This window comes from Arthrobacter sp. KNU40, assembly GCF_051515115.1.
Taxonomy (GTDB): domain Bacteria; phylum Actinomycetota; class Actinomycetes; order Actinomycetales; family Micrococcaceae; genus Arthrobacter.
Genome location: NZ_CP195850.1, coordinates 2,901,850 through 3,363,222 on the forward strand (window position 1 = coordinate 2,901,850; position 461,373 = coordinate 3,363,222).

Genomic DNA, 461,373 nt, shown 5'->3' on the forward strand with positions numbered 1-461,373 from the left:
ACATCGGCCTTGACCCCAAGGATGCCCTCAGGGAGGGGCGTTTCGCTGCGGTACGTCACGGCGACCTTGTCGCCGTTGGCGAGGAATGACTCTGCGATCGCCAGGCCGATGCCCCGGTTTCCGCCCGTGATGAGGACACTGCGGGCGGTTGATACTGCTTCAGACATGCTGCTCTCCAGAGTTCCGCGACAGGACTGTGCCGCTTGAAAGTGGGTGATTTCCTGCATCGATCTTAGCCGCCGGGTGCCCCTGGCCGCGGGCAGCTGCGCCCGGCGCGGTTTGGGAGGCCCGTTCCGGAGTGAGAGAATTGAGGGAAGCCGTTGGAGCGTGATGAATCAGCCGTGACAAGAGATAACAGTCCCCTGCAGGCGCCCGGGGACCCGGACGCCGTTTCAGGTGACCCCGTGGTGCACAGCATTACCGACGCCGCTGCCGCCCACTCGGACGACATGCGCGAACGAATGATCAAGTACGCCTTGGCGATGGGTATCCGCTTGGTGTGCCTGTTGCTCATTTTCGTGGTGGATGGCTGGTTCAAGATCATCGCGGTAGCAGGGGCCGTGTTCCTGCCTTGGATTGCCGTAGTGATCGCCAATGGCAGCGACAAGGCCGAAGTCCATAGCGACGCCTTGCTGGACTACGTCCCGGCCGTCGAGCTGGAAGCGTCACCAGCTGCAGAAGGGGAGCCCGCCGAGGCGCCCGCCACCGTGTTGGAAGGCGAACTCATCGACGACAACGACTCCACGCATCAGGACGCCTCCCGCCCGGAACCAGATGACAACACCGGCGCCAGCAAGCGCCAATATCCACTCGACGGGGAAGAGCAGGCGGCGTCATGAATATCTTCACTATGGGCGGCCTTGGGCTGGAGAATGAGCAGCATGCCGGCCAGGGCGAGACGCCTCCGGCTGTCTGCTCACGCAAGGCATGCCGCGCCGAAGCTACGTGGCAGCTCTTGTGGAACAATCCGCGCATCCACCCTCCCGAGCGCCGCAAGGTGTGGCTGTCCTGCGAGGAGCACCGGGCATGGTTGGAAGACTACCTGCAGACCCGCGATCTTTGGAAAGAGACCATACCGTTCGCGAAGACCACTGAATCAGGCGAGGCCCGCTGAATGTACCGCTTTCTTTTTTCCAGCAAGTGGCTGGGCTATTTCGTCCTGGCCCTGATCTTCGCCACCGGCTGCGTTTTACTGGGCCGCTGGCAAATGGACCGCAGGGCCGAAACGCTGGCCGAGATCAACCGCGTTGTCACCAACTACTCGGCCACTCCCCTTCCCTTCTCCGCCGCCAAGGCGGAGTTCCAGTCCCTGGACCCCGAACGGGAATGGGCACAAGTCGAGCTTCACGGCAGGTATGACATTTCGGGTCAACGCGTCGTCCGTAACCGCCCCCTCAACGGCCAGCCGGGGTACGAAGTAGTGGTCCCGTTCCGATTGTCGAGCGGCGAAGCGGTAGTGATTGACCGCGGATGGTTGCCCATCGGAAACAAGACTCCCGGCCACCCCGACAGCATCCCGGCCCCGCCGGCCGGCGAGGTGACCGTCGTCGCCCGCCTGAAGGCCTCTGAACCGGATCTGGGCCGCGGCGCCGTGGACGGCCAGCTGGCATCCATCGATCTTCCTTCCTTTGCCACGGAGCTTGGTTATCCCATCATGACCGGCGCCTACGGGCAGCTCGCCACTGAGTCGCCCGCCGTCCAGGCGATGCCCGCGCCGTTCGCCAAGCCGGCAACGGACGAGGGCACGCACCTCTCCTACTCTTTGCAGTGGTTCGCCTTCGGCGTGCTGATGTTCGTCGGTTTCGGCTACGCAGCCAGGCAGCAGGCCCGCAATGCCCGGATTGATGCCGAGGACGAGGAAGAAGAAATCAGCGCGATGCCTCGTCGCAAGGCACCCGCGCCACGGAAATCAAAGCGGCCAACGGCCGAAGAAGAGGAAGACGCCATCCTGGATGCACAAGGCTACTGAAACGATCCCGGCCCCCGTGCTGAATGTTAAGTCAGCCCTGACCGCGGCCGGTGCGCAAGACACCGTGCGCACCTTCGACGACAATGTCCCCACCGCCGCTGCGGCTGCTTCCTTGCTGGGTTGCGATATTGCGGCCATCGCCAACAGCCTGGTCTTCGAACTCAACGGTGCTCCCCTGTTGATTCTCGCGAGCGGGGCCGCGAAGGTGGACACCGCCTTGGTAGCGGCGTCCTTGGGGACAGCCAGGATCCGCAGAGCCAGCCCGGACTTCGTCTTGGAACACACCGGTCAGGCCGTAGGTGGCGTAGCTCCCCTCGGACACCCGCAGCCCATAAGAACGATCCTCGACATTTCGCTCCAGGAGCATCCTCTGCTTTGGGCAGGCGCGGGTGACCATAACTCGATGTTCTCCATCAGTTACAGCGAACTCCAGCGGATTACGGCCGCCCAGCCCCTCAAGGTCCGCTGAATCGGTGGTCCACCGGGTCATTGATCCGGCCTGGGGCTAGGCTGGTGAGCATGGCTGAATACACCTACGTCACGTACATCGAAGGCACCCCGGACCAGATTTGGACGGCACTGACGGACGCAGCCCAAAGCGCCGAGTACTGGGGCCACGCGAATGTCTCGGACTGGAAGGCAGGTTCGCGCTGGGAACACCAGCGCACGGACGGCTCCGGAACCGCGGACGTCGTGGGGACCATCCTGGAAGCAACGCCGCCGTCGCGCCTCGTGAACACGTGGGAGGATCCCGCGGTTCCAGCAGTGGTGAAGCCCGACGTGGTCACCTTCACCATCGAGTCACATGACGGAATCGCGAGGCTGACGGTCCATCACAGGAACATCGCCGACGATGAACAATTGGCGATTGCAGGCCGCGGCTGGTCTGCGGTCATGTCCAATCTGAAAAGCTACATAGAACTAGGCCGTCCACTTGCCTCTGTGCCGTGGGAAATGCCTTGACCGGGTGGGAAATATCCTGACGGCGTCGACATGCCCGGACCCTCAGCCCTAAGCGAGGGTGATGAGGTCCAGGTAGTCTTCGTTCCAGTGGTCCTCGACGCCGTCCGGGAGCAGGACCACGCGTTCCGGGTTCAGCGCCTGCACGGCGCCTTCATCGTGGCTGACGAGCACGACGGCGCCGGAATAGTTTCGCAGTGCGCCAAGGATCTCGGCACGACTGGCGGGGTCTAGGTTGTTGGTAGGTTCGTCCAGGAGCAGCACGTTGGCGCTCGAGGCCACGATCGTGGCGAGGGCCAGTCGCGTCTTCTCACCACCGGAAAGCACACCCGCCGGCTTATCGACGTCGTCACCCGAGAACAGGAACGACCCCAGGATCCCGCGGACCTCTGCGTCTTTCATGTCCGGAGCGGATGAACGCATATTCTCCAGGACGGTGCGGTCGTGGTCCAGGGTTTCGTGTTCCTGCGCGTAGTAGCCCACTTTGAGCCCGTGGCCAGGCACGATGTCGCCGGTGTCCGGCTTGTCCACGCCGGCGAGCATCCGCAGGAGGGTGGTCTTGCCTGCACCGTTGAGGCCCAGGATGACCACCTTGGAGCCACGGTCGATTGCCAGGTCCACGTCGGTGAAGATTTCCAGTGAGCCGTAGGACTTGCTCAAACCCTCTGCCGTGAGCGGAGTCTTGCCGCAGGGAGCGGGATCCGGGAACCGCAAGGCTGCCACGCGGTCATTCTCGCGGACGGCTTCCAGGCCGCCAAGCAGGCGTTCGGCACGCTTCGCCATGTTCTGGGCAGCGACGGCCTTGGTGGCCTTGGCACGCATCTTGTTTGCCTGGTCCATGAGGACCTGGGCCTTCTTTTCGGCATTGGCGCGTTCGCGCTTGCGGGCGCGCTCGTCGGTTTCGCGCTGTTGCAAGTAGCGCTTCCAACCCATGTTGTAGAAGTCGATCTGCGCTCTGTTGGCGTCCAGGTGGTAAACCTTGTTGACCGTGGCTTCGAGGAGTTCCACGTCGTGGCTGATCACAATCAGCCCGCCTTGGTGGCTCTTCAGGAAGTCGCGGAGCCAGGTGATCGAGTCCGCATCGAGGTGGTTGGTGGGTTCGTCCAGGAGGAGGGTCTCGGCGTCCGAGTAGAGGATCCGTGCCAGCTCCACGCGGCGGCGCTGCCCACCGGAGAGCGTCTTGAGCGGTTGGTTCAGGAGCCGCTCGGGAAGGGCCAGGTTGGAGGAAATGGCTGCGGCTTCGGCCTCGGCGGCATAGCCGCCTCCTGCGAGGAACTCGGTTTCCAGGCGGTCGTAGCGGTTCATGGCTTTGCGCTGGACCGTGGCGTCTTCGCTGGACATGTCTGTTTGGGCCTGCTTCAACTTGCCCACCACGACGTCCAGGCCGCGGGCGGAAAGGATGCGGTCGCGTGCCAGCTGCTCCATGTCCGGGGTCCGCGGATCCTGGGGCAAGTAGCCGATCTCACCACTGCGGGCAACTTTGCCGGCCGCGGGCAGTCCCTCACCGGCAAGGACGCGTGTGAGGGTCGTCTTGCCTGCACCGTTCCGGCCCACCAGCCCGATTTTGTCCCCCTTGTCCACGCGGAAGCTCACCTGGTCCATGAGCAGGCGGGCGCCGGCGCGCAGTTCGAGTTCCTGGACGGTAATCAATTCGGGGGATGCCTTTCAATGGGGAACACCCGCAGCACCGGAAGTCAAGGCGCGGCTGAAGTGGAGGGGCCGAACAAACGGCCTTTACAATTCTACCGCCCACCAGCTCGCTCGTTCGCCAGCGCCAGGGTGCCCGTGGATGGTCCCGGAATAGTAAGTACGCTTGCTACTATTTTCGGCGCGTGGTTAGGTGAAGGTAGGACGATTGCAAGGGAGACTCTCAATGAGCAGTGCAACAGGATCCGATGGTAAACACGTCCGGGCTGACGGGGGCCAGGATGAAATCCCGTACGCCGCCGAACCACGGCGGGACCGGGTGGACGATGTACATGGAAATGGCCCCGCCTACGCTGATGACAGCTACGTCGGCAACACGAGCAGCTATCCCGTGGTTTCCCCCGCTTCAGACCCAAACGCCGCCACCCGTGAGACCGTCATCGCCCGCGAAAAGGAGCAGTTCGGCGGAATCAAGATCGGCTCGGCCTTCTTCGGCTGGCTGACCGCCACGGGTATGGCCGTGCTGCTGGTCGCCCTCGTGGCGGCGGCTGGGATCGCTGTCGGACTCGCGAACAACGCGAATGTCAGTGACGCAGCGAACCTGGCATCATCACAGCCCGTCGGCGTTGCTGGGATTATCGCGCTCTTGGTGATCCTGTTCCTCTCCTACTATTGCGGCGGCTACGTTGCCGGACGCATGGCCCGGTTCAACGGCATCAGGCAGGGGTTCATGGTCTGGTTTTGGGCAATTATCGTCGCCGTGCTGGTGGCGTTGCTGGGCTTGTTCGCCGGACCGCGGTTCAATATCCTCGCCACCGTGAACAGTTTCCCGAGGATTCCGGTGAATGAGGGACAGATGAGCACCATCGGCATCATCGCCGCCCTCGTAGTGGCAGCAGTGACCCTCATCGCCGCGGCATTGGGCGGACTGGCCGGCATGCATTACCACCGCAGGGTGGACCGTGCGGGCTTCACCCCACCAGCAGAGGACGTCGAGGCTTAGGCAAGGCGGCTCCGGCCGCCAACAGCGCCGCTCTTTGTACCTTGGCCCTAAGGCCTTGCCGTGCTGCTCGTGGACACCCTACAAAATTCCGGGTCAGGCTGCTCTGTAGTGTCGGACTCAGGGGATTCATTCCGCCCCAGGCACAGACAGGACCCACCATGAGCAGCACCGAAACCGCATCCACGCGACGAACCTCTCCCCGCGCCCGATGGACGTCCACGGACATCGGCCTCATCGCCGTCTTCGCGGCCCTCGTGGCCGCCTCAACGCTGATTCCAGGCATTCCGGTCGGCGCCTTGGGCGTACCGATCACCCTGCAGACCCTCACCGTCGTCCTAACCGGCCTCGTGCTAGGCGGCGGGCGGGCTTTTGCCGCCGTCGGGCTTTACACCCTGCTCGGTTTCGCGGGACTGCCGATCTTCAGCGGGGGCCGGAGCGGGCTCGGTATCCTGGCAACACCGTCGGCCGGCTACATCATCGCTTTTCCCTTGGCGGCGGCCCTCACCGGCTGGTTGGCGGCGATCGTGATCCGCAAGACCGTCAAGTACCGCGCCGTCTTCCTTTTTGCCGCAGCCATGATCAGCACCATCGTCCTCATTCACGGCCTCGGAGTGCTTGGCTTCATGGTCAATGGCAAGTTCGACTTCGCCAAGGCGTTCCTGGCCGACCTTCCCTACTACCCCGGGGACACTATCAAGAACGTTCTTGCTGCGATCATCGCCGTCTCGCTCCACAAGGCCTTCCCGGACATCCTGGTCCGCCGCGTCAAATAGAGCGGGAACAATCAGTTCATGAACACCATCATTCTGAGCGACGTCTCAGTGCGCGTAGCCGTCGATGGCAGCGCGGAGCCCAAGACTTTGCTGCAAGGCATCTCGTTGGAACTCACAGAGCAACGCATTGCGGTCATCGGGGCCAACGGGTCTGGAAAGTCCACCCTGCTGCGCTTGCTCAACGGCTTGGTGGCTCCCAGCGAAGGTACCGTCAGCGTCAACGGCGCCGACAGCTCGCGGGACGTTCGCAAGGTCCGCAGCCAGGTGGGTTTCGTCTTCACCGATCCCCTGTCGCAGCTGGTCATGCCAACGGGGCGGGAAGACGTTGAACTCTCCTTGCGCCGTTCCATCAAGAATTCCAAAGAGCGTGCCGCCCGGGCAGAAGCTGTCCTGCAACGGTTCGGGATCCTGGACCTCGCGGATCAGAGTATTTACGAGCTTTCGGGCGGTGAACGCCAGTTGCTCGCCCTCGCGGTCGTCCTCGCGGTGGATCCCGCCGTGCTGGTCCTCGACGAGCCTTCAACGTTGCTGGACCTGCGCAACCGGGAGCTGCTCAGGCGGACGCTTGCGGGCCTCGAGCAGCAGATCATCATGTCCACCCACGATCTCGATCTCGCCCTCGAAGCGGACCGCGCCTTGGTGGTGGACGGCGGCCGGATAGTGTTCGACGGCGGAGCAGCCGTCGCGGTCGAACGCTACCGCGCGCTTTGCGCCGCTGAATCCACTCAAGCCAAGGTGCAGGCGACGTGAGGGGCCGCGGGGTCCTGATCCCCAACTATGTGCGGGGCAACTCGATTGTGCACCGCACGCCGCTGTGGCTCAAGTTCCTTCTCGTTGCCGGCTGCGGCCTGGCATCGTTCCTGATTGTCGATTGGCTTCTCTCGGCCGCGGTCCTTGCCGTGATGTGCGGACTTTTCCTGCTGAGCGGCGCGGGACTCAAACGCCTCGCGCGTTCCGTGTGGCTCGTGACGCCCATCCTCGTTGCGATCGGCGCCTTCCAATGGTGGCAGCTGGGCGGCCCCGTTGCCGCGCGGATCGTGCTCAATGTGCTGGTCTGCGTGGTCGCGGCGTCGGTACTGACGGTCACGACTCCGGTGCAGGCACTGCTGGACGGGGTGGTTGCCCTGTCCAGGCCCTTCCAGCGTTTCGGGGCGGACCCTGAGCGCTTCGCGCTGACCATCGCCATCATGCTGCGCAGCCTTCCATTCATTGCCGGCGCATTCTCGGATGTCCGTGACTCGGCCCGGGCGCGTGGCCTGGAACGCAATCCCCGAGCCTTGGTCTTGCCGGTTTTCATCACCACGGTTGCCTATGCGCGGCAGACCGGCGACGCCCTGGCCGCGCGCGGCCTTGGCGAGCCCGGCGACTAGTCCGGGTCAAGCCTCCTGCAGCTGCGAGTACCGGAACATTGCCGCCGTGCCCATTCCACCTGCGATGCTGATCATCGCCAGCGCCAGGCTCTCCCGGCCCGGCTGCTCTTCGGCCATCCTGCGGGCCTGGGCCAGCAGCCGCGTCACCAGGACAGCCCCCGACGCACCGTAGGCGTGTCCCAAGGCCAGCGCTCCGCCGTCGAGGTTCGCCCGTGCCGGTTCCACACCCAACGCGTCAAGGCAAGCAAGGGTCTGCGAAGCGAATGCCTCGTTGAATTCCACGAGGTCCAGTTCCCCGGGCTCCAGATCAAGCTCGGCCAGCAACCGTTTCGCCGCCACTGAAGCTCCGATGCCCAGCAGTTCCGGGTCCACGCCTGCTGTGTCGCAGCCCAGGACGAGCAATCCGTCGGCGGCACCAAGTTCCCGTGCCCGCTCCAGCGAGGTGATCACGACGGCGGAGGCCGCGTCAGCGTCGAAGCACGAGTTTCCGGCTGTCACAGTTCCGCCCGTTACGAATGCGGGCGGGAAGCGGGCCATGAGTCCGGCCTTCAGGGATGCCCGGGGTCCGTCATCCGCCTGTAGCACGGCGCCCCCGGCTTCCAGGGGAACAATTTCCGGGGCGAACGCGCCCGCGGCAGTGGCTGCGACCGCCCGCTGGTGACTGCGCAGGGCGAACTCGTCCTGCTGTTCGCGGCTGATGCCGCACTCGAGTGCCACGTTCTCGGCGGCCACGCCCATGTCCGGGTCCCCGAACTCGGGCGGTACATAGGTGGCCCGGGTGTAGAAGTCCGGCTCGCCGTCGGAGTCTGGATTTCGCCTGGCACGCAGCGGGGCAGTGCTGATACTCTCCACTCCTCCGGCCAGGTAGATGCCATTGCCGCCCGCGGCCACGAGCCGGGACGCCAGGGCAATGGCGTCGAGTCCGGAACCGCACTGCCGGTCCACGGTCAGTCCGGGGACCCCCACGGGCAGTCCCGCGTGCAGTGCGGCATACCGGGCCAGGTTTCCGCCTCCGCCCACCGCATTGCCGATCACGACGTCGCTGACGTCGGAACCGGCAACACCCGTGGCTGTCAGGAGTGAACGGAGGACAGGAGAGAGGAGTTCTTCGGCGCGAAGCGACTGCAATTGTCCGTTGGCGCGGCAAATAGGAGTCCGCAGGGCGGCAATGATCACCGGTTGGCGCGAAGGGTCCAACCCGATGCCCGGCTCGCGGCTAGGCAAGGGGTTTCACCCGCGGATCGTTGTTCTCAATCCAGTCGAGCAACATCTGGCGGCTGACCTTCCCTCGGTCGGTCACGGGCAATTCGGACAGCGTGAAATACCGCTGGGGTCGCTTGTCCCGCGCGAGCAAACCGTCCAGGCCGGTCTTCACTTGGGTTGCCGTCACCGAACCGTAGGCGGGCACGATTCCTGCGACAACTTTCTGGCCGCGGACTTCGTCGGGCATTCCGGCCGCAAGGGCAGCGGAGACCCCGGGGACCGATGCCAAGGCGAGCTCCACTTCGTGAGGATAGACGTTCCTCCCGGAAGTGATGATCATGTCGGACCGACGGCCGAGGATATGCAAGACACCGGAGTCCACATAGCCCTGGTCCCCCACGGTGTACCAACCGTCAAAGCACCGCAGCGCCTGGCCGTCGTCGCCCCACAAATACCCGTTGCTGACCATGCCGGAGCGGACACAGATGTTCCCGTCGGCCCCTTCGGGCCGCTCCGCGCCGTCGTCGTCCAGTATCTTGAGTTCGACGCCGGGAAACGGTCCGCCGATTCCCGTGCCGCCGACGTCGAGCGGTTCACCGGCGGCAAGGCGCGTTCCGGAAACGAAGCTCAGCTCGGACGCACCGTAATACTCGAAAATGGCCGCATTGGGCGCCCACCGTCTGGCGGCCTCAAGGGTCCGGGCGTCCAGCTTCGAACCTGCGCAGATGATGCTTCGCACCCCCGATGCGTCCACGCCTCCCGCCAGTCCGCGCTCGCTCAACAGGCGCAGCATGGTGGGCACGAGGACCAGGCGAGTGACGCCGTCGTAACTGATGGCTGCGTGGACATCTCCGACGTCGAAGGTCTCCATGGTGTGGAAGGCCGCCCCGGCGTACAGGCATTCTGACAGGGCGTATAGGTTCAGGCTCGCGGCCAGCGGCCCGGGCGCGAGGGTTCTGTCCTCCGGTGTCAGACCGAAGAATTCGATCGAGGCGTCAAACGAAACCTGCCACGAACGCCGTGAACGGGTGAAGGCCTTGGGAACGGACGTGGTTCCGGACGTCAGGCCGATCAGGAACGTGGTGTCCCCATGGCCGTCGGCCAGCTCGTCGCCTATGGCGGGCAGGAGGCCGGTGGCGGGCCCGGCTTCTCCGATCCTCTGGGTGACCTCATCGATCATGGCTTGCGGCCACAACGGGTCGAGCACGGCGCAGCGCCGCTCGCCGGCCACGGCGGCCGTGTACGCCACCACGAAGTCCAGGGAATTGGGCTCGGCAAGTACCGTCGTCGCGGCCGTCTCCCCCAGGCTCAAGGTTGCGGCGTCCCGAAGGTCAGCCCAGTTGAGCCGCTTGCCGCCAACGACGACGGCCGTGTCGTCGGGGCGTTCATCGGCCCAGAGCTGAAGTTTGTCCAGAAAAGGCATCATCGAATTTTAGCGCGCACCGCACGCCCAGCACCTTCTGTGACGCCTATCTCTCCGATAGTGCATTTTCGGGGCGCCAAATCGGCAATATCTCAGCGTACGACGACGGCCGGCCACCTTCGCTGGAAGGTGACCGGCCGTCGTAAGTAGGGGCCTCCGCCGCCGAGGGTTCCCTGGCCGAAGCGAAGCGAGGCTAGGGAGGCGGTGGGGAATCCTAGATGTTGAAGCCGAGGGCCCGCATCTGGTCCTTGCCGTCGTCCGTGATCCGCTCGGGACCCCATGGCGGCATCCATACCCAGTTGAGGCGCCAGTCGTCGACGATGCCGTCGAGCGACTGGCCGACCTGCTCTTCGAGGACATCCGTCAGCGGACAGGCCGCGGTCGTCAACGTCATGTCGATGAGCAGAGCCCCGTCGTCTTCCGAGTACTTCAGACCGTAGAGCAGCCCAAGGTCCACCACGTTGACACCGAGTTCCGGGTCAATGACATCCTTGAGCGCCTCCTCGACGTCCTCGAGGCTGGTGCGAGCCGCGTTGATTTCGGTCATGGCGGGAGTCCTAACTAGGCCTGTGCTGCTGCGGCAGCAGCAATGGTGGCTGCGCCGGCGCCCGTGGCGTAACGGTCGTAGCCTTCTTCTTCGAGGCGGTCGGCCAATTCAGGGCCGCCCTCTTCGACGACCTGGCCATCAACAAACACGTGGACGAAGTCCGGCTTGATGTAGCGCAGGATACGGGTGTAGTGCGTGATGAGCAAGGTACCCATGTTGCCCGTGGCGTGGGCGCGGTTGACGCCCTCGGAGACGACCTTGAGCGCGTCGACGTCCAGGCCGGAGTCGGTCTCGTCAAGCACGGCGAACTTCGGCTTGAAGAGTTCGAGCTGGAGGATCTCCACGCGCTTCTTCTCGCCGCCGGAGAAGCCCTCGTTGACATTACGCTGTGCGAAGTCGGCGTCGATGCGGAGGAGCTGCATGGCCGCCTTGACGTCCTTGGTCCAGGTGCGGAGGGCAGGTGCTACGCCATCGATTGCCGTTTTGGCGGTGCGCAGGAAGTTGGTCATGGTGACACCCGGAACCTCTACGGGGTACTGCATGGCCAGGAAGACGCCTGCACGGGCACGCTGGTCAACGCTCATGGCCAATACGTCTTCGCCGTCGAGAGTAATGGTGCCCCTCGTGACGTTGTAGCGCGGGTGGCCGGCGATGGTGGACGCCAAGGTAGACTTGCCCGAACCGTTGGGGCCCATGATTGCGTGGGTCTCGCCGGTCTTGATGGTCAGGCTGACGCCCTTCAGGATCTCTTTGGTGCCCTGCTCCGTCTCGATGCTGACGTGCAGGTCCTTGATCTCAAGAGTAGACATGCTCTTCTTTCTTTCGTAAGTCTTTAGGCACTTGGCGCTCAGTAGTTCTGTACTGAGGCGCCGTTCACAACGTTGGTCACGTCCACGTAGACGTCATCACCGTCGAGGGTGACGGCGAAGACCGGGACGGGGTCATAGGCAGGGAGCTGCAAGGGCTGTCCGGTGCGGAGATCGAACTGGGAGCCGTGGCCCCAGCATTCGATCGCGCAGCCTTCGATTTCACCCTCGGCGAGAGAAATGTCCGCATGCGAGCAGGTGTCGCCGATGGCGTGGATCTGTCCCATCGAGTCCTTGACGATGGCTACGGGGTAGTCATCGATCAGGATGCGCAGCGCCTGCTTGACCTGGATCTCGTTGGCGTTGCATACCAGTTCGCCTTGTGGCTGTTCGCTCATAGTCTGTTTTCCCTGCTTGGCTTGAATTAGTTGTCGCTCGCGGCAAGCTCGCGCTCAACAGCTTCGGTGAGGCGCTCTTCGAGTGCCGGTACCTTGATCTGCTGGATGATCTCGTTGAGGAAGCCACGGACCACCAAACGGCGGGCGACGTCCTCCGGGATGCCGCGTGCCATGAGGTAGAACAAGTGCTCGTCATCGAAGCGGCCGGTGGCGCTGGCGTGGCCGGCACCCTCGATCAGGCCGGTTTCGATTTCGAGGTTCGGCACGGAGTCCGCGCGTGCACCGTCGGTGAGGACCAGGTTGCGGTTGGCCTCGTAAGAGTCGGTGCCTTCTGCTTCCTTGCGGATCAGGACGTCGCCCACCCACACGGTGTGTGCGTTGCGGCCCTGCAGGGCACCCTTGTACAGCACGCGGGACTTGCAGTTGGCCACGGCGTGGTCCACGAAAAGCCGCTGCTCGAGGTGCTGGCCGGCGTCGGCGAAGTACAAGCCGAACATCTCGGCTTCCGCGCCCGGCCCGGTGAAGCGCGTGGACGGAGTCATGCGCACGACGTCGCCGCCGAGGCTGACTACGATGTGCTTGAACTTGGCGTCACGGCCCAGCTTGGCTTGCTGCGAAGAGGCGTGAACGGCGTCGTCGTTCCACTCCTGGAGCGAGATGACCGTCAGGTCCGCGCCGTCTTCGACGAGGATTTCGACGTTCTCCGAAACGATCGCACTGCCCTGGTGGTCCAGGACGATCCGGGACTTGGAGAAGCGGCCTGCCACGATCACGATGTGCTGGGCGGAAGCTTCAGCGGAGGTGCCGGTCAGCAGGACGGACACTTCGCCGTCGAGCTGGAGCTCGGCGGGCACCGTGATGACGGTGGCCTCGGTGAAGTTCTCCCAGGCATTCGCGGACACGCGGTCCTCCGGAATGGCTGCCGAGCCGATGCGCTTGTCGTCCCGCCCCACGGTCTCGACGACGACGCCCTCCGGGGCGGTAACGGCGACGGACGGTGCCGAACCGGAGAGGACCTCGTTGTGAAGGCCGCGAAGCCGCTTGAGCGGGGTGAAGCGCCAGTCTTCTTCCAACCCGGTGAGGGGCTTGAAGTCAGCCAGCTTGTACGAGGTCAGACGACCTGCGCGCGAACTGTCCGGAATTCCGACGCCGCCGCCGTGGGAGTGGCTCTTGGCCGAGGCGCCCGCGAGCGGTCCGGCCGAAGGCGCCTGTTCCGACGTCTTTTCCGAGGTGGAAGACGTGTTGGTACCGGTGTTGACCGGTGAGAGGTTCTCGCCCTCTTCGGTGAATCCGTCGATAAACGGCTTGGCTGATGGCGCGCCGATGCGGGCCTTTTCAGTAGTGATTTCAGTCATTGCTAACCGACGGATCCTTCCATCTGCAGTTCAATCAGGCGGTTGAGTTCAAGGGCGTATTCCATTGGCAACTCACGGGCAATCGGCTCAATAAAGCCGCGCACGATCATGGCCATGGCCTCGTCCTCGGGCATACCGCGAGACATCAGATAGAAGAGCTGCTCCTCACTGACTCGGGAAACGGTGGCCTCGTGACCCATCACCACGTCATCCTCGCGGATGTCGATGTAGGGATAGGTGTCGGAACGGGAAATGGTGTCTACCAACAAAGCATCGCAACGCACGGTGTTGGCGGAGTGCTTGGCGCCTTCGCGGACCTGGACCAGGCCGCGGTAGGCTGCACGACCGCCGCCGCGGGCCACGGACTTGGAAATGATCGAGCTCTTGGTGTTCGGCGCGATGTGGACCATCTTCGAGCCGGTGTCCTGGTGCTGGCCTTCGCCGGCGAAGGCGATGGACAAGGTCTCACCCTTGGCGTGCTCGCCGACGAGGTAGACGGCCGGGTACTTCATGGTCACCTTGGAGCCGATGTTGCCATCGATCCATTCCATGGTGGCGCCTTCTTCGCAGATGGCGCGCTTGGTAACCAGGTTGTACACGTTGGTGGACCAGTTCTGGATGGTCGTGTAACGGACGCGGGCGCCCTTCTTCACGATGATTTCCACCACGGCGGAGTGCAGGGAGTCCGAAGTGTAGATCGGAGCGGTGCAGCCTTCGATGTAGTGGACGTAGGAGTCCTCGTCCGCGATGATCAGGGTGCGCTCGAACTGGCCCATGTTCTCGGTGTTGATGCGGAAGTAGGCCTGCAGCGGGATGTCAACGTGGACGCCCTTGGGGACGTACACGAAGGAACCGCCGGACCACACGGCCGTGTTCAGCGACGCGAACTTGTTGTCGCCCACCGGAATGATGGTGCCGAAATACTCCTGGAAGATCTCCGGGTGCTCGCGGAGCGCGGTGTCGGTGTCCAGGAAGATCACGCCCTGGGCTTCCAGGTCCTCGCGGATCTGGTGGTACACGACCTCGGACTCGTACTGCGCGGCCACGCCGGACACGAGGCGGCTGCGCTCGGCTTCCGGGATACCCAGCTTCTCGTAGGTGTTGCGGATGTCCTCCGGGAGGTCTTCCCACGTGGCAGCCTGCTTCTCCGTGGAGCGCACGAAGTACTTGATGTTGTCGAAGTCAATGCCTGAGAGGTCTGCACCCCAGGTGGGCATGGGCTTGCGGTCGAAGTACTTCAAGCCCTTCAGGCGGAGGTCCAGCATCCACTGCGGCTCGCTCTTCTTCGCCGAAATGTCGCGGACTACCTCTTCGTTGAGCCCACGGCGTGCGTTGGCGCCGACGTCGTTCTTGTCAGCCCATCCGTACTCGTAGGTGCCAATACCGTGCAGCTCGGGATTCTTCTCCAGAATCTCCGAGATCACAGCACCGTCAGCTAGCGCTTTCTCTGCTGTTCCTTCAGCTAATTGACCCGTCATCACGGCCTTTCTTACTGATTGTTGGATTCGACATGGGGCGCGGCCGGCAGCTTCGGAAACCCGAGGGCCTCCTTGGCGGCTGGCCTGCCTGTAGGAATGTGGGTTGTGCAGACATGCCCGCCCTGCGCGAGGGTGGAGAGCCTGCGGACATCGACGCCGACCAAACGGGAAAACAGTTCGGTCTCAGTGTCGCAAAAAACGGGAAATTCCGCGGCGAGCTGCTGGATGGGGCAATGGCCCTGGCACAGCTGGACACTCGAGAGGGAAGCGGGCAAAGGCGCCTTGGTCTCGATCGACGCAGCCGACGCAACGTATCCGTCCCTGCTCAGCGCCTTGGACAGCGCCACAGCGCGAGCCGCAATGTCGGAGCCCGCCAGGTCGACTTCGGGCGCGTAGCGCTGTTCCATCTCGGCGAAGCGCTCTACCGCGTAGTCCCTCACGGCTCCTTCGCCTGCGAGGTCGCGGAGCCGCCGCAACGCGGAACTGGCAATGTTCAGGTAGTCATCCCCGAGCTTCGACTGCCCCTGGGAGCTGAGGACATAGCGACGGGCCGGCCGGCCTGCACCGGCACCCGCCTTCGCGACGCGTTTTACCTCGATGACCCCGGCGCGCTGAAGGTGATCCAGGTGCCGGCGGACAGCTGCGGGGGTGAAGCCCAGCATGTCGCCAAGTTCCGCGGCGCTGACAGGGCCGTGCTCCAACACCGCGTTGAGAACACGGTCCCGTGTGCGGTCTTCCGCGTCAGCCACGCCAACGGCTGCGCCACCGGGCACAGGCATGACCGCGCTGTGCCCTGCGGGCACGGAAACAGAACTCCTCATGGAATACACAACACAATCATGTCGTAATTTAGTCCGCGCATCCAGTAAGGCAAGGCTGGCCTGCGGGACCACGCCCGCCGCACCCCTACTACTTCACGTAGAATACTTTGGTGCGATCCCCCGAATCCCCTGTCCTCACCATCGATGGACTCATCAAGGACGTAGGCCCGCTGGCTTCCCTTGACGGCAAGATGCTCCGGGTAGTCAGCGGCTTGTCCATGTTCGCAGAACGCGGCCAGATCACTGCCTTGCTGGGTGCCAACGGCGCGGGCAAGACAACAACGCTCGAATGCGCGCAGGGCCTTCAAAAGCGTACAGGCGGCCGCATCGAACTCCTCGGCGAAGACCCTGACACGGCCGGCGCGAACCTTCGTTCACGCGTCGGCGTGATGCTGCAGGACGGCGGCCTCCCGCCGTCGGCCCGTCCCATCCCGTTGCTTCGGCACATCGCCGGCATGTACCAAAACCCGCTTCCCTTGGACGGACTCGTTGAGCGCCTGGGCATCGACGCGTTCAGCCGCACCGGCGTCCGGCGCTTGTCCGGCGGCCAAAAGCAACGGCTCTCGCTTGCGGCTGCCCTGATCGGCAACCCCGAAGTCCTGTTCCTGGACGAGCCGAGCGCGGGACTCGATCCCCAGTCCCGCCAAATCGTCTTTGAGCTCATCGCCGAACTACGGGACGCCGGCATGGGTATCATCCTCACCACGCACCTCATGGATGATGCCCAGAGGCTCGCGGACTACGTTTACATCATCGACGCCGGTCACAACGTCGCAGAGGGCACCGTCGCCGACTTGTTGAGCCACGGCCACGAGGCCATGGACGGGGTGACCGAACGCACCTTGTTCTTTGATGCCCCGGCCGGCCTCGACATTGCCGCGGCCATCGGCGACGAACTAACTATCACCGAAAGCCGGGCAGGCAGCTACGCAATCGCAGGCACACTGACGCCGCAGCATCTGGCGAAGCTCACGGCCTGGTGGGCCGAGAAGGGAATCATGCCGGCGTCCCTCCGCTTGGAGGCGCGCAGCTTGGAAGACGTTTTCCTGGACATTTCCGGAAGGGACATCCGATGACCAGCGCAACCCCCGCCGTCAGCACACCCCACGCCGGGCCCGCGCCGTTGATGCGCAGGATCCTGCTGCAGGGCCGCTACGAAACCTTGACCATGATCCGGAACGGTGAGCAGCTGATCCTCGCGGTGATCATGCCCTTGCTGGCTTTGGTGGGACTCACCGTCACACCGCTGCTCGATGGCCTGGGCGCCAGTCGAGTGGACATCGCGACGCCGGGCGTTCTCGCTCTGTGTGCCATGTCCACGGCATTCACCGGCCAGGGTATCGCCACGGGCTTCGATCGCCGCTACGGCGTGCTCCGCTTCCTCTCGACCACTCCCTTGGGCCGGACCGGCCTCATCGCAGGCAAGATCATCGCCGTCTTGGCCGTCCTGGTTCTCCAGGTCCTGGTGATCGGTGCCGTAGCCGCGTTGCTGGGCTGGCATCCGCGCCCCGAAGGCTGGCTTCCCGGCCTGGGGCTTTTGGTTCTCGGTGCTGCCGCTTTCACCGCGCTCGGGCTCCTGGTTGCCGGCACCGTGCGGCCGGAGGCAACCCTCGCCATCACCAACCTGCTCTGGATCCTGCTGGGCGCCCTCGGCGGAATCGTCGTTCCTGCCGAGCGCTTGCCGGACCTGGCACAGAACATCGTGCACTTCCTGCCCTCGGGGGCCCTGGGGCAGTCGCTCAGGGACGCTTTCCTCCATGGCAGCGTGTCCCCGCCCTACGTTCTTGTGCTGCTCCTGTGGACGATTGTCCCTGGCGCTGCCGCCGTCCGCTGGTTCAAATGGAACTGAGCGTCCCGTTGTGGAACCGAACCGTCAGCGTGAATTGAGTACCGAGAATTGAGAAAACCGTGAGCACGGCTTCCCGCCTCCCGAAGTCCATCCAGCAGTTGACCGCCAAGCTCCCCACGGAGGTCAATAGCACCATCCTCAGGCTGGCCATGTTGTCCCTGATCGGCCAGGTGGTCCTGGTGGTCACCGGCGGCGCGGTCCGGCTGACATCCTCGGGGCTCGGCTGCCCGACATGGCCACGCTGCACCAGCGGCTCCCTGGTGAACACGCCGGAGATGGGCATCCACGGCTTCATCGAATTCGGCAACCGCATGCTTACATTCGCCTTGGCCGCCGTCGCCGTCCTGATGCTGGTGTATTTGTGGAACCTCCGCAAGGAACGCCGGGACCTTTTCCTCCTGGCGGTGGGCCTGCTCGCCAGCATTCCGGCACAAGCCATCATCGGCGGCATCACCGTGCTGTCCAATCTGAACCCCTGGGTTGTCGGACTGCACTTCCTGGTTTCCATGGCCCTAGTCGTCTTCTCCACGCTCCTGGTCAACCGCGCCTATGGCCGGACCGGCCGCTTCATGAAACGGCCGTTGGCAGCGATTCCGGGCGCCATGAGCCCTGTCATGACCGCCGTCGCGTTTTTCTCGGCAGTTGCGGTGTGCCTCGGCGTCGTGGTGACTGGCGCCGGACCCCACGCCGGGGACGCCAACGCGCCGCGGAACGATCTCGACTGGGATCTCTTCTCGCACATCCACGCAGTACCGGCGTACCTCATCACGGCGGGAGCCGTCTTCGCCGTCTACTTCGTCCTGCGAAGGGGAATCAGCGGCGCGTTCCGCACCGCGGCGCTTCTGCTGCTAGGCGTGACGGTCCTGCAGGCCGTCATTGGCTTTGCCCAGTACTACAACGGGATCCCTGCCCTCCTTGTTGGCGCCCACATGTTGGGTGCCGCCCTGCTCATGAGTGCCGCCACGAACGCGGCGGATGTGGCAAGGTTCAGCCCGAAGCTCTAGCCCCTGGCGGCTAATGGCCTCTGCGTAATCCAAAGGGAAGACCCTCCCTCACGTCATGGGACGTGAGGGAGGGTCTTCTGTTTTACCCCTATAAGTGAGCGGGCGTTTGGGAAAACGGCCCTACAGGTGAGCGGGCGTCCTGCAGGTGAGCGGGCGTCCTGCGGTGACGCGGGCGTCAGCCGCCGATGATCGGGGAACCGATGAACGGGTCCACCGCGAGGGCAATGAAGAGAAGCGTCAGGTAGCTGATGGAACCATGGAAGACCTTCATGGCTCCCTTGTTCGAGACGTCGCCGCCTTGCGCCCGGTTGTAGAGGGCGTGGGATTCATAGAGGAACCAAGCACCCGCGAGGACTGCGGCGATGGTGTACACCCAGCCCGCGCGGCCCACCGGCACCAAAAGCAGCGAGCACACCACCATGGCCCAGGCGTACAGGACAACCTGGACGGAAACCACCTTGGCACCGGCGATGGCGCCCAGCATGGGGACGTTGGCGTTGCGGTAGTCCTCGCCGTACCGCATGGACAACGGCCAGTAGTGCGGAGGAGTCCACAGGAAAATCACCATGAAGAGCACGACGGCGGGCCACTCGACAGTGTTCGTCACCGCCGCCCAGGCGATCAGCACAGGGAAGCAGCCGGCCGCACCGCCCCATACGATGTTCTGTGCCGTGCGGCGCTTGAGGATCATCGTGTAGATGACAACGTAGAAAACAATCGCACCAAGACCGAGCCACGCCGACAGCGGGTTGGCCCCGAACCACAGGATGGCGATGGAGGCCGCTCCCAGGATCCACGCGAAGACGAGTGCTTCGCGGGGGGTGACTTCGCCCGTCACGAGGGGCCGCTTTTCAGTGCGGTGCATCAACTTGTCGATGTCGCGGTCGATGTAGCAGTTGAAGACCCCTGCGCTGCCGGCGGCGAAGGCGCCGCCCACCAACGTGGCCAGGATCAAGCCGATGGAGGGGAAGCCCCGTTGCGCGAAGATCATGGTGGGCAGGGTGCTGACCAGCAGCAATTCGATCACGCGGGGTTTGGTCAGTGCCAGATACGCCTTGAACTTACGGGACATTCCGCGCTTCCCCACAGCCGGGGAAGCATTGAGGGGCGTATCTGTTGTGCTCACGTTGGCAGTCACTCTGTTCTTTGCTGGTGTTGTCAAGGCGGGTTTCCCGCGGTGGCGGCACCCCGGTTCGGCCTCCAGATATCATACCGTGGCCTCTCCGACGCCACGGCACCCGGAACTTTCCCTTGTTTCCGAAAGTTCACCGGCACTTTGCCGCCGCCGTGATTCATAAAACGGAATATGCGTCCATTTTTTGAGATTCCCACCATTCGGGGCGGCGAACCGGGCTAAGCTGTCTGCAGATCAGCTCACGCAAGGTTCTGAGAAAGCGTATTCTCAGACTTGTATGTCTGGATGATAGATCAACGTTTCAATGGTGAACGGCTGGTAGGAACTTCGCAGCGGGCGCCATCCTGTGCCCGAGGCTTGCCATGTGCCGTCACCAGCCGTCAGCACAGAGAGGGGCTCGGTTTACGTGCCACATTTGGAAGAGCAAGAACTGACTTGGACAAGCCTGGACCAGCGCGCCGTGGACACCGTCCGCGTTTTGGCCGCTGACGCCGTCGAGAAGGTCGGCAACGGTCACCCCGGCACGGCCATGAGCCTTGCACCGGCCGCCTACCTGCTGTTCCAGAAGCTGATGCGCCACGACCCGAAGCACCCGGACTGGATCGGCCGTGACCGGTTCATCCTGTCCCCCGGACACACATCGCTGACCCTGTACATCCAGCTGTTCCTTTCCGGCTACGGCCTGGAGCTGAAGGACCTCGAGGCCCTGCGCACCTGGGGATCGCTGACCCCCGGCCACCCCGAGTACAAGCACACCGCCGGCGTCGAGATCACCACCGGCCCTCTGGGCCAGGGCCTGGCCTCGTCGGTCGGCTTCGCGTACTCGCAGCGCCGGATGCGCGGCCTGTTCGACGCCGATGCTCCGGCCGGCGAGAGCCCGTTCGACCACACCATCTGGGTTATCGCCTCCGACGGCGACCTCCAGGAAGGCGTCACCTCGGAAGCTTCTTCCCTGGCCGGGCACCAGGAACTGGGCAACCTTGTGGTGATCTACGACGAGAACCACATCTCCATCGAAGACGACACCGACGTGGCCTTCACCGAAGACGTCCTCAAGCGCTACGAGGCCTATGGCTGGCACACCCAGCGCGTGGACTGGACCAAGACCGGCGAATACGTCGAAGACGTCCAGGAACTCTACGGCGCCCTGCTCGCCGCGAAGGCCGAGACGTCCAAGCCGTCCATCATCTCGCTGCGCACCATCATCGGCTACCCGGCACCCAAGAAGCAGAACACCGGCAAGATCCACGGTTCCGCCCTCGGTGCCGAAGAAGTCGCAGCACTGAAGGAAGTCCTGGGCTTCGACCCCGAGCGTTCCTTCCAGGTTGACGAGGACGTCCTCGCACATGCCCGTGCCGTCGTCGAACGCGGCGCAGCCGAGCGCAGCGAATGGCAGGCATCCTTCGAGGCGTGGCAGACCGCCAACCCCGAGGGCGCGGCGCTGCTTGAGCGCATCGAGGCCAAGAAGCTTCCCGTCGAGCTCGACGCCGCGCTGCCGGTATTCGAAGCAGGCAAGGAAGTTTCCACCCGCGCCGCTTCCGGCAAGGTCCTGAACGCGATCGGCCCGGTCCTTCCGGAACTGTGGGGCGGTTCCGCCGACCTCGCCGAGTCCAACAACACCACCATCGAGGGTTCGCCGTCGTTCATCCCGGCCTCGCGCTCGACCGGTGCATGGAAGGGCAACCCTTACGGCAGGGTGCTGCACTTTGGTATCCGCGAGCACGCGGCCGCGTCGATCGTGAACGGCATCTCGCTGCACGGCCGGACCCGGGCGTTCTCCGGCACGTTCCTGATCTTCAGCGACTACCAGCGTCCCGCGATCCGCCTCGGCGCCCTCATGGGTGTCCCGTCGCTGTACGTCTGGACCCACGACTCGATCGGCCTTGGCGAAGACGGCCCCACCCACCAGCCAGTGGAACAGCTGTCGACCCTCCGCGCCATCCCGGGCCTGGACGTTGTCCGTCCCGGCGACGCCAACGAGGTTGCCGCAGCATGGAAGACCATGCTGGAGAACCACGAGAACCCGGCAGGCATCGTGCTGACCCGCCAGAACATCCCGACCTACGCACGCGGCGAAGGCCTTGCCGAGGGTGACACCTTCGGCTCCACCGCCGGCGTCGCCAAGGGCGGCTACGTCCTGGCAGAGGCTTCGAAGGACGGCGCCACGGTCCCGGCCCAGGTCATCCTGATCGGCACCGGTTCCGAGGTCCAGCTCGCGGTGAACGCCCGCGAAGCGCTCCAGGCCGAAGGCATCGCCACCCGCGTCGTCTCCATGCCGTGCGTCGAGTGGTTCAACAAGCAGGACTCTGCGTACCGCGATTCCGTGCTCCCGGCCGCCGTCAAGGCCCGCGTCTCGGTCGAGGCCGGCCTGGCACTGGGCTGGAAGGAATTCGTCGGCGACGCCGGGCGCTCCATCAGCCTCGAGCACTTCGGCGCCTCGGCAGACTACAAGCGCCTCTTCAAGGAGTTCGGCATCACGGCAGAAGCAGTCGCCGCCGCCGCCAGGGACTCCCTCGCGGGTCTCAGTAGCTGAAAACGCTTCTGAGACGAATCCGACAGCAACGAACAGATTTCCAAGGAGATTAAAGAAATGACTACGACTCCCACCCAGCAGCTTTCCGACGCCGGTGTGTCCATCTGGCTTGACGACCTTTCCCGGGAACGCCTTTCCAGCGGCAGCCTGCAGAAGCTCATCGAAGAGAAGAATGTCGTTGGTGTCACCACCAACCCGTCTATCTTCCACGCCGCCATCACCGCCGGCAGCGACTACGACGCCGTGATCGCCGAAGAGGCCGCCAAGGGCGCTTCCGTCGAAGAGACTGTCTTCGAGATCACCACCACCGACGTCGCCGACGCCTGCGACCTCTTCGCACCGGTCGCGGCAGCGAGCAACGGCGTCGACGGCCGTGTCTCCATCGAGGTGGACCCCCGCCTGGCGTGGGACACGGAAGGCACCATCGCCGAGGCCAAGCACCTGTACAAGAAGGTCAACAAGGACAACGTCCACATCAAGATCCCGGCAACCCTTGAGGGCCTCGCCGCCATCACGGCGACCCTGGCCGAGGGCATCAGCGTCAATGTGACCCTGATCTTCTCCCTGGAGCGCTACCGCGCGGTCATCAACGCTTTCCAGTCCGGCCTGGAGCTGGCCAAGGAAAACGGCCACGACCTCTCCAAGATCCACTCGGTGGCATCCTTCTTTGTGTCCCGCGTGGACTCCGAGATCGACAAGCGACTCAATGCCCTCGGCACCGATGAAGCCAAGGCCCTCAAGGGCAAGGCCGGCGTTGCCAACGCCCGCCTGGCGTACCAGGTCTACGAAGAGCTGTTCTCCACCGAGCGTTGGGCAGTCCTGGCTGAGGCCGGCGCGCTCCCCCAGCGCCCGCTCTGGGCTTCCACCGGCGTCAAGGACCCGGCCTACCCGGACACCCTGTACGTGACCGAACTGGTCGCCGCCGGCGTCGTCAACACCATGCCGGAAAAGACCCTCGACGCCACGTTCGACCACGGCGTGGTCACGGGTGACACCGTCTCCGGCACGTACGAGGAAGCGAACAACGTCCTCAACGCACTGGAGGGCCTGGGCATCTCCTACAACGACGTCGTCGCAATCCTCGAATCCGAGGGCCTGGACAAGTTCGTCGCCAGCTGGAAGGAACTTCTGGCCGACGTCGAAGGTGCCCTCGCCTCTGCACGGAAGGCTTCCTAACCCACATGAGCACTCTCAGCTACGACGCCAGCGGTGCTGCGCAGCAGGCCATCGAGCAGCACATCCCGGCACTTGTCGAAGACCGGATTGCCACGAGGATTTTCGCCAAGGACCACACTTTGTGGGGTCCGGATGCCGAATCCGAATCCGCCATCCGGCTCGGATGGGTGGAAGCGGCAACCGTTTCCCAGCCCTTGGTCGAAGGGATCCTGGAACTCCGGGATGCCCTCCGGGCCGAAGGCGTCTCCCGCATTGTCCTGTGTGGCATGGGCGGCTCTTCGCTTGCCCCCGAGGTCATTGCCGGCACCGCTGGCGTCGAGCTGACCGTGTTGGACAGCACAGACCCCGAACAGGTCGGTGCTGCCCTCGCGGACCGCCTGGCCGAGACCGCCATCGTGGTCTCTTCCAAGTCAGGCTCCACCGTGGAAACCGACTCCCAGCGACGGGTATTCGAGCAGGCCTTCACCGAGGCCGGCATCGATGCCAAGAGCCGCATCGTCATCGTGACCGATCCCGGGTCCCCGCTGGACAAGGCCTCCCGTGAAGCCGGCTACCGTGCCGTCTTCAACGCGGATCCGAACGTCGGCGGTCGCTTTTCGGCCCTGACGGCTTTCGGCTTGGTCCCCAGTGGCCTCGCCGGAGTAGACATCCAGGCGTTCCTGGATGAGGCCGAGGAAGCAGCGGAAATCCTCAACGAGGACTCCCCCGAAAACATCGGGCTCCGGCTCGGTGCCGCACTGGGCGGAACCACCCCTCTGCGCAACAAGATCGTCATCGTCGAAGACGGTTCCGGCATTGTCGGCTTTGCCGATTGGGCCGAACAGCTCATCGCCGAGTCCACCGGCAAGCTCGGCACGGGTGTTCTGCCGGTTGTGGCAGGTCCTTCCGCGCCGGAGGTCAGCGGCGGCGCGGACGACGTCCTGGTGATCCGCCTCGTCGGCGCGGAGTCCGACGTCGAACTCGGCGAAAACGAAGCCGCCATTGCCGGTGGCCTGGCCACCCAGATGTTCGTCTGGGAATTCGCCACCTCGGTGGCAGGTCGCCTGCTTGGCATCAACCCCTTTGACCAGCCCGACGTCGAGGCAGCCAAGATTGCCGCTCGCGGCCTGCTGGACGCACGTCCCGAGCCGACGCCGGCGAACTTCGTGGACGGCGCGATCGAGGTCCGCGGGGGTGCGTGGCTCGGCGACGCGGCTACGGCCGCAGATGCCGTCAAGGCGCTCCTCGGTGAACTCGGCACGGACGGCTACCTGAGCGTCCAGGCATATTTCGACCGGATCGCGTTCGCTCAACTGGAAGGCATCCGCGACGAACTCGCCGGAGTCAGCGGCCGGCCGGTCACTTTCGGCTGGGGCCCGCGCTTCCTGCACTCCACCGGACAATTCCACAAGGGCGGACCGGCCATCGGCTCGTTCCTGCAGGTTACGGCTTCCGCGACAGGCGACATCGCCATCCCGGAACGCCCGTTCACTTTCGGTCAACTGATTGCAGCCCAGGCGGCCGGCGACGCGCAGGTTCTCGAGAACCACGGCCGTCCGGTCCTGCGGCTGCACCTCACGGATCGTGGAGCCGGCGTAGCCCAGCTCCAGGAAATCGTCGCCGCATTGGCCGGCCAGGCCAGCGCGCTCGAAAGCTAAGGCACAAACCCAAACATGCCAGAAACACAAATCGGTTACAGGTCCACCGGAAAGGCAAGCCACCGCAATCCCCTCCGGGATCCCCGGGACCGGCGCCTGAACCGCATCGCAGGGCCTTCGTCATTGGTGTTCTTCGGAGTCACCGGTGACCTTGCCCGCAAGAAACTCATGCCGGCGGTCTACGACCTCGCCAACCGCGGGCTGTTGCCGCCGAGCTTCGCGCTCGTCGGCTTCGGCCGGCGGGACTGGAGCAACGAGGACTTCGCGGACGAGGTCAAGGAGAACGTCAAGGCGCACTCCCGCACCCCGTTCGACGACGCCGTCTGGAACCAGCTCTCCGAGGGCATCCGCTTCGTCCAGGGAGAGTTCGACGACGACCAGGCGTTCAAGCGCCTCGGCGCCACCCTTGATGAATTGGACGAGACCCGCGGCACGCGCGGCAATCACGGTTTCTACCTCTCCATCCCGCCCAAGGCCTTCGAGCAGGTCTGCCAACAGCTCTCCAAGCACGGGCTGGCGCAGGCCGGGGACGGCCAGTGGCGTCGGGTGGTCATCGAGAAGCCTTTCGGCCACGACCTGGAGTCCGCGCGCAAGCTCAACGACATCGTGGAGTCCGTCTTCCCGCCGGACGCGGTTTTCCGCATCGACCACTACCTGGGCAAGGAGACGGTCCAGAACATCCTGGCCCTGCGCTTCGCCAACCAGCTGTTCGAGCCTTTGTGGAATGCCAACTACGTGGACCACGTCCAGATCACCATGGCCGAGGATATCGGCACCGGCGGCCGGGCGGGATACTACGACGGCGTCGGGGCGGCCCGCGATGTCATCCAGAACCACCTGCTGCAGCTGCTGGCCCTGACGGCCATGGAGGAGCCCATCTCCTTCAACGCCGATGACCTGCGTGCCGAGAAGGAAAAGGTCCTGGCCGCGGTCAGGCTCCCCGAGGACCTGTCCACCCACTCTGCCCGCGGCCAGTTCACCGGCGGCTGGCAGGGCGGCGAACTCGTCCAGGGGTACCTTGAGGAAGACGGCATTCCGGCCGATTCCAAGACGGAAACCTACGCGGCCATCCGCCTGGACATCAACACCCGGCGCTGGGCCGGCGCCCCGTTCTACCTGAGGGCCGGCAAACGCCTGGGCCGGCGCGTCACGGAAATCGCGGTCGTGTTCAAGCGGGCACCCAACCTGCTCTTCCGCGGCCACGGCGAGGACGACTTCGGCCAGAACGCCGTCGTCATCCGGGTCCAGCCCGACGAGGGCGCCACCATCCGCTTCGGCTCCAAGGTTCCCGGCACGCAGATGGAAGTCCGGGACGTCACCATGGACTTCGGCTACGGACACTCGTTCACCGAGTCCAGCCCCGAAGCGTACGAACGCCTCATCCTGGACGTGCTGCTGGGCGAGCCGCCGCTCTTCCCGCGGCACCAGGAAGTCGAGGAGTCCTGGAAGATCCTGGACCCCTTCGAGGAATACTGGGCCGGACTCGACGAACAGCCCGAACCTTACGCTCCCGGCAGCTGGGGGCCGGCCTCGGCCGATGAGCTGCTTGCCCGCGACGGACGAACCTGGAGAAGGCCATGATCGTAGATCTTCCCGACACCACCACCTCCAAGATCTCCAAGAAGATCACCTCCCTGCGCGAGCAGGGAGGCGTGATCGCCCTGGGACGCGTCCTGACCCTCGTGGTCGTCACGAAGTCCGGTCTCGAGGAAGAAGCCATCGAGGCAGCCAACGAGGCCAGCCGCGAACACCCCTGCCGCATCATCGTCCTCGCGGACGCCGGCAACGAAGCGCCCAACCGCCTCGACGCCCAGATCCGGGTGGGCGGGGACGCCGGAGCTTCAGAGGTCATTGTCCTGCGCGGCTACGGCGAGCTCGCCAAGGAGAGCGAATCCCTCGTCGCGGCATTGCTCCTGCCCGACGCGCCGATCGTGGCCTGGTGGCCGCACGGCGCACCCGAGAACGCCTGCGAGACCTCCATCGGGCGCATCGCGCACCGCCGCATCACGGACTCCGCCAACGAGGCCGACCCCGCAGCAGCGCTGGCCCGGATCCGGAAGACGTACCGGGCAGGCGACACCGACCTCGCCTGGACCCGGCTGACCAACTGGCGCCTCCAGCTCGCCGCGGCGCTGGACCAGGTAGACGATTCCCCCGTCACTGCCATCGCCGTCGAGGGTGCTTCTGACTCACCCAGCACCCTGCTGCTGGCCGCCTGGCTCACGCTGTTCCTCGACGCTCCGGTCCAGATCGTCGCCGACCCGGCGGGAACGGGCATCCGCCGGGTGCGGCTGAGCCGCGCCACCGGCGACGTCCAGCTGGTCCGTCCCGGCCTCACCATCGCGGAACTGACCCAGCCGGGCCAGCCGGCCCAGCGGATTTCACTGCCGCGCCGCAGCCTGCGGGACTGCCTCGCCGAAGAACTGCGCCGCCTTGATCCGGACGATGTCTTCGGAGAAGTGATTACTATGGGACTGCCCCGAACCAATAGCAAGGAGTGACCGTCCCAGTGAGCGCCGACCCAAGAGTAAGCATCCATCCCGACTCCACTGTCCTTATGGCCGCGATCGCAGCACGGCTCATCACCAAGCTGGTGGACGTCCAGGACAAGCACGGGGAAGCCACTGTGGTCCTCACCGGCGGAACCGTGGGCATCGGCACCCTGAAAGCAGTGGCCGACTCACCCGCTGCGCCCGCGGTTGACTGGTCCCGGGTGAACTTCTGGTGGGGTGACGAGCGCTTCGTCGGCAAGGACAGCACGGACCGCAACACCGTCCAAGCGCATCAGGCATTGCTCTCCAGCCTGCCGGTGGACCCGGCCCGCGTGCACGAACCGGGCTCATCGGATGAGTTCGCCACCGCGGACGAGGCCGCAGCGGACTACGCGGCCCGGCTCAAGGCTGCCGCGGAAGCCGAGCACGCCGCGGACACTTCGGACGACCGTCCCGAGGAGGCCGGCGAGTTGCCCCGTTTCGACATCCTGCTGCTCGGTGTCGGTCCGGATGCACACATTGCATCGCTCTTCCCTGAGCAAGCGGGTATCCGGGTGAAGGACCGTACGGTCGTGGGGGTCGAGAACTCCCCCAAGCCGCCGCCGTCGAGGATTTCGCTGACCTTGCCCGCCATCAACTCCGCCCAGGAAATCTGGATGGTTGTGGCAGGCGAGGACAAGGCCGGAGCCGTGGGACTGGCCCTGGCCGGGGCCAACCCGGTCCAGGTTCCCGCCTCAGGTCCCAGCGGCCGCTCGAGGACCCTGTGGCTCATCGATGAGAATGCAGCCTCACGTGTCCCCCATCAGCTCGTCCGCAAGGACCCCGCGGGCGCGTAGCCGCTTGAGCGCTCCGGCCAGGACAATCTCCGCGTCCTGGCTGGAGCGTCTTTCTTTAACGTAATCCAGGTGGCTCTTGAAGACTTCGTCGTCCGCACGTTCCATCGTGGCTTCGCCCTGTTCGCGGACGGCAACCAGGCCACATTTCGGGCAGTCCCATCGGATCGGGATTTGATCTTCGGGGAGCTTAACGAAAACAAGCCGCGTTTCATGTCCCTTGGCGCACCAATAGGGAACACGAATACGCGGCAAGCTTTCGCCGACTACGGAGTCGGGTTGGTTCCTTGGGGCCGAACCAGCTGTTACGCCGGCCCGTGTGCCCCGGAATCCAGAAGTACCATGAACCATCGTCGATCCCCTTGAGAGTTCGGCTGCATGGCGCTGAAGGCCATGCAGCCTAGTCTAATGAGAGGACACCTCGAGTGCGAGGATCCGACGGCGGCAGTGCTAGGAGTCTCCGCCCGTGGTGAAACGCATGATGAGGCCAAGCCCGATGATCACGACGCCCCAAGTGCAGCCCAAGACGATGGTGAAGCGGTTGAGGTTTCGCTCTGCGACACCTGAAGAACTCAATCCTGAGCTCATGCCACCGCCAAACATATCGGACAACCCGCCGCCACGCCCCTTGTGGAGGAGGATGAGCAGCGTCAGCAGAAGACTGGTAATGCCCAGCAGGATCTGCAGAATGACTTGAAGAACGTCCACGACGGCCTTTCAGAAGAACGGAAAACGGGAGCGGAACCTAAAACGGACTAAGCCGCGTTGAGGTGGCTCTCGAACCTGACAATGTTAGCAAACTCGGCGGGGTCCAGGCTCGCGCCACCCACCAGCAGACCGTCGACGTCGCTTTCGGCCATGATCGCTGCCGCGTTGCTGGCCTTGACCGAACCGCCGTAGAGGAGGCGGGTCTTGGCGGCCACGGCATCGTCGAACAAGGATGCGAGCTCCGAACGGATCGCGGCGCACATCTCCTGTGCGTCTTCGGGACCGGCGACTTCGCCCGTCCCGATGGCCCAGACAGGCTCGTACGCGACAACCAGCTCGGCTGCCTGATCTGCGGCGAGGCCGTCGACTCCGGCGCGCAACTGGGCCAGCGTGTGCTCCACATGGGTGCCGGCCTGGCGGATCTCAAGGCCCTCGCCGACACACAAGACCGGCGTGACGTCGTGGCGGAAGGCTGCTTTGACCTTCGCGTTGAGGACCTGGTCATCCTCGTTGTGGATGGTGCGGCGTTCGCTGTGGCCCACCAGGACGTAGGCGCAACCGAGCTTGTTGAGGAACTGGCCGGAGATATCGCCGGTGTAGGCTCCGGAGTCGAACTGCGAAAGGTCTTGTCCGCCGTAGACGACGTCCAGTTCGTCGCCCTGGACGAGGGTCTGCACACCGCGCAGGTCGGTGAAGGGCGGGAAGACCGAAACCTCTACCCGGCTGTAGTCGTGCTTGGCGTCGGAGAGGGTCCATGCCAGCTTCTGCAGCAAGGTGATGCCCTGGACGTGGTCCATGTTCATCTTCCAGTTACCGGCAATGAAGGGCTTGCGGATGAAGTTTCCGTTGGCAGAAGTTGTCACGTGTGCTCCAAAGATGCGTTGAGATAGGGAAGCCGGCGGGACGCTTCCCTTCCAGGAAGGGCGCCCCGCCGGCTTTGTAGCCTTAGCGGTCCAGAACGCTCAGGCCGGGAAGATCCTTGCCTTCAAGGTATTCCAGGCTGGCGCCGCCGCCGGTGGAAATGTGTCCGAACTGGGAGTCCTCAAAGCCGAGGGTCCGGACCGCTGCGGCGGAGTCGCCGCCGCCCACCACGGTGAATGCCGGCGTCTCGGTCAAAGCCTGGGCAATGGCACGGGTGCCGCCCGAGAAGGCCTCGAATTCAAAGACGCCCATGGGGCCGTTCCAGAACACGGTCTTGGCGGCCTTGATCTGCTCGGCGAAAGCCGCCGCTGATACCGGTCCGATGTCCAGGCCAATACCTGAGGCGCCGAACGCGCTGTCCTCGATCGCGTCCGCGGCGACCACTTCGTGCTCGGCGTCAGCGGCGAAGCGGCTTGCGACCACGACGTCAGTCGGGATGACAAAAGCGGTTCCGGCGTCGGAAGCCCGCTTGAGGTAGTCCTGGACCACGGGAATCTGGTCAGCTTCAAGCAAGCTGCCCGCGACCTTGTGACCAACCGCTGCGAGGAAGGTGAAGAGCATTCCGCCACCGACGAGGATGGTGTCGGCCTTGCCCAGGAGGTTGTCGATCACCGCGAGCTTGTCCGAGACCTTGGAGCCGCCGAGGACGACGACGTACGGGCGCTGGGTATCCGTGGTGAGTTTGCGAAGAACCTCCACCTCGGTGTGCACGAGGTCACCCTGGTAGGAGGGAAGTTTCGTGGCGACGTCGTACACGCTGGCGTGCTTGCGGTGGACGGCACCGAAGGCGTCATCCACGAAGGCGCCGTTCTCACCGGTCAGCGCCACGAGTTCATCGGCGAAGGCGCCGCGCTCCGCGTCGTCCTTGCTGGTTTCGCGGGCGTCGAAGCGGACGTTCTCCAGGACGAGGACGTCCCCGTCGTCCAGGGACCCGGCCAGCTCCTTGGCGGACTCACCAACAGTGTCTTCCGCGAGCTGGACCTTGAATGGCGCGAGCTCCGCAAGCCGTGCAACAGCAGGCTTGAGCGAATACTTGGCCTCGGGAGAGCCCTTGGGGCGTCCCAGGTGGGCCGCGACGAGTACGCGGGCACCGGCGTCCGAGAGCTTTTCGATGACCGGGAGGGAGGCCTTGATGCGGCCGTCGTCGGTCACCGTAGAGCCGTCGAGCGGCACATTCAGGTCACTTCTGACAAGAATGTACCGCCCGCGGACACCTTCAGCGATCAGTTCGTTGAGGGTGTGAGATGTCATGTGTCTACCCTAGCCCAGCTTGGATGCGACGAGCTCCGTGAGGTCAACGAGGCGGTTGGAGTAGCCCCATTCGTTGTCATACCAGGAAACAACCTTGACCTGGTTGCCGATGACCTTGGTGAGGCCGGAGTCGAAGATCGAAGACGAGGGGTCGCCGACGATGTCCGAAGAGACGATCGGATCTGCCGTGTAGCTAAGGATGCCCTTGAACTGCTCGGTCTCCGAAGCAGCCTTGAGAGCCGCGTTGACTTCCTCAACGGTCACTTCGCGGGAAACCGTGACGGTCAGGTCCGTGGCGGAACCGGTCGGGACCGGGACGCGGATGGCGTAGCCGTCAAGCTTGCCCTTGAGCTCCGGAAGAACCAGGCCGATCGCCTTGGCAGCACCGGTGGAGGTGGGAACCATGTTGATCGCTGCGGCGCGCGCACGGCGGAGGTCGCTGTGCGGGCCGTCCTGCAGGTTCTGGTCCGCCGTGTAGGCGTGCACCGTGGTCATGAGGCCGCGCTCGATGCCGAAGGCGTCGTTGACGACCTTGGCCAGGGGGCCGAGGCAGTTGGTGGTGCAGGAAGCGTTGGAAATGATGTGGTGTGCAGCGGGGTCGTAGAGCTCGTGGTTGACGCCCATGACGATGGTGATGTCTTCGTCCGAAGCGGGAGCGGAGATCAGGACCTTCTTGGCACCTGCATCGATGTGCTTCTGTGCGGCCGCAGCCTTGGTGAAGAAGCCGGTGGACTCGATGACGATGTCGACGCCCAGTTCACCCCAGGGGAGGTTCGCAGGATCGCGCTCTGCAAGGACCTTGATGATGCTGCCGTCGACAATGAGGTTGCCCTCTTTGACTTCAACAGTCTGGGTCAGGCGACCGCCGACGGAGTCGTACTTCAAAAGGTGGGCAAGTGCCTCGGGACTCGTGAGGTCGTTGACCGCAACAATTTCGAGGTCTGCACCCTGGGCGAGTGCTGCGCGGAAGTAGTTGCGGCCGATGCGGCCAAAGCCGTTGATACCAATACGGGTGGTCACTATTTCAGTCTCCTTGGTGCTCTTGCAAGCACACCTAGTGAGTCGGATCTTGATTCCAACTAACAATTCCCGCACATCATTGGGCAGAAGTGATTATCAGATCGGAGGGCGACCAGCCACATTGCTGAAGGCTAACCGCCTTCCGTGACCCATCTTACGTTTAACTACGTCTGCCCCCGCAACTGCGGGGGCAGACAATCCGGTATTTGGGCGAAATTCACCTGAATGTGAAGTTTGTTACATCCCTGTGTATTCCGCGTCACTCACCGGCTCGGGCGGAGTTCCCTAAAGAACGATCAGACCGGTGGCGTTCGCGCGGGCTGCTTCGAAGCGCTTCGCGACGTCGGCCCAGTTGACGATGTTCCAGAAGGCCTTGACGTAGTCTGCCTTGACGTTGACGTAATCCAGGTAGAAGGCGTGCTCCCACATGTCCAGCATGAGCAGGGGGGTGGTGCCGACTGCGACATTGCCCTGCTGGTCGTAGAGCTGCTCGATGAGGAGGTTGCCGCCGATGGGCTCGTAGGCGAGGAAGCCCCAGCCGGATCCCTGCAGGCCGAGCGCGGCTGCCGAGAACTGGGCCCGGAATGCATCGAAGGAACCGAAGGCGTCGTCAATGGCTGCAGCCAGCTCGCCCTCGGGCTTGTCGCCGCCGTCCGGGGAGATGTTGTTCCAGAACACGGAGTGGTTGATGTGGCCGCCGGTGTGGAACGCGAGGTCCTTGGAGAGGCGGTTGATGTTGGCGAAGTCGCCCTTGTCGCGGGCCTCGGCCAACTGGGCCAAAGCATTGTTGGCGCCTGCTACATAGGCAGCGTGGTGCTTGCTGTGGTGCAGCTCCATGATCTTCGCCGAAATGTGCGGCTCAAGTGCTGCATAGTCGTAGCCGAGCTCGGGCAGTACGTACTCTGTCACGAAATCCTCCAATGTAGTGGACCGGGGTCCGGTTGGTAACTCTCGTTTTGTTCATCCGACCGGCGAACCGGCCGGAAATCTACACCCTGACGATTCTAGGGCGGGTGCTTTATTCGTCCATCATTTCGGGGGTCACATTTGCCTCGGTACCCGGGATTCCCAGGTCCCCGGCCCGCTTGTCCGCCATGGCCAGGAGCCGGCGGATCCTCCCCGCGATGGCGTCCTTGGTCATGGGCGGATCGGCAAGCCGGCCCAATTCATCCAGGCTGGCCTGCTTGTGGGCCACCCGGAGTTCACCGGCGTATTTGAGGTGGTCCGGAACGTCGTCGCCCAGGATTTCCAAAGCCCTGTCCACGCGGGCGCCGGCCGCGACGGCGGCCTGGGCAGAGCGGCGCAGGTTTGCGTCGTCGAAGTTCGCGAGGCGGTTGGCCGTGGCCCGGACTTCCTTCCGCATGCGGCGCTCCTCCCACACCATGAGGGCGTCATGGGCGCCCATCCGGGTGAGCAGCGCGGCGATGGTGTCGCCGTCACGGATGACGACGCGATCCACGCCGCGCACTTCCCGCGCCTTGGCCTGGATACCGAGGCGACGGGCGGCCCCCACCAGGGCAAGCGCCGACTCCGGGCCGGGACACGTGACCTCGAGCGAGGAGGACCGGCCGGGTTCGGTAAGGGATCCGTGGGCCAGGAACGCCCCGCGCCACACAGCCTCCGCGTCCGACGCCGAACCGTTGACGACGGCGGACGGCAAGCCACGCACAGGCCGTCCACGTCCGTCCAGGAGGCCGGTCTGGCGGGCCAGGGCTTCGCCGTCGCGCACTACGCGGACAACGTAGCGGCTGCCGCGGCGGAGTCCCCCGCCGGAGACGACGATGATCTCGCTCTGGTGCCCGTAGACTTCCGCGATCGCGGCGCGCAGCCGCCGCGCCGTGGAGGCGAGGTCAACCTCAGCCTCGATCACGATGCGCCCAGAAATGATGTGCAGTCCGCCGGCAAAACGCAGCATGGCCGAGACTTCGGCCTTGCGGACGGACGACTTCTTGATGTCCAGCCGGGAAAGTTCTTCCTTGACCGATGCGGTCAGTGCCATCGCATGTTCCTAACTATTCCCGAAGATATCGTGGTACGCCGATGCCAGACGCAACGGGTCGTGGACTGGACGGCGGCTCGACGCCCCCACTTTACCCAAGACCACCTCCGCACCAATCATCCCGACAGCGCGTTCGAAGTCCTTGAGGTCCGATATCGAGGTCGGATCGGCCAGGACGACGTCCACGCTGAACTCCGGCGCGTAGTGGCGCAAGGCATCCAGATGATCCGCGGCGGACATCCCGGAGGTTTCCTTGGTGTCCATGGCGAGGTTCATGGTGAGGCAGCGTTTGGCGGGAGTGTCGCACAAAGCCTGGCGCATTTCGGGCAACAGCAAATGCGGCAACACGGACGTGTACCAGGAGCCGGGACCCAGAATGATCCAGTCCGCAAGCTCGATTGCAGTCAGCGCTTCGATGCACGCGCGCGCGTCCTCCGGGAGGAGCCTCACGTTTTCGAGCGATCCGGCAACGGCGCACTTGGCCTGGCCTTTGACGACCTGGAACTCGTACCCGCCCCCCGGCAAGGGCACGCGGACGTCGCCCTCGATGTTCAGCGGCTGGGTGGACATCGGGAGGACCTGGCCACGGGCACCCAGAAGGGCGCCTGCCCATTTCAATCCCGCCACTGCGTCGCCCAGAAGCTCCCAAAGGGTGACGATGAGCAGGTTCCCCATGGCGTGATCGTCCAAGGAGCCCTGGCGTCCGCTCGGAGTCTTGAAGCGATGCTGCATGACGTCCCGCCAGGTGCGTCCCCAATCGGTGTCGTCACAAAGGGCGCTCAGCGCCATTCGAAGGTCGCCGGGCGGAAGGACGCCGTACTCCTGGCGCAACCGCCCGGAGGATCCGCCGTCGTCGGCAACGGTGACAATCGCGGTGAGCTCGGAGGTCAGGAGGCGCAATGCCGACAACGACGCGGAAAGCCCGTGTCCGCCGCCGAGTGCCACAACCGATGGGCCCTTGGCCGGCTGGCTGCCAGGGGTACCCTTCGGTGGAACCAGCGGCAGGGGTCCGGTCAGCACCCCCATTATTCGCGACCCAGATCGCGGTGGCTTGTGGTGACGGTGACCCGGGGATATTGCGCGAGCCGCTTCGAAAGTTCGACGGCGACCGCGACCGAACGGTGCTTGCCGCCCGTGCAACCAACAGCGATGGTGGCGTAGTGCTTGTTTTCTGTCCGATAGCCGTCCAGGACGGGCTCCAAGGCAAGGACATAGCGGTCAACGAAGTCCTTCACGCCCGCGGCCCCCAAGACGTAGTCGCTGACATCGGCGTCGAGTCCCGTGTGCGGACGCAATTTCGGAACCCAGTGCGGGTTGGGGATGAAGCGTGCATCCGCCACGAAGTTGGCGTCCACGGGCAGCCCGTATTTGAAGCCGAAGCTCATGACGTTCAAGCGCAACGCCACAGGGCCTGTGTCGGTGAAGAGTTCGGTGATGGCGGTTGCCAGGCCGTGGACGTTGTACGTACTCGTGTCCAGGACCACGTCGGCCGATTCCCGGAGTTCCTTCAGGACGTCGCGTTCCGCCGCGATGCCGTCCAGGATCCGGCCACCGCCTTGGAGCGGATGCGGGCGGCGGCCCTGCTCGAAGCGCCGCACCAGGACGTTGTCGCTGGCATCAAGGAAGAGGACACGGAAGGTGATTCCGCTTGCGCTGAGGGCGCCGAGCGCCGTCCTGATATCGGTGAAGAGTCCTTTGCTGCGCACGTCCACGACGACGGCGAGTTTGGGAATGGACTGCGGCGCGTGCGAGACGATTTCGGCAAGCGTCCCCAGCATCTGCGGCGGGAGGTTTTCGACGACGTACCAGCCGTGGTCTTCCAGGGCGTCCGAGGCGGTGCTGCGGCCTGCTCCGGACATGCCAGTCACCACCAGCAGTTCCGCTTCGACAGGCTTGACGGGGATGAGACCGTCCTGCTCCGCGCCGGATCCTGCTGTTGACTCTGACATCAAGTTTCCCCGTTTCTGAGATGGTCCAAAGTTTGTGGGATGGTCCATAAGCGGACCCCTTGAGGAGGGGTCCGCTTATTACCCTAGCTAAATTTCAAGGATTTCGCCGGTGGTCATGTTTACTGCGGGAGCGGCTTCTCCGGAGGCGCTGGCTGCCGCCAGATGGCTGACGACCGCTTCCGCCAATGCCGGGCCGATCCCCTTCGCGGCAGTGAGCTCAAGGGCCGTTGCCGCCTTGATCTTCTTGAGCGAACCGAAATGCGCCACGAGCGCCTTCCGTTTGGCCTCGCCGAGGCCCGGAACGCCGTCGAGCGCGGACACAGTCATCGCCTTTCCACGCTTCTGCCGGTGGAAGGTGATGGCGAAACGGTGGGCTTCGTCGCGGATGCGCTGGAGCAAGTAGAGCCCCTGCGATGTGCGGGGCAGAATCACCGGGAAGTCGCTGTCCGGCAACCAGACTTCTTCGAGGCGCTTGGCCAGGCCCACGACGTAGACGTCGTCGATCCCCAGCTCCGCGAGTGCCCGCGCGGCGGCATTCACCTGGGGCTGCCCGCCGTCGACGACGACGAGGTTGGGCGGATAGGCGAATTTCGCTTTGGCTCCCGTGAGGGCAGCATCATCCGGCGACGACGGTTCCCCGGCGCCAGGGTTCGGAACCTCCCCACTCTTGGGGAGCTGGGCGGACTTATCCTGCAGGTAATGCCTGAAGCGCCTGGTCAGGACGTCGTGCATCGCAGCGGTATCGTCGCTTGCCGCCGCACCCGTGATGGAGAACTTCCTGTAGTCGGATTTCTTGGGGAGGCCGTCCTCCACCACCACCATGGACGCAACCACGTTGGTGCCCTGCACATGGGAAATGTCGTAGCACTCGATCCGGAGCAGGGGCACGGGAAGATCGAGCGCTTCCTGCAGTTCCTGGAGTGCCAGGGAGCGCACGGTGATATCGCCCGCCCGCCGGACTTTGTGGAGCTTCAGCGCCTGCTCGGCGTTTTCGCGGACGGTGGACATGAGGGCAGCCTTGTCCCCGCGCTGCGGCACCCGGATATCCACCTTGGCGCCCCTGAGGCCGCCGAGCCATTCAAGCAGTTCGTGGTGGTTGCTCGGAATCTCCGGCACGAGGACTTCGCGCGGAATACGGCCTTGGTTGTCGCTGTCCTCTCCGTAGACCTGCTGCAACAGGTGCTCGATGAGCTCCGGGGTGGTGGCGTCCTCGACTTTTTCCACGACCCAGCCCCGCTGGCCGCGCACCCGGCCACCCCTGACGTGGAATACCTGCACGGAAGCCTCAAGGTCGTCATCGTGCAGGGCGAAGACATCCGCGTCGGTGTCTTCGGAGAGCACGACGGCGTTGCGCTCGAACACTTTGCGGAGGGCGATGATGTCGTCCCGGAGCCGGGCTGCCCGTTCGTAGTCCAGCTCGGCGACGGCAGCGCCCATGTCCTTTTCGAGGCGGGTGATGAAGCGTTTGGCTTCGCCACCCATGAACGAGCAGAAGTCTTCCGCGATGGCCCGGTGCTCCTCGGCGGTGACACGGCCGACACACGGGGCCGAGCATTTGTCGATGTAGCCCAGCAAGCATGGCCGGCCGCTGGCCTGGGCGCGCTTCAACACGCCCGGACTGCAGCTGCGGACCGGAAAGACCCGCAACAAGGTGTCCATGGTTTCGCGGATTGCACCGGCCGTGTACGGCCCGAAGTAGCGGGTGCCCTTGCGGCGCTCCCCGCGCATGACCTGGACCCGCGGGAGCTTCTCCGCCATGCTCACGGCGAGGTACGGATAGGTCTTGTCATCGCGGAAGACGACGTTGAAGCGCGGCTTGAATTCCTTGATCCAGGTGTATTCGAGCTGAAGCGACTCAAGCTCGCTGCCCACCATCGTCCATTCGACGCTGCTGGCCGCGTGCACCATCGCATGCGTCTTCGGCAGCAAGCCCGCAGGGTTGGCGAAGTACGAGTTCAGCCGGGAGCGGAGGTTCTTCGCCTTGCCAACGTAGATGACACGGCCGTGCGGATCCCGGAACCGATAGACGCCGGGGGTGGTGGGGATTTCTCCCGTCTGGGGTCGATAACTCGCTGGATCTGCCACAGATCCAGTCTAGTAAGGGAATCGCACTCCCCCGTACGGGCCGGCCAGCCCGCCCGAAGCTACTCCGCGGACTTGCTCTGGTTGTAACTGGTGGAACGTTCCTGGCCGCTCAACACCGCAATGGCATCCATGATCTTGTCAGTTACTTCGCGCCTGGCCGGCAGCGAATGGTCCGGACCGGTCTTCTCGAAGTACAGCGGCTCGCCGACCTTCATGGTGAAATGCTGCGGACGGACGGTGTTGCGGTCCACGGGCTGCAGCTTGTCCGTGCCGATGAGGCCGACCGGCACCACAGGCGCCCCCGTGGTCAGGGCAAGCCAGCCGACCCCGGTACGCCCGCGGTAGAGCAAGCCGTCCCGGGAGCGGGTCCCCTCGGGATAGATACCGATGCCCCGGCCGTTCTCCAGGATGTCCAGGAGGGTCTTGAGGGCCTGCACACTGGCTGCTTGCTCTCCGCGTTCCACCGGAATCGATCCAACTGCCTGGAAGAACGCCTTCATCGCGCGGCCTTTGAAGCCCTTGGTGGTGAAGTACTCGGCCTTGGCAAAGAAGCCCACCGGGCGCGGCATCAAGGCCTGGACGATCACACTGTCCAGAAAAGACAAATGGTTCGGGGCCACAATGAAGGGCCCTTCCTTGGGCACGTTTTCCAGCCCGATGACCGTGGGCCGGCAAGTGCTGGAAATCAGTCCGCGCGTGGTCCAGCGGATGACATCAAAGGCTTCCATCGTTCTGCACCTCGCTCAGGGCCGCCGCGCGGACAGCGTCAAGTTCTTCGATCTTCTTCAGCAGCTGTGCCGCCGTGTCCACAACGGCGACGGCGCCTGCCTCCTGAAGTTCGCCGTCGGGCGCAAATCCCCAACTGACCCCGATGCAGTCAAGGCCATTGGCCATGGCACCGGCAACATCCTGGTGGCGGTCTCCGACCATCACCGCAGGCTGGGAACGCAACGTGGCCAGCGCAGCACCAACAATTGCCACCTTACCCGGAGCTGTATTGGCGGCCATTGACTCGTCGTCCGGCGCACCGCAGATCGAGGCAAAGAAGCCGGCAATGCCGTGGTGCTCCAACACGATGTGCGCCAAGCCTTGTGGTTTCTGGGTGGCCACGGCAACCGGCCGCCGCGACTCTGCGAAGAACTGCAGGAGCTCCCGGATACCAGGATAGAGCCGGCTTTGAGCGATTCCGACGGAACGGTAATAGCTGCGGTACAGCCCAATGACTTCGTCGACTTTTCCTGTGGGAACCCCGGCAATGTGCTCCAGGGAATCGCTGAGCTTGGGTCCAACCATGGAGTCCAGCACCGCTTGATCCGGCACACGGAGGCCCATTTCGCCCAGGGCCGCGGCGATGCCGCCTGTTATGCCACCTGCAGGATCGACAAGGGTGCCGTCCAGATCAAAGATTACGGGCACCATTGTTTGAGTCACCGGGTTAGTTTCTCACGAGTTGAGGCATGCCTGAAACTCACATGCCGGCCAAGGAATACTTCGATCGTCCCCGGAATATTCCCCGGCCGTTCACACAGGACTAGCCGAGAATCTCCGCGAGGAAGGTAGCGGTATGGCTTTCCGTGGACTTGGCAACCTGTTCCGGCGTGCCCGTTGCCACGACGCGCCCGCCGCCTGAACCGCCATTGGGGCCAAGGTCCACGATCCAGTCGGCGGACTTGATGACGTCAAGGTTGTGTTCGATGGTGATGACCGTGTTGCCCTTGTCCACCAGCCCCTGCAGCACCATGAGCAGCTTGCGGATGTCCTCGAAGTGGAGGCCTGTAGTGGGCTCATCCAAAACGTAGACGCTCCGGCCGTTCGAACGCTTCTGCAGTTCCGAGGCCAGCTTCACGCGTTGCGCCTCGCCACCGGAAAGCGTAGTAGCGGGCTGACCGAGCCGCACATAGCCGAGACCGACGTCGACGAGGGTGTTCAAATGCCGCGCGATGGGGGTGAAAGCGGCAAAGAACTCGGCACCCTCCTCGATGGGCATGTTGAGGACGTCCGCGATGGTCTTGCCCTTGTAATGGACTTCGAGGGTTTCCCGGTTGTACCGGGCGCCATGGCACACCTCGCACGGAACATACACGTCCGGCAGGAAGTTCATCTCGATCTTCAGGGTGCCGTCGCCGGAGCATGCTTCACAGCGGCCGCCCTTGACGTTGAAGGAGAAGCGGCCAGGCTGGTATCCGCGGACCTTGGCTTCGGTGGTTTCCGCGAAAAGCTTCCGGATGTTGTCGAAGACGCCGGTGTAGGTGGCGGGGTTGGAACGTGGGGTCCGCCCGATAGGGCTCTGGTCCACGTGGACCACCTTGTCGAGGTGCTCAAGGCCTGCCACGGAACGATGCCGGCCGGCGACTTGCTTTGCACCGTTGAGCTTGTTGGCGAGAACCTTGTACAGGATCTCGTTCACCAGGGTGGACTTCCCTGAACCACTGACGCCAGTGACGGCCGTGAAGAGACCCAGCGGGAAGGTGGCGTCAATGTTGTTCAGGTTGTTTTCGCGTGCGCCGATGACTTTGAGCTCGCGCTTCTTGTCATATTTGCGCCGCTTTGCCGGAATGTCGATCTTGCGCCGTCCGGACAAATAGTCGCCGGTCAGCGAGTTCGTATTTTCCAGGAGTTCCTTGTAAGAACCGGAGTGCACCACTTGGCCACCGTGCTCGCCGGCGCCAGGTCCGATGTCCACTACCCAGTCGGCCTCCTGGATGGTGTCTTCGTCGTGTTCGACGACGATCAGCGTGTTGCCGAGATCACGCAACCGGGTGAGCGTTTCGATGAGGCGGCGGTTGTCCTTCTGGTGCAGCCCGATGGACGGCTCGTCCAGGACATACAGGACGCCGACCAAGCCGGAGCCGATCTGCGTGGCAAGCCGGATGCGCTGGGCCTCACCGCCGGACAAGGTCCCGGACGGCCGTTCGAGATTCAGGTATTCGAGCCCCACATCGAGCAGGAACGTCAGGCGTGCCTGGATCTCCTTGAGAACCTGGTGGGCAATCTGGGCTTCGCGGTCGGTGAGAGTGAGGCTGCCGAGGAAGTCCGCGCAGTCCCGCATCGGAAGGGCTGCAACTTCGGCGATGGACTTGCCGTTGATCGTAACGGACAACGACGCCGGATTAAGCCGGGCACCGTTGCAGGCAGGGCAGGGAACCTGCCGCATGTACTCTTCGTAGCGGTCGCGCGCCCAGTCGGAATCCGTTTCGCCGTGCTTGCGATGGACGTACTGGATGGCGCCTTCGAAGCCGGTGCTGTACTTGCGCTCCCGGCCGAACCTGTTGCGGTACTGGACAACTACCTTGTGGTCCTTGCCATGCAGCACCGTCTGCCGGACTTCCTGCGACAGCTTTTCCCACGGGGTGTCCATGGAGAAGTCGAGCTCCAAGGCCAGGCCCTCCAGGAGCCGGTTCCAGTACTCCGTGGTGGCAGTACCCAGCGACCAAGGCGCGATGGCCCCCTGGTTCAAGGAAAGTTCCGGGTTGGGGACTACCAATTCTTCATCGACTTCAAGCTTGGTGCCGATGCCGCTGCAGGCGGCACATGCGCCGAAGGGGTTGTTGAACGAGAAGGACCGGGGCTCGATTTCGTCGATGGCCAGCGGGTGCTCATTGGGGCACGCAAGGTTTTCGGAGAAGGCCCGGATCCGTGCGGGGTCCTCGGCGTCGAGATCCACGAACTCGACCAGCACCCGGCCTTCCGCAAGTCCGAGCGCGGTTTCGATCGAGTCGGTCAGCCGTTGGCTGATCCCTTCCTTGACCACCAGCCGGTCCACCACCACTTCAATGGAGTGCTTGAATTGCTTGCCGAGCTTGGGCGGATCGCTCAGCTGGACGAGATCTCCGTCCACCCGGGCACGCGAGTATCCCTTGGCGGTGAGCTCTTTGAAGAGTTCGACGAATTCACCCTTGCGTCCGCGGACAACGGGAGCAAGGATCTGGAAGCGGGTGCCGGATTCGAGTTCCAGGAGCTGGTCGACGATCTGCTGCGGCGTCTGGCGCGTGATCGGTTCGTGGCACACCGGGCAATGCGGCCGGCCGACTCGTGCCCAGAGAAGGCGCATGTAGTCGTAGATCTCGGTGATGGTGCCCACGGTGGAACGCGGGTTCTTGCTCGTCGACTTCTGGTCGATCGAGACCGCCGGGGAAAGGCCCTCGATGAAATCCACGTCCGGTTTGTCCACTTGGCCCAGGAACTGGCGGGCATAAGCCGACAATGACTCCACGTACCGGCGCTGGCCCTCGGCGAAGATGGTGTCGAAGGCCAAGGACGACTTGCCTGATCCTGACAAGCCCGTGAAAACGATCATGGCGTCACGGGGAAGGTCAAGATCGACGTTGCGCAGGTTGTGTTCCCGCGCTCCCTTGACCACGAGCCGGGACAGGTCATGTCTTACCGGCGCGGCAGGTTGATGCGCGGTAACGCTTGCGAAGGATTCGACGGCGGGGACTTCAGCTACGGCTTTAGGCACCCACTAATGCTAATCGAAAACTTCTTCGAATTTCCATGTGGCTTCCCGCAGCCTACCGGCAGGTATCAATCGGCGTCGTAGGCGGCCGCCAGAAGCTGCACAGCCTCCGCGAAACTGGCGCCCTGCGCTTTGGCCGCCGCCGAGTAGCTCGCAGCCACGCCTGCCAATGCGCTCCAGCGGTCATCCCGGGCGCACACCACGGTTCCATTGCGGCCACGAGTGGCGACTACCCCGGCAGCTTCAAGTTCCTTGTAGGCCCGGGCCACCGTGTGGGGGGCGACATCCAACCGTTCGGCCAGGCTGCGCACCGCGGGAAGTTTGGTACCGACAGCCAAGGTACCGCCGTCGGCCAACTCGATGATGCGGAGCCGAAGCTGTTCATACAGGGCGACCGTGCTGGACTGACTGGGACGCCACGAACCGGGAAACTCAAGCGGACTCATGAGGCTTCCCTCTCCCCCTGGCCGGCGCGATGCTTCGCGGACTTCACCGGCATCGCGGCGAGTTCGCCGCCACCGGCGGCATACTGAGCTTCGTGCAAGTGGGTGTAGTGCCCGCCAAGCTCCAATAGCGAATGATGGGTGCCGTGTTCAACGATCCGTCCGTGGTCCATGACGAGAATTAGATCAGCGTCGCGGATGGTGGACAAGCGGTGCGCAATGACGAATGACGTCTTGTTGCTCCGCAGTCTGTGCAGCGCTTGGCGGATAAGGACTTCCGTGCGGGTATCGACCGAACTTGTCGCCTCGTCCAGGATCAGAATGGGGCGGCCCGAGAGCCGTGCGCGCGCGATGCTGAGCAATTGCCTCTGGCCCTGGCTGAGGGGATCGCCTCCGTTGCTGAGCATGGTTGAGTAACCGTTGGGCAGCGAGCGGACAAAGTGGTCAACATGGCTCGCCTCGGCTGCGGCCACGATCTCTGCCTCGCTGGCGCCCGGAAGTCCATACTCAATGTTCTCCCGGATGGTGCCGGTGAAAATCCACGGATCCTGGAGAACGACGCCGAAATTCCGGCGGAGCGCATCACGTCCCATGCCGGCGATGTCCACGCCGTCGATGGTGATCCTTCCGGAGCCGAGTTCGTGGAAACGCATGAGGAGGCTGATCAGCGTGGTCTTCCCCGCTCCGGTGTGCCCGACGATTGCCACCGTCTGTCCCGGTTCCACGTGGAAGGACAGGTCCTCGATCAGGGGCGCGTCCGGCCTGTAGCGGAAGGAGATACGTTCAAAGGCAACCCGCCCCGAAGGGGCATCAAACCGGGAATCGAAGGCCGAACCGGCGACGGCGCGCGCACCGTCGTCCGGTTCCTCCGGTTCCCGTGTTAGTTCAGCGGCGTCCAACAGCTCGAAGACCCTGCTGGCGGAAACTGCGCACGATTGCAGGACCTGGGCCATTCCGCCGATCTGGCCCAGCGGCTGGCTGAAGAGCCGGTTGAATTGGATGAACGCTTGAATGCCGCCGATGCTCATCGCCCCGGCGAGGAACTGGAGTGCACCAACAATGGCAACCCCCACGTAGCTGGCGTTCGACACGAAGGCCATGAGGGGTACCAGCAACCCCGAAGCGAACTGCGCCTTGGAACTGGCGGCGTACAGGCCGTCGTTGTGGTCAGCGAAGCGGACGGCCATCGACGACTGGGCGTTGAAAAGCTTGATGGTCTCATGACCTGTGGCTGTCTCCTCCACGAGGGAGTTCACGTCCCCCGTGGCTTCCCACTGCCGGACGAAGTATTTCTGCGAGCGTCGGGTCACGACAATCGACGCCAGCGCCGAAACCGGAACGGCCAGCAGGGACACGAGGGCGAGAAGCGGCGAAAGCAGCAGCATCATCCCGAGGGAACCTATGACCATCAGCGTTGAGGTCAGGAGCTGGGAAAGGAGCTGGTTGAGCGTCTGCGACACGTTGTCGAGGTCGTTCGTGGCGCGGCTCAAGACGTCGCCCCGGGAGCGGCCGTCGTAATAGGCCACGGGAAGCCGGTGCAGTTTCGCTTCCACGGCTTCGCGGAGGTCGTATGCAAGCCGCTGCACGGCGAGGGCGTTGAGGCGGCCCTGCGCCCAGCTGAGCAACGAGGTGACGCAATACATGCCTGCAGCCAGGAGCAACAGGAAGACGAAGCGCCCGGCGTCGAACTGCGCGCCGAACACCGCTGCCGCGATGACGTCGGTGGCGTCACCGAGTATCTTGGGGGCGGCGACATTGAGCGTGACAAAGCCGCAGATGCACAGGATCGCCGTTGTCATGATTCCCCGGGAGGGCTTCATCAAGCCCACCAGGCGGAGGAGCGAACGCGACGGTTTCGCTGTGACGGCGAGGTGCTCGCCTTCGCTGCTCACGCGGCTTCTTCCGTTTCCAGCTGGGACGCTACGATTTCCCGGTAGGTCACCGAGGACTCAAGAAGTTCGTCGTGAGTTCCTTGTGCCACCAGGCGGCCCTCGTCGATGAGCAGTATCTGGTCCGCCGACACCACGGTATTGACGCGCTGGGCGACAAGGATGACGGTCGCCCCGCGGAGTTCCGGTTCAAGCGCGGCACGGAGCTTTGCTTCCGTCACTGTGTCCAGCGCCGAGAAGCTATCGTCAAACAGGTAGACGGATGCGCGGCGCAGAATTGCACGAGCTATGCATAAGCGCTGTCGCTGACCGCCGGACAGACCGGCGCCGCCCTGGGACAACGTGGTTTCCAGTCCTTGAGGCAACTCGTTCACGAAATCCGCGGCTTGGGCCGTCTCAAGGGCATGCCACAATTGCGAATCCGTCGCCGACGGTAGTGAAATCCGAAGGTTCTCGGCGATGGTGCCGCGGAACAGCCAGCTCTCCTGGGGCACGACGCCGAGCTGGTCACGCAAAGCCCCGAGCGGAAAGGTCGCGATGTCCCGGCCGTCGAGCGTGATGCTTCCACTGCTCACTTCGAGGAGTCTCGGCACAAGGCTGACGATGGTCGACTTGCCGCTTCCCGTGGAGCCGATGACCGCCGTCGTAGTCCCCGGAGCCGCGCGGAAGGTAATGCTGTCCAATACGGGCGTTTCGGCTCCCGGGTAGGCGAAAACCACGCTGTCGAAACGCAGGCCTTCCGACCGCGAGGGGCGAGCCACCATCCCACCGGCGCTGTTTCCCGGCAGGACAATTTCGGATTCCGTATTGAGCACTTCGGTGACGCGTTCAGCGCTGACAGCCGCCCGGGGCGCCGTGCTTAATACATACATTGCCATCATGATCGCGAGGAGGATCTGCATGATGTAAGCGATAAATGCAGTGAGCGCACCCAGCTGCATGTCGCCGGCGATGATGCGGTGCCCGCCAAGCCAGACCACGCCCGCGGAAGAAAGGTTGACCACGGTCATGACGAGCGGAAGCATGGCCGCGACGATCCGGGCAGAACGGAGATTGTTCTTTGTCAGGGCGTCGTTGGCGGCCTCGAACCGTTTCATCTCAAACGGCTGGCGGACAAAGGCACGGATGACCGCGGTCCCCAGGATCTGTTCGCGGAGCACGCCATTGATCCGATCCACCAGTCCTTGGCCCTCGCGATACAGCGGGACGAGCTTGCGGACAATCAACAGCATGATGATCAGCAGCACGGGAACGATGGCGAAAACAATCCAGGACAGGGCAACGTCCTGTTCGACTGCCAGGATCACGCCTCCGATGCCCATGACGGGCGCTGCCACGAGCATGCCGAAAACGAGCACCGTGATGTTCTGCAGCTGCAGGACGTCATTGGTGGTCCTGACCACGAGGCTGGCCGGTCCGAAGGCTGCGACGTCTTGATCGGGCAGGGAATGAATTTTGTCGAAGAGTTCCCGCCGCAGCCCGCGGCCAACCTTCATGGCGACAATCGCTCCAAGGTAGCCTGCGAGCACTGCGGCAAGCACCTGGATCACCGTAAGAACCAGCATCCAGGCGCCCAGGCGCAGAATCACCTCGCTGTTACCGGCGACCAGGCCGTCGTCGACGATCTTGGCATTGAAGGTGGGCAGGAGGAGTGTGGCACCGGTCTGGACAAGCTGGAGGAGAACGATGGCCAGCACGTGGGCCTTATAGGGGGCGAGGCGCTGCAACAGCAAAGATGCCAGCACACTGCCTCCAATCGTTGGCCTCCGGAGTAGCGGATTCCGCACGATGCCACCCCGAGATCGCGTTGCCATTGTAGTTCAGAACACAGTGCGAAACCTTGCAATTGCGGCACTTCCGGCGTCCTTTGGACGTGGGACCGCTCAGCCTAGCTTTTGTGCCACCGCAAAAACCCTGCGGAAGGCAAACACGGTCCCGTGCCGGCCCCGTGGATATGCCTCGCGGAGCGCGGCCGCGTATTCGTTTTCGAAGTCGCGTGCCTCGTCTTCGCGAAGTGCCGCTAGCACTGGCCGCAGGCCGGTCCCGCGCACCCACTCGAGGACAGGATCGGCTCCCGGCAGAAGTTGCTGGTAAATGGTTTCCCAGGCGTCGGCGCCGCGTCCGGCGTCGAGCATGATCCGCAGGTAGTCGGCCGGTTCCCCCACCGCGTCGTCATGGCGCAGCACACCGCACAGCCTTCCGGACCACTTCGGTGAGGCGGCCAGTTCGCGCATGAGCACGTGGGAAGGCGCACCGAAGTTTCCGGGGACTTGGAGCGCAAACCATGCGCCCGGTTTCAGCGCTTCGAGCCAGGTGGCGAGCATCGCCAGGTGCCCCGGCACCCACTGCAGCGCTGCATTGCTGACCACGACGTCGGTGTCCGCTTCCGGTGTCCACTCGGCAATGTCGGCCGGCGCGAACGAAAGCCCCGGTTGCGCGGCAGCGAGGACCCGGGCTTTGGCCAGCATTTCCTCGGAGGAGTCCAGCCCGACGACGGCGGCATCCGGCCACCGCGACGCGAGGGTCGCCGTCAAGTTCCCCGGTCCGCAGCCCAGATCCACGACGTGCCGGGGGTCCTCCGCCAGGATCCTCGAGGTCAGGTCAAAAAACGGCCGGTCGCGGTAATTGCCGAACTCGACGTACTTGGCTGGATCCCACTTCACTGCATCCTCCATTGTCGGTCTCCGTCGTCCGCTCCACTCACACTAAGCTGGAAGGCAATGAAACTTCTTGAGCAGCTCCCCGACAGCGGACGCGTTGACCCGGACGAAATCTACACACGCTTCGTCGAATGGGCGGAGAGCCGCGGGCTTCAGCTGTACCCCGCCCAGGACGAGGCCATCATGGAACTCGCGTCTGGCTCCAATGTCATCCTGGCAACCCCCACCGGTTCCGGGAAGTCCCTTGTGGCGATCGCCGCGCACTTCGAAGCGATGTCCCGCGGTATGCGCAGCTACTACACCGCCCCCATCAAGGCCTTGGTCTCCGAGAAGTTCTTCGCCCTCTGCGACATTTTCGGAGCCGAGAACGTTGGCATGATCACGGGCGATTCGGGAGTCAACCAGGATGCCCCGATCATCTGCTGCACCGCCGAAATCCTCGCCAATATCGCTTTGCGCGAAGGCAAGGAAGCCGAGCTTGGCACGGTGGTCATGGACGAATTCCACTTCTACTCCGATCCCCAGCGCGGTTGGGCGTGGCAAGTGCCGCTACTGGAACTCCCCCAGGCGCAATTCCTGCTGATGTCGGCCACCCTGGGAGACGTCAGCCGCTTCGAAACCGGCCTGGGGGAACTCACCGGACGGCCCACCACCACCGTCAGTTCGGCCGAACGCCCCATCCCGCTCCACTACTACTTCCAGGAAACGCCGGTCCACGAAACCCTTGAGGAACTGCTGAGCACCAAGCAGGTTCCCGTGTATGTAGTGCATTTCAGCCAGGTCGAAGCCATCGAGCGGGCCCAGAACCTCATGAGCGTCAACATGTGCACCCGCGAGGAGAAGGACAAGATTGCCGAGCTGATCGCCGGTTTCAGGTTCGCCGCCGGCTTCGGCAAGACCCTGAACCGGCTGGTCCGCCACGGCATCGGCGTCCACCACGCCGGCATGCTGCCCAAGTACCGCCGCCTCGTGGAGCAACTGGCACAGGCAGGACTCTTGAAGGTCATTTGCGGCACCGACACGCTCGGGGTCGGGATCAACGTTCCCATCCGCACGGTCCTCCTGACGGCTCTCAGCAAATACGACGGCGTCCGCACCCGGGTGCTGAACTCCCGGGAATTCCACCAAATCGCCGGCCGCGCCGGCCGCGCGGGCTATGACACTGCCGGAACAGTCGTTGTGCAGGCTCCCGAACACGTCGTGGAGAACGCGAAGGCGATGGCGAAGGCCACCGCGAAGTTCGGCGACGACCAGAAGAAACTGCGGCAAGTCGTGCGGAAGAAGCCGCCGGAAGGCTTCGTCTCCTGGGGGAAGCCCACCTTCACCCGTTTGGTGGAGTCCGTGCCGGACCCGTTGACCTCGAGTTTCACCGTGACGCATGCAATGCTGCTCAACTTGATGGAGCGCCCCGGCGACCCCTTCGCCGCTGCCCGCCGTCTGCTCACCGAAAACCACGAGACACGGCCCGCGCAACTGCAGCTCATGAAGAAGGCCCTCAGTATCTACCGCGAGCTGTTGGCAGCCGGAGTGGTTGAGCGCATTCCCGAGGCCGAGCAGGAGAAAGAAGGCCGTTCCGTCCGGCTGACCGTTCACCTGCAAGCCAACTTCGCCTTGAACCAGCCGCTCTCACCGTTTGCCCTTGCCGCGCTCGAGCTGCTGGATCCGGAGTCGCCGTCGTACGCCTTGGACGTAGTGTCCGTGATCGAAGCAACCCTCGAGAAACCCCGGCAGATTCTCTCTGCGCAGCAGAAGAAGGCCCGCGGCGAAGCGGTCGCCGCGATGAAGGCCGACGGCATTGACTACGACCAACGCATGGCGATGCTTGAAGAAGTCAGCTACCCGCAGCCTTTGGCGGAGATCCTGGGCGAAGCATTCGAGGTGTACCGCAAGGCCGCACCGTGGGTGGGCGACTTCGAACTGGCTCCCAAGTCGGTGGTCCGGGACATGTACGAGCGCGCCATGAATTTCGGCGAGTTCGTCCAGTTCTACGGTCTGGCCCGCTCCGAGGGGATCGTGCTGCGGTATCTGGCCGATGGCTTCAAGGCGCTGCGCCAGACGGTCCCGCAGGACTCGCTCCGCGAAGACCTCGAGGACCTCATCGCCTGGCTGGGTGAACTGGTCCGCCAAGTCGACTCCAGCCTGCTCGACGAGTGGGAAGAGCTCACCTCCGGAGTGGCTCCGACCCCGCACGACGCTCCGCCGCCTCCCCCGCCGTCGCTCACGTCCAACATCCGCGCCTTCAGGGTCATGGTCCGCAACGAAATGTTCCGGCGGGTCGAGTTGTTCGCGGACGAGGACGCGGCCGCGTTGGGCGAGCTCGACGCCGGCAGCGGCTGGGATGCGGAGCGCTGGGAAGACGCTTTGGACGACTACTTCGACGAACACGACGACATTGGAACCGGCCCCGACGCCCGGGGCCCGGGACTCCTTATGATCACTGAGGAACCCGGCATCTGGCGGGTGCGGCAGATTTTCGATGACCCGGCCCGCAACCATGACTGGGGCGTTTCCGCCGAAGTGGATCTGGCGGCCTCCGACGAGAGCGGCACCGCCGTGGTCAAGGTGACCGCGGTCAACCGCCTCTAGGCGCCTAGTAAGCTCGAACCATGAGTGTTATCCGCCCTGCCACAGTGTCCGATGTCCCTGCGATCCTGCAGATGATCCACGAGCTTGCGGTCTATGAAAAAGAGCCCGACGCCGTGAAGAACACGCCGGAAATGCTCACCGAGGCTTTGTTCGGCGCAAATCCGCGGGTGTATGCGCACATGGCGGAAAACGGGGCAGGAGACGTGCAGGGATTCGCTTTGTGGTTCCTGAACTACTCCACGTGGGAAGGCGTCCACGGCATCTACCTCGAGGACCTCTACGTCACGCCCGATGCGCGCGGCGAGGGCCACGGGAAGGCGCTCCTGCAGCATCTGGCCGCCACCGCCGTCGAACGCGGTTACGCGCGGGTGGAATGGAGCGTCCTGGATTGGAATGAACCGTCCATCAACTTCTACCGCGGCCTCGGTGCCGTTCCGATGGACGGCTGGTCGACCTTCCGGTTGACCGGCGAGGCGCTGGGTGCCTTCGGCAGCGATGCCAAGGTGATGGCTCGTGGCTGAGCGCGTGGCTGAACATGCGGTCCAGCAAGGGGCCCACACCGTCCGGGCACGCCACGAATTCCGTGGTGTCCGCACCACGGAGCACTTCTTCACGGTTCCCCTCGACCATTGGGCGTCCGGTGAGGAAGCTCCAGGCAACGCGGAGACGATCACCGTCTTCGCCCGCGAGTTCGTCTCCGCGGAGCACTCGGAGCAGGACGCGTCGCGGCTGCCGTGGTTGCTCTACCTCCAGGGCGGGCCCGGCGGACGCGGAACCCGGACCACGTCCTTATCCGGTTGGATGAAGGCTGCCGCGAGGAGTTTCCGTATCCTGATGCTGGATCAACGGGGCACGGGACTGTCCACTCCGGCGGACCGCAATACCTTGCCGCTCCGCGGCGATGCCGCGGCGCAGGCGGACTACCTCACGCATTTCCGGGCAGATTCGATCGTGGCCGACGCCGAACTCATCCGGATGACCTTGGGCTCGGAGCCGTGGACAGTCCTGGGTCAGAGCTTCGGCGGTTTCTGTGCGCTGACATACCTGTCCTTCGCGCCGGAAGGGTTGAGCGAAGTACTCATCACGGGAGGGCTGGCCCCGTTGGAAGGTCCGGCCGAGCGCGTCTACCGGGCCACCTTCCAACGGGTTGCGGAACGGAACGCGGAATACTTCGCGTGGTATCCGGAGGACCGCAAGCTGGTTACCCGGATTGCGCGGCATCTGGAATCCACGGAGGAGCGGCTGCCCAGCGGAGAACGCCTCACCACGGAACGCTTCCAAATGGTGGGATCGTTCCTGGGCGGGAACGCCCGCGTGGATGCCCTGCACACCCTCCTGGAGGATGCCTTCGTGCCCTCTCGGGAGGGAGAACGCCTCGCAGACGCGTTTCTGGAACAGGTCCACGGGCTCGTTTCCCGCGCATCGAATCCCCTGTACGCGGTCCTGCACGAGTCCATCTACGGCCAAGGGCAGGCCACCGACTGGGCGGCGTGGCGGGTGCGCGCGGAATTCCCCGAGTTCCAGCCCGACGTCGCGGAGCCGCTCCTGACGGGCGAAATGGTCTACCCCTGGTACTTCGAACAGGATCCGGCGCTCGTACCCCTGCAGGAGGTAGCCGAGCTGTTGGCCGCCAAGCAAGACTGGAAACCCCTCTACGATGTGACCCGGCTGAACTCGAACACCGTGCCCGTCGCGGCTGCCGTGTACCGCGACGATATCTATGTGGACTTCCAGCTCTCCATGGAAACCGCAGCCGCCGTCCGCGGACTGCAGCCCTGGACCACGGGCGACTTTCATCACGATGGCATCGGCGAAGACGGCGAAGGAATCTTCAACCGGCTCCTGGGGATGGCCCGCGGTAAGAACTGAGCCCCGGCCATGGCAATGACCGGGGCTCCAAAACGCTCCCCTGTTGTTAATGGCTCCGCAGTCCTTAGTGGCCACGGACCTTGTTCATGCTCTTGCGGGAATCTTCCTCGAGCCGTGCGTCCAGTTTGGACTTGCTGGCGGCCGGCGTCAGGAGGCTCGCGAAAACCGCCACAACGATGGTGCCGATGATGACCGCGAGGGACACATAGGTTGGAATCTCCGGAGCCCATTCAATATGGTGGCCGCCGTTGATGAAGGGCAGTTCGTTGACGTGCATGGCGTGCAGGACCAGCTTGACGCCGATGAACGCGAGGATGACCGACAATGCGTGCTTGAGGTAGATCAGCCTGCCCATGAGGCCGCCAAGCAGGAAGTACAGCTGGCGCAGGCCCATGAGGGCGAAGATGTTGGCAGTGAAGACGATGAAGGCGCTCTGCGTCAGTCCGAAGATGGCCGGAATGGAGTCCACGGCGAACAAGAGGTCCGTCATGCCGATGGTCACGAAGACGATGAGCATCGGCGTAAACAGCTTCTTGCCGTTGACCGTGGTGCGAAGCTTGCCGCCGTCGAACTTTTCCGACATCGGGACAACTTTGCGGATGCGTGCAATCAAAGGGTTTTCGGCGCCGTCTTCCTCGTCTTCGCCGTTGTCCGTGGCCTGCTTCCACGCTGTCCACAGGAGGAACGCGCCGAAGATGTAGAAGACCCAACTGAACTGCTCAATCACCACGGCACCCAGGGCAATGAAGATGCCACGCAGGACGAGGGCGATGATGATGCCCACCATGAGTACTTCCTGCTGGTACTTACGGGGCACCGAGAACCGCGCCATGATGATGATGAAGACAAAGAGGTTGTCGATACTCAGGCTGTATTCGGTCACCCAACCGGCGATGAACTGGCTGCCATGCTCCGGGCCGGCAAAAACGAACATCGCTCCGGCGAACACCAAGGCAAGGGTGACGTAGAAGGCGACCCAGAGGCCTGCTTCCTTCATGGAGGGTTCGTGAGGACGCTTGACCACCAGGAGAAGGTCGACAAGCAGGATGATTCCGAGAACGACAAAAGAGCCGATCTCAAACCAGGCGGGGAGTTGCATTTAAAATGCCTTTCGCAGGTACGCCAAAACGGCGTAAGTCTCTCCGACCTGCCTGCGTCTCCAAGCCAAAAGGCAACAGCGCTCAAACGGCGATCCGCTAGGCCCGGCGAGGCGTCTGTGCCTTGCGTGTTGACGGACCTAGCGCTTGGGATACTCCCCTACGTACGCCCAACTTTACCCTAGGCGTGCCCGGCGGACTGCATTTGGCGCAGTTCGCGCTTGAGGTCTCCTACCTCGTCACGGATCCTCGCAGCGATCTCGAACTGGAGTTCGGCGGCGGCCGCATGCATCTGTTCGGTCAGCTGTTCGATCAATCCCACCAGGTCTTCGGCCGGCGCCGCGGCCAGGCCATCTTGCCGGACCTTCGTAGCGCCCTTGCCCTTGCCGGTCCGGCCCCCCTTGCCGGCCGCGGCCAGCAACTCGCGGGTGTCGGCGTCTTCACGGGCAAGCTGATCAGTGATATCCGCGATCTTCTTGCGCAACGGTTGCGGATCGACACCATTGTCCGAGTTGTACTTGACCTGGATTTCCCGGCGGCGGTTGGTTTCCTCGATGGCCTTGGCCATGGAGTCCGTGATCCGGTCGGCGTACATGTGGACCTGGCCCGAGACGTTTCGGGCGGCGCGCCCGATGGTCTGGATGAGGGAGGTGGCCGAGCGCAGGAAGCCTTCCTTGTCGGCGTCGAGGATGCTGACAAGTGACACTTCGGGCAGGTCGAGGCCCTCACGGAGCAGGTTGATGCCCACCAGGACGTCGAAGCTGCCCATGCGGAGTTCACGGAGCAGCTCCACGCGACGGAGTGTGTCGACGTCGGAGTGCAGGTATTGGACCTTGACCCCGTGGCCCAGCAGGTAGTCGGTCAAGTCCTCGGCCATGCGCTTGGTCAACGTAGTGACCAGCACGCGTTCGTCGCGCTCCACGCGCGACCGGATTTCGCCAAGCAGGTCGTCGATCTGGCCCTTGGTCGGCTTCACGATGACTTCGGGATCGATCAGGCCGGTCGGGCGGATGATCTGCTGGACGGTCCCGTCGGCCTTGCCGAGCTCGTACTTGCCGGGGGTCGCGGAAAGATAGACGGTCTGGCCCACCCGTTCCAGGAATTCGTCCCACTTGAGCGGCCGGTTGTCCATGGCGGAAGGTAGCCGGAAGCCGTGGTCCACGAGGGTGCGCTTGCGCGACATGTCACCCTCGTACATCGCGCCGATCTGTGGAACCGTGACGTGGGATTCGTCGATGACCAGAAGGAAGTCGTCCGGGAAGTAGTCGATGAGGCAGTGCGGTGCCGTGCCGGACCCGCGGCCATCGATGTGGCGTGAATAGTTCTCGATGCCGTTGCAGAAACCCATTTGCTGCATCATCTCGAGGTCGTAGGTGGTGCGCATGCGCAGCCGCTGGGCCTCCACCAGTTTGTTCTGGCCTTCGAGGACCTTGAGCCGCTCCGCGAGCTCTCCCTCGATGGCTGTGATGGCGCGTGACATGCGTTCCGGACCAGCGACATAGTGCGAGGCCGGGAAGATGTACATCTCGGTTTCCTCGCGGATGACGTCGCCCGTAACCGGATGCAGCGTGTAAATGTTCTCGATCTCGTCACCGAAGAACTCGATGCGCAGGGCCAGCTCTTCGTACATGGGGATGATTTCCACGGTGTCTCCGCGGACGCGGAACGTGCCGCGGTGGAAGTCCATGTCATTGCGGGTGTACTGCATGCCGACAAACTTGCGCAGGAGATCGTCCCGGTTCATTTCGGCGCCCTTGGTGAGCGTGACCATTCCGGCGATGTATTCCTCCGGGGTGCCTAGGCCGTAGATGCAGGACACGGTAGCCACCACGATGACATCCCGGCGGGTGAGCAGCGCGTTGGTGGCCGAGTGTCGCAGCCGCTCGACTTCCTCATTCACGGAGGAGTCCTTCTCGATGAAGGTATCCGTCTGGGGAACGTAGGCTTCGGGCTGGTAGTAGTCGTAGTACGAAACGAAGTACTCCACCGCGTTGTTGGGCAGCAGTTGCCGGAACTCGTTGGCGAGCTGCGCGGCCAGGGTTTTGTTCTGGACCATCACCAAAGTGGGCCTCTGGACCTGTTCGATCAACCAGGCGGTGGTGGCACTCTTGCCTGTACCAGTGGCGCCGAGCAGCACGACGTCTTTCTCGCCGTTGTTGATCCGTTCGGTCAGCTCCGCGATAGCGGCCGGCTGGTCGCCTGCCGGCTTGAATTCGCTAATGACCTCAAACGGCGCGACGACTCGATTGATCTCCTGGGCAAGACTCATGAATCCAATGTACCCCCGCCCGCGGACAGTTACTGTCCGCGTTTTCCGGTGGAACCGTCACCTCCGCCGGGCCTGGTCCAGCTGTCGTCCAGCCGCCCCATGATGGAACGGAACATCTTGACGGCGAACCACACTCCGGACACAAGCCAGACGGTCCACGCGAGCCAGAAGGCTGCGCCCGGTACGAGAACGCGCCACGTCGGCGGTTGCGTTCCGGCGACGAACTCCTCGCGGCCGCCGGCCAGGAACCACAGCAGCGCGGCTCCGGCCATGAGCACGACGCCGGCCCACACCAGGGCGCGAACGGCACCGAGCCGCTGCCCCTCAAGATGGGGCGTGATTCTCCGTTTCCCGGCCATGCTTGCCGGCCTAGCCTTGCGCCATGGGGTACGACGGCGGCTGCCACCCGCTGCTCCTGGCCCAGGCATCCATGAGCGGCCAGGCCACTTCGGCGAACCAGGGCTCCTTGGCCTCCGCGTACTCCAAGGTCCGGTGGTCGCCGCCGTGGAGCGCGGCAAGCTCTTGTTTCATGTCCGCATACATACGGACGGCGTCGGAGTTGGCGCGGAGCCAATCCCTGAACAACAACGCATAACGCCAGCCCGGACTTCCAAGCACCCGGACATGGACATTCGCGGGCCGCCCGGGGTCCGCGTTGCAATGGAAGCGCTTTTGCCATGCCGATGGATCGAGGTCCGGCGGCTTGGGTGTGTCACGGGCGGAGGCCTGTAACGGGAAACCGGCCTCACCCAAGGCCCGGGCTATCCGGTCTGCGGCTTCCAGGGAGGACACATTTACCTGCAGGTCGATGACGTCTCTGGCGCGAAGACCGGGTACCGCCGTCGAACCGATGTGGTCTGCGCCCAAGACCTCCGGAGACGCCCGCAGGATCCTGGCAAGCAGTCTTTCAGCCTGGACCGGCCAGTCGGGGTTTGGCGGGGACAAGACGGGTCCGCCGGCCCGCGGTGCCGGGCGGCCGGCTGCAAGATTGCGGGCAAACGGTGCCAATCGTTCTTCCCAGAGGGTCTCCACGAGCTCAGTGACATCCTCAACGGTTCCGGAGTTGTCCAACACGATGTCGGCTGCCGCCAACCGTTCATCCCGTCCGGCTTGTGCTGCCATGCGGGACACCGCGTCCTCAACTGTCATGCCACGGATCTCCGTCATGCGCCGGATCCGTTCCTCGTCCGTCGCATCGACCACCACCACCAAGTGGAAGCTGCTGCCCTGCCCGGTTTCGACCAGCAGCGGAATATCCTGGACCACGATGTCTCCGGGTTTCGCGGTCGCGAGCATCGCGGCAGCCCTCTCCCGGACGCGTGGATGGATGATCGCGTTGAGCGCCTCCCGGCGATCCGGCTCAGCGAACACAATCGCGCCGAGGCGTGCCCGGTCAAGGCGCCCTTCGGCGTCGACGATGCCTTGACCGAACTCGGACACGACGTCCGCCAAGCCTGGCGTGCCCGGTTCCACGACCTCGCGGGCCAGCGCATCGGCGTCGATCAAGACAGCGCCAAGCTTCCTTAGCCGGGCGGACACGAGCGATTTGCCGGAGGCGATCCCGCCGGTAAGTCCAATCTTCAGCACCCCTCCACACTAGACTGGGTCGGTGGCAGAACAGGAAGAAAGCCGGGCGACCGCGTACACAACGTTGGCGCTTGGGGACGATTTCCGCCACGAACTCGAGATCAGGCGTTCGCGCTTCATCACCGTGCTACGCCGCGCCCCCGACGAAGATGCTGCGCGCGCCTTGGTAGCGGAATTGCGCAAGGAATTCCATGACGCCCGCCACCACTGCTCGGCATTCGTCCTCGGTCCCGATCGAGCCATCCAGCGTTCCAGCGACGACGGCGAGCCCTCCGGAACAGCGGGCATCCCCATGCTTGAGGCGCTCATCAAACGCGAGACACTGCCCGGGGTGACTGCCCTCAGCGACGTAAGTGCCGTCGTCGTGCGCTATTTCGGCGGGATTGTCCTGGGCGCCGGCGGACTGGTCCGTGCGTACTCCGAATCAATTTCGGCCGCACTGGACTCCGCTCCCCTGGTTCAGCGACGGCGCTTGCGGATTTGCGACATCCCCGTGCCCCACTACGCCGCCGGAAGGCTTGAAAACGATCTGCGCTCCGCGGGATACGTCATGGCCGAAACAAGCTATGAGCCCACGGAGACGATCCTGCGCGTGGCCCTGCCCGATGATGCAAACGCAATCGCCGACGCCGGTGAGCGGCTGGCGTCGATGACCGGCGGCGCCTCGGGACTCCAATTGCGGGGAACGGAATGGGTCGACGTCCTGGCCTGAGCTTCCGCACCCGAAGGGACATGCCCTCCTCCGATCACCACCACTGGACATAGTGGGCGTATGTCCAGTCCTTGCTGCGAACCAGGGGCATGTCCAGTGGGGATCCCGGTCTTGAGCAACCTGGGCAACGGTAGAACTAGGTTAAACAAAAGCGGCTCCTGCGATTCGTAAATGAACCGCAGGAGCCGCTTTTATCCCGGCCTGAAAATCCAGGCCAGTGGCAATTAGTTGCCGGTCAGCTTCTCGCGCAGAGCCGCGAGGGCCTCGTCGGATGCCAGGGTGCCCGCGTTGGACTCGGTGACAGCCGGCTCGGAGGAGTAGCTGGTGGTGCCGGAGTCGCTCTCGCCGGAAGCGGCAGCAGCGGCGTCGTCAGCAGCGTGCTGGGAAACCTGCTTCTTGTGAGCTTCCCAACGTGCCTGGGCGTCAGCGTACTGCTGCTCCCAAGCGGCGCGCTGCGTCTCGTAGCCCTCGAGCCATTCGTTCGACTCGGGGTCGAAGCCCTCGGGGTACTTGTAGTTGCCCTCTTCGTCGTACTCAGCGGCCATACCGTACAGAGCCGGGTCGAACTCGGTGCTGTCGGCGTCAACGCCCTCGTTAGCCTGCTTGAGGGAGAGGGAGATGCGGCGGCGCTCGAGGTCGATGTCGATGACCTTGACGAAGAGCTCGTCGCCAACGGAGACGACCTGCTCAGCAAGCTCAACGTGGCGAACAGCCAGCTCGGAGATGTGAACGAGGCCTTCGATGCCGTCTTCGACGCGAACGAACGCACCGAACGGAACCAGCTTGGTGACCTTACCCGGAACAACCTGGCCGAGGGCGTGGGTGCGGGCGAAGGTCTGCCACGGGTCTTCCTGAGTGGCCTTGAGGGACAGGGACACGCGCTCGCGGTCCAGATCCACTTCGAGAACCTCGACGGTGACTTCCTGGCCAACCTCGACGACCTCGGACGGGTGGTCGATGTGCTTCCAGGACAGCTCGGAAACGTGAACCAGACCATCTACGCCGCCAAGGTCCACGAATGCACCGAAGTTGACGATGGAGGAAACGACGCCGGGACGAACCTGGCCCTTTTCCAGCTTGTTGAGGAACGTGGAGCGAACCTCGGACTGGGTCTGCTCGAGCCATGCACGGCGGGAAAGAACAACGTTGTTGCGGTTCTTGTCCAGCTCGATGATCTTGGCTTCGATCTGCTGACCGATGTACGGAGCGAGGTCGCGGACGCGGCGCATCTCGACGAGGGATGCGGGCAGGAAGCCGCGCAGACCGATGTCGAGGATAAGACCACCCTTGACAACCTCGATGACGGTACCGGTGACGACACCGTCTTCTTCCTTGACCTTCTCGATGTCGCCCCAGGCACGCTCGTACTGAGCACGCTTCTTGGAGAGGATCAGTCGGCCTTCTTTGTCTTCCTTGGTGAGCACCAGGGCTTCGACCTGATCGCCAACGGAGACGACGTCCCCGGGGTCAACGTCGTGCTTGATGGAAAGCTCGCGGGAAGGGATGACACCTTCGGTCTTGTAACCGATGTCGAGCAGAACTTCGTCGCGGTCAACCTTGACGACGATACCTTCGACGAGGTCTCCGTCGTTGAAGTACTTGATGGTCGCGTCGACAGCTGCGAGGAAGTCCTCAGCGGTACCGATGTCGTTGATCGCGACTACGGGGGTACCGGGCTTCTCGGTGGAGGTGATGGTCATGTAGTAGGGGCTCCGTTGTGGATAGAGTATCGGTCAGGCAAACCGCCCGCTTTCCGTCGCCGGTCGGCAGGACACGGCAAAATGCCGGGTCATCCTGAATTGTGGATTGTAAATTTGCGCGCACGTAGTATGCGCCCGTTCATTCTAGTCGTTTGCCTCAATGAGGGTCAAAGCGGCAGCGTGTCACCAAGCCGCGCGAACGTCACGCCACGGTCCAGCAAGCCTGGAAGGGCGCGGGCATATCCCTTCTGCAGTGCCACCGGAGGGCTGGTTGAAGTGCGAGATCACAATCTGGCCGGCGCCGTGTCCTGCAGCAATTTTCCCCACTTCGCCCGCGACGGTCGGGGCCGGGAAGGTCGCGCCGCCGTCGCCGTTCACGGTGAAGCTCACGGGGACAAGTCCGAGTGCATTGGTGATTGTCGCCGCGACGTCGTCATAGTAGGCGGTTCCCGACCTGAAAAAGCGGGGGGTTTTGCCGCAGAGCCGCTCCATGACCTCTTGGTTGCCCATGATTTCGTCATACACTTCGCCGGCGTTGGCGGTGCCCGGGATGCCGTACGCCGAGCGCCCGTTGACCGATAGGGGCTGGTGCCGGTAACCGTGGTTGCCGAGCTCGAACAAGGGATCGGCCGCGAGCTCGGCGGCCAGCCCGGGGTTGGCCTTGATCCAACGGCCATTGACGAACAAAGTGGCCGGAACGTTCAGCTTGCGCAAGGTCTTGAGCAAGCGTTGATCGCAGTCCGAGCCTTGGGGGCCACCGCAAGCATCAAACGTCAAGACCGCATGCGTGGACGCGGTTTTCGATACCACGCCAGCGACTGCAAGCCCCCATTCGACGGGCTTGCGCCCGGAGAATTCCGCCACAACCTGGGACCTCGACGGCGGAGCCGGACGGGTCTCGGGCACGACCGGATGCTGGCCCACCTCTTCCGCGAGCGGCGTTGAAACCGATACGGGGCGTGGCGCGGGGGCGGTTGCCGGTTGTTGGGCACAGGCGGCCAGGCCGGTTATCGCGAGTCCGGCGGCGGCCACCAGCAAGGACCGCCGGCCCGGCAGCCCTGATGGGCCGGAGGAGTGGCCCCCCGGCTGGAATTCCCCCATGGAATCCTCTTCTGTTGTAGGTCGTGCGTGCGTGTGGAGATGCGCCTAGAAGTGCGTCAGGCAATGGGCTGGACGTTCGACGGCGAACATGTGCTGGGCGGCCGATGCCGCCCCTGGCGTGTGCTCGAGGATCCGGCCAGCCGAAGCCAAGATTACAGGATTGACGGCACCCAAATAGACAGACCCCAAATCGGTGACATCCATGCTCAGGTCCGGGCTCCCGCCATCGGCCTCCTTGACCGTGACGGCGCCGCCGTCGGACGTCAATTCCCACGTACCGTCGGCAAAACCGAGCGCGTCCCGGACTTCGAGCGCCAACCGTCCGTCGGCGCCGTAGCGGCGGGCTGACAAGGCTGCAGGGACGTCCAGGACACGCAGCCACAACATGTCGCGATAGTCCGAAGACGTGACGCAGCGTCCGTCCTCGAGCGCCCATGCAAGGGGGTCTTCAACGGGAGCTTCAGGCCAGGAGACCTGTTCGACGAGATCGATGCTGCCCAGGAATTGCCACAGTTCCAGGTACGCGGAGTCCGTCGCGGCGACAAGGTCCACGATTTCCACCGTGTATGGCTTCGTGTCCCAGCCGGCGAACTTGTAGGACACGTAGCCGTCAATAGTGCCGTCCGGTCCGTAATGGAGCGCACATTTGATGGTTTTGTCTTCAGTGCCGTCGCGCTTCATGGCCCCGGACACGTGATGGCGGTAGGAGTCCTGCCTCACGATGGAACCCGGCGTACGGTGGTGAAGCCGTTCGAATACCTCGGGCGCGAGTTCGAGAAGGACTCTTGGATCTGCGATTTCCACCCTGCCAATGGGCTCGTGCCGGATGCGGAATTTCGGACCAGTGTCCACCTTGATGCTCCGCTCGAAGGTTGCGACGCCGAAACCAAAGCGGCCGTAGATGGATGCCTCGGACGCGGTCAGGGCGGCCATGGCGAAGCCATCGTCCTTCGCATCGGCGAGATCGGCGGTCATCATCCCACGCAGGATTCCATGCCGCCGGTGCGTTCCGCGGACGGTGACAGCCGTGATCTGGCGCGTCCGCAGTTCCTGGCCGAAGCCAACATTCAGCTTGTTTTCCAGCGTTCCAAAGGTCGCCACCGGAAATTCCGGGTTGAGCGCATGCAACGGTGGTTCATCGTTGACGTAAACGCCCGTCAGCTCACGGTTGTCCGCTTGGTACATCGCGAGAATCTTGTCGATGAGCTCATCGCTCCGTTGCTCGTCATGGAATCCGAAGCCAACGGCCCGGAGCCAATCACGTGCTTGTCCGTAGTCCGGGTTCCCCTTGTCGACGGAACGAAAGCGCTTGACGTTGTATTTTTCGTTTGTTTCCTTGGGATCAGCCACGTCCCGAGCCTAGCCAGACAGCATGGGGCACGCCACCATATAGGCGGCGTGCCCCGTGCTTGCGTCTACACAGCGCGCTTCCTAGTGCCCGGCGTCATACCAGCTGGAGCCGACTCCGAGCTGCACGTCCAGCGGCACCGTGAGCTGGGCAGCCGTCCCCATTTGTTCGGTGACGAGCTTTTCGACAGCTTCGCGTTCGCCGTGGGCAACCTCGAGCACGAGTTCGTCATGCACCTGCAGCAGCATGCGGGACTTCAGCCCCTGGCTGGTCAGCTCGGCCGAAACGCCGAGCATGGCCCGCTTCATGAGGTCCGCCGCCGAACCCTGGATCGGCGAGTTCAGCGCAATGCGTTCGGCGATCTCCCGATGCTGGCGGTCCGTGCTGGTGAGGTCCGGAAGATAGCGGCGGCGGCCTTCGATCGTGGAGGTGTAGCCGTCGATCCGGGCCTGCTCCACCACTCCGCGCAGATAGTCGCGCACGGCGCCGAAGCGGTCGAAGTAGTCCTTCATGAGGGTCCTGGCTTCGTCGACCGAGATTTCCAGTTGCTTGGACAGGCCGAACGAGGTCAGTCCGTAGGCCAATCCATAAGACATGGCCTTGACCTTTGAGCGCATGGCACTGGTGACCTCTTCCGGCGCGACGTTGAAGATGTGCGAGCCGACATAGCGGTGCAGGTCCTCACCTTCCTTGTACGCCTGGATGAGTCCCTCATCGCCGGACAGATGCGCCATGATACGCATTTCGATCTGCGAGTAGTCGGCAGACAGCAGGCACTCGTAGCCCTCACTGACGACGAAGATCCCGCGGACGCGCCGGCCTTCCTCACTGCGCACCGGGATGTTCTGCAGATTGGGATTGTTCGAGGAAATACGCCCAGTTGCCGCAACGTTCTGCGCGTACGTGGTGTGGATGCGGCCATCCTCGGCCACAGATTTCTTGAGGGTCTCCAGCATTTGGGCCAGCTTGGAGGATTCGCGGTGGGCCATGAGCTGCACCAGGAACTCGTGGCCGGTCTTCTCCAGGAGGGCCTTCAGCGAGGCGGCGTCCGTTGTGTAGCCGGATTTGATCTTCTTGGTTTTGGGCAGGCCAAGCTCTTCGAAGAGGACCGTTTGCAGCTGCTTGGGAGATCCGAGATTGACCTCGTGGCCAATGGCGGCAAATGCCTGCTCCTGGGCGTTGTCGATCACCTTGGCAAGGTCCGCGAGCTGTTCGTTCAGGAGCTCCATGGAGATGGCAATGCCCGAAAGTTCCATCTGGGCCAGGACCCGTGCGACCGGCAGCTCCAAGGTGGTCAGGAGCGCCTCGGCCTTGCGCTCGGCGAGCTCGCTTTCGAAGTGCTTACTCAGTGCGTGCACGACGGCGGCCTGCTGGACGAGCGCGCTGGCCGCGGCACCGTCCGGGCCATCGCCGAGTTCGAGTTCCAGCTGGCCGGTTGGCGCCACCGCAGCCGTGACAGTGATCCGCAAGTGGTGCTGGGCAAGCTCGGCGAGCTCGTAGCTGCGGCGGTCCGGCTGGATCAGGTAGCCCGAAATGGCAGTGTCGTCCACTACGCCTTCCAGGCCAAGCCCACGGTGGTTCAAGGCCTTCAAGGCATCCTTGAACTCGTGCATGACCTTGGCCTCTTCGGGGTCTTGAAGCCACTTGGCCAAGACGGCATCGGCCGCGGCGTCCAAGGACGACAGTTCGATGTAGGCAGCCCCATTGGCGCGCACGATCGCGAGGGCATCGGCGTCGTCGCCGATCCGACCCGGGACCAACTGCACGGCGACCGCGGCACGGCTCCCCGCGCCGGCGGCGAAGAACTCCTCCAGGGCGGCGGCGTTGTCCAGGATCTTGTAGTCGGGCGCGTCGATGGTTTCGGGAGCCGCGCCGGCGGTGTCGTCGCCGTAGAGTGCGAACAGCCGGGTACGGAGCGTCCTGAATTCGAGGGTGTCGAACAGAGTCTCGACCTCCTGGCGGTTCGGGCGCGGTTCCTCGAGGTCGGCGAGTGTCACGGGGAGTTGGAGGTCGTGCAGGAGTCGGTTGAGGCGGCGGTTGCGCTTCACGGCGTCGATGTTTTCCCGGAGGGCTCCGCCTACCTTGCCGCCGATGGAATCCAGGTTCTCCAGGATCCCTTCCAGGCCGCCGTAAAGGTTGATCCACTTGGCTGCGGTCTTGGGGCCGACGCCGGGAACGCCGGCGAGGTTGTCGGCGGACTCACCCACCAGAGCGGCGAGATCGGAGTAGCGGGACGGTGGAACGAAGTACTTCTCTTCGATGGCCGCCGCATCCATGCGCGGGATGTTCGAAACGCCCTGTTTCGGGTAGAGAACGAACACGTTGTCCGTGATGAGCTGGAAAGCGTCACGGTCGCCCGATACCAAGAGGACTTCGAAGCCCGCGGCATCCCCCTGCGCGGCGAGGGTGGCGAGGATGTCGTCAGCCTCGTACCCTGGCATCTTGATGGTCTTGATGCCCCACGCTTCCATGACTTGATCGATGAGATCGATCTGCCCGCGGAATTCCGGTGGAGTCTCGTTGCGGCCACCCTTGTATTCGCTGTACTCCGCCTTGCGGAACGTCGTGTCGTCCGAGACATCGAAGGCCACTGCAACGTGGGTGGGCTTCTGGTCCTTGATGAGGTTTATCAACATCGAGGTGAAGCCATGCACGGCGTTGGTGTGCTGGCCCGAGGATGTGGCGAAGTTCTCTGCCGGCAGAGCATAGAATGCCCGGAACGCCATGGAGTGGCCATCAAGGACCAAGAGCCGCGGTCGGCCACCTGCCGCCGTGCCCGCAATGGTAGTTGAAGGGTCTGGTGCCGTTGCGGTGGCAGTTGAAACTGCGCTTGCCGTTGGCGTTGACGTTGCCGTTGGAACTGAGTCCGGTTTGGTTGTTTCGCTCACAGGTGCCAGCCTAGTTGCCATGATGGACAATTTCACGCCGGGCCCGTTCACTGACGAACTCAATGCGGCCGGCGTTCCGCAGGAGTTGCACGGTTGGCTTTCCCGCTATGGCGTGGGCTCGCTCGTGGCCAAGATGGGCATCAAGTTCCTTGAACTGGGCCCCGAACGGACCGTCGCCACAATGCCGGTGGAGGGCAATACCCAGGTTGCCGGCATCCTCCACGGCGGAGCCCATGTTGTCCTCGCCGAAACCTTGGGCTCCTTCGCGGCGGCCCTGCATGCGGGAGCCGGACGCCACGTGGTGGGAATCGAGGTGGGCGCGACCCACCATCGCTCCGTAGCAAGCGGCCTGGTCACCGGCACATGCACAGCCATTCACTTGGGCGGCACGCTCGCCACCCACGAAATCGTCATGACCGACGAACACGGCCGACGGTTGTCAACTGCCCGGATTACCAACATGCTCCGGGAGAACAGGGCCCGCTGACCCGGCACGCGCGGGGAATCTGTAGCGCAGCTCGACTGCGGCGCCACCAAGGGTGCGGGTCGAGCTCAACTCGAGCGGCGCCGTCGGGCTCTCGACGGGCAGCAAGCGCTTACCGGAGCCCAAGGCGACGGGGATCAGGGTGACAATCATCTCGTCGAGCAGCCCGGCCTTGGCGAACTGGGCCACCAAGTTTCCACCGCCTACCAGCCACACGTTCTTGTCGCCGGCGTCCGCAATCAGGTCCGGCGCGAATTCCTCAACCTCGCCACGCACGAACGTGACATCGGCACCGGGCGGCGCGGCGTATTCGCGGTGGGTGAAGATCCAGCATGGAACTCCCGGATAGGGCCATTTGCCCGGTTCGTGTTCCATGAGCCAGCGATAGGTCTGGCCGCCCATGACGATGCAGCCGATCCCCGCCATGAAGTCTTCGTAGCTTTCGGTGACGCCCTCGGCCTCTTCAAACTGGATCAGCCAGCCGAGATCGTCTTCTTTCGTGGCGATGAACCCGTCAAGCGAGGATGCCACGTAGTACTGGAAATCCGCCATGGCCCCACCCTACCCATGAGGCTGCGCCGTTCACAGCTACTTCGAGAAGTAAGGAACGATCAGGTAGATCCCGAAAAGCACGGCGATTCCGCAGGCCGCGAAACACAGATAGGCAAGGGACCGGACCATGACCGGTGACTTCTGCCGTGCGTCGCCCGCGATGGCAGTGAGACGGACACCGAGCGAATAGAGCACTACCAGGACCAATGCCGCCACAAGGGTCGCGCCGGCTACCTGCACCAGATCCAACCACTTCATGCCAGGGTGTCCTTACTCATGCTGTTGCTCAGACTCTGTCTCTTTGCGTTCTTATTGCGGAAGCGGACCGCGGTGCCGGCTTCCTCGACTTCGACGGCGTTGTGGTGGCCCACGTGCGACTTCCTCGAGTAAATGAACATGTAGACGACGACGGCGGTGCCCACAACTGCGGCGATAACCACGCCGACGGTGCCGGTGCCGATGAGGAACGCGGTCAAGGCGCCCACGATGGCAGCGGCAGGGAGGGTGAAGAGCCAGCCGGTGGCGATGCGCCCCACCGTACCCCAGCGCACCGTGGTGCCCTTGCGTCCGAGTCCCGAGCCGATGACCGAACCTGAGGCCACCTGAGTGGTGGACAGCGCGAAGCCGAGGTGGGAGGAAGCGAGGATGGCCGAAGCGGTGCTGGCTTCCGCCGAGAAGCCCTGCGCCGGCTTGACATCGGTCAGCCCGGAGCCCATGGTCCGGATGATGCGCCAGCCGCCGGCATAGGTTCCGATCGCGATGGCGAGTGCGCAGGCCCCGATGACCCAGAGCTGCGGGCCGCTTCCGGCAGGCTGGGTTCCGGCGGCGATCAGGACGAGGGTGATGATGCCCATGGTCTTTTGCGCGTCGTTGGTACCGTGCGCCAACGCGACAAGGCTCGAGGTGAAGATCTGGCCGGTACGGAATCCGCCGCGCTTCTGGGTCAGCTTGTCGCCGGTTTCGGGGTCATGCCGGGACGTCAGGGCGTAGGCAAGCTTGGTGCATAGATAGGCCACGGCACCTGCGAGCAGGGGCGAGAAGATGGCAGGAAGAATGACCTTCTGGAGCACGGTGTCGAAGTTGACGGAGTGGAAGCCGATGCCGACGATGGCCGCACCGATGAGGCCGCCGAAAAGCGCGTGCGAAGAACTGGAGGGCAGCCCTTTGAGCCACGTGAACATGTTCCACAGGACGGCCCCCATCAGCCCGGCGAAGATAATCTCCGGCGTGATGTGGATACCGTCCGTGCCCTCGCGGATAAGGCCTCCCGAAATGGTCTTTGCCACTTCGGTCGACAGGAACGCACCTACGAGGTTGAGCACCGCAGCCAAAGCAACAGCCGTCTTGGGCTTGATGGCACCCGTGGCGATCGGAGTCGCCATGGCGTTGGCAGTGTCGTGGAACCCGTTGGTGAAGTCAAAAAATAAGGCCAGCGCTATGACAAGCGCGACCATGAAGGTGATTCCCACCTGGTGCCCAATCTGCAGAGTCGACGATGCGCAGTTTCACTTCCCCGGTCCTGCCTGAAACAAACAGTTCAGCAGGCGTTCATCTGAACGTACTGGCGGAATTAACCATGGCGGGCGTGAAACCCTAAGAATCCTACGTGCCAATGGCGGCAGGGCAAAACGTAGGCCCAGCATCATCCAAGGAATTGCCGAACAGCCGCGATATCGCTCCGTGACAGGCCGCGCCGCGGGTCCGGTGAGATCCAAAGCACACGGCTGCCGAGGAACTCGGCCCAGGACCGGGCCGCGGCCTCATGGTTCAGCTGATCATCCATCCACACGATGCGTTCGGCTCCGGACTCGTGGACGTCCCTTTGCAAAACGTCCAGCTTCCACCAATCGGCGGTCTGGTCCCAGCCGTCGCTGGTCAGGACGGGCCAATGCTCGCCGTGGAGGCCGATGGCCGGGCACAGGAACTCGGGCGCGAGCCGCTGCCACGTGGTCAGCCAAACAAACCTCGCAGAGGGATGCGCGGCCAGCTCATTGAGCTCGTCAACCAGTTCGGAGGCGTAGACGACGTCCAGGATTCCGGCGTCGGCGATTTTCCATTCAGTACCCCAGTCAGTGAAGCCCATGGGACCGAAGGGGTTCACCACGCCGTCGACGTCCAGATACAGCGACACGGTGGTCATGCAGCCCCTTCCCCGACGTGCCAACAAGGCCAGCGTAAGGCAAGCGTTGCTGTCAGCGCAGTCCGGGGCCGGCTTGCCGGTTGAGTTCGCGTGCCGGATTGCCGCCGAAGATGCTGTGGGCCGGGACGTCCTCGCCTTTCATCAGGAACGAGTCGGCTTCGAGCTGGGAACTTTCGTGCATGGTGGTCCCATAGTGGACGAATGCGCCCACTCCCAGTGTGCAGCCGGCGCCAAGGGTGATGGCATCGAGTTTGAACGCGCCATCCTCCATGGAGTGGCATTGGACGCCGGAGTGGGCATTGAGGGTGCAATAGTCCCCGATGGTGACGAGGGTCCTTTCGGGGATCCCGCAACCGTCATCGAAGACCTTCTTGCCCATCCGGATCCCCAACATGCGCCAGATCACGGGTTTGAAGGGCGTGCCGTTGAACATTTGCACGATACCCCCGGCGCTGAGCTTCCAGAAGCGCTCGTGGCGCCAGAACGGCACTTCGTAGATTGAGCAGAAGCGCGGCGAAAGTCTGCCAAAGCCGAGGGACGCCCGCTCAACGAGGACAGCCAGGGCGTTGGTGGTGATGACCATTGTTCCCACCCCGGCGAGGGCTCCGAGTCCGCCGGCCGCGGGTAGAAGGGCCTGCGATCCCCAGGCCGCGAGGAGAATCACGTAGAGCTCGACCCAGCGGCCCAGCAGGTAGAGGAGCAGCGTCACAGAGTTGTGCCGGTTCTTTGCGGGGAGCCGTCGCCGCAATTCCTCCGGCGTCCTGAACCGGTCGAAGGCACTATCGCGGTCCACTGTGCGCGGGATTTCAAAAGGCGGCGACCCCAGGAGGCCCACCCCATGGCGGAGCGGACCCTCCAGGGGCACCATGGTTTTGGTGCCCAGGAGGCAGTTGTCCCCCACTCTGGCCCCGGCGGGATAGGCGATGTTGTTACCGAAGAAGCTCCTGGCCCCAATGACGGCAGGCGAAAGGCGGAACGCGGTAGTTGAATAGTCGGCATTGATGATCGATAGACCGTCGGAGACCATGGTGCCACTGCCGACCGTGGCCAGCGTGGGGCTGTCGTGCTTCAGCCCGACGCCGAAGTTGGATCCGGTCTGCACCATATCCGGCTGGTGGTAGCCGAGGACGTTCAAGTAGTACACGATGAGGGAACTGTCCCCTGCGAGTTGGAGGAGTGCCTTGAGGTTCGTCAGCCGCTGAATGGTCCGCAGGAGTCCGAACCGCGGACCATAGAGCGGATAGTCCTTACCAGGGATCAGGAACAATGCCAGCACCCTGGGAAGGGTGGCTACGAGGGCGAAAGCGGCCACGATACTGCCGAAGAGAAGGACGAACGAGACCAGCAGAAGTGCGCCCCAGAATCCGGGCTGGGCAGGGTTTGTGTCGCCGGTGGGAAGTGAGGCGAGCAGGATGTCGATGGCGCCGATTCCGATGGATGACACCACCACCACATGGATCACGACGGTCCAGAAACCAAAGCTGACCCGGCTGCGCGTACCGCTGCTGGCCTGTCCGGCCAGCCGGTAGTTGGTGTGGGCGGGTTGGGCCGGTGAGCCATTCCAGGCGGAGCCCGGAGGAACACTCTGGAAACGGTGCAAGGAGGAGCTGTGCCCCAGTTGGGCATCGTCACCCATGGCGGTGTCTATGTCCAGCGTGGTCTGCTCACCGATCAGGACGTTGCGGCCGAGGGTGACGGGCCCTGTCTGGATCCGGCCCGCGTGGGCACGGTAGCAGTAGAACGTGGAGTCCTTTCGGATCACCGTGTCCGCCCCTACCGTCAGCAGGTCGGGGCAAGCGGGAATCCTCGAGGAGAGGATGGTTACCCGGGGGCCGATCCTGGCGCCCAGTGCGCGGAGATATAGCGGGAAGACCGGTGTCCCGACGAACATTCGGATGGGGCTTGTGGTGACCAAGGTCTTGACGAACCAGAAGCGGACGTACTCTAGGGACCAGAGAGGGAACTCCCCGGCCTCCCACCGGCCGACGAGCGTCCATTTGAGCACAAGTGGCATGGCTGACAAGGCAATGAAGGTTATAGTGCCGACGACGACGGAGCGCACCACGAAGTCGGCTGGTTGGCGGGATGTGGCTACCCATTGCTCGCCAGCCACCGGGATGAGCAACGCCACGTACGCGTAGGCCAGGGCGGCCATCGCCTGCAGAGCCCCGCACAGCAGGTACTGGCCGGTCCCGACGCGCAGGAAGGGTTCCGCCGTCGCGGTTTCCGTTCCCTCGGCGGACCCCGCGAGTGACTCGTCGTTCGCGGCATCCATGGCGGCCGCCAAGGCGGCGATGGTCGGATGTGCATATATTTCGCGCATCGAGACTGAGGGTGAGTTGGCTACCTTGCGGACGTTGGCGCAGAAATGCGCCAACAACAGGGAGTTTGCCCCGAGGTCGTTGAAGAAATTGGCGGTGGTGGAGACTGACGTGAGCTGGAGGGCCGCAGCCAAAGCCGGGGCGAGGATCCATTCCGTAGGCGTCACCGGCCTGGTGTCGGCGAAGTCTGTACTGACCGCGCGCGGGCCGGAGGGATGTGGAAGCCTGCTGCGGTCGACTTTCCCACTGATCATCATCGGCATGCCCTGGAGGGGCTCGAAGTAACCGGGCACCATGTAGGCCGGGAGCCGCTCGCGCAGCCAGGCGCGGATGTCGCCTCCTTCCACCTTGGGTACGTTCTGGTGCAGCGTGTAGTAGGCGGCAAGTTCCGTGATTCCCGGCCCGGGCTCCCATGTCTTCACAACAGCCATCGCTATCCCGGGCATCTGCAGAAGGACGTTTTCGATTTCGCTCAGCTCAATCCGATAGCCCCGGACCTTCACCTGCGTGTCGGTGCGGCCGTGGTACTCGATTTCGTCGTGATCGTTGAACCGGCCAAGGTCACCCGTGCGGTAAATGCGATGGGACGGGTTGTCCTCCAGGCCGAGGAAATCGGGAATGAATGCCCTTTCTGTTAGCTCAGGCCGGTTGATGTAACCCTTGGCGAGCCCCACGCCCGCCAAGCCGATTTCGCCCAGCTCGCCGTGAGGCAGGGCACGGTCCCGGACGGGATCCAGGATGACCGCCGAATAGCCGGGCAACGGTTTGCCCAGGGTCACGGGTTTGCCGGGCTCCGCCGTACCCCAGGTTGCTGTCACCGTCGCTTCGGTCGGCCCGTAGACATTCAAGAAGCGCCGGCCGGGGCGGTGCCAACGCTCCACAAGGTCCTCCGGGCAGGCTTCACCGGAGACAAGCAGGAACCGCAGCCCTGGCACGTCGTCGTCGAGCGTGGCGAGCAGGGTCGGTACGCAGCAAAGGGCAGTGATGTTCCGGGCCTGGATGAACTCGGCAAGATCCGGCCCGAGGAGGTTGTTCCCGGGCGGCCGGGGCACCAAAGTGGCCCCCACCATCCAAGGCACCCAGATCTCCTCCACGGAGAAATCGAAAGCCGTGGTCATGCCCTGGTAGACCCGGTCGCGGGGATCGTAGCCGTAAGTTTCGGCGGCAATCCGCACAAAGTGGCAGATGCTGGCGTGCTCTATGGCCACTCCCTTGGGCCGTCCGGTGGATCCCGAAGTGTAGATGATGTAGGCCAGTCCGTTGGCCGGGGACCCCCGCTCCGCCCAAGCCAAGCGTGAAGATTCAAACGCGGCAATCCGGCGATCCTCCAAGTCCACGCGAACCGCAAGGTCCGCAGTCCCGGGCAGGAGGCTGTCCGCGAGGCGGGAGACCGTCAGGAGCATGGTGACGTCGGCGTCTTCGGCGATGTAGGCGATTCTCTCGGAAGGGAACGCCGGGTCGAGGGGCACATAGACGGCATGGGCCTTGAGGACCGCAAGCATGCTGACATAGGACCGTACCGGGTCATCGAACAGCAGCGCGATTCTGTCGCCCAGGCGTACCCCGCGGGCAAGAAGGTAGCGGGCGAGCCGGTTGGCCCGGGCGTCGAGCTCTTGGTAGCTCAGCGAACCATCCGCTGTTTCCACGGCAGGATGACTGCTGCGGCCTTCGAGCCGCTGGCGGTCGCACCGGTTCTCGAAGAGCTCCTCAAGCCGCTCGCCGGGGCTCCACCGGATAGCGGTGCCCTGCGTCGGGTTGTCCAGCGCCGTATTGGCCGGTGCAGCGCCGACCAGAACGGGGACACCGTCCCTGAACTGGATCAGGGACCGGGCGCTTGTGGCCGCTCCGCCGGAGGTCCGGCCCGGGTCCACATGCCTCCCCATATTTCGCCTCCTTGCCCTGGACTTGTGCCCGGCCTTATCTGGCCGCGCCTGTCGTGGTCCTGTGTCCGGCAATGGCACGCTGGTCGGCAATGGAACTTTGTTCTGCGATCGCAGCCAGGAGAAGCCCGCAGGCGGTGTGGACAATTTCTTCCGTGATGTTCAGCGGAGGCAGGAGCCTGACCACGCAGTCGTCGCGGCCACCGCATTCGAGTATCAGGCCCAGATCCAAGGCATTTCGCTGCACTGCGCGGGCCAGCTCTCCGGCAGGACGGCCTGTTTCCGGATCGGCGAACTCGATTCCCCACATCAGGCCTCTGCCCCGCACCTCGCGCACCCAGGCATTGCCGGCCAAGGGCGCGAGAAGCAAGGCAATCTGCGCGCCGCGGCTCCGGACGTTGCCGAGAACGTCGTCGCGCCGGATGATCTCCACGGCTGCGGCCCCCGCGGCGAAGGCCAGCTGGTTTCCTCGGAATGTCCCCGTGTGGGCGCCGGGGAGCCAGCGGTCGAGGTCCTTGTTGTAGATGATCAGGGCAACAGGGAGGCCGATTCCGCTGAGCGCCTTGGATGCGACGATGACATCGGGCTCGATCCCGTATTGCTCGAATGCGAACCAGGTTCCCGTGCGCCCGCACCCGGTCTGGATCTCGTCGATAATCAACGGGATGCCCAGCTCACGGGTCACCCTGCGCACGGTTCGCGCGAATTCTGCCGTGGCCGGTACAACTCCCCCCTCGCCTTGGACCATTTCCATGATGACGGCCGCGGGAAGCGGAATTCCTCCGAGCGGGTCTTTGAGGGAATGCTCGAGGAACAGGACGCAGTTGGTCGAACAGGTCTCCGGGTGGAGGCCTAGAGGACACTGGGCACAGTAGGAGTACTGGAAGAAGTGCACTCCGGGCATCCCGTTCGCCACCGGCTGCTTCTGTTCAACTAGTCCGGTCAACGCCATCCCCACTGTACTGCTGCCGTGGAATGCTCCTTGGAAGCACACGATGTCCGCGCGCCCGGTGGCCGTCTTGCACAATTTGACGGCGGCATCCACGGCATTTGCACCGGTCGGTCCGCAGAAGTGGATCTTCATCCGATCGGCGAGTCCCCAGGGAAGCATGGACAGCTGCGCCGTCATGAAGGCGTCCTTCGCCGGCGTCGGGAAATCAAGTCCGTGGCTCAATCTCCGCAGCTGGGCGGCGACGACCTCCACCAGCTCCGGATGGCTGTGCCCGAGGGACAAAACCCCGGCTCCGGCAAGGAAATCAATGAAGACATTGTCATCGACGTCCCGCACAAAGGCTCCGGAGCCCTCGGCAATCGCGATGGGAAGATGCCGCGGATAGGTGCGGGCATTGGATTCGTTGAGTTCCTGGTGCGCCAACAACTCGGCAGATCCGGGTCCTGGGAGGGGCCCGGTTACATGTGCCGAGGTCAAGGTAGCCTGCTGCGGAAAAGTGTTCATGGCGATCGGGTCCTTATCCCGGGGATCCGCGGAAGCGGATCAGTGATTGAGCGCTTCCCGCTGCCGTGCCTTGGCGAGGCGGGGAGGATGGGGTGCCGATGCTGCGGCCCCACTACGGCGCTTTGGAGGCCTCCTCCCCTGCCTGGTTCAGTCCTGCGTGATCCAGTCCTGCATGGTCCAATCCTGCATGGTCCAGTCCGAAGGCCAAGCACACGGCGCGCTGTGCGTCGTCCAGCACATCCGCGCGAACAGCAACGTCGATGCGCATGTCCGACGCCGAGATCAACTCGATCTCGGCACCCGCATCCGAAAGGGCTTTGAAGAGCCGCGAAAAGATCTGCGCGTCAGTGCGCATACCGAGACCGATCAGCGACAGCCTGCCGATCTGGCCGTCGTAGCGGAGCTCCACGAAACCAATGGCCGTCTGGGCAGCGGAGAGGGCTGCACGGACACGGAATCCGTCCAGGCCGGGAACCGCGAGCGAAATGTCCCTCCCGCCGGCGCGCGCGGACGAGGTGTTTTGAACGGCCATCTCAACCTGGGCCCGCTCATCGGCAAGAAGCCCGAAGATCTCTGCGGACTTTCCCACGCCGTCCGCGACGCCCATTAACGTCAGCTTCGCTACGGAGTCGTCACAGAGAACTGCAGAGACCACGGGCTGCTCAACGGCCGGAGCCCGCTCCCAGACCGGCTTGTGGTCCCATTCCGCTTCCTGGTCCCGGCCCGGCAGAATCATGGTTCCAGTGCTCCTGTTGAAGGAGGAGCGCACGTGGATGGGGACTCCAAACCGGAGGGCATACTCAAGGCATCTGGCATGTACGACTTTGGAACCGGACGCAGCCAGCTCCAGCATTTCCTCGTTTGAAATAGTGTCGATTTTCCGCGCACGGGGAACAACCCGCGGGTCGGCGGTGTAGACGCCATCGACGTCGGTATAGATTTCGCACATGCCGGCGCCCAGCGCGGCGGCCAAGGCGACGGCCGTGATGTCCGAACCACCCCGGCCGAGGGTGGTGACCTCCTTTTTCTTGAGGCCCTTGCCCTGGAAACCAGCGACGATGGCAACTTCTTCGCGCTTCAGGCAAGCGCGGATATGGTGCGGGTCAACGTTGACAATGTGTGCTTTGCCGTGGATGCCATCGGTTATCAGTCCGGCCTTTTTTCCGCTGAAGGTCCGGGAAGGAACGCCCAGATCAGCCAATGCGATCGCCAGGAGCGTCACCGAGATCCGTTCACCCGTTGTCAGCAACGTGTCAAGCTCACCGGCGGGAGGGCTGGGGCTGAGGGATACGGCCAGGTCAAGCAGTTCGTCGGTGGTGTCGCCCATGGCCGAAACCACCACCACCAGCGGATGGCCGGCCTCCCGGGTCTCCGCGATCCGCCGGGCCACTCGTTTGATGGCTGCTGCATCGGCTACGGAGGAGCCTCCGTATTTCTGCACTATGAGGTCCCGGGCCCGAAGCTTGGTACGCGTGCGTAGCGCCGTCTGTTCGAGACCGGGGAAGCGTTCTGGTCCGTCCACCTCCGGATGCTGACTGTCTGCTGGTATGTCCCGGATGCTGACTGTCTGCTGGTACATGGAGCCTCCTGGAGCCCGCATACCCCCTTGCCGATCTTACAACGTATATACCTCGCGGGAGGTTCACCTAGGCAACAAAAACCAACCTTTGGAACGCCGCCGGGAGCCAGCGCTTCGCGGAAATTCACTATCTTGACGTTCGTCACAATAGTGATAATCTCAATGCATGGATAACAGCACCGGCCACTCCGAAGAGAGCATCAGGGACCAAAACATCAGGCCCATCGAGGATTCGGTCCGCACCGACTTCAGCCAGGCCATGTCCTACGGCGGGTATCTGGACCTGGACCGCCTCCTCACTGCCCAGCACCCGTTGAGCACGCCGGAACACCATGACGAATTGCTGTTCATCATCCAGCACCAGACCAGCGAACTGTGGCTCAAGCTCGTCCTGCATGAACTCCTCGAAGCCCGCCGGCTCCTTGATGCGGACAACCTGGCCAAAGCCCTCAAATGCATCGCACGCGTCAAGGCGATCCAGCGCACCATGACCGAACAGTGGTCTGTCCTGGGCACACTGACTCCCCGCGAGTACTCCGAATTCCGGCGCTTCCTGGGCAGCTCGTCAGGCTTTCAGTCCCACCAGTACCGGGCCGTCGAATTCCTATTGGGCAACAAGAACCGCGGCATGCTCCGGGTCTTCGAGAGCGATCCGGCGGCGCACAGCCAGCTCAGCACGCTCCTGGAGGAGCCGACGCTTTACGACGCCTTCCTCGCAGTGCTGGCGCGGGCCGGCTATGCCGTTCCCGCCGAAATCCTGGAACGTGACACCAGCGAACCGTGGACGTTCCGGAAAGACCTCGTCCCGGTCTTCCAGGAGATCTACGAATCAGAAGCTACGCCCTGGGGTTTCTACGAAGCTTGCGAAGACCTCGTAGACATCGAGGACAACTTCCACGCCTGGCGCTTCCGCCATTTGCGTACGGTGCAGCGGACCATCGGATTCAAAGTGGGGACGGGAGGCTCGTCAGGCGTCGACTTCCTCAAGCGGGCCCTTGACCTCACCTTCTTCCCGGAGCTCTACGCCGTCCGCACCGAGATCGGCAACTGAACAGCAACCCCGCTCCAGCAACCCCCAAAGTTTTCTTCAGGAGAGACATGAACAGCGCGCAGCAAACGCAACGGCCGACGTCGGGAGAGCTCGACGCCGCGGATCCCCTCGCCGGGCAGCGTGAGGCCTTTTACGCCCCGGCGGACGGTCAGCTCACCGCATACCTCGACGGGAACTCGCTCGGCAGGCCGCTCAAAGCGACGTCAGCGAAGCTCGCGTCCTTCGTCGAAGAGGCGTGGGGCAGCCGCCTCATCCGTGGTTGGGACGAACAGTGGATGGACGAGCCCACCACGGTGGGCGACCGGATCGGCGTCGTCACCCTGGGGGCGGCCGCCGGCCAGGTCACCGTGGGAGATTCCACTTCCGTGATGCTCTACAAGCTCATCCGGGCAGCGGTCGACGCCCAACCGGGTCGTGATGAGATCGTCGTGGACCGGGACAACTTCCCCACGGACCGTTTCATCATCGAGGGCATCGCCGCGGAGAAGGGCGCCACCATCAAGTGGGTCGCTTCAAATCCGGCCAGCGGCGTCCGGACCGCAGACCTCGAGGGACTGCTCAGCGAGCGGACCGCCGTCGTCGTACTCAGCCACGTCGCTTACCGTTCCGGTTTCCTGGCGGATGCCGCGGCGATCACCGCGATGGTCAAGGAAGCCGGTGCGCTCATGCTCTGGGACCTGTGCCACTCCGTAGGCTCGGTGCCCCTCGAACTCGACGCCTGGGGTGTGGACCTTGCCGTAGGTTGCACCTACAAATACCTCAATGGCGGCCCGGGCTCCCCCGCGTTCGCCTACGTCAACGCTTCGCAGCAGGACCGCCTGCAACAGCCGATCTGGGGCTGGATGGGCGCCGACAACCCCTTCGGCATGACGGAAAGCTACAAACCGGCACAAGGGATCCGAAGCTTCATCACCGGCACTCCGCCGGTGCTGGCCATGCAACCGCTCAAGGACATGGTTGAGCTGATCGCATCAGTGGGCATGGATGCCGTGCGGGAGAAGTCCATCAAGCTGACGGAGTACGCAATCGCCTTGGCTGAGGACATACTGGTCCCCCTCGGCGTCGAAATTGTCAGCCCGCGCAACACCGCAGAGCGTGGCTCGCACATCACGGTGGACCATCCCTTGTTCGCCGAGGTGACCCAGACACTCTGGGAACGCGGTGTCATTCCCGATTTCCGTCCCCCGCACGGACTGCGGATCGGCCTGTCACCGCTCAGCACCAGCTACGCGGAGGTTGAGCTGGGAGTGACCGCCATCCGGGACGCCCTCACCGAACTCCTGTGAGCGCTGTCCTCGACGACATGGACTCCCGGCCCGGGAGTACCACGTCGTTGCTTCGCACAGTCATCGGCCTGTACCTGCGCGATGCCGGCGGATGGATGTCCACGAGGCACATCATCACCCTCATGGAGGCTCTTGATGTAACCGCGGCTGTTTCCCGGACGGCATTGTCACGGTTGAAGAAGAAGGAAATCGTCGTTCCTCAGCTGCGTCATGGTGTTCCCGGCTTCGCCGTCACCGAGGGCGCCGCATCGATGCTTGCCCGCGGCGACAGGCGGATATTCAACCCACGCCACATGTCCTCCGCGGACCGCTGGTGCCTCGTGTCCTTTTCCATTCCGGAGACGGAACGGGAAAAGCGGCACCAATTGCGGCGGCGACTGCACTGGATCGGCTGCGGCACGGTTGCAGCCGGGCTGTGGATCTGCCCGGATTCGCTTCGGGAGGAAGTGGAGGAGATCCTGGAAGACCTGGAGCTGCGCGGCATGGCCACGCTGTTCGTCACGGACACTCCCCTGGTCGGCGGGAGCCTCCGCGATGCCGCATCCGCATGGTGGGACCTGGCGGCGGTGGCAGAACTGCATCGCGACTTCATCCGGCATCATGGTTCCGCGGCCGACGACTGCGGCCCGGCTAAAGGTTCCAACGACGGCCCGGCCTCGGCCGAAAGCTTCGCGCGTTATGTCCGATGCATTGACCGCTGGCGGATCATTCCGTACTTGGATCCGGGACTGCCGGCGGATTTCCTTCCCGAGGATTGGCCCGGCATGGCTGGAATCGCGCTCTTCGAGCGCCTCGGGTCAGCTTACTCACGGCCGAGCGCGGACTTCGTACGGAGGATGCTGGAAGGGTAGCGGGTCCAGTTCTTCCTCAGCCGTAGGTCACAGTCGTTCCCGCTGCGGGGGACCATGCGATGCGCCCGCCTTGGTAGTTCTGCACCACCCCGCCGTTTCCGGCTGGGTATTCGTTCGTCGTCGGGTAGCCGAGCGGGCCGTTCTCGTAACCTGTTGACGCCCAAGCCGCACGGATTCCCCCGACACTCACGTGCGCCCCGGTCGCAGGAGACCAGACAATCGCACCACCTTGATACATCTGGTAACAACCGCCGTCCCGCAGCCCGCACGCTTCATTCGTCGTCGGGTAGCCGAGCTGGCCGTTCTCGTAACCGCTTGCCGCCCAAGCCGCACGGATTCCCCCGACACTCACGTGCGCCCCGGTCGCAGGAGACCAGACAATCGCACCACCCTGATACATCTGGTAACAACCGCCGTCCCGCAGCCCGCACACTTCATTCGTCGTCGGGTAGCCGAGCTGGCCGTTCTCATAACCTGTTGCCGCCCAAGCCGCACGGATTCCCCCGACACTCACGTGCGCCCCGGTCGCAGGAGACCAGACAATCGCACCACCCTGATACATCTCGTAGCAACCATCGTTGCGCAATCCGCAGACCATCACAGAGGCCGCTGCACCGACACTTGGGGATGCGGCAGCCGCCGTCGTGATCGCCGTCGCAGCGTCAACAGAGGCAGGTGTGGGTGCCCCCGAAAACAGCAGGCGGTTCGGAGTTCCCGGGCTGGAGCCGGAAACGACGCCGGACGAGGCTTCGGAAAGCAGGAGCGTCCCGACGGCGGACGGAGACAACCGCGGGTACAAGGACAACAGGGCCGCCACTGCGCCCGTGACGTGCGGAGCCGCCATAGACGTTCCGCTCATGACGGCCGTGGCGGTGTTCGATGCGATCCCAGCTGACGTGATGCCCACTCCTGGAGCATAAAGGTCGACGCAGTTGCCGAAGTTGGAAAAGGACGCCTGCCGGTCCAAGGAGTCGCTCGCGGCGACGGTGAGGGCGTCCAGGACCCGTGCGGGGGAAGTATTACAAGCGTCGGTCGTGGCATTGCCCGCCGCGACGACCGCAGTGATGCCCTTGGAGATGAGACCCTGCACCGCGGCGTCGACCATGGGGCTGGGAGGGCCGCCGATACTCATATTGGCCACGGCCGGTGTACCGGCAACGTGGTTTGCCGCAACCCAATCGAGTCCGGCAATCAAGTCGGAGGTGTACCCGCTGCCCGTACAGTCGACGACGCGCACGGGCACAATCGTGGCACTTTTGGCAACTCCGTACGTCTGGCCCGCGACAATTCCGGCGACGTGGGTGCCGTGGCCATCGCAGTCGTTTGTTCCCTGGCCGTCGGCTATCGCAGTCCAGCCGTTTGCCACCCTGCCACCGAACTCGGTGTGGCTTGCAAGCACACCACTATCGATCATGTATGCGACCACCCCGGCACCCGAAGCAACGGGGGTATAGGTGCCGGATAACGGCAGGGTGCGCTGGTCGATCCTGTCCAATCCCCACGGCGCGCCTTGCTGGGTAGCCGACACCTTGAGCGGTGCGTCAACCTCGACGGCGGCAACCTGTCCGGAACGCTTCAGCTCATCCGCTTGGGCCGGCGTAGCGGTCACGACGGCCCCCTGCATCGCATTCGTAAAAGTCCTTGCGACCGTGACGTTGCTGGAACGCAAGGATTGCTCCCCCGCCGCGGCATCCGTTCCAGCCGCATACTTCACGATGTAGCGGGAATGTCCATCATCCTTCGCACTGCTTGCCAGGTTTGATGGGATCTGCGAGGCGGCTCCTGCGGAGACTCCGGAAAAGGCCACAGCGAGGATGGCCAGCAGCAGCGACAGGACATGACGGGAAACGGACGCGGAACGAATTTTGGACTTCCTTCAGGTGTCGGGCCGGACGCTCAAACCAGGAGCTAGCTGGACCAAGCTTAGTTCGCGCAAACCCCTCAATGAGGAAACTGCGGTGATCCTTGGTTGAACTTTGGATTCTTCGGTAAAAGTCGGGGACGCGGCCCGAAGTGAAAATATTCCTTCCTCAACGAGGCACGTGATCACTCCGGACACCAGGCGTACTCTGGAAGCATGAACTTCGCCGATGGTGGATGGTTCGCGAGGTTGTCATGACCCGCCCTTGGTTGCGTTGGCTGCCCGCTGCGCTGGTTCCGGTAGCGCTTGCTGCGGCTGCCCTGGCTGGTTCCTACCAGGCAGGGGCCGCGACGAACCTGCCGCACAAAACGGCAGAGGAAATTATCGCGATGATCGGCCGCGCCGATGTCCAGGCCTTGTCCGGAACCCTCCAGCAGAGTTCCGAAATGGGACTCCCCCAGCTCCCCTCCGTCGGGCCAACTGCAACCCAAGGTCCGGCTTCGGTCATCGAGCTTTTGAGCGGTTCACACACGGCCCGGGTCTACCTGGACGGCCCCGCCAAGGCCAGGTTCCAGGTGATGGACATGCTCGCCGAGCGCGACGTCGTCCGCAATGGAAACGATCTCTGGCTCTACAACTCGGCCGACAACAGTGCGGCGCACATGACGATGCCCGCCGGGCCGGCACGCGATGCGGCCCCGCACGCGACCCCGACTCCGGGGGTAACCACTCCTGACGTCGTCGCGCAGCACTTCCTCGCCGCCGTCGGGCCCACCACGGACGTGACAGTGGGCGACGGAACCACGGTGGCCGGCCACACGGCCTACCAACTGGTGATCAAGCCACGCAGTACCGCGACGCTCGTCGATTCCGTGACAATCGCCGTTGACTCAGCCTCGGGCCTGCCGCTCGGCGTCGACGTGCGGGCACGCGGCCAAGCCGCAGCGGCCTTTTCGCTCGCATTCACCGAGCTGAACTTGTCGGCGCCCGACGCCGCCCTGTTCAGCTTCACCCCGCCGCGCGGTGCCGCGGTTGAAGAGAAAGCAACCCCGCAGCTGCGCGCCCTCCCCGGGAAGACCGGGCAGGCACCGGAGGCAAAGGCAACAGCCGGCCGGCCAACGACTACAGGCACCGGTTGGGACACAGTGATCTCCTTGCCTTCGGGCGCGGTCCCCACGGATGTCCGCTCGGCTCCGATGTTGGCCCAGCTCACCCAGCCGGTCGCGGGTGGCCGTGCGCTGACGACCAGCTTGGTAACTGTCTTGGTGCTCGACGACGGCCGCGTCTTCGCGGGAATGGTGCCACTCGAGCGGTTGCAGTCCGCAGCCGCCACGAAATGACGGAGGCGGCCGCGCCAGCTAAACTGGCGATCGAGACCCAAGGCCTGAGCAAGCGATTCGGGCACCGGGCCGCCGTCGACGGCGTTGACCTTGCAGTGCCCCGCGGTTCGGTCTTTGGCTTCCTTGGCCCAAACGGCTCCGGCAAGACCACCACCATCCGGTTGCTGCTTGGCTTGGCGTCCGCCACGAACGGCCACATCCGGGTACTTGGCGGCGAGATGCCGCGCCAACTTGCAACGGTGCTGCCCAATGTGGGCTCGCTGGTGGAAGGGCCGGCCTTCTACCCTTTCCTGTCGGGGGCGGCGAACCTTCGGCGCTTGGACAGCGCCGATCTTCATGCCTCCCCGCAGACCCGGGCCGCGCGGGTGGATGACGCGCTCGAGAGGGTGGGGTTGTCCCATGCTGCAGCTAAGAAGGTCCGCGCCTATTCCCTCGGGATGAAGCAGCGGCTGGGGATTGCGCATGCCCTGCTGCGTCCGAGGGAACTGCTTGTCCTCGATGAACCCACCAACGGCTTGGATCCGCAAGGGACCCGGGAGGTGCGCAGCCTGGTCCGCTCGCTGGCCGCCGGGGGCACCACAGTGTTCGTTTCAAGCCATCTCCTCGCGGAAGTGGAACAGATGTGCACCCATGTGGGAGTCATGAGCGTGGGCAAGCTCGTGGCGCAAGGAACCCTCCACGAACTGCGCGCCGCGGGAAAGACAACCATCCGGCTCCACACGCCCGATATCGAAGCCGCCGTCCGTGTCCTTTCCAGGCTGGGCCTGCAATCGGAACTGTCTGTTCCGCCGCCCGGCTCGTACGGCGCCGATGGCCAGAGCCTCGTCAGCACCGGTCCGCCGGGGCACGAAGTCGCTCCCGAGGCGATCGTGGCTGCCCTCGTGTCCGACGGCGTCCGGGTCCGGGGCTTTGGCGTAGAGAACGCCAGCCTGGAGGAGCGTTTCGTCTCCCTTACCGGAGAGGGTTTCGACATTGCCGGCTGAACATGAAACCAGACCTATGACCGCCGCGCCGGGCGGCCCGGCGTCAAACGCCCGGCCATCAAGCTCGTGGTCACTCATGGCCTCCGAGCTTTCGGTACTGTTCCGCCGGCTGCGGACGTGGGCCATGCTCCTTGCGCTCGCCGGGATTCCCCTCCTCATCGCCGCCGCGGTCAAGCTGAGCTCGCATCCCGTGGCCCCTGGGCGCGGTCCGCCGTTCCTGGATCGGATCACCCAGAACGGGCTTTTCGTCGGCGTCACGGCAATGATCGTCTCCGTGCCTTTATTCCTTCCGCTCACGATCGGAGTGGTGGCCGGCGACACGATTGCCGGAGAAGCGAATCTTGGCACGCTCAGGTACTTGCTCGTCGCCCCGGCGGGACGCGTCCGCCTCTTGTTGATCAAATACGCGTCTGCCGCGGCGTTCTGCCTGGCAGCGACCCTTACGGTGGCCACCGCCGGGGCGCTGGCCGGCGTCGCACTCTTCCCGGTGGGTCCCGTCACCCTGCTCTCCGGCGACACTATCGGCGTCGGCGAATCAGTAGTGCGTTCCCTGCTGATTGCTGCATACATCGCAGTGTCCTTGTTGGGTCTGTCCGCCATCGGGCTGGCGATTTCCACTTTTACGGACGTGCCGGTCGGGGCGATGGCTGCAACCATCGTGTTGTCCGTCGTGTCGCAAGTGGCCGACAACCTGCCGCAACTGGAGTGGCTGCACCCGTGGCTGTTCAGCCATTACTGGTTGGGTTTCGCCGATCTTTTGCGTCAACCCATCTCGTGGACGAGCTTCGGCGACAATGCCTTGCTGCAGGCGGGCTACATCGTGGCGGCCGGTGCGCTGGCTTTTGGCAAATTCACGAGCAAGGATGTCCTGTCCTGAAGTAGGGCCTGCCCGTAAGCTCGTGGCATGGCAAGATTCTTCGATGTTCACCCGCAGGACCCCCAACCACGCGCAATTGCCCAGGTGGTCAATATCCTCCAGTCCGGCGGGCTCATCGCCTACCCCACCGATTCCTGCTACGCTCTCGGCGCGCAAATCGGCAATAGGGAGGCCCTCGATCGGATCCGCTCGATCCGGCAGCTCGACAGCAAGCACCATTTCACCTTGGTCTGCAAGGATTTCGCACAGCTCGGGCAGTTCGTCATGATCGACAACGATGTCTTCCGAAGCATCAAGGCCGTCACGCCGGGAAGCTACACGTTCATCTTGCCGGCCACGAAGGAAGTGCCACGCCGTCTCCTGCATCCCAAAAAGAAGACGGTAGGCGTGCGGATTCCGGACCACATTTTTGTCCAGGCCCTGCTGGCCGAACTGGGCGAACCACTTCTTTCCAGCACCTTGCTGCTCCCCGACGAAGAAGAACCCTTGACCCAAGGCTGGGAAATCAAGGAACGCCTGGACAATCTGGTCGAAGCGGTGATCGATTCCGGAGACACCGGCGCAGAGCCCACCACCGTGGTGGACTTCTCGAGCGGCACGGCGGAAGTGGTCAGGCGCGGCACCGGCGATCCCTCCCGATTCGAGTGAGCATGGGCATCGCCGAATCCCATGTCACGATCGACGTCGACGGTACGGCGATCTCGGGTATCTACGCCCGGCCGGACAAACCGGTCGCCACCCTCGTTCTTGCCCACGGAGCCGGTGCGGGCATGGAGCATCCGTTTCTGGGCGGCCTCGCGCACGCGTTAAATGACGACGGCGTTGCGACTTTGCGCTTCAACTTCCCTTACCGGGAAGCCGGCAAGAGGTTCCCCGACCGGCCGCCTGCCGCGATCGCGACGTGGCGGACCGTCATGGCGGAAGCGGCGTCCCGTTCAGAGGGCGAACCGTTGTGGGCAGCCGGCAAGTCCTTCGGCGGTCGCATGGCGTCGATGGCAGTCGCCGAAGGCATGCCCGCCGCGGGACTCGTCTATCTCGGCTACCCGCTGCACCCGCCTGGAAAACCGGAGAAGCTCCGCGATGAGCACCTCTACGGGCTCACGCTGCCCATGCTCTTCCTGCAAGGCACACGGGACACCTTCGCGACGCCCGAACTGCTCGAAAACGTGGTGGCCCGGATCGGACCCACCGCAACCATCGAATGGTGGGACGGCGGCAACCATTCCTTTGAACGCGCAGGAGTCAAGACGAGTGCAGCTGACATCGGCGCGTCTCTCGCGGCTCCGTTGTCAGCGTTCCTTCGTAAGAACCGCTGAGCTGGATGCAGACGCTGAGCCTCAGGCTTTCGCCGAGGCAACGGCTATGCCGGGCGGCAGCGGCTCGTGCCGCAAGTACTCCCGGCGGAATCGTCCGCTGCCCGCCGTCAGTCCCCGCAGCACGATCGCGTACCGCAGCAGTTCCTGTTCCGGAACTTCGGCGCTGATCTCAGTACGCTCTCCGCCCACGGATGTTGTGCCGGTGACGCGTCCGCGGCGGGAGGACAGATCGCTCATGACCGCACCCACATGCTCGTCGGCCACAAGTACCGTCACGGCCGAAATCGGTTCAAGGAGTTGAATACTGCCCGCCGCCGCGGCCTCCCGCAAGGCCAACGCGCCCGCGGCCTGGAAAGCCGCGTCCGACGAATCGACGCTGTGGGTCTTGCCGCCTACCAGGATCACCCTGATGTCGACCACGGGGAAACCCGCGCGCACCCCCTTGCTCATCTGGGCCCTGACGCCCTTCTCGACCGACACAACATACGTTCCCGGGATGACCCCGCCAACAATCCTGTCAACGAACTCGAAGCCTCCCCCGCGTTCCAGGGGTTCCACTTCGATATCGCAAATCGCGTACTGACCGTGGCCGCCGGATTGCTTGACATAGCGCCCGTGGCCGGCGGCCTGGGCAGCGAAGGTCTCCCGGAGGGGCGTGATGACGTCCACGGTCTGAAGCTTCACCCCCTGCTCCCGCAAGCGGTCGAGAACTGCCTCCGAGTGGGCCTCGCCCATGCACCACAAGACCAGCTGGTGCGTCTCGGAGTTGCGCTCAACCCTCAGGGTCGGATCTCCTGCGGCTACCTTCGCCAGGCTCTTGGAGAGCGCGTCCTCGTCGCCGTGCGAGGCCGCTTCGATCGCCACAGGCATCAGCGGCTCGGGCATGTCCCAGGTTTCCACGAGCAACGGAGCCTCGCGTGCGGAAACCGTGTCTCCCGTCTCGGCACTCGCCACCTTTGCCAGCGCGCAAATATCCCCGGCCACGGCGAACTGGACCGGCCGAAGGCTGGACCCCAACGGAGAGTAGAGGTGCGTGATCCGCTCGTCACTGTCGTGGTCGGGGTGGCCGCGCCCGGCCAGGCCATGCCCGCCGACATGCACGGCAGAGTCCTCGCGAAGCGTCCCTGAGAAGACCCGGACGAGGCACACGCGTCCCAGGAACGGGTCAACCGTAGTCCGCACCACTTCGCCAAGGAGCGGACCGTCCGGATCGCAAGCCAGGGGTTCCATGGGCGTCCCGCCCAGGTCCGTCACCGTCGGGAGGCTTCTCTCGGTCGGAGACGGAAACGCCCGGGTCAGCACCTCCATCAGTTCGGCCGTGCCGACTCCGGTCACGGAGGAGCTTGCCAGTACCGGAAAGAACGTCCCCCGGACGATCGCGGTTTCCAAATCCTCCACGAGGGTATCGATGGGGACCTCCTCGCCGCCGAGGTACCGGTCCATCAAGGTCTCATCCTCGCTCTCGGAGATGATGCCCTCGATGAGTTCACCGCGGACACCCTCCGCGCCGGCCAGTTCCGCCGCTGTCGCAGCCCGGACCGCAGGTCGTGGTTCCCCGGGGGTGTACTCCGACACCGAGCCCGAAAGCAGCCCGAGCACTCCCGAAACAGCGTCAGCGTTTCGGACCGGCAAGTAAAGGGGCAGGACGGAATCGCCGAAGGCGGTCCGGCATTCGGCCAGGACAGCGTCGTAGTTCGCGCGCGGATGGTCAAGCCGGCTGATGACGACCGCCCGGGGCATGCCAACCCGCTCGCATTCACCCCAGAGGGCGGTGGTTCCGGCGTCGACTCCGTCAACCGCCGACACCACGAACAAAGCCGCATCCGCAGCACGCAGCCCCGCGCGCAGCTCGCCCATGAAATCGGCGTAGCCCGGAGTGTCGAGAAGGTTCACTTTGACGTCGTCGAAGACCAAGGGCGCCGCAGAGAGTCCGATGGATCGCTGCTGGTGGATAGCCGTCGCTTCGGAGTCGCTCACGGTGGTGCCATCTAGGATCGAACCCATGCGGGTCACGACGCCGGCAGCGTAAAGGAGTGATTCGAGCAGCATCGTCTTTCCCGCGCCGGAACGGCCAATCAGGACGACGTTGCGGATGTTTTCGGGCCGATCGGCCGGCGTCGAGGAAGGGTCCGCCCGTCGAAGATCAGGGTTGGTCCGGTTCGACCCCTTCGTCGCACTGCCTGGTCCTTTCACCGACATGAGCACCTCCTGCAATAGAAGCCGGATCCCCCGCGTCCTTTGCTAACCGATTCCACACCCTGGACCGGCCCACGGCAAGAGCAATCGAATCCGTCTGAGCCGAAACCCCAGTCTTAGGAGAGCATGCCCCATACCAGGCGAACTGAAAAGGCGGCGCTTGCCGCAATGACAACAGCGAAAGCCACCAGCCAGAGCAAGGACGGTACCCCCGTGGTACGGGCCAGGATGTAGGCATCCGACGACGCGAGCCGGTCCCGTCGACTGGTGTGGACCGAAGCCACCTTGAACCAATCCCGCACGGCGCCCACCTCAAGGGCTATGCCGAGTCCGAGCACCACATGGCTGACCGTGGAGGCGTTGGCGGACATGACAAGGAGTTGGGCAATCGCCGCGCTCAGGAGCGCCACGAAGATTCCCGTGAAGTTCCGCAGAAAGATCAGGGCGAGCAGCAATACCAGCGCGCCGATGGACATGGCCGCTCCCGACCGCCCTTCAGACACGGACCAGATGAGCGCCACACCTACCACCGCGGGACTCGGATATCCCCAGAAACCGGACCAGGCTGCGCCGAACTTACCGCGCCCGCTGCTCAGGAGCTGTCCGGAGTGGTCCAGCCCGATCTTGAGCCCGTGGACAACCCGCCCCGTCATGAGGGCGGCGAACGCGTGGCCCAATTCATGCACGAAGGTCACGTAGAGGCCAAACCAACGCCAGGTGGCCCGCGGGATGCTCAGTACGACGGCCGCAGCGAGGATGCCCAGCACAACCGGGGTCGCCAGGTTCGTGACCTCTGCCGTGGTGAATCCCCGCAGCACAGCCTGCCACCAGTCGTTGGCCAGGTCAGCGGGACGCAATTCCATGTTCATCACCGTCGCATCCTAAGGAAAGAGCCTGTGAATGCCTCCCAGGCCGCTGGAACCGCCTGCGAGCCGAGGTCACATCTTCCGTTTGGTCTTGGCCGTGGCGGGCGCGGTCCACGGATCTTCGGGCCAGGGATGCTTCGGATAGCGGCCGCGCATTTCCGCACGGACCTGCGCATACGGGCCGGACCAAAAGGAGGACAAGTCGTCGGTTACAGCCAGGGGCCGCCTGGCTGGAGAAAGAAGGTGGAACAGCACCGGCACCCGTCCGCCGACCAAGCGGGGCGTCTCTGCCCAGCCGAAGCACTCCTGCAACTTCACGGCCACTACCGGCCGGCCGTCGTCGTCCGCCGCGTCCGGATAATCGATCCGCACCCGCGAACCGCTCGGCACCTCAAGCCATTCCGGCACCAGCTCACCGAGACGGGCTGCCTCCGGCCACGGCAAGAGCCGCCGCAATGGCTCGGCCAAGTCGATCCCGCTCGTCGAGGCGCCGCCTGCGAGCGCTTCGAGTTCGGGCGCCAGCCATTTCTCCAGGCGGGACAGCAACGCGGGTTCGGAGACGTCCGGCCATGGATCGCCGAGTTCCCTGTGCAGCAAAGCCAATCGCCGGCGCAACGCATCGGCAGCCGGCGACCATCCAATGGTCCCCAACCCCTCATTCGCCAAGGCACGGGCTACGGCAGTGCGCCCGTCGTCGATGGAAGGCCGCACGGGCGTCGACGAAAGAACGATCGCCCCCAGTCGCCGCGCCCGCCTGGCGGTGACGCGGCCCTGCTTGAATTCGGCTTCCACCGTGTCGCCCAGGAGGTGGCTGGCGGCAGCTTCCGCCGCATCCGCTGCCAAGGGCGCAGCGGAACGGATGACGGCGCCGGTCCCTGCCGCGTCCCGGCCCTCCGCGCGGGACACTTCGGCGACGGCGAGCCATTCGTGGCCGGTGAGCGCGCTCCCGGCCGGCAGCCCGGCCCGTGTCCCGGACGTCAGCAGGTAGCGTTCAGGACCGGTGCCTGGAACGCGGCGCGCCACACGGTCCGGGAACGCGAGCGCGACGACGAACCCCAAGGCCTCGGCCGCGCTCGCCGGAGAAGACAGGCTCGCTGGTGGGGTCAGGGAAGGCCCGACGCCGGATCCCTCCTGGCGCGCGATCCCCTCCATCCGACGGACGTCCTCGGCCCAACGCCGGGCTCCTGGATCCTTGCCTGTCCGGAGCGTGGCCAGGAGGCGCGTCAGGTCGGCTCCCTGAGCCCGTTGATCGCCGGCCACGAGAGCCACGGCTTCGGCGGCCGCACGGTGCCCGACTGTGGCGGCACCATCCAGCAGTGCCCTGGCCAGCCGTGGATCGGCGGGAATCCTGGCCAGCGTCTTTCCCACGTCCGTGGCAAGCCCGTCCGGGTCGATCGCACCAAGTTCCCGCAGCACTTCCATTGCATCGTCCATCGCGCCTTGCGGCGGTGCGTCCGGAAGTGCGAGCCCCCGGCCACCCGGCGATCCCCAACAGGCCAGGACGAGCGCGGCGCCCGTCAGGTCGGCGGCCGCAATTTCCGGTGTGGGGTGGGCCGGTGCGGCTCCGTATGCTTTTTGCTCGTAGCAGCGGACCACTCGTCCTGGTCCTTGGCGTGCAGCGCGTCCGGCGCGTTGTTCGGCGGAGGCACGGGAGCACGAGACGGTGACCAAGCCGGACATGCCGCGGTTGGCGTCACGCCGCAGTTCACGGGACAGGCCCGAGTCGATGACCAGCCGCACTCCGGGAACTGTCAGGGAGGATTCGGCCAGGGCAGTCGTCACGATAATCCGGGGAGATCCGCCCGGCTCGCGGCCGGAGACCGCCCGGTCTTGTTCCGCCGGGCTTGCCTGGCCGTGAAGCTCCAATACCTCCGCGCCCGGTACCCTGGCAGCGAGGCCGGCGCGCAGCCGGGAGGCGACATATGAGACTTCCCACGCACCCGGGACGAAGACCAGGGCGTCGACGTCCGGATCGGCTGCGAGCGTGTCCGTGTACGACGCCGCGGCAGTCTCCGCCACATGGTCCAGGAAGGGGCGGGTCACGCCGCGTCCGTCCAACCGTGGACCTGCCGCGGGCGCCCAGTCCACGGTCAAGGGATGCAGCGCGGACGGACAGTCGACGACGGGTGCCGGCCCGCCGCCGTCGTGCTTTCCGTCTGCGCCTTCTCCGACGCCTCCAATCAGCGCGGCAAACCGTGGCGCGTCGAGGGTTGCCGACATCGCGACGAGGGTGAGGTCGTCCCGCAGCTGGCGGACCTCGATGAGCATTCCGAGCAACAGGTCTGTCTCCAGGCCGCGTTCGTGAACCTCGTCCAGGATCACAGCGCTGGCGGTCTCAAGCCCCGGATCTGCAAGCAGGCGGCGCAGCAGGATTCCCGGAGTGACGAACTCGATGACGGTCCCCGGCACAGTCTGGCTTTCACCGCGGACCGTGTAACCGACGCGCTCGCCGAGGCGGCTGCCGTCGAGGGCGGCGAGGCGGCGAGCGGCTGAGCGCGCTGCGACCCGTCGTGGTTGGGTCACGATCACCCGGGGGCGCTCCTTCCCTATGACGGCGCCGGCCGCGATGTCGGCGAGCGCGATATTGGCAAGCAAAGGCGGCACGAGCGTCGTCTTGCCGGTCCCCGGAGGCGCTTGCACGACGGCGGTTCCTGCCGTTCCTCCCGCACCGAGGGCGTTCGCGAGTTCCCCCAGCGATTCTCCGAAGACGAGTCCCACGCCGATCGTGTCCAGGTCGAAAGGGCGGTACGCGAGCGCGGCGTTCCGGGGAACGAGTGGAGATTTCACCCCTCCATTGTGCCTATATGCTGATCCGCTCCTGAATGGTGGACTGCTTGCCGAATCGGGAGGACGATTAAAGGGCAGTTGCTAGAAGGAGGTCTGTGATGTGCTACGGCTACAACAAGGATTTCCGGCGGGACACCAGGAAAGATGCCTCACAGGAACCCGAGGAACGCCCTGAGCCCAAGGTGGACGCGAAGGACTTCATGTTCTGGGCCTTCCCACGCCGCCACCGTGAGTTCACGAACGATCCGGAGCCGGTTATCGACCGGACCCGCGAAAGGGTCTAAGCCACGAAATTGAAGGGAACGTCCCGGAGGGGCGTTCCCTTCAATTTGTGGCCCTACAACTCGGCGAATCCAAGGTATTTACTGGAGATACAACGTGAGCGGGTTCGCCTGCCTCGCTGCGGAAATTGGGCTCCCTTTTCCCTCCACTGCCACCGAAGGATCTCCGCCATGAACGCGTCAGCACTTAGCGACGAAGCCGGTGGGCGGCCATGACAGCGGACGCCATCACCTGGCTCATTGTCTTGATTGTCCTGCTGGTCATCTGGTTCGCGATGGCCGTCCATATTGTCACGCAGTATGAGCGCGGTGTCCTGTTGAGGCTTGGGAGAGTCCAGGGCCTCCGGACGCCGGGGCTTGTGATCATCATTCCGTTCGTCGACCGGCTAAGGAAAGTCTCCCTGCGGATCGTCACCATGCCTATCCAGTCCCAAGGCATCATCACCCGGGACAACGTCAGCCTGGACATTTCCGCCGTCGCGTATTTCCGGGTGGTGGACGCCATCAAGTCCGTCCTCGCCATCGAAAACGTCTACGCGGCAATCGACCAGATCGCGCAAACCACGCTGCGCAAAGTAGTGGGCCAGCACACCCTCGACGAGACGCTCGCAGAGACGGATGTCATCAATGCCAACATCCGCCAGATCCTCGATGGACTGACCTTGGAATGGGGCGTCGAAGTGACCCTCGTGGAACTCAAGGACATCCAGCTGCCGGACAGCATGAAGCGCGCCATGGCCCGCCAGGCCGAGGCCGAGCGTGAGAAGCGCGCCAAGATCATCGCCGCCGAAGGCGAGTCTTTGGCCGCCGCTGCTCTGGGCATGGCTTCCGACACCATGATGGCCCACCCCTTGGCCCTGCAGCTGCGCAACCTGCAGTCCATGGTGGAGATCGGCGTGGACAAGAACACCACAGTCGTCTTCCCGGCGCCCTTGATGAGCACCATCGGCGAGCTCGGAGCTTTCCTTGCCCGCGAAGCGGCCGCCGCGAAAGCCGCGCAACCCCCGAGGACCATGACGGGACGGACTATGGCGGCAGGGTGAAGGCGGCAGGGTGAAACTGAACCGTGTCTACGCTCGTTGAACGCGTCGTATAGCCTGAGAACCGAGCGTACAAGCCACAGAAGGAGGAAGACCATGACCGACCCCCTGCGGGGCCGCGCCACCGCCTTCCTCCTCCGCATCGGCCTGTTGGCAGGACTGCTGTCGATCATCGCCGGAATCCTCGGGATGCATGTCATGGCGGGTGGGCACAGCATGCACGCCACCGCCGGTGCGAGCCAGGCCGCCGTCGTGAGCCCTTCGCATGGGGTCCACACATTCGCTGAACGTGCGTCGATGCCGGACGGAGCCGCAGTTCAACTCGCGGCTTCGCCACCCGCACCGTCTTGCACAAGCTCGGGCACCTGCACGGAGATGTCTTCCCTGCACGCCGTCTGCGTGCCTGCGCCGGGCCATAACACGCTGACAGCACCCCTACCCGGCGTCCCGCCCTATGCCAATGCGGTCACGGCCGAGGCTGGCGCCCAAGTCCCCGGCTATTCGCACCGCCCGGGAAGTCCTTCCCCGGGCGATCTCTGCATCAGCCGCACGTAGATTCCATTGCCGCACCGGGCTGCCGGCCCGCTGCACAAGACTCCACCCTGACGCGCCGCCCATGCGGTGGGCTTGCTGTGCGCGTCCCACGCAGCCGTACCTCTTGCAGGCTGACTGATTGAAGGACCCCAGAACCATGAGAAAAAACCTGACCCTGACCACTCTTGCCGTTGCCACGGCCATCTCGCTTGCCGGTTGCTCGGCCGGAACCGGCGGCAGCAGCATGCCGGGAATGGACCACGGAAGTGCCTCCCCGTCTGGCTCAGCCACGGAGAGCGTCGGTTCGCCCGCTGCTGGAGGCCACAACGCGGCGGACGCACAGTTTGCCCGGATGATGATCCCCCACCATGCCCAGGCCGTGCAGATGAGCGACCTCGCGCTCGCCAAGACCGGACTCCCTGCCCAAGTGACTGCGCTAGCCGGCAGGATCAAGGCAGCCCAAGGCCCGGAGATCGAGAAGATGACGGGCTGGCTCAAGGACTGGAACGAGCCGGCCGGGATGTCGGGTGCCCACAGCATGAACGGCATGGTGGGCGACGAGGACTTGAAGAAACTCGAGGCCGCCCAAGGCCATGAAGCAGCCAGGCTGTTCCTGACCCACATGATCGCCCACCACCAAGGGGCCGTGGCCATGGCACAGAAGGAAGGCACGGATGGTAAGAACGCCGATGCCCTCAAACTCGGCAAGGACATTGTGACGGCCCAGGAGGCCGAGATCAAGGAAATGCAGGCGCTATTGGGCGCTCTGTAGCCCGAAGCGCCCTGTATCCCAAAACACCCTGTATCCCAAAGCACCGGCCCACCTGGTTTTCCAGTGTGGGCCGGTGCCGGTGGCCTGGACGAGGGCGTCTTCCGGGCCTATATCGTGACGCCTACGGAGGTATCTTCCGCCGCGAGCAGCGCTTCCGCCACATCTTCCCTGAGGTGGTATTCCCTGGCGTCGACCGGATACAGGGAACCACTGACAACGTAGTAACCGCGGCCTTCGCCTGGCCCGCCGGCCGCGGCATCTATCGCGGCGATCATCCCCGGCGCCAAGGGCTTTTCTTTGCCTGCCTCGCGCAATCGTGCGAGGTCTTCGGCCTCAAGGCGACTGGTCAATCCCGGAATATCGCACATCTAAAAACACCGTCCTGTTCGGTACATGGGAATGGTTTGCGCCGTCGCCCCAGCCCTTGGTGCATGCCAAGAACAGTAAGGCCGGGCGTCGCTCATGGCAAGGGTCCAAACATGACCAGCCCACTAAATGGACGCCGCTTGCCTGCGCCCCTGGTTTCATGCTGCGTTCTTGGTTCCGTTGCCTACTGTTCAGTAACGGTAGGCAACATCGAGGGAGTGACTTCACCATGCAAAGCCCATTCGGGCGAAAATGTCTCCTTCTCCTCTACCCGGCGCGGCTTCCTGGCGGCTGCACTGACCGGCGCGGCCTTGACCCTGGCCCCGGTTTCGTTCGCGGCAGCCGCTACCGGAACCAGCAAGACCAAGACGATCACCGGCCATCTGGATCCGGGCGCCGCAGATTTCGTCTATTTGCCGATCGAGGTCCCGGCTGGCGTCAACAAGATCAGCGTTTCGTACACCTACAACAAGCCCCAGGTGGCCTCAGGCCTCCTCGGGAACGCCTGCGACATCGGAATCTTCGATGAGAAGGGCACCGACCTCGCCGGAAAGGGTTTCCGCGGCTGGTCCGGCGGTTTCCGGACCGAATTCAGCATCAGCGCCGGCGAAACGACGCCGGGCTACTTGCCGGGACCCATTGGAAAGGGCACCTGGAACGTCGTGCTCGGCCCCTACCAGGTAGCCGAGCAGGGCCTTGACTACACCGTGAACGTCACCCTTGAGTACGGACCCGACGTCGCTCCTTTCAAGCCCCAGTACCCGCCGCAGCAAATCGCCGGCCGCGGCGCAGCCTGGTACCGCGGCGACGCGCACCTGCACACCGTCTACTCGGACGGAAAGCGCACCCCCGAGGAAGTCGCAGCCGGTGCCCGCGCCGCGCGTCTCGACTTCATGATCTCCACGGACCACAACACTCCGGCATCGCACGGCGTCTGGGGACCGCTCGCCGGCAACGACCTCCTCATCCTCACGGGCGAGGAAGTCACCACGCGAAACGGTCACTACCTCGCGCTCGGCCTGGAGCCGGGCGAATGGATCGACTGGCGCTACCGGGCCCGCGACAAGGGGTTCGAGCAGGAAGCCCAGCGGATCCACTCCTCGGGGGGCATTGTTGTTCCGGCCCACCCGTACTGCCCGTATGTCGCCTGCCGCTGGAAGTTCGGTTACGACGACGCCGACGCAGTAGAGGTATGGACGGGCCCGTGGACCATTGACGATGAGTCCTCCGTCAACACGTGGGACTCAATGCTCGCCCACTCCGTTCGCACCGGGGGCCGGTGGCTCCCCGCGATGGGCAACAGCGACGCCCACAGCGTCCCGCAGGTCATCGGGTTCCCCCACAACGTGGTCAACGCAGCAGCGTTGTCCCGCGATGCCCTGCTTGACGGCATCCGCAATGGCCGGAACTGGATCGCCGAGTCGGCTGACGTCTCGGTGGACTTTCAGGTCACCTCGGGCGGCAAGAGCGCAACCGTGGGCGACCGGCTCAAGGTCGCGGGAGACGCCCCGGTCACGGTGACGGCGAAAATCGCCGGCGTGCCGAACGGCGTCGTACGCTTCATCACGGACGAAGGACAGACCCAGCAGGTGACGCTTCCCGCATCGGGCCAGGGAACCAGCACCTGGGTTACCACCCCGCAGCTCGCGGCGTACGTGCGCGTAGAGGTGCGGCACCCGAAGATCGACGGAACGTCCGGCAGCGGCACGGAAATGGGAACGGCCATCCCGCTCGGTCCCATGGCAGCGCTGACCAACCCGATCTTCCTGGGCGCCAGCTAGTCCACAACAGTCCGATCCAGTGAGGGAGTCCCTGCCAGTACCCCTACCAGCAGGGACTCCCTCGCCTTGGAATTCTCCTGTTGGATGGATAGTGCCAATCCTCCGTCCACAAACAGGAGAAAAATGCTGACCGTCAATGCTTACGCCGCCCCGTCCGCGAGCGAAGCCCTCGTTCCTACCACTATTGAGCGCCGCGACGTCGGCGCCCACGACGTGCTGATCGAGATCAAGTACGCAGGCATCTGCCATTCAGACATCCACACCGTCCGCGGCGACTGGGGCCCGCAATCCTATCCACTCGCGCCCGGACACGAAATCGCCGGAGTTGTCACGGAAATCGGCTCCGACGTGACCCGCCACAAGATCGGCGACCGCGTCGGTGTCGGCTGCATGGTCAACTCCTGCCGCGAATGCGAGAACTGCCGCAAGGGCGAGGAGCAGTACTGCCTCAAAGGCATGACCGGGACCTACGGCGCAGTCGACCGCGACGGGACCATCACCCAGGGCGGCTACTCCACCCACGTCGTCGTGACTGAGGACTTCGTGGTGCATATCCCCGAAGGAATAGAGCTCGACGCCGCAGCTCCCCTGCTGTGCGCAGGCATCACCACGTATTCGCCGCTCCGGCATTGGGGTGCCGGCCCGGGCAAGAAGGTCGGCGTCGTCGGACTCGGCGGGCTGGGGCACATGGCCGTCAAGCTCGCGCACGCCATGGGCGCCGACGTCACGGTACTCTCCCAATCGCTGAAGAAGATGGAAGACGGCTTGCGGCTGGGCGCCGACCAGTACTTCGCGACGAGCGAGCCGGCCACCTTTGAAGAGCTTGCAGGGACCTTCGACCTGATCATCAACACCGTCAGCGCCCCGATCGACATCAGCTCCTACCTTCAGTTGCTGGCGCTCGATGGCGCGCTGGTGAACGTGGGCGCGCCGGCGGAACCCCTGCCCGTCAACGTGTTCTCACTCATCACGGGACGGCGCTCCTTCGCCGGATCCGCAATCGGCGGCATCCGCGAGACCCAGGAAATGCTCGACTTCTGCGCCGAACATGGACTCGGCGCCGAGATCGAGGTCATCCCGGCCGACAAGATCAACGATGCCTACGAGCGGGTCCTCGCCTCAGATGTTCGGTACCGCTTCGTCATTGACGCGTCCACATTGGGCTAGGCGGGACGGGCAAGCGTAACGTCAGTGCGCGGGGCCCGTCCCTCCCCGTAAAGTCCCTGCGGGGCACGAGCAAGTGGCTTCGGCCGCCCGCTCGTGCCGCGCAGGGACTTTTTGCTGTCCTTTGGTAAGCGTTCACCGGCCAGTACCCATTTGGTTACAGTGGCCAACTACCGTCCTAGGTGTTCTACGCGCGTAGACCTCGCACCCCGTCACCTCATCAAAGGACCCGAACGTGCCATGAATACTGTCGATCTCAAAAAGCCCTCGGAACCCGACCTGCACTTTCAAACCCCCGAAGGCCGCGCCCGATTCAGAACAGCAATCATCTCCACCTGGCTAGGAACAACCATGGAGTACGTGGATTTCGCCTTGTACGGCCTGGCCGCAGGCCTGATCTTCGGCAACGTTTTCTTCCCGGGAAGCTCACCCGTTATCGCCCTCTTGTCCGGCTTCGCCACGTATGCCGTTGGGTTTCTTGCGAGGCCCCTCGGAGCCATCTATTTCGGCCGGCTCGGAGACAAGCGCGGACGGAAGTTCGTACTTGTCGCGACGGTGGCGCTCATGGGAGTTTCCACCACCCTAATAGGCCTTATCCCTGGTTATGACCAGATCGGTGTCGCCGCCCCGGCCTTGCTTGTCCTGCTCCGTCTCGCCCAAGGGTTCGGCGCCGGCGCGGAATTGTCCGGCGGTGCCGTCATGCTCGCCGAATATGCACCAGCAAAGCGCCGTGGCCTGGTGGCATCGATTGTGGCGCTCGGCTCGAATAGCGGAACGCTCCTCGCCTCGGCCATCTGGCTAATGATCATCCAGCTTCCCCAGCAGGAGTTGCTGTCTTGGGGCTGGCGCATCCCTTTCATCGGCAGTTTCATCATCACTGCAGCGGCGCTACTTATCCGCCGCTCAATGTCTGAGAGCCCTGTGTTCCTCAAGCAACAGGATCTCTTGGACAATTCGACGGAGGAGCAGGCGAGCAAACCGGCCGGTTCCTTCTGGTCCAGGCACAAAGCCTTCTTCATCATGGTTGGACTCCGAATCGGCGAGAACGGACCCTCCTACCTCGCTCAGAGCTTTGTCATCGGGTACGTCGCCAAGGTCCTGCTTGTCGACAAGTCCGTCCCGACGTCGGCCGTTCTCATTGCGTCCATCCTCGGTTTCGGCGTGATCCCGCTAGCCGGATTCCTTTCGGACCGTTTCGGCCGCCGGCTCAGCTACCGCGTATTCTGCCTCCTGCTGGTTCTGTACGCCGTGCCTGCCTTCGCGTTGCTGGACACGCGCGACCCGGCAATCGTCATGTGTGTCATCATCGTGGGCATGTGCCTGGCATCGTTGGGAATCTTCGGCGTCCAGGCCGCGTACGGCGTCGAACTGTTCGGGGTCAACCACCGCTACTCCCAGATGGCCTTGGCCAAGGAACTCGGCTCTATCGTCTCGGGCGGTACAGCCCCTTTGGTGGCCGCCGCGTTGCTGGCAGGGTTCGGCCACTGGTGGCCGATTGCCGCGTATTTCATCCTCATGGCCGGAATCGGCTTGGTCACAACCTTTTATGCCCCTGAGACCAAAGGCCGTAACCTCAATGAATTCGAGGATGCCGTCTGAGCAATTGCTAGAGTAACCGCCGGAGGAACATCAAACAGATAGGCACCATGCGACGAGATATCGGCAAGGTAACCCGAAGGGAAGTTGCGCTTGCAGCCGGAACATCTGAAGCCGTTGTGAGCTATGTGGTCAATAACGGCCCCCGTCCGGTTTCCAGCTCGACGAGGCAGAAGGTCCTGGACGCCATCGCGGAAACGGGCTACCGGCCTAACACCATCGCGCGGTCCCTGGCTGCAGGTTCGACTAAGACTTATGGCTTGATCGTCCCGAACATCCGCAACCCCTTCCTGGCGGCTCTAGCCCACGCTTTACAGAAGGAAATGTTCTCCACTGGCAGGATGTTGCTGCTTGGTGATTCCGATGACAACAAGGAACGCGAAAGTGAAATCTTGCGGACCTTCATCGAGCGCCGGGTAGACGGCATTATCTGGTATGGCGTCGACAGGGATATAGATCTGCGGGAAGCTCATGCAGCGGGCGTCCCTGTCGTTGTCCTCGACAAAACACCAGCCGGCTCGGGGGCTGCCTCGGTCTTCATCAATGAGACAGAGGCAGCCTTCGAAGCCACTAAACATTTGCTGGATCACGGCAGGACATCTGTTGGCATCATTTCAGGGCCACAGAAGAACCTAAACTCCCAAGACCGTATTAGTGGCTGGAAGCAAGCGTTGGAACTATACAACCTCTGCGCAAGTGACTGTCTCAGCTTCGAAGCGGACTACACCAGGGGCGGCGGATATGTCGCCGCAAAGGCAATGTTTTCCGGATCAGTCCAACCCGACGCCGTTTTCGTTTCGAACGAACTGCAGGCCATCGGTTTGCTTGCCGCAGCGGCCGAAATCGGTGTACGCATCCCCCAGGACCTGGCCGTAGTCTGCTTTAACGGCACGATCAACTCCGCATTTAGTACCCCTACACTGACGGCCGTCGAACAACCCCCCAAAGCCATCGCCAAAGCCTCCATAAAACTACTTCTGGATTCCGGTCCTTTCATCGTCGAATCCATCGAATGCGACTTCCATCTGCGGAGGCGAGCGTCCTGCGGATGCGACTACGAAAGAAACACTTTTGACAGAGACCAATAGCAAACGAACGCGCATCATCGTGGATTGTGATCCAGGGAATGGCGTCCCCGGCGCAAACGTCGACGACGGCCTCGCGCTTGCTCTCGCAATCGCCGCCGAAGAGCGGATAGAGCTCGCGGCCATCACCACGGTTTCAGGAAATACCCCGAGCCGCATCGGATACTCGGTGGCTCGTACCATGATGGAGGACCTCGGACTCCAGATTCCGATCTATTGCGGCGCCGAACGCGCACTTCAAGAACCGGACGGCCCGTGGAGGTCTTACCTCGACGCCCCCATCGACGCCCCTTCGCTTGCCGGTCTCTGGGACGGCGTGCCACGAGTTCGGGACTTCGAACAAGAACTAACGGCCCCCGCGGCGATTCAGATTGCCCAGCTCGTCCTCGCAGACCCGGGCAATGTGACCATCGTTGCCATTGGACCGCTTACCAACGTCGCCCAGGCAATGCTCCTCTACCCGCAACTTGCAAGCGCAGTGGCGGAGATCATTGTCATGGGAGGCTCATTCAACACCGAGGGCACGCTGAAAGACACCAACTTCGGAGTCGACCCCGAGGCTGCCCGCATCGTTCTCAGGAGCGGGGCTCCCATCACCTTGGTACCCCTCGACGCTTCGGAACAGACGATGCTCACCCTCGACGATTTGACGGAGCTGGAGAACGTCGACAACGACCTCGCCCGGTGTGTTCTTCCTTGGACCCGCGCCTGGCTGAAATACTCTTCGGAAACACGCAGCATCCCCGGCTGCTGGCTCCACGACCCCTTGGCCGTCGCAATCTTGCTTGACCGATCCATCGCGCGCAGCAAGGAGTACATGGTTGACGTCGAATTGAGTGGTGCGCTAACCCGCGGAAGGTGTATTCGTTGGGTACGCGGCAATTTACGCCCCACGGTGGGCGTTGATACAAGTAGCGCCCGATCAATCAACGTTCTGACTCAAGTGGACAGCAGGAAACTCGTCAAAACGCTCATCGACGCAATCAGGGACTACGGAAGATGAACAAGAACCGACTCGAGGCATTCAGTGACGGCGTCCTCGCCATTGTCATCACCATCATGGTGCTTGAGCTGCGGGTTCCGCCGGAACCGAGCTGGCATGCCTTGCTGAGCGTCTTTCCCACGTTCCTCAGCTACTTGCTCAGTTTCGTCTACGTGGGGATCTACTGGAACAACCACCACCACATGATCCATCTGGCGGATCGGGTCAACGGCCGGATACTGTGGGCGAACCTGCACCTGTTGTTCTGGATATCCCTCTTCCCGTTCAGCACGCGATGGATGGATGACTCAGGCTTCGCCGAGGTACCTGTGCTGGCTTACGGGTTCAACCTGCTCTGCGCCGCCATTGCCTACTTCGTCCTGCAGCAATCGTTGATCCGGCATCAGGGACGGCAGGGCGCGCTCTCCCAGGCGATTGGCCGGGACTGGAAGGGGAAGACGTCGCCGCTCATCTATCTGGCCGGCCTTGGCCTCTGTCTTCTGCATCCTTTGCTCGCCGTCGCCGCGTACACCGTCGTGGCATTGATCTGGCTGATTCCGGACCGCCGCGTGGAACACTTTGTCATCCGCGCGCACCAGGAGCGAGCGGAGTAGCGGGGCCCCCCGGACCACCGGATCAACCAGCGCCAAGGACGGGGACGCCAAGGCGCGATAGCTCCCTTATGGTCGGATCTTTGGCTGGCGCGTCGGTGATGATCCCGGCGACGGTGGCAAAGGGCAATACCGCATAGCGCGAAGCGGCCCCGATCTTCTCGGTACTGGCGAGGACGTACGTATCGGCCGCCCGGGCCGCCAGGGCGCGTTTCATGGCGGCTTCGTCGGCGTCGGCGGTTGTCAGTCCGTGGACGGAATGGACTCCCGTGACGCCCAGGAAGAACAGCTCGGCGGATATGGCTTGGGTCGCCTCGACGGCGGCAGCCCCGCACGTCACGGCGGAGTGTTTGAACAAGCGACCACCGAGGAGGAACACTTCGATGAGTGGGTGGTCGATAAGCGCCGAGGCGATGGTCGGGCTGTGGGTAATCACAGTGCAGTCGAGCTCAGCAGGCAGCGCGCGAACCACCGCGAGGGTGCTGGTGCCGCCGTCGAGGATCACGGCGGAACCCGGCCGGACCATCGAAGCGGCGAGGGCAGCAATGCGGCCCTTGCTCTCGGGTTCAACGGTAACGCGGGTTGCGTAGTCGGCGATGGCGGGAGAAACCGGCAGCGCACCGCCATACACACGCTGGCACAGCCCGGCCGCGGCAAGCTCGCGCAGATCGCGGCGCACGCTGTCTTCGGACAGTCCAAGTTCGTGGGCGATGTCCTTGGCGATCACTTTGCCGTCGGCCGCTAGGCGCTTGAGGAGATACTCGAGTCGTTCGGCAGCAAGCATGCACGTTTCTTCCTGAAGTTACACGTTTATGCACTATTCTAGCGGGATGACTCCCAGAAACGATGCCCCTCCCGCGACGTTGCGTCCCGGAATTGATGTGCCCGACCACCGTGGCCGCACCGGTCTCGACCACGCCGGCCGAGGACTTGACCGCAATCCGGCCGTGGTGGTGCGCGACGTCGAGGTGACTTCCGAGGGTTGGCACGTGCTGCGTCGCACCACGTTCGACTACCGCCGCCGCGATGGCCGATGGGTCACGGAGCAACGCGAAACTTACGATCGAGGGAATGGCGCGACGATTTTGTTGTACGACGCCGGCAGGGGCACGGTTCTACTCACGCGGCAGTTCCGCTTTCCTGCCTATGTCAACGATCATCCGGACGGGATGCTGATCGAAACTGCTGCCGGGTTGCTGGACGACGATGATCCCGAAACGGCCATCCGTCGTGAGGCAAGCGAGGAGCTCGGCGTCGTTGTCGGAGCCCTGCGGCACGTCTTCGAGGCATACATGAGCCCCGGATCGGTCACCGAACGGCTGCACTTCTACGTCGCGCCCTACACCCCGGCGGACCAGACAGGCCCCGGCGGCGGAGTAGCCGCGGAGGGCGAGGACATCGAAACCCTCGAGATTCCCTTCGCCGATGCCCTCGCCATGATCGACGACGGCCGGATCGTTGACGGGAAGTCGATCATGCTCCTCCAATGGGCAGCACTCAACAGCCTCTTCCACGTACCATGAGCCGCCGAAGCGTCCGATCCCCGGCTCGCCGAAGCACTTCAGACCCGGCGTGAGCGCCGTTCAAGCAGGAGCGTATCCCGCCATTGGCCGGCGAGGGGGCCCGCGCTCATCCGTGCGATGCGTTCACGGCGGCCAACGATGGTGAAGCCATTGGCCTGGTGAAGGCGGATGCTGGCTTGGTTTTCGGGGAAAATGCTCGACTGGATGGTCCAGATGCCATGCTCTTCGGTCGACGCGGCCAGCGCTTTCAGCAGCAAGCTTCCGACACCCCGACCGCGGGCAGAACCGGCGACATAGACGGAGTGTTCGACGACGCCGGCATAAGCCGGGCGCGCAGACACCATGGAAACGGCCGTCCATCCCACCACGTGGCCGGACGCAACCGCCACGAATCGGTGATCAGGAAGGCGGCTCGCGTCGAATTGTTCCCAGTCAGGAGCTGCCGCCTCAAAGGTTGCTTGCCCGGTCTCGATACCCTCCGTGAAAATCGCACGGACCTCGGACCAATCATCGGGACTCATGGGCCGGATCAGGACGGCTCCGGCTTCGCTGGACATCCACCCATTATGCACATGGATTGACGAGCCCTTGATTGAAGTCCTCGACCTTGTTGCACTTGTCCCATGAGCAAAGAACAGCTGATCATCATCGGATCCGGCCCTGCCGGCTACACCGCGGCAATCTATGCCGCCCGGGCGGGCCTGAGCCCCATCGTCCTTGCCGGATCGGTCACCGCCGGCGGCGCGTTGATGAACACCACGGAGGTGGAGAACTTCCCCGGCTTCCCCGCCGGAATCCATGGCCCCGAGCTCATGGATGGGCTCCAGGAGCAGGCCGAGCGCTTCGGCGCCAAGATAGTGTTCGACGACGTCACTGAAGTCCAGCTGCGTGGCCACCTCAAACGTGTGGTCACCGGCTCGGGCGACACCCACGAGGCACCGGCTGTCATCCTTGCGACCGGTTCCGCCTACAAGGAACTCGGTTTGCCCGAAGAGAAGAGACTGAGCGGTCACGGCGTTTCGTGGTGCGCCACGTGCGACGGCTTCTTCTTCCGCGAGCAGGAAATCATCGTGGTGGGCGGCGGTGATTCCGCGATGGAAGAAGCGATGTTCCTGACCCGGTTCGCAAAGACCGTGACTGTCGTCGTCCGCAGGGAAGAGCTTCGGGCCTCCCGGATCATGGCCCAGCGGGCCAAGGACAACCCGAAAATCCGCTTCGCATGGAATTCCGCCATCACCGCCATCCATGGCGACACCAAAGTCACCGGGGTGACCCTGGCCGACACACGTTCCGGCGAATCGCGTGAACATGCGGCTACGGGCATATTCGTGGCCATCGGACATGTCCCTCGAACGGACCTTGTTGCGGGACAAGTGGAGCTCGACGCCGAGGGCTACATCAAAGTGGACTCCCCCACCACGGTGACCAATCTCTCCGGAGTCTTCGCTTGCGGTGACGCGGTGGACCACCGTTACCGCCAGGCCATCACCGCCGCCGGCACGGGTTGCGCAGCGGCGCTGGATGCCGAGCGGTACCTCGCCGCGCTCGACGACGCGGACAGCATCGCCACGGCGCTTGTGGAAGAACCCACCCACGCTTGAACCCACCCAACTGACTCGCATTAGTTGTCGTTTTGAGGGCTCAAAGCGACAACAACTGCGAGTCAGTTGGGCGAGCCGCGCTTATCAAGCTGCACCTAAAACCCACTTTTCGGCATGCCTAACTTAACGGTATCCTCATCATGTCCGTATCCCCGATGTTGAGGAAGCCATGGCTGCGACTATCGCGGAGCGACCGGCGAGCAAGACCCGGTGGAAGTCCCGGCTGCTTTTATTGGGTCCGGCTTTCGTGGCTGCGATCGCATATGTGGATCCGGGAAACGTCGCGGCAAACCTTACTGCCGGCGCCAACTACGGCTACCTGCTCGTGTGGGTCCTGGTAGCGGCAAACATCATGGCGGTCCTGGTGCAGTACCAGTCCGCAAAACTTGGCTTGGCCACCGGACAAAGCCTTCCGGAACTCCTGGGCAAACGCTTGGGAACCCACCGCCGCAGACTGTTCTGGGTCCAGGCAGAGGTAGTTGCCGGGGCTACCGACATGGCCGAAGTCATCGGCGGAGCCGTAGCCCTCAACCTTCTCTTCGGACTGCCGCTCCTCATGGGTGGAATCATCATCGGCGTGGCATCCATGTTGCTCCTGGCGCTCCAGTCGTCACGGGGCCAGAAGTCCTTTGAGTACGCCATCATGATGCTCCTGGCGGTCATCGCCGTCGGTTTCGTTTCGGGGCTCTTCGTGAATCCCCCCGAGACCGGTGGAGTATTGGCTGGTTTGGTGCCGCGGTTCGAAGGCACGGACACTGTCCTCCTCGCTGCGAGCATGCTCGGCGCCACCGTCATGCCGCATGCCATCTACCTGCATTCGGCCCTGGCCCGTGACCGGCATGGTTTCTCGGAAGATCCCGCCGTACGGACAAGGCTCATCAGGACCACCCGCGTTGACGTCGCGGCCGCTTTGATGCTGGCCGGAGTCGTGAACATCGCCATGCTCCTTTTGGCGGCGTCCAGCCTGCGGGGAGTCGAAGGAACCGACACGATTGCCGGGGCCCATGCCGCCGTGACATCTGCCCTTGGTCCAGTCATCGGCGTGGCTTTCGGCGTCGGCTTGCTAGCCTCGGGCCTCGCTTCGACCTCCGTCGGATGCTACGCCGGCGCAACGGTCATGGGCGGACTCCTCAAGATCCGGGTGCCCTTGCTGCTCCGCCGGGTAGTCACGCTGGTCCCTGCCCTCGTCATTCTCGGCGCGGGCATCGAACCCACCCTGGCGCTCGTGTTGAGCCAAGTCCTGCTGAGCTTCGGCATTCCTTTCGCCTTGATTCCGCTCATCCGGCTCACCGGCAAGCGCGAGGTCATGGGCATCCACACGGATTCCACGGCATTGAAGATTGCCGGGTGGACCAGCGCCGCACTGATTGTGGGCCTCAACTGTGTCCTCATCGTCTTGACCGTCACAGGGAAGTCCTAGGTCCATGAGCAACCCCCAGGCCCTGGCCCGTCGGCTGGGTACCTTTGACGCGGTCGTGATCGGGTTGGGCTCCATGATCGGCGCCGGCGTGTTCGCGGCCTTCACTCCGGCCGCTGCCGCCGCGGGATCAGGATTGCTGCTTGGACTCGTCGTCGCGGCTGCTGTGGCATTCTGCAACGCGACGTCCTCCGCCCAGCTCGCCGCCGCATACCCGACGTCGGGCGGTACGTACATTTACGGTCGTGAACGGCTGGGACCGTGGTCCGGATATCTGGCCGGTTGGGGATTCGTCATCGGGAAGACCGCCAGCGCGGCGGCCATGGCCATGACCTTCGCCGCCTATGCGGCCCCTCCGGGGTGGGAACGTCCCGTGGCGATCGCCGCCGTCGTCGTCCTCGCCGCCGTGAACTATCACGGGGTGACCCGCACAGCCGGCCTCACGCGCATCCTGGTTCTCGCGGTACTGGCGGCCCTCGCCATTGGCGTCGCAGCCTGCTGGGGCGGTTCAGCTCCGTCCCCGGCCAACATCCCCGGCGATGGACTGCTTGCACACGGCTGGTACGGGATCCTCCAATCCGGCGGGTTGCTGTTCTTCGCCTTCGCCGGCTACGCGAGGATCGCGACCATGGGAGAGGAAGTCCGCGACGCCCGGCACGCCATTCCACGTGCCATAGGGATCGCGCTGGGCATCGCCGTCGTCCTCTACGCGATCATCGCGGTGACCCTTCTCGCCACTCTCGGCCCGGACCGTGTGGCGGGAACCTCAACGCCGCTCGCTGCCGCGGTCGGAGCCGGGACTTTTTCCTGGGCCGTTCCGGTGGTCCGCGTGGGAGCCGCCGTCGCCTCCCTCGGGGCCCTGCTGGCGCTCATCGCCGGCTTGGGCCGGACCACCCTGGCAATGGCCAGGCACCACGACCTGCCGCACTGGCTCGCCGCAGTCCATCCCCGCTACCGTGTCCCGCACCGCGCCGAAGTCACTCTCGCCGTTGTGATCTGCGTGATCGTCGCGGTCGCCGACCTGCGCGGCGCGATCGGCTTCTCTTCTTTCGGTGTGCTCATCTACTACCTGGTCGCCAATATTGCGGCGTTCACCCAGCCGGCCGAAGACCGCCGATATCCCAAAGCGCTCCAAGTGTTCGGCGCACTGGCTTGCGTAGTCCTCGTGGCCACGCTTCCGCCGCTATCGGCAGGCCTGGGCGTGCTCATGTTCGCGGCCGGCATCATCCTGCGCGTGGTCAGGCTCAAGCGATAGCGTCATGCGCGGGCGCGGAGGCAGCAGGCTGTTCCTTAGGCGGCATCCGCCGCGAGGGCCGCCCGGCCAACCCAATGATAAGCAGGGCCAGGACCGTGAGAGCCGCGCAAGTCGCGAAGACGCCTTGGTAGCCGAACGCCGTCGTCGATCCAAAAGCGATGATCGGGCCCGAAACGATCGCGCCGACGCGCCTCGTGTTGGTGTAGAGGCCCGAGGCCAGTCCCGGACGCGGAATCAGCCGCTGGAACAAGGTCAGCCCCACACCCGCCACGATCCCGAAGAACCAGGCGTTCAGGACCTGGAGCGCAATCAGGGTGGCCGGATTGGAGACAAACGCCATGGCCGCGTAGTAGGCGATCCCGGCCACGCATCCCGACGCAATGAGCGCCCGGCTCGAGTAGCGGCGCGCCAGCCGCCCGATCAGGAAGAGCGCCGGGATCTCGAGCGCGGCAGACACGCCGAGCGCGATGCCCGCCCAGATGATGTCCACGCCGAGCCCCTGGGTCAGGAAAAGCCCCATGATGGACACAGCGGCGCTGTTAGTTGCCTGCAGGGCGATAAAGCCGAGGACGACGGCGGCGACCCCCGTTTTCGAGAACGGGTGCCCATCCTCTTCGCCATGAGCCCTGGGCCGGTCCTCGACGGCGGCAGCACGCCCCCGGGAAATCATGGCAGCAGTGGTGGCGACATTGAGGACGGCGACCGCACCGAGGGCGAGCAGGATGGCCCGATTGCCCAGGGCGCCCATGATGAAGGTCGCGAGGGGTGGCCCGGCCACCCAGGCGAACGAGACAATTGCGCGCGTGTTCACCACATCGGTCGCTCCGGCACCTGAGTGCCTGAGGTGGGCGAACAGCAGCGAGCTGCCGACCCCCGCCGGGCCGCCCAGGACGATCAAGCCCACGACGGCGAGCGGCAGCGAGGTGCTCACGGCGAGGAGTGCGGAGAGCGCCAAGGTCAGGACGCCGCAGGCCAGCATGGGGCGCAGGTAGTCGTTTGCGCGGTCTGCATAAGCCGGCACGAGAAGGGATGCGACGAAGCCGCTGGCATTGTAGACGGCAAGGACCCATCCCACCTCGGCCGGGGTGGCGTTGAAGAGGGCCACCAGCAGGAGCGCCAAGGCAGGGTTGAGGAATGCGAACTGGAGCCCCCACAACAGCGCCGCAGAGGGGACGAGCAAACGCTTCATGCTTCCATTCCGTTTATCCACGCCCTCCACCCTAGAAGCCTTCCGGGCCGCGAGGGAGGCCCTGCCGGTACCTGTATCAGCAGGTCTTCCGGCTGGTCAGGGCTGATTTTGGACGTCGGCCCGACTGGATCCGGCCAACCGACGAGCTCTGACAAAACCCGAATCAGGGGTGGACTGCGGAGGTCGCACAGAGCAGGATTGAGCCATGAGCATCCATGAGGCACTTCTGAAGCAGGCCAGCATTACCGCCACGGAAGCCACGCTCGTGGCGAAGTTCGAGATCGAGGGCAACATCCCTGGTTCCGGCGCCTTTGTCGTGGGTCTGGTCGCGGCGACTCCGGACTATTCCTCTCAACGAAGACTGGGCATCGAGTTCATGAACGGGGAGGCGATTGCCTTCTTCTCGTTCAACCATGACCAAAGCGCCGAAGAAAATTACGACCTCAAGGGTGTTGAACACTCGGGGAACGTCATTACCGGCCATTTCCCCCTCTCGGCGATCAACGGCCTTGGCAAGGGACACGTCATGACGGCCTTCAGTGAAGCCGACGGCCGCGAGTTCCAGTCCGGCGTCGCCGTCGAGGAGTCGCTCTAGCCGGGCGGCCAAATCCATGCCCGATTCGCCGTTGCGTGTCATGTGACACATGCGCGCGAAGGAATAGCCCCTGCCGGGTTACCGTTGACGCGAGTAGTTCAAAACAACGACGGCAGGAGAATCCGTGGACTTCACCCCCGAATCCGGCACCATCACTATGTTCTCGACCACTTGGTGCGGTTATTGCAACCGACTGAAGAAGCAGCTTGACGCCAAGGGCATCGGCTACAACGAGGTCAACATCGAAGAGGTTGAGGGCACCGCCGAACTCGTGGAGAAGCTGAACGGCGGCAACCAAACCGTCCCTACGGTCCTTTTCCCGGACGGCACTGCTGCCACCAACCCTTCCGCAGCCGAGGTCGAAGCGCGCCTCGCCGCCTGAACCCCCGCAGCCTGAGTTATCCAGGTGGTGCGGCTGGTTCCAGGCGCACCACCACGGATTTAGACGCGGGAGTATTGCTGCCTTCGGCGGTCGAATCCAGCGGTACAAGGACGTTTGCTTCCGGGTAATACGCAGTCACGCAACCGCGGGCTGTGGGGTAGGCGATCAACCGCAACTGACGCAGGACCCGGTCCACGCCGTCGTCGGCTTCGCTGTGGACGTCCACATAGCCGCCGTCGGCAAGGCCCAAGTCAGCCAGGTCGTCGCGGTGCGCAAAAAGCACCATGCGGCCCTTCTTCACGCCCCGGTAGCGGTCGTTCATGCTGTACGTGGTCGTGTTGAATTGATCGTGGGAGCGCACAGTCTGGAGCAACAGGCGCCCTTCCGGGACCCGGATAGTCTCAAGGTCGTTGACCGTGAACATTGCCTTCCCCGTGATGGTGGGAAACTTCCGCTCGTCCCGGGGGCCATGGGGCAGGACGAAACCGTCACGGCTCCGGGCTTTTTGGTTGAAGTCCTCAAAGCCCGGCACCACGTGGGAAATGTGCTCTCGAACTGAGTCGTAGTTTGCCTCGAAGCCTGCCCAGTCAACTGGGACCTTGTGGCCGAGTACCGTCGCGGCCATCCGGGACACGATCGCCACTTCGGACAAGACTTTGTCGGAGATCGGCTCCAGCCTTCCCGCCGAACGGTGTACCGCGCAGACGGTGTCTTCGACGGTGACGAACTGCTCGCCGCTCGCCTGGCGGTCTATTTCCGTTCGGCCCATCGTCGGCAGGATCATCGCTTGTTCCCCCACCACGGCATGGGAACGGTTGAGCTTCGTGGAGATCTGGACGGACAAGCGGGTCTTGCGGACGGCTGCCTCGGCCGCAGTTGTGTCCGACATCGCATGCACGAGGTTTCCACCGAGCGCGACGAGCACCTTGATCCGGCCGTCCCGCATGCCGCGGATGCTGTCCACGGAGTCGACGCCTGGGTGCCGGGGCGGGTCGAAGCCGAATTCCTGCTGCAGGGCGTTGAGGAACGGTTCGGGCATCTTCTCCCAAATACCCATCGTCCGATCGCCCTGGACGTTGCTGTGCCCGCGGATCGGTGAAGGGCCGGCGCCGGGTTTGCCGATGTTCCCGCGGAGCAAGAGCAGATTGACGATCTCCTTGATGGTCGCCACGGCCTTCTTGTGCTGGGTCAGGCCCATGGCCCAGGTAATGATGACCTTCTCCGCGCGCAGGTAGCGGGAGGCGAGCTCATCGATTTCCTCCGCCTTCAAGCCCGTTGCGGCGAGGACGTCCTGCTCATCAAGCTCTTCGATGTGGGCTTGGAACTCTTCGAGTCCTTGGCAGTGCTCCTCGATGAACGCATGGTCAAGTACTGCCCCCGGTGCCGCCGTCTCTGCTTCCAGGACCCGCTTGGAGACGGCTTGAAGCAACGCCATGTCCCCTGCGAGGCGGATCTGAAGGAACTGGTCCGCCAGGTCCGTTCCTTTGCCCACCAGCCCACGGGGCCGCTGAGGGTTCTTGAAGTTGATGAGCCCGGCTTCCGGAAGAGGGTTCACCGCGACAATGCTGGCACCGGCGAGTTTTGCCTCTTCCAAGGCGGTGAGCATCCGGGGATGGCAGGTCCCTGGGTTCTGGCCCATGATGATGATCAAATCAGCCTTGGCGAAGTCCGTGTAGCTGACGGCGGACTTGCCCACGCCGATTGTCTCGCCGAGGGCCAGCCCCGTGGACTCATGGCACATATTCGAGCAATCGGGCAGGTTGTTGGTCCCGAAGGCCCGGACGAAGAGCTGGTAGACGAACGCAGCTTCGTTGCTCGTCCGGCCGCTCGTGTAGAAAGTGGCCTCGTCGGGCGATTCCAGGGCATTCAGTTCACGGGCAACAATCCGGAACGCATTGTCCCAACTGATGGGACGGTAATGGCTCGAACCGGCAGGTTTGTAGACGGGCTCCACGAGCCTGCCCTGCTGGCCCAGCCAGTATTCCGAGCGCCCGGCGAGGGAATCGACGTCGTTCTCGTCCCAGAAACCGGACGGAACCTTGAGCGGATCAGCCTCCCACCCGACGGCCTTCGCGCCGTTCTCACAGAACTCGGCCAGCTTCCGCTCCGGGGGATCCGGCCAGGCGCAGCTCATGCAGTCGAAGCCGTCCTTCTGGTTCATGGCCAGCAGGGACTTCCAGGTGCGGGACGGTCCCATCTGGCTCAACGCATGGGGTAAGGAGTCCACCAGGCTGGGCAAACCCGCGGCGGATCGCTTCGGCGGTCCGACGGTGAGGTCCGCGTCGGAATCGTGGACAACGGATGGCTTCTTGTCCATTGTTCTACCTCGGTCCACTTGTTTGTGGCCTCAAGCGTAGTCCCGGCGGTATTCGTCTACAACGGCGTACTGGTGCTCGTCACAGGGAGCAGGCTCTGGAAATCGCCGTCGATGAGTTCGGCGTATTCTGCGTAAGCCGCGACGACGGCGTCCTCCACTGTGGGTACGTCCAGCTGCGGCAAAAGGTCATTGGCCGCCCCGGCTGTGGCCGGATCCCACTCCAGTCCGAGGGCGCCATAGCTGGCAGTGAGGACTTCACGGATGGGTGCCGAGTTCTCGACGACGATCACCGAACTGAACAGCCATCCCCCGGAGACCACCCTCTGGGCGGTGCCGACCAGCTTGATCTGGTGTGTTGGAAAATCCGGATCCAGGCCGTGGACGCTGAACTCACCCGGGCAGTACTCGCCGGGGATCTCCCCGACGGCGGCCTGAACGCCGACGCTGCGGAGCGCGCCCGCGAGGAGCTCGCCAAAGAGGGAGAAACGGGCCTTCGCCCCGGCAATCGCGTCGGCGTGCGGCTCCACGTGGTCGATCACCAAGGTGCCCCGGTGGTAGGCCGCTGCCCGGCCTCCGGCCTTGCGGATCAACGGTTCGAACCCGAAGTCCCGGCAAGCCTCGGACGCGGCCTGGAATCCCCGCAGCTTGGCATCGCGTTGCCCGAACGCCACGGTCGGGCGGGGCCGGTACAACCGCAGCGTCGGCGCCAGAAGCCCCCTGCGGGCACGGTTGAGGAGCTCGATCCCGAAGTCCAGGTCATCAGCGACGCCGAGCGACTCTTCCTGGCGCACCACCGTGAGCGTGCGCTGTGCCCGGGCGAGGTCCTCGACCATCAGCTTTTCCTCAACGTGAGGATCTGCTCCGCGCGGCCGAAGGGGCCGCTGATGTCGTGAAGCACCGTGGACGTCAGGCCGATGCCGTCATTGCCGAAGGAGACCATGTTGTCCAGGCCGAGCCATTCGCCCGCAGGTTCACGGTACATGTGGATCTGCAGGTCAAGGTTGGGAAAGATGTAGCTGTTCTTGCCCGGCGAAACGCGCGCGGCAATACCGTTGGCTGTGTCCACGAGTCCAACGAGCCTCGCGACATCGCGGCTGTCCGCCGCATCGGTGAGGGGATGCTCCGTACGGATCCAGACTTTGCCCGAGCCTGCCCGGTGTCCTTCCGCTATCCGCATTTCCAAGGACCGGATGTAGCCACCCGGCCACACGCTCGCACCGTCCCACGGCTTACATTCGTTCGGGGCCGGCATTTCAACGTCTTCAATGGCGGCGACGGCACTCGTGTCGCTGGTTGCCATGCGCCAGGCGGTGGCCCGGATAGCCACGCGTCCTGCCGCAGAGAGTTCCGCCTGGATCAGTTCGATGGTTTTGCCGGGGCGGACCGTGGCTGTGGTGATGTTGAATTCGCCGCCCGGGATCAATCCAAGGATTTCGTAGCTGAGGCGGGCCATCCGGACGTCGTCGCGCGGCTCATGGCGGAGCAGGGCATCAGCCATAATGCCCGATGCGGGCGCCATATGCTGCTCGTGCGGATTCCATGCGCCCTGGGCGTGGATGGTTGAGCGGAACCGCCCATTCCCGAGGGATTCGTAGTAGAAGTCGCCTTCCGCAAGGTCCGGAAGCTCAATACTCAACGTCTGCCCTTTCGCCGGTCCGGTAATGGAACTCAGACCACTGTATCTTCTGGCGCCACAGCCGTCCGACGTCGACGCCGCATGACCAGCCAGACTGCCAGTCCGGCTATTGCGAGGGCCAGGAGAGCGGCACCCAAAGGGGAGGCCGCCATAACAGCGAGCCAGGCATCTATCGCCGCCAGGCCGATGGTCGCGTAGACGAAGGCCCAGATGCCCGAGCCAACGATTGCCGCAGGGAGATACCGGCTGAGCGGCATTCTCGCAGCACCTGCAGCCAGGTTGACAGCGGTTTGGAGTCCGATTGTCAGGAAGGTCAGCACGACGGCGTAGGGGCCAAAGCGCTGAATCAAGGCCTGTGCTTTGCCGGCTTTGGGGCGATGCAAGGCGCGTGCGAAACGCGTGCGTTCGAGTCCAGCCGCCGCGCCGCGGCCGATCCAGTACGTCGTGTTGACCCGGACCATCACGATGGCGAAGAGTGCCACAAGCGCCACTTCAAAGGGCAGGTCCAGGATCTGGTCCACGCGTCCCTCCCCGGTCGTCTCCGCAGCCAAGTCTTACCTTAGCTGAACGCGGCGGCCGGTCCGCGAGTTACGAACTCCCGACTGCGCGGTCGATCGTGAAATCACCACCCGGATACAGGATGGTCTCGTGGCCATCATCAAAACGCACGAAATACGGCGGAGCACCGTTTGCACCGCGGACTTCGATGATCTCGCCGTGCCGGTCGGCCGCCCCGACCGTCCTGCCATGAATGATGATCCGATCTCCCTGGGCTGCTTCCACAGGAACCACCTCCCAGCATTCAGATTACGAGTGTTGGGCCGTCGTGGGAACAGGCCGCAGGTGGCCCATCCAATTGGCCGGGCAGTGGCACGTCGCAGCGCCTAAAGTGTCAGTCCCCTCCCCTACGTTTGACGACATGGCTGACAAACCGCGTCGCCGTACATAGTCGCTACAGAAGAGGGCAGCCAGTGCCAAGTCAAGAACTGAAAACGGAACAGGCCACGACGGCGGCAGCAGCGGCGTCGTTCACGGCTCCTCCCGCGCGCACCTCCATGCCGGACTGGTACCCCGAACTGCTTGCCAGTGTCTCAAAGGAGGTCGGCGCAGGACGTTCACGGGCCATTTCCGCAGCGAACAAGGCTCTGCTTGCCTCCTATTGGTCCATCGGCCGGCACCTGGCACAGCGGGAATCTGAGCAAGGCTGGGGCTCCAAAGTCGTCACCCGCCTATCGGCGGACGTACAGGCCCGGTTTCCTGGTTCGAAGGGATTCTCGCCACGCAACCTCCGGTACATGAAGACTTTCGCCCAGGCTTGGCCTGAGTTCCCAATGTTGCAAGCGCCGCTTGCAACATTGCCCTGGTACCACCAGATCGCGCTGCTTGAGAAGCTCGACGACGCCGCGACCCGCCTCTGGTACGCAGCGGCCGCCGTCGAACACGGATGGTCGCGCAACGTTCTTGCCCATCAGATCGAAACGCGCCTCCACGAGCGCTCCGGGCAAGCGATTACCAATTTCAAGACCACCATGATGCCGGCGGACTCGGACCTTGCCCAACAAGCCACCAGGGACCCGTATGTGTTCGACTTCGTCGCCATGACTGACCGCCGCAACGAGCGGGAGCTGGAGCTTCAGCTCGTCCAGCATGTGGAGAAGTTCCTCCTGGAACTGGGCCAAGGGTTCGCTTTTGTCGGCGAGCAGGTCAGGTTGGAAATCAACGGCGATGAGTTCTTCGCCGATCTCCTCTTCTATCACTTGAAGCTCCGCTGCTATGTTGTGATCGAGCTCAAGGCGGTGAAGTTCGAGCCTGGATTTGTCGGCCAGCTAGGCATGTACATGTCAGCCGTGGACGATCTGCTGGCGCATCCCGATGACAAGCCAACGATCGGGCTCCTGCTCTGCAAGGAGAAGAACAACGTGGTGGCCGAGTACGCGTTGCGGGGAATCAACCTGCCGATCGGCGTGTCGGAGTGGCAAAGCAAAATCATCGAATCGCTGCCGGAGGAACTCGCCTCAAGCCTGCCAAGCATCGAACTCCTCGAGGCCGAACTGGCTGACGAACCGGCAAACGTCGCGGCCGCAAGGCGTGCCCTGCCGTAGAACCTGAACGCAAGCTGTGAATTCGGCCGCTGCCCGTTTTTTAGGTTCAACCTGCGCGATTGAAGGCGTACCCTACATTCATACGCCGCCTGGGGGCCCTCGTCTCGTGGAGGAGCCATGCTCAGCTTGGATCAGCGTTTCAGGAAGCAAGGCCCACGAGCGGCCGGGTTTCGTCGGATAAGCAACCCGAAAAAGTACAAGCGGATCGTCGCCGTCTTGGGTGCCCTGCTGCTCACCGCGGGAGCCCTCAGCGGAGTCGCCGTTCCGGCGAGGGCAGCAGCCCCCACCATCGTGAGTTTGACCTTCGACGACGGCAACGGCAACCAGCTTGCCGCCGAACAGGTGTTGAAATCCCACGGGCTGGTGGGAACCTTCTTCATTACCACCAGTTGGATCGGCACCCCGGGTTATCTCACGCAGGCGAATCTGCACACCATCGCGGGCGACGGCAACGAGATCGGGGGCCACACGGTTACTCACCCGGATCTGACCACGCTCACCGCCGCAGCCGCAAGCGCTGAAATCTGCAACGGCAAGTCGACGCTGGAAAGCTGGGGATTCCAGGTGAACAACTTCGCCTATCCTTTTGCCGCCGAAAATGCGTCCGTCCAAGCTGAGGTAAAGAACTGTGGATTTGCCAGCGGACGAGGGCTGGGCGACATCCGTTCGCCGGCCAGCTGCCCGAGCTGCCCGTTCGCTGAGACCCTTCCCCCGGCAAATCCCCTGGTCACCAAGGCCCCGGACGAAGTCGACAGCACATGGACCCTCCAGAATCTGGAGGACCTTGTCACCAACGCCGAAAGCACCGGCGGATGGATGGAGTTGACTTTCCACCACATCGCGGTCGGAACTGATCCCACGCTGACCATTAGCCCAACGCTCTTTGACACGTTCGTCACTTGGCTGGCTGCGCGGACTGCCAACGGAACCACCTCGGTCCGGACCGTCGCCCAAGCCTTGGGGCAGTCGGCGACGCCGCCACCACCGCCACCGCCACCAGCGGGCGGGCACACCACGGGCGGAGCGATTGGCGCCGCGTGGACAGCACAGGGATCGCAAAACGGCCCCTTGGGCTTGCCTGTCACCGATGAGATCACCGGACTCAAGAACGGCGGCGCCTACCAAGCATTCCAAGGCGGACAGATCCACTGGTCACCCGCCACCGGCGCACACATCACCAGGGCAGCCAACGACGCCGCCTGGGCCTCCCAAGGCTGGGAAAACGGCTACCTGGGCTACCCCATAACGAATGAGATCACCGGACTCAAGAACGGCGGCGCCTACCAAGCATTCCAAGGCGGACAGATCCACTGGTCACCCGCCACCGGCGCACACATCACCAGGGCAGCCATCGACGCCGCCTGGGCCTCCCAAGGCTGGGAAAACGGCTACTTGGGCTACCCCATGACGAATGAAATCACCGGACTCAAGAACGGCGGCGCCTACCAAGCATTCCAAGGCGGACAGATCCACTGGTCACCGGCCACCGGCGCACACATCACCAGGGCAGCCATCGACGCCGCCTGGGCCTCCCAAGGCTGGGAAAACGGCCGCCTGGGCTACCCGACAAGCGAGGAGTACGCCTCAGCGGGTGGTTCCATCACCCAGAATTACCAAGGAGGCTTGATCACGTGGTCGCCAACCCGTGGCGCAACCATCATCGCAAATTGAAGCAGTGAAATAGGGAAGCAACAGGGCGTGGACTCAGACGTGCTCGCCAAACCAGGCCAGCATGTCTTGCCAGGCGGCTCTCGCCTGGGTTTCGTCGTACCGCTCGCTGGTGTCGTTGTGGAAGGCATGGTCGACGCCGGGATAGACTGTGAGCTTGTGGCGGACGTCGTTGGCTTCGAGCGCATCCCGAAGTGCCGGCATTGCGCCGGTGATGCGCTGGTCGAGTTCGGCATAGACGCCAAAGACGGCCGGTTTGATGGATGGAACCTTGTCCAGCTCGGGTGCGGGGCCATAGAAGGCCGCTGTGGCTTTCAGGCCGGGTATCTCGGTCGCGGATTGCCAAGTGATGCCGCCGCCAAAACAATAGCCGTTCATCGCGATCCGCTCCCCGTCCACGAAATCCAGTGACCGGAGGTAATCGAAGGCCGCGGAAAAATCGGAAACATGGCGCTCGGCCCCTGCCCTTGTCAGCGCTCCGGGCACGGCGTCGGCATCCACGCTCGGTGTGCCTCCCTCCCGACTCAGGAGATCCGGTGCCAAGGCAACGTACCCGGCCTTGGCAAACCGGCGGGCCACGTCCCGGATGTGCGGGGTAAGTCCGCGATTCTCATGGCAGACGAGGACCGCCGGTCCCGCATCTGCCCCCTCAGGCCTGGCAAGGTAGGCACTGATGCCGGTTCCGCCGGCGGGGAACCGGACGGTGGCGGTCACAAGGCCAGCGGCTCCCTCAGGTACGGAAAGTGGACTCTTCGCCCCCGGTACCGGCCCGGCAGTCGCCGTCGCCGCGGGTCGGGCGGATGAAGCTTCGGGGCTCGGCATGGGATCGGTGCTTCGCGGGACCTCATCCGGAGTGCATCCGAGCTGCAGCATCGTCGAGGAGACGGCGGCCATGCTCCCGGTGATAAATGCGAGCCGGCGAATGAACGCCCGCTGCGACATGTCGCCCGAGCGGTAGTCGTCGAAGAATTCCTCGACCAGGTACTTTTCAAATTTCCCGAGCTGGATCATGGCAGGCCTCCTGAGTGTGCCGCATATCCTCCTCCGAAGACCGTCACCGGGCAAGGGTGCCAGGATGGTGGGTGTAGGCGCCAAGTAATGAGACACTCGGTTCCATGCGTGAATTCGTGGTTCTCGGCACCGCCTCCCAGGTCCCGACCAGGACCCGCAACCACAACGGATACGTGCTCCATTGGGATGGCGAGGGCCTGCTCTTCGATCCTGGAGAAGGCACCCAGCGGCAGATGCTCCAAGCGGGTGTCTCGGCCAGCCAGATCACGCGCATCTGTATTACCCATGTCCACGGCGACCATTGTTTCGGGCTGCCGGGCGTACTTTCGCGCATGGCGCTGGACCGGGTGGAGCATCCAATCCACTTGCACTATCCCGCGTCCGGCGAGGACATGATCCGCGCCCTCGTGGCTGTTGCGTCCCCCGGCATCGACCTTCGGCTTCATCCGCACGGCGGACCCGGTCCTATCGCCGCAGGAGTGGAGGTGCGCCCGCTGCTCCATCGAATCGAGACCTACGGCTACAGGGTTGTCGAGCCCGAGGGCCGCAGCCTCCTGCCGGAGCGGCTTGCGGCGGCGGGGATCAGCGGATCGGATATCAGCCTCCTGCAGCGGGACGGGAGCCTGGGCGGCGTGCGATTGGAAGACGTGAGCGTGCCGAGGCCCGCACAGAGCTTCGCCTTCGTCATGGACACGGCGCCATGTGACGGTGCTGAGGAACTCGCCGAGGGCGTTGACCTTCTCGTGGCTGAGTCCACTTTCAGCGACGACGACGACGCCCTCGCCACGCAATACCGCCACCTCACCGCCGGGCAGGCGGGGGCGTTGGCTGCAACTGCCGAAGCGGGCATGCTCATCCTCACCCATTTCTCGTCGCGCTATCCCGACGTCGGATTGCTGGCGGAGCAAGCCCGGGCGAGGTCGGGCGCGGCTGCCGTCATGGCCGCGAACGACCTGGACCGGGTTCCCTTCCCGAAGCGGCAGCGGTGGTTGTAGCGGACTCGAAGTACCTGGCAATTTTGTGATGCTTTCAGGTAGGTTCCCGGATAATCTGTCCGTGGGGAGGGCCACACCGGCACACCCACGCGTCCGCCGATGTGGGCGGGCTTGTCATCTATTCAGCTCTGGGGGCCGAAATGACAAACGAAATTCGGCCGCCGGATCACGTCGGCTCTTTCAGGGGCCTGGTCGAGGCCGTGCCGGATGCTTTGCTCGTGATCGACGCGGTCGGTCAGATCACGTTCGGCAACGCCTATTCAGAACAGCTCTTCGGTTATTCGCGCAGCGAACTGCTGGGCAAGCACTATGAGATGCTGCTTCCGGCGCGGTTCAGGGGCCAGGGTGGAGCCATCCGGGATCTCTTTGCCCGTGATCCTGGAGTACGCAGGGCCGGGACTGACCTGAAACTGTTCGGCCGCCACCGTGACAGCACAGAGTTTCCCGTTGAGGTCAGCTTCGCTCCCCTAGGCGACCCCCCGGCCATGCAACTCGTCGCCTCCATCCGGGAAGTAAGTGACCGCGTCCGCGTTGACGCCGAACTCCGCGATGCCCTCTCCCTTCTCAGTGCCACCCTTGAGTCCACGGCCGACGGCATTCTGGTCGTCGCGGCGGACGGGACTATCGCGGGGGCGAACGAGCGCTTTGCCGAGTTGTGGGGCATCCCCGCGGATCTCCTGGAGTCCCACGACGACGGCCGGCTGTTGGCTTTCGTCCTCGACCAGCTCACTGATCCTGATGGCTTCATAGGCAAGGTCCAGGAACTGTACGCCGATCCGGGGGCGGAGAGCCTGGACATGTTGGAATTCCGTGACGGGCGGACGTTTGAACGGTATTCCCGGCCCCAACAGGTCGGTGATGAGATCGTGGGACGGGTCTGGAGTTTCCGTGACGTCACTTCACGTCAGCGCGCACAGGACCAGGCGCGGGAGGCGCTCGCCCAAGTGGAGGGCCTGGCCGCCATCGTTGAGTCTTCGGCTGACGCGATCATCGGTATGACGCCCGCGGGCCTCATCACCAGCTGGAACCCCGGGGCGGAGAAGCTGTACGGATACACTGCCGCTGAAGCGACCGGGCAGAACGTCAGGCTCCTCATTCCGGACTACCTCCAGGCCGAGGACGAGGTGCTGGCCGCCGTCCAGCATGGCGGACAGGCCCACAGCTTCGAGACAGACCGGATGCGCAAGGACGGGTCCATAGTGCCCGTGTCCCTGACGGTCTCCCCGATCCGAGGCGAACACGGAGTCATCGGGATTGCGACCATCGGCCAGGACATAACCGCCCGGCGTGCCGCAGATGCTGACCCGCTGGCCGCCCGGGAGGAGGCCCTGGAATCGAGCAGGTTGAAGTCCGAGTTCCTCGCGACGATGAGCCATGAGATCCGTACCCCCATGAACGGAGTGGTAGGCCTGACAACGCTTTTGTTGGACACGCCGCTGGATGAAACACAACGCAAATTCGCCGAAGGGGTTCAGACTGCCGCCGGAGCTTTGTTGACCCTGATTAACGACATCCTGGATTTCTCGAAGTTGGAAGCGGGGAAGATCGACCTGGACATCACTTCCTTCGATCCGCAGTACCTCATGGAGGAAGTCGCCTCGCTCCTGGCCGAAGCAGCTCAGAGCAAGGGGCTGGAACTCATCGCGTACTGCCACCCCGATGTTCCCGCACAGCTGGCTGGTGATGCCGGCCGGATCCGGCAGATACTGTTGAACCTGGCTTCGAACGCCGTGAAGTTCACCGCGTCCGGTGAAGTCGCCATCCGGGTGAACGTCGAGGACCAGGACGCAAGAACCGCACTTGTGCGATTCGAGGTCAGCGATACCGGTATTGGTATCGACGCTGCTGATCATTTGCGCTTGTTCGATTCGTTCTCCCAAGCGGATGCCTCCACCACGCGTCGGTACGGTGGAACAGGGCTGGGGCTGGCCATCTGCCGGCGTCTGACTGAAGTGATGGGCGGGGACATCGGTTTGACCAGTACCCCTGGTGAGGGAAGCACGTTCTGGTTCTCTCTCCGATTGCCGCTGGCTACGGAACCTGGGCCGATTCCGGAGCGTCCGGTCCCGAGCCTGCTGGCGGGTCTGCGCGTGTTGGTGGTCGACGATAATGCCACCAACAGGTTCGTGTTGGAATCGCAATTGAACACATGGGGGCTGCGGCCGGACGCGGTTGCCGACGCGCGCACGGCACTCGACCGGTTACGGGCGGCGGCCGCCGCGGGGAAACCCTTCGACGTCGCCATGCTCGACATGTGCATGCCGGACATGGATGGCCTGAGCTTGCTTACGAGCTCTCGAGCGATCCCGGCCTTCGGGGCCTCCGGCTCATGATGCTGACGTCCGCGCCCCAGGTATCCAAGACCGATATGACTGATGCGGGAATCCGGGAATGGCTCACGAAACCTGTACGCGGCTCCGAACTCTACGACCGCCTGATCCGGCTGGTAACTGGCAAGCCAGCGACCAGGCCGGCGTTCGCACGTGCACAGGCCCCGAGGCCGGCCAGGCCTTCCAAAGGAAGGATCCTTGTAGTGGAGGACAACGAGGTGAACCAGCTCGTCGCCCGTGAAATGGTTGCCAAACTGGGCTACGAAGCCGAGCTGGCCGCCGATGGCGCCGAGGCAGTCACCGCCATCGCCGCCCGCTCCTATGCGGCTGTGCTCATGGATTGCCACATGCCCGTCATGGACGGTTTCGAGGCCACCAGGAGCATTCGAGCGAGGGAAAACGGCAGCGTGCGCTTGCCCATCATCGCCATGACCGCCGGAGCCCAGAACGAAGACCGCGAGCGCTGCCTGGCAGCCGGCATGGATGATTACCTCAGCAAACCGGTCGATCTGGCTGCCCTAGATGCGGCCCTGAACCGGTGGGTTCCCCAGCGGGAGGGATCTAGGACGCAATGACCGCGGAAGCGCAGAGCCCTGCTTACGTAGGGCTCTGCGCGTGTGTGGCCGCGCGTACCTTGGAAAACGAGTAGGCGGCACTCGTGCTTCAGGGCCCGGAAAGATGTTGAATTAACACAGGAATACATCCGCGGCTTGAGACAGACCAGCCGGCCCTCCTGGACCGGCGTTGGACGGGGCCGACGGCGGGAGTGCCCTTGGAGCCCGGGGCTCGGGGCTCTCTACCCCAGACGCCGCCGGCCCCCCGGGGTTGCCCACAGGAACCAAGCTCGCCTCATCAGGTTTGTGCGCCGTCTGTTCTTTTTCTGCGCCTGCCGGAGCACAATTGAGAAATGTTGGACCGTGGACGGTGCGGCATGAAAACTCTCTCGCGCTGTTCCGGTCCTCCTTTCATCAGCCTGTTGTGAAAGGACGCCGAGATGTTCCAGCCAAGCAAACGACTAACAGCGTTGGGATCCGCATTCGTGTTGGTTCTGGCGATGTCCGCGGTGGCGTCGTGTTCCGGGCCAAGCGGCACGCCTTCCACGGCCACGTCGAGCGGGACGCCGACAGGGCCGACGTCGGGATCTGCCTCGCCGACGGCGACCGCGACAGTGACGTCGGACACCGCGGCGTTCTGCGGGGCAGGGTCCGCCATCCACTATGACCGCTCCGCCTTCCAGTTGACGCCCAGGATTGACAACAAGTGGTTTCCGCTGAAGCCCGGCATGCAGTACACGACGAAGGGCACGGTGAAGAGTGCCGATGGCACCTCGGAGCGCACAGTGGTCCACTCCGTGACCGGACTGACAAAGGTTATAGACGGCGTGAAGACCCTCGTGATGTGGGACCGGGACTACTTCGACGGGCAGCTCGTGGAATCCGAACTGGCCTTCTTCGCCCAGACGGAAAAGGGCGCGGTCTGGCTCTTCGGGGAGTACCCGGAAGAGTACGAGAACGGCACTTTCACCGGCGCCCCCCGCACTTTCATTAGCGGCATTTCCAAGGCCCAGGCAGGGATCGCCATGCAGGATCAGCCGGTGACCGGTACCCCGGGGTACGTGCAGGCCCATGCACCCGACGTGGGCTTCCTGGATTGTGGAACTGTCTTCAAACAGCACGAGCGGGTATGCGTCCCCACCGCGTGCTACGACGATGTGTTGATTGTTGATGAATACAATCCGCTGGAACCATCTGTGGGCCACCAGCAAAAGCTCTATTCAGCGGGCACGGGGCTGGTGAAAGTGACAGCGGTTGGCGGTGTGGACCAGGAGTCGTTGGACCTCGTCAAAGCGGAGTCGCTCGCAGACTCCGCGCTGAGTGAGATCAATCGGCAGGCACTGGAATTGGACGGGCACGCCTACCAGGTCAGTGCAAGTGTTTACGCGACGACGCCCCGCGCCGAGGTTGCGACGCCGGGCCCCGGCGGCTAGTGCGCCGATACCACTATCACTTGTGAAAAGACGGAAAATTCCCTGTCATTATCCTGAGAATCCTCGCATTGAGCGTTGACCCGGGGTTTGCCCCAGGCTCATTATTGACGTACACGTCTGGGGGCGCTTTGGCACTGTTCCAGGGAGCGGCGTGGTGGGCAGGTACCGGGGATCTAACTTTTTCAGCAGGCACTCACCGGAAGTCGATTCCGGGGTGTCTCCTCCCCGCTACGGTTTCTCCACCGTCCCACCCCAGGAACCGGGTGTCCGGCCATGATGAGCACGATCCTCCGGTGGGTACTCCAGTTCCGGTTTCTGGTCCTGGCTTTGGCAGTGGGAATCCTGGGTTTCGGCTTCGCGAGCCTGCCGGGCATGGCAGTGGATGCTTTCCCGGAATTCGCCCCTCCACAGGTTGAAATCCAGACTGAGGCCCTGGGGCTATCCGCCGCGGAAGTTGAACAGCTGATCACTTCCCCTATGGAGGCGGACCTGTTGAACGGCGTGGCCTGGGTGGAAGCCATTCATTCCAGATCCGTCCCGGGCCTTTCATCGATCCAGATGGTGTTCAAGCCTGGGACCGACCTTTTTCGGGCCCGCCAGCTTGTGTCTGAACGTCTGACCCAGGCACGCGCGTTGCCGAACGTATCTGCCGCGCCCGTCCTGATGCAGCCGCTCTCATCGACGAGCAGGGTCATGATGATTCGGCTGACCTCCAAAGAGTTGTCCGCCATTGACCTGTCTGTTCTGGCCCGCTGGACCATGAAGCCCGGCCTCTTGGCGGTGCCCGGCGTCGCGAACGTGGCTATTTGGGGCCTCCGCGACCAGCAACTGCAGGTCCTGGTCGATCCTGGGGAACTTGAGGCCAAGGGCGTGACGCTGGACGAGGTCATTACCACCACGGGCAATGCCGTGTGGGTGTCGCCTTTGAGTTACCTTGAGGCGTCCACACCCGGCACCGGCGGTTTTTTGGAGACCGGCCACCAGCGGCTCGGAGTTCAGCACGTCCTGCCGATCACCACGCCCGAGGATCTGGGCCAAGTCAGCTTGGAGGGGCCGGCCGGAAAACTGGTGTTGGGCGATGTCGCCCACGTCGTGACCGATCACCAGCCGCTGATCGGGGATGCACTTTCCGGCAAGGATGCCGAATTGCTCCTGGTCATCGAGAAGTTCCCGGAGACGAACACGAGGGATGTGACCCGGGGCATCGATGATGCGCTCCATTCCCTCCAGCCCGGGCTGTCCGGCGTCACGATCGATACCACCGTCTACCGACAAGCAGCGTTCATTCAGGAAGAGGTCGGCACGCTTGGTGTCGCACTGATTGCCTCGCTGCTGCTGATAGTCACCATGTTTGGCGCGTTCTTCCGATCCTGGCGAACCGCGGCCATCAGCCTGGTCACGATTCCGGTCTCACTGACGGCGGCGGCCTTGGTGCTGTATCTGACGGGCAACGGGATGAACACCATGGTCCTCGCGGGCATGCTCCTGGCCTTGGCCGTCATCGTCGGAGACGTCGCCGAAGACCTCAATGGCGCTGTCCGCGCTGGCAGGGCCGGCGCCGGATCCGGCGTCGCGGAGTCGAGCGGCACCTTGGTGACGGGGTCCCTGCGGGCAGTGCGGACGCCGATTCTCTACTCCTTCCTGATCATGGCGTTGTCGGTGCTGCCCGTGTTCTTCGTACCGGGCGAGGACGGAGCGCTCTTCGGCCCGCTGCTCCTTTCCTACCTGCTCACGCTGGCTGTCGCGATGATCGTGGCGCTGACTGTCACCGCGGCGCTGGTCTTCGTCCTGCCCGTCAGCCGGACCACCGCAAGGGAAGGACGCACCTTGGGCCGGGTACACAGCGGATACGGCCGTGCTTTGGGCAGGGTGGCGGGAAAGGCCCGGTGGGTATTCGCGGGCGCCGCGGCCATCGCCGTCGCCGGACTTGCCCTCGCGCCCCAGCTGGCCACCGGCCAGCCGACCGTGCCCGTCCTGCCGGACAGGACTCTCGTTGTGCAGTGGAATGCGATTGCTGGCACATCAGACCAGGAAATGAGCCGGATCACTGATGCGGCCGCCCAAGAGCTCCGGGCACTTCCCGGCGTCGCCAATGTGGGGGGACACGTCGGGCGAGCCATCACCTCGGACCAGGTGGGTGACATCAGCGCCGGGGAGCTGTGGGTGACAGTTTCCGCGGAGGCCTCCTACCGCGATACAGCTGCCGCAGTCCAGCACGTGGTGAATGGGTATCCGGGGTTGACCAGCAAAGTATCCACGTATCCGCAGCAGAAGATCGACCAGATCCATCAGGCCGCCGACCCCGGATTCACCGTCCGGGTTTACGGCCTGGATATGGCCACGCTCCGCCAGAAGGCTGAGGAAGTGCGGCAGATCCTGGCCCGGACCGGCGGCGTCGTCAATCCCCATGTCGACGCGCCCGCGAAACAACCAATCGTGGAGGTCCAGGTTGACCTGGCCGCGGCCCAGAAGGCGGGTGTCATCCCCGGCGACGTCAGGCGCGCGGCCGCCGCCCTGCTGCAGGGGATCGAAGTCGGCAACATCTACCAGCAACAAAAAGTCTTCTCGGTGATTGTCAAAGGAACCCCGTCCACCAGGAACAGCCTCACCAGCGTCCGCGAGCTGCTGATCGACACCCCCGGCGGCGGGCACGTACGCCTCGGCGACGTTGCCCAGGTCAACATCGTCGGGAACGAGGCGGTCATCCTGCACGATGACACCTCGCGCCGGGTCGACGTGAAGGCTGAAATTCAGGGGCGCGCTCTCAACGAGGTGCAGCAGGACATCGAGAAGGGCCTCCAACAGCTTCAGTTCCCGCTCTCCTACCATGCGGAAATCCTCACCCAGTACGCAGAGCAGCAGAATAGCGCCCGGTGGCTGTGGCTCCTGGCGGCGGTCGCTGCGGCTGGCATCCTCGTGCTCCTCCAGACCGCGCTGGGAAGCTGGCGGCTAGGTGCGACGGTCTTCCTGGGCCTGGTTGCGGCACTCTCGGGCGGGGTGCTCGCGGCAGGGATGACGGGCGGAATCAACTCCTTGATCTCGCTTCCTGCTTTCTCTGCCGTCCTGGGCATCGCCGTGCGTGGTTCCATTCTGCTGATACGGCACGTCCGAAGATTGACGTCCGAGCACAGCGCGGCCTATGGACCCGCGCTCGTGATCCGAAGCGCGCGGGACCGGTTGATGCCCGTGCTGATGTCGGCCCTGATGACGGCTCTTGGCCTGCTGCCGCTCGTGCTCATCGGTGGCGTGGTCGGAACGGAAATCATCCAACCGCTCGCCGTTATCATCTGGGGCGGGCTGCTCACCACGACTCTTTTCCTGCTATTTGTCTTGCCCGCACTGCTGCTTCGATTCGGACCGGAACGGGCGCCCAGCACCGCGCCCCGGAACGATTCGCTGCTCCGGGCACAGAGCGAGGACGCACCATGAAAAAGTTAGCTTCCCGACGGGGCCACATCACCAAGGTCCTGGCCGCCCTGGTGGTGGCCGCGTTCCTGACGCTGTCGCTGCCCGCCTGTTCCCAGCCGCAAGCCGAGGCCGTGCCTGCCGCAGACACCCCTGCCACCCTGGAAGAAGTCCCGGGGACGGACCTGCACCGCATCACCCTGACGGAACGCGCCGTCGAACGCCTTGGGCTGAAGACCGGGATGGCGGCGTCGGGTCCGCAGGGGAAGCTGACCGTCCCGTACGGGGCGATCCTGTACGACAGCCAAGGCAGGACCTGGGTCTACACAAATCCGGACGTACGCGTGTATGTCCGCCAGGCCGTAAGCGTCGAGCGAATCGCCGGCGAAGCCGCCTTGCTGAAGGACGGTCCGCCGGTCGGCACGGTTGTGGTGACGTTGGGGGCCGAGGAGCTGTTCGGCGAGGAATTCGATACGGCCCACTGAGATGCGTTGGATCATAGGCATCAGCCTCAAATTCAGGACGGTGGTTGTTGCACTGGCCTGCGCGGTGATGCTGTTGGGCTCCGTACAGTTGAGCTCAGCGTCCATCGATGTCTTTCCGGAATTCGCACCCCCGCGCGTGGAAATCCAGACGGCCTGCCTGGGCCTGACCGCGCAGGAAGTGGAAGAGCTGGTCAGCGTCCCCATCGAGGCTTCCCTGAGCGGCATGCCCGGCCTGGATGAGCTGCGCTCCAAGTCCGTGCCCCAGCTGTCCTCGATCGTGCTCGTCTTCAAGCAGGGTACCGATCTGCTGAATGCCCGTCAGGTGGTCTCTGAACGGATGGCGGCAGTGACCTCCGCCCTGCCCACCTGGGCGGCTCCGCCGGTCATGCTTCAGCCGTTGTCGTCGACGAGCCGCGTGATGAAGATCGGCATGACCTCCTCCAACCGGTCCCTCATCGAGATGTCCATGCTCTCTTACTGGACGATCCGCGCCCGGTTGCTCCGGGTGCCCGGGGTGGCCAATGTCGCCATCTGGGGTGAAAGGCTCCAGATGCTGCAGGTCCAGGTGCAGCCGGACCGGCTCAAGGCTGAAAACGTTTCGCTCAACCAGGTCATGGAAGTCACCGCCGGAGCCGTCGACGCCGGACTGCTGAAGTATTCCCCCGGCCGGTTCATCGGCACGGGGGGCTTCATTGACAGTCCGAACCAGAGAATGGGCGTCCAGCATGTCCAGGCGGTTTCCAGCCCCGAGGACCTGGCACAGGTCACCATCAGGGAAAAGGACGGCGTTGCGCTTCATCTGGGCGACGTGGCCAAAGTCGTGGAGGACCACCAGCCGCTCATCGGCGACGCGGTCATCAACAATGGTCACGGGCTCATGCTTATCGTCGAAAAGCTTCCTTGGGGAAACACCCTCGATGTGACCAAAGGAGTTGAGGACGCCCTCCGCCAGCTCCAGCCAGGGTTGAGTGGAATCACCTTTGACACCACGATTTTCCGTCCGGCGAGCTTCATCGAGGAGGCGATTTCCAACCTGAGCCTCGCACTGCTCCTTGGGTGCCTGCTGGTGGTCATGATCCTCGGCGCCTTCCTCTTCCAGTGGCGCACAGCGCTGATCAGTCTCGTGGCCATTCCGCTCTCCCTCCTGACGGCAGCGCTCGTGCTGTACTACACAGCGAGCTCCATCAACACCATGGTCCTGGCGGGGCTGGTCATCGCAGTCGGTGTCGTCGTCGACGACGCGATCATCGACGTCGAAAACATCATGCGCCGGCTCAGACAACATAGGGCCCTGGGCAGCGAAGAACCAACGGCCTCGGTGGTGCTCAGGGCCTCCTTGGAAATGCGAAGTCCCATTGTCTACGCGACCCTGATCATCGTCGTCGCGGCCGTTCCTATTTTCTTCCTCGACGGACTGACTGGTGTCTTTTTCCGGCCGCTGGCTGTCTCCTATACCCTGGCCGTCCTCGCCTCTATGCTGGTCGCGCTGACCGTGACACCGGCGCTGGCACTGATTCTGCTCGGCAAGGCGAAACTGGAGCAGCGTGACCCTCCCCTGGTCCGGGTGCTCAAACGCGGATATCACGCCGCCTTGTCCCGGACCATGAACCGGCCCCGCTACGGCTACGCGGGTTTCGGTGCCGTCGCCTTGGCGGGCCTGGTGATCGCTCCCCTGCTGGGCCAGTCCTTGTTCCCCACCTTCAAGGAACGGGATTTCCTCATGCACTGGGTCTCAGAGCCCGGCACTTCGGCAGCTGAGGAATACCGCATCTCACAGAGGGGCTGCGAGGAGCTCCTCAAGGTGCCCGGAGTCCTGAACTGCGGTACCCACATAGGCCAAGCATTCACCGCAGACGAGATTGTCGGCGTCAACGCCGGGGAAAACTGGATCAGCATCGACCGCCACGCTGACTACGATAAAACGGTGGCAGCTGTCCAGGAGGTTGTCGACGGCTATCCGGGCCTGCACCGCGACGTCCAGACCTACCTGAAAGAGAGAATCGAAGAGGTCCTGACCGGCTCCAGCGAACCAATCCTGGTCCGGGTCTACGGGGATGACCTCAACGTGCTTCGGGATCAGGCCCAGAAGATCAAATCCATCCTTGACCACATCCAGGGCACCAATGAACCCCACATTTCCCTGGAAGTCGAGGTGCCGCAGATCACGGTCAAGGTGGATCTTGCCGCGGCGCAAAAGTACGGACTGAAACCCGGCGACGTCAGGCGGGCAGCCGCGACACTCGTGGCCGGGGAAGAGGTAGGCGACGTCTTCCGGGACGGACGCGCGTATGACGTCCAAGTCTGGAGCACACCGGAGACCCGTGCCAGCGTCACCAGCATCGAGGAACTGCCGCTCGATACCCCCAGCGGACAGCGTGTCCGGCTGGCCGACGTCGCCGCTGTCAGTGTGCAATCGACACCCAACCTCATTGACCGCACCAACGGATCCCGCCGCGTGGAGGTCGGTTCCTTTATCGATCAGGGGGCGGACCTCGGGACCGTTGTCCGCACGCTACAGGAACGCCTCGAAGAGATGAAGCTGCCGCCGGGTTACAGCGTCCAACTCCTCGGCGAGTACACGGAACGCCAGGCAGCCACCGAACGCCTGGCGATCTTCGCCGTGGCGGCCCTGGCCCTGATCCTCCTGTTCCTGCAAGCGTCGTTCCGGAGCTGGCGGCTGGCCCTCCTCGCGCTGCTGACGCTCCCCATCGCCCTGGTCGGCGGGGTCTTCGCTGCCTACGTGACCGGCGGGGTCCTCTCGCTTGGCTCACTCGTCGGGTTCCTCACGGTGATGGGTATCGCAGCCCGCAACGGGATCCTGCTCATCAGCCACTGCCAGCACCTGGAAAGGAACGAGGACGAAGCCTTCGGCCGCGCCCTCGTGATGCGCGGAGCTGCGGAACGGCTTTCCCCGATCCTCATGACCACCTTGGCTACCGGACTTGCCCTGGTGCCCTTGGTGGTCATGGGAAATATCCCGGGCCACGAAATCGAACACCCCATGGCCGTGGTCATCCTTGGCGGACTCGTCACGTCCACCCTGCTCAATTTGTTCATTGTCCCCTCGCTCTACCTCCGCTTCGCAAAAGCAGCGACTACCCCGAGCGGAGCTTCACGGAGGGGACTCACCTTCCTTTTCCGGGGATTCAGGCGGATGGTTCCTTCCCGAGCGCAGGAACCTGGTTAGCCGAGTGTGTCTGCCCCGCGCACGCCCCCAGCGGCGCCAACGTTAAATTGTCGGTGCCTCCTGCGATGCTGTGGGTATGGATCGAAGGACGGCCTGGAGTGCTGGGAGCAGGGCGGCCGTGGAGGCCGTCGCCGGCTCCGTTGCCGTGCTTGCCGCCGTCACCCGGGACGCGGATTCACCCGAAAGCGCCGATCCGCTAAGGAGCCTGGCCGAAGGTTGCCTGCACGGCCTCGCCGAAATCGCCCGGCTGGAAGCCCGGACCGCCGCCCTGAAAGCGAGGCTCGCCGCGGACTACGTCCAGGCCGCCAGGGCCCTCGCGCCGCCGGCGCCCTCACCGCAGGAATCCACCGCCCACGAGCTCGCCCTGCTCGCCGAACTCGCCTGCGTCCTGACCGTCAGCGAACGCACCGCCGCCGCCTTCCTCTCCGCATCCCGGTCCCTGACCACGGGCCTGCCCCTGACCCTGGCCGCGCTGCAGTCCGGGACGATCTCCTGGCAGCACGCCCGGATCATCATCGACGAAACCGACGGCCTGGGACCGGCCGCAGCGGCCGGCCTGGAAGCCCACTTCCTGGACCCCGACGCACCCAACCCCGCCCGCGGCTGCCCGGCCGGGGACCTCGTCCCGTCCCGGTTCCGGACCAAAGCCCGCACCTGGCGCGAACGCCACCACCCCGTCAGCATCGAAAACCGCCACACCCAAAGCGCCCAGGACCGGCGCGTCGAATACCTCCCGGACCGCGACGGCATGGCCTGGCTCTCCGCCCACCTCCCCGCCGACACCGCAGCCGGGATCTGGGAACGGACCACCGCCGCCGCCCGCGCCCTCCAAGGCCCCCACGAAACCCGGACCCTCCCCCAGCTCCGCGCCGACATCACCGCCACCTGGCTCCTCACCAACCACAGCAGCGGTGCCGGGGCCGGCGGGGCGGGGCGGGTTCCGTCGCCGAGGGCGCAGGTCCTGGTCACCGTCCCGGTCCTGTCCCTCATCGGCGCCACCGAGGAACCAGCCATGCTCGACGGATACGGGCCGATCCCGCCCTCCATCGCACGCCGCCTGATCGCCGACGGCGCAGAGTCCTTCCACCGCGTCCTGACCGACCCCCGCGACGGGGCCCCGCTGGAAATCGGACGCACCAGCTACCGCCTCACCAAAGCCCAGCGCCAATGGCTGCGGCTCCGCGACGGCAAATGCCCCTTCCCCGGCTGCAACAACCACTCCCTGGACAACGACGCAGACCACCTCCTGGCCTGGGCCCACGGAGGCACCACCGGCATCACCAACCTCGCCCAACCCTGCCCCAAACACCACCGCCTCAAACACCGCACCGCATGGACCCCCACCCCGGCCAGCAAAGACCACCCGCCCGGATGGACCTCACCATCCAAACGGCACTACCCCAGCGAACACCAGGACTGGGAACCACCCCACTGGCCACCCCACCTCCCGATCACCAAGACGGACACCGACACTCCACCGGACCAAGACCTGCCCACGGATCCCTTCCCCGACTGGCACTCCTTCACTGCCGCACACCCCTGGCCCGACCCCGACGACATGGACGTCAACGCCATGGACGACCCGGCCGAGTCAGGCGATCCGGGCTGGACCGTGCCCCTGGACGACTCCTTCCCCGAATACGCCGCATTCGAAGGCACCTGATCGACCAGAACTACACGCCGGCAACAGAAGCGGCCGCGCCTGAACACCCTCGTAAACGGCGCAGCGCAGTCACGCCTCCTAGTAGGCTCGACCCCACAAGTGTGATCAACAGGAGGCCATGGAGACCGAGACGACAGTGGACGAACTGGTGGCCGAGCTTGCCGCGCTCGAGGACCCGAGAGCCCGCGAAGTGAACGAGAAACACGGTGACGATCACGGAGTGAACCTTGGCAAACTGCGCGCGCTCGCGAAGCGGTTGAAGACGCAGCAGGAAGTCGCACACCAGCTCTGGGCGACGGAAGACACGGCGGCTAGACTGCTCGCGATCCTGATCTGCCGCCCGAAGGCGTTCGAGCACGATGAGCTGGACGCCATGTTGCGCCAGGCCCGCACGCCGAAGGTTCACGACTGGCTCGTGAACTACGTGGTGAAGAAGAACCCGCACTGCGAGGAGCTGCGCCTTGCCTGGTTCCCCGATCCGGATCCAGTGGTCGCGAGTGCCGGATGGGCACTGACCACTGAACGCGCGGTCAAGAATCCCGAGGGCCTCGACCTCGCGGGACTGCTCGACGTCATCGAGGCGGAGATGAAAGACGCCCCGGATCGTCTTCAATGGGCCATGAATCACTGCCTGGCCCAGATCGGAATCGAACATGCCGAGCACCGCGCCCGCGCTATCGACATCGGTGAGCGCTTGGGTGTGCTCAAGGATTACCCGACTCCCCCGAACTGCACCTCTCCGTTCGCGCCCATTTGGATCACTGAGATGGTGCGCCGACAGCACGCTATGTAGGAATTTTTAACTATCCTCAGCCCATCGTTGCAGCTCGGCCCAACGCGGTTGATGCCGCCTGAATGCTGGCGCCTACGATGCCAGCATCGTTCCTGAGCTTCGCCGGGACGACCGGAGTCCTCAGCGTGAGGAGAGGCAGGTAGTCATCGGTTCTTTGGGAGATGCCTCCGCCAACAATGATGAGTTCGGGCGAGAACATGAACTCAAGCTCAGAAAGGTAGCGGTTCAGGTGAACACTGTATTCCGGCCAACCCAATCCGTCGCGTTCACGGGCGACGGCGGATGCTCTGGTTTCAGCGTCGTAGCCATCGATGGAAATGTGACCGAGCTCTACATTGGGCAAGACGTTTCCGTCGAAAATCAGGGCTGATCCGATCCCTGTGCCCAGGGTAATGACCAAAACGGTGCCGCGAGTTCCCCGGCCGGCGCCGTAGCGGGCTTCCGCGAGTCCTGCAGCGTCGGCGTCGTTCAGGACGGCAACGGGCCGCCGAATGCGGTCGGAGAAATGGGTGCCGATGTCGAAATCGATGAAGGTCCTGTCCATATTTGCCGCAGATCGGGACGTGCCGTGCTGGACGATGCCCGGAAAGGTGACGCCAACAGTTGAATCAAGTCCCGCTTCGCTTCCTGCGGTGAGTTCCTCCACGAGCTGCCGAACAACATCTCCGACGGACTCTGGATCCGCTGGTTGGGGCGTGGCCAAACGAACGCAGCTTCCCAGAATCTCGCCCCTTTCGAGGTTGACGATCCCGCCCTTGACGCCGGTGCCACCGATGTCAACGCCAATGAAATGGCCCGCTCTTGTCATGTTTACAGGCATATTGGTCCGATTCTTTGATCTGTTAGAGGGCGGCAGCTTGTTATCGCTACTACCGCTAGCGGTGCTCAAGGCCTGCTGTGGCAGCTATCGACTTTGCGAGGGTCACGTTCAATGACAGGTTCGAGGATTTCATCGATCTCCTTCAGGAGTGCCTCCTCCAGCGTCAGCCCTGCGGCCTTCGCGTTTTCCTTGATCTGCTCTGGTTTGGAGGCTCCGACGACGGCTGTGGATACGTTCGGGTTTTGAAGCACCCATGCCAAAGCGAGGGTTCCCAGCGGAATTCCTGCGCTTGCTGCCAGGGGCTGAAGGCGTTGGACCGTTGTGAGAACGTCATCGCCCAGCCACCTAGCCATCGTGTCTTTGCCTCCGTTTTGGTCGGTGGCGCGGGAACCGGCAGGTGCGCCCTTCCCTGGTGAATATTTGCCGGTCAGCACTCCTTGGGCAAGCGGGGACCAAACGATCTGGCTTATCCCGAGCTCTTCGCAGGCCGGGATGATTTCTGGTTCAACAACCCTCCACAGCATGTTGTACTGGGGTTGGTTGGAGACCAGCTCGATGTTGAGTTCCTTGGCCAAGGCGGCTGCTGACCGGATCTCATCCACCGTCCATTCGGAGACGCCGATGTAGTGGGCCTTCCCCGCGCGCACGATGTCAGCAAAAGCCTGCATCGTTTCTTCAAGGGGTGTTTCATAATCGAACCGGTGGGCCTGGTACAGGTCTACGTAGTCGGTTTTGAGCCTGCGGAGACTTCCATGGACAGCCTCCATGATGTGCTTTCGAGAGAGTCCACGATCGTTCTTTCCGGGCCCGGTGGGGAAATACACCTTGGTAAAGATCTCCACGCTTTCACGCCGGACCCCGGAAAGCGCCAAACCGAGGGCGGCTTCTGCACGCGTCTCGGCGTAGGCATCGGCGGTGTCGAAGGTGCTGATACCTGCGTCGAGCGCAGCATGCACGCACTGCGCTGCGGCGTCGTCCTCGATTTGCGATCCGTGCGTTAGCCAGTTGCCGTAGGCGATCTCGCTGACATACATGCCGCTCCGGCCAAGTTTTCTGTATTCCAAGGATTTCCTTCGTGGTTGTTGGTCCCGTTCAGTTCTTGATTACGCGGTTGGAAAGAAGACGTCCTTCATCTCGTTCCAGGCTTCCGCCCTGACGAAGACAGGAACGCGGTTCAGCGGCGCGGATACCTCGACCGTTCGCTGGCCTGCGTATTTTTCCCCCGTCCAGGCGTCGACCCAGTTGCCGTCTGGAAGGTACGCCGTCCAGGTGCGGACCGCCTCATCGGTGACGGGAACAACAAGTAGGTCCTCACCGAGCATCCATTGCAAGGGGTGCTTCCATACCTCTTCGTCTTTGATGTGGTCAAAGTACAGCGGGCGCATGAGGGGGGCTCCGGTATCGATAGCCTTCCGCGCTTGCTCAGCCAGGTAAGGAACGAGGCGTTCGCGCAGTTCGACGAGTTCACGGAAGACCGGGATGACAGTCTGATCTCCGGTTCTTTCCTGAATGTTCCAGGGAGTGCGATCCCTCGATGGCTTCCGGTGGTGGTTGAACTCGGAGTGATACTGCATGATGGGCACGAATACTGCTGCGGCGGCTGACCGCAGGTATAGTTCCGCGCTCGGGACGTCGCCGGAGAAGCCGGCGAAGTCCCAGCCCCAGTACAAGACTCCGCATGCTGATGCGGATAGTCCGGCAAACAAGGACCAACGGAATGCATCCCATGTGGAATTCTCGTCCCCGGCCCAGAATGCCCCGTGTCCCTGGGAACCGGTGAATCCGGCGCGGCTGAAGGTGACCGGGGCCTTGCCTGCGGATTCAAGCAATTCGCCATAAGCCCTTGAATAGGCCACCGGGAAGAGATTGTTTCCTTCGTCTCCACGCATTCCGTTCAGGTACTGGAGTTCTTCGCCCCAGGCGTGTTCCCCGCCGTCGGTCTTGAATCCGTCGATGCCGATTTCTTCGACGAGATAGCGTCGCTTCTCCGTCCACCAGCGGGCGGCTTCCGGATCGGTCAGGTCCGGCATCAGGCTGAGCGGGAACCACCACCCTCGGTTACGGTATGGACGCAGGCTGCCGTCCGGGGCCTCCTCACGGATGAGCCGACCGTCACGAATCGCCGCCTCCGCGTCGAATCGGGCCTGTCCTTGTGGGTGTGGTCGCATTTTGATCAGCGGAATCTGCCACAGAACCACCCGGATGTCCCGGGCATGAAGGTCATCGACCATGGCCTTCGGATCCGGCCAGGCACTATGCTCCGGGAAGGTGAAGTCGCTGAGACGGTGCGGTGAACCATCGGGATTCGGTTCGTATTCAGCGTCGCGGAATGCCGTGAACGTAGACTCGTCGCTCCACGCCTCGACGACGACGGACCCGACCGGAATCCCGGTGTCCCGGTGCCGATCCATCTGTCGCATGACTTCTGCCTGGGTATTCCACTCGTTTCCGCTCGCCCAGAGCTTGAACACCCAGTCCGGAAGCTCCTTGGCGCTGCCGGCGACAGACAGGAAGGACTTCAGGACCGCCGTCGGAGTTCCTTCGAAGAACCTCACGTTCAGAAGAGTGTCCCCGTTCAGGGGTTCGGGGCCGACTTCGGCTTCAATGACGAGGCGGTTTTCGTCGGAGGCGCCGATGTCGTACCAGGTCCGCCTGGAAGTTTCGACGTGAAATCCCCAGCCGCCTCCGCCTACTACATGGGCGAAAGGCATGGGTAAGTAAGTTCTCCGCTTCGCTCCTTGGCTCTTGTATTGCTCGAAAACGACCGCGTCCAGCTTGGACCCCCGGTGGTCGAGGGCATCAAAACGTTCTCCAAAGCCGGTGACACGCTCGTTCAAGGCCAACGGGAGTGCGAAACGAACACGCAAAGGCCGGACACCGTCATGCAACACCTCGACGGAGTCGGCGATCACGCGGTCACCCCCAATGACGTTAACTGCCTGGCTGGCGGCCGCCCAGGTGGCGGCACTATAGCTAAACCAGTGCGTCTTTTGAGTTCCCCCACTTCGGGTCTGCGCCGTGAATCGGTACTTGTATGTTGTCTGGGGCTCCGCCGGCGCGAGGGTTACCTGCCAGCCGCTGGCCGAACGTGCGAGTTTGGCTTGGGCGGATGCCAGGTGGCCGCCGTCGATCACCTGTCCGCGGGATGCTGCCGGTACTCGTTCGAGGGTTTGGATCAATTTCGTGACAGCGCCGTCGCGACCGGTGACTTCGAGTTCGCAGATAACGTCGGTCAGTTCCGGGGAGGTTCGCACGCCCAAGGTGACGGGCTCCCCCGCTGCAGGATGGGACGGGCTGCGCTGATCGGTGTCGTCCACATACGGGTGGCCGGAACCGAATGGCTTGTGGCGGATCATTTAGCGCTCTCTTTCGCTGTTGGAGCCGGAGTCAGATCGGCGGTGTCGTACGGGAGGCCGAGGGCGATGGCGAGACGGATGAACATGGCGTGGCTCCACAGCAGCGGACTTGCCGAGGAACCCCAGCGCTCGTTCCAAGGTTGAAGATGATCGGGGTCAAGAAGGTGATGGTCGACCTGTTCGGGAAGTTCGTCGTTTGCGCCGGCGGTCGACGCGGCCCATTCCAGGAGCTCATGGGCTCGGGTCCTGTTTCCGGAAGCGGCATGGGCCAGGCCTAGGAAGCAACTAAGCAACGGCCATTGGCCACCGCCGTAGTAGGTGTCAGCAAGATACCGGTGAACTCCGTTGTCGACGGTGAGCTGCTCCTCGATGACCGCGATGGTCCCTGCGCTCAAGGGACCATGCGGGGACAGGAAGTTCATCGGAGCAATCAGCGAGACGAGACTAGCGTCTACCGTGTCTGTTCCCAGCCATTTCGTGAGATGGGCGTCCTGGACACCTTCGTCTTGGACGCGACGGCGGATCTGGTGCGCGGTCGAGGCGGCCCGTTCTGAGAGTGACTCCTCGATCAGCCCGCTTTGGGCGATGCTGGCCAATCCGGAGGCGATGCAACCCAAAGTGCTCACGTGCACGTGCTGGGCCGACTCTTCCCACCAGTCATAGCAGGGCCGTTGCCAGGAGACAGAAAGATAGTCGACTGTGAGGTCAATGGCCTCAGCCCAGCGTGCGAGTGGCCGGTCATGGCGGGCGCTATGCTCAGCCAAGGCCCAAAGCCATGTACCGTATCCGTCGAGCTGGAAATCCCACCAGTCATCGCTTCCTTCGGCCCCGTCGAGAGTGAAACGCGTGGGAAGCATTTGGTCGCCGGCAACCGGCCTGCCGGCAAGGCTTTCAGCCACGATACGGCGGATCCTTCCCGTACGGGAAGTCAAGGCGTTCGAGCACCAGTCGAAGAACCGTTCGGCGGATTCGATGTGCCCGGCGGCGGACATGGCGTCAGCGATATATGAGCCGTCGCGGAACCAGCAGTACCCGGCGTAGGCGGAAAACGACGGGCTTGCGGGGTAGGCGCCACCAGGGGTCTGCTGTTCCAGGATGAGCCGGATGCCGGCCTGGACTATCGAACGGACCGCGGGATCTCCGTTGCGCATTACCGTTGAACCTTGCTTTGATTTGTCGATCATTGGCTTCTCTTTCAGATGGTGAGCGGGTCGCCGTGCCGCCAGCAGCTCACGGTGTTACCGCGGCCCGCTCACCGGCCTTGTTCGGGCGATGCCCGGTTATTTCAGCAGAGCGTTGATTCGGTCCGCGGCGCCCTTCAGGGCATCGGCCGCGCTGGAGCGCTTCGCTTCGACTTCGCCAAGAGCATTGGTGATGATGTCGACCATTTTCTGCTGGTTGTCGCCGATGACCGGCGGGAGGGCGACGTTGTCAAGGGCGTCGAAAATGGCCTTGCGGTTTGCCGGCTTGTCTTTTGCGAGATACGGCTTCAGGACTGAGTCATCGGAGGTGGCGGGAAGTTCCCATCCTGCGCTGATGCGGGTCTGTGCCATGACGTCTGAGCTGGTCATGTATTCGGCCCATTTCTGGGCTGCGGCCTTGTTCTTCGAGTTGGCAGAAACACCAATGGCATTGGAGAACTCCGCACTTGCCTTCTGCGTGTCTCCGGGTTCGACGGCGATATCCCAGCTTTTGGGTGAATCGGCGAAGCTGCTGGCCACCCAGATGCCGCTGTGGAGCATGCCAAGTTTGCCGTCCTTGAACAGTTTCGTGTCGACGTCCGGGGTCCCGGCGCCTTGGGCGGGTGTGGGCATGGTGGTTCCGCTCTTCCCTGCCAGCCATTCGGCCGCTTTGATGCCTTGGGGCGAGTTGAAGGCGACCGATTTGCCGTCGTCATTGAGGAATTTGCCGCCGGTTTGGGCCAGTGCCTTGTAGAACTCGTAGAAGCTCACGTTCTGGAAGTCTCCATAGACACCCGCGGCGCTGTCAGTGATCTTCTTCGCGGCGGCCGTTTCATCAGCCCAGGTCCAGCTGGAAGTCGGGTAGGCGACCTTGGCGGAGTCGAAGAGTCCCTTGTTGTAGTAGAGGACCACGTCGGAGAAGGAACTGGGCAGTGCGTACTGCTTGCCGTCTGACTGGTAGGACTGCAGCAAGGACTGCTTGTATTTGGAACCGTCAACTCCCTCCAGAGGTGCGACGGCCCCATTGGCCACGTAGGAACGAAGGTTCGCGTACTCAATGTCGAAAGTATCGGCTTGGGTCCCGGCGGCCAGGTCTGTCTGGAGCGCCGTGGCGTAGTCCTTGTAGGGCAACGTAGTGACTTGGACTGTGATGTTCGGGTTGGCCTTCTCGAAGGCCTGAACGATGGTGTCCAGGTTCTTTTCATTGCCTCCGTTCGAGGTGAAGTTTGAGTATTTGATGGTTACTTTTTCGGTGCTTGCAACATTTGAGCTTGCCGCCGTTCCACAGCCTGACATGGCCAGGATTGCGGTGAGAGCTAGACCCAGCGATGCCAGGGGCTTCTTGTTCATGTGTATCTCCATTGATAGGTGAGGAAACTGGCCGATCCGGTCTATTTGAGTCCGGTGCCCGCAACCCCTTGGATGATGTACTTCTGGGTGAAGATATAGAGGGCGAGCATTGGCAGGACGCTGACCACTGATCCGGCCATCACGATGTCCCACTGGGTGGTGTACTGGCCTTGCAGTCCTGCCAACGCCACGGGAAGGGTTTTCATTGCGGGAGTGCGCAGGATAATCAGCGGCCAAAGGAAGCTGTTCCAGCTGTTAAGGAACGCGAACACCGTCAATGTGGCCAGCGCCGGACGAACCAAGGGCAGAACAATGAGGCCGAAGATCCGGAAGTGGCCAGCCCCATCCAATGTCGCGGCCTGGTCCAGGTCCTGCGGCACGGAATTCATTGCCTGCCGTAGCAGGAACACCCCGAAGGCGCTGGCGATCCCCGGCAACAGCACGCCTAGATAGGTATCGATAAGGCCCAGACTTTTCATCTCCACAAACAACGGGACGACCAGCACCTGCATCGGGATCATCATGGTGGCCAGATACACCGCGAATACTGCATTGCGCACCTTGAACGGCATCCTGGAAAAGACATAGGCAGCCAGTGAGCTGGTGACAAGCTGGAACACCGTCGTGAGGATGGCAAGGATCAGGCTGTTGAGCACGATCTGCGCAAACGGGAGCCGTTGGAGCAACTGAGCGTAGGCGGACAGTGAAGGATTCTCCGGGATAAGTTGAGGCGTCGCGGAGAGGCCTGCGCCGGGGCTGATGGACGTTACGAACGCCCAAAGAAAAGGGAAGACCATCATGAGTGCGCCAACGAGGACGAGGATGTTCAGGGTGATCGAGGGACGCTGCTTACGCATAGTGGACCCATTTCTTTTGACCGCGCACCTGAATCAGAGTGATGACCAGGATGAAAAGGAACAGCAGCCATGACAGGGCCGATGCTTCGCCGGCCCTGCCGTAGCGGAACGTGAGGTCGTAAATCTGCTCGACCACCACCTGCGAAGAGTTGTTGGGACCGCCTCCGGTCATGGCATAGACCTGGTCAAAGACCTGGAATCCGTTGATCAGCGACAACACAATGACAAAGAAGGTCGAGGGGGAAAGCATGGGAAGCGTAATACTGAACAGCCGCCTCCACCGGCCGGCGCCGTCGACGGTCGCGGCCTCATACAAGTCCTCCGGAATGGCCTGGAGGCCAGCCAGCAGAATCACCATGACAAAGCCAAGGTCCTTCCACGCCGAAGCCACAATGATCGAAGGCATGGACCATGCCGGATCTGTCCACCACCCCGGCCCTGTCACCCCGATGAGTCCAAGCAGCCAGTTGACGATTCCCGTGCTGGGATTCAGTAGCCAACGCCAGACCAGTGCAACGACTATCCAGCTGGTCACCACGGGGAGGAAGTAAAGGCCGCGCATCATGCTGCGTCCCTTGATCCTGGAATTGAGCGCAAGCGCTATGGCCAGCCCCCCGATGTACACAAGCGGCAGGTATCCGACGATGTAGTAGATGGTGTGCAGGAAGGCGCCCTGCGTGCCCGGGTCGCCGATGAGCTTGCCGTAGTTCCCGAGGCCTACCCATTTCATCGGGCCGACTAGATTCCATTGGTTCAGGCTGATCCAAAACGCGGAAAACATGGGAATGATGGTGAAGAACAAGAGTGGCAACGCGCTGGGGATGAGGAACGCTGCGACAGTCAGCCCGTATTTGAGACGCGGGCCGGTGGCTTTGCGCCGAATCCCGGGTCCCCGGTAGCGCTTCGTAGTTGCCGTGGGTCCGGGATTGCCGGACCTCGAGTCTTGTAGTGCGGTCACAATCCTCCGACCTCCGCCGGTACGTGGGTGAGCCGGGCACGAACCTGTCTCCCCTGCTCACCTGAGCTTTCTTCGCTGTAGAAGGGCGCAGACGCGACGAGCGCGGCTGCTCCGCGCGCCCAGGCCTCGTCGTCCCAGGACTCGACGATCACGGGGATGCTCCGGCGGTCCGCCGTCAGGGCACCCCGGAAAGATCGCTCGAATTCTGCTGCCCAGTGGCGCCATGCGCGGGTTCCTTCCCCGCTGACAATGACAATCTCCGGATCCAGGATCTGCACGAGACCAGCGACGATTCGACCCAGAGGCTGACCGGCTTCCCGGAAGATATCTTGGGCGAGGGGGTCGCCGTCGTTTGCGCGCTCTTGCAGATCCGCCATGGTGGCGGACGACGAAATGATTCCGGATTGCCGTGCCTGCGCGACGAGTGTCTTTTCCCCGATCAGAGCCTCAATGCATCCGTGGTTGCCGCAGGTGCAAAGAGGTCCATCCGCCACTGCCGGTATGTGACCGATTTCGCCGGCACCGCCCCTGCTGCCGCGCACGACGGCGCCGCCGGTGACAAATCCCGCACCGACGCCTTCGCCGATCGTCACCACCAGAAACTCGGCATGCTCGCGGCCTGACCCATAGAGCCGTTCGGCCACAGCGAGGGCGTTGACATTGTTTTCCACCAGGACCGGAACATGGAGTTCCCGGCTCAGAACCGCTCCAAGCGGTACCTGCCGCCACCCGAGGAGGCTTGAATCAACAACACCACTACCCTGTGCGTCCACCGATCCGGGAACACCGACACCTATTCCCAGAAGAGGGGTGACACGGTCTTCGCCCACGAATGAATGGACGAGTGAGACGACGTCGGAAAGCGAGGTGATCGAGGAAGCGTCGTATGCCCTGTTGTCTGACCGGACTACATGCCCGCTAAGTTCCGTTTCAACGAAGGCGACGTGGTCTTTCGAGATCTTCATGCCCACCACGCGCCCGGCGGCGGTGGCCAGGCCCAGCATCCGGGCAGGACGCCCGCCGTTTGAGGGAGACATTGACAGCTCCCTCACGAGGCCATCCGCGATGAGCTCTTTGATGAGCTGGGTCATCAAAGCCGGGGAGACGCCAAGTGCCCTTGCCAAGTCAGCCCGGGAAGCGCCTCCGGAGGTGCCAAGAAATGCTAGGATCGCAGACCGCGTAACGTCAGCGTTGCCGCTCGGCCGAACCATTGTATTCTCCTTTATTTATGACTAAATGAAGATTAGAACTATGATGTAGCTCACGTCAAGGGGTCTCTCAAACTCAAAGACTGCATCCTGAACCGGGCAGAAGATTCCCTCGTGCGGAGCAGCGCGCGCTCTTCTGTGATCCGAGCCGCTTTCTAGGGCGACTATCTCGTAACCGGCGGATCCGGGCGCCAGGTGCGTCTGCCTATTTGGCCAACCATCCGACGCGTCGCCGACTAGCCTCCGTTCCCACAAAAATTGCGAAATGTAGGTCCATTGGAAGTTCTTCCAACAGGGAATCAGCGGACTTCCGCAGGGCACTCATAGCCGAGTTCCTCGAGTGAAAGAAGCACCACCTCCGGCTGGAAAGAGTAGATGGTCCAGTCGAGGTAGTTGTCGCCTTGGATGGCTATTCCGTCGGCGTGCTCCCCCGGACGGTATCCATGCCGCCGACCATATCTCGGTGAACGCCTGTCCCGAGGACGAGTGTCTTCCCGAAGATCAGGTCCGGCCGAGAAGCTGCTGGTAGAGCGCGCGGGTCCTCGGGCCGGGCGAGACACCTAGCTGGTCGCGCAGAAGGTCCAGTGCGACGTGCCGGCGGGCGGCCCGGAGCGCACCGGCGAGTTCGGCGCCACCGATGCCAAGCTCGGCGGCGGCGTAGCATTCCAGTGCCCGCAGCCGGACCTCAGCGAGCTGATTGCCGGTCTGGTCGATCCAATCGGCATCCTCACCAGGCAGGAATCCGCGTTCGGCGACGAACAAGGCGACCAGAACCGGACCCCAGGCGCGGGCCCAGTCCTGCTGAGCCACGGCAGACTCGGCTCGGTGTATTGCCTCCACGGCAGCTTCGAGGTCAATCCACGCGTCGGGAACGCGCAGAGTGTGGACATGCTCATCGAACCCATCTGGCTGGAAAATCACCTCTACGATCCTGCGGTCCGCGTCGTCGAAGTGGATGTTTCCGCGACCGCCTACAACCAATGGCACATCGACGGCGCCGTGCTGTGGAACATCTATACCGACCTCAAAGACGGCCGGTATCGCCCGGTCGGCAGAGAAACCTTCGAACGGCTGTTGGCCCGATCCGGCATAGGCCCGGCCACGACGGTCGTGTGCTACGGCTACGCCCCGGCGCTCGGCTACTGGCTGCTCAAGCTGTACGGACACGCCGATGTCCGCATCCTCAACTGCTCCTGCGACGCCTGGCGCTTCGAAGGACATCCCTACGGCACGTCGCCGATCCGCGTGGAAGAGTCTCCATACCAGCTCACCGAACGGAACCAGAGGCTGTTCGCCGACATGCCGGCGGTGCGGCAGGCCATCGGGCGCCCTGGAACAACGATTCTGGATGTCCGTTCCGAGCCCGAGTACGCCGGTGAGCGGTTCTGGCCCTCCGGTGGAATGGAACCGGGAGGGCGCGCCGGACACATCCCGACGGCGGTCCACCGGCCCCTCGGCGATCTCTACGACCAGAAAGGCGCCTTCCTCCCGGTCGACGAGCTACGCCAGGCGATGCACGTGACCGAACTTGAGGAAAACGACGAGCTGATCACCTACTGCACCGTCGGGGGCCGCGCGGCCACCGCGTGGTACGTTCTCACCGAAATTCTCGGACGGGAGGGAGCCCGGGTCTACGACGGATCCTGGGCCGAATGGGGTCTTAGCCTCGACACCCCGGTCGAGACACAACATGCTTCAGGACCGCCGGTCGAGGTCGATTAGGGCCGCCTAAGCCGTGTCAACCTCGGTGATTCGAGAAACAACGCCCGCCGCTAGCCGTGACGTGGCTCGGCATACTCCTAGACTGACACCATGGACACGACAATCCCCGAGTACGGCCGCCTGCGCAGCGCCATCACCGAATGCCTGAGCGCCCACGACCTACTCGGAGTCATGGACCGCGGAGCGCCGGAGACCCAGTACGACCCAGAGATGGAAGACTTTGCGGCGCTGATAACCGCCGGCACGCCTATCACCCCGGCGGTCGTAGCCACAGTCTGGCACAAATGGTTCGGCGACAGTTTCGGGAATATCGATGGCGAACCGGAGCCACCCACCCCGGGAATGGTGGCCTTGGCCACTGATTTGCAGACCGTCCAGAGCGGCTTCCTGCAGTACTAGCCGGTTATCCGATCAGAGATCGCGCCGGCCCCGGACGAAACACTCGGCCTACTCACCATCTGTTAACGCGGTCGCCGCCAATTCCCGGTCACATTCGCATCGTAATGGCCCGACCGCGGGCTAGCTTCCGATCTCAGCCACAACGCACGAAGCGGCCCTGCACGATTTGCCGTGCAGGGCCGCTTAGTTGCAGCCAGTTGGAAGACTTCCACCAACTGGCTGGTGCGCTTCTTTTAATGGAAGTGACAGCTCACAACAAAAACTAGAACTCCCAGTCCTCATCCTCGGTATTAACAGCCTTGCCAATGACGTAAGACGACCCGGATCCAGAGAAGAAGTCGTGGTTCTCGTCAGCGTTAGGAGACAGCGCCGACAGGATGGCCGGGTTCACGTCGGTGACAGAGGCCGGGAACATGGCCTCGTAGCCCAGGTTCATGAGGGCCTTGTTGGCGTTGTAGTGCAGGAACTTCTTGACGTCTTCGGCCAGGCCCACGCCGTCGTAGAGGTCGTGCGTGTACTGGACTTCGTTTTCGTACAGCTCGAAGAGCAGCTCGAAGGTGTAGTCCTTGATTTCCTGGCGCTTCTCCTCGGAGACCTTCTCCAGGCCCTTCTGGAACTTGTAGCCGATGTAGTAGCCGTGGACGGCTTCGTCGCGGATGATCAAGCGGATGAGGTCTGCCGTGTTCGTGAGCTTGGCACGGGAAGACCAGTACATCGGAAGGTAGAAGCCGGAGTAGAACAGGAACGATTCCAGCAGCGTGGAAGCGACCTTGCGCTTGAGGGGATCGTCGCCCTGGTAGTAGTCCATGACGATTTGCGCCTTCTTCTGCAGGTTCTCGTTCTCGAGGGACCAGCGGAAGGCGTCGTCGATCTCCTTGGTGGAGCACAGGGTCGAGAAAATCGACGAATACGACTTCGCGTGCACAGACTCCATGAAGGCGATGTTCGTGTAGACGGCCTCTTCGTGCGGGGTGATCGCGTCCGGGATCAGGGAAACAGCGCCAACCGTGCCCTGGATGGTGTCCAGCAGGGTCAGGCCCGTGAATACGCGCATGGTGAGTTGCTGCTCGTCCGGCGTCAGGGTGTGCCAGGACTGGACGTCGTTGGACAGCGGCACCTTCTCCGGCAGCCAGAAGTTGTTGACCAGGCGGTTCCAGACCTCCACGTCCTTGTCATCCTGGATGCGGTTCCAGTTGATCGCTTCGACGTGGCTAAGCAGCTTGACCTTTTCGGTCATTTCGTCCCCTTAACGTATGTGTTCTTTAAGGTAAGCGTACGACGCCGGGCGCTCACCCGGCGTCGTGCTCTTCAGTTTTAAGGCGCGGCGGCTGCCGCAAATAAACAACCGTTATCGGTTACAGCATGCAGGAAACGCAGCCCTCAACTTCGGTCCCTTCCAGCGCGAGCTGGCGGAGGCGAATGTAGTAGAGCGTCTTGATGCCCTTGCGCCATGCGTAGATCTGCGCCTTGTTGATGTCACGCGTGGTGGCGGTGTCCTTGAAGAACAGCGTCAGGGACAGGCCCTGGTCCACGTGCTGCGTGGCGGCAGCGTAGGTGTCGATGATCTTCTCGTAGCCGATCTCGTACGCGTCCTGGTAGTACTCCAGGTTGTCGTTGTCGAGGTAGGGAGCCGGGTAGTAGACGCGGCCGATCTTGCCTTCCTTGCGGATTTCGATCTTGGCGGCCACCGGGTGGATCGACGACGTCGAGTTGTTGATGTAGCTGATGGAACCGGTGGGCGGCACGGCCTGCAGGTTCTGGTTGTAGATGCCGTGCTCCATAACGGAAGCCTTCAGCTCGCGCCAGTCGTCCTGCGTCGGAATGTGGATGCCGGCGAAGAGCTCGCTGACGCGCTCAGTCTCCGGGGTCCATTCCTGCTCGGTGTACTTGTTGAAGAACTCGCCGCTCGCGTACGTGGAGTTCTCGAAGCCGGCGAAGGGCTGACCGGTCTCGATGGCCAGCTTGTTCGAAGCGCGGAGAGCGTGGAACAGCACCGTGTAGAAGTAGATGTTGGTGAAGTCCAGGCCCTCTTCGGAACCGTAGTGGACGTGCTCACGGGCAAGGTAGCCGTGCAGGTTCATCTGGCCAAGGCCGATGGCGTGGCTCTGGGCGTTGCCCTGTGCGATGGACGGCACCGAGTTGATGTAGGACATGTCCGACACCGCGCTGAGGGCGCGGATGGACGTCTCGATCGACAGGCCGAAGTCCGGGGAGTCCATGGTCTTGGCGATGTTCATCGAACCAAGGTTGCAGGAGATGTCCTTGCCCACCGTCTCGTAGCTGAGGTCCTCGGCGTAGATGGAAGGCGTGGAAACCTGCAGGATCTCCGAGCACAGGTTGCTCATGGTGATCTTGCCCGCGATCGGGTTGGCCCGGTTTACGGTGTCCTCGAACATGATGTACGGGTAGCCGGACTCGAACTGGATCTCCGCGAGTGTCTGGAAGAACTCGCGGGCGCTGATCTTGGTCTTCTTGATCCGGGAGTCGTCCACCATCTCGTAGTACTTCTCGGTGACCGAGATGTCGGAGAAGGGGACGCCGTAGACGCGTTCGACGTCGTACGGGGAGAAGAGGTACATGTCCTCGTTCTTCCTGGCCAGTTCGAACGTGATGTCCGGGACCACGACGCCGAGGGACAGCGTCTTGATGCGGATCTTCTCGTCGGCGTTTTCACGCTTGGTGTCCAGGAAGCGGTAGATGTCCGGGTGGTGGGCGTGCAGGTACACGGCCCCCGCACCCTGGCGGGCACCGAGCTGGTTGGCGTAGGAGAAGCTGTCTTCGAGGAGCTTCATGACCGGGATGACACCGGAGGACTGGTTCTCGATCTGCTTGATCGGGGCGCCGTGCTCGCGGATGTTGGTCAGCGAGAGGGCCACGCCACCGCCGCGCTTGGACAGCTGCAGCGCCGAGTTGATGCCGCGGGCGATCGATTCCATGTTGTCTTCGATGCGCAACAGGAAGCAGGAGACCAGCTCGCCGCGCTGGGCCTTGCCGGCATTGAGGAACGTGGGGGTGGCGGGCTGGAAGCGGCCGTCGATGATCTCGTCGACGAGGCGGCTTGCCAGTTCTTCGTTGCCGCGGGCAAGGTGCAGGGCAACCATGCAGACACGGTCTTCGTAGCGCTCCAGGAAGCGCTTGCCGTCGAACGTCTTGAGCGTGTACGAGGTGTAGAACTTGAAGGCGCCGAGGAAGGTCTCGAAGCGGAACTTCTTCTTATAGGCGCGGTTGAAGAGTTCACGGATGAAGTTCATCGTGTACTGATCTAGGGTTTCGCGCTCGTAGTACTGGTTCTTGACCAGGTAGTCCAGCTTCTCTTCCAGGTCGTGGAAGAAGACGGTGTTGTTGTTCACGTGCTGCAGGAAGTACTGGTGCGCGGCCTCGCGGTCGGCTTCGAACTGGATCTCTCCGTTCGGACCATAGAGGTTCAACATCGCGTTGAGCTCATGGTAGCCAAGGCCCTTGTAGGCCTCCGGCAATGGCTTCTTGACCTTGGCGGTGTCCATAGCGCCCTTGGTTACTTCTGTATCTGCGACAGTCGTGTCCAAAACTTTTCCAGCCCTTCGTTGACCCTTTGGACGTCTTCAGGCGTCCCCATGAGTTCAAATTTGTAGAGATGCGGGACCTTGCACTTGGCGGCGATAATGTCTGCCGCCATGCAGTAGTTTTCCGCGAAGTTGGTGTTTCCTGCTCCGATGACGCCGCGGATCAGTTCCCTGTTCTGCGGGTTGTTCAGAAACCTGATGACTTGCTTGGGCACCGATCCTTCGCCATTCGTGCCGCCATACGTGGGCAACACCAGGACGAAGGGTTCCAGCGCGAGCAGCGGCGCGTCCTTGGCATGGAGCGGAATGCGTGCCGCGTCGACGCCGAGCTTCTGGACGAAGCGCTTGGTGTTCTCAGATGTGGAGGAAAAGTAGATGAGGTGACTCCGCGTGCTGACAGCTTCAGCCATTTCTTGAGCAGGAGCTGTTGCCAGCGCTGCCATGGGAGTCACCTCGACTACATTGGAATACTTTGTTGTTGTGGCGGAGTCTTGAAAACTAGGCCACCGAAGCGGCAGCCAGTGCCAGCTCTTCGATCTTGTCCGGACGGAATCCTGACCAGTGGTCCTGCTCGGTCACCACGACGGGGGCCTGCATGTATCCAAGGGCCTTCAGGCGCTCAAGGGCCTCGGCATCCTGTGAGATGTCAACGCTCTGGTAGGCGATGCCCTTTTTGTCGAGTGCACGGTACGTTGCGTTGCACTGAACACAGGCCGGCTTCGTGTAAACCGTAACAGTCATGGTCCCTGTCCCCTTTGTTGAAGTCTTTGCTCTTCGTTCGGCAGGCCCCGACCGGAACTGATTCCGACTCCGATACTGGCCCGCTGGCCGCCTGGGCGGCCAAACTATCCTATTCACGTCTTGCATTCATGTCTTGTGCTGGTTTCCCGCTCAATCCGTAAATCGATACTACATGTAGTGCAAGCGCCTCGGCGGAACCCCAAGATGATGTATTACAAGTATGTCATTTTACGCACCGGTAGTCCACAGGCAAGGGAGCTAAAAATGTCCGGGAATCCGCCAAATCCGGAGACGTAATCCACACCCTGTGGACTACTTAGCCACATTTAATCGCCAGCGTGTCGCTTGGATCCCGGCGTGTCGCGGCATCCTGCAAACACGGTTTCGTGGCGCCGGGCCGACCCAGCAACAGCAACAGCGGAGACCGAATTCACACAGCTATGCTTGCTTCCACGGTCTTTCGGCCGGCACCGAGCCTAAGGATCACTGATGGTCAACCTTCTCCACCTGCGGACGCTGCTTGAAGTCACGCGGCTCGGTTCCTTCGCGTCAGCCGCCGCGCGGCTCGGCTACACCGCATCAGCCGTCTCCCAACAGATGGCAGCGCTGGAGCGGGACACCGGCGTCGAACTCTTCCACCGTTCCGCCCGAAGCGTGGTTCCCACCGAAGCCGCCCTCACCATGGTGCGCCATGCCTCCAAGGTGCTCACCGACGTCGAGACCCTCCTGGCGGCCGCCTCACGGAGCACGGACTCCCCCGTCCAGGAACTTCGGCTTGGCATTTTCCCCAGCCTGGCAACCTACATCCTCCCGGACATCCTCCGGAACCCGCGCTGGAAGAATCTTGGCATTGAACTCCGCGTATGGGTGGCCGAACCTTCGCAGACCATCCAGGGGCTGCGCACCGGCGGCGAACTGGACCTGGCGCTGGTGTACCAAGTGGGCCAGTCCGGGCTCGCGTGGCCCCACACCTTGGACCGGCAATGGATCGGCGACGACGATTTCAGGGTGGTGCTCCCCGGGTCGTGGGGCATCCGGGAGGACGCCGAAATGCAGGCATCGCAACTCTCGGACATGCCTTGGATCATGCACCATCCGGGCACCAGCGACGCCGTGGTGATCGAGCGCCTCTTCGCCAGTTGCAATCTGCACCCGCGCGTCGTGGCCTACAGCGATGACTTCCACGCCAGCCTCGAGATGGCGGCAGCGGGGCTCGGCGCCGCGCTGGTGCCGGAACTCGCGCTGCGGCACCGGCCGCCCGGCGTCGTGGTTCTCGATGTTCCGGACATCCGGCTCGCCCGCAACGTGTTCGCACTGCTCCTCAACGAGAAGCGCACGGCGCAGGTGCAGCTGTTCACGGAATTGCTGGCCGACACGCTTCGCGGGAGCACCGCAACGGTCCGGGCGCGCAGCGCCGCGACGATGCCCAAAACGACTCAAAAGTCAACGCCTAAACCCCGTACCTGAAATCTTCCAGGATGCTGGAACACGCCGCTTGTTTGGGACTATCTTGAAGACATGAGCAAGGTAGCGAGCAAACATTTTGGGGAGATCGAGCTCAACCACGGGCGGGAGCACTGTTACGTGGCTTCGCACGAGCTCGCCGGAAATCCCCTCGAACTGGACCTGAACGTCACGGCGCATGACCACTTCGACGAGAAGGCACTCCACAAGGTGGACTACCGCCTGGGCTACCTCCCCGAGTTGGTGGACCAGGTCCGGGACATGATCGCCGAGGAGCTGGACCAGGACGGCACCAACTCCCAGCAGTTCCTCCACTTCCACTCCAACCAGCTCAAGGAAGAGCAACTGGAGGCGGTGTTCGGCGTCCGCGACAAGACGCAGCTCACCAAGGACGTCTTCCTCAGGGCCCTCAAACTAGGTCATGTAGCGATCTACCCCGGCCAGCCGGAGCGCTATTTCGTGCTTGACTTCACCTTGGGCTCGCACTTCACCGACGAGCTCCTGGTGGTCGCGGCAGATGAGGACGGCGTTGTGGACGACGAGATCCTCTGGGAGTCCTGACGCAGAGTTAAAACGACGTCGGCCGGTCACCTTTCGAGGTGACCGGCCGACGCCCTTTGTACTACGTGATGCCTACTTGGCTGCTTCCAGCAGTCCGGCGCGGACCGTCTTGGTGGCCTTGACCAGGTTGCGCAGGGACTCTTCGGTCTCGGCGTAGCCACGGGTCTTCAGGCCGCAGTCCGGGTTGACCCAGAGCTGGCGGGACGGAACGTGCTTGACGGCGGTGGACAGGAGCTCGGTGACTTCTGCCTCGCCCGGAACACGCGGCGAGTGGATGTCGTAAACGCCAGGACCAACGCCACGGCCGAAGTGGTGCGCCTCGAGGTCGTGGACAACCTCCATGCGTGAACGTGCTGCTTCGATGGACGTGACGTCGGCGTCGAGGCCGTCGATCGCGTCAATGATCACACCGAACTCCGAGTAGCAGAGGTGGGTGTGGATCTGGGTGGCATCGGCGGCACCGGCGGTAGCCAGGCGGAAGGAGTCAACCGACCACTTCAAGTAAGCGGCGTGGTCAGCCTTGCGCAGCGGCAGGAGTTCGCGCAGTGCGGGCTCGTCCACCTGGATGACCTTGATGCCGGCAGCTTCGAGATCGGCGATTTCGTCACGCAGCGCCAGTCCGACCTGGTTGGCGGTCTCGCCGAGCGGCTGGTCGTCGCGGACGAAGGACCAGGCCAGGATGGTGACCGGACCGGTGAGCATGCCCTTCATCGGCTTGCTGGTGAGGGACTGCGCGTATTCGGCCCACGCAACCGTGATGGGAGCCGAACGGGTGACATCGCCCCAGAGGATGGACGGACGGGTGCAGCGGGAGCCGTAAGACTGGACCCAGCCGTGAACCGTCACGTCGAAGCCTTCGAGGTTCTCGGCGAAGTACTGGACCATATCGTTGCGCTCGGGCTCGCCGTGCACCAGGACGTCGTAGCCGAGCTCTTCCTGCAGCTCGACGACGCGCTTGATCTCGTCCTTCATGAGCTGCTCGTACTGCTCGTTGCTCAGCTCGCCCTTGTTGTTGCGGGCGCGGGCGGAGCGGATTTCCGAGGTCTGCGGGAAGGAACCGATGGTGGTGGTGGGCAGCGGCGGCAGGTGCAGCGCTGCTTCCTGGGCGGCTTCGCGGACCGAGTATTCGGAGCGGTTGAAGTCGGCCTCGGTGAGGGCAGCGGTGCGGGCACGCACGTCGGCGCGCTGGACGCCTTCGGCGGTGGCGCGGGAGGCGATCACAGCGGAAGCTTCGTCGATGGCGGCCTTCGCGGAAGCCGGGTTGGCCAGGTAGTCCGCGAGGACCTTTACCTCGACGGCCTTCTGGTCAGCGAATGCGAGCCAGCTGCGGAGCTGCGCGGAGAGCTGGGTCTCCTCGGCAGTGTCGTGCGGAACGTGCTGGGTGGAAGTGGAGGTGCTGACGGCAAGCTTGCCGGCAGCGGCCTTCAATTCGTCCAGCTTGGCGGCCGAGACGGCGAGGTCGTTGCGCCAGATGTTGTGGCCGTCGACGACGCCGGCAACAAGGGTCTTGTTGCCCAGGCCCGCCAGGGCCGCTGCAGACGGAACCGCGCCCTTGAAGACGTCGACGTGCAGGGCGTCGATGTTGGTCGCGGCAAGGGTGCCGAGCTGGCCGTCGAGTGAACCGTACGGGGTGGAGACGAAGAGCTGCGGGCGCGCTGAGGCACCTGCGAGCACTTCGTACGCACGGGCGGTGGCGGCCTGGATTTCCGCGGCCGGGGTGTCCTGGTCGACAACGAGGGCGGGCTCGTCCAACTGGATCCAGCTGGCGCCTGCAGCGGCGAGCTTGCCGAGAAGTTCGACGTAGACCGGGAGGATGTCCTCGAGGCGGGACAGCGGAGCGAAGCCCGCAGGGGCGTCGTCGGAAGCCTTGGAAAGCAGCAAGTAGGTGACCGGTCCGACGATGTACGGGCGGGTCTCGATGCCGTTGGCCAAGGCGAACTCGAATTCCTCGACGATGCGGTTGGAGGCGAGCTTGAAGTCGGTCTCCGGGCCGATTTCCGGCACGAGGTAGTGGTAGTTGGTGTCGAACCACTTGGTCATTTCCAGCGGCTGCTGTTCCTTGTTGCCGCGCGCCAAGGTGAAGTAGCCATCGATGTCGAGCTGGCCTTCGGCGTTGAGCAGCTGGCCGAAACGGGCCGGGACGGCGCCCAAGTGAGCCGTTGCGTCAAGTACCTGGTCGTAGAAGGAGAAGGTGCCCGGAACGGCGGCGGCTTCGTTGAGGCCGAGTTCCTGGAGCCGCTTCGCGGTGGTCAGCTGGATGTCCTTGGCGGCGGCGTCAAGGGCGGCGGCGTCGATCTTGCCGGCCCAGTAGGCTTCGACGGCCTTCTTGAGTTCGCGACGGCGGCCGATGCGCGGGTAGCCGAGCAGGGATGCTGCGGGGAACTGGGTGGTGTTCTGTTCAGTCATGGGATTTCCTTGGGGCAGTAGGTGCAAATCGATGTGTCTAGGGGTTTGCGGAGCAGCGTTGGCTGATCAGCTGACGAGTTCTTGCCGGCGGGCAATGGCGCTGAGCCTGCTGGCAGGCCGGGCCGGCCGGGGCAAGGCAAGCTTGTCCAGCACGTCCAGGGCGCAGGCGTGCTCGTTGAAGGTGTACAGGTGGATGCCCGGAGCACCGGCTTGGAGGGCGGCATTGGCCAGATCCACGGTGGCGCGGACTCCGATCTTGCGCCGTTCGGCGTCGCTGTCCGCCGCGGCAAGGCGGTCGATCAGCTCCGGTGCCGGTTCGACGCCGGTGAGCTCGCCGAGTCGCTTGAGCCGGCGAAGGCTCGTCAGCGGCATGACGCCCGGAATAATCGGGATCGTGACGCCCGCACGTCGGGCACGGGAGATCAGGTCCGCATATTGCTCGGTGTGGAAGAAGACCTGTGTGATGGCGAAGTCGGCGCCCGAGCGCTGCTTCGCGAGCAGCACCTCGACGTCGTGCTCCACGCTCGGGGACTCAGGGTGGCGGGTGGGATAGGCGGCCACGCCGACGGCGATCTTGCCAGCGCACAGGAGGGCCGAACGTCGCTGTTCCACGCGGCGGATCAGTTCGATCAGGTCCTGGGCGTAGCGCAGCGAACCGTTGACCGGCTGTCCGCTGTCCTTAGGGAGGTCGCCACGCAGCGCAAGGATGCCGCGCACGCCGTTGTCCAGAAGCTCGCCGATGATCTCGGCCAATTCCTCCGGGGTGTTTCCGACGCAGGTCAGGTGGGCCAATGGCCGCAGGGTCGTTTCGAGCAGGAGCCGGTTGATGAGCTCGACGGCGGTGTCCCGGTTGGATCCACTGGCGCCGTAGGTCACGGAGACGAAGTCGGGGTCAGTGGCCTCGAGCTCGCCGATGGTCGTCCAGAGGGACTCCGCGGCCGCTGGAGAGCGGGGAGGGAAAAGTTCGTAGGACAGGGCAACGGGAGCCGCGCCGGTCAAGTTCGGATGAGTGTCGATGAGGCTTGGTGGTGACATTTGCGTCCTTGGCTGTGTGTCAGCGGGCCTGCGTTCACGGACTTGAAAACCAGGTCCGTGGACTGCAGAATCGGTGAATTGAGTTTGGGGATACACGCAACGAACTCCAGCAGGGCGCAGCCGCGACTGTTACGCCTGGAATGAAGTTGTCCGTGTGCAAATGTCAGGCCCACATGGGGGCACCCACACCCTCCTGCCTGCCTTCAAGAGGCAGATCCGGCGGAGGATCGCTGACACGTTACCGCGGTAACTTGAATACGACTCTAGATCGAGGCCCCGGGCGCCACAAATCCCCCACCGAATTAAGACGCACTTTTACGCTACGTTTCGACTGATTTCTGAAGATTGTTCGTTTTCGCATCTGGCAGGGTTGAGCCGCAAACAGTACGCCACGGAGAACCCCGTCGCGAGCCCTCCCCATGACGGTCCTGCAGGACTATTCTTTTGCCATGATCCAGCTTCCAGCCAGTTATCAGGAATACCTCGACGGCAAGGACGAGCGGTTCATCCAAACCGTCCGCCCCATCTTGATGCAATCGGCCGCGGACAAGCTTCACGGTGTGCGCGTACTTTACAACCGTGGCCTTACAGGCCATCAAGCGCATCTGGATGATTCCATCCCGTACGGCACCATCGTGGAGGACATCGACTGAGTCCCGGCTGCTGAGTGCCGGCCGTCGGCTGATCAGCCCTTCATCGCGCCGGAAAGCGCAAACGCGCTGCCGGAGCCCCTGGCAACCAGGGTGTAGAGGATAAGCACCGGGACCGAATACAAGATGGAGAACGCCGCAAGTTCTCCGTAAGCAATGGCTCCGTGCTGGCCAAAGAAGCTGAAGACGGACACCGCGGCTGGCTGCTTTGAGGTAGACAACAACAGGATGAACGGGACGAAGAAGTTCCCCCATGCCTGGATGAAGACGAAGATGAACACCACGCCCAGCCCTTGCCTCATCAGGGGCACCACGATTCTCCGCAGTGTGGCCAGTCCCGAGGCGCCGTCCATCCAGGCAGCTTCCTCGAGCTCAAGCGGGACGGAGTCCATGAAGTTCTTTGTCATCCAAATGGCCATGGGCAACGTGGTGGTTGCCATGAAGAAGATGGTTGCCGGCATCGAGTCCAGCAATTGCAGCTGCACGAACAGACCATAGACCGGCACCATGATCGCCGTGACCGGGAGCGACGTGCCGAACAGGATCGCGTACAGGAACGGCTTGTTGAATCGCGATTGGTAGCGGGACAGCGGATAGGCAGCGAGCACTGCGACCGCCAGATTCACGACGGCGGTTCCGGCGGAGAGCACGAAGCTGTTCATGAGTGGCTGGAAGAGCAGCCCTGGCGTCAGTACGGCTGCAAAATTAGCGAGCGACGCCGATTGCGGCCACCGCGTCTCGTAGCCGGCGTGCGGATCAACGGAAGCAAGAAGCAACCACGCAAGGGGTAGCACAAAACACAGCCCGATCACGGCCAAAGCCGCATTGGCAGCCAGGCGGATCCGGAGCCGTCCCCCGGCCACCGCCGTCGGGCGCTTCCCGGCGAGCAAAGGCGCACGGGGCAGGGAGGTCACGTTTTCGCTCCGCGGATCAACCTGACGTACACGGCACCGAAGACCATGCCGATCAGGATCAATACTGAAGCGATCGCGGTGCCGTAGCCGATGTCTCCGAGCTTGAAGGCTTCCTGGTACGCGAGCACGGGCAAGGTGGTGCTCGCGTTCGAGGGACCACCCGCCGTCATCACCCAGATCAGGGTGAATACCGCGAGCGTCTGGAGGGTGATCAGCATGAGGTTGGTGGCGATGCTACCGCGGATGATCGGAAGGGTGATCAAGGCCAGACGTTGCCAACCCCTTGCCCCGTCCATGAGGGCGGCTTCGGAAACGTCGCGCGGGACCTGGGAGAGCGCCGCCCTGTAGACCAGCATCGAGAACGCGGTGCCGCGCCAGACATTTGCCAGGATGATGGCGGCCATCGGAAAGGCATAGAGCCAGTTGGTGCCCTGGACACCGAACATTCCCAAGAGCTGGTTGAGCGTGCCGTCCTGGCTGAAGTACGCGTAGGCCGCGAAGGCCGCGACGATCTCCGGCAGTATCCACGAGGCGACCACCACCGTGCCCACCAGCGACGCCGTCGCTCCCCCGGACCTGGTCATCAACAAGGCAATGACCAAGCCGAGGGCGTTCTGTCCGAGGATCGCCGAGACGGCCACGAAGACAACCGTCAGCCATGCCGAGAGCGGGAAGACGGAATCCGTCAGCATCCGGGCATAGTTGTCCAGGCCGACCCATTCGGGGTTCAGCGCAGCCTTGCCGGACAATGCGGCGTTGGTGAAGGAGGAGTAGAAGGACCACGCCACGGGCGCCAACATGAAGAGGGCCAATAGCAGGATTGACGGCACTACCGGCAGCAAGCGGAGCCCGCGACGCAGAGACCTTCCGATCGGGGGTCTGCGCCGCAGGGAACCGCGGCTGAGGGAATCAGGGACTGCCATGCGTCATTTCTGCATGACCTTGGTGTCGCCGACGAGTTTCTTGACCGACGCGTCGTATTCGGCCGCGGCCTCCGCTGGGCTTTGTTTGCCAGTGATGACCGCCTCCGTGGCCTGTTGGACGGCGAGGGAAATCTTCGGGTAGTCGGCGGTTGCCGGGCGATAGTGCGTGACGCCCACCAGATCGGAAACATCCTTCACGAACGGGTTGGCCGCTTGGTAACCGGGATCGGAAGCGACATCCGTGCGGACGGCGATCTGGGAATTGTTGACGTCGAAGGCCAAGGCGTTCTTCTTGTTCACGGCAGTGGTCAGGAACTTGAAGGCCAGGTCCGGGCTTTTGGTCTTCGCCCCAACGGCGAGGGTCCAGCCACCGGACATGCTCACGCCGCCGGGATCCTGTCCGAGCTGGGTGGGGAACTTGGCTACTCCCATATCCTGCGCGTAGCCGGCCCATTCGTACGAACCGCCTTTCTGCCAGAACGACGGCGCGTAGGAGCCTTCCACGGTGGCGCCCATTTTGCCTTGCGGCAGCCACTGTCCAAAGACTTTCTTCCACACGTTCGAATCGAGGGCGTCCGCGGGGGTCACGGAAAGTTTCTCATCGTAGAGGGTCTTCAGGAACTGGAGTGAATCGGTGAATCCCTTGGATCCCACCACCCACTTCTTGTCGCTTTCCGAATACAGGGAGCTTCCCGTTCCATAGAGCAATTCATAGAAGCTCTGCATGACCGTACCCTCACCAGTGCCTTTACCGGCGTACATGCTGAAGGGAATCACGCTCGGATCCGCGGCCTTCATCTTGCGGGCCGCAGCCAGGATGTCGTCCCAGGTTTTCGGCTGCCAGGGCACCGGGATGCCGGCTTTCTGGAGGACTGTCTTGTTGTACCAGATGGCCCTCGTGTCGGTGCCGAGCGGGACGGCATAGACACTGCCGTCGTCACCGCGTCCCGCGGCCTTGGCACCCTCGTTGAACTTGGACCACTCGTCCCACGTGGCCAGTTGCGAATCGAGTTTCAGCAGGTACCCGGCGTCGACGTCCGCGCGGACCTTGAAGGTGTCCTCGTAGAAGACGTCCGGAGCCGTGTCCGGGGAACGCTGGGCGAGAGCGAGCTTGGTGCCATAGTCGTCGTCGTTGGCTTGGATGGGCTCCAAATCCACGGTGACGCCGGCGTTTGCCGCCTCGAATTCCTGCTTCGCGTCCTGGAAGACCTTGTCCAGGGCGGTGAAGGAGTCCGTCTTTTGATAGACGATCTTGATGGTTTGTTTGTTAACAGCTTGCGGTTGGGCAGAGCAGGCGGCCGAGGCCAAAAGGCCTACGACGCCGAGCAGTGCTGCTCCGATCCGGACTGGGCGACGCATGACGCTCCGATCTTCAAGCGGCTGCAGCCCCCACACTTCAGCTGGCCCAGCCTGTTGCCGATATTGATAATGCAGCCCTGCGACGCAGGACGTGGTGAAGGCCTCAGCCTTCCAACAGGAGCCGCTGGGCGCGCGGCGCAAGCGTATGTTCCAGCACCAGGCAGGCCGCCCCGATGGCGCCGACATCCTCGCCCACTCCGGTCCCCACAACCTCGATGCCATGGATGCTGTTGGCGGCACTGTTGGCAGCGAGCAGGGGAGGAATGCGATCCAGGTAACGTTCGGACATGCGGCCCCAGAACGGACCGCCGAAGACGACGCGTTCGACGTCGAGGGTGTTGGTCACCACCGCAACCGCCCGCGCAACCAGTACCGCTGACTTGTCTATGATCGCGATGGCGCGTTCGTCACCCGCGTCCGCGGCATCGCAGAGCCGGGCGAAGCCTTCCTGGACCTCCGGGCCTTCGGTGCCTTTGCGGCCACCGTTCAGGACACCTTGCTCTTCGGCTTCTGCCACGAGGACCTGCGGGATGCAGGAAGACTTGACGCAACCGCGCAGGCCGCAATCGCATGGGGGCCCGTCCGGATCGACAATGATGTGGCCGATTTCACCGGCGTTGCCGGATGTTCCGCGGACAACTTCGTCGTTCAACACGATGCCGCAACCGATGCCGGTACCCATATACATGAAGATGAAACTTCCGGTGCCACTCGCCCCGCCGGCCCAGGTTTCGGCGACGGCCGCGCTGGTGACGTCCTTGTCGACAAGGGTCTCGAGCCCGGTAGCTTCGGCGAGGGCGTCCCTCAGGTGCACCCGGTCCCAACCCGTCATGAGGGGCGGATCCACGACCGTACCCTCGTCAAGGTCAATTGGCCCCGGCGCCGCGACGCCAAGTCCCGCGATCTTTCCCGTATCAACACCGGAATCTTCGATCAGCGCCTTGATTTCCTCCGCTATGGCGGCAATGACGCGCTGTGGATCGCTTCCGGTGGGCGTGGGAATCCTTGAGTGCCTCACAACGTCGCCCACCAGGTCAAGGACCACTGTGGTGATGACCGCGGGGTCAAGGTGTACGCCAAGCGCGTACATTCCGGAAGGGTTCAGGCGCAGGATGGTGCGGGGCTTACCTGGACCGCTGCCTTCCTTGCCTGCCTCGATAATGAGCTGTTGGTCCAGGAGGCGGCGGGAGATGTTCGAAATAGTCTGCGGTGAAAGGCCGACGATTTGGGCGAGTTCCACCCGGCTCAGTCCGCCCGACGAGCGCCTGATCGCGTCGAGGATGACAGTCAGGTTGAAGTCCCCCATGCGGGGCAGATTGGTTCCGCGCCTCGGAGTCGGCTGGCGGATCTCAGTCACGGATACCCCTAAAATCATTCGAATAATGCTGTTGCATTTGCATCGTACGGCACGTGTGCTTGTCCCGGTATGCCCACACGCTGCCCGGGTGTAACGGTCCCGGATATTCCTGATGGGAGGCATTGGAAAATGGCACTCATGCCGCAGGCCGAGCTGGACGTCACCGCGGGGTTGGTGAGGAATCTGCTCGAAGAACAACTACCGGGGCTCTCCCACCTTCCATTGGAGCTGGTGGCAAACGGCTGGGACAACGTCATGTACCGGCTTGGCAAGGAGTGGGCTGTCCGCTTGCCCCGGCGGGAAGCAGCAGCGCAGTTGATCCTGCATGAACAGCAATATCTCGCCGGGTATGCCAGGCGTTCCCCAGTGCCCCTCCCCAGCCCCCTCCACTCGGGCCGGCCATCCGCCGACTATCCATGGCCGTGGAGCGTGACTCCCTGGCTGGAGGGACTCTCCGCGGTGCTGGCGTCCCAGGAATCACGGAACGCGGCGGCCGAGGACCTTGCCGCCTTCCTCCTCGCCATCCATGTTCCTGCCGCGCCGGGCGCGCCCGTCAATCCCGTCCGCGGGGTGCCTTTGGAAGCGAGGTCTGACGCGGTCATGGACCGGCTCGACGATTCCGGCCGTTATCCCCAGGCGGCGCAGTTGCGGATGATCTGGTCCGAGGCTTGCCTGGCCCCGCCGTGGGACGGACCCGGGTTGTGGCTGCATGGCGATCTGCACCCGGCGAACGTCCTCCTGCGGCCCGACGGCCGTCTCGCCGCCGTCGTCGACTTCGGAGACCTCGGGGCCGGGGACCCCGCCGTCGACCTCGCCGTCGCGTGGTTGATGTTCGACGACGGCGCGCGGCACCGTTTCATGGCGGCTTTCGGACGCGCCGTGGACGCTGCTACGTGGGCCCGGGCCATGGGCTGGGCAGTGGTCCTCGCGACAGCGATGGTCAGTTTCTCGGATGACAATCCCGGGATGGGTGGAATCGGGCATTTCGGGGTGGAGCAGGTGCTGTTGGAGCGCTGACCCTTAACGCCTAATGCTGCGTGTCACCGTGAATTTCGGGTTCCGGCCGATTTCGGTGGTGGGGCCGATCAGCCTTTCAAGCGCCGCGCGATACTGCAAGTGGCTGTTGTAGACAGTCCAGAGTTCGCCGCCGGAAGCCAGGACGCGTGCCGCCGCATCAAACATCTTCATGGCCGCGCCGGCATGGACGCTCGCGCCGAGGTGGAACGGCGGGTTCAGCAGGATGAGGTCGGCGCTGCCAGGTTCGAAGGTGGACATGGCATCGTCCTGGACAACCGTGATTCGATCTGACAGTCCGTTGGCTGCCGCGGTTTCCCGGGCCGACGCCACTGCTGCGGCCGATTGGTCCGTCGCGGTAACCCGGGCCTTGGGACGGTTCCGGGCGTACATCGAGGCGAGGATCCCGGTCCCGCAGCCAAGGTCCACGGCGTGGCGGGCTTCGGGGATCCTCTCCAGGAAGCCCAAGAGGAAGCGCGTGCCGATATCCAGCTTCGTGCCTGAAAACGCACCCCCGTGGGCGCAGACCGTGATCCCCAGCTCGGTGTTCTGCTCTGAGACCGGGAAGGGCTCGGGGTTGCCCGGCTGTTTGGGAGCGGTGGCAAGCAGGATCCGCGACTTCCGCTGCGCAAGCTGCGGCTGCACCGATTCGAAGCTGCGTTCAGGGACGGCGTTCATCCCCAGGGTCATATGCTTGACGCGTCCTCCGGCCAGCAGGACGGCTCCCGGCGCCGCAAAGCGCGCAACGGCGTCGACGATTTCTTCCAGTTCCGCGAGGGCCTTGGGGAGTTGCATGATCACCAGTTCGGCGCCGTCGAGCAGCCCGGCGCCCAGCTCGAACTGATCAAAGCGGCCGGCAAACCCGGACGCGTCGGCGTTCCGTTGCAGCGCGAGCCTGCTGACGTAGAGGTCTTGGGTCACGCGGACGTGCCCGACGCCGAGGGCCGCCAAAGCGCCCAGGGTCAGGGCTCCGTAGCGGTCACCGACCACCGCAACACGGGTCTCCGGACTAACGATGTAGCCTGCAGCGGTCTCAAGGAGGAGCCGGTCAGTGGCGTCGTGCGCCTGCAGGTTCTCCGCCTCGACGTCGGGGAAGCGGCGGAGGGTGCCGAACAGCGTCTCAAGGTTTGCATCCAGCTCGGTCAAGGTCACGGTGCACCAATCTATCCCCCTCGGGAACCCTCGACAACATGGGGGTGGCGGAGGAAGGTAGAGATTGCAAGTTATCGACCGTCTGACCGCTGCTTACGGCACGCGCCGCAAGCAGCCCGGACATCAGGGTCCGCTGCGAAGGGCGAGCCACGTTGCGGACCTGGAAGACCAGGCTCCCACTCCCCCTTGTGAGCAGACCATGACTGTCAACCTCGTCACTCAGCTTGAAGTAAAGTCGCACAATTCCCCGGATGAAATCCGGCGCCCGGAGAAGACCGTGGTGGAAAACGTCACCGTCGGTGACTACACCATCGGCCGCCTCAGTTTCGAGCCGGGCTGGAGTTGGGCAGATTGCATCAAACCGGTGGTCCAAACGGATTCCTGCCAGCTCAACCACGTGGGTTACTGCATTGCCGGTGCACTGGAAGTCGAGACCAGCGACGGCAAGAAAATCAGCATCTCCAAAGGAGATTCATACACCATTCCGCCGGGACACAACGCCTGGGTCGTGGGCGACGAGACCTACTCGGCCATCGAGTTTGTCAGCGCGGCAGAATATGGAGTCAAGCCCGAGTAGCACCTACCCAACTAGCTCGCAGTTAATGTCGTTTAGAAGCCTGTAAACGACATTAACTGTGAGTCAGTTGGGTGCATCCAGCGCGTCCCACGGAGAGACGAAAAAGGGAACCACCCGCGCGGGTGGTTCCCTTTCCTTGGTGGGCGTCCTACAAGCCTATTCGAAACAAAGTAGCGGGTCCGTCAAGCTTCGTTCCTTGATAGATACCATCCAAGCCAGGCCTGAGGTGGCGCGGGAGGAGTCGCCTATCCCCCGTCACTTCACCCAGCTCAGTGCCGAACAGGCCACGGCACTGGCCGATGACTACCAGGCCGGGATCCGGGTCAAGGAACTAGCCGCCAAGTACGGGATCAGCCGAGAGACCGTCAGCAAGCACCTGCGCCGAAGGGCGATCACCCCACGCAAGGTCGGTCTAGACGCGCAGCAGATCAAGGAAGCAGTCAGGCTCTACGAACAAGGTGACTCACTAGCAACGATTGGTACGCGGATGGGTGTGACTGCTCATACGGTGCGGTCACGGTTGCTTGAGGTGGGCGTGAGGATGCGGAGTTCGTATGAGCATCTGCTTTAACGAGCACAAAGATCGGAGTAAAAAGAGCGGACTACTATATTATGTAGAGAGGGCAGATTCAGAAAACGGGCGAATGCTCTAAAATAACTTTTACTTGGGGATCTAGATGCAATTCGCTAGTGTTTACGCTAATTCAACAACAGAATTCAACCTCGGAACGGGTGACCTTTCGGCGCTTGAGATCCGACCAGCCGGCGACTCGGCTTTGTACTACTTTTATGATACGAAAAGCAGTCGACTCATAACCGACTTTGTACTCGAAGAACGTCCCCGCGTTGCCACCCTTTGCCAAGTTACCCTCATCAAGGGGACGGACGGCTTCTCCCCTCGCGTACGCCTCTGGAAGAAAGACAAGACGAAACGATCAACTGTTCTTGAGCTTGAGGTAGCTGCCACAGACATTACGAAAATCATTAAAGCGTCTGTCGATACAGACAGCTGTCACGAAGCCTTCTGGCAGTTAATCAATTTTCTCGGCACCTGCAAAGATGTTGTTATCCCTCAGGACGCGTTTCGTCTTGTCGCTGGCGACAAGGCACGCCTGATCGAGTCTCTCCAACTCGAGGATAAAGACGTCGTTCTATCCGCCCTCCAAACGGCGCTCGGAGGTTCGCTTACAGAACAGGACATCAATCTACTCGCCAACAGGAAGGCGGAACTGGATCATTTTGAAAAGCTTCTGACAGATTCTGCCTTTTTTGATGCCGAGCGACAGCTCATGGCTACTGCAAGCGGTCAACCAGCAAAAAAGGAGGCGGTGTGGCAGCACTTCTTCGAAAAGAATCCGTGGATCTTTGGCTATGGTCTGAGTCTCATCTCATGCGAAGCACTAGACGATAAGAAGCTAGAGCAAATCACGACAGGAGCTAGCCTTTTCACAGGTGGCGGAAAGCGCGCTGATGCCGTCATGCGATCACGAGGATACATCAGCAGCCTTCTCTTCTGCGAAATCAAGACCCACGAAACTCCCCTTCTCATGGCAGATGCCTATCGAAAGCCAGATGTATATCAGCCCTCTTCGCAATTAACAGGTTCAGTGTCTCAAGTTCAGAAGACGGTTGAGAAAGCTGTTCGCTCAATCGGTCACACCATCAGCGACATCATCGATCCGGACGGTACGCCTACCGGCATCCAGATCTCCTCCACTAAACCTCGCCAGGTCATTGTTGTCGGTAGCCTTGAGCAGCTCATCGAAGATACTGGCATTAATCGTGAAAAGGTTTCGTCCTTCGAACTCTATCGCAACTCGATCCATGACGTGGAAATACTAACTTTCGATGAGCTTCTTGCACGAGCTAGATTTATCATTCAGGATAGCTAACCGCTTGCGAAAAGTGCGCCCGAGTAACAAGTAAGAGCTCCCAAAAAGAGCTTTCACGGTACATAGGTGGATGGATTAACAGGGGTCATGGCGATGTACCGTGAACGAAAATACCTTGGTCGATTCCAACCGCTTTAACGGGGGTCGGACACACCAATCCGCCCACTGCCAGTTATCGACATATGTACCGTGAAAGCAGAAAGAGACGCCTTGCATGCGTCTCTGACCTCTGTAATAATGACTATTGCTAATGATAAGCATTAGCATCTTGGTGGGCGTCCTACAAGCCTATTCGAAACAAAGTAGCGGGTCCGTCAAGCTTCGCTCCTTGGTGGACACCCTCAAAGCCAGGCCTGAGGTGGTGCGGGAGGAACCGCCTATCCCCCGCCACTTCGCCCACCTCGGTACCGAACAGGCTGCGGCACTGGCCGATGACTACCAGGCCGGCATGCGCGTCAAAGAGCTGGCCGCCAAGTACGGAATCAGCCGAGAGACCGTCAGCAAGCACCTGCGCCGAAGGGCGATCACCCCACGCAAGGTCGGCCTCGACGAACAGCAGATCAAGGAAGCAGCCAGGCTCTACGAACAAGGTGACTCACTAGCAACGATTGGCAAGCGTATGGGTGTGACTGCTCATACGGTGCGGTCACGGTTGGTTGAGGCGGGTGTGAGGATGCGGAGTTCGTGTGAGCATCTGCTACCCAAAAACCCTGCCAATCTGAACAACTGACCTAGTCACGACTTGGACGCCAGCCACCCAAATACCTATCGACTAGCTGCACCAGTGGCGTCTCGCCATCTTTTGAACGAAGCACTTCGAGGCTCTGGCGAACTGCTTCGTCCGATCCAAGAATCCTAAGAAGCGGATCCCAAGCAAGAACCACCTCTGTCTTAACTGACCTGGAGTCAAATGACTGTGAACGATTTACCGACTTCGCCGACGTGAACAGGCTTCGCACAAGGCCTGGGTTGCTTAGGGATGGCGGTATATAGTCCTCGCCCTTGCAGTCAGCGACAAAGTAGTAAACGCGCAGCAGATCCCATTCCCTGTCCGGTTCCGGAGAATCCGCAGAAGTAACCGCGTCGACGAGCGCTTGTTCGAACTCTGCGGCGAGCTTTTCGCTGACAAGTTTATGACCGACGCCGTCCCTGTAACCAATGGACTGAATGAACTCCAGCCGCGTGGAGTACGAGCGCAGCACAGGCAGTACGGCCAACGCGGCCTTCTCACGTTCAGACTCATCCTCCAGCATTCGGAACATCCGGAGCACTACCCTGCCCACGGTGATGTCTGGACGGATAAAGTCGAACATACCCTGGGATTCTCGCTCAGGGATCTCCGCGATGCGATTCAGGAGATTGATACTGCCGGGCACGATGCCATCAAGCGGGTAGGCGTTTTCGTATGCTTCAAGAGCCCTGATAGTCTCTTCGAGCTCGTCTGGCTTGACGGCGTCAAGGAAGGCACCGAACCCATCCGCGTCGGGTAGCAGCGAAAGCGCCTTTTCAGCTTGACGAAACGCAGCTAGTTCAGACGGAGCCGTTCGGTCAAAGTACAGGTTAAGGAAGTCGATGTGGGCAATTCGATGACCACGGCGCCATTCAGTCATAGAGCTGTAACCGTAGCTATAGTTCTCCAAGTAACGCCGTGCTGCCGGGAACACTCGGCTGATCAAGCTACGGACAAGGTCCGACTCATCACCCACACATTTGATCAACTCATTAACCTGCTCCTGCGCTTTGGGGTCATCCTCCCGCGAGCTGTAGTCACCGCTGACTTGAGTAAGGACAGGCCGCATCTTCGCTAGAAGTTGGAACAGTTCCGGCCGAAAAACGCGAACAGACTCGAGGGCGATAAGATCAACCACCTCAACTTGGGCACCCAGCGCTTCAAGTGTGGGGCGAGCCGAAAGACCAAGTCTTGTAACATCTCGCAGGTTTCCGAAGAGTGGCTCAACAATTTCTACGAAAACATCAGGCCAGCGGGATTCATCGAAGCGATTATCCGGGATGTCTCCCAGGATGCGATTCAGACCGGAGAAAATCTCCTTTCGCAGCAGCTCGCGTGGAATCGCTGGCAGTCGAAGCTGAGCTGGACGATCTTCTCAAGATAAGCGCGTCCCGGGACATTCGTCTCGTCAAGCGCCTGTTCGACACGCTTGCGGTCAAAAGCCAGGAGGTACACGAGGTTGGGGAAGCTGGCTGTTAGACGCACGAGTTTGAACATGTCTCGGATCTCGTCGGTTCCAAGACGGTCGATGTCGTCGATGACCACTACAATCGGCTGATCTAGTTCGCGAAGCGCATCTGAAACCTTCTCCCGTAGACTCTTCGTACCCTGTCTACGGTCTTTAGCCCATTTGGCCGCCGCTCGAACCGCCTTGAAGCTCCGATCCCACCAAGCACCCACAAATGGAAGAATCGCGATCGGACTCAGAACGTCACCATAGGCGTCTAGCCCATCGGCAATGTCACCGAAGCTGTCCTTGTTCTTCAGCCTCAGCTCGCTCGCGACTTCCTTGAAGAAGAAGTCGACGAGTTGCTGCGAGCCGGAAAACATCCAGGGATTGAAGTCGATGACCGTCAGGGCAGGCTCCGCGACAAACTGTTCCTTCATCAGATTGATAAATGAACTCTTGCCGTGACCCCATGCACCGAGGACACCTATGACAACCCCTTCTGAAGCGTCTAGGTTTCGGATGCTCTTTGCGAAGTCGTGAGCAATTGTGGTGCGGTCAAGAACATCGTCAGCAGACGAGGTAATTGGGTTATCAATCGGCGGCTTCTGTTGCTCTTCCATTGTCTCACTCCCCGGCATGTCAAGTGATTGGTCCTCATTCATTGCTAGGCAACCATGCTCGATACATGAGAAATAATTGTCGCAAGATCGGCAGGCGGAGAACCAGCGCTCTTCGCGGCGATTCGATATGTAGCCGCATTCTTGCCATCGGCACCTCGTCCCGCGTCTACGAGCGCCCGTCGCTCAATCTCAAACTGAGGCCATTTGGTGGTGACAAAGGTTTCCAGCATATCTTCCATGGCCCAGGCCGTAGTACCGCAAAACCCACTCGGCCAATCTGTCTCCGATTCGCCGAGGAAACGCAGCATTGTTCGATTATCTTTGGAGTCCTTTTGTTCTTGGGCAGCAGCAACCGCTTCGGGCCGACCATTGGCGCGGACTCTCTGACCGGAGTCTTTGTCCGCGTCGAACAAAATGAAGTGGGGTACGCCAAGTCGACGCAGGATTGCCGCTGGCAGCAGGATCTGTCCCTTGGATGTCGCGACAGCTACTTCGACTCCGAGGCTCGATAGCGGCGAATCAGCTTCAGCGGCACCTTCGATGATCGCACGATCGGTCGAGCCCTCCACCACCAGAACGGCCGACGCGAACATCGCATCGCGTAGTTCATTCAGACACGCATTATCGAGCCTGCTTCTTACGGCACTCTCGTCGAGGAAATTGTCCAGCTCCTTCACCACCGCATCCATCGATGCTTCATAGACAATGACCCGAGGACTTGCCGAAGCGTCAGCAGAACGCTGTACTCGTCGAACTTGATCAAAGTAGGTAGGTTCGATGAAGTAGGGGCTGTGCGTCGCATAGCCAACTTGAATACCGGAAGTGGTCTCTTCTGCAAGGCTTCGCAGGACGGTCGCGAATGCCTTTGCCTGGGTCGGATGCTGGAATAGCTCGGGTTCTTCGATCGCTAAGTAGATGACACTTTCATCCTTATTCGCAGCTCCGCGATGTGCCAGAAGCTTTAAGGCTGCGATCAGCAATGACCGTTGGAACCCATGGCCTTGGCGCTCGATGTTGGTTTTAGTGCCGTGATCGTCCACCTTAACGTTGAATCGAGTAGCTTGAGGTTTGAACTCAGCCTGAACAGACCCGACGTCAACAGATCGTCCGGGGGCAAATGACTCCACTTCAGAGGTGAGATCTGCAGACAATGTTCGGAGCTGGCTCGCGAAGTGGCGTTCTGAGATCTCCGCATGTCGAGACGTAAGCTCTTCGTTAAGGCTGCTGAGCTCGTCGTCAGCCGCGGAGCGATCAACTGTTTTCTCAATGATTCGTCCGATGACACTCGTCTTCGTGTCCTGGGCCTCCTCGGACGCCCGAAGGTCAGCAGTTATGAGCACGAAGTCAAAGAGCCCCGATAGACGTCCCTGGCCAGCAAAGCCAAAGAAATTGGTATCCGAAACCTGAGCTGAGCTGAGGAGGTCGGGATGCTCCCTTTCCCATGTGTCCAGCATTGCGTCGGCAGCACCAGCACTCGTCCATTTGGGAAAAGTAAGGTCGCCATGCTCAGCGATAACCTTTTCATAGGCAGCTTTTTTTGGACCTGCACCGGATGCTGCCCTGACTTCCTCAAACGGGCCAAAAGCCAACGCTTTCCCGGTAATCTTGTCCTTGCCATCTTCCCAGATACGCCATACTGAGAACTCGTCAACACTAGCCGGTGCATACTTCTCACCCAGCAGCTCGCGATCGCTTTGTGTAAGTTCACAGAAATCAACCCGAACAACAATCTTCTGCTCAGTGGCGCCCGAGAAGACATCCTCCGCCGTCAACACAGCACTCTTATCACCGTTGAAGAACCAATCTAAGGCCCTCAGGACGGATGATTTACCGACACCATTCGGCCCAATAAGAGTCGTAATTTTATCAAAATTTACATCGACCTTATCCAGGCAACGAAAGTTCTCGATCTCAAGGCGCTTTATTCTCAAGTAGTAATCCCCAATATCCTAAGGAACATATGCCCATATTATGACACCGTCATGAGGACAAACCAAGTTTGTAATTTACATCATGCCGCTCAAAGAGATGGACCAATGCAGACGCTTGGCTCCAGTAGCTATTGGATAGCTAATCATAGACAAGACGACTTATTTGATGCATAACTCATAGTGTGACTAACCGGAGGGCGAAGAGATGGAGGCAGATCAGACCCCACTTACAAGTAAACCGGATGAAGGTGACTTAGCCGGAGCACTACGACCAAGGCGAGCCGTGTCGTACATCCGCGTCCCCACAAGAGATCAGGCTGAACGGGATGGGCATGAAGAAGGATTCAGCATCCCGGCCCAACGCGAAGCGATCCAACGCAAAGCCGAAAGCCTCGGCGCCTTTGTCACCAAGGAGTTCGTAGAGCGTGGTCGAACGGGCACCAACACCAACCGACCGGCACTTCAAAAGATGCTCGCCTACATCCAGGAAACACCTGACATCGACTTCGTCATCGTTCACAAAATCGATCGCCTGGCCCGGACCTTGGTCGGAGATGTTGACATCGGCAAGATCCTGTCAGCGGCCGGTATCCAGCTCGTCTCAACAACCGAGAACATCGACGAGAGCCCGAGCGGCAGGCTGATCCATGGAGGCATGAGCGTTATCGCCGAGTTCTACAGCCGCAACCTTGCTACTGAAGTCCTCAAAGGCATGCGGCAAAAGGCCGAGCGCCGCTTGGTTACCTCAACCGGCACACTATCGATGACCACGGCCGGGAAGTACGCGACGTCATCCTCGACCCGCTGCGGGCACCGCTCGTGCAGGAAGCATTCCGCCTCTACGCAACCGGCGCCTGGGCCATGAGCCAGTAACCTCTCGAGCAAAGGGCTGACGTCACGCGCAACCACCCATCAATCTTCGCGGCCCATGACTGTAGTCAAGTTCCGTGTGGGCTGCGGCGCACCCGCGCAACGCACATTAGAATCTGAACATGTCACAGAATTCGGTCACCATCGTCGATCTGGCTGAGGGTCTTGGTCTTTCCAAAACCACTGTCGCCGATGCCCTGAAGGGATCCGGGAGAGTGTCCGAGAGTACGCGCAAGCGGGTGAGGCAGGCAGCTCTGGAGATGCGGTACGTCTCTAATCGCGCCGCACGGCAACTTAGAACCAATTCAACAGAGGCCCTGGCGCTCTATATCCCCCCTGGCGTGAGGAGCATGTCCTTCTACATGCCGTTCGCATTCGGGGCGGCAGATCAGGCCTCTCGATATAACTATGACCTCACTCTGATTGCTCAACGGGCCGGCGGTACCCCGACGTGGTCCCATGTGGACGGTGTGATCATCATCGATGCGGAAGCGGACGACCCTGTTGTGGAGTCCTTGATCGAGACGGAGGTTCCTATAGTGACGGCTGGACGCATCGCTGGTCTCCCGGACAGCCGTGTCGCTGGCGTCATTGAAATCGAGCACAAGAGGATGTGCAAGGAACTTCTGGACGACTTGAACCGCCGGGGCGCATCGCGACCGGCGTTCATAGCGCCGTTTCCGGGGCCGGCGTATTCTTGGTCTGCGGAAATTCGCGAAGGGTACCTATCCTGGTGCGCTGAAAGGGGGGTGTCTGCAAACATTGTCAGCGTGGAAGCATTTCCGACGAATGCTGAACTGGAGGAGGCTCTCGTTGCCGTCCTGGCTGATCCGGAGGCGGACGCCATCCTGTTCGGATGGCAGGACATTGCTAACCGTGGAGAACTACAGCTGGAGCGTATGGATCGTCAACAAGGCATCCCTATTCTGCTGGCGGCCCTGGCAAGCTCTGAGCAAAACCTTCATACGTCTTATCTGACGGCTCTTGACTTGCGGCCGCGGCAATTTGGCCAGGCGGCAGTGACCTTGCTTCGTGATGTCATTGAGCAACCACCGCCCGAGACGATTCACCGGTTGCATCTTGCGAAGATTGTTTCTGACAGGGGCCCGGTCCTTTAGCCTGCGTCGCGGGCAAGATTGATTTGGGACTTCCGGTTGTCAAATGTTCCCGGACCACGCAAACGCGATCTCGCTTCCGCCGGTGAGCAACTTCGGGTCCAGTCCCGTTCAATTCCTCTCCCAAGGAAGCGGATTGCCTCCTGGGTCGCCTACACCCCTTGACACTCGTAGTGAGCCACACCATACTTACTGAAATGCCGGAACGTTCCGGCACGGGCTTGCCGGAACGTTCCGGCTTCATTCCTCCCTGAAGAAGGCATATATGGAAATGTTCATCGGCTACGCCGGAATCGCGCTATTTCTGGGTCTAATCATCGTGGTCTTGGAGCGCACGCGTCATAAGGACAAGACATTCAGTGAGTATGCGACAGCCGGGCGGTCGTTTGGCCCCTTTTTCGGCACCATGGCGTTCACGAACACATGGATGCCCGGAACGGTTTTCATTTCCTTTGCGGGTCTGGCAGCCGGTGCCGGCATCATTGGTTTCTACCTGGTCGCATACTCGATGGCAGCGGTCGCCCTGATGGCTGCGTTGGCCAAGCCAGTGCATGATTGGGGAAGGAAGTTCGATCTCCGGACGCAGGCTGACTTGCTGGGTATGCGCTACAACTCAAAGGCAGTGCGGCTGGTTGCTTCCGGCATCGGCATTATCGCCACTCTCCCGTGGGTCATTCTCGGGATGCAGTCCCTCGCCTTGGTTTTTTCCTATCTGTCCTTCGGGCTTGTGGCGCCATTCGTTGCAGTTCTTATCAGCATCGGGGTTATCGTTTTCCGGCAGATTTGGACTGTCAAGTACGGCATGCGCGGGGTCGTAATCAGCGACATGGTGCAAGGAATCTTCGCATACTTCATTGGGACGATGATTGCGGTCGGACTTATCGTCTGGCTCCTGGCCAACGGTCATGGTTTCGGAGAGGTTGCCCCCGAATTTTATACGTTGCCCGGAATAGGCAGCGAGTTGGGACCGCTGTACACCCTGTCGATCATCCTCACCGGAGCCGCAGGCAGCTGGTGCTGGCCGGATATCTTTGTCCGTCTTTTCACTGCCGACAGCGTCCGTACGATCAAGCGCACGGCGATCCAATCTACCCCGTTGGTTCTCATCTTCGGCACGGCGGTGTGCCTTGTGGCCTTGCTGGCCTCCAGCATGCCGGACGTGGCAGCGGCACCTGACAATGTCTGGTTCATTACAGCCAGCATCGGCGGTGTTGGCCTGGTAACGCTGGCAGCCATCTGCGTCGTAGGCGCGACGCTCGGCAATGTCGGCGCCAACCTTCAGGCACTCGGCACGCAAACCGCGAACGATATTGTCGGCGTCGTGCAGGGCCACCGCATGGAGGATCCGAAAGTCGGCAAAATCGCGGTTGCCGCCATTACCGCCGTCTGCGCCGTTGGAGCTTTCTTCACTGCCAATACAACATCCGGGCTCGTCGTCCTGGCTTTGGTCTCCTATCAGGGCATTGTTCAGCTGGCCCCAGCACTCTTCCTCGGAATCTTTTGGAAACGTGGCAACGCGACCGCCGCCGTGGCGTCGATGATCAGCGGATTCGGCACAGCAGCGGTTCTACAGGTCCTGTACCCGGTGTCGATTCCTTGGCTGGGTGGACTGACCTCCGGCGTAGCCGCATTGGCCGTCAACCTCGCCGTTTACGTGATCTGCTCATACGCTGCGCCCGGCAATGCCGCGGAGACAGAGCGCGTCAACCAGCTGTGGCGGGTCCACAAAGGGATCACCTACGGCGCTCCGGACCTCATCGACTCCCCGAGTCACAACAGCTGAATCTGTCGACGTTCGGTCGCCTGACCTCAGGCGGCCGAACGTTTTCCGGACTACCTGAAAGAGAAAACCTGATGCTAACGTCCCTGGCTGACGCCCGAAGTCGCTCCAGAGAAGACACGCGACACGCCAAAGATCTGGCTTTCGCCCGCGCCCGCCTCGCTGCCGCAGACACTGGCGCCTTCACTTCCTTCGCCCCGCACCCGTCGGCGGAGACGGAAACGCCCTCAAACCCGCAGGGCATACTCAGCGGTGTCCCCTTTGCAGTCAAAGACAACATCGATGCCGTCGGACTGCCCACGACGGCCGGGACCAAAGCCCTGAATCGCAACCTTCCCGACCGCAACGCCAAGGTAGTCCAGCAGCTCTTGGACGCCGGCGCGTACCTGGTGGGGAAAACTAATATGCATGAACTCGGGCTCGGGGTAACGAGCAACAACGGGTTTTATGGGCCAGTCCGACACCCTGCCAATCGTTTGCGCAGCCCGGGTGGTTCCAGCGGAGGCAGCGCCGTTGCCGTAGCCTCCGGCGCGGTACCTTTTGCGTTGGGCACCGACACTGGCGGATCGGTGAGGATCCCCGCGTCCTTTTGTGGCATCGTGGGGTTCCGCCCAACCCTAGGTCGCTACAGCACCGAAGGGCTGGTCCATATCTCCTGGACCAGAGACACCATTGGAGTCATGGCCGGCTGCGTCACTGATATTGCTGCCATTGATGACGTGCTGACCTCCAATAAGCGCCTGTTCAAGCCTCTCGACGCGGCCGTGCTGCGCCTTGGCGTTCCGCGAGAGGATTTCTACAACGACTTGGACCCCGACGTAGCCTGTGTGATTGAGAAGGCTCTTGAGAAGCTCGCCGATGCAGACGTCAAACTCATCGAAGTGGATATGGGCACGCCTTGCGCAGATGCCTTGACTTCCGGATTCCCCATCGTCGACTTCGAAACCGAAAAAGCGGTGACCCGGTATCTGGAGACGCTGTCCGCTCCTGACCGTCCAACGTTTGAAACTGTAGCGGCCACTGCCGCCTCGCCCGACGTCCACCAGTTGCTGCAGCGTCTTCTGGACGAACCCGTCTCGCCCGAGGCCTACGCAGAAGCTCTTGAACTCCGCGATCGGTTAAGAGCCACCTACCGCAGGGTGTTTGCTGACAACACAATACATGGGCTCATCTATCCGACAGTCATAACCACCGCACCGCTAATAGGCGAAGACGCGACTTTCATCCACAACGGACGAAGGGAGGACGTGCTCAGAACCCTGGTTGCGAACGCTACTTCCGCGGCCGTGGTTGGCTCTCCGGCCATTTCGATACCTGCCGGCACCACAACTCAGGGGATGCCAGTAGGGCTCACGCTTGACGGACTCATGGGTTGGGACCGCATCGTCTTATCCGCCGCGGGAACCGTGGAAGCGACGCTCGGCGAGTCCTTCAGCTTCTGCCCCTCATACGGGGCAAGACCCCGCCCTGCATAGCTTCAGAATTCCCTCACCCTAGAAGGCCGTTCCATGGAGAAACAGGACCTGACCATCGGCTTAGTGGATTCGAACTGGGCTGCCAAAAAGGACGATTTCGGGATACCCGGGGAGCAGGGCCCACACCGGCTCCACCGTGATTGAAGATCGCAAGAACGGCCTGCTGGGCGCGTCCCTGCTGGTGGTGGCCGCGAGGGAGCTGGCCAACCGGTTCCACGGCGTGCTCCACACCTCCGATGGGCAGCTCAAGGTCTACCCGCCCACCCGTGGCGGGTCTCCCCGGTAACCTGCTGTTGGATCTGCGCAGCGCCACCGAGGCCGAGGCCGACGCCGTGTTGCACAAACAGATTGCCGAAGTCGAGCTGAGCGCCAATGTGCTCATCGAGAAGCAGGCCCCGCATTACTGGTCGGTCGCTCGACACCAGTTCGAAGGCGTGGCCATGGCTGAGGACGTTGGAGAGGAACTGGGTCTCCCCCAACGGCCTGGTCAAGGCCCTTGCCGGGCACGATCCTACTTACATGAAGGACATCGTGCCCACGGTCATGCTGTTCGTGCCTCGTGTGGATGGGATCTCGCACAACAAGCACGAATACACCCACGAGGAGGACATCGCCGCGGGCACCACCATGCTGACCGCCGTCGCCGAACGCCTGTGCTCTGGAGCGCTTAATACCGATACGCCCCACGAGTCCGTGTCTTGGCCGGTTCATCGGGGCTTATATCCGACTTCATCAATCGGCAACACTCATGTCCTTCCCCTAACCATTCACAATGGTCACGACGTATAAGGTCGCACCACCGGAGCGAGGGAGCCGGACGGGTCCTGCCGTGCCCGGAGTTGGGGTGGCTCTTCGGGGAAGACTCCAGGGCTGGCCAGCCTTGCATCTGGGAAGACTTCGCGCGCGAGCTTGGCCGATCCTCTGTTACCCCACCACTTGTCGGTAGAGAAAGTGCACCTTCGAGAGCCAATAGTCGCAGAATTACTTCCCGACCGACCAAGGACTTTTCGAAGCGTTGCCCTTTGCAAGCTCTTCTTGAACAGGCTCCTGAAGTTCCTTCCACTTCTGGTTACTTTCGATGAGCTCTAGCAAAGAGTAACCGTCCTATTCCGTCGTGCGGGGCTGTGTGGATTCACATTTTCGCGCCTGAAAATATGGAAATCATGCCATTGTTCTGTGGTGTGCAACACATCAGAGTTGAACCATCGTCTATTTGACAGTCTCATCCACCGCACCCTCCGGAGAACCTGATGTCCCAATCCGCAGCCCATATGTCCGGCGCCAGTGCCAGACTTGATCTTGCCAAGATGCGCAAGATCGCCCTTGCCAGCGTTATCGGCACCACCGTCGAGTGGTATGACCTTTTCGTGTTCGGAACAGCGTCGGCCCTCGTGTTCAACAAGATCTTCTTCCCCAGCTTCGATCCGCTCGTCGGGACCATGTTGGCGTTTGGCACCTTCGCTTCCGCCTACATTGCCCGCATGGTGGGCGCCATCATTTTCGGCCATTTCGGTGACCGTCTTGGCCGCAAGTCCATGCTCCTTGTCTCGCTCCTGACGATGGGCGCCGCAACGTTCGCCATTGGGCTGCTGCCGGACTACAACAGCATCGGGATCATGGCACCGCTACTCCTGCTCCTCCTCCGTGTCATCCAAGGCCTGGCCCTCGGCGGGGAATGGGGCGGAGCCGTACTGATGACGGTTGAACACGCACCTCCTGCCCGCCGCGGCTTCTACGGCTCCCTGGTCCAGGTGGGCGTTCCAGCAGGTACCTTGATCGCCAACGTCGCCTTCCTGATCGTGGCCTCGACCGTCAGCACCGAGGCCCTGTATTCCTGGGGATGGCGTATCCCGTTCCTCGCCTCCGTGCTCCTGGTCACCGTGGGCATCTACATCCGCCTGAACATCGAGGAAACCCCGTCCTTCCAGGCCGTCAAGACCGCCGGGGCCAAGGCCAAGCTGCCCTTCGCCGCCCTCATGGCCAAATACTGGAAGCAGGTTGTCCTGGGCGGCATCGGCACTCTCTCCACCGGCAGCACCTTCACCCTGTTGGTCGCCTCCGGCGTCTCCTACGGCAAGAAGGAACTCGGCCACTCCGAGAGCCTCATGCTCTGGGTCGTATTGGCCTCCTGCATCCTGGGACTGTTCCTCATCCCGTTCTTCGGCAGGCTTTCCGACAAGTTCGGCCGCAAGCCCATTATCTTCGCCGGCGTTGCCGCTGAAGCCGCTCTCGCCTTCCCGATGTTCTGGCTCATGGACACAAGGTCCGTTGCCCTCATGTTTGTCGCGTACCTCGCCATGATGACGGCGTTCTGCGCCAACTACGGGCCCATCGCCACGTTCCTGGCCGAGCTCTTCGGATCCAAGGTCCGCTACTCCGGCCTGTCCGTGGCATACATGCTCTCCGGCCTGCTGGGCAGCGCCGCCACCCCGTTCGTCACCACGTGGCTCCTCGGCATGACGCACCAGAGCTCCTCCATTGCCTGGTACATCATGGCCGCGGCAGGGCTGTCCCTGGTAGCACTCTTCCTCCTGACCGAGACCCGACACGGCAACATCGATGCCGTCGAGGAAGCACCTGCCGAAACCGCGGTAGCGCGGTGACGGCAACCACCATCGTGCGCCTGGCCGGTATCCCCGGCCAGGCGCCCGCCGTCGGGCCTTTCTCTCCGGCGGTCATTGCCAACGGATTCGTGTTCACTTCCGGCCAGATTCCCGCGATCACTGGTCTTGACGACCAGCCTGACACCTTCGAAGGCCAGGTCCGCCAAACCATCGAGAACCTCGCTGGCGTCCTCGAAGCGGCCGGATCCAGCCTGCTGCACGTGGTAAAAGTCAACACCTACCTGACCAGCCAGGAGCAGCTTGAGGAGTACAACCGGGTGTATGTGGAGTACTTCGACGCCGCCAAGCCCGCACGCACCACCGTGAGCGTCAGCCTGTGGGGAGTGTCCCTCGAAATCGAATGCCTAGCCGTGCTGGCTGAAACCCAGGAGCCCACCCTATGACCCAGACGCTCCTGCAGGACCTGACTGCTCTCAGCTATCCGACCATCGGCCACTTCCTCGAAGGCGGCTTCGTCTCCCCCGACATCCAATCCCTTCTGGAAGGCGTCAAAGTGGCGGGACCCGCGGTGACGGTCAGGATCGCTGACCGTGACGCGATCGCCATGAACCGTGCGCTCCTGGCCCTCCGTCCCGGCGACGTGCTGGTGGTGGACATGCTCGGCGACCACCGGCATGCGCCCATCGGTGCAGTCACGGCCGCCGCGGCGCATGCCCAGGGCGCGGCCGCCGTCGTGGTCGACGGGGTGGCGACAGACGTCCAGGAACTGCGCCAAACTGGCCTGCCCGTGTTCGCGCGGGGGACTTCGTGTCTCACCACCAAGCGCGTGGGCAACGGCACCTCGGCCGTCAACGTCCCCGTGCACTTCGGTGGCGTGAAGGTCAGCCCGGGCGACCTGGTCCTCGGCGACGACAACGGACTGATCGTCCTGTCTCAAGAAGCGGCCGCAGGTGTTTTGCAGCAGGCCCTGGAATCGGATGCGGCAGAGCCGGCCATCCTCGCCCGCATAGCCGCCGGTGAGTCACTCGACACGATCCTCGCCCTCTGAAATCACCCCGCCATGCGAAGGCACCACCACGTTCCGCCCGTAACTCAGTAGCTGTACACGGCCCGCTCTACGACGTGGTGGTGCCACCTCATTGCCGTATCACCCAGCACATAAAGAAGCACATAAAGACAGCCCGGCGGCAAGGACTACGGGGCTATTGCCGGCTTCTGGCGGCAACCGCACAATAGTCTGCACCAGTTCTGGAGAAACAAAATGTTCCGTCTTTACCTAGTAGCGACATCCATTCTGTTCGTCGTAGGGCTCGCATGCACGATCCGGGCGAACAACACGGCCTCGCTCGCCTCTTCGTTGCTGCTGCTTATTCTGGGCGCTGCCGGGCTTTCCGCCGGATTTATGTCCAGAATCGACGGCAGGTAGTGAGTCTCGTCAGTTAGTCTCGGCGCGCGTCCGGCATCGGAACGAACCAAACAAGGACAATGCCCCTTAGCGTCACCCGCTTCCGGCACATGCTGACGACGGGTGTGCGGCCCCCACCAACTGGCGCTTCCTCAGGGTTTCAACGTCGAGGGCCCCGCACGATTTCTGGGGACAAACCGTTCCACGCCCAGCACGTCCTCATTCCCGAGGCCGACGGTTGCCGGCCGGTTCACGGATAAAACAGGCTGCCGGCGCTGGTGCCCCTATGTCTGCGCATCAGTTCATAGTCAATCCAAACGACAGAATTCCAGTCCGCCTCGCCGAGGTTTCCATCGGGTCAGCCATCGGAATACGGGGCGCAGCTTCGGCGTCGCCGCCATGGACTCTTCCAGTCCATGCACTGGCAGGACCACCCGGAGCATTTCTGTGTGGAGCTGCAGTTGTGCCTAAAGCCCTTGCGGTTTATTCACTGTGCCGCGTCGGCACCCAACGCGGTCTGCCGACGACCGCCAACCTCCTGACAAATCCGATCTTCGCCAATGACATCAGTAGCGTCGGACCATTTCCCATTGACTGATCCGGGAAACTGGGCTCTGTCCTCGCGGCCGCCAGGAGATGGCCCGGACGAGGAGGCCAGGTTGCTGTAATCGTTGGCTACGGGGAAGGATCCATCCAAAAGCCTGGATTCTCTTGATCGCCGATTGGGGCGTCGGGGTGGAACGGTCTGAGCGCAGCTGAGGCTGGAGACGGCATGTCCTGCCGTGTCCAGCCTCAGTTGAATCGCGTTAGCTTCAGATGTGTGGTCGATATCTTGGCGCACGCGCCTTTCAGGGCCAGCAAGCCTTCATCCCATGAGGTCCGTTTCCTTGCCAGCATCGTGTAAAGGGCACTGTAGCGGTTGATGTGGGATAGCCGGCGCGACGCTTCAACTAACGCTGTCACTGCATCTACCGGGTACCTGACCGAGTCCCTCCGCCGTGGGGGACGATCCTGACCCCATCACGGTGGTCAAGCAAGTGCCGGCTTCCGACGTCCAACCGCCGGACCCACACAATCTTGGAATCCGGGGTCATTGCATCAATGACGGCCCTGTAGCTCGTGCCGTCGGGCCCGATAACGTCAACGTCGGTTTTCGGTTCCAACTCGGTCCAATCTTGCGGGGTGTTGGACACTTGTTCCTGGACGGGAGCGATTCTCCTCAACGGGATGACTCCTTCGTGTGCGGATGGATGAGTTCGACTGCGGGTGCGCGGTGCTGTCATTTTGCCCCGTCGAGGTCGCCGCGGCAGAGGCGGGCGAGGACTTCGGTGAGGAGGTCCACGCCGGCGCAGGCGTCGTGGTCGTTGGTGTATTCGCGTTCGTTGTGGGAGATCCCGTCGACGCTGGGCACGAAGAGCATGACCGTGGGGACGATGTCCTTCATGTTGATCGAGTCATGGCCGGCGAGGGTGAAGACGGGTGCGTTGCTGAGCTCGAGTTTGTCGGCACATTCGCGTGCCAGCTCGACGCCGGCGGGCTGGTAGGGGTTCAGGCCCCAGGCGTGGGACTGGTCGACGACGATGGTGACGTTGGCCTCGGACTCGATCCGGGCGATGCCTTCGTGGAGCAGCTTCTGGGCGGCGGCGAGGACTTCCTCGTCGGCGCTGCGCAGGTCCATGACCAGGTCCACCCTGGACGGAACGACCACGGGTGAATTCGGGTAGACGTCCAGCTGGCCGACGGAGGTGTGCAGGACCGCGCCGGGGAAGGAATCGGCGATCTCCCGCAGCAGCACCACCAGCATCGACGCCCCGAGCAGGGCGTCCTTGCGGTCGGCGATGACGGTGGAGCCGGTGTGTGCCTGCTCGCCATGGACGGTGACGGTGTATTTGGCGGCGGCCCAGCAGGAGTGGACCAGTCCTATCGTGGTTCCGGTGTCTTCCAGGGACCGGCCCTGTTCGATGTGGATCTCGGCGTACGCGGCCGCCTGGGGGCCCGGGCCGGTGCCGAGGTGGCCGATGGCTTCCAGTGCCTGGGCCACGGTGGTTCCGTGCTTGTCCCGGACCGCGAGTGCCTCCTCGACGGGGAGTTTGCCGGTGTACACGGAGCTGCCCATCATGGACGGCGCGAAGCGGCAGCCTTCCTCGTTGAACCAGTCCACGATGGCCAGGTTGTACTTGGGTGCTTCCCCGGTGCCGGCGGCCAGGCGCCGTCCGGCATGCAGGGCCGCAGCGACGCCGTAGGCGCCGTCGAACTTGCCGGCGGTCGGCTGGCTGTCCAGGTGGGAACCGAACAGCACATACGGGGCTCCCGGGGTCCATTCGAGGAGGGCGAAGACGTTGCCGGTCCGGTCGACTTCGGTCCGGAACCCGTACTGCCCGGCCAGGGACGTGAACCAGGTACGGGCCTGCGCGTCCGCCGGCGTGGCTGCCTGGCGGTCCACGCCGTGCCCGGGGGTTTCGCCGATCACGGACAGGCTCCGGAAATCGCGCAGGAACGCCCGGGCGTCGGCTGTCGTGGTGGTGCTTTCAGCGGTGCTCATGGTGATCAGCTTTCCTTCGAGTCGTTGCCGTAGAGGCAAAGAGGGGCCGCAGCCCGGGGATGATGGCGCTCACCCCCGGGCGTTTCACAGAATCTGGTCGGAATCGACCAGCCCCGTGCTTTGCGGGATTCAGCGGTGGGACGTGGTGACGGACTTGATGCGGGTGTAGTCCTCGAGGCCGTAGACGGAGAGGTCCTTGCCGGTGCCGGAGTGCTTGAACCCGCCGTGCGGGGCTTCGGCGGGGATCACCTGGTGGCAGTTGATCCAGACGGCACCGAAGTCCAGTTCGTTGGACACCCGGGTGACCACGCCGTGGTTGTCGGACCAGACACTGGACGCGAGGGCGTACTTGGTGCCGTTGGCGAGTTCCAGGGCTTCTTCCTCGGTGGCGAACGGCTGGACGGTCAGTACCGGGCCGAAGACCTCGTCGCACACCACTTCGTCGGTCTGGAAGACGCCGTCGATCACCGTGGGCTCGAAGTGGAAGCCAGTGCCGGTGCGCTTCCCGCCCGCGAGGACGCGCGCGTTGGCTGGAAGTCGGGACATGAAGCCTTCCACCCGCTCCAATTGGGCGGCGCTGTTCACCGGGCCCAGATCCGCGCCGTCACCACCAACCTTCAGTGCGGCCGCCGCGTCGGCCAAAGCCTGCGCAAACACTGAGTGGATGTCCTCGTGAACCAGCACACGGGTCACCGCGGTGCAGTCCTGCCCGGCGTTGAAGAACGCAGCGAGCGCGATCTCCCGGGCGGTGCGTTCGATGTCGACGTCGGCGAACACCACTGCGGGTGCCTTGCCGCCCAGCTCCAAGTGGACCTCCTTGAGGGTCTTCGACGCCGCGGACATTACCTGCGCGCCGGCCCGGGTGGAGCCGGTGATGGAGACCATCTCAGGGATTTCGTGGTCCACCATTGCTGCACCGGTTTCACGGCCACCGCAGACGACGTTTACGACGCCGGCCGGGTAGACCTGTTGGGCCAGCTCACCGAGGATCACCGTGGACCAGGGGGTGGTGTCGGCAGGCTTGAGGACCAGCGTGTTGCCCGCGGCGAGGGCTGGTCCGATCTTCCAGATGGCCATCATGAACGGGTAGTTCCACGGCGTGATCTGGGCGACCACACCAATCGGCTCCCGGCGGACGGTGGAGGAGAACCCTTCCACGTATTCCGTCTGCGCCGTGCCGGACACCACGCGGCAGGCACCAGCGAAAAAGCGCAGCTGGTCCGCGCCGCGGAGGATCTCCAGTTCCTGTGTCAACGCCGCAGGCTTTCCTGTGCAGGCAACCTCGGCTTCGAGGAGGCGGTCAACGTTCGCCTCGATGAGGTCCGCGAGTCGCAACAGCAGCGACTGGCGTGTTCCCGGCGTCGTGCGCTTGTACTGTTTGAAAGCGGCGGCAGCTGCTTGGAAAGCAGCGTCGACGGCGGCAGCGTCGCTGTCCGGCGCGGTGCCGATCTGCTGACCAGTAGCGGGATCGAAGAACGGCAGGCTGGACGCTGCGTCCACGGCCTCGCCGTTGATGATGTTTTTGAGCGTAATCACGTGGGTCTCCAGTCAGTCAGGGGAAGGCTCAGTCGGTGGAGGTCTTGGGGGACCGTGTGGTGGGGTCCTGCGGCAGGTGCAGCAGTGCGGGAAGCCCGGAGTCGGCGGCGCGGCGGAACGCGGCAGCGAAGTCTTCCGTGCGGTCCACGCGTTCCCCGTAGCCGCCGTAGGAGCGGGCCAGCGCGGCGAAGTCCGGGTTGGTCATGTGGGTTCCGGAGGGCCGGTCCGGGTAGTGGGCTTCCTGGTGTTCGCGGATGGTGGCGAAGATGCCGTTATCCACCACCAGGACAATGAACGCGGCGCCGTAGCCCATGGCCGTGGCGATTTCCTGGCCATTCATCATGAAGCAACCGTCGCCGGCAACGGAAATGACCTGGCGGCCCGGGTACGCCAGAGACGCCGCCACCGCCGCGGGGATGCCCATGCCCATGGCGCCGTTGCGCGGGGCTGCCAGCGAGTTCGCGGAGTTGTGCTCAAGGTAGCGTGCGGGCCACAGGGCGTGGTTTCCTGCACCAAAGGTGAGGACGGCGTCGTCGTCGATTTCTTTCTTGAGGACCTCCATGGCGACGCCAAGGTCAACGCCGATGCCGCCGTCGGGCCGAGGCGTGGAGAACTTCAGGTAGTCGGCGCGGGCGGTGGCGAACCAGCCGTCTTCAGGTTTTACCGTTGCGTCAGTAGCGGCCAGCGCCGCTGCGAACGCGGTGACGTCCGCGATGATGTGCTGGTCCACCCGCCCGAAGTGGCCCAGGAGGTTCGCGTCTGCGTTCACCACCACGGTTTCGGCGTCGAGCCCGCGCTTGTAGCCGTCGGACAGGACGTCGCCGCGGACACAGCCAACAAAGACGATCAGGTCCGCTTCATCGAGACGCTCGGCGTTCGCGTCGCTACGCCCGTAACCGAGGAAGCCCGCGTAGGCGTCGCTGCGGTGCGGAACGGCGTCGTAAGCACGAAAGTCGGCCAGGACCGGGACGCTATGCTTGCTCGCCCAAGCCGCCAAGTCCTCGCCGGACTCCTGCGTCCAGCCTTCACCGCCGACGACGATCAGCGGCTTGCGCGCGCCAGCCAGCCGCTGCTCCAACTCAACGAATTCCGAGGAGGACGGCTCCGGGCGGGCCACCTTGCGGGGCTCAACGATGGCGTCCTCTACGACATGCACAAGAACATCTTCGGGAAGGCCGATGACCACGGGACCGGGCCGGCCGCTGAGGGCGGTGAAGATGGCGTCGTCGACCACGCGAGCCGCGGATGCGGCGTCGTCGAGGGTCACGACCTTCTTGGCGGTGCTGCCGAACCAGGCGTTGATGTCGAATTCCTGGAAGGACTCGCGGCCACGGTCAGCCACCGGGATCAGGCCCACGAACAGGATCATGGGAGTGGCATCCTGGTGCGCCGTATGGATGGCGATGAACGCGTTCGCGGCACCCGGGCCGCGCGTCACCATGGCCACGCCGGGCAGCTCCGTCAAGCGGCCTTCAGCCAGCGCCATGAAACCGGCACCGCCCTCCTGTCGGGCCACAACATTCTGGATCGGCGAGCCATGCAGCCCATCAAGAACGTCGAGAAAACTCTCACCAGGAACGGTGTAGACCCGCTTGATGCCGGCCCGCTCAAGTTGGCCCACAATCAAGTGGCCTGCGGTAGTAGTGCTCAATGCTTCTTACCCTTCTCTGCTACATATGTGATGCGGATCTCCGATTCCATGGTGCGCGCAAGTTGCTCGAAAAGAACTAGCTACTCGTCGCGGAAAAGCCGCGTCAAATTGTGCACCCACACAAATCCCCATCTGAACGCGTTGGGTTTCCGGGCCGATCCCAACACCAAGGATCCCGCTGGTGCCTCCACCCTCCGGCTGACCGGACAGGCCAGAGTTGCCGCCAGACACGCAGTTACAGAACACGACCACCAAGAAGAATGCACATCCCAACCACCCAATGACGCGGAATCGGGCTACAGTATTCCTTCACACCTTCTGGAGGCACCCTCTGGAAGTTGCACCTAGGATGTGAAAATGCACAATGTCGAGATCCCGGGCGAAGATGCCCGCTGGACCGAGCTTGTCGAAGGCCTGCAAGAACGACTGGATGACATGGTCAGCCATTTCCTCGACCGCGTAGCCGAGATCCCCGAGTACGCCGACGACCGGGTCAGCTTTGAGGACATGCGGGATACAGCCCACGAAACATTCGGCCGACTCGTGGACGGTCTTCGCGAGGAAAAATACCAACATCCAGAACACAACGGCGGGAAGAACACACTCGTGCAATTCGCCGGCGAGCTCGGAGCCAAACGGGCCCGGGCCGGAATTTCATCGGAGGCATTGATCTCCGCGGTCCGCCTGGATTTCAGCATCCTGTGGGCCGAACTCTTATCCGTCGCCGATCAGGCGGACGCTGTTCTGTTGACTTCGCGCGTTGACCGCGTCTGGCGGGTCGTCGATGAATTCGCCACTCGAACGCACTCTGGTTACGGGGCGGAACGCGTCAGAATGGCCCAGGAGGAGTCGAACATCCGAAGGGAGTTCATCTCCAGGCTCTTCAGCAAAACGGAACTTTCCGCCGAGACGATCAGCCAGGCAGGCGCAGCCCTGGCCACCGATCCGGAATCAACGTTCTCGATTGTCGCGGCCAGCGGGGAAGCCGCGTCCACGCTCCGCAGTGTCGCCTCGACGGGAGGCTGGAACCAGCCATCCCACCGACTATTCATTCACGAGTTTGGAGGAAGCACGTACGTCTTCTGGGCGCTGCCCCGAACGGCCGGAACAAAACGGCCCCACCAAGCACAGCCCTATCGACCGGCAGCCATTGCCCGAATCCCCTGCGGAATCGTTGAAGGGTTTGCGGGTTTCAGAGGCCTTCCCGCAGCTGCGCGAACCGCTGAACGCCTCGCACTGCTTCTCAAGCCGACAGACCGCGGACCACTAACAACTGCCGCAGCCTGGGCCCGGCTGGCCAAACAACAACTTCGGGACGCCGGGCTGGACCCCTGGACGGACCTCAACGCCGCCCTCCAACAATGCCGCGCCGGGGAACAGGAACGGTTGGAGGAGACCGTCCGCCATTACCTGACCACCGGCAACATCACGACGACATCCGAGCAACTGTTTTGTCATCGCAACACCATCCTGAACCGTCTTACTCGATTCCAGACACTCACCGGGATCAACTTGGATGTTCCGGAGCAGGCCGCGCGGCTGGTTGTCGCTTGGGCATAGAAGATCGGATCAACCAAGAGCGTGTGACGAACGAAGGTTGAACGGAGCGCCGATCAGGCACTCATCCCGGGACGCATGAAGAAACTGATGTGCCGATCGTCAGGTCACCAAGCGGCGGCCATCGCAGATTGAGTGGGCCCTGCTCGCGTGGCGCGATCCGCAACGGACGGAATTACTCCGGCAGACTCGTGCGGAGTTCACAGCTTCGGGTCCGGCCATGCACTCAAGGTAGTTCTTCGTACACTATTTCGCGGCGCCGATTGGCTTTCCTGCCATTGGCTTCGCTTCCGCACCTTGGAAAGATCAACAGTGTTGCCGATGTGGCATCACTCACACCTGTGGTCTAAGCGGCCGTCGCCGCGCTTCCAATGAACTTGCCAGGCCCCATTTCGCCCAGCGCCCCACCCAAGGTAGGAATCTCCTTGCTGCAATCACGCATTCTTCACACTCCCGACGCCCCTGCACTGCCGGTGCTGTCTCAGGCAATTGCCACCGAGCACTTCGTCCTGACCTCCGGACAGGTCGGGATTGATCCGGACACGGGCACCGTTCCGGAATCATTCACCGACGAAGTCAGACAGGCTTTCAGGAACCTTCGGGAAGTGCTCCGGGCCGGAGACTGTTCAATGGCGGACGTTGTCCGCACGTTCTGCGTCCTCACCGACGCCGCACAATTGGCTGAATTCAACGACGAATACGTCAACTGGTTTCCCGGCGACAAGCCCGCCAGGACGACTATTGTGAGCGGGCTCGTTGGTTCCTTCCGCTTTGAAATCGAGGCCACCGCTCTGAGGAACGCGGCGTGACCACCCCGGCACCCAAAGTGGTCGTGATCGGCGCCGGAGTCATCGGCCTCACCACCGCACTGGCAGCCGCCCACGCTGGCCATGATGTGAAGGTCATTTCCGCCCAACGTCCCGAAGAGACTGTTTCTGCGGTTGCCGCAGCGATCTGGGCGCCCTATCACGCCGAACCCGCCGCCTGGATCAATCCCTGGGCGGCCGCCACGTTCGACATCCTGGCCCGGCTTGCCGACACCACCCCGGAAGCCGGCGTGCAGATGCGAGAGGGAATTGTCGTGAACCGGGAAGGGTCCGCTCCCCTGGCCTGGCCGGAAACTGTCGCGGGAAACCGGCCGGCATTGCTCTCCGAACTGCCCCGCGGCGCGTCCAGCGGGACCGTGTGTACCGTACCGATCGCCACGATGCCGACATACCTCAAGTGGCTGCAGAAGGAATGCACAGCACTCGGTGTCGCATGGGAATGGCGTACCGCACGTTCCCTTGTCCTGGAAGCGGACCCCGGGGCCGTGATCGTCCTGGCCACCGGGCTTCAAAGCCTCGGACTGCACCCGGATGACGGAATGTACCCGGTGCGAGGACAGGTCGCCATCATCGGCAATACCAAGGTGGACCGGTGGATCATCGACGACGCCAACCCGGCAGGGCCCAGCTACATCATCCCCCGGACAGATGAGATCATCTGCGGAGGCACCGCCGAAACAGGGGCCGCCAGCCTGGCCCCGGATCCGGAAACACAAAAGCGCATCCTTGAGACCACCATGGACCTGTCTCCCGGTTTGTCCAAAGGGACATTCCTGGGCAGCAGAGTCGGACTGCGCCCCGGGAGGCACCTGATTCGACTCGAGCTGCGGGATGAGAACGGAATTCCGGTGATCCACAGCTACGGACACGGCGGCTCCGGAGTCACCGTGTCCTGGGGCGTGGCGAATGCCACCCTCGAGCTGATCAACACGGCAAGCCAACACCCCAGCAACTAGCGCACCATTGCCGGCCCGGGCCTACGATACGGGCGCCCGGCCACCCCTAACCTGCACTTTCGAACCACTCCAACCGGCACCGTTCAATGCCGAACAGTGCCGTGCACCACCTATGAAAGGATCCCCATGAAAAAGCTCACCGCAACGATGGCCGCCGTCGCTGTCGCCAGCGCACTGATGACCACCGCCTGCTCCAACAACCCCGCGGCGGAGGCCAGCAAACCGGAAGAAACAGCCTCATCCGCTGTGGCACCCAACCCGCCGATCCAGACAACCAAGGACGACAAAGTCGCCGCCCTGCTGCCCAAGAGCATCCGCGACAAGGGAGAAATCAAGGCCGCCGGGAACATCCCGTACCCGCCGTACACGATGTACGACACGGACAGCAAGCCCACAGGCTTCGACTATGACCTCTCCCAGGCGCTGGGGCAGAAGCTAGAGATCCCCGTGTCCTACAACCAGCAGGCCTTTTCCACGATCATTCCCTCACTGCTGTCCAAGAAGTACGACGTCATCCTCAGCGCCATGAACGACACCCCGGAACGGCAGAAAACGCTGAACTTTGTCGACTACACCCACGGCGGCTTCATCATCCTGGTGAAGGCCGGAAACCCGGACAACGTCAAGGCCCTGCTGGATCTCTGCGGCAAGACGGTATCCGTCCAGAAGGCCACGGTGCAGGGTGACCTGTTGCGGGGCCTTGAACCACAATGCAAGACGAAGGGGAAGGACGGAGTCCAGGTCCTGGAGCTTCCCTCCGATCTCGACGCTCAAACTGCCTTGCGTGCCGGCAAGAGCCAGGCTTACGTCGTCGATGCTCCCGTTGCCGAATATGTCGTCAAGACGGCTGGCCAAGGCAAGGCTTTTGAACTGGTCCGCGACCCCGAATTCCCGGCCGGATACCTGCCCGTTTTCAGCGGCATGGGCAACCTGAACACCGACCCCCAGTTCACTGAGGCATTGCGCGCCGCCTTCCAGGCGCTGATTGATGACGGCACGTACAAGAAGATCCTGGACCGCTACTCGCTGACGTCCTACGCTGTGCCGTCGGCCGCAGTCAACCAGGGAAAGTAGCCTCCCATGAGTTCCCCGATGTCCACGGGAACGGTGACAGCCAGTTCCCTCCATGCGGCCCCAGCGATTCCTTTGCGGCGACCTTGGCGCTGGATCAGCGCTGTCGTCTTGCTGGCTGTTGTCGCCCTGTTCATTCAATCCCTGCTCACCAACAAGAACATCGAGTATCCGGCCATCACCCGGTACTTGTTCGATACCCACATTCTGGCGGGCGTCTGGCTGACACTCGTGCTGACGGTGCTGTCCATGCTGGTTTCGACGATTCTTGCGATCGTCATCGCAGCCATGCGCCTCTCCACCAACCCGGTGCTCTCTGCGCTTTCCTGGCTCTACGTCTGGTTGTTCCGCGGCACCCCACTCTTGGTGCAAATCGTGCTCTGGGGCTACCTTGGCTTGTTGTACAGCCGACTATCGGTGGGTATTCCGCTGACTGACATTGTCTTCTGGTCCGTGGACACCAACTCGCTGATCACGGCATTCGTTGCCGGCTTCCTGGCGCTGACGTTGAACGAGGCAGCGTACTCCTCCGAAATTGTCCGGGCAGGAATGCTCTCCGTCGACGAGGGCCAACGCGAGGCCGCGTATTCACTCGGCATGTCACCGCTGTACACCTTCAGCAGGATCCTGTTGCCCCAGGCCATGCGTGTGATCATCCCGCCGATGGGCAACGAACTGATCTCGATGCTGAAGAACACGTCGTTGCTCTCGGTCATCGCGGTCCTGGAGCTCTACACCCAGGCCTCCCTCATTTCCGCGCAAAACCTGAAGCAGGTGGAGCTGCTGGTCGTTGTCAGCATCTGGTACCTCTTCATGACAAGCGTGTTGTCCGTTCCGCAGTACTACCTGGAACGGCGTTTCGGCCGGGGCGCTTCCCGAACACTGCCCCCCACCCCGCTACAGCGCCTGCGTGCGGCGCTGGCAAACAGGACACGCCCCACCCCGACCATGCAGGTGAAGCCATGAGCGACAAATCACACCCCACCACCGGCATCAAACCGCTGGTACGTATCGAAAACGTCCGAAAGAGTTTCGGCAAGCACGAGGTCCTCAAAGACATCTCCCTGAACGTCAAAGCAGGGGAAGTGACCTGTCTTCTGGGTCCTTCCGGTTCCGGAAAATCAACCCTCCTTCGCTGCATCAACCATCTGGAGAGCATTGACGGTGGCCGCATCTATGTTGACGATGACCTCATCGGCTACCGCCAGCAAGGTGACAAGACCTACGAAATGCACCCGAAGGACATCGCCAAGCAGCGACGGAACATCGGCATGGTCTTCCAAAAGTTCAACCTGTTCCCGCACAAGACCGCCCTCGAAAACATCACCGAAGCGCCCACCGGAGTCAAAGGCCAATCCAAAACCGTGGCCTCGAAACGGGCCATGGAGCTGTTGGACAGGGTCGGCCTCTCCGAATGGTCCGGCCACTACCCGGCCCAGCTCTCCGGTGGCCAGCAACAACGAGTGGCGATCGCGCGGGCATTGGCCATGGATCCGAAGCTGATGCTCTTCGACGAACCGACATCGGCGCTGGACCCCGAACTGGTCGGGGACGTCCTGGATGTCATGCGTGCACTGGCCACCCAAGGAATGACAATGATCGTGGTCACCCACGAGATAGGCTTCGCGCGCGGAGCCGGGGACCAGGTCGTCTTCATGGACGGAGGAGTCGTCGTCGAACAGGGCGACCCGACGCAGGTCATCGGCGCCCCCCAGCACCACCGAACCAAAGCGTTCATCGAAAGCGTCCTGAAGTAGGACGCCAGCTACAACGAGGATGCTGACCGTCACCATCGGGCGGTCAGCGTCCTCGTTGCTTAAAATCCAGCCACACCATGAAGCGGCCCGGGCCGTCGTTCTCCAGCAAGGGCGCGGCAACTATGGACCAGCCGCTTGCACCGTAGCTATTGCCGGGCCGTAGAAGTCACCTTCCGGCCTGAACCAGGACTCCGAAGGTTGGACAGCGCCAAAAACGCGGTAGCCGCCCCGCGAGGTTTCTGAAGATCAAGCCCGGTGTACTTTTCGAAGGAAGCCAAGCGATTCACAATCGTATTCCGATGACATCCGAGGATCGCCGAGGTCTCCAAAAGGCTACCGGAGTCCAGGAAGACCGTCACCGTTTCCAACAATCGTTCCCGCTCCCCAGGGGAGCAGCGGCGAAGATACGGGTCCACCAGAAAGGCCGGATCACATCCTACTTGCGCCAGACGATAACGCGTCACGGACTCCCAACGATCCTCGAGCCGAAAAACACCGGTTTCACCCACCGCAAGGTCGGCCATGATCTCCCGGGCGGCAAGCACCGCCATGCGGACACCGGCGATGCCCTGGGCGATGGGGGCGACACCGGCGGCGAGTCCTTCGAACAGAGCGAGCTCGTCAAACGCCAAGTGGAGACGAAGGCCCTGCTTTCGCTGCAGAATGACGATCGTGTGGTGCCCTTGGTCGAAGGCAAACCCCACTACGGCTCGCGGTGCAGACAAGCTCCCCAGCCGCCGGCGTAACGTGAGGCTGTCGTCCCTGCTGATGGCAGCCACCAGGAATTCGGCGCCAGGGTCGATCTTGAGGGCACCCGCGATGCGCAGCGCGTCCGACGGCGACGGTTCGGCAGCTGCCAGGAGCTTGGTGAGGTACTGATGCTGCAGATCCGCGGTCGCGGTCTCCAGATCCTCCGCCTCTGCGACGTAGCTTTCCTTGACCCGGACCGCGAAGGTGTCCACTACTTGCCAGACCAGTTCTGTCTTGCGGACCAACAGCCCTGGATTGACGCCAAGGGACGGTGCCGAGAGCGCCTCCCAGAGCACCGAGAAGTCTGTCCGGATAGCCCGCACCAGACTCTCCAAGGGGATCCCCTGCTGTGCGCGCTTGGCGCCCAGCTCAGCAGCCAGCGACTCCAACGAGGTCATGTCCGTGCCGCCTTTGGCCAAGGATTCAAGCATCGCGTTGAAGCACTTCTCGCTGCTGCTCCTCAAGTCCTCCAAAGTCAGTCCGGATTCCGAATAGGCCGGATCCAGGAGAATCCGGCCCAGGAAATTCTCCGCAAGTTCAGGCACGCGACCGGCCAAAAGTTCGATGATCCGCTGCCACTGTGCGTCTTCGATCAATTTCTTCCCCTCCACGTTTGACGTACAAATAGGATGGCTCCGACTTGCGCAAAAAGCACTGTACTTTCATCCAATTTTTGCTCTCCATTCCGCTACTCCCTGTCATTGGCGGGAGTCGAATCCGCTGGAATGATCGATACCTGTCGCCCAGTGGCGGCAATCACATCCAGGAGTTTCCATGAGCACAGCAGATCCAGTCCAGGAGCGACCAACGGCGGTCCGCGTGGACGAACAAGCAGGCTATAAGAAGGGCCTTTCGAACCGGCAGATCCAGATGATCGGCATCGGCGGTGCCATCGGAACAGGGTTGTTCCTAGGTGCAGGCGGCCGCTTGGCTTCCGCGGGCCCCGTCCTGCCCATCATCTACGCCATCTGTGGCATCTTCGCGTTCTTCGTCCTCCGTGCACTCGGCGAGCTGGTCCTGCACCGCCCCTCTTCCGGATCTTTCGTTTCCTACGCCCGGGAATTCTACGGTGAGAAGGCAGCCTACGTTTCGGGCTGGGTATACGCTATTTCCTGGGCGCTCACGGCCATCGTGGACATCACCGCCATTGCTGTCTACTTCCATTACTGGACAGCCTTCAGCAGCCTCCCCCAATGGGCCCTGGCACTTGCTGCGCTGGCGGTTGTTACCGCGGTGAACCTCATCTCAGTGAAGCTGTTCGGCGAACTCGAATTCTGGTTCTCAGTCATCAAAGTCGGCGCCCTGGTCACCTTCCTCCTGGTCGGTGGCATCTTCTTCGCCGGCAACTTCCCGGTTGCAGGACACAGCCCCGGCTTCTCCCTGATCGCAGACAATGGCGGACTGCTGCCGAACGGCTTGCTTCCCGCCATCGTGATCGTCCAGGGCATCGTCTTCGCCTACGCCGGTATCGACCTCATCGGCGTCGCCGCCGGCGAGGCGAAAAACCCCCACAAGGTCATGCCCAAAGCCGTCAACGCCGTCATCTTCCGCATAGCGATCTTTTACGTAGGATCCTCGGCACTGCTGGCGATGCTATTGCCATTCAACGCCTACAAAGCCGGCGAATCACCGTTCGTGACCTTCTTTGCGGCCATTGGGGTCCCCGGCGCGGGCGACGTCATGAACTTCGTGGTCCTCACCGCAGCGTTGTCCAGCCTGAACGCGGGCCTGTATTCGACCGGACGCATCTACCGATCCATGGCCCAAACCGGCGCAGCCCCCCGGTTCATGGAGCGCATGAGCCGCGGCGGCGTCCCCTACGGCGGAATCCTCTTCACCGCCGCCATCACCTTGCTCGGGGTCGGACTGAACGCAGTGGTCCCTGCCATGGCCTTCGAGATCGCCCTTAATGCAACCGCCCTTGCCATCCTGTGCACCTGGGGCACCATCGTCCTGTGCCAGCTCAAGCTCTACAGGCTGTCCCAGAAGGGGCTTATGCAGCGCCCATCGTTCCGGATGTTGGGTGCTCCTTGGACGTCCTACTTGACGCTGGCCTTCCTGGGCGGGGTCTTGGTCCTCATGCTGTTCGACTTCCCTGTGGGCACCTACACGGTGGCAGCCCTTGTCATCTTTATCCCTGCACTGGTGATCGGCTGGTTCGCTGTCAGGAAGCGCGTCAACGAACTCGCTCTCGTCAACCCGGGAAGCCATGCGCTCCCTGTCCTCTCCAACCCCACTAAGAACGATCCGAAGGAAAGCTGATCACCATGAGCACCCCTGAAAGCACCACCACGACAGCTGACGCCGAGGCCTTCCTCCGCGACTTCCGCAGCCTTTCCGCTATTGGCGAGACCCCAGGCCATGGCGTAGACCGGCAGGCAGCAACCACCGCCGACGCACAGGCCCGCACGTGGTTCACCTCCTTGGCTGCCCAGTACGGCTTCCGCACCGAAACGGATCAGGTAGGCAACCTCTACGCGCTCCTGGAATGGACGCCCGGCGCGCCCTACGTCCTGGTTGGATCCCACCTGGACAGCCAGCCGACCGCCGGCAAGTACGACGGCGCCTACGGGGTGGCTGCCGCCCTGCACGCCGGCCGGCGCCTGGCCGAATCCGCCGTTCCGGGCGAGAAGCCCAAGTACAACCTGGCCGTCGTCGACTGGTTCAACGAAGAGGGCTGCCGCTTCGCGCCTTCCATGATGGGGAGCTCCGTCTACACCGGAAAACTGCCGGCAGAAACGGCCCTCGCCATTACCGACGTCGATGGCGTCACCGTGCGCGAGGCCCTGTCCGCCATCGGCCAGCTCGGCACCGGCAGCGGCCCCCAGGCGGCTGCCTACGCCGAGATCCACATAGAACAAGGCCGATCCCTGGAGGACTCCGGAACCACGATAGGACTTGTCCACTCCTGCTGGGCAGCAGCCAAATACAGCGCCACCGTCCATGGCGAGCAGGCCCACACCGGTTCGGCCGTGATCGCCGACCGCAAGGACGCCCTCCTTGGCGCATCCCGGCTTGTCGTCCTGTTGCGCGAGATCGCGGACCGCTTCCCGGGAGCTGTGCTGCACACTTCAGTGGGGCAACTGAGCGTCTACCCGAACTCCCCGGTGGTGGTTCCGTCCAAGGTTGAACTGGTCATGGACATGCGCACCGCAGACGAGGACGTGCTGGCCGCAGCCAAAACGCTGCTCCGTGCCGGCATCTCCCGCATCGAGGCCGAAACCAACGTCGCGATCGACGTCGAGGAATCCCATGCCTGGGGCATCAACCCGTACCAGCCCGCCGGGGTCGAGCTGGCCCGGGAATGCGCCGAAAAGCTCGAATTGAGCAACACGCCGGTGTTCACGCTGGCCGGCCACGATTCGATCAACATGAAGGACATCGTTCCCACGGTCATGCTGTTCGTCCCCAGCGTGGACGGCATCTCGCATAACGAGCGCGAGTTCACGCACGACGACGACGCCTGCGCCGGGGTGGACATGCTCACCGAAGTCGTCGCCCGCCTCTGCCGTGGAGACCTGGACGGGGCGAAATGACACTCGCGCACGGGCCTGATTTGCGTATTGCCGTCCTCCAGGCCACCGGCCTCGTTAGTTCGCCGGCCGAAAACCTCCGCCGCATCGCAGCCCGGGCGCATGAGGCCCGGCAACGCGGCGCAGAGCTCCTGGTCACCCCGGAGCTGTTCACGAGCGGCTACGCGCCAACCCTGGTCCACGCCACCGACGGCGTCGCACAGCGGGAGCAGCTCGCCGCAATCGCCGTCGAGCATGGCATCGGACTCGTGGCCTCCACCGTCGAACACGAGGACGGCGCCCAGTACATCAGCGCCTCCCTGTTCGGCCCCGACGGCGCGGAACTGACCCGCTACCGCAAGCAGAACCTGTTCGGCACCGACGAGAACTCCGTGTTCACGCCCGGAAGCGAGGCGCCCGCCGTCGTCGACTTCAACGGCGTCAAGATCGCGTTGGGGATCTGCTTCGACGTCGAGTTCCCGGAGTTCGTGCGGTCCGCCGCACTGGCGGGCGCCGAGCTACTGTGCGTGCCGACGGCGGTCCCCTTCCGGACCGGGGACGACGCAGGCGAGCAACCGTTCGACACGCGGCTGATCCCAGCCATGGTGGTCCCCACCCGCGCGCTCGAAAGCCAGCTCTTCATCGCCTATGCGAACCACGCCGGCCCGAACTTCGCAGGGCTGAGCAGCATCGCCGACCCTTACGGAAGGCAGCTCTCGGCAGCAGCCGATGACGGCGAACTCATCGTCGCCGACATTAGCCTGCAGACCCTGGTCCAGGCCCGAAGGGATACCGACTACCTGGCCCGCTTCACGCAATCCATCCCCTCTTCACACCTGTAAGGACAGCAGTGACCATCGCAGCAACAACCCCCGCAGCAGGCTCCGTCCCGGCGGCGGCACCCATCACCATGCTCAACCCGGATTTCCCGTTCCCCTATGACGACTTCCTCGCGCACCCGGCCGGCCTCGGGGCTGTGCCGGAACATATGTACGGCACCGAGGTGGCCGTCATCGGGGCCGGGTTGTCCGGGCTGGTTGCCGCCTACGAACTCATGAAAATGGGCCTCAAGCCGGTCATCTACGAATCCTCCAGGATCGGCGGGCGCCTCCGCGGCGGAACCCAGCCCGGGCAGTCCGGCCCCGTGGCGGATCTCGGGGGCATGCGCTTCCCCCGCTCGGGACGGTCCTTCTTCCACTACGCCGACAAAGTGGGGATCGAAACCCAGCCTTTCCCCAATCCGCTCACCCCTGCGGCGGGGAGCACGGTCATCGAACTCGGCGGCCAGGCGCACTACGCCGAGACCGCCGCGGATCTTCCGCAGTTCTTCGGCGACGTCGCCGCGGCCTGGGACGACTGCCTCGAGGAACGCGCCCACTTCACGGCGATGCAGGAAGCCATCCGGAACCGCGACCTTGCCACCATCAAGAAGCTCTGGAACGAGTTGGTCCCGAAGTTCGACGATGTCTCCTTCTCCGGCTACCTTGCCACCTCGAGGGCATTCTCCGCGCTGCCGTTCGAATACCGCGAGGCCTTCGGGCAGGTCGGCTTCGGCACCGGCGGCTGGGACACCAACTTCCCGGACTCCTTCCTCGAAATCCTCCGCGTGGTGTACGTGGACGCCGACGCCGAGCAGCACCGGATCATCGGCGGCGCCCAGCTTCTCCCGGAACGGCTATGGAACCACACTCCCGAAAGCCTGGCACATTGGCCGGCAGGCACCAGCCTGGCCTCCTTGCACGGCGGCCACCCCCGTGGGGCCGTTGCCGCCGTCGCGCGTGTGAAGGACGACGGCGGCGCCGCCGATGGCATCGCCGTCACGGACCGATGGGGACGAACTACCGAATTCCCGGCAGTCATCGCCACCTGCCAAAGCTGGCTGCTCTCGGCGCGCATCGACGTCGACGAATCGCTGTTCAGCCACAAGCTCTGGACCGCGATCGAACGCAGCCATTACATGCAGTCGTCAAAGACCTTCGTAGTCGTCGACCGGCCGTTCTGGAAGGACATCGACCCCGAATCCGGACGCCAGGTCATGAGCACCACACTCACGGACAGACTTACTCGCGGAACCTACCTCCTGGACAACGGCCCGGATCAGCCTGCCCTGATCTGCTTGTCCTACACCTGGAACGACGACGCCCTCAAGTGGCTCCCCCTGGACGCCGATGAGCGGGTCCGGCTCATGCTCCACTCCCTCAAACAGATCTACCCTACGGTGGACATTGCCTCGCACATCATCGGCGACCCCATTACGGTTTCATGGGAGGACGATCCCAACTTCATGGGCGCCTTCAGCGACAACCTCCCCGGCCACTACCGCTACCAGGAACGGCTCTACACCCACTTCATGCAGGAAGGTCACCTGCCGGAACACCGCGGCATCTTCCTCGCAGGCGACGACGTTTCCTGGACCGGAGGCTGGGCCGACGGGGCCGTGACCACGGGCATCAACGCCGTGTGGGGCGTGATGAACCAGCTCGGCGGCTCATCCCCGGCAGAGAACCCCGGCCCCGGTGACCGCTTTGAAGAACTCAAGCCAATCCGCCTCCCCTGAGGCTCCCTCCGGATGGGCCGCGGCGTTCGCCCGGCCCATCCGCCCGATCACGCAGGAGTCATCCCGTTGAAGAGAGTCATTTCCGTAAGAGAGCATGTGTCCCACGTCCCGCAGGACTGGAGCAACTTGGAACCGAAAATCGACGTTGACGTTATCGGCCCGGACGGCACGAGCTACGGGGCCGTTGTTGATGCTATGACCCAGGATTCCAGGGTTGTGTGGGTCCGGCGGCTGGACGTCGGAAGCCGGCATTTGTTTGACCACCGTGATGGGGTGCTGATCATCCCTTGCGGCTGACCCATACCCACCGCTGTTTCACCTGAAGTTCCACAACTACGAGGAGGACCCATGACTCACAAGCGGCGCAGGCCAACCAAGAACCGCAAGGCATCGAGCCGAGGCCGCTTGCCCTCTTTGAAGGCGGTACTTCCGCCACTGCCTGACACACCTGAACCCAGCGTGGGCACCGATGCTGCTTCCGCGTCGGCGACGGTCCATGGCGGGACGTCTCGTGCGCTGCGTAACATTTCAGAGGTCCGGCACTTTTTCCGCACGAACAGCGTGCCGGTGTTCTTCATCGGCGCGACGCCCTTCAACCTGCTGGGACTGGACCGTTGGGTCAGGGGATTCAGCTACATCACCTACTACGATGCCTGGAATGGTGCGCACCCCCGGGTCTTCTCACCCACCGTCAAGCCCTACCAAGAGTTTGCCAACGGCGAGGAGATCAACAATTGGCTCCTCAACAACGCGGAAGTGCGGGCGTACATGTCCCGGTCAACCCCTGCGGGGATCCGGCCCAAGGTTGCCATGGTCTTCTTCGATGAAGAGACGGAGAACATCTGCCATGAACTGGGGTACGACCTGATCTTGCCGCCGGCGGCGTTGAGGGACCGCTTGGATTCGAAGATTGTGACCACCACCCTCGGAAACGAGGCCGGCGCTCCGAGCGTGCCCAATGTCCTGACAAATGTCCAGAACTGGGAAAGTCTCGTCATCGCTGCCTCAGCTGCCGGGCTGGGCACGGACTGGGTGGTGCAGACGCCGTACGGGGATTCGGGCAAGACGACATTCTTCATTGCGTCCGAAGAGGACTGGGACAAGCACCAGGACCACATCCGTGGTGAAGACATCAAGCTGATGCGCCGGATCAACAACCTTCCAGTGGCGGTCGAAGCGGTCATAACCCGTTGCGGAACGGTCGTCGGTCCATTCATGACCGAGCTCACCGGTTTCGAGCAGCTCACACCCTACCGCGGCGGTTGGTGCGGCAACGAAATGTATGAACAGGTACTGACCTCCGAACGCCGCCGCAAAGCCACGGAACTGGTCCGGAAGCTCGGCAGCCGCCTGGGCCAAGAAGGCTACCAGGGCTTCTTCGAAGTGGACGTGCTCGTTGACCTCGATTCCGAAGAGGTCTACCTGGGGGAACTCAACCCCAGGATCAGCGGCGCTTCCGCCATCACCAACGTCACCGCAGGCGCCTACGCCGACGTTCCACTGTTCCTGTTCCACCTGCTCGAGTTCATGGACGTCGACTTTGACTTGGACGTGGCCGAAATCAACGAACGCTGGGAAGAGCTCGCCTCCGCTGATGTCTGGAGCCAGATGATCATCAAGGAAACCGCCCCCGTGGTCGAACAACTGGTCGCTGCACCGGACACCGGGCAGTACTACCTGGATGAGAGCGGCGCCCTGCGATTCCGACGGGCAGCACTGGACTGGCACCAGCTCCAAAATGAGTCGGAAGCGTTCTTCCTTCGGATCTACGGACCCGGGGACTTCCGCTGGAAGGGCGCTGACCTAGGCGTGCTCGTCACCAGGGGTCGGCTCCAGCGCGAATCGCCCAACGGCGGGTCTGCACTGACAATTCGTGCACGACACCTCATCGACTCCATCCGTGAAAAATACGTGGGCGTCCCTGTTGTGGACGCCGCAGAAATTGGTGGAGTAAAGTCCCGATGAGCGACGCCATGAACGAGACGACGTACCGACCCACAGTTGACTGGAAATCCAGTCTGGTCCCGGAAGGCATAACCCTGGACAACTGGCAAAGCCAGCCCAACCTTCGTTGGAGCTTCCAGCACGTCGCGGACATCCTGCCCACGGCGACAATCTCCCGTGGGCGGGGCCCGGTTGCCAATCTGCCAGAAGCGCCAACAGACCTGTCGACCATCCATGTCCCAGAGGCACCAGGCGGGTCCCACCGCACAGTGGCTGACATCATCCGTGACACCGAGACCGACGGCTGGATGGTCCTCCACCGGGGCCGCGTACTTGTCGAGGAGTACTTCGGCAACATGGGCCCGGAATCATCACACCTGCTGATGTCCGTCAGTAAATCCCTGGTAGGCGCTGTGGTCGGTGCGCTGACGGACTCCGGGGCGATCGACCCCGACCAACCGCTGACCGCTTACGTTCCGCCCCTTGCAGAGACCGGCTACGCAGGTGCCACCGTTCGACAGCTGCTGGACATGCGCTCTGGTATCCACTTCTCAGAGGACTATCTTGACCCAAACGCCGAAGTCCGGAAACTCGAAGAAGCCATTGGCTGGGCAACCCACACCGGGCCGCCGGCACCGACCACCATGTACGGGTTCCTCCTCACCCTGAAACAAAAGGCGCCACACGGAGGCCCGTTCGAATACCGTTCTTGCGAAACCGACATGCTCGGCTGGATCTGCGAAGCCGCAACCGGCATGCGCATGCCCGAGCTGATGTCACAAACCCTCTGGGCCAAACTCGGCGCCGAGTCCGACGCCACCATCGGCATCGACTCCAACGGGACGGGGATGTTCGACGGCGGCATCAACGCCGGTCTCCGCGACATGGTCCGTTTCGGGAGCCTCTTCCTCAACGGAGGCACCGCCCTCACCGGAGAACAGATCCTCACCCCCGCCTGGATCAACGACACCTTCGACGGCGGACACGACTCCCGCGCCGCCTTCGCAGCCAGCCCCGGCGACAACCGCATGCCCGGGGGCATGTACCGCAACCAAATGTGGTTCCCCTACCCGGATAACAACGTCACACTCTGTCTTGGCATCCACGGACAAATGATCTACATAAACCGGGCAGCCGACATCATCGCCGCGAAACTTTCCAGCTGGCCGCTCCCACAAGACGCCACCAAACTCTTCCCCACAGTCCACGCCTTCGACGCAATCGCGGACGCGGTCATATGAGACGTAGACGCACGGCACAACGGGCACCGCGCCCGGCGTGACAAATACAAACCATACCCATGGAAACCTTGAGAGGCGGCACATCATGCAGGTCATTGAAATGTCGATTCCATGGTTGCTGCTTTGAGCGCGTGCGCCATCACCAAAGCCATCCCGCTCGAGATGACGCTCAGGCGTCTAGCAGGCGTGCGTTGTTGTCGCCAAACACCTCAGGCCCCCGGCGCACTTTCCGCGCCTCTTCGAACATGGCTTGGAATGTAGTGCGAACGATCGTTTTCAAGACAAGCAGGGCGACACCGGATTGCCTCCGATATCCCAACCTTTGATGGACGAGGGCTAGGCCGGGTTTATTCTTCGATGGTGACCTCGCGCCTGAAGGCGACGCAGTCCTTGATGGGAAGCGCCCGCCTCTTGGGGTCGGGCTAGTACCAAGCGTCTTCCGTGTTCTGTAGACCTCTGACTCCGAGCCTGTGGCAGCTGGCGCGGCCTTTCCATGGGCAGATCGAGTACATCTCGCTGTCCGTCAGGTGCCGGTTGCCCCCGGCTTCGCATCGAACTAATGGCCCCGCGACCGGACGGGTCCATCCGACTCCGCGATGACGGCGCCGTTCCAGACTGGTTCGACAATGATCGGATCGTTCCTTTCGTTGTCGAGACGTGAGAAGACTGTGCACTCCCGCAGGAGTGCATCGCGACGCTAGGCCGACTGCTTTGGGTTTGAGGCGCGGCAAAGACCACACACGGCTGCAGTCGCGCAGCAGCGGGGGCGTTTAGTCGGCGCGGGGTCTTGACGCTGCCAGGCGGCTCGAGTCGGGCAGGGTTGCCACGAAAACGTCCGTGGCGCTGATGTCCGCCAGTGCCTTGCGCCGGGTGTCGTCGAGGTATCCGACGTGGCTTTGGAATGCCGCCCGGGCGGCTTCCGGGTCCTGGTCCGCTATGGCCTGGTAGATAACCGTGTGTTGCGCCCACACGGCTTCGCGGTCCAGCAGATCGACGAAGACAGTGTTGGTCGCCGGCCGCATTAGATGCACGGACATCATGGCGAGTTCGAGAATCTGGTTCTTTGCAGCCCTGGTGATCGCCGTGTGGAACTCAATGTCCAGCTGGAGCCATTCATCGAGATCGAGGTCGGGGTTCGACGCGAGGTGTATCGGCTGGTAAATCGCCTCGAGGTCCTCCTCGGTGCGCCGGCGTGCGGCCAAGTCAACGCACTGCATTTCCAGCACCCAGCGGGCCTCATCCACGTCATGCAAGGAGACGTTGCCTGCCCGGTACCACAAGCGGATTGCGTCACTGAGCTGTTCGGCGACGGTCTCAGCATCAGGCACCGCAACATAGGTCCCTCCCCTGCTACCCCGGGACGACACAACCAATCCGGTGGCTGAGAGGATCTTCAGCGCTTCCCTTGCGGTGGCGCGCGCAACATCGAATGATTCCGCCAGCTCCAACTCAGAGGGCAGCCGCTCACCCGGCAGCCATTGGCCGACGCTGATCGCCCTTCGCAGCTGGCGGGCAATTTGCCCAGACGCGTCCTTGCGGCCGAGCTGAACCGGCACGAACTCTTCTGGCATCGCTAACGCACCCTACCTTCACATCGGTGGAAACCCCTTTACAAGGAAAGGATACTCCTTGCATAATGTCCAAAGTTAGACATTGACCTTCCCCCAACAATCGTTGCGGGAACCACCCGATCCAACCCCCTGGAGAAACCGATGACTCTGAAGATCAGCACAGCGTTGGGGATCGCTGCACTCGTGTCCACAATCGCCCTCACCGCCTGCACCGCGCCTCCCAAAGCCGCAACGGATACACCAGCCACGGCGGCCGGATCGGGATCTGCGGCCAGCACCGAAGCCATGAGCACCACCCTGAAGTTCGTCGATGCCCGGACCAAGGCGCCAACCGGGAAGAAGGTGGTATACCTCGCGGAATGCGCAGCCGCGAATGCCTACTGCCAGACCCGGTTGAAGGGGGCGCAGGAGACGGCCGCCAAAATGGGTGTCCAATTGACCGTCTTTGATGCGAACTTCGATCCGGCCGCCCAGCTGCAGCAGGTCCAGGACGCCGTGCAGCGAGGATTCGACGGATACATCTTCTCGCCCGTGGCCGACGCCCCCGGATGCTCGGACTTCCACCTGCTGCAGGCCAGCGGCAAGCCCGTCAGCACCATCAACAGCCCCATGTGCGGCAACCCCGACTACACGCCGGGGACCGCGGGATTCGTCGGCATGCAGACCACCCAGTTCTTCACCGAGCACGTCGAAAACGCCTTCAAGTCCTGCACCGCTTCCTGCAATGCGGTCGCCGTCGGCGGCTTCGTCGGATCCGACCTGTTCACCCGCTGGGAGACCGCCATCAAGACGGCGGCCGCGAAATACCCGAACGTCAAGGTCGTCTCCGACCAGCCGGGGAACTTCGACCCCGCCAAGGCCCTCTCGGTGGTCCAGGACGCGATCAGCGCGAACCGCAGTATTGATCTGGTGATTTCCTCCTGGGATGACATGACCCGGGGTGTGGAACAGGCCGTTCACGACGCCGGAAAGACCCCGGGGAAGGACGTCCGCATCTACAGCGTGGGAGGCACCACGGCAGGCGTGGCCAAGGTAACCGCCGGGGCTTGGACGTCAACATCGGTGCTGCTCCCTTACGAGGAATCCTCCTACGGTGTCGCCCAGTTGGTCCGTGCCCTTTCCAGCGGCGAAAGCACGCCCGGCTTCGCGTACCTGGCCCAGGCCCCGGCCGTCACGCAGGGGCCCGGCTCGATCTTCATCACCGCTGCCAATGCAAGTAAATTCCACCCGGAGTACTGACATGCGGGCCCACCCATCCACCGCTGCCGACGCGCTCGTCGTGCAGGGCGTGAACAAGCAGTACGGGGATATCCAGGTCCTGCGGAACGTCTCCCTCACGGTCAGGGCAGGTGAAATCCATGCACTTGTCGGGGAAAACGGGGCTGGAAAGTCGACGCTGATCAAAACCGTGGCCGGCGCAGTCCAGCAGGACAGCGGAACGGTCAGTATCTGGGGCCAGGAGCTCGACGGCGGGCAGCCCGGCAAGGCTGCGGCGGCGGGGCTCGCGGTAATCTACCAGGAGCTGACCATCGTCCCGGAAATGACGGCGCTGGCCAACGTGTTGCTCGGCAGACCGCCGCGAAGGTTTGGTTTCATCGACCGCCCGGCTGCCCTTGCCCAATACCGGGAGGCCGCTGCAGCGGCCGGTACCTCCATACCCGCTGCGGCGCGTGCCGGAGACCTGTCCACGGCCAACCAACAGATGCTCGAAATCGTGCGGGCCCTGGCAAGCCACCGTCGCCTGATCGTCATGGATGAGCCCACGGCCTCGCTTGGCCCGGAAGACAGCCGGTCCCTCCACCAAGCCATCAAGGAACTCACTTCCGCCGGGTGCTCGGTTGTCTACATATCCCACAACCTCGACGACGTCCTGGACATCGCCGACACGATCACGGTGCTGCGCGAGGGAGCCGTGATCGACAGCAAACCAACTGCCGACTGGGATAAACCCTCCCTGATCGTCGCGATGCTCGGCGGCACCCCGGCCGAGGTCCAACCCACCTCCCCGGGACACACCAAGGGCAAGATCGCCCTGAGTGTCCGCGGGCTCACGGCCCCCGGTGTCGATCTGCCGGCACTGGACATCCGAGAAGGGGAGATCATCGGCCTGGCCGGACTCGTCGGTTCAGGACGCACCAGGTTGCTGCGGACACTGGCCGGCGCGAACCGCCACACAAGCGGAACGCTCACGCTCGACGGAAAGCAGGTGCCATGGCCCCGTTCCCCGCGGGACGGAATCCGGCTCGGGATCGCCCTGGCCCCGGAGGACCGAAAAGAACAGGGCCTGGTCCTGGACCGCAGCGCTGCGTGGAATATTGCGCTGGGCCAATTCACCAAAGCATCGGGCCGCCGTCCCTTCCGGAACGGCGCCCTCGCGGGATGGGCAGGTCCCGGCGCTGTCCGGATGGGGTTCAACCCGGACCGGCTGAACGGCCCGGCGGGAACCCTGTCAGGCGGAAACCAGCAGAAGCTCGTCCTGGCCCGATGGCTGGACCGCGGCCTGCGCTGCCTGCTGCTGGACGAACCGACGCGAGGCATCGACATCGGCGCCAAGGCCCAGATTTTCGGCACGGTCCGCAAGCTGGCCGACGAAGGGCTGTGCGTCATCTGGTGCAGCAGTGACCTGGACGAGGTCACCCGGTACAGCGACAGGATCATCGTCCTGGCCTCCGGCCGTGCGGTCGCCGAACTACCGGCGGGCTCCACCGTCCAGGACATCCTCACCCACACCTACACCGCGCCGATGCCAGGAAGCGTCGGGCCCACAACAACAGATATGGCAGCATCATGAGCACGACAACACTTCAAAAGAACAGGATGTCTCCGCCCGCGCAGACGCCCCGGATAGGTCCAACCCTGCGCCGTTACGGCGTTCTGGCGGCCTTGCTGGTCCTGGTCGCCCTCATCAGCATCGCCCAACCGGGCTTCCTCGCCGGGGGGAACCTGATGAATATCGTCAGCCAGTGGGCTCCCGTGGCCATCATGGGAATCGGGATGACGTACGTGGTCATCACGGGCGGATTCGACCTCTCGGTCGGGGCCATCTACTCCCTTACCGCCGTCATCGCGGCAACCGTCGGCCGGACGGAAGCCCCGATCGTGGCCTTCACCGCAGCCGCCGTAGCTGGCATCGCCGCCGGAGCCATCAACGGCTGGATCGTCACCGGGCTGAAGGTCAACCCGTTCATCGCCACCCTGGGAAGTTCCTTGATCATCTCCGGCACCACGCTGGTCATCACGGGAAACCGGGCCGTCGTCGTGAGCTTCGCCCCGTTCCAGGAACTCGGCAGCGGACGGCTCGCCGGGATCCCCTATTCGGGGATGCTTCTGGTCGTCCTGCTTCTGCTGGCCGGTTGCATCCTGGCATTCACGCCATACGGGCAATCCGTTTACGCGGTCGGAGGGAACCAGGAAGCCAGCCGTCTCGCGGGTATCCGAACCCGCGGCGTCGTGGCCAGCACCTACACACTTTCGGGGCTGTGCGCCGGCATCGCCGGTGTCGTCACGGCCTCGCAACTGGGTTCGGCACAACCCAACCTCAACCCGAACCTGGTCTTCGATGTCCTGACTGTTGTCATCGTCGGCGGCACGTCCTTGACTGGAGGAAAGGGCGCCATCTGGCGGACCGCCGTCGGCGTGGCAATCCTGGCCACCCTCCAGAACGGCTTCAACCTCCTGGACATCGATTCGTACTACCAGAACATCATCAAGGGCATCATCATCATCGCCGCCCTGACCCGGCTCCCCGGAATCCGGCCCGCAGTCAGGCTGCGCCGCCCCAACTCCTCCAAATAAAAACCAGAAACCACCAAGGAATCACGATGACCATCACAACCGTCGAAGAACTGACCATCACCCAGGTCCACGATGCACTCCTCGCAGGAACCTTCACCGTGCGGGAACTCGTCGAGGCGTATCTGGAACGCATCCGCACCCTCGACGCCGAGGGACCAGCACTGAACTCCATCGTTACCGTCTCCGGCACCGCACTCGAGGAAGCCGACGCGCAGGACGCCTACCTCGCTGCGAACGGCACACTCTCCGGACCACTGCACGGGGTTCCGGTCGTAGTCAAAGACCAGATCGAAACCGCCGGAATACCCACAAGCTTCGGCAGCGCCGCAACCGGCGCCTACACAGCCGCCCAGGACGCGACCGCGATTGCCCAACTGCGCACAGCTGGCGCGATCATCCTCGCCAAGACCACCATGCCGGACTTCGCCACCTCCTGGTTCTCCACCTCCTCGCGCAGCGGAATCACCCGCAACCCCTACGACCTGGCCCGCGACCCGGGCGGATCCAGCAGCGGCTCCGCAGCCGCCGTCGCCGCCAACCTCGCCCTCGTGGGCATCGGCGAAGACACCGGCGGGTCCATCCGACTGCCTTGTTCCTTCTGCAACGTCGTCGGACTCCGCGTCACCCCGGGGCTGATCAGCCGGACGGGGATGTCCTCCCTCGTTGTCCCGCAGGACACGGCCGGGCCGATCACCCGAACCGTCACGGATGCCGCCGTCGTCTTGGATGCACTGGTCGGCTTCGACCCGAAAGACCCCTACACCGCGGCTTATGCCATTGCCCGGCACTCCGGCACCTATGCCGAAGCCGTGGCCAAGGACGGGCTCGCCGGCAAACGCATCGGTGTCCTGCGCCAGGCCTTCGGTCCGGATTCCGACGCCGAATCGGCCGCGGTCAACGACGTCATCCGCCAGGCCCTGGCCAAGGTGGAAGCGGCTGGCGCCCAGCTCGTCGATGTGGAGGTACCGAACCTGAACGACTACGTCGCCGACACCTCGGTGTACTTCTCACGGTCACGGCAGGACATGAACGCCTTCATCGCCAAACGGCCGGAGCTTGGCATCGATTCGATCGAACAACTTCACGCGGAGGGCAAGTTCCACGAGAAGCTGGATTTGTTCGTCGGGATTGCGACAGGCCCGGCTACGGCGAAGGAAGATCCCACGTACCCGGACCGGGTTGCCCTCCAGGGCGACTTCCAGCGCCTGGTGGCAGGAATCATGGCGGAACAGAAGCTTGACGCCATCTGTTTTCCCGACGTCAAACTCGCAGCCCCGAGCCACGAAGACATTTTCGCCGACCGCTGGACATGCCTGACCTACCCGACCAACACCGTCATCGCATCCCAGCTATTGTTCCCAGCCATCACCGTTCCCGCCGGATTCACCAGCGAAGGACTGCCCGTCGGACTGGAAATCATGGCGCTGCCATACTCCGAACCGCAACTGCTCGGACTGGCACACGGGGTCGAGAAGGCCACCGCGGCACGCAAGGCACCCAACCTGTCCCAGGTGAAAGCGTGAAAGACAAGACCTTGATCCCCCAGCTCACACTCAACTCGGACATGGGCGAGTCCTACGGAATCCACTCCTTCGGAAACGACGAAGCCCTGCTGCCCCTCGTCGACTCCATCAACGTCGCCTGCGGCATGCATGCAGGAGATCCCAGCACCATGAACCGCATCGTCAGCGCGGCCGCCTCCGCCGGTGTCCGCATCGGCGCCCACCCAGGGCTGCCGGACCCCGTCGGCTTCGGACGACGCGAAATGGTTCTGCGAAAAGACGAAGTCCGCGACTTGGTCCGGTACCAGGTCGGCGCCCTGTGGGGATTCCTCGACGCCGCAGGCGTACCCCTGAACCACATCAAGCCGCACGGAGCCCTGTTCGCCATGCTCTCCAGAAGCGATGAACTCATGGACGCCCTCTGCGACGTCGCGGAGCAATTCAACGTGCCGGTCTATGGACTCCCGGGAACCTGCCACGAAACAACGGCGGCACGCCGGGGAATCCCGTTCATCGGCGAACTGTACGTGGACCTTGACTACAACGCCGACGGCACCGTCATCGTCAACCGCTCAAGCCATGAATCCGGGATTGCACAAGCCGTTCAACGCACCCACAGATACCTGAAGGAGGGAACGATAGCTTCGGTGACGGGTGAAACCGTCACCGTCAAGGCGGACACCATCTGTATCCACTCCGACCAGACAAATTCCGTCGAACTGGCAACCGCAGTCCAGGACGCCCTCAACAACTGAGCCGCGCCCACCAAGCCCGACAAAGCCGGGTGCCCGCTCAACCAGCGCGCACCTGAATATTCGCGCTGTTGGGGTCCATCTTTCGTGTGTTTGGGGGCCGGTGGGCAGAGCGCGCAGTAGCGGTCTTGGGTGCCGGTAGTGGCGTGCTTGGGGGCCACCAAGTTTAGGCTCCTTCCGTCGTGTGTATAGGGCGCACGGCGGAAGGAGTAATCATCAATGGTACGGAAGATCAGAGCGAAGCTCGTGTTGCGGTTGCGCGCCGAAGGCCTGTCGGGCCGGGCGATCGCGGCATCGCAGGGAATGTCGCGGAAGAGCATCACGGCGGTGCTGGAGGCTGCCGATGCGGCCGGTGTGGTTTGGGATGATATCGCCGACAGCTCGGATCGCGAGGTGTATGCCCGGTTGTTCCCGGGCCGCGGTGAGCATCAAAGCGTGTTCGCGCAGCCGGACTGGGACCAGGTCCACCGGGAGATGGCCCGGGTGGGGGTGACGCTGAAGCTGCTGCATGGCGAGTACGCCGATTCATGCGCCGCTGCCGGTGAGCCGATGATGGGTTATGACCGGTTCTGCAGGACCTACCAGCGGCATGTGTTGGTAACGGGGGCGGCATCCCGGGTCGGGCACAAGGCCGGGCAGACGGTGGAGGTCGACTGGTCGGGGCCCACGATGCAGTTGGCCGATCCGGTCACGGGCAAGGCCAGGACCGTGTATCTGTTCGTGGCATGCCTGCCTTTCAGCCGGTATGCGTTCGTCGAACCCGCCCTGGACATGAAGCAGGACACCTGGTTGCGGGCCCACGTGGCGATGTTCGAGGCGTTCACCGGTTCGGTGCCGCGGATCGTGCCGGACAATCTGAAGACCGGGGTCATCAAGCATCCCCGCGAGGGCGAGGTCGTACTCAACGACGCTTACCGCGAGATGGCGGCGCACTATTCGGCGGCGGTGCTGCCCGGACGTGTCAGGGCACCGAAGGATAAGGCCAGCGTGGAAAACACGGTCGCCCACGTGGCTACCTGGATCATCGCCGGGCTGCGCCAGCGGCAATTCACCTCGTTGCCGGAGCTCCGGGCCGCCATCATCGAGCGGGTGGCGGCCTACAATGCGGAGCCGTTCCAGAAGCGGCCCGGGTCCAGGGCCAGCGTGTTCGCAGCCGAGGAGCAGCCGCTGCTGACGGGGTTGCCGGCGGCGGCCTACGAGATCAGCAGATGGGCATACGGACGCCGGGTGGGCCGGAACGGGCACGTGGTCTGGGAGAGGAACTACTACTCGGTGCCCTTTGCCAATATCGGCACCACGGTGGACCTGCGGATCACCGACCGGGTGATCCAGGCCTACCGGGGCACCGAACGGCTGACCAGCCACCTGCTGCTGCCCGAGGGCGCGGCCAACGAGTACCGCACCAACGACGCCGACCTGCCCGCCGGCGAGAAGTACCGGCAGTGGGACCCGCCCCGGGTGCGGGAGTGGGCCGGACGGATCGGCCCGGCAGCGGTGACCGTGGTCAACCGGATCTTCGAGTCCGTCCGGGTCGACGAGCAGGGCCTGGACGCGGCACTGGCCGTGTTACGGCTCTCCCGGCGCTACTCGACCGAACGCCTCGAGGCAGCCTGCCGGCTTGCGTTGGCAGGGCGTGTGCGGTCCCCGCGGTATGCGCATCTGCAGCCGATCCTGGCCACAGAGCAGGACAAAGCCGCCGGACTCAGGCCACCACGGGATGAACCGGCCGAACACGGCGGATACGTCCGCGGCGCCGAATACTACGCAGGCGGTGCCAAGTGAGCGGGATCGATATCGAAACCAAACGCAAGCTCCGCGAGATGGGTGCCGCCCCGATGCTGGAGGCGCTCGAGGCCCAGGACGAGACGCTCGTGCTCGGCATGGCCTTCGAGGAACGGCTCCGCCTGGTCGTCGACGAGGCCCACTCCGGGTTCAACCACGCCAAGGTCGAGGGACTGATCCGGCGCGCCGGGCTGCGCTACCCCGGCGCGGACCTGCGACGGCTCGACCTGGTGGACGAGCGTGGTCTGGACCGGAACGTGATCGCCCAGCTCGGCACGTGTTCGTTCATCGAACGGCAGCAGAACGTCGTGTTTCAGGGATTCACCGGATCCGGGAAGTCCTACCTGGGGTGCGCTCTGGCCAAGCAGGCCTGCCAGCACCGGATCCGGGCCCACTACGTCCGCATGCCCGACCTCGAGGAAGCCTGGGCCCTGGCCAAGGACAAACCACAGGGACAAACCAAATTCCTGAACAAGTACGCGGCCTTCACCCTCCTCGTGATCGACGAATGGCTTCTCGACCACCCCGACGAGGGCATGCGCAGCATGCTGCTGGAACTGCTGGAGCGCCGGTACGACACGGCATCAACCGTGTTCTGCACCCAGTACGCCAAGAAAGACTGGCACCAGCGGCTCGGCTCCGGGGTCCACGCCGATGCGATCATGGACCGCATCGTGCACAACACCATCTGGGTCGATACCGGCAACCACAACATGCGCCAACACGCCACCATGAAGCAGTAAGAAAACGTCGGTGGGGGCCCGTGGCCCCCACAACCTCGGCCGCTGGCCCCCACCGGCAATATCAATGGCCCCGAAAGGCAATATCGAATGGCTTCCAAACCTTCAAATACTCACGCACCCGGTACAGGGCGGATCAACCATGCGTCCCGAAGCGGCTGATCCGGCCCGCCAAACGAAGGAAGAAATACGTGGCAGGACAATTTGAGCTGTTCCAGGACGAGTCGGGAAAACACCGATTTCACCTCCGGTCCAAAGAGGGAGAAATCCTCGCCAGCAGCGTCGCATTCGATTCAAAAAACCAAGCCTACGAAGGCATTCAGTCCATGAGGTCAATAGCCGCCACAACAAATACCATCGTCCTTCCGATGTCTTTCGAGACTTGACAATAAACCCGCGCGTGAAGCGCTCAAGCACTGTTATGGCCAGGGTGCTACGGAATCAGCGGACGAAAGTGCCGCCTCCATGCCAGCGGCGATGATGCCCTGTTTTCCAGGTATGCCCAGGCGTCTCGCAAGGTGTTCGCGCCGACTCCATTTGGTACGCGAGCTGTTCTCTGTGGGCATGGGTGTACCCAACCCCATTGGGCGCAGGTCAACGGCTGAACCACGCCCCACTGGGGCCCCGCTGCGGTGCCGAATTCGCAGTCTGCTCCGCCCACCGGGAGGCCCGGAGTTGAACACGCTCTGCGGAGAGGGTTCCGGGTTCGGCGGTGTAGATCATCAGAACCAGTCCGGATTCGGCAGTGCGAACAGGTTCCTCATAAGCGAGGAAGAGCTCGCCTATGAACCAGTGGTCGGAGCGTCCAGTTCCGGCGCCGTGGCCGCGGACATCGGGGCGTCCTGCAAGCTTATTCGAAACAAAGTAGCCAGTCGGTCAAACTTCGTTCCTTGATAGACAAGATCCACACCAGGCCTCTGGTGGTACGGAAAGAACAGCCTATCCCCCGCCGCTTCACCCAGCTGAGTGCTGACCAGACTGCGGAGATGGCAGGGGCCTACCTGGGTGGTGTGCCAGTGGCAGAGCTAGCGAAGACCTACGGTATCCATCGTGGCAGTGTCAGTAAGCACCTACGTCGACATGGCATTGCGCCACGCCCAGCTGGACTGGACGAGCAGCAGATCGCCGAAGCGGTCAGGCTCGACCAGCAAGGCGATTCCTTGGCGACGATCGGCAAACGGATGGGCGTGACTGCGCATACAGTGCGGTCACGCCTGGTTGAGATGAGCGTAGCGATGCGGAGTTCGTACGACCACCGGATAGCAAAGTAGCTAGCGCCTCGGACAAGTATACGTTTCGTGGACGCCGGAAAACCCAAAATGGTCAATCAAAGTCATGAGCGCCTGGGCGCCAAATGGATGATGGCGCAACGTGGTCTTCTATTTGACAATCTTGACCCAAGAGACTCGCAGCTTGGCTTGAGACTCCGCGCTGCTGATTTGTCGGAATTGATTATTCAGCGAAACGACCTCCATGCGGGCGACACTGGAGCCGAAACGCTTGATCGTGGACGCGTCTACCTTGATGTCACTGCCGTAAGCAACGACGTACACTCGGGGATTCTCGAACAGTTTCAAGAAGTCATCCTCGGAGAGACTCGTGCGTTTTCGACGCACCAGTCGCTCATGGTGTTGCCGGAGCTTAGCCATCGTTCCGACGCGAAGATCATTTTCGATAATCTGGGCCGAGTTAATGACTTGGGATCGCACATCGCGAACCTTCACGTCAAAGTTCCGCTTCACGTGCACGATGTACGTCGTCGTCCCGTCTGAAACCAGACCATCAAAGAGTTCGATATTGTCAGTCAGGACTTTGTCGCCGTTAATAAAGACCCGGGCCGTGCTCGCAGTCTCGTTATACTCCCCCTCTGAACTAGCGTGCTTCCAATCTCTCAAGCCAACAGCTGCAGCGTCCAAGTCAATGGACGTCAGAGTTTCAAGAAAATCCTTGGTTATCTGCTCGATGTAGGTAGCATCCACTTCGTACCACTTGCCGGCCAGAAGGAAGTAGGTCTTGCCGCCATGACGGATCTCGCCGTGAAGATGGCTTATGAGCGGCCCCGTAGTAGAGACGCCGTCAAAGTAGTCCGCATTTTCGGTCTGGATTATCACCGACGAGAAGTTGCTTAGCAGGTTGACGGTATCCACCGTCATGCTGCCAACGATGTCGGACAATTCAGGTTGCGTGTCCTCTTCGTAGAGGACTGCGTCACCCTGAGAGACAGCGTAGAACGTTGCGTTGTCGTATAGGGAAGCATCGATGTGGGCGACCGTGATGTTGGACCAGTCCCTCTTCACGAAGATACGATCCGCTAGATTTTTCCTGAGTTTTTCGATCAGGTCCTTCTTTTTTCTTGGGTTCAAGACCTTGATGGCATCAAGCCCAGCCCACGGGTCGTCGTCGGGAAGAGCTTCATCGGCTTTGGCAGCCATCCAGCGGATGAGGTCGATCAGTTTTTGAGGCGACTCAATGCGCGGTCCAAGCCTAATGGCGCTCGTAACGTCCAGGCGAATTTTGGACTTCGCGCCGAATACGTCTTTGAGTGCTTTCTCAACGAGCACCGAGTTTTGGAGCTGACCACTGAGAGCCATCCATACATTATCCAGCGACTCCGCGTAGGTGATGCGACGTGGATCGCGAAAATGAACATCACTTGCCAGCGTACTTCCCGTAATCTGGCTCGATTTCGCTCCCTTTATCTCTGCTTTCGCCACTCTCCGTCCGACCTCGATAGGGAACGAGATATCGATAAAACGCTCGAAGGAGACTGATGACTGACCAGCCGTGTAGGCGTAGAGCTCATCATCGACCACTACGAAGCAAACCAGGTGCTGCATTTGGTTCTGAATCTCTTCGAGTTCAATGCCCGATCCGTCGAAAAACTTAACCCAGCTACTCGTACTGGGACGCGTCTTTACGTTGCGGTACAGCTGCAGACTGCATCCATCAATCTCGGCGGTGCCTTCTATGGCATACGTTTCGATGCCCTTGTCTTTGTTGTACCGGTCGATCAGCTTGGCCGGCAAGTCCTTCGCCGAGAAGGCTCCTCCGAAAAACTCGTTTGCTGCATCCGCATCGATCTTGTAGATCGGTGGAGTGATGCCCGTCTTAGCTGCCAAAGCATTCGCCCTTCCACATGGCCTGAAGCCATTCCCCCAACAAGTGGACATATTGTACCAACACAACGGTCAAGACAGCCGTGAATGGAAGACCCTGCCGTAGTCAGAGCCATCGCGGCAGTCCTCCGCGCCGTGCCAATGGCGACCATCCATAGGCCTAGTTCAGGTGCCCCAGGCGCGCAGCGCGCTCGTCGACGCTTTGTCTGGCATTCCTATGTTTTCAAGCACCGGCTCCTCAATGCTGCTCTTCCGAGCCTGCATCAGTTTGCGGCGGATAAAAAACTTGGATGGCGTCGATATTATCGCCCTTCAGGATCAAAGCGCCCAGACTCTCGATCACCAAAAGGTCGGCAGTACTAGATTCCGCTCCCAAGATAGGCTCCCGGAGGACCAGTTCACGGCCGCCGACCTCGAGATCCGCGGAATAGTGCGCCACAAGGCCCGCCCACCTTTCGCCAGACACCATAGTGATGCGAACAAATGTTTGAGACCCTGCCGGACGGTCATCCCTGAAGGCCTGACGCCACTGTGACTGAGTAGATGTCAGCGTGGCGCCCTGCTTCCACCGGAGCAGTAGGTCTACAGCAAAGGCAGCCCCGACGCTTCCGATGAGATAGGCGACAATGGCTAGCAGCAGCTGCCAGTCATTTTGTTCCAGGTAGAGACCTTCACCGCCGATGATCTTGCCCAAGCGAGGCAACTGGCCGCCCGAGACTGCCAAAAACATGACCACCGCAAGTCCCAACCCTGGGGCGGTGAGCCATACTGAGGCCTGCACGACACGGCTGGCTTCGCGGAATACTGATTCATCTGCGTTGGGGCGCCGGCGCTGGCTAAATGCATCAAAGGCCAGCCCAGGCACCACAAACAGCAGAAACAGCAGAAGCGCTGTCCATGACGAAGGCATTACTTTTTCGCGGCCCCTGTGGCCTGTTGCGCCGACGGCGGACTAATCAACGATTGGAGGGACTGCGAGGAGACGGAAGGCTTCGCACTGATCAAAGTGTCAAAGGACTTTCGGGACTCAGAGTGCTGAAGTGTGCGCGTGTCCGGCGTCTGCTGAGATTCATTTTTATCTGTCACGTATGTGCCTTTTCTAGCTTGGAGCGGTCTTTACTTACTGGGTTGGGGTCGTTGCCCGGCGCGACCGTGTCACTATCCCGGATTTTGCCTTCTTTGTTGTGGATTGTTACTTCGCCCCCGCCAAGGTTGCCAACGATCTCTCGCGCCCGGGCGATCGCGGCTGCTTGTGTGTCGGCATGAGCACTCGCGCGGTGGGCATCGCTGCCTTTCACGTCCCAGCCACCTTTGGGCTTTGGCACAACGTGGCGTCGGTTCTGATCAGCCATCATTTTCTCCGTCCTGGATACCTTGAGTGCCACGGGCTGTCGGTCGCTGAGCCGAGAGTAGCAGGAAGCACCGACACTGGTGTCCCGATACGTTACGGCTGGGGGTAGCGTCACCGCGTGCAACGCGACTCGGTGTTAGCGAAATCGGGTCTTGATGTCGCTCTGGGCGGGCTGCCGCCTCATTGCCCGGCATCGCACAAGCCCACAAACACACCCAATAGGGCTAATCCAACGAATAAGCATCCTCGTCATCGAAGACGTGATTGAACACGGCCACCCTGTTATCGGCCAGAAATGCGTTCATTGCCCCTACGTCGATGACAAGGGTTTCCTTGCGCCAAGCAGACTGATGTCTGCCGGAGTTCTCCCGTGCAGCCAACAAGCAAAGAGAGCGTGCCTTGGAGACCGACCTTTCAATTCAGCACTAGACGTCCATCTCAAAAAGGTTCGGATAGCGAGTAGACGTCGGCCCGGAAATCGACTCTCGCTTGTCGGCTAGGGAGTTCGGCTCAGCAGAAACAGCTCGACCCGCATTCGCAACAGAAGTCTCGAGAAGTCGAATACGCATGTCTCCTGGGCCTACAAGCCACAACGAACGTTTGTCTGGTGACCACGCAAATCGGGTGTTTCCATGTTGGGTCGCACGGGCTTCAACCTCTCTAAGACTGGCTACGACGATCGTCAAGGAGACGCCAGAGTGTGGTCCTGGCTCTCGGCTAGGACTGGCTTCGCACAGCCATACGTTCTCGCTAATTCCAACACGGCGCGAAGCAAACGTCACTTGAACGCCGACTATTTCCGTGAAGAATGACGCCGCTTCCGGAAGGTCCGGAACTGCGAGTTCTGTTCGGAGAACTGCGACCGGTGCGTCTCGAGATGACGCATCAGTGCGCTTTTGTGCTTCAGGTAGGCGGTCGGAGGCCTCGCTCGAATTCGGCCGGCGCACCTCACTGGCACTGCCCCCTTCGATAGGCTGCTTCGCGACACGGTCAACGAGAAGTGTCTGTTCATCGCCCGTTACCAAAGTCGCCCTAGTCACGAAGCTGCGCGACCTAGCCTGCAGTTCAACTATGTCGCGGATATGAACCTGTCGGCCATCTGGCAGGGAATCTACATGGCCGTCTGCAAAAAGCTTCGTCGTCCAGTTCCGAAGAGCCGCCGAGCTAATGTGGGTTGGCTGGAGTGGCGAATATCCCTTATCGGGGTAATCCCCATTGGCCATATCCGCCATCCGAAGCGCTGTGCCGACTATGTGACTCCGGTCTTGAACGTTTGCGCCGAGCTCCCCCAGCCAAGAAGAACCGTGCAAGGCTCCCAAGATAGATCCTGTCATCGAGCAGAGTGTGTCGGTGTCGGCATCCTTGAGAAAGCCAGCGCGGAGCAAACCGCTCATTGGGCGTGAGGCCGTTCGCGCGGCAATGTACATGGCTGCTATGGCAGCGACAGTCCCCGATCCGCTTTGTCGCTTGTCAAAGCAACCGAGTTCCGTTAAGGTCTGCTGATCGTTGGCCATGGGGCCACGGGACAATCCATCTGCTGCTATCTGAAGGAGGGAGTCCATTTCATCGGCTGTTGCCTCCCACAGGTAGCCGGGCCCCCGCCGTGAAAGTTCCGTATCAAACTGCTTCGAGGCGTCATGCCAATCGTCTTGAACTGAATCCATGAGGATACCTGGGTTCCGCCAAGACCTCTCCTCGATAATCGCGTGCAGCAGCTCGCCGTATTCCAACGTAGACGACTGCCTCAGGGCGTATCGGAGTGTAAGGGCGTGAACGGCAGCGCCAAGGAGGGCCCTGGGGTGTCCGTGAGTAGCCACCCCATCCTTCACCACACGCCTGAGAAGGACGTCGGTATTGGCATCGGATATCGCGAGTACATGAGGCGCAATACGCATTGCCACGCCATTGGCTCCAGCATTGAAGTACGAAGCGACCTTGCTCTCATCGCTTGCGCGAGCAATCCTCCATGGCGGCCTTCCCTCGGCCCATGCTCTCGAGGCACGCAGGACTGCACCGCCACCACCACGCTGGTACAGCGGCCACTGCGGGAGTTCAATCCGAGTAAACCACTCATACCAATCCGAGCCAGCAAACGATGAACGCGCTACGGACAACATCAACTGCGTGTCGTCGCTATATTGCCCCGAGTCCACCGGATCGAGATAACGGGAAAACTGCGTTCCCCCGTTCCGCGACCACGAGCGGTAGGAAGCTCTAGGCTCCACCTGCCTGGCGGCATTGCCACCCACTATCTGGCTCCGGTCTTCCTGCGGCCAGCCAAGTGCGTCTCCAGCAGCGGCGCCAAGGAACATTCCTACAGCACGATCGGGATTTAGAAGGTAGCGTGTCGATGTCATTCTAGGTCCTCAAGGGATGGTGTCCACTGGGTCTCTGGGATCTCTCCCCCGGTGTGCAGCGCGTTAGCAAGTCTCCACTTGTCGAAAAACAATGGTGCGTAGCGCCATTCCATCCGTCCAGGATTCAGACCAAAATCATGCAGCAGTACAAATAACTCTCGCGCCTTCTCGGGAGTTGCAGTAACTATGGCAGTCACTGCTGACAATGGAACAAGACCCGGAATCAAGACCTCGCTCTGCAGGTCGGTCGGCACCGAACTCGTATGAGCCGGCGACCTTGTATACCCGCCCGGATAAGAAGGGTCCGACCAGCAGGCCAGCAGCCCCGCTCCCCCCCTGCGTCAAGAAGGCACCGCCTCCCTTGGCTGCATTGCACGGGGAGAAGAGTGTTCCCGGCCTCAGTACCAAGTCGAGGTCCAGAACAAACGCCACCCAGTCTGGATAGTTTCTAAAGGCGGATTTGTCTCTGGCTATGGCCTGATAGTAGGCATTCGGATACTCGAACGAACAACACACGTGATTGTTTCTGGCATCCAGCCGCAATTCATCAGTGGGCGAAAATTGCTGCGGCGCATTTTCGACGAGATCCTGGCTCGTCCGAATGGCGTTGTCGGTAAAGATCCCTGTGACATTCGTAGCGGGTGCAAAATGGATAAGGCGGGTTGCCGGCACCTGCTCCAACGCTTCGACCACACTCACTATCACGTAAGGTCCCTTTCGCTCCAAAGGCCGGCATTCTCGGGCAGGAGCCGACTGAGCTTGCCAGTGTGCGTCAAAATCAAACCGGCACGCGCCCTAGTAATACTCACATAAAGAAGCTTGGCTTCGCGGAAGCACGCCTCGTCCTCAGCGAATGCTCGAAGGACGTCCGGGTACGGAACCGAATTATCGTTGAGGAACGGCATGATAACCGTGTCAAACTCCAGACCTTTGGCCGAATGATAAGTCCCTAGGTAGACGCCGGGGGTTTCGTCCCATCTGCGCATATTGGCATCTAACAATCGGTGTGGCAAGTTTCTACTGACAGTGGCTACATCTGCCCGCGTTCTCACCAATATCCCGACTGTCTGGTCTTTCCCAAGCTCCATCGCCAGGTCACGGATGGCCGCCGCCTCCGCCCTTGGGTCCGCATAACGCGACAGTGCTGGCTTAGGTCCCGCGGCCGTGGGTTGCACAGGTTCAACCAAGTCCACGTCGCCTGAGCTCATGTAGCTCGACCGCGCCATCGCAATGGCAACCCTGGCCACTTGAGCCGTATTGCGATAATTGTCCACAAAACGCTCAATCGGTCGCCCACCAAGTCTGATTCCGGAACTGCGCCACGAAAGTCCCTGGCCGTAGATGGCCTGATGATAATCACCGAAGAACGTCAACGACCCGCCTGGCTGCACCGCAGCAGTGAGTGACCGGATGGCCTCCGGCGAAAGGTCCTGACCTTCGTCGATGATGATGTGACGGTAGCGCCGCTCGCTGGTATCAGTCGCTAGGCTTTGCCGGGCACTTGACGCCATGTCATACCAGTCATACACCAAGCCAGCCGCAGCCTTGAGACGGACATATTCGGATCGAACGGCCCAGACGAAGGCTCTCGGTTTACCAGTTTGGAGCGGTGTCTGCCGTCCCACCCGGTCTACGCTCTGATAGTCGTCTTCCGTAGCAAGACCCATGCCGCTAATCCAATGTAGTTCGTCCGTAAACCAGTCCGAATGTCGCGCCGCCACCGAACCGGGATCCGCGGAACGGGATGACCAATCCCGGGAAACCGCATCCAACGCCGATTCGACAAATTCACGGACCGCGTTGGGTCCAGCAATGGCGTTATCCGGCATAGAGCCCCTGTGCGCGAGGTAGCCGCGGGCGAACCGAGAATAGGTTTCAATGGTGATGTTATTACGGGCTTCGGGGCCAAGAAAGCGGAGGTATTTGACCAGCGTGTTGTTGTAGGTGACAACCAAGACCGGCCCAAAGTTCACTGTTGAGGGTCGTGCAAGATGCACGGCCCGCAGCATGGCCATTGTCGACTTACCAGTTCCTGCCGTGCCCAATACGACATTATGTCGGTCGGAGGACAGATGAACGACGTGGGACTGTCTGCCCCTAGGTGTGGGAAGTGGAGTCATGCCGTTCCACCATGGCCCAGCAGCAACCCACTAATGACGCTCGGCATCGTCCCAATTTCAAGCGACCGCCAGGATGAACCCTTTTGCGTCGAACAGGTCACAGTCAGGCACCGCCCCTACCGGCGTCCATCAACGACACAACTGGAGCCAGGTGCGATCCTGCCTCCACGGAAGCATCGCTGAAATGCGGGTCCGTCGGAAAACGCGACACCACTTGTCGAAATAGCTCAACTGGCACACGACTTTGACTTATAAGTTCCAACTCGGATATACCGGCTTCATCGAGTATTTCCACCGCTCGCGGAAGCATGGATGGCTGCTCAACGCTATCAACCAGGCCCGGTTCGCTTCGTCTCCAACCACGCGCTGAAACTGTCATCATCGCATTCCTGTACGACACATCGCTCAGTTCACCCAGGCGTCGAGCACGGAAAAGAATCGCCTGCATACTCACACCAAACCGCTCCTTGAGCTGGCCGATCGAAGTCCAAACCGACCTGCTCATAGTCTTCGGCAGCGACCCCCGAATGTCAGATTCCGGCATGAGGAACTCAGCTGCGAACCGGTTAGCCTGATCCTCAACTGTTCTTCCACCCGGTTCAGCATCCTGATGCATAATGAGGTGGCCAAGCTCGTGCGCGACATCGAAACGTTGCCTGTAGTAGTCCTGTTTGAAGGGGTTGAGAATGACCACTGGCCTACCTGAACCCTCGAAAGAGTACGCGTCAACCGACACGGCGCCAGGTGGGCTGAAAACCACTACGACTCCGTGGTTCTCCAGCAGTCGAACCAAATGGCCGACCGGTCCGGTCGCAAGCCCCCACTGCTTACGCACGAACCGGGCTGCATCCTCAGGCTCGACTCCGTCAGTGTCATCCGGTGGGACCGGAAAATGCGGAATGGCGACGTCCGGGAATTCGACATGCCGTTCCATGGCAGCGGCGACATCGACAGCTAGCTGGCCATACGCCGTCGCTTGATCTCGTGCGATTTGCGTGGTCGATCGAAGGGACCGGAAATGTGGGGTAGCCGCCAGCGCTGGTTGATCACGGCCAACCATAAAAAATCCGGGATCCACGCCCAGCGACAAGGCCAATTCGGCGACCGTTGCCGGCGAAGGACGTTTGGTTTCAGCTTCCCAGCCGGACAGTGCCGTCGCGCTCTTGCCAAGAAGCTGGGCAAGATCGCTCTTGCGCATCCCGGCCAGTTGGCGAGCAAGCCTCAGCCGATATCCGGCAAATAATGCGGCTGCGTCTGCCGCCGTAACACCAGTTGCCACTACTCAGCGTCCGCCCGTTTCGTTTCCTCAGAGACAGCCCTCCGGAGACGCACTGGCGCATCCGCAGTCTCTGTATCGGGCGCTGGTGCGTGCGGTTGATCAAAGCGACGTCCACCCGTGCTGGGAGGCATCTGATCGAGGTTTTTGCGCCAGTGCCACGCCTCACCACCGTCGAGGTTAAGTCGGGGACTTCCGATGATGAGTTCAGATTTCTGACTCACCGCGTCGAGAGTGTGTGCGACGACGAAAGTCTCGAGGTCGAGTAGCTGCCCGGCATATGGAAGTGTCCAGTCACCATCGAGCAGGTTTGTGTCGTCGAAGAGCGAGGGGTGTCCAGCCCAGGGTTGCTGCTTAGCCACGCGCTGCTTGGTCTCACTCTTTTCACCCCACGGCAGACTTTCTGTCTTGCCGAAATCGCAGGAAGTCATGAGGAGCCTGAAGTCCTCAAACCTCCAGCCCGGGCTCCCGTTGAGAGGGGACGATCGTACAAAGCCCGGATTAAGTCGTGGCATAGTCGCAATGTCTTTGTCAGGAAGCTCTGCAAACAGAGCTGCCAAGCCGCTGTCCGGCTCAGCATCGTCTGGGACCTGGTACTTCCCGCACGAGTAGACCCTGTCGAGGCGATCCCGAAACAAGGTGTGACGCATAATACCAAGCAAGGTGGCGTCATGCCCTGCATCCTCTGAATAATCAGCGAGAGTGCGACTCAGCGCCGAATCGTAGGCCCACCGGATGGCATCCAGGATGCCAGCGTCATGAAGACACCCGATTATCTTGTTTTTCTCCGTCACGGAAACAGACTACATCAGATGCCAGTAAATTGTGCGCAAGACGAAACCACGAGTTAGTCGTTAGTGGTTTTGCCCACAAGGTCGCACCGTTCATTTTCTCGTCGTTCACATGACTCACCTTGGTGCCGACGTAACCAACGGTCGCGAGCGACGGTGCGGCCCGTCGTACATGCCTCTTCCCATCCTGTCGAGCCTGGTGCGACGCCAGTCGCGAGACCTGATCCCGTTGGCCGCGGGCGCTGACACCTGCTCTAGGCGCGGGCACTGCGGCGCCGCTGCAGGGCCAGGCTGCCGAGACACACAGCGAGCCCCATCGCGCCAATTGCGACGAATCCGCTCCAGGGACCCACGGTGTCGATGAAGATGCCTGCCAAAGGCGCTCCCAAGGCACCGCCGAGGGTAAGTGCCGAGGCGTACCACCCCATCACCTCGGCGCGGCGGCTTTCGTCCACGAGTTTCGTCACTTTTTCGGGCGCGGCTGTCATCACCGGTGCGTAAAGGAGTCCCGACGGGACGGACAGGACAGCCAGAGACCAGGTGTCCCCGGCAAAGGCCATCGGAATAGTCAGTGCAGACACAGCGAGCAGCAGCAGGATCGGCGAGACCGGGCGGTGCATGGCACCGTAGACCAGTCCCCCGATCAACGAAGCACCGGACCAGAAAGCGATCACGATTCCGATGCCGCTCTCCTGGCCGGGCCGGTCGAGGATGGCGATCATGCTGACGTCAGCGCCGTACCCTACCACCGCTTCATCGACGGCCAGAGCACGGTGCCATCGGCGGTGCGGGATGCCACCTACACCTCCAGGCCCGGCTCGGCACACGACGTGTTCGACACCGTCGAGAACTCGAATCTCATTGGTCCGAAGGCGGTCGCCGTGCCGGGCTCGCTGCAGGCGGGGGTCGGGAAGGAGCACGGCTTCAGTGAGAGGGCGGCCAATCGTATCAATGACTTCAAGGTGAACTCCCTGAGCTTCAGGAGGTAGGCCGAGAATGTAGGGGTTGACCATACGCTGACCGAAATTCGCGTAGATGAGATCGCATCCAGCAACGGCCGAAGTTCAGGCGTCAGTTCCGGCGGAAGGGAGCCGTAGTGAACACCGTTGAAATCGTTGGAAGTCAGGTAAGCATCGGTAATGAAGTCGAGGAGCGACTTCTGGGACTCGGTCAATTCGGCAGCCATGCTTCATCGTGTCACAGCATCCATGACCAACGACGAGACCCAGGCGCATGTTGCCACCAACAGGCTTCGCCGGCCTATGGAGATTCGTCTCCGCGCCAGCTCCGGCCACATGATAGCGATTAGCTATGCACCCCGTCTTCCACACCGAGTTGTGATCGGATTTTCCCTCCGGATCGACGTTCAAGACTCCTAAGCCCTCGGAGATCGATGAAGAAGGATTTGGCAACTTTCGAGACGTCGTTGATCTCCGCGGCACGACGGTCAAGGAGGCTCGAACCTACTTGGCCGCGCACAGACGCGTGTTGGAGTTCATAGATGCCCTAGCCACTGTTCCGGACGCCTTTGAAGAATATGCAGAGGCGTTCGAAGTCGGGAGTGCTGCGGATGCGGGTTTGTCGGGACGCCCCGCCGACCAAATCGATGACCTTATCGGGTCTCAAGACTGCGACCTTGGAGGGCTGGAGCTGGGCGTGGGGGCTCTGGCGTACGCCCTTTCTGCTGGAAAGATATTCCCGGCAGCTAGCTGCCGCAGTCATGTCGCCCGGAGTTGGGCGCCGTATCCGGTCGTCTATTTCGCCTCCAACCGGCCCCGCGCCGAACTTCTGCGAGACCTGATCCGCCACAACGGATGCGGATTCGATTCGGATTCCAACCGACCCGAGCTACTTCTGGTCGCAGCCCCATCATTGGTTGACGTACTCGATCTGGCCCAAGCAGTACTGGACAACGTGGCTAAATTTCGATTGCTCACCACCCGGACCAACGGTACTCGAAGCCCGGTAGCACCCTATATTCAGCCTTCGCTGCTCGACGATTGATGACCATCGCGGTCCAGGAGAGAGTGATGAAACATACTTTGTCGGTGCTGCCAGTTAGTATCCAAAGTGCCGGGCAACGTTGACGGCACGAACTACAACTGGGGGGTCAGTGACAACCGAGCAAATCCTTCCGCCGGATCCGCATCTCATGGAGTCCATGCGCGCTGTCGGCTACACACTTCAGACAGCCGTTGCCGACCTCATAGACAACTCGATTTCAGCTGAAGCCACAAACGTCGACATATTCTTTGGCGATCAGCCTGATCCGTACCTCGCCCTGGTCGACGATGGCGAGGGAATGACGGCCGACGATGCCATCCAAGCGATGCGCCTGGCAGGGGCCAGCCCGATGACGTCGAGAAAGCCGAAGGACCTGGGACGCTTCGGTCTCGGATTGAAAACTGCGTCGTTGTCACAGTGCCGAGACTTGGTCCTCGTTTCCAAGCGCGACGGCGTCTTATGCGGCTTCGAATGGAACATCGATCACATGATCGAACAGCAAACCTGGAGCCTCCTGGTCCTTGCTGAGGGAGAGTTGCAGGAGCTCCCCCGGTTCAACGAACTAGCTGGACTCACCTCAGGGACGCTCGTCATTTGGCGGAATCTCGACAGGCTTGAAGCGACCGTTGGAGATCTCAGCTCATCGTTCGATGCCGCCATGATGGACGTCAAAAGCCACTTAGCACTTGTATTCCACAGATTTCTTGCAGGCGAACACGGTCAACGCTTCGGCATCGCGCTCAACCGCGCCCCCGTACAAGGCTCCGATCCTTTCCTAGAGTCCAACAAGGCGACCCAACTCGGGCCATCAGAGTCCTTCTCCGTCGACGGGGAACGAATTGACGTCCAGCCGTACACGCTGCCCCATCTAAATCGGATGACGACTTCAGAAAAGAAGCGGGCTCAAATTGCTGGTCGGGTCCGCGACAGCCAAGGCTTCTATATTTATCGCGGAAAGCGTTTGGTCATTTGGGGTACGTGGTTCCGCATAGCACCCAAGGACGACCTTGGAAAGCTCGCCAGAGTCAAGGTCGATATCCCGAACACGTTGGATCACCTGTGGTCTTTGGACATCAAGAAGGCTTCAGCAACCCCGCCCCCGCAGATTCGGGACAATCTTCGCCGGATCGCCGGGCGAATCGTAGAGCCAAGCAAACGCGTCCACCTCTACCGCGGCCGCATCGTCCAAGAACAGTCCCGAACGAGTCCCCTGTGGAACGTGGTCGATGATCGCGGCAGCTTCAGATATGAAATCAATCGGCAGCACCCAGCTTTGGAGATGTTGGCCGATCAGATGAGTCCAGACGATATCGCTCAGATGTCAGTGGTGCTTTCGCTTCTGGAATCGACCTTCCCAGTTGAAGACGCATACAACAGAATCGGCCAGGACGAGAGTCACTCGCCACTTCAGCCTTCTACTCCGGAGCTCGAAGGCTTGGCCTCGGCCCTTTGGAAAGCACACATAGCAAGCGGCGGTAGCTCGGAGCAGTTTGTCTCCGCTATGGCTTCGATTGAACCGTTCGCCCTCGCACCGGCCCCCACGGAACTCCTTTGGAAGGTTATTAATGACTAGCCACGCTGCCGCCGACCCCACTGCCATCCGTTCTCAGATGGAAAAACTTGAGACCGTGGTGAGCGCCCTGCTCAGTGGCGATACCTACAGCGAATCCCACCTACGAGACCAACTGGAAGCTTTCCGCCCGGTCGTGGCGCCAGACGTCTCCAACAACGAAATCGCGGCAGTTCATCGACGGCTTGTGAGCAAATTGAGCATCGACGTCGAGATCGGAGTCGGAATCACCGACAAGGACTTCAAATCTTGGCTGCCCGAAAAGAGGCACGATATCGAGTGGATCCGCTGGCTGACCTACAAGCAGTGGCTGCGCAACAGCAATCGTTCTCCACGAGTCCTCGAGAAGATGGAGGAGTTCACTGACACCATCCTTGACTACGTCGGTGACCCGAACCTGCCGGGGTCGTGGGACCGCAAAGGCCTGATCATCGGAGACGTACAGTCAGGCAAAACACAAACATACTTGGGGCTGCTCAACAAGGCAGCGGACGCCGGATATCGCCTGATCGTCCTTCTAGCAGGCAATACCGAGTATCTGCGTCAACAAACACAGAATCGTGTGGATGAAGGATTTTTGGGGAAGGACTCCAGCAGAAACATTGCCCGTTCGGGCACCAGCCTGCCCGCAGACAGGTATGTGGGTGTCGGACGGCTCAACAAAGAGCTGACGTATGCGACGGGAATGACGACCGTCGTCCAAGACTTCCTCCAAGCCAGCCGGGATGCAACTAGCATCACGGTTCCCGCGGAGTCTCCGAATCCCTTCATATTTGTCATCAAAAAGAACGTCCACGTTCTCAAAGCGCTCATTGATTGGACTGATGAGCAGCCCAAATCTCACGGCAAGATCAACCTTCCGCTCCTTTTAGTCGACGATGAGTCGGACTACGCATCGGTCAACACAGGCAAGGAGGACGATCCGACCCAAACAAACCTCCTCATCCGGCAGCTCCTCAGCAAGTATTCTCGGAGTTCCTATGTAGCCATCACCGCGACTCCGTTTGCGAACATACTTATCGATCACGAAGCCGAGGCCGAAAAGGACGGTGAGACCCACAAGGATCTCTTCCCTAAAGACTTTATCTATGGACTTGAGGCGCCAAGCAATTACGTCGGATCCGTGAAAACCTTTGGAACAGAGGACGACGTAAACGGCGACAAGGTAATCGAACTGCATGATGCTGAGGCTTTACTGCCCTTGAAACACAAGCAGGTCCACCCACTGACAGAGATACCGGGGAGCCTGAAGACGGCAGTCCGGGTGTTCGTCGTGGCCAATGCGATACGAGACCTTCGCGGCCAGGGCGACCAGGCGCGTGCAATGCTGATCAACATCTCGCGCTTCAAGCGTATTCATATGCACATCTATGATCTTGTTAAACATGAACTAGACAGCATCCAGAACGCATTGGAAGCTCATGCCATTCTCTACACCGAGGGCATCCAGAACGAGATCATCGATAGTCTCAAAGCTGCCTTCACCGACTTCTACTCCGAGACCGAGTTCACTTGGACTGAAATCTTGGACATCCTCACGTCGGCAGCAAGCGAAATCACGGTGCGAACCTTCAACTCTGAAACGGACAAGCTTCTAAAAGAGCAGGGAAAGAGCGCAGATATCCCGAAGAGGGTTATTGCAATCGGTGGGGATGTCTTGAGCCGCGGTCTCACCCTCGAGGGGCTCATGATCACCTACTTCCACAGAAACGTGCGAGCCGCCGACACGATGATGCAAATGGCGCGGTGGTTTGGCTACAGGGACGACTTTGAGGACATTTGCAGAATTTGGATTGACCCTGGAGTTGCTGCGGACTACAGGTTCATCGCAGAAGCCGTCGACGAACTACGGGACGACCTTCGACTGATGCGCCGGCAGTTGCTGACTCCTTGGGACTTCGGATTGGCCATTCGAATGCATCCCGGTGCGCTGCTCATCACCGCTAAGAACAAGTCCAAAGCTGCCGCCGTTAAGCCCAAATCCATTAGCCTTATAGGGCGAAGGATCGAAACCTCCCGATTGGACTCGGCGGCTGACGTCGTTGGCGGCAATCGTGAAGCCGCCCTGCGCCTCGCCGAGAAGCTGGTTGAAAGTCACGGCGACCCCGGTGAGACTCAGCGCGGGTACCCTCGGTTTACCAACGTCCCCCAATCTGTTGTGGCAGGTTTCTTGGGTGAATACGCCGCTCACAAAATGGATGAGCTCTTTTTCGGCAACGCCATCGGTAGATTCGTCAGAAGCAACAAGCATCCGCGATTTGCATCATGGGACGTAGTCTTCGTCAACGGTACGAGGACGCTTGACGGCGAGTGCTCCTTTGGCGGAGTCACGATCTACCCGCCCCAGCGGGCCGTCACCATAGGCTCTTCCGGCGAGCTGCTGGTCTCAGGAAAAAGCAGCCGCCTCGCCGGCGGGGACGATTTGCGCAAGATCCTCGAACCGGCAGTTGATGCTGAAGCAACCGCGAAGTTCAGGCAGGAGAATCCCAACAAGGCCCTCACGGAGTCACCATTCTATGCATCCTTGGAACGCCCAGCCCTTTTGATTTACGTCCTTCGACCCGACACTTCCAAATTGTCTGAGGCTGACAAGCAGAAGGTCGAACATCTTGAGAATCAACAGGTAGTGGGCATCAAGGTTGCTTTCCCAGGGAATCGAATCGACGTCAACAACCGAGACGGCGACGTCGAATACCTCATCAACACGGTCGCACAGCAGCAGTGGTTCGTCGAGTACTCCGGCGCTGACGAGGACGACGATGTCTAATCCCGTCGAAGCCGCATGGTTGAGCTCCATCGAGCAACGACTACCCAGAACACTCGAAGTCGATCCGGACCTGGAACTTCGCCTCGTCTGCGGCACAGATCAAGCTGGGCAGCCGATGTTCTGTTCCATCAGTAGCCTCAAACCGGGCATTCCAGAGCTGTCAGATGCCGTTGATGTGACTCGCACCCAGAGGAGTATCGACGGACATTGGGTACTCTTGCTGACGCTCAAGGCTCCCAAATTTACGGACGTCTTCGTCCAACTCTGCGCGCACATCGTGGATCGTGTCTCCGAGACCAGCTCCGAAGCTCAGGGCCTTGCAGCCTTCATGGCCAGTGTTGAGGAGTGGCGGACCCTCCTTCAGGCACCAGCGAGTCAGCGGCTCTCTTTGGAAGCCGCGCGGGGCCTTTTCGGCGAGCTTTGGCTCGGCTTCCTGAACCTAGTGCCGGATCACTCTATCCGCCACGTAATGGATGCATGGCGTGGGCCGTTCAAAAGTGACCAAGACTTCCAGTTCCCTGGCGGACCGTTGATTGAGGTAAAAACTGTTCACAGTCGCGCTCGACGCATCCAAATTTCCTCAGAGAACCAGCTCAATCGCCTGCCGGATGAGCGACTCTTCGTCTGCGTTGTGGCCGCTGACGACGCCATGGCCGAGACACCGGGGGCACTGACAATACCTGCGCTCCTGGACCGAACGGACCAACTGCTACAACAAGGTGGCGTCGCACAATCTGAACTTGTGAACCGGCTCGCCGAACTCCGTTTCGATCGATCCGACGACGCCTACGCGGACATGCACTTCCTCCCGACAGGCGTTCGGTATCTGGAAGTAACTGAGTCCTTCCCGCGGATCGCGCCCAGCATGCTTCCATCAGGCGTCAGCCGCGTCTCCTATTCCTTGGATCTGGCGGACCTGGCACCCTTTGAATGCGCTTATTCACAGCTGGGGCTGCCAACCTCCGGAACTGAAGGTTTCGCCGAATGAATCTTGATGATTTCTACTTGGACCTACAAAACACCGTTAATGCTCGAGCAGCAGTCGACAACGACTACACCTCAATGGCGTTTATGGCAGAGGTGTCGGAACGCTTCGCAGAAGCCGGTGAAGTTGAAGACTTTACGGTTCTTCAGTTTGAAGGCTCCGGTCAACGCAACAAAAAACTTGCAGTGAATGCATACGACCTGGGCGATGCCGACGAATCGGTCTCACTCGCCGTTCTTCTGCATTCGAACTCCGATTCCATGGACGTGATCACTGCAACCGATGCTAAGAAACGTCTGACAGCACTCGAGAACTTTCTATCGGAAGCAGTCTCCGGGCAATTCACCGCTGGCCGAGAAGAAAGCTCAGCCGCCTATCAGCTGGCCGCCGACCTCCACAACCGGGGACGAGCGGTATCTCGTTACCGCCTTTACCTCGTCACTAATGGCCGACTCAGCGACCGTATCAAGGAAGTCCCATCATCGATTCTTAAGGGTGTCCCCGTAGATTTCCATCTCTGGGACCTTCAGAGACTCCACCAAGTCCAGGAGTCCCAACAGGGCCGTGAGGCCCTCGAGATCAACCTGACAAAGTGGGTTCCGGAGGGGCTCCCAATACTCGAAATCAGCGGCGATTCGACGGACTTCGCCACATATATGGCCGCTGTCCCAGGCGCCCTGGTTGCCGACTTATATGCGCAGTACGGAAGCAGACTACTGGAAGGGAACGTCCGCTCGTTTCTAAGCGGCCGGGGCAAGGTCAATAAGGGCATCAAGACGACAATTCTGTCCGAACCTGAGATGTTCATGGCATACAATAACGGCATCACCGCCACCGCCACCGGCCTCACGCGGACCTCGGATGGGCTCAGAGCAACGTCCCTCGTTGACCTCCAGATTGTGAACGGTGGACAGACCACTGCTTCGCTGTTCTACGTGGCAAGGGAAAACGCCAAAAGCTCGGTACTCAGTGACGTGTTCGTGCCGATGAAACTCGTGGTCGTAGACCCTGAGAAGGCCGTTGACCTCGTTCCAAAGATCTCGCGCTTTGCCAACAGCCAGAACCGCGTCAGCGAGGCAGACTTCTTCTCAAACAGCCCGTTCCATATTCGGCTGGAAGAGCTCTCTCGAAGATTGCTCGTCCCTGCTCGCCCCGGCGTCAACTACCACACCAAGTGGTACTACGAGCGGACCCGCGGCCAGTACCTCAACGAAAAGAACAAGCTCTCCACCACCGACGCGACCAAGTTCGTGGCTACGTGCCCGCGAGGCCAAGTCTTCACCAAAACGGACGCGGCGAAATATGCGGTCTCGTGGGATCAAAAACCGCATGTCGTTAGTGCTGGCGCTCAAAAGAATTTTGTCGCCTTCGCCGAAGGTGTCGCCAAAATCTGGGAGACATCCAACGAAGACATCAACGAACAGTATTTCCGTGACCTCGTCGCCAAAGCGATTATGTACGAGGAAATTCGACGCTCCGTTGCCAAGGCAGACTGGTATGACAAGGGCTATCTGGCGAACATAGTCACCTACACCATGGCTAAGTTAGCCTCCGAAATTGCCAGGCAAGTCCCGGGACGCCACCTCAACTTCGCGGCTATTTGGCAGCAACAAACGTTGACCGAGGCCATGATGACGACCGCGCTCTCAGTCGGAAAACTCGTGTCCGAGTCCCTTACGTCACCGACTCGACGCGTCGCCAACGTAACCGAATGGGCCAAGTCGCCGGCATGCTGGGAGACGGTGAGAACGGCGGCCTTCGACTTGCCAGAAAGCTTCAAAAGGGAGCTCATCGATTCGTCGGTCAGAACCGAGGCCAAGAGCGCATCCAAGGCTGCTCAGAAGATCGACAACGGCATCGATATCCAGACGCAAGTCCTGTCGACAACCAAAGAGGAATGGGAGAGTCTGCGCACGTTTGCTCTCACAAACCGCGTAGCAGGCCCCACCGATATCGGCATCCTCGATGTGGTGACTGGGCGCAAGAACGGATTCCCTTCGGAGCGTCAAAGCGTCCGCCTTATGGCGACTCTAAGCAAGGCCCGGGAGAAAGGCTTCTCGGACTTTTAGTCGTCGCTTGCTTCATCGGTTCCGTTGAGACGCAGGGTTTCGACTACCTTTTCTGCAATGAGCCTCGCCAACAGCGGCGGGACAGCGTTTCCGACTTGGTGGAACTGCATTGTCCGAGAGCCTTCAAAGTAGTAGTTATCGGGAAATGTCTGCAGCCTCGCAGCTTCGCGTACCGTCAAGCTTCGCATCTGGGACTCATCTGGATGTATGTAATAGTGCCCGTCCTTGGAGATGTGCGAGACGATCGTTGTCGATGGTTCATGCCAAACCTGCACTCGGAATCGATCCAGGAATGGTGTGTTGTCTTCGCCGATGTTCTTGTGGTTGGGCTCAAGTTCTTCCGGCAGGTCGGCGAACTTGGGGCTCTTACCCAGCTCTTCGGCCTTCCAGGAAAGGTGTGCGTACCGCTCAATATCCGTTTCCATGTGGCTGCGGGACTGATGCTGCAGAGGCGACGCCAAAGCATCGTCTTCAATCCACTTTCGATATCTAATGACAGCAGCGCCGCGCTCATCTGCCTCCACGTGTTGTCGCAATTCGTCTGCGCCCGAATCGGCCGATACATCCGCGACTTCAACAGAGTGAGGGTCGCGACGGCCGATGGCACGTTTCCGCAGCGTGTCCCAGTTCTCTTGGCTGTCATGGCGCTTCGGTGAGATCTTTGAACGCAGGAACGGCAGATCCGCAATGGCATCTCTGACCGTAACCTTAGAACTCGGCTCAAGCACGGCGCGATTGGTTCTCTCGACAACGTCAGATCGGACACCAAGCAGAATGACGCGGTGACGCTTCTGTGGAATGCCGTAATCTTCCGCGGGGATAACGAAGTCCTTCGGAGAGAGCTTCCCGTCCTTCTTGTCGATCACGAGTGACCTAACTTCGTATGTCAAGGAAGAACTCGGATGTTGCAGGTCGTGCAGAATCTGGCCAAACATTCCGACGCCGTGATTGGTCGAGGAGAGCAGGCCCTTCACGTTTTCCATCACAAAGACGGCTGGTGCGAATTGCTTGATGATGTCTAGGTACTCTTCATAGAGGAAGTGCTTCTTATCGAAGGCAAATTTCACGTCATTCGTACGACGCGACCGTCCAGCAAGTGAATAGGCCTGGCAGGGCGGGCCCCCGATGAGGACCCAATCCCCGTTAGGGTTCTTGGGTGCCGCTGACAGCGCGTCCTTGATCTTTTGGGTGACGTCCTCGCGAGTTGCGTCACCGAGTTCAATCTCGTGAACATGAGCCGTCGCAACTTCGAGGGCGGCGGCAACTCTAGGTTCTTCCGTGAACTCCTCCCAAGACTTCGAGCCCGAAATGTACCCGTAGTACGACGCCGGCACCCCACCATTTCGCTTGAGGTGCCTGAAGATCGACCGAAGCCTCAGTGTCGAAACGGCATTTCGCTCCATCTCGAATGATCCAACGGTCTGAAAGATTGGGCCGCCGTCTTCCTCACCCATGCTGGAAAATCCCTCGTTGAGACCGCCCGGGCCAGCGAACAGGTCAATCACTGGAATGGGGATACGCGGAACTGCCGGAATTTCATCACTCATAGTCTGACCAGGTTACCAGGTCACGGCCATGAAGCGTGCATCGCATTGACACCGACTGGGAAGCAGGGCAGTTGGAGTCCAAAACAGACCCGAAGCCTCGCCCGCCTGCCAGCCCCGCGAGATTGCGGCAGGTTGGAGTTTCCTCGGAGAGGGCACAGATTCACTCAGACTGTCGGACCTGTGTGGCAGGCTACTGGCTATGACAGATCTCACCCGAAATCCCGGCCTCTACTTCATGTCCTGGAACGAATGGGTTGCCATGGGCGAACAGCGGTCCGCCGTCGGATTCCTGGCCGAGTGGCTCGCGACCAGCCCTCGGTCAGACAAATCGATCCTGGTGAGTTCCAAGAGCACCGAACTTGATCAACAGACCGTCCCAGGACTTTTGGCATGCTGCCCAGATGCCGACACGGGCATTCTCCGATCGACCGTGTCGAAGGTTGCCGCAGGACATTCCGTTGTTGCGCTTTACCCCGAGGAACAGGTCGCTGAGGAAATTATCGATCGGGTTGACCCGAAGACTGCTGATCTGTGCGTAACGCTGTGGCCCGGCTTCGATCATCTGGAGATGTGGCTTCAGGCGCACGGAGCGATTCAGCTGCCGTCCGGTATGCCTGCCGACCTCAGGTTCATCGACCGGCTGGACCCTGTCGTGCGAGTTGCGATCGGGCGATCCATTGAGGTCATGAACGAACAGGGAGGCCTCAGACACGGGCGTGGTAAGGATGAAATTGTTCAAACGCTTCGCCTGCTCCATAAGAGTGGGTATGAGTACAGCACACACGACCTTCAGCTGTACGCCTACCGAATCGGCTACCGCCAACGTGACGTGGAACAGCTGGGCAAATACGCCCAGGGCATCCGGGAAAATCGCCGAATTGTCACCAAGACCGATCGACTTCGGCCGGACATCTTGGAACTCTGGAAGGAGAGGGCGAAGGACCTGTAGTGTCCCCGGCTCTTCCTGGCTGCAGGATACCGTCCTGGGAATGCGCATCCACCGAAACTGATTCGTCCCTCGGTTCGTTCGGGACGTTGCTATTCTCCATGGACCGACTCGGATTGGAGCATTCCGTTGCCACAGCGCCCTAAGCCACTCAGCGTTCTGCAGTCCAAAGTCTTGAGATGGATCAATGACGGCTGTCTAGGCGGCGTCTTCGAAGGTTTCTCACATCGGATAGCCGCCAGAGCTTTGGCAGACGATCGATTCATTACCATTACAGGCAAGGGCCCGAGCTGGACTGCCAAGATCACCCAGAGGGGTGTAGAACTGCTCGAGGGTATCGATGACTCCGATACCAACAACCACACCCACGAATCTGAAGCGGACAAATTCATCCAGAAGCTCACTGCGGCTGGTGGCGTCCTTGAGGTCGAGGGGGGATATTCGCACGCCAGCGCCAACGATGCCCTCATCCGTGGCGTCATGAAGTCTGCTCTGCGCCCGAAGGGCTACAAGCTCGAGATAACGAGCGTCGGGTCGTGGCAGAGCCCAAGATACGAGGCGCATTGGGCGCGTCATTTCCCTGATGATGTCGACGAGCGTCCGGTCCCGATTCGAGACGCGGTGGGCAAATATCACCCGGTCGCCAAAAGTTTCCGAGAAGCCATACGGGGTGTGTCGAAAGAGCACGTCGCCCGTGCATCCAAGCTGCTGCACGCACTCGCCACTGAAAGTGCATCCCGCGGCTATGGGGTCGCTCTGCCGTCGAGCCACAAACGCGCCAATTCACGCGGAACCACAACCCTCGAGGGCGACATCGCCATCACCATCGGCACAACCACCGTCCCGTTGGAGATGCGAGAGCTACCGCCGAACGGCGGCGCCGCAAGGCCATACATTTCCAAATACAACCCTCGAGACCGGTCCTGGACGCTCGGCATCAACACCGATTTCGAACCAACGGGACGACTCCAACTGGAGCTGACACAAAAATACTCAACCAACGGACGCCAGGAACGGTTTCGCGACGGCAAGCGACAACAACTCGACAGCGCCCTGCCAGCCATACTCCGCGAGATCGAAATTCAGCACCTTGAAAACGAGTGGAAGCGCGAGCAAGCACGCCTCAAGGAGGAGGAAACACAGCGACGATGGGAAGCAGCCATGAAGCACGCCCGCATACGAATCCAAGATCACCACAAGGCCCAGCAGCTCACGGTGCAGGCAAATGCTTGGGCAGAAGCCGACGTGCTGCGCGCGTACGTGGACGCGCTCGAAGCAAGGGTGGCCGCAGAACAGGACGCAGAGCTAACCAATCGCGGGCAGGCCTGGCTGGCATGGGCCCGCGACCATATCGACGCCAAGGATCCCCTACTCCGCCCCATCGAGATACCCGTCCTGACAGATTATCGCGACGAAGATCTTGTCCCGTTTCTCGATGGCTGGAGCCCGTACGGACCCCATGGAATGAGGTAGAAGGCGACAGTGACTGCACGGACTTCGTTCTCCACCCACCGCCACAAAGGCGGAGAGGAGCATCGAGCCACGCCCTGAACGCTCTGGCTGCTTGGGGTCCGCGACAGGCAGACATTCACCGGCTGGAGCTCTACGTCGAGCCCTGGAATGAGGGATCGTGGCGGACAGCCGAACGCAACGGATTCGTCCGTGAGGAGCTCCTTCGCAGCTGGCAGGAAGCCAGAGGCCAACGTAAAGACATGTACATGTACTCCCGGCTCCGAGAATCCTAAGACGTCCCACTCGAGCTGACACGACACCAGTGCCCGGCCTAAGACTCTGCCAGTCGATTACATCTTCAGCTCGCTGACCCTGATCCAGTACCGCCACGCCGCGCCCTGCTCAATGTCTCCACCGGCCTCACGGATGCCGCCTTGGCGCTCGATCGTCGCCGCTGACGCGAGGTTGCCGGCTTCGCAGACAACGAGCACCCGGTCCAGGCCGAGTAGCCGTGCCTCGTCGACCATCCGGCCCAGCGCCCAGGAAGCCAGCCCTCGCCGGCGCGCGGACGGCCTAACTCCGTAGCCAATGTGCCCTGCCCGCTGTACAAATTCATCGAACTCGTGCCGAAGCGCGATCCCGCCGAGCACCCGGTCGCTTTCGATGATCCATCGGTATGTACACCGTCCCGAATTATCTGCAAGTCGCGCCAACCAGGCCGCGAACCCCACTAACGAGTCCACCTCGTCAGTCGGCAACAGCCCGAAACCATCCTCGTGGACGCCGGGCCCTCACTCCGCTTGCGCCTCGAGCCAAGCAGTGCGGAGACGTTCGGTAGGTTCGATCAACTTGGGCATACCGTAACCATACCGATCTAAACCGGGAGCTCCTCCGGGTGATTTCATGCCTGCTTGGGATTCACCTACTGCGTCTCATTCGCCTTCTGAGTAGCTACGACCGTGTCGATTTGCACCTTGGCGTCAAGCGGCAGAGCTGCTACCTGGATCGTTGTGCGGGCGGGGAAAGGTTCAGTCAAGTGCTTGGCGTAGACGGCGTTGATGACGTCAAAATCCTTGTAATCCGTCAAATAGACCGTGGTCCGCAAGAGATCCGAAAGTCCAAGTCCTAACTCGTCAAGCAGCGTCTCCCAGGTTGGTCATCATGGCCTCACACTGTTCTGCGACATCGTCCGAAACCAGCAAGCCATCGTCTCTGCGTTGGCCGATAATGCCGGCCGTGAAGCCAGTACCGGCGTGCTCGGCAAAATGATAAAAGGGTGCGGCGGATTGATACAGTGCGGGACTGAAATGATGGGTTGGCATCAGTGTCGTCTCTTCCTTCGATCGTTGGCTGGGCAACGAAGACCCCTGGACGCCCCTATGAATCGCTTGTTAGTTGTTCGTGGATGATCTTCCAGACCCCATGTGTCCGGGTGAAGACGTTGGTACCGCGTCCTTCTCCGGACTGTGGCTGGCCGTCGACGATTCCCTGCCAGGAGAATCGGTAGCGGCAAACGGCGGCATCCTCTTGCACCAGCACCCACGTTAATTCGGCGACGACGTATCGCTCGTCCTGGATTGTGCGGAAGGTTGCCTCGATGGCTGTCCGAACCTGTTCGCGGCCCTCGTGAGATCCGTCTGAAAACCAGTAGGAGGCGTCCTTATCTACGTACGGCAGAACCCGCTCGATGTCGTGCGTATTGTTGGCCGCCTCATACCCGCGCATCACATCCGTGAGCTCCTTGACGAGACTTTCCCGATTTCGAGTTTCCATCCCCATACTCTTGCACAACCTCAATCGGGCACGGAGCCTCGGATCACGGAACACCCAGAAGTTCTGAACCTTTCCGGGTTCCGTGACGACCAAAGGTAAGAGTATCCGGGGGCCACTCAAAATGCGCACTGGATCGGCCGATCTCGACAATCAATGAAAAGACCTGGTTCAGTGATTGGCCCGTCCCGTGGAGGGCTGACTTAATGCCAGCGAATGGAGTCTGGCCAAAATATACGGGACGCTTCGGTTCTCTCCGTCCCACAGTCGCGCCCATGGTTTTGGGGCATTTCAATCCAGAGTTTGAGCGCATGTCGATTCTGTTGCTCGACTACGCGAGTGAGACCTTTCGGTGCCTTCGGCTACGGCTGCGACCTTTCTGGGACTCCCTCGTTGGTTCCTGAAACCAACGAGTCCTGAAATATTCGCGTAAGTATTGTTACTGAGAGACATCGAGATTGTCCCCACTCGGCCTGTTTTGGAGCGGCCCCAACGCTTTGGGAAGATGGCGCGTTTATTGCGGGAGTCGGGAGAGCAGCCCTGCAACGGTCGAGACAATTGTCACCGCGTCATTCCGGGTCCATGTGAAATGAACGGTCACCGAGTCATCGTGAACCGCCGCGCTGGTGAGGCTGTGAACGGCATCCACAAGGGCTGACGGGGGCGTAGGTGTGGTCCTGCGGGGTGAGGGTCTTGCCGACGGCGTTGTAGTTCACCTGGGGTGCGTACGGAGCGAGCTGACCGCTCTGCGCCAGCGTTGCGTATGCCATGTCCCCCTCGACCCAGAGCGCGGTCCACTGAGGGTTGGCCTTTTCCGCAGAGACTTTCGTCAGGAGCGGTCCGCCGCTGTCAGCGACAAGCTTGACCGGGATGCCGGTCTTGTTCGTGAAGGCGGCGATGGCCTGCTTGGCAAATCCCATGGACGAATAGAGCGTGAATCCGCTGCTGGCTGCCGTGGAGCCCGTGGCGGATCCGGTGCGGGAGTCGCCGGCGGCTGCACCGCAGGCCGACATGGTGGTGACGAGTAGGAGAGAGCCGAGGGCGAGGGCAAGGGGGCGACGTGAGTGATGCACAGCGAACTCCTGATGTGATGAAGCTATCTCGAGTGTCATTCTTTAGAGTGACAGTTGTTAGATTCTCAGGCGAACGCAAAGCTCAGTCAAGGTGCAGGTGGACGGTGCGTGAACAGCGGGCGTCCTTCGCTGTGCGCGCCCGGTGCCCGGATTTTCCCGGACCGCGAAGAAGCGGTCCCGGAAATACCCGGGACCGCTTCTTCCTGCCCGTTGACAGAACGAACTACATATTAGTTTTTCGGGTGCCGTTTGATGTCGATGGCGAGGGCGATGACGAAGGCTGCCCCCAGGGCAACTGCCAGGATCGGCGGGAGCAGCTGGGAGTGCTCGAAACCGTTCATGACGAATCCGGCGCCGACGGCGAGCACGGACACCACCGCGGCGGCGATCTTCCAGTCGTCTCCGATGATGAAGTCGTACCAGAACTGGGCGAATCCCTTGAGGAATTTCATTGCTTAGACCTCCCCTCGGGCGTCGATGAGGGCTGTTGAGGGCTTCGGGGCAGCGACCGGGACCCTGAGGACCCGGACCAGCAGGACTGAGAGCAGCAGCCAGCCGGCCAGGATGGGCAGCAGGACGAAGTCCGAGCCGATCCACTCAAGGCTGGTCCGGTCCGGGGTGAGGCTTCCCAGGCCCTCGATGGCCCAGAAGGTGCCGAAGGTCGCGAGCAGGAGGCCCACACCGAACTTGAGGGTGTTCTCCGGGACCTTGGTCAGCGGCGCGTGGACGACAACCGCGGCGAGCAGGACCACGACGACGGCGGCAACCGCGCCCAGGATCGCGACCGGCATGTTGTGGGCGTTGAGGCCGAAGGTGATGACGATGAAGACCACTTCGACACCTTCGAGGAACACTCCCTTGAAGCTGATGACGAATGAGAACCAGTCGAGCCCGAACCGGGTCTCGTTCCCGGCCGCGGCGGCGGCCTTGGCCTGCTTCTCGTAAATCAGCGCTTCATCGTGCAGGGCCTTGCGCCCGGAGGAGCGCAGAATTGCCTTGCGCAGCCACTGCAGCCCGAAGACCAGCAGCAGGACGCCGATCACGAGCTGCAGGCTCGAGCGCGGCAGCCAGGTCGCCAGAGCATACCCCGTAACTGCAGTGAATCCGGTCAGCGCCACAAGCGCCGCCCCAATGCCGACCAGCGTCGACTTCCAGCTCCGGGTCATGCCCATCGCGAGCACAATCGTCAATGCCTCGACCATCTCTACGATGGCGGCCACAAACACGGAAATGGCCAAGCCCCAATCGGTACTTGAACCCATGACTACCACCCTCCTACTTCCTTGATTAGATGTTTCGTTTACATAGTAACGGCTGTTATATCTATGATGCAACACAATGACCAAAGAGCGGTCGATGGTGTTATGCCTTTGGACGCTGGGAACTTCTCATCTTGGATGCAACCACTCACGAGCGGATGATAGCCGACCGTCATGTATTCAAAACATCGCCGGTCACCTCTCACCCGAGCGGCAGACGGTACGATGGGCCTTGGCAACAAGAGGAGACCTGATGAACGTCGAAACGAACACGCCCGCCGCCCAGGACCATGAGACGGAAGCACCACGGCCGGCGCGGACCGGGAGCCAGGACCCGATCACCTGGCTCATCCTGATCTACCGGGTACCCAGCGAACCCACGCGCCTGCGCGCGGCGGTCTGGCGCCGGCTGCGGAACCTGGGCGCCGTCTATATGCAGAATTCCGCGGCCGCCGCGCCCCGCACACCCCAAAACGAACGGGCCATGCGCGCCCTGCGCAACGAAATCGTCGAATCGATGGCAGGCAAGGCATTCCTGGTCAACGCAGCGTCTCTCATCGGCGAGAACGACCTCGTAAACATGTTCAACGAAGCCCGCAACGACGAATACGAGGAGATTCTCGACAAGTGCCGCGACTTCCACGCCGGAGTGGAAAAGGAGGTCAGGGAAGAGCACTTCACCTACGGCGAACTAGAGGAAAACGAGGAGGACCTTGGGAAACTCCGCGGGTGGTTCGAGAAGGTCAAAGCCCGCGACGTCCTCGGTGCGCCCATGGCCGAAAAGGTGGCCGATGAACTCTCCCGGTGCGCAGTGACACTCGAAGAGTTCGCCTCCCAAGTCTACGAAGCCGACAACGCCTCACTCTGACGACGGGTCCGCGACGACCAACGGACCGAAAACGCCCTACCGGACGGCTTCGACGGCCCGGCCACACCTCCCTGATTCGAAACGCCCCCGGCTGCCCTGCCCGGCCCGGGCCCCGCGATTCAAACGCCGTCATTGTTGACGTCCCCGCCGCCGGACACGACACTTACCCCATGACACGGGACGACGAAGCAAAGGCCCTCGTGGCCGTCATCAACCACCTCGCCGAGCGATTCCCCGATTTGCCACGCCCGGCCATCGAAACAGTCGTGGCGGAGGAGCTCGGGAACTTGAACGGCGGCCCCATCCGGGACTACGTCCCGCTACTGGTTGAACACGCAGCCAGGAACCGCCTCACCAAAGAGGCCCGGGAAATCCAGGCGTCTGTCGGTCTCTCTACCGCGCTGGCCGGGAAGCAGCCACGCGTCGACATCCGGTAGTTCCCAAAGGACGGGGCTCACTCAGGGACGGGTGTCGTCTTCCAGTGAGGAGGCGCGGCATTGCCGCGTATCCCGTCCCCGAGGTGAGGTCAGCTGGTGATGTTTCGTTCCTTTGGTCGTGAGACAGTCGGCCTGCCGGTTCTCGACCAATAGATGCCCTAGGCTGAGGTGTCATCGGAAGGGGGAGACGGTGCTCGATACGGTAAGTCTGAAGTTGGCTCTTGGGGTGGTCACGCTGACCTTGTGTTGTTTGTTCCTGGGATCGTTCCGCCGGACCCGGTCCCCGTACAGCGGCTGGTGGTCCGTTGCCCTTGCGCTTTGGCTTGCCGGGAACGCTTCGTTCGTCCTGACAGGAACCTCTCAGCAGGTCTGGGCGAATCCACTCGGAAACGCCTTGCTGGTCGCCGGGGCATTCGGCGTATGGGCCGGCACCCGTTCCCTGAGGCTGCTCCCGACACCGCGATGGCCGCTTCTCGCAGGCCCCGGGGTCACCGCCGTCGCCTCGGTGCTGGAGAACCCGGCCGTCAACGCATGGTCGGGCGGCCTGGTCTACCTGGTCATGATGGGGACAGGCATGGCACTCGCAGCACGGGAACTGTCCCTGTTGAAACCAGGCGGTTCGCAGGCCCACCGGCCGTTGCAGTTCGCGGCCGCAGTCCTGGTTGCGTACTTCGTGTGTCGAGGGATCGTCTACGTTCTGGAAGGTCCTGAAGGCGAGGTGTTCCGTACCTACCTAGGGCCTGCCGTTACCTGCGTGTTCCTCATCATGCTTCTGATCACGGTCTCTTTCGGCATGACGGAACTCAGTAACGACCAGCTCGTCAACACACTCAGGGCACGCGCCACCCGGGATGGACTGACCGGGCTTCTGAACCGCGGCGCGTTCATGGAACTGGCAGACCAGGAATGCCGCAGGCTGCACGCCGCAGGATCGGGTTCCACCGTGATCCTGGCTGACCTAGACCATTTCAAGGCTGTCAACGACACTCACGGCCATGCGGCGGGGGACGCCGCGATCCAAGCGTTTGCCGCAGCCTGCCTGGCGTCAGTGCGTCGCACCGACCTTGTCGGGCGCTACGGGGGTGAAGAATTCGTTTTCCTGCTCGGTGGCGCTGACCAAGACCGGGCCAGGGCCATTACCTCGGAAATCAGCCGCAATCTGGCTTCCTCGAATCCGCCGGAGGGCATGGCCTTTCCCACGGTGAGCTATGGCATCTCTTCGAGTACGAACGCGGGCGCCGGCCTCACCCAAATGATCGCCGCCGCCGACACTGCCCTCTACAAGGCCAAGGCCCTGGGGAGAAACCGGGCGGTCAGCGCGACGCAACAACCCTAGCGGACCATCTGGACTGTCCATGACCTGCGTGGTCCGGCTCAGTTCCGAGGTGTGAATCAATGAGGCCAAGCGGGCGACGGCCCGTCGTGTGTGATTCTCGTTCTCGGTGTTTGGTAGAGTGGTCCGGTCCCGCCGGTACCCCCCATTCCGGCGGGACGCTTTTCTGAAGAACGCCCAGTCGCCAAATCGGCATCCGGCAAGTGAACCTACGCATACTCAAAGACCACCGGGCCCGCGCCAACGAAGACGAAAGATGTTCCTGCGGCGACAGCGAGTGAAGCGAGTATCAGGAAATTAGCGACAACATAGGCCTGTGGAACGCAGAGCGCCACGGCAAAAACAGACGCAACGCCACCTAAGACAATGGCATTCTTAGGACCATCGGCGTCGGTTGTGCGTCTGCGAGGGCCGAAGAAGGAACTGCAGCTTGGCCAGCACTCGCCAATCCGTTCAATAATCATCGGAACCCATGTCCATCTGGCTATGGAGAAGCTTGTTGCCCAGAAAAGCAACTTCCAGGCAGGCAATCCACGGGACTGATAGTGGATGTAACGCCAGTAATCAAAGCCACTTGCCTAGCCGCGACCACGACAAAAGCAATGGCTATCGCACCAATCAACTGATACAGAACGAAGAAGAAGCTGTCGAATCCGTTTTCAAACAGCCCTCGACCCTGGTTGAGACTGCCTTCAAGCTGACTAAGTGGTGCCCCTCCGGTACAGGGATGAATCAACTAGATTCCACGCAGCGCGCCGACGGCCGTCAGCAAGTAGCTGAAAAGGACGGATCGCACGAGACCCTTCCGTTGGCCACGTCGCGTTAATATTCAGGGCATCGGTCCAGCGGGGACTACCGGGGCGCTGCCCGGAGCCGAGCCGGACTCCGAGGCTCCGCCGCCATCCCATAATGGCTTGCAGCCACGAATGTAGGCTGCGGCAGCTGAGATAAGGGGGTGTTCCGATCCGTCTCGCCGGGAGATCATCGATACCGACTGGGAGATTTTGCTCTCAAACGGGACTACCCGGACGTCCGTTGGAAGGTCTCGTCTCGTCATGCGGCCCACGACACCAATTCCGAGCCCGGCAGAAACGAGTGCGACAGTGGCTTGCCAATCGTTCGCGCTGCTCCGGACGTCGGGAATGAAGCCGCTGGCGAGGGCATGCGATCGCAAAATGGACCCGCGGCAAGTGGACTCGTCCCCCATGATCCATCGCTCACTTGCCAGCATGCTTAATTTGACCTGGTCCACCTTGGCTGCCCAGTGATCGTCGCGAACGACGAGATCAAGAGTATTTTCGAAGAGGATCTCCTGTGAGTAGTTCGCATGCTCGAGCGGCGGGATTTGGTTGTGAATCACGGCAATCACGAGATCGATGACCCCAGCGTCCAACCCTGTCAGCATGTCGTGACCCGCGCCTTCCCGCACCTCGATGATCACTCCGGGGTATGTCTGGCGAAAATGGGAGATCAGGGGAGGAACGAGAACGGGAATCGCGGAGCTGAAGGCTCCGATTACTATCGAGCCGCGGTGTCCCCGTTTTGCGGAGTCCAGGTCAGCGTGCAAGCGTTCCAGCTCGGCCAGAATGGAGGCTCTGTGGTCCAATACCACCTCGGCGTAGTTCGTGAGCCTGATCTTGCGCCCTGCTGGTTCGATAAGTTGGACCCCAAGGTCAGATGCCAGAGCTGAGATCTGTTGCGAAACCGCCGAGGGCGTTAGATGAAGTGCCGCAGCGGTTGCGGTAATTGTTCCTCTCCTGCTGAGTTCAGCAAGTACATCAAGGCGCCGAAGATCGATCTTTAAGGTGTCACTAACTTGTACCATGCCGAAATTCTAACTCGCTCGATTTAGTAAGCTGCATGATGACTTCATTTTTCATTCTTAAGGTGTCGCCGACCTATATCGTCCGGAAATTCTAACTTGTAGCCTGCTCTATTGCGAGTAATGTTTATTCAAACCCCAGTTGAGTTTGTGGTCGACTGCTGGTTTGGTTTTGGGGGATTCTGCTTTGTTCTTTCCACCTGAGCTCGGGTGCCGCCAGGCATTCGGGGTCTACTGTCGATGCAGCTGGTTCGTTGCCGCTGCAGGCAGTAGATGCAGGTCTCTCAGAGCCGTTGTTTGATGGCAACCGTTCATTGAAGAAGGAAAAAATGGGACAGAATGATACGACGGCAATTGAGGTGACTGGCGCTACTTTTTTGGTGCCCTCGGCGGTCGCCCGCTTGGGATCGGAAATCCTTGGCACTTTCATTCTTGTATTTGGCGGCGTGGGCACTGCGTTATTCGCGGCAAACTTTCCGGACAAGTCCAACGCACTCGGTGTCGGTTTCCTCGGGGTCGCCCTAGCCTTCGGTTTGGCCGTTGTCGCTGGGGCCTATGCTGTGGGAAACATCTCCGGAGGTCATTTCAACCCGGCCGTTACGGTGGGCGTAGCTGTGGCTGGGCGGCTGCCGTGGAAAGATGTCCCGGGGTACGTTGTGGCGCAGGTCTTCGGCGGTGCTTTGGCAACCAGCCTTCTGGCCGTCATCGCGGCAGGCGGTCCCGCTGGTTTCTTCAGCACGGCACGGGCCGGGGGCTTCGCGTCCAACGGTTTCGGAGAGCACTCCCCCGCAGGTTTCGGTCTTGGATCGGCGCTCCTGGTCGAGTTCATTCTCACCGCCGTGTTTCTGATCGTCATCCTGGGAGTGACCGCTAAAGGTGCTACGGCCGGTTTCGGGGGCTTGGCCATCGGCCTGACGCTAACGCTGATCCATCTCATCAGCATCCCGGTCACCAACACATCCGTAAACCCGGCCCGCTCCATCGCTACGGCAATCTACGGCGACAGCTGGGCATTCGGACAACTGTGGGTCTTCATCTTGGCCCCTATCGCCGGCGCAGTCGTCGGCGCCCTCACTTACAAATTCATCTTCTCAAGCCGTACCCCCTGACCGCAGGAGAAGCACCTCGCAGCCAAAGGCACTCAACCCATGCCTGAAGACCTCTCGTTCCTGGAAAGCGAAACGATTGTCTGGGCCGTCACCGTGGTGCTCGGGCTATTGATCTTGTTTCTGACAATGTTCATCGGTGGATCCGTCCTTGCCCTGACAGCCCTGATGGTGACGGCAACCCGAACGCTCCTCCCCGGGCCACGCACATCACACGCATCCCGCGCTGTCGTGCCTGAGAGAGTCCTGTGGGGTCCCCCTGCAGTGGCGGCCACGGCCTTCTCAGCCAGGAACAACGCAGAAACCGAGCCAAGCGGAGAGCACGAACCCAGTTCGCTACTTCCGTCGCAACCCCGGCCAGCCTAGACCCCCAGAGACGGCGGGCCGGACGAAGCGCGGCAGTTGACACGCCCGGAGGCCGAGGGCTGCCGCGCACCAGCTGTACCCCCTGCGGACTGAGCCCGCAGGGGGTACAGCCCTTACATACATCACCGCAACGGCCCTGGCATGGGCCAGGAATTCCAGGGAGAGAATTGACGAATCGTTTCACGGGAAAGACAGCCCTCATTACCGGCGGGGGTTCGGGCATCGGACGCGCGGTCGCGCGAGCTTTCGCTGCAGAAGGCGCCACGGCTGTCGTCCTCGGCCGCACCCAGGACACACTCGACGAAACCGTGGCCCTCATCCGCCGCGACGGAGGGACAGCGGGTTCGGTCAGGGCCGACGTGAGCCGCGAGGCGGAGATAAAGGACGCTATCGACACCATCGCACTGCGGTATCGGCGATTGGACATTGCCTTCAATAACGCGGGCGTTCTTGTCCCGGGGAAAATAGCAGATTTGGACGAAAGAGCGTGGTCCTCGGCTCTCGCCGTCAACCTCACCGGGACCTGGCTCTCCATGAAGCATGAGATCACTTATATGCGCAGGAACGGAGGGGGCGTTATCGTCAACACCTCGTCGAACATCGGCGCCCATCTGACCCGGACTGGCATGGGATCCTACATGGCGACGAAAGCCGGCGTAAGCGCCATTACCCGGGCGGCAGCCCTGGAATATATAGGAGAGGGCATTCGCATTAACTCGATCAGCCCCGGGTCGAGCGATACCGGTATGTCGAAACGCCCGGGAGAGACTGCCGAGGACAGCGCGGAACGCATACGATCTACTGTGCCGATCGGCCGGATGGGTAGTCTCGACGAGATCGCTTCGGCAGTGTTGTGGCTTGCATCTCCCGAATCCGGCTTCACTGTCGGGCACGACCTCGTGGTCGACGGCGGTGCAAGCGCATGACCACGAGGACCGTGCTTTTCGTGGGACGCCTTCTCTTCGGCCTTTTGACCCTGGCGGCGGTGGGAACTCAGTTGGCTGTCCATGTCGGCATGGGCTACGACGTCTGGAACTTCTTCAGCTACTTCACCAACCTCTCCAATATCTTCGCCGCCGTCGTCCTCCTTGCCAGCGGCTACGGGATTCGGGCAGGCACGTGGCCCAGCGAACTCGAGGAGACGATACGCGGCATGGCCACCGTAGCCATGGCCGTGGTGGGACTGGTCTTCGGCGCACTGCTTTCAGGGGAGGATCTGGGCTCACTGCTTCCCTGGGTCAACGTAGTGCTCCACTACCTGATCCCCGTGGTCATGGTTGCTGACTGGCTGTTCCAGCCCCCGCGGGCCACCATCGTGGTGAAGCATATCTGGTACTGGCTGCTCTACCCCGTCGCTTACCTCCTCTACAGCCTCATCCGCGGCGCCTTCGTGGACTGGTACGCGTACTGGTTCATCGACCCGGCACGTGCCGGCGGCTGGGGAGGCGTGCTGGCATTTGCCCTGGGAATATCCCTGGGCTTCCTCGTGGTCAGCGTGGCATTGCTGAGGCTGGGGAACAAGCTCAAGCGCCGAGCTGACGACGAGGACGAAGCGTTGTGGAGCGAGGTGGCTGGCGGAAGTGGCAGTCCCTGAGGTTGAGATGGACTTGGAAGTCCGTGCTTATAGCGGGCATTTCCGGCAGGCAGAGTCCTGGTCCGGTGCAGAGGCGTTATGGGCCCCCGGCTCCGTCGTGGCCGGCACTGGCAAGGCCAGCATCAAGCCGTTGGGAGTCCGCATCGCGAACCATATCGTTCCCACCGGAGCCGCTGCTACCGCTCTCTTGCTAGTCGGCGGATTGATCCTCGGCCGCGCCCGACGGTTCACAGGCCAACGCAAACAACACCATGCCTGATATCGGTAGGGAGAGGAATAGGCTTCGTCGGCCCGAGACGCCCGGGAACCCAGCAGCCGACACTCCAGCTCGCGGACGTCACATCGAGCAAACCGTGAGAGATAGCCGCGTCCCCTCAACCGGGGAACCAGACAACGACACCGAATTGCTCTCCGCGGCACGCGCCGGAAGCATGGACGCATACGCGGCCCTCTACGCTCAGTACTTTGCCACCGTGGTAGTCGTGGCCCGCATGAATGTTGACAACGCGGGCGACGCCGAAGACATCGTAGCCGAAGCCTTTCAATCCGTGCTGCAGAGCGTCAGGTCGGGACGCGGCCCAAAGAAATTCTTCCGCGCGTACTTGCTCTCCACGGTAGCCAAGCTCTCCCACCACAGAAACCGGGCAGCCGCCCGCTCACAACTGACAGCCGGCCAGTCGATCCTGGGCGGCCCGGCTGCCCCCGCGGATCCGGTCATCCGGGCTTTTGAAGCAGAAACTGTTGCCCTCGACTTTCAGTCGCTGCCCGAGCGGTGGAAAGAATTACTCTGGTATTTGGATGTGCAGCAGATGCAACCCAAGGCTGTGGCACCGATCCTTGGCCTTTCCCCCAACGCCGTTTCAGCCCTGGGCTTCCGCGCCAGGAAAGCCCTTCGCCTCCAGTATCTTCAACTCCACATCAGCTCCGCCGCAGTGGACGGAGGTGATGCATTCACCCCCAAACTGGCATCGCTCGCCCGGGGCAGTTTGCCGCCAATGTCCGCGCGAAAGATCCGACACCATCTGTCCCGCTGCACAGGCTGCAGAGCCATATTCGCTGAACTCCGGAATATCGCGAAAGCAGCATTTCGCCTCCCGACAGAGGGGGAACCTGGTGCCCCGGTCTCTGAATCTCTGAAGGTCTCCAGCCAAGTCCCCTGGGTCAATGAACAACGACCGCGATACGCTGATCTCAGCTGGCCTGACGACTTTCCGACCAACGCTCGCCCTCGGACAACGCTGAGTTGAAGCGCTCCAGTCAGCAGGCACTTAGCACGGGCCGGCATTTCAACAAGTCCACTCACCGAGCCACAAGTCGACGAGGCCGCGTGCCTCTATACATCTGGGCAATCGCCAGCGCTCGTAGGTGAACGGCTCGGGGCAGCCCCGAGAATGATTCAGCCTCGCCTGAGGGAACGAGGAATTGCACTGAGAGACATCCGCGGTCGGCCGAAGTGAACACTGACGCACGGCCACCACCGCGACTGAGCCATTCATTCCAACAGGGGGTACGGCGCTGGCAGCGGTACTCCAGCCCTGAGTACGATGCAATCTGAAATCCAGTCAATCGGAAACGATGCCCGAGAGAGTGTGCCCATGTCTTTCAGCGGCGCGTACTACGCGAGCTGACGCGTCGGATAGCCTAGAGTTCGAGGCGACCGCGGAACGATCCTGGACTCCTTGCGTGTCTGTGGCCTCGGCCGTCAGCCGCATGCATTTCAAGACGGAGAACTGATCGGCTCTCAGCTTGACGCTCTCATTTCGGCTGGGAACACATCGCCGCAACACTTAGACAACCATAACCAGGCACTCCGGCTAGAACAAGCGGCAGCACTTTTGTGTGTTATTGCCGATGAGCATCCTCAGCGTATGGGAGCGCTTTCCGAAATGGAGGTCTCACCAGCGGTTCAGGTGGTCGCCGTTACTGGCGGCATGGATCCCAGGGGATCGGTGATCCACCGAAACACCAAGGGGCTGCTACTACGCCAGTATCTCCACATGGGCACCGACCTCGTACGGGCCCCGATTCCCAAATCGAATATTTACCGGGGTCCACAATCACGTCCCACGCAGGTGGAAGAACGAGCATTGACCAGCGCGTTAAGCCGAAGGAATCCACCCAGGGACGGCCATTTGAGGATCCGCAAGCTCAAAGGACAATACGAACCTCAAGTTCTAACACCATTTCCACCATGCGGCGCGGTGAGACGCCGTCCATTTTCAACCACATCAAATGACCGTCCAAGGCCACCGCGTCGACAATTCCGGAATCCGTGCCACCTCCGGGAAACCGGATCTCGGCTTTCCTCCCCGCAAGCGTAGTCCAGTCACTGTCATCGACAGGCTCATGGGCTCCCAGCGAAAATTCGCTCCTAATCTGCGCCATCGTCGCTATTCCGCGTCCCTGAAGGTCAGTCAAAAGGGATTCGGCCGCACTGAGTTGACCTTCCCGGAGCGCGTATTCTGTCTCTAGAGCAGCCTCCGCCAGTTGCGTTGCTCCGATCATCTGGCTGGATGACCGAAGGCTTAACACCGCATCCATGGCTCCCGTAATATCCCCAGCCCGAATGGCCTCGGACAACCGTTTGTAACGGTTAGGCCACATATCGTGGTTCAGGCGCACATAGTTTAAATAGGCTTCCGGGTCTTCCAGCTCGTGTTCAAGGGCCTCTAAAGTGTCACGCGATAGCAGGGGAATATTCACATCACCCTTTGTCTGACCGCAGATTTCCATCTGACCGTCCGCCAAAATTCTGGAGTGCAACACGGCACTTGCCTTTCCTCTTTGGTCATGTGTTCATAGGGGATTGTTTCTTCTTCTTGCTTGCCCCCGAACGCCTCAATCCGCCGCGGCGGCTTCAACGTACGCTTCGCATTCCCGGGGGTTTCCTTCGTCCCGATAGGAAACGGGACCTTCCCGCGAGAAATTTCATTTTCCCCAAATCCGTTTGCCTCATCACCCTCCCACCAGACGGTGGACCAAGCGCAAGCTCCCTTGTTAGACCTGGCCGATCAGTCCCAGTTCGGCCTTCGAGGCCAGGGAGGGGTGCTTCGGGAAGACCCGGACGGTGTAGCCGAACGATCCGGAGCGGTTGATCAGGATCGAACCGGTAAACAGGTGACGCCCGTTGCCGAGGTCCTCCGTTTCAGTCAGCTCGACCAGAGCGACCTCCTCCAGTTCGTCTCCGTCCTGGGCCCGGCCATAAGCCACTTCAACCGACACGTCCTCGGGCGTGAGTTCGTGGAGGGCGATATAGGCGTTGACCTGGAGGGTGTCCCCGATCTGCGGCTCCTCGGAGACGCCCACGGAATCGACGTGTTCCACCGTCAGCTGCGGCCAGGCGGTGCAGACCTTGGTGGTCCAGGCCGCGAGTTCCTTCGCTTCCTTGAACGAGGCCGTTCCCGCCTGCCTGCCGGCGAGAGCCGCCGGGCGGTAGAGGGTGTTGACGTAGTCCTGGAGCATCCGGTCGGCCGAGACCGCCGGGCCGAGGTGGGCCAGGGTGTGCTTGATCATGGACACCCAGTGCGTCGGCACGGCTTCGGGGCCGGACTGGGAGGGCCCGGCCGCGCCGGCTTCCGCGGAGACCGTGGAGCCGTAGAAGCGCGGGGCAACCTGGGTCTCCAGGAGCTCGTAGAGCGCGGCGGCTTCAATGTCATCGCGTTCGCCCGGGGACGCGTCGTTGTTCGCGGTCGGGATCGCCCAGCCGTTCTCGCCGTCGTACATCTCATCCCACCAGCCATCGAGCACCGAGAGGTTCAGGGAGCCGTTGATGGCCGCCTTCATCCCGGAGGTCCCGCAGGCCTCCAGCGGCCGGAGCGGGTTGTTCAGCCACACGTCGCAGCCCGGGAACAGGGTGCGGGCCATGGCGATGTCGTAGTTGGGCAGGAACACGATCCGGTGCCGCACGGCGGGGTCGTCGGTGAACTTCACCAGGTCCTGGATCATCTTCTTGCCGGCGTCGTCCGCGGGGTGGGACTTGCCGGCGATGACCAGCTGGATGGGGTGCTGGGGGTGCAGCAGCAGCGCCTTGAGCCGGGCCGGGTCCCGGAGCATCAGGGTCAGGCGCTTGTAGGTGGGCACGCGCCGGGCGAAGCCGATCGTGAGCACGTCCGGGTCCAGCACGGCATCCGTCCAGCCCAGCTCCGCATCGGCCGCCCCACGCTTCTTCCACGAAGATCGCAGGCGTTTGCGCACGTCATCAACCAAAGCAGAACGCAACTCGCCTCGCAGGGCCCAAAGTTCGGCATCGCTTACGTCGTAGATCTTGTCCCAACCGGTGGCATCCACGTCGGTGCTGCCAAAGTGCTTTGCGGCGAGCCGGCTCATCTTCGGATCGATCCAGGTGGGGACGTGGACGCCGTTGGTGACGGAGGTGATGGGGATTTCGGAGTGGTCGAAGCCTGGCCAGAGCCCGGAGAACATCTCGCGGGAGACCACCCCGTGCAGTTTCGCCACGCCGTTGGCCCGCTGCGCCAGGCGCAGGCCCATGACGGCCATGTTGAAGACCGCGGGGTTGCCGCCGTCGTAGTTTTCCCGGCCCAGGTCCAGGACCTTCTCCACCGGCACGTCCGGGGCCAGCCCGGCGTCGAAGAAGTGCCTGATCTGCACGGCCTCGAACCGGTCGATGCCGGCCGGCACGGGAGTGTGGGTGGTGAACACCGTGGACGCGCGCCCGGCGGCGAGAGCCTCGGACCAGCTCAGCGGCGCCTCGGAGGACATGAGCTCCTGGATGCGTTCGATGCCCAGGAACCCGGCGTGGCCTTCGTTGGTGTGGAACACTTCCGGGGCCGGGGTGCCCGTGAGGCGCTGGAAGACGCGCAGCGCCTTCACCCCGCCCATGCCCAGCAGAAGCTCCTGCTGCAGGCGGTGGTCACCGCCGCCGCCGTAGAGGCGGTCCGTGATCCCGCGCGCGGCGTCGTCGTTGGCCGGAACGTTCGAATCGAGCAGCAGCAACGGCACGCGCCCGACGTCGGCACGCCAGATGTGCGCCCGCAGCGTCCGGTCACCCGGCAGCGGAAGCGTGACCAGGGCCGGTGAACCGTCTTCCTCACGCAGCAGCGTCAGCGGCAGGCCGTCCGGGTCCAGGACCGGGTAGGTCTCCTGCTGCCAGGCGTCCCGGGAGAGGGACTGCTTGAAGTAGCCCGCCTGGTACAGCAGCCCGACGCCGATCAGCGGCACGCCCAGGTCCGAAGCGGCCTTCAGGTGGTCACCGGCCAGGATCCCCAGGCCGCCGGAATACTGCGGAAGCACCTCGGTGATCCCGAACTCGGGCGAGAAATACGCGATGCACGCCGGGGCATCCGGACCCAGGCCCTGGTACCAGCGCGGCTCGCTCAGGTACCGGTCCAAATCCGCCGCCGCCTGCTGCACGCGCTCGACGACGGCGCCATCCGCTGCGAGCTCATGCAGTTCCTCGCGGCTGACCAGGCCCAGGAAAGTCATGGGGTCATGCTTGCTTTCTTCCCAAGCCTCGGGATTCAGCGTTGAAAACAGTTCACGCGTCGGCAAATGCCACGACCAACGCAAGTTCTTCGCCAACCGCACCAACGGCGCGATTGCTTCCGGCAGAACCGTCCGGACCGTAAACCGTCGAATCGCCTTCACTTACACGTTCCTTACTGGGCTGTCGATGTTGTGTCGTCTTGGCTGAGCGGAGTACTCCGCGAATCCTGTTGTGGTTCCGAGATAGCCAGTTGATTTGTCGTGGCCTCCCCGGCGGAACTGTGGGTTCCACCCGTGTCTTTGCCGAGTTCATACGTCCGTCTGTAGCATTCCCGCAAGCTCGGTGGGTACCGCTGCGAGTAGGGCGCCGCCGACCGCCTGGCTCGACGGCGACGAACGACAGCCAACTCCCTGTAGTCAGGGAGGCGTCGGCACGCCCGGTTCCGACAACAGTTTTAAGGGGCGCGAAGGATCGTCTTTGCGTAACGGGATCCCGGCCCGATGAACATGGCATCGGGCACCGGTAACCTACTTGCGACAAACAAGATCAAACCCGCTCTTAAGGCAGGGAACTACCGACTTGCTAGATCGCTCAATGCGCCCCCGGCAGGACGTGACCTCCCACCCCGTGAGCGGTCACACTCCGAAGGCACCCGTCGCTTGGCTACTTAGACTTCCACTTCAACGACCGCCGCTTCTGCGGCAGTTCGTTTTACTGACTCGATGCCTTTGAGCACACCATCTTTGGAGGTGTAGCCCTGCCCTGTCGCAATTATCTCCCCATTTCCGGCCTTAAGACGAAACCGGTACTGATCGGATTTGTCCATATAGACTTCAAATTTCCCTGCCATGATATTCCTTTCCAGTAGCGGAATCGGCGCACTCCCCGACTCCACTGTCGCCGAAAGCTTGAGAGGAGCTTGGATCAAAGCTAACGCATGAAAATGCCAAAATAAAGCGAGGTCATCGGCATTCATTCCTAGTGTCGCTAACTTGAACCATACCCGGAATCCTAACCCAATACATATAATATGTAACGTGATCATCTGGCAGGCGTGTGACCTTTAAGGATCAGCCGATCAATACCATTCTTAAATTCTAACTTGTAGATTTCGAAACTACGAGCGATTATTGTTGCAGCTTGCATTCGAATTTTTGCATGCGCAGCCAGATACAAGGTTGCCTTGAGGCAGATTTCAATCGCAAGTTCGGTCTTTGGGGGATCCCGTTTCGTTACTTTCCTTGGTTCCGGTGCCGGCAGGCAGTTCCGAACTACTGTCGATGTCGCCGCTCCACGTGCTGCGGCAGTATTCGCAGATCTCTCATAACCGTTGTTTAGCAACAATCGTTCGTTGAGAAGAAAAAATGGGACGGCAGAACACGACGGAAATCGCGGCACCCACCGGAGCGCTGGCACCGCCCACCATGGCTGCCGGCCTAGGACCGGAATTCCTCGGAGCTTTCGTTCTCGTATTCGGAGGCACCGGCACCGCGAACTTCCCCGACAAGAGCGACCCGCTCGGCGTCGGATTCCTCGGCGTTGCCCTCGGGTTCGAACTCACCATAGTCGCCGGAGCCTACTTCTTCGGACACATATCCGGAGGGCAATTCAACCCAGCCGTCGCCGCCGTGGCCGAGCGTCTGCCGTGGAAAGACATGCCAGGCTACATCGGGGATCCAGATCATAAGCAGCGCAATGGCAACAAGCTTGCTTGCCATCATCGCCGCGGGCGCACCAAAGGGATCCTTCAGCACCGCAATCTACAGCCAAAGCCGGGCCTTCGAACAACTCTGGGTCTTCATCCTCGCACCAATCGCCGCCGCAATATTTGCCGCAATTCTCCTCGAAGGCCTCTCTTTCAACCCTATGAACCAACAGCCATGGCTACGCCAGAAGCCCGACCCAAGCGAAAACCTCGTGCCTGGCGCTTTGTCGTTTCTAGAAGTCGGAAAAGTCGTTTGAGCCGTCACCCTGGTGATCGGCGCGGCCAAGATAGCCACCGCGCTGCAGATCGGATGCACGGTCCTCGACCTTGCGGCAATGCTGGTCGAGGCCACGGAGAATTGCGTCCACCCACAGGGTTGCGGCAGTTGTTCACGTTCTGAACTGCAATGTGCGCGGTTCCACAAGCAAGAAGGGAAATTGAGTTGTTCGAGCAGGAGATCAAGCGCATTCTGGCCTACGCGGCGCAGGGGGTCAGCGTGAGAGTCACCGGCGCGCCTGGCAGCGGACGCACGACGGTAGCGACAAAAGTGGTCTCTGATCTGAAGGATCAAGGCGTTAAGGTTCACAGCATCTTCGCGACGCCTTTGCTGCTGCAATCCGCTTTTGCAGGTGTCCTCTCTTTGGGCATCGACATGCGTTCCAGGCCCTCAGGGATCCTGAGCGTAGCTGACCTGGTGTCGGAAAAGCTGGTTGGACCGGGCTCTCGATTACTCGTTATCGACGGTGTTGACAACCTGGATCGCGAATCGCTGACCGTCGTCGACATCGTCCAACGACGCACTCAACTGCCTCTCATTACAACGATGAGCGATGCTTCTTCGCAGTCGAAGGCGTCCGCGATGGCCCTACATCCTTGGCCCGAAGCAAACATCGAGCTCGCTCCGCTCCGATTCGGGCAGGTAAACACCCTCTTAACGCAGATTCTCGGTGCGCCTGCCGATGTTAATGTCGTTGCGCGCGTCCTGACCAAATCCGATGGCAACCTTCGCCTTGTTACGCGAATCGTTCACACCGCCGTGCTTAGCAAGCGGCTAGTTCTGAGCCACGGTCGCTGGCGCATGACTGCGAACACCCTGCTGAACGAGCATTTGCACGGCACAGTCGAAGCCCTCCTGCACGGTCTCGACCGAGACGAAGCTCGGGCTTTGGACACCATTTCGCTGCTGGGCACCCACCCGTTGGACGAAACAAGATGGAGCATCAAGACTAGCGTTCTCGATGGTTTGGAGCGACGCGGCCTTGTCTCGGTTTTCACAGGCTCGAACGGACTACTACATGCCGCGGTGTCTCCCCCGTTAGTCTCCGACTACCTCCGAGATCAGGCCCTCCGCTCGCGGAAGATCCTGAGCAGCACAATTGAGGTGAACTTGGACGAAGAACCGCTGCGGCAGAATCCGATCACGAAGTCTGATGTCCCCTTTTTTGATGCAATCTCTGCGATGAAGAAACAGGATTTCCATAATGCAGCCGCAGTACGCCACTTTCATGAACGGCTACGCACACTGGAACAAAGCCACTACAAAACCTGGGACTCGGACAGAAGCGTCTCAAATGCGGCGACGTTTCTTCGCGTGTCCTGGGGCGCCAACATCGACCCTCCCCGCATTGAGCGAGTCTTCAAACACACGTCCACCTCCCCCAGCGATCCAGCCGACCTTTTCTTTTTCACCATGACACGAGCGCTTTGGACCGTCGCGAGCCAAAACGATCTCACGTTGGCAAAAGCGATGATGTTGCAACTGGCAGAAAGTGAACCCGGGTGGGCCGCTGAAGCCAAAGCCTTCGCAATCTTCTTGGAGGCAACTTACAACAAGATGCCCGAGGACTTGGACGGAACTTTTGCCCAATTGACCTCCAGAAATCCAACTAGCGGGGTCATCGCGGTTGTCAGAGGGCTGTTAGAGCTCTACAGATATGACCCTGATCAAGCCCTTGACCTCATAGACTCAGCTGAAGGTTTCGAAGTTCTACCCCAGTTCGAACCCTTCATTCGGGGTTTAGCGCTATACGCCACCGGCAAAGTGGACGAGGCCCTGGTTCACGCACTGGCACGTCGCGAGGAAGCTGTGCAAGCAGTTGACCAGTTCGGCCTTGTGGCTAACACCTACGTGGCGGCGCTTGCCCTAGTCTATCGAGGGTTCTTTGAAGAAGCCGAGTATTTGATGGGCTGGACGTTCTCAGTCCGGCAGCCTGGTTTCTTGGTTAAGTCGCTGCACAACGCCATGCTGAGGCTTTCATCGCTTAGGAACGGCGCGAAAGATCCATCGCTGGCTATGCAGGTCGGCAGTGGCTCGCCCAATGTCGGGCCCCTTCCCGCCATGGGTAAGGGCGTCTACGAACTCGCGACTTTTGGTCCCAAGACAGCCGAAGCCTTCGACAAATCTGCTACCAGACTCATCGACGAGACGCTGGATCACGGCTATGTCTTGGAAGCGGTATACACGGCGCTCTTTTCATTGTGCCTTCTTCCAGGGCCACGCGTCCGGGAACGTCTTGGAGTGTTGCTTGAGCAGCGTGGAGTCAAGCATCACGATCAACTTCTCGCCATTGCAGACGCCCTATTAGAGGGAGACTTGCAGGAACTGGACGTCCGCGTCGAAGGCTATACGCCGGACGGAGACCTCTACCAAGTCGCCATGATTCTCAGAGGAGCAGCGGTCCGCAGCCAACTTAAGGGCGACGCCATTGCGTCCGCAGCGATCGAGGGCGCGGCGAAAAGGTTTGAGGCCAGATACGAGCAGCTAACTCAGTACATGGACTTCGATCCCGAAACATCCGTTGCAGCTTTGACCGTGCGAGAGACAGAGATTGCCCTGTTAGCTGGCCATCGAAGCAACCAAGAAATCGCCGCCGAGCATGGGCTCAGTGTCAGGACAGTGGAAACCCATATCTCCAACGCCCTCCGCAAGACCCAAACCGCTACGCGCAACGCGCTCTTTGAACTCGTTCGCTTCGTGGCGGACGGCCCACAGAGCGCTCCTGAAGAGACGTAGTGTTTGGCGGTCAACGAAACTGACCAAAGCGCCTTCCAGCACGTAGGGCTGGCGCCCGTCGGCACGGAGAAAACCTTGCGGTCCACTGAGACGGTCTGGTTTGCGGACCCGACACCATCACCAGTCTGCCTTCGAAGGACTGGCCGCGCTTGCCGCTCAGATGCTCGAAACTATTCAATTCACAGACTCAATCGCAGGACAGCCACTGGTTCGGGACAGCACTTAGATCAGATTCCTACGTCCGTCTAAGGGTACTGACCTGGGACTTATCTTGAACCAGACGCCATTTAGGCGAGCGAAAGCGACGTGAACCGCACACGCGGCTCCAACAGCCGGTCGCGCGGCACTGTAATCCCCTTCCGGTCAGGCACGCCCGGCCGGGTCCGGGGAGGAAGGAGTGCCTGTGACGCTGCCCGTTGTGGACAAACGCCAAAAGCCGGCACACGAACACAGAAGCCCGGCCCGCACTTTCAGGTCGATGTCGGCCGCCGGGCTCGTCGTCGGCTCCGCACTCGTTGCCCTGTTCGTCGTCGTCCGGGTGCTGGTACCGTCCTCGACGGCACCCTTTGCACTTCCCGACGCCGCCCGCGACTTTGCGACGCTGTCGATCAGCGTCGTCGTCGAGTCCCTGCCCTTCGTATTCCTCGGGATTGTCCTCTCGATCGCCGTCCAGGTCTGGCTGCCGGAGGGCATGCTGCTTCGTCGCCTGCCACGGAGCCCGCTATTGAGACGCTTGGTCCTCTCGCTCCTGGGAATGCTGCTGCCGGTCTGCGAATGCGGGAATGTTCCGCTGGCCCGCGGCCTGATCGTCAAGGGCCTCACGGTTGCGGAATCGATGACCTTCCTGTTCGCGGCCCCCATCCTGAACCCCGTCACCATCGTCACCACCGCGCAGGCATTTGGCTGGGACAACAGCATCCTGGTCTCCCGTGTCCTCGGCGGTTTCTTCATCGCAAATCTTGTCGGTTGGATTTACAGCCGGCATCCGCGTCCCCAGGACCTGCTGACCGCCCGGTTCCAGGAAACGTGTTCAGTGGCAGTCCACCACGCCGGCTCTGCCGGGAGGATCAGGCGCAGCGTACAGATGTTCTCGGAGGAGACACGGGCAATGATGCCTGCCCTCTTTATTGGCGCAGGCATGGCGGGGCTGATCCAGGTTGCCGTTTCCCGAGAAGTGCTGGTGGCCCTGGGCAGCAACCCGGTCTGGTCTGTGTTGGCGTTGATGTTGCTGGCCTTCGTCGTTGCGATCTGCTCAAACGTGGATGCCTTCTTTATCCTGTCGTTCGGAGCAACCTTCATGCCGGGAGGCATCGTGGCTTTCCTCGTCTTCGGGCCCATGATCGACGTGAAAATGCTCGCCCTGATGCGCACCACGTTCACTGCGAAGACCCTGCTTCAGCTCAGCTTGCTGGTGGCGCTTTGCGCCGCGGTCCTCGGATTGGCGGTCAACTATGGTCATTAGGCGGCTCGTGGGCCGCTGGCAGGGCGTGGTCCTCAGCCTGATCGGCCTCATCGCGACGGTCTGGCTGGGCTTGTCAGGACAGCTTGCCTTGTACATCCATCCACGGTATTTCGTGTTCACGGTCATCATGGCCGTGATCGCAGGAGTGCTTGCCCTGGCGGCCTTCGCCTTTGCTCCCATTACCCACGACGGGCACGCGCACGACAACGAGCACGGCGATGAGGCCGGGTCGCGATGGGGCTGGCTGTGGCCGGTCGGGAGTGTGCTGACCATCAGCGCCGCCGTCGTCGCGTTGCTGATCCTGCCGCCGTCGACCCTTACCACAGCGACAGTCGCCCAACGGGACCTCAACGGCTCAGCATCCGCCCTCACCCTGAAAGCACCTGCCCTGCCCAGCAAGGGAGACTACTCAGCCTTCACCGTCAGGGACTGGGCATCGTTGCTTCGCTCCGGCGCGGGGCAGGACTTTTTCGCCGACAAGACCGCCACCGTGACCGGGTTCGTCACTCCGGACAGGACTGATGCAAATGTGTTTTTCGTGGCCCGTTTTGTGGTGACCTGCTGTGCCGTCGATGCCCAGCCGATTGGCGTGCCCGTCTATCACCCCGGCTGGCAAAACGAATACAAAACGGACAGTTGGGTCACTGTCACCAGCAGCTTTCGCGCCAACCCCAACCCCGCCAGTCGCGAGACAATCGTCCTGATACCGGACTCAATCAACCCCACCACACAGCCGGCACAGCCCTATGTCTACTAAACGCCGCCACGTCTCGGCCAAACAGACCGCCGCCGCTGCCGCAGCAGCTGCGCTCCTGGCCGGACGCCGTTTTGCCCGGCGCCTCTACGGCACCCTCACGATCCTCGCCGTCCTTGCCGGCGGGCTGACCGCTGCGAATCTGGCGAAGCTGCCTCATCCCAACTCCACCTCGGCCCTGGCCCGCTCCTCCGCCACCGCAGACTTCGCGTTGTACACCCTGCAACGGGAAACCGGCACAGACACCGTTGGAAAGAAGAAGCCGGACACTATCCGCGGCACAAGCCTCACCGGCAGCGATGAGAGCACTGTCATTGTCAGCGCCCCCCGCATCCAGGAGTATGCCGCCCTTCCCTCCGCCCTCGCCGTCGTCACTCTCAACGATGACAACACCAGCTCATTGGAGATCGCTTCCCTCGCCGGGGGCGCGCCAACGCTGGTTCAGCTGCCTAAGCCGGGGACTATAGAAAAGCTGCATGTCGCCGGATCAAACCACCTCATCGGCTTCACCTTCACCAGTTCGCAGCTCAAGGACCAGTACCGGAAGACACTCTTCGTTTACGACATAAATGATCCCTCCGGAGCACCGCGGGCCGTCCAGGGAATCAACGGCCCGGTCTCTGCCGCGGACTGGCATTTTGTCCCCGGCACTGCGACGTTGGTGGCTCAGACCGATGACCAGTCCATGTTCCTCATCGACCCACTGAGCACCGGCAAGGTATCACCCTTGGGCACGCATGACGGGATCCTCGGCTTTGTCCCCGGCACGAACGAGCTCGCCGTGGCCGACCCGGAGCCAAGGAAGGGCCTGGACCCGACACGGTATTCAACCATCAACCTTGCCACGGGCACACCCACCCCGCTCACCCTCGCGGATGGCGTCCGGCCCAAGGACCTGACAACCACCGTGGGCAAGCCCGTGATCCTTGACCGTTCCGGCCAATACCTGCAAGTGGTGACCAAGCACGACGCCGGAAACGAAAGCTCCGTCATCAGCCTCGCCGACAAGAACGGCTCACGCCAGCTCTACCAGCCTGCTCCGGCATGGTCGAGCATCATGGACGTCTGCATCTCTCCGGCAGCCGACTACCTCGCCATCGAAACAACCGCGCCTCCATACGCCGGTGACGAGTACCCGGTTCGCCCCGAACTGTCCCCCATGCGGACCGACCTCGTGAACCTGAAAACCGGTACCGTCCTCAAAGAAGTTGCAGGATTTCTCCCCAGCTGGTGCGGCTGAAACAAATCCGGCGCCTTCCAGCACGTAGGGCTGGCGCCCGTCGGCACGGAGAAAACCTTGCGGTCCACTGAGACGGTCTGGTTTGCGGACCCGACACCATCACCAGTCTGCCTTCGAAGGACTGGCCGCGCTTGCCGCTCAGATGCTCGAAACTATTCAATTCACAGACTCAATCGCAGGACAGCCACTGGTTCGGGACAGCACTTAGATCAGATTCCTACGTCCGTCTAAGGGTACTGACCTGGGACTTATCTTGAACCAGACGCCATTTAGGCGAGCGAAAGCGACGTGAACCGCACACGCGGCCCCAACAGCCGGTCGCGCAGTCTTTGAAATGAAACCAGGAAGTTGTTCGATCATGAAGAAACCATTGCGCACGGTTCGGCCATCCATGCCGGCGGCGCTCGTGGTGTGTGCAATGGTTCTCGGCATGCTGGGTGTCGCCACCACGGTGCAAGGCTCCCCGGCCGAGGCCGCGCTTGCCCCAACGTCCACCGACCAGTCGATCCCCCCGGGCGCGTACATCATCGACATGGGTGGCGTGCCAACGGAGAAAACCCAGCTGCTGCCCTATGGAATGATCCAGGACCTTCTCGTCAACCAGCGCACCCCGGTGACCTGGTTGATCAAAGACGGAAAGACCGTTGACACGGCCATCGACTTCTCCGCGACGACCGCGGCCGGGACGAAACAGTATCGCACCGGCGCGTTCATCATCAGGCCGGAGTACGCACCCTTCGTGCAGGCGACCATCACCTCGTGGAAAGGGAAAGGGGTCACCATCGATGGACCGACGACGGCTGCATTCAACGCACCCGTGTACGGCGAGGTCACCTCGTGGCCGCGTACTGCGCTTGACGGTAAGAACGGCCAAATTGCCGCAGCGTTCTACACCGCGGCCGGCATCGGATTCAACACGGAAGGCGTGGGTCCGGGAGACGCCGGTTATGATCCGTTCAAGCCGTACTGGAAGGATCCGTCGAAGCTCAATGACTGCGATGACTTGTATGTCATGCCCCACGCGGATCCCACCGTCGCCACCCACAAGGCACTTAAGCCATTCAACGCATCCGGAGGGTACATCTGGGCCGGGTGCCATGCGGTCAGCGTTCTGGAGAATATGAGCGGCACCGATGCCGGAACGAACTACCCGCTTGGCAGCTTCTCGTTCCTTTCGACGAACGGCCTGGTGCCCTTTGGTAGCCACGGCAACGGCAGCGTGCCGTATACGACGAGTGCGAGCCGTAGCGACCCGATCCAGCAGTATCAGGGAAGCATTGACGCAGCGACCCAGAATGGGTCAGAACAGATCTACCTGCCGAGTCTGCAAAGTTCCTGGCGACCCAGCACCAACATCCTCGTGTCAGATCCCACGCAAGCTGACGTACCCTCCAAGTCTGCGGGTCCACCTGCGGTGATGGCGTACGGTCGCGGCTTCGGTAACCCGAGCAACGGTATGGTCATGTACGAGGGCGGACACGACCTCAGAAAAGCTGGAGGCGCGCCGTCCCTGGCAGCGCAGCGTGCGTTCTTCAACTTCAGTCTGATGTCCGGCATCGATCGCAGCCCCGCCATCACGGCAAGTGTCACCCCGGGCACGATCGCCGCAACCAGACCTGTGCAGCTTTCGAGCACAACCACCGGTGGTAAGGCACCCTACACCTGGGAGTGGACGTCCAGTTGCGCGGGCACCTTTGACAACCCCACCGTAGAGAACCCGAAGTTTACGCCCGCCAACGTGACCGCGACCACGAACTGCCTGCTCCGGGTGAGGGTTGTCGATGGGTGCGGGCGTTTCGCGGTGGCGGCCGTGCCGCTCACCGTGACGCCGCCGGCAGCGGATCTTCGTGTGTCGAAGTCTGTGGATCCAAGTTCGACGACACCGGTGATCGCCGGTCAGGAGCTCACCTACTCGCTCAACTTCGATAACACCAGCGGAACTGCAGCAGCAACTGTCGACCACGTCGACCATCTGGGCGCAGTCATCGACGATGCACAGTTCGTCTCGGGCTCATTGTCGGCTCCCGCCGGACTCACAGCCGCCCGGAACGGGCCGGGAACCCAAATCGCAGTGACCGGATCCGTTCCCGCGGGTCAGAGGCTGACAGTCACGTTTCGGGTAAAGGTGAGTGCGGATGGTGCGCGCGGGGACTCCGAGCTGGTCAACTTCGTGGTCGCGAAGGGGCAAACCCCGCCCGCTACCTGCGCACCCGACAACACCAGCTGTACCCAGAATCCCGTGAAATCCTGGACAGCCTCCAAAACGGCGACTCCGGCCACTGCCAGCCAGGTGAACCCCGGCGACACCATCACCTATCACGTCACTGCCGCCAGCCTGAAGGGCGAGATCTCCGGTGTCGTGCTGACCGACGATCTGAGCGCCGCGCTCAGCCATGCCACATTCGTGCCGGGATCGGCGACCCTTTCGATCGATGGAGGCGCGCCGGCCGCTGTTGCCAACCCCGCAGGGACCACGCTCACCACCGCAGCATTCACCGTACCGGCGACCAAGTCAGCCGAACTGAGCTACCAGGTCATCGTGAACGACGATGCGTGGTCACAGCGCCTGGTGAACTCCGTGAGCGGCGCTGCCGTTCACCTGGCGAATCCGGCCGAATCCTCCTCCGCTGTGCCATTCCCACCCGGTTCATGCACCAGCAGTGCTCCATGCACCACGGAACACCTGGTACGAGGACGAGTCTTCTGGACGAAGACGGATCCCGGACGCGAGGCGCTGAGCGGCTCGGAGTGGCAGCTGGCCGGCCCGTCCGGAGCCGGTTCGGCGCAGGTTGCAGTGGTGGACTGTATCGCTTCCTCAGCTGCGGAATGCACAGGCCCCGACCAGGACAACCGCGCTGGTCATTTCGAAGTCGGCCACCTCGCCTGGGGAAACTACACCCTCACCGAGACAAAAGCACCCACCGGCTACGTGCTTAACAGCACCCCGCACATGTTTACGGTCGGCATTGCCGGGGGTGCGGCGTCCGGAGTCGATCTCGGAGACATCGTGAATCAACCGCAGGCTGCGCTGGTGATTCCACTTACGGGCGGGCTCGGTGCCGATGCATTCCTCCTGGGCGGTGTACTGCTACTGGCTCTGCTGCTCGCGTTCGCCCTGACCAGAGCCAGGCGCGCCCGCTCCCTTGCGCGGGCCGTATCCCCGGCACTCCCGTCCTCAACTCAGTCCTGATCCACCACACCTCTACAAGTAGTTAGAGATTACGAAAGGAACACCCATGACCACCCAGACAACCCGTCGGCGGCGCCGACTGGCTGCCGCGGTCGGTGCCATCGCCATCGGTGCCAGCGGCCTGCTTAGCGCCACCGCAGCCTACTCGGCCCCCGGCAACATCGACTCGACCACGGCCGGTTCGATCACCATCAATAAGCACGTTGAGGCAAACGCCACTGCCGTGACGCCGGACGGTGCCAACAAGCCGGCCGGTGCCGCGATTGCCGGTGTACAGTTCACAATCTACGAGCTGAATCGCAACGGATCGGCGATCAACCTTTCCAATGCCACCGACTGGAACGGTCTCTCCACGGTGACCCTGAACGCAGACTGCTCGGTCTCGGCCCCAACGGCGTACACCCGCGGTATCCAGGTCGCGCAGGTTTTGACCGGTGCCGACGGTTCGGTTACCCATTCGACCGGCACCGACCGCAAGGCATACGTCGTATGTGAGACGGCTACTGTCGGTGCGACCATCGCCGGCGCTCCTGCGAACATTGTCACCCCGTCGGCCCCGTTCGTGGTCACCGTGCCGACCCCGTTCGGCAACGAGTGGCTGTACGCTGTGAACGCCTACCCGAAGAACATCGTCACGAAGATTGAAAAGACGGTTGCGAGCCAGCCGGCGAGCGGCCTCGGCCTCGGTGCTATGGCGAGCTTCCCGGTGACCACCGACATCCCCGTCGTCGCCGCTGCAGATGCCATCGGTAGTTACATCATCCGAGATACGCTCGACACGCGTCTAGCTCCAGTTTCGGTCGCATCCGTGACCGTGGACGGTGCGCCGGTTGACGCTTCGTTCTATGAAGTAAAGATCAACGCAGCGAACGCACAGGATCTCCGCGTCGTCTTCACCCCGGCGGGCCTGACCTGGTTGAAGACCCAGGGTGGCAAGAAAGTCGTCACCACCTTCGCCGGCACCGTCGCATCCCTCGGCAACGGCGCGATCACCAATGCAGCAACCGTGTTCATCAATAACCCGAACTCCGATGCCGACACCATCCCTCCGGGAACGCCTCCCGGAATCTCGTCGTCCGAAGTGCGGACCAATTGGGGGGATCTGCTGGTACAAAAGAGCGATGCTGTAAACCACAAGACGCTAACCGGCGCGAGCTTCCAGGTGTATGCTGCTGATCCGGCCTACGCGGTAGAGGGCCAAACCTGCACCTCAAAGGTCGGCACAGGCAGCCCCGTCTCGGTCGGCACTGGCGCGAATGCCACCGACACCTTCACCACGGGTGCCGACGGACGCGTGACCATCGGCGGCCTCTTCATCAGTGACTCGACGAACGCACCAATCAACGCCATGCAGCGATGCTACGTGTTGGTGGAGACAGCGGCACCCGCCGGCTACACTCTCCCCACCGGCGATGACGCTCGTTCCGCAGTGACGGTGAAGACCGGGGCCTCCGGCACCACGGTCGACATCGATGTGCCTAACACCATGCAGAACGTGCCCCAGCTGCCCCTCACGGGCGCCGCTGGCCAGGTCCTCCTGGGCATGGCTGGTATCGCCCTGCTCGCGGTCGCGATTGGTCTCGTGGCTGTGCGACGGGGCCGCGCAGCCAAGCTGTAGCACTCAGCGCACGACACCGCGGTGGCAGGGAGGCGAGCCCTTCCCGCCACCGCGGTTTTGCAATACCCGACAGCCCGACGCCGGTTGGCCCAGCGTTCGGGGGCACCGCAGGAGGAGACCACCCCGTGAACGCTCGATTCCGACGACCTTGGCGGCCTGGGTTTCTGACCCTTCTGATTGCTCTGCTCGCCTTCGGTGGGATCGGTATTTTGCTATACCCAACGACGGCCTCCTGGGTGACTTCGTACAACCAGTCAAAACTGATTCGGGACTTCACCTCTCTTGTCGATAAGGCCGAGCCAGACGCCGCCACGCAACTCGCGCAGGCCAGCCGCTATAACCGTGCCCTCACCGCGGGCGTGGAGGTACGGGCGAACACCAATGTTCCCTCCGGTGACGGTAATCTCTCCGGCGAGGGTTTCCACTACAGCAAAATCCTCGCTGCAGACGGCGAGGGTCTAATGGCACGCCTCAAGATCCCAGCCATCGACGTTGACCTGCCCCTCTACCACGGCACCAGCGACGCCACACTACTCAAGGGTGCAGGTCACCTCGAGGGATCACACTTTCCGATCGGCGGGCAGGGGACGCATTCCGTGATCGCGGCGCACCGAGGCCTCGCAAGCGCGACAATGTTCTCGAATCTCGATCATGTGCAAGTCGGCGACACCTTCACGATCGAGGTGTTCGGCGAAGTACTCGCCTATCAGGTGCGTGAGACCAAGGTGGTACAGCCAGAGGACACCGACACACTGCGGGCCACCCAAGGCAAAGACTTGGTCACGTTGATCACCTGCACACCCCTCGGCATCAATTCTCAGCGCATTTTAGTCACGGCAGAGCGGATCACCCCAACGCCCAAGAAGGACATCCTCGCGGCAGGGAAAGCCCCTGAGATCCCGGGCTTTCCCTGGTGGATTGTCGCGTTTGGCGGCGGCAGCGTGCTTATCAGTCTGTTTGTATGGCGGGCCGGATACTCCGACGCCCGGCAGCGCACTCTGCGAACTGGGAAATCGGAGGTGGCTGAAGGCCGTTTGAAGGCTTCCGTCAGACTGCATTGAGTGAGCCCTCACGTCCACCAACCTCACAGTCGACGCGACCGGGCACGCTGCTCAAATCCCAGATCCCGGTCCGCACCTGGGCCGAATGGGATGACGCCGTCCCGGGGTTTGTGGAGCCACGGTCCATTCGGAGACGCCGATGTAATGCGCATTTCCGGCGTGGACGATGTCCGCGAAGGCCCACATGGTCCAGCGGGGTCTCGTAGTCGTAACGGTGCGCCTGGTAGACGACCACGTATACGGATAGGTTAGGCGGTGCGAAAGATAACGGGACGAAAGTCCCGGCCATCACGGCGAAGCCGGACACCGAGCGGAAGCGCTCGGCGATTTCCGCGCTTTGGCCCGGGAGGACGTTCACAAAGTGCACGCCCGAGGCGGTCCAAGCCGGCAGGTCTGGAAAGTGTCTCCTGCCTCAACGCAGCGTGTCAGGGACGATGCCTCGCGCTGCTTCGCCGTCTGCGCCGCCGGCGTAACTCTTCCAAAGAAATCGCTCGATGCGCGGCCGTAGCCAATAGATCAGCGCAAAGTTAGCGAACATGAGAACCACGAATAACCCACCCCAGAGTGCCACTGCGGCAAGGTCTCCATTGGCATGCTTGGTAAGGGTCGGAATAGCGTAGATATACCACGGCAACGTGATGACCGCAGTGATAAATGAAGGAGTCAGAAGCCGGACTCTGGCAACCTCCAGAATATGCACGACAAGGTGCAGCGCATACGGGATGAGCAAGCCAGCAAAGACCTCCGCTCTGCCAGTCATCATCGCTATTGTGGCGACAGCGCCCACGAGCACGAACTCTTCGAAGATAAGCAGGGCTATCGTCGAAGTACTAGTATCGCGAAACGACCAAAACGCCTGACGGGAAGCGCGAGGATGGTCGCGGCAACGAGACAGCCACGGCTTGACGAAGACAATCTCCTCGAACTCATGCACAATAAACAGCGCGACGCTGATCCAGATGACAATCTCAGCTGTCACTTTCGTACAATCCTCACCAATTGGGCCTTTGATTGATCGGTCGTTGGAAATCCACGGGTCCTACCGAGAGCACCTGCGACGGCAACGCATGCCACACATTCAAGAGATGCAACTCCACCGGGCGTTTAGCGTTCGAGATGGTCGTCAAGATTTCGCGATAATTCCGCCCTGCTAACATGGCGCCGCAGCTCGCGAACGCCGAAAATGATGATCTAATGAGGCCAGCTCCACGATTCCCGCAATTTCCGCCGACATGAGCCTTGATGTAGCACGCACAATTACTCAATTCAGCAATCTGAATTTCATTCCCGATAAACCGGCTATTGATCGTGCCATATTCTTTCATTGACATCTCTATTTAAGACGAGAAAGCCGCCTAAGTCAATAGCATTCCGCCAAATCATAGTGCGCCCTGCTTATCAAAACCTGAATAAGATTGTCTGGAACTTTTTGGATTCCGTCCGGAAGGTCCGCCATTCGATGACGGATAATCCAGGTCCCGCACATGTCGACCTCTTGGATCCCACGCCACCTCGCCGTGCTTATCGGTCCCTCGTCGACGAGGATGGTGACCGCTTTGGCGAGCCCAGGCTCTCCCTTCCAAGAGCGAGATCCCCGTCCAGGTACTTCACTGTTCATCCGTGACGGTTGAATCGCTCGCATCAGGATAACCCTCGGCGATTTGGCCCAGCGACCGCAGAAAACGACGTACCGCTCCAGCCAATTCCAAATGCGATGCATCCCGCCATTCTCAGTGGCAGCCCCACGAGGCCGATAGGAAATTCCTCGCTTCCAGCGCCCACACACGATGAAGTCGTTCTTCATGCACCACGAGGATGAGACCTCGAAACCGGGAAACCGGGCCCTTGCGGGAAACCACACTTGAACCACACAGTGCCCCCCTAGGAGTATCCGGGGCCGTTGGCGCCGCCCTAGGTTCGTCAATAGGACGAAGCCTTCGCCTCATTTCCCACATCGGACGGACACACGATGACAGACACATCTCGCACGAAGCCGCAGCGATGGCTCGTTCTCTGCGCCTGCCTCGCCCAGGTCACCGTGGTGTTGGACACAACGATTGTCGCTGTAGCACTGCCCGACGCTCAGGCGAGTTTGGGCTTTAACGGCTCGGACCGCCAGTGGACGATCACTGCATACACGCTCACCTTCGGTTCACTTCTCCTCCTCGGCGGTCGACTCTCGAGCATCCTCGGCGCTCGAACCGCATTCCTCTTAGGTCTGGCGGGCTTCGGCGTCGCAAGTCTTATCGGAGGACTGGCCGACTCGTTGGCGCTTATGGTCGCGGCTCGGGCGGCTCAGGGCTTGTTCGCGGCTATTCTCGCCCCCACGAACCTGTCACTCATGGACACGGCCTTCCCTGGCGCAGAAGGCCGGGCGCGTGCGTTCGCCGTTTTCGGGTCCGTCGCAGGGGCGGGGGCTGCACTAGGACTGATCCTTGGCGGCGCACTCACTGACATGTTGGGCTGGCGCTGGTGCTTCTTCGTAAATGTTCCGGTGATTGCCTTGACCGCTGGCCTCGCGATCCGGGGACTTCGCGGAACTTCCTCTCCCCGGCGCACGGCCCTGCTGGAGGACTCCCTGGGACTTATCTTGGGAACTGCCGCGATGTTCGCGATTGTATTCGGCTTTTCGCGCGCTGAAGCCCTGGGGTGGGGACATCCAGTGACTCTTGCGCTGTTCCTGTCCGGCTCAGCGCTGGCAGCCTCATTCATCGTCCGCGAACGGCTGGCACCTTCTCCGATACTGCCGCTCACCATTCTCTTTGATGCCAGACGCTCAACGTCCTATATCTCAATCGCGCTCGTAGGACTCGCCCAAATGGGCAGCTCGCTATACCTCACTTATTACCTTCAGAACAGCCTCGGCTACGACCCCCTTCGATCCGGCATTGCATTCCTCCCCGTGGTTGGCGGCCTTGTAGTCGCGGCCGTCTTGAGCACCCGCGTGATCGTTCCGCGATTCGGTCTCCCAGCAGCCTTCGTCATCGGCCCAGCCGTCCAGGCCGTTGGATTCCTCTGGATGTCACAACTCAGCGTCGAAGACGCTTACGTTGAAACCCTTCTCGGTCCGATGCTCGTCGTCGGACTAGGCCTCGGCACAATCATGGCCCCAGCTATGTCATCGGCGACGCACGGCATTGGAGCCGAACGAAGTGGGCTTGCTTCCTCAGTAGCAAACACAAGCCAGCAGTTTGGTGCCTCGCTCGGTGTCGCATTCCTCAGCAGTCTTGCCGCTCATGACGCGGCTGAACGGCTGCGACAAAACGCACAAGTAGTTGCACAGCGCACGATGGATCAGCTCACATCGACGGGCCTGGCCCCAACATCACCGAAGGGAATTGAAATACGCGACGCCGTCATGTCAGATGCGATGCGCGAAGCCACCGTTGGAGCCTACGGCACGGGCTTTATCGCGTTGGCTATCGTATGCGCTTCGGTTGCGATCATCGTCTCCGTCATCTTTGCGATCTCAGGCCTCACGGTTCAGCGGGCACGTATCTCCCCCGGCACAAACTACGAAGCGACCGCTCGGACGGACGTGATAGTCACCAAATGACAACTGTGTTGCTTGCCCAGATCCCTGATTTCCCAATGCATCTCGATGTGGATGCCGACTTCATTCCGGCCGAGCGTCTCCAAACAATCGCCCGCAAGCGTCACCTCGCCGACCGCGTGCGTTCCCGGGTTGCAGACCTCCTGTTACACAGCCTGTCCTCAGACAGAGGAGGACGGAGCCACGATTATCTCCCGTCGGGACGCCCCCAATGCGTTGGCGCACCAGTCGGCCTTTCGGCGAGCCACGACGGCGAGTGGGTGTGTGCGGCTGCAGCTCCCGAACCGGTCGGAATCGACATTGTCGCTCTTGACCGCGTCGAACGCATGCGTCCGGATTCATTTCTGTCCGGCAAGGAACTTTCCATGTACAGGGATACGCCGTCTGCAGCCCGCCGCCAATTCCTTGCCCAGGCGTGGGCAGCAAAGGAAGCCTACGTGAAGCGATTCGGCGTCGGTCTCGCACGCCACCCATCTTCGCTGACGGTGTGTGGTTCTGGCCCTAGTAACGCGTCCGTGTCAGGCCCGGAGGGCACTGTTTTCGTGCGCATCGCCGATCCAGTCCGATCCCACTTAATAGCTGTCACGCTCCCACACCGCGAAGCCGCCATCAAGTTCGTAAACCTAGGTCTGATTTCGGGCATGCGCCCGCATCTTCCGCTTTCCGCCATTCTGCCAATCTGAACGAAGAAGAGAATCACCTCATGACCAAACCGCACCGGTATCCCGCTACATTCGCGCAACGAGGAATGTTTCTTCACAACGCAGTGCACCCGTCGGATACTTCATTCGACCTCGCCTTCGTTTTCCGGCTTGGAGCATCGACAGACCTCGATTTGCTCATCGACGCGACTCAAGCTGTCTTCGCAGCATGTCCCGGCATCTCGACGACCTTCGAGGAGAAGCCGTCAGGCATCGAGGCCATCGTGCGACCAGGCGCCGCATCGGTAGAAGTCATCAGCCTCGATCCCACGCTCGCAGGCGTAACCGTGTCCGACCGAGATGCGGCAATTGCCCGCAAGACGCAGGAGCAAATCGAAGCCGGCCCCATTATGCCTGAGGACCCAAAACAGGTCACGGCTCGTTTCTACCGGGGACCCGACGTGCATCACATGTCCTTGGTTGCCTCGCATCTGGTGGGAGACGCGTATTCGTTTTATCGCGTCGTCGGCAGTATCTCCGAATTGTATGCACGTCCACGAAGCGAGTGGGCCGACGTTCTAGGAGAACTGTCGGAACACCCTGGGACGATCGCGCCTGTTCCCACGACTGCCGCGGCGCTCTCGCGGTACCGCGAACTGCTGACCGGAGTCGAGTCCTTCACGCATGCAGGGCTCAAGGTTAGTCGAATCGAAGGAGCGATTGTTGGAGAGCGCCGCCGACGGGTGATTTCGGGCCCCGCTGCCGAGCGCATCCGAAGCAGTGAGGAATTTGCTACGTTTGGCGCTGCCACGGTGTTCTTCGCCGCGTATGCGGCCACTTTGCAGCGTCTCTCGGGTGAGGAGCAGGTAGTGATGGGCGTCCCTCTCGCGGGCCGCGCCGGCCACCGCGCGAAAGGGGCCGTGGGCTTCTTCGTCAACACCCTGCCTTTGCCGGTTCGCATCACCTCAGCCACGACATGGCGTGGGCTGTGCGAACAGGTCAAGTCCGGCATCCGTGTGCTGCAGTCAAACCAGGGTCTCGATCTCGCAGGACCTGACGGAACGGAGCTGACATCAGGCACGTACACGGGCATGGACAATGCTGTCACCTTCTACAAGCAGGGGCTGGTCCTCTCTCTCGGGTCGACAGAGGTCACTCCGGTCCCGCTGCACCGCGCCGCTCTGTCGTATCCCTTCTCGGCAACTGTCTCCGACGACGGCTCTGAGTTCGTCGTCGAAGTCGGGGTAGCCGACCACTTGCTTGACGCACACCCGGAGCGCTTATTCGACGAGGCCGTTGATGCGATCGTCTCTCGTTCGACCGCCGCGGTGGTTGATGGCAGCGTCTTTGTTGAGAACGTCGCCGACGACACGCGTGCCACTGGACCGACAGTGATCGATGCCATCGAGGCAATCGCAGCGAACAAACCGAATGCGATCGCGCTACGGATGGGAACCGAAGCCCTGACGTACCGTCAACTCGTGGCCCTCTACACGTCCGCGGCCGGTGCCCTGGACGCGATTGAGGCTACGCGCCTCGTCGTGGTGTCGATGGCCCCCAGCATCGATGCCGTAGTTGCGATGCTCGCGGTCATGGCATCGGGTCGGACGTATGTTCCAGTCGACCCGGCTGCCCCACCTGCCCGAACCTCACTCATTCTTTCCCGCGTCGAAGAGGAGAACGGGAGCCGGCCGACCACGCTCGTTGACGGGCGGATGCTCGCACAATCCGTCGACAGCAACGTAGTCAACGGCAACGCACTCGTTCGGTCGCGGCGTCCGGCCCGTCTCCTCCGTCGCCCAACGATGGACGACCGCGCGTACATCATCTTCACATCGGGATCCACAGGGGAGCCCAAGGGAGTTGTAATCCCTCATCACAACCTGACCGCGCTTCTCTCCGCGGCTGAGACACCGGTCGGGTATCTGGAAGGAGACACTTGGTGCTTGTTCCACTCTCTCGCTTTTGACTTCAGCATCTGGGAGGTTTTTGGACCGCTCACGAGCGGATGTACGCTCGTGATTCCCCGCATGGACCAGGTCGGAAACCCCGAGGCGTTTGCCCGTTTTGTCGAACGCGAGGGCATCACTGTGCTCAACCAGACGCCGTCGGCATTCCGCCGGCTCACCGATGCACTCGTCCGGGAAGGAGGACGGCTACCGAGTGTCCGCATCATCGTGTTCGGCGGCGAAGCACTTTATCCGGCCGATCTCCGAGAATGGATCGCGCGCATCTCCTCACAAACGCGCTTCTTGAACATGTATGGCATCACCGAGACAACCGTGCACGTGACCATCAAGGAGATCAACCAAGATGCCATTGATTTTGAACACAGGAGCCTTATCGGGGAGCCCCTTCCGCATCTGGGTGCCCTGGTGGTCGACTCCTTTGGCCGACCGTGCCCCCCGGGCATCGCAGGAGAGCTCCTCGTCACAGGTGCGGCCCTTGCCGAAGGATACCTGGGCCAACCCGATCTCACCGCTAGGAGGTTCCGTTCGGTGCGGCTGACCAACGGCGTGAGACGGGCCTATGTGACGGGCGATCGCGTACGCCGTGACCGCGACGGTGAGCTGGTCTACATGGGCAGACTCGACGACCAGGTTCAGTTGCGCGGCTATCGGATCGAGCTCGGCGAGATCTCATCCGCCCTTGTAGCTACCGGGCACGTAAGGGCGAGCGTAGTGCGGGTGATCGAGAATGCAGGCACCCAGCCTTTCCTTGCCGCATGGATCATGCCAGTGACCGACGACGGACCCGGCACAGTCACGATCGCCACACTTCGTCGCGCCCTCGCCGACCGTATCCCCCCGTACATGGTGCCCGCGGTCATCGTCTCCGTCGATGCCATCCCAACGACGAAGAACGGCAAGCCAGACATCGCACGGCTGCCGCTCGTATCGGTAACCGACGAGGCGAAGAGCGAGGCCGCGCCAAGCGATCTCGCGTCTCGAATCGCTCTCGTGTGGGAGGAAACCATCGGGGCCGGGCGCGTGCGCACCCATGACCGATTCATGGAAGTCGGAGGCACTTCGATGCATGTAATGGAAGTGCACGATCGGCTCCATACCGATCTAGGACTCGTCGACGTGACACTCATCGACCTCTTCGAGCACGCCACACCTGCCGAACTCGCCGCCTTCGTCGCCACTCGAAGCGGCAATTCCTAAGTGGCGCCACCACCGCAGACACCATTCAGGAGACGCGTCCGAGACAGGACCTACCGACCGACATGAGGACAACAACCTTGATCACATCAACCGCCGTTCACCCCCGCACAGAGACCAAGCCGCCCGGCGACATTGCACTCATCGGCATCGCGCTCAGGGTACCCGGGGCCGAAGACATCGACACGTTCTGGAGCCTAATCGCCGGGGGACGTACCACGTTTGAGGCGGTCACACCTGAGGACTCCGCACGCTTCGGCTACTCACCGGCCCAGCGCGACAGCGATGGGTTCGTACCGATACGGAGCGCACTCGACGACTTTGAGACGTTCGACGCCGAACTCTTCGGCATCAACTCCCGTGACGCCTCTCTCATGGATCCCCAACACCGAGTGTTCCTAGAGACTGTCCGCTCCGCGCTGGACGACGCGGGCTTCGACGACAACCTTCGTGGCCTCCGCGTCGGGGTCTTCGGATCGTCGAGTTCAAGCACGTATCTCACGGGGCCGGTCTCCGACGCCGGCCTATGGGACACATCCGACATCAACTTCAGCGCCATGCTAGCGAACGAGAAGGACTTTCTCTGCACGCGCACGAGCTACACGCTGGGTCTGACGGGCCCGTCAGTGGTCGTACAATCCGCATGCTCGAGCTCACTCCTCGCCGTGCATCTGGCTCGGATGTCACTCCAAAGCGGGGAATGCGACATCGCCGTGGTCGGCGGCGTATCGGTATCCCTGCCCCACCTCGGGGGCTACCTTTATCGAGCAGGGAGCATCTTCAGCCCAACCGGCGGTTGCCGCCCGTTCGACGCGTCGGCGGATGGCACTGTCAAGGCGAACGGTGCGGGGGCGATTGTGCTCTCACGGTCCGATGACGCACCCGATGATTACGTGTACGCCCACATCTCCGGATCAGCTGCGAATAACGACGGTGCCGAAAAACCCGGGTTCCCGGCCCCCGGCATCGCAGGGCAGTCGGCGGTCATCGGTTCCGCTCTTACCTCGGCGGGGCTGCAAGCTGACAAGGTGCGCTATGTCGAAGCGCACGGCACCGGCACGCCGATCGGCGATCCTATCGAGGTGCGCGCACTGCGACAGGCACGAGGTTCCGCGAAGGAAACCTGCTATTTGGGAAGCGTCAAGGCCAACATCGGCCACCTCGACGCAGCCGCCGGGGTCGTCGGCCTTATCAAGGCAGCCCTAGTGCTGGAGCGGGCCATAATCCCGCCTATCGCGGGATACGAGCAGCCAAACCCGCTTCTCAACCTCGGTGACACACTCACGCTGCCAACGGAATGCCTCGATGCAAGTTGGTTGGATGCCGCGGGCGTGAGCTCCTTCGGGATGGGCGGGACGAACGTGCACGTCGTATTGCGGCGCCGCTCGGATCGCGGACGTCGCCCTGCCGCCCCGCCCAAGCGCAGCTACAGTCGTGTCAGGTACTGGCTCGATGCCCCGAGTCCTGCGTCACCAGACATGGTCGAACCTTTGAAGGCGGCCAGGGTCCTGCAGAACCAAGACGTTCCTTCGGAAACAGACCTGCTCGACATGGCGCGCCGCACTCTTATGGCACCCGACATCACCATCGACGACGACTTCGTCGACGCCGGCGCGGATTCGCTCGCTCTCATCGATCTATTGAGTCAGGTCCGTGAGCGCTTCGCTGCCGATCTGTCGTACACCGACATCGAGCGCTCCCGGACGGTCCGAAGCCTGCTCGACCGCATCCTGCGTGGCATCCCAACTGGCGACACGAACGACCGTTCAGGTCGCTCCCGCCCAGCCTCCCTCGTCCCCGCGGTGACCTCCAACCTCGTCGCAGTGAGCGAACGTGGAACCCTCGACGTCTTCCTTGTCCACCCCGCAGGAGGGACAACCACCATCTACGCAGGACTGGCTCCCCACGTGGACCCGACGTTGAACCTGATCGCACTGAGTTTCCCCGACGAGTACCTCGGCCGGCGTTGCACGATGCGCGACCTCGCTGAGAACTATCTCGCGGCGATCCGGGGACGTCAGCCCCACGGACCATATCTGATCGGGGGATACTCATTCGGCGGGAACCTTGCCACAGAAATCGCTCTGCAGCTCCGACGAGAAGGGGAAGTGGTCGAGCGACTCGTCATGATCGACTCCCATCCACCTCACGCATACACATCGGGCGACTGCGGCGATGGGGCGTACCTTGCCGCATTCCCGGCCCTCCTCGAAGTCCTCGTGCCCGGCATCCGATTCGAGGGCGATGTTTCTACGGCCACCAACGCACGAACCGTCCTCGATCACGTAGCTTCTCCCGCCTGGCCAGCGAGCGTCCGCACCGAGCTTGCCCGCTTCTTCGACATCTGGAAGGAGAATCACGGTGTCCTCAAACGATGGACCCCCGACCGCGACCTTGATTGCCCGGTCCTGATCATCGAAGCCTCCGATCCGGAACCTCAGGAGATCCTCGACCGTCTCGGTATCGCATCAAGTTCCGTGCACGAGTGGGATCGCTACCTGGGTTCAGAAGCCGACGTTGTCAAGGTCGCAGGCGACCACTACTCGATCTTCCGGGACCCAGCACCGCTGCGGGCCATTGGCCAAGCACTAAGCGGCGCATTGGTGAGCCGATGATTGGGCAGGTCGCACTTCTCGCCATCTTCACAGCACACAACGCCGAAGAAATCGCCTTCGGCACGTCGGGAGCACAACCAGACCCCCGTGTACTCCGCCGACTTGGGCTCTCTGTCATCGACTACCGGGCAGACCGCCTGACGATTGCAACCGCCGCACTGACCATGGTGGTGGCTTGCGCAACAACCGCGGTGGATAGACCTCGCACACGGACTGCCGGCTACATTGCGATCGGAACTGCCAGCGCCCTTGCAGCGAATGGGGCCGGGCACCTACTTCGTGCGGCCGTGTTGCGCCGTTACAACCCCGGGGCCGCCACTGCACCGGCCCTGCTCGCTGCTTCGATCTCGGTCATTCGAGCGGTGCAACAGCGCGACGACATCACCGTGGGGAGAACCGCACTCGCTCTCGCCGCCGGAGCCACTGCATCCGTCCCCGCAATCGTCGCCTCGCTCCATGGCGCCCGATGGCTCCGCCCATGATGACCCTCCATCCGACCACCGCACGTACCCCGCATCAGCGGACTTCTGAAAGGTAAACCCGTGACCGCACACATCATCAACGGCCGCTCCCTACAACAGCGCCTTGTCGCTCCTTCCCTCGCAGCCGCAACCGCGGCGGGAGTCCGTCCGCGCATAAGCTTGATCTCAGTCGCCAACGAAGACCCCATGCTGCCCATTAATCGCGAACTGCACTTGCGCACCCTTGCCTTGTACGGTATCGAGTGCGAGGAGGTGACCCTTCCCGACGACGCGTCACTGGAGGTACTTATCCGAGAAGTCGAGGAACGCAACGAGGATCCGGATGTTCACGGGATCATGGTGCTCATGCCGCTACCAGCACGCATCTCCATCCGTGACGTGCTCCCGGCGATCTCGGCGGAGAAGGAACTCGAAGGTCTCCACCCTGCCCATGCAGCATCGCTACTTTCCTCAAACCGGCAAGACCCCGATGCCGTCCTGCCACTGGTCGGAGAAGCGGTCTTGCTCATTCTCGCCGAGCACGGGATCCCCTTGGAGAATCGCAACATCGTCCTCCTGACAGAGGAACCACTCATGCGCAACAACCCTGTCGCCAACATGGTCGCACGGTACGCCGCGCCTGCCATGCTGCCGCCGAGCTCTCCACTGGCTCTCGTGCCAATTGATCACCCGGAGGCCCGCAAGCTTGCCGCCGCCGCCGACGTCCTCATCGTCAGCCTCGAACGCGCCGAGGTTGTCACATCGGGTTGGATTAAACCAGGGGCCACCGTAATCGACTTCAATCCGACGCTCATTGGATTCACGACAAGCGACGAAGGAGTGGCCCTCCCCATCCTTCGCGGCGGGGTAGCGACACACGACGTGGCCTTTGTCGCCGGCCACCTGCTTCCAGTACCGGGTGGCGTGGGCCCAGTGATGCTCGGACTCCTCATGCGGAACGCCGCCATAGCAGCAATCCGCTCGCGCGAGTCAATTCCTGCTGCGTAACCGCACGTGCCGGCTCGAGTCCACCCAACCTCCTATCGTGGTCGATGGTAGACTCGGGTCGGCACATGGAGGGGACCATAGGCGTGTTTTTGCGAGAGCGGGAGTTGTCCAGCATTATCGCGCACTGCGAGGCGAGCGAGACCGCGCTCACCGTCACCGGCGAGACGGGCTCCGGCAAGTCAGCCATAGTTTCGGAAGCTGAGCGTCGGTGGGCAAACACGGTCAGCGTGCGCATCAACCCGCTCGAATCACGATGGGCGTACTCGGGTCTCATCTCCATCCTCTCAGGTTTCGCGGACCCACGATGGCGTCAGCTTACCCAGGCCATCGGTTCTGCCCCCGAGAGCGATCCGTTCGCAATCGCACTACGCATCGTCACACTCCTTCCCGAGATGGACAACGTCCCCCTAGTTCTTATGATCGATGACGCTGACCTCCTCGATCGTGAGAGCCGTGCGGTCATCGGATTTGTCACACGCAGACTCGCCGGGACTGGCCTTCGTCTCGTCCTCTTCGTCCGCGATGTGCCTCACGACGGAAGTTTCTCAGGTCTCCCGTCGATCGAACTCAAGAGGTTCGACGGCGCCCGCGCCCACTCTCTTGTCGCCCACGCAGCGGGTTCGCATGTCCACGCGGCCGTCGTCGACGTGATCACAACTGCTTCCTCAGGCATTCCGGCTCGCGCCATTGACCTCGTTCACGGGCTCGGGGCGAACGAATTGGCGGGGAAGGAACCGCTCGCGCTCCCCCTGCGGTTCAGCAGGAGCATCGCCAAACCTATTCAGGAACGGATTAGCACCCTCTCAGCTCTGAAGGCCAAGCTACTCCGGCTCATCGCAGCATCGCAGAGGACCGTCATGGCCGATGCCGTTCGCCATGACGACGGAGCAGCCCTCGTCGAACTGATCGAGCGCCGACTTGTGGCACGTAGCGGAGAGTGGCTCTCCGTGAGCGACCCTGCTGTCAGATCTGTGGCCTACCACTCGATCGATGCGCGAGGACGGCTAGACCTCCACGCTCAGGCAGCTTCAGACAGCCACGACACACTCAGCAAACTTTGGCACGAGAGCTTCGTTACTGCGACCACGGGGACGGCATCCGACCTAAGATCCGCTGCCCTGGAGCTACTCCGAGACGGGCGCGACGAAATAGCATTTGAGTTCACCGAACGCTCCCTCCTACTGCGCGCACCAAACGACGGCGACGCAGGCGAACTGCTCGAGCTCGCAAGCGCATACTTCTATGCCGGGCACCTGGACGCCGCGCGACGCTACGTTGATATGGCCGAACAAATCGACCCCGCTTCGGCTGCCGCGCGGCTCCTGATAGCGAGCCTGCGGGTCCGCATGGAATACATGACCTCGCAGACCCTGCTCACGACACTGGCCGAAGACGCCCTCGAGCGGCACGCCGACTCGGCCCCCGATGAAGCCTCCCTCCTCATCGCGCTCCTGGCGATCTACAGCGCGGAGCGATGGGAGCTGCCGGAAGCAGGCAAATTCCTGGGTCGTCTCGTTGAACCTTCTGCGGCTATGGGAAACGTGGCGCGAACAGTCATCGACAGTGCACGTATCCTCAACGACGCAATGTCCGGACGGGCGCAGCCTCCCTGCGCCACGGTCATCGCAAGCGACGCGGCCGGTAGCGCCACATCAACGACGGCTCTCCTCACGCGCGCCCGGGCCCTGACCTATGCCGAACGCTACGACGAGGCCCGCGACATATTTCGGATGATCCTCTCCTCCGCTGCGGGCATCGAACCGCTATGGGTCACGACGACACGCCTCTATTCAATAGATAACGACCGCCTCGCAGGCGACACCCACGGAGCGATTCAATCGATCCGCATCCTCTTGCGCGCTGACGACGCACCGAGTGCTCATCAGCCGTACCGGCTCTTCCATGAGTATTGGTACCTATGTGAAACAGGAGACACCGTCGCAGCTGAAGCCTCGCTCGACCGTCTCTACGCGGCGTGCCGAGGGAGACGGAATCCAGCCATTTCTGCACGCGTGGATGCCTACCTGGGAGCCCGAGAGCTCCATCGTGGCGACCTTGCCAGCGCTACGCGCCTGCTCATGCGGAGCCGCGTAATCTGCGCGGGCGTCCCCAATCCGCACCTCTATCGGTCTGATGCAGATCTAGTCGAGTCACTTGTCCGGTCCGGCGACCGCACCACGGCCAGCGCGATCCTCGAGGATGTCGAGAGACGTTCCTCAATGGCAGCCTCTCGCTGGTCGTCGCTCGCAATCGCCCGCTGCCGAGCTCTCCTCGCTGAAGATTCCGAAGTTGTTGTAACGTTCGACCGTGTGCTCGCACAATACGGCGCCGGCGATTCAGACTATGAGTACGCACGAACGCTCTCGGCGTATGCGGCGCGGCTCGAAGCAATGCACATGACCTCGGAGGCGATCCACACCCGACACTCCGCAGCGAGCACTTTCCGCAGACTCGGGCTCGCCTGGTGGGCCGAAACGCTCGACGCGTCACCCCTCGACACCCCGAAGCCCATCGGCTTGTCGGAGAATGAGCAGGAGGTAGTCGACCTCGTTGTCGCCGGTCGGCGAAATCGCGAGATCGCCTCAGCGCTATTCATATCCGTGCGCGCCGTGGAGGCACGGCTCACAACGATTTACCGAAAGCTAGGCGTGAGCTCACGCGCCCAGCTCGTCGCGTCAGTGGCGAACCCTGCGCCTGGCTGCCCGCGCGTGATGTAACGCCTTGTTGAAGTCCGACTCAAAACCTCTGGATCCTTCCGGCAAGCTCCGGAGGGACTGACCCCGACGCCTCCATCGATCTATCTCCTAGGGCGCCAGTGACTGCTCCCTGCCAACACCTACTCAACCCCGAGGAAGAAGGCAGAGGCCCGTTGCCATCTGCCAACCGGGTTTGCTGGCGGATGTGGCACACATCCGGGAACGCGGCAACCGGTGCGACGCTACCATCGGAGTGCCCGGTCAGACTCGAAGTGTTTATAACTCTCTACCCAATAAATATGTAGTCATGCGAAATTTTGCCAGTCGCATTGCGCAGTAGCATGTTCATTCCAGTCATGGCTACATTTCCGTTGGGGGTTATCATTCGCCAGGACACTCTGAGGGCATCGTGGTTGGCTACAAAGCCTGTGCTTTCAGTGATAAGCCCTTTGTCCTGAACAAGCCGTTGGTTGACGCGCGTAATGTTGGCTTCTATGTCTGCCGTACCGTGATATTCAACCGGACCATCGCCGGGTTCATCGGCATGGAAAGCTGCGTCGCCCGCGTATACCTTGGCGACGAGCTCCCTGCGTACCGCGTCGTCCTTCGTGCCCCAGGCATCTATATAGTCTTTTGCAAATTCTTCCGTGTTAGTTGAGTTGTTCATTTCGGCTCCTCGCTTAGGTTGTCCAGGAATCATCATAAACAACTAAGTGGCATAATGCAACCTAATATGTTACACTTTCCGCATGAAGCGTCAGGATCAAAAGTCTCATTGTGCTGTCAACTTCGCACTCGAAGTCATAGGCGACCCATGGTCACTCTTGATCGTGCGCGACATTGCGTTTGACGGTAAACATACGTTCAGTGAGTTTCTTGCATCCAAGGAACGAATCGCGAGAAACATACTGGCGAGTCGCCTGGTGCAGCTCGAAGGCAACGGTGTTTTAGCTAAGCAAACCAGTCGACATGACCGGAGGGTAACGCTTTATACCCTGACCGAAAAAGGGATTGATCTCATACCTGTGTTGTTTGAACTTTCCAAGTGGAGCGTCAAGTATGATCCCGATACGGCAGCGAGCAAGGAGTTCGGGGAGGTCTACTTCAAGGACCCTATTGGGACTACGCGGATGGTTCAGAATGCGGTGCGCCACGGGCGGGCCGCATTTGCGGGTGAGGAGAGTGTCGTCCAAGAGCTGGGCATGAATTAAAGAGTGCTGCGTAACGTAAATCGGTCGGTAACGGGCAGCCGACGGCATGCCAGTGGAAGATCTCAAGCTCCGGCAAACCAAACTCAGTGTCGAGCTGGCTGACGCCGCCCGTCTGGTCCAGGGGCGCAACAACAGACCACCGATCTGCTCGGCCGGATCGAGGTCGTCCTCGGGCTCCTGGGCAACGCCTACCGCTTGTACGGGCAGCACGCTATTGATGCGGAGCCACCAAAATCTAAACGAGGCCAAGTTCAAGTGGCTGCGCGTTGGTGCCGGCGACGATCTTGAAGCCAACACCAGCCACCCGAAAATCCAGGGGGCGCCGAAGAGCGAGGTCGCGGCGGGTTCTGTTGGCCGGAACCGGCCACACGGGGCGCACACAGGCTGAGACGGCAGCGAGGCGGCCGACGGGGCATCCGGGCAAGCAACCCGGGCGAGAGCGGCCGAAAAGGGCCGGGACAGCAAAACCCCCGGCAAGCTTTCGCTTGCCGGGGGTTCCAACTTGACTAAATTGGCGGGCGCTGGTGTCCGCTGAGGTGGTGTGACAGGTCCTCCGGCCCGAAGGTAGAGGTATTGCTAAGGGTGGTTACCGTTATCAGCCATGCGCGGCTGGATCAAGCAGATGCAGGTCATATACCTCCACCCAGTAGATGCTGTGCGTGCGCAAAAGTGCCAGACTTCAGCCCTCGACGACAATCGATCCTTGCTGAAGCCCGAGCAGGGTATCGCATATGTTCGGCTCAACGGGCCAGCAGCTCATCAAGCAAAAGCAACCGCTGACTTTCTGTCAGAGAATTATGCCAATCCCGCCGACCTGCTCATCGGCTTCAACGCGATACTTGCGGATCTCGTCTACGATCCTGACCCGGCTCTCGCTGAGCCGTTCGAACAAGCAATCGCCGATCTTGGGCGGCATCTCGGCTTCACATCACAGCGTCCGGAGAAGGATTTCAAGAAAGGACCTGACGGTCTGTGGCATTTCGGAGAGGCTGGCCACGCCGTCATCGAGGTGAAGAACAATGCTGTTACTGACTTCATCAAGAAGCACGACCTCGGTCAACTTTCGGTATCAATGAACTGGTTCAACAGCGAATACCCTCAACCGGCTGTTGCCGTACCAGTCATGTTCCATCGCTCTCACAAGCCCAACCACGACGCGTTCCCGCCGCCGGGCGCTCGTGTAGTCACCTCGGCTGGTCTCGAAAAACTCAGAGAATCTGTAAAGGCATTCGCCACGGCAATCTCAGTGGACTCCCAATTTCTCGACCCCGACGCTGTAGGTCGACAGCTATTGCAGAATAGGCTAAATGGGAAAAACGCCATCTTAGCCTTTGCAACAACCACCGTCGCGAAGTTCGATGGCTGATCGCTTCGCTCCTCGGATTAGTGCGCCGCCCAAATCGGACCATATACCGGCTTCCATCTGACCCTTGTGACAAGCTACTTCGTATGACCGATTCCACCCGAAACTCTGGCCTCTCCTACGCCTCCTGGAACGACTAGGTTGCCATGGGGCAACAGAGGTCCGCGGTAGGGTTCCTTGCCGAATGGCTGGAGACCAGTGTCAATGGTCATTAGTTTCTGCCCATAGGCGGCCAGCAGATGTGCCCGCTGGCGGCCAGCAAAACTGCCCGGTGATGGCCAACAGATCTGCCCACTCTGGTTCGGCGGGATTGGCCATCGTCGGGTTTTGTTAGTTCAGTTGGGTGACTCCTTTTCCGGCGAGGGCCTGGGTGAGGCGGATGGAGTCGCCACTGGTTTGGCAGACGTGGGCGTGGTGCAGGAGCCGGTCCACGGTGGCGGTGGCCAGGGTTTTGGGCATGAGCTCGTCAAAGCCCGCAGGGTGCAGGTTCGAGGAAATCGCGACGGAGCGCTTTTCGTAGGCGGCGTCAACGACCCGGTAGAGGCCTTCGGCGGCGTCGGTGGCCACGGGCAAAAGGCCGATGTCATCGATCACGACCAGTTCGGCACGAAGGATCCTGGCGACGGCCCGGGTGACGCTGTCGTCGGTGCGGTGGGCGCGGATCAGGGCGCCGAGGTCCTCGAGCCTGAACCAGGCAACGCGCATGCCGGCTTCGACGGCTTGCTGGCCCAGGGCTTCGAGGAAGAACGTCTTTCCGGTGCCGGAGGGGCCGCAAACGACGAGATTCTCTCTGCGGCCGATCCATTCCAGGGTGCGCAGGGCCTGCTGGGTCGGAGCGGGGATGGAGGAGACTGTCTGGTCCCAGACATCGAAGGTCTTGCCTGTGGGAAAGCCTGCTGCTTTGCGGCGGGTGGCCAGCATGGACCGGGCCCGGCCGGCTGCTTCTTCGGCGAACAGGGCCTTGATGATCTCGGCCGGTTCCCAGCGCTGGGCGCGGGCGGTCGCGATGAGGTCCGGCGCCAGAGCCCGGGCGTGGGGCATCTTCAGCTGCCGCATCAGCGCTTCGAGGTCTGCGGGCAGGGCCGGGGCGCTGGTGTTCGTGGTGCTGACCGGGCTCATCGGTTCTGCTCCTTCACAATTGCGGGACCCGCGCCCAGCCCGGCCCAGGCGCCGGTGCCCTGGGTCAGGGACCTGGTCTCGTCCGCGGTATGGGTGGTGGTGCGCCTGACGTTGGCGTTCAGGATCGAGGCCAGATCGCCATGGGCGAAGCGGCCATTGAGTGCGGCGTCGCCCAGGGCCCGATCCACCGCCTCGGTACCGGCGATTTTCGCCAGCGTCACGGCCTCGGCCATTTTCACGTTCATCCTGGCAGTCCCGGCCGCGGCAGCCTCCAGAAGCCAGGTCCTGGCGCCCTCGCCGATGGCCAGAAACTCGGCCTCGCCGGCGTTGCGGGCTTTCACGGCGTAGTCGCCCGGGATCCTGGTCCTGGCCCCGGGGAAGTGCTCATCGATAATCGCGGGGCTGCCGGGCCTGGCCCGGTCGTGGCGTGCGACTTCGACCGGACCGGACGGGCCGTGGTGGACGATGATGATCTGCTCGTCGGGCCCGCCGCCGTGGGCACGGACGAACACCCGGGCCCCGAGCAGGTGCGCGGGCACGGAGTACTGGGCGTTCTCGAAGGTGACCATCGGGGTGTTCTCCGGAACCGTGCGGGCCAGCCCGAACGCGACCGTGTGCGCGGTCTCCGGGATGCGGTGCAGCCGGGGTGATTCCTCGGCCAGCAGGGCCGCCGGTTTGCGGCGGGTCGCCCGGTGTTCCCGGTTGTTGACCTCATCGATGAACGCCTGGCAGGCGGCCTCAAGTTCGGCGAAGGAGGCGTACTCGGGCCGGAGGTTGGTGTCCGTGGGCACGAGGTCGGCTTTGGCCAGTTTCACCGACGCTTCAACGCCGCCCTTGGTCGCGGGGTCGGCCGGCTGGCAGGTCAGCACGCTGATCCCGTAGTGCCGGGCGAAGTCCAGGGTCTGCTGATTCCGCACCGGGACTCCTGCGACGTGGGCGGTGGTCACGGTCTTTTCGTTGTCGGTCAGGACATAGGTCGGTGCCCCGCCCAGGATCCGGAAGCACCGGTCCAGGGCGGCGAACACGCTGGGCGCGGTCCGGTCACGCAGCGGGATCACGATCCGGAACCTCGAGAACGCCAGCCAGGCGACAAACAGGATGGTCTTCACCCCGCCGATCCGCGGCCCGTCGCCGAAGTCGTACTGCAGCCACATCCCCGGTTCGGTGATCCATGGCCGGTGGACGCGGGTGTGGCCCAGCCGCCACGCGGCCTTGACCTGCGCGATTGCCCGGCGGGTGGACCGCTCAGAGCCCGCATAACCCAGGGCGAGGAGCCTCTCGTGGGCTTTGTCGGCGCGGATCCGTCCCTTGGACGCCTCGATCCATTCCTCAATTTTGGGCAGGTACGCGTCGGTGACCCGGGGCCGGGGCGCCGGTTCGGCGATCGGCCGGCCGGCGTCCCGCGCCGCGACATGTCTGGCAACAGTGTGGTGCGAGCATCCCGTGAGCTCCGCTGTTGCCCGTAGCGATCCGGTCAGATCGTAGGCAGCAAGAATTTCCATGATTTCTCCGTCATGCTTCATACAGGGCCTCTTCCTGAGTGACTTGGTGCGTCTAGACACCGTCATCAAATCCCGGGGAGAGGCCCCCGCCGCTTAAGACGCAGCAGGTTCAGTAAGGAAGTGGGCAGATCTCATGGCCACCGGTGGGAAGTTTTACTGGCCGTCAGTGGGCATTTTCGTGGCCGCCTACGGGCAGTTTTTCATGGCCGCTAACAGACCAGCCCTCGCGCCGCGCAGTCCGTCTTGTTGAGTTCTCAGGGCACAGAGATTGAGCAGGAGATCGTACCTGGGATCCTGGCTTGCTGTCCGGACGTATCGGTCGGCGTTCTGGAGGACGTCGTCTCGACGGTCAAGTCCGGCGCCTCTGTTTTGGCTCTATTTCCGGAGGAGAAAGTGGCCGAGGCCATGGTTGACGCGATCGATCCGGCGGCGGCGGACCTTTGCGTCTCACTCTGGCCCGGCTTCGATGATCTCGAGATGTGGCTCCAAGCGCACGGCGCGGTGCAACTCCCCATCTGGAATGCCCGCCGATCAGAGCTACGTCGAGAGAGTGCCCGCAGTCGTGCGTGTCGCTTTGCCCCGCACGGGGGAAATCATGGACCACGCTAGCGGGTTCAGGCACGGGCGAGGCAAAGATCAAATCGTGCAAACGCTGCAGCTTTTGCATGACAACGGTTACAGATACGAGCCGCAGGACTTGGAGCTGTACGCCTACCGCCTGGGTTATCGCCAGAGCGACGTCCGACAGATTCGAGACTATGTTCAGCGCATCCGATAGGGGCGGCGGATTGTGACGGGGGCGAATCGCCTTCGAACTGACATCCTGGATATCTGGATTGCCGAAGCGGAAGCTCTACATGGGTAGTGTCGGTACCCCATGGGTCCTTCCGTAACTCCATCCCTATATCCGTCGGCCGCACCTACATTTCAAGCAATGTGGGCTCGGAACAAGCACTGCTAGAAATAGCCACGTTCCGGGCCATACGGGCTCCAGCCCTTCATGTACGGTTTAATCGCGTCGGCATCTGGCTTGGGATCATCCGGTATCCGAATATCCCCGAGCAGTGGGTTCATTGCCGTTGCATGGGTTTCTGCCCACTGCAGCCAGTCAGTGGCTGCGGCGGCATCCGCCAGGTCCATGGATTCGATGTGGCTCCTCATGGCGGCGATGTAGTCGCCGAGCAGCTGCACCCGTTGGAAACGTTCGGCTTGGTCAAGAAGTACTTTGGCACGGTGATCCTCGTTAAGGCGCCCGATGGCACCTTCACGAACTTGTTCCCATTGGCGGCGCTTTTCATCGTCACGGCGCTGCTTTTCGAGCCGTACTTCGACCGCACGGGCGGCTCGCAGTTCGATCTCTTGGAGAACTCGTGGCAACAGCGAATCGGCCCGAGTCGTGTCGGTTTCGGTCCACTCGGATTGCCAGAACGGTGGCTCCAGGCCTGTGAGTCTGATGGTGAGGAAATCAGTCTTGACGAGATCCTCGGTCGGAACCGAATAACCATTTGCTTGCCGTCGAAGTTCGGACGCCTTGAGCACACGAGGCACCCGCTCCGTCGCCTGACTGAAACGCACCTGGACTTCGTCTTCACCAATGCTGACTTTGAGATGACCGTTGGTCCGCCCGTCGTTGTTAAAGCGGCCATAGTGATCCGGCTTAGGCACGGGTACTGCTGCGACTCCATAACCTCGTCGTTCAGCTTCAATAGCGAGTCCTTGGACAATACGTAAGGTCCAGTTCCACCGGGGCGTGTCCATGCCAAGGCGGTCTGTTCGCTGCTGCTTCAGCTTGGCAACGACATCATGGGCCGTGCGAATAGCAGCGGGCACGTCTACCGGGGCAAGTGTCACCAACTGCCACTCCGGACGCCGCTTCAACTCCACGGTGCACGGCTTGTTCCAACTGGTCGTAACGACGAGCTCCATGTCGTCTGGAAACAGTTTCTTCCGCCGGGCGACCGTGACGAGCTGCTTGTATCTTCCGGTTTCCGCCCTCGTGAATTCGATAACGTGTTCAACCACCAGGCGATCCATCATCTTTTCTGTCGCACTCCTGGCTGGAGCCGTCGGCACCCTCGCCGGTACTTGCGCAGGCCGACTCGTGGACCTTGATGCGACCCGCGCCGCCGACCGCTGTCGAAAGTTCGCACCTTCATCTAGGTCCACGTTTTCGACCCGCGGCGACGCCTCATTCGTTGGCGCAGCCAGACGTAGCGCCGTCCGGCGGCCCGACGGCTTCAGCGACTTCACCGCTGTCCCTGTGGTTGTGGCGTGCTCACGCTGTTTGATGACGGGGTCGAAGTCGTTGTGCGCCAGGTAATATTCTCCGCCCGGCAACATGTCGGCCGACCAGCGGCCCCGGCGGCGGTTGATGGCAATGAGGTTTCGGTTGGCCAAGGCCCGAGCCACAAGCTTATGGGCGTTGCCCTCCCATAACGCCTCCGGGCAACCATCGGCTACCCAATGAAGTACATCAACCTGCGGCTGGCTCAAGGGCAGGTATTTACCGGGCACTCTGCCATTCAATGCCAAATTCCGCCCCATGGCTACAACCGCGTCTGATTGTCGGTGGGTACTGCTAGCTTGTGAATTGACAGGCGACTCGCGTCTGCACCACAAGAAAGGAGAAGCCAGCATGGCGAACCACGGCGTCGAGACTTACCACGAAAACGGGCAATGGAAGAACCGCATACAAGGGAATTCCCGAGCTTCGAACACGGCCGAGACCAAGAGGGAAGCCCAAGCTGAAGGCCGCCGCATGGCGCAGGCTCGAGGCGTTGAGCACACGATCAAGAAGCTCGACGGGACCATCGGCGAACGAAATTCCTACGGCAACGATCCACACCCGCCGAAAGGCTGAGGCCTCAGACGCCACAACCACCCAGCATCGACAAGATTAGGCAGGACTAGTTTTGACAGTTGACATATCCGGTTCTCCCACCGATGACCAGCAGGCGGAACGGGTATTCGTCGTTCACGGACGGAACGACGCGGCGCGTGATGCCATGTTCGACTTCCTACGTGCCATCGGCCTCAAGCCCATCGAATGGGAGCAGGCTCTCCAGTGGACGAACCACGCCTCGCCCTACATCGGCGACGTTCTAGACGTTGCCTTCGACAAGGCACAGGCCGTAGTCGTCCTCATGACTCCAGACGAAGTCGCCTACCTCCAACCCGCGTATGGGCACGGCGCCGCGGACACTGAAACCCAGCCGGCGCCCCAGGCCAGGCCCAACGTCCTCTTCGAAGCCGGCATGGCCATCGGCCGGGATGCCCGCCGCACGGTACTCGTTGAGCTGGGCGCCGTGCGGCCTTTCAGTGACGTTGCAGGTCGCCACTCAATTCGCATGAGCAACGACGCAGCGAAACGCAAGGATTTGGCCCAGCGTCTCAAGACGGCCGGCTGCGCCGTCAATTTAGAAGGATCTGACTGGCTCAGGGTTGGAGACTTCACGCCTCCTCCCCCACCCGGAGGTGGCCTTCCTCTTGGACGTCGCGTTCCGAACACCAACAACACTCACGGGGTGAAGCTCGATGCAAGATATCACTCCCGAAGCGGAGGTTCTGATCGGCTCGAAATCATCAACCGTGGGACAGAACCTGTTTTTGAAGTCAACGTGGAGGTGCCTGACATGCCGGGGCTCATTGTTGGCGGCGACGAACCAGTGACGCGGCTGCCAGCGGGAAAGAGTTTCCATGTGTTCGCCGCGCGAACCTTTGGGATGTCGAGGTCTCAGTTCGATGTGATCATCACGGGCCGCACTGCGAACGGAGAACCCGTCCGTGAAGAAGCATTCGTAGATACGGTGGGATGAGATGAGCAGCTATTCAATTCAGATTCCGCTCGATGACGACGGTTTCATGCGGCGAGAATGTCCGCATTGCGAAAATGAGTTCAAGTGGCACCACGGCCCGACCGAAGACCGCCCGCACGGTGAGGTAGATCCTCCCGTCTACTTTTGCCCACTGTGCGGAGAATCCGCTCTACCTGACCAATGGTGGACCCAGGATCAGGTGCAATATCGGCAAGACTTCATGCTGTCGCATCTACACGAAGAGGTCGAGCAGGGGTTCAAGGACACATTCCGTGGCGTCAAAGGCTGGACATACAAGCCGGGTCGGAACGAGGAACCGACACCCGACTCACTCCATGAAACAAACGACATGATGCTGGTCCAGCCCCCTTGTCATCCTTGGGAGCCCATCAAGATTCCGGAGGAACGCGTCGTCCCGATCTATTGTCTGCATTGTGGTCAACCCTTCGCCGTCTAAGTGCCCCGGACAGCTACTTAGTGCACAGGCGTTCGATCTACCGCACGGGTCAAGACTGTAGCGAGTGCCCTGCTGACCCGCGCACAGCGTGCCGGCGCCGTCCGCAGCGACGTCACACCGGACGACGTCATCGCCCCGTCATGCAAGACATCCGCGTAGCCGGCAGCAACTGTGTACAGCTATGTGAAGTTTCAAAGTGGACCATTGTAGGAATAGCCAGGCACCATCTTCATTTCTCCTTCGATAAGAGTGCCGTCTAGCCGGCGGGTCCACAGAATCCCGTCGGCGTCCCGGAACCGGATGCCAATGAGTTCGCCGGGTGAAGAGAATCCTGCTGCCATCGGTAGACGAACATAGTACTTGTCGCCTGAGGTCAAGACGCTGTTGGCGAACCCAAATTGGATTCGAACGCCGCGGCGCCAGCCATTTTTCATTGAGATGGAAAATTGAGACTTGCCATCAATGGGATAGCCACCCACGGAAACGAGGCCGAGCAAATGAATGTCGGAGTGGCTGTCGTTCGAAAGTTCGACATCTACTGCGTAGGCGTCCGGAGACCCTTTATCGTTCGCCCACTCAATCCAATGGCCGTCTGTACACGTCTTCTGGCTTGTCGCTGCGAACATGTCCAAGCTGCGGCTGTCTCTGATCATCCGGACGTGCATCATTCGTGCCTGCGCTTTTAGATCCAGATCCTTGTTGACCATGCGCAGCTGTCTGGATGCCATTCTGAGTTGCGAGGAGGCCAACAGAAGCGCGATTGTTCCCACCAGTGTGGCGCCGACCGTGCCGATTGCCCCAAACGTCTCCGGATTCCATCCCCACTCAGACATAAATAGATTCTATTGGGAACTTGAAAGCCTGGTTTTCAACAACCCAAGGACCCCGATCAGAGTGTTGGAGTCGTTGGTTCCATCGCGACTGTCTGGCCGTTCTGACTCAAAGCCAAGTGCGTCGTCATACGTGCCACCCTTGGCGAGGCTGGCACTGTCTTGTCGAGACGTGTCTCCCATAGCACAGGGCCAGCCCTTGAGAAGCACCAGGTCGTGTAGCCCCGACCCGCCACCTCCATGAGGTCGTGAGCCCCGGCACCTCATTCCCCTGGACGACGACGGACGGAGCGCCCGATGTTTCTGCCAGCGGTGGATCCTGTCAACGCGAGCGAGTTGGCGTTCATGTCTGGATGGTTCCCACTTGGCACTGGAGCGTCGTTCCTCGCTGGATACGCCGACTAACACCGGGGCAAGTTCGCACCAAACTACCGCCGTGGTGGCGGGCCACGCCGCTGCGCATCAGGAATGATGAAGCTCCGACACACATCGCCCAGCGTCGCGGGATCGGTGCGCTTGGTCTGGGCTGGAAGAATAGGATGCCGGTCGAGTTGAACCTGCCGCCATTTAGTCGCAACGGGTTGTTGAGTAGTTAGCATTTACCCCGCCCAGAAGTACCTTTCGTCGGCTAGAGACAGCCTCAGATCGACACCTTGATGAAAACTCGGGCTAACTCCTCGTTAGGAATTGCAGAGAGAAACTTCGCTCGGAGGGACAATCCAATCCGTGCCGGCATCAAGCCAACTTCCACTGGCTGGATTCATAAAACGATGCTGACACGATTTGCCAGTTACTGTGGCCCCGCTGCTGGCTCCTCCCGCTTCCGAGGATTCGGCTGAGAGCGTCGCGACCACTATCTTTGGGTTCTGGAGGGCCGCGATAATCTCAGGAGCGCTGGCCTCATCGACTCTGTCGAACACGACCGGGGTTGTAGTTGGAGCCAGTATTTGCAGTGTCCCACCTTGAGGGATTGCTTCACCTCTAACTCCTGAGAAAACCGCCAACTCGACCATGCAATATTCCGTATTGCTTCCCTTGGGCGAATGCCGCTCCATCCAGGGCCATTTCAGCTTGCACACTGGGGAGCCCGAGCCGTACAGGGCTGAAATCTTCGTCGAGTACAGAACGGGGTTCTGCCGTCCCGCCGTGGTGTTTACAACCGTAACCGAGCCAGCAGGCTTACCACGCAGTTCCGTCACGCCGGGCGGAGACTTAGAAGGATCTTGACTCCAGACGGAACCGACGTACGAATATGAGATTTTCGCTTTGTAGCCAGTCGGGGTTGTGGCCTCAAAGCTATCCGAGAATCCCGTTGCTTCTCCTGCAGCCGACGTGACAAGCGTCTCTACGGTGATGCTCGTGCTTGGCGCCGGAGAGGGCGTTTGGGCTGTCGTTGGCATCGTCGAAAGTTCGGGCGAGGTGGCCACCTGCGCACATCCCGACAGGGTCAGTACCGCCACTACCCCAAGGACCATTCGCGCCATATTTCTCCCAAATTTCATGTGTTCCTCTAGAACATTTGCTGGTGTGGCTTATGTATTGCAAAAATCGGATCGAGTTTTCATCGATGAGCGCAGGCCCAGCCTGGCTGTTGCCGGAGTTCGTGTTCAGTCGGTAAGGGACGGGGATGGCACGCAGGGGATTTTACGCAAGCATCGGTAGTTCACCGAGTAGCGAGCCATTGACTACAGGTGCCCGAGGTTGAACTAACGGATGGACTCGATTTTGTCTTCCTGAAGGCGCATCATTAGGTCTGCCCGCTCCTGCGAAATACGGGACATAACGCCAAAGACCAAGCTCCCTCTGCGAATCCAGAGTTGCCGGTCTGCATCCATCTCCGTGCCTGTCTGAGCGGCCATGGCCCCGTTAATTGTGCTTGAGAACGAGGCGATCTTGTAGATGCGGGGATCTGTCTTGGATTCGATTTCGCATGATTGAATCATCTGCATCGTCGCATCCATGTAGTGTTTCGCTTCATCGGGTGAACTAAACCGTAGGACATTCCAGTACGCCAGGCCCTGCCTGCCGTCGAGTTTGTCGTAGTAATCTGACCCTGCGCTTTCGATCCACGGGATCGATTCCATTTCCAGGTGGCTGGCTATGCATTTGGACAAACCCGCATCGGGCGACTGACCAGAGCTTGCTATTCGCGGTTTGGTATATTTGGCGGCCACAGGCGGACCTCCGTGAGGTGACCATCCCGACCCAAAGCGCTGGGATACCTCTTCCCTTGAGGGAACCATCGACTCGATCGGGGTCGCTTCAAGTGCTGACCCTGGCGACGTCGAACTTGATGATGTGGCTGAGGGCCCCTCCGGGCCCGTGCATCCACTTAGCAGAATACCTATCGCGAAGACTCCGCCGGCGAATCGCACTGCCCCGCGCCCTGCACTCTTGTGTTCCATGAGTAATGTCCCCCGCTCTGGTCGCCACGATGGCTTCAACCAACTAATCCTTGAGGGAATCTAACAGGCCCTGCATGACCAAACTCGCCCCATGAGCGAAGTTCATTCGCTATGTAGCAACAATGGGTGACAACTCCACGAAAAATGAAGACCCGGCCTGTCTCCGCCATTCCTGAGACATACATTCTTGCTGCAGAGCATCGACAGCCAGGAGGCAAATCATGGACAAGCTAAATGAGCCAGAAACACAATCACTGAGCACCGTGCGGGTCCAGCGCCGCAGGCCGCACTACATCGCCGGCACCTTCTGGGCAATCATCACTCTGGGTGCCGTCTTCTACACGTTCTCGTCCGCTCCCGGGCACCTCAATGGCGTCTGGATTGGCCTGATCACTTTGGCGTACACCATCTACCTTTATCGCGGAGGACGCTGGGTCATTTTCTTCTTCTAACAGCCCCCCAACAAACCTCAGGAGAAACGATGAGAAGAACGGTCCAACTTCTAGGAGCGTCACTGGTGCTGGCCTCAACCCTGGCACTCACGGCCTGCGACAGCACGCCGAAAATTGCCGGCAACTGGAAGGCGGACGACGGCACTGCCGTGAAGTCGATCGCCCAAGACGGCCGGTGCCAAGGCATGTTCTACAACGGCACCAAGCCCCTGGACATCGGCGGCGGCATGAGCTGCTCGTTCAGCACGAAGAAGGACGCCAACGGCCGATACAGCCTCGTCGTCTCCCAGCCGCCGAACGAGGCAAGCTACACGGTCGATTTCACCGCTTCAGACCTGACTTGGCTCACGGGTCCTGGCTTCGCGGTGGTCCGGGGCTGTGACCTGCGGTGATGTGTTCTGATTGACCGCTTTTCACGCACTAATGGTTTGGCCTAGTGTCGCCGATGTGGTGTTTATCAGGCGGGTGCGAACGGCGTCCGGGGCGACGGCTGTGCAGATCGCGGAGTATGTGCGAGGTCGTCAGCGGATCGTGGAGCATGTCGGTTCGGCGCATACGGAAGCCGAGCTCGGTGTTCTGCTTGAGCGCGCCCGTGAACTGCTGGAGGATCCGGCCCAGGGCGTCCTTGACTTTGGTGTCGAGCCGACGCCGCCGGTGAAAAGCCTGATTGCGCCTGCAGGACCGGGTTTGTTCGAGGCCGCCGGCACTGCGGCTCCCGACGGTCGTGACGGTCCAGGACGCGTGCTGGGCACGGACTCGCGGATCCTGTTCGGCGCGTTGGCCGGGGTGTTCACGGCGTTGGGATTCGACGGGCTCGGCGACGAGGTGTTCCGCGACCTGGTGATCGCCCGGGTCGTCGAACCCACATCGCTGCTGGATTCCGGCAGAATCCTGCGGGACCTGGGCCGGGCCCCGGCCAGCTACGCGACCATGAAACGCACCCTCGGCCGGGCCGCCAAGGGCAAGTACCGCGACCAGATCGCGACCTCGTGCTTCCAACACGCCAGCACCAGCGGGGACGTCTCCCTGGTGCTCTACGACGTCACCACGCTGTACTTCGAGGCCGAGAAGGAAGACGAGCTGCGCAAGGTCGGGTATTCGAAGGAACGCCGCGTCGACCCGCAGGTCGTCGTCGGCCTGCTCGTGGACCGGGGCGGGTTTCCTCTGGAGATCGGCTGCTTCGAAGGCAACAAGGCCGAGACCTCGACCATGATCCCGATCATCAAGCAGTTCCAGGCCCGCCACGGCCTGGCCGACATGGTCGTCGTGGCTGACGCGGGCATGCTCTCGGCGTCCAACCTGCGCGAGCTGGACGATGCGGACCTGCGGTTCATCGTCGGCTCCCGGATGACGAAGGCCCCGAACGACCTGGCCTCGCACTTCCGCTGGCATGGTGACGCGTTCGCCGACGGGCAGCTGATCGACACGATCACGCCCAGGACCGGGCACCGGAATTAGAACAACGCGGACCTGCGCGCCGAACCCGTCTGGGATCCCGGCACGCACCCGGGTTCATGGCGGGCCGTGTGGGCCTATTCCCGCAAGAGAGCCGTCCGCGACGGCATCACCTGAATATTCGCGCTGTTGGGGTCCATCTTTCGTGTGTTTGGGGGCCGGTGGGCAGAGCGGGCAGTAGCGGTCTTGGGTGCCGGTAGTGGCGTGCTTGGGGGCCACCAAGTTTAGGCTCCTTCCGTCGTGTGTATAGGGCGCACGGCGGAAGGAGTAATCATCAATGGTACGGAAGATCAGAGCGAAGCTCGTGTTGCGGTTGCGCGCCGAAGGCCTGTCGGGCCGGGCGATCGCGGCATCGCAGGGAATGTCGCGGAAGAGCATCACGGCGGTGCTGGAGGCTGCCGATGCGGCCGGTGTGGTTTGGGATGATATCGCCGACAGCTCGGATCGCGAGGTGTATGCCCGGTTGTTCCCGGGCCGCGGTGAGCATCAAAGCGTGTTCGCGCAGCCGGACTGGGACCAGGTCCACCGGGAGATGGCCCGGGTGGGGGTGACGCTGAAGCTGCTGCATGGCGAGTACGCCGATTCATGCGCCGCTGCCGGTGAGCCGATGATGGGTTATGACCGGTTCTGCAGGACCTACCAGCGGCATGTGTTGGTAACGGGGGCGGCATCCCGGGTCGGGCACAAGGCCGGGCAGACGGTGGAGGTCGACTGGTCGGGGCCCACGATGCAGTTGGCCGATCCGGTCACGGGCAAGGCCAGGACCGTGTATCTGTTCGTGGCATGCCTGCCTTTCAGCCGGTATGCGTTCGTCGAACCCGCCCTGGACATGAAGCAGGACACCTGGTTGCGGGCCCACGTGGCGATGTTCGAGGCGTTCACCGGTTCGGTGCCGCGGATCGTGCCGGACAATCTGAAGACCGGGGTCATCAAGCATCCCCGCGAGGGCGAGGTCGTACTCAACGACGCTTACCGCGAGATGGCGGCGCACTATTCGGCGGCGGTGCTGCCCGGACGTGTCAGGGCACCGAAGGATAAGGCCAGCGTGGAAAACACGGTCGCCCACGTGGCTACCTGGATCATCGCCGGGCTGCGCCAGCGGCAATTCACCTCGTTGCCGGAGCTCCGGGCCGCCATCATCGAGCGGGTGGCGGCCTACAATGCGGAGCCGTTCCAGAAGCGGCCCGGGTCCAGGGCCAGCGTGTTCGCAGCCGAGGAGCAGCCGCTGCTGACGGGGTTGCCGGCGGCGGCCTACGAGATCAGCAGATGGGCATACGGACGCCGGGTGGGCCGGAACGGGCACGTGGTCTGGGAGAGGAACTACTACTCGGTGCCCTTTGCCCATATCGGCACCACGGTGGACCTGCGGATCACCGACCGGGTGATCCAGGCCTACCGGGGCACCGAACGGCTGACCAGCCACCTGCTGCTGCCCGAGGGCGCGGCCAACGAGTACCGCACCAACGACGCCGACCTGCCCGCCGGCGAGAAGTACCGGCAGTGGGACCCGCCCCGGGTGCGGGAGTGGGCCGGACGGATCGGCCCGGCAGCGGTGACCGTGGTCAACCGGATCTTCGAGTCCGTCCGGGTCGACGAGCAGGGCCTGGACGCGGCACTGGCCGTGTTACGGCTCTCCCGGCGCTACTCGACCGAACGCCTCGAGGCAGCCTGCCGGCTTGCGTTGGCAGGGCGTGTGCGGTCCCCGCGGTATGCGCATCTGCAGCCGATCCTGGCCACAGAGCAGGACAAAGCCGCCGGACTCAGGCCACCACGGGATGAACCGGCCGAACACGGCGGATACGTCCGCGGCGCCGAATACTACGCAGGCGGTGCCAAGTGAGCGGGATCGATATCGAAACCAAACGCAAGCTCCGCGAGATGGGTGCCGCCCCGATGCTGGAGGCGCTCGAGGCCCAGGACGAGACGCTCGTGCTCGGCATGGCCTTCGAGGAACGGCTCCGCCTGGTCGTCGACGAGGCCCACTCCGGGTTCAACCACGCCAAGGTCGAGGGACTGATCCGGCGCGCCGGGCTGCGCTACCCCGGCGCGGACCTGCGACGGCTCGACCTGGTGGACGAGCGTGGTCTGGACCGGAACGTGATCGCCCAGCTCGGCACGTGTTCGTTCATCGAACGGCAGCAGAACGTCGTGTTTCAGGGATTCACCGGATCCGGGAAGTCCTACCTGGGGTGCGCTCTGGCCAAGCAGGCCTGCCAGCACCGGATCCGGGCCCACTACGTCCGCATGCCCGACCTCGAGGAAGCCTGGGCCCTGGCCAAGGACAAACCACAGGGACAAACCAAATTCCTGAACAAGTACGCGGCCTTCACCCTCCTCGTGATCGACGAATGGCTTCTCGACCACCCCGACGAAGGAATGCGCAGCATGCTCCTGGAACTGCTCGAGCGCCGGTACGACACAGCATCAACCGTGTTCTGCACCCAGTACGCCAAGAAAGACTGGCACCAACGGCTCGGCTCCGGGGTCCACGCTGATGCAATCATGGACCGCATCGTGCACAACACCATCTGGGTCGATACCGGCAACCACAACATGCGCCAACACGCCACCATGAAGCAGTAAGAAAACGTCGGTGGGGGCCCGTGGCCCCCACAACCTCGGCCGCTGGCCCCCACCGGCAATATCAATGGCCCCGAAAGGCAATATCGAATGGCTTCCAAACCTTCAAATACTCAATCACCCTCACCGCCCAAGAGAACCGGGCGCGGGAGGTCATCGAAGGGCAGAAGACGGCCCGGACCCCGCGCTTCGTCAAGACCACAGGCGGCAAACCCAGCCTGGATGAGGCATCACTGACCCGAGCCCGGCAACTGGCCGGCCTGAAGGGCTACGTGACGAACATCCCGGCAGCGGTCATGCCCGCCACAGAGGTCATCGGCTCCTACCACGAGCTGTGGCACGTCGAGCAGTCCTTCCGGATGAGCAAAACCGACCTGCGGGCCAGACCCATGTTCCACCGCACCCGCGACGCGATCGAAGCACACCTGACGATCGTGTTCACCGCCCTCGCCGTCTCCCGCACCGTCCAGAACAGAACAGGACTCGCGATAGCCAACGTCATCAAACAGCTCCGGCCCCTACGCTCGGCCACCATCGCCATCAACGGCACCACCCAGACCTTCGCCCCCGCCATCCCTGCCGAACAGCAAGCCATCCTCGACGCCATCCCCAGCCCAAAACTCACGCACTAAGCAAATGAGCCAAGTCAGGCCAACGGCCGATACAGCCTCGTCGTCTCCCAGCCGCCGAACGAGGCAAGCTACACGGTCGATTTCACCGCTTCAGACACCGCGGCGGCATCGTGCACTGCATCCTCCCCGATGGCCGAACCGTGGGACTAGTGCCGAAGCTTGGACTTCTGCGCCGGCAGCTATGTCATTGGCCATCTTTTCCGCATGATCGATGAAGCCGGTCAAGATGAAATCAGCCGAATTCACTGCCCGGCGGCCCCCGGCAAGCCGATCCCAAATGAAGGATTGATGGGCGGCTGCTCAGCCGTGCGGAACTTTGCGGTTCTCCTGGCAAGCCCAGCGCACCATGAATGGATCCGACCGAGGTTCAACGATTCCCTTCAACAAGAGGACGCAGGAAGCGGGCGTCGTCAACACCCCGAGAGAGACGGCCAAGGAGTAACCGGATTGTCAGGGTGGTAATCATCGAAGAGGCCCGAGGAAGAGGAGGGAGAGACACTGGCAGGCTGTTCTACAAGCGCACCAGTCGCAAGATCCACGGTAAAAAATCTGTCAGGAAGCTTTCCTACTGGCATGTGTGCGTACCACAGCACTCCATTGAGCATCGCTATGTTGCTTCGACTATCCGGGGGTGCCCCCAGACCCACCTCGCGCTGCAATTGTAGACTGTCGTCCAGCCGGACATCCCAAAGAACAGCGCCTGTGGCCGCCGAGATCGCCGTTAATCGGCGTACATATCCAAATGGCCCCTTTTCCGTTTCATCCTTGCGGACAATCTTGTCGCCAGCCAAAAGGCCACCATCTGGATACGTCCAATTGACACGACCGGTTGCCAAGTCAAGGTTAACAAATGTACTTCCGGGAATTTCGTCATTCCTAGTTTGGAGAATGACGCTACTTCCAAAAACTCCCATGAGGGCATAGCCATTTGAATGAATCTCATCGATCGACTTCCCCCTCTTGAACCAAGATGCAGACTGGGGAGAAGCCGCAACAGCCAGGTTGAGACTCTTGCAATCCTGTGTCCATGAATTGCCAGGCCCTATGAGATTCAACCGCTTATTTTGCGTCGCGGTCGACGCGGCTGGATCAAAACTTAGGCCACCAGGAACACTTGCCCGCGAGGGTTGGGGCGAGCTGGGCGCCCCACTCATGGGGGTGACGGTGGATGAAACTTGCCCGGCAACAGTAACGACGAGGAAAGTCAAAGCTGTTGCAAAAACCAGCCCGAATGTTAGCTTGGCGAACTTCTTGTAGCGCTGCTTTTCCTCGGGATTCGGCAGCGAGCCTCGGCCTCTAGCTAGTGGTCGGGCTTGTTGCGTCCTTGGTCCTGGCATTCCAAATCCTATGGTTATGGCAAGCGCAGCGAGGCCGTCGCGCGCAGAACCTGATCGGTGATGGCCCTTAGGGTGGCCGCGGTGTCTTTCGCCAGTTCAAGGGTCGGGTCGATAAGCTCGACCGCGGTTTGCGTGCGACGGCTATCGCGCCATGCTTCGTTTGTTCCGTCCCAAGCTCGTCGCAGGTCGGCGGCTGACCGCTCCATGTCCGCGAGGACCGAGTCAAGTCTGTTCATGGTCTGGTCCGTTCACTTACGACGGCTGGGAGGCGGGCGATTCCCAACTGCCTCGCCACCTGGAGGCGGTGCCTGCCTCCAATGACTTCATAGGCGCCGTCGGGCTTCGTGTCGAGCCGGATTGGGTCAGATCCGAGGAAGAGGTCCCATACATGGGCAAGCTGCCGCATTGAATTGGCAGTTTCCCCGGACGACATGTCTCGATTGGCCAGTTCTTCCCGCCCGCCCCCTTGCTCAATGACTTTCATGATGACCTGTTCCCACTTTTCACAAGCCCAAGCATAATCAGCCTGCTCTGCTTTCCAAGAGAGAATCGGATTGTCCGCGAAGTCAGCCGCGTTTACGTCGATCATGCGCATTCCCCTGCCATTCAGAAGTGAGTGAAGACCTGAGACCTCTGCCGGACCGACGTGTTCACCGGAGGATTCCCCTCCCAAACTCACGCTGGTCCCACTGGAACGCCATGCGTTGGTTGCGTAGACGGCAACTGCTTCATCGAGAAACGTCAGTCTGGTTCTGGCGCGCAACCCCAGTCTGTTGATTGATTCTCTGAAGCGGGCAGACAGAGCCGAAAACCTTGATGATGCCTCCCGGATTTCCTGAACAGCCTTCTTTGATACGTAGAGCCTGCGGCTGCAAGCATCTCGTTCGCGCACCAGATGGCGCAGTTCCGTGTCTGGGGCGTCCTCGATGTCGCGCTGGGCGCGCTGCAGGCGCTGCTGGCGGCTCTGGCACTCGGTCTCTGCGTATTGGAGCTGGGTTGAGAGAGCGGAGCGATATTCGTCCATCGCACGCAACACTGAATCGACGTATTTCCGGTGAGCCCGGTCGGCTACTCCGATGGCTTCCCGGCTCGTATGCGCTAACCCCAATGTCAGTGCCCCAGGAAGACGCGCAGCTGCTGGGCTTTTTTGTCGATCTCACGCGCTTGACCGTCGAGTTTTTGCGATGCGGTCGTGATGGTTCTGAGTATTGTTCCAAGTTGCTCGTCCACCCGGCGTTTGACTGGATCGTCCCAATCAAGGGAACGGAGGGTTGCCTCGACCTTCCTCTTGAGGTCTCCGATCTGTTTTTCCGTTTCTCGAACTTGCTTCGCGAAACGTTGAAGATCGTCAGGATTTGCGTGGACAGTGGACATGACTACTTCTCTTCTCTCGGCGTACGGGTCTGTTCTAGCAGCACCTCTTTGGTCCAAATCGGGTCGGGCGTTGCGTAAGCCATCATTCTTCGCTCGACTCCAGCGTCGATATCGGCGTACAGGAGTTGGTTGTCACGCAATTTCGAAGCTGCATCCGAATCAAAGAGCCTCCCGGAGTCCTCCCGGCCCATACGCGTTCCGAGAATGTGGTTGAAGTGGTCCTGCGTGGCGCGGTTGAAACGCCGTTCAAGTGCGGTGACGCTTTCCGTCCAGGCGATCACATGTATTCCGACTTCAGGTCCGTTCCGAAGAACTTCCTGTAAAAGTTCGTCGGGCGAAGGAGCTCCAGTCTCATCGTCGAGGGACGAGTACGATTCGCTGCTCAGATCTCGTGCGCGATGGATTCCGTACAGACAAAGAACTCTGGCAGGGGATCTGTCGTCGTCCTCGTCGATGCGGCGCTTCGTCTCCCTGACGAGCTCCTCAAGGACGGCGAATAGCCTTCGAGGACGCAAAAGCTCCAGCCGACCAGTCTCAACGTGGTCAGAAAGGCGGCGATCTATGTCTTCGTCGATTGATATGAAATTTGCAAAATAGACTTTTGCGGTCGCGGTTCCGGCGAGGATTGAAAGAAGCCCGACGCTAAGGATCCCAAGTGGGGTTTCGTTTATGTCACGGGCTACTACAAGCACGTTGGATCCGCCCTCGCGCCGGAGGAGAATATTCGCCGGACCTGCGAGAGTCATCGTTCGGCCGACCCGAAGTGAAAGAACATGAGGGTTTGGCGGCAGAACGTGGGTCCTGAATTCGTAAGGTGGTTCAGATTCAAGGCTCGCCGGTTTGAACCCTTCAAAGACGACGGGTTGACGCGCGTAGCCTTCGGCCGTTGCCTTGTCGCGGAGCTTTTCGAGGCGCTCGATTCGATCGGCATCTTCCTCAAACGCGCCGAGAAAGACGACGTTGCCTTCAACCGCCCCTCCCATGTGGTTAAGGACGCCCTCCCCGGGTTTTGAGATGAGTTTCCAGCCCTGGTTCGCCTCACCGAGCACGAGGTCCGCGTCTTCCCGCGTGCTGCCCAAAAGCAAGCGCACTGGAAGAAGATCGAGTGTCTGCCGGGGCAGGGCGGTCATTCCAGAGAGAGTTTGCGAAGCGAGAAGGACATGGACTCCGAACCCTCGACCTTGGCGGATGATCGTTTCCATAAGTTCCGCAGACTTGGCTGCGATCTTGTCTTCCTGGGCGAACAAAACGTGGAACTCGTCGAAGACCAGCACGATCCGCGTCAGCTTTTCGCCTCCAAGATCCCGAATATTCGAGAAGGTCGTCTGCTGGCCTCCCGTGGAGCGGAAAATCCTGCCGCGGCGTTGCATCTCTTCCACGATCGATTCAAGAACGCTGAGACCGAACTCCCGTTCGGATTCAATCGCGATGCACCTCGCATGGGGCAGCTGCATCTGGGCATAGGCGGCGAACTCCACGCCCTCCCGAAAGTCGATTAAGTAAAGCTCAAGCTCCTCCGGTGAATACAGCATAGTAAGGCCGGCCAAGTAGGTGTGCAGAAGAGTGGATTTGCCAGAACCCATCCGGCCGATCAGGAAACCTCCAGCCATTGAGCTCGAATCAAACCGTACGAGCGCAACATCTCGTGCGCTGCTGGGCCCAACCGGGGAAACGCAGGCGTCCCGCGAGCTAGATCTCCACCACGTTTCGGGCGAGTCCGTACTGACCGATGTCGTACCTTCGGGAATGTCGCTTCGAACTTGGGCACCTACCGCTTGACCAAAGCGGGCGTGTGTTTGGTTCAAGTCGACCCATACGTCTGCGGCTGCGTTCCCTTCGCGGCCTACCTTGTCAACAACGAAATCGACAAGATCCTGCCCCTTTCGTGCGCCAAGGAGTGCGATTGGGTCAGCGTCAAAGTGCAGAAGGGGCAATTTTCCCTCGAAAGGATGACCGGCGAAACTCTCCTCGTTCACCAGTCTGATCCCGGGAAGATCGGAATCCTTCACCCCATAGTTGGCTTTAATCCCACTATTCGAGACGACAACCGTGAACACCCCGCATCGAGGTCCGTTCTCCATGATGCGCTTGAGCTCGAACTGGGTCTCCTCGGTGAATTGGGCCGGAAAATCAAAAACGACCAAGACCCGGTAGTTTTCAGCAATTTCACCCGCCGCGGAGTTGTACTCGGCGATCGTTGAATACTCTCCCCGAAGGTATCGCGTGATCACATGTTCGATATGGGTGGTGAGTTCGCTTAGCTGCTTCACCAAGTCAGCTGACGACGACCAGACCTTGCCGCCAATGAAATCCTTGTTGTGATCGCCCAGCGCAAGGAACGGGCCGACAGAGTCCCCAAGGCCCATCGGATCAAAGACGGTCAACGTCAATTTTCCTGCGGGAAACGCAGCCAACAGTCTCAAAATCAGAGCCCGCACAGCGGACTGAGCGGCCTCGCGTCCGGATGAATCATGTTGGTAGACAAGTCGACCGTTTTCCTCAAACGACATCAGAGCAGGATAGGAAAAGTGTGCTGGGAGGGCTTCGGAGTAGGCTGACTCCGGCCGCGGGTGTACCAAGGTCCCCAAACTGACAATCTGCGGGCCCAGAGGCGGCGTCCAATCCTCCCAAAAAGTAGGGTCAAACCCAGAAATGGCCGTCGGACCTATTTCTCGCTGAGCCTCGTCGACATGACGCCGCTGGGCCGTGTAATCAGAAATGACCCGAGCCGACAAGCGCGCCGCAGCGGCATCAAACGCCTCCTTCTTGCGGTCGATTCCTTCTTCCAGTACATCGGCCAGTGCGAGCGCACTAACTCGATAGGACTCCAACTCCTGAATGTAACCTCTTAAGTCGCTACGGTCGGAACCGTCGAAGAACATCTTCGCATCCATCGACTTCCGCGCACTTGTAGCTTTCTGAAACAGATCTCGGACTTCCGCAAACGGCAGAGACTTCTCATCAAGCGTTGACAAATCAGGAAGTCGAGAGGATTCCGGGCTGACATCTATCGACTGGACGATTTTCCAGGCACGCGACGACAACGTAAAATTCTCGAAGATTTGGCTGTCGATTTGCGAGGCAAACTCGTCCAAGGCACGGATCTTGGCTCTGTCCTTGTCTATCGAACAAAAAGTCGCGAACTCGACCTCAAAGTCTCGCCGGAAATCCTCTTGACTCTGTAGAAATTCGGATGTAAAAGAAGTGCCTGACACTGTTTTCATACCCCCAGGAATGGAGACGGTCCGCGCCGTCGTCGTCATTGGCAAAATATTAGGTCAGAAACGGTGAATCTTGGCAACATGACGCTGTGGACAACCTGAGTGTCGATGTGTCGCTGCTGGAAGCTGGCGGCGCGCTGGTATTTTTCCAGTATGGGCGCTTGGTGCCGCGTCTTTGAAGTCATGTTCAGTGGCAATGACCGACCTGGTCGGGTTCGTCGGCCATCGGGAAATCCGTCCAAGCCTCCACGATGAACCGGGCTGGACCGCTGCCGGGTTCGCCGGTGCGCCGGCCGGTAACGGCGGGTCATCCCCTCCATGTTCGCCCACACCTTCCTGATCGTCATCCGTGTGTTTAACGACGAAAAATGCACCTGGGCCAGAGGGCGCTCTGGAACGGCGATTATCTGCCGAAGAGCATCGATGACTTGGAGGAGACTCCCGGAGATTCTGACGGGATTCTTTGGCTTCGGGTCCAATTGGTTGAGCAGGCTTCGTGTTCGAGATTGCCACACCCTACTGTGCCTGCGTGCCGACACTGATCCGGCAAAGCTTGTCCGACTCGAACATAAAGTCGATTGTGCCGTAGTCGAAGCGCCTGGTAGTCGAAAGCCTCCCTTTGGTTGCCGAGTCGAAGAGAGGATTTTTGTATGTCCAAACAACATCCGTCATCGAACTGCTCCAGTTAATCCCCTTGGAGGTTCCGTAAGGAAACGAAACGGGAAAATTTGAATTCGTCGGGCACGAGTTGTAGAAGAATATCCGCTTGGCCTTGTATGAGGGGGCTTCAAAAAAGATCTGGATACCCTTCGATGGGTAGTCAAAGTATGTCGAAGCAGGGTCCCCGGCCAGGGCAGGAAAAGTTTGAACCCCCTCGGGCTTTCCGAGGATATTTTCGAGCTGAGACTGCGAGAGTCCGAGAACGACCTTCAACCAACCAATTCCTTCCACAATGACTTGGCCGTCCGAGGCTTGCACCGAAGATGCGGACTGAGCGGCAGATGCCGACGATGAGGCGGAAATTGGTACCGAATGCGAATTATACGATTCGACGCTAGTCGTCGGAGATGAATCTATCGCTGAGGTGACGGGCGCGGATGGACCCGCACATCCACTCAACAAGATGCCTAGACCGAAAACGCCGCCAGCGAATCGCCATACTCTGTGCCCTACACACCAATGTTCCATAAGTGATGCCCCCTGCTCTGGTCGCCACGATGGCTTCAACCAACTACTCCTTGAGGGAATCTAACAGGCCCTGTTTGACCAAACTCGCGCCGTGAGCGATATACCTGCGCTATGTAGCAAGAATGGGTGACAACTCCAAGAACGAAAATCCGGCCTGTGCCCACCATTCCCGGGTCCTAAATTTGCTGCACACGACATCGACAACCGGGAGGCAATCACGGACAAGATCAACCAGCCGGAAACGCAATCAATTACGTCCACGCGGGTCCAGCATCGTCGGCACTACATAGCCGGTACGTTCTTGGCATAGATCGCCGTGGACCCTTGCAGTCTACGCGTTCTCTTCGGCGCCCGGGCACCCCAATGGCATCTGGATGAGCGTGGCGTGTCCACGGGACTTCGCCTTCGCCGATTGCGAGGTGATAAAAGGTAGGCCACCCATCGATCAAGCTCCGCGGCCGGCCTGTAAGCTCCCGCATTCCATGTCACGTGCTGTCGATTTTGCTGCGCCAGCCCCAGAGCGTGCTGCTGTTGCATCGATGCCCGCAATTTGGCGTTGTGCTAGCCAGACCACGGCGAAATACGGTGCGGGCGTTGTAATGCGGTGCGGATCTTTTGTACTGACGATAGCAACCAGGCCGGCTCGTTCACGGCGGCCAAATCTTTTTCCAGCTCCCTAAGCGCATCCGCTTTCTGAATCCTCTCACGAACACTGGCTATGGGGTCTGCAGATCTATCCGGGCCGGCAAGCTCGGTTCGGACCCTGTCCGCGGCAGCCTGAAGGCTGTTCCTCTGGGAAGCGGACCTGTGGACAGCGTCCTCCGCCAAAGATAGTGGTAGTTCGGCGCACTCCCTGTAGTAGTGAAGCAAGTCGGCGGCAGCAAGGAGTTTGAGCGGCCCTCTAGCTTCATCAACCCGTTGCCTTGCGGATTCGCTTTCACGGGCAATTCCACTTAGCCGATCATCCGTTGGCCTGACGTTCATGACACGTTCTAGGACCAATCCAAGTTCATTGCCGGCAATCCGAGAGATCGCTACCGGGCCGTCATCCGCATCGCACACGCTCTCGATAATCGGCGCGACTCTTGCCGCCGCATCGGGAGACAACGTGGCAGCCAGTTCAGGCGCAGCGCGCAAGGCTGCCTCCAAAGAACTCGTGTCGCCGCCCATATTTACGGTCATTACGACCAGCTCGGGACATTCGGCGTGGAGTTCCTGGGTCGCATCGAGGATTTCAAGTCCGGACTGTATGTCTCTAAGACTCGTCGATGTGCGGGCTCCGAGAAGGGCAGCGCCGACTGCGGTTGACGGGAAGTGTCGGGTACCATACTTAACGGCAAGACGGAAATCTAGGAGTGCCTCCGCTGCTCTACCCAATCGGACTTTTGCGAGCCCGGAATACGCATGTGCTGGTGCAAAGTAACGATCTTCTGCCACCGAGAGAGCCAGTTCCTCCAGAGCGTCGTCCGGCCAGTCGTTTTGGAGCGCGTAGATCCCGCGCCGGTAAGCTTCCGCGGCAGAGGTGGAGCGTGGGTTGCGCAAGGCGTCATCGATTGAAGACGTGTTCCTACTGAGCTCGGCCACTCCGGAAGCAATCAGCTCGAGATCTCGATCAAGCAGTGTGGCAACGGCAGTGAAGTTGTCACCCAAACTACGACCGAGCTGTTCGATACCCGCCTGAACGCCGGAATTACCTCGCATCACCCCCTCAGCAATGAGAGAGACACCGCGCTCCGAATCTTGCCAGTTGTAGGAAGTCTCACGCCAGTGAGACCGCAATGCTGCGTAGACCTCGTTCTGAAGACTCACCCCGGTCATTACGCCGTCTCTCCAACCCGTGTTACGCGCCCGACTCCAAATGGGCGATCCTCCAGAAGCACAGCGAACTCAAGACCGGACTCCAGAATTGCTGGCCCACGGAGGTCAACCCGCACCATTGAATCCACGCCCGCTTCAACCAGCACGGCCCCATCGACAGCAGTCATCGTGCCGGTGACCTGCGCGGAACGAATGGCCAGCTGAACGACGGTGCTTGGAAAGATCTGACGGTCAAGACCTCCTTCGTATGAAGTCAAGAGCCGAACAGAGGCTTCAAAATGCCTGTATGCCGCAACTGTCCCGACAGCAGCCAACACTGCCCCGGGCTCGATCTGCTCCTTACGGATCTTCGGAAGCAAGATCGAACGCATCTGGCCCGCGGACGCAACGCCATATTTCTTCCCAAAGAGACCCACCTCGGCGACGCGCGTGCGGGTCCTTCCAATTGGCCCCACTAGTTCGACGTCGTCGCCCTCACTAATGTGGCCCCTTTCGACTGTCCCGACAACCACCGTTCCGCGCCCGGTGATCGTATATACCTCATCAGCCGTGAGCGGCATAAGGAATCCATCCGCGGGATCGTAAGACTTTCCGATCGTTATGGCTGGCTCGATGTTGGGCTCGGACGAAGAGCCATTTCCGCCGAACCAATCTCTAATACCCACCGCTAGCACACCCCTTTTCCCTGGCAGAATCACGCGTTGGACCCTTCTGACTTTCGTCGTCAAAGCACTTAGTTGCCTCCGCCGTGCTGACAGATCACTTTGCCCGCACCGCGGCCTCGATCTGGCCCAACCCAAGCTGGTCAGCAGTCCTCGGCGATACTCTAGACGATGTGTAAACTACCTGCCGTCCTGACACGACATAACCCTCCGGTCTCCGTCACCTTGCAGCGTTGGTTCTTCGCGGGCGAAAGCGCCCTCGATGTTAATTAGGGGGTTGAGGATGTCTTTGAAGACGTGGCGGACGATAACGAGGCTGATGACGGCGCCGGCCGGTCACCTTGGGGGTAGAGCTTGCCGTTATTCCACAGGACATATGAATCAACGGAAAGAATCGGCATCGTGCTGTCGTCGTCCCTCACAGTCTTTCCAGACCGGGCATCCACCACAGGTTTCCCGTCGTTGGTTCCCAGGTAGAGCAGGCCATCATAGAACTCGCTAACACCGAGTTTGAGCAGCCGGACCTGTGCGAAATCCACCCAGTACGCCTTGCTCCCGGTCGCGGGATCGATGACTCCCAGACCCTCATTTGGGGAGTTGTCATAGCTGTCGTATGGAACTCCGGCGAGAATAAGGCCGGACACCGGATCCAGCTCGATAATGTGGTCCGGCAGCGTTCGGGGCGCACCGGTCTTGATATCGAAATACTGGTATTTCTTCTGATCTGTAACGATCTGGAGGTACGGCCCGAAGAATCCCGCACCGAGCATATTGCAGTGCTGATTGTTTATCGTTCTGTCGTCCAGAGTCACGACGACCGACCCCGTCTCCACCGACATCAAGGACAGCCGGTTACAAGTGTCGTAGCGGCTCGATTCACCAGTGATTTCCATCACCACGGCATTTCCACCGGAAGCGCTATGCAGCTGGCCCCCGTGACGCCACAACTCCTTACCTGTCATGACATCCAATCCACGGGTCAGCGACGCGGTGTTATAGTCTGTCGTTGCTGATCCGTCGTCGACGGCAACAACCGACCCGTTGGAGCCCGCCAGCCTGGCGGGGAAGATCTTCTCATCCGGTCCCCGATAGATCTCCGACTTGCTCAGGACTTTCAGCGTCTGCGGGTCAACGACGACCAGATACACAACATAGGCATTGGCCTGCATCCCCTTGGCCACTTCACGGACCTGAACCAACCCGGTGAGAGACGGCGAAGACTCGGTGCCCGTGCTCGCCCACTTTTCCTTGCCAACCTTGACATCCTGAAAGAACGTCTGGGCACTGATCGACTTCTTGAATCCCGGCGGCAAAAGGAAATCGAAAGGCCCATCGATGCTCATCACGGAATCCCCCGTGGACACGCCGTATCGATCGACCAAAAAATGCCCGAGAATCGCGTTCCACTCAGTACCCACTGTCACGGCCTCTCTCAAGGGTGTGGGCGAGGAACTGGCCACAGGGGTCGCTGCTTCTGCAGCCGAGGCAGTTGTCGCCGGTGCCACCGTCGCGGCCTTCGGGGCCGGTCTGGCTTCCGGTGCACAACCACTAACCGTCAGGGCCAGGAGGCCCGCGGCGAGTAAAGCAGCGCAGGTCAATCCGCTGGTACCCCTCATGATGCACCGCTGATAATGGTGCCCTTAAGAGTCAGACCGCGCGGGCTGATACTTGCCGACCCACTTCCTTCAATGTCGTGGTAAATGCTTGCAGGGTCTTTAGCGTCGCCCGCCTGCATCGGACGAATCACCATCCAGTCCAGCAGCGCTACATCACCATCGGGGGTCGCCGGACTGTAAAAGTTCTTGATGACGATAAAGAAATCAAACCTGCCACGCTGACCTCTCTGGAATGGCTTCTCCCATTGGACTCCGAAGCCGCCTTCCTGGCCGTACCCGAAACTGTTGGTGCTCGAAAATGTCGAGCAGACCACTCCGTCGTTGTAGGACCGCTCGACAGCAATCCTCTCGTCGCCCTCGGCAGGTGCCACCCCGGAGCCGCCGTAAGGAAGTTGCTTGTTGCCGGTTGTAGTGGTCGGACCGGCACTTCTGTTCAAGATCATCTGAGCGTTGATCGGCGTGTCGAATTTATCGGTGGTTGCGGTGACAAAAGCAGCGCCGGGGATAAGAACGTCGCGCTTAGGGTCGGCGGTGCATTTTGAGCCGAACTCAAAGTTCGCGTCCAGCGGATGGGCGAGTTTTCCAGAAGTAGGTATGGGCACCGGTGAGGCAACGTCGATCGAAAGATCGTAAGTAAACCCGTTGGCGTTCTTCAGCGACCAAGTTGCCGTGTAGCGAAGCGTCGCGGTGTGCCTTGCAGGCCCGGACGGCGTCGGCTCCGGTGTGGGCGTTATGGAGGCGTGTGGTGTGGTCAAGTCGGGGGTGGGCCAACTGCTGGACACTGGGGCTTCGGCATGGGTTACCTGTTCATTCCCGCAGCCGGCCAAAACCACGGAGGCGAGGACAAGCGTTGCGACCGCGGCGTGAGTTGCACGCAGCCAGTCGCTGGTTGACCCGTGCCGCTTACCTATTTGTTGCCCATTGACGTTGTTTTCCACTGAAGATCCCCCTTTTTTAGTTCGCCGGCTCAAGCATGTCGGCAGGCGTAAATGTGAAACCTAAACGACCTAGAAGATGAAGAAGCCCCAGCGGCTGCCACGATAGTGAAAGATGGAAGAGACAATCATGGGGCACTGGCCTGACACAGTGGCAGAATCCCCAGGGGCGAAGACTCAATCTGCAATCGCAATGTCCCGCGGGTACCCGCCGATGTTCCATCGATAATTCCCCCCTCTGGTCGCCCACAATGGCTTCAACCAACTAATCCTTGAGGGAATCTAACAGGCCCTGCATGACCAAACTCGCCCCATGAGCGAAGTTCATTCGCTATGTAGCAACAATGGGTGACAACTCCACGAAAAATGAAGACCCGGCCTGTCTCCGCCATTCCTGAGACATACATTCTTGCTGCAGAGCATCGACAGCCAGGAGGCAAATCATGGACAAGCTAAATGAGCCAGAAACACAATCACTGAGCACCGTGCGGGTCCAGCGCCGCAGGCCGCACTACATCGCCGGCACCTTCTGGGCAATCATCACTCTGGGTGCCGTCTTCTACACGTTCTCGTCCGCTCCCGGGCACCTCAATGGCGTCTGGATTGGCCTGATCACTTTGGCGTACACCATCTACCTTTATCGCGGAGGACGCTGGGTCATTTTCTTCTTCTAACAGCCCCCCAACAAACCTCAGGAGAAACGATGAGAAGAACGGTCCAACTTCTAGGAGCGTCACTGGTGCTGGCCTCAACCCTGGCACTCACGGCCTGCGACAGCACGCCGAAAATTGCCGGCAACTGGAAGGCGGACGACGGCACTGCCGTGAAGACGATCGCCCAAGACGGCCGGTGCCAAGGCATGTTCTACAACGGCACCAAGCCCCTGGACATCGGCGGCGGCATGAGCTGCTCGTTCAGCACGAAGAAGGACGCCAACGGCCGATACAGCCTCGTCGTCTCCCAGCCGCCGAACGAGGCAAGCTACACGGTCGATTTCACCGCTTCAGACACCGCGGCGGTCTACTCCGGCACAACCAAGATCTACACCATGACCCGGCAATAAGCCCCCTACCGGCTAGGTAGCGAAAGGAACACAAATGACTACTCAACGAGACCACTTCATCGATGCGATGACCAAAGCCGCGGAACTCGCAGGCGACGCAGATTTCGGCAAAGCAAGCGCGGGCGTCTACACGGACAACGAGACAGAGCTCCTGTCTCTTGTCCGCCCCGACGACTACCCAAGCCTCGCGTTCCTGGCGTTCCTCCAAGACGGGAATGCGAATCGAACAGCCCTGGCTGCACTTCTGGAAGACCGGCTGGTTCTTGTCTGGACTTACGGGATCTTCGGCAGGAAAAAAGGTTCCACCGTGATCCCGTTCAGTGCAATCACCCGCCTTGAGTTCTCCGAAACCTCGTCAAGTCCGTCTTTTGGCGGCAACCCGGAAATATCCATCGCCACCGATCGGCCCTGGAACCTCGCGATTCCTCCCAAGGGAACACCCCTGGCGGGCGCCGTCCGGGACCAAATCGCGCTTGCTATTCCAACCCCAGGATAAGCGTCGCGCACTGACCATGACAGGACAATGTTAGGTGGCCCTGACAGACAAGATATGGGCGGCGCGGCAGGAATCCGTCACCGACGCCTCTGGGACCGTTACGGTGGCCCCATGGACATCTTGACCGTTGGAGGGCTTACCGTGGACCTTGCTCAGGCGAAAACCTGGGCACGCGAGTACCTGGTCGAGAGTCCCGGAAGATCCAGCTATCCGGCCTACGACGCGTATGAGGGCTCAGGGCGGGACAACCACGAGCTCGGCGACGCCGACCTCCTCGCCCCGGCCCTGCTGAACGTCTCGCAGAACCCGATACCGACCTACTACGCGCTGAAACGCCTCATGCCCGTGCTGAACGAGTCGTTCCGCGCAATCCCCACCGGCCTGCCGCTGCAGGACGCCGAAGACAGCCAACTCGATGCCATTGCCCGACTGTTCCGCGTCCTTGACGATCCGGCACCCAAGCAGATCGGCATGACTACACTCTCCAAGGTCCTGGCGCGCAAGAGGCCAGGCCTCATCCCGGTCTACGACAGCGCGGTGGCCCACTGCTACTCGGGCAGCGACAACGCCCCTGTGCCGTGGCAGCCTGGGCGCTCCTGGGAGGATTACGCCCGGGCCTGGCTCAAAGCAGTCCAGGACGATCTGCGCGGACAGCTCGAAGCATGGCAGGAGCTCGCCCGCATCGCACCGGCGGACGATGTTGGAATCAGCCCATTGCGCGCCCTCGACATCGTCTCCTGGCGGGCGGGGCTGCCAGCGGTTTCAAGACGCCGCGGCCGCCGAGCAATGGAGGCAGCGGAGCCTGAGTGAATCCGGGTGGTAGGCCGGCATCGATCCGGCGGCCTCCCCGGCCACAAACCAGGTACTCGACCAATTGAGCTAGCGCTAACACGCCTCCCGAGCAGAGGTGGCTCGGCTTGGGCTCAACGACGGCAGCGTTGCGCGAAGAGCCGGGGCAAGGTCGCGTTCAAGCACTGGCCCCATCCCCGAACCCCAACGAGGACGGGGCCTTCCTATCCTGGTCCCCCGGGTCCCGAAGAACCACTCAATGGTCTACTCGCGCGCCGCCGGCACCCTCGGGTTGCTCCCGAACTTCGAGGTAGAACTCGTCGTCCGGGGTGTTCTCGTCGTAAGCGAGAATCGTAACGGCGATGTCTTGTCCGCGCGGGAGCGCTCTGGCCTTCACGAACCCATTTTCGGCCCGGTCGAGCGCTCCGACGAGCTGGACCAAGACCTCTCGCTCCACGGCCGTCGGGAGCGCGGTTTCCCGGTCGTCGAAGATCTCGACAGAGACTCCCCGTTCCCGGGCGGCCCGGGCGGATGCCAGCACCTGCCGAGTTGCCAGGACCCTGCCCCGGACCTGGTCCCGCAGCTCGTCCTGCAGATAGCCGCAGTTGGCCCTGTCTGCAGCGTCAAGATCGCCCGCGGCGATCTTCGTCAACGTCGGTTTGGTCGCGTGTTCGAGCTCGGTGACCCATTCGTTCTGTGAGAGCCAGCGTGCGTGTTCACGAGCGATCCGGGCGCCCGAGCGCTTTTCCTGGTCTTCATAGTCGCGGACCAGCACATCGCACCGGCCAAATACCCGGCTGACCGCGTGGGCGATACCGACCCACATGAGCGGTGTCACGACCAGCGCCAGCCCGTCGACCGGTGTCAGCCGGTGAATCATCGAGCCCGCAAAATCAAGAACGGAGAAGATGCCGATCCCGAGCCAGGCCAGCTCGATTTGCTTCCGGAGGGCGACGGTCACGAGCAGCATCTGGATGGCCCCGCAATGCCATGCCGCGTAGCCGGGGTGGACGCCGGTCGGGAGAACGCTCTGAACGAGGACATCCATAAGCGCGGTCCCCGCCACCGTGATCACCGCGTTTCGACGCGGCATGCCCCGGCCGCTCGCCGGCGTCGTCACGACAACCATGAGCACCACGCAGATGCCCATCGCAAGCAGAGTGGGCCAGGGCGAGAGGAGCATGCCGATGTTGAACAGCCCCAACACGATGTGGGAGGCGGGGAACGCCAAACCCATGGCGAGAATCAATGGTCGGCTGATTGCGTTGTTCACGCTGCTTCGGGCCCTTTCCATATCAGCTGCACGCGCGTTTCCGCCCCGGGCTTCGAGGTGATAGTTGCCTGGCCTGCTACATCGCGCATTCTCTTCATGATGGATACCCGGATGCCGAGCCGTTGTTCGGGAATGCTGGAGATGTCAAAACCGGGCCCGTCGTCCCTGATCTCGATGAGCGCCTGGCACATGCCAGTGCCGGAATCCCGGCTCAGTGAGATCGTCACTTCGCTTTGCCCGTTGCGGGAGTGCAATGAACTGTTCCTCACCGCCTCGGCCGTCGCTTGGATCAGTGCGCGGCTCGGGGCTAAGGGAAGCGATGCCGGCGCCCCCTCGGAAGGGGGCTTACGGGTGATGCGGGTTGGGTAGCCGGCCGTTGCTGCAACAATCCGGTTGACCAGCTCATCAGGACTTATTGAGGAGACCTCATCCCGTGAGTGCAGTGACTCTAGCTGCAGCAAAGAGCTCTGTGCTGCAGCCGCTGCGGCGGCCATCATGTCGGCGGATTCCGCTTTGGAGGCGGCAGTGAGGGTCGCCATGATCGCGTCGTGGGTGAGCCCGTCTAGGCGCGTCCGCTCGGCGCGCAGGGCCTCGGCCCGCGCAGCCGCCCCTGCCTCAAGCACCGCCCGGTCGGCGGCGTCATCGGAGGCCCTGGCCGCTTTGCGCAGCGCCGTGATGGGGCTGATGATCACCACGGTCATCGCCGCCGTCAAGAGTGCATCCTGCCCCGACTCGTACCAGGCCCGGGCGTTGCCCGCCACTGTGAGGGGCACCAGGAAAATGAAAGACGAAAAGATCGCCCCGTAGACCGCTGAAATCCTAGCGTCCGTGGCTATACAGGCCAGGGCGATGCCGATACCGGCGAACCCCCACGACCACGGACGAGAGGCCACCCGGTCACCGCCTCCAATCACGCCGAGGTGCCACAAGACAAAACTCAGCAAGAGCAGGGCGGCGGCCGTCCCCGCGGCACGGTGCCTCCAACGCCCCGGGCGTGCCAGGGCCGTGCAGACCATCGCCGCAGGGATGGCCAGCAGGAGCACCAGGCCCCAGTCCATTGCGTTGAAAAGCAGTTGGGCAAAGACATCGGGCAAGGAGACACCGTAAAGGACGAGCGCGAAGACGGAAATCGAACGAGCCAAAATGTCTTCAATACTCGTCCGTGAAATGGCCAGCGGCTGGCGGATCTCCGCATTCCTACGCACAGGGCTCCTCACTGTCGAACATATTGACCGCCCTCCTGTGCAAACGCCCCGAACCCCGATACCACCAGATCCTGCATTCCCTCAGCCTGCCAAAAGCGCCGGGATGCCAGCCGTTCAACACCAAGCAAACCAGTGCACAGACGTTCCATCGGCGCCGGTCAGCGAGGATCTCCACCGGCTTCGGCGGCGGTTCCTTCGTCGAGAACATCATCCTCGGAGGCTCCTTCGTCGAGAATGCCGTCCTCCACAGCCCGTCGGTAAAGGTCGGTTTTATTCCTGGCTGCCCGGCCTGCCGCTTCGTACTTTTCCCGGATCCGCTTGATGTACGTTCCAACGGTGTTGCTGGTGACATTCATCCGCCTCGCAACCTGTACCCGGGTAAATCCCACCGCGTACAGACGCAACGCCTCGCTTTCACGGATACTGAGGTCCTTGGCCGCAACAAAAGCGGAATCCCCGTCAATGGCGGCGGCAAGCTCCTGATTGTCAATCGTCTCCCCGTCGGCGACCCTCCGGATCAGGCTCAACGTTTGCCCGTAGTCCTCGCGCTTCCTGGATACCCCCGAAGCCCCGGCAGCAAGCGCCTCCCGCAAATCAGCCGCGTTACTGGCTTCACTGTAAACAAGAACCGGGTAACCGGCCGCGATGATCCTCCGGACGTTCTCACCAGGGCGGCTGTCATCAGCCAGGGACATATCCAGGGCAACGACGTCATACATACGTTCCCTGCCGGACAGCAGCTCATCAACCGTCCCGCAAGCCGTCACCACGACAATAGGCTCCACGGAAGTCCTGGCATCATGGTTGGCCGCCGCCACAAATCCCATACGCAAAACCTGGTGGTCATCCACCACCCCGAGCCGAACCGCCCGTCTCACCATTGAATCCCCCTCAAGAACCCTGCTCCAGCTGCAAATACTCAAACCAGCTTCCACTAAGCGTGCCGACGAATCCACAGCAAGACACAGCCGTCGAACAAACGTCACCTTTGTGGGTGACAGACGCCTCAAAGGAAGGCACACACTTTTCAAACGGCATACTCCGATGCGAAGTCGCGGGTAGGGTGTTGGAACCGATGGATTTGAGCGCGCATTGCGGTTCTAGGGAGGGTATCGGATGGCTGCGGAACCAGCGAGCCGGCTTTGGACCCAGCTACGCGCCCGCATCGAAATTCGGAGCACTGACCAAGACTGCGCCAAGGATGAGACAGCTCCGCTCTTAACAATTCAAGGCCCCGCCAAACCGGAGGGAAGCAGTCACTCCGGCATGGCCCTGGGGCTCAGGGCCATACTTCAACTTGCCAACTAGATGTACTGCCCAACGCTGGTGAAGGGAGAACGATTATGGGGTTTACTGAAGACTTGGCCAAGGCTCAGAAAGAGAACGAACTGGCGGCGGCCGTTGCCAGGACTGGTTTGGATGCGCTGGAATCTTCTTATAGTCAGCAGTTGGCCGAGTTCAACCACGTCGTCCAAGAGGCCGTATCCGCACTCGTCACGCACGGAGTTCCCTCAAAGCGTGTAGTGAAATTTTATTCAGACACATTCCCTCGTTATACCGACTCTTTCGGGAGCGGCTGGTACCTCACAAGTGGTCTCTGCCTTTTCGACAACAGGACTTGGCAGATCGACGCTTCAATTATTACCAGAGAGCAAATCAAGCCAGATGCGTGCAATGGTCAATATGGCGCTTGGCGGCGTCCCCGTGACTGGGAAAACCTCGGCGACATTGGAATACTGCCTGGCGAAAGTGCCATACAAATCAACAAAAGAGATGACGGGAAGCTCCCAAAACCGGAGGACTGCTCACCCACGCACGGACTGTTGCTGGACGTCAGCCTAAGCAACTCTGATAGTGGGCCTACATGGGTCCCGCTACGGCTAGCTTTGATCCACGGGGTATCTGACCTGCTTACCGGAGGCACCATGGGCCATGTCAGGCTTCTTGCAATAGGCCGGCTAGATTTTCAGAAGGGAATGGGCTGGATAGATTAGATCCCACGCAGCTGCTGCGGTCGGAATGGGCCTAGGCTGCACACGCCTATGCTGGTCCCCCACGGGCGACGTTTAGCTACAGGATCGCTGAGCGTTCGACACTGGGCCCAATCGCGTTGGGTGGCGTGGTGAAAAATCACCGCTGGACGAAACAGGCCAGCCACCACGATGCGTTATCCGCCGACTGCAATTCCCGCAGTCGGCGGCAGAAGCTCTGTCAGTTCCACCCCAAGCACCTCAGCCATGGCCACCATGACTCGCAGCTGCGGATTCGCTACCTTGGTTGGCGTTGATTTGCCTTTCTCAAGGAGCTGATAGTGGTTTCGGGTGATCCCCACTCGGTTCGCCAGGGTCTCCTGCGATAGGCCGGCCGCGTGCCGAAAACGATTCAGCCGAATCCCAACTTCCGCCACGTATATCGCCCATGCCTCTTCCGGATCATTCTTCGCCATCTATTCAACTTCTGACGGCACTCGACTTCCGGTTGCATGATTCATCATGCATTATGGATATAACCATCCAGGTCGAGGAGCTTCAGGGTTGCTATTTACAAAATATTCCGTTTGTGGTATATATAGGTCATTGCCAAGCGGCGGTTGCAGGCCCACACCTCCCCCGGATTCTGGCGACTATCAAACTTCATGCGCCCATGTAAGCGCGCAAGGAACCCCCGATCATGAGTATCGAACGTCCAGAGCAACGAACCATCATCAACGTCAGCCCAGAGGCACTGCCGGCGCACATCGAGCGTGTCGACGAGGCTTTCGACAACACCTCGCTCCCTCAAGCGCATGCGGAGGGTCTCGTGGATAACCAGGTCCCGGATCACGCCCAGGATGTCATCGACATCGCGAATCCAGACACGGCCAACTTCATCGAGCGCACTGCTCGCGAAGAGCCGGTTTCTCACCGCCGCCGCAACCTGCTCATCGGCCTCGGGGCTGGCGCGGCGGGTATCGCACTGGCTGTCGGCGCGTTCGTTGGCATCAAGGGCGCAACTGACGGCAGTCACAACGCAGCGCCGGGTTCGGACCCGAAAGCGACAGGCCAGTTGAACGAAACCTCGCCAAGCCCATCGGCGCTCCAGGAACACAACTACACTGTCCAGGAACTCCTGATCCCCGCCACCCTAAGCGGTGAAGACGCAGCCAAGATGCTTTTCGAGCAGAGGTTTTCCACCTGGTACGCAGCTGGCGCGTCAGACAAGCTAAGCAGCGACTGGCTCAAAGCCGGTGGCGGCGGAGCGATGCCGAAATCCATGGCCGCTGCCAGCGGGCCGACGTTTGCCGATGCTGTCATGGTCCCGGACTGGCGGAACCGCCCTTCGCTCGTCCGGATTGAACAAAGGGAAGAGGCAGTCAACGCCGACGCACTAGAGACTTGGCTCATGACTTACAAAAGTCACGACGCACAGGATAAGGAACCATACAAACGCAGTCTGACGGTCGAGAAGGCGGACGTTGTCAGCAGCACCGATTCTTCGATTATCCTCACGGTTTATGCAACTGAACATGAGAACGCAGATAAGAATCGCGCCATCCAGATCGACCCTAACCATACGAGCATCGAGGGTAACAAGCTTGTCGGGCATGTTCAGCTCAACAAAGTCGATGGCAGCTGGAAACTCGCTGACCTGAAATGGCAGATCTGACCCGGAAGGGGTAGGACTGGGCGCACCCGGGACTTCTCAAACCATGCCGCCTGTGCTTAAATAAGCGCAGGTTATGCCAGATAGACGAAAATCGAATTACGCTCGAAACCTTGGTTTCCAAGTACTTGGAAAGGTACCGCCCTTTGGGCTGTACCTTTTGTGGTTTATCGGCCAAAAGCGCCCGCCGCGACTTCGCCTGATTCTTCTGGCCATGCTGATGACGGTATCGCTGGTGCTCGCGCCCTTCGCACGCCCCGCGGCCGCCGCCGCGGCCCCAGATCCAGCGGCAATGAAGAACTTGAATGCCGAGATCACTAAGCTTCTCTATCGGAATGCTCTGGCGACTTGTGTCGGCTACTCGCCACTGACGGATGACTCATGGGCCATTCGCAGTCTGGACCGTATCAACGAACAGAACGCTTCGAACTATAAGTGGTTTTGGGATGGTGCCTCGGGTCTTGGCTCGGCGTGGCAGCCGCTTGATGTTTTCGCCGGGCGCTGGCTTCACGATGCTGGTGACTCTTCGGTCGATGAATACGGCCGGGCAAAGTGCTCAGACCCCACATTCATCTCGAACGCCGTCAAAGGGCTTGGCTACTCCGCAGCTTCTGGTGACTCGGTGGGGGTGTTTCATGTCCTCTGCGACCTTGGATTCCAACGCGACGGCGGCGACCGCTGTCTGAGCGGAAAAGATGCCTGGTACCGTAGTGCCTCCGGCGACGCCATGCGCGACAAGGTCGTCAACTCATCCAACGGCAAGGGCCTCCCCGGGATCGATGACGTCAAGACCTACAAACTACTAACACAGGGTCTCACTGGTCTCTGCAATGCCACCATCGCCCCGAAGACCAGCGCGAACCTCACCCAGGGTGTCTACGACGTCACCGTCTACAACCAGGACACCGGCCAGCCCGAGACGCAGAACATCTCCTTCGGCACCAACAAACGGGCAATTTCGCCAACAGGGTCAATCATCAACCTCCCCCAGGTGTTTGCCAGTCCGGAGCTCTACACCGTGGGTATCACCGCCAACGACGTAGGAACCGCCAATGTCCCCGCGGGGGCGTGGACCGCCGGACAGATCATCGCAGGATCCGTCCGCATTGGTAGCCTCTACAACGGCTGCACGGACATGGTCAACCAGATCAACGACAGACACCTCGCGGATGCCTATGGGGCGTGGATCACCCAGCACAAGACAAAAGATGGCACCAAGCCTGCAGACTGCTCGAACGGCGGTACGACCGATGCCAACGGCAATCCGTGCCCGGCTAAGGACAAGCCGTCATGCGCGATCACCGGCATTGGATGGATCATTTGTCCCGTCATTACGTTCCTGGCCAACATCATGGATAACGTCTATGGCTTCCTGGCCGATAACTTCCTGCGCACGGATATCAAGCTGGTCGACACCTCGAGCCCTACCCATGATGCATGGGCCAAGATGCGGGACATCAGCAACGTCGTCCTGATCATCGTCTTCCTGATCATGATCTATTCCCAGCTCACCAGCTTTGGCATCTCCAACTACGGGCTGAAGAAAATGTTCCCGCGGCTGGTCATTGCGGCCATCCTGGTCAACATCTCCTTCATTGTCTGCCAGATCCTGGTTGACCTCTCCAATATCCTGGGCGCATCGATGCAGAGCTTCTTCCAAAGCCTTGGCCCGCAGATCAAGCTCGGGGACGTCAACAGCACGACCGACGTCGCCAACGCCTCCAGTGCCCTGGGTGTCACCGGGATCGCGTTGAGCGTCCTCGGCACCGCCGCAGGCCTGTACCTTATCTTGCCGTTTCTGGGTGCCATGATCCTCGCCGGACTCGTCGCGGTCCTTTTCGTCGGTTTCCTGCTCATCGCCCGCAAGGCGCTCATCGTTCTGCTGATCGTGATCGCGCCTTTGGCGGTGGCGGCCTATATGCTGCCCAACACGGAGCAGTGGTTCAAGAAGTGGCAGAAAATGCTCCTCTCGCTGCTGCTGCTCTACCCGATCATCGCGGTCGTGTTCGGTGCCTCGCAGCTGGCCTCACATATCCTGGCACCGGTCGCCGACGCCGCCACTGGCCAGTCCGACAACCTGCTGAAAGTCGTGGCCGCCGCGACCGCCGTACTGCCGCTGTTCATCGTGCCAAGCCTGCTCAAAGGATCCCTGAACGCCATCGGCAACCTGGGCGGCGCTATCAACAAAATCGGAGGCAAGTTACAGGGCGCTGCATCCAAAAAAGGTGGGGAACTGCAGAACAAAGGCCTGGGCAAACTGGCCAACACCAGTTTCGGACGAAACGCGTTCATCCGCAGGGTCGGCGGCAGGGCAACCGGACACGGCCGGCGCGGTTACGACGCGCTCGGAGCGAAGGCCGAGAACGAATCCTCCCAACAAATCCTCGATGGCTGGAACCGTGATGGTACCGCGAACGATTTCGGCAAGCTCGAAGAAATCGCACGGAAGAATCCGGGATCAGCGAAGGGACAGGCGGCGATCCGACAGCTTGCTGCAACGGGCAGTGTTGCCGAGCTGGCCAGACTCCGAAAGCGCATCACAGACCCTAAGGACATGGTCGCCTACAACCGCGCCATAGCCTCTCAATTCGCAGCGCTCAAGGCCAAACATCCAGGAGCGGTTATGGATATGCCACCCGATGAATGGGCGAAGATCAAGCAATCAGACATGCATGCCATGAAGGACGTTGCATTGGAGGAAGGTGCTCGCTCCAGTCCGGAATTCCGAGCCAACCTCGCATCGGCCCTGGCCGATCCTGAGCAGGCCCGTCACTTCACCCCGAACATCCACAGCAAGTTCGGCGATGGCGCTCCTACTAGCCCACCGACACCGGCCGGTCCTACTGCTGGCACGCCAGCGACTCCGTCGTCGCAGCAACCGACACCGTCCTCTCCGGCCCCGCCATCCGCACCGGCAGAGACACCTGGCCAGCGCGCCGCGCGTGAAGCCGTCGAAAAACACATGCAAGAGAGCGGCGAAGCTGACGAATGGGCAAGGTGGCGCGAACAACAGCAAGCTCGCGAGTCCGGAGGCCGTCACGCCGATGAACAAGGCCGACAAACACCCAACGGCGCAAGCGATGACTACCACGACCGCATGAATCAATAGAAAGGACGGTGATGACCAAAACCACAACAGGAACCAAAAAGACAACGAACCGCCTGGCAAACGAATCTGCCCAACTGCCGACAGACAGGCGGCCACAAGAAACCTCCGGCGTTGACCTCAAATCCCGACTGCCGATGACCTGGCAGACTACCGAAGACATACCCCGAAAACACTGGTGGTGGTTTGCTGTCGTTGGCTACGTCGGAATCGCCGGAGTAGCCATAGCTTTGGAACTTCACGCATGGTCGGTCGCAGCCGTCTTCATTGCCGCCACGACCGGACTCATCGTCACCTACGCCCGGAAACCACGAACCCTGACGTACACCCTCAACAAGGACACCCTGACCATCGAGAAGAACGCCTTCGATCTGAACGACTACCGGGCCTTCACCATCGGAGAGACCCTGCCCGGCAGGAACAGCCCGGCACGCTTCCTGCTCGTGCTGCTGCCCAAAAAACGCCTCGGCCTGGCATTGGAACTGACCCTCACGGACGACGATCAGCAGAATCTAAACGTTGCGGAGGCATTCCAGGAAATCATGCGGTTCGACGAAGCACTCTCTTACCGAACAACCCAACGAGTGCTGAGCCGGATCGCCAAGTGGCTGAGATTGTCCTAGCCCGGAAGAGGCCTATTCCGAGGTTCCGGCGGTTTCATGCAGGGTCATAAGGTCTGGGCTGCCTCGTAGCGCGCCATGACCTCGGCCTGAATCCGGCCCCTGCTGTTGATCGGAATGTTGTTCGCCCTGGCCCACTCACGAATAGCCTTGGTATCCGAACCTGCGGCCACCTTGCGGGGAGACCGTGCCCGGCCGCCAGCCCGCCGGCCAGCGGCCATGTATTTCGCAAGGGCGCTGCGAAGTTCGCTGGCGTGCTCTTCATTGAGATCAATCACGTATTCCGCGCCGTCCAGTGCAAACGACACTGTTTCGCTGGCCTTTGAGCCGTCGAGATCGTCTTCCAAAAGAATTACCATTCGCTGAGTCATGAAACAAGGCTATCACTTGCATTGACCCTGCGAAGCTTTAGACCGATCAAACCGTGGCACCGCAATACTTAGAGGGCCGCCATTCAGTTGGCACTCAGGTAGTTTTGGGGATTCTCAATGTCAGGACAGGTATTTCCGGCCCTTTCACGCAAAGAAAGAACCCACCGTCGAGATGGCTACGACACCGCAGGCGGTGAAGCTCTTTCCCGTAGGTGGGTTTTGTCATAGTTGGACGGCGAAGGCACCGCCGAGCGACATGTGATCAATCAGGTCGTCTGTGCTTTCGTCCGGATTGATCCTTGCCGGGCTAACACTCTGGGAAAAAGCCAGGTGGCCCGTTCCGTAGATCAGGCGGCTGATGGTTGGCGAATAGCTGGCGTCGAAGCCGGACAGCCTTTGGTTCGAGAACAGGGTGATTTGAGACATGAATGAAACTGACTTCTCACCCGCCTTGAATCGGTCCGTGGCTGTCGCAACGACGAGCCCCGTACAGACCTCAAATTGTTGCAAGTACAGAGTTGCCCGATCGAATGGACTCGCGGCTTCGAATTCGGCGCGCGACGTGAACGATGGATTGCGATACCTTTTGAAATCATTTACAGAAGTCAATTGATTCACCTCCTCGACAAGGATGTGCGACCCTCGCCGGCCACACATCATATTGATTGCGGCCCGGACAACGGGTTGCAGGTATTTCAACACGAAACTCGCAATGAGTCAAGACTTATGCTTTATTTCGCGGTGCATCTTCCGAGACGGATCATTGTTTCTCCTTTTCGTAATGCCTAAATTTTTGCCCAGAGTCGACAAAACCAGGCAGGTCAGCGAGTCAACAGCGCCGGACGGCGCTAATTAGACTTGGACGATGATGGACTTGAAGTTCATGGAAATCCTTCCGGGACTCCGGTGACTAGGCCAACAATTCAAGAAGTTCCGGGTATACCTTGCCCCCACCTTCTCGGTCGTGAAAGCGCATCAGATCGCGGATCTCGTCGCGGGTCTCTGGAACGGTATCTTCGCTGTGCAAAGCTTCTGCAAAATGCGGCCTGGCGAGGCGATACTCGCGATCGCCGATGACTTGGAGAATGACACGGGCAAGGTCAGCGTCGATTCGTTCCGATATCGAAACGAAACGCGCGATCGTGGGTTTTGTGTCTACCCGTAAGGCCCGGCTGATTGCAGAACGAGTCACTCTTTCCCAGAAGGAAGTTGACTCGGCGCTGCCGAAGACTCCGTTTGAAATCCCCTCGAAGTACTCGAGGAGGTTGTCCTTTGCCAGGCGTCGATTGCCGGCGTCAAAGACCCGCGTCAGATAGGTCATGACTGCGGACAGCTCCCAACCCGAGGCGCTGGGGATTTTGCCTCCCACGGTCGTGGACGAAAGGGTCAAGATCCGCGGCCAGGCTTCGGGTACGGGCTTCCCCCGCCACACGAGAAGGTGAAGGTAGGCGCGGCGGCACGCCTCTTGTGCTTCATCCGAGAGCATTCGTCCGCGTTCCGTAGCTCCGACTTGGGCCTTGCCATTCGGCGCTAGGCGTATGAATCGTTGAAGGTACGATAGCTGCTGTTCCAGGTCGTTGGGGCCGCTGCGTTCGGGCAGGTGCTCCAGTTCTTTGAGCAGAGCGCTGATCATGTTTGAGCCGCTTGCGTGATTCAGTGGTCCGCGTAGTTGGTGCCAGCTGAGGGAGACGTACCGTCCCCTGAGAATGGCGTCGATGATGGCAGCGTTGTCTTCCCCGTCCCCGGTGGCGGATTCGGCCATGGCCAGCACGAGCCTAAGCAGCATGGGTTGAAGGGAATGACGCGTCGTCGGCGCAATGTCTAATTCGGACAAAGCGTAGATGGCATCGTCTCGTCGGAGCACAGCGGCCAACTGAAAGATGAGCGGCGTCAAACTCTCGTCGCGATGAATTTGAGTTCGGCTGGCCTCGAGCAGCAAGGTCATGGATTCCGGGCTCAACATATTGGGCCGTTTCGCGATGTTTTCGACGGCACGACGAGCGGAGATATGGCCTGCGGCAGCTGCTGCGGGCAGTGTTTTCACCAGTTCAGGACTGCTGAGCCAGGTCGCCTCCGCGATGTTGCTCGGGAGGATTTTTCTTACGATTTCAAGCGGCGTGGCTGGTTGCCGGGATATCGCCAAGACGGATTCAAAATGAAGTCCACGGACTTCTTCGCTTTCGTTTCGTCGAGCTGACGCTGCCTCAGCGAGAAGTGTTTGACATCGTTTGGCCGCCGAGCTCCCCGTGCGTAGCAGCTCTGGAATGCCCTCTTCCATGAGGAATCTCGATGCTGTTGGACGATCCTCGCCAGCCTCGTCCTTTGTAGCGGGCAAGGTCGTATCGTGCAAGTTAATCAAACCGACTAGTCGCTCCAGGCCGTATTCCAGGGCGGCGCTGCCTGCCGGAAGGGCGGCAAGAACATGAAGAGCCGTCCGGATCTGCTGGAGAAGTTGCCGTGGAGGAGACCATTCTCCCTCCCTGTTCACGCCGTAGTACTTTGAATCGTCGAGTATCCGCTGTTTCCCAAATTGATAGTCGGGGACCGCAAATAAGAGGGACAGCACTTCGTCGTCGCCAGGCGTTGCTAGAACATCCGTACATTTCAAGTACCACTTCGCCAGTAGTTTTCCGAGCTCTATTCCAAGCTGCTGTGCCGACTCCGGAACAGACCATTCGGAAAGTTCCCGCATGGCGGCGGGAGCCGTCCAGAATTTGAGCTCGTTTCCGACCCGCCGTACGTCCTGGGCAAGGTGCGGGTCCGCGGCGCTCCCGTAGAGAGTACGGCTCTTCAATAATCGCAGGAAACTGTTGACATTCTTGGAGTCATACTTGGCGATTTCGAAGTACAGGGTAGCGAGAGCATGGTTTGTTTGATCCCCTCGCGCATAGGAAGGTGGCCGGGATAGTGCCGGTCGATCAGAAACGAAATCGGCTACCTTCTCCGGATCTCGGGGAGTCAATCTGGTGAGCACGTCGGTGACCAGGCTGTAGACGCTCCCGTCCTCAACGCTCAGCAACGCGTCGAGTTGATCACTGACAACGACAAAACTCACCGAGGCCACGGACGGGATTGTCAGGATGGCACGTGGGAATACGCTGGGGTGGAGAGTCCGAAAAACCGTGGAAGGGTCAGGGATCAGTTCAGGGACATGTGCCCAGGCAACCACGGCAATTTCCTGCATTCCGGGGCTGTCGCTCGACAGCAGACAGGCGACTGCGTTTCTCATCGATTCCGGAATCAAGGGGTTCCCTCTCCAGCAGACGAGAAGTTGCTCAAGGACTGCTCCGAGAAAGAAGTCCGAACCGTCGGTGGCGGCCAATTCGGCGAGTCGCACGATGGCATCATTTGGCAGATTCGCCTTCAACCCTTTCGCGGCTGCATACTCAAACATGGTTTGATGAAAGAACCTGATCTTCTTGTCTCTGCGCAGGAGCACTCCGCGTTTTACTAGGATTTCTATTTGAGCTTCAATCGATCGATCCATGCGCATCGTGCGGCGGGGTCGAATCTCGCTCAAGATGGCGCAAATACCCTCTTCCGCAAGCTCTACTGTTCCCGCGCTCAGCAAAGCAATTCCGAGAAGGCCCACCAAGCCGGATAGGTCTTCCTCCTTATCGTTCGATGCTTCAAAAATATCGTGTGCGCGAGCATCGCGGACGACCCGCCTGTTCCAGTAGTCATTGTAGAGACTGGTCACATCGACTTCGCGCAGTTCCGGGGCATCTCCATCCGCGAGTTCGAAGAGGAGGCGAAGAAGCAACGGGTTCTCACACACTTCGGCTACCGGAAGGCGCCGGGACGAGGCTTTCAGTATTTCGGCTACGGTAATATCCTGTTCAGCAGCTCGGCAATACCGTTTGGCCAGCATGGGCACAGCGATTTTCAACTCTTCAGGGTTGTATGGGTCGAGAACAAATTCTTGAAGCGCAGGGCGGCGCAGATATTCGAATTCCCTGGGCCGGGTTCCGATGACAACACTGACCCTGCGTATCTCCATTTCATCCAGTAGTGAATGTAAAGATCGCCTCGATTCCTCGTCGTGAAGGAGCAAATCGACGGTATCAATCACCAGTTTCGCTGCATTACCTGACGCAAGGGCATCATCAACGGCAGCCACGGCCCGGTCGATTGACAGCCCTGCTTCTTTCCCGGACAGCCACTCGGCAGCAAGAAAGACCGCCGAATGATCGGAAAGGGCCAGTAGCTTTTTCCGCAGTACAGCGAGGAGGGTCGATTTTCCGGTTCCGGCATCGCCGACCACAGCCGCGACTAGACCAATATCGTCCTCCACCAGCAATTTCAAGACGTCCGCCTCAATACCGCGCTCAACCGGGTCACTGTGGCCCATGATGATGTCGGCGCAGTATCGATCAGCCTCGGAAAACAGCCGCTCGGTGTTCGACAATGCTTGAGGACGGTCGACGCGCCCGTTGTACGGATTACCGGCGGAGGGATTCACGGCCACAGCGGGTGGAGTCTGGGTGGATTCTGTTCGCTCTTTAAAGCTCATGGCAAGCGTCGCCAAGTCGGTGACCCGGACGTGCTTATCCATTGCGTCGAGCAAGTCTCCGGCGATCTCGAGCGAGTAGCTGCTCCCAGGTTCGACCACACCGTAGGACTTTTGCCCGTACATCCGAGCGACAAAGGCCCTACGGATGGCCACACGTTCCTTAAAGATCCTCGACTTGATTTTGCCTACGTCTCCGTAAACGCTGCTGAGAACCAAATTCGTCCCTGGGATAGGAAGATCATCCGGATAGTCTTCAGCAAGGGCCAGCAGATGCTTTGCGGCAACCAGACCGCGCTTGCTCTCCACGGCGCTGTCGTCGATGCCTCGCAGGATGTCTTCGACCAGATTCCACGTGTAGTCGTCCTTCCAGTCGCCGTCCAGGCCGGACCGATCACGTACGTAGTCGTTAAGTTCCGGGCACGTTTCAGTGTCCCGCCGAAGTACACCTTTTGGCCGACGCTTGGCATGGTCAGGTTTCTCAACGACGCCGAGGACTAGCGCTTCAAGCTCTTTCCGCAATTTACGGTACAAAAAGTCCGGCAATTTTTGATCGTCCGCTGACATGCCTGGATTCTACTAAACATATTTGCCATTGACATTTAGTGCGTAATGCATCACAATCCGCGCCAAGGGTGGCCCCTTACTGAAAGGAACCACTCATGGCCCTATTTGATCAGAATCACCTTTACAGCACTCCGATCCAGAGGGCGATTACGTCGTTCAACGCATTCATCTTGGACGGCGAAGATGCCATATACGAAGGTTCGTCGGACACCGCGCCCTTTGGCGAGTACGGCGGCGAGGGCAGGTGTCTGCTCGACTACGTCTACGTGTGGCTTGGACAAGGCTCGGGAGCCTTCGTATGCCCTACCTATGAAAGTTATCTCCTTGGTGTCATTGGCATCATCGATGACTCCATTCGTCGGGAAGAGAAGGAGTCCGAGATCAAAGGCTTCTCCGCCAAGAGAGCGTTCGATACCCCGTTCCTGCGAATCTTCCACTGGACCAAACGCCAGCGGGCAGCGATGCGCAGAGGAGAGATTGCTGATCGAAGGACCCCCTGGGGTCATTCGCATCCAGCCCTCGACCGGGAAACGTACAACTACCACCGGGAAACGGCAGTCCAAGAGCTCCTCGAAGAACGCCTGAAGGGAGTAAGCGAGAGCCTCAAGGCCTCGTCGGAAAAAAAGTAGCTAGATCATTGGGCCACCTACGCCCGCCCTCAATCTGAGGGCGGGCTCTTTCACGTCTGCGATCGGCGTCCTACGCGTCCTAGAGATGTCCTAGAGAAAAGCCTTGCGAAGGATCGCAGGTCTGGAAACGTCTCCGTTGTCAGCCCCCACAGATTCCGTAAGGAGCCCCAAATGACCTCATCTATCTACGGCCCCGATCCCGATTTCGATCCGGTCGGCAGCCGCTTCAACGAAGCCGTAATTCTTGCCCTCGACGCCAAGCTGCTTGTCCTTTTCGCAGAGCAGGCGACCGCCGAATTTCACACAACACCCCCGTCTCGGGAGCCTAGCCATCCGGCGCTGGGGAAGGCAACAGCAACCTCCGCCCCAGCGCTCTCCCTCAGAACCAGAAAGGCCGACACCCCATGAAGCCAAGAATCGCACCCGCCGTGGCGGTTGCTGTCGTTACAGCGTTCATCTTCGCCCTATTGGGTTGCTCGGAAACGACAACCCCTGGAGACCTGGGCACCAACCAAAAGATCCTCGCAACCTGCCCCACACCATCGCCGACAGCACAGATCAGCATCGATGTCAGCGGCACAGATCGCATGCAAAAACTCCCGGAAACCTACGCCGCAGCCACCAAAGACCTTGTCCGCCGGACCGCTGTCTGTGGTGGGCATCTGTCTGTCGTGGCATTCTCAGCCAGCAGCACAGCCACAGTCAGCCTGTTCGAGGGCGAACTGAAAATGCCCGGGAGTACAGAGAACAGCCGCCTCCGCCATGTCCCCCAGGCGACCGATGACGTCATGAAGACCATCGAGGACGCCTACGCCACCAAAATCGGCTCCATTACCCCTGGTGGGACCGACATCCTCGCCCAATACCGGCTGGCAGCCGAGGGCCACCGGCAACTTGGCGGCAACCGCCCGTTGGATCTGCTCATCCTGACCGACGGCTTACAAAACGCCGGACTGGTCCTCGGTGACCGGGTCATCTCCGACACCGAAGCCAAGACCCTCGCCGCTGGCGTCGACGTCCCCTCACTGCCCGGCGCCACGATCACCGTGGCGGGAATCGGCAAAACCAGCGACCAGGCAGTCCTGGCCACGGACGTCGTCAACGGCATGAAGGCCTTCTACGACGCCATCTGCCAGCGGACCGAGGCCGCCAAGTGCGTCAGCGTCACCGACTACACCCCGGCAGGAGGCTAACCCGATGCCACTCAACATCCCACAAGGAAACGGCCCGGCTGGAAGTCCGCCCCGGGTAGCCGACTCCGCCACCGCCATGGCCAGCCCATCGGGCATGGTCAGCCTGCAGCGCGTCGATGAAGCCGCCGCCGTCCAAACACCAGCGGCAATCGCCGACGGTACCTGGATGGAACAAGGCTTCGATGCCCTGGCAGCTGAGCAGTTGTCCCTCTGGCCCGCCCACGGCAAAGTCTCCCAGCGTCCGAAAGCAGCAGCAGCTGAAAGCCTGCACGAGGCCGCCAAAGCTGAAATGACACTGCTGGACCACGGCAGCAGCCTGCTCGCCTCCGCTAAGGAGAACTTCGACCATTGCCGAACGACACTCCAACCCTGGGTACAGCGCGGCCCGCATGCCAAGTTCCGCTACTGGACCGGGTGGGCGGTTCTCGGACTCGGCGACGCCGTCGGGGTGGCCGGGGCCGCAATCCTCCTTGGCGAGGAGATCTGGATCGCCGCCGGACTGGCCTGCGCCACCGGGGTCGCCGCCGTAACAGCCGGCCTGGTCGGCAACGATCTCAAAGAGCGCCATCTGGCAAGGCAGCGGCGACGGGACCCAGAAGACCTGAGCGACGACGAGAAACGCTACAAAAGGTTTTTTCTAGGCGCGGACGATGACGGCAAGGTACTGAAGACCGTTGGTCGTATTGCCGGTGCCGTCGTCTGCTTGCTCGTTCTCGGAATCTTCGCCCTCAGAGCCAGCATAGAAGGCCCCCTCGCAGGACTGGTCTTCGGTGGTCTCGCCGGGGCAACAGCTCTGGCTTCCGTGATCAACAGCTACGCCTACGCCGACGAAGTGGCAGATCTCATCGGTGTGTACGACAAAAGCTACCGGCAGGAACAGAAGGCGCTGCGCAAGACGGCCAAAACCCAGGCGCTTCGCCAGCACGCCACGGCCCTCGAGGAAGCCGCCTCGATTGAGGAAGAGCACCAGCACCGCGCCCAGGCGGCTGCCGCCCACCTCCAGGCCCTGAAATTCCATTCACTCACCGGCAACCCGCGCGTCGTCGGTCACGGACCGGGGCCGCGACCAGCAACCGTGAAGACACCCAAGGACGATGCGGCCAAGCCTGCCGGGCCGGTCTCCCGTCATCGTCGCCGCACCACATCAGCCACGGAGGCCGGCCAGTGATCCGCCAACCTCTGCTCGCAAGCGAGCTCCAGTCCCCGGTGCACCTCAGCGTCCGGCCGAAGCCCGGCCCACAGAAACGCCAGCCGACGATCCAGCTCGGAAACCCTGGCCGCTGCCCCTCCGGGCTAACCCTGGTCATCATCATCACCGAGGAGTCAGGCAGCCTGGGAGGGCCTGCCGGAAACGACCCCATCAGCAACCGCTACAACGAAGCCCGCCACGCTGTCACAGTGCTGGCCCGCCATTGCCGGTGCGGACGCTGCCTCGCAGCCGTCATCCATTTCGACACCCCAACCTCGAGATGCATCGACCCGACACCGCTCACCCGGACCGGGAAACTCAGGATCCTGTCCGGGCTTGCGGTACCGCCGGACGCGGCCGGCTCCAGCTACCTCGGCCCCGGTTTGGCAGCGGCCGAAGCTATCGCCGCCCGGCACCCGGACCACGAGGTGGTACTCATCATCCTGACCGACTGGGAACTATTCGATACGAACCTGCCGGAGCTGCTGGCACGGCTGACCACGTTCAAGGGCTCGCTCTTCGCTGTCGGCCTAAGGAATTCACCGCCGGAATCCTTGGCCGGGCCGATGATCACGAGCCTCACCATCCGGCCGGAATCCCCACCAGGCAGTCTCGCCCGGGCCGTCTTCGCCGGCCTGACAGCGCACCGCCAAGGAAAACAGCCCGCCGCGACCGATCCGCCATAGAGCCGGCACCGTTGTGAATTCCACACCACGGGAAAACCACCAAACCACTGACCACGAACGGGTCGCCCGTCGAAGAAGGGCCACGTCTCATCGCCCGTCCAACCGCTCCAGCTGCGAAGCGATCGGACGATTTACCAAACCAAGCCTCTGGTCTTAAGTACAGCCAGAGCCAACGCCAGATACCCGGCACACCACACCATCCCCCACCCCTTGCCGTGGATGGCCGCGCCCAAAAACAGGCTCAGAAAGGAGGTTCCCACCCATGATCACCGAATCCACGACCAGAACGGGCCTGCGCCGCAGCCCCGAACGCCGCACGAACAACCCCGGCAGCACCAGAGCCCCGCGTTTCTGCAATACCGAACGCATCCGGCACGAGAAACCGCCATTGAGGTTCGCGGACCTGTTCGCCGGTATCGGCGGCTTCCACCTCGCCTTCGACCGGGCCGGTGCCGTCTGCGTCTTCGCCGCGGACAACGACACCTACGCCCGGAAAACCTACGAAACCAACTTCGCCGCCACCCGCCCCGAACTATTTGCGGAGAACCGGTTTGCCGGGGACGTCCGGACCATCGACACCGAGAGCATGCCGGACTTCGACATCCTCTGCGCCGGGTTCCCGTGCCAACCATTCAGCATCATAGGGCACCGCCAGGGCTTCGAGGACACCCGCGGCACACTCTTCTTCGACATCGCACGGATCATCGAAGCCAAACAACCAACCGCGTTCTTCCTCGAAAACGTCCAAGGACTGCTCAAACACGACGACGGCGCCACCTTCGCCACCATGAAATCAGTCATCGAAGACGACCTCGGCTATTCACTGCACTACAAGATCGTCCGTGCCTGCGACTTCGGCCTCCCCCAGCTTCGGCCCCGCCTGTTCATGGTCGGCTTCCGCGACCCGGACACACCCTTCGAGTTCCCGGACCCGATCCCGCTGACCACGACCATGACCGATGTCCTGGGCGGATCCGTCGAGCGGGCCATCGGCCGCACAGTGCTGGTCGGAGGACGAGGTTACCGAATCGGTCACAGCCGCAACTGGGACGGCTACCTCCTCAACGGTGTGGTGCACCGGCTCACCGTGACCGAGACGGCCGCCATGCAGGGCTTTCCGCCCGACTTCACCTTTCCCGTCTCCACAACGCAGGCCATGAAACAACTCGGCAACGCCATCGCCGTCGCCGCGATCGAAGCCACCGCACTGGCGATGGTCAAGGCCATCCGCGCCCGAACAGCGGCCCGGGACACAACACGCGTGCCCCAGTCCATCCCTGTCCTGACAACAACCAACCCCACCGCTGAAAGGAATTCCCCATGAACACCAACCAGACCCCCGGCAAGCGCTACACCTGCATCCTGGCCGACCCGCCATGGGACATCGACCAAAAAGGAAAGCTCGGCGCCGAGCGCCACTACGAGCTCATGACCCTGGAACGCATCAAAGCCATGCCGGTGGCCGACCTCACCGCCGAGAACAGCTGGTGCTTCCTCTGGGTCACCAACGGAACACTCCGTGCCGGGTACGACGTCCTCGAAGCCTGGGGATTCACACCCAGAGTGCCGTTCACCTGGATCAAACCCAAATTCGGCCTCGGAAATTACCTCCGCCATGCCTCCGAGCATCTGCTGGTCGGGACACGAGGCAGAGTGAAGCCCAACTTCCGCAGCCAGCCAACCTGGCTGATGGCCCCTGTTCAGGACCATTCTCATAAACCAGAAGAATTTTATGCTCCGATTGAGCGTCTCTGTGATGGTCCGCGGCTGGAGTTGTTCGCCCGGAGGCACCAGCCGGGCTGGGACGCCTGGGGTGACCAGATCGACAGTCAGGTCAGCATCCGTGGCTACCCAGTGCCATCCGATTTCGACGAACAGATTCTCAACACTTCCGACGCGGACCAGCTCCCTGCGGAGGAACAGCCGGAGGTGCGTCGTGGCGGATAAGCCACAGCCCCGCAGCCCGCTGCGGTGGCTCTTCGACGCGAGCCTGTTGCTGCTCGGCGCCGCTCTGGCGATCAACTGGGCGATCGGACTCATCTCGCAGGTCTGGACCGGGATCCTCATCGCCTTGGCTATCGCAGTAGTCATCACCGCCGCCGTGGTGTGGTGGCGGATCAGACGACGCCGCTGGTGACCATAAGCACCACATATCGTGCCGACAACGGGCCGGTAGCCACTAAATAACGGGATGAAATACCGAAGCCTTAATTTTCTAATTCATCTCTATAAAAGAGACTTGCCAGGGCGTCAAGTCGGTGTTGTGGAATATACAAACTGTATTGACGTTGTGAATTGTCTGGAATATAAACAACTGACCGCTTAGCGGAATTGAATTCTTCGGAATGAAAGGGGGATTGCCGACATGGGAAAGCAAGCAAAACGACGAGGTAAACAATCAGAAAAGCGTCTCCGGGTGCGCAGCATCCGTCAGGACCCGCCCAATGTTGACCGTCTGACCAAGACGCTCCTGGACATGGCCATGCGCCAGGCGGCCCAGGAGCAGCAGGCACAGGCCGCCCGGGACACGCCGTTGGAGACAAGCCATGACTGACCACGGCGGCCGTGAGCTTGTCTGGCGGGAAGTCCACTGGCCACGGCCCCTGACCAGCGAATCCGTGAGGGCGCTCGTCCGCCACCTCGCCTCCAACCGCCTCCCCGGCACCCTGATCTGGGAAATCCGTGGGGAGAACGGCAGAGTGCGCCACCAAGTGGCCACGAACAAGCAGCATTCCCGCCGCTTCGCCCATCTCCTGCACCAGCTCTTGCCGAGCATCACCTTGACAGCTCCGGACACGAGGCGGCCGGTCGCCAAGGCGGCAGCCTTGCGGTTGTCGCCCTCGTCGCTGGCCGCAAACATCGATGGTCCCGAAGCCATCAGCCGCTCGCTGCTTGCGGCCATATCGGCAGCCCGCTTCGCGGAAGACCTGCTCGTTCTGCAACTGGTCCTCGGGCAAGGCCACGGGCCGGGGTTCGCCGACACCACCACGAACCCAACAGCCCCGTGGTGGCAGGCCATCAGCTCCGGGACAACCCAGGCCCCGGGCGGTGTACGGTCAAGCCTGGCCGGCAAAGCCGCCCAGCACAGCGCCCAGGCTCTCGTGCGCATCGGCGTCGCGGCGGACACCTCGGCCAAACGGCAGGCCCTGGCCCTCGGTGTCCTGGAGTCCGTCGGTACTATGGAAGGCCCCGGCATCCGCGCCGGCCTGGTCCCGGAATCCGCAGTCAAGCTCAATGAGGCGAGGGTTCCGAAACTACGGTGGCCGCTGCGGCTGAGCATCGACGAGCTCGCCGCGTTGCTGGCGCCACCCCTGGGCGGATCGGATCTGCCTGGCATGCCGCCCCTCCACCCCAAACTGTTGCCGGCCTCCCCCGAGGTCGATGGCTCCGAACGGGTCTTCGCGTTCTCCAACGCCCCGGGCAAACCGCGGCATATGGGCATCGGGCCCGTCGATGCTCTCCGCCATGCGGTCTTCATTGGACCGACGGGCAGCGGTAAGTCGACGGCTCTGCTGAACACGATCGTGGCGGACATGTTCGCCGGGCGGTCCGTCTGTGTCATCGACCCGAAACGGGATCTCATCGATGACGTGCTGGCGCGCGTCCCTGAGAGCCGCCGGGACGACGTGGTCGTGCTTGACGCAAGCGACGAGCATCCTGTGGGCTTCAATCCTTTGGCCAGTACCGGCCGCAATGCCGAAGTCGTGGTCGATGGCATCCTGGTCGCGATCAAGGACATTTTCGACGGCATCGGGCCACGCAGCCAGGACATCTTGCACGCCTGCCTGATCACGCTGGTTCGCGCCGGAAACCAGACCCTGGCGGATATACCCCAGCTTCTGAGCGACGCAACGTACAGAAGGCCCCTGACAGCGGCGCAGGTCGGCGATCCGGTGCTGGCTGGTTTCTGGGCTTGGTACGACGGGCTCAAGCCCGAGGCGCAGGCATCGACCACGGCCCCGCTCCTGAACAAACTCCGGGTCTTTCTGCTCCGCCCCCAGCTGCGGCGGGTCTTGAACCAGGCTGCGCCTGGTTTCAGCGTGAACGACCTGTTCGCGAAATCGCGCATCCTGCTCGTCCCCCTCAACAAGGGCGTCGTGGGAGCCGAATCGGCCTCACTGCTCGGCTCCTTGCTGATAGCCGAACTGTGGCAGTGCGTGCAGGCAAGGGCAGCATTACCTGCCGGGCAACGTCAGCCGGTCATTGTGACGGTCGATGAGGTGCAGGATTACCTGAAGATCGGAGACTTGGCCGATGCCCTGGCCCAGTCACGCTCGCTCGGTGTCGGCTGGCAGCTGGCCCACCAGTTCCGCAAACAACTCCCCGCCTCCATGGCGGCAGCGATCGACAATAACGCCCGCAGCAAGATCGCTTTCGCTCTGGAGATCGACGATGCCAAGGCCATGGCCGCCATGGCGCCCGGACTCGAACCCATCGATTTCCAGTCCCTCGGCAAGTACGAGATCTACTGCAACCTGGTCGCCCGCGGCCAGCCGTCAGGGTGGGCATCAGCCAGCACGATGCCTCCCCCGATCAAGATCAGCGACCCCGAAACCATTCGCAGGAACAGCCGTGCGCGCTACGGAACAGCAGAAGAGGTCAAGCCGCCACCAGCAACCGCAATAGGTCCGGCCTCAGAGCAGAACACATCAACAAAAGCGCCGATGGTACCGACCGTCGGCAGGAAAAGGAGGAATGAACCATGAACGACACCAACCAAACACTCGACCAAGCAACTGGCTCCAACAGTGACGGAGGCCGTCCAGTCGCCCGTCCGACCGCCGCCGTGAAGAATACCGATGAACGGCCCAAGGGCGCCCCCGAAGCGATTTTAAGGATGGGGACTGATCCTCCCGTTGGGAGGACACAGGCGCCGGTGACCCGCACGAGCAAATACCAGCGCCGGGAAACCCTTGCCCAGCTCAGCGCCCGCGACCGGAGCATCCTGCTCGGCCTGGCAGCCCACCGCTACCTCACCACCACCCAACTCCAGCGGCTGTTCTTCCACGACCATAAAAGCCAGCTCGCTGCCACCCGTGCCACCGTCCGCGTCCTGCAACGGCTGCATGGCCACCAGCTCGTCACACGCCTGGGACGCCGTGTGGGCGGTTTCAGCGGTGGTTCCACTGCCTTCGTCTGGGCCGTGACTGACACCGGGGAGAAGGCGATCGGCGACCTCAAAGGCACCCAGGGCAGGCGCCGAAACAACAAGGTGCCGTCAGCCCGTCACCTTGAGCATCTGCTGGCGGTCACCGACGCCCGGCTAGAGCTCATCGAAGCCGACCGCGCCGGGGCCTTCACCATCATCAGAACCGAGATGGAACCGGACTGCTGGCGGCCGTACCTGAACCGCCACGGGCAACCGACCCACATCAAACCCGACCTCTTCGTCATCACCCAGACACCGGACTACGAAGACCACTGGATGATCGAAGTCGACCGCGACACCGAACACCTACCCGTGATCATCCGCAAATGCCTCGCCGTGCAGCTCTACCACGACCGCGGCACCGAACAACAACGCCACGGCGTCTTCCCGCTCACCGCCTGGGTCGTTCCCAACCAAGCGCGCCGCCGGAAAATACTGGCCGCAATCAACAAGGAGCCAAGCCTGAACGATGAACTGTTCCGGGTCGTCGAAATAACCGGGCTCGCTGCACTCGTCACCGCGGGAGGGGACACCACCCCGGCATCTAACAAGGAGGGAGGCCAGTAATGGAAAGAATCAAGGAACTATCGGAGCGGCGCTCCGATCCGGAACGCGGCCACAGTACCGATGAGAGCCCTTGGATCTACATCACCTCGGCCGCAGACTGCCTGGCCAACGTGCGGCACTCGGCCTGGATCCGGGCGGACCAAACACCTGAGGAAATGCAAGCGCAGGTAGACGCGTTCATGGAAGCCTCCCCTGCCCTCCGCTCCAACCAACCAGCCGAGCCAGGTTGGTTCATCGAGGAGAAAATCGGCTTCTATGGCTACGGACCCTGCCTCGGGGAGGAACTGGCGGGGATCTCCGCCATCGGGCGCGGGATAGCCGAGTACGGTGAGGCATTCGTTGCATACGCCATGGAACACCCCGGCGATGGGCAGCATAGCGAGCAGTTACTGAGCGAATTCGAGGAATACTATGTGGCGACATTCCCTGACGCTGAGACCTGCATCGATGAGTTCCTCGAAGCCATGGGATGGAGCCACGCCCTCGAACGCCTCATCGCAGAGCAGGGCATCGACTGCCCGATCGATTTCGACCGCTCGTGCATCTGGGAGAAATACAAACAGGCGTGGGAAGTCATCGAAGGCAGAAACGGCACCATCTATGTCTTCAACACCTAGTTATCCACAGGGCGTGGATAACCGCCACGGGGGTCGGTTTCGGCGGCAGTTCTGAAGGCGAATTATCCCGTTCCAATCCTTGCGAGGAAGAGCTATTGTCTGAAAGGCCTAACCGGAGAACCGCAATGAATTCAATAGCCCCAACGAGCGCCTACAGCGACACTGACATGGTCAGAGACATCGTCGACCAGCCGGACACCGAAGATCTGGCTATCACCGCGATCGACCAAGAAGCCCCACCAGGCACCCGGGCCGTCCTCTACCTCCGCGTCTCATCCAAGGGACAGGTAAACACGGACTACGACCCTGAAGGCATCTCGATCCCCGCTCAAAGGGAGGCCTGCCTGCGCAAAGTCGAGCAAATGGGCCTGAGCGTGGTTACGGAATACATCGAACCTGGCCGCAGCGCCACCGAGATGACCAAACGCGTCGCCTTCCAGGAAATGCTGCGCCGCGTCCGCGCCGACAAGGACGTCGACTACGTCGTGGTGTACAAACTCTCCCGTTTCGCGCGCAATCGCACCGATGACGCCATCGTGATGGCCGACCTCAAAAAACGCGGAGTCACGCTGATCAGCGCCACCGAGTCCATCGACGCCAGCCCCGTCGGCCAGCTCATGCACGGCCTGCTCGCCGCTTTCAACGAATACCGCTCCGCCGAAGATGGCGCCGACATCAAATACAAGATGGCCCAAAAAGCGAAGAAAGGCGGCACGATCGGCCGCGCACCTGTCGGCTACCTCAACGTCCGTGAGTCCTTCGAAGGACGCGAAGTTCGCTCCGTCGCCGTCGACGAAATCCGCGGCCCCCTGGTCGCCCAGGCTTTTGAGCTCTACGCCACTGGCGACTACACCTTCGCCGACCTGTCTGAAGCCATGGAAGACCGTGGCCTCACCACCAAACCAAGTGCCAAGCGTCCGTCCAAGGCTATTGCACCAACTTACTTCTCGCGACTGCTGCGCGACCGCTATTACTGCGGAATCATCACCCTCGATGGAGCCGAACATCCCGGACGCCACGAAGCCCTTGTCTCCGACGAACTCTTCGACAAGGTCCAACGGTTACTAGACAGCCGCGGGGCGGCCGGGGAACGTCGCAGGGTCCACGAGCACTACCTCAAAGGCACCCTGTACTGTGACAACTGCCACCAGCGCGGCATCGTCCACCGCATGGTCATCCAACGCTCCATCGGACGCAGGGGCAATGAATACTTTTACTTCTTCTGCGCCGGCCGCACAGTCAAAGACTGCTCCAGCAGCCATATCAGCAGCGCCCGGCTCGAAGATGCCATGGTCCGTGAATACGGCAAGCTCCAGTTCACGCCGGCCTTCATCGATCTCGCCCGCACGCGCATCCGCGAGGCCCTCCGCGAAAAGGAAGCCGCAAATCTGCTCCTCCATCAGCAGCTTGCCGCCACGCTCAACGAATGCGACTCCAAGGAAGAGAACCTGCTCGATCTCGCCGCTGACGGCACCATCGCCAAGGAGAAGATCCGCACCCGGCTGACCGAGATCGAGCGCCAAAGAACGAGAGTGCGGGAGCAGCTGGACAGCGTCGAGTCCAATCTCGAAGCCGGAGCCCGCCACCTCGAAACCTACCTCGACCTGCTAGCAGATCCGGAAGCCCTCTACCGATCCGCCAGCGACCAGGAACGCCGCCAACTCAACCAAGCAGTATTCGTCAAAGTCCTCGTCGAAGACGAAGAAATCACCGGAACTCTACTTGCCGAACCGATCGCGACACTCGCCGCCGCCCACGCAGGCCACCAAGCCCTCCAATCAAGGACAAACCGCGCGGAAGCCCTGAATCACGCTCAGGCCTTCCACAACGCCAACACTGACACTGACACCAAAAAGGGAACCACCAGACATGGTGGTTCCCTTTTGGTAATCGTTGAAGACTTACTCAATGGCATCGACCATGTCGATGGTTCGAATAAGGTCAATATGGTGGAGCTGAGGGGACTCGAACCCCTGACCCCCTGCATGCCATGCAGGTGCGCTACCAGCTGCGCCACAGCCCCGAACTTTGCCCGCAGGGACTTACATCCCCGCCGGAGCAACTCGTCAATACTAAACCACAACAATGTGAGATAGGAAATCGGACGCTGCTGGCTTCAGGACAGATGAGGTGCGGTCGATTGCTCGGCCGCACCTCCCCCCATTACTGCCCTTCAGCTGTTGCCGCAAAAACACAACGAGCCACTGCACTGAAGTGTAGAGACTGACCGGGCATTAAACAAACCGTTCAACCGGTTTATGACCGGGCGGACTCCCACGGAACCTGGTAGGCAGAAGAAAATTCACCAAGAGCATTGTTGAACCTCTCCGGTTCGCGCCCGGAAACCCGCCAAAGGCCTTCAGAGGAATACCAGTGATCCTTCGTCACCAAGTCAATCTGATGGCCACTGAATCCTGCTGCGCGCAAGGCCGGGCCTGCACGTTCGTCATCTCCCAGGAACTTCGGGTACTCCACACCGAATGCCCGGGCAACGCTCTGCAAAAGGAATGACACCCGGACAGGTTCCGGGTATGCGGCATGGAAAGCGTGCCCGGGTTGTCCGGGCGCCAGCGCAAGCCCGGAAAGCAGCCCTCCCAGGGCCTCCACCCCGATAAGCGAAAGCAGCGCCGAACCATCACCCGGCCACCCTCCAGCCACTTTCATCAATTTGAGCAGGCCCGGTACAAACCAGCGGTCTCCCGCGCCGAACACGAGGTTGGGACGAACAACTTCGCCGCCGTAGCCGAGAATCAATTGTTCGGCGACGGCGCGGCTGGCGCTGGCCACCGAGGCCGGGTGATAGCCGGCTTCGGATTCAAGGATGCCGCGGTGAGGGCCGCTCCCATAAACACTGCAAGTACTGACATAGATCAGCCGGGCAACTCCGGCCTGCCGGCATTGCTCAACGACGTGACCGGTGCCCGCCTCGTTGATCTCTTGGGCAAGGCGAGGCTCGGAGCCCACATAGGATGCGGCGTGGATGACAACATCCGTACCGGCCAGGAAGGGAATCAGGCTCCCCGGGACGGAAATGTCGGCGGTCGCAATGGTAGCGTTATTGTTTCGTAGTCTTGCAGGCGGTTTTCGTGAGAGTGCCACAACGTGCGCCCCTCCGGATCCGGCGAGCGAGGCTACAACCCGGCTTCCAATGAAACCTGACGAACCCAGGACCAGGACCCGGGGCACATGGTCAACACATGTCGACATGGCCCCCGCCGATCCTCGGGTCCGTAGGCTTCATGTACTCAAGTATCCCGGACGCAGAAACCGGAGAGGTCTCCACGCGGATCATGCAGCAACGTGCCAAAGCCACCCGGACGGCAGTCATTGAGGGTGCAGCGTCGATCTTTGAAGAGGTCGGCTATGGGAATGCAAGCCTAAGCGACGTCACTGACCGCGCTTCGGTCACTAAAGGCGCGCTCTATTTCCATTTCAAGTCGAAGGAAGACCTGGCGCTGGCGGTCATCGCCGAACAGCACAACATTGTGCGTGTTGCCGGGGAGAAGATCGCCGCCGCCGGACTGCCCGCGCTGGAGACCATGATCGCCATGTGCCGGACATTCGGGCAACAGCTACTTGACGAGCCAATCGTCAGGGCCGGCATCCGGCTGACATTTGAAGCTTCGGCGTTCAACGGAGACGTCAAGGGTCCCTACCAGGACTGGGTCACGACCATGGAGATGCTGACGCGCCAAGCTCAACTGGAGGGTGACGTGCGGCCCGAAGTCGATGCCGCAGACTTCGCACGCTATCTAGTTGCGTCATTCACGGGCGTCCAGATGGTTTCCAACGTGCTGACCGAGCGGCGCGACGTTCTCAAACGGATTGACGACATGTGGGGTTTCATGATGCCGGCCATCGCGCCGATTCACCCGCAAGGCCCAGGGACTCCCTGAATCAACGCGGCGTTTTGACCCGAGCCAACAAGGACATCAGGGTCTCTTCTTCGTGCAGCAACCGGACCCTCATCACACCGTGGGGGCTATGTGAATCGAGTTGCGTCACAGCAACGTCCACGTGATAACTGAACTCGACCAACTTCATGAATTCCGCCTCAAACAAGGCAAAATCTGCATCCGGTCGGGAACACGCTGCGCGCACAGCCTGCCTCGCAGCCTCCACCAAAAGCATTCCCGGTACGTGGTCAAGGGGATGATCAAAGAAGATCGGGTGGGTTGGATCAACCCTCAGCGGCCAGACGAACCGGCGTGAACTTTGCCCGAGCATCACGTTCCGCTGGGTGGCATGCCCGACGTCGGCACACGCCAGTAAGTCTTCGCCGGCGGCGGGCAACCCGGCAGGGACCGCCCCACGCAATCGCTCGTACGTCGCCGGATTCACAATGCGGGCCGCCGCCACCCCTTCCCCTACGGGGGCACCGTCGACAACGAACCTCGCAGACACAGCCAGTGCCGACAAGTGCCCTCCACTGAGCTTCATGTCCTTGACATCGAGTTCGACCGCCACTTGCGCGGGTACCAGCGGATCCAAGATTGCGGCTTCTACCGAGATGCTCATATGCGGCATGAGGAATTTATGGGTCAAGGGCACTCCGCACAAATGGGACAAGAAGATCACCGCCTGCCGCAACGTCTCAGCCATGATCGCCGAATCCGGCGAACCGTCCGGCGACCCATAAAAAACGTGCCATCGCGGCCATTGCGCTCCCGCAATGAACCGCCTGGAACCTGATTGAACGAAGCCAGTCAAGAAGACTTCCGAAACCGAGCGCTTATGGACGAGCTCCCGCTTGACGGAAGCCTCGAAGAGCGCTTCATCGCGCATTGGGTCCCCCACTCCTCCCAGGATCTGCCACACCAGCCAGCGCTGCTGTTGCGTCCCCATTAAACGACCAAATCTTATCGGCAAGCTGTGCCCATCGGATATCGAGGTCGGCGAACTGTCCGGATTGACATACCTACTGGTCGGTTTGTAGTTTAACGATATGGAATTTGGCGACACAGGCAGTACGCCCAAGGGTGCGGCCACACGGAATGAGATCCTTCGGGTTGCCGCGGACGTTTTTGCACGCAAGGGTTTCGAGCAGACCCGAATGGACGACATCATCCGGGAAGTCGGGCTCACGAAAGGCGCCATCTACTTCCATTTCTCCTCGAAAGCAACATTGGCCCAGGCCGTCGTCGACGAGCAAAAGGCACGTTGGCTGCGTCGCGTGCAAGAGGAAATTCTCAGCAAGAACAATCCGCTTGAGGAGTTGCGCAGTCTCGGAGAGTTCATGGTCAGGACAGTCCTGAGCGACTCTTCCGCGTGGGGCGTCGTGCACTTGGCCAATCAGCTCGCCTCTGCGAATGAGCACCCCGGCGGCTCCTCTCCACTGGCCGCATGGGTGGACCTCGTGTCCGGCATCCTTCAGCGGGGCCGCGCAAGCGGCGACTTGACGTTTCCAGGGGATCCCGGCGACGCGGCAACGGTTATTGTGGCCGCATTCGATGGCCTGAAGTCGGTCACCGACGCCCTTGACCCCAAAGATCTCGATGCCTTCGAACGACGCGCGACGCTACTGTTGCAACTCCTCGAACAGCAGTTCATCTCCAGCCAGTAACGCAGCAACCCTCGAGTCAAAGACTTCAACACTGGCCAAAAAACAAACCGCACAGTCAGTTTATTAGCACTCAGTTTACTAGGAGTAGAAATGAATATTTCAGCCAAAACAGCCCTCATCACTGGAGCGTCCACCGGCATTGGTTCGGTCTTTGCCCGAAGGCTCGCTGCCGAGGGCGCACGCTTGATTCTGGTTGCCCGCAGCCAGGGCAAGCTGGAAGCGCTTGCGGGTGAACTCCGCGAGCAGGGCACCGAAGTGACTGTCCTCGCAATGGACTTGAGCCTGCCGGACTCCGCAAAGGAGCTCCACCTCGCCACCGAATCCCTGGGACTCACAGTGGACATCCTGGTCAACAACGCGGGATTCGGAACACATGGACAAGTTCTCCACGCAGACGCCGATCGCTATGTCGAACAGATCCAATTGAACTGCTCCACCTTGGTCGGCACCAGCACGCGATACCTGCCCGGCATGGTTGAGCGCGGCTCGGGGGCCATCATCAACATCGCGAGTACGGCCGCATTCCAGCCGATACCCCACATGGCCGTCTACGGCGCGACAAAGTCCTTCGTACTCTCGTTCACCCAGGCGCTATGGGCCGAGACACAAGGCACAGGCGTGAAAGTCCTTGCAGTTTGCCCGGGCGCTACGGACACGCCATTCTTTGAAATCGCCGGCGAGGCTGCAGCCGCCGGATCGATGCGGACCCCGGAGCAGGTGGTGGACACCGCTATGTCCGCGATCCGCGGGAACAAGCCGAGCGTCGTCGATGGCCGTCTCAACTCCTTTGTTGCCCGGGTGGCGGTGAAGCTGCTTCCGGAGAAGCTGGTGATCGCGGCCGCGGGACGGGCCGTGCGCCCTGCCAACTAATCCCCGCCGCCACCCTCGCCTCGCAAGCTCGGCCAGGGAACCCCGGCGGCGTGGGCCCAGCAGTAGGTGTCGTTTTGGGCGCCCAAAACGACACCTACTGCGAGTCAGTTCGGTGCCCGCCCGTTAGGTTCCCTGGATGATTCCGATCTGGACCACTCCCGTGTTGACCAGCGTCTTGGCCAAATAGACGACCTGGCCGGAATGCTCCACGGTCTGGGTCAGGATCAGTACAGGGTCCTTGGCGTCCAGCTCAAGCAGCTCGCCGCGCGCGACGCCCGGTGTGCCTGCCGCGATATCGGTCTCGCCGGGACCAAAGGCCGGGCCGACAGCCGCAATTAGGTTAGCCAGCAGCGTGGCCCCTCTCTCGACGTCGTCCACAATGGCGCGTGCCGCTTCAGGGTCACGATCAATGAGACCCCCCTTACTTGCCACGTGTTCCTGGATCAGGGCAATGGGTGAGCCGTCCCGTTTGAGGACGCTCTCGAAGAACCAGGAGGGCTCCTCCTCGCGGATTCCGAGCGGCTCTGCAGTGAACACCGACGACGACGGGTGCAGCAGATGCTGTGTCCGGCTGACCTGGATGGCGGATCCGGCCTCGGCCAGGATCTCCTCCATGGGCCTGATCCGTTCGAGGCCAACCCGCGGCAGGCGGGTGGCCACAAAGCGCCCAATCCCTCGACGCGAGCGTACGTATCCGTCTTCCTCGAGGAGCATGAGAGCCTCGCGGACCACCGTCCGGCTGACCTTCATTGCCGAACCAAGGTCCGTCTCCGAGGGCAACAGCGACGAAACGGGGAAGTGCCCCGCCCGGATCGCATTCATGATGCGCGAGTACACGGCAACCCGGAGCGGGATGTTGGCGGTGGCATCCAACGGCTCCGAAAGAACGGCCTCAGCACTGCGGTCCAAAATGGCTCCCTTCGTCGATATTGAGAGTTTACGCGATGGGTATTCCGAGCTTGTATAACAAGCGTGTATGATGCACATATAAGCCATCTTGTGCTCTGCGCCACACATGCATCGAGCCGCCCCCGAAGCCGTTTTGTCTCAAACAAGGAAGTTTGTCCATGACTACCCAAGCCACCAGCACCGCAGGGCTCCCCCTACGGCGAAAAGCAGCCCGAGTGCCCGTCCTCATTGCCACGCTCATCCTTTCGATCCTTAGCTACCAGCTCAACGCCAGCCTGTTCTCGGCGGCACTGCCCGCCATGGCCGCCCATTTCCAGGAATCCACGGAAAACGTGGCCAAAGTCCAATCGCTTTTCTTCCTGACCGGCGCGGTCCTGGGTATGGCATTTTCCCGATGGAGCGACTTCCTGGGACGCCGCCGCACCCTGCTGATCGTCCTCTCCATGATGTTGGGCGGCACGGTCCTGTGCCTGCTGGCTCCGAACCTGACCGCCCTACTCGTGGGCCGGGTCCTGCAAAGTGCAACGAGCGCCACGTTCACCATTTCCTTCCTGCTCCTGTCCGAGCGTTTCAGCAAACGCCTCTTCGGCATCTCCGTGGGCGTTATTTCGGCGGTCAATGGCGGCATTGGCGGGCTCCACGGCTTCCTGGGCGGTTTCATCACCGACACCATCGGCTGGCAGTTCCTCTTTGTCCTGGTCCTCGGCGTGGGCGTGCTGGCGATCGTGCTGGTCGCCGTCGTGGTCCCGAAGAGGCCCGGCCGGACACGCGAGGGACGCATGGACTGGTGGGGCGCAGGCACCTTGGGCACGTTCCTGGTTCTCTTGAGCAACCTGATCGGACAGGCTTCCACGTCCGGATGGGGCGACGCCTGGACCCTTGGGTATCTCGCCGGCGCAGTGGTTGCCGGGCTGGCGTTCGTCGCCGTGGAAAAGCGTGTTGCCCGTCCGCTGATCGCCATCGAGCAATTGCGGTCCCGCCAGGTGTGGCCGGTTTTGGCGAGCACGGTGCTGACGCTTGCCGGCATCTTCTCGGCATTGAACTTCACAGTGATCCTCCTGAGCCAGGACGCAAAAGCCGGATACGGGCTATCCGCTTCCATGTCAGCCCTCCTGTACCTGACGCCCACGGCGTTCGTGGGTGTACTCACGGCGGTGTTCTCCGGCTGGTTCGCGCAGCGCATCGGCTGGTTCAAGGCCCTGAGGATCAGCAGCGGCCTGATCGTTGTCGCTGCGGTTGCGGTCGCGATCTTTGCCGCGGACCGTTGGATGGTGTTCGCCTTGCTGATCATTATGGGAGTCCTGTATCTCGGCCAGTTCCAGAGCACGGTGAGCGGCATCGCGGTGCTGAACTCACCCAAATCGGCGCCGGGTTCCGTGCCCGGCCTGAATGGAGCATGCTTTGGAATCGGAGCCAGTGTGGGAATCGCCGTCGTCGCACCCGCCGTCGCCGCCGGAACCATCGCCGGCTACCAAACTGCCTTGTGGATCTCGGCGGGCTTCGCCCTCGCGGCCTTTGCCGCTTCCCTGATCCTGCGCCCTGTCGCTGCGAGCGCATCTGCGGCGCCCGCCGTCGTCGTCGCCCATGCCTAAGCCCGAACCAGAGTCACCAAACCTACGAAGGAGCACCATGACCACCACCACACCGCAGCCGTTCTACCTCGATTGCGATACCGGCATCGACGATTCCCTGGCAATCGCCTATCTCCTGGCGAGCCCCGAGGTGGAGCTGGCCGGGATCGGAACCGTCAGCGGCAACGTCAGTGCAGCAACCGGGGCCGTCAACACATTAAACCTGCTCCATGCCGCCGGCAGGTCCGGGATCCCCGTGGCCGTGGGCGCCCACGATCCCCTCGTGGGCACGTTCGACGGCGGGGCGCCGCACGTTCACGGCGAGAACGGCATCGGCGGGGTCGCCTTGGAAGACTCGGGACTGACGTCGGAATCAGAGACGGCCGCGGAGATGCTGGTGCGGCTCGCCAACGAGCACCCGGGTGAATTGCGCGTCATCGCCGTCGGCCCGCTCACCAATCTGGCCCTCGCGCTGCAACTGGACCCGAAGCTCCCGTCGCTCGTCCGCGATGTCACGGTCATGGGCGGAGCCGCGTTTGTGCCCGGTAACATCAGCCCAGTCGCAGAGGCCAACATTTTCAATGACGCCGAAGCAGCCGCCGTGGTGATGGAAGCCGATTGGCCGGTCACGATGGTTCCCTTGGACGTGACGATGAACCACCGCTTCGATGAGACCCATCGTTCCGCGCTTACGACAGCCGGACACCCGGTGGCCAGTGCGCTCTCCGGGATGCTCGTCCAGTACTTCGCGTTTTACAACACGATTTTCGGTGAGCATTGCGCCGCCCTCCACGATCCGCTGGCGGCAGCCATCGCCGTGGGTGCCCTCGAGCTCGACGACGCCCCGTACGTTGGAATTTCCGTGGACACGAGTACGGGTGAGACTCACGGCAAGACCCGCTGTGAGCGGATCGACGCCGGAGCCGCCTACGCTGGCCCGATGCCGGGTCGGGCGTCCCGGGTTGTGCTGTCCGTCAAGGGCGACGCCGCGGCGCACCTCCTGGAGCGGATCCTGTCTTTGCCTGCGGCGAACTGAAGGGGCTTTTGATGAACACTTCTTCACCCACCGAGGCCAGCCAGGCCGACCTCGAGATGCTGAACCGCGCCATTTCCCTCGCGAGGGCGGCCCGGGACCGCGGCGACCACCCGTTCGGCGCACTTCTATTGGCACCGGACGGAACAATCGTGGAAGCCGTGAACACCGTCAACACGGAACACGATCCCACCGGTCATGCCGAGACCAATCTGGTCCGCCTGAGCGCCAGGAAGCTCGACGCCGGCACATTGGCCGCCAGCACGCTGTACACAAGCACCGAACCGTGTGCCATGTGCACCGGGGCGATCTATTGGGCGGGAATCGGACGCGTGGTCTATGCCTTGTCCGAAAAGGACCTTGCCTCGATTGTCACCGAGCAGTCCGGCGTGCCCACTCTTGACCTGCCCTGCCGCGAAGTCCTTGCCCATGGCGGGAGTAGCGTCTCCGTGACGGGTCCCGTTCCGCTTCCCGAGGCAACAGAGGTCCATCTTGGCTTCTGGCACTAGTCCGGAAACCCGACACCGCAATCCAGCACCACCAAAAGGACAGCTCATGCCCATCCCCAGCACGCTCACTGTTGTCGGCAGCCTCAACGTCGATCTCACGTGCCGCGTCCACCGCCTGCCCTCCCCCGGCGAAACCATCGGCGGCGGCACCCTTACCCGTCAGCCCGGCGGAAAGGGAGGCAACCAGGCCGCGGCTGCTGCGCGGCTGGCCGGGGCCGCCCGGATGGTGGGCGCCGTCGGCGCGGATCCGGATGGGCGGCTTCTGATGGAGGCCCTGGACCGGGCAGGGGTTGATACTTCGGCAGTGGAGCAGGTTCCCGCGCCGACGGGGACGGCGTTGATCGTGATCGACAGCGAGGGCGAAAACCAAATCGCCGTGGCTCCTGGAGCCAATGCCGCGGTTTCGCTGGAACGTGCCGATTTCGCCGATGGCGGGCCGGTGCTCGCGCAGCTTGAAATCGCCGTAGACGCCGTCCTGGAAGCCGCGCGCCGCACCATCGGGTTCTTCGCCCTCAACGCCGCCCCGGCACAGGCACTCCCGGCCGAGCTTCTGGAACGCTGTGACCTGGTGATCGTCAACGAGTCCGAGTACGAGCTCATCCCCGAGCTCCGGAGCGCCGAACGCGTGGCCGTCACATACGGCGCAGGCGGAGCGTCGATGTACACGCAAGGCGTCAGGACCGCCCATGCCCCCGCAGCCAAGACGAGCGTCGTCAACAGCGTGGGGGCCGGTGACGCCTTCTGTGCGGCGCTCGTGTTGGCACTCGCGTCGGGCCTGGATGAGGAAAGCAGCCTCGCGGCCGCCTGCGCGGTGGGGGCCGCCGCCGTCGCGAGCGAGCTTTCCCAACCGGAGTTCGAGCGGCTGGAACACTACCTGGGGATCTAAGAATCCGAGCTTGAGATCCGCCCGAGGTGCTGGATACCGCCCGGCACCAGCGAACCGCGGGCTGCACCTACCATGCCTTCCACGGCGCGGGCGAGGTGCGTACCGCGGTCGCTGACGCCGTCCCAGCGCACCAGAGCCTGGGCATTCAGTCCGTCCACCATGCCCAGGATCTGCCAGGCGACAGACGGAGCATCGAAGGTATCGAACTCACCCGCGTCGATCCCCGCTTCGACCACGCGCTGCACCACGGCCTGCCATGCATCCATCTGCTCACGGACGCAGGCTGCGAGCGCCTCGTTCCGACGCCCCAGGGTCCACGCCTCCACCCAGATTGCAGTGACATCGAGCCGGCTGACGTCCATGAGCGTTTCGAGGAGCATCCCGAGCTGTTCCAAGGGAGTCGGCTGCTTCTCCAGAAGGCCCGCAACCTCCTCGGTCTCCGCCGCGACGATGGTCGAAAAGATGCCCGCCACCAAGGCCTCCGCATTGGGCTGGTAATGCGCGACGAGGCCTGAGGCCACTCCTACCCGCGCTGCCACGTTGCGCAGCGTAATGGCGGAAAGCCCCTGCTCAAGCGCTATTTCCTTGGCAGCCTCGGCTATTTCGGCCGCGCGTTCGGCCGGCGTCTTCCGCGCAGCGCGTTTCTGTATCGTGCTTGACATCACGTAACAGTCTAAAGTAGTTTTCTTGTTGTTGATCATGCGATCAATAAGAAATTTCACCTCACAACACAGAGGAGACTTCCATGGCCTGGAGAATGCCAGCCGAAACCGCACCCCACGAGCGCACCTGGATGGCGTTCCCCCGCCCTGGCCTGACCTTGGGCGACGACGCCGCTTCGGCGGAAGAAGCGTACTTGGCCTGGACCGCCGTCGCGCATGCAGTATCCGAATTCGAGCCCGTCACTATGGTGGTCGACCCCAGCGAACGGGACCGGGCCAGCCGCATGCTCGGCGCCGGAATCGAACAGCTTGAGGCTCCCCTCGACGAATTCTGGATGCGCGACGTCGGACCCACCTTCGTCGTCGACGACGAGCGTCCCGGCGTGCTCGGCGCAGTCGACTGGATCTTCAACGGCTGGGGCGCGCCGGCCTGGTCCGAATGGCAGAAGAGCGCCGGCATGGCCCGCTTTGTCGCCGAAGAGTCCGGCGCGGAACTGGTCACTTCGCTGCTGGTCAACGAAGGCGGCGCCATCCACGTCGATGGTGAAGGCACAGTCCTTGTCACCGAAACCGTCCAGCTGGATCCAGGCCGAAACCCGCACGCAGACAAGGCACGCGTCGAAGCGGAACTGTCGCGCACGCTGGGCACTACTCACACCGTGTGGGTACCCAGAGGCCTCACTCGTGACTACGAGGACCTCGGCACGCGCGGCCACATCGACATGGTGGCCACCCTTCCCTCCCCCGGCCGGGTCCTGCTGCACTCGCAGACAAATCCCGAGCACCCCGATTTCGAGGTCAGCCGCACCCTTCAACGGTTCTTCGAAACCCAGCAGGACGCTGCAGGCAAACCGTTCGAAATCACCCTGCTTCCCGCACCCGAGACCCTGCGGGACGCGGAAGGCTTCGTCGATTGGAGCTACGTCAACCACCTCGTGGTCAACGGCGGCGTGATTGCGTGCGGCTATGGCGAGGAGCGGGCCGACGCCTTGGCCGCGGAAATCCTGGCGGAGGCCTACCCGGGCCGCCGCGTCGTGACCGTGGATGCCCGGCCGATCCTCGCCCGGGGCGGAGGAATCCACTGCATCACGCAGCAGCAGCCCAAACTCACCAGCCAGGCCGCACGATGAGCCGCTTCGACGTCGTCGAGGCCTCCATCGCGCAGTTGCGGGCGGCGCTGGAGTCCGGCGAAGTGACCAGCGAGGAACTCACCCAGGTGTACCTGGACCGCATCGACGCCTACGACCGCACCGGCATCATGCTGAACGCGATGGTGGTGATGAACCCCGAAGCGCTCGCAGATGCCCGGGCCTCCGACGAGCGCCGGGCACACGGCACCACCTTCGGGCCCCTCGACGGCATTCCGTACACCGCCAAGGACAGCTACCTGGCCAAAGGGCTCACGGCCGCCGCGGGCTCCCCCGCGTTCGAAAACCTCATCGCCCAACGCGACGCCTTCACCATCGAACGCCTCCGCGCGGCAGGCGCCGTGCTCATCGGCCTGACCAATATGCCGCCCATGGCCAACGGCGGCATGCAACGCGGCGTCTATGGACGCGCCGAAAGCCCCTACAACGCCGATTTCCTCACTGCGGCTTTCGGTTCCGGATCCTCGAACGGCTCGGGAACCGCGACCGCGGCGAGCTTCGGAGCCTTCGGCCTGGGCGAGGAGACCTGGTCCAGTGGCCGCGCACCGGCGTCGAACAATGCCCTGTGCGCGTACACACCGTCGCGCGGGGTCATCTCTGTGCGCGGCAACTGGCCGCTGGTACCCACCATGGACGTCGTGGTGCCCCACACCCGGTCCATGGCAGACCTCTTGGAACTGCTCGATGTCATCGTTGCCGACGACGCCGAAACCCGCGGCGACTTCTGGCGCGCGCAACCGTGGGTCCGGATCCCGGCCGCGTCCCGGGTGCGTCCTGCTTGCTACCCGGCGCTCGCACCATCCGACGTCGACGGCGCGCGCTCGGCTTTGAAGGGCAAACGCTTCGGGATACCGCGCATGTACATCAACGCGGACCCCGACGCCGGCACCAGCGAAACTCCCGGCGTCGGCGGACCCACGGGTCAACGAATCCAGACCCGCGATTCCGTGATCGAACTGTGGGAAGCTGCCCGGCGCGACCTCGAAGCCGCCGGAGGCGACGTCGTCTTGGTGGATTTCCCCGTGGTCTCCAACTACGAAGGCGACCGCCCGGGCGCGCCCACCATCTCCACCCGCGGACTGGTCAGCCCGGAGTTCCTGAAACGGGAAATCGTCGATCTCTCCGCCTGGGCCTGGGACGACTTCCTCGCAGCCAACGGGGATCCGGCGCTCAACAGCCTGGCCGACGTCGACGGCACGGCGATCTTCCCGCACCCGGAAGGCACCCTCCCGGACCGCTATGACGGGTTCGACGACCACATCGCCGACTACCCGGCGCACATCCGTGCACACGCGGTTGCCTCCCTCACCGACATCCCGCACCTCGAAGAAGGCCTGCACGGACTCGAAGCGACCCGGCGGGTGGACCTTGAGGAATGGATGGACGAACTCGGCCTGGATGCGGTCATCTTCCCCGCCGCCGCCGACGTCGGACCAGCCGACATGGACGTCAACGAATCCTCAGCCGACCTCGGCTGGCGCAACGGCGTCTGGGTAGCCAACGGCAACCTCGTCCCCCGGCACCTGGGGATCCCGACGGTCACCGTACCGATGGGAACCATGGGCGATATCGGCATGCCCGTCGGACTCACATTCGCCGGCCGCGCCTACGACGACACCGCACTGCTCGCACTGGCCGCGGCCTTTGAAGCAACAGGCGAGCGCCGCACCGCTCCCCCGCGCACACCGCGCCTCGACTAACGAATCAGGTGGACTCGTCGTCGAAAGGGGCCTTCTGCCCGGCCGCCAACCGCACAACCGGGCGGGCAGGAGGCTGGACAGGAGGCTGCGCCTGGGTTGGGACGACCGGCTCAGTGAGCGGCTCGTCCTCCAGGAGGGCTTCGCGGATAATGCGGCGAGGATCGTATTGGCGTGGGTCCATTTTCTGCCAATCGATGTCCTCGAATTCCGGGCCGAGCTCCTGGCGAAGCTTTTCCTGCGCGCCGGAGGCCATGCGCCGCAGTTCGCGGATAAGCCGCCCCAGCTTCCTCGCATACTCCGGAAGCTTGGTCGGTCCAAGGACCAAAACGGCAATAATCAGGAGAAGGACTACCTTCTCGATCGAAATATCGATCATGGCTCCATTCTAAATCCACCACCCGGTCGCTCCGGACGGCACCGGGCTTAGGAGATCGCGTACAACGCTACGGCAAGTCCAGCTGCCATCAGCGCCTCGCGGACACCCTTCAATCGGGGCACGGCGTGCGATTTGCTCTCGGCTGGCATCGCGAACGTGCCCAACAGCCAACCCGTGGCGGCGAAGAGCATGAGGATCGCGCTCATGATGTCGGCAAGGATGATGCCCAGTTGGTGTCCTGGATGATCCCACACCGATCCAGCTCCACTCGACGCGGAGAGCAGCACCCAGCCTGAAAGGGCCGCCACCGCTGCGCCATAGATCGCCGACCATCGCGCTGTCCCGGCTGTCCCCGGGCTTTTGTACACGATCCTCACGACGGACAAGAGGAAGACAAGGCCAATCGCCGCGCCTAGCGGGACCACACCGAGCGGAGCCCATCCGAGCCCTACCGCCGCCATTGCGGCGGCCAATATCCCGGCTGCGGCGGCGTCAATCCGGGCCGTGACACTCTTGGCCCGGAAGATGGCTCCGAACCCCAACACGGCCGCTGCCCCGAACAGCAGCACCAGAGCGCCTACAACAAACGAACCTCGGAACATATCCTGCCAATCCTCCTGAGCGCTTCCGGATGAAACCCACCCGCAGTCATATCAGTTCCGGATGGGAGAACCCTGCATGCTGCGCAGATCAGCGCTGGAACAACTGGGCAATGACGCCGGAGCGGACAATGATGGTGGCCCCTAGCGCGACGTAGACCACAGGAATTACCCAGTTTCCAGCCCGGCGGCAGAGCGCAGCTACGGTCGGGTGCGCTGTCAGCCAGTAGCCGGCGGCGCACCACACTGCCACCATCACCCCAAAAGTCAGACCCGTCGCCACCGAAGCAGCCGGTGCCAGCGAGCGGAACAGCGGAATGTAGACGGAAATGTTGTCTCCACCGTTGGCGACTGTCACGGCGACAACCACGGGCACGGTCAGCGACCGGGGCTTCGGTGGATCTCCGGACGCGCGGGCAATCCTGAGCAAGGCGTAACAGCCCAAAGCAAGCGGGACCAGACCGAGGAAACCCACCCACTCCACCGGGACGGGGTTGAGCGCCAATGCCGCTGCGGCCGCAACCCCGGTCAGTATTCCGATGCCGATGTATTGGCCTACCCAAATTCGCCAGAGTCTTGGCACCGGGCGCGTCCTGGCTGACAAGAAAAGAACGGACAAGACCAGAAGGTCATCAAGATTTGTCGCCGCAAAGGCTCCGGCCGCTGTCAGTACGGTGCCGCCCAGATCTTCCATCGTTGATGACACTACCGCTTGGAGACTCGAGCTTGCCCGGACCACACCGGCTGGCGCCAGCGACCGGGCCATGGCAGCATCGGACGATGACTGCAGATACCCGTCCGTACGTCGAGCCCGAGCAGCCGGACCTTGCCGTTCCGCTACTCGGCGGAGACGTGACGGAGGGGCTCGTCCGGGTCGGCGACACAGTGCGGCGGCCTGTAAGCGACGCTTCGCAGCGGGTCCGCCGCCTCCTGGATTTCCTGCAATCGGCCGGATTCCAGGGAGCGCCCCGCTTTCTGGGCATCGACGAAGGCGGCAGGGACACCCTGAGTTTCGTTCCCGGGGACACCGCCGGCCGCCCCTGGCCACGCTGGGTCGCCGACGAATCGAGCGCAATCAGCGTCGCGCGCCTGGTCCGGAGCTACGATGACGCCGTGCAGCCGCTGGGCGTACCCACTTGGGCACGCGCGGGCGACGATGACGATCCGCAGGGGTGCCCTAGCTCGATCGCGGGACCGGCAACATTCCTCGCCCACATGGACATCACCCCGGAGAATGTCGTCTTCCAGGACGGTACCGCCGTAGCCCTGATCGACTTCGATTTAGTGCGCCCCGCAACACGCGCGGAAGAAGTTGCGAACTTGCTCCTCTGGTGGGGCGCCTGGATGCCCGTCACGGACCGTGATCCCGTCATGCGCGACGTCGATGCCGGCTCCCGGGCTGCTTTGCTCGTGGACGCCTATGGCCTGGGTCCAGTTGATCGCGCCGAGGTAGTTGATGTGGCCAGGAACGGCGCCGACCGCTCCTTGCATTTGATGAGGCGCAGGGCCCTCACCATAGGCGGCGGCTGGAAGAGGATGTGGGATGGGGGCGTCGGCGACAAGATCCTTCGCCGCCAAGCGTGGCTGGCCGAAAACGCCGGAGTTCTCCACGCCGCGATAACGTGACCGGCGCTTAGAATTCTTCGTCGAGATGGCGTAGGAGAAAAGGAAGCGTCGCGCGCATGGTCCGGAGATCGCCGTCGCTGGCTGCTTTCTCCCCAAGGTAGTCTCCATGGTTCCCCGGCACGATCATCAGGCGGCTCCCCGGGATAGCCCGGACCACCTGCACCCCGTGCTCGGGCTTGATCACATCACGGTCGCCAAGCAATACGAGAGTCGAAGCCGTGATGGAGCCCAATTGTTCGTCGGTCCATCCCGGAAATGTCAGCATTCGTTGGCTGTCCAGGATAAAGAGTTTCTCAAGGTGCTGCGGGTCCGGATTGAGCTTGAGGTCTGCCTCCCGGTAGACCTCGGGCATGTCAGCGGAAGTGGCGTTCTGGAGTCCGTCCCAGAATCCTTCCACCATGGCATCGCGCGCGGCCATGGACGACGCGATGATCAACTTGCGCACCACCGCAGGATGTTCCATGGCCAAGGCGAGCGCGGTGTGGCCGCCGGCACTGAAGCCGAGCACATCCGCCAGCGGAACGTCCAGCTGACGAAGAACCGCCGCGACGTCCGCGGCTGAGTTTTCGGCAGTGAGGGGTCGATCGATCGGCGCCGTGTGGCCGTGACCTTCTTCTTCGACGGCGATGACTTGCCGCGTCCCGATCAGCAGCGGGATGAGCTCCCGGAAGTTCGACTCGATCGTGGATCCGCCGCCATGGATCAATACCAGGGGAGCCCGGTCCGGCCGAGGTAGGCCATGAACCTCGTAATACATCCGCAGGGAGCCGTTGTGCGCGTAGCCATGTTCAAAGTCCACGCCCCCACCCTAGCCGCCGGCTGTTGCTACTTGGCAAGAGCGTGGGGAACTCAAAGCGCCTTAACATTTTCACCTAATGAGAATGAGTATTGATAGCATCAGTACTCTCATCGCTTCTAACATGAAAGTCCCCCATGCACCCTGCCCTCCTGGTTCGAGATTTGAGGGTGTCCCTCCGGGGACGCGCCCTGATTGACGGAGTCAGCTTCGCTATTGACCCGGGTCAAAGACTGGCACTTCTCGGAGCCTCGGGTTCGGGCAAGTCACTGACCGCGGCAGCCCTCCTCGGACAGCTTCCAGCTGCGATGAGTGCTTCAGGACGGTTGCAGATCAACGGAGTGGACGTGCCGTTGTCCAACAGGCGAAGGCGCCGCGCCGGGATCACCGCAATCCATCAGGACCCTATGTCAGCGCTCAATCCCTTGGTACGCCTGGGCAGACAGCTGGAGATCCCGCTACTGCATGCCGGCCATTCGGCCTCCATCGCACGGCAACAGGCACTTGAGCTGCTCGCGTCGGTGGGGATAGAAGAAGCCGAACGGACCATGGAGAGTTTCAGCGGCGAATTGTCGGGCGGTCAGCTGCAACGGGTCTGCATCGCCCTCGCCCTGGCCTGCCGTAGCGCCGTCCTGGTGGCGGATGAACCGACTACCGCACTGGACATGGTCAGCCAGGCCAATGTCCTCGATGCCTTGTCCTTGTATTCGGAATCGACCCATTCCGAATCCGCGCATTCCGCGTCTGCGCATTCCACGTCCACCGGAGCGATGTTGTTCATCACTCATGACCTTGCTGTGGCTGCGGCCTTTTGCCACCAGGGCCTTGTCTTAAGTTCCGGCCGGATCGTCGAGGAGGGATCGATGGAGTCGCTAGTGGAGCGGCCCAAGCACCGGTACACGAAGCAGCTGGTGGAAGCCGCGCATGTCGGTTTCGATTCCCTTCGCCGGGAGGCCTCAGCATGAATGCGGTATTGAGCGCCGACAATCTGGGCCTCACCTACCCCGGCAGGGGGCTCCTGAAGAAACGGTCATCCCGGCCGGCTCTGCAGGACGTTTCCCTCAGCATTGCCGCCGGCGGCAGCATCGGCCTGGTTGGCGGCTCGGGCGCAGGAAAATCGACGCTCCTGCGGATCTTGCTCGCTTTGGACAAGCCGAATGCCGGAACCGTGACGTTCAATGACACCCCGGTTGCGCCGGGCCCGGCTTCGTCCTTGAGGTGGTATCGCCGTGCAGTGCAATACATCCCGCAGAATCCCGCGGCGAGCCTCGACCCGGGCATGAACGTGGAGCGCCTTCTCCTGGAACCTCTGAGGCAACTGCGCATTGACGGCGACCACCGGGGGATGATCCTGAATGCCCTGCAACGGGTAGATCTCGATCCGGGCATGCTCAACCGACTGCCCCGGGAACTCTCCGGCGGCCAAAACCAGCGCGTGGCCATTGCACGGGCCCTGGTCCCCGCGCCGAGCATCCTCCTGGCAGACGAGCCGGTCAGCGGGCTCGATCTTCCCCTCAGGAACACGGTCTTGGACCTCATGGAACAGCTGGTCCAGGGGGACGGACTGGGGCTCCTTTTCGTCTCGCACGACCTGTCCGCGATCGCCCGCCTGTGCTCCGAGACCCTGGTTCTCTCCGGGGGACGCATCGTGGAGCGCGGGCCGACCGCAGCCGTGTATGCCAATCCACAGACCCGGGAGGCCAAGGAGCTCGTAACCTCCGCGGCACTCATGCACCGTTGCCTTCCGGCCGCCCTCCCCGGGCCGTACCCGCAACAAGTCCGCCCCGCCTAAATCCACTCGCACCCACGAAAGAAGGCATCCATCCATGGCTATTCCACGTCCAAAAGCAGTTGCCGCGATACTCCTCTCCTTCGCAATGGCCGCAGCACTCAGTGCTTGCTTCGCCCAAGGCAACACATCATCGGTCACCAGCAACGACTCCCGAATCAAAGTAGCCATGTTGCAGCCACCCCGTTCAGGGCTCACCCCACTGAGCGACGATGCCTTCAAACTCTCACGGTGGAAGACCGCCGAGACGCTGGTTGTCCTGGATGCCCTTGGCGACGCCCAGCCATCGCTTTCAACAGCCTGGAAGCAACTGGACAGCAGGAACTGGCGCTTCGAACTCCGCGCAGGCGTGAAATTCCATGACGGAACGCCTCTGACGGCCGAGCAAGTGACGGCATCGCTGACGGCGGCGGCCAACGCAAAGCCCAAGCCACGGATCCTCGACGGCGTCCAGCTGAGCGTCCGGACGGACGGCGGGAACGCCGTCGTCGTCACCACCCAAACGGACGACCCGCTGGTTCCGCAGCGGCTTTCCAGCCCGCAGCTTTCCATCCTCGCCGCGTCCGCCTACAAGCCCGTCGGGGTCGTCAGCCCCATCAACGCAGGAACCGGCCCCTACGTCCTTGCTTCCGCGGACGGCACCAGCTCGGCAACACTCAACCGCTTCGCCGACTACTGGGGCGAAAAAGCGGCAAGCAGCGGGGTCGACGTCCAATACGTTCCCGACGGCACGGCGCGCGCGGCCGCGCTGAGGACTGGAACTGCCGACGTCGTGGAGGCCATTCCCGTAGGCCAGGTCGCCCAGATCAAGGCGGACTTGGTTCACGAAGTCCCCATGCCCCGCACCAATACCCTCTACTTGAACACCAAGGCGGGTCCCTTCGCGGATCCGTCGGTCCGGGCAGCGGCACGCACCTCGGTCCAACGGGCCACCATTGTTGACCGGGTCTACGAAGGACGTGCGGACATCGCCGAAGGCCTCTTGGGCCCAGCTCTCCCCTGGGCGGCCAAGGAGCGGCAAAACACCACATACATTGAAACCCTGAAGAAGCGGGGGGAAGCGGCACCCGCCAATGGCCGCCACATCAAACTCGGCACGTTCACCGATCGGGCCGAACTGCCCGAGGTCGCCGTGCAGCTTGAGCAGCAGCTCGAAGCCGCCGGCTTCATCGTGGAGCAGGAAGTCCGCGAGTACCAGCACATCGAGGCAGACGCCCTGGCCGGCAAGTTCGATGCCTTCATCCTGTCCCGGGCCACGGTCCTCGACTCCGGCGACCCCGTCGCCTACATGTTCAGCGACTTCTCCTGCAAAGGCTCCTTCAACATCTCCCAGTTCTGCGATCCGGAGGTGGACGCAGCACTGAGCAAGGCCGCCGCCATCCCGGCAGGCCCGGAGCGCCGGGCGGCAATTGCCGCCGCCGAAGCACTGATCCTCGCGAAGGATGCGGCCGTGCCGCTGCTGCACGAACGCGTCATCCAAGGCGAATCAGCCAGGATCCACAACGTCGAACGTGATCCCCGCGAGCGCGCCCTGATCACGAGCAAGACAGGAATCGCCGGCTGATGCGGAGCCCGGCGTTCATCAAAACCGCGGCTTCCCGGGCCGTGGCACTCTTCGCCATAGTTGTGCTGATCGGGATCTTGCCGTGGCTATCGGGACAAAGCCCGGAATACACCATCCTGAGGGCCCGTTACGCCGACCGGGAAGCGATTGATGAAACGCTGGGCATGATCCGCGCGGAGCTCGGACTCGATCGAGGACCGGTGCGCATCTTCCTCGACTGGGCCGGGGGCCTTTTGCGCGGGGACATGGGGAATTCCTGGATCACCAACACCCCTGTTGGTCCCGGCACCCTGGAAACTCTCGGAGTCTCCGTTACGCTGATGGCCTGCGCGGTGGCCGTTGCGACGGTGGTGGCCACCACACTGTGCGTTCCTTCCGTGATTCGCGGACTGGCCGGGAACCCGGGCCGAGGTTCCGGCGTCGTGGCGGCAGCCATGACCGCCCTCCCCGAGTTCCTCCTCGCGGCGATGCTCCTTGTCGTCGGTGCGGTGTGGCTGGGCTGGTTCCCGCCGTATGGCTGGCAGGGCCTGGACCACGCGGTGTTGCCGGCCCTCGCCCTCGGTCTGCCCGCCGGCGGGCTCATCGGGCGGTTGCTTTCCGACGCCATCAGCCTGGCGTTCGCCGAAAAATGGGTGGCCACGTGGGCCATGGCCGGAGCCAGCCGCGCGAGGCTCACCGGTGCGGTACTCCGCCGGGCCCTGCCATCGGTGATGAGCCAGATCGGGCTTGTCCTGATTGGCCTCACCGGCGGGGCGGTTGCCGTGGAGAAGGTCTTCGCGATTCCCGGTTTGGGCCGCGCGGTCCTGGGCGCGGCGAGCGCCCAGGACATACCCGCGTTGCAGGCCGGAGTACTGGCCCTTCTCATGCTGGCCATCGCAGCCGGTTCCCTCAGCGCCGCGGCCCGATACCTTCTCATGGGAGCGGCGCTGCGCTCTGGGACAGTTCCGGTCCCGGACTGGCCGGGAAGATCACGACGGCGGGATGCCGCGGTTCCGCTCGTTGCGGCAGGAGCGTTGCTGCTCATCGTCGTCGCGGGATTGCTTCGCGACCCATTCACCTCGAGCCATGCGCGGCTTGCCGGCCCGGGCTTCGAGCTGCCCTTCGGGGCCGACGCGAGCGGACGGGACCTCCTTGCCAGGGTGGGGCACGGTGCCGTGTCCACGCTGGGAACGGCTCTGCTCGTGGTGCTGGCTTGCCTTGTGATCGGGATCGTCGTCGGGCTCTTCCCGCTCGCGGCGACTGGTCCCCTTGAAGTAGCCAACGCCGCTCCGCCCATCCTGGCCGGCCTGATCGTTGCCGTGGTGACCGGGCCGTCTGCCGAAGGTGCGGCGATAGCCGTCACCCTGGTCAGTTGGGCACCCCTCGCCGCCCACACAGCGGCCTTGGCGCAGGAGGCCAGGGCCCAGCCCCACGTGAAGATCCTTCCGGTCCTGGGTGTGGGGCGGGTCCGCATCCTCTGGCGCTATATCCTCCCGGCCATCCTTGGCCCGGTGTTCAGGCATTCGATGCTCCGGGTACCGGGAATCGCGCTCGCCTTGGCTGCTTTGGGATTCCTCGGCCTCGGCCCCCACCAGCCGTCGCCCGAGTGGGGCCTGATCCTCGCCGAGGGTATCAACTACGTGGAGCGTGCCCCTTGGGCCGTTGCCGCCCCGGCCTCGGCGTTGATCCTCGCTTCGATCCTGGCCGTTTCGCTGTCGAGCGTGACGTGGTCGCGCTCGCAGGGGGCTCCGGCCTCCAATTGACTCATTCGAATATATGTTCGAAAATTGAAGTATGTCATCCCGCCTGTCTTCCGCTTCGCCGGCTTCGCTGCGCGATGACTTGCAGGCGCAGATCCACCTCATGCAGGGCAAGCGCGGAAGCGAACGTTCGCTTCCAGTGCTCCCCTCACTCAGCAGGCTCCTTCCGGGGGGACTGCGCCCGGGAGCGGCGTACTCCATACAGGGATCCATGTCCCTGGCCATGGCATTGTTGGCCGGACCGTCCCTCAATGGCTCCTGGTGCGGGGTAGCTGGGCTGCCTGACTTCGGGGTCGAGGCGGCAGCAGGTTTCGGCATTGCGCTCGACCGGCTGGTGCTGGTGCCTGACCCCGGGACCAGCTGGACGCAGGTGATCGCTGCCATGGCGGACGTGCTCTCGGTGGTCCTTGCACGCGCTCCGGAAAGAGTCGCACCAGCCGAGGCTGCACGCTTGGGAGCCAGGCTCCGGGAACGGAGTTCCGTCCTCCTTGTCATGGGACCCTGGCCGCAGAGTGAAGCCGTCTTACAAGTGAATGGATATGAGTGGGCGGGGCTCGGACAGGGCCACGGACATCTCGCCAAGCAGGAGCTCGAGCTCCAAGTCGCTTTGAGGGGCAGTTCCCGCAGGGCCTCCGTGGATCTTGCGGACAGTGGCCCGGTAGATCTGTCCCGCCACCGGATGGGAGCATGATGCTGTTTCAACTTGAAACCCCGGTGCGCGCGTTGGTGACATGGTTCCCGGATTGGCCCCTTGTCGCCGCCCGCTTGGCAGATGCCCTGCCGCCTGATGTACCCGCGGCAGTCGTAGCCAAAGGTGTCATAGCTGCCTGCTCCGCGGAAGCCCGGGCAGAGGGAGTAGTCCGGGGCTTGCGGCTAAGGGAAGCGCAGACCCGCTGCCCTGAATTAGTGGTGTGTGCTGTTGATCCGGTGCGGGATGCGAGGGAATTCGAGCCCGTGGTCTCGTCACTCGAGGAACGGACTCCTGGCGTGGAAGTGCTTCGCCCCGGACTATGCGCTATCCGGGCCAAGGGTGCCACCCGATATTACGGCGGAGAGGAAGCGGCCGCAGGTGCTGTGCTTGAATCGGCGGACAGCCTTGGTGTGGAGGCCCGTGTGGGGATTGCGGATTCCGTGTTTGCCGCCGAGCAAGCAGCCCGGAGCACCAGCGAACTCTCTGCCGTTCTTGTGCTCCCGGCGGGTTCTTCCCGGGATTTCCTGGCTCCATTTCCAGTGGAAGTACTAGGGCAACCGAAACTAGCTTCCTTGCTCAAACGCCTTGGCATCCTCACTTTGGGGAATTTCGCCAATCTTCCCGCTGCCGATATCCGCGCCCGTTTCGGGGCGGCCGGAGTCACTGCGCACGCCCTGGCGAGCGGCCAGGATCCCCGCAAGGTGATCCCCCGGACTCCCCCGCGGAAACTTGAACAACGGGCGGACTTCGAACCCGGCCTGGACCGGGTTGACCAACTCGCCTTTCAGCTCCGCGCCACGGCAGACGCCTTCGTAGCCGAGGTGCAGACTGAAGGCTTGGTCTGCACCGAGCTAAGGGTTCTGATCACTGACGATGCAGGGAGCCGCTCGGAGCGGACGTGGGGCCACCCCCGCCATTTCACGGCCAGCGACGTCGTGGACAGGGTGCGCTGGCAGCTTCAGTCACAGCCCCCCGCCCGCGCCACCGATAAAACAGTCGACGGCGGAATGCACGACGGCGGCATGGCTCGCGGCGGACTGTCGTCGCCGGTCACGCGGGTCGAGTTCGTCCCCGTCCGGGTGGACTCCATCGCCCATCATGGGCGGGCGCTCTTTGGAGACGGAGCCGAGGAACAGATTCATCATGGACTCAGCCGGATCCAAAGCATGTTGGGGCATGAAGCTGTGGTCGTGCCTGCGGTCTCCGGAGGCCGCTTGCTGGCCGAGCGGCGCCGTTTGGTTCCTTGGGGAGATGCCTTGCCCGCGGGATCGGCAGCCCTGGCCAGCAGGCCGTGGCCCGGAAGGATTCCAGACCCGCAGCCCGCCACGGTGTTCGCCTCCCTTATCCCTGTCCTGCTGCTTGATGCGAACAAGGAAAAAGTCCGTACAGACCACCGTGGCGGGTTGATTGCCCCGCCTATGTGGTTCTGTCCCGGCGGAGACCCCGCACGACGACGACTGGTAGCTCAGTGGGCCGGCCCTTGGCCGCTGCGGCAGAGATGGTGGGACGCCGACCATCGCCTTGAAGCGGACCGGTTCCAGCTTGTGGACGGGAATGGAGAGGCCTGGCTCCTTCTCCTGGACGAGCAGAACTGGTGGGCAGAGGCCCGCTACGACTGAACACCAGACGCTGAACTCTAGTCAGGAAGACAAAGATGGCTTGGAACAACCCGTCAATCCCATGGTCGGAGTTCGAACGCACCCTCTCGGACCGGCGAGTGCCGGAGATCGGCAAGGCCAAAGGAGACGGCGGTGACAGCCCGGCCTGGTCGAGGAAACGCGGGCCTTACCGTCCTGTCCCCCTCGATCCCGCAGGGGTCGCATCGAGGGCGGATGCCGCCGTCGTGCCTTATGCCGAACTGCACGCGCATTCGCACTACAGCTTCCTGGACGGCGCCTCCTCACCCGAGAAACTGGTTGAGGAGGCGGTCCGGCTGGGTATCCATGCCCTCGCACTGACCGATCACGACGGCTTCTACGGGATCGTGCGAATGGCGGAGGCCGCAGAAGCCTATGAGCTAAAGACCGTGTTCGGCGCTGAGCTGTCGCTCGGGCTCAGCAAACCCCAGCAAGGGGAAGCCGACCCCGAAGGTGACCATTTGCTCGTCCTCGCCCGGAAGGAAGAGGGCTACCACCGATTGGCAGGGGCGATGACGTCCGCCCATCTGGCAGCCGATGCGGAGAAGGGCCATCCCATCTACGACCTCGATGAGCTGGCGCATACCCTGAGGGACCACTGCCTGGTGCTGACCGGATGCCGTAAAGGCTCAGTCCGGAGGGCCCTCATGAGCGACGGCGAGCAAGCCGCTGCCTTTGAGGTGGATGCGTTGATCGAGAGATTCGGGCGGGAAAACGTGGTGGTGGAGCTGTTCGATCACGGGAATCCCCTCGACAGCAGCCACAACGACGCCCTTGTCCGTATTGCCGAGCGGGCGGGGATACCTTTCATCGCCAGCAACGCCGTACATTATGCGTCCCCCGAGGGATACCCGCTGGCAACGGCCATGGCGGCTGTCCGGGCACGCCGCAGCCTGGAGGAACTCGACGGGTGGCTGCCCGCAAACAGCGGCGCCCATCTGCGGAGCGGTTCCGAGATGGCAGCACGGTTCGCCCGCTACCCCGGCGCGGTCGAGCGGACTGTCGAAATCGCCGACGAGCTTGCGTTCCAGTTACGGGCAGCCCGCCCGAAGCTCCCCAAGCTTGATGTTCCTGCCGGGCACAGTCTTATCACCTGGCTCCGGCAACTTGTTGAAGAAGGTGTCAGGGACAAATACCCGTATGCCGACGAACGGGTCCATAGCCGGATCGAGCAGGAACTCGCAGTGATCGAGGCGAAGAACTTCCCCGGCTATTTCCTGATTGTGCACGACATCGTGCAGTTCGCGCGTTCCAGCGGCATCCTCTGCCAAGGCCGGGGTTCCGCGGCGAACTCGGCTGTCTGCTACGCGCTGGGGATCACCGCCGTCGACAGTATCTTCTACAACCTTCCGTTCGAGCGTTTCCTCTCCAGCCTCCGCGAGGAAGAACCGGACATCGACGTCGATTTCGACTCGGACCGGCGGGAAGAAGTCATCCAGTACGTCTACCGCAAATACGGACGGTTCAACGCGGCCCAAGTAGCGAATGTCATCAGTTACAGGCCGAAGAACGCCGTCAGGGACATCGCCAAGGCGCTCGGCTACAGCCAGGGCCAGCAGGACGCGTGGTCCAAGCGGCTCGATCACTGGGGCGATCTCAGCGAAGGCAAGACCAACAACATCCCGGCCCCGGTCCTGGAACTTGCTGACCAGATACTGGGCTTCCCCCGGCACCTGGGCATCCACTCCGGCGGTATGGTCCTCACCGAACGGCCTGTCGGCGAGGTGGTACCCATCGAACGTGCCCGGATGGAAAACCGCACGGTCCTGCAATGGGACAAGGACGATTGCGAATGGATGGGCCTGGTCAAGTTCGACCTTCTCGGCCTGGGCATGCTCGCCGCACTGCAGTACTCCTTCGATTTGATCGACAAGCATTTCGGGGAGCGTTGGACAATCGAGACCATCCCGCGGGAAGAACCGGCCGTCTACGACATGCTCTGCCGGGCCGACTCGATCGGGGTCTTCCAAGTGGAATCACGGGCCCAGATCAGCACTCTGCCCCGGCTGAAACCGAGGGAATTCTACGATCTGGTGGTCGAAATCGCGCTGATCCGCCCGGGTCCCGTCCAAGGCGGCGCCGTCCACCCGTACATCCGACGCCGTGCAGGCACGGAAAAAGTCACGTATCTTCATCCATTGCTGGAGCCCGTGCTGAAGCGGACCTTGGGTGTGCCCTTGTTCCAGGAGCAGCTGATGCAGATGGCAGTTGCCGTGGGTGGCTGCACTGCCGAGGATGCGGACCTGCTCCGCCGCGCGATGGGCTCCAAGCGGGGCCGGGAGAAGATCGAGTCCCTCGAGGCCAAGCTCTATGCGGGGATGGCGGCCAACGGAATCAGCAACGACGACGCCGACGCCATCTACGGCAAGATCCAGGCCTTTGCCAACTTCGGTTTCGCGGAATCCCACTCCTTGAGCTTCGCGGTGTTGGTCTACGCAAGCTCGTGGCTGAAGCTGCACTACCCCGGCGCGTTCCTCGCGTCCCTGCTCCGGGCACAACCCATGGGCTTCTACTCCCCGCAAACCCTCGTGGCGGATGCCCGCAGGCACGGGGTCCAGGTGTTGCGTCCTGATGTACTGCATTCCCTTGCCGAGGCGACCCTCGAAGTGCTCGACGAGGCTACAAGTACCGAAGCGGGCCAGGCAGGCGGCATGGCTTCCTGCCTGGACTTCCACCAGCCGGAGATCGGCCTCTTCCAGCAGGATCGACCACGTGAGGACCACCTGCACCGGCGGGATGGCTCGCACGCTGTGCGGTTGGGGCTCGACGGCGTGACGTCCATCGGTGCCGAGGTGGCGAAGCGGATCGTCACCGAGCGTGAGGAGCATGGTGCCTACGGGGATATGGCGGATTTGTCCCGCCGTGCGAATCTCAGCGCGGACCAGCTGGAGGCACTCGCTTCAGCCGGCGCACTGGATTCGCTGGGGATGAACCGCCGCGAAGCGTTGTGGCAGGCCGGAGATGCCGCGCTCGAGCGGGAAGGACAATTGCCGGGGACCCGCGTCGCCGTCCAGCCGCCGCTGCTGCCCGAGCTCTCCCCCCTGGAAAATGTTGCCTACGACATGTGGGCCACAGGAATCAGTACCGATGACCATCCGATGCGCCATGCCCGCGGAGCCCTGGATTCCAGAGGGGTGCTGCGGGTGGACCGGCTCTCCCAGGTCGAGTCCGGCACGCGTGTTGAAGTGGCCGGCGTCGTGACCCACCGCCAACGCCCCCAGACCGCGCAAGGGATCACCTTCGTCAATCTGGAGGACGAGAGCGGCATCCTCAACGTCATCTGCAGCGTTGGCCTCTGGAAGAGGCATCGCCGCGTCGCCCGGGAATCATCCGCGCTGATCGTCAGGGGGTTCCTTGAACGATCGCCGGAAGGAGTCACCAATCTCGTGGCGGACAAGCTCGAACCCCTGGTCCTGACAGTGAAGTCCAACTCCCGCGATTTCAGGTAGCCAAAAACCAGGCCCGGGCGGGGTTGGTCACTCCCGGAGCATCCCGGAACTGTTCGGGCTGCGCTGCCCAGCCCACGCCGTTCGCGATGACCCTCTGGATCTGCGGCTGGTGGTAAACGGGGTACTCCTGGTCGCCGGGGCTGAAGTAGAAGATCCGCCCCTTGCCGCGGGAGAACGTCACGCCGGAGCGGAACACCTCGCCGCCTTCGAAGGAGCTGATGAAGATCAGGTCGTCCGGCTCCGGAATGTCGAAGAGTTCGCCGTACATCTCCTGCTTGGGGATCAGGATGGGGCTCTCGACGCCGGCCGCGATCGGATGCGATGGCTTGACCGTCCACACGAGCTCGCGTTCGCCGTCGTTGCGCCACTTGAGCGAACACGTGGTGCCCAACAGCCGGGTGAAGATCTTCGCGAAATGCCCTGAGTGCAGCACCACGAGTCCCATCCCGCCCAGGACATGCCGCTGGACGCGTTCCACTGCCTCATCGCTGACCTCGTTGTGGGCGATGTGCCCCCACCAGAGCAGGACGTCGGTGGCGGCAAGGGTTTCCTCGTCCAGCCCGTGTTCGGGATCGGCGAGGGTCGCCGTCGTGATTTCAGCATCCGGGTAGTAGCCCCGCAGACCCGCCGCGATGGCACCGTGGATGCCGTCCGGGTACATTTCCGCCATGGAGTCCGGTTGGTTGCGGGCCTCGTGGACGGCTTCGTTCCAGACGACGATCTTCAGTTTCTTGTCGGTCATCAGAGCACCACTTCGCGTTGTTCGAGGGCGGACTTGTAGCAGGCATCAAGGATGAGGGCGCGGCTCAGGGCGAGCGATCCGTCGTGTTGTCCCCAGACGGTCTCCCCGCCGCGGACGGCGGCGATGAAGTCGTCGACGACGGCCTGATGGGCAAGGCCTGGAATCGCTTCGGGCTCGTAGTCGGCGTTCTCGCCGTCCTTCTCCGTGAAGATCTTCAAGCTGCCGACGGGCTGCAGCGGCGCCCCGGCGGCGCGTAGTTCGGCACCGCCGTCGGTCCCGTAGACCGTGAAGTCGAGCAGGTCGTCCACCTCGCGGTAGCTCGCCCAACCCGCTTCGAGGATCAGGGTACCGCCGCCTTCGAGCCGGATGAAGGCAGTGGCGAAGTCCTCTACTTCGAACTTGTGGCTCGCGGGCCCTGCGGTGTACCGGGAGTTGCCGCCGCGGCCCCGCGGCCCTAGCTCCGAGTGGGTCTGCGCCGAGACGGACAGGACCTTGGGCTCGCCCAAAAGGTGGAGCGAGTAGTCCAACACGTGGACTCCGATGTCAGCCAGTGGACCGCCGCCGGCCAGTTCCGGATTGGTGAACCAGCTGCCCAGGGTCGGGATGCCGGCGCGGCGCAGCCAGGAGCCCTTGGCGTAGTACGGACGTCCGAGTCCGCCGTCGTCGATGATGCTCTTGAGTTTTTGAATGTCGCCACGGCGGCGGTGGTTGAACGCAACGTCCAGGACCCGGCCGGCCTTCCGGGCCGCCTCGACCATGGCGCGTCCTTCGTCGCCGTTGCGTGCCAGTGGCTTTTCGCTCAGTACGTGCAGTCCACGCTCCAGGGCCGCTATGGAAATCGGAGCGTGCAGGAAGGTCGGAACGGCCACGCTGATCGCATCCAAACCTTCCAGCCCGATCATGTCTTCCCAGCGTGCGAAAGCATGCGGAATGCCGTATTCCTGCTTCATCTGGGCTAGGAGGTCTTCTTCCATCCCGGCGACGGCGACGATATCCACGCCTTCGATGGCGCTGTAAGCCTTAAGGTGCTGTTGGCCAGCCCATCCGATGCCCACAACGCCCACTTTGAGGCGTGCTGACGTTGCTTGTTGCTGAATGCCCACGGTATTCCTGTCTTTTCGCGTATTCCGGGTTGGGGCCAATAAATACGCTTTCATGGGCCTCCGAACAGCGTCAATCAGTTAAGCGCTTCGACTTTTCGCCGTTTCCGGATTGGGGCATGCTACGAGCCTCCATGGCTGGGCATGCGCCTAGACTGAGGGGCGGAAAAGGAGTCGCCATGGCCAAGAAACCGACAATCTACGACGTCGCCGAGCGCGCCGCCGTCTCGATTGCAACGGTATCGCTCTCCTTCACCCAGCCGCACCGGGTGCGCGAATCCACCAGGACATTGGTGATGGAGGCTGCGCACGAACTCGGTTACCTTCCAAGTGCCAGCGCGAGGGGCCTGGCCCGGGGGAAAACGGGAGCAATCGGCCTTTTCTCCTACGACTACTTCAACCGGTCCGGCGCTGGCGCGGCCCGCGTCCCCGGCGATGCGGACGCTCTCCTGCCCCGTGATCTGTTCTCCGACGACGCCAACGGGGAGTTTCGGCTCTTCCCGCTGTATCACGACGAGGTGCAGCGGGGCGTCGAAATGGAATGCCGCAGGCGGGGCTTCGTTCTCATGGTCGGAGAGGGTGGTGGCGGCAGATCCGAGGCGGACATCAACGACATTGCCGGCCGTGTGGACGGCCTTGCGGTGTTCCCCAATACTTTTCCGGTCGAGGTCCTGCGGCGGATCGCGGAACGGATTCCGGTAGTGGAGCTTGCCGATCCACCGGAGGAGACCGGGCTGAACCGCGTCTCGGTGGAGAACACCGAAGGCATGCGGGTCCTCACGAACCATTTGATCCAGCACCACGGACACCGCGCCATCACTTTTGTGGGCCCGTCCGGCTCTCCGGACCGTGAACAGCGCTTCGCCGGATACCTCCTGGCCATGGCAGAGGCGGGGTTGGACACCCAAACGCTGCCGGCACCGGGGCGGGACGCGAACGGCACGTTGGGCGCCGGGGTGGACCTGGCTGCGGACTCGGACGCGACTATCCATGGGCTGTTATCGGGCGCCGCACTTCCTGAAGCACTTGTCTGTTCCGTCGATGCCGAGGCACTCCTGTATCTGGATGCCCTGGAACGGGCCGGAGTGGAAGTGCCGGGACAGATTGCGGTCACGGGTTTCGATGGATTGGCGGCGGGCCGGGTCAATCGCCCCACGCTCACCACCGTCCGACAGCCCATGATCGCCCTGGGGCGTGCCGCCGCCAGCATCCTCATCCACCAGATCGCCAATCCCGGATCCGAGCCGGTGTCCAAAGAGCTACCCGTGGAGCTTGTAGTGCGGGAAAGCTGCGGCTGCGGCTGAACTACGAAAGCAACGTTGCCGCTGGGCGACGCCCCCTTTAACGGAACGCGCCCCCGCTGCTCGAACCGCAGCGGGGGCGCATTTCTTAGGCGTTCGCGATCAGTCCCAGTTCGGCCTTCGAGGCCAGGGAGGGGTGCTTCGGGAAGACCCGGACGGTGTAGCCGAACGATCCGGAGCGGTTGATCAGGATGGACCCGGTGAACAGGTGGCGCCCGTTGCCGAGGTCCTCCGTTTCGGTCAGCTCGACCAGAGCAACATCCTCCAGCTCGTCCCCGTCCTGAGCCCTGCCATACGCCACTTCAACCGACACGTCCTCGGGCGTGAGTTCGTGGAGGGCGATGTAGGCGTTGACCTGGAGGGTGTCGCCGATCTGGGGTTCTTCGGAGACGCCGATGGAATCGACGTGTTCCACGATCAGCTGCGGCCAGGCGTTGCGGACCTTGGTGGTCCACGCCGCGAGTTCCTTCGCTTCCTTGAACGACGCCGTTCCCGCTTGCCTGCCGGCCACAGCTGCCGGGCGGTAGAGGGTGTTGACGTAGTCGTGCAGCATCCGGTCCGCCGAGACTGCCGGGCCGAGGTGGGCCAGGGTGTGCTTGATCATGGACACCCAGTGCGTCGGCACGGCTTCCGGGCCCGACTGCGAGGGCCCGGCCGCGCCGGCGTCCGCGGAGACCGTGGAGCCGTAGAAGCGCGGCGCCACCTGGGTCTCCAGGAGCTCGTAGAGCGCGGCGGCTTCGATGTCATCGCGTTCGGTCGGTGACGCGTCGTTGTTCGCGGTCGGGATCGCCCAGCCGTTCTCGCCGTCGTACATCTCATCCCACCAGCCGTCCAGCACCGAGAGGTTCAGGGAGCCGTTGATCGCCGCCTTCATCCCGGACGTGCCGCAGGCCTCCAGGGGCCGCAGCGGGTTGTTCAGCCACACGTCGCAGCCCGGGAACAGGGTCCGGGCCATGGCGATGTCGTAGTTGGGCAGGAACACGATCCGGTGCCTCACGGCGGGGTCGTCGGTGAACTTCACCAGGTCCTGGATCATCTTCTTGCCGGCGTCATCGGCCGGGTGGGACTTGCCGGCGATGACCAGCTGGATGGGGTGCTTCGGGTGCAGCAGCAGCGCCTTGAGGCGGGCCGGGTCCCGGAGCATGAGGGTCAGGCGCTTGTAGGTGGGCACGCGCCGGGCGAAACCGATCGTGAGCACGTCCGGGTCCAGCACGGTGTCCGTCCAGCCCAGCTCCGCATCGGCCGCCCCGCGCTTCTTCCATGAAGATCGCAGGCGCTTGCGCACGTCATCAACCAAGGCGGAACGCAACTCGCCTCGCAGGGCCCAAAGCTCGGCATCGCTTACGTCGTAGATCTTGTCCCAGCCCGTGGCATCCACGTCGGTGCTGCCGAAGTACTTTGCGGCGAGCCGGCTCATCTTGGGATCGATCCAGGTGGGTACGTGGACGCCGTTGGTGACGGAGGTGATGGGGATTTCGGAGTGGTCGAAGCCCGGCCAGAGCCCGGAGAACATCTCGCGGGAGACCACGCCGTGGAGTTTGGCCACGCCGTTGGCCCGCTGCGCCAGGCGCAGGCCCATGACGGCCATGTTGAAGACCGCGGGGTTGCCGCCGTCGTAGTTTTCCCGGCCCAGGTCCAGGACTTTCTCCACCGGGACGTCCGGGGCCAGGCCGGCGTCGAAGAAGTGCCTGATCTGCACGGCCTCGAAACGGTCGATGCCGGCCGGGACGGGGGTGTGGGTGGTGAACACCGTGGACGCGCGTCCGGCGGCGAGGGCCTCGGACCAGCTCAGCGGGGCTTCGGCGGACATGAGTTCCTGGATGCGTTCGATGCCCAGGAACCCGGCGTGGCCTTCGTTGGTGTGGAACACTTCCGGGGCCGGGGTGCCGGTGAGGCGCTGGTAGACGCGCAGGGCCTTCACCCCGCCCATGCCCAGCAGCAGTTCCTGCTGCAGGCGGTGGTCACCGCCGCCGCCGTAGAGCCGGTCCGTGATCCCGCGCGCGGCATCGTCGTTGGCCGGGACGTTCGAGTCCAGCAGCAGCAGCGGAACCCGCCCGACGTCGGCACGCCAGATGTGCGCCCGCAGCGTCCGGTCACCCGGCAGCGGAAGCGTGACCAGAGCCGGCGAACCGTCTTCCTCACGCAGCAGTGTCAGGGGCAGCCCGTCCGGGTCCAGGACCGGGTAGGTCTCCTGCTGCCAGGCGTCCCGGGAGAGGGACTGCTTGAAGTAGCCCGCCTGATACAGCAGCCCGACGCCGATCAGCGGCACGCCCAGGTCCGAAGCGGCCTTCAGGTGGTCCCCGGCCAGGATCCCCAGGCCGCCGGAATACTGCGGAAGCACCTCGGTGATCCCGAACTCGGGCGAGAAATACGCGATGCACGCCGGAGCATCCGGACCCAGGCCCTGGTACCAGCGCGGCTCACTCAGATACCGGTCCAGATCCACCGCCGCCTGCTGCACGCGCTCGACGACGGCGCCATCCGCGGCAAGGTCCTGCAGTTCCTCGCGGCTGACCAGGCCCAGGAAAGTCATAGGGTCATGCTCGCTTTGTTCCCAGGCTTCGGCGTTCAGCGCGGAGAACAGTTCACGCGTCGGCAAATGCCATGACCAACGCAAGTTCTTCGCCAATCGGGCGAGCGGGGCTATAGCTTCCGGCAGAACCGTTCGTACCGTGAACCGTCGAATCGCTTTCACTTCCGGCCACCTTCGAACGCGGACAGCGCCGGTTTGGTCGACGTTTTCATGCGGTGTACCTCCAAGAGGTTGTTGTGATGATTGGGGAGATGTTGGCTAGGGGTGGGACCACCGCGGGGCCAGGTGGGGAGGCCTTTGCGGGCACAACCGGCACAGGGCAAGCGCTTACATGCTTGGGACGGGCATCATTGGCCCCTCCTGCGCCCGGTCCCGGAACTCAGAAGCAGGCAGCGGTCTCCAGGTTCCGTCCATGCACTATTCCCGGGGCTTTACGATCCGGGAACAAGTCGACGCGGCTACTCGTGGATCCGCGCAGGAAGCCGGCGAATTCCCGTTCCGGTTTGCGTGACATCGACCGCATCGTCAATTCGGAGGATTGGTACCGAATGATTCCAAGCACGACTTACTTCCTTAGTCTCCGGGAACACTGATCGGTGACCATCCCCCAAGTTGTATCCGGAGGAATTTCATCGCCGTTCGTCGACGCGCCTTGTCGACGCGGGTCGATGGCTCGACAGTAGTTGGCGGCGCGACGGTGTGTCAAATGTCACAATCACGTGCGATAGGAGCGCGTAATGAATGCCTCGAATTGACGGACTGCACCAGAACGGCGAGGCGATTCTACGGCTGGGTGGTCCGTGCCACAGCGGTGCTTCCGCGCAGCGTCAGCACCGGTTCAGCGAGCCACTGCACGGCATCCGCGCCGTCACTCTTGAGGCGCCGGGTAAGGAATTGTGCTGCCTCACGACCCATGACGCTCGGTTCGGCGGACGCCGTCGTAAGGGCCGGCATGAAGCGCTCCGCTGAGCCGGCACTGGTGTTGATCGCGACAACGGAGAGGTACTCCGGGACTTGCCAACCGTGGGCCGCAGCGGCACCCAGAAGCCCTGCGGTAGCCGCTTCATTGATCATCACGAGTCCGGTTGTTTCCGGAGATTCTTCCAGGATCTGACCGAACACCTCGCGACCACCGGCAAGCGAGCTCGCGGTTGGGAAAAGCCGCGCAGTGATCCCGTGCCGCGACGCGGCAGCTGCCACGGCGTCCCAGGACCGGACCATCGGGCCGTATCCGGTGTCCAGGGACTCACGCGAGTGCGTGACAAGGCCGATTTCCCTGTGCCCCAAGCTGACGAGGTGCGACACTGCCAGCTCCCCCATGGCTTCGAAATCTGCGTCCACGAACGTCAGGCCATCAGCATCCGTTGGCCGTCCGATCGTGACGAATGGAACACCCGTTTCCAAAAGGACTGGAATCCGTTCGTCGAATGACCTGACTTCCATGAGGAGGATTCCATCTACGAGGCCTTGGGCCACGATCCGCTGCATCTCGCCCAGGTCGTCGGGGTCCATTGGCCACAGAAGGAGATGGTATCCGTCAGCGCGCGCTTGCTCCGCGGCACCTTGGACGTACTCGAATTCCGTGGTGTTCATGCCTTGCTCCCCGACCGGAAAAATCAAGGAGACGATGCCGGTCCGTTTGCCGGCCAAACCCTGGGCGAGCAGGTTCGGCGTATAGCCAAGGTCGGACATGGCCTGCAGGATGCGCTCCCGCGTTTCGGGCGCAATCGGCCGGACACCACTGAGCGCATAGGACACAGTGCTCCTGGAAACGCCGGCTACCCGCGCAACATCGGCCATAGTTACCAAGGAGTATCCCCCTGCATTGTCGGTGGCTGCTCGGCGGTGGGATCGCGATTGACCGCAATCCGCCGGACGGTAATGCCTCATAGTAAACCGTAATCGGTTGGCAAAGTGGTGAAGGCATGCTGAGCCCACTGTTTCATACACTCACCAGCTAAGCGAGGGTGCGGCAAGGGGATGCCTCACACCACAAAAAGGGGAATCACCCGCTGGGTGGACCCCTTCTCACAAAAATGAGGCCCTGCCCGGAACATGAACCTAGTCCACGTTCCAAGCAAGGCCTCCATGGTGGAGCTGAGGGGACTCGAACCCCTGACCCCCTGCATGCCATGCAGGTGCGCTACCAGCTGCGCCACAGCCCCATATCCTTGCTGCTTCACGAGCCGTGAACTGGCTGGAAATCTCCTCCAGTTTTCGGATTCCTCCGAAGCAACTCAAATATCTTAGAACAGCATTTCCGAAAATTCCAAATCGGGCATATTCAGTTGGTTGGTGCCTTAACGCCTAGGATTCCTCGACGGCGGGAGCCTTCGCCGAGGCGTCGTCACCGAGTTCCAGATCCACTACCGGGCAGTCTTTCCACAGGCGTTCCAGGGCGTAGAAGACCCTGTCCTCGGAGTGCTGGACGTGCACCACGATGTCGGCGTAGTCCAACAGGACCCAGCGGCCTTCGGAACGTCCTTCGCGGCGGACCGGGCGCAGATCCTGCTTGAGCAGCTCCTCCTCGATGCCGTCCACGATGGCGTTGACCTGGCGCTCGGTTGGAGCCGAGGCGATCAGGAAGACGTCGGTCAGGGCCAGACGTTCGCTGACGTCCAAGGCGATGATGTCCTCGGCCAGCTTGTCCGCTGCCGCGCGGGCGGCGTGGCGGGCCAAGAGGACGGATTGTTCATGTGCAGTCACGGGACTCCTTGTATGCGGCTTCAAGAATGAACGAAGCCTGTTTGGTGGCAAAAGCCGTTGTTGTCAGCGGGAAAGTCCGCTGGTGATCATGATGATGCCCGCAATCAGGGCGATGACTCCGATGCCGACGAGTCCGAGGACCAGTAGCCGGGTACGCTGGGCGCGCCCGAGTCCCGCCGTCGCGGCGTCGAGCGGTTCAAGTCCGTAAGCCGAACTTGCTGAAATGGGCGGATGTTCGGCCGCTTCCGCAAATGCCTCGCCATCCGATGCTGAGTCCGACGCCGGGCGTCGACCCGCCGCTTTCGCAGCGGCCTCCGCCCGCGCCAGCACTCCTGCGCGGCCGCGCATGCTGCGGGACTTGGCCGACGCCGACTGCCCGGGCTTCAGTTTCGGCGCAGGTGAGATCACGAGAGGAACAAAGGTGGTGTCGGGCGGCTTCATGACGGGACGCTCGAGTCCCGGAACCTTCACGAATTCCAGGGGCGTCACCATGGCCAGGTTGCTGGCCACGGAAGGTTCAACGCGGACCGGACCTGAAGGACGGCTGTTCTGCTCGGCAAGTTTCTGCTTCGCCATGGCCCTCTTGTTGAGGATAGCCTCGCGTTCAGCCTGGGCGATTTGTTCGGCCAGCGCCTCTGGGTCCGCTGGATCGACGTCGGTACCGGGAACCCCGGGTTCAGCGGCCGGGACTTTCTGCACCGCTGATTCCATTGCCGCGATGTGCTCAAGCTTGTTGGACTGATTGTTCGCTTGGGCGGCCAAGAGCTCGCGGGCCATCAAGGCCTGCTCCACGGTCATCTCGGGCGCACCGGGGGGTGGGCCTGCCGTGACCCGGACACCGCCGCCAGGCGATACGCCCGGGCGATCAGGGCCGGACTGCTGCCTGCCGGGAGCCTGGACGGGGACACTGGACGTCCTCGGCCCGGATCCGGGTGCAGGAACAACGGGGATCGCCGAGGTGCCCGGGGCAACTTCTTCCTGCAATTGCTGCAGGCGCAACTGGCGGCGCGTGGGCGGACCGCCGCGGGAAAGCTGCTGCTCCTTATCCGCGAGTTCCTTGATGGCGCGGAGTGCGGCGCGGTCGCGTGCACGGGCCTGCGAAGAACGTTCCGAGGCGGGTTTGGCGTCCAGCGGAGCATCGGCCACCCGGCGCACCCGATTGACCGAAGCGCCACCGGACGCGTGGTCGGCGTCGTCGGAGGTAACGGCCTCGGCTACCGCGGGACGTGCGCCGGTTTCTTCCACGCGTGCGTCCCGGGCTCGTCGAAGCTCGCGCCGGCTAGGGATGGGGGGCTGTTCCTGGCTCATTCAAAACTCACTCGGTACGGGCTTGGTGGTCTGATCCGGTCATAGCATGCAGGGGCTCCCCCATGCCGGGTTTGCCCGAGTACAGCTTGTATTTGGCGATGTACTGCACTACTCCATCAGGCACGAGGTACCAGACCGGATTGCCTGCACCCACGCGGGCGCGGCAGTCCGTCGAGGAAATCGCCATGGCAGGCACTTCCAACAGACTGACGTCCTCCCTGCCCATGCCGTCAAGAACATGACCGGGCCGGGTGACACCGACAAAGTGCGCCAGGGTCCAAAGCTCGTCGACATCTTTCCAGGACAGGATCTGCGCGAGGGCGTCAGCGCCCGTGATGAAGAACAAGTCCGCGTCCGGCCGCTGGGTCCGGAGATCCCGCAGGGTATCGATGGTGAACGTGGGACCGGGGCGGTCCACATCCACGCGGCTCACCGTGAAATTGGGGTTGGAAGCCGTGGCAATGACCGTCATCAAGTATCGGTGCTCGGCTTGACTGACCTGCTTGTGCGATTTCTGCCACGGCTCGCCGGTGGGCACGAATACCACCTCGTCCAAGCGGAACTTGGCGGCAACCTCACTGGCAGCAACCAAGTGGCCGTGGTGAATGGGATCGAAGGTTCCACCCATCACGCCCAAGCGAAGTCGGCGCCCCGTTTCCTCGAAGGGTTTTGCGGCGGAAATGTTAGTGACCCAGCCCTGGGTGCTTGGCCGGGTGCTGGCGGTGCGGATCCGAGTGCTCTTCGACGGCGTCGTGACGGTTGCCAAGGTTCGTGTAGGAGACCGCCACGAACATCAGGACCAGGAGGATGGAGAAGATGGTGATGCCGAAGACGATAGGAGGAGCCCACAACGGCGCCGGCGCCTCGCTCTCGCCCCCTTGAGCGAGAATGGAAATGGCGATCTGCTGAAACTGCATTTTCTCCCCTAGCGGTTCAAAGGATTTCGACGGCGGATCCTCCCACCGTTCAAGACTTCTGTTCTATGTTACAGCGTCGCTAGCCGCGGACCTGGCCTTCACCCTGGACAATCCACTTCGTGGTGGTCAGCTCAGTGAGGCCCATGGGACCGCGTGCGTGCAGCTTCTGGGTGGAAATTCCCACCTCGGCACCAAGGCCGAGCTCGCCCCCGTCGGTGAAACGCGTGGAAGCGTTCACGATGACCGCCGCAGAATCGATGTCCGCAATGAACTTCTCCGCGTTCGCCAGATTGTTCGTCAGGATGGCCTCAGTGTGGCCGGTCGACCATTTGCGGATGTGCGCGACTGCCTCGTCGAGGTTGTCCACCATGGCAACTGCGAGGTCGAGGTCCATGTATTCCGTGGCCCAATCGACGTCGTCGGCGGGGACTGTGTCCACGGAGCCGGACAGCGCCGCTTGAATCCGGGAGTCGACGTGCAGCGTGACCCCGGCCGAGCGCAAGGCAGCGGCGACGGCGGGCAGCACTGTGGACTTCGAGTGCACCAGGAGAGTCTCCACGGTATTGCAAACGCTGGGGCGCTGGGTCTTGGCGTTGAGCAGAATATCGACAGCCATCTCTTCGCTGGCGGACTCGTCGATGAAGATGTGCACATTGCCTTCGCCGGTCTCAATGACCGGCACGGATGAGTTGTTCACCACAGTCTGAATCAGGTCGCGTCCACCGCGGGGAATCAGCACGTCCACCCGGCCGCGCGCACGCATCAGGACGTTCGCGCCTTCGCGGCCGAATTGGTCCACGCTCTGGACGGCGTCGGCCGGCAGCCCGACGGATTCCAGCGCATCGCGGAGGATGGTCACCAAGGCTGCGTTGGTGTGGGCAGCGGCAGATCCACCGCGCAGGATCACTGCATTGCCGCTCTTCAAGCCAAGTCCGGCGATATCGACCGTGACGTTGGGGCGGGCCTCATAGATCGCTGCGACGACTCCCATGGGCACATTGACTTGGCGCAAGCGCAGTCCGTTGGGGAGGGTCTGGCCCCGGACGACGTTTCCCACGGGATCCGGCAGGCCCGCCAGGTTTTCAAGGGCCGCCACAAGGCCGTCGATGCGGGGAGGTGTCAGGGTCAGGCGGTCCAGCATGGCAGCGGAGGTTCCGTTGTTGCGGCCGGACTCAACATCCTTCGCGTTGGCCGCGAGGATGGACCCCTGCTTTTCCCGGAGCGCTGCGCCAATAGCGTGCAGGGCGCGGTCCTTCCAGGCGCGGTTCGCCTGGGCCATGTGCCGCGCGGCCTGCCGTGAGCGGTCCGCGATCGAATGCACGGCCGCCTCCACTTGCTCGGGGGTGAGCGGCGCGTTTCCCGTCTCCGGAGTTTCCGGCACCTGGGCGGCATTGCCGGCAGCCAGTGCGTCAGTCATCACAGGAGAATCAGGGGTAAGGGCCTCAGTCATTCTCCAAGTTTAGTGGAGCGGGCCTGCTGGACCAGCACGAGGTCGTCAACATGAACAACTACGCGGTCATATCCGCGTCCAAGGTCCTTGGCGAGTTCCTTGGTGGAACGGCCAAGCATGCGGGGAAGCTCTTCCGCGGAGTAGTTCACCAATCCCCTGGCAATCACAGTCCCTTCGACAGAAACCATCTCCACGGGATCGCCAGGCTCGAAGTCTCCCTGCACCGACGATATTCCGGCGGGCAACAGCGAGGTGTGGCGGTCGCGCACGGCCTTGACGGCGCCGTCGTCGAGCACCAAACGGCCCCGGACCGAAGCGAGGTGGGCCAGCCAGAGCAGCCGGACGGGTTTGCGGTTGCCGTTGATGGCGAACCACGTGCCGACGTCCTCGCCTGCCAGTGCGGCGGCGGCATTGGCCGTGGAGGTGACGAGGGCGTGGATGCCGGAGCCTGCGGCGATCGACGCAGCCTCCACCTTGGTGGTCATGCCTCCGGTTCCGACGCCGGCTTTACCGGCCTTACCGATGGTCACGTCGACGAGGTCAGCGGGACCGGTGACGAGCGGAATGCGCTTGGCACCCAATGACGGCGGACCATCGTACAAAGCGTCGACGTCGGAAAGCAGGACCAGTGCATCCGCCCGGACAAGGTGGGCCACCAAAGCGGCCAGACGATCGTTGTCGCCAAAACGGATTTCGTGCGTTGCCACGGTGTCGTTTTCGTTCACGACGGGCACGACGCCGAGGTTCAGCAAACGGTCCAGCGCCCGGTATGCGTTGCTGTGCTGGGTGCGCCGCATCAAGTCATCCGCCGTCAAGAGGACCTGGCTGACGGTGACCCCGTGAGCGGCAAAAGCCTGCGAATAGCGCGCCATCAAGAGCCCTTGGCCGACACTGGCCGCAGCCTGCTGTGTGGCGAGGTCCTTGGGACGCTTGGCGAGGCCGAGCGGCGCGAGACCCGCCGCGATGGCACCGGAAGAGACCAGGATGATCTCCGTCCCGGAATTGCGCTTCTCAGCCAGGGCGTGGACGAGTGCCGTCAGCGCTTTCTCCGAGATGCCGCCTTTGATGCTGGTCAGCGAAGACGAACCCACTTTGACGACGATCCGCTTGGCGCCGGCCAGTGCCTGGCGTTCGGCGGAGTCGTCGCCTTCGGTGACTTCAGCGATGCGGGCCGTGCTAGTCGTCATTTTCGGCTACCAGGCCGCTTTCCTTCAGGGGCTTGGGTAGACGACGTCCGCTGACGGACTCAGTCCAGATGCCCGCCTTCCGCTCGGCTTCGAGCTCGGCGCGTGCTGCAGCCTTGGCTTCGCGTCGTTCGAGCTGCTCGTCGCGCTTCTGCGAACGGGTGGGGCGGTCGCCGATGTCGGCAACACGGATGTCCGTGCCTCGAGGCGTCGCCAGGAGTTCGGCGCCCGCCATCATGGTGGGCTCCCAGTCGAAGACGACGCCGTCCTCTTCGCCGATCACCACGGTGTCACCCGGAACGGCACCCATCTTGAACAACTCGTTTTCGATGCCGAGCTTGGCCAGGCGATCGGCCAGGTAGCCAATGGCTTCCTCGTTGGTGAAGTCGGTCTGCTTGACCCAACGGACCGGCTTCTCCCCCAGCACGCGGAAGAGCGGCTCGAGGTTCTTTTCCTCGCGGCGGATCTTGAAGCCGGACTCGTTGACGGCGCGGGGGCGCAGGACGGGCGCCGCGACCTTGGGAGGCGCGGTGGCAACGGCTTTGCGCGCGGCCATGACGATCTCGCCCATGGCGAAGCTCAGTTGGCGCAGGCCTTCGTGGCTCGTAGCGGAGACTTCGAAGACGCGGTAGCCGCGCTGTTCCAGTTCGGGACGGACGAACTCGGCCATGTCCCGACCGTCTGGCAGGTCGACCTTGTTCAGGACAACAAGTTTGGGGCGTTCGTTCAGGGGGACAACTTCGCCGTCAACGCCGGCGTAGCTCATGTCCACCGCGTACTTGTCCAGCTCTTGCTCGATGATCGCAAGATCCGAGAGCGGGTCCCGGTCCGCTTCCAAGGTTCCGCAGTCCAGGACGTGCACCAGCGCGGCACAACGCTCCACGTGGCGCAGGAAGTTGTGGCCCAGGCCCTTGCCCTCGCTCGCCCCTTCGATCAATCCGGGAACGTCTGCAATGGTGAACCGGACCTCACCGGCCTGGACCACGCCAAGGTTGGGGATCAGGGTAGTGAACGGGTAGTCGGCGATCTTGGGCCGCGCAGCTGACATCGCCGCGACAAGGCTGGACTTGCCCGCAGAGGGGAAGCCAACCAGCGCGATGTCCGCGATGGACTTCAATTCCAGGACGATGTCGCTGGAGTCGCCTTCAGTGCCGAGGAGGGCAAAACCGGGAGCCCTGCGCTTCTGCGAAGACAACGAAGAATTACCAAGGCCGCCCAGGCCACCTGCAGCGGCGATGAACTCGGTGCCTTCACCTACAAGGTCAGCAAGGACAACGCCGTCCTTGGTCTTGACCACAGTGCCGTCCGGGACGGGAAGCACGAGGGTTTCACCGTTCTTGCCGCCGCGCCAGTCACCCATGCCGGGGCCACCGTTGGTTGCGTGGCGGTGCGGTGCGTGGTGGTAATCAAGCAAAGTGGTGGTCTGGGCATCAACGCGCAAGATGACGTCGCCGCCGTTACCGCCGTTGCCGCCGTCGGGTCCGCCCAGGGGCTTGAACTTCTCGCGCTTAACAGAGACACAGCCGTGGCCGCCTGTTCCGCCGGATACGTGAAGTACTACCCGGTCTACGAAGGTCGCCACGTGTTTCTCCTCTAACTGGAAATTACTGCTTGAAGTGCGTGTTGCGGGCTGACGCGCCGCCGCCCGCACTAGTAAATTCTAGTGCGGTTAAAAAGACAGGTGGAGCGGGCCATACGGCCCGCTCCACCCGTTCAGAACGTGTTATTACTCTGCAGCTGCAGCAGCAACGATGTTCACTACGCGACGGCCGCGGCGAGTTCCGAACTCAACCGCACCTGCCTGCAGGGCGAACAGGGTGTCGTCGCCACCGCGGCCGACACCGGCGCCCGGGTGGAAGTGGGTGCCGCGCTGGCGGACGATGATCTCGCCTGCGGAAACGACCTGGCCACCGAAGCGCTTTACGCCGAGGTACTGGGCGTTGGAGTCACGACCGTTGCGAGTGGAGCTCGCGCCTTTTTTATGTGCCATTTGAAATGCCTGCCTTTAAATTCTGGGGAATCTGTTGAAAACCTGAACAGCAACCAGTGGTTACTTGATACCGGTGATCTTGATCTTGGTGAGTTCTTGACGGTGACCCTGGCGCTTCTTGTAGCCGGTCTTGTTCTTGAACTTCTGGATGACGATCTTCGGACCACGGAGGTCTTCGAGGATCTCAGCCGTAACCTTGACCTTGGCCAGATCCGCAGCAGCGGAGGTGACCTTGTCACCGTCCACCAGGAGCAGTGCGGGCAGCTCAAGGGTGCTGCCGGCTCCACCGGGGACGCGGTTCAGGGTTACGTAGTCTCCAACGGAAACCTTTTCTTGGCGGCCGCCTGCGCGGACAATCGCGTACACCACTTGGGCACTCACTTCTCTCGACGTTTATTACTAAATTTGCGTGCGGAACCCCGATCCGAAAACGGGCCTGGTTCACGCTGTGCCTCAACGCCGTGGACTCCGGTACGGAATCCATGAGTCATCCCTCGAATAGTTCCAAATGGAAGGTAAGTTCCAAATGAACGGTTTCTAGGGGCATAACCCAAGTGTTGGCGTAAGCACCGAAGATCTAGATTACGCTAGTTTCGCCTTCGGCTGCAAATGAGGCCAGGTCCGGAGGCTGCCACGTGATGGCTGCCACAGACTGGCTATGTCGCCATCCGGTACCGTGCCCGTCCACCTTACCCTGCCTGCGGGGAAAAGCTCGGATCCTGACGCCGACACGCAGCAGCGCCCGCCGGAACAGGCGCTTCATCCGGCGCTTCCGCGCCAGGAACCGGGATCAGCCGTGCAACCTTGGAGCATCGAAGAACGCCGTTTCATACCGGCAGGATTGGGTGAAAGCCTCCATCATTGCCGTGCGCTCCCCTGGCGACGCGGCCTGCGCAGCGGCATCCGTGATGTCGATCGCCTTGCGGGTGGCCTCGGCGAATGCTTCGTCGGCGTACGTGCGCAGCCAGTCCGCGTAAGGGTGCTCGTCCGACGCTCCCGCCTGAATATAGCCAAGGTGGAGCTGCTGTCCCACTTCGGCGTACAACCAGTAGCAGGGAAGCACGGCGGCCAGCAGGACTGCATAGCTGCCCGACGCCGACGCGGCCAGCAAGTGGTCCACGTAGGCCTTGGTGACTGGACCCAGTTCTCCGCTTACCTGGCGTCCGCTGAGCCAATTCCGGTGCAGCTCGGACTCGACTTCAAGGCACATCTGCGAACCGCGGGCCCAGAACAGCTGTTCGGTTTCGCTGGGCGCGAGGGCGCTTGCCCGCGCCAGGACCCGGGAATAGCCGTTGAGGTAGATCGCATCCTGCGAGAGGTAATAGCTGAACTGCGCTTCGCTGAGGCCGCCGGTTTGCAAATGCCGGATGAAGTCCAGGCCATAAATGGCCGCGAGTTCCGTTTGGGCGGCGTCCCACATCCGGACGGCAAAGTCCCCCGGATGAAGGTCCTGCTGGAGCGCGTGGAAATGATGGATCGGCCCATTGCCCTTCCCCACTTCCAGCACCTCGGACTGGGTCAGCGCCCCCTGAAGCCAGGGCTTGACTACGCGCAAGGCAGACTCCCAATCGCCGAGCCGTGCCTTGGCCGTCGCCATGGCCGACGACAGGGAACATCCCGTGCCATGGCTGTTGCGGGTCTCCACGCGTTGACCGGCGAATTCCACCACGTCCTGGCTCAGGACTCCTTCGGTGTTGACCAGGGCGTCGGGGCAGCCCTCTCCCTGCAGATGGCCGCCCTTCACCAGGACGGTGTTTCCGCAGGCTGCAGCCAGGCGTTTGCCTTGCTCCAACGCTGATGCCCAGTCAATGGCAACAGGCTCGCCAAGCAGCATGGCCAATTCAGGAAGGTTGGGGGTCACCAGGTCAGCGAGGGGCAGAAGTTCCCGCAGCGCGGTTTCAGCGGACTCCGCCAGGAGCCGGTCGCCACTGGTCGCGATCATCACCGGATCCAGCACGACGACGGCGGGGCGCGCCTCGCCGAGCCAGCGACGGACTTCGTGGATGACGGCCGCGTCCCCGAGCATGCCGATTTTGACCGCATCGACGGTGATGTCGTCGCTAATCGCATCCAATTGCTGGCGCAGGAATTCCACGGGAGGCACATGGACGGCCGTGACGCCCTGCGTATTTTGTACCGTGAGCGCCGTGATCACGGCCATGCCATAGCCTCCGTTGGCCGCAATGCTCTTGAGGTCTGCCTGGATCCCGGCACCACCCGAAGGATCCGAGCCGGCAATGCTGAGGACCCTCGGGATAGCTCGCTGGATGGCCTTGAGCGGGTAGACGGCTGATTGCGCTGAAACAGTCATGCAAGACATCCCTTCGCCGGTGCTAACCGGACAGGTTCAACGGGTCTGGTCTCAGCCGGCTTGGTGCGCGGCACCCCGTGTCAGTCCCCTAGCTTAACCCGGATCACGCCTCGCCCGCTGAAATCGCCCTTTGCAACCGGATTCTCGGAGTCCGGTGAATTGGCCGGCAACGCCGAAGCCCCGGTGGTTTCCACAGGAGCGGAAACGGCCGGGGCTTCGGGCAGGAAACTGCGGTTAGAGTTCGGACTTGGGCACGCCGACCCCGAGGATGATCGGTTCCGCTGCCGCCGTCGACTTGGCTGGAGCAGCGTCCGTCGCCTTGGCCTCGTGCGCTGCCCCACCGGAGGCGGCCGCGGCAACCTCGTGGTGCTCAACGTTGGTGGCGTTGGCGGCACCCTGGGCCCGGCTGGCGCTGCGGTTGCGACGGCCTCGGCGTCCGCGCGAACCCGCTTCCGGGGATTCTCCGCTTGCAACGGCCGCGGGGGTCCCCGCGGGCGCTTCCTCGGCCTCAGTTGCCGTCGTCGCAGTGTCGGGAGCTTCTCCGAGGCCCGCGAATGCCTGTGCCAAGAGGTCCAGGCTCATGGCAGGTGCACCACTCGCTGGCTCCTCTTCGTGGTGGACGAAGGGCAACGCAACTTCCTCGCCGCCGAATCGCAGCACAGGCTTCGAACGTTCCTCGCTACTCGAAGCAGCAGCAGGAGCCTGGGCCGGGGGTGCCTGGACCGGGGTTGCTTCTGCTACGTGCCCGTCGGCGAGCAATTCCGCCGTGTGGTGGAGCTCGTCGTCGTGCAGGTGGGCTGCGTGGGCTGCCGCCGCGATGGTGGCAAGGGCTGCGCGGGTGGCCGCCTGGCGGTTCGGATCGGTGGATTCCACGCTGTGGACCGGCACAGGTGGGGTGATCGGGAGTTCGGCAGTTCCCTGACCGGTGCCCCTGCCGCGGCGACGCTTGCGCTGCTCGGGGCGGACGGTCGGCTGTGACTCCGTGCGTGGGTGGTGGTGTTCAGCTGCCACCACGTTGGCCCGACGGTGCTCCACAGGCTCGTCGTGCGTGACGATTCCCCGACCGGCGCAGGTTTCGCACTGCTCGCCGAAGACTTCCAGCAGGCCCGTGCCCATGCGCTTGCGCGTCATCTGGACCAAGCCAAGGGACGTCACTTCGGCGACCTGGTGCTTGGTGCGGTCCCGGCCGAGGCACTCGACCAAGCGGCGCAATACGAGATCGCGGTTGGATTCCAGGACCATGTCGATGAAGTCGATGACGATGATTCCGCCGATGTCGCGCAAGCGCAGCTGACGGACCACTTCCTCGGCAGCCTCAAGGTTGTTCTTGGTGACGGTTTCCTCGAGGTTGCCACCGCTGCCGGTGAACTTCCCGGTGTTGACGTCAACAACCGTCATGGCCTCGGTGCGGTCGATGACGAGCGAACCACCGGAGGGCAGGAAGACCTTGCGCTCCAATGCCTTGTGGATCTGTTCGTCAACGCGCCATGCCGAGAAGATGTCCTGATCCGAGGTCCACTTTTCGAGGCGTCCCACCAGGTCCGGCGCCACGTAGGTGACGTAGGCTTCGATGGTGTCCCAGGCTTCGTCGCCGGAGACGATGAGCTTGGAGAAGTCCTCGTTGAAGACGTCGCGGACCACCTTGATGGTCAGGTCCGGTTCGCCGTACAGCAGTTCCGGCGCCAAGATCTTGGTGGACGTGGACTGGCTTTCGATGCCTTCCCACTGGGCCCGCAGGCGGTTGATGTCGTGCGTCAGCTCTTCCTCGGAAGCACCCTCCGCGGCGGTGCGAACAATGACGCCCGCGTTCTCCGGGAGGCGGTCCTTGAGGATCTTCTTCAGGCGGTTGCGCTCGACGTCGGGCAGCTTGCGGGAGATACCGGTCATTGACCCGCCCGGTACGTACACAAGGTAGCGGCCTGGGAGCGAAATCTGGCTCGTCAGGCGTGCGCCCTTGTGACCCACGGGGTCCTTGGTGACCTGGACCAACACGGAATCGCCTGATTTCAGGGCGTTTTCGATCCGGCGCGGCTTGCCTTCCAAGGTGACGGCATCCCAGTTGACTTCACCGGCGTACAGCACGGCATTGCGGCCGCGTCCAATGTCGACGAACGCGGCTTCCATCGACGGCAGCACGTTCTGGACCTTGCCCAGGTAGACGTTGCCGATCAGGGAATCCTGCTGTGTCTTGGACACGAAGTGCTCTGCGAGCACGCCGTCTTCCAGGACACCGATCTGGATCCTGTCGTCGCGCTGCCGAACGATCATCTGGCGGTCGACGGACTCACGGCGGGCCAGGAATTCGGCCTCGGTGATGACCTGGCGGCGGCGGCCGGTCTCGCGGGACTCGCGGCGGCGCTGCTTCTTGGCTTCAAGGCGAGTGGAGCCCTTGACGCTCGTGACGCGGTCGGAGCTGCTGGTGGACTCAACGTGTGCGCGGGGGGCACGGACACGCGTGACAGTGTTGGGGGGATCGTCGTCTCCGCCACCCGTCAGCTCCAGGTCCTGATCGCCACGACGACGGCGCCGACGCCGGCGGGAGGTTACGCCCTCTTCGAGGATTTCCTCGGTGCCGGCTTCTGTCTCGTCCTCGGATTCCGCGGACGTTTCTTCTCCCGTGGCTTCATCGCGCTCGTTGCCCCGGCGTCCACGACGCCCACGGCTGCGACGGCGACGGCGGCTGCCGGCTTCGTCCAGTTCGTTGTCCTCGGAAACTTCTTCGGCGTCAGCCTGCGGTTCCTCTTCGACGACGGCCGGCCGGGCAACGGCGCTCAAGTCCGGCGCCTGGAAGATCATGGACGTGACGGAGCCAGGTTCCATGAACAACGAAGCGATCGGGCTTGCGGCTTCCGCCTCGACGGACGGTTCCCCGGTGGTTTCCTCGAGCGCGATTTCCGCGACCACAGCGTTTTCTTCGCCCGGCGCAACCTCGGCAGGCGGTGATTCAACCGGGGCTTCCTCGGCGACGGGTTCGGGGCTCTTCGCCCTCGTCGCACGACGGCGGCGGACCGGCTTCTCGGAGGCAGCTTCGGCTTCTGCCGCTACTTCAGGCTCGACGGCGGCGGCAGCCTTCGGAGCCTCGCCACCTTCCGTGGAAGCTTCTTCGGCGAAACCTGGCAGCGGCTCGGAAGTTTCGACCTTCTTTCGAGCCCTTGTGCGCCGGACGGGAGCCTTGGGCGCTTCGGCGTCCGTCGCTTCGGTGAGCGGCTCAGCGGCGGCTGCGGCAGCTCCGGCGTCGGGGGCTTCATCCGCGGTAACCGTCTTCGGTGCAGCCTTGCGGCGGGTGCGGGTGACCTTTTTGGGTGCTTCAGTGGTCTCGGTGGACGCCGCATCTTCGGCGGCGGCTACAACTTGCTCGTTATCCATATGTGGCAACACTCCTGCCCTTGCGCAACCGCCACATCCGGTGCCCAGAGAGGCAATATTGTCAAAACCCGCAGGCGTTGACAGAAGTCAGTAGTAGTCTTTCCGGTTCGCACCAGCATGGGGGTGCGGCATCCACGGAAAGCCGGCTTCGCTCCAAACCCGTTGTTCTAATGCCACAACCAGGTGCCGTCCATTGTCACTGCGGCGCTACCGGGGATCATTGGATCCTGGGCATGCCCTGCATATGGCTGGCGGTCTTGGGAACAAGATACCGGACCGGATTCCGCATGTGGATCGGCTTCCGGCCATGTTCATTCTCTCACACGCCCGCACTCCCGGCAGGAAGCACGCCCTGAAAGCTTCCGTGCCGCCGCGTTCGCTGGACGCGTCCTCCAGCCTCCGCGGCTAGAATCCTCCCAAGAGCAGTCCCCGGTCCCGCGCCGGGCCATCCAGAAAAGGACAGCCAACCATGCCGAGCCCCGCCAGCCCGAACCTGGCCAATAACGATGCCCGCTCCCTCCGGCACGAGATAACCGGGAGGAGCCCCGACGGGGCCATGCCACGCATGGTCCGCGACCGCCCCTTTGCATGGCTTCTCCTCGCCACCGGCGCCATTGCGTGGCTGGCATCCGGGGCTCTTGTGCTGGAAAAGCTGCAGGTTCTCCAGGACCCCAACCACATCACGGCCTGCGACCTCAATCCGTGGGTCTCCTGTGGCAGCGTCATGAAGACACCGCAGAGTTCGGTTTTCGGTTTCCCCAACATGTTCATCGGCATTGTCGCCTTCGCCGTGATCATCACCACCGCCATGGCTATCTTTGCCGGGGCCAAGTTCGCCCGCTGGTACTGGATCGGGCTGCAGACGGGCGTCACACTCGGCTTCATCTTCATCGTTTGGCTATGGTCCCAGGCACTGTATGTCATTCACATCCTGTGCCCGTTCTGCATGGTGGTGTGGGCATGCATGATCCCGCTCTTCGTTTTCGTCACCATCCGGAACGTGGCGCAGGGGGTCATTCCAGCCCCCGCAGGCCTGGCCAAGATCCTGAGCGAATCCGGTTGGATCATTTCCGCGCTGCTCTACGTTGGCGTGATCGCGAGCATTTTCTTTGCCTTCATCAATGTCTTCATCGGTACGTCCGGTTACTGAAGTACTTATCCCATTAACAGCGGAAGGGCCCTTGTTCACTTGAACAAGGGCCCTTCCATGTTGGTCTTGGCGGGAAGCTACGCGCCGAACCAGATCTTGATCTCGCGCTCGGCGGAATCCACCGAGTCGGAACCGTGGACCAGGTTCTGCTGCACAGCCAGGCCCCAGTCACGGCCGAAGTCACCGCGGATGGTGCCGGGCGCCGCCGTCGTCGGGTCCGTGGTTCCCGCAAGGCAACGGAAGCCTTCGATCACGCGGTGGCCCTCGAAGATGGCAGCGACAACCGGGCCGCTGAGCATGAACTCAACCAGCGGCTCGTAGAACGGCTTGCCCAGGTGCTCTTCGTAGTGCTGCTCGAGCAGATCGCGGGTGGCGTTGACCTTCTTCAATTCGACCAAGGAGTATCCCTTGGACTCGATGCGGGCGAGGATGCTGCCGCTCAAGTTGCGGGCGACGCCGTCGGGCTTGATCAGTACAAGGGTGCGCTCAATGCTCACGGTTGCTCCAATGTTGAGTGTGTGGGTTTCCCAGCCAGTTTACGGGGTTTCGCTCAGGCGGACTGCCCGGCGGAATCTTCCCCGTGCGAAGCGTTCCATTGAGCCTGCTCACGATCACGCTGGGCGTTCTCGCGGTCGATCCGAATGCCGGCACGGATGCCGTACCACCAGCAGGCCGCGAAGAGGACTCCCACCACGAACATCGTGGGCTCGACGAAGCCGGAGGAAATCAGGACCAGCTGCAATACCCAGCCGACACCGATGCCCCACGGCTTGCTGAGCACGGCACAGGCCAGGATCAGCACAAGGCTCAGGGCGATGCCGAATGTCAGGATCAGCGCCGGCTGCACTTCTCCACGCTTCAGTCCGAAGACAGCCAAGGTGGCGAAGAACGCGACGAAGGCCTCCAGAAGCAGCACGGTCGATGCGAACATCACCTTGGTGGAGCGGCGCTTCTTTGGCATCCCGGGCCGCCATTCGCGCTGGGCTTTGGTCAGTTTGGCCATGCTCAGGAACCAACCTTCCCGAGGAGCATGCGGGCTTCGGCCACCACGGTGATGGAACCCGTGACGAGTACCCCGCCTGCCAGGTCATCGTTGGCTTCGGCACGTTCCACGGCCCACTCGATCGCGTCGTCCAGCTTCTCGGCAATGTGGACGTTGTCCGCACCGAAGCCAAGGTCGACGGCGAGATCGGCCAATTGCGCGGCCGGGATGGCCCGCGGCGAGCTGGATTGCGTGAAGCAGAACTCCTCGGCCTGTCCGCCAAGGGATTCCTTGAGCTGCCGCAGGATTTCTTCCGCGTCCTTTTCCTTCAGGACCCCCAGGACCACCACCAGCTTGCTGAAGCTGAAGGCCTCTTCGATTGCCTCAGCCGAGACGCGGATGCCATCAGGGTTGTGGGCGGCGTCCACGATGATCGTGGGAGCAGTGCGCACCACTTCAAGGCGGCCAGGCGACGTGACGTTGCCGAAAGCCTCGCGCAGGAGTTCGCCGTCAAGCTCCTTCTCTCCGCCACCGAAGAACGCCTCCAGAGCGGCGACAGCGACTGCCGCGTTCTCGGCCTGATGGGCGCCGTGCAAGGGCAGAAGCAGGTCCTCATAGCGTCCCGCGAGCCCCTGGATGGTCAGCACTTGGCCCCCGACGGCAACGCTGCGGGACTCGACGCCGAATTCGACACCTTCGAAGCGGAATGGCACACCCACCTCGCGAGCCTTCTCCAGGAGCACCTGCGCGGCGTCCACGGGCTGGGCCGCGCTGACCAGGAAGCCGCCGGGCTTGATGATTCCGGCCTTCTCGCGGGCGATGTCCTCGGTGGTGTCGCCCAGGAGATCCGTGTGGTCCAGCGAAATCGGCGTCACCACGGACACCTGCCCGTCGCCCAGATTCGTGGCATCGGTAATGCCGCCGAGCCCCACCTCAATCACGGCAACGTTGACAGGCTGGTCCGCGAAGATCGCGAAGCCAAGAATGGTCAGGCACTCAAAGTACGTGAGCCTGGGCTGGCCATCGGCCTCGAGTTCCTTGTCCACCATCTCGAGGTACGGACGGATCTCGTCCCAGATCCGGACAAAAGTCTCATCCGACACTGGCTCGCCGTCGATGCTGATGCGCTCGGTGACCTTTGACAAGTGCGGACTCGTGTAACGGCCCGTGCTCAAGCCGTGGGCGCGAAGCCCCGCCTCGATCATGCGCGCAGTGGATGTTTTGCCGTTGGTGCCCGTGATGTGGATGATCGGGAATGCCTTGTTGGGCTCGCCCAGCACATCCATCGCCCGGTACAGGGGCGCCAGCCGCGGCTCCATTTTGTTTTCCGGGGCGCGGCCCAGGAGTTCGGCGTAGACGCTTTCTACGGAGAATTCGTCGCTCATGTACTAGGCCTCGATCTTGGTAACGGTGATCTGCGGCTCGGCCGCGTCGCCGGAAACGACGGGGTCGAGCTTGAGGGACAGGGTTTCGGTCTTGACCAGCTCTTCATTGGCGCGCAAGGCGTCAACAACGTCGGGGACAGCCAGGACCGTGGTGTGGATGCGGTCGCTCACGTTGAGTCCGGCGTCCTTGCGGGCCTGCTGGATGGCGCGGACCATGTCGCGCGCCAGGCCTTCGGCGGCCAGTTCCGGAGTGACTTCGGTGTTCAGGACAACAAAGCCACCGCCCGGAAGGACAGCGACGGCCGCGGACGAACCGTCAGCCGATTCAGCGACGACGGTCTCGAGGGTGTACTCCTGCGGTTCAAGCTCGAGGCCGCCAGCCGTGACCACTCCTGCGTCGGAAACCGACCAGTCGCCGGACTTGGAACCCTTGATGGCCTGCTGGACGTTCTTGCCCAGTCGTGGACCTGCCGCGCGGGCGTTGACCACGAGTTTCTGCTCGATGCCGAATTCCTCCGGCGACGCCGTGGCGGCGTCGAGGAGTCGGACGGACCGCAGGTTCAATTCATCCGCGACGACGGCGGCGAAGCCTTCCAGCGCATCCGCGCCGGGTGCCACTACCGTGAGCTCCTGCAGCGGCAGGCGGACGCGAAGGTTGGCGGCCTTGCGAAGGCTGGAACCCGTGGAGCAGATCTGCTGGACCCGGTCCATCGCCTCGACGAGTGCCGGATTTGCCGGGAACAGCGAGGCCTCCGGCCAGTCGGCCAGGTGCACCGAGCGCCCGCCGGTCAGGCCGCGCCAGATCTCCTCGGAAACGAGGGGAAGCAGCGACGCCGAGACTCGGCAGACCGCTTCGAGCGCCGTGTAAAGGGCGTCGAAGGCGTCGGTGTTCTCGTCGAAGAACCGCTGCCGGCTGCGGCGCACGTACCAGTTGGTGAGCATGTCCAGGTAGCTGCGTAGTTCATCGCAGGCTCCGGAAATGTCGTACTCGTCCAAGCTGGCGGTGATGTTGCGGACCAGGTCGCCGGTGTTTGCCAGCAAGTACTGGTCCAGGGTGTCCGTGTAGCCGTCATAGCGCAGCTTGGCGTCATAGCCGGCGGCTGTCCCATCCACTGTGTGGGAAGCGTTCGTGTACAGCGTGAAGAAGCTGTAGACGTTCCACAGCGGCAGGATGACTTGGCGGACGCCGTCGCGGATTCCCTGTTCGGTGACCACGAGGTTGCCGCCGCGCAGGATCGGACTGGACATCAGGAACCAGCGCATGGCGTCGGAGCCGTCGCGGTCCAGGACCTCGGAGACATCCGGATAGTTGCGCAGGCTCTTGGACATCTTCTGCCCGTCGGAGCCCAGGACGATGCCATGGCTGATCACATTGCGGAAGGCGGGCCGGTCGAAGAGGGCCGTGGACAGGATGTGCAGCATGTAGAACCAGCCGCGGGTCTGCCCGATATACTCGACGATGAAGTCGGCAGGGTTGTGGGTGTCGAACCATTCCTCGTTCTGGAACGGATAGTGCACCTGGCCGTAGGGCATGGAGCCCGAGTCGAACCAGACGTCCAGGACGTCCTCGACTCGGCGCATGGTGGACTGGCCCTCTTCAGGGGAGCGTGGGTCGTCCGGGTTGGGCCGGGTGAGTTCATCGATGAACGGGCGGTGCAGGTCAACCTGGCCGTCGTTGTTCACCGGAAGGCGGCCGAAATCGGCCTGCATTTCGGCGAGGGAGCCGTAAACGTCCGTGCGCGGGTACTCGGGGTCATCGGACTGCCACACCGGGATGGGTGAGCCCCAGTAGCGGTTACGGCTGATGGACCAGTCGCGGGCGTTGGCCAGCCACTTGCCGAACTGTCCGTCCTTCACGTTGCCCGGGATCCAGTTGATCTCCTGGTTCAGTTCGGACATCCGGTCCTTGAACTTGGTGACCTCCACATACCAAGAGGACACGGCACGGTAGATCAAGGGGTTGCGGCAGCGCCAGCAGTGCGGGTAGCTGTGTTCGTAGCTCGCCTGGCGTACCAAACGACCGCCGGAACGCAGTGCCTGCGTGATCGGCTTGTTGGCATCGAACACCTGCAGCCCTGAGATTTCAGCGAGGGGTCCGTGCGCGAACAGGTGGAGGAACTTGGCGCCTTCGTCGACCGAAAGGACCACGGGGATACCCGCGTCCTCGCAGACTTTCTGGTCGTCTTCACCGTAGGCCGGAGCCTGGTGGACGATGCCCGTACCGTCGGTGGTGGTGACATAGTCCGCGACGAGGAAACGCCAGCCGTTCTGCGTGCCGTATTTCTCGGTGTCGGAGAAGTAGTCCCACAGGGGCTCGTACTCCAGGCCGGCCAATTCGGTGCCGGTGAAACTGGCCGTGACGGCGGCGGTGGCGGCAGCTGCGCCATCGGCACCATCACCGTACCCAAGATCCTTCGCGTAGGTGCCGAGCAGATCGGCGGCCAGCAGGAAGCTGCCCGTTACCGGAGCCACCGCGGAGGCTGCCTTGATGCCGTTGGGACCGGCCGGAACCACCGCATAGGAGATATCAGGCCCGACGGCGAGCGCCAGGTTGGTGGGCAGCGTCCAGGGGGTCGTGGTCCAGGCGAGCGCCTGCACACCTTCAAGGGCCTTCGAGAGTTCCGACTCCCCCGCTTTGATGGGGAAGGTCACCGTGACGGTCTGGTCCTGGCGGTTCTTGTAGACATCGTCATCCATGCGCAGCTCATGGTTGGACAGCGGCGTCTCGTCCTTCCAGCAGTACGGCAGGACGCGGTACCCGTTGTAGGTGAGGCCCTTCTCGTGGAGCTGCTTGAAGGCCCAAAGAACAGACTCCATGTACTCGACGTTGAGGGTCTTGTAGTCGTTGTCGAAGTCCACCCAGCGTGCCTGGCGCGTGACGTAGCTCTTCCATTCGTCCGCGTACTTCATGACCGAGGCACGGCAGGCGTCGTTGAACTTGTCGATGCCCATCGCTTCGATCTGGGTCTTGTCCGTCATGCCCAGTTGCTTCATGGCTTCGAGTTCGGCGGGCAGGCCGTGGGTATCCCAGCCGAAGCGCCGTTCGACGCGCTTGCCGCGCTGGGTCTGGTAGCGGCCTACGAGGTCCTTGGCATAGCCGGTCAGGAGGTGGCCGTAGTGGGGCAGTCCGTTGGCGAAGGGAGGACCGTCGTAGAAGACGAACTCGTTGCTGCCGGGGTGCCCACCGGGCAGATCAGCGTCGCGCTGGTCGATGCTGGCTTGGAAGGTGCCGTCTTCATCCCAGTATTTGAGGATGCGCTCTTCGATCTCAGGGAACTTCACGGAGGGGGACACCCCTGTGGAAGTGCCGGACGGAGCCGTGCCTGAAAGTGCCGCGGAGGCCTTGGGGTAATACGTCATCTCTTCATCCTGGGTTGAGCCGGTGAACACAAAGTTTCATTCAGGATGCGAGGACGGCGCCAGCTGCGTTGTTTCCAACAGCGCCGGTACCGCGGTACCACCTCACTTACCGCCGCTGGCACTGCCCCTTGCGAAGAGGAGCTGTTCCGGCGTCGGCCGCTCATTGCTGCTGTGACGGGCTTACCCGTCCGGTTCTACTGACCCCCATGGTGGCGGGGGCGTTCTTCCGGAAGCTCACCGGTGATATCCGGGTCAAAGCTTGTGCCACAAGTCTAGCGGCAGCGGCGCCGCGAGCTCCACTTGAGGGCATGGGGCGCGCGCCGCCGGAAACTTAGCCCTTGCGGATCAACTTGTGGGTAGCGGCCTGCGCCACCGGGCGGACGATGATCTCGTCCAGGTTGATGTGGTGCGGCACTGAGACCGCGTACTTGACGACGTCGGCGACGTCCTCGGGCGTGAGCGGCTTCTCGACGCCGGCGTACACCTTGGCTGCCGCAGTTGCGTCGCCGAGGCGGTTGAGCGCGAATTCCTCAGTGTGGACGAGGCCCGGCGCCACCTCAATGACGCGGATGTTGTTCTCGGCTTCCTCGAGGCGCAGGGCGCCGGTCATGGCGTGCTGGGCGAACTTGGCCGCGTTGTACCCGCCGCCGCCCTCATAGGCCGTGAATCCCGCAGTCGACGTGAGGTTCAAAACTGTACCCTCGCCGTTGGCCCGCAGCATGGGGAGGAAGGCCCGGGTCAGCTTCAGGGTGCCGAGAACGTTGACTTGGTACATCCAGTCCCAGTCTTCGGTCTGCGCATTGGCAAGGGTGTCCGCGCCCCGTGCGCCGCCGGCAATGTTGATGAGCGTGTCCGCTCCCCCTGCCTCGGTGACGGCGGAGAGCAAGGCCGCGACGTCGTCATCGTTGGTGATATCCGCTGCGAACGGCACTGCGCCGCTTTCGGCGCCGAGTGCTTCGAGCCGCTCCGCACGGCGGGCGACGGCGAATACTTTCCATCCATCGGCGGTGAGGGCCCGCACTGTGGCTTCGCCGATTCCCGTGCTGGCACCCGTCACTACTGCAGTCTTCGTCTGTGCTTCCTCAGTCATGGCACCACCCTAACGCGGTTCAGCTGGAGAAATGGCACGGCCAAGGATGTGGGCGATCGGCGGGGACAGCGGGCCGGCAGAGAAGCCGAACCGCTCGTTGTGCACCACCTGGAAGCCTGCGGCGCCGATCGCCTGGAGCGTGTTGCGGTTGGGATGGCAGCCTCCAGCTATGTGCTGCCAGGCCGGAGTGAGCAGATCTTCGACTGCTGCGAGAAACCGCTTGTCCGAGCGCACGTGCTCGTAGAAGGCCAGGGTTCCGCCGGGACGCAGCACGCGGCGGATTTCCGCCAACGCCGCCGCCTGGTCGGCGACGCTGCAGAGGACAAGACTGACCACGACGGCGTCCGCCCCGCCGTCGGCTGCTGGAATGTTTTCGGCGGTTCCGGAAACAACCGTGACCGGCACCGGAGCAGCCTGTGCCTTGGCTCCAGCAAGCTCCCTGAGATGGTCATCAGGTTCAACCGCGAGGACGCTTTCGACGGAGGCCGGGTACAGGCCGAACGACGAGCCCTCGCCGGCGCCGACCTCGATGATGTGGCCCCGCAGGCCGGCCAGCAAGCTGCGCCGGTGTTCAGTTCCGCCGCGGAGGTTTATGGCCGGAACGGCCCGGGCGTAGGCCCGCGCAAAGCGCGGATGCTGCGGCGTCGTCATTTGTCCGCCACCCCGGCTCCCAGCAGGAACTCCAGCAGCACGCGGGCATGGTTTACTTCAGGATCCCTGGCGCCGTAGAGCAGCGTCACACGCTTCTTCCCGGCGGCCAGCTCCAGCATCTGCTCCACCGCAGGATTCTGCTCCAGTTCGGCCTCGTAAGAGCGGCGGAAGTCCTCGAATCGCTCCTGCATATGGGCAAACTCCGTGCGCAGCGGCGGCGAGGGCGCGATCTCCTTGAGCCAGAGATCCAGCCGCGCGCGTTCTTTGGATACCCCTCGCGGCCAGAGCCGGTCCACCAGAACCCGGTAGCCGTCGTCGTCGGCTGCTTCGTCATAGATGCGCTTGATAGCCAAAACATCCTTGAGTTCGGTCATGGCCCGCATGCTACTGCACGTCCGCGTGCCACGGAACAAAGGGCGCCATGAAACAATTGGCCCATGGCTGAATCAACGCAGGGTACAGACACGCCCGCCACCGCCCCCATCAACGTTCCCGACAAGCCGGCCCTTGAAGGCCTTGAGGATGCGCTGACGCAGCGCTGGCTGGACGAAGGAACCTACAAGTTCAACCCGGACACCACCCGGGAGCAGGTCTACTCGATCGACACTCCCCCGCCTACCGCATCCGGTTCGCTCCACGTGGGCCACATGTTCTCGTTCACGCACACGGATGTCCAGGCCCGCTACATGCGCATGACCGGCAAGAACGTCTTCTACCCGATGGGTTGGGACGACAACGGGCTGCCCACCGAGCGCCGCGTCCAGAACTACTACGGCGTCCGCTGCGATCCCGCCATCCCCTACAACGCCGACTACCGCCCGCCGGCACAGCCGGCGAAGAACCAGCGCGACTTCGACGTCGTCTCGCGCCAGAACTTCATCGAACTCTGCGAAGAACTCGCCGTCGAGGACGAGAAGGTCTTCGAGAACCTGTTCCAGACCCTTGGCCTGTCCGTTGACTGGGACCTGACGTACCGAACGATCGACGACACCTCCCGTGCGGTGTCCCAGCGCGCCTTCCTCGCCAACCTGAACGCCGGGGACGCCTACATGGCCGAGGCCCCCACCCTGTGGGACGTGACGTTCCGCACTGCCGTCGCGCAGGCCGAGCTGGAGGACCGCGAAGTTGCCGGCGCGTACTACCGCTACCCCTTCTTCACCGCCGACGGCGAGAAGATCTACATCGAAACAACGCGTCCGGAACTGCTCGCCGCGTGCGCAGCATTGGTGGCAAACCCCGACGACGAGCGCTACCAGCCGCTGTTCGGCAAGACCGTCAGGTCGCCCCTGTTCGACGTCGAGCTCGAGGTCAAAGCCCACCCGCTCGCCAAGGCGGACAAGGGCTCCGGCATCGCCATGGTCTGTACCTTCGGCGACCTCACTGACGTGACTTGGTGGCGCGAGCTGCAGTTGCCCACCCGTGCCATCATGGGCCGCGACGGCCGCATCATCGCCGAGACACCTGAGTGGATCACCACCGACGCCGGCAAGGAAGCCTACGCGGCAATCGCCGGCAAGACCGCGTTCTCTGCCAAGGAGACGGTGGTTGAGCTTCTCGTTGCCGCCGAGCTGCTGGACGGCGAGCCCAAGAAGATCACGCACCCCGTGAACTTCTTCGAGAAGGGGGACAAGCCCCTCGAAGTTGTCACGTCGCGCCAGTGGTACATCCGCAATGGCGGGCGGGACGAGGACCGCCGCGAACGGCTGATCGCGCGCGGACACGAGATCGAGTTCCACCCGTCCTTCATGCGCTCCCGCTACGAGAACTGGATCTCCGGGCTGAACGGCGACTGGCTCGTTTCGCGCCAGCGCTTCTTCGGCGTGCCGATCCCCGTCTGGTACCCGCTCGACGGCCAGGGCAACCCGGACTACGAAAACCCCATCCTGCCGTCCGACGAGTCCCTGCCCGTGGACCCTGCGGCGGACGCGGCCCCCGGCTTCGACGAGTCCCAGCGCGAGCAGCCCAACGGCTTCATCGGTGACGCGGATGTCCTGGATACCTGGGCCACGTCGTCGCTGACCCCGCAGATCGTGGGCGGCTGGAGCCGTGACGAGGATCTGTTCGGCAAGGTCTACCCCTTCGACCTCCGCCCGCAGGGCCACGACATCATCCGCACGTGGCTCTTCTCCTCGGCTGTCCGGGCAGATGCCCTACAGAACAGCGCGCCGTGGAAGCACGCCGCCATCTCGGGCTGGATCCTGGACCCGGACCGCAAGAAGATGTCCAAGTCCAAGGGCAACGTGGTTGTTCCCACCGACGTCCTGAACGAATTCGGCTCCGACGCCGTCCGTTACTGGGCCGCCTCGGCCAAGCTCGGTGCTGACACCGCCTATGAGATCGCCCAGATGAAGATCGGCCGCCGCCTGGCCATCAAGCTGCTCAACGCTTCGAAGTTCGTCTTGAACCTGGGCGCTACGGAGAACTCGGTTGTCGGCGCGGACCTGTCCGTCCTGACCAACCCCGGGGTTGGTCTCCCCCACGCGGAAAAAACCCCCGCGTGGGGACCCCTGACCAACCCCTTGGACCGCGCTTTGCTCGCGCAGCTTGCCGACGTCGTGGCCCAGTCCACCAAGGCGTTCGACAACTACGACTACGCCCGCGCCCTGCAGATCACCGAATCGTTCTTCTGGCAGTTCACGGACGACTACGTGGAGCTCATCAAGGACCGCGCCTACGGTGCTGCCGGCGAGACTGAGCAGGCATCCGTCCTTGCTGCCCTTGCCACCACGCTGGATTCGCTGTTGCGCCTGTTCGCGCCGTTCCTGCCCTTCGCCACCGAAGAGGTCTGGAGCTGGTGGCGCACGGGTTCAGTCCACCGCGCGGCGTGGCCGGCAGCCGTGGAAATCGTCGACGGCGACACCACCATGCTGGGCACCGTCGGCATCGCGCTGAGCGGCATCCGCAAAGCCAAGTCCGAAGCCAAGGTCAAGCAGCGTACCGAAGTCCTCTCGGCCACCATCACCGCTACCGAATCGTTCGTTGCACAGCTGGAAGCCGGACTGGGAGACCTGAAGGCCGCGGCCAACGCGCAGGAGATCTCACTGGTATCCGGCGACGGCGAACTCACGGTGAGCGACGTGGTCCTGGCACCTGCCGAGGAGCCCGCTCAAGCGTAGTTCCGGGTAAGAGAGCCGGGGAGTTTCCGGGCAAAGGGGAAGCCCCATCAGCGTTTAGCCGTTGGTGGGGCTTCGACTTTTCGGCTGCCCGGTGACGTCTTGGCAGTCTGGCGGAATCCTCGGACTTTCAGGTCTTCCTACCTCGTCACTGGTAGCTTGCATCCAACTTTGCCGAAGGCTGCGTCAGATGCATATCACTGAATCTCTGGTTTCCGTGTCCCTCTTCTTTCGAAGTGGGTAAGTTCTATTCTTGACCCGCTCCCCAGCCAGCACAAGCCCCCTTCAGGAACTACTGGCATGTAATTCGGGCGCCCCGTGGTGGGCCCCCGGGGTTCTGGGGCTGGGTGCTTTGTGGCACAGTGTTGCTATGCCAGAACTTCCCGAAGTGGCCGGGCTGACTGCCTTCCTGGGCAGGAATCTTCTCGGTGCCGAATTGACGAAGATCCAGATCACCTCTTTTGCCGTACTGAAGACAGCCGATCCCCCTTACTCGGCCCTCGAGGGTCGCAAAATCGTCAGGGTGGAACGCTTCGGAAAGTTCGTCAGTCTCGACGCCGAGGGCATCCATTTCATCTTCCACCTCGCCAAGGCCGGATGGCTCCGCTACACGGAGCAGCCATCGCAGACCCAGCTACGGATGGGCGGGAGCAACATTGCCGCGAGGCTCGGCTTCACCAAGAGCGACGGCTCAACCCACGTCGGAGTGGACCTCACGGAGGCCGGAACCAAAAAGAGCCTGGCTGTGTACGTGGTGCGCAACCCCGTGGATGTTCCCGGGATCGCGACACTCGGTCCGGACCCCCTGAGCCCTGCGTTCACCGAAGAAACCCTGGCCGGAATCCTTTCCACAAGCGCGCATCAGATCAAGGGACTCCTTCGGAGCCAAAGTGTCATCGCAGGAATCGGGAACGCCTACAGTGACGAGATCCTTCACGCAGCCAGGATTTCACCGTTCGCGATCGCCAAGTCGCTGGACAAGCAAACCACCCATGTCCTCTATGAGTCCATCGAATGCGTCCTGGGTGCGGCTGTGGCCGCCGCCGTCGGGAAAGCCTCAAGTGAACTTAAAGACACGAAGCGGAACACGATGCGCGTCCACGGCAGGGCGGGTCAGCCTTGCCCCGTGTGCGGGACCACCATCCGCGAGGTGTCCTTTGCCGACACTGCGTTGCAGTATTGCCCTGGCTGCCAGACAAACGGAAAGATCCTGGCGGACCGTAGAACGTCGCGTTTCCTGAAATAGCCGCGCCTGCGGCTCAAACGACCGCCGCGGCCCGGGCTCGTTGGATTCCGGCCGGTTGAATTCAGGCTAGTTGAATTCCGGGCTTTCCGAGCGGCTGCGCTTGAGCTCGAAGAAGTGCGGGTAACCGGCCAAGGTGACGGTCGCGTCCCAGATCCGGCCGGCTTCCTCGCCACGGGGGATGCGGGTCAGGACAGGGCCGAAGAAGGCCGTGCCGTTGACGGCGACCACGGGGGTGCCGACGTCCTGGCCCACCAGGGAGATCCCCGATTCGTGGCTGGCACGCAACTGGACGTCGTATTCCTCGGAATCGGCGAAGCGGGCCAACTCGGCCGGCAGGCCGGTTTCAGCGAGTGCCTTGGAGATGACCTCGGCGAAATCCTTGATGCCTTCGTGATGGATGAGGGAACCCATCGCGTCGTACAGCGGCTTGATGTACTCGTCTCCGTGCAGCTCGCGGGCGGCAATGATGACGCGGACAGGTCCCCAGCCCAGCTTCATCTTCTCGGTGTATTCGGCAGGCAGCTCGCGGCCTTCGTTGAGGACAGAGAGACTCATGACGTTCCAGTTGGTCTCGATCCCCCGAACGTCTTCCACTTCACCGATCCAGCGGGATGTCACCCAGGCAAATGGGCACATGGGATCGAACCAGAAATCAACCTTGTTGGCGGTCTGCTCGGGCACAGGGAACTCCTTCGATAGGCGTAAGGGGGCGCGGCTCGCCGGACGAAACGGTGTCCGGCACCAATGATTCCAACCTCGGGCTAGGCGGACTTATTCCGACGCTTCGCAATGACCTCGTGCGCGATCATGGTGGGCTGGCCCTTCTTGTTCACGGCGTCGGCAGTGATGACTACGCTGGCGATGTCGTCCCTGCTGGGCAGGTCGAACATGACCGGCAGCAGCACTTCCTCCATGATGGCACGCAGGCCGCGGGCTCCCGTGCCACGTTCAAGGGCTTGGTCGGCAATCGAGTCAAGGGCGTCGTCGTCGAACAAAAGCTCCACGCCGTCCAGCTGGAACATCTTCTGGTACTGCTTGATCAGGGCGTTCTTGGGCTTGGAAAGGATCTGGATGAGCGCGGAGCGGTCAAGGTTGGACACGGTGGTGATCACAGGAAGGCGTCCGATGAATTCGGGAATGAGCCCGAACTTGAGCAAATCCTCCGGCATCACCTCGCCGTAGCTGTCCGCGTTGTCCTTGACCTCGTTGAGCGGGGCCCCGAAGCCGATGCCCTTCCGGCCGGACCGCGATCCGATGATGTCATCGAGCCCGGCGAAGGCACCGGCCACAATGAACAGCACGTTGGTGGTATCGATCTGGATGAATTCCTGGTGCGGGTGTTTACGTCCGCCCTGCGGCGGAACCGAGGCCACGGTGCCTTCGAGGATCTTCAGGAGCGCCTGCTGCACGCCTTCGCCGGACACGTCGCGCGTGATGGACGGGTTCTCGCTCTTGCGTGAAATCTTGTCGATCTCGTCGATGTAGATGATGCCCTGTTCGGCCTTCTTGACGTCGTAGTCTGCGGCCTGGATGAGCTTGAGCAGGATGTTTTCGACGTCTTCGCCGACGTATCCGGCCTCTGTCAGGGCCGTGGCGTCGGCGACGGCGAAGGGTACGTTCAGGCGACGGGCCAGGGTCTGTGCCAGGTAGGTCTTGCCGCAGCCAGTGGGGCCGATCAACAGGATGTTGGACTTGGCGATCTCCACGTCTTCATGGTGTCCGCCCTCACCGAGGCCGGTCTTCGGCGCGTGGCCGGCCTGGATGCGCTTGTAGTGGTTGTAGACCGCGACGGCGAGGGAGCGTTTCGCGGGCTCCTGGCCAATGACGTATTCCTGGAGGAAGTCGAAGATTTCCCGCGGCTTGGGCAACTCGAAGCTGCCAAGATCCGATACTTCTGCGAGTTCCTCTTCGATGATCTCGTTGCAGAGTTCGATGCACTCGTCGCAGATGTACACGCCGGGCCCGGCAATCAGCTTCCGAACCTGCTTCTGGCTCTTTCCGCAGAAAGAACACTTCAGCAGATCCGTGCTCTCGCCAATCCGAGCCATGTGGGATTCCCTTCGTTTCATGCGGGTGGTGCAGCCCCGTACCTATCCGCGATTTCGCGCCGATCGCAGCGGGGGCGCCACCATGACAACTTCCACTGTAGGACACAATGGGCTGCTTGGGTTGAAACAGAACGCCGATGCGGTCCATATTTCCTGAACCGCACCGGCGTCGAGTTTTGGCCAGTTACCTGGCGATCGCCTGGGGCTTGATCTTGCGGGAATCGAGCACCTGGTCGATCAATCCGTAGTTCATTGCCTCGGCGGCGGTAAGGATCTTGTCGCGCTCGATATCGTTGTTGACCTGTTCCGGCGTCCGCCCGGAGTGCTTGGCCAGCGTGTCCTCAAGCCATGAGCGCATGCGCATGACTTCTGCGGCCTGGATCTCGAGGTCGGAGGCCTGGCCCCCTTGGCCGCCGGACAGCGACGGCTGGTGGATCAGGACCCGGGCGTTGGGCAGGGCGAGGCGCTTGCCCGCCGTACCCGCCGCGAGCAGCACGGCCGCGGCGCTGGCCGCCTGGCCCAGGCAAACGGTCTGGATCTCCGGACGGATGTACGTCATCGTGTCGTAGATCGCCGTCATGGCCGTGAACGAGCCGCCCGGGGAGTTGATGTACAACGTGATGTCGCGGTCCGGGTCCGTGGACTCGAGCACCAGCAGCTGGGCCATGATGTCGTCGGCGGAAGCGTCGTCAACCTGCACACCGAGGAAGATGATGCGGTCCTCGAAGAGCTTCGTGTACGGGTCCTGGCGCTTGAAGCCGTAAGGCGTGCGCTCCTCGAATTGCGGGAGGACGTAGCGGCTGGACGGGAGATTACCGGCAGACCATCCAAAGTTGTAGTTCATTTTTATTGCTCCTGATCTGAATGTTTCTTGCTGCCGGTTACTTCTCGGAATTCGACGACGAGTTTGCCGTGCCGCCGCCACCGGCCACAGAGCCTGCGTGGGCGGAGATCTTGTCGAAGAAGCCGTACTCGAGCGCTTCGGGGGCGGTGAACCACTTGTCGCGGTCGTTGTCCTTGAGGATGGTCTCCACGGTCTGTCCGGTCTGTTCGGCAGTCAGCTCGGCCATGACCTTCTTCATGTGAAGGATCAGCTCCGCCTGGATCTTGATGTCCGACGCCGTGCCACCGATGCCGCCGGAAGGCTGGTGCATCAGGATGCGGGCGTTAGGCGTGGCGTAGCGCTTGCCCTTGGTGCCCGAGGAGAGGAGGAACTGGCCCATGGAGGCCGCGAGCCCGGTGGCAACCGTCACGACGTCGTTCGGGATGAACTGCATGGTGTCGTAAATGGCCATGCCGGCGGTCACGGAGCCGCCAGGAGAGTTGATGTACAGGTAGATGTCCTTCTCCGGGTCTTCAGCCGAGAGGAGGAGGAGCTGGGAGCAGATCGCGTTGGCGTTTTCGTCACGGACTTCGGATCCGAGCCAGATGATGCGCTCTTTCAGCAGGCGGTTGTAGATGTAGTTGTCCTGGGCCGCTGGATCGACGGTTGCCATCCTGGGGGCCTCTGCGTGCTGTGACATAAGTACTTACCTCTCGCTGGTGACAGGGCCATTGCTGAACTTGCCATCCCTGATCTTCACTACTTGGACACTAACCGTTTTCCACGGCGATTTGTTCTCCCAAATCGCGCTGTTCGCTGACGGCGCACGATTGCGGAAGGGGGCACTTTCCACGCTCCAGGGGCTTAAACCAAGCCGCCCCCGGATCTAAGATCCGGGGGCGGCGGGAGGTGAAACTAGAACTTCACTGCAGCGGGGTCGTCGCTCGGAACAACAGCTGCTTCTTCGGCTTCCTCGACAGCGCCTTCCCCTGCAGGGAGCTCTTCGCCGGCGGGGCGCACGAAGTCGCTGAGGTCCACCTTGTTGCCTTCGGAGTCGACAACCTCGGCCTGGCCGAGGACAACTGCGAGGGCCTTACGGCGACGGACCTCGGAAACCATCATGGGAACCTGGCCGCTCTGATCGATGATCTGGGCGAACTGGTTCGGGTCCATGCCGTACTGGCTTGCCGTGCTGACGATGTAGTCGATCAGCTCGTTCTGGCTGACGCTCACTTCTTCCTTGTCGGCGATGGCGTCAAGGATGATCTCGTTCTGGAAGGCGCGGGCGGTGTTGGCCTTGACCTCCGCGCGGTGTTCCTCGGTGTCGTGCTCGCCTTCACCGTGGGCGTTCTCGGCGTTGAAGTGTGCTTCGAGCTGCTCTTCGACCACCGAGTCCGGAACCGGAACCTCGATGAGCTCAACGAGCTTGTCCAGGACCTTGTCGCGCGCTTCGACGCCCTGGCCGACGACCTTGGACTCAGCGGCCTGCTTGGCAAGGTCTTCACGAAGTTCGGCGAGGGTGTCGAACTCGGACGCCAACTGGGCGAAGTCGTCGTTGGCCTCAGGAAGCTCGCGCTCCTTGACGGTCTTGACAACTACCTTGACCTGGGCTGCTTCGCCGGCGTGCTCGCCGCCAACCAGCGTGGTGTCGAAGATTGCTTCTTCTTCGGCAGAAAGGCCGGTGACGGCCTCGTCGAGGCCCTCAAGCATGGTGCCTGCGCCAACCTGGTAGGACAGGCCGGTGGCGGAGTCGATTTCAGCCCCGTCGATCGTGGCGGTGATGTCGATGGTCAGGAAGTCACCATCGGCGGCCGGGCGGTCAATGGACTTCAGCGTGCCGAAGCGGCCGCGGAGCTCGTCCAGGGCCTTGTCGACGTCGGCGTCTGAGGAATCGGCTGCAGCAACCTCTACCTTGATGCCGGCGTAGTCGGGGAGCTCAACCTCGGGACGGACGTCGATCTCAACCTGGAACTTCAGTTCGCCGTCGGTCGAGGACGGGTCCGGAACTTCGGTGATCTCAACCTCGGGACGGCTCAGCGGGCGGAGGCCGGCTTCCTGGACGGCAGCCTGGTACCAGCCGTTGAGGCCATCGTTGATGGCGGTCTCCAGGACGTAGCCGCGGCCAACGCGCTGGTCAACCAGCTTGGAGGGAACCTTGCCCTTGCGGAACCCGGGAACCTGGATCTGCGAAGCAACGGTCTTGTAAGCGGCATCGATGCTCGGCTTCAGTTCCTCAAAGGGAACCTCAACGTTGAGCTTGACCCGCGTGGCGGTGAGGTTCTCGACAGCGCTCTTCACAGTCTAAGTACTCCTGGTTTTGTGGGATGGGGTTCTGCCGCGTTCCGGATCGGAACAGGCACACAGAGTCGGGGTGACAGGATTTGAACCTGCGACTTCCTGCTCCCAAAGCAGGCGCTCTAGCCAAGCTGAGCTACACCCCGTGAATGCACAGGACAGTCTACGGGCATCTCGGCGGAGAATGCACATTTGACACTTGGCCCCTGAATTAGGTTTAGTTATATCCGGCTTCAACAGCCGCCGGAAAGATGCGCGGAACACTCTGAAAGGTTCATAGAGATCCATGCAGTCTTGCCCGGGGACGTAGCTTAATGGTAAAGCCTCAGTCTTCCAAACTGATTACGCGGGTTCGATTCCCGTCGTCCCCTCCATGGAACGAAGGGCCCCTCATCGAGGGGCCCTTCGTGTTTTCACCGGTTTTCACCTGCTGGCGCCGGACTCTAGTTCTGGCAGCCGGGGCACCAATAGAGCTTGCGCGCACCGATCTCGGCCATCCCCACTACGTCGCCGCATCGCCGGCACGGCTGTCCTTGCCGCTTGTAGACAAAGTGCGCCTCGCCGTCGAGCGGTCCGGCGTTCCCGCCGCTCCACAAAGCCGATGGGGTCGTAACAATCCGCCCGTCGCGGACGCCGTCGGACATCGCCGCCACGGTGTCATCCCACAATCGTCCGGCGGTTTCGACGTTCAGCGAGCTGCCAGGAGTCCACGGACCGACGCGCTGGCGGAACAGCACCTCCGCGCGATAGATGTTGCCGATCCCGGCCACGACCGACTGGTCCATGAGGAGGAGCCCGACGGCGGTCTTGCGCCGCAGCAAGCGGCGGATGAACTCCTCGCGGTCGCCGGGGCGGTTGTGGAGGGGATCGGGACCCAGGCGCGCCAGGACGGCCGCGGCCTCCGCCTCGGTGATCGCCGCGCAGGTGGTAGCGCCCCTCAGGTCCGCCCAGCCGTTCGCTGAAACAAGGCGCACGCGCACGGCACCCACGGGCTCGGGCGGACCCGCGTAGCTGCTTCCGGGGCTCCCTGCGCTGCCGTCTTGTGGGAAGGTCTCGCGTTCGCCGATCCGCCGCGGCGCCCCGATGCTCGAGGCACCCGCGAAGGACTCATCGCCACCGAAACTCCACGCACCGTAGAGACCCAGATGGACGTGCAGGAGCACCCCATGGTCAAAACGGAGGAAAAGTTGTTTGCCGTGCGCGGTCGCTTCGAGCAGTTCATGGCGGTCCAAAAGCGCTGCGCCCGCGGTGAAACGGCCTTGGGGGCTGGAGACCTCCAGCACGTGGCCGGCGAAAACATCCTGGAACTGGCGTGCCAGGCGATGGATGGAATGCCCTTCAGGCACTATGCAACGATTTCGCCGGTGTTCTCATAGGTGGCGATTTTTCCGATGCGGCGCACGTGGCGTTCGTCGTTGCTGAACGGTTCTTCCAGGAAGGCCTCGATCAGCTCGGTGGCTTCCTCGACGGTGTGCTGGCGGCCGCCTACGGCAACCACGTTGGCGTCGTTGTGCTCGCGGGCCAGTTTCGCCGTAGAGAGGTTCCAGGCGAGTGCGGCGCGGACACCCCTGACCTTGTTCGCGGCAATCTGTTCACCGTTGCCGGATCCGCCCAGGACGATGCCCAATGCGTGAACGCCGGCCTCTTGGTCGGCGACTACCGCAGCGGCCGCGTTGATGCAGAACGAGGGGTAGTCGTCGAGGGCGTCGTACACCTTGGGGCCGTGGTCTACGACGTCGTAGCCTTTGGCCGTCAGGTGGCTTACCAGGTGGGCGCTGAGCTCCATGCCGGCGTGGTCCGTGGCAATGTGGACGCGGGGTGTGGTCACAGGAAGTCCATTCAGTCTGGCGCGCGAACGCGGCAAAGCCGGGCGCGGCGGTGAGGGATGCGGTTCCTAGGTTACTAGGATCGGGCCCCGGCTCACCTCTTAAGACGAAGCCAACAGGCCGGGCGCGTTCCGGCGCTCAGGGAGCCGGAGGCTGCTCGCCGCGCTGGGCGCGCGCCGCGACGCGGTTAAGGATTCCTGCGAGCCGGTCCGCCGTGGCCGATGTCCCTGCGCTGAACGCCACCCTGCGGCCGCTGACCTGGCGGACGACGACGGCGGGACCGCTGCTTACGAGCATGGCCGTGGCTCCTCCGTGGCGCCGGAGTCCCCAGCCGCCAAAGTCGGCGGCCCTGACTTCCTGCGCGGCCGCGCCTGCGATATCGACAGCGGGCACTGTGAGGACCCTCAGGATGCCCGCCACAAAGACCTGGACTCCACCCCGGTCCGCCCGGACGCGGACGAAGAGGAAACACGCTCCGATGACGGCGACCGCCGCCAACAATGCGCCCAACCAAGGGAGCGCGATCGCGATCAACATCGCGGGGAACAAGGTGGCCACGCAGATCATCACGAACACCGAACTCCGTGCGTGGACCCACAGCAACATGGAATCCTCCGCCAGGCCCGGGTCTTCCGTCCGGATCCTTTCGGCTTCGAGGGCGGCATCGTCTTCGGGCGTCCAATGCGGGTCGGGCTTGAAAGCCATCATCATGACCACGCCAAGGGGCAGAGCCGCACCCGCGCCCAGCGCGAGGACCGTGGCATCAACGTGCGAGCTGCGGGCGTCGGCGAGGCCCGTTTGCCCCACGAGCCCCGCGGCCAGCACGGAGGTGATGAAGAGGGTCACCATCAGGCCCATGCCCATCATGACCCGGCGCATGATCACGGGCCGGGCAAGGGGAACAGCCTGGATGAACACCAGCCAACCCGCGACGACCAGGAATCCTCCTCCGCCGAAAACGTAGGCGAGGAACGGCGCGAAGCTGATGCCGCCGTCGGCGTTCCACGCGATGGCGACAGGATCGGGAAGGTTGTTGCGCAACATGAGTGCGCACACAGCAAACGCGCCGGCCAGCAGCAATGGAAATGCCACCGCAAAGCGGAGTGCCCGGAGGTCCAACGAGTCGCGCATCTTTCCCATATTCCAACGCTACCCCGCGCCGGCGACACTGTGATCGAGCTTCCTTGCCATGCCGGAATCAAGTGAAAGAATGACTTCACAGCGCCGGCGCTGGCTGAAACCAACCGGCTTCTCGAAACCATTCTTGGAGGCAACCCTTGCCAGGCCTGAACCTGACGCGCGCCGAAGCCGGACAGCGCGCAGAATTGCTCACCGTGACCTCGTACGACGTCACCCTCGACTTGACGAAGGGCGCCACGGTCTTCGGCTCCACCACGGTGGTGAAGTTCTCCGCCGTCGAGGGCTCCTCGAGCTTTATCGACGCGATCACGGAGACCGTGCACAGCGTGACGTTGAACGGCACCGAACTCGATCCGGCTGTGGTGTCCGACGGCGTGCGCATCCAGTTGCCCGGGCTCGCCGCGGAGAACGAACTCAGGGTAGTCGCCGATGCCCCCTACATGAACACTGGTGAGGGCCTGCACCGTTTCGTGGACCCCGTGGACAGCGAGGCCTACCTGTACACGCAGTTCGAGGTGCCCGATTCCCGCCGCATGTTCGCTGTGTTCGAGCAGCCGGACCTGAAGGCCGCGTTCACGTTCACAGTCACTGCGCCCTCGCACTGGGACCTGATCTCCAACTCACCCACTCCGGTACCGGTGGAAACCACTCCCGGTGACGACGGCGGCGCGCGCGCCATCTGGCAATTCGCCCCCACTCCACGCATCTCTTCGTACGTCACCGCCTTGATCGCCGGACCGTACCAATCGGTACGCAGCAAGGTCACCAGCTCGGATGGCCGAGTCATCCCGCTCGGGGTGTTCGCCCGCAAGTCCCTCATGCAGTACCTGGACGCCGACAACATCTTCGAACTGACCCGCCAGGGTTTTGAGTTCTTCGAGGCCCAGTTCGGCTTCCCTTATCCCTTCGAGAAGTACGATCAGTTGTTCGTTCCCGAGTTCAATGCCGGCGCCATGGAAAACGCCGGCGCGGTGACCATCCTTGAGGGCTACGTCTTCCGCGGCAAGGTCACCGACGCCCAGATCGAGCGCCGCGCCATCACCGTGCTGCATGAACTTGCCCACATGTGGTTCGGGGACCTCGTCACGATGCGCTGGTGGAACGACCTGTGGCTCAACGAATCCTTCGCCGAGTACATGTCACACCTGGCCGCCGTCGAAAACACCGAATTCGACCGGGCCTGGACCACCTTTGCCTCGGTGGAGAAATCCTGGGCGTACCGGCAGGACCAGTTGCCCACGACGCACCCGATTTTCGCCGAGATCAACGATCTCCAGGACGTCGAGGTCAACTTCGATGGCATCACCTATGCCAAGGGAGCTTCCGTGCTCAGGCAGTTGGTTGCCTGGGTGGGTCCGGAACATTTCATGGCCGGCGTCCGCGAATACTTCCAAAAGCACGCCTGGCAGAACACCGAACTGGTGGACCTCATGAAAGAACTCGAAGCTGCCAGCGGCCGCGACTTGGACCAGTGGGGCAAGCTCTGGCTCGAGACCGCCGGCGTCAACACCCTCTCCCCCGAGCTCGAGGTCGACGCGGACGGCACCATCACGTCCTTTGCGATCGTGCAGACGGCTATCGACGAGCAGCCCACGCTGCGGCCGCACCGCCTCGCCGTCGGGTTCTATGACCTCTCCGCCGAAGGCAAACTTGAGCGGACCCACAGGGAGGAGCTCGATGTCGACGGACCCCGGACCCATATTCCCGCCCTTGCCGGAATGGCGCGTCCGGACCTGGTCCTGCTCAATGACGACGACCTCGCATACGCCAAGGTCCGCCTCGACCCCGCGTCCTTGGCCACTGCGAAGGCCCACCTGAAGGACTTCGCCGGCAGCCTGCCGCGCACCCTCGTATGGGGCTCGGCCTGGGATGCAGCCCGCGACGGCGAAACCCCGGCCCGCGGCTACGTCGAGCTGATCCTGGCGAACATCGCATCCGAGACCGATTCCTCTGTGATCCTGACCCAGCTCCGCCAGCTGGCCACCACCCTGACGTACTACGTCGCAGCGGAGCACAAGGATGCGGCCACGGAGGCCGCCGCTGACACACTGTGGGAGCTCTCGAGTACCGCGGCCGCCGGATCGGACGCCCAGCTCCAATTCGTGAAGTCCTTCGCGCTGCTTGCCGCGAGCAGCTCCCAACTGGACACAGTCCAGGCGGTCCTGGACGGCAGCACCGTCCTGGATGGCCTGACGGTTGACCAGGATTTGCGCTGGGAACTCCTCACCGCGCTGGTGGTGGGCGGGCGCGAAGACCAGGACCGGATCGACGCCGAACTTGGGCGCGACAACACGGCCAGTGGCCAGAACGCCGCCGCCTTGGCGACGGCGGCCCTTCCCACTCCCGAGGCCAAGGCCGCCGCCTGGAAGAAGATCGTGGTCACGGGCGAGCTCTCCAACGCCATTCAAAGCTCCGCCGTCACGGGCTTCATGCGGGTTCCGGACACCTCCCTGTTGGAGCCGTACGCCGAGGAGTACTTTGAGGCCGTACCTGGCATTGTCGCCAACCGCACCTTTGCGCTGGCCCAGCAAATCGTCGTCGGGCTCTACCCCTCGCAACTGACCACGCAGGCCACGGTTGACCGCACGGACAAGTTCCTCGCTGAGCTGCCAGCGGACAGCAACGCCCTGCGGCGGATGATGCTGGAAAACCGCGACGGCGTTGCCCGGGCCCTGAAAGCCCGCGCGGCAGACATCTAAAGCCGTCGGATAAATCACCGTCCGGCCCCGGTTCCGCTTCAATGGAACCGGGGCCGTTCAGTGTCCCGCCCGCGAAAGCACCGCCGCTAGACTTTCCGCATGAGCCTGGACGAACACCGCTACTCCCTGACCGTGCGCTGGACCGGAAATCTGGGCACCGGGACTTCCACCTACCGCGGCTACACGAGGGACCACGACGTCGAGATCCCCGGCCTGCCCGTCCTGAAAGGATCCTCGGACCCCACCTTCCATGGCGACCGGAGCCGGTACAACCCCGAACAACTGCTCCTCACCGCCCTCTCCCAGTGCCACATGCTGTCTTTCCTGCATGTCGCGGTCAAGCACGGGGTGGTGGTCACCGATTACGTGGACCACGCCGAGGGCTTGATGAGACTCAATCGCGATGGCAGCGGCCAGTTCGAGAACGTCACTTTGAAGCCGCAGGTCACGGTTGCCGACCCTGCGCATATTTCCCTCGTGGACGAGTTGCACCATGAGGCCAACCAGGTGTGCTTCATCGCCCGGAGCGTCAATTTTCCCGTTCAGCATGAGCCGAGCACGATGGCGGCCACGGTCTAGCCAGATGACAAGAAAGCTGTTCCGCCAAGAATCACGATGCGGATCCGGCCACGCTACGGCGATAGGGTTGACCGTGGACAAAGTGTTCAGCGCCCGGCAATCAAGGGCCCGGCGAACAATTGGATCCCGTGAGGAGCATTCCCGCATATGAACGTCGCCTCGTCGACCGACAACATCGTGGCCGATGCAGCCAAGATCGATTACGCGTCCATCTTCGTGACGCTGGGCATTGGGCTGGTGGTCTGGGTTGTGGCCCGGTTCATCATTCTGCGCATTACCCGCCGAGTGGCAGAGGGCAGCAGCTTCTTCAAGAAACCGCATTTCAGGTGGGTCCAGCCGGCCTTCCGGGCACTCGACCATGAACGGCGCGCCCAACGCGCCCACACCATCGGCTCGCTGCTGACAAGCGTGCTGAGCGTGGTGGTGGTGGTCATCGTCATCATCTACGTCCTCAAATACCTGAATGTGGATATCGCACCGCTGCTCACGAGCGTCGGTATTCTGGGTGTGGCCATCGGCTTCGGCGCCCAGCAGCTCATCCGCGATTTCCTGTCCGGCATCTTCATCACCATCGAGGACCAGTTCGGGATCGGCGATGTGATTGTGACCACCGAAGTGATTGGCACCGTTGAATCGGTAGGCCTCCGGATCACCCGCCTCAAGGCTGAAGACGGCGCCATCTGGTATCTGCGCAACGGAGAAATCCTGCGGGTGGGCAACCGCTCGCAAGGCGACTACGTACCGGAAGAACCAGCCGCGCCGGACGTTCCGCCGGCACCCCCGGGCACTGCGCCTGCCGAAACCGCGGCATCCGGTGCGCCTCAATCTTCAAAGGAATCCCTCAAGATTCAAGAGCAGAAAGCAGGCGAGTGACATGGCCAGCCAGCCGGAATCAGCAACGCCGCAGCCAGCCGAACGGCGGCAGTTGATGCAAAACGATCCGTTCAGCCAGCCTGCCTACACCGACAGCTTCTATGAGGCCATCGGTGGCCACGAGACCTTCGTGAAACTCATCGACGTCTTCTACGACGGCGTCGCCGGAGATCCTTTGCTCAGGCCTATGTACCCGGAACAAGACCTCGCCCCGGCAAAGCGGCGGTTCCTCATGTTTCTCGAGCAGTATTGGGGCGGCCCGGGCACCTACAGCGAGGAACGAGGGCACCCCAGGCTGCGGATGCGGCACATGCCGTTCCAGGTGACACCCGAAGCCAAGGACCGCTGGCTCTTCCACATGCGCGCGGCAGTGGATTCGCTCGATTTGTCGCCGCTTCACGAAGGTACCCTGTGGGACTACATGGAGCGGGCAGCGCTCACGATGGTCAACAGCCCGTCGGTCCAGCAGCCCTGAGCTTCTAGGCGAGCGGGCTGCGTAGCCATGGGATTGGCCCGGGATTGGGCCGGGCCTGGCTCGGGATTGGGCCGGGCCTGGCTCGGGTTCAGCGGGCTTGGAAGCCCAGGCCTGATCCGGATCGTGCGAGGATGTGGCCCCGGCTGCCGCTGAGCCGGAACCAACGGCCGTTGCGGAAGAGCCGGTGTTCGCCGTCGCCAAGGAAACCGAGCGCAAGGGCCGCGAACGCCGCGCCGGCGGGCACGCCGTCGAGTCCCGGAATCTCCCGGCCCCACACCGCGGCCCTGGCGTTGTTGACGATCAATGCGCCGGGCTGATCGGGAACAATCCCGGCCACCTCGGCAATTCCGGCATTCGCGACTGACCTGAGTTCGGCGTCGGGCACTGACCCCAGAGGCTCCCAGCCACTGCGGGGTGCCCCGACTCCCGCCCACGATTCGGAAACCGTCGACGGCGGGATCGGAAGCTCGACGTCGTCGGCACCAGAACGCGCCAAGCGGTCCAGGATCGAAGACAGGGTCACGGTGATGTCCGCATGCGCGTCATCGGCGAGGGCGATGGTCCGGAGGCCGAGAATGGTCGGCGTCGACTCGCCCAGGAGGCGCGGCCTCAGGACGCACACATATGCAGCCAGGACGCGTCCGGAGGCCTGCAGCCGGATGGCGCCATCGTCGATGCTCTTGGCACGCGTGACATAAGTGCGGAGATCCGCCAGATCACGGGGATCGACGAAATGGAAGGACTGGGTCAGTACATCGGACACATCATTGACTCTACCGGCATGTCCGCGGTTGAGAGGGGTCAGGGGGGCGTCTAGAGTCGAACCATGACTGACGCGCACGCCGGCCTGGAACACCAGGTTGCCCTGGAGGACCCCACATCCACCCTCATCGAACTGTTGTCCCTGGCCGACTTCGACGGCGCGAGGACAGCCGAGGACATCTTCCTTGGGCCCTCCCAGAAGCAGCCGCGCCACCGGGTGTTCGGCGGGCAGGTGCTCGCCCAGTCGCTCGTCGCCGGTATGCGAACGGTGGAAGAGGACCGAACCGTCCATTCCATGCATGGCTACTTTCTTCGTCCCGGGGACGCCAACCAGCCCATTACTTTCAGCGTTGAACGGCTTCGCGACGGACGCTCGTTCTCCGCTCGTCGGGTGCACGCCTACCAGGAAGGTAAACCGATCCTGTCGATGATCGCTTCCTTCCAGACGGAAGCGGAGGGCGTGGAACACCGGTCCTCCATGCCGGTCGGTATCCCGGATCCCGAAACCCTGCCGAGCACCGCGGACCTCCTGCAGAAGTACGACCATCCTCTCGCCCGCCACATGTCATTCGAGCGCCCCTTCGACGTCCGCCACGTCGACCCCGCAATCTATGTGGAAGCACCGATGGACCGGGTCGCCAGCAATGCCGTCTGGATGAAGACCTTTGGCCCAATGCCGGACGATCCCAACCTTCATCTGGCCGCCCTGGCCTACGCAAGCGACTACACCATCCTGGAATCAGTGCTGCGCAAGAACGGATTGAGTTGGATGACGCCCGGCATGAGCGTCGCGAGCCTTGACCACGCCATGTGGTGGCATCGCCCCGTGCGCGTGGACGAGTGGCTGCTCTACGTGCAGGAGTCCCCCAGCGCCCAAGGCGCCCGCGGACTTGCCACCGGCAAGATCTTCAGCCGCGACGGCGAGCATGTCGCCACAGTGGCGCAAGAGGGGATGCTACGGATCCCGTCGTAGCTACCCGCGTCGCTGCCACAACGCCGCCAGGATCGTCGAAGCAAAAAAGGCCGGCGCCCCGGGAGAAATGTCCAGGGTGCCGGCCTTCTGTGGCGCAATTCGCTTAGTCGCGGGTCAGCTTGCGGTGGGTGACACGGTGCGGCTTGGCAGCGTCCGGACCGAGGCGCTCCACCTTGTTCTCCTCGTAGGACTCGAAGTTACCCTCGAACCAGTACCACTTCGACGGGTTCTCCTCGTCGCCTTCGTACGCGAGGATGTGGGTGGCAACCCTGTCGAGGAACCACCGGTCGTGCGAGACCACCACGGCGCAGCCGGGGAACTCAAGCAAGGCGTTCTCAAGGCTGCTGAGGGTTTCGACGTCGAGGTCGTTGGTGGGTTCGTCAAGAAGGAGAAGGTTTCCACCCTGCTTGAGGGTCAGTGCCAGGTTCAGGCGGTTTCGCTCACCACCGGAGAGCACCCCGGCCTTCTTCTGCTGGTCCGGTCCCTTGAAGCCGAAGGCGGCGACGTAGGCGCGGGACGGCATTTCGACATGGCCGACCTGGATGAAGTCCAGGCCGTCTGAGACGACCTCCCACAGGGTCTTGTTGGGGTCGATGCCGCCACGGCTCTGGTCGGCGTAAGAAATCTTGACCGAGTCGCCGATCTTGAGGTCGCCGCCGTCGAGCGGCTCCAGCCCGACGATGGTCTTGAACAGCGTGGTCTTGCCGACACCGTTAGGACCGATGACTCCGACGATGCCGTTACGGGGCAGCGTGAACGAAAGCCCGTCGATCAGGGTCCGGTCCTCGAAGCCCTTCTGCAGGTTCTTGGCTTCCAGGACCAGGCCACCCAGACGCGGTCCCGGCGGAATCTGGATTTCCTCGAAGTCGAGCTTCCTGGTGCGGTCAGCCTCGGCCGCCATTTCCTCGTACCGGGCCAAACGAGCCTTCGACTTGGTCTGGCGGCCCTTGGCGTTGGAGCGGACCCATTCAAGTTCCTCGGTGAGTCGCTTAGCCTGCTTGGCGTCCTTCTTGCCCTGGATTTCGAGGCGGGCGCGCTTCTTCTCCAAGTACGTGGAGTAGTTGCCTTCATAGGGGTAAAGGCGCCCACGGTCCACTTCACAGATCCACTCGGCGACGTGGTCCAGGAAGTAGCGGTCGTGAGTGATGGCGAGGACGGCACCAGGGTAGGAAGAGAGGTGCTGCTCCAGCCACAGGACGCTTTCGGCGTCCAGGTGGTTGGTGGGTTCGTCAAGGAGCAGGAGGTCGGGCTTCTGCAGCAGGAGCTTGCAGAGCGCTACACGGCGGCGCTCACCACCGGACAGGACCGTCACGTCGGAGTCGCCCGGCGGGCAGCGGAGTGCGTCCATGGCCTGCTCGAGCTGGGAATCGATGTCCCAGGCATCCGCAGCGTCTATGGCTTCCTGAAGGTGGCCCATTTCCTCCAGCAGGGTGTCGTAGTCGGCGTCCGGGTTGGCCATTTCCTCGGAGATCGCGTTAAAGCGCTGGATCTTCGAGTAGATCTCGCCCACGCCTTCCTGGACGTTGCCCAGGACCGTCTTTTCCTCGTTCAGGGGCGGCTCCTGCAGGAGGATGCCCACGGAGTAGCCGGGGCTGAGGCGGGCTTCGCCGTTCGACGGGGTGTCGATACCAGCCATGATCTTCAGGATCGTGGATTTGCCGGCTCCGTTCGGGCCAACGACGCCGATCTTCGCGCCAGGGAAGAACGACATGCTGACATCGTCCAGGATTAGTTTTTCGCCAACGGCCTTGCGAGCCTTGGTCATCGTATAAATGAATTCCGCCATGCCGTTAAATCTAATGGGTGGCACGGCATAACTCACATTCGGCCCTGCTAGCGGGAATCCCCGACGAAGCATTTGCCGCTGGCCAACACGGGTAGGACCGACACCGAAACCTGGCCGTCCCTGATCTCGCCCATGACGCAGTCCTTATCCAGCCTGGCGGCGGCCTCGATAGCGTCGACGTCCAGTCCCGTCGGTGTCTTGCTCGCGGATACCTCCACAGCAGACGCGGAGATCCCGGCCGAAACGAGTTGCGATCGCAATGCATCTTGTGCCGGTTTGGGGGTTGCGGCGGCAATGGTTTTGAGTACGGACTCCATGGTCTGCTTCAGGGAGGCAGTGCCAGGGCTGAGCGAAGCCGATGCCGACGGGCTTCCGGCACCGGGTGTGACAGCGGGACCGGCACTGGCCGTGCTGGATGGGGAAGGCGACGAAGCAGGCGATGAAACAGGCGATGAAACCGCCGTGTTTCCTGACACCACTGGAGCAGGCGCCGTGCAGCCGGCCACCAGCCAGGCCACGAGTAACGGCACCGCAAGCAGCAAACCCGGGCTTCCGGCCGCGTGGCGGCGTCCTAATGGTTTTTGCGGCATTCCCCTGCTCATCACCCGGCTATTCTGCCATGCGGCGTACTACCCGCCGCGCCGCATGGCATCGCAGACGTCCGCGGCATCCACTGTTTCAGGCGCCGCGTCATCTCAGGCCTCGCGTCATTTCAGGCGCCACGTCATTTCAAGCGCCACGTCATTTCAAGCCCGGGCGTCGACAAGTTCTCCCGTGTGAGTATCAACGAGAACCGACTCATCGCCTTCTCTGGCCGAAAAGATAACTTCCCGCTCGGTTGCGGCACTACCGTCCTCGTCGTCATGCGGGCCGTCTTCACCCTCTTCATCAGCCGAGGGCCATGGGTTCTCCGCCTCCGCCTCAGCGGCCGCGGGCGTGCTTTGCGGGCCGGTGCCACCGCTGGTCCGGATGAAGTTCGCCGAGCCCCACATGAGGTCATGCCCCACCGTTTCGGCGACGATTTCGGCAACGTGGTAGATCTTGCCGTCGTGTTCCCATTGCCTCAACTTGAGTTTTCCGACCACGATGACCCGCTGGCCCTTCTTGACGCTGCATCCGATGTTTCCCGCGAGATGCCTGAACGCCTGGACGCTGAACCAATTGGTGTTGCCATCCACCCAGACATCGTTCGCGCGGTCGAACCTGCGCGCCGTGGAGCCCAGCCGGAACGAAGCCGTCCCCGTCCCGCCGGGTGTCGTCGAACTCTTGGGTTCCGTGGCAACGAATCCCCGGACTGTGATGATGTCATTCATGGTCTTGTCCTAACGTGAGTTGAGCTGCCTGCCTGGCTCCTTCAGCTTCACGTGCGGCGAACTTCCGCGGCAGTACCTAGTTCACGTATGTGGATAGCCCGACGCAACGGCCACCTGTGGGGGAAGAGTCACGGTCGAAACCGAGCCGACTTCACAGGCAGCCGCCGCAATGTAAACTCTTGATGGCGCCTCAGCCACGTGCTGTGCGTGCGTCGCCTGCCTCGGTAGCTCAGAGGATAGAGCAGGAGCCTTCTAATCTCTTGGTCGGGGGTTCGATTCCCTCCCGGGGCACGCAAAGAGCGGCTCTGAGCTGCGGAAACGTAGTTCAGAGCCGCTCTTGGTTTTCGTCAGCCGTGAAGACCCGCGGCCAGAGGCCAAGACAGCCTGGGTCGTCCGCCCTCGCAGCGTTCTACGCTGTTCCTATGGTCCTGAACCTCGCCGGCTCCGCAGCCATCACGACGGGCCCTGCAAGCTGGCCCGATGTTGAAAGGCTATTCGGCGTCCGCGGCGAGCCTTCGCGCTGTTGGTGCCGGTGGTTCGCCCTCCCCGGGCAGGATTGGAAGACCACTCCACCCGAGGTTCGGAAGGAACAGCTTAAAGCCAAATTCGACAACGGCCCCGAACCAGGCGTCCTGGCGTTCCGGGGCGGCGAAGCAGTGGGCTGGTGCGCCGTGGAACCGCGCCAGTGCTATCCGCGCATCGAGCGATCCCAGATCCTCAAGGCCGCGGGAGCAAGTGCCGCTGAAGGCCCGGGAGTTTGGTCGGTGAGTTGTTTCGTGGTTTCTCCCGGCCACCGCCGGAGCGGGGTGGCGGCCGCATTGCTGGACGCCGCCGTCGGGCATGCCTTCGCGCATGGTGCCGAAATCATCGAAGGATACCCCGTGGATCCCTTGCTACGGCCCAAGGCCGGTTCGGCCGATCTCTACCAGGGAACTGTGAAGTTGTTCGGTGCGGCTGGCTTCTCTACAGTTTCCACGGCGGTCCCCGGTAGGGCGGTCATGCGCCTGCGGCGCTGATTTCCGGGGTTCCGCATTCAGAAGCAACCCGGCTAAGGCAGTGTCAAGACAAGCGGTCCATCAGCGGTGATCGCCACGGTGTGTTCGCTATGCGCCGCACGGCGGCCGGTGGCGGAGCGCAGGGTCCACTGGTCGTCGTCGTGGTAGTAGTCGTCACTACCACCGAGGATCAACATCGGCTCGATGGCAATCACCAAGCCCTCCACGAGCTTCACCCCGCGGCCCGGCCGTCCGATGTTCGGCACACTCGGCTCGGCGTGCATGGTCCGGCCAATGCCGTGCCCACCGTGATCGGCAAGGATCCCGTAGCCGCTGCGCTTGGCTTCTCCGCCGATGGCGTACGCAAGGTCGCCCATCTTGTTTCCAATCCGGGCGGCGTCGATTCCGCGGGCGAGGGCGGCGTCCGTGGCATCGATCAACTCCTGGTCCACCGGATCCGCGGTGCCCACGATGAAGCTGACTGCCGCGTCCCCGCACCAACCCTCCACGAATGCCCCGCAATCGACGCTCAACAGATCCCCGTCCTGCAACACATATCCGTCCGGGATGCCATGCACCACGGCATCGTTGACGCTCGTGCAGATGACCCCTGAAAAAGGCGTGGACGCCCACCGCGGGCGGTAATTCAGGAACGCCGGCTTGGCTCCGGCGGCCTCCATGAAAGCGGCCGCAACCTCGTCCAGTTCCTTGAGCGACACACCAACCCCGGCGTGCGAGCGAACTGCCGAAAGCGTGTTGGCAACCACCCTTCCGGCTTCGCGCATGAGCGCAATCTCTTCTGGCGTCTTCACCATGGACATCAGAGGCCTCCAAGCATCAAGAACAGGGGGCCGGACCGGCCGCCGGACGAACTCTTCAACCCACTCTAGGGGCCTCTTCATCGCAGTCAACCGGGGAGGCGTGTCCGAACCCGCCCACGAGTGTCCTAAAGTCGCGATATGGAACACCGAAGACTCGCCATCATTCGTGAACGCCTCCAGGCAGAGGCAGACCCGGACCGTGCGAAAGCGGCACAGTCGTACATGAAATCATCCATGCCTTCGCTCGGGGTCAAGGTCCCCGCAGTCCGCCGGATCGTCCTCGCGACCGCGAAAGAACTCCCCTTCGAGTCCCCCGCCGAACTTCGTGACGATGTCCGGCTGATGTGGCGGGAAGCTACATGGCGGGAAGAACGCTACGCGGCCATCGATCTGACCTCGCTCAAGTCCGTGGCCACGGATCTGGAGATGTTGCCCCTATATGAAGAAATCATCCGGACCGGCGCATGGTGGGACTTCGTTGACGGCGTTTCCGACCGCATTTGCGCCCTTCTACAACACCACCGGAGCACGCTGACTCCGCTCTTGAGGACATGGGCAAGCGACCCGGACTTCTGGATCCGCCGCGCAGCCATCACCTCCCAGCTCAAGGCAAAGACGGCCACGGACCAAGAGCTTCTCGCCACGGTGCTTGACGCCAATCTGGCTGACAAGGAGTTCTTCATCAGGAAAGCAATCGGCTGGACCCTGCGGGAGTACGCCAAGACCGATCCTGAGTGGGTACTGAGCTACGTGGAAACCCGACGGCCCATGCTGAGCCGGTTATCCCTGCGTGAAGCGATGAAACACCTTGGGTGAAAGGCTCAGGACTTCGGTTTGAGCTTGAGCTTCAAAATCCCGCGACGCGGGCGGAACAGCACGTGGGTCTTCTTGTCAAAGAACACCAAGTAGGCGATGAAGGAGACCGCGATGGCGATGGCCACTCCGCGCACCACCTCGATGGGGATCCACTGGAAGACGCTCAATTGGTCTGTCAGGGCGATAAGGGTGAAGAACGCCGTCAAATAGAAGACCGTGCGGAGCTGGGCGCCGTCCGCGATCCCCGTCACGGTGAAGAACACGAGCAGCCACACCATGTACCAAGGCTGGATGACGGGCGCCAAGACGACGACGGCGGCGAAAGCCCAGGCCATCCGGCGAAGCACGGTCTTGTTGAACTCGGGTTCGGCGTCGATCGGCGCAGGCATACCGATCCCGCGGCCGGGCGTCCGTACGGCGAGCCAGACGATAGCAAGCGCCGAGACCGCCGTTCCGACGGTTTGGATGATATCCGTCACGGGAACGCCCGGCCCCCCGAACAGTCCGACGACGAATCCCGCCGTATGTGCCAGCAAACCCACTGGCGCATACCAGATCCAGACGGCGCCGGGAGTCTGGAGGGCGCCGAGCCAGCCAAATCCCAGGCCGTTCACCAGTCCTGCGGCGGCCAGTAGGACTAAGGACAAGCCCAAGGTCGCCGTCCAGCAGAGCATTCTGCGGCCCCAGCCGGCACGGGCACCCGCCCACAGCAGCCCCGCAAAAGGCAAGGCAATCAAAGTAATCGGCTTGATGGCGATCGAGGCCGTGATCAGCACGATTCCAAGCACGGGTCGTTTGACCGAGGCGAAGTACAGTCCGGCAACAACCAGTCCCAACATCAACGAGTCGTTGTGCGCGCTGGCGATGAAGTTGATCAAGAGAACCGGGTTGAGGACCCCAAGCCAGAGCGCCCGGTCCGGGTTCACGCCGTGGAGCGCAGCCAAACGGGGAACGTAGACAGCGAGCAGGACCACCCCGGCGAGGGCAGCCAGGCGGAAGGGAATCAGCGCAAGCTCGGGGACACCGGCGCTCACCCACACGGCACCCTGTTCGATCCAGAGCCATAGCGGGCCGTAAGGCGTAGGCGCTTCCGTCCACAATTTGTCTGGTCCGAGTGAAAAGTAGTTGCTCAGGGCCGAGATGCCGTTGGTATATGGGTTCAGTCCCTGCTCCATGAGCCGGCCCTGGCCGATGTAGGCATAGGCGTCCCTGCTGAACAACGGCAAACTGAACATCATCGGGATGGCCCACATCCACAATGCGCGCCGGAGCACAGGACGCGAGGACGGGTTCCATCCGCCGATCCGCTGGGCAATGCGCAGCCAAGAACGCAGGAGCAGGAGTGCGCCGAGGCAGAGCATCACGGTGCAGAAGATCACTCCAACCGGAGATGTCCTGGCCATGATGAAGAGGGGCGTACGGATAAGGGAGCCGCTGGTTGTCGCCATCCAGCCGACACCGATCGAGCCTGCCACCATGAGCAACGAACCGATGAACCCTTGGAGGATCGCCGTCCTCGCCGCTTTGGCTATCCGGGTGCCGTGTACCGGGGCGTTGGAATCGCCAAGCGCCTCTGGATGAGCCAACGAACTCCCCACCTCACGCTCACGAAACTTCGACGTCACCATCAACAAAATCCTGTCCGGTTCCCTGCCGCATCCGGGCCAAAGTGGCACTGCCGGCTGCCATGGATTATTGCAACTGTAGCATCGCCGCCCTTGGCTTCCCGGGGCCAAGCAGACCGTGGGTCTGCCCGAGAAAGTGGCCTGAGATAAGATGGGCGGGGCTCTGGTTTGATGCCGAAGACCACAGCCACGCTGGTTCCGCATGAAATTCAATGGAACCAATATTGTATGGCGGCTCCGGCCGCTGCGGCCTACGGCACCCTGTGACGATAACTACCTGACAAGGATCCTCCCATTTCCACGGACTCATTCTTCAGCGCGCTCACACGGTACCGGCTTAGCGTTCTTCCCTCTTCATGGGAAGCGAAGCTCAACTCGCCCAAGGGTCTGCTGGCGCTCTTCGGGGTTGTGCACTTGATCTTCCTCGTGTTCGCGCTGGTCATTTCCCTGCGCGGCGAGGCCTACAGTGACACTTTCATCTACCGGGACTGGACGTCTGCTGGGTTCCGGGATGAGAACCTCAGCGGCGGCCCAAGTCCTTGGGTCTACCCCGTTCTCGCCTTGGTGCCAATGGCCATCGCAGGCATCGCAGGTCCCGGTCCATTCTTCTTTTTGTGGGTACTCATGATCACCGTGCTCGACGGCCTGGCTGTCGGCAAGCTCACAGCGTGGGGTCGTCGCCGCGAAGCCATCCCGGCAGCATGGTGGTGGCTGGTCTTCGTCCTCATCATGGGTTGCCTGGGATTCGCCCGCGTGGATGGGTTGACCGCGCCGATCGTGCTGATCGCCTTGGCGTACGGGGTGTCACACCCTTTCATTGCCTCGACCCTCCTGAGCGTTGCCACCTGGATGAAGGTTTGGCCCGCCGCTGTCATGCTGTCGTTGTTCACTTTGGTCAAGCAGAGAACCAAAGTGGTGGCCGCCGGAATTCTCACCAGCGTATTGGTCATCGCCCTCACGGCCGCCGTAGGTCAACTGCCGAAGCTCCTCAACTTCCTGACCCAGCAAGGCGATCGCGGCATGCAGCTGGAAGCCACCTTCACTACTCCTTGGTTGTGGCTCTCGGTCCTCCATGTTGGCGACTCGAGGATGTACATGAACGCCGACATCAATTCGATGCAGGTGGATGGACCGGGCACGGCCTTCATGTCATTCCTTATGCAGCCCCTTCTCGCCCTGGCCGCGATCCTGGTGGCTGCCCTGACCTTCTGGGCACTCCACAACGGCAAGCGAACCGGCGGGGCGGACCGCACCGAACTGTTGTTGGCTGGCTCCCTGACCATGGCCACTGCTTTCGTCGTGTTCAACAAGGTCGGGTCGCCCCAGTTCATGGTGTGGCTCGCGCCTGCCGTCGCCGTCGGGCTTGCCCACAGCTGGAAGGAATGGCGGGTGCCCGCGGCGATGCTCATCGCCATTGGGGTGGCCACGTACTTCATCTACCCCCTCTTCTATGACGCACTGAGCCACAACAACCCTTGGATGGCACTGGTGTTGACCTTGCGCAATGTCCTGCTGGTGATTCTGCTCTGCTGGTCTGTACGCCGCCTGTACCTTTTGGGCAAGAAGATCCCGGCCGACGAACCGGCCGCCGCTGCCAAGGAGTCTTGAGATTTCCGTTCGATTCTTTGACCGGCTCGCCCGCGTGCGCGACGCCGTCCTGCCGCCTGCCGCCGTCGCCTGGTTCGGCCGTCCGTCCAGCGTTTGGTGGGGTTTCGCCGCCGTACATGTGTACTTCCTCGGCTGGATGGCAAGTTTCTTCCTGTCCGGAAACACGTTCAGCGACACTGAGCAGTACCGCCAGTGGGCGACGGCCGGCTACAACCCTGCGGATCTCCATGGAGCCATCAGCCCGTGGGTCTACCCGGTGCTCGCCCAGATTCCGATCTTCCTGGCCAACATCGCGGGCCCGGGTCCTTACCTGCTGGTGTGGACGTTGATCATCACTGCGCTCAATGCCGCCGGCTTGTTCATCTTGACCCGCGGCCCGCGCAGGACAACGGGGATTGCCCCTGCCTGGTGGTGGCTGTTTTTCACCGCTTTCATGGGCTACCTCAGCTTTGCCCGCGTGGAAGGCATCACGGCACCCATCGTGTTGGTCGCGTTGCTGTACGCCGCCACGCGGCCCGTGGCGGCGGGCATCCTCCTCAGCATCGCCACGTGGATCAAAGTCTGGCCGGCCGCCGTTTTGGTACCGATCATCATCGCGAGCCACCGCAGGCTGCGGATCATCGCATGCGGCGCCGTAGTAACTGCCGCCGTCGCACTGGGCGCCTATCTTTCGGGCGGCCTCCCGCATATCCTCGACTTCCTGACAAACCAGGGTGAGCGCGGCATGCAACTCGAAGCCACGTTCTCAACCCCTTGGGTCTGGTTGAGCGTGCTCAACGTCGGCGGTTCCAAAATCGCCGACAACGTTGCCATCAATTCCACCGAGGTGTACGGACCGGGTGCCAATGTGGCGGCGTTCATGATGCAGCCGCTCTTGGTTCTTGCCGCCGTCGCAGGCTCTGCCCTTTTGCTTTGGGCGCTTCGGCGGGGTGCCGAGCCTGAAGAGTTGTTTCTCGAGGGCGCCCTCATGATGACCACCGCGTTCATCGTGTTCAACAAGGTGGGTTCGCCGCAGTTCATCATTTGGCTTGCGCCGGTGATTATCGCCGGGCTGACCCACCATTGGAATCGTTGGCGGGTTCCTGCAGCCCTCCTGATGGGGATCGCCATGACGACTTTTGTGATTTACCCGTTGTTCTACACGCCGCTGATCCATGCCAACCCCGTGATGGCAACAGTGCTGACCACGCGGAACGTGCTTCTAGTTGTCCTGCTTTGGTGGTCCGTGCAGCGGACCTTGGAACTGGGCCGCAAGTCCGGCGCAAGAACCGCTATCCGGAGCGCCTGAGCCGCTGCTCAAGCCTGCGGAGCAGTTGCGCAGGGCTGGAGCGGATCAGCAGTTTGCGCGTGTGAACGTCCAACACCATCAGGTAGACGGTGAATCCCACGGCCACCAAGAAGGCGAGGGAGGACACCTTGACGTTCAGTTCCACGAAGGACAGGACCGAAATCTGGTCCTGCGCGCCGAAGGCCACGAAGAACGTGACGGCGACATAGAGAGACTTGATCTGCCAGTCGTCCCTGATGCCCGTGACCGCGAGCAGCGGGATGAACCACAGGATGTACCACGGCTGGATAATCGGAGAAAGCATGACGACGGCGGCAAACGCCAGGGCCGCGCGTCGCACCAGCCGTGAATAGTCACCGCGGAACATCAGCACCACCACCAGCCCGATTCCGGCCCACTTCATGAGGGTCCGGAGCCCCGTGGCAACCGTGGATCCGGGCATGCCAAGGAGATTGGCGATCACCTCGACCTGCTGGCCCAGGAAGCCCGAAGGCGAGTATCCCGTGTAGCCGGGCGTCGGATCGAGGATAGCCCAGACCCATCCAAAGCCAAGGTTGTAAGGAATTCCGCTCACCGCCAGGACGGCAAAGCTGATACCCGCCGTCGCGCCCCAGAACAGGAACTTGCGGGCCCAACTCGCTGCCGGACCCGCCCACATGAGGCCTATGAAAGGCAAGAGAAGTACTGTGATCGGCTTGATGCCGATGGAAGCCGTGACCAGCAGAAGCCCGGTGATGTGGCGCCCGGTGGCCGCAAAGTACATTCCGGCGACCGCCAGGCCCACCATGAGGGCATCGTTGTGGGCGCTGGCGACGAAGCTGATGAGAAAGAGGGGGTTGGCGACGGCGATCCACAGTGCTCGGCCGGGATTGATCCCGTGCAGTTCGGCGAGCCTGGGAACATACACCACGCAGAGCAGCACTCCCACTGTCGCAAGCACGCGGAAGAGCAACACGGAAAAATCGGGCTGGGCGTCGGTGATGCCCACAACCCATCTGGCAAGCCACAGGAAATAGGGCCCGTACGGCGTCTTGGCTTCAGCCCAGGCAGGATCGGCGCCCAGGGAAAACCAGTTGCTGAGCGAGGAAATGCCTGCAGTGTAGGGGTTCTGGCCTTCCAGCACCAGCCTGCCCTGGCCGGTGTAGGCGTACACGTCGCGCGAATAGATGGGAACGGCAAACATCAGGGGCGCCGCCCACGCCGCAACAGCGACAACCACGGATCTGAGCGATCCGGGGCCCCAGTCCTTGAGCCTTTGCCCGAGCCTCAACCATGACCTGACCAAAAGCATGGCCCCTGCCGTCAGCAAGATGGTGGAGGTCGTCACGCCCCAGCCCTCCGTGCGCAGGGCGATGACAAGAGGGTGCCTGAACATGGGCGATCCGTTGGCGATCCAGCCGGCACCGATCGACCCGACGAAGATCATCAGGGATCCAAAAAACCCTTGCCAGATTGCCACATAGGCCTTGATCTGGCCGGGGGTGCCGGCGCCGATGTGCGCGGCATCCGGGGAATAGAGACTCGCGGCGGCCTTCTCCGACGGCGCGGCGGGTTCCTTTGCCTCATCCCGGCTATTTGAGGTGCCCACGCCCGTTCCGCCTGCCGTCATGATATTCCAGTCCCTACGTACATTGGTCCAGCTCATCGATGCAGGCAACAACCGCTCGACAACGGCCCAGTTTACCAGCCACGGTAAGCCCTAGGAGCGGAATGAAGCGCCCCGCCACCCTTCCCACGCGACCGAACGGTAGGCTGGACGGGTGCCTATTACTAATGAACGCATCGTCTGGATCGACTGTGAGATGACCGGTCTCGACCTGGTAAACGACGCCCTGATCGAGGTCGCGGCCTTGGTCACCGATTCGGAGCTGAACATCCTGGGCGATGGCGTCGACGTCGTTATCAAACCCGAAGACGCCGCGCTTGAACAGATGAATGACTTCGTCCGCGACATGCATACGCGCTCCAAACTCCTGGACGAGCTCCCGCACGGCAAGACCATGGACGAAGCCGAAGCGATCGTTCTGGAGTACATCGAGAAGTGGGTACCCGATCCGAAAAAGGCACCGCTGGGCGGCAACTCAGTCGGAACCGACCGGATGTTCCTCGCCCGGGACATGCCCAACATCGTTGAACACCTCCACTACCGGGTCATCGACGTGAGCACCATCAAGGAGCTCTCGCGCCGATGGTTCCCCCGCGCGTATTTCCAGTCGCCCGCCAAACATGGCGGCCACCGCGCGCTCGGAGACATCAAGGACTCCATCGACGAACTGCGCTACTACCGCGAGGCCGTGTTCGTTCCGGCTCCCGGTCCCGATACAGCCACTGCGCAGAAGATTTCCAAGCAGATCGCCGCCGGACCCGAGACCCCGGCAAGCACGTGATCTGGGGCACCTTTTCGGGAAATTTCAGCCAAACGGTCAAAAGTGGCAAAACCACCCCCTAAGACGGGGTATAGTTTTTGTCGTTGCCTTCGCAGCTAACGGGTCATTCCGAAAGCATAAAAGGCGCATGGTGGGCGTAGCTCAGTTGGCAGAGCGCCTGGTTGTGGTCCAGGAGGTCGCGGGTTCAACCCCCGTCGCTCACCCTCAAGGGATCGGTAGTTGTCTATCGATCGCAGCCAAAGGCCGTACTGGTTATCCAGTGCGGCCTTTGCTTTGTCCCGGCCGATTTCGGCCATTCCAGGCCCGAGAACCAGAGGAACATCTGACATGACCGTCCTGCCAGTCACCATCTGGGGCGAGCCCGTGCTTCATCGCCGGGCGAGCGAGGTGGAAAAGTTCGATGACGAGCTGCGCACCTTGATTGCCGACATGTTCGAGACCAACGAAGCCGCCAACGGCGTCGGGCTGGCCGCACCCCAGGTGGGGGTCGGCAAACGGATCTTCATCTTCAAATACGCGAACGAGGACGACGCCCCGGACGAGGGCGTCCTGGTGAACCCTGTCCTCACCCTCTCCAAGATCCCCGGCGCCCTTCCCGATCCCGAGGAAGACGTCGAAGGCTGCCTGTCATTCCCCGGGGAGCACTACCCCCTGCAGAGGGCCGAATGGGCCCGTGTCCAGGGCTTCGACGGCTACGGCAACCCGGTGGATTTCGTGGCGACGGGCTGGTTCGCGAGGGTCATGCAGCACGAATTCGACCACCTCGACGGCAAGCTCTATGTGGACCGGCTGGCTGACCGCTACGCCAAGAAGGCCATGAAGCAGGCTAAAAAGAACGGCTGGGGAGTTCCCGGTCTGAGTTGGATGCCGGGTGTTGACCCGGATCCCTTCGGACACTGACCGATGACCGGCATAGCGCAAGACGAATTGTTCAAGCTTCTCGACATCCACGGCGAGGACGCTTTTGGGTGTGCCTCGCTGCTGGAGTCACCTCCTGGAGACGGCACTCGACGGGCCCTTGCCAGCCTTGACGCCCGTCTGGGGGTCTTCCCAAGCAAATCTGCCACCATGGATGACTGCACGGAAACGGACTGGATCGAGGCGCTCCTGCGTTTCGCGCCGGTAGTCCACCGCCATCATCTTTCCCTTGGCATCCCGCCGGAATCCTCCGCCGCGATCCTGGCCGATGTAGGACTGAACCTTCGGATCAACCGACGGGTCCACGGTCGCTTCGGCCTGGACACGTGGGCATGGCTGACCCTCCACATGGCCGGAAACATCTTCCGGATCGGCCGCTTGCAATTTCACCTTGTGCGCAGTGATGCGGGAGGCCCTTCCGCCGCTGGCGACTCCTGGGTGCTGGGCGTGCACATCCCCGAGGATGGCGGCCTCTCACCCACCCTCGTGGACGCGAGCTTCAGCCAGGCCAGCGAGTTCTTTGACCGATACTTCCCGGACAAGGCGGTCTCCGTGGCGAGCTGCGACTCCTGGATGCTGGATCCCTACTTGGTCCGGAAGCTGCCGCACAGCAACATCGCCGCTTTTGCCCGCCGATTCACCCTTGACCACTGCTCAGACGCTCCGGACGACGCTGTCTACTTCACCTTCCGGCAGCGGGGCATGGAAAACCTTGATCGACTCCCCCGCGAGACGTCGCTTCAGCGGGTGGTGTTGGAAAGGATCGACGACGGCGGGGCCTGGCAACTCGGCCACGGCCACCTAGTGCTTCCCCCGGCCGGGAGCAACCACGCCTGACGCGGCCTCCCGCGCCCTCAGGCGGCTACAACGCCCTGATGGTCCGCTGACCGGGGCACGAGTCCAGGACGCGCCTCATGGCGTCTTTCTCCGCCTGCGTGACCCAGAGCCGGTACGCGGCTTTGACCGAAACCTGCCGGGCTACGTAATGGCAGCGAAAGCCCTTGTTGGCAGGGAGCCAACTCGCGGCGTCGCCCGCGCCTTTCTTCACGTTGGCCGGACCGTCAACGGCAATGAGGTTGAGGGGGTCGTTGGCGAGGCTTTGGCGCTGTTTGGCAGTGAGCTGCGGGGCACCCTTCTGCCAGGCATCCCCGAGAGCCACCACATGATCGATTTGGACGGCCGAGCTGCTTTCGGAGCCCCTGCGGAAATGGATGTCCTGGCCGGTGTACGGCTCGCGCAGCTCCCCGGACGCGATCCTGCATTTGGAGCCTGCCGTGAACTCCGCCGCCGAGAGATCCCGCCTCAGGATGTCGTTCCTGGTATCGCAGCCGTTCCGGTCGACGTCGAGCCAGGCCTGTCCGAATTCGTTGCGGTCGTAGTTGTCCTTGGCTGCGCGCCCCTTCACAGGAAGCGCCTCCAAGGCATCAGCGGCCGAACCAGCCGGTACCGGCTGAACAGCTTCCACCGGCTTCATCCAGTTCGCGTCGAAGACAGGAGCTTCCGTTGGTCCATTGATCGGGTCCTGGCCAACTGCGAACTGGCCGTTGGTGAAGAACCACCCGATGCCCGTGAGTCCACCGGTGAGGATGAGAATCAGCAGCACCCAGGCCTGCCGGGACTGGCGGCGGGCGCGTCGATAGGCGGCCCAGGTGGCGCTCAAGGGATTGCGTCCTTTCGGGCAGGAATACGTCCCTTGAGACTAGTCGAGGCGCTGTTCGCCGACGCTGATATCCACAGTGTGGAGGACAGGTCAGAATGTCGGAACAATCACAGCGCATGGTGCAGGGGCGGCCTACTGCTCCTTGGTGACGCGTTTCAGGTCTTCGGCCGCCAGCTCGAGAAGGGACCCCAATTGGATGACCCTGTCCTCGGAGATATCCCCCGCCGCGTGTGCGGCCTTGGCTTCGTCGAGCAGCCGTTGGGCTTCCTTGAGGTTGGCCCGCGCTACGTCCAGTGCGTGTTCAAGGGTTGTTTCGTGATCCAGAATCTTTTCGCTTTCCATGCGTCCATTCTGGTCAGGTTTCCCGGCTGATACCAGCGCATCAGCCGGGAATACCCTGTGTCTTTCCTCGCGTTGGCCGGAGCCGGCTAGACGCCGGCTGGCTCCAAGGTTGCCTTAGGTTCAAGGTTCACAGCGACGCCGCGTGCCGGGAACGATGGCGGGTTCACACCGGCCATTTCTTCCATGACGCGCACTACCTGGCAGGAGTAACCGAATTCGTTGTCGTACCAGACGTAGACCACGAGGTGCTTGTCGGTGGCGATGGTGGCCAGGCCGTCCACGATGCCCGCACGGCGGGAGCCGACGAAGTCCGTGGAGACGACCTCGGGTGAGTCGATGAAGTCGATCTGCTTCCGCAGCTCCGAGTGCAGGGACATTTCGCGAAGGTAGTTGTTGACTTCCTCCTTCGTGGTTCCCTTTTCAAGGTTCAGGTTCAGGATGGCCATCGACACGTCCGGGGTGGGAACGCGGATCGCGTTGCCGGTCAGCTTGCCCTGCAGTTCCGGAAGAGCCTTCGCCACGGCCTTGGCCGCACCTGTTTCGGTGATGACCATGTTCAGGGCAGCCGAGCGGCCGCGGCGGTCACCCTTGTGGAAGTTGTCGATCAGGTTCTGGTCGTTCGTGAACGAGTGCACGGTTTCCACGTGCCCGTGGATGACGCCGAACTTGTCGTTGAGTGCCTTGAGCACCGGGGTGATGGCGTTCGTGGTGCACGAAGCCGCGGTTACGATCTTGTCCGTGTCCTCGATGGAGGAGTGGTTGATGCCGTGGACGATGTTCTTCAGATCACCCTTGCCCGGAGCCGTGAGCAGCACCCGCGCGACACCCTTGCTCTGCAGGTGCTGGGACAGGCCCTCGGCGTCGCGCCAGCGGCCCGTGTTGTCGACCACCAGGGCATCCTTGATCCCGTAGGCCGTGTAGTCCACGGTGGAGGGGTTGTCCGAGTAGATGACCTGGACCTGGACACCGTTGGCCGTAATTGTGTTGGCGGCCTCGTCCACGCGGATGGTGCCCTCGAAGGAACCATGCACCGAGTCACGCCGCAGCAGGCTTGCGCGCTTGACAAGGTCGTTCTCGGCACCCTTGCGGACCACGATCGCGCGCAGGCGCAGGCCGTGGCCCCCGCCGGCCTTTTCGATCAGGAGGCGCGCCAGCAGGCGGCCGATGCGGCCGAAACCGTAGAGCACGACGTCGGTGCTGGTCCGGTCGTCCGCGCCGCGGCGCCCGACAACCTCGGCAAGCTCGGCGCGGAGGAAGTCTTCCAGGGGCGTTCCGGGGGCTTCGGCCTTGTACTTCTCGTTCAGGCGGGCGATGTCGATCGCAGCGGCCCCGAGTTCAAGTTCGGCCAGTGTGTTCAGTAGCGGCGCGGTTTCTTCGAGCAGGAGTTCGTCCTTGCTCATCCGGCGCGCAAAACGGTGGGCTTTCAGGATGTTCATCGACGACTTGTTGATGAGGCTGCGCCCGTGGATGCTGGTCACCACGTTGTTCTCACGGTACAGCCGGCCGATCACCGGAATCATGGCCTCGGCCAGCGCTTCGCGGCCCATCCACGTATCAAGACAAGAATCTGATGACTGGCTCACAGAACTACCTTCCTAGGGTCAGCTACATACGTCCTCGTACGTAGATGGTGGCCGCCCGGAGTAATCCTGCGGCACTGGCATCGGCGGGACTTCGGTCTGCCCGGACACCTCGAACGTTGCAAAGAAAAACCGCCGGCTGCGAACGCAGAACCGGCGGTGGAACTTCTACGTTCGCTGTCCATTCTAAGGTCTGGCACGGGGCGCCTTGGCCCCCGGAATGCGTGAAATCACTCACACAAGGCTGTGGGATGGGTTGACCGATACGCCGGGTTCTGTCCTCCCCCGCCGTTGCCGGCGAAGGAGTGGCGACCATCCATCTACGAACGCCGTTGCCGACGCCCTCCAGCGGCCTACCCGGACACTCGGGCGAGCAGCCCTCGATCGTGCCCTGTCTGGCCTTGCTCCGGGTGGGGTTTACCTAGCCTCCCTGGTCACCCAAGGAGCTGGTGGTCTCTTACACCACCGTTTCACCCTTACCTGCTGCCTGCCTGTGCTGGCACAAGCAGACGCAGGCGGTCTGTTCTCTGTGGCACTGGCCTGCGGGTTACCCCGAGTGGGCGTTACCCACCACCCTGCCCTGTGGAGCCCGGACGTTCCTCGAGCCACTCACGTGGCGCGCGGCCGCCTAGTCAACCCATCCGCCCTATAGTCTACCGGCGTCGGGCCCCCCGCATTTTCAGACAGCACTGCCGAATCGATCTGCCTGGACAACCAGCGACGGCAATACCGCTAATATCGACAGGTGCTGATTCTGTTGCCACCTTCCGAAGGCAAGACCCCCGCTGCCGAAGGCTCCGCCGTCGAATGGGAGTCCCTGAGCTTTCCGGAACTCAACAGCTACCGGGCCAAAGTGCTCGACGCGCTCGGCCTGGTCAGCGCGCACGAGGACGCCCTCGCACTCCTGGGGGTGGGCGCATCCTTGAAGGACGACGTCGAACGCAATACGCGGCTCCACGCAGAACCCGCAGCCCCGGCCCACCAGGTGTATTCCGGTGTTCTCTACGACGCGCTTGGCTTCAAGACCCTCACACCGGCGCAGCGCCGCAAGGCGGTGGAGTCGGTCCTCGTGGTGTCCGCCCTGTGGGGCGCCATCGGCTTCGGCGACCAAGTGCCGGCCTACCGCTTGTCCATGGGAACGGCACTGCCCGACGTCGGGCGCCTCGCGTCGTTCTGGAAGCCGCAGCTTACGCAGGCCCTCGCCGCGCGGGTGGAGGGCCAGCTGCTCGTGGACTGCCGCTCCAGCACCTACGCCGCGGCTTGGGCACCGCCCCCGGCGCAGACTGTCGCCGTCAACGTCTTTTCCGAGTCCAATGGCAAACGCACCGTCGTCAGCCACTTCGCCAAGCACACCCGCGGCGAATTGGCCCGGCACCTGCTGAGCCGTCGAGGCAAGGCGCCCGGCACGCCCGAACAGCTGCTCAAGGCAGCCTCGGAATTGTGGACTGCGGAGTTGACGGAAGCCACGGAGCGCAAGCCGCACACCCTCAGCATCATCCTCCCCAACTAACTCGCAGTTGTTGTCGTTTTCAGCCGCGAAAACGACAACAATTGCTAGTCAGTTGGGTGGGGAACAGATGGTTAGTTCCACTCGGCGGAGCGCACCAGGATGCAGCCGGAATCGGGGCAGAACACGATCTCGTCTTCGGCCGCGGCTTTGACCTCGGCAAGGTCGCCGGGGCTGAGCGTCATTCCCGAGCCTTCGGACTTCCCGTGGAAAAGCCTGGCGGCTCCCACCCCGCGCTTGGCAAGGGTCTTTTCGTAGATAGCCAGCATCCCGGCGTCGAGACCTTCGGCGAAGCCGGCCCGCTGGGCGCGCACATCCGTCTCTTCGGCAACAATCTCGGCGATCGCGGTGTCCAGCTCGGCACGGATCCCGGAGAAGGAACCCTGGATATCATCGACGATCTGCTGTTGCGCGGCTTGACGCTCCCTGAGTCCGTCCAGGCGTTCCAGGATTTCCAGCTCAACGTCTTCAAGGTCCGAACGTCGCTTGTTAAGCGAGGCGATATCGCTCTGCAGCGCAACGAGATCCTTGGAAAGTCCGGTGCCGCTGTTCAACCTGGCTTCGTCCCGCTCAATGCGGCTAGCCACTTGCTCGACGTCTGCCTCTGACCTGCGTAGCTCTGTTTCGGCGTCGTGGACAGCAAGTTTCGCGGTTCCGAGCGCACCGTTGGCCACGCTGAGGGCGTCCTGGAGATCGGTGATGCGGGGGTCGGTCTCCAAAGTGCGACGGCGGTTCGCCAAGGATTTGAGCTTCGCATCCAACCCCTGCAGTTCGAGCAATTTCAACTGTTCCGCCGGTGCTGCCTTGGCCACGCTTACCTCCGCTTCATCGTGCCGGGGATGATATTCAGCCCAAGCCAGGCCTTGGGCCTGTTTGTCTCGACTCTATCGCCTAGCGTGCTCGCCTGCCTCGCTACGCTCCCTTGCACGCCAGGCTTAGCCGGGAGTCAGAATGAAGTCCCACGGATCGCTGTTGGTGGAAGCCACCCGGATCTCGACGTCGTGACCCTGGTCCGCGAGCACGTTGCCGAGCGCTTCGGCCGCGGCGGGCAGCCACAGCCACTCGCTCGCGAAGTGCGACACGTCAACGAGGTACGGCCTGCCATCAACGGCAGCTTCGCGGGCCTCGGATGCAGGGTGGTGCCGCATATCCGCGGTGACGTAGATGTCCGCCTGGCTGGCGCGGACGGCGTCGAAGAGACTGTCTCCGGCTCCGCCGCAAACGGCCACACGCCGCACGAGTCCATCCTTGTCTCCGGCGACCCGCACGCCGCCAGCCACTGAGGGCAGGATCTCGAATACCCGCGCGGCGAAGTCTCCCAAGGTCATGAGTTCGGGCAGGTCGCCGACCCGGCCGATCCCCTCTTCAGGCAAGCCGTGTGCCGCAGGAGCCAGCGGGACAACGTTGTCCAGCCCGAACGCGTCGGCCAGGACATCGGAAACGCCTCCGACGGCGGAGTCCCCGTTCGTGTGTACGGTCAGCAGCCCGGTACCTGACTCAATGAGCCGGTGGACAGCGAGGCCTTTGGCGGTGGTTGCAGCAACGGAGGTGACGCCCTTGAGCAGCAAAGGATGATGCGTGACGAGGAGCTCGGCGCCCCATTCGATGGCTTCTTCAATGGCGGCGAGGGTCGGATCCACAGCGAACATGACCTTGGTGACGGTGGCGGTGGGCCGTCCGACTACGAGCCCTACCTCGTCCCATTCCTCGGCGAGCGATTCCGGCCAGAGCTCCTCCACTGCCAAGAGGACCTGACCGAGCGTAGGGGTGCTGGCTCTTGGAGTTCCGGCTGCACCATTCTCCGGTTCTTCGCCGGATCCTGTATCTGCAACCGCGGTGTTCACAGCTTCCATGCATTACATTCTTGCGCATCCGGCGGCCAAGTCGCGCCTGCGGGTACCGGGCTGTTCGAGATTGTTGCCACTGGCCGGGTCTGCGCCGTCACAGTCCCGTAAGGTTGTGCGGGAATCATCCGGGACTCCCAGCCATTGAAGAGATCATGAAAACTTTTGTACTTGGTGGAGGCTGCTTCTGGTGCCTCGACGCCGTCTATCAGAAGACCAAGGGCGTCAGTTCCGTGGTTTCCGGCTACACGGGCGGGCACATCCGCAACCCTGACTATTACGATGTCTGCTCCGGAATGACGGGCCACGCGGAGGTCGTCGCCGTGACTTTCGACGAGGACATCGTCCCGGCGGACATCATCCTTGACATGTTCTTTGCTCTGCATGATCCCACCACGCTCAACCGCCAGGGCTACGACGTCGGAACCCAGTACCGTTCCTCGATGTTCTACACCACCACGGAAGAAAAGATCCTCTTCGAGGAAGCCATCCTGCGGAACCAGGAACTGTGGTCCAAACCGATTGTGACCGAGGTCAGCAGGCTGCCGGAATTCTACGAAGCGGAGTCCATCCACCAGGACTACTACGCCAAGTTCCCGGAACAAGGCTATTGCCAGGTGATCATTAACCCGAAGCTCGCCAAGGCCCGGAAATATTACTCTTCGTGGCTCCGCGCGTAGCAGCGTGTAGCACCGCTCGTTAGGCTGACCTCAGCAGTAGCTATTTCAGCGAATTCAGAGAATAGGCATGATTACATGGCACGGATCTACGACGACGTCACCCAGCTGATCGGCGGAACCCCCCTGGTCCGCTTGAACAGGCTCACCGAAGGCTTGGACGCCACGGTTGCCGTGAAGCTCGAGTTCTACAACCCCGCCAATAGCGTCAAGGACCGTATCGGCGTCGCGATCGTCGACGCCGCCGAGAAGTCCGGTGCGCTGAAGCCGGGCGGCACCATCGTCGAGGGAACCTCCGGCAACACCGGCATCGCGCTGGCTTTGGTCGGCGCAGCGCGTGGTTACAAAGTCATTCTGACCATGCCGGAAACCATGTCCACCGAGCGCCGTGTTATGCTGCGCGCCTACGGTGCTGAGATTGTCCTGACCCCCGGCTCGGAAGGCATGCGGGGCGCCGTCGAGAAGGCCCAGGAAATCGTGGCCAACACGGAGAACTCTGTCTGGGCCCAGCAGTTCGCCAACGAGGCAAACCCGGAGATCCACCGCACCACCACGGCCGAGGAAATCTGGGCAGACACCGACGGTGGCGTGGACATCTTCGTCGGCGGCGTCGGCACGGGCGGCACCATCACCGGCGTTGGGCAGGTCCTGAAGGAGCGCAAGCCCGAAATCCAGATCGTGGCCGTTGAGCCCAAGGACTCCCCCATCCTGAACGGCGGCGCCCCCGGCCCGCACAAGATCCAGGGCCTTGGCGCGAACTTCATCCCGGAAATCCTGGACACCAACGTCTACGACGAGGTTCTCGACGCAACCCTCGAGGACTCCGTTGCCACCGCACGCGCCCTCGGCACCAAGGAAGGCATCCTGGGCGGCATCTCGGCCGGCGCGGCCGTCTGGGGTGCGCTGGAGCTCGCGAAGCGTCCGGAGAACAAGGACAAGCTCATCGTGGCAATCGTTCCCGACTTCGGCGAACGTTACATCTCCACGGTGCTTTTTGACGACATTCGCGGCTGATTGCGGACCCCGCGCAACCGCTTTCTTTCATTTCCTGTAGAAAGGTCTTTGTGAGCTTCTTCGCAAGACTTATGGAGGACCTCGAGGCCGCCCGGTCACACGACCCGGCGGCCCGAGGCTCCTTTGAGAACTTTTTTGCCTACTCCGGCCTGCATGCCATCTGGGCGCATCGCCTGACGCACAAATTGTGGCAAAACCCCGAGCTGCGGTTCCCCGCACGGCTCATTTCGCAGCTTGCCCGCTTCCTGACCGGCATCGAGATCCACCCCGGCGCGACCATCGGCCGCAGGTTCTTCATTGACCACGGCATGGGTGTGGTCATCGGTGAGACAGCCGAGATCGGCGAGGACGTGATGATCTACCACGGCGTGACGTTGGGCGGCCGTTCCTTGGCAAAGGTCAAGCGCCACCCCACCATCGGAGATCGGGTCACCATCGGAGCCGGGGCCAAGGTCCTTGGTCCCATCACCATAGGCGCCGACAGCGCAATAGGCGCGAACGCCGTCGTGGTCAAGGACGCACCGCCTGAGTCGATCATCACCGGCGTTCCGGCAACGTGGCGGCACCGTGATGCCAAGAGCGAAACGAAACCCGCTGTCGATCCCGCCGAGTACTACATCGAGTACCGGATCTAGCCGGAAAAGCGTTTGTAGGCGTTCCAGAAAACTGTGTCGAAGACCCGGTCGGGAAGCACCCTCCGCATGGCCAGAATGGTCCAGGCTCCCCTGCCCACCGGGTATCGGGTCCTGGGCCTTCGCGAGGTCGCCGCATGGACTATGGCGCGCGCCACGGTACGGGGGTGCGTCGAAAGAGCGGTTCCCGACGTCGATGCCAGGGCGGCCGCCACGATCCCGGCCTGCTCGCGATACGGTCCATGTCCTGAGACCGTCAGCAGGCTCTCCCCCGCGATGGTTCCCCATTCCGTGTCCGTGCCCGCGGGCTCGATGATTGCCACATCGATGCCATGGGGCTTCAGTTCCAGGCGGAGGGAGTCACTGAGGCCCTCGACGGCGAATTTTGTCGCGTGGTACCAAGCGCCCAAGGGCTCATACATTTTGCCGCCTATCGAGGACACGTTGATGATCCTGCCGGAAGCCGCCGCACGCATTACGGGAATCACCAGCTGGGCCATCCGGGCGAGACCGAAGACGTTGACCTCGAACTGGCGCCGGCCCTCATCCAGCGGAACCTCTTCCAAGGAACCGTAGGACCCGTATCCGGCGTTGTTGACCAGTATGTCGATCCGCCCCTGCTCGGCCAGGACAAGGTCCACGGCGGCCTTCATCGAGTCGTCCTCGGTGACGTCCAGTGACCACACCTTGATTCCGTGGGCTTTGAGCGGCTCCATCTTTTCGACCCGCCGCGCCCCCGCGTACACGACCATTCCTGCCTTGCTGAGCTTGATGGCGGCTTCGAAACCGATTCCGGTTGACGCACCTGTGACAAATGCGACGCGTTGCGGCATGGACTGCTCCTCGTGTGACGGGTGGTGTTTTCCTTCAGGCCGTACCTACGGCAAAGGCCGGCGCCTCCACAGTAACGCGGAAGCACCGGCCTTTGACTTGAACAGAGTGGAGCAGGCAAGAGTGGGGCAGCAGGGTCCCTACGTGGCGACGGAGTCGACACGAAAGGGCCTGCCCCAATCTGTGGGGCAGCAGGGTCAGTCCTTACCTACGTGGCTTGGAGTCGACACGAAAGGGCCTGCCCCAATCTTAGTGCGTGTCGACTGCCGAGATCTCGGACTTGTCTTCGCCCCACAGGGTGTGGAAAGTGCCCTCGGCGTCGACGCGGCCGTAGGTGTGCGCACCGAAGAGGTCACGCTGGCCCTGGATGACTGCCGCAGCGAGGCGCTTGCGGCGAAGTCCGTCGTAGTAGGCCAGCGACGAGGAGAACACGGGAACCGGGATGCCCAGCTGGACAGCCGTTGCCACCACGCGGCGCCATGCCGGCAGCGCACCGGCGATCGCCTTGGTGAAGGCCGGGGCGAACAGCAGGTTGGCCGGCTTCTCCTCGGCTGCGTAGGCGTTGGTGATTTCCTTGAGCAGCTCGGCGCGGATGATGCAGCCGCCGCGCCACAGCGAAGCGATTTCATCGAGCTTGAGGTCCCAGCCGTATTCCTTCGCGGCGGAAGTCAGCATGTCCAGGCCCTGTGCGTACGAAACCAGCTTGGAAGCGTAAAGCGCCTGGCGGACGTCCTCGACGAAGTTCTCGGGGACCTCGACGGCGATTTCCTCGCCGGCGAGCAGTTCCTGGCCAAGCTTGCGCTGTTCTGCCTGGGAAGACAGGGCCCGCGCGAAGACGGACTCTGCGATGCCCGAAACCGGGGAGCCCAGCTCGAGGGCGGAGATGACTGTCCAGCGGCCGGTGCCCTTCTGGCCGGCAGCGTCGACGACGACGTCGACGAACGGCTTGCCCGTCTTGGCGTCAACGTGCCCAAGGACCTCTGCGGAGATTTCGATCAGGAAGGAAGCGAGTTCGCCCTTGTTCCATTCGGCGAAGATCTTGGACTGCTCGGCCGGCTCGATGCCGGCGCCGGAGCGCAGGAGATCGAAGGCTTCACCGATGACCTGCATGTCGGCGTATTCGATGCCGTTGTGGACCATCTTGACGAAGTGTCCGGCGCCGTCGGTGCCGATCCAGGCGCAGCAGGGCTTGCCGTCAACCTTGGCTGAGATCTTCTCGAGCAGCGGACCCAAGGCGTCGTAGGACTCCTTGGAACCACCGGGCATGATGGAAGGGCCGTTGAGGGCGCCCTCTTCGCCGCCGGAAACACCGACGCCCACGAAGTGCAGGTCCTTCTCGGCCAGCGCCGATTCGCGACGGCGGGTGTCCTCGTAGTGCGAGTTACCGGCGTCGATCACGATGTCGCCGGGCTCCAGCAAGGGAACGAGCTGGTCGATGACGGCGTCAACCGGCTTGCCGGCCTTCACCATGATCAGGACACGGCGGGGCTTCTCGAGGGAGTCCACGAGTTCCTGGAGGGTTTCCGTGCGGATGAAGTCGCCGTCCGTGCCGTGCTTGGCCAGCAGGGCGTCGGTCTTTTCGACGGAGCGGTTGTGGAGGGCAACGGTGAAGCCGTTGCGGGCCAGGTTGCGGGCCAGATTGGCGCCCATCACCGCGAGGCCGGTGACACCGATGTGTGCTGACATCAAAACTCCAATTCATTCTTGTGCATCGAGTCCTGCTAGGAGCGAGGAAACGCTTTCTAGAGCAGTAGCTGGAATAAACCATACGTATTCGGACCACGTCTGGGAAAGTTGCGCCCACGTTTTGGAAACGTCCGCGTCACAAAAGAGTCTATGTTGCGAGCCCGTACTGTGGGGAGTTCGCCGACGCCCGGGGCTTCCGGTGGCGGAGCGGTCAACGCCACTATGCTTACGACTATGTCAACCAGTCTCCACTACCGCGCTGTCGAGCACCTGGGTACCCGGATCGTCGGCGGTAAGCTCCCCACCGGTCACGTCATGTTGGCTGAGCACCTTGAGGAGGAACTCAAAGTGTCCCGGTCGGTGGTACGTGAGGCCGTCAGGGTACTGCAGTCCCTGGGACTGGTGGAAACCATCAAGCGAGTTGGCATCAGGGTCCTTCCCGCGCACCGCTGGAATCCCTTCGATCCGCTGGTCATCCGCTGGCGGCTGGCCGGAGAAGGCCGCGGCGCTCAGTTGCGGTCCCTCGCCGAACTCCGCTCCGCCGTCGAGCCCGTAGCGGCAGAACTGGCCGCGGAAAACGCCCCGGAGTCCCTGCGCAGCGAACTGGTGGAGATCTCCCTCGCCATGCGTGAAGCTGGCCGTGCGGGCGACATGCCCACCTTCCTGGATCTCGACATCCGCTTTCACGCCCTGGTGCTTTCCGGTTCCGGCAATGAAATGTTCGCGAACCTGATCGGGCAGGTCACGGAGACACTCACCGGCCGGACAGTTCATGGCCTCATGCCGGAACATCCGAAGGAAGCGGCCCTGCAATGGCATTTGGATGTAGCCCAGGGCATCAGGGACGGAGACGGCGACAAGGCCCGCGAGGCCTCCTCCAACATCATGCGGGAGACCATCGCGGACCTGTCACCGGGCTGGGAGGGCCAGCCACGGGTATTTGTTCCAGTCGAGCGGCGCTGACGGCCGAGAGCCGGCGCCGCCCGACTGATCGCCTGATCGGCTGATCGGGCTGGGAGGCTACGCCACAGGCTGGAAGTTCAGCAGGACCTTCCCCGATTCGGCAGAGTTCCTTGCCACCTCGAAGGCCTCCAGGCCGCGATCCAGCGTGAATTCGTGCGTCACTACAGGGTCCACGTAGAGCGAACCGTCCGCGAGCGCCGCAATGACCTCGTCGATCTCGTTGTTGAAACGGAAGGAACCGAGCAATTCGAGCTCGCGGGTGATGGCCAGCGAAATGAAGACCGGCTGCGGTCCCGAGGGCAGCAGCCCGACCATGACCACCTTCCCGCCGCGCACCGCGCCTTTGATGGCCGATGCCAGTCCGAAGTGGCTGCCCGAGGACTCGATGACGACGTCGGCTTCCACTGCGGCGATTGCCTCGGCGTCATCGCCCTTGAGAACCTCATCGGCGCCCACTGCACCCGCGATCTCGAGAGGCTTGTCGTGCATGTCGACGGCCACGATCCGGGTTGCCCCCGCGCGCTTGAGGACAGCAATTGCCAGTGCGCCGATCGGACCGCTACCGATTACCAGCGCTGTCTTTCCGGCCACGTCCCCTGCTCGCGCGACGGCATGCCATGCAACGCTGGCCGGCTCCACAAGCGCCGCCGTGCGCAAGTCCAGCGTGGCCGGAAGGGCCCGGAGCATGCGGGACGGCAGGGTCGCGTAGCGGCTGAAGGCGCCGTCGGTGTGCGGGTACCTTGCCGCACTGCCGAGGTAGGTGCAGCCCGGGGAGAGGTTGGGCCGGTCTTCCGGATACTTGGCGGCACCCGGGGCCGGGGTTGCCGGGTGGACCGCGACGGCGGTTCCGGCTGCCGGGCCGCTGCCATCGGCGGCCTGCTGGACAACGGTGCCGACGATTTCGTGGCCGAGCACCATGGGAGCCTTGAGGATCGATTCCCCCGCCGCGCCGTGGAGCCAATAGTGCAGGTCCGAGCCACAAATGCCACCGTAGGCGATCTCGACGACGGCCTGGTCAGGGGTGGGAACCACGAGGGCTATGTCCTCGATGCGAAGGTCGCCGGCGGCGTGGGCCACAACCGCGGGTGAAGACTGGGGAAGCTGAAAGCCGCTCATTAGACGACCACCGTCATTCCGCCGTCGACGAAGATCGTCTGGCCGTTGACGAAGTTCGAAGCCTCGGAGGCAAGCCAGACCGCCGGACCGGCGAGATCCGCTACGGTGCCCCATCGGTGGGCGGGCGTCCGGCCTAGAATCCAGGAGTTGAAGTCGGGATCGTCCACGAGGTTCTGGGTCATCTCGGTATGGATGTACCCCGGGGCGATGCCGTTAATCTGAAGGCCGGAGGCCGCCCATTCGGCGGTCATGGCGCGCGTCAGGTTGCGCAGTCCACCTTTGGCTGCGACATAGGGGGCGATCGTGGGGCGTGCCAGGTCCGTCTGCACGGAGCAGATGTTGATGATCTTGCCGCGGCCCCGCGGAATCATGTGGCGGGCGGCTTCACGTCCTACGAGGAAGGCGCTCGTCAGGTCGGTGGTGATGACCCGCTCCCAGTCCTTCACATCCAGGTCCAGCATCGGGACGCGGTGCTGGATGCCCGCATTGTTGACGAGGATGTCCAGGGGGCCAACGTTCTCCTCGACCCAGGCAACGCCGCGGGCCGCTTCTGCATCGCTCGTGACGTCGAACGCGCAGCTGTGGATGCGGCCGGGCCCGAAGTCCGCCGCCATGGCGGCTTCCGCACCCTTGAGCCGTTCCGTATTGATGCCGTTGAGGACAACGGTGGCACCGGCGTCGGCCAATCCGCGGGCCAGCGCGTTGCCGATGCCGCGGCTGGATCCGGTCACGAGCGCAACGCGCCCGGTGAGATCAAAGAGTCCACTCATGGTTGGTTCCTTACTTAGTTCAAAGGGCTTAGGGACGAGTCGCTGAGGTTGGCGATGGCCTGGCGGACAACTGCGAGGTCCCGGTCGCCCAGGCCCTGATCAATCAGTTCACGGTAGAGTTCGGCGCCGGCAGTCGCCATCGGGACGGCGGCACCGGCCACTTCGGCGCTTTCGAGCACGAACTTGAGGTCCTTGAGCATGAACTTCGCGGGACCTGTGGGCGCGTAATCCTTGGCTGCCAGTCGTGGGCCGACAATCTCCAGGACCCGGCTTCCGGCGAGCCCGCCGGAAAGCACCTCGAACAGGGTTTCGACGTCCATGCCCGAGCGCTCGGCGAGTTCGGCGGCCTCCGCGAGCGCCGCCGTCGTGGTCCCGACGATCAGCTGGTTGCAGGCCTTGGCCAGTGAACCGGAACCCAGGTTGCCCATGCGGCGAACTGTGGTGCCCATGGATTGGAGCACGGGAAGCGAGCGTTGGAAGTCTTCTTCGCTGGCGCCCACCATGATGGCCAGGGTGCCGTCCTGGGCACCCTTGGTGCCCCCGCTCACCGGGGCATCGACGACGACGGCGTTCCCGCCACTCGCGCTGTGGACCGTCCGGCCGAATTCCTGGACGGCGGTCGGGGACACGCTGCTCATGATGACGACCAGGGTTCCCTGAAGCGGCGCGTCCGAGCGCCATGAGTCGAAGAGCGGCGCGGCTGCATCCTTGATGTAGGAGAGATCCGGAAGCATGAAAATGATGACGGGTTGGTCCCGGAGTCCGGCAACCGACTCCGAACGTTTTCCGCCGAGCTTCTCCAGCTCGGCGAGCGCTTCTGCGGAACGGTTCCATGCAGTCACCTCCCAGCCCTTGCCGAGCAGATTGGCTGCCATGGGGAAGCCCATAAGCCCGAGTCCCACGAAACCTGCGGTCTTGGCGGTCATCTTTCGCATACACCTCACTTCTTTGTGGTTCATCTTTCAAAAACTGTTCAATATCCTAGCCTCAATTCAGTATGATGAACACCATGACGACTGATGAACTCACCATCGCGATCGCAGTCCCGCTCGAAGCTGAGCATGTGGAGCGTATCCGCGCTGTAGATCCGAGCATTACGGTGCTCTACGAACCCGAGCTTCTTCCTCCGGAACGCTTCCCGGCCGACCACTCCGGGGATCCCGACTTCAAGCGGACTCCCGAACAAGAGGAACGCTACTGGTCCATGCTGAACAAGGCCCAGATCCTTTACGGTTTCCCCAACGAGAATCCGGCCGGCCTGGCCCGCATCGCCCAGAGCAACCCGCACCTGCAGTGGATCCACGCCATGGCCGCAGGTGCCGGTGGCGCCGTGAAGGCCTCCGGCCTCGACAACGAGACCTTGCAGAAGTTCAAGGTCACCACGTCGGCAGGCGTGCATGCTCTTCCCCTGGCAGAGTTCGCTGCCCTGGGCATCCTCAACGGCTTCAAGCGCAGCGCGGAACTTGCACAGGACCAAGCAGCCAAGGTCTGGCCCGAGCTGCGGACCCCCACCAAGCTGGTGAACGGCTCCAAGCTGGTCGTCACGGGTCTCGGCGAAATCGGCCTCGAGACCGCCCGCATCGCCCGCGCACTCGGCATGAAGGTCAGCGGAACCAAGCGGAACGTCGAAGCGATCGAAGGGATCGACCAGGTCGCGGACAACGATGGCCTGGCAGGACTCCTGGCGACGGCAGACGCCGTCGTCAACACCCTCCCCGGCACGCCGTACACGGAGAGACTCTTCAACCATGAAGTCTTCTCGGCAATGAAGCCCGGCACGGTTTTCGTCAACGTCGGCCGCGGAACCGTTGTTGACGAGGAGGCGCTCCTCGAAGCCCTGGACAACGGCCAGGTTTCCTACGCCTGCCTGGACGTCTTCGCCGTCGAGCCGCTCCCCCAGCGCAGCCCGTTGTGGAACCATCCCAAGGTCATGGTCTCTCCGCACACCTCGGCACTGAGCGCGGCCGAGAACCGCCTCATCGCCGAGCGCTTCGCCAGCAACCTGCGCACCTTCCTCGACGGCGGGGAACTCCCCCACCTCGTGGACACGGTGCACTTCTACTAAACGGCCAACAACCCAGCGCCATCCAAGCGGCCCCTCCGGTTTCCGGAGGGGCCGCTTTGCTGTGCGTGGCCGGTTTGTTGCGCCAGGGCGGGGGCACGAAAAGGCGACGGCCCCGTCCGAATTTCGGAAGGGGCCGCCGCTGCTTGCGTACGTCGTGGTACGGGACTGCCTACTTCGCGTCTTCCAAGGAACGGAGGTCGCGGCCGGCTGTTTCCGGGGTAAAGAACGTGGTGATGTATGAAATGAGCGCCAGCACTAGCGAGTAGACCGCCAGGACCACCCAGGAGTTGCCCGTAGCAGCAAGGAGTGCGACGCCAACCAGGGGCACGAGTCCGCCGGCCAGGACGGCAGACAGTTCGCGGCTCAATGCCACACCGGTGAACCGGTACTGCGAGCCGAAGAGCTCGGGCAGCAGCGGGCACTGCGGGCCAAGCATGGACTGTACGCCAAGGGCGATGCCGACAACCATGACGGCCCAGACAAGGGTCACGTTGCCGAGGGTCACCAGGTAGAAGGCGGGAATCGCGAAGATCGCTTGGAACAGGGCCCCGTAGCGGTAGACCTTGACTCGACCAATACGGTCAGACAAGGCGCCGAAGGTGACCACCATGACGGCGGCAAATCCGGCAGCGATCAGCAGACCGACCGGGCCGATGAACTTGTCGCCCGGAAAGACCCCTTCCTTGACGGACATGAAGGAGATGAGCAATGCCGAGTAGATCGAGGAGTTGCCGTTCTCACCCATGCGGAGACCGATGCCCACGAGCACGTTCTTTTTGGAGTGCTTCCAGAGCTCGCCGACGGGGTTCTTCACCACGTTCTTGTGCTTCTCAAGCTCCTGGAACACCGGGGTTTCCTTCAGCTTCAGACGGATGAAGACTGCCACGACGATCAAAATGATGCTGGCGAGGAAAGGCACACGCCACAGCCAGCCTTCGAGAACGCTTTTGTTGGCCATGCCGATGAGCGCAAAGGTGCCGGCGCCGAGGAGGGTTCCAAGCTGGATGCCTACGAACGGCAGCGAAGCGAAGTAGCCGCGGCGCTTGGGCGGAGCGACTTCGGAGATCAGCGTCGTTGCGCCTGCCTGTTCTGCTCCAGCGCCCAGGCCCTGGACAATACGGAGCGTCACCAACAGGACAGCCCCGAGCATGCCCGCCTGGTCGAACGTCGGCAGCAAGCCGATCGCGAAGCTGGCAAGGCCCATCATGCCGATGGTCATCAGGAGGACCATCTTGCGGCCGAAGCGGTCTCCGATGAATCCAAAGAAGATACCGCCGAAGGGCCGCGCCGCGAATCCAACGCCATAGGTGGCGAACGACGCGATCAATGCGCCGCTTTCACCCAAAGGCTTGAAGAACAGCGGTCCGAAGATCAGAGCCGAAGCCAGGCCATAAATGTAGAAGTCGTAGTACTCCAGGGCGGATCCTACGGAGCTGGCAAGAGTTGCCCTTCGCAGCTGTTCCGGCTCAACTACCGCGCCGTCCATATCAGCAAGCTTTGTCTTAGTACGAGTTGTCACAAGCACTCCCTCAAGAACACTCCAGACCCCCGTTGGCCTGGCGAGATAGTGTCAGCCGCCATGGCGTGAATCACTATAGTGAACAGAGTACAGCACGTTGTACAAGTTTCAAGTGGTGTAATCAGATTTAATTATGACCCCGCCCGGGCGGCACATCAGTTAGCCCATCGGGTTGCCCAGTGAGTGGGCGAGCTCCTTGAGTTCCTTCACCATGAGGGCAGCCTGTTCCTCGGAAAAAGTGGCCTTCAGGGCAGTCACCGAGAGACCGAGGCTGGGGCCATGTGCTCCGTGGGTAGGGACGGGCACGGCAAGGCACACCACGCCGAGCGTGGATTCCTCGTCCTCCAAGGCATAGCCCTGCTTGCGGATCGCGGCCACCTGGGCCTTGAGCTCAGCAGCACTCCGGAGGGACTTCGGGGTCATGACAGGGAGCTCCACGTCGTCCGGGAACATCGCCTCAATGTCATGGTCGTGAAGCTGGGCCAGGAGAACCTTCCCGACGGCGCTCAGGGAAAGCGGCATTTTGTCGCCGATGTTCGACGTAAGCCGGACAGCCGGGTGCCCTTCGTAGCGCGCCAGGTAAATGATGTGATCGCCGTCGATCATCGCAATCCGCACTGTTTCGCCTGAGAGCGTTGGTGCCTGCTCGCAGAACTTGTAGAACTCCTGGACTTCATCGAGCCGGCTGAGATAGGCGGCGCCAAGTTCGACCAGCTTCCGGCCAAGTGAAAAGTCGGCACCTTCGCGGGTAATAAGCCGGGCTTCTTCAAGAGCCATCAGCAGGTTTGACGTGGAAGACTTCGGAATCCCGAGCTCCCTCGCAAGATCGCTGAGTGTCAGGCGGCCCGAAGGTGCCTCGGCCAAGGCATCCAGGACCGCGGCCGCGCGGGTCACGGCAGGCGCCGGCGAGGAGCTCCCCAGTCCTTCGGCGGAACGGGGGGTGCGGGAATCGGCCATGATTCTCCTTCGCAATCGTGCGTCTGGCGCAGAGTGGGCGCGTGCCAGGCAGAAACGCTACCCGGGGGCAGCGGAACTTCGATCCGAGGCAATCACGCTTGTTCAATCCACTGAACAACCACCATCATAGTGGCTTGGTTCTGGGATGGGACGCGCCGAACGGAGAACGGCTTCCTTTCCATATCCAAAAATTCTCTGTATATTCATCTATGAGCTCTCCACCGCGGCATCCCCCAATAGTCGCGGTGGAGAGCTCTTCCAATTTCCGGCAGCGGATCAGGCTCGACGGTAGCTCTGCTGCCAAGGAGTGAGCCGTGGCAGCCAGCGCGGGACGTTGACACGGTAGTCCTCATACTCGGCGCCGAACTTGCGTGCCAGCGTCGGCTCCTCATATAACCTGACGAAGGCCACCACGGGAACTGCGCCCAAAGCCGCCAGGACGAACAGCTTCGGCTGTCCCAGCAGGAGGCCCTGTCCGGTGATCGCGGCGCCAATGCCCACGTAGATGGGGTTCCTTACGAACCTGTAGAAACCGCTGACAACAAGGTTCTTCGGCGGAGCAAAGGGCGCCGGCGTGCCTAATCCTTCAAGGGCGAACCGCGCAAAAGAATTGGTGATCACCGCCGTGCCGACGCCGATCAGGAGAACACCTGCGCACTGGGCCGCCAGTCCGCCCGGCACGGGCTGTTTCACTTTCCAGCGGGTCACCACCCATGGCAACAGACCGGCGACGGTTGCCGGGGCTGCGGCGAACACCGCCGTTCCGATTTCCGCCAACCTCTTCTCACGTGCTGCATCTCCGGATGCTTTCATGCTGCCATTCTGAGCCGCCAAACGATTGGCCACAACCACTGGAGGCGAACGAACCCGGAATAAAGGAAAAGAGCCCCTGAGCTGCGTTTCCGCAGTTCAGGGGCTCCTCCTAGCCGTTCGCTCGCTTGCGGCGAATCACCAAGGCCGAGCCGAGTGCAATGGCGGCGAGAGCCGCGAACATCAGTGAGAAAACGGTTGGGGCCATGCCAGTGTCGGCCAGTCCGCTCGCCGCCTTAACGGTGGTGCCGGTGCTTCCGGTGGTCGGGGGGACCACCGGAAGCACGGTAACGCCCGAGTCGACGGGCGGATTGACGGGCGGATTGACGGGCGGATCGACCGGTGGATCGACCGGCGCCGCAGTGACCTCGAGCGTGAGGTTGGCCGAGTTCGGCTCGAACAGCGCAGGCGAGAACCGCGGCGTGTTCGTGGCGCTGGCGATAGTCACCACGCCGCTCACGGTTCCGGCCGCTGCGAACGTCGATGTGGAACTGATCACCCACGCGCCGTTCTTCTCCGTAACTGTTGCCGCGACCGGGTCTCCCCCTGCCCACGAGACCGTTGCCGTGATGGGCTCAGCAGCAGGGCCGGCGAAGGTGACCCGCGCGACTTCGATGGTCTTCTCCCGGCCCGCGATCACGGTCAGGTCCGCACCCGGAACTATCACAGGAGTGGCCTTGCGCGGCGCGGAAACACTCGGGATCCAGTCCTTCTGGGCCGTCGCCCAGTCGAGGCCTGCCTTAGTGCCGGACAGTGCGAAGTCGAGTCGGCCGCCGTTCCGGAGCTCGTCCACATCGACCCAGGCAGCCGTGTGCACTTTGTCGTTCACGGTCACACCAGCAATGTAACTCGGAAGCTTCTCTTTCGCGCCTGCAGCAGTGATCAGCAGTTTTTCACCGCTCTCGAGGGTAATCGTGGCGGCCTGAACCTTGGGGGCGTTGAGAGCCATGATCCCCGAGCCGGGCATCACCGGCTGGATCCCGAGCGAGGCCATCACATACCAAGCGGCGAGAGTGCCGAGGTCATCATTGCCGACCCCGCCGCCGGGGGTGTTCGGGAAGCGGTTGAGATTGGCCGCGAGCACGTCGTTGGTCTTGGCCGGTTCACCGACGGAGCCGTACAGCCAGGGGTTCATCATCATCGGTTCGTTGCCCGGGTTGTACCCTATGCTCGTGTAGTACGTGCTGCCACCCGCAGCCCAGCTGCTCGGAGAGACCCCCGGAGCGGACTGGAGGGCCGGCTGGTTGAAGTAGTAGTCGAGTCGCTTGACGAACTCCTCGCGACCGCCCATCTTCTGCTGCAGACCGACCACGTCCTGCGTCGCCATCCACTGGTAGTGCCACGGGGTTCCCTCGTGGAAACCGGACCTCGTCACATCCGTGCGTTCCGGAACCGAGACGAACTGGCCCTCGGGGTTGACGGCGTTGACGATGCCCTTGAAACCGCCGCTGAGTGTGACTTCCGGGTTCCAGAGCTTCGTCCAGTTGGTGCCGCGGGCCAGGAACTCTGCCGCTTGGCCTGTCTTCCCAAGCCGTTGCGCAGCGGCTCCGATGCTGGCGTCCGCCGCGGCGAACTCCATCGTGGCCGAGCCGCCGTGACGGTACTCTTCGTACTGGCCGCCGAGGCCGCCGCCCCACTCCGGGTAATAGGGGATGTGGCCGTTGGCCAGGTAGAACGCGGCGCTCTGCCGGCCGACGGACGCGACGCCGGCGGGTGGCGCCGTAGTGGCGTTCTCGACGAGGTAGTCCCACATCCGGCCGGCGATGTCGGCTGGCACGGTCCCGAGCGTGAAGTTCTCGGCGATCCAGGGCGAGACCGGGTCGCCGGCCATAATGTTCGTCTCGACTGAGCCGAGCGACCAGCGCGGGAACCAGCCGCCCTCGACCCGGGCCTGGTACATCGAGCGCACGATGTCGGCGGCGCGGTTCTTAGCGAACAGCGCATGGAAAGTCGACTGCGTGCGGTATGTGTCCCACAGCGAGAACGTCTGGTAGTAGTTCCAGCCATTGGCGGTGTGCGTCTTGGCGTCCATTCCTGTGTACCGGCCGTCGACGTCGCTTCCGATGGTCGGCGACAGCAGGGTCTTATATAGCTGGGTGTAGAAGATCTTGCGCTGCTCGGCGGATGCCGTGATGTCGAACCGGCCAAGTTCGGCGTTCCAGGCGTCGCGGGCTTTCGCGCGGATCTGATCAAACGGCAACCGCGTGCCGTCGGCGGTCGCCTCGGCGATCCGGTTGCCGCGGGCGCCTTCGACGCTCACGTACGAGACCCCGACGCTCACCTCGACATCGCGGTCGGTCGTCGTATCGAAAGTGGCGACGAAACCGTTGTTGCCGTCGGTGACCTCACTGGAATTCCGGCCGACGACGAACTGGGCGTTGTTGCCCCAGGTGCCGGTCGACAGCGGAGCGCGGTCAAAAGTGGCACTGAAGTAGTAGCGGGACTTTTTCTCGTTTCCGCTACAGAACCCACCGTTGTCGATCCAGCCCTCGAGGGTGGTGCCATCGACCCAGGAGACCGAACTCGCGCCGGCAGTGCGCAGCGTCTGACCCGTGTTGAACGAAAGATTGGAGGTCTTGCCAGCCGGGAAGGTGTACCGGTGTGCGCCCACTCTGGTGGTGGCCGAGAGATCGACCTTGACGGCGTTGTCGAGAGTCACACCGTAGTAACCGGCTGTGGCGGATTCACTTCCGGACTGGATGCTGGTGAACCGTCTCGAGGTGGTGGGCGTGGCGGTGGTGCTGGGCGAGACCAGGAGTTCACCGGCGGCCGGACAACCCGCACTGTTGACGTGCCGGTGGCTGAATCCCCACACGCGACCGGCGTTGTTGCTGTACGACGTGGAATCGTAGCTGTTGGTGTTGTCAGGGCTGAGCTGCACCATTCCGAACGGGAGCGTCGCCCCCGGATAGGCGTTGCCCTCGCTCTCGGTTCCAACGAACGGGTTGACCTCGTTGGAAAGGTCGGTGACGGTCGGAGCCGCGGATGCTTCGACCGGAGTTCCGATTGCGAGCGCGGCCGCAACCGCCATGGCCGGCGCGAGCCGCGTTCGCCGAGGCCTTCTCAGGATCCGTGGGCGTACAGCCGGACTGTCGTGTGGGCTTGACATCGTGGGGTGTCCTCCTTGACCTGACTCACGGGCATCGAGCTTCAGCGCTCGTCGCTGCTGTCCGCCGCCAAGAGCTGACGGGGCAACAGCTCGTGGAAACGTTTCCACGCGGCCGAGTCTACTCAGCACACCTCGACCGAGTCAACGCCGGAGAAGTAAATAGCGACCGAGAAGAATGCCCGGTCCAGGGGATTTATAGGGGCGTCCGAACTGGCGTCAGCGGGCGGCGAGCACCGCGTCGCGGCTCAGCTCTCCCGAGCCCCGCACGATGAGACGGGTGTTCAGCGTGACGGTCTGCGAGGGCGAGACATCGCCATCCAGACGCTTGTAGAGCATCCTCATCGCGATCTGTCCCATCGCCTTCGGGTCCTGCGCCACTACTGTGATCCCGGGCACGACGACGTCGGCAAGTTCGAAATCGTCGAAACCCACGATGGCCAGCGAGGTGTTGTGAATGCGCAAGGCGCCGATCACGTTGATGCTCGTTCGGTTGTTTCCGGCGAAAACCGCGGTTGGAGGGTCATCCGACGCCAGCATCCGCCCGAGGGGCTCGTCCACCGGGTCGCGGGTCGTCGCGCTGGAGTAGACGAGTTCGGGGTCGAAAGGGATGCCCGCTTCCTCGAGTGCGGCCCGGTAGCCGGCGATGCGCTCGCTTGCGGTATAAAGGTCCGGCCGATCAGTGAAGCAAGCGATCCGCCTATGCCCGTAGCCGATGAGATGCGCGACGCCGGTGCGCGCGCCGCCGCGGTTGTCCACGATCACGGCGTCGACATCCAGCTCCCGCGGCGGGCGGTCGACGAAGACCATGCTCGTACCGGCGTCGAGCTCCGCACGCAGGTATTCCTCCTCGCCGCCTTCGGGGAGAGTAATCACCAGGCCGTCGACCCGGCGGGCGCAGAACGTGAGGATCATCTTGCGGGCGCGCTCCGGGTCTTTGTCCGAGGAGGCGGTCAGGAGCACTGAATCGCGGCGCAGGACCTCCTCCTCCACCGAGCGGTTAAGCAGGGAGAAGAACGGGTCCGCGACATCCTCGACCAGCAGCCCAATGCTTGCCGTCGCTCCGGTTCTGAGCATCCTGGCACTGTCGTTGCGGCGGAATCCGAGCCTGTCGATCGCAGCGTTGACCGCAGCGACGCTCTCCTCGCTCACGTTCGACTTGCCGTTGACGACACGGGAGACCGTGCCGACACCGACTCCGGCGACCCGAGCGACGTCTTTCATTGTGGCACGGGCGTTCGGACGCTCGGCAGCCACCCTCAACCCGTCACCTGCGTCCATTTCCGAAACCATTCCGCGACGCATCTTAGCATCGCGATCGGCGAAGAAGACCCCCAGGGAGTCCGGGACGTCTGCGCGAAAAAGAAAAGAGCCCCTGAGCTGCGTTTTCGCAGTTCAGGGGCTCTTTTAGCCTGGTGGGTCCTACCGGGATCGAACCGATGACATCCACGGTGTAAACGTGGCGCTCTACCAGCTGAGCTAAAGACCCAATCACTGATTTCAGCGCCTTCGGCGCTTCAACCAACGAACATGTACTCTACCGGATCATTCGCCTGGAACACCAATCGACCGACCTGGAGGCGGCAAATCGGGAAGCTCGGCGGCAAGCCAGGCCAGCGCGCCGCTGACCCCGGCTTCCACTTTGAGGTCAGCGAACCCGTCGCCGCGGGTCGGCCCACGGTTGATGATCACTACCGGCTTGCCGAATTTGGCTGCGTGCCGCACGAACCTCAGCCCGCTCATTACCGTCAACGAAGAACCTGCGACCAGCAACGCCCCCGCTTCGTCCACCATGGAATAGGCGCGCTGCACCCGGTCCCTGGGCACGTTTTCTCCGAAATACACGAAGTCGGGCTTGAGCGTTCCCCCGCACACGGGACAAACAGCGACGACGAACGATCGGATGAGCTCCGGATCCTCCACTGAGGCGTCGGCGTCAGGCGCCATTTCCACGACGCCGGAAGCCTGCGCGGCTTCGAGGAAGCCGGGATTGATCTCCTCAAGAATCGACGCCACGAGCCGCCGGGTAAAGACGTGTCCCTGGTCAAGGCAGATCACGCGATCGTAGCGGCCGTGCAGGTCCACCACATTGTTGCTGCCCGCGTCCTCGTGCAGCCGGTCGACGTTCTGCGTAATGAGCCCCGTGATCAGCCCGCGGCTCTCGAGGAGTGCGACGGCGGCGTGCCCCGTATTGGGGTCCGCATGCCGGAGGTGCGACCATCCAAGGTGGTTCCTCGCCCAGTACCGGCGCCGGTTGGCGGCGCTTCCGATGAACTCCTGGAAAGTCATCGGATTCCGCGGCGCGGCTCCCGGGCCGCGGTAGTCAGGGATTCCGGAATCAGTGCTGAGGCCGGCCCCCGTCAAGACAGCAAACCGCTTGCCGCCGAGAATCCTGGCGGCGCGGCGCAGAAAGTCCAACTCGCCTGCATCCAACTCAACTGCGGGAGCCGGCGGAAGTATGGCGAAGCCGGTCATTCCCACGCCGGGCCGTTGGGCACTCATCTGCGCTAGGCCTGGCCCAGTGCGGACAACGCCTCGCGGTATTCCGCCAGGTCGCGGGCCTGGCCGCGCGGATTGACGACGACATAGCGGATGATGCCCGTCGCATCGATGATGAAAGTGCCTCGCAAGGACATGCCGGTAGCTGCGTCAAACACGCCATACTTCTCGGCTACTTCCCCGTGCGGCCAGAAGTCCGCCAGGAGATCGAACTCGTAGCCTTCCTTCTCCGCGTAAGCCCGCAAAGCAAACTTGCTGTCTACCGACACCCCGAGGACTGTGGCGTTGGCATGTTCGAAAATACCCAGATTGTCGCGGATCTCGCACAGCTCCCCGGTGCAGATTCCAGAGAAGGCGAACGGATAGAAGACCACCACCACGTTCCGGCCGCGAAGCTCGGACAAGCGCACTGGCTCCCCGAACTGGTTCACGAGCTCAAAATCCGGTGCTTCCTGGCCCACAATGGGAACTCCCGGACGCAGCCCGGGAGGGGTCAACCTCGTGTGTGTCACTTGTTCTTCTTGCGCGCTACAAGCCGCGTGGCGCTCCAGTCCTTGGAGACGCCTGCGGAGGTAGTGCAATGCAGGCCAGCGGTGGGAGCGGCGTCCTGAATATCCGACGGCGAGACGTAGTTGTCGCGACCCGATTTGGGGGTCAGCACCCAGACCACGCCGCCTTCACCCAAGGTGGTCAGTGAATCAACTAGTGCGTCGACAAGGTCTCCATCACCATCGCGCCACCAGAAAATGACCGCATCCACTACCTCGTGATCGTCTTCGTCAAGCAGCTCGGAACCTGTGAGTTCCTCAATGTCATCACGCAAATCGAAATCGACATCATCGTCGTAACCGAGTTCCTGAATTAGATCCCCATCTTTGAAACCCAATCTTTCCGCCACATTTACCGATGTGGCGGCGTCGGCCTCGCTCACGTTTCCTCCTCTTGAAGTGATTTCGATTACTACAAGCCAACACCCTTTGGGCGTGTGCTTCAAGCCATTGTCCCGCGTTCCACCATAATCCGCGCCCCAGCCACGGCTAAAGCATGGCTACATTCGGGGCCATCGCCAGGACTGCAGCTACAACTGCCTACGATGTAACAGCTTGAGTGTGACATACAACGCCTTCACGACCGCGCGGCTACGCATCGCGGCTCGTACAAAGCTACAGTGGCCAGTGAAGACTTTGGCTGCAGGGCAACCGCCCGCCGCGAATAGCGCAGCTTGAGCTCAAGAGAACCTGTCCGGCGCACATGACCGGGCTGTTGTAACCGATATGTCGCACACGCCGCGTTCATGACGGGCAGTTACCCTGCCGGACCTGAGGCGACGATGAATGCGCCAAAAGAGAGGTTGGACGTGGCTGCAGGAGAAGAGACCTCACACATCCTTAGCGGGTTGACTTCCCAGCTGCCTGATCGTGATCCGGAAGAGACTGCCGAGTGGGTTGAGTCTTTGGATGCGTTGATCAGGGAGCAGGGCACGGAGCGGGCGCAGTTCATCATGCGCAGCCTGCTTCAGCGGGCGGGGTCCCAGTCGGTGGGGGTGCCGATGGTGACGACCACCGATTACGTGAACACGATCCCGGCGGACCAGGAAGCACCGTTCCCGGGCAACGAGGAGTTCGAGCGCCGGTACCGGGCGTACATGCGCTGGAACGCGGCCGTGATGGTGCACCGGGCCCAGCGGTCCGATATCGGGGTGGGCGGGCACATCTCCACCTATGCCGGGGCCGCGACCTTGTACGAGGTCGGCTTCAACCATTTCTTCCGCGGCAAGGACCACGCCTCGGGCGGGGACCAGGTCTTCTTCCAGGGACACGCGTCCCCGGGCATGTACGCCAGGGCGTTCATGGAAGGCCGGCTCTCGGAGGAGGACCTGGACGGGTTCCGGCAGGAAAAGTCCAAACAAGGCCACGCCCTCTCTTCCTACCCGCACCCGCGGCTGATGCCCTCGTTCTGGGAATTCCCGACCGTGTCCATGGGCATCGGCCCGATGAACGCGATCTACCAGGCCCAGTCCAACCGCTACCTGCGCGACCGCGGCCTCAAAGACACCAGTGACCAGCAGGTCTGGGCGTTCCTGGGCGACGGGGAAATGGACGAGCCCGAGTCCCGCGGCCTGCTCCAGCTCGCCGCGAACGAGAACCTGGACAACCTGAACTTCGTGATCAACTGCAACCTCCAGCGCCTGGACGGACCCGTCCGCGGCAACGGGAAGATCATGCAGGAACTGGAGGCGTTCTTCCGCGGCGCGGGCTGGAACGTCATCAAGGTCGTCTGGGGCCGGGAATGGGATGACCTCCTGGCCAAGGACACCGACGGGTCCCTGGTGAAGATCATGAACGAAACCGTCGACGGGGACTACCAGACCTACAAGGCCGAATCCGGCGGGTTCGTCCGGGAACACTTCTTCGGGAAGACCCCGGCCACCAAGGACATGGTCGCGGACCTGGACGACGAGCAGATCTGGAACCTCAAACGCGGCGGGCACGACTACCGCAAGGTCTACGCCGCGTACAAGGCCGCGGTCGAGTTCAAGGGCAAACCCACCGTGATCCTGGCCAAGACCGTCAAGGGCTACGGACTCGGACCCCACTTCGAGGGCCGCAACGCGACCCACCAAATGAAGAAACTCACCATGGAAGACCTCAAGGCCTTCCGCGACCACCTGCGCATCCCCATCACCGACGAGCAGCTCGACACCGACCTGTACCGTCCCCCGTACTACCACCCCGGCATGGACGCCCCGGAAATCCAGTACATGATGGACCGTCGCGCAGCCCTGGGCGGGTCCGTGCCCGAACGCCGCTCCACCCACACCCCCGTGGTGTTGCCGGAAGCGAAGTCCTACGAGGTCGCCAAGCGCGGCTCCGGCAAGCAGCAGGCAGCCACCACCATGGCCTTCGTGAGGCTCCTGAAGGACCTCATGCGGGACAAGAACTTCGGCAAACGCTTCGTCCCGGTCGTCCCGGACGAGTCGCGGACCTTCGGCATGGACGCGTTCTTCCCGACCGCGAAGATCTACAACCCCAAGGGCCAGAACTACCTCTCCGTGGACCGGGACCTCGTCCTGGCCTACAAGGAATCCCCCATGGGCCAGCTCATCCACCCCGGCATCAACGAAGCCGGCGCCGTCGCGGCCTTCACCGCCGCCGGCACCGCCTACGCCACCCACGGCGAACCCCTCGTGCCGATCTACGTGTTCTACTCCATGTTCGGCTTCCAACGCACCGGCGACGCCTTCTGGGCCGCCGCGGACCAAATGACCCGCGGCTTCATCATCGGCGCCACCGCAGGACGGACCACCCTCACCGGCGAAGGACTCCAACACGCCGACGGACACTCCCCCATCCTGGCCTCCACCAACCCCGCCGTCCTCACCTACGACCCCGCCTACGGCTACGAAATCGGCCACATCATCCGCGACGGACTCGAACGCATGTACGGGGAGAACTCCGCGGACCGGAACCTGATGTACTACCTCACCGTGTACAACGAACCGATCAGCCAGCCCGCGGAACCGGAAAACCTCGACACCGAAGGCCTCCTGAAGGGCATCTACCTGCTCGCCCCGGCGAAAACCGACGGGCCCCGCGCGCAGATCCTGGCCTCCGGCGTCTCGGTCCCCTGGGCCCTGGAAGCCCAGAAAGTCCTCGCCCAGGACTGGGGAGTCTCCGCCGACGTCTGGTCCGTGACCTCCTGGAACGAGCTCCGACGCGACGGACTCGCCGCCGAAGAACACGCCTTCCTGAACCCCGGCGAAGAACCCCGCACCCCGTTCGTCGCCCAGCAACTCGCCGGCGCCACCGGACCGGTCATCGCCGTCACCGACTACATGAAGGCCGTCCCGGACCAGATCCGCCAATTCATCCCCAACGAATTCGCCTCCCTCGGCGCCGACGGATTCGGATTCTCCGACACCCGCCAAGCCGCACGACGCTTCTTCAAAAACGACACCCACTCCATCGTCGTGAAGACCCTGCAACTACTCGCCCGCCGAGGCGAAGTCGACGCACAAGCGGCTGCCCAGGCAATCGAGAAGTACAGTCTCCTCGATGTCAACGCCGGCACCACCGGCGGGGCAGGCGGCGAAAGCTAAGCCTCCAGCGAAGCAAAACGAAGCCAGCAACATCTCGACGGCGGTCCACACCGAAAGGTGCGGGCCGCCGTCGGGCTTTAAGATCGGGTCTTCAACGATCGACCCACAGCATCAATTAGCGCAGCAAGCGCGTGACGCGCACCAAACGCAGTTGTAGCCTTCGCACAAATGGAGCTTGTGGATGATGCGCCGTATGCTCAAGGAATGGCAGAGCCGATTCAAACCCCCGCGAAACGCAAAGCGGCCGCGCGGACAGTAACACCGGAAAAGGCGGAGACTCTCAAGCGGCTCCGCGCCAATGTGGGGCAACTGTCCACCACCACCATGCGGAAGCTCGAGAAATCACTGCCTTGGTACAGCCGGCTGAGCTCCGACGAACGCTCAGCCTTGGGCCTGGTTGCCCAAAACGGAATCGCGGCCTTCGTGACGTGGTACGAACGGCCGAGCTCTCCGTCCTGGATCCTGACGGACGTCTTCGGGAACGCTCCCACCGAGCTGACCCGCTCCATCAGCCTGCAAAAGGCCCTCCAGCTGATCCGGATTGTCGTCGAGGTGGTGGAGGACCAGGTCCCTGTGATCGCACCGGAAGCCGACCAACCCTCCTTGCGCGAAGCAGTCCTGCGGTATTCGCGGGAAGTGGCATTCGCCGCCGCGGATGTCTATGCCCGCGCCGCCGAGTCCCGCGGTTCCTGGGACACGAGGCTCGAAGCCCTAATTGTGGACGCCATCCTCCGTGGCGAGAATACCGATGCCCTTCGTTCCCGCATCGCGGCCCTCGGCTGGAAGGCCCAGGAGCGATTCACGGTGATGGTGGGAAACTCGCCGTCGGAACCAAGCGCAAGCTATGTGAGCGAGTTGCGCCGGACCGCCGGACGCTATTCGGAAGACGCCCTGGTGGGAATCCAGGGCGACCGCCTGATCCTGATTCTGGGTGGCGTGCAAGACCGCGACACCGCGTACCTGAAACTCAGCGAACTTTTCGCCCCGGGCGCGGTGGTCTACGGGCCCGAGGCCAGTTCCCTGTTGGAGGCAAGCAGCTCTGCCCAGGCAGCCTTTGCAGGGCTCACCGCTGCCAAGGCTTGGCCTTCGGCTCCGCGACCGGTAGCCGCGGACGACCTCCTCCCGGAACGGGTGGTCTCAGGTGACGACGCCGCCCGCCGTTCCCTCATCAAGAACATTTACCGGCCGCTCCTAGCCGCTTCGAACGGCCTTGTCGAAACCCTCGGCACTTATCTGGAACTCGGCCATTCCCTCGAAGCGACTGCCCGCGAGCTGTTCGTCCACGCGAACACCGTACGGTATCGTCTCAAGCGCGTCTGCGACGTCACAGGGTGGGACCCGCTCCTCCCTCGCGAGGCTTTCGTGCTTCAAACTGCGTTGGTTGTGGGCAGGCTTTCGGCCCAGCCAAAGGCGACGTCGGAGCGTCACGGTACCCGATCCGCGGGTTGAACCGTTGTAGACTTCCTACAAACTGACCCAGTGAGCTTGGTGTACGCAAACACCAGTAGTTCACGCGGCAATTTGGAAAGCTGGTTACGTGCTTGCAATCGTCTGCCCTGGACAGGGCTCCCAGACCCCTGGATTTTTGGCCCCTTGGCTGGAGCTCCCTTCCGTAGAAGGCCATTTGGCCTCCCTGAGCGAAATCGCAGGCATCGACCTCAAGGCCCACGGCACCACCTCCGATGAAGAAACCATCAAGGACACCGCCGTCGCGCAGCCCTTGATTGTTGCCGCAGGGCTCGTGGCAGCGAAATCGCTGTTCGACGTCGAACTCAGTACCCTTCCGATCGTCCTTGCCGGCCACTCGGTCGGCGAGATCACGGCCTCGGCGCTTGCCGGTGTCCTGAGCGAAGAAGAAGCTATGACGTTTGTCCGTGAGCGTGCCAACAACATGGCTGCCGCCGCGGCGGTCACCCCCACCGGAATGAGTGCCGTCGTCGGCGGCGATCCGGCCGAGGTGCTGTCCGCTATCGAGGCCGCCGGCGCAACTCCCGCGAATGTCAACGGCGCGGGCCAGACCGTAGCCGCAGGAACGTTCGAACAGCTCCAGGCACTGGCTGACAACCCTCCGGCCAAAGCCAGGGTCATTCCGCTGAAGGTCGCCGGAGCGTTCCACACTTCCCACATGGCTCCGGCTGTGAGCGCGCTTGAAGCGCTGCGGCCGTCCCTCAAGCCGCAGGCTCCCACGGTTCCCTTGCTCTCGAACTTTGACGGCCAGGAGGTCACGGACGGCGGTGCCGCCGTCGAAAGCCTGATCGCCCAGGTCTCCCGCCCGGTCCGCTGGGACCTGTGCATGGAGAACCTGGTAAAGCGCGGAGTCACTGGACTCATCGAGCTGGCACCGGCGGGTACCCTGGCAGGCCTCGCCAAACGCGGCATGCCGGGTGTGAAGACCGTTGCCGTCAAGACCCCGGATGATTTGTCCGCCGCACTTGCACTCTTCGCGGAATTGGAGGGAGACGCATGAGCGCCCCCGTACTCAAGCAGGCACCGACGAACGCATACTCGCGCGTTATCGGCATCGGAGCATACCGCCCTGACATCGTCGTCACGAATGACGACGTTTGCCAGTGGATCGATTCCTCGGACGAATGGATCCGCCAGCGCACGGGCATCGTGACCCGCCACCGCGCCGCGGCCGATGTGAGCGTCATCGACATGGCCGAGGGAGCAGCCCGCGAGGCACTCAAACAGGCCGGCATTGAGGCTTCCCAGCTGGGTGCCGTCATCGTCTCCACCGTTACGCACCCGTATGCCACGCCATCCGCGGCTGCCGCCCTCACCGACCGTTTGGGCGCCACCCCGGCACCGGCCTTCGACATCTCCGCGGCTTGTGCGGGCTACTGCTACGGCATTGCCCAGGGCGATGCCTTGGTCCGATCGGGCGCGGCTGAATACGTCCTGGTGATCGGGGCCGAGAAGCTCTCGGACGTCATCGACAACCATGAGCGAACCATCTCCTTCCTTCTCGGCGACGGTGCCGGCGCCGTGGTCATCGGCCCGTCCGATACTCCCGGCATTGCCCCGTCCGTCTGGGGATCCGATGGCAGCAAGTGGAACGCAATTGGCATGACGCATTCCCTCGACGAAGTCCGCAACCTGGGCGAGTCTGCCCGCCATTCGGACGAATCCGACGATCAGGCCATTATTTCCGCAGCGCAGGATGTCTGGCCGACGCTCCGCCAGGACGGCCAGACGGTGTTCCGCTGGGCCGTCTGGGAAATGGCGAAGGTTGCCCAGCAAGCTCTCGACGCCGCAGGGATCGAAGCCTCGGATCTGGCGGCATTTGTCCCCCACCAGGCAAACATGCGGATCATCGATGAAATGGTCAAGAAGCTCAAGCTTCCCGAAACCGTGGTGGTTGCCCGGGACATCGCTGATGCGGGAAACACTTCTGCCGCCTCTATTCCGCTGGCCACGCACCGGCTCCTCAAGGAGAACCCTGCG

The 461,373-nt window shown here is 62.4% G+C and carries 403 protein-coding genes, 7 tRNA genes, 1 other RNA gene, 8 pseudogenes and 1 riboswitch (2 of these 420 cut by a window edge); of the genes and pseudogenes, 214 read left to right on the forward strand and 205 right to left on the reverse strand.

Annotation, left to right across the window (positions count from 1 at the left end; genetic code table 11):
• Positions 1-167, reverse strand: partial view of a beta-ketoacyl-ACP reductase gene (locus tag ACSKT0_RS13395; protein ID WP_234749389.1) — the 5' end (the start) only. It extends 559 nt beyond the left edge of the window; only the first 167 of its 726 coding nucleotides appear in the window; its start codon is at positions 165-167; its stop codon lies beyond the left edge, outside the window.
• Positions 168-320: 153 nt separating this feature from the next.
• Here ACSKT0_RS13395 and ACSKT0_RS13400 point away from each other — a divergent pair, with 153 nt between their 5' ends.
• The 5 genes from ACSKT0_RS13400 to ACSKT0_RS13420 are packed head-to-tail and all read left to right on the forward strand — an operon-like array spanning position 321 to position 2,932.
• Positions 321-839, forward strand: coding sequence for a DUF3099 domain-containing protein (locus ACSKT0_RS13400; protein ID WP_437770244.1), 519 nt, complete (start codon positions 321-323; stop codon positions 837-839).
• The gene (locus ACSKT0_RS13405) at positions 836-1,114 is read left to right on the forward strand and encodes a hypothetical protein (RefSeq protein WP_437770245.1); all 279 of its coding nucleotides are present in this window, start codon (positions 836-838) and stop codon (positions 1,112-1,114) included. The genes ACSKT0_RS13400 and ACSKT0_RS13405 overlap by 4 nt, the downstream gene beginning before the upstream one ends.
• Complete coding sequence (locus tag ACSKT0_RS13410; protein ID WP_437770246.1) at positions 1,115-1,969, forward strand: SURF1 family cytochrome oxidase biogenesis protein; 855 nt, start codon at positions 1,115-1,117, stop codon at positions 1,967-1,969.
• Positions 1,953-2,438, forward strand: a complete 486-nt coding sequence (locus ACSKT0_RS13415) for a YbaK/EbsC family protein (RefSeq protein WP_437770247.1) — start codon at positions 1,953-1,955, stop codon at positions 2,436-2,438. The genes ACSKT0_RS13410 and ACSKT0_RS13415 overlap by 17 nt, the downstream gene beginning before the upstream one ends.
• A gap of 50 nt (positions 2,439-2,488) precedes the next feature.
• A complete protein-coding gene (locus ACSKT0_RS13420) occupies positions 2,489-2,932 on the forward strand; it encodes an SRPBCC domain-containing protein (RefSeq protein ID WP_437770248.1) in 444 nt (147 codons plus the stop codon).
• A gap of 48 nt (positions 2,933-2,980) precedes the next feature.
• Here the strand turns inward: ACSKT0_RS13420 and ACSKT0_RS13425 are convergent, their stop codons facing one another.
• Entirely contained in the window at positions 2,981-4,579 is a 1,599-nt protein-coding gene (locus tag ACSKT0_RS13425) for an ABC-F family ATP-binding cassette domain-containing protein (protein WP_437770249.1), read from the reverse strand.
• A gap of 223 nt (positions 4,580-4,802) precedes the next feature.
• Here ACSKT0_RS13425 and ACSKT0_RS13430 point away from each other — a divergent pair, with 223 nt between their 5' ends.
• The 4 genes from ACSKT0_RS13430 to ACSKT0_RS13445 all read left to right on the forward strand — a co-directional run bounded on the left by ACSKT0_RS13430 (position 4,803) and on the right by ACSKT0_RS13445 (position 7,722).
• On the forward strand, positions 4,803-5,579 hold the full coding sequence (locus tag ACSKT0_RS13430) for a YrzE family protein (protein ID WP_437770250.1): 777 nt from the start codon (positions 4,803-4,805) through the stop codon (positions 5,577-5,579).
• A gap of 158 nt (positions 5,580-5,737) precedes the next feature.
• Entirely contained in the window at positions 5,738-6,352 is a 615-nt protein-coding gene (locus ACSKT0_RS13435) for a biotin transporter BioY (RefSeq protein WP_437770251.1), read from the forward strand.
• Between the two features lie 18 nt (positions 6,353-6,370).
• Positions 6,371-7,102 (forward strand): energy-coupling factor ABC transporter ATP-binding protein, encoded by a 732-nt coding sequence (locus tag ACSKT0_RS13440; protein ID WP_437770252.1) that lies wholly within the window; start codon positions 6,371-6,373, stop codon positions 7,100-7,102.
• Positions 7,099-7,722 (forward strand): energy-coupling factor transporter transmembrane component T family protein, encoded by a 624-nt coding sequence (locus tag ACSKT0_RS13445; protein ID WP_437770253.1) that lies wholly within the window; start codon positions 7,099-7,101, stop codon positions 7,720-7,722. Before ACSKT0_RS13440 ends, ACSKT0_RS13445 begins: the two co-directional genes overlap by 4 nt.
• Positions 7,723-7,728: 6 nt before the next feature.
• On the opposite strand, the gene ACSKT0_RS13450 is transcribed toward ACSKT0_RS13445, so the two are convergent.
• From ACSKT0_RS13450 to ACSKT0_RS13485, 8 genes are all read right to left on the reverse strand, one after another.
• The gene (locus tag ACSKT0_RS13450) at positions 7,729-8,946 is read right to left on the reverse strand and encodes a thiolase family protein (RefSeq protein WP_437770254.1); all 1,218 of its coding nucleotides are present in this window, start codon (positions 8,944-8,946) and stop codon (positions 7,729-7,731) included.
• Positions 8,939-10,348: a class I adenylate-forming enzyme family protein gene (locus tag ACSKT0_RS13455; RefSeq protein ID WP_437770255.1), complete on the reverse strand. Its 1,410-nt coding sequence runs from the start codon at positions 10,346-10,348 to the stop codon at positions 8,939-8,941. Before ACSKT0_RS13455 ends, ACSKT0_RS13450 begins: the two co-directional genes overlap by 8 nt.
• A gap of 214 nt (positions 10,349-10,562) precedes the next feature.
• The gene (locus ACSKT0_RS13460; RefSeq protein WP_234749426.1) at positions 10,563-10,895 is read right to left on the reverse strand and encodes a metal-sulfur cluster assembly factor; all 333 of its coding nucleotides are present in this window, start codon (positions 10,893-10,895) and stop codon (positions 10,563-10,565) included.
• A gap of 14 nt (positions 10,896-10,909) precedes the next feature.
• Positions 10,910-11,704 (reverse strand): Fe-S cluster assembly ATPase SufC, encoded by a 795-nt coding sequence (sufC, locus tag ACSKT0_RS13465; RefSeq protein WP_265977540.1) that lies wholly within the window; start codon positions 11,702-11,704, stop codon positions 10,910-10,912.
• 38 nt (positions 11,705-11,742) lie between these two features.
• Positions 11,743-12,099: a non-heme iron oxygenase ferredoxin subunit gene (locus ACSKT0_RS13470; protein ID WP_184735328.1), complete on the reverse strand. Its 357-nt coding sequence runs from the start codon at positions 12,097-12,099 to the stop codon at positions 11,743-11,745.
• A 26-nt stretch (positions 12,100-12,125) separates the two neighbouring features.
• Positions 12,126-13,454, reverse strand: a complete 1,329-nt coding sequence (gene sufD / locus ACSKT0_RS13475; protein ID WP_437770256.1) for a Fe-S cluster assembly protein SufD — start codon at positions 13,452-13,454, stop codon at positions 12,126-12,128.
• Between the two features lie 2 nt (positions 13,455-13,456).
• Positions 13,457-14,932, reverse strand: a complete 1,476-nt coding sequence (gene sufB, locus ACSKT0_RS13480; protein WP_234749436.1) for a Fe-S cluster assembly protein SufB — start codon at positions 14,930-14,932, stop codon at positions 13,457-13,459.
• A gap of 11 nt (positions 14,933-14,943) precedes the next feature.
• Complete coding sequence (locus ACSKT0_RS13485) at positions 14,944-15,711, reverse strand: helix-turn-helix transcriptional regulator (protein ID WP_437774027.1); 768 nt, start codon at positions 15,709-15,711, stop codon at positions 14,944-14,946.
• Between the two features lie 152 nt (positions 15,712-15,863).
• Here ACSKT0_RS13485 and ACSKT0_RS13490 point away from each other — a divergent pair, with 152 nt between their 5' ends.
• Genes ACSKT0_RS13490 through ACSKT0_RS13500 form a run of 3 tightly spaced genes read left to right on the forward strand, consistent with a single transcriptional unit; the run spans position 15,864 to position 18,606 of the window.
• Positions 15,864-16,829, forward strand: coding sequence for an ABC transporter ATP-binding protein (locus ACSKT0_RS13490; protein ID WP_437770257.1), 966 nt, complete (start codon positions 15,864-15,866; stop codon positions 16,827-16,829).
• The gene (locus tag ACSKT0_RS13495) at positions 16,826-17,602 is read left to right on the forward strand and encodes an ABC transporter permease (RefSeq protein ID WP_437770258.1); all 777 of its coding nucleotides are present in this window, start codon (positions 16,826-16,828) and stop codon (positions 17,600-17,602) included. Before ACSKT0_RS13490 ends, ACSKT0_RS13495 begins: the two co-directional genes overlap by 4 nt.
• 59 nt (positions 17,603-17,661) lie before the next feature.
• Positions 17,662-18,606, forward strand: coding sequence for a COX15/CtaA family protein (locus tag ACSKT0_RS13500; protein ID WP_437770259.1), 945 nt, complete (start codon positions 17,662-17,664; stop codon positions 18,604-18,606).
• Positions 18,607-18,781: 175 nt separating this feature from the next.
• On the opposite strand, the gene ACSKT0_RS13505 is transcribed toward ACSKT0_RS13500, so the two are convergent.
• A complete protein-coding gene (locus tag ACSKT0_RS13505) occupies positions 18,782-19,744 on the reverse strand; it encodes a heme o synthase (protein ID WP_437770260.1) in 963 nt (320 codons plus the stop codon).
• A 412-nt stretch (positions 19,745-20,156) separates the two neighbouring features.
• Between ACSKT0_RS13505 and tkt the strand changes: the two genes are divergently transcribed.
• From tkt to pgl, 6 genes are read left to right on the forward strand one after another with little or no spacing between them, the layout of a single operon-like run.
• The gene (tkt, locus tag ACSKT0_RS13510; protein ID WP_437774028.1) at positions 20,157-22,274 is read left to right on the forward strand and encodes a transketolase; all 2,118 of its coding nucleotides are present in this window, start codon (positions 20,157-20,159) and stop codon (positions 22,272-22,274) included.
• 57 nt (positions 22,275-22,331) lie between these two features.
• Positions 22,332-23,450, forward strand: a complete 1,119-nt coding sequence (gene tal / locus ACSKT0_RS13515) for a transaldolase (RefSeq protein WP_437770261.1) — start codon at positions 22,332-22,334, stop codon at positions 23,448-23,450.
• 5 nt (positions 23,451-23,455) lie between these two features.
• Positions 23,456-25,087 (forward strand): glucose-6-phosphate isomerase, encoded by a 1,632-nt coding sequence (locus ACSKT0_RS13520; protein WP_437770262.1) that lies wholly within the window; start codon positions 23,456-23,458, stop codon positions 25,085-25,087.
• Positions 25,088-25,102: 15 nt separating this feature from the next.
• Positions 25,103-26,668 carry a glucose-6-phosphate dehydrogenase gene (gene zwf / locus ACSKT0_RS13525; protein WP_437770263.1) on the forward strand — a complete coding sequence of 522 codons (1,566 nt, stop codon included), beginning with the start codon at positions 25,103-25,105 and terminating at the stop codon, positions 26,666-26,668.
• The gene (locus ACSKT0_RS13530; RefSeq protein WP_437770264.1) at positions 26,665-27,588 is read left to right on the forward strand and encodes a glucose-6-phosphate dehydrogenase assembly protein OpcA; all 924 of its coding nucleotides are present in this window, start codon (positions 26,665-26,667) and stop codon (positions 27,586-27,588) included. The genes zwf and ACSKT0_RS13530 overlap by 4 nt, the downstream gene beginning before the upstream one ends.
• A gap of 8 nt (positions 27,589-27,596) precedes the next feature.
• Positions 27,597-28,415: a 6-phosphogluconolactonase gene (pgl, locus tag ACSKT0_RS13535; protein ID WP_437770265.1), complete on the forward strand. Its 819-nt coding sequence runs from the start codon at positions 27,597-27,599 to the stop codon at positions 28,413-28,415.
• Here pgl and ACSKT0_RS13540 read toward each other — a convergent pair.
• The 17 genes from ACSKT0_RS13540 to ACSKT0_RS13620 all read right to left on the reverse strand — a co-directional run bounded on the left by ACSKT0_RS13540 (position 28,368) and on the right by ACSKT0_RS13620 (position 47,796).
• Complete coding sequence (locus ACSKT0_RS13540) at positions 28,368-28,763, reverse strand: RNA polymerase-binding protein RbpA (RefSeq protein WP_437770266.1); 396 nt, start codon at positions 28,761-28,763, stop codon at positions 28,368-28,370. The two genes, pgl and ACSKT0_RS13540, sit on opposite strands and share 48 nt — an antisense overlap.
• 99 nt (positions 28,764-28,862) lie before the next feature.
• Entirely contained in the window at positions 28,863-29,120 is a 258-nt protein-coding gene (gene secG / locus ACSKT0_RS13545) for a preprotein translocase subunit SecG (protein ID WP_234749463.1), read from the reverse strand.
• A 47-nt stretch (positions 29,121-29,167) separates the two neighbouring features.
• Entirely contained in the window at positions 29,168-29,983 is an 816-nt protein-coding gene (gene tpiA / locus ACSKT0_RS13550; RefSeq protein WP_437770267.1) for a triose-phosphate isomerase, read from the reverse strand.
• Positions 29,984-30,065: 82 nt separating this feature from the next.
• Positions 30,066-31,292, reverse strand: a complete 1,227-nt coding sequence (locus tag ACSKT0_RS13555) for a phosphoglycerate kinase (RefSeq protein ID WP_437770268.1) — start codon at positions 31,290-31,292, stop codon at positions 30,066-30,068.
• A 9-nt stretch (positions 31,293-31,301) separates the two neighbouring features.
• On the reverse strand, positions 31,302-32,312 hold the full coding sequence (gene gap / locus ACSKT0_RS13560) for a type I glyceraldehyde-3-phosphate dehydrogenase (protein WP_345451940.1): 1,011 nt from the start codon (positions 32,310-32,312) through the stop codon (positions 31,302-31,304).
• 285 nt (positions 32,313-32,597) lie between these two features.
• Entirely contained in the window at positions 32,598-33,221 is a 624-nt protein-coding gene (locus ACSKT0_RS13565) for a superoxide dismutase (RefSeq protein WP_059389282.1), read from the reverse strand.
• Between the two features lie 109 nt (positions 33,222-33,330).
• Positions 33,331-34,311 (reverse strand): DNA-binding protein WhiA, encoded by a 981-nt coding sequence (whiA, locus tag ACSKT0_RS13570; RefSeq protein WP_133202987.1) that lies wholly within the window; start codon positions 34,309-34,311, stop codon positions 33,331-33,333.
• A gap of 9 nt (positions 34,312-34,320) precedes the next feature.
• Positions 34,321-35,337: a gluconeogenesis factor YvcK family protein gene (locus ACSKT0_RS13575; RefSeq protein WP_437770269.1), complete on the reverse strand. Its 1,017-nt coding sequence runs from the start codon at positions 35,335-35,337 to the stop codon at positions 34,321-34,323.
• On the reverse strand, positions 35,337-36,260 hold the full coding sequence (gene rapZ, locus ACSKT0_RS13580; RefSeq protein WP_234749478.1) for an RNase adapter RapZ: 924 nt from the start codon (positions 36,258-36,260) through the stop codon (positions 35,337-35,339). The genes ACSKT0_RS13575 and rapZ overlap by 1 nt, the downstream gene beginning before the upstream one ends.
• An 87-nt stretch (positions 36,261-36,347) precedes the next feature.
• Positions 36,348-38,345 carry an excinuclease ABC subunit UvrC gene (gene uvrC / locus ACSKT0_RS13585; RefSeq protein ID WP_437770270.1) on the reverse strand — a complete coding sequence of 666 codons (1,998 nt, stop codon included), beginning with the start codon at positions 38,343-38,345 and terminating at the stop codon, positions 36,348-36,350.
• Positions 38,346-38,404: 59 nt separating this feature from the next.
• Complete coding sequence (locus ACSKT0_RS13590) at positions 38,405-39,073, reverse strand: lysophospholipid acyltransferase family protein (protein ID WP_059389285.1); 669 nt, start codon at positions 39,071-39,073, stop codon at positions 38,405-38,407.
• On the reverse strand, positions 39,060-39,776 hold the full coding sequence (locus tag ACSKT0_RS13595; protein ID WP_437770271.1) for an HAD hydrolase-like protein: 717 nt from the start codon (positions 39,774-39,776) through the stop codon (positions 39,060-39,062). Before ACSKT0_RS13595 ends, ACSKT0_RS13590 begins: the two co-directional genes overlap by 14 nt.
• Before the next feature lie 100 nt (positions 39,777-39,876).
• Positions 39,877-42,804: an excinuclease ABC subunit UvrA gene (gene uvrA / locus ACSKT0_RS13600; protein WP_437770272.1), complete on the reverse strand. Its 2,928-nt coding sequence runs from the start codon at positions 42,802-42,804 to the stop codon at positions 39,877-39,879.
• A 65-nt stretch (positions 42,805-42,869) separates the two neighbouring features.
• On the reverse strand, positions 42,870-43,247 hold the full coding sequence (locus ACSKT0_RS13605; protein ID WP_437770273.1) for a GntR family transcriptional regulator: 378 nt from the start codon (positions 43,245-43,247) through the stop codon (positions 42,870-42,872).
• Complete coding sequence (locus tag ACSKT0_RS13610; RefSeq protein WP_437770274.1) at positions 43,244-45,136, reverse strand: ABC transporter ATP-binding protein; 1,893 nt, start codon at positions 45,134-45,136, stop codon at positions 43,244-43,246. Before ACSKT0_RS13610 ends, ACSKT0_RS13605 begins: the two co-directional genes overlap by 4 nt.
• A complete protein-coding gene (locus ACSKT0_RS13615) occupies positions 45,133-46,878 on the reverse strand; it encodes an ABC transporter ATP-binding protein (protein ID WP_437770275.1) in 1,746 nt (581 codons plus the stop codon). The genes ACSKT0_RS13610 and ACSKT0_RS13615 overlap by 4 nt, the downstream gene beginning before the upstream one ends.
• A 138-nt stretch (positions 46,879-47,016) precedes the next feature.
• Entirely contained in the window at positions 47,017-47,796 is a 780-nt protein-coding gene (locus ACSKT0_RS13620) for a trans-aconitate 2-methyltransferase (protein WP_437770276.1), read from the reverse strand.
• Between the two features lie 57 nt (positions 47,797-47,853).
• On the opposite strand from ACSKT0_RS13620, the gene ACSKT0_RS13625 reads away from it, so the two are divergent.
• Genes ACSKT0_RS13625 through ACSKT0_RS13635 form a run of 3 tightly spaced genes read left to right on the forward strand, consistent with a single transcriptional unit; the run spans position 47,854 to position 52,248 of the window.
• Entirely contained in the window at positions 47,854-50,379 is a 2,526-nt protein-coding gene (locus ACSKT0_RS13625) for a DEAD/DEAH box helicase (protein ID WP_437770277.1), read from the forward strand.
• A 20-nt stretch (positions 50,380-50,399) separates the two neighbouring features.
• Complete coding sequence (locus tag ACSKT0_RS13630) at positions 50,400-50,900, forward strand: N-acetyltransferase family protein (RefSeq protein WP_437770278.1); 501 nt, start codon at positions 50,400-50,402, stop codon at positions 50,898-50,900.
• The gene (locus ACSKT0_RS13635) at positions 50,893-52,248 is read left to right on the forward strand and encodes an alpha/beta fold hydrolase (RefSeq protein WP_437770279.1); all 1,356 of its coding nucleotides are present in this window, start codon (positions 50,893-50,895) and stop codon (positions 52,246-52,248) included. Before ACSKT0_RS13630 ends, ACSKT0_RS13635 begins: the two co-directional genes overlap by 8 nt.
• 64 nt (positions 52,249-52,312) lie before the next feature.
• Here ACSKT0_RS13635 and ACSKT0_RS13640 read toward each other — a convergent pair whose 3' ends face one another.
• The 4 genes from ACSKT0_RS13640 to coaE all read right to left on the reverse strand — a co-directional run bounded on the left by ACSKT0_RS13640 (position 52,313) and on the right by coaE (position 57,201).
• Complete coding sequence (locus tag ACSKT0_RS13640; RefSeq protein WP_437770280.1) at positions 52,313-53,347, reverse strand: TerC family protein; 1,035 nt, start codon at positions 53,345-53,347, stop codon at positions 52,313-52,315.
• Positions 53,348-53,526: 179 nt separating this feature from the next.
• Positions 53,527-55,614 (reverse strand): excinuclease ABC subunit UvrB, encoded by a 2,088-nt coding sequence (gene uvrB / locus ACSKT0_RS13645; protein WP_437770281.1) that lies wholly within the window; start codon positions 55,612-55,614, stop codon positions 53,527-53,529.
• Positions 55,615-55,643: 29 nt separating this feature from the next.
• On the reverse strand, positions 55,644-55,973 hold the full coding sequence (locus ACSKT0_RS13650) for a hypothetical protein (RefSeq protein ID WP_437770282.1): 330 nt from the start codon (positions 55,971-55,973) through the stop codon (positions 55,644-55,646).
• Between the two features lie 10 nt (positions 55,974-55,983).
• The gene (gene coaE / locus ACSKT0_RS13655) at positions 55,984-57,201 is read right to left on the reverse strand and encodes a dephospho-CoA kinase (RefSeq protein ID WP_437770283.1); all 1,218 of its coding nucleotides are present in this window, start codon (positions 57,199-57,201) and stop codon (positions 55,984-55,986) included.
• A gap of 22 nt (positions 57,202-57,223) precedes the next feature.
• Between coaE and ACSKT0_RS13660 the strand changes: the two genes are divergently transcribed.
• Complete coding sequence (locus tag ACSKT0_RS13660) at positions 57,224-57,913, forward strand: IMPACT family protein (protein ID WP_437770284.1); 690 nt, start codon at positions 57,224-57,226, stop codon at positions 57,911-57,913.
• Between the two features lie 224 nt (positions 57,914-58,137).
• Here the strand turns inward: ACSKT0_RS13660 and rpsA are convergent, their stop codons facing one another.
• From rpsA to polA, 4 genes are all read right to left on the reverse strand, one after another.
• Entirely contained in the window at positions 58,138-59,613 is a 1,476-nt protein-coding gene (gene rpsA / locus ACSKT0_RS13665; RefSeq protein ID WP_078108781.1) for a 30S ribosomal protein S1, read from the reverse strand.
• A gap of 183 nt (positions 59,614-59,796) precedes the next feature.
• Complete coding sequence (locus ACSKT0_RS13670; RefSeq protein ID WP_437770285.1) at positions 59,797-60,714, reverse strand: polysaccharide deacetylase family protein; 918 nt, start codon at positions 60,712-60,714, stop codon at positions 59,797-59,799.
• Between the two features lie 45 nt (positions 60,715-60,759).
• Positions 60,760-62,064, reverse strand: coding sequence for a GNAT family N-acetyltransferase (locus ACSKT0_RS13675; RefSeq protein ID WP_437770286.1), 1,305 nt, complete (start codon positions 62,062-62,064; stop codon positions 60,760-60,762).
• A gap of 81 nt (positions 62,065-62,145) precedes the next feature.
• Complete coding sequence (gene polA / locus ACSKT0_RS13680; RefSeq protein WP_437774029.1) at positions 62,146-64,788, reverse strand: DNA polymerase I; 2,643 nt, start codon at positions 64,786-64,788, stop codon at positions 62,146-62,148.
• Between the two features lie 181 nt (positions 64,789-64,969).
• Between polA and ACSKT0_RS13685 the strand changes: the two genes are divergently transcribed.
• Entirely contained in the window at positions 64,970-65,437 is a 468-nt protein-coding gene (locus ACSKT0_RS13685) for a hotdog fold thioesterase (protein ID WP_437770287.1), read from the forward strand.
• On the opposite strand, the gene ACSKT0_RS13690 is transcribed toward ACSKT0_RS13685, so the two are convergent.
• The 7 genes from ACSKT0_RS13690 to ACSKT0_RS13720 form a co-directional block, all read right to left on the reverse strand.
• On the reverse strand, positions 65,390-65,986 hold the full coding sequence (locus ACSKT0_RS13690) for a dihydrofolate reductase family protein (protein ID WP_437770288.1): 597 nt from the start codon (positions 65,984-65,986) through the stop codon (positions 65,390-65,392). The genes ACSKT0_RS13685 and ACSKT0_RS13690 overlap by 48 nt on opposite strands.
• 36 nt (positions 65,987-66,022) lie before the next feature.
• Entirely contained in the window at positions 66,023-66,244 is a 222-nt protein-coding gene (locus tag ACSKT0_RS13695; RefSeq protein WP_234749544.1) for a hypothetical protein, read from the reverse strand.
• Positions 66,241-67,455, reverse strand: a complete 1,215-nt coding sequence (locus ACSKT0_RS13700; RefSeq protein WP_437770289.1) for an anion permease — start codon at positions 67,453-67,455, stop codon at positions 66,241-66,243. Before ACSKT0_RS13700 ends, ACSKT0_RS13695 begins: the two co-directional genes overlap by 4 nt.
• Before the next feature lie 173 nt (positions 67,456-67,628).
• Positions 67,629-68,126 (reverse strand): HAD domain-containing protein, encoded by a 498-nt coding sequence (locus tag ACSKT0_RS13705; protein ID WP_437770290.1) that lies wholly within the window; start codon positions 68,124-68,126, stop codon positions 67,629-67,631.
• 52 nt (positions 68,127-68,178) lie between these two features.
• Positions 68,179-72,330 (reverse strand): Pls/PosA family non-ribosomal peptide synthetase, encoded by a 4,152-nt coding sequence (locus ACSKT0_RS13710; RefSeq protein ID WP_437770291.1) that lies wholly within the window; start codon positions 72,328-72,330, stop codon positions 68,179-68,181.
• Positions 72,331-72,364: 34 nt separating this feature from the next.
• Positions 72,365-73,783: a diaminobutyrate--2-oxoglutarate transaminase family protein gene (locus ACSKT0_RS13715; RefSeq protein ID WP_437770292.1), complete on the reverse strand. Its 1,419-nt coding sequence runs from the start codon at positions 73,781-73,783 to the stop codon at positions 72,365-72,367.
• A gap of 112 nt (positions 73,784-73,895) precedes the next feature.
• The gene (locus tag ACSKT0_RS13720) at positions 73,896-75,362 is read right to left on the reverse strand and encodes an aspartate kinase (protein WP_437770293.1); all 1,467 of its coding nucleotides are present in this window, start codon (positions 75,360-75,362) and stop codon (positions 73,896-73,898) included.
• 166 nt (positions 75,363-75,528) lie between these two features.
• On the opposite strand from ACSKT0_RS13720, the gene kynA reads away from it, so the two are divergent.
• The 3 genes from kynA to ACSKT0_RS13735 are packed head-to-tail and all read left to right on the forward strand — an operon-like array spanning position 75,529 to position 78,550.
• Complete coding sequence (kynA, locus tag ACSKT0_RS13725) at positions 75,529-76,413, forward strand: tryptophan 2,3-dioxygenase (protein WP_437770294.1); 885 nt, start codon at positions 75,529-75,531, stop codon at positions 76,411-76,413.
• Between the two features lie 47 nt (positions 76,414-76,460).
• Positions 76,461-77,699 (forward strand): kynureninase, encoded by a 1,239-nt coding sequence (kynU, locus tag ACSKT0_RS13730; RefSeq protein WP_437770295.1) that lies wholly within the window; start codon positions 76,461-76,463, stop codon positions 77,697-77,699.
• Positions 77,696-78,550 (forward strand): PaaX family transcriptional regulator, encoded by an 855-nt coding sequence (locus ACSKT0_RS13735; RefSeq protein ID WP_437770296.1) that lies wholly within the window; start codon positions 77,696-77,698, stop codon positions 78,548-78,550. Before kynU ends, ACSKT0_RS13735 begins: the two co-directional genes overlap by 4 nt.
• A gap of 16 nt (positions 78,551-78,566) precedes the next feature.
• On the opposite strand, the gene ACSKT0_RS13740 is transcribed toward ACSKT0_RS13735, so the two are convergent.
• Positions 78,567-80,357 (reverse strand): S8 family serine peptidase, encoded by a 1,791-nt coding sequence (locus ACSKT0_RS13740; protein WP_437770297.1) that lies wholly within the window; start codon positions 80,355-80,357, stop codon positions 78,567-78,569.
• 308 nt (positions 80,358-80,665) lie between these two features.
• On the opposite strand from ACSKT0_RS13740, the gene ACSKT0_RS13745 reads away from it, so the two are divergent.
• From ACSKT0_RS13745 to ACSKT0_RS13765, 5 genes are read left to right on the forward strand one after another with little or no spacing between them, the layout of a single operon-like run.
• Positions 80,666-81,751 carry a LolA family protein gene (locus ACSKT0_RS13745; protein WP_437770298.1) on the forward strand — a complete coding sequence of 362 codons (1,086 nt, stop codon included), beginning with the start codon at positions 80,666-80,668 and terminating at the stop codon, positions 81,749-81,751.
• Positions 81,748-82,734, forward strand: coding sequence for an ABC transporter ATP-binding protein (locus ACSKT0_RS13750; protein ID WP_437770299.1), 987 nt, complete (start codon positions 81,748-81,750; stop codon positions 82,732-82,734). Before ACSKT0_RS13745 ends, ACSKT0_RS13750 begins: the two co-directional genes overlap by 4 nt.
• Before the next feature lie 16 nt (positions 82,735-82,750).
• Entirely contained in the window at positions 82,751-83,611 is an 861-nt protein-coding gene (locus tag ACSKT0_RS13755; RefSeq protein WP_437770300.1) for an ABC transporter permease, read from the forward strand.
• A 27-nt stretch (positions 83,612-83,638) separates the two neighbouring features.
• A complete protein-coding gene (locus ACSKT0_RS13760; protein WP_437770301.1) occupies positions 83,639-84,259 on the forward strand; it encodes an L-threonylcarbamoyladenylate synthase in 621 nt (206 codons plus the stop codon).
• 2 nt (positions 84,260-84,261) lie between these two features.
• Entirely contained in the window at positions 84,262-84,927 is a 666-nt protein-coding gene (locus ACSKT0_RS13765; RefSeq protein ID WP_437770302.1) for an alpha/beta hydrolase family protein, read from the forward strand.
• Between the two features lie 21 nt (positions 84,928-84,948).
• Here ACSKT0_RS13765 and ACSKT0_RS13770 read toward each other — a convergent pair whose 3' ends face one another.
• The 3 genes from ACSKT0_RS13770 to hrpB all read right to left on the reverse strand — a co-directional run bounded on the left by ACSKT0_RS13770 (position 84,949) and on the right by hrpB (position 90,776).
• Entirely contained in the window at positions 84,949-87,126 is a 2,178-nt protein-coding gene (locus ACSKT0_RS13770; protein ID WP_437770303.1) for an elongation factor G-like protein EF-G2, read from the reverse strand.
• A gap of 113 nt (positions 87,127-87,239) precedes the next feature.
• On the reverse strand, positions 87,240-87,992 hold the full coding sequence (locus tag ACSKT0_RS13775) for a M50 family metallopeptidase (RefSeq protein ID WP_437774030.1): 753 nt from the start codon (positions 87,990-87,992) through the stop codon (positions 87,240-87,242).
• A 69-nt stretch (positions 87,993-88,061) separates the two neighbouring features.
• The gene (gene hrpB / locus ACSKT0_RS13780; RefSeq protein WP_437770304.1) at positions 88,062-90,776 is read right to left on the reverse strand and encodes an ATP-dependent helicase HrpB; all 2,715 of its coding nucleotides are present in this window, start codon (positions 90,774-90,776) and stop codon (positions 88,062-88,064) included.
• 98 nt (positions 90,777-90,874) lie between these two features.
• On the opposite strand from hrpB, the gene ACSKT0_RS13785 reads away from it, so the two are divergent.
• From ACSKT0_RS13785 to ACSKT0_RS13800, 4 genes are all read left to right on the forward strand, one after another.
• Complete coding sequence (locus ACSKT0_RS13785) at positions 90,875-91,060, forward strand: hypothetical protein (RefSeq protein ID WP_078108763.1); 186 nt, start codon at positions 90,875-90,877, stop codon at positions 91,058-91,060.
• A 209-nt stretch (positions 91,061-91,269) separates the two neighbouring features.
• The gene (locus ACSKT0_RS13790; protein ID WP_437770305.1) at positions 91,270-92,100 is read left to right on the forward strand and encodes a slipin family protein; all 831 of its coding nucleotides are present in this window, start codon (positions 91,270-91,272) and stop codon (positions 92,098-92,100) included.
• A 93-nt stretch (positions 92,101-92,193) separates the two neighbouring features.
• The gene (locus ACSKT0_RS13795; protein ID WP_437770306.1) at positions 92,194-92,652 is read left to right on the forward strand and encodes a hypothetical protein; all 459 of its coding nucleotides are present in this window, start codon (positions 92,194-92,196) and stop codon (positions 92,650-92,652) included.
• A 136-nt stretch (positions 92,653-92,788) separates the two neighbouring features.
• Positions 92,789-93,403 carry a DUF305 domain-containing protein gene (locus ACSKT0_RS13800; RefSeq protein ID WP_437770307.1) on the forward strand — a complete coding sequence of 205 codons (615 nt, stop codon included), beginning with the start codon at positions 92,789-92,791 and terminating at the stop codon, positions 93,401-93,403.
• 107 nt (positions 93,404-93,510) lie between these two features.
• On the opposite strand, the gene ACSKT0_RS13805 is transcribed toward ACSKT0_RS13800, so the two are convergent.
• Positions 93,511-93,753 (reverse strand): hypothetical protein, encoded by a 243-nt coding sequence (locus ACSKT0_RS13805; RefSeq protein ID WP_437770308.1) that lies wholly within the window; start codon positions 93,751-93,753, stop codon positions 93,511-93,513.
• Between the two features lie 234 nt (positions 93,754-93,987).
• Here ACSKT0_RS13805 and ACSKT0_RS13810 point away from each other — a divergent pair, with 234 nt between their 5' ends.
• The 7 genes and pseudogenes from ACSKT0_RS13810 to ACSKT0_RS13840 all read left to right on the forward strand — a co-directional run bounded on the left by ACSKT0_RS13810 (position 93,988) and on the right by ACSKT0_RS13840 (position 100,991).
• Positions 93,988-95,550 (forward strand): CehA/McbA family metallohydrolase, encoded by a 1,563-nt coding sequence (locus ACSKT0_RS13810; RefSeq protein WP_437770309.1) that lies wholly within the window; start codon positions 93,988-93,990, stop codon positions 95,548-95,550.
• A gap of 123 nt (positions 95,551-95,673) precedes the next feature.
• Positions 95,674-96,717 (forward strand): NAD(P)-dependent alcohol dehydrogenase, encoded by a 1,044-nt coding sequence (locus ACSKT0_RS13815; RefSeq protein ID WP_437770310.1) that lies wholly within the window; start codon positions 95,674-95,676, stop codon positions 96,715-96,717.
• 237 nt (positions 96,718-96,954) lie between these two features.
• Positions 96,955-98,313: an MFS transporter gene (locus ACSKT0_RS13820; protein WP_437770311.1), complete on the forward strand. Its 1,359-nt coding sequence runs from the start codon at positions 96,955-96,957 to the stop codon at positions 98,311-98,313.
• Positions 98,314-98,360: 47 nt separating this feature from the next.
• A pseudogene (locus ACSKT0_RS13825) lies at positions 98,361-98,465 on the forward strand (hypothetical protein); the annotation flags it as partial.
• A 105-nt stretch (positions 98,466-98,570) separates the two neighbouring features.
• Complete coding sequence (locus ACSKT0_RS13830; RefSeq protein WP_437774031.1) at positions 98,571-99,398, forward strand: substrate-binding domain-containing protein; 828 nt, start codon at positions 98,571-98,573, stop codon at positions 99,396-99,398.
• Positions 99,382-100,398, forward strand: a complete 1,017-nt coding sequence (locus ACSKT0_RS13835; RefSeq protein ID WP_437770312.1) for a nucleoside hydrolase — start codon at positions 99,382-99,384, stop codon at positions 100,396-100,398. The genes ACSKT0_RS13830 and ACSKT0_RS13835 overlap by 17 nt, the downstream gene beginning before the upstream one ends.
• Positions 100,395-100,991: a TMEM175 family protein gene (locus ACSKT0_RS13840; RefSeq protein ID WP_437770313.1), complete on the forward strand. Its 597-nt coding sequence runs from the start codon at positions 100,395-100,397 to the stop codon at positions 100,989-100,991. The genes ACSKT0_RS13835 and ACSKT0_RS13840 overlap by 4 nt, the downstream gene beginning before the upstream one ends.
• Before the next feature lie 22 nt (positions 100,992-101,013).
• On the opposite strand, the gene ACSKT0_RS13845 is transcribed toward ACSKT0_RS13840, so the two are convergent.
• On the reverse strand, positions 101,014-101,772 hold the full coding sequence (locus ACSKT0_RS13845) for a DeoR/GlpR family DNA-binding transcription regulator (RefSeq protein WP_437770314.1): 759 nt from the start codon (positions 101,770-101,772) through the stop codon (positions 101,014-101,016).
• A 46-nt stretch (positions 101,773-101,818) separates the two neighbouring features.
• On the opposite strand from ACSKT0_RS13845, the gene ACSKT0_RS13850 reads away from it, so the two are divergent.
• A complete protein-coding gene (locus tag ACSKT0_RS13850) occupies positions 101,819-102,511 on the forward strand; it encodes an NUDIX domain-containing protein (RefSeq protein ID WP_437770315.1) in 693 nt (230 codons plus the stop codon).
• A gap of 38 nt (positions 102,512-102,549) precedes the next feature.
• On the opposite strand, the gene ACSKT0_RS13855 is transcribed toward ACSKT0_RS13850, so the two are convergent.
• On the reverse strand, positions 102,550-103,068 hold the full coding sequence (locus ACSKT0_RS13855; protein ID WP_437770316.1) for an N-acetyltransferase family protein: 519 nt from the start codon (positions 103,066-103,068) through the stop codon (positions 102,550-102,552).
• Positions 103,069-103,134: 66 nt separating this feature from the next.
• Between ACSKT0_RS13855 and trxB the strand changes: the two genes are divergently transcribed.
• From trxB to ACSKT0_RS13870, 3 genes are all read left to right on the forward strand, one after another.
• Positions 103,135-104,112, forward strand: coding sequence for a thioredoxin-disulfide reductase (trxB, locus tag ACSKT0_RS13860; RefSeq protein WP_437770317.1), 978 nt, complete (start codon positions 103,135-103,137; stop codon positions 104,110-104,112).
• Positions 104,113-104,281: 169 nt separating this feature from the next.
• Positions 104,282-105,532 carry an Nramp family divalent metal transporter gene (locus tag ACSKT0_RS13865; RefSeq protein WP_437770318.1) on the forward strand — a complete coding sequence of 417 codons (1,251 nt, stop codon included), beginning with the start codon at positions 104,282-104,284 and terminating at the stop codon, positions 105,530-105,532.
• 4 nt (positions 105,533-105,536) lie between these two features.
• Positions 105,537-106,784 (forward strand): APC family permease, encoded by a 1,248-nt coding sequence (locus ACSKT0_RS13870; protein WP_437770319.1) that lies wholly within the window; start codon positions 105,537-105,539, stop codon positions 106,782-106,784.
• On the opposite strand, the gene ACSKT0_RS13875 is transcribed toward ACSKT0_RS13870, so the two are convergent.
• The gene (locus ACSKT0_RS13875; RefSeq protein WP_437770320.1) at positions 106,774-107,973 is read right to left on the reverse strand and encodes an MFS transporter; all 1,200 of its coding nucleotides are present in this window, start codon (positions 107,971-107,973) and stop codon (positions 106,774-106,776) included. The genes ACSKT0_RS13870 and ACSKT0_RS13875 overlap by 11 nt on opposite strands.
• A gap of 205 nt (positions 107,974-108,178) precedes the next feature.
• Between ACSKT0_RS13875 and ACSKT0_RS13880 the strand changes: the two genes are divergently transcribed.
• Together ACSKT0_RS13880 and ACSKT0_RS13885 are read left to right on the forward strand one after the other, a co-directional pair.
• Entirely contained in the window at positions 108,179-108,568 is a 390-nt protein-coding gene (locus tag ACSKT0_RS13880) for a hypothetical protein (protein ID WP_437770321.1), read from the forward strand.
• A gap of 124 nt (positions 108,569-108,692) precedes the next feature.
• Complete coding sequence (locus tag ACSKT0_RS13885; RefSeq protein WP_236811230.1) at positions 108,693-108,950, forward strand: mycoredoxin; 258 nt, start codon at positions 108,693-108,695, stop codon at positions 108,948-108,950.
• Positions 108,951-108,966: 16 nt separating this feature from the next.
• On the opposite strand, the gene ACSKT0_RS13890 is transcribed toward ACSKT0_RS13885, so the two are convergent.
• From ACSKT0_RS13890 to ACSKT0_RS13910, 5 genes are read right to left on the reverse strand one after another with little or no spacing between them, the layout of a single operon-like run.
• Entirely contained in the window at positions 108,967-111,267 is a 2,301-nt protein-coding gene (locus tag ACSKT0_RS13890) for an FdhF/YdeP family oxidoreductase (protein WP_437770322.1), read from the reverse strand.
• A 56-nt stretch (positions 111,268-111,323) separates the two neighbouring features.
• Positions 111,324-112,100: a lipoate--protein ligase family protein gene (locus ACSKT0_RS13895; RefSeq protein ID WP_437770323.1), complete on the reverse strand. Its 777-nt coding sequence runs from the start codon at positions 112,098-112,100 to the stop codon at positions 111,324-111,326.
• Positions 112,100-112,903, reverse strand: a complete 804-nt coding sequence (locus ACSKT0_RS13900) for a thioesterase family protein (protein WP_437770324.1) — start codon at positions 112,901-112,903, stop codon at positions 112,100-112,102. The genes ACSKT0_RS13895 and ACSKT0_RS13900 overlap by 1 nt, the downstream gene beginning before the upstream one ends.
• Before the next feature lie 32 nt (positions 112,904-112,935).
• Positions 112,936-113,454 (reverse strand): DedA family protein, encoded by a 519-nt coding sequence (locus ACSKT0_RS13905; protein WP_437770325.1) that lies wholly within the window; start codon positions 113,452-113,454, stop codon positions 112,936-112,938.
• Between the two features lie 37 nt (positions 113,455-113,491).
• Positions 113,492-113,686 carry a DUF1918 domain-containing protein gene (locus ACSKT0_RS13910; RefSeq protein WP_236811241.1) on the reverse strand — a complete coding sequence of 65 codons (195 nt, stop codon included), beginning with the start codon at positions 113,684-113,686 and terminating at the stop codon, positions 113,492-113,494.
• A gap of 188 nt (positions 113,687-113,874) precedes the next feature.
• Here ACSKT0_RS13910 and ACSKT0_RS13915 point away from each other — a divergent pair, with 188 nt between their 5' ends.
• Both ACSKT0_RS13915 and ACSKT0_RS13920 read left to right on the forward strand, forming a co-directional pair.
• Positions 113,875-115,005, forward strand: a complete 1,131-nt coding sequence (locus tag ACSKT0_RS13915; RefSeq protein ID WP_437770326.1) for a PDDEXK nuclease domain-containing protein — start codon at positions 113,875-113,877, stop codon at positions 115,003-115,005.
• 117 nt (positions 115,006-115,122) lie between these two features.
• A complete protein-coding gene (locus ACSKT0_RS13920) occupies positions 115,123-116,676 on the forward strand; it encodes a polysaccharide deacetylase family protein (protein WP_437770327.1) in 1,554 nt (517 codons plus the stop codon).
• Between the two features lie 33 nt (positions 116,677-116,709).
• Here the strand turns inward: ACSKT0_RS13920 and ACSKT0_RS13925 are convergent, their stop codons facing one another.
• On the reverse strand, positions 116,710-117,684 hold the full coding sequence (locus ACSKT0_RS13925) for a dienelactone hydrolase family protein (RefSeq protein WP_437770328.1): 975 nt from the start codon (positions 117,682-117,684) through the stop codon (positions 116,710-116,712).
• Between the two features lie 104 nt (positions 117,685-117,788).
• On the opposite strand from ACSKT0_RS13925, the gene ACSKT0_RS13930 reads away from it, so the two are divergent.
• The 9 genes from ACSKT0_RS13930 (at position 117,789) to ACSKT0_RS13970 (ending at position 132,529) form a co-directional block, all read left to right on the forward strand.
• A complete protein-coding gene (locus ACSKT0_RS13930; RefSeq protein ID WP_437770329.1) occupies positions 117,789-118,679 on the forward strand; it encodes a ribonuclease Z in 891 nt (296 codons plus the stop codon).
• A 140-nt stretch (positions 118,680-118,819) separates the two neighbouring features.
• Positions 118,820-121,012, forward strand: a complete 2,193-nt coding sequence (locus ACSKT0_RS13935) for a PAS domain S-box protein (protein ID WP_437770330.1) — start codon at positions 118,820-118,822, stop codon at positions 121,010-121,012.
• A gap of 200 nt (positions 121,013-121,212) precedes the next feature.
• Positions 121,213-121,584 carry a response regulator gene (locus ACSKT0_RS13940; protein WP_437770331.1) on the forward strand — a complete coding sequence of 124 codons (372 nt, stop codon included), beginning with the start codon at positions 121,213-121,215 and terminating at the stop codon, positions 121,582-121,584.
• Between the two features lie 419 nt (positions 121,585-122,003).
• Positions 122,004-122,996, forward strand: a complete 993-nt coding sequence (locus ACSKT0_RS13945) for a hypothetical protein (RefSeq protein WP_437770332.1) — start codon at positions 122,004-122,006, stop codon at positions 122,994-122,996.
• A 273-nt stretch (positions 122,997-123,269) separates the two neighbouring features.
• The gene (locus ACSKT0_RS13950) at positions 123,270-126,425 is read left to right on the forward strand and encodes an efflux RND transporter permease subunit (protein ID WP_437770333.1); all 3,156 of its coding nucleotides are present in this window, start codon (positions 123,270-123,272) and stop codon (positions 126,423-126,425) included.
• Complete coding sequence (locus ACSKT0_RS13955) at positions 126,422-126,886, forward strand: hypothetical protein (RefSeq protein WP_437770334.1); 465 nt, start codon at positions 126,422-126,424, stop codon at positions 126,884-126,886. The genes ACSKT0_RS13950 and ACSKT0_RS13955 overlap by 4 nt, the downstream gene beginning before the upstream one ends.
• A 1-nt stretch (position 126,887) precedes the next feature.
• Positions 126,888-130,073 carry an efflux RND transporter permease subunit gene (locus ACSKT0_RS13960; RefSeq protein ID WP_437770335.1) on the forward strand — a complete coding sequence of 1,062 codons (3,186 nt, stop codon included), beginning with the start codon at positions 126,888-126,890 and terminating at the stop codon, positions 130,071-130,073.
• Positions 130,074-130,149: 76 nt separating this feature from the next.
• Positions 130,150-131,736, forward strand: a complete 1,587-nt coding sequence (locus tag ACSKT0_RS13965) for a DUF222 domain-containing protein (protein ID WP_437770336.1) — start codon at positions 130,150-130,152, stop codon at positions 131,734-131,736.
• A gap of 118 nt (positions 131,737-131,854) precedes the next feature.
• Positions 131,855-132,529, forward strand: a complete 675-nt coding sequence (locus ACSKT0_RS13970; protein WP_437770337.1) for a DNA alkylation repair protein — start codon at positions 131,855-131,857, stop codon at positions 132,527-132,529.
• A 16-nt stretch (positions 132,530-132,545) separates the two neighbouring features.
• Here the strand turns inward: ACSKT0_RS13970 and ppgK are convergent, their stop codons facing one another.
• From ppgK to ACSKT0_RS14020, 10 genes and pseudogenes are all read right to left on the reverse strand, one after another.
• Positions 132,546-133,337, reverse strand: a complete 792-nt coding sequence (gene ppgK / locus ACSKT0_RS13975; protein ID WP_437770338.1) for a polyphosphate--glucose phosphotransferase — start codon at positions 133,335-133,337, stop codon at positions 132,546-132,548.
• Between the two features lie 77 nt (positions 133,338-133,414).
• Positions 133,415-134,413, reverse strand: a complete 999-nt coding sequence (locus ACSKT0_RS13980; RefSeq protein WP_437770339.1) for an aldo/keto reductase family protein — start codon at positions 134,411-134,413, stop codon at positions 133,415-133,417.
• A gap of 39 nt (positions 134,414-134,452) precedes the next feature.
• Positions 134,453-136,705: a glycoside hydrolase family 31 protein gene (locus ACSKT0_RS13985; RefSeq protein WP_437770340.1), complete on the reverse strand. Its 2,253-nt coding sequence runs from the start codon at positions 136,703-136,705 to the stop codon at positions 134,453-134,455.
• Positions 136,702-137,889 carry a glycoside hydrolase family 15 protein gene (locus ACSKT0_RS13990; protein WP_437770341.1) on the reverse strand — a complete coding sequence of 396 codons (1,188 nt, stop codon included), beginning with the start codon at positions 137,887-137,889 and terminating at the stop codon, positions 136,702-136,704. The genes ACSKT0_RS13985 and ACSKT0_RS13990 overlap by 4 nt, the downstream gene beginning before the upstream one ends.
• Before the next feature lie 96 nt (positions 137,890-137,985).
• Positions 137,986-139,236 carry an ABC transporter substrate-binding protein gene (locus ACSKT0_RS13995; protein ID WP_437770342.1) on the reverse strand — a complete coding sequence of 417 codons (1,251 nt, stop codon included), beginning with the start codon at positions 139,234-139,236 and terminating at the stop codon, positions 137,986-137,988.
• A gap of 41 nt (positions 139,237-139,277) precedes the next feature.
• Positions 139,278-140,093, reverse strand: coding sequence for a carbohydrate ABC transporter permease (locus tag ACSKT0_RS14000; protein ID WP_437770343.1), 816 nt, complete (start codon positions 140,091-140,093; stop codon positions 139,278-139,280).
• Entirely contained in the window at positions 140,086-141,051 is a 966-nt protein-coding gene (locus tag ACSKT0_RS14005; protein WP_437770344.1) for a carbohydrate ABC transporter permease, read from the reverse strand. The genes ACSKT0_RS14000 and ACSKT0_RS14005 overlap by 8 nt, the downstream gene beginning before the upstream one ends.
• Positions 141,048-142,088, reverse strand: a complete 1,041-nt coding sequence (locus tag ACSKT0_RS14010) for an ROK family protein (protein WP_437774032.1) — start codon at positions 142,086-142,088, stop codon at positions 141,048-141,050. The genes ACSKT0_RS14005 and ACSKT0_RS14010 overlap by 4 nt, the downstream gene beginning before the upstream one ends.
• Positions 142,089-142,157: 69 nt before the next feature.
• A pseudogene (locus ACSKT0_RS14015) lies at positions 142,158-142,262 on the reverse strand (hypothetical protein); the annotation flags it as partial.
• A gap of 498 nt (positions 142,263-142,760) precedes the next feature.
• Complete coding sequence (locus ACSKT0_RS14020) at positions 142,761-143,180, reverse strand: hypothetical protein (protein ID WP_437770345.1); 420 nt, start codon at positions 143,178-143,180, stop codon at positions 142,761-142,763.
• Here ACSKT0_RS14020 and ACSKT0_RS14025 point away from each other — a divergent pair.
• Together ACSKT0_RS14025 and ACSKT0_RS14030 are read left to right on the forward strand one after the other, a co-directional pair.
• A complete protein-coding gene (locus tag ACSKT0_RS14025) occupies positions 143,148-143,981 on the forward strand; it encodes a sulfurtransferase (RefSeq protein ID WP_437770346.1) in 834 nt (277 codons plus the stop codon). The two genes, ACSKT0_RS14020 and ACSKT0_RS14025, sit on opposite strands and share 33 nt — an antisense overlap.
• 90 nt (positions 143,982-144,071) lie before the next feature.
• Complete coding sequence (locus tag ACSKT0_RS14030; RefSeq protein ID WP_437770347.1) at positions 144,072-144,380, forward strand: hypothetical protein; 309 nt, start codon at positions 144,072-144,074, stop codon at positions 144,378-144,380.
• Between the two features lie 262 nt (positions 144,381-144,642).
• On the opposite strand, the gene nrdF is transcribed toward ACSKT0_RS14030, so the two are convergent.
• The 4 genes from nrdF to nrdH all read right to left on the reverse strand — a co-directional run bounded on the left by nrdF (position 144,643) and on the right by nrdH (position 148,663).
• The gene (nrdF, locus tag ACSKT0_RS14035; protein WP_059389329.1) at positions 144,643-145,617 is read right to left on the reverse strand and encodes a class 1b ribonucleoside-diphosphate reductase subunit beta; all 975 of its coding nucleotides are present in this window, start codon (positions 145,615-145,617) and stop codon (positions 144,643-144,645) included.
• 118 nt (positions 145,618-145,735) lie between these two features.
• Positions 145,736-147,883: a class 1b ribonucleoside-diphosphate reductase subunit alpha gene (gene nrdE / locus ACSKT0_RS14040; protein ID WP_437770348.1), complete on the reverse strand. Its 2,148-nt coding sequence runs from the start codon at positions 147,881-147,883 to the stop codon at positions 145,736-145,738.
• 11 nt (positions 147,884-147,894) lie between these two features.
• Positions 147,895-148,365, reverse strand: coding sequence for a class Ib ribonucleoside-diphosphate reductase assembly flavoprotein NrdI (nrdI, locus tag ACSKT0_RS14045; RefSeq protein ID WP_437770349.1), 471 nt, complete (start codon positions 148,363-148,365; stop codon positions 147,895-147,897).
• 55 nt (positions 148,366-148,420) lie between these two features.
• The gene (gene nrdH, locus ACSKT0_RS14050) at positions 148,421-148,663 is read right to left on the reverse strand and encodes a glutaredoxin-like protein NrdH (protein WP_028267421.1); all 243 of its coding nucleotides are present in this window, start codon (positions 148,661-148,663) and stop codon (positions 148,421-148,423) included.
• Between the two features lie 489 nt (positions 148,664-149,152).
• On the opposite strand from nrdH, the gene ACSKT0_RS14055 reads away from it, so the two are divergent.
• Positions 149,153-150,130, forward strand: coding sequence for a LysR family transcriptional regulator (locus tag ACSKT0_RS14055; protein WP_437770350.1), 978 nt, complete (start codon positions 149,153-149,155; stop codon positions 150,128-150,130).
• Between the two features lie 51 nt (positions 150,131-150,181).
• Positions 150,182-150,688: a DUF2004 domain-containing protein gene (locus tag ACSKT0_RS14060; protein WP_236811282.1), complete on the forward strand. Its 507-nt coding sequence runs from the start codon at positions 150,182-150,184 to the stop codon at positions 150,686-150,688.
• A gap of 72 nt (positions 150,689-150,760) precedes the next feature.
• Here ACSKT0_RS14060 and metE read toward each other — a convergent pair whose 3' ends face one another.
• Positions 150,761-153,094 (reverse strand): 5-methyltetrahydropteroyltriglutamate--homocysteine S-methyltransferase, encoded by a 2,334-nt coding sequence (metE, locus tag ACSKT0_RS14065; RefSeq protein WP_437770351.1) that lies wholly within the window; start codon positions 153,092-153,094, stop codon positions 150,761-150,763.
• Positions 153,095-153,160: 66 nt separating this feature from the next.
• Positions 153,161-154,129 carry a methylenetetrahydrofolate reductase gene (locus tag ACSKT0_RS14070; RefSeq protein ID WP_345452188.1) on the reverse strand — a complete coding sequence of 323 codons (969 nt, stop codon included), beginning with the start codon at positions 154,127-154,129 and terminating at the stop codon, positions 153,161-153,163.
• Between the two features lie 449 nt (positions 154,130-154,578).
• Between ACSKT0_RS14070 and ACSKT0_RS14075 the strand changes: the two genes are divergently transcribed.
• Positions 154,579-154,782: a hypothetical protein gene (locus tag ACSKT0_RS14075; protein ID WP_113990700.1), complete on the forward strand. Its 204-nt coding sequence runs from the start codon at positions 154,579-154,581 to the stop codon at positions 154,780-154,782.
• Positions 154,783-154,814: 32 nt separating this feature from the next.
• Here the strand turns inward: ACSKT0_RS14075 and ACSKT0_RS14080 are convergent, their stop codons facing one another.
• The 4 genes from ACSKT0_RS14080 to ACSKT0_RS14095 form a co-directional block, all read right to left on the reverse strand.
• Positions 154,815-155,642, reverse strand: a complete 828-nt coding sequence (locus ACSKT0_RS14080) for a carbohydrate ABC transporter permease (RefSeq protein WP_437774033.1) — start codon at positions 155,640-155,642, stop codon at positions 154,815-154,817.
• A 47-nt stretch (positions 155,643-155,689) separates the two neighbouring features.
• A complete protein-coding gene (locus ACSKT0_RS14085) occupies positions 155,690-156,616 on the reverse strand; it encodes a carbohydrate ABC transporter permease (protein WP_437770352.1) in 927 nt (308 codons plus the stop codon).
• A gap of 3 nt (positions 156,617-156,619) precedes the next feature.
• Positions 156,620-157,975: an extracellular solute-binding protein gene (locus ACSKT0_RS14090; protein WP_437770353.1), complete on the reverse strand. Its 1,356-nt coding sequence runs from the start codon at positions 157,973-157,975 to the stop codon at positions 156,620-156,622.
• A 103-nt stretch (positions 157,976-158,078) separates the two neighbouring features.
• The gene (locus tag ACSKT0_RS14095) at positions 158,079-159,332 is read right to left on the reverse strand and encodes an ROK family protein (protein ID WP_437770354.1); all 1,254 of its coding nucleotides are present in this window, start codon (positions 159,330-159,332) and stop codon (positions 158,079-158,081) included.
• Positions 159,333-159,461: 129 nt separating this feature from the next.
• Between ACSKT0_RS14095 and ACSKT0_RS14100 the strand changes: the two genes are divergently transcribed.
• Positions 159,462-160,349 carry an aminoglycoside phosphotransferase family protein gene (locus ACSKT0_RS14100; RefSeq protein WP_437770355.1) on the forward strand — a complete coding sequence of 296 codons (888 nt, stop codon included), beginning with the start codon at positions 159,462-159,464 and terminating at the stop codon, positions 160,347-160,349.
• 3 nt (positions 160,350-160,352) lie between these two features.
• Here ACSKT0_RS14100 and ACSKT0_RS14105 read toward each other — a convergent pair whose 3' ends face one another.
• Positions 160,353-161,498, reverse strand: coding sequence for a class I SAM-dependent methyltransferase (locus ACSKT0_RS14105; protein ID WP_437770356.1), 1,146 nt, complete (start codon positions 161,496-161,498; stop codon positions 160,353-160,355).
• A gap of 64 nt (positions 161,499-161,562) precedes the next feature.
• Here ACSKT0_RS14105 and ACSKT0_RS14110 point away from each other — a divergent pair, with 64 nt between their 5' ends.
• The 4 genes from ACSKT0_RS14110 (at position 161,563) to ACSKT0_RS14125 (ending at position 164,697) form a co-directional block, all read left to right on the forward strand.
• On the forward strand, positions 161,563-162,075 hold the full coding sequence (locus ACSKT0_RS14110) for a cupin domain-containing protein (RefSeq protein WP_437770357.1): 513 nt from the start codon (positions 161,563-161,565) through the stop codon (positions 162,073-162,075).
• A 196-nt stretch (positions 162,076-162,271) separates the two neighbouring features.
• Positions 162,272-162,646 (forward strand): hypothetical protein, encoded by a 375-nt coding sequence (locus ACSKT0_RS14115; protein ID WP_437770358.1) that lies wholly within the window; start codon positions 162,272-162,274, stop codon positions 162,644-162,646.
• 106 nt (positions 162,647-162,752) lie between these two features.
• Positions 162,753-163,967: a Shedu immune nuclease family protein gene (locus ACSKT0_RS14120; protein ID WP_437770359.1), complete on the forward strand. Its 1,215-nt coding sequence runs from the start codon at positions 162,753-162,755 to the stop codon at positions 163,965-163,967.
• Between the two features lie 250 nt (positions 163,968-164,217).
• Positions 164,218-164,697 carry a hypothetical protein gene (locus tag ACSKT0_RS14125; protein WP_437770360.1) on the forward strand — a complete coding sequence of 160 codons (480 nt, stop codon included), beginning with the start codon at positions 164,218-164,220 and terminating at the stop codon, positions 164,695-164,697.
• Position 164,698: 1 nt separating this feature from the next.
• Here the strand turns inward: ACSKT0_RS14125 and ACSKT0_RS14130 are convergent, their stop codons facing one another.
• The 3 genes from ACSKT0_RS14130 to ACSKT0_RS14140 all read right to left on the reverse strand — a co-directional run bounded on the left by ACSKT0_RS14130 (position 164,699) and on the right by ACSKT0_RS14140 (position 168,698).
• On the reverse strand, positions 164,699-165,835 hold the full coding sequence (locus ACSKT0_RS14130) for a hypothetical protein (protein WP_437770361.1): 1,137 nt from the start codon (positions 165,833-165,835) through the stop codon (positions 164,699-164,701).
• Between the two features lie 161 nt (positions 165,836-165,996).
• Positions 165,997-166,767 carry a KAP family P-loop NTPase fold protein gene (locus tag ACSKT0_RS14135; protein WP_437770362.1) on the reverse strand — a complete coding sequence of 257 codons (771 nt, stop codon included), beginning with the start codon at positions 166,765-166,767 and terminating at the stop codon, positions 165,997-165,999.
• Positions 166,768-166,811: 44 nt separating this feature from the next.
• Entirely contained in the window at positions 166,812-168,698 is a 1,887-nt protein-coding gene (locus ACSKT0_RS14140; protein ID WP_437770363.1) for an ATP-dependent nuclease, read from the reverse strand.
• Positions 168,699-168,981: 283 nt separating this feature from the next.
• On the opposite strand from ACSKT0_RS14140, the gene ACSKT0_RS14145 reads away from it, so the two are divergent.
• From ACSKT0_RS14145 to ACSKT0_RS14185, 9 genes are all read left to right on the forward strand, one after another.
• Positions 168,982-169,563 (forward strand): recombinase family protein, encoded by a 582-nt coding sequence (locus tag ACSKT0_RS14145; RefSeq protein WP_437770364.1) that lies wholly within the window; start codon positions 168,982-168,984, stop codon positions 169,561-169,563.
• Positions 169,564-169,690: 127 nt separating this feature from the next.
• Positions 169,691-170,686: a LacI family DNA-binding transcriptional regulator gene (locus ACSKT0_RS14150; RefSeq protein WP_437770365.1), complete on the forward strand. Its 996-nt coding sequence runs from the start codon at positions 169,691-169,693 to the stop codon at positions 170,684-170,686.
• A gap of 262 nt (positions 170,687-170,948) precedes the next feature.
• Positions 170,949-172,466: a sodium:solute symporter family protein gene (locus ACSKT0_RS14155; RefSeq protein ID WP_437770366.1), complete on the forward strand. Its 1,518-nt coding sequence runs from the start codon at positions 170,949-170,951 to the stop codon at positions 172,464-172,466.
• Positions 172,467-172,537: 71 nt separating this feature from the next.
• Positions 172,538-173,938 carry an amidase family protein gene (locus ACSKT0_RS14160; protein WP_437770367.1) on the forward strand — a complete coding sequence of 467 codons (1,401 nt, stop codon included), beginning with the start codon at positions 172,538-172,540 and terminating at the stop codon, positions 173,936-173,938.
• Between the two features lie 136 nt (positions 173,939-174,074).
• Complete coding sequence (locus ACSKT0_RS14165) at positions 174,075-174,224, forward strand: hypothetical protein (RefSeq protein ID WP_437770368.1); 150 nt, start codon at positions 174,075-174,077, stop codon at positions 174,222-174,224.
• A 167-nt stretch (positions 174,225-174,391) separates the two neighbouring features.
• Positions 174,392-174,727, forward strand: coding sequence for a M20/M25/M40 family metallo-hydrolase (locus tag ACSKT0_RS14170; protein ID WP_437770369.1), 336 nt, complete (start codon positions 174,392-174,394; stop codon positions 174,725-174,727).
• Between the two features lie 461 nt (positions 174,728-175,188).
• Complete coding sequence (locus tag ACSKT0_RS14175; protein ID WP_437770370.1) at positions 175,189-176,541, forward strand: MFS transporter; 1,353 nt, start codon at positions 175,189-175,191, stop codon at positions 176,539-176,541.
• The gene (locus ACSKT0_RS14180) at positions 176,538-176,945 is read left to right on the forward strand and encodes a RidA family protein (RefSeq protein ID WP_437770371.1); all 408 of its coding nucleotides are present in this window, start codon (positions 176,538-176,540) and stop codon (positions 176,943-176,945) included. Before ACSKT0_RS14175 ends, ACSKT0_RS14180 begins: the two co-directional genes overlap by 4 nt.
• Complete coding sequence (locus tag ACSKT0_RS14185; protein ID WP_437770372.1) at positions 176,942-177,550, forward strand: RraA family protein; 609 nt, start codon at positions 176,942-176,944, stop codon at positions 177,548-177,550. The genes ACSKT0_RS14180 and ACSKT0_RS14185 overlap by 4 nt, the downstream gene beginning before the upstream one ends.
• A 1,325-nt stretch (positions 177,551-178,875) precedes the next feature.
• On the opposite strand, the gene ACSKT0_RS14190 is transcribed toward ACSKT0_RS14185, so the two are convergent.
• The 4 genes from ACSKT0_RS14190 to ACSKT0_RS14205 form a co-directional block, all read right to left on the reverse strand.
• Positions 178,876-179,130, reverse strand: a complete 255-nt coding sequence (locus ACSKT0_RS14190; RefSeq protein WP_437770373.1) for a hypothetical protein — start codon at positions 179,128-179,130, stop codon at positions 178,876-178,878.
• Between the two features lie 56 nt (positions 179,131-179,186).
• Entirely contained in the window at positions 179,187-180,449 is a 1,263-nt protein-coding gene (locus tag ACSKT0_RS14195; RefSeq protein ID WP_437770374.1) for a M20 family metallo-hydrolase, read from the reverse strand.
• A gap of 129 nt (positions 180,450-180,578) precedes the next feature.
• Complete coding sequence (locus ACSKT0_RS14200) at positions 180,579-181,985, reverse strand: gamma-aminobutyraldehyde dehydrogenase (protein ID WP_437770375.1); 1,407 nt, start codon at positions 181,983-181,985, stop codon at positions 180,579-180,581.
• 28 nt (positions 181,986-182,013) lie between these two features.
• Positions 182,014-183,636, reverse strand: a complete 1,623-nt coding sequence (locus tag ACSKT0_RS14205) for a thiamine pyrophosphate-dependent enzyme (RefSeq protein WP_437770376.1) — start codon at positions 183,634-183,636, stop codon at positions 182,014-182,016.
• A 357-nt stretch (positions 183,637-183,993) separates the two neighbouring features.
• On the opposite strand from ACSKT0_RS14205, the gene ACSKT0_RS14210 reads away from it, so the two are divergent.
• The 6 genes from ACSKT0_RS14210 to ACSKT0_RS14235 all read left to right on the forward strand — a co-directional run bounded on the left by ACSKT0_RS14210 (position 183,994) and on the right by ACSKT0_RS14235 (position 189,804).
• Positions 183,994-185,196 (forward strand): PucR family transcriptional regulator, encoded by a 1,203-nt coding sequence (locus ACSKT0_RS14210; RefSeq protein ID WP_437770377.1) that lies wholly within the window; start codon positions 183,994-183,996, stop codon positions 185,194-185,196.
• A 422-nt stretch (positions 185,197-185,618) separates the two neighbouring features.
• Entirely contained in the window at positions 185,619-186,002 is a 384-nt protein-coding gene (locus ACSKT0_RS14215) for a RidA family protein (protein WP_437770378.1), read from the forward strand.
• Complete coding sequence (locus ACSKT0_RS14220; protein ID WP_437770379.1) at positions 185,999-186,976, forward strand: NAD(P)/FAD-dependent oxidoreductase; 978 nt, start codon at positions 185,999-186,001, stop codon at positions 186,974-186,976. The genes ACSKT0_RS14215 and ACSKT0_RS14220 overlap by 4 nt, the downstream gene beginning before the upstream one ends.
• 126 nt (positions 186,977-187,102) lie before the next feature.
• Entirely contained in the window at positions 187,103-188,050 is a 948-nt protein-coding gene (locus ACSKT0_RS14225) for an ABC transporter substrate-binding protein (protein ID WP_437770380.1), read from the forward strand.
• Between the two features lie 6 nt (positions 188,051-188,056).
• On the forward strand, positions 188,057-189,013 hold the full coding sequence (locus ACSKT0_RS14230) for an amino acid ABC transporter permease (protein ID WP_437770381.1): 957 nt from the start codon (positions 188,057-188,059) through the stop codon (positions 189,011-189,013).
• Positions 189,010-189,804 carry an amino acid ABC transporter ATP-binding protein gene (locus ACSKT0_RS14235; protein ID WP_437770382.1) on the forward strand — a complete coding sequence of 265 codons (795 nt, stop codon included), beginning with the start codon at positions 189,010-189,012 and terminating at the stop codon, positions 189,802-189,804. The genes ACSKT0_RS14230 and ACSKT0_RS14235 overlap by 4 nt, the downstream gene beginning before the upstream one ends.
• Positions 189,805-189,950: 146 nt before the next feature.
• Here the strand turns inward: ACSKT0_RS14235 and ACSKT0_RS14240 are convergent, their stop codons facing one another.
• The gene (locus ACSKT0_RS14240) at positions 189,951-191,150 is read right to left on the reverse strand and encodes a helix-turn-helix domain-containing protein (protein ID WP_437770383.1); all 1,200 of its coding nucleotides are present in this window, start codon (positions 191,148-191,150) and stop codon (positions 189,951-189,953) included.
• 178 nt (positions 191,151-191,328) lie between these two features.
• Between ACSKT0_RS14240 and ACSKT0_RS14245 the strand changes: the two genes are divergently transcribed.
• From ACSKT0_RS14245 to ACSKT0_RS14275, 7 genes are all read left to right on the forward strand, one after another.
• Positions 191,329-192,816, forward strand: a complete 1,488-nt coding sequence (locus tag ACSKT0_RS14245; RefSeq protein ID WP_437770384.1) for an amino acid permease — start codon at positions 191,329-191,331, stop codon at positions 192,814-192,816.
• A gap of 5 nt (positions 192,817-192,821) precedes the next feature.
• Positions 192,822-194,090, forward strand: a complete 1,269-nt coding sequence (locus tag ACSKT0_RS14250; protein WP_437770385.1) for a M20 family metallo-hydrolase — start codon at positions 192,822-192,824, stop codon at positions 194,088-194,090.
• Positions 194,087-194,908 carry a nitrilase-related carbon-nitrogen hydrolase gene (locus ACSKT0_RS14255; protein WP_437770386.1) on the forward strand — a complete coding sequence of 274 codons (822 nt, stop codon included), beginning with the start codon at positions 194,087-194,089 and terminating at the stop codon, positions 194,906-194,908. The genes ACSKT0_RS14250 and ACSKT0_RS14255 overlap by 4 nt, the downstream gene beginning before the upstream one ends.
• Before the next feature lie 68 nt (positions 194,909-194,976).
• Positions 194,977-196,623, forward strand: a complete 1,647-nt coding sequence (locus tag ACSKT0_RS14260; protein ID WP_437774034.1) for a flavin monoamine oxidase family protein — start codon at positions 194,977-194,979, stop codon at positions 196,621-196,623.
• A 96-nt stretch (positions 196,624-196,719) separates the two neighbouring features.
• Positions 196,720-196,920, forward strand: a complete 201-nt coding sequence (locus ACSKT0_RS14265) for a hypothetical protein (protein ID WP_437770387.1) — start codon at positions 196,720-196,722, stop codon at positions 196,918-196,920.
• Positions 196,921-196,971: 51 nt separating this feature from the next.
• Positions 196,972-198,588, forward strand: coding sequence for a biotin carboxylase (locus ACSKT0_RS14270; protein WP_437770388.1), 1,617 nt, complete (start codon positions 196,972-196,974; stop codon positions 198,586-198,588).
• Positions 198,585-199,808 (forward strand): serine hydrolase domain-containing protein, encoded by a 1,224-nt coding sequence (locus tag ACSKT0_RS14275; protein WP_437770389.1) that lies wholly within the window; start codon positions 198,585-198,587, stop codon positions 199,806-199,808. The genes ACSKT0_RS14270 and ACSKT0_RS14275 overlap by 4 nt, the downstream gene beginning before the upstream one ends.
• A gap of 770 nt (positions 199,809-200,578) precedes the next feature.
• Here the strand turns inward: ACSKT0_RS14275 and ACSKT0_RS14280 are convergent.
• Positions 200,579-201,379 (reverse strand): FadR/GntR family transcriptional regulator, encoded by an 801-nt coding sequence (locus ACSKT0_RS14280; RefSeq protein ID WP_437770390.1) that lies wholly within the window; start codon positions 201,377-201,379, stop codon positions 200,579-200,581.
• 141 nt (positions 201,380-201,520) lie between these two features.
• Between ACSKT0_RS14280 and ACSKT0_RS14285 the strand changes: the two genes are divergently transcribed.
• From ACSKT0_RS14285 to ACSKT0_RS14320, 8 genes are all read left to right on the forward strand, one after another.
• Complete coding sequence (locus tag ACSKT0_RS14285) at positions 201,521-202,618, forward strand: sugar ABC transporter substrate-binding protein (RefSeq protein WP_437770391.1); 1,098 nt, start codon at positions 201,521-201,523, stop codon at positions 202,616-202,618.
• A 1-nt stretch (position 202,619) separates the two neighbouring features.
• Entirely contained in the window at positions 202,620-204,170 is a 1,551-nt protein-coding gene (locus ACSKT0_RS14290) for a sugar ABC transporter ATP-binding protein (protein WP_437770392.1), read from the forward strand.
• Positions 204,167-205,174, forward strand: coding sequence for an ABC transporter permease (locus ACSKT0_RS14295; protein ID WP_437770393.1), 1,008 nt, complete (start codon positions 204,167-204,169; stop codon positions 205,172-205,174). The genes ACSKT0_RS14290 and ACSKT0_RS14295 overlap by 4 nt, the downstream gene beginning before the upstream one ends.
• A gap of 26 nt (positions 205,175-205,200) precedes the next feature.
• Positions 205,201-206,697, forward strand: coding sequence for an amidase (locus ACSKT0_RS14300; RefSeq protein ID WP_437770394.1), 1,497 nt, complete (start codon positions 205,201-205,203; stop codon positions 206,695-206,697).
• On the forward strand, positions 206,694-207,431 hold the full coding sequence (locus tag ACSKT0_RS14305) for a 5-oxoprolinase subunit PxpA (protein ID WP_437770395.1): 738 nt from the start codon (positions 206,694-206,696) through the stop codon (positions 207,429-207,431). The genes ACSKT0_RS14300 and ACSKT0_RS14305 overlap by 4 nt, the downstream gene beginning before the upstream one ends.
• Before the next feature lie 216 nt (positions 207,432-207,647).
• Positions 207,648-209,210 carry an IS21 family transposase gene (istA, locus tag ACSKT0_RS14310; protein WP_437770396.1) on the forward strand — a complete coding sequence of 521 codons (1,563 nt, stop codon included), beginning with the start codon at positions 207,648-207,650 and terminating at the stop codon, positions 209,208-209,210.
• A complete protein-coding gene (locus tag ACSKT0_RS14315; RefSeq protein WP_275216592.1) occupies positions 209,207-209,953 on the forward strand; it encodes an ATP-binding protein in 747 nt (248 codons plus the stop codon). The genes istA (ACSKT0_RS14310) and ACSKT0_RS14315 overlap by 4 nt, the downstream gene beginning before the upstream one ends.
• Before the next feature lie 188 nt (positions 209,954-210,141).
• Positions 210,142-210,336 (forward strand): YegP family protein, encoded by a 195-nt coding sequence (locus ACSKT0_RS14320; protein WP_437770397.1) that lies wholly within the window; start codon positions 210,142-210,144, stop codon positions 210,334-210,336.
• A gap of 208 nt (positions 210,337-210,544) precedes the next feature.
• Here the strand turns inward: ACSKT0_RS14320 and ACSKT0_RS14325 are convergent.
• Positions 210,545-210,739: pseudogene (locus ACSKT0_RS14325) on the reverse strand (hypothetical protein); the annotation flags it as partial.
• A 197-nt stretch (positions 210,740-210,936) separates the two neighbouring features.
• On the opposite strand from ACSKT0_RS14325, the gene ACSKT0_RS14330 reads away from it, so the two are divergent.
• A complete protein-coding gene (locus ACSKT0_RS14330; RefSeq protein ID WP_437770398.1) occupies positions 210,937-211,221 on the forward strand; it encodes a hypothetical protein in 285 nt (94 codons plus the stop codon).
• Positions 211,222-211,329: 108 nt separating this feature from the next.
• On the opposite strand, the gene ACSKT0_RS14335 is transcribed toward ACSKT0_RS14330, so the two are convergent.
• The 11 genes from ACSKT0_RS14335 to ACSKT0_RS14385 all read right to left on the reverse strand — a co-directional run bounded on the left by ACSKT0_RS14335 (position 211,330) and on the right by ACSKT0_RS14385 (position 222,147).
• On the reverse strand, positions 211,330-213,069 hold the full coding sequence (locus ACSKT0_RS14335; protein ID WP_437770399.1) for a DUF6119 family protein: 1,740 nt from the start codon (positions 213,067-213,069) through the stop codon (positions 211,330-211,332).
• A gap of 235 nt (positions 213,070-213,304) precedes the next feature.
• Positions 213,305-213,976 (reverse strand): DUF6338 family protein, encoded by a 672-nt coding sequence (locus ACSKT0_RS14340; RefSeq protein WP_437770400.1) that lies wholly within the window; start codon positions 213,974-213,976, stop codon positions 213,305-213,307.
• 172 nt (positions 213,977-214,148) lie between these two features.
• Entirely contained in the window at positions 214,149-214,451 is a 303-nt protein-coding gene (locus ACSKT0_RS14345; protein ID WP_437770401.1) for a DUF2188 domain-containing protein, read from the reverse strand.
• Positions 214,452-214,842: 391 nt separating this feature from the next.
• Complete coding sequence (locus ACSKT0_RS14350; RefSeq protein ID WP_437770402.1) at positions 214,843-216,774, reverse strand: ADP-ribosylglycohydrolase family protein; 1,932 nt, start codon at positions 216,772-216,774, stop codon at positions 214,843-214,845.
• Positions 216,771-217,028 (reverse strand): hypothetical protein, encoded by a 258-nt coding sequence (locus tag ACSKT0_RS14355; protein WP_437770403.1) that lies wholly within the window; start codon positions 217,026-217,028, stop codon positions 216,771-216,773. The genes ACSKT0_RS14350 and ACSKT0_RS14355 overlap by 4 nt, the downstream gene beginning before the upstream one ends.
• Positions 216,910-217,473 carry a DarT ssDNA thymidine ADP-ribosyltransferase family protein gene (locus ACSKT0_RS14360; RefSeq protein WP_437774110.1) on the reverse strand — a complete coding sequence of 188 codons (564 nt, stop codon included), beginning with the start codon at positions 217,471-217,473 and terminating at the stop codon, positions 216,910-216,912. The genes ACSKT0_RS14355 and ACSKT0_RS14360 overlap by 119 nt, the downstream gene beginning before the upstream one ends.
• 2 nt (positions 217,474-217,475) lie before the next feature.
• Positions 217,476-218,819 (reverse strand): 3'-5' exonuclease, encoded by a 1,344-nt coding sequence (locus ACSKT0_RS14365; protein ID WP_437770404.1) that lies wholly within the window; start codon positions 218,817-218,819, stop codon positions 217,476-217,478.
• Positions 218,820-218,997: 178 nt separating this feature from the next.
• Entirely contained in the window at positions 218,998-220,173 is a 1,176-nt protein-coding gene (locus tag ACSKT0_RS14370; protein ID WP_437770405.1) for a helix-turn-helix domain-containing protein, read from the reverse strand.
• Positions 220,173-220,964: a hypothetical protein gene (locus ACSKT0_RS14375; protein WP_437770406.1), complete on the reverse strand. Its 792-nt coding sequence runs from the start codon at positions 220,962-220,964 to the stop codon at positions 220,173-220,175. The genes ACSKT0_RS14370 and ACSKT0_RS14375 overlap by 1 nt, the downstream gene beginning before the upstream one ends.
• 251 nt (positions 220,965-221,215) lie before the next feature.
• Positions 221,216-221,710 (reverse strand): MFS transporter, encoded by a 495-nt coding sequence (locus tag ACSKT0_RS14380; RefSeq protein WP_437770407.1) that lies wholly within the window; start codon positions 221,708-221,710, stop codon positions 221,216-221,218.
• Positions 221,711-221,760: 50 nt separating this feature from the next.
• Complete coding sequence (locus tag ACSKT0_RS14385) at positions 221,761-222,147, reverse strand: hypothetical protein (protein WP_437770408.1); 387 nt, start codon at positions 222,145-222,147, stop codon at positions 221,761-221,763.
• Positions 222,148-222,428: 281 nt separating this feature from the next.
• On the opposite strand from ACSKT0_RS14385, the gene ACSKT0_RS14390 reads away from it, so the two are divergent.
• The 5 genes from ACSKT0_RS14390 to ACSKT0_RS14410 all read left to right on the forward strand — a co-directional run bounded on the left by ACSKT0_RS14390 (position 222,429) and on the right by ACSKT0_RS14410 (position 230,356).
• Complete coding sequence (locus ACSKT0_RS14390) at positions 222,429-222,965, forward strand: hypothetical protein (RefSeq protein ID WP_437770409.1); 537 nt, start codon at positions 222,429-222,431, stop codon at positions 222,963-222,965.
• Positions 222,966-223,074: 109 nt separating this feature from the next.
• A complete protein-coding gene (locus ACSKT0_RS14395; protein WP_437770410.1) occupies positions 223,075-224,538 on the forward strand; it encodes an ATP-binding protein in 1,464 nt (487 codons plus the stop codon).
• A complete protein-coding gene (locus ACSKT0_RS14400) occupies positions 224,531-227,302 on the forward strand; it encodes a Z1 domain-containing protein (RefSeq protein WP_437770411.1) in 2,772 nt (923 codons plus the stop codon). The genes ACSKT0_RS14395 and ACSKT0_RS14400 overlap by 8 nt, the downstream gene beginning before the upstream one ends.
• Entirely contained in the window at positions 227,295-228,290 is a 996-nt protein-coding gene (locus tag ACSKT0_RS14405; RefSeq protein WP_437770412.1) for a PD-(D/E)XK motif protein, read from the forward strand. Before ACSKT0_RS14400 ends, ACSKT0_RS14405 begins: the two co-directional genes overlap by 8 nt.
• The gene (locus tag ACSKT0_RS14410) at positions 228,287-230,356 is read left to right on the forward strand and encodes an AIPR family protein (protein ID WP_437770413.1); all 2,070 of its coding nucleotides are present in this window, start codon (positions 228,287-228,289) and stop codon (positions 230,354-230,356) included. The genes ACSKT0_RS14405 and ACSKT0_RS14410 overlap by 4 nt, the downstream gene beginning before the upstream one ends.
• On the opposite strand, the gene ACSKT0_RS14415 is transcribed toward ACSKT0_RS14410, so the two are convergent.
• Entirely contained in the window at positions 230,353-231,903 is a 1,551-nt protein-coding gene (locus tag ACSKT0_RS14415) for a DNA cytosine methyltransferase (protein ID WP_437770414.1), read from the reverse strand. The genes ACSKT0_RS14410 and ACSKT0_RS14415 overlap by 4 nt on opposite strands.
• A gap of 235 nt (positions 231,904-232,138) precedes the next feature.
• Here ACSKT0_RS14415 and ACSKT0_RS14420 point away from each other — a divergent pair, with 235 nt between their 5' ends.
• From ACSKT0_RS14420 to ACSKT0_RS14430, 3 genes are all read left to right on the forward strand, one after another.
• Positions 232,139-232,852 (forward strand): hypothetical protein, encoded by a 714-nt coding sequence (locus tag ACSKT0_RS14420; protein WP_437770415.1) that lies wholly within the window; start codon positions 232,139-232,141, stop codon positions 232,850-232,852.
• Between the two features lie 171 nt (positions 232,853-233,023).
• Positions 233,024-234,322, forward strand: a complete 1,299-nt coding sequence (locus ACSKT0_RS14425; protein WP_437770416.1) for a hypothetical protein — start codon at positions 233,024-233,026, stop codon at positions 234,320-234,322.
• Between the two features lie 74 nt (positions 234,323-234,396).
• The gene (locus ACSKT0_RS14430; protein WP_437774035.1) at positions 234,397-234,594 is read left to right on the forward strand and encodes a GNAT family N-acetyltransferase; all 198 of its coding nucleotides are present in this window, start codon (positions 234,397-234,399) and stop codon (positions 234,592-234,594) included.
• 57 nt (positions 234,595-234,651) lie between these two features.
• Here the strand turns inward: ACSKT0_RS14430 and ACSKT0_RS14435 are convergent, their stop codons facing one another.
• The 7 genes from ACSKT0_RS14435 to ACSKT0_RS14465 all read right to left on the reverse strand — a co-directional run bounded on the left by ACSKT0_RS14435 (position 234,652) and on the right by ACSKT0_RS14465 (position 238,406).
• Positions 234,652-235,044, reverse strand: a complete 393-nt coding sequence (locus ACSKT0_RS14435) for a GNAT family N-acetyltransferase (RefSeq protein ID WP_437774036.1) — start codon at positions 235,042-235,044, stop codon at positions 234,652-234,654.
• A 179-nt stretch (positions 235,045-235,223) separates the two neighbouring features.
• Positions 235,224-235,388, reverse strand: a complete 165-nt coding sequence (locus tag ACSKT0_RS14440; RefSeq protein ID WP_437770417.1) for a Rid family hydrolase — start codon at positions 235,386-235,388, stop codon at positions 235,224-235,226.
• Between the two features lie 46 nt (positions 235,389-235,434).
• Positions 235,435-235,623, reverse strand: coding sequence for a hypothetical protein (locus ACSKT0_RS14445; RefSeq protein WP_437770418.1), 189 nt, complete (start codon positions 235,621-235,623; stop codon positions 235,435-235,437).
• Between the two features lie 55 nt (positions 235,624-235,678).
• Positions 235,679-236,074 carry a YybH family protein gene (locus ACSKT0_RS14450; protein ID WP_437770419.1) on the reverse strand — a complete coding sequence of 132 codons (396 nt, stop codon included), beginning with the start codon at positions 236,072-236,074 and terminating at the stop codon, positions 235,679-235,681.
• A 602-nt stretch (positions 236,075-236,676) separates the two neighbouring features.
• A complete protein-coding gene (locus tag ACSKT0_RS14455) occupies positions 236,677-237,144 on the reverse strand; it encodes a hypothetical protein (protein WP_437770420.1) in 468 nt (155 codons plus the stop codon).
• A gap of 230 nt (positions 237,145-237,374) precedes the next feature.
• Complete coding sequence (locus ACSKT0_RS14460) at positions 237,375-237,596, reverse strand: hypothetical protein (RefSeq protein ID WP_437770421.1); 222 nt, start codon at positions 237,594-237,596, stop codon at positions 237,375-237,377.
• A gap of 3 nt (positions 237,597-237,599) precedes the next feature.
• Positions 237,600-238,406, reverse strand: coding sequence for a COG4280 domain-containing protein (locus ACSKT0_RS14465; RefSeq protein ID WP_437770422.1), 807 nt, complete (start codon positions 238,404-238,406; stop codon positions 237,600-237,602).
• A 250-nt stretch (positions 238,407-238,656) separates the two neighbouring features.
• Between ACSKT0_RS14465 and ACSKT0_RS14470 the strand changes: the two genes are divergently transcribed.
• From ACSKT0_RS14470 to ACSKT0_RS14480, 3 genes are all read left to right on the forward strand, one after another.
• The gene (locus ACSKT0_RS14470) at positions 238,657-239,271 is read left to right on the forward strand and encodes a Chromate resistance protein ChrB (protein WP_437770423.1); all 615 of its coding nucleotides are present in this window, start codon (positions 238,657-238,659) and stop codon (positions 239,269-239,271) included.
• A 170-nt stretch (positions 239,272-239,441) separates the two neighbouring features.
• The gene (locus tag ACSKT0_RS14475) at positions 239,442-239,708 is read left to right on the forward strand and encodes a three-helix bundle dimerization domain-containing protein (RefSeq protein ID WP_437770424.1); all 267 of its coding nucleotides are present in this window, start codon (positions 239,442-239,444) and stop codon (positions 239,706-239,708) included.
• A 190-nt stretch (positions 239,709-239,898) separates the two neighbouring features.
• Entirely contained in the window at positions 239,899-241,044 is a 1,146-nt protein-coding gene (locus ACSKT0_RS14480) for a GGDEF domain-containing protein (RefSeq protein WP_437770425.1), read from the forward strand.
• An 826-nt stretch (positions 241,045-241,870) separates the two neighbouring features.
• On the opposite strand, the gene ACSKT0_RS14485 is transcribed toward ACSKT0_RS14480, so the two are convergent.
• Positions 241,871-242,866 carry a LysR family transcriptional regulator gene (locus ACSKT0_RS14485; protein WP_437770426.1) on the reverse strand — a complete coding sequence of 332 codons (996 nt, stop codon included), beginning with the start codon at positions 242,864-242,866 and terminating at the stop codon, positions 241,871-241,873.
• 326 nt (positions 242,867-243,192) lie between these two features.
• On the opposite strand from ACSKT0_RS14485, the gene aqpZ reads away from it, so the two are divergent.
• From aqpZ to ACSKT0_RS14515, 6 genes are all read left to right on the forward strand, one after another.
• A complete protein-coding gene (gene aqpZ / locus ACSKT0_RS14490) occupies positions 243,193-243,972 on the forward strand; it encodes an aquaporin Z (protein WP_437770427.1) in 780 nt (259 codons plus the stop codon).
• A gap of 39 nt (positions 243,973-244,011) precedes the next feature.
• Positions 244,012-244,335 carry a hypothetical protein gene (locus tag ACSKT0_RS14495; protein WP_437770428.1) on the forward strand — a complete coding sequence of 108 codons (324 nt, stop codon included), beginning with the start codon at positions 244,012-244,014 and terminating at the stop codon, positions 244,333-244,335.
• A gap of 167 nt (positions 244,336-244,502) precedes the next feature.
• Positions 244,503-245,261: an SDR family NAD(P)-dependent oxidoreductase gene (locus ACSKT0_RS14500; protein WP_437770429.1), complete on the forward strand. Its 759-nt coding sequence runs from the start codon at positions 244,503-244,505 to the stop codon at positions 245,259-245,261.
• A complete protein-coding gene (locus ACSKT0_RS14505; RefSeq protein ID WP_437770430.1) occupies positions 245,258-245,929 on the forward strand; it encodes a Pr6Pr family membrane protein in 672 nt (223 codons plus the stop codon). The genes ACSKT0_RS14500 and ACSKT0_RS14505 overlap by 4 nt, the downstream gene beginning before the upstream one ends.
• Positions 245,916-246,188 (forward strand): hypothetical protein, encoded by a 273-nt coding sequence (locus ACSKT0_RS14510; RefSeq protein ID WP_437770431.1) that lies wholly within the window; start codon positions 245,916-245,918, stop codon positions 246,186-246,188. The genes ACSKT0_RS14505 and ACSKT0_RS14510 overlap by 14 nt, the downstream gene beginning before the upstream one ends.
• 94 nt (positions 246,189-246,282) lie before the next feature.
• Complete coding sequence (locus ACSKT0_RS14515) at positions 246,283-247,176, forward strand: RNA polymerase sigma factor (RefSeq protein WP_437770432.1); 894 nt, start codon at positions 246,283-246,285, stop codon at positions 247,174-247,176.
• A gap of 901 nt (positions 247,177-248,077) precedes the next feature.
• On the opposite strand, the gene ACSKT0_RS14520 is transcribed toward ACSKT0_RS14515, so the two are convergent.
• From ACSKT0_RS14520 to ACSKT0_RS14530, 3 genes are all read right to left on the reverse strand, one after another.
• Positions 248,078-248,695: an Hpt domain-containing protein gene (locus ACSKT0_RS14520; protein WP_437770433.1), complete on the reverse strand. Its 618-nt coding sequence runs from the start codon at positions 248,693-248,695 to the stop codon at positions 248,078-248,080.
• A gap of 231 nt (positions 248,696-248,926) precedes the next feature.
• Positions 248,927-251,533: an alpha-glucan family phosphorylase gene (gene glgP / locus ACSKT0_RS14525; protein ID WP_437770434.1), complete on the reverse strand. Its 2,607-nt coding sequence runs from the start codon at positions 251,531-251,533 to the stop codon at positions 248,927-248,929.
• A gap of 506 nt (positions 251,534-252,039) precedes the next feature.
• The gene (locus tag ACSKT0_RS14530; protein WP_437770435.1) at positions 252,040-252,348 is read right to left on the reverse strand and encodes a YegP family protein; all 309 of its coding nucleotides are present in this window, start codon (positions 252,346-252,348) and stop codon (positions 252,040-252,042) included.
• A gap of 448 nt (positions 252,349-252,796) precedes the next feature.
• On the opposite strand from ACSKT0_RS14530, the pseudogene ACSKT0_RS14535 reads away from it, so the two are divergent.
• The 9 genes and pseudogenes from ACSKT0_RS14535 to ACSKT0_RS14575 form a co-directional block, all read left to right on the forward strand.
• Positions 252,797-252,937, forward strand: a pseudogene (locus ACSKT0_RS14535) (aquaporin Z); the annotation flags it as partial.
• Between the two features lie 130 nt (positions 252,938-253,067).
• Positions 253,068-253,334: a hypothetical protein gene (locus ACSKT0_RS14540; protein ID WP_437774111.1), complete on the forward strand. Its 267-nt coding sequence runs from the start codon at positions 253,068-253,070 to the stop codon at positions 253,332-253,334.
• A gap of 185 nt (positions 253,335-253,519) precedes the next feature.
• On the forward strand, positions 253,520-256,090 hold the full coding sequence (locus ACSKT0_RS14545; protein WP_437770436.1) for a LuxR C-terminal-related transcriptional regulator: 2,571 nt from the start codon (positions 253,520-253,522) through the stop codon (positions 256,088-256,090).
• 478 nt (positions 256,091-256,568) lie between these two features.
• Complete coding sequence (locus ACSKT0_RS14550; RefSeq protein WP_437774037.1) at positions 256,569-257,552, forward strand: permease; 984 nt, start codon at positions 256,569-256,571, stop codon at positions 257,550-257,552.
• Positions 257,542-258,309: a TIGR03943 family putative permease subunit gene (locus tag ACSKT0_RS14555; protein ID WP_437770437.1), complete on the forward strand. Its 768-nt coding sequence runs from the start codon at positions 257,542-257,544 to the stop codon at positions 258,307-258,309. Before ACSKT0_RS14550 ends, ACSKT0_RS14555 begins: the two co-directional genes overlap by 11 nt.
• A complete protein-coding gene (locus ACSKT0_RS14560) occupies positions 258,299-259,546 on the forward strand; it encodes a hypothetical protein (protein ID WP_437770438.1) in 1,248 nt (415 codons plus the stop codon). Before ACSKT0_RS14555 ends, ACSKT0_RS14560 begins: the two co-directional genes overlap by 11 nt.
• A gap of 358 nt (positions 259,547-259,904) precedes the next feature.
• Positions 259,905-262,736 carry a SpaA isopeptide-forming pilin-related protein gene (locus ACSKT0_RS14565; protein ID WP_437770439.1) on the forward strand — a complete coding sequence of 944 codons (2,832 nt, stop codon included), beginning with the start codon at positions 259,905-259,907 and terminating at the stop codon, positions 262,734-262,736.
• A gap of 46 nt (positions 262,737-262,782) precedes the next feature.
• Positions 262,783-264,354 carry a SpaH/EbpB family LPXTG-anchored major pilin gene (locus tag ACSKT0_RS14570; RefSeq protein ID WP_437770440.1) on the forward strand — a complete coding sequence of 524 codons (1,572 nt, stop codon included), beginning with the start codon at positions 262,783-262,785 and terminating at the stop codon, positions 264,352-264,354.
• 125 nt (positions 264,355-264,479) lie between these two features.
• On the forward strand, positions 264,480-265,415 hold the full coding sequence (locus tag ACSKT0_RS14575) for a class C sortase (RefSeq protein ID WP_437770441.1): 936 nt from the start codon (positions 264,480-264,482) through the stop codon (positions 265,413-265,415).
• A gap of 120 nt (positions 265,416-265,535) precedes the next feature.
• Here ACSKT0_RS14575 and ACSKT0_RS14580 read toward each other — a convergent pair.
• Positions 265,536-265,653 (reverse strand): annotated as a pseudogene (locus ACSKT0_RS14580) (aldo/keto reductase); the annotation flags it as partial.
• A 174-nt stretch (positions 265,654-265,827) separates the two neighbouring features.
• On the reverse strand, positions 265,828-266,394 hold the full coding sequence (locus tag ACSKT0_RS14585; protein ID WP_437770442.1) for an HXXEE domain-containing protein: 567 nt from the start codon (positions 266,392-266,394) through the stop codon (positions 265,828-265,830).
• 990 nt (positions 266,395-267,384) lie between these two features.
• Between ACSKT0_RS14585 and ACSKT0_RS14590 the strand changes: the two genes are divergently transcribed.
• The 7 genes from ACSKT0_RS14590 (at position 267,385) to ACSKT0_RS14620 (ending at position 279,574) form a co-directional block, all read left to right on the forward strand.
• Positions 267,385-268,971: an MFS transporter gene (locus tag ACSKT0_RS14590; protein ID WP_437770443.1), complete on the forward strand. Its 1,587-nt coding sequence runs from the start codon at positions 267,385-267,387 to the stop codon at positions 268,969-268,971.
• Positions 268,968-269,651 (forward strand): 4'-phosphopantetheinyl transferase family protein, encoded by a 684-nt coding sequence (locus ACSKT0_RS14595; RefSeq protein WP_437770444.1) that lies wholly within the window; start codon positions 268,968-268,970, stop codon positions 269,649-269,651. The genes ACSKT0_RS14590 and ACSKT0_RS14595 overlap by 4 nt, the downstream gene beginning before the upstream one ends.
• A 20-nt stretch (positions 269,652-269,671) precedes the next feature.
• Entirely contained in the window at positions 269,672-272,776 is a 3,105-nt protein-coding gene (locus ACSKT0_RS14600; protein WP_437770445.1) for a non-ribosomal peptide synthetase, read from the forward strand.
• Positions 272,777-272,853: 77 nt separating this feature from the next.
• The gene (locus ACSKT0_RS14605) at positions 272,854-275,388 is read left to right on the forward strand and encodes a beta-ketoacyl synthase N-terminal-like domain-containing protein (protein ID WP_437770446.1); all 2,535 of its coding nucleotides are present in this window, start codon (positions 272,854-272,856) and stop codon (positions 275,386-275,388) included.
• The gene (locus ACSKT0_RS14610) at positions 275,385-275,870 is read left to right on the forward strand and encodes an HXXEE domain-containing protein (RefSeq protein WP_437770447.1); all 486 of its coding nucleotides are present in this window, start codon (positions 275,385-275,387) and stop codon (positions 275,868-275,870) included. The genes ACSKT0_RS14605 and ACSKT0_RS14610 overlap by 4 nt, the downstream gene beginning before the upstream one ends.
• A 60-nt stretch (positions 275,871-275,930) precedes the next feature.
• A complete protein-coding gene (locus ACSKT0_RS14615; RefSeq protein ID WP_437770448.1) occupies positions 275,931-276,857 on the forward strand; it encodes a tetrahydrofolate dehydrogenase/cyclohydrolase catalytic domain-containing protein in 927 nt (308 codons plus the stop codon).
• A 65-nt stretch (positions 276,858-276,922) separates the two neighbouring features.
• Positions 276,923-279,574, forward strand: a complete 2,652-nt coding sequence (locus ACSKT0_RS14620; protein WP_437770449.1) for a LuxR C-terminal-related transcriptional regulator — start codon at positions 276,923-276,925, stop codon at positions 279,572-279,574.
• A 265-nt stretch (positions 279,575-279,839) separates the two neighbouring features.
• Here ACSKT0_RS14620 and ACSKT0_RS14625 read toward each other — a convergent pair whose 3' ends face one another.
• Positions 279,840-280,220 carry a hypothetical protein gene (locus ACSKT0_RS14625; protein ID WP_437770450.1) on the reverse strand — a complete coding sequence of 127 codons (381 nt, stop codon included), beginning with the start codon at positions 280,218-280,220 and terminating at the stop codon, positions 279,840-279,842.
• 82 nt (positions 280,221-280,302) lie between these two features.
• Between ACSKT0_RS14625 and ACSKT0_RS14630 the strand changes: the two genes are divergently transcribed.
• Positions 280,303-280,764, forward strand: a complete 462-nt coding sequence (locus ACSKT0_RS14630) for a winged helix-turn-helix transcriptional regulator (RefSeq protein WP_437770451.1) — start codon at positions 280,303-280,305, stop codon at positions 280,762-280,764.
• 703 nt (positions 280,765-281,467) lie between these two features.
• Positions 281,468-282,130 (forward strand): hypothetical protein, encoded by a 663-nt coding sequence (locus tag ACSKT0_RS14635; RefSeq protein WP_437770452.1) that lies wholly within the window; start codon positions 281,468-281,470, stop codon positions 282,128-282,130.
• Between the two features lie 327 nt (positions 282,131-282,457).
• Here ACSKT0_RS14635 and istB read toward each other — a convergent pair whose 3' ends face one another.
• The 3 genes from istB to ACSKT0_RS14650 form a co-directional block, all read right to left on the reverse strand.
• Positions 282,458-283,246 carry an IS21-like element helper ATPase IstB gene (gene istB, locus ACSKT0_RS14640; RefSeq protein ID WP_437770453.1) on the reverse strand — a complete coding sequence of 263 codons (789 nt, stop codon included), beginning with the start codon at positions 283,244-283,246 and terminating at the stop codon, positions 282,458-282,460.
• Positions 283,243-284,769 (reverse strand): IS21 family transposase, encoded by a 1,527-nt coding sequence (istA, locus tag ACSKT0_RS14645; RefSeq protein WP_437770454.1) that lies wholly within the window; start codon positions 284,767-284,769, stop codon positions 283,243-283,245. Before istA (ACSKT0_RS14645) ends, istB begins: the two co-directional genes overlap by 4 nt.
• Positions 284,770-285,705: 936 nt before the next feature.
• Complete coding sequence (locus ACSKT0_RS14650; protein ID WP_437770455.1) at positions 285,706-287,262, reverse strand: hypothetical protein; 1,557 nt, start codon at positions 287,260-287,262, stop codon at positions 285,706-285,708.
• A gap of 121 nt (positions 287,263-287,383) precedes the next feature.
• Here ACSKT0_RS14650 and ACSKT0_RS14655 point away from each other — a divergent pair, with 121 nt between their 5' ends.
• From ACSKT0_RS14655 to ACSKT0_RS14670, 4 genes are all read left to right on the forward strand, one after another.
• Positions 287,384-287,608 carry a DUF2188 domain-containing protein gene (locus tag ACSKT0_RS14655; protein WP_437770456.1) on the forward strand — a complete coding sequence of 75 codons (225 nt, stop codon included), beginning with the start codon at positions 287,384-287,386 and terminating at the stop codon, positions 287,606-287,608.
• A gap of 52 nt (positions 287,609-287,660) precedes the next feature.
• Positions 287,661-288,563, forward strand: coding sequence for a TIR domain-containing protein (locus ACSKT0_RS14660; protein WP_437770457.1), 903 nt, complete (start codon positions 287,661-287,663; stop codon positions 288,561-288,563).
• 1 nt (position 288,564) lies between these two features.
• Positions 288,565-289,020 (forward strand): hypothetical protein, encoded by a 456-nt coding sequence (locus ACSKT0_RS14665; protein ID WP_437770458.1) that lies wholly within the window; start codon positions 288,565-288,567, stop codon positions 289,018-289,020.
• 72 nt (positions 289,021-289,092) lie between these two features.
• Positions 289,093-289,179 carry a hypothetical protein gene (locus ACSKT0_RS14670; protein WP_437774038.1) on the forward strand — a complete coding sequence of 29 codons (87 nt, stop codon included), beginning with the start codon at positions 289,093-289,095 and terminating at the stop codon, positions 289,177-289,179.
• A 32-nt stretch (positions 289,180-289,211) separates the two neighbouring features.
• Here ACSKT0_RS14670 and ACSKT0_RS14675 read toward each other — a convergent pair whose 3' ends face one another.
• Together ACSKT0_RS14675 and ACSKT0_RS14680 are read right to left on the reverse strand one after the other, a co-directional pair.
• A complete protein-coding gene (locus ACSKT0_RS14675; RefSeq protein WP_437770459.1) occupies positions 289,212-289,853 on the reverse strand; it encodes a hypothetical protein in 642 nt (213 codons plus the stop codon).
• 1,703 nt (positions 289,854-291,556) lie between these two features.
• Positions 291,557-292,024 (reverse strand): hypothetical protein, encoded by a 468-nt coding sequence (locus ACSKT0_RS14680; RefSeq protein ID WP_437770460.1) that lies wholly within the window; start codon positions 292,022-292,024, stop codon positions 291,557-291,559.
• A gap of 452 nt (positions 292,025-292,476) precedes the next feature.
• On the opposite strand from ACSKT0_RS14680, the gene ACSKT0_RS14685 reads away from it, so the two are divergent.
• From ACSKT0_RS14685 to ACSKT0_RS14710, 6 genes and pseudogenes are all read left to right on the forward strand, one after another.
• A complete protein-coding gene (locus tag ACSKT0_RS14685) occupies positions 292,477-292,707 on the forward strand; it encodes a hypothetical protein (protein ID WP_437770461.1) in 231 nt (76 codons plus the stop codon).
• A 29-nt stretch (positions 292,708-292,736) separates the two neighbouring features.
• Positions 292,737-293,099, forward strand: a complete 363-nt coding sequence (locus tag ACSKT0_RS14690; RefSeq protein WP_437770462.1) for a hypothetical protein — start codon at positions 292,737-292,739, stop codon at positions 293,097-293,099.
• A 55-nt stretch (positions 293,100-293,154) separates the two neighbouring features.
• Positions 293,155-294,276, forward strand: a pseudogene (locus ACSKT0_RS14695) (IS1634 family transposase); the annotation flags it as partial.
• Between the two features lie 163 nt (positions 294,277-294,439).
• A complete protein-coding gene (gene istA / locus ACSKT0_RS14700; RefSeq protein WP_437770463.1) occupies positions 294,440-296,002 on the forward strand; it encodes an IS21 family transposase in 1,563 nt (520 codons plus the stop codon).
• On the forward strand, positions 295,999-296,745 hold the full coding sequence (locus tag ACSKT0_RS14705; RefSeq protein ID WP_275216592.1) for an ATP-binding protein: 747 nt from the start codon (positions 295,999-296,001) through the stop codon (positions 296,743-296,745). Before istA (ACSKT0_RS14700) ends, ACSKT0_RS14705 begins: the two co-directional genes overlap by 4 nt.
• Positions 296,709-297,374, forward strand: a pseudogene (locus ACSKT0_RS14710) (IS1634 family transposase); the annotation flags it as partial. The gene ACSKT0_RS14705 and the pseudogene ACSKT0_RS14710, both read left to right, overlap by 37 nt.
• A 410-nt stretch (positions 297,375-297,784) precedes the next feature.
• Here the strand turns inward: ACSKT0_RS14710 and ACSKT0_RS14715 are convergent.
• The 9 genes from ACSKT0_RS14715 to ACSKT0_RS14755 all read right to left on the reverse strand — a co-directional run bounded on the left by ACSKT0_RS14715 (position 297,785) and on the right by ACSKT0_RS14755 (position 308,317).
• A complete protein-coding gene (locus ACSKT0_RS14715; RefSeq protein ID WP_437770464.1) occupies positions 297,785-298,711 on the reverse strand; it encodes a hypothetical protein in 927 nt (308 codons plus the stop codon).
• A 14-nt stretch (positions 298,712-298,725) separates the two neighbouring features.
• Positions 298,726-298,947, reverse strand: coding sequence for a hypothetical protein (locus tag ACSKT0_RS14720; RefSeq protein WP_437770465.1), 222 nt, complete (start codon positions 298,945-298,947; stop codon positions 298,726-298,728).
• On the reverse strand, positions 298,944-299,735 hold the full coding sequence (locus tag ACSKT0_RS14725) for a ParB N-terminal domain-containing protein (protein ID WP_437770466.1): 792 nt from the start codon (positions 299,733-299,735) through the stop codon (positions 298,944-298,946). The genes ACSKT0_RS14720 and ACSKT0_RS14725 overlap by 4 nt, the downstream gene beginning before the upstream one ends.
• Positions 299,736-299,821: 86 nt before the next feature.
• A complete protein-coding gene (locus tag ACSKT0_RS14730) occupies positions 299,822-300,085 on the reverse strand; it encodes a hypothetical protein (RefSeq protein ID WP_437770467.1) in 264 nt (87 codons plus the stop codon).
• Positions 300,086-300,087: 2 nt separating this feature from the next.
• The gene (locus ACSKT0_RS14735) at positions 300,088-303,348 is read right to left on the reverse strand and encodes an FtsK/SpoIIIE domain-containing protein (RefSeq protein ID WP_437770468.1); all 3,261 of its coding nucleotides are present in this window, start codon (positions 303,346-303,348) and stop codon (positions 300,088-300,090) included.
• 474 nt (positions 303,349-303,822) lie between these two features.
• Positions 303,823-304,239: a hypothetical protein gene (locus ACSKT0_RS14740; RefSeq protein ID WP_437770469.1), complete on the reverse strand. Its 417-nt coding sequence runs from the start codon at positions 304,237-304,239 to the stop codon at positions 303,823-303,825.
• Between the two features lie 816 nt (positions 304,240-305,055).
• Positions 305,056-306,312 carry a hypothetical protein gene (locus tag ACSKT0_RS14745; RefSeq protein ID WP_437770470.1) on the reverse strand — a complete coding sequence of 419 codons (1,257 nt, stop codon included), beginning with the start codon at positions 306,310-306,312 and terminating at the stop codon, positions 305,056-305,058.
• Positions 306,312-307,040 carry an EF-Tu/IF-2/RF-3 family GTPase gene (locus ACSKT0_RS14750; protein WP_437770471.1) on the reverse strand — a complete coding sequence of 243 codons (729 nt, stop codon included), beginning with the start codon at positions 307,038-307,040 and terminating at the stop codon, positions 306,312-306,314. Before ACSKT0_RS14750 ends, ACSKT0_RS14745 begins: the two co-directional genes overlap by 1 nt.
• Before the next feature lie 203 nt (positions 307,041-307,243).
• Positions 307,244-308,317 (reverse strand): hypothetical protein, encoded by a 1,074-nt coding sequence (locus tag ACSKT0_RS14755; RefSeq protein ID WP_437770472.1) that lies wholly within the window; start codon positions 308,315-308,317, stop codon positions 307,244-307,246.
• Here ACSKT0_RS14755 and ACSKT0_RS14760 point away from each other — a divergent pair.
• The gene (locus ACSKT0_RS14760) at positions 308,310-308,603 is read left to right on the forward strand and encodes a hypothetical protein (protein ID WP_437770473.1); all 294 of its coding nucleotides are present in this window, start codon (positions 308,310-308,312) and stop codon (positions 308,601-308,603) included. The two genes, ACSKT0_RS14755 and ACSKT0_RS14760, sit on opposite strands and share 8 nt — an antisense overlap.
• On the opposite strand, the gene ACSKT0_RS14765 is transcribed toward ACSKT0_RS14760, so the two are convergent.
• Positions 308,587-309,528 (reverse strand): hypothetical protein, encoded by a 942-nt coding sequence (locus ACSKT0_RS14765; RefSeq protein WP_437770474.1) that lies wholly within the window; start codon positions 309,526-309,528, stop codon positions 308,587-308,589. The two genes, ACSKT0_RS14760 and ACSKT0_RS14765, sit on opposite strands and share 17 nt — an antisense overlap.
• A gap of 440 nt (positions 309,529-309,968) precedes the next feature.
• Between ACSKT0_RS14765 and ACSKT0_RS14770 the strand changes: the two genes are divergently transcribed.
• From ACSKT0_RS14770 to ACSKT0_RS14785, 4 genes are all read left to right on the forward strand, one after another.
• On the forward strand, positions 309,969-310,199 hold the full coding sequence (locus ACSKT0_RS14770) for a hypothetical protein (RefSeq protein WP_437770461.1): 231 nt from the start codon (positions 309,969-309,971) through the stop codon (positions 310,197-310,199).
• A gap of 29 nt (positions 310,200-310,228) precedes the next feature.
• Entirely contained in the window at positions 310,229-310,588 is a 360-nt protein-coding gene (locus ACSKT0_RS14775; RefSeq protein ID WP_437770475.1) for a hypothetical protein, read from the forward strand.
• 34 nt (positions 310,589-310,622) lie between these two features.
• Positions 310,623-311,084 carry a hypothetical protein gene (locus ACSKT0_RS14780; RefSeq protein WP_437770476.1) on the forward strand — a complete coding sequence of 154 codons (462 nt, stop codon included), beginning with the start codon at positions 310,623-310,625 and terminating at the stop codon, positions 311,082-311,084.
• 111 nt (positions 311,085-311,195) lie between these two features.
• The gene (locus tag ACSKT0_RS14785) at positions 311,196-311,894 is read left to right on the forward strand and encodes a DUF6308 family protein (protein ID WP_437770477.1); all 699 of its coding nucleotides are present in this window, start codon (positions 311,196-311,198) and stop codon (positions 311,892-311,894) included.
• A 235-nt stretch (positions 311,895-312,129) separates the two neighbouring features.
• Here the strand turns inward: ACSKT0_RS14785 and ACSKT0_RS14790 are convergent, their stop codons facing one another.
• The 3 genes from ACSKT0_RS14790 to ACSKT0_RS14800 all read right to left on the reverse strand — a co-directional run bounded on the left by ACSKT0_RS14790 (position 312,130) and on the right by ACSKT0_RS14800 (position 315,232).
• Positions 312,130-313,146, reverse strand: a complete 1,017-nt coding sequence (locus ACSKT0_RS14790; RefSeq protein ID WP_437770478.1) for a hypothetical protein — start codon at positions 313,144-313,146, stop codon at positions 312,130-312,132.
• Positions 313,143-314,351, reverse strand: a complete 1,209-nt coding sequence (locus ACSKT0_RS14795) for an ATP-binding protein (protein ID WP_437770479.1) — start codon at positions 314,349-314,351, stop codon at positions 313,143-313,145. The genes ACSKT0_RS14790 and ACSKT0_RS14795 overlap by 4 nt, the downstream gene beginning before the upstream one ends.
• Positions 314,352-314,509: 158 nt before the next feature.
• On the reverse strand, positions 314,510-315,232 hold the full coding sequence (locus tag ACSKT0_RS14800; protein WP_437770480.1) for a response regulator transcription factor: 723 nt from the start codon (positions 315,230-315,232) through the stop codon (positions 314,510-314,512).
• Positions 315,233-315,694: 462 nt separating this feature from the next.
• Here ACSKT0_RS14800 and ACSKT0_RS14805 point away from each other — a divergent pair, with 462 nt between their 5' ends.
• Complete coding sequence (locus ACSKT0_RS14805; protein WP_437770481.1) at positions 315,695-316,345, forward strand: hypothetical protein; 651 nt, start codon at positions 315,695-315,697, stop codon at positions 316,343-316,345.
• 173 nt (positions 316,346-316,518) lie between these two features.
• On the opposite strand, the gene ACSKT0_RS14810 is transcribed toward ACSKT0_RS14805, so the two are convergent.
• The gene (locus ACSKT0_RS14810; RefSeq protein WP_437770482.1) at positions 316,519-316,797 is read right to left on the reverse strand and encodes a helix-turn-helix domain-containing protein; all 279 of its coding nucleotides are present in this window, start codon (positions 316,795-316,797) and stop codon (positions 316,519-316,521) included.
• Between the two features lie 224 nt (positions 316,798-317,021).
• Between ACSKT0_RS14810 and ACSKT0_RS14815 the strand changes: the two genes are divergently transcribed.
• The 3 genes from ACSKT0_RS14815 (at position 317,022) to ACSKT0_RS14825 (ending at position 321,722) form a co-directional block, all read left to right on the forward strand.
• On the forward strand, positions 317,022-317,996 hold the full coding sequence (locus ACSKT0_RS14815) for a hypothetical protein (protein WP_437770483.1): 975 nt from the start codon (positions 317,022-317,024) through the stop codon (positions 317,994-317,996).
• Positions 317,997-318,207: 211 nt separating this feature from the next.
• Positions 318,208-321,102 carry a type IV secretion system protein gene (locus ACSKT0_RS14820; RefSeq protein ID WP_437770484.1) on the forward strand — a complete coding sequence of 965 codons (2,895 nt, stop codon included), beginning with the start codon at positions 318,208-318,210 and terminating at the stop codon, positions 321,100-321,102.
• Positions 321,103-321,113: 11 nt separating this feature from the next.
• Positions 321,114-321,722, forward strand: a complete 609-nt coding sequence (locus ACSKT0_RS14825; RefSeq protein WP_437770485.1) for a hypothetical protein — start codon at positions 321,114-321,116, stop codon at positions 321,720-321,722.
• A gap of 44 nt (positions 321,723-321,766) precedes the next feature.
• Here ACSKT0_RS14825 and ACSKT0_RS14830 read toward each other — a convergent pair whose 3' ends face one another.
• The 3 genes from ACSKT0_RS14830 to ACSKT0_RS14840 all read right to left on the reverse strand — a co-directional run bounded on the left by ACSKT0_RS14830 (position 321,767) and on the right by ACSKT0_RS14840 (position 327,167).
• A complete protein-coding gene (locus ACSKT0_RS14830; RefSeq protein ID WP_437770486.1) occupies positions 321,767-322,090 on the reverse strand; it encodes a histone-like nucleoid-structuring protein Lsr2 in 324 nt (107 codons plus the stop codon).
• A 222-nt stretch (positions 322,091-322,312) separates the two neighbouring features.
• Positions 322,313-322,699: a hypothetical protein gene (locus tag ACSKT0_RS14835; protein WP_437770487.1), complete on the reverse strand. Its 387-nt coding sequence runs from the start codon at positions 322,697-322,699 to the stop codon at positions 322,313-322,315.
• Between the two features lie 301 nt (positions 322,700-323,000).
• Positions 323,001-327,167 (reverse strand): hypothetical protein, encoded by a 4,167-nt coding sequence (locus tag ACSKT0_RS14840; protein WP_437770488.1) that lies wholly within the window; start codon positions 327,165-327,167, stop codon positions 323,001-323,003.
• A 95-nt stretch (positions 327,168-327,262) separates the two neighbouring features.
• Between ACSKT0_RS14840 and ACSKT0_RS14845 the strand changes: the two genes are divergently transcribed.
• From ACSKT0_RS14845 to ACSKT0_RS14905, 13 genes and pseudogenes are all read left to right on the forward strand, one after another.
• On the forward strand, positions 327,263-327,796 hold the full coding sequence (locus ACSKT0_RS14845; RefSeq protein ID WP_437770489.1) for a hypothetical protein: 534 nt from the start codon (positions 327,263-327,265) through the stop codon (positions 327,794-327,796).
• Between the two features lie 171 nt (positions 327,797-327,967).
• Positions 327,968-328,204 carry a hypothetical protein gene (locus ACSKT0_RS14850; RefSeq protein ID WP_437770490.1) on the forward strand — a complete coding sequence of 79 codons (237 nt, stop codon included), beginning with the start codon at positions 327,968-327,970 and terminating at the stop codon, positions 328,202-328,204.
• Positions 328,201-328,989, forward strand: coding sequence for a hypothetical protein (locus tag ACSKT0_RS14855; protein ID WP_437770491.1), 789 nt, complete (start codon positions 328,201-328,203; stop codon positions 328,987-328,989). The genes ACSKT0_RS14850 and ACSKT0_RS14855 overlap by 4 nt, the downstream gene beginning before the upstream one ends.
• A 4-nt stretch (positions 328,990-328,993) precedes the next feature.
• Positions 328,994-330,157, forward strand: coding sequence for a hypothetical protein (locus ACSKT0_RS14860; protein WP_437770492.1), 1,164 nt, complete (start codon positions 328,994-328,996; stop codon positions 330,155-330,157).
• Positions 330,154-330,864, forward strand: a complete 711-nt coding sequence (locus ACSKT0_RS14865; RefSeq protein WP_437770493.1) for a hypothetical protein — start codon at positions 330,154-330,156, stop codon at positions 330,862-330,864. Before ACSKT0_RS14860 ends, ACSKT0_RS14865 begins: the two co-directional genes overlap by 4 nt.
• A gap of 262 nt (positions 330,865-331,126) precedes the next feature.
• Complete coding sequence (locus ACSKT0_RS14870; protein ID WP_437770494.1) at positions 331,127-332,188, forward strand: DNA cytosine methyltransferase; 1,062 nt, start codon at positions 331,127-331,129, stop codon at positions 332,186-332,188.
• A complete protein-coding gene (locus tag ACSKT0_RS14875) occupies positions 332,185-332,811 on the forward strand; it encodes an MT-A70 family methyltransferase (RefSeq protein WP_437770495.1) in 627 nt (208 codons plus the stop codon). Before ACSKT0_RS14870 ends, ACSKT0_RS14875 begins: the two co-directional genes overlap by 4 nt.
• Positions 332,801-333,001, forward strand: a complete 201-nt coding sequence (locus ACSKT0_RS14880; RefSeq protein ID WP_437770496.1) for a hypothetical protein — start codon at positions 332,801-332,803, stop codon at positions 332,999-333,001. Before ACSKT0_RS14875 ends, ACSKT0_RS14880 begins: the two co-directional genes overlap by 11 nt.
• A 279-nt stretch (positions 333,002-333,280) precedes the next feature.
• On the forward strand, positions 333,281-333,418 hold the full coding sequence (locus ACSKT0_RS14885) for a hypothetical protein (protein WP_437770497.1): 138 nt from the start codon (positions 333,281-333,283) through the stop codon (positions 333,416-333,418).
• Positions 333,411-335,570, forward strand: coding sequence for a type IV secretory system conjugative DNA transfer family protein (locus ACSKT0_RS14890; RefSeq protein ID WP_437770498.1), 2,160 nt, complete (start codon positions 333,411-333,413; stop codon positions 335,568-335,570). The genes ACSKT0_RS14885 and ACSKT0_RS14890 overlap by 8 nt, the downstream gene beginning before the upstream one ends.
• A gap of 170 nt (positions 335,571-335,740) precedes the next feature.
• Complete coding sequence (locus ACSKT0_RS14895) at positions 335,741-336,580, forward strand: replication-relaxation family protein (RefSeq protein WP_437770499.1); 840 nt, start codon at positions 335,741-335,743, stop codon at positions 336,578-336,580.
• Positions 336,580-337,197: a hypothetical protein gene (locus ACSKT0_RS14900; RefSeq protein WP_437770500.1), complete on the forward strand. Its 618-nt coding sequence runs from the start codon at positions 336,580-336,582 to the stop codon at positions 337,195-337,197. The genes ACSKT0_RS14895 and ACSKT0_RS14900 overlap by 1 nt, the downstream gene beginning before the upstream one ends.
• A 167-nt stretch (positions 337,198-337,364) precedes the next feature.
• Positions 337,365-338,213: pseudogene (locus ACSKT0_RS14905) on the forward strand (recombinase family protein); the annotation flags it as partial.
• 48 nt (positions 338,214-338,261) lie between these two features.
• Here the strand turns inward: ACSKT0_RS14905 and ACSKT0_RS14910 are convergent.
• From ACSKT0_RS14910 to ACSKT0_RS14920, 3 genes are all read right to left on the reverse strand, one after another.
• On the reverse strand, positions 338,262-338,783 hold the full coding sequence (locus ACSKT0_RS14910; protein ID WP_437770501.1) for a hypothetical protein: 522 nt from the start codon (positions 338,781-338,783) through the stop codon (positions 338,262-338,264).
• Positions 338,784-339,144: 361 nt separating this feature from the next.
• Positions 339,145-339,220: transfer RNA gene (locus ACSKT0_RS14915), tRNA-Ala, on the reverse strand.
• A gap of 233 nt (positions 339,221-339,453) precedes the next feature.
• Positions 339,454-340,404: an NAD-dependent epimerase/dehydratase family protein gene (locus ACSKT0_RS14920; RefSeq protein ID WP_437770502.1), complete on the reverse strand. Its 951-nt coding sequence runs from the start codon at positions 340,402-340,404 to the stop codon at positions 339,454-339,456.
• Here ACSKT0_RS14920 and ACSKT0_RS14925 point away from each other — a divergent pair.
• Positions 340,395-341,093, forward strand: coding sequence for a ScbR family autoregulator-binding transcription factor (locus ACSKT0_RS14925; RefSeq protein ID WP_437770503.1), 699 nt, complete (start codon positions 340,395-340,397; stop codon positions 341,091-341,093). The two genes, ACSKT0_RS14920 and ACSKT0_RS14925, sit on opposite strands and share 10 nt — an antisense overlap.
• Before the next feature lies 1 nt (position 341,094).
• Here the strand turns inward: ACSKT0_RS14925 and ACSKT0_RS14930 are convergent, their stop codons facing one another.
• Positions 341,095-342,042, reverse strand: a complete 948-nt coding sequence (locus ACSKT0_RS14930; RefSeq protein WP_437770504.1) for a ScbA/BarX family gamma-butyrolactone biosynthesis protein — start codon at positions 342,040-342,042, stop codon at positions 341,095-341,097.
• 100 nt (positions 342,043-342,142) lie between these two features.
• Here ACSKT0_RS14930 and ACSKT0_RS14935 point away from each other — a divergent pair, with 100 nt between their 5' ends.
• Positions 342,143-342,760, forward strand: a complete 618-nt coding sequence (locus tag ACSKT0_RS14935) for a TetR family transcriptional regulator (protein WP_437770505.1) — start codon at positions 342,143-342,145, stop codon at positions 342,758-342,760.
• A gap of 90 nt (positions 342,761-342,850) precedes the next feature.
• Positions 342,851-343,630 (forward strand): SDR family NAD(P)-dependent oxidoreductase, encoded by a 780-nt coding sequence (locus ACSKT0_RS14940; RefSeq protein ID WP_437770506.1) that lies wholly within the window; start codon positions 342,851-342,853, stop codon positions 343,628-343,630.
• A 123-nt stretch (positions 343,631-343,753) separates the two neighbouring features.
• Here ACSKT0_RS14940 and ACSKT0_RS14945 read toward each other — a convergent pair whose 3' ends face one another.
• Positions 343,754-344,539, reverse strand: coding sequence for a GntR family transcriptional regulator (locus ACSKT0_RS14945; protein ID WP_437770507.1), 786 nt, complete (start codon positions 344,537-344,539; stop codon positions 343,754-343,756).
• A gap of 158 nt (positions 344,540-344,697) precedes the next feature.
• On the opposite strand from ACSKT0_RS14945, the gene ACSKT0_RS14950 reads away from it, so the two are divergent.
• Genes ACSKT0_RS14950 through ACSKT0_RS14965 form a run of 4 tightly spaced genes read left to right on the forward strand, consistent with a single transcriptional unit; the run spans position 344,698 to position 348,538 of the window.
• On the forward strand, positions 344,698-346,131 hold the full coding sequence (locus tag ACSKT0_RS14950) for an MFS transporter (RefSeq protein WP_437770508.1): 1,434 nt from the start codon (positions 344,698-344,700) through the stop codon (positions 346,129-346,131).
• Positions 346,132-346,168: 37 nt separating this feature from the next.
• Positions 346,169-347,146, forward strand: coding sequence for a nucleoside hydrolase (locus tag ACSKT0_RS14955; protein ID WP_437770509.1), 978 nt, complete (start codon positions 346,169-346,171; stop codon positions 347,144-347,146).
• Positions 347,147-347,157: 11 nt separating this feature from the next.
• Positions 347,158-347,652 (forward strand): nucleoside deaminase, encoded by a 495-nt coding sequence (locus ACSKT0_RS14960; protein ID WP_437770510.1) that lies wholly within the window; start codon positions 347,158-347,160, stop codon positions 347,650-347,652.
• A gap of 46 nt (positions 347,653-347,698) precedes the next feature.
• Positions 347,699-348,538 (forward strand): ribokinase, encoded by an 840-nt coding sequence (locus ACSKT0_RS14965; RefSeq protein ID WP_437770511.1) that lies wholly within the window; start codon positions 347,699-347,701, stop codon positions 348,536-348,538.
• Here the strand turns inward: ACSKT0_RS14965 and ACSKT0_RS14970 are convergent.
• Positions 348,535-349,200, reverse strand: a complete 666-nt coding sequence (locus ACSKT0_RS14970; protein ID WP_437770512.1) for a TetR/AcrR family transcriptional regulator — start codon at positions 349,198-349,200, stop codon at positions 348,535-348,537. The two genes, ACSKT0_RS14965 and ACSKT0_RS14970, sit on opposite strands and share 4 nt — an antisense overlap.
• A gap of 83 nt (positions 349,201-349,283) precedes the next feature.
• On the opposite strand from ACSKT0_RS14970, the gene ACSKT0_RS14975 reads away from it, so the two are divergent.
• Together ACSKT0_RS14975 and ACSKT0_RS14980 are read left to right on the forward strand one after the other, a co-directional pair.
• Positions 349,284-350,330, forward strand: a complete 1,047-nt coding sequence (locus ACSKT0_RS14975; RefSeq protein WP_437770513.1) for an agmatine deiminase family protein — start codon at positions 349,284-349,286, stop codon at positions 350,328-350,330.
• Positions 350,327-352,048: an amidase gene (locus ACSKT0_RS14980; protein WP_437770514.1), complete on the forward strand. Its 1,722-nt coding sequence runs from the start codon at positions 350,327-350,329 to the stop codon at positions 352,046-352,048. Before ACSKT0_RS14975 ends, ACSKT0_RS14980 begins: the two co-directional genes overlap by 4 nt.
• 4 nt (positions 352,049-352,052) lie before the next feature.
• Here the strand turns inward: ACSKT0_RS14980 and ACSKT0_RS14985 are convergent, their stop codons facing one another.
• The 3 genes from ACSKT0_RS14985 to ACSKT0_RS14995 all read right to left on the reverse strand — a co-directional run bounded on the left by ACSKT0_RS14985 (position 352,053) and on the right by ACSKT0_RS14995 (position 353,729).
• Positions 352,053-352,424 carry a sec-independent translocase gene (locus ACSKT0_RS14985; RefSeq protein WP_437770515.1) on the reverse strand — a complete coding sequence of 124 codons (372 nt, stop codon included), beginning with the start codon at positions 352,422-352,424 and terminating at the stop codon, positions 352,053-352,055.
• 47 nt (positions 352,425-352,471) lie between these two features.
• Positions 352,472-352,993, reverse strand: a complete 522-nt coding sequence (locus tag ACSKT0_RS14990) for a hypothetical protein (RefSeq protein WP_437770516.1) — start codon at positions 352,991-352,993, stop codon at positions 352,472-352,474.
• Positions 352,994-353,114: 121 nt separating this feature from the next.
• On the reverse strand, positions 353,115-353,729 hold the full coding sequence (locus ACSKT0_RS14995; protein WP_437770517.1) for a cadmium resistance transporter: 615 nt from the start codon (positions 353,727-353,729) through the stop codon (positions 353,115-353,117).
• A 74-nt stretch (positions 353,730-353,803) separates the two neighbouring features.
• Here ACSKT0_RS14995 and ACSKT0_RS15000 point away from each other — a divergent pair, with 74 nt between their 5' ends.
• Entirely contained in the window at positions 353,804-354,649 is an 846-nt protein-coding gene (locus tag ACSKT0_RS15000; protein WP_437770518.1) for a phosphotransferase, read from the forward strand.
• A 7-nt stretch (positions 354,650-354,656) separates the two neighbouring features.
• Here ACSKT0_RS15000 and ACSKT0_RS15005 read toward each other — a convergent pair whose 3' ends face one another.
• Entirely contained in the window at positions 354,657-355,448 is a 792-nt protein-coding gene (locus ACSKT0_RS15005; RefSeq protein WP_437770519.1) for an alpha/beta fold hydrolase, read from the reverse strand.
• A 134-nt stretch (positions 355,449-355,582) separates the two neighbouring features.
• Here ACSKT0_RS15005 and ACSKT0_RS15010 point away from each other — a divergent pair, with 134 nt between their 5' ends.
• Genes ACSKT0_RS15010 through ACSKT0_RS15040 form a run of 7 tightly spaced genes read left to right on the forward strand, consistent with a single transcriptional unit; the run spans position 355,583 to position 366,314 of the window.
• Positions 355,583-356,410, forward strand: coding sequence for an ATP-binding cassette domain-containing protein (locus tag ACSKT0_RS15010; protein WP_437770520.1), 828 nt, complete (start codon positions 355,583-355,585; stop codon positions 356,408-356,410).
• An 8-nt stretch (positions 356,411-356,418) separates the two neighbouring features.
• Entirely contained in the window at positions 356,419-357,237 is an 819-nt protein-coding gene (locus tag ACSKT0_RS15015) for an ABC transporter ATP-binding protein (protein WP_437770521.1), read from the forward strand.
• A 34-nt stretch (positions 357,238-357,271) separates the two neighbouring features.
• The gene (locus tag ACSKT0_RS15020) at positions 357,272-358,798 is read left to right on the forward strand and encodes an ABC transporter substrate-binding protein (protein WP_437770522.1); all 1,527 of its coding nucleotides are present in this window, start codon (positions 357,272-357,274) and stop codon (positions 358,796-358,798) included.
• Positions 358,798-360,540, forward strand: a complete 1,743-nt coding sequence (locus ACSKT0_RS15025; protein ID WP_437770523.1) for an ABC transporter permease subunit — start codon at positions 358,798-358,800, stop codon at positions 360,538-360,540. The genes ACSKT0_RS15020 and ACSKT0_RS15025 overlap by 1 nt, the downstream gene beginning before the upstream one ends.
• Before the next feature lie 31 nt (positions 360,541-360,571).
• Complete coding sequence (locus ACSKT0_RS15030; protein ID WP_437770524.1) at positions 360,572-361,228, forward strand: hypothetical protein; 657 nt, start codon at positions 360,572-360,574, stop codon at positions 361,226-361,228.
• Complete coding sequence (locus ACSKT0_RS15035; protein ID WP_437770525.1) at positions 361,225-362,847, forward strand: DNA polymerase Y family protein; 1,623 nt, start codon at positions 361,225-361,227, stop codon at positions 362,845-362,847. Before ACSKT0_RS15030 ends, ACSKT0_RS15035 begins: the two co-directional genes overlap by 4 nt.
• A gap of 35 nt (positions 362,848-362,882) precedes the next feature.
• On the forward strand, positions 362,883-366,314 hold the full coding sequence (locus ACSKT0_RS15040) for an error-prone DNA polymerase (RefSeq protein ID WP_437770526.1): 3,432 nt from the start codon (positions 362,883-362,885) through the stop codon (positions 366,312-366,314).
• Here the strand turns inward: ACSKT0_RS15040 and ACSKT0_RS15045 are convergent.
• Positions 366,307-367,056 carry a ThuA domain-containing protein gene (locus ACSKT0_RS15045; RefSeq protein ID WP_437770527.1) on the reverse strand — a complete coding sequence of 250 codons (750 nt, stop codon included), beginning with the start codon at positions 367,054-367,056 and terminating at the stop codon, positions 366,307-366,309. The two genes, ACSKT0_RS15040 and ACSKT0_RS15045, sit on opposite strands and share 8 nt — an antisense overlap.
• Positions 367,056-368,159: a Gfo/Idh/MocA family protein gene (locus tag ACSKT0_RS15050; protein ID WP_437770528.1), complete on the reverse strand. Its 1,104-nt coding sequence runs from the start codon at positions 368,157-368,159 to the stop codon at positions 367,056-367,058. Before ACSKT0_RS15050 ends, ACSKT0_RS15045 begins: the two co-directional genes overlap by 1 nt.
• A gap of 176 nt (positions 368,160-368,335) precedes the next feature.
• Here ACSKT0_RS15050 and ACSKT0_RS15055 point away from each other — a divergent pair, with 176 nt between their 5' ends.
• Complete coding sequence (locus ACSKT0_RS15055; protein WP_437770529.1) at positions 368,336-369,460, forward strand: LacI family DNA-binding transcriptional regulator; 1,125 nt, start codon at positions 368,336-368,338, stop codon at positions 369,458-369,460.
• Between the two features lie 85 nt (positions 369,461-369,545).
• On the opposite strand, the gene glgP (ACSKT0_RS15060) is transcribed toward ACSKT0_RS15055, so the two are convergent.
• The 14 genes from glgP (ACSKT0_RS15060) to ACSKT0_RS15125 form a co-directional block, all read right to left on the reverse strand.
• Positions 369,546-372,152, reverse strand: a complete 2,607-nt coding sequence (glgP, locus tag ACSKT0_RS15060) for an alpha-glucan family phosphorylase (RefSeq protein ID WP_437770530.1) — start codon at positions 372,150-372,152, stop codon at positions 369,546-369,548.
• Between the two features lie 621 nt (positions 372,153-372,773).
• On the reverse strand, positions 372,774-373,790 hold the full coding sequence (locus ACSKT0_RS15065) for a LacI family DNA-binding transcriptional regulator (RefSeq protein ID WP_437770531.1): 1,017 nt from the start codon (positions 373,788-373,790) through the stop codon (positions 372,774-372,776).
• A gap of 289 nt (positions 373,791-374,079) precedes the next feature.
• A tRNA-Ala gene (locus ACSKT0_RS15070) sits at positions 374,080-374,155 on the reverse strand.
• A 142-nt stretch (positions 374,156-374,297) separates the two neighbouring features.
• On the reverse strand, positions 374,298-374,696 hold the full coding sequence (rsfS, locus tag ACSKT0_RS15075; RefSeq protein WP_059389355.1) for a ribosome silencing factor: 399 nt from the start codon (positions 374,694-374,696) through the stop codon (positions 374,298-374,300).
• A gap of 63 nt (positions 374,697-374,759) precedes the next feature.
• Positions 374,760-376,004 (reverse strand): hypothetical protein, encoded by a 1,245-nt coding sequence (locus ACSKT0_RS15080; RefSeq protein WP_437770532.1) that lies wholly within the window; start codon positions 376,002-376,004, stop codon positions 374,760-374,762.
• 7 nt (positions 376,005-376,011) lie between these two features.
• A complete protein-coding gene (nadD, locus tag ACSKT0_RS15085) occupies positions 376,012-376,632 on the reverse strand; it encodes a nicotinate-nucleotide adenylyltransferase (RefSeq protein ID WP_437774039.1) in 621 nt (206 codons plus the stop codon).
• Between the two features lie 55 nt (positions 376,633-376,687).
• On the reverse strand, positions 376,688-376,921 hold the full coding sequence (locus ACSKT0_RS15090; RefSeq protein WP_437770533.1) for a hypothetical protein: 234 nt from the start codon (positions 376,919-376,921) through the stop codon (positions 376,688-376,690).
• Positions 376,922-377,000: 79 nt separating this feature from the next.
• Positions 377,001-378,371 (reverse strand): glutamate-5-semialdehyde dehydrogenase, encoded by a 1,371-nt coding sequence (locus tag ACSKT0_RS15095; protein ID WP_437770534.1) that lies wholly within the window; start codon positions 378,369-378,371, stop codon positions 377,001-377,003.
• The gene (gene proB / locus ACSKT0_RS15100; protein ID WP_437770535.1) at positions 378,368-379,558 is read right to left on the reverse strand and encodes a glutamate 5-kinase; all 1,191 of its coding nucleotides are present in this window, start codon (positions 379,556-379,558) and stop codon (positions 378,368-378,370) included. The genes ACSKT0_RS15095 and proB overlap by 4 nt, the downstream gene beginning before the upstream one ends.
• Positions 379,548-381,137: a GTPase ObgE gene (gene obgE, locus ACSKT0_RS15105; protein ID WP_437770536.1), complete on the reverse strand. Its 1,590-nt coding sequence runs from the start codon at positions 381,135-381,137 to the stop codon at positions 379,548-379,550. The genes proB and obgE overlap by 11 nt, the downstream gene beginning before the upstream one ends.
• A gap of 144 nt (positions 381,138-381,281) precedes the next feature.
• Positions 381,282-381,545, reverse strand: a complete 264-nt coding sequence (gene rpmA / locus ACSKT0_RS15110; RefSeq protein WP_003803426.1) for a 50S ribosomal protein L27 — start codon at positions 381,543-381,545, stop codon at positions 381,282-381,284.
• 60 nt (positions 381,546-381,605) lie between these two features.
• Positions 381,606-381,914: a 50S ribosomal protein L21 gene (gene rplU / locus ACSKT0_RS15115; RefSeq protein WP_028267456.1), complete on the reverse strand. Its 309-nt coding sequence runs from the start codon at positions 381,912-381,914 to the stop codon at positions 381,606-381,608.
• 421 nt (positions 381,915-382,335) lie between these two features.
• Positions 382,336-383,856 (reverse strand): bifunctional hydroxymethylpyrimidine kinase/phosphomethylpyrimidine kinase, encoded by a 1,521-nt coding sequence (gene thiD, locus ACSKT0_RS15120; protein WP_437770537.1) that lies wholly within the window; start codon positions 383,854-383,856, stop codon positions 382,336-382,338.
• Positions 383,848-383,944: riboswitch (TPP riboswitch) on the reverse strand. Its footprint overlaps the gene before it by 9 nt.
• Positions 383,945-384,090: 146 nt before the next feature.
• The gene (locus ACSKT0_RS15125) at positions 384,091-387,222 is read right to left on the reverse strand and encodes an Rne/Rng family ribonuclease (protein ID WP_437770538.1); all 3,132 of its coding nucleotides are present in this window, start codon (positions 387,220-387,222) and stop codon (positions 384,091-384,093) included.
• Between the two features lie 469 nt (positions 387,223-387,691).
• Here ACSKT0_RS15125 and ACSKT0_RS15130 point away from each other — a divergent pair, with 469 nt between their 5' ends.
• Complete coding sequence (locus tag ACSKT0_RS15130) at positions 387,692-388,372, forward strand: vitamin K epoxide reductase family protein (RefSeq protein WP_437770539.1); 681 nt, start codon at positions 387,692-387,694, stop codon at positions 388,370-388,372.
• Positions 388,373-388,449: 77 nt separating this feature from the next.
• Here the strand turns inward: ACSKT0_RS15130 and ndk are convergent, their stop codons facing one another.
• The 7 genes from ndk to ACSKT0_RS15165 all read right to left on the reverse strand — a co-directional run bounded on the left by ndk (position 388,450) and on the right by ACSKT0_RS15165 (position 396,214).
• Positions 388,450-388,869, reverse strand: a complete 420-nt coding sequence (ndk, locus tag ACSKT0_RS15135) for a nucleoside-diphosphate kinase (RefSeq protein ID WP_345450441.1) — start codon at positions 388,867-388,869, stop codon at positions 388,450-388,452.
• 53 nt (positions 388,870-388,922) lie between these two features.
• Entirely contained in the window at positions 388,923-389,375 is a 453-nt protein-coding gene (locus tag ACSKT0_RS15140; protein ID WP_437770540.1) for a DUF4233 domain-containing protein, read from the reverse strand.
• 2 nt (positions 389,376-389,377) lie between these two features.
• Positions 389,378-390,739 carry a bifunctional folylpolyglutamate synthase/dihydrofolate synthase gene (locus ACSKT0_RS15145; RefSeq protein ID WP_437770541.1) on the reverse strand — a complete coding sequence of 454 codons (1,362 nt, stop codon included), beginning with the start codon at positions 390,737-390,739 and terminating at the stop codon, positions 389,378-389,380.
• A gap of 3 nt (positions 390,740-390,742) precedes the next feature.
• Positions 390,743-394,099 (reverse strand): isoleucine--tRNA ligase, encoded by a 3,357-nt coding sequence (ileS, locus tag ACSKT0_RS15150; RefSeq protein WP_437770542.1) that lies wholly within the window; start codon positions 394,097-394,099, stop codon positions 390,743-390,745.
• Positions 394,100-394,430: 331 nt separating this feature from the next.
• Complete coding sequence (locus ACSKT0_RS15155) at positions 394,431-395,189, reverse strand: SDR family oxidoreductase (RefSeq protein ID WP_437770543.1); 759 nt, start codon at positions 395,187-395,189, stop codon at positions 394,431-394,433.
• Positions 395,190-395,198: 9 nt separating this feature from the next.
• On the reverse strand, positions 395,199-395,840 hold the full coding sequence (locus ACSKT0_RS15160; RefSeq protein WP_437770544.1) for a class I SAM-dependent methyltransferase: 642 nt from the start codon (positions 395,838-395,840) through the stop codon (positions 395,199-395,201).
• Positions 395,837-396,214 (reverse strand): DUF488 domain-containing protein, encoded by a 378-nt coding sequence (locus tag ACSKT0_RS15165; RefSeq protein ID WP_437770545.1) that lies wholly within the window; start codon positions 396,212-396,214, stop codon positions 395,837-395,839. Before ACSKT0_RS15165 ends, ACSKT0_RS15160 begins: the two co-directional genes overlap by 4 nt.
• Positions 396,215-396,277: 63 nt before the next feature.
• On the opposite strand from ACSKT0_RS15165, the gene valS reads away from it, so the two are divergent.
• Positions 396,278-398,956 carry a valine--tRNA ligase gene (gene valS / locus ACSKT0_RS15170; protein WP_437770546.1) on the forward strand — a complete coding sequence of 893 codons (2,679 nt, stop codon included), beginning with the start codon at positions 396,278-396,280 and terminating at the stop codon, positions 398,954-398,956.
• Between the two features lie 367 nt (positions 398,957-399,323).
• Positions 399,324-400,199: a DNA-formamidopyrimidine glycosylase family protein gene (locus ACSKT0_RS15175; RefSeq protein ID WP_437770547.1), complete on the forward strand. Its 876-nt coding sequence runs from the start codon at positions 399,324-399,326 to the stop codon at positions 400,197-400,199.
• A 66-nt stretch (positions 400,200-400,265) separates the two neighbouring features.
• On the opposite strand, the gene ACSKT0_RS15180 is transcribed toward ACSKT0_RS15175, so the two are convergent.
• The 6 genes from ACSKT0_RS15180 to ACSKT0_RS15205 all read right to left on the reverse strand — a co-directional run bounded on the left by ACSKT0_RS15180 (position 400,266) and on the right by ACSKT0_RS15205 (position 405,511).
• Positions 400,266-400,835 carry a mycothiol-dependent nitroreductase Rv2466c family protein gene (locus ACSKT0_RS15180; RefSeq protein WP_437774040.1) on the reverse strand — a complete coding sequence of 190 codons (570 nt, stop codon included), beginning with the start codon at positions 400,833-400,835 and terminating at the stop codon, positions 400,266-400,268.
• 125 nt (positions 400,836-400,960) lie between these two features.
• Positions 400,961-402,247, reverse strand: a complete 1,287-nt coding sequence (clpX, locus tag ACSKT0_RS15185) for an ATP-dependent Clp protease ATP-binding subunit ClpX (protein WP_437770548.1) — start codon at positions 402,245-402,247, stop codon at positions 400,961-400,963.
• Positions 402,248-402,431: 184 nt separating this feature from the next.
• Positions 402,432-403,091, reverse strand: coding sequence for an ATP-dependent Clp protease proteolytic subunit (locus tag ACSKT0_RS15190; RefSeq protein ID WP_234749864.1), 660 nt, complete (start codon positions 403,089-403,091; stop codon positions 402,432-402,434).
• A 37-nt stretch (positions 403,092-403,128) separates the two neighbouring features.
• On the reverse strand, positions 403,129-403,743 hold the full coding sequence (locus ACSKT0_RS15195) for an ATP-dependent Clp protease proteolytic subunit (protein ID WP_345450506.1): 615 nt from the start codon (positions 403,741-403,743) through the stop codon (positions 403,129-403,131).
• Positions 403,744-403,985: 242 nt separating this feature from the next.
• Positions 403,986-405,368, reverse strand: a complete 1,383-nt coding sequence (gene tig / locus ACSKT0_RS15200) for a trigger factor (protein ID WP_437770549.1) — start codon at positions 405,366-405,368, stop codon at positions 403,986-403,988.
• 68 nt (positions 405,369-405,436) lie between these two features.
• Positions 405,437-405,511 (reverse strand) — tRNA-Pro (locus ACSKT0_RS15205).
• A 154-nt stretch (positions 405,512-405,665) separates the two neighbouring features.
• Between ACSKT0_RS15205 and ACSKT0_RS15210 the strand changes: the two genes are divergently transcribed.
• Positions 405,666-405,739 (forward strand) — tRNA-Gly (locus ACSKT0_RS15210).
• Between the two features lie 69 nt (positions 405,740-405,808).
• Here ACSKT0_RS15210 and ACSKT0_RS15215 read toward each other — a convergent pair.
• From ACSKT0_RS15215 to ACSKT0_RS15225, 3 genes are all read right to left on the reverse strand, one after another.
• Complete coding sequence (locus ACSKT0_RS15215; RefSeq protein ID WP_437770550.1) at positions 405,809-406,711, reverse strand: Fpg/Nei family DNA glycosylase; 903 nt, start codon at positions 406,709-406,711, stop codon at positions 405,809-405,811.
• Positions 406,711-407,151 (reverse strand): ribose-5-phosphate isomerase, encoded by a 441-nt coding sequence (locus ACSKT0_RS15220; protein WP_437774041.1) that lies wholly within the window; start codon positions 407,149-407,151, stop codon positions 406,711-406,713. Before ACSKT0_RS15220 ends, ACSKT0_RS15215 begins: the two co-directional genes overlap by 1 nt.
• Positions 407,152-407,329: 178 nt before the next feature.
• A complete protein-coding gene (locus tag ACSKT0_RS15225; RefSeq protein ID WP_437770551.1) occupies positions 407,330-408,331 on the reverse strand; it encodes a hypothetical protein in 1,002 nt (333 codons plus the stop codon).
• A gap of 137 nt (positions 408,332-408,468) precedes the next feature.
• Between ACSKT0_RS15225 and pepN the strand changes: the two genes are divergently transcribed.
• From pepN to ACSKT0_RS15245, 4 genes are all read left to right on the forward strand, one after another.
• Positions 408,469-411,030, forward strand: coding sequence for an aminopeptidase N (gene pepN / locus ACSKT0_RS15230; RefSeq protein ID WP_437770552.1), 2,562 nt, complete (start codon positions 408,469-408,471; stop codon positions 411,028-411,030).
• 99 nt (positions 411,031-411,129) lie between these two features.
• Positions 411,130-411,609 carry an OsmC family protein gene (locus tag ACSKT0_RS15235; RefSeq protein ID WP_437770553.1) on the forward strand — a complete coding sequence of 160 codons (480 nt, stop codon included), beginning with the start codon at positions 411,130-411,132 and terminating at the stop codon, positions 411,607-411,609.
• Between the two features lie 147 nt (positions 411,610-411,756).
• A complete protein-coding gene (locus tag ACSKT0_RS15240; RefSeq protein WP_437770554.1) occupies positions 411,757-412,482 on the forward strand; it encodes a mechanosensitive ion channel family protein in 726 nt (241 codons plus the stop codon).
• A 1-nt stretch (position 412,483) separates the two neighbouring features.
• Positions 412,484-412,957, forward strand: a complete 474-nt coding sequence (locus ACSKT0_RS15245; RefSeq protein ID WP_437770555.1) for a globin — start codon at positions 412,484-412,486, stop codon at positions 412,955-412,957.
• A gap of 88 nt (positions 412,958-413,045) precedes the next feature.
• On the opposite strand, the gene ACSKT0_RS15250 is transcribed toward ACSKT0_RS15245, so the two are convergent.
• Complete coding sequence (locus ACSKT0_RS15250; protein WP_437770556.1) at positions 413,046-413,720, reverse strand: hypothetical protein; 675 nt, start codon at positions 413,718-413,720, stop codon at positions 413,046-413,048.
• 63 nt (positions 413,721-413,783) lie between these two features.
• On the opposite strand from ACSKT0_RS15250, the gene ACSKT0_RS15255 reads away from it, so the two are divergent.
• Positions 413,784-414,692, forward strand: a complete 909-nt coding sequence (locus ACSKT0_RS15255) for an acyl-CoA thioesterase (RefSeq protein ID WP_437770557.1) — start codon at positions 413,784-413,786, stop codon at positions 414,690-414,692.
• A gap of 103 nt (positions 414,693-414,795) precedes the next feature.
• Here the strand turns inward: ACSKT0_RS15255 and ettA are convergent, their stop codons facing one another.
• Positions 414,796-416,478 carry an energy-dependent translational throttle protein EttA gene (gene ettA, locus ACSKT0_RS15260; protein ID WP_344787633.1) on the reverse strand — a complete coding sequence of 561 codons (1,683 nt, stop codon included), beginning with the start codon at positions 416,476-416,478 and terminating at the stop codon, positions 414,796-414,798.
• 47 nt (positions 416,479-416,525) lie between these two features.
• Positions 416,526-416,795 (reverse strand): DUF6993 domain-containing protein, encoded by a 270-nt coding sequence (locus tag ACSKT0_RS15265; protein WP_437770558.1) that lies wholly within the window; start codon positions 416,793-416,795, stop codon positions 416,526-416,528.
• Positions 416,796-416,814: 19 nt separating this feature from the next.
• Here ACSKT0_RS15265 and ACSKT0_RS15270 point away from each other — a divergent pair, with 19 nt between their 5' ends.
• Positions 416,815-417,258, forward strand: coding sequence for a hypothetical protein (locus tag ACSKT0_RS15270; protein ID WP_437770559.1), 444 nt, complete (start codon positions 416,815-416,817; stop codon positions 417,256-417,258).
• Here the strand turns inward: ACSKT0_RS15270 and ACSKT0_RS15275 are convergent.
• Positions 417,225-417,791: a single-stranded DNA-binding protein gene (locus ACSKT0_RS15275; RefSeq protein ID WP_437770560.1), complete on the reverse strand. Its 567-nt coding sequence runs from the start codon at positions 417,789-417,791 to the stop codon at positions 417,225-417,227. The genes ACSKT0_RS15270 and ACSKT0_RS15275 overlap by 34 nt on opposite strands.
• A 218-nt stretch (positions 417,792-418,009) precedes the next feature.
• Between ACSKT0_RS15275 and ACSKT0_RS15280 the strand changes: the two genes are divergently transcribed.
• Positions 418,010-418,082: transfer RNA gene (locus tag ACSKT0_RS15280), tRNA-Arg, on the forward strand.
• A 131-nt stretch (positions 418,083-418,213) separates the two neighbouring features.
• Complete coding sequence (locus tag ACSKT0_RS15285; protein WP_437770561.1) at positions 418,214-418,807, forward strand: GNAT family N-acetyltransferase; 594 nt, start codon at positions 418,214-418,216, stop codon at positions 418,805-418,807.
• A 32-nt stretch (positions 418,808-418,839) separates the two neighbouring features.
• Here ACSKT0_RS15285 and map read toward each other — a convergent pair whose 3' ends face one another.
• Complete coding sequence (map, locus tag ACSKT0_RS15290; RefSeq protein WP_437770562.1) at positions 418,840-419,607, reverse strand: type I methionyl aminopeptidase; 768 nt, start codon at positions 419,605-419,607, stop codon at positions 418,840-418,842.
• Between the two features lie 138 nt (positions 419,608-419,745).
• Here map and ACSKT0_RS15295 point away from each other — a divergent pair, with 138 nt between their 5' ends.
• Positions 419,746-420,423, forward strand: a complete 678-nt coding sequence (locus ACSKT0_RS15295; RefSeq protein ID WP_437770563.1) for a DNA alkylation repair protein — start codon at positions 419,746-419,748, stop codon at positions 420,421-420,423.
• A 5-nt stretch (positions 420,424-420,428) separates the two neighbouring features.
• Here ACSKT0_RS15295 and mptB (ACSKT0_RS15300) read toward each other — a convergent pair whose 3' ends face one another.
• A complete protein-coding gene (gene mptB / locus ACSKT0_RS15300; protein ID WP_437770564.1) occupies positions 420,429-422,051 on the reverse strand; it encodes a polyprenol phosphomannose-dependent alpha 1,6 mannosyltransferase MptB in 1,623 nt (540 codons plus the stop codon).
• Positions 422,052-422,342: 291 nt separating this feature from the next.
• On the opposite strand from mptB (ACSKT0_RS15300), the gene ACSKT0_RS15305 reads away from it, so the two are divergent.
• Together ACSKT0_RS15305 and ACSKT0_RS15310 are read left to right on the forward strand one after the other, a co-directional pair.
• Complete coding sequence (locus tag ACSKT0_RS15305) at positions 422,343-423,656, forward strand: glycosyltransferase 87 family protein (RefSeq protein ID WP_437774042.1); 1,314 nt, start codon at positions 422,343-422,345, stop codon at positions 423,654-423,656.
• A 34-nt stretch (positions 423,657-423,690) separates the two neighbouring features.
• On the forward strand, positions 423,691-424,944 hold the full coding sequence (locus tag ACSKT0_RS15310; protein WP_437770565.1) for a glycosyltransferase 87 family protein: 1,254 nt from the start codon (positions 423,691-423,693) through the stop codon (positions 424,942-424,944).
• Here ACSKT0_RS15310 and mptB (ACSKT0_RS15315) read toward each other — a convergent pair.
• The gene (gene mptB, locus ACSKT0_RS15315) at positions 424,928-426,553 is read right to left on the reverse strand and encodes a polyprenol phosphomannose-dependent alpha 1,6 mannosyltransferase MptB (protein ID WP_437774043.1); all 1,626 of its coding nucleotides are present in this window, start codon (positions 426,551-426,553) and stop codon (positions 424,928-424,930) included. The two genes, ACSKT0_RS15310 and mptB (ACSKT0_RS15315), sit on opposite strands and share 17 nt — an antisense overlap.
• A 193-nt stretch (positions 426,554-426,746) precedes the next feature.
• Here mptB (ACSKT0_RS15315) and orn point away from each other — a divergent pair, with 193 nt between their 5' ends.
• From orn to ACSKT0_RS15335, 4 genes are all read left to right on the forward strand, one after another.
• Positions 426,747-427,331 carry an oligoribonuclease gene (orn, locus tag ACSKT0_RS15320; protein WP_437774044.1) on the forward strand — a complete coding sequence of 195 codons (585 nt, stop codon included), beginning with the start codon at positions 426,747-426,749 and terminating at the stop codon, positions 427,329-427,331.
• A 130-nt stretch (positions 427,332-427,461) separates the two neighbouring features.
• A tRNA-His gene (locus ACSKT0_RS15325) sits at positions 427,462-427,534 on the forward strand.
• 124 nt (positions 427,535-427,658) lie between these two features.
• Positions 427,659-428,231, forward strand: coding sequence for a peptide deformylase (gene def / locus ACSKT0_RS15330; protein ID WP_437770566.1), 573 nt, complete (start codon positions 427,659-427,661; stop codon positions 428,229-428,231).
• Positions 428,232-428,234: 3 nt separating this feature from the next.
• Entirely contained in the window at positions 428,235-429,086 is an 852-nt protein-coding gene (locus ACSKT0_RS15335; protein ID WP_437770567.1) for an acyltransferase domain-containing protein, read from the forward strand.
• 25 nt (positions 429,087-429,111) lie between these two features.
• Here ACSKT0_RS15335 and ACSKT0_RS15340 read toward each other — a convergent pair whose 3' ends face one another.
• From ACSKT0_RS15340 to rnpB, 4 genes are all read right to left on the reverse strand, one after another.
• Positions 429,112-429,909, reverse strand: a complete 798-nt coding sequence (locus ACSKT0_RS15340) for an HNH endonuclease family protein (RefSeq protein WP_437770568.1) — start codon at positions 429,907-429,909, stop codon at positions 429,112-429,114.
• A gap of 132 nt (positions 429,910-430,041) precedes the next feature.
• Entirely contained in the window at positions 430,042-430,251 is a 210-nt protein-coding gene (locus tag ACSKT0_RS15345) for a hypothetical protein (protein ID WP_236811458.1), read from the reverse strand.
• An 86-nt stretch (positions 430,252-430,337) separates the two neighbouring features.
• On the reverse strand, positions 430,338-431,798 hold the full coding sequence (locus ACSKT0_RS15350; RefSeq protein WP_437774045.1) for a glyceraldehyde-3-phosphate dehydrogenase: 1,461 nt from the start codon (positions 431,796-431,798) through the stop codon (positions 430,338-430,340).
• A 281-nt stretch (positions 431,799-432,079) separates the two neighbouring features.
• Positions 432,080-432,471, reverse strand: an RNA gene (gene rnpB, locus ACSKT0_RS15355) — RNase P RNA component class A.
• A gap of 105 nt (positions 432,472-432,576) precedes the next feature.
• Between rnpB and ACSKT0_RS15360 the strand changes: the two genes are divergently transcribed.
• Entirely contained in the window at positions 432,577-433,341 is a 765-nt protein-coding gene (locus tag ACSKT0_RS15360) for a YaaA family protein (RefSeq protein WP_437770569.1), read from the forward strand.
• Between the two features lie 71 nt (positions 433,342-433,412).
• Here the strand turns inward: ACSKT0_RS15360 and ACSKT0_RS15365 are convergent, their stop codons facing one another.
• Both ACSKT0_RS15365 and ACSKT0_RS15370 read right to left on the reverse strand, forming a co-directional pair.
• Positions 433,413-434,150, reverse strand: coding sequence for a zinc ribbon domain-containing protein (locus tag ACSKT0_RS15365; RefSeq protein ID WP_437770570.1), 738 nt, complete (start codon positions 434,148-434,150; stop codon positions 433,413-433,415).
• Between the two features lie 123 nt (positions 434,151-434,273).
• The gene (locus ACSKT0_RS15370) at positions 434,274-435,191 is read right to left on the reverse strand and encodes a Nif3-like dinuclear metal center hexameric protein (RefSeq protein WP_437770571.1); all 918 of its coding nucleotides are present in this window, start codon (positions 435,189-435,191) and stop codon (positions 434,274-434,276) included.
• A 146-nt stretch (positions 435,192-435,337) separates the two neighbouring features.
• Here ACSKT0_RS15370 and msrA point away from each other — a divergent pair, with 146 nt between their 5' ends.
• The 3 genes from msrA (at position 435,338) to epsC (ending at position 437,508) form a co-directional block, all read left to right on the forward strand.
• Positions 435,338-435,862, forward strand: a complete 525-nt coding sequence (gene msrA / locus ACSKT0_RS15375) for a peptide-methionine (S)-S-oxide reductase MsrA (protein ID WP_437770572.1) — start codon at positions 435,338-435,340, stop codon at positions 435,860-435,862.
• A 75-nt stretch (positions 435,863-435,937) separates the two neighbouring features.
• Entirely contained in the window at positions 435,938-436,873 is a 936-nt protein-coding gene (gene cysK, locus ACSKT0_RS15380) for a cysteine synthase A (RefSeq protein WP_234749924.1), read from the forward strand.
• Positions 436,874-436,923: 50 nt separating this feature from the next.
• On the forward strand, positions 436,924-437,508 hold the full coding sequence (gene epsC / locus ACSKT0_RS15385) for a serine O-acetyltransferase EpsC (RefSeq protein ID WP_059387763.1): 585 nt from the start codon (positions 436,924-436,926) through the stop codon (positions 437,506-437,508).
• On the opposite strand, the gene ACSKT0_RS15390 is transcribed toward epsC, so the two are convergent.
• Both ACSKT0_RS15390 and gndA read right to left on the reverse strand, forming a co-directional pair.
• Positions 437,505-438,338, reverse strand: a complete 834-nt coding sequence (locus ACSKT0_RS15390) for an oxidoreductase (RefSeq protein ID WP_437770573.1) — start codon at positions 438,336-438,338, stop codon at positions 437,505-437,507. The genes epsC and ACSKT0_RS15390 overlap by 4 nt on opposite strands.
• Before the next feature lie 247 nt (positions 438,339-438,585).
• On the reverse strand, positions 438,586-440,022 hold the full coding sequence (gene gndA / locus ACSKT0_RS15395) for an NADP-dependent phosphogluconate dehydrogenase (protein ID WP_437770574.1): 1,437 nt from the start codon (positions 440,020-440,022) through the stop codon (positions 438,586-438,588).
• A gap of 234 nt (positions 440,023-440,256) precedes the next feature.
• Here gndA and ACSKT0_RS15400 point away from each other — a divergent pair, with 234 nt between their 5' ends.
• Positions 440,257-440,985 (forward strand): FadR/GntR family transcriptional regulator, encoded by a 729-nt coding sequence (locus ACSKT0_RS15400; protein ID WP_437770575.1) that lies wholly within the window; start codon positions 440,257-440,259, stop codon positions 440,983-440,985.
• A gap of 57 nt (positions 440,986-441,042) precedes the next feature.
• Here the strand turns inward: ACSKT0_RS15400 and ACSKT0_RS15405 are convergent, their stop codons facing one another.
• From ACSKT0_RS15405 to ACSKT0_RS15415, 3 genes are read right to left on the reverse strand one after another with little or no spacing between them, the layout of a single operon-like run.
• Complete coding sequence (locus ACSKT0_RS15405; RefSeq protein WP_437770576.1) at positions 441,043-442,101, reverse strand: L-idonate 5-dehydrogenase; 1,059 nt, start codon at positions 442,099-442,101, stop codon at positions 441,043-441,045.
• The gene (locus ACSKT0_RS15410; protein ID WP_437770577.1) at positions 442,101-442,871 is read right to left on the reverse strand and encodes an SDR family oxidoreductase; all 771 of its coding nucleotides are present in this window, start codon (positions 442,869-442,871) and stop codon (positions 442,101-442,103) included. Before ACSKT0_RS15410 ends, ACSKT0_RS15405 begins: the two co-directional genes overlap by 1 nt.
• Positions 442,872-442,885: 14 nt before the next feature.
• Positions 442,886-443,797, reverse strand: a complete 912-nt coding sequence (locus tag ACSKT0_RS15415; RefSeq protein WP_437774046.1) for an NAD(P)-dependent oxidoreductase — start codon at positions 443,795-443,797, stop codon at positions 442,886-442,888.
• A 71-nt stretch (positions 443,798-443,868) separates the two neighbouring features.
• Here ACSKT0_RS15415 and ACSKT0_RS15420 point away from each other — a divergent pair, with 71 nt between their 5' ends.
• A complete protein-coding gene (locus ACSKT0_RS15420) occupies positions 443,869-444,936 on the forward strand; it encodes a D-2-hydroxyacid dehydrogenase (RefSeq protein WP_437770578.1) in 1,068 nt (355 codons plus the stop codon).
• 169 nt (positions 444,937-445,105) lie between these two features.
• Here ACSKT0_RS15420 and ACSKT0_RS15425 read toward each other — a convergent pair whose 3' ends face one another.
• The 9 genes from ACSKT0_RS15425 to ACSKT0_RS15465 form a co-directional block, all read right to left on the reverse strand.
• Positions 445,106-446,461, reverse strand: a complete 1,356-nt coding sequence (locus tag ACSKT0_RS15425; RefSeq protein ID WP_437770579.1) for an MFS transporter — start codon at positions 446,459-446,461, stop codon at positions 445,106-445,108.
• 153 nt (positions 446,462-446,614) lie between these two features.
• Positions 446,615-447,412, reverse strand: coding sequence for an IclR family transcriptional regulator (locus tag ACSKT0_RS15430; RefSeq protein WP_437770580.1), 798 nt, complete (start codon positions 447,410-447,412; stop codon positions 446,615-446,617).
• A gap of 276 nt (positions 447,413-447,688) precedes the next feature.
• Positions 447,689-448,225, reverse strand: a complete 537-nt coding sequence (locus ACSKT0_RS15435) for a methyltransferase family protein (protein WP_437770581.1) — start codon at positions 448,223-448,225, stop codon at positions 447,689-447,691.
• 109 nt (positions 448,226-448,334) lie between these two features.
• A complete protein-coding gene (locus ACSKT0_RS15440; RefSeq protein ID WP_437770582.1) occupies positions 448,335-451,331 on the reverse strand; it encodes a GH92 family glycosyl hydrolase in 2,997 nt (998 codons plus the stop codon).
• 216 nt (positions 451,332-451,547) lie between these two features.
• Positions 451,548-452,609, reverse strand: coding sequence for a LacI family DNA-binding transcriptional regulator (locus ACSKT0_RS15445; RefSeq protein WP_437770583.1), 1,062 nt, complete (start codon positions 452,607-452,609; stop codon positions 451,548-451,550).
• 132 nt (positions 452,610-452,741) lie between these two features.
• Positions 452,742-452,817, reverse strand: a tRNA-Val gene (locus tag ACSKT0_RS15450).
• A gap of 56 nt (positions 452,818-452,873) precedes the next feature.
• Positions 452,874-453,830, reverse strand: coding sequence for an NAD-dependent protein deacetylase (locus ACSKT0_RS15455; RefSeq protein WP_437770584.1), 957 nt, complete (start codon positions 453,828-453,830; stop codon positions 452,874-452,876).
• A 5-nt stretch (positions 453,831-453,835) separates the two neighbouring features.
• Positions 453,836-454,339, reverse strand: coding sequence for a peroxiredoxin (locus ACSKT0_RS15460; protein ID WP_437770585.1), 504 nt, complete (start codon positions 454,337-454,339; stop codon positions 453,836-453,838).
• Positions 454,336-454,758, reverse strand: coding sequence for a DUF3052 domain-containing protein (locus ACSKT0_RS15465; protein WP_059387755.1), 423 nt, complete (start codon positions 454,756-454,758; stop codon positions 454,336-454,338). Before ACSKT0_RS15465 ends, ACSKT0_RS15460 begins: the two co-directional genes overlap by 4 nt.
• Positions 454,759-455,157: 399 nt before the next feature.
• Between ACSKT0_RS15465 and aceE the strand changes: the two genes are divergently transcribed.
• The 4 genes from aceE to ACSKT0_RS15485 form a co-directional block, all read left to right on the forward strand.
• A complete protein-coding gene (gene aceE / locus ACSKT0_RS15470) occupies positions 455,158-457,926 on the forward strand; it encodes a pyruvate dehydrogenase (acetyl-transferring), homodimeric type (RefSeq protein WP_437774047.1) in 2,769 nt (922 codons plus the stop codon).
• Positions 457,927-458,130: 204 nt separating this feature from the next.
• Positions 458,131-459,375: a PucR family transcriptional regulator gene (locus tag ACSKT0_RS15475; RefSeq protein WP_345449981.1), complete on the forward strand. Its 1,245-nt coding sequence runs from the start codon at positions 458,131-458,133 to the stop codon at positions 459,373-459,375.
• An 88-nt stretch (positions 459,376-459,463) separates the two neighbouring features.
• Positions 459,464-460,393, forward strand: a complete 930-nt coding sequence (locus tag ACSKT0_RS15480) for an ACP S-malonyltransferase (protein ID WP_437770586.1) — start codon at positions 459,464-459,466, stop codon at positions 460,391-460,393.
• A protein-coding gene (locus tag ACSKT0_RS15485; RefSeq protein WP_437770587.1) for a beta-ketoacyl-ACP synthase III crosses the window boundary here: on the forward strand, positions 460,390-461,373 show its 5' portion. Its footprint extends 78 nt past the window's final position; only the first 984 of its 1,062 coding nucleotides appear in the window; it begins with the start codon at positions 460,390-460,392; the stop codon falls past the right edge of the window. The genes ACSKT0_RS15480 and ACSKT0_RS15485 overlap by 4 nt, the downstream gene beginning before the upstream one ends.

Coding starts and splice junctions, on each gene's coding strand:
- ACSKT0_RS14030 (WP_437770347.1), top strand. CDS start 144,072: ATGGACACGACAATCCCCGAGTACGGCCGCCTGCGCAGCGCCATCACC.
- ACSKT0_RS15140 (WP_437770540.1), bottom strand. CDS start 389,375: ATGGCCAAACTGACCAAAGCCCAGCGCGAATGGCGGCCCGGGATGCCA.
- ACSKT0_RS14550 (WP_437774037.1), top strand. CDS start 256,569: ATGTCGGCCGCCGGGCTCGTCGTCGGCTCCGCACTCGTTGCCCTGTTC.
- ACSKT0_RS14160 (WP_437770367.1), top strand. CDS start 172,538: ATGCTAACGTCCCTGGCTGACGCCCGAAGTCGCTCCAGAGAAGACACG.
- ACSKT0_RS14950 (WP_437770508.1), top strand. CDS start 344,698: ATGACTACCCAAGCCACCAGCACCGCAGGGCTCCCCCTACGGCGAAAA.
- sufD (WP_437770256.1), bottom strand. CDS start 13,454: ATGACTGAAATCACTACTGAAAAGGCCCGCATCGGCGCGCCATCAGCC.
- ACSKT0_RS13575 (WP_437770269.1), bottom strand. CDS start 35,337: ATGGGGGTGCTGACCGGACCCCTGCCGCTGGTTCCACCGAAGGGTACC.
- ACSKT0_RS13495 (WP_437770258.1), top strand. CDS start 16,826: ATGACCAGCGCAACCCCCGCCGTCAGCACACCCCACGCCGGGCCCGCG.
- rpmA (WP_003803426.1), bottom strand. CDS start 381,545: ATGGCACATAAAAAAGGCGCGAGCTCCACTCGCAACGGTCGTGACTCC.
- ACSKT0_RS15030 (WP_437770524.1), top strand. CDS start 360,572: ATGTCATCCCGCCTGTCTTCCGCTTCGCCGGCTTCGCTGCGCGATGAC.
- ACSKT0_RS13690 (WP_437770288.1), bottom strand. CDS start 65,986: ATGGCGGATTTCCAGTACTACGTGGCATCCTCGCTTGACGGGTTCATC.
- ACSKT0_RS13710 (WP_437770291.1), bottom strand. CDS start 72,330: ATGGGGAGGCATGTGGACCCGGGCCGGACCTCCGGCGGAGCGGCCACA.
- ACSKT0_RS14810 (WP_437770482.1), bottom strand. CDS start 316,797: ATGGCGAAGAATGATCCGGAAGAGGCATGGGCGATATACGTGGCGGAA.
- istA (WP_437770463.1), top strand. CDS start 294,440: ATGGTACGGAAGATCAGAGCGAAGCTCGTGTTGCGGTTGCGCGCCGAA.
- ACSKT0_RS14600 (WP_437770445.1), top strand. CDS start 269,672: ATGACCAAACCGCACCGGTATCCCGCTACATTCGCGCAACGAGGAATG.
- def (WP_437770566.1), top strand. CDS start 427,659: ATGACCGTCCTGCCAGTCACCATCTGGGGCGAGCCCGTGCTTCATCGC.
- ACSKT0_RS15195 (WP_345450506.1), bottom strand. CDS start 403,743: ATGGCAACCGTCGATCCAGCGGCCCAGGACAACTACATCTACAACCGC.
- ACSKT0_RS14900 (WP_437770500.1), top strand. CDS start 336,580: ATGGAAAGAATCAAGGAACTATCGGAGCGGCGCTCCGATCCGGAACGC.
- ACSKT0_RS14255 (WP_437770386.1), top strand. CDS start 194,087: ATGACACTCGCGCACGGGCCTGATTTGCGTATTGCCGTCCTCCAGGCC.
- ACSKT0_RS14400 (WP_437770411.1), top strand. CDS start 224,531: ATGACTAGCCACGCTGCCGCCGACCCCACTGCCATCCGTTCTCAGATG.
- ACSKT0_RS15455 (WP_437770584.1), bottom strand. CDS start 453,830: ATGAGTGCCCAACGGCCCGGCGTGGGAATGACCGGCTTCGCCATACTT.
- clpX (WP_437770548.1), bottom strand. CDS start 402,247: ATGGCTCGGATTGGCGAGAGCACGGATCTGCTGAAGTGTTCTTTCTGC.
- ACSKT0_RS15175 (WP_437770547.1), top strand. CDS start 399,324: ATGCCAGAACTTCCCGAAGTGGCCGGGCTGACTGCCTTCCTGGGCAGG.
- ACSKT0_RS15240 (WP_437770554.1), top strand. CDS start 411,757: ATGAACGTCGCCTCGTCGACCGACAACATCGTGGCCGATGCAGCCAAG.
- ACSKT0_RS13815 (WP_437770310.1), top strand. CDS start 95,674: ATGCTGACCGTCAATGCTTACGCCGCCCCGTCCGCGAGCGAAGCCCTC.
- ACSKT0_RS14870 (WP_437770494.1), top strand. CDS start 331,127: ATGATCACCGAATCCACGACCAGAACGGGCCTGCGCCGCAGCCCCGAA.
- ACSKT0_RS15235 (WP_437770553.1), top strand. CDS start 411,130: ATGAGCCTGGACGAACACCGCTACTCCCTGACCGTGCGCTGGACCGGA.
- tal (WP_437770261.1), top strand. CDS start 22,332: ATGACTACGACTCCCACCCAGCAGCTTTCCGACGCCGGTGTGTCCATC.
- ACSKT0_RS13870 (WP_437770319.1), top strand. CDS start 105,537: ATGAGCAACCCCCAGGCCCTGGCCCGTCGGCTGGGTACCTTTGACGCG.
- ACSKT0_RS13440 (WP_437770252.1), top strand. CDS start 6,371: ATGAACACCATCATTCTGAGCGACGTCTCAGTGCGCGTAGCCGTCGAT.
- rapZ (WP_234749478.1), bottom strand. CDS start 36,260: ATGTCAGAGTCAACAGCAGGATCCGGCGCGGAGCAGGACGGTCTCATC.
- ACSKT0_RS13555 (WP_437770268.1), bottom strand. CDS start 31,292: ATGACATCTCACACCCTCAACGAACTGATCGCTGAAGGTGTCCGCGGG.
- ACSKT0_RS14010 (WP_437774032.1), bottom strand. CDS start 142,088: ATGTCTCCCTCAAACGGCGGGCGTCCTGCCCGGATGCTGGGCCTGGCC.
- ACSKT0_RS14185 (WP_437770372.1), top strand. CDS start 176,942: ATGACCCAGACGCTCCTGCAGGACCTGACTGCTCTCAGCTATCCGACC.
- ACSKT0_RS14625 (WP_437770450.1), bottom strand. CDS start 280,220: ATGAACAACTCAACTAACACGGAAGAATTTGCAAAAGACTATATAGAT.
- ACSKT0_RS14960 (WP_437770510.1), top strand. CDS start 347,158: ATGAACACTTCTTCACCCACCGAGGCCAGCCAGGCCGACCTCGAGATG.
- ACSKT0_RS14730 (WP_437770467.1), bottom strand. CDS start 300,085: ATGTCCACTGTCCACGCAAATCCTGACGATCTTCAACGTTTCGCGAAG.
- ACSKT0_RS13415 (WP_437770247.1), top strand. CDS start 1,953: ATGCACAAGGCTACTGAAACGATCCCGGCCCCCGTGCTGAATGTTAAG.
- ACSKT0_RS13795 (WP_437770306.1), top strand. CDS start 92,194: ATGACCGACCCCCTGCGGGGCCGCGCCACCGCCTTCCTCCTCCGCATC.
- ACSKT0_RS15295 (WP_437770563.1), top strand. CDS start 419,746: ATGGAACACCGAAGACTCGCCATCATTCGTGAACGCCTCCAGGCAGAG.
- ACSKT0_RS13470 (WP_184735328.1), bottom strand. CDS start 12,099: ATGAGCGAACAGCCACAAGGCGAACTGGTATGCAACGCCAACGAGATC.
- nrdH (WP_028267421.1), bottom strand. CDS start 148,663: ATGACTGTTACGGTTTACACGAAGCCGGCCTGTGTTCAGTGCAACGCA.
- ACSKT0_RS15025 (WP_437770523.1), top strand. CDS start 358,798: ATGCGGAGCCCGGCGTTCATCAAAACCGCGGCTTCCCGGGCCGTGGCA.
- ACSKT0_RS15125 (WP_437770538.1), bottom strand. CDS start 387,222: ATGGATAACGAGCAAGTTGTAGCCGCCGCCGAAGATGCGGCGTCCACC.
- ACSKT0_RS14770 (WP_437770461.1), top strand. CDS start 309,969: ATGGACAAGCTAAATGAGCCAGAAACACAATCACTGAGCACCGTGCGG.
- ACSKT0_RS15370 (WP_437770571.1), bottom strand. CDS start 435,191: ATGGAAGCTGTGAACACCGCGGTTGCAGATACAGGATCCGGCGAAGAA.
- ACSKT0_RS13930 (WP_437770329.1), top strand. CDS start 117,789: ATGCGTGAATTCGTGGTTCTCGGCACCGCCTCCCAGGTCCCGACCAGG.
- gndA (WP_437770574.1), bottom strand. CDS start 440,022: ATGTCAGCACACATCGGTGTCACCGGCCTCGCGGTGATGGGCGCCAAT.
- ACSKT0_RS15225 (WP_437770551.1), bottom strand. CDS start 408,331: ATGGGAAAGATGCGCGACTCGTTGGACCTCCGGGCACTCCGCTTTGCG.
- ACSKT0_RS14280 (WP_437770390.1), bottom strand. CDS start 201,379: ATGCCAGAAGAGTTCGTGCCGGTTCAGCTCGGCCGCAAGGACGCGTCT.
- ACSKT0_RS14090 (WP_437770353.1), bottom strand. CDS start 157,975: ATGCGTCGCCCAGTCCGGATCGGAGCAGCACTGCTCGGCGTCGTAGGC.
- valS (WP_437770546.1), top strand. CDS start 396,278: ATGGCTGAATCAACGCAGGGTACAGACACGCCCGCCACCGCCCCCATC.
- ACSKT0_RS13670 (WP_437770285.1), bottom strand. CDS start 60,714: ATGGGGGAATTCCAGCCGGGGGGCCACTCCTCCGGCCCATCAGGGCTG.
- ACSKT0_RS13895 (WP_437770323.1), bottom strand. CDS start 112,100: ATGGTCGAGGACCTCGCCCGGGCACAGCGCACGCTCACGGTGGTGCGC.
- nadD (WP_437774039.1), bottom strand. CDS start 376,632: ATGGGTGGAACCTTCGATCCCATTCACCACGGCCACTTGGTTGCTGCC.
- ACSKT0_RS14060 (WP_236811282.1), top strand. CDS start 150,182: ATGAGCAAGGTAGCGAGCAAACATTTTGGGGAGATCGAGCTCAACCAC.
- ACSKT0_RS14690 (WP_437770462.1), top strand. CDS start 292,737: ATGAGAAGAACGGTCCAACTTCTAGGAGCGTCACTGGTGCTGGCCTCA.
- ACSKT0_RS14825 (WP_437770485.1), top strand. CDS start 321,114: ATGACCAAAACCACAACAGGAACCAAAAAGACAACGAACCGCCTGGCA.
- nrdE (WP_437770348.1), bottom strand. CDS start 147,883: ATGGACACCGCCAAGGTCAAGAAGCCATTGCCGGAGGCCTACAAGGGC.
- ACSKT0_RS14620 (WP_437770449.1), top strand. CDS start 276,923: ATGGAGGGGACCATAGGCGTGTTTTTGCGAGAGCGGGAGTTGTCCAGC.
- ACSKT0_RS14235 (WP_437770382.1), top strand. CDS start 189,010: ATGAGCGACAAATCACACCCCACCACCGGCATCAAACCGCTGGTACGT.
- ACSKT0_RS14275 (WP_437770389.1), top strand. CDS start 198,585: ATGAGCGACGCCATGAACGAGACGACGTACCGACCCACAGTTGACTGG.
- sufB (WP_234749436.1), bottom strand. CDS start 14,932: ATGACGGGTCAATTAGCTGAAGGAACAGCAGAGAAAGCGCTAGCTGAC.
- ACSKT0_RS14800 (WP_437770480.1), bottom strand. CDS start 315,232: ATGGTGAGACGGGCGGTTCGGCTCGGGGTGGTGGATGACCACCAGGTT.
- ACSKT0_RS14665 (WP_437770458.1), top strand. CDS start 288,565: ATGAGCAGCTATTCAATTCAGATTCCGCTCGATGACGACGGTTTCATG.
- ACSKT0_RS14100 (WP_437770355.1), top strand. CDS start 159,462: ATGGCACTCATGCCGCAGGCCGAGCTGGACGTCACCGCGGGGTTGGTG.
- ACSKT0_RS14270 (WP_437770388.1), top strand. CDS start 196,972: ATGACTCACAAGCGGCGCAGGCCAACCAAGAACCGCAAGGCATCGAGC.
- ACSKT0_RS14610 (WP_437770447.1), top strand. CDS start 275,385: ATGATTGGGCAGGTCGCACTTCTCGCCATCTTCACAGCACACAACGCC.
- ACSKT0_RS13520 (WP_437770262.1), top strand. CDS start 23,456: ATGAGCACTCTCAGCTACGACGCCAGCGGTGCTGCGCAGCAGGCCATC.
- ACSKT0_RS13865 (WP_437770318.1), top strand. CDS start 104,282: ATGGCTGCGACTATCGCGGAGCGACCGGCGAGCAAGACCCGGTGGAAG.
- ACSKT0_RS14715 (WP_437770464.1), bottom strand. CDS start 298,711: ATGCCAGGACCAAGGACGCAACAAGCCCGACCACTAGCTAGAGGCCGA.
- ACSKT0_RS14505 (WP_437770430.1), top strand. CDS start 245,258: ATGACCACGAGGACCGTGCTTTTCGTGGGACGCCTTCTCTTCGGCCTT.
- ACSKT0_RS15000 (WP_437770518.1), top strand. CDS start 353,804: ATGACTGCAGATACCCGTCCGTACGTCGAGCCCGAGCAGCCGGACCTT.
- ACSKT0_RS14850 (WP_437770490.1), top strand. CDS start 327,968: ATGACCTCATCTATCTACGGCCCCGATCCCGATTTCGATCCGGTCGGC.
- ACSKT0_RS14450 (WP_437770419.1), bottom strand. CDS start 236,074: ATGGAAACTCGAAATCGGGAAAGTCTCGTCAAGGAGCTCACGGATGTG.
- istB (WP_437770453.1), bottom strand. CDS start 283,246: ATGAGCCCGGTCAGCACCACGAACACCAGCGCCCCGGCCCTGCCCGCA.
- ACSKT0_RS15405 (WP_437770576.1), bottom strand. CDS start 442,101: ATGAGCGGCTTTCAGCTTCCCCAGTCTTCACCCGCGGTTGTGGCCCAC.
- ACSKT0_RS15415 (WP_437774046.1), bottom strand. CDS start 443,797: ATGACCGCCAAGACCGCAGGTTTCGTGGGACTCGGGCTTATGGGCTTC.
- aqpZ (WP_437770427.1), top strand. CDS start 243,193: ATGGGACAGAATGATACGACGGCAATTGAGGTGACTGGCGCTACTTTT.
- ACSKT0_RS14755 (WP_437770472.1), bottom strand. CDS start 308,317: ATGAGCATCGATGGGCCTTTCGATTTCCTTTTGCCGCCGGGATTCAAG.
- ACSKT0_RS14225 (WP_437770380.1), top strand. CDS start 187,103: ATGAAAAAGCTCACCGCAACGATGGCCGCCGTCGCTGTCGCCAGCGCA.
- whiA (WP_133202987.1), bottom strand. CDS start 34,311: ATGGCACTGACCGCATCGGTCAAGGAAGAACTTTCCCGGCTGGACATC.
- ACSKT0_RS13485 (WP_437774027.1), bottom strand. CDS start 15,711: ATGCCTGTGCCCGGTGGCGCAGCCGTTGGCGTGGCTGACGCGGAAGAC.
- ACSKT0_RS14300 (WP_437770394.1), top strand. CDS start 205,201: ATGACCATCACAACCGTCGAAGAACTGACCATCACCCAGGTCCACGAT.
- ACSKT0_RS13925 (WP_437770328.1), bottom strand. CDS start 117,684: ATGATCCAGCTCGGGAAATTTGAAAAGTACCTGGTCGAGGAATTCTTC.
- ACSKT0_RS13410 (WP_437770246.1), top strand. CDS start 1,115: ATGTACCGCTTTCTTTTTTCCAGCAAGTGGCTGGGCTATTTCGTCCTG.
- ACSKT0_RS14330 (WP_437770398.1), top strand. CDS start 210,937: ATGGCAGGGGCCTACCTGGGTGGTGTGCCAGTGGCAGAGCTAGCGAAG.
- ACSKT0_RS15390 (WP_437770573.1), bottom strand. CDS start 438,338: ATGCCGCAACGCGTCGCATTTGTCACAGGTGCGTCAACCGGAATCGGT.
- proB (WP_437770535.1), bottom strand. CDS start 379,558: ATGACGACTAGCACGGCCCGCATCGCTGAAGTCACCGAAGGCGACGAC.
- ACSKT0_RS15045 (WP_437770527.1), bottom strand. CDS start 367,056: ATGACCGACAAGAAACTGAAGATCGTCGTCTGGAACGAAGCCGTCCAC.
- ACSKT0_RS14540 (WP_437774111.1), top strand. CDS start 253,068: ATGGCAACAAGCTTGCTTGCCATCATCGCCGCGGGCGCACCAAAGGGA.
- ACSKT0_RS13775 (WP_437774030.1), bottom strand. CDS start 87,992: ATGAACATGGAATTGCGTCCCGCTGACCTGGCCAACGACTGGTGGCAG.
- ACSKT0_RS15020 (WP_437770522.1), top strand. CDS start 357,272: ATGGCTATTCCACGTCCAAAAGCAGTTGCCGCGATACTCCTCTCCTTC.
- trxB (WP_437770317.1), top strand. CDS start 103,135: ATGAGCAAAGAACAGCTGATCATCATCGGATCCGGCCCTGCCGGCTAC.
- ACSKT0_RS15350 (WP_437774045.1), bottom strand. CDS start 431,798: ATGGGCCGCGAAGCGCTGGCCGAGGCCATGATTCCGGTGATCGGCCGG.
- ACSKT0_RS13760 (WP_437770301.1), top strand. CDS start 83,639: ATGGCAAGATTCTTCGATGTTCACCCGCAGGACCCCCAACCACGCGCA.
- ettA (WP_344787633.1), bottom strand. CDS start 416,478: ATGGCGGAATTCATTTATACGATGACCAAGGCTCGCAAGGCCGTTGGC.
- ACSKT0_RS15155 (WP_437770543.1), bottom strand. CDS start 395,189: ATGACTGAGGAAGCACAGACGAAGACTGCAGTAGTGACGGGTGCCAGC.
- ACSKT0_RS14890 (WP_437770498.1), top strand. CDS start 333,411: ATGACTGACCACGGCGGCCGTGAGCTTGTCTGGCGGGAAGTCCACTGG.
- ACSKT0_RS13985 (WP_437770340.1), bottom strand. CDS start 136,705: ATGATCCGCCACAAGCCATTCGGTTCCGGCCACCCGTATGTGGACGAC.
- ACSKT0_RS14495 (WP_437770428.1), top strand. CDS start 244,012: ATGCCTGAAGACCTCTCGTTCCTGGAAAGCGAAACGATTGTCTGGGCC.
- ACSKT0_RS14560 (WP_437770438.1), top strand. CDS start 258,299: ATGTCTACTAAACGCCGCCACGTCTCGGCCAAACAGACCGCCGCCGCT.
- ACSKT0_RS14630 (WP_437770451.1), top strand. CDS start 280,303: ATGAAGCGTCAGGATCAAAAGTCTCATTGTGCTGTCAACTTCGCACTC.
- ACSKT0_RS15040 (WP_437770526.1), top strand. CDS start 362,883: ATGGCTTGGAACAACCCGTCAATCCCATGGTCGGAGTTCGAACGCACC.
- ACSKT0_RS14955 (WP_437770509.1), top strand. CDS start 346,169: ATGACCACCACCACACCGCAGCCGTTCTACCTCGATTGCGATACCGGC.
- ACSKT0_RS13705 (WP_437770290.1), bottom strand. CDS start 68,126: ATGACCACCGTGTCGCTGTATCTGGACGTCGACGGCGTGGTGAACCCC.
- ACSKT0_RS14980 (WP_437770514.1), top strand. CDS start 350,327: ATGAGCCGCTTCGACGTCGTCGAGGCCTCCATCGCGCAGTTGCGGGCG.
- ACSKT0_RS13435 (WP_437770251.1), top strand. CDS start 5,738: ATGAGCAGCACCGAAACCGCATCCACGCGACGAACCTCTCCCCGCGCC.
- istA (WP_437770396.1), top strand. CDS start 207,648: ATGGTACGGAAGATCAGAGCGAAGCTCGTGTTGCGGTTGCGCGCCGAA.
- ACSKT0_RS14685 (WP_437770461.1), top strand. CDS start 292,477: ATGGACAAGCTAAATGAGCCAGAAACACAATCACTGAGCACCGTGCGG.
- ACSKT0_RS14350 (WP_437770402.1), bottom strand. CDS start 216,774: ATGACATCGACACGCTACCTTCTAAATCCCGATCGTGCTGTAGGAATG.
- ACSKT0_RS15055 (WP_437770529.1), top strand. CDS start 368,336: ATGGCCAAGAAACCGACAATCTACGACGTCGCCGAGCGCGCCGCCGTC.
- ACSKT0_RS15190 (WP_234749864.1), bottom strand. CDS start 403,091: ATGAACTACAACTTTGGATGGTCTGCCGGTAATCTCCCGTCCAGCCGC.
- ACSKT0_RS13540 (WP_437770266.1), bottom strand. CDS start 28,763: ATGGTTCATGGTACTTCTGGATTCCGGGGCACACGGGCCGGCGTAACA.
- ACSKT0_RS15165 (WP_437770545.1), bottom strand. CDS start 396,214: ATGACCGAACTCAAGGATGTTTTGGCTATCAAGCGCATCTATGACGAA.
- sufC (WP_265977540.1), bottom strand. CDS start 11,704: ATGTCTACTCTTGAGATCAAGGACCTGCACGTCAGCATCGAGACGGAG.
- ACSKT0_RS14830 (WP_437770486.1), bottom strand. CDS start 322,090: ATGACTCAGCGAATGGTAATTCTTTTGGAAGACGATCTCGACGGCTCA.
- ACSKT0_RS13820 (WP_437770311.1), top strand. CDS start 96,955: ATGAATACTGTCGATCTCAAAAAGCCCTCGGAACCCGACCTGCACTTT.
- ACSKT0_RS13750 (WP_437770299.1), top strand. CDS start 81,748: ATGACGGAGGCGGCCGCGCCAGCTAAACTGGCGATCGAGACCCAAGGC.
- ACSKT0_RS13650 (WP_437770282.1), bottom strand. CDS start 55,973: ATGGCCGGGAAACGGAGAATCACGCCCCATCTTGAGGGGCAGCGGCTC.
- ACSKT0_RS14845 (WP_437770489.1), top strand. CDS start 327,263: ATGGCCCTATTTGATCAGAATCACCTTTACAGCACTCCGATCCAGAGG.
- ACSKT0_RS13965 (WP_437770336.1), top strand. CDS start 130,150: ATGGATCGAAGGACGGCCTGGAGTGCTGGGAGCAGGGCGGCCGTGGAG.
- ACSKT0_RS13920 (WP_437770327.1), top strand. CDS start 115,123: ATGCTCAGCTTGGATCAGCGTTTCAGGAAGCAAGGCCCACGAGCGGCC.
- ACSKT0_RS13995 (WP_437770342.1), bottom strand. CDS start 139,236: ATGAACAAGAAGCCCCTGGCATCGCTGGGTCTAGCTCTCACCGCAATC.
- ACSKT0_RS13770 (WP_437770303.1), bottom strand. CDS start 87,126: ATGTCGGTGAAAGGACCAGGCAGTGCGACGAAGGGGTCGAACCGGACC.
- ACSKT0_RS13420 (WP_437770248.1), top strand. CDS start 2,489: ATGGCTGAATACACCTACGTCACGTACATCGAAGGCACCCCGGACCAG.
- ACSKT0_RS14720 (WP_437770465.1), bottom strand. CDS start 298,947: ATGAACAGACTTGACTCGGTCCTCGCGGACATGGAGCGGTCAGCCGCC.
- ACSKT0_RS14405 (WP_437770412.1), top strand. CDS start 227,295: ATGTCTAATCCCGTCGAAGCCGCATGGTTGAGCTCCATCGAGCAACGA.
- ACSKT0_RS14785 (WP_437770477.1), top strand. CDS start 311,196: ATGGACATCTTGACCGTTGGAGGGCTTACCGTGGACCTTGCTCAGGCG.
- ACSKT0_RS15255 (WP_437770557.1), top strand. CDS start 413,784: ATGACTGACGCGCACGCCGGCCTGGAACACCAGGTTGCCCTGGAGGAC.
- ACSKT0_RS14245 (WP_437770384.1), top strand. CDS start 191,329: ATGAGCACAGCAGATCCAGTCCAGGAGCGACCAACGGCGGTCCGCGTG.
- ACSKT0_RS14555 (WP_437770437.1), top strand. CDS start 257,542: ATGGTCATTAGGCGGCTCGTGGGCCGCTGGCAGGGCGTGGTCCTCAGC.
- ACSKT0_RS14465 (WP_437770422.1), bottom strand. CDS start 238,406: ATGGGTTCAAGTACCGATTGGGGCTTGGCCATTTCCGTGTTTGTGGCC.
- polA (WP_437774029.1), bottom strand. CDS start 64,788: ATGGCGTTCCGGGCATTCTATGCTCTGCCGGCAGAGAACTTCGCCACA.
- ACSKT0_RS15475 (WP_345449981.1), top strand. CDS start 458,131: ATGGCAGAGCCGATTCAAACCCCCGCGAAACGCAAAGCGGCCGCGCGG.
- ACSKT0_RS14975 (WP_437770513.1), top strand. CDS start 349,284: ATGGCCTGGAGAATGCCAGCCGAAACCGCACCCCACGAGCGCACCTGG.
- ACSKT0_RS13455 (WP_437770255.1), bottom strand. CDS start 10,348: ATGCCTTTTCTGGACAAACTTCAGCTCTGGGCCGATGAACGCCCCGAC.
- ACSKT0_RS15335 (WP_437770567.1), top strand. CDS start 428,235: ATGACCGGCATAGCGCAAGACGAATTGTTCAAGCTTCTCGACATCCAC.
- ACSKT0_RS14925 (WP_437770503.1), top strand. CDS start 340,395: ATGTCGACATGGCCCCCGCCGATCCTCGGGTCCGTAGGCTTCATGTAC.
- aceE (WP_437774047.1), top strand. CDS start 455,158: ATGAATGCGCCAAAAGAGAGGTTGGACGTGGCTGCAGGAGAAGAGACC.
- ACSKT0_RS14595 (WP_437770444.1), top strand. CDS start 268,968: ATGACAACTGTGTTGCTTGCCCAGATCCCTGATTTCCCAATGCATCTC.
- ACSKT0_RS13790 (WP_437770305.1), top strand. CDS start 91,270: ATGACAGCGGACGCCATCACCTGGCTCATTGTCTTGATTGTCCTGCTG.
- zwf (WP_437770263.1), top strand. CDS start 25,103: ATGCCAGAAACACAAATCGGTTACAGGTCCACCGGAAAGGCAAGCCAC.
- ACSKT0_RS14290 (WP_437770392.1), top strand. CDS start 202,620: ATGCGGGCCCACCCATCCACCGCTGCCGACGCGCTCGTCGTGCAGGGC.
- ACSKT0_RS14475 (WP_437770424.1), top strand. CDS start 239,442: ATGACACGGGACGACGAAGCAAAGGCCCTCGTGGCCGTCATCAACCAC.
- ACSKT0_RS13840 (WP_437770313.1), top strand. CDS start 100,395: ATGAACAAGAACCGACTCGAGGCATTCAGTGACGGCGTCCTCGCCATT.
- ACSKT0_RS15265 (WP_437770558.1), bottom strand. CDS start 416,795: ATGGAGTCCGTACTCAAAACCATTGCCGCCGCAACCCCCAAACCGGCA.
- msrA (WP_437770572.1), top strand. CDS start 435,338: ATGAAAACTTTTGTACTTGGTGGAGGCTGCTTCTGGTGCCTCGACGCC.
- ACSKT0_RS13935 (WP_437770330.1), top strand. CDS start 118,820: ATGACAAACGAAATTCGGCCGCCGGATCACGTCGGCTCTTTCAGGGGC.
- ACSKT0_RS15420 (WP_437770578.1), top strand. CDS start 443,869: ATGATGAACACCATGACGACTGATGAACTCACCATCGCGATCGCAGTC.
- ACSKT0_RS13800 (WP_437770307.1), top strand. CDS start 92,789: ATGAGAAAAAACCTGACCCTGACCACTCTTGCCGTTGCCACGGCCATC.
- nrdF (WP_059389329.1), bottom strand. CDS start 145,617: ATGACCGAAAAGGTCAAGCTGCTTAGCCACGTCGAAGCGATCAACTGG.
- ACSKT0_RS14285 (WP_437770391.1), top strand. CDS start 201,521: ATGACTCTGAAGATCAGCACAGCGTTGGGGATCGCTGCACTCGTGTCC.
- ACSKT0_RS13850 (WP_437770315.1), top strand. CDS start 101,819: ATGACTCCCAGAAACGATGCCCCTCCCGCGACGTTGCGTCCCGGAATT.
- ACSKT0_RS14815 (WP_437770483.1), top strand. CDS start 317,022: ATGAGTATCGAACGTCCAGAGCAACGAACCATCATCAACGTCAGCCCA.
- ACSKT0_RS14445 (WP_437770418.1), bottom strand. CDS start 235,623: ATGCCAACCCATCATTTCAGTCCCGCACTGTATCAATCCGCCGCACCC.
- ACSKT0_RS13695 (WP_234749544.1), bottom strand. CDS start 66,244: ATGAAGTGGTTGGATCTGGTGCAGGTAGCCGGCGCGACCCTTGTGGCG.
- ACSKT0_RS14485 (WP_437770426.1), bottom strand. CDS start 242,866: ATGGTACAAGTTAGTGACACCTTAAAGATCGATCTTCGGCGCCTTGAT.
- ACSKT0_RS13785 (WP_078108763.1), top strand. CDS start 90,875: ATGTGCTACGGCTACAACAAGGATTTCCGGCGGGACACCAGGAAAGAT.
- ACSKT0_RS14385 (WP_437770408.1), bottom strand. CDS start 222,147: ATGGCTGCCGAATTGACCGAGTCCCAGAAGTCGCTCCTCGACTTCATT.
- ACSKT0_RS13970 (WP_437770337.1), top strand. CDS start 131,855: ATGGAGACCGAGACGACAGTGGACGAACTGGTGGCCGAGCTTGCCGCG.
- ACSKT0_RS14780 (WP_437770476.1), top strand. CDS start 310,623: ATGACTACTCAACGAGACCACTTCATCGATGCGATGACCAAAGCCGCG.
- ACSKT0_RS15410 (WP_437770577.1), bottom strand. CDS start 442,871: ATGAGTGGACTCTTTGATCTCACCGGGCGCGTTGCGCTCGTGACCGGA.
- ACSKT0_RS14675 (WP_437770459.1), bottom strand. CDS start 289,853: ATGTCTGAGTGGGGATGGAATCCGGAGACGTTTGGGGCAATCGGCACG.
- ACSKT0_RS14860 (WP_437770492.1), top strand. CDS start 328,994: ATGCCACTCAACATCCCACAAGGAAACGGCCCGGCTGGAAGTCCGCCC.
- ACSKT0_RS14070 (WP_345452188.1), bottom strand. CDS start 154,129: ATGTCACCACCAAGCCTCATCGACACTCATCCGAACTTGACCGGCGCG.
- ACSKT0_RS14460 (WP_437770421.1), bottom strand. CDS start 237,596: ATGAAATTCCTCAAGGGATTCGCCCAGTTCTGGTACGACTTCATCATC.
- ACSKT0_RS15180 (WP_437774040.1), bottom strand. CDS start 400,835: ATGTGCCCATTTGCCTGGGTGACATCCCGCTGGATCGGTGAAGTGGAA.
- ACSKT0_RS14155 (WP_437770366.1), top strand. CDS start 170,949: ATGGAAATGTTCATCGGCTACGCCGGAATCGCGCTATTTCTGGGTCTA.
- ACSKT0_RS13745 (WP_437770298.1), top strand. CDS start 80,666: ATGACCCGCCCTTGGTTGCGTTGGCTGCCCGCTGCGCTGGTTCCGGTA.
- ACSKT0_RS14935 (WP_437770505.1), top strand. CDS start 342,143: ATGGAATTTGGCGACACAGGCAGTACGCCCAAGGGTGCGGCCACACGG.
- ACSKT0_RS14920 (WP_437770502.1), bottom strand. CDS start 340,404: ATGTCGACATGTGTTGACCATGTGCCCCGGGTCCTGGTCCTGGGTTCG.
- ACSKT0_RS14965 (WP_437770511.1), top strand. CDS start 347,699: ATGCCCATCCCCAGCACGCTCACTGTTGTCGGCAGCCTCAACGTCGAT.
- ACSKT0_RS13715 (WP_437770292.1), bottom strand. CDS start 73,783: ATGAACACTTTTCCGCAGCAGGCTACCTTGACCTCGGCACATGTAACC.
- ACSKT0_RS15090 (WP_437770533.1), bottom strand. CDS start 376,921: ATGCAGTTTCAGCAGATCGCCATTTCCATTCTCGCTCAAGGGGGCGAG.
- thiD (WP_437770537.1), bottom strand. CDS start 383,856: ATGACTGTTTCAGCGCAATCAGCCGTCTACCCGCTCAAGGCCATCCAG.
- ACSKT0_RS13875 (WP_437770320.1), bottom strand. CDS start 107,973: ATGAAGCGTTTGCTCGTCCCCTCTGCGGCGCTGTTGTGGGGGCTCCAG.
- ACSKT0_RS14150 (WP_437770365.1), top strand. CDS start 169,691: ATGTCACAGAATTCGGTCACCATCGTCGATCTGGCTGAGGGTCTTGGT.
- ACSKT0_RS14340 (WP_437770400.1), bottom strand. CDS start 213,976: ATGCCTTCGTCATGGACAGCGCTTCTGCTGTTTCTGCTGTTTGTGGTG.
- ACSKT0_RS13845 (WP_437770314.1), bottom strand. CDS start 101,772: ATGCTTGCTGCCGAACGACTCGAGTATCTCCTCAAGCGCCTAGCGGCC.
- ileS (WP_437770542.1), bottom strand. CDS start 394,099: ATGACGTATTACCCCAAGGCCTCCGCGGCACTTTCAGGCACGGCTCCG.
- ACSKT0_RS13755 (WP_437770300.1), top strand. CDS start 82,751: ATGACCGCCGCGCCGGGCGGCCCGGCGTCAAACGCCCGGCCATCAAGC.
- ACSKT0_RS14745 (WP_437770470.1), bottom strand. CDS start 306,312: ATGACCGGGGTGAGTCTTCAGAACGAGGTCTACGCAGCATTGCGGTCT.
- ACSKT0_RS15275 (WP_437770560.1), bottom strand. CDS start 417,791: ATGAATGACATCATCACAGTCCGGGGATTCGTTGCCACGGAACCCAAG.
- ACSKT0_RS13625 (WP_437770277.1), top strand. CDS start 47,854: ATGAAACTTCTTGAGCAGCTCCCCGACAGCGGACGCGTTGACCCGGAC.
- ACSKT0_RS15285 (WP_437770561.1), top strand. CDS start 418,214: ATGGTCCTGAACCTCGCCGGCTCCGCAGCCATCACGACGGGCCCTGCA.
- ACSKT0_RS15145 (WP_437770541.1), bottom strand. CDS start 390,739: ATGAGCGACGAATTCTCCGTAGAAAGCGTCTACGCCGAACTCCTGGGC.
- ACSKT0_RS15220 (WP_437774041.1), bottom strand. CDS start 407,151: ATGGAGCTCAGCGCCCACCTGGTAAGCCACCTGACGGCCAAAGGCTAC.
- ACSKT0_RS14940 (WP_437770506.1), top strand. CDS start 342,851: ATGAATATTTCAGCCAAAACAGCCCTCATCACTGGAGCGTCCACCGGC.
- ACSKT0_RS14840 (WP_437770488.1), bottom strand. CDS start 327,167: ATGTCAGCGGACGATCAAAAATTGCCGGACTTTTTGTACCGTAAATTG.
- ACSKT0_RS14120 (WP_437770359.1), top strand. CDS start 162,753: ATGCAATTCGCTAGTGTTTACGCTAATTCAACAACAGAATTCAACCTC.
- ACSKT0_RS14210 (WP_437770377.1), top strand. CDS start 183,994: ATGCACAATGTCGAGATCCCGGGCGAAGATGCCCGCTGGACCGAGCTT.
- ACSKT0_RS15435 (WP_437770581.1), bottom strand. CDS start 448,225: ATGAAAGCATCCGGAGATGCAGCACGTGAGAAGAGGTTGGCGGAAATC.
- ACSKT0_RS14820 (WP_437770484.1), top strand. CDS start 318,208: ATGCTGATGACGGTATCGCTGGTGCTCGCGCCCTTCGCACGCCCCGCG.
- ACSKT0_RS13960 (WP_437770335.1), top strand. CDS start 126,888: ATGCGTTGGATCATAGGCATCAGCCTCAAATTCAGGACGGTGGTTGTT.
- kynU (WP_437770295.1), top strand. CDS start 76,461: ATGAACAGCGCGCAGCAAACGCAACGGCCGACGTCGGGAGAGCTCGAC.
- ACSKT0_RS13720 (WP_437770293.1), bottom strand. CDS start 75,362: ATGTACCAGCAGACAGTCAGCATCCGGGACATACCAGCAGACAGTCAG.
- ACSKT0_RS14195 (WP_437770374.1), bottom strand. CDS start 180,449: ATGAGCACCGCTGAAAGCACCACCACGACAGCCGACGCCCGGGCGTTC.
- ACSKT0_RS13990 (WP_437770341.1), bottom strand. CDS start 137,889: ATGATCGACAAATCAAAGCAAGGTTCAACGGTAATGCGCAACGGAGAT.
- ACSKT0_RS15245 (WP_437770555.1), top strand. CDS start 412,484: ATGGCCAGCCAGCCGGAATCAGCAACGCCGCAGCCAGCCGAACGGCGG.
- ACSKT0_RS14075 (WP_113990700.1), top strand. CDS start 154,579: ATGATCCAGCTTCCAGCCAGTTATCAGGAATACCTCGACGGCAAGGAC.
- ACSKT0_RS14055 (WP_437770350.1), top strand. CDS start 149,153: ATGGTCAACCTTCTCCACCTGCGGACGCTGCTTGAAGTCACGCGGCTC.
- ACSKT0_RS14725 (WP_437770466.1), bottom strand. CDS start 299,735: ATGGACGAATATCGCTCCGCTCTCTCAACCCAGCTCCAATACGCAGAG.
- ACSKT0_RS13950 (WP_437770333.1), top strand. CDS start 123,270: ATGATGAGCACGATCCTCCGGTGGGTACTCCAGTTCCGGTTTCTGGTC.
- ACSKT0_RS14135 (WP_437770362.1), bottom strand. CDS start 166,767: ATGGAAGAGCAACAGAAGCCGCCGATTGATAACCCAATTACCTCGTCT.
- ACSKT0_RS13765 (WP_437770302.1), top strand. CDS start 84,262: ATGGGCATCGCCGAATCCCATGTCACGATCGACGTCGACGGTACGGCG.
- ACSKT0_RS14415 (WP_437770414.1), bottom strand. CDS start 231,903: ATGAGTGATGAAATTCCGGCAGTTCCGCGTATCCCCATTCCAGTGATT.
- ACSKT0_RS14970 (WP_437770512.1), bottom strand. CDS start 349,200: ATGTCAAGCACGATACAGAAACGCGCTGCGCGGAAGACGCCGGCCGAA.
- ACSKT0_RS13880 (WP_437770321.1), top strand. CDS start 108,179: ATGAGCATCCATGAGGCACTTCTGAAGCAGGCCAGCATTACCGCCACG.
- ACSKT0_RS15080 (WP_437770532.1), bottom strand. CDS start 376,004: ATGAGCCAGGAACAGCCCCCCATCCCTAGCCGGCGCGAGCTTCGACGA.
- ACSKT0_RS15035 (WP_437770525.1), top strand. CDS start 361,225: ATGATGCTGTTTCAACTTGAAACCCCGGTGCGCGCGTTGGTGACATGG.
- metE (WP_437770351.1), bottom strand. CDS start 153,094: ATGACTGAACAGAACACCACCCAGTTCCCCGCAGCATCCCTGCTCGGC.
- ACSKT0_RS13890 (WP_437770322.1), bottom strand. CDS start 111,267: ATGGACAAGAAGCCATCCGTTGTCCACGATTCCGACGCGGACCTCACC.
- ACSKT0_RS15160 (WP_437770544.1), bottom strand. CDS start 395,840: ATGACGACGCCGCAGCATCCGCGCTTTGCGCGGGCCTACGCCCGGGCC.
- ACSKT0_RS14470 (WP_437770423.1), top strand. CDS start 238,657: ATGAACGTCGAAACGAACACGCCCGCCGCCCAGGACCATGAGACGGAA.
- mptB (WP_437770564.1), bottom strand. CDS start 422,051: ATGGTGACGTCGAAGTTTCGTGAGCGTGAGGTGGGGAGTTCGTTGGCT.
- ACSKT0_RS15345 (WP_236811458.1), bottom strand. CDS start 430,251: ATGGAAAGCGAAAAGATTCTGGATCACGAAACAACCCTTGAACACGCA.
- ACSKT0_RS14410 (WP_437770413.1), top strand. CDS start 228,287: ATGAATCTTGATGATTTCTACTTGGACCTACAAAACACCGTTAATGCT.
- ACSKT0_RS13855 (WP_437770316.1), bottom strand. CDS start 103,068: ATGTCCAGCGAAGCCGGAGCCGTCCTGATCCGGCCCATGAGTCCCGAT.
- ACSKT0_RS13640 (WP_437770280.1), bottom strand. CDS start 53,347: ATGCAACTCCCCGCCTGGTTTGAGATCGGCTCTTTTGTCGTTCTCGGA.
- ACSKT0_RS15095 (WP_437770534.1), bottom strand. CDS start 378,371: ATGACTGAGGCCCTTACCCCTGATTCTCCTGTGATGACTGACGCACTG.
- ACSKT0_RS14000 (WP_437770343.1), bottom strand. CDS start 140,093: ATGCGTAAGCAGCGTCCCTCGATCACCCTGAACATCCTCGTCCTCGTT.
- ACSKT0_RS14930 (WP_437770504.1), bottom strand. CDS start 342,042: ATGGGGACGCAACAGCAGCGCTGGCTGGTGTGGCAGATCCTGGGAGGA.
- ACSKT0_RS14760 (WP_437770473.1), top strand. CDS start 308,310: ATGCTCATCACGGAATCCCCCGTGGACACGCCGTATCGATCGACCAAA.
- ACSKT0_RS14655 (WP_437770456.1), top strand. CDS start 287,384: ATGGCGAACCACGGCGTCGAGACTTACCACGAAAACGGGCAATGGAAG.
- ACSKT0_RS15400 (WP_437770575.1), top strand. CDS start 440,257: ATGTCAACCAGTCTCCACTACCGCGCTGTCGAGCACCTGGGTACCCGG.
- cysK (WP_234749924.1), top strand. CDS start 435,938: ATGGCACGGATCTACGACGACGTCACCCAGCTGATCGGCGGAACCCCC.
- uvrB (WP_437770281.1), bottom strand. CDS start 55,614: ATGAGTCTTGCCCAGGAGATCAATCGAGTCGTCGCGCCGTTTGAGGTC.
- ACSKT0_RS14025 (WP_437770346.1), top strand. CDS start 143,148: ATGCTCATCGAACCCATCTGGCTGGAAAATCACCTCTACGATCCTGCG.
- ACSKT0_RS14570 (WP_437770440.1), top strand. CDS start 262,783: ATGACCACCCAGACAACCCGTCGGCGGCGCCGACTGGCTGCCGCGGTC.
- ACSKT0_RS14590 (WP_437770443.1), top strand. CDS start 267,385: ATGACAGACACATCTCGCACGAAGCCGCAGCGATGGCTCGTTCTCTGC.
- rpsA (WP_078108781.1), bottom strand. CDS start 59,613: ATGACCATCACCTCCACCGAGAAGCCCGGTACCCCCGTAGTCGCGATC.
- ACSKT0_RS14295 (WP_437770393.1), top strand. CDS start 204,167: ATGAGCACGACAACACTTCAAAAGAACAGGATGTCTCCGCCCGCGCAG.
- ACSKT0_RS14985 (WP_437770515.1), bottom strand. CDS start 352,424: ATGATCGATATTTCGATCGAGAAGGTAGTCCTTCTCCTGATTATTGCC.
- ACSKT0_RS13590 (WP_059389285.1), bottom strand. CDS start 39,073: ATGGAAGCCTTTGATGTCATCCGCTGGACCACGCGCGGACTGATTTCC.
- ACSKT0_RS13430 (WP_437770250.1), top strand. CDS start 4,803: ATGAGCAGTGCAACAGGATCCGATGGTAAACACGTCCGGGCTGACGGG.
- ACSKT0_RS14855 (WP_437770491.1), top strand. CDS start 328,201: ATGAAGCCAAGAATCGCACCCGCCGTGGCGGTTGCTGTCGTTACAGCG.
- ACSKT0_RS14775 (WP_437770475.1), top strand. CDS start 310,229: ATGAGAAGAACGGTCCAACTTCTAGGAGCGTCACTGGTGCTGGCCTCA.
- ACSKT0_RS14175 (WP_437770370.1), top strand. CDS start 175,189: ATGTCCCAATCCGCAGCCCATATGTCCGGCGCCAGTGCCAGACTTGAT.
- kynA (WP_437770294.1), top strand. CDS start 75,529: ATGGATAACAGCACCGGCCACTCCGAAGAGAGCATCAGGGACCAAAAC.
- istA (WP_437770454.1), bottom strand. CDS start 284,769: ATGAAGCATGACGGAGAAATCATGGAAATTCTTGCTGCCTACGATCTG.
- ACSKT0_RS14420 (WP_437770415.1), top strand. CDS start 232,139: ATGTCCTGGAACGAATGGGTTGCCATGGGCGAACAGCGGTCCGCCGTC.
- ACSKT0_RS14735 (WP_437770468.1), bottom strand. CDS start 303,348: ATGACGACGACGGCGCGGACCGTCTCCATTCCTGGGGGTATGAAAACA.
- ACSKT0_RS15130 (WP_437770539.1), top strand. CDS start 387,692: ATGCCGAGCCCCGCCAGCCCGAACCTGGCCAATAACGATGCCCGCTCC.
- mptB (WP_437774043.1), bottom strand. CDS start 426,553: ATGACGGCAGGCGGAACGGGCGTGGGCACCTCAAATAGCCGGGATGAG.
- ACSKT0_RS14230 (WP_437770381.1), top strand. CDS start 188,057: ATGAGTTCCCCGATGTCCACGGGAACGGTGACAGCCAGTTCCCTCCAT.
- ACSKT0_RS14260 (WP_437774034.1), top strand. CDS start 194,977: ATGCTCAACCCGGATTTCCCGTTCCCCTATGACGACTTCCTCGCGCAC.
- ACSKT0_RS15010 (WP_437770520.1), top strand. CDS start 355,583: ATGCACCCTGCCCTCCTGGTTCGAGATTTGAGGGTGTCCCTCCGGGGA.
- ACSKT0_RS13460 (WP_234749426.1), bottom strand. CDS start 10,895: ATGACCGAAATCAACGCGGCTCGCACCAGCCTCGAGGACGTCGAGGAG.
- nrdI (WP_437770349.1), bottom strand. CDS start 148,365: ATGGCAGCGCTGGCAACAGCTCCTGCTCAAGAAATGGCTGAAGCTGTC.
- ACSKT0_RS15440 (WP_437770582.1), bottom strand. CDS start 451,331: ATGTCAAGCCCACACGACAGTCCGGCTGTACGCCCACGGATCCTGAGA.
- ACSKT0_RS15430 (WP_437770580.1), bottom strand. CDS start 447,412: ATGGCCGATTCCCGCACCCCCCGTTCCGCCGAAGGACTGGGGAGCTCC.
- ACSKT0_RS13530 (WP_437770264.1), top strand. CDS start 26,665: ATGATCGTAGATCTTCCCGACACCACCACCTCCAAGATCTCCAAGAAG.
- ACSKT0_RS13945 (WP_437770332.1), top strand. CDS start 122,004: ATGTTCCAGCCAAGCAAACGACTAACAGCGTTGGGATCCGCATTCGTG.
- ACSKT0_RS15445 (WP_437770583.1), bottom strand. CDS start 452,609: ATGGACGCAGGTGACGGGTTGAGGGTGGCTGCCGAGCGTCCGAACGCC.
- ACSKT0_RS14805 (WP_437770481.1), top strand. CDS start 315,695: ATGGGGTTTACTGAAGACTTGGCCAAGGCTCAGAAAGAGAACGAACTG.
- ACSKT0_RS13605 (WP_437770273.1), bottom strand. CDS start 43,247: ATGAGTCCGCTTGAGTTTCCCGGTTCGTGGCGTCCCAGTCAGTCCAGC.
- ACSKT0_RS13955 (WP_437770334.1), top strand. CDS start 126,422: ATGAAAAAGTTAGCTTCCCGACGGGGCCACATCACCAAGGTCCTGGCC.
- orn (WP_437774044.1), top strand. CDS start 426,747: ATGACCGGTCTCGACCTGGTAAACGACGCCCTGATCGAGGTCGCGGCC.
- ACSKT0_RS14125 (WP_437770360.1), top strand. CDS start 164,218: ATGATAAGCATTAGCATCTTGGTGGGCGTCCTACAAGCCTATTCGAAA.
- ACSKT0_RS13405 (WP_437770245.1), top strand. CDS start 836: ATGAATATCTTCACTATGGGCGGCCTTGGGCTGGAGAATGAGCAGCAT.
- ACSKT0_RS15065 (WP_437770531.1), bottom strand. CDS start 373,790: ATGGCCGATGTTGCGCGGGTAGCCGGCGTTTCCAGGAGCACTGTGTCC.
- ACSKT0_RS14250 (WP_437770385.1), top strand. CDS start 192,822: ATGAGCACCCCTGAAAGCACCACCACGACAGCTGACGCCGAGGCCTTC.
- ACSKT0_RS14565 (WP_437770439.1), top strand. CDS start 259,905: ATGAAGAAACCATTGCGCACGGTTCGGCCATCCATGCCGGCGGCGCTC.
- ACSKT0_RS14530 (WP_437770435.1), bottom strand. CDS start 252,348: ATGAATGCCGATGACCTCGCTTTATTTTGGCATTTTCATGCGTTAGCT.
- ACSKT0_RS13685 (WP_437770287.1), top strand. CDS start 64,970: ATGATGGACAATTTCACGCCGGGCCCGTTCACTGACGAACTCAATGCG.
- ACSKT0_RS13630 (WP_437770278.1), top strand. CDS start 50,400: ATGAGTGTTATCCGCCCTGCCACAGTGTCCGATGTCCCTGCGATCCTG.
- ACSKT0_RS14875 (WP_437770495.1), top strand. CDS start 332,185: ATGAACACCAACCAGACCCCCGGCAAGCGCTACACCTGCATCCTGGCC.
- ppgK (WP_437770338.1), bottom strand. CDS start 133,337: ATGACAAGAGCGGGCCATTTCATTGGCGTTGACATCGGTGGCACCGGC.
- map (WP_437770562.1), bottom strand. CDS start 419,607: ATGTCCATGGTGAAGACGCCAGAAGAGATTGCGCTCATGCGCGAAGCC.
- ACSKT0_RS14085 (WP_437770352.1), bottom strand. CDS start 156,616: ATGGCAGTCCCTGATTCCCTCAGCCGCGGTTCCCTGCGGCGCAGACCC.